Here is a 447,971-nt window from a genome sequence, read left to right as displayed (position 1 = left end):
CCCAGGCGGCTGTCTCACCGGTCGATGTAGAAGCGCTGGATGAAGCTGACCCGGGCCGGCTCCGCGTTGCGGTCGTGGAGGACCTCCAGGTCGAAGCGCATCGCCTCGTCGTCGTGGATGCGGAATACCGCTATCTGGGAGGCAGCGTCGCCGCTGCGCAGGGTGCGAAAGCTCAGCGGGGTGCGGGCGTCGCCGCTGGCGAGTCCCCCGACCGTCCCGTTCACCGAGACCGGCAGGGCGCGGGTGGTGCCGTCCTCGCGCTCCTCGAGCACGCTGACGTTGAGCAGCGCCATCACCTGGCTGCGCTGGATATTGTGCTCGCGGGCGACTTCCTCGGGCAGGAAGCTGGTGTTCACCGCGCTGTAGTGGACCTGATAGTTGCCGACCTGCTCGTACTGCTGGGCGGCGGCGGTGCCGGCCAGCAGCATCAGGCCGGCGGCGAGCAGGCCCTTCAGGACGCCTTGCCTCATCGTGAACCCTCTTTGCCGTTGCCGGGTCAGGCGCGTCGGGTGACCCGGAAGATCGCGATTTCGCCGAACAGGTTGGGCCACAGCCGCGAGGTCCAGTGTCCCTCGTGGTCGCCGATGCCCACCGCCCGGTCGACGATGATCAGACCCTTGTCGCGGCAAAGTTGTTCAAAGTCGTTGAAGGTCGAGAGGTGGATGTTGGGGGTGTCGTACCAGGCGTGGGGCAGCGACTTGGAGACCGGCATGTAGCCGCGGATCCCCAGGTGCACGCGATGGCGCCAGTAGGCGAAGTTGGGGAAGGTGATGATCGCCTCGCTGGCCACCCGCAGCATCTCGTCGAGCATGCGGTCGGGGCGGCGCAGCGCCTGCAGGGCCTGGGTCATGATCACCAGGTCGCAGGCGTCGTCATCGAAGTTGGCGAGCCCCTCGTCGAGGTTCTGCTCGATGACGTTGACGCCGCGGGCGATGCAGGCGGTGATGCCGTCCGGGTCGATCTCCAGGCCGTAGCCGGTGACATTCTTGTCGCGCGCCAGGGCCGCCAGCAGGCTGCCATCGCCGCAGGCCAGGTCGAGGATGCGGGCGTTCGGGGGCACCCAGTCGTGGATCAGCTTGAAGTCGGGGCGGTTCATCATGCGCGCGTCTCCAGGCCGAGGTCGCCGGCCACGCGGTCCATGAAGGCGGCGAACACCGCCTGATAGCGGGGTTCCGGCATCAGGAAGGCGTCGTGGCCGTGGGTCGAGTCGATGTTGGCGTAGCTGACCGGCTTGCCGGCGCGCACCAGGGCGTTGACCAGTTCCCGGGAGCGCGAGGGCGGGAAGCGCCAGTCGGTGGTGAAGCTGACCACCAGGAAGGGGCAGGTGGCGGGGGCCAGCGCCCGGGCCAGGTCGCCGCCGTGGGCCGCGGCCGGGTCGAAGTAGTCCAGCGCCTTGGTCATCAGCAGGTAGGTGTTGGCATCGAAGGAGGTGGAGAAGGTGTCGCCCTGATAGCGCAGGTAGGACTCCACCTGGAACTCCACGTCGAAGCCGAAGTTGAGGTCGTCGGTGCGCAGGTCGCGCCCGAACTTGCTGCCCATGGCGTCCTCGGAGAGGTAGGTGATGTGCCCCACCATGCGGGCCAGCTTGAGGCCGCGGCGCGGCACGGTGTCGTGCTCGGTGTACCAGCCGTCGTGGAAGTCCGGATCCGAGCGGATCGCCTGGCGGGCGACCTCATTGAAGGCGATGTTCTGCGCCGATAGCTTGGGGGTGGCGGCGATCACTGCGGCGCTGGCGACCCGCTCCGGGTAGGCCAGCGTCCACTGCAGCGCCTGCATGCCGCCCAGGCTGCCGCCGATCACCGCGGCGAAGCGCTCTATCTCCAGGCGATCGGCCAGCCGCGCCTGGCTGTTCACCCAGTCGCCCACCGTCATCATGGGAAACTCCGGCCCCCACAGCCGGCCGCTCTCGGGGTTCTCGCAGCTGGGGCCGGTGCTGCCGTGGCAGCCCCCCAGGTTGTTGAGCGAGACCACGAAGAAGCGGTTGGTGTCGATGGACTTGCCGGGGCCGATATGGGCGTCCCACCAGCCCGGCTTGCGTTCGTCGTCGCGGTGGTAGCCGGCCGCATGGTGGTGGCCGGAGAGCGCGTGGCAGATCAGCACCGCGTTGGAGCGTTCGGCGTTGAGGGTGCCATAGGTCTCGTAGACGAGGTCATAGGCCGGCAGCGTCCTGCCGCAGGCCAGGGCCAGGGGGTCGTCGAAGTGCGCCGTCTGGGGCGTCACCAGGCCGACCGAGTCACCAGGAAACTCGGGCATCAGTCGTTCCGTGTCCAGTCGTTGCGGTGGGCGCTGAGGGCGGGCCTCAGAGCCCGACCAGGGCGCCGGCCACGCCGGCGGCGCGGGTCAGTGAACCCACCACGATACCATCGATCAGGCTGATGGCGATGAATGCCACGATGGGCGACAGATCGATCATGCCGAGCGGCGGGATCACCTTGCGCAGCGGCGCCATGATCGGCTCCACCAGCTGCATCACCAGCAGCGCCCCGGGATGGCTGGCGTTGGGGGAGACCCAGCTGAGGATGATCATGGCGATCAGCGCGAAGAAGTAGATCTTCAGGATGGCGTTGGCCAACGCCGCCACCGCGCCGATGGCCACGGCGGCGACCGGCGCCATGCCGAAGCCGGCCATCTGCAGGATGACGATAATGCTCACTGCCTTGATCACGAAGCCGGCGGCCAGGGTGGCCATGTCGAAGCGACCCAGCACCGGGCCCAGGAAGCCCTGAAAGGGGCGCACCGCCGGCTGGGTGATCTTGACCACCGTCTGGCTGATGGGGTTGTAGTAATCGGCCTGAGACGCCTGCAGCAGGAAGCGCAGCATCAGCAGGAAGATGTACAGGTTGACCAGCGTGTTGATCAGCAGCAGGCCGGCATTTCCCATGAGGGTTCCTCCATGTCGTGGGCAGGCCGCCGCCCGGCGGCCCCTTGAAACTGATCCTGGAACTAGAACTGATCCTGGAACTAGCGGCCGCCGAGCTCGGCGGCCATCTCACGGGCGCGTGCTGCGCAGGCGTCCATGGCCTCGGCGATGATGCGGCGCAGCTCGGCCGCCTCGAGGTGCTCGATCGCGCGTTCGGTGGTGCCGCCCGGCGACATCACGTTGCGCTTGAGCTCCGCGGGGGACTTGTCGCTGGCCATGGCCATCTTCGCGGCGCCCAGCGCGGTCTGCATGGCCAGGCGGCGGGCCGTGTCGGCAGGCAGGCCCAGCTTGACGCCGGCCTCTTCCATGGCCTCGAACATCAGGAAGAAGTAGGCCGGTCCGCTGCCGGAGACGGCGGTGACGGCGTCGAGCAGGTGCTCCTCCTCGACCCACTCCACCAGGCCCACGGCCTCCATCAGTTCGGTGGCCAGGGCCCGCTGCTCGTCGCTGACGCGGGCGTTGGCACAGAGGCCGGAAGCGCCGGCGCCCACCAGGGCCGGGGTGTTGGGCATGCAGCGGACCAGCGGCAGGTCGCCGCCCAGCCAGGCCTCCAGGGTGGCGGCATCGAGGCCGGCGGCCACCGAGATGATCAGCGGGCGCTGGCGCTGCACCACGCCGGCCAGCCCCTCGCAGACCTCCTTCATGATCTGCGGCTTCACCGCCAGCACGACCACATCGGCCTGGGCGACCGCGGCAACGTTGTCGGTGTTGGTGTGAATGCCGTAGCGCTCGTGCACCGGGGCCAGGAAGGCGTCGCTCGGGGAGGTGGCGGTGATCGCGGAGGGCGAGAAGCCGCTGTCGATCATGCCGCCGATGATGGCGCTGGCCATGTTGCCGGCGCCGATGAAGGTGACTCTGGTGGCCATGGGGGTGTCCTGTATCGCTCGTCGAATGGAGCCGGTGGAGCATCCGGCGGCTACGTTGTTCGGTCGGTGCTCAGCGGGGTGGTTCGCGCTCCCCGAAGATGGCGGTGCCCACCCGCACCAGGGTGGCGCCCTCCCGCACGGCGGCCTCCAGGTCGCTGGTCATGCCCATGGAGAGGGTGTCCAGCGGCGCCCCGGGGAAGCGGCGGCGCAGCGCCTCCAGGGCCTCGCGCAGGTGGGCGAAGGGCTCTCGCTGGGCCTCGGGGGTCTCGGCCGGGGCCGGGATCGCCATCAGGCCGCGCAGGCGCAGGCGCGGCATCGCCAGCACGGCCTCGGCCAGCGCCGGCAGCTCGGCGAGGCTCACACCGGACTTGGTGGCCTCGTCGCTGATATTGACCTGCAGGCAGACCTCGAGCGGCGGCATTGCCTCCGGGCGTTGATCGTTCAGACGCCGGGCGATCTTCTCACGGTCTACGCTGTGTACCCAGGTGAAGTGTTCGGCCACCTCGCGGGTCTTGTTCGACTGCAGCGGGCCGATGAAATGCCAGACGATGCCGTCGAGGTCGGCCAGCTCGGCCTGCTTGGCCAGCGCCTCCTGGACATAGTTCTCGCCGAACTCGCGCTGGCCGAGATGCCAGGCCTCGCGGATCAGCGCCGCCGGCTTGGTCTTGCTGACCGCCAGCAACTGCGCGCCCTCGGTCGGCCGGCCGGCATCCGCCAGGGCCGCGGATAGGCGCCGGCGCACCGCGGCCAGCGATTCGGCGAGGGGGGTGGAGGCAGAAGGGGCCGTCATGTGGCAAGCTCTGTCATACTGAACATTACAAGATGTCACCAGGGCTTCGGGAGCAAGGGAAAACGCATGGATATTACCGAACTGCTGGCGTTCTCGGCAAAACAGAAGGCCTCCGACCTGCATCTTTCGGCGGGCCTGCCGCCGATGATCCGGGTCGATGGCGACATTCGCCGCCTGAACGTGCCAGCCATGGAGGACCGCGAGGTCCGCAAGCTGATCTACGACATCATGGCCGACCGCCAGCGCCGTGACTACGAGGAGTTCTTCGAGACCGACTTCTCCTTCGAGGTGCCCGGCGTGTCGCGCTTCCGTGTCAACGTCTTCAACCAGGCGCGTGGCGCGGGCGCGGTGTTCCGTACCATTCCCTCCGAGGTGCTGACCCTGGAGGACCTCGGCCTCGGCACCGTCTTCCGTCAGCTCTCCATGCTGCCCCGCGGCCTGGTGCTGGTGACCGGTCCCACCGGCTCGGGCAAGAGCACCACGCTTGCGGCGATGATCGACTACATCAACGATAACCGCTACGAGCACATCCTCACCATCGAGGACCCGGTGGAATTCGTTCACCGCAGCAAGCGCTGCCTGATCAACCAGCGCGAGGTGCACCGCGACACCCACGGCTTCGCCCCGGCGCTGCGCAGCGCCCTGCGCGAGGACCCCGACGTGATCCTGGTGGGTGAGCTGCGTGACCTGGAGACCATTCGCCTGGCGCTGACCGCGGCGGAGACCGGTCACCTGGTGTTCGGCACCCTGCACACCACCTCGGCGGCCAAGACCATCGACCGGATCATCGACGTCTTCCCCGGTGATGAGAAATCCATGGTGCGCTCGATGCTCTCGGAGTCGCTGCAGGCGGTGGTCTCCCAGACCCTGCTCAAGCGCATGGGCGGCGGGCGCGTCGCGGCCCACGAGATCCTGATCGCCACCGCGGCGGTGCGCAACCTGATCCGCGAGGACAAGGTGGCGCAGATCTACTCGGCCATCCAGACCGGCGGCAACCTGGGCATGCAGACCCTCGATGCCTCGCTGGCCAAGCTGGTGGCGGACAACGTGGTGGCGCGCGACGAGGCGCAGGCCAAGGCCAAGGGCGTGCTGGCCAACTGACCGGGGGTCGGCCGCGCGGCAGGGAACAACGGGGAAGAGGAGCAGGGACATGACGGCGAAAGAGTGGCTCTACCAGCTGCTGGATATCATGGTGCAGAAGGAGGCGTCGGATCTGCTGATCTCGGTGAATGCACCGCCGACCCTCAAGATGGCCGGCAAGCTGACTCCCCTGGGCGACCAGGGGCTCTCCGTGGCCCAGGTCGACGAGCTGGTCAGCGCGTCGATCCCGGAGGCGGTGATGGCGCGCTTCCAGGTCGAGCGCGAGGCCAACTTCGCGCTCAGCCTCAGGGACAAGGGGCGCTTTCGCGTCAGCGCCTTCCAGCAGCGCAACCAGAAGGCGATGGTGATCCGGCGCATCGCCTTCGAGATCCCCCACCTGGAGGAGCTGTCGCTGCCGCCGGTGCTGGGCGAGCTGGCCAACAACAAGCGTGGCCTGGTGTTCGTGGTGGGCGGCACCGGTACCGGCAAGTCGACCACCCTGGCCTCGATGATCCAGCAGCGCAACGAGACCCTGGGGGGCCATATCATCAGCGTCGAGGATCCCATCGAGTACGTGCATCCGCACAAGAAGGCGATCATCAACCAGCGCGAGGTGGGCATCGACACCGACTCCTTCGAGGTCGCGCTGAAGAACACCCTGCGCCAGGCGCCCGACGTGATCCTGATCGGCGAGATCCGCACCCGGGAGACCATGGAGCATGCGCTGACCTTCGCCGAGACCGGCCACCTCTGCCTGGCGACCCTGCACGCCAACAACGCCAACCAGGCGCTGGATCGCATCATCCACTTCTTCCCCCACGAGCGGCACGAGCAGATCTGGCTCGACCTCTCGCTCAACCTGCGCGCCATCGTGGCCCAGCAGCTGCTGCCCACGGTGGATGGTGGCCGCTGCCCGGCCATCGAGATCATGCTCAAGTCACCGCTGATCGGCGATCTGGTACGCAAGGGCGAGGTCAACGAGATCAAGAACGTGATGTCGCGCTCCCGAGACCTGGGGATGCAGACCTTCGACCAGGCGCTCTACGACCTCTTCCGGGCGGGCAAGATCACCGAGGAGGTGGCGCTGGTGCACGCCGACTCGGCCAACGACCTGCGCATGATGATCAAGTACGGTGACGCCGGCAGCGAAGGGCTGGCCCAGGCACGCGAGGCGGCAAGCCAGCTCTCGCTCAAGCGCGACGAGGACTTCTGACCCGGCAGGGCGGCGGCCGGCCCGCCCCTGGCGCCGTGGCTCAGGGGGCGTAGACCCCGCCCAGCACCCGGGGGCCGGCGGCGCCGGTGACCGAGGGCAGGTTGCCGGGCATGCCGTGCAGCCTTCGCCAGGCCAGCCAGGCGAAGGCGCCGGCCTCCAGCCAGTCGGCCGGCCAGCCCCACGCCTCGCTATCGGCAAGGCGCGAATCGGGCAGGTGCCGGTCGAGCCTGGCCAGCAGGTCGCGGTTGTGGGCGCCGCCGCCGCAGGGAATCAGCCGCGCAGCGGTGGGAGCCTCGAGTCGCTCGCGCGCCATGGCCACCGCCAGCGCCACGCTCTGTGCCGTCAGCTCCGCCAGGGTGGCCTGCACGTCTTCGGGGCGCTCCTGCCCCGTCAGGTGCCCCTCCAGCCAGTCGAGATGAAACAGCTCGCGCCCGGTGCTGCGGGGCGGCGGCAGGTGGAAGAAGGGCTCCGCCAGCAGCCGACCCAGGAGTGCCTCGTCTACCCGCCCCGAGGCCGCCCAGGCGCCGTCGGCATCGAAATCGCCGCCGCGATGGCGGGCGTGCCAGGCGTCGAGCAGGGCGTTGGCCGGCCCCGAGTCGAAGCCGAGCGGGGCCCTCGGGTCCTCGGCGGGTGGCAGCAGGGTCAGGTTGGCGAAGCCGCCGAGGTTGAGCACCAGCCGCCACTCGCCGGGGGCACGAAACAGCGCCTCGTGGAAGGCGGGCGCCAGGGGAGCCGCCTGGCCGCCGGCCGCCAGGTCGCGGCGCCGGAAGTCGGCCACCACGCAGCGCCCGGTCAGCTCGGCCAGCAGGCTGGGGTTGTCGAGCTGCAGGGTATAGGCGGGCCCGCCGGCGTGCCCCTGTGGGGCGTGCTCGATGGTCTGGCCGTGGCTGCCGATGGCCTCCACCGCCTCGCGGGGCGTGCCGCTCGCCGCCAGCAGCGTGGCCACGGCCTGGGCCTGGAGCCGGCAGAAGGCGTCCTCCGCCGCCGCCAGCTCGGCAAAGCCTGCCCCCGCGGCGTGGCACAGCGCCCACAAAGATTCGCGCAGCGCCGCGGGCATCGGCTCGGCGTGGGAGGCCAGCAGGCGGGGGCAGCCGCTGGCTGAGGTGTCGTCTATCTCCACCAGGGCGGCGTCGATACCGTCCAGGCTGGTGCCGGACATCAGGCCTATATAGAGGGACATGGCACTCTCTCGGGTCGTTGGGGCGTCACCGCAAGGCGTCGACTCATGCTACCATCCTGGCCCAATCGATGGCCCCCGCCGGGGCCCGGCAACCGTACACGTGGAGTAGGAGACAATGAGCGACGTGGCTAGCGCACTGGCGCTGCTCAAGCGAGGCACCCAGGAGATCCTGCTGGAAGAGGAGCTGATCAAGAAGCTGGAGTCCGGGCGCAAGCTGCGGATCAAGGCGGGCTTCGATCCCACCGCCCCCGATCTGCACCTGGGGCACAGCGTGCTGCTGACCAAGATGCGTCAGTTCCAGGATCTCGGCCACCAGATCATCTTCCTGATCGGCGACTTCACCGGTCGTATCGGCGACCCCACCGGCAAGAACGTCACCCGCAAGCCGCTCACCGAGGAGGAGGTCCGCGCCAACGCCCAGACCTACAAGGAGCAGGTGTTCAAGATCCTCGACCCGGAAAAGACCGAGGTGCGCTTCAACTCCGAGTGGTTCGGCGAGCTCACCGCCGCCAAGATGATCGAGCTGGCGGCCCAGAGCACTGTGGCACGCATGCTCGAGCGCGACGACTTCGATAAGCGCTACAAGGCGGGACAGCCGATCTCCATCCACGAGTTCCTCTATCCGCTGGTGCAGGGCTACGACTCCGTGGCGCTGGAGGCCGACATCGAGATGGGCGGCACCGACCAGAAGTTCAACCTGCTGATGGGGCGCGAGGTGCAGAAGCACTTCGGCATGACGCCCCAGGTGGTGATCACCATGCCGCTGCTGGAAGGGCTGGACGGCGTGCAGAAGATGTCCAAGTCGCTGGGGAACTACGTCGGCGTGGACGAGGCGCCGGGCGCCATGTTCAACAAGCTGGTCTCCATGCCGGACAGCCTGATCTGGCGCTACTTCGAGCTGCTCTCGCTCAAGTCCAACGAGGAGATCGAGTCGCTCAAGCGTGACGTCGAGGGCGGTGCCAATCCCCGGGACATCAAGATGATCCTGGCCCGCGAGCTGATCGCGCGTTACCACGGCGAGGCGGCGGCGGCCAATGCGCACCGCTTCGCGGGTAACCAGCTGGCCGAGGGCGAGCTGCCGGAGGATCTGCCCGAGGTGGAGGTGGGCTTCGAGGGCAGCGAGCAGGCGCCCATCGCGGCGGTGCTCAACCGCTCCGGCCTGGCCAACAACAGCGCCCAGGCCAAGGACATGCTCGGCAACGGCCGGGTCAAGGTGGATGGCGAGGTGGTCGAGCGAGATCATATGTTGGCGACCGGCCAGAGCTACGTGATCCAGGCGGGCAAGAAGCGCTACGCCCGGGTGACGCTCAAGTAGTCGGACATGATCCGACTGGCCCAGGCCAGTGGACGCTGCGCCCGCCCAAGTGCGGGCGCAGTCGTTTCCGGTCGCCGTTCGCCGATCTATCCACAGCCCCTTTCGCCGCGGCGCTGTGGATGGTTCGGGCGGTGTGCTGACTCCCCGGATTCGCCGTTCTGCCATTATCCTGAAACTTTTTTACAGAGAGGGCTTGCCCCGGGCCGGGGGAAGCCGTAAAGTACGCATCCGCTGCCGGTGACCAGCAAGGTTGCAGGCGGTAACAGGTGGTAGAAGTGGTTGTTCTGCTTCGGGTTTTTGAAAGTTTCGAAAATCTACTCGCTTGACACGCGCCGCGGATTCGCTAGAATGCGCACCACTTGTTCTGCAGGGCTCGCTGAGGGCTCTATTCGCAGCGCCTCGGCAGGATGAGGTAGGCAGTCAGCGGAAATCGGACGGGGTGCTGAGCACCGCCCACCGCCGCTTGACACGCTGAAGCGAATCGGTAGAATACGCCTTCCTCGCAGGGCGCTGGCGACAGGGCGGCCAGTGCCACGCCGGCGGCCAGGCCGGTGAGGGCAAACTTGGTCATCTTCTTCATGTGGTGCTCCCTTCTGGAGATTGTTGTGTTGTTGTCATGCGTTCAAACAAGGAAGGCGGTCACGTCCCCGGTGGGGCGTGACCATGACGTCAGTGGGCGGTCCAGCCTCCATCCACCATCAGGGCGCTGCCCGTGACCAGGGCAGCAGCGGGTGAGGCGAGGAAGACGACGGGGCCCATGACGTCCTCCAGCTGGCCGAGTCGTCCCAGCGGGATCTTGGCCAGCACGGCTTCCAGGAAGCCGGGCTCCTGGAAAAACGGCGCTGTCATTGGTGTCTCGATGAAGGTGGGACAGACGCTGTTGACGCGTATGCCCCGCGGCCCGAGTTCTACCGCCATGGCCCGGGTCATGCCTTCCACGGCGGACTTGGAGGCGCAGTAGAGGCTGCGATTGGCCGCGCCGACGTGGCCCATCTGCGACGATACGTTGATGACGCTGGCGCCCTGGGGCATGTGTTCGACCACGGCCTGAGTCAGGAAATAGAGGGCGCGCACGTTGAGGTCCATGACGGCGGCATAGTCCTCGGCACAGACCTGGTCGATCGGCTTGGGGCGGTTGGTGCCGGCGTTGTTGACCAGGATGTCGAAACGACGGCCACGCAGCGCGCTCTGCACCGCGTCCAGGTCCTGGACATCCAGGGCCAGCGCCTCGGCCTGATGGCCGGCTGCCTGCAGCGCCGCGACCAGCTCGTCGAGACGCTGGGCGTTGCGTGCCACCAGGGTAACGGCCGCACCGGCCTGCGCCAGGGCGCAGGCCGCCGCGAGCCCTATGCCCTGGCTGGCACCTGTCACCAGGGCTCGGCGGCCATCCAGACGCAGGCTTGGCGTGGTCGGCAACTTCATGCGTCAACCGCGGAAGCGTAGGGGACGTCGCGCTTGCCGTAGCGGCGCACGCGCTCGTTGGCCTGCTCGCCGTGCCCGGCAAAGCCCTCCAGGGCACAGAGGCGTGAGCAGTAGCTGCCGATCTCGGCCGATGCCTCGTCGGTCAGCACTCGCTGATAGGTACAGGTCTTCAGGAACTTGCCGACCCACAGCCCGCCGGTATAGCGCGCCGCTTTCTTGGTGGGCAGGGTGTGGTTCGTCCCGATCACCTTGTCGCCGTAGGCCACATTGGTGCGCGGGCCGAGGAAGAGCGCGCCATAGTTGGTTAGTCGCTGCAGGTAGAGCTCGGGATCTTCGGTCATCACCTGCACATGCTCATAGGCCATCTCGTCGGCCACCTGGAGCATCTCCTCATGAGAGTCGCAGACGATGATCTCGCCATAACTCTCCCACGCCTGACGGGCAATTTCTGCCGTGGGCAGCTTGGTGAGCAGCTCATCGATGGCGGCCATGGTCTCCTTGGCGAGAGCCTCGGAGTTGGTCAGCAGGGCGGCCGGTGAGGTGGGGCCGTGCTCGGCCTGGCCCAGCAGGTCGGTCGCACACAGGAGGCCGTCGACCGTATCGTCGGCGATGACCAGCGTCTCGGTGGGGCCCGCGAAGAGGTCGATACCGACCCGGCCGAAGAGCTGTCGCTTGGCTTCGGCGACGAAGGCATTGCCCGGACCGACCAGCATGTCGACCGGCGCGATGCTCTCGGTGCCGATCGCCATGGCGCCAACCGCCTGCACGCCGCCAAGTACCAGAATCTCATCGGCGCCGGCCAGGTGCATCGCGGTGACGATGGCCGGGTGCGGCTTGCCCTTGTAGGGAGGGGCGGCCGCCACGACCCGCTTGACGCCGGCCACCTTGGCCGTGAGTACGCTCATGTGGGCGGAAGCGACCATGGGATAGGCGCCGCCAGGCACATAGCAACCCACCGCATTGACCGGGAGGTGCTTGTGGCCCAGCACCACTCCGGGGCGAGTCTCCACCTCGACGGTCTGCATGGAGGCCAACTGGGCCTCGGCGAATTTTCGAATCTGGGCCTGGGCGAACCGAATGTCCTCGAGATCCTGTGCGGAGACTTCCGACATGGCCTGCTCGATCTCGGCCTGGGTCAGCCGGAAGGAGGCCGGCGACCAGCTGTCGAACTTTTCGGATAGCTCGCGGACGGCATCGTCACCCCTGGCTTCGATGGCGGCGAGGGTCTGCTCGACAGTTTCCCTGACCTTGCGGTCGGCCTCGGCTCGGGCCTCGGTGGACGTACCTGACTTGAGATGGCGAATCATGGGCTGCCCCGTCTGTTTTCTGCGAAGTGTGTGGCGAAGCTTGTTCGACTAGGTTCAAAACTAGTCGTCTTTGCATACGAATGCAATGACTGGAGCTGAAAGCGGTTCAGGCAGGCAGTAACGAGACTATTGCTTTTAATACAGTTAGTTACTGATGTATTGTCGAATGAGGTACTGGGTGAGTAAGGGTCGCTTGCGACTATCGTCTAGTACTGTCTGGACGTGCGCTCCCCGTCGGCAGCCAAGGCATGCTTAGGTGTGAGGTGTGTGCTGGCGAAGCTTGCATGCGGGGGATTCATGCTTATATTGAATACGTATTCATGCATGCTCTGGAGAGTGACGTCCCTGCCAGTGCCGGGTCGCGTACTCATCGATATGCTGTCATCGTCACGACCTGGCTTGCGTCGACTTGCCTGGACGCTGAAGACTGCCCAGTTGGAGTTCGCGAGTCCCAGGTGACATCGCTGCAATAACAACCACATACCGAACAGGAGTCGAGCCCATGACAATGCAGGTAGGCGTGGCGGGAGCCGGGTTGATCGGTCGGGCCTGGGCCATCGTGTTTGCCCGGGCCGGATTGCCGGTCACTCTCTACGATGTGGACCGGGACGCGCTGAGCAACGCCTTGGGCGCCATTCGCCAGTCCCTGGAAGACCTCCAGCGTGCCGGCCTGGTCGAGGCGGTGGAACCGATCATGGCACGTATCCACACGGAGGCGAGCCTCGCCGAGGCGATGGCCGGCGTTGTCTACGTTCAAGAGTGTGGCCCAGAGGACTGCACGCTCAAGCAGCAGCTCTACGCCGAGCTGGAGTCCGTGGTGTCGGCCGAGACCATCCTGGCCAGTTCCACCTCGGGGATCGCGGCGTCGCGCTTCACGAGCCACCTCGAACATCCGGAACGTTGCCTGGTGGCTCACCCCGTCAATCCGCCCTATCTCATTCCGCTGGTGGAGGTGGTACCGACACCCGCTACCGCGGACGCGGCGGTTGAACGTACCCTGCAGCTCATGGAGAGCGTCGGGCAGGCGCCCATCCTGGTGAGAAAGGAGCTGTCGGGCTTCGTGCTCAATCGCCTTCAGGGCGCGCTGCTCAACGAGGCACTCCGACTTTATCGTGACGGTTATGTTTCCGCTGAAGACCTCGACAAGACGGTGCGCCACGGGCTCGGGTTGCGTTGGGCCTTCATGGGCCCCTTCGAGACCATCGACCTCAACGCCCCCGCTGGTGTGGTCGACTACGCCCGGCGCTACGGACCGCTATATCGGGAAGTCGACCGCGAGCGTGGCGGTGATGACCCCTGGGCGAGCGACACCCTGGCTGCCTTGAGCCAGGAGCGGCGAGATCGGCTGCCCGGCGCGGCCATTGCCGAGCGCCAGGAGTGGCGCGATCGCCGCCTGATGGCGCTGAGTGCTCATCTGCGCGCTCAGGCGGACGGCTGACCCCTTTGGCTGCCCGCTGGGCAGCCGAAGGCCTTCTGCCTGTGATCTGAACCAATGCTTATATACGCTTCCCATCTGACCGTTGAGTAGGGTCCATGAAGAAGAAATCCGTGACTTCCCGCGAAGTCGCGCAGCTTGCCGGTGTTTCGCAGTCGGCCGTCAGTCGCTGCTTTTCACCCAATGCCAGCATCTCCGACAAGACCCGAGAGAAGGTGCTAGAGGCTGCCAGGCAGCTCGGCTATCGCCCCAATACCATCGCCCGCTCCCTGATCACGCGTTCGTCGCGCACCATCGCCGTGGTGGTCTCTCAGCTGGATAATCCCTTCTATGCCTTGACCCTGGCGAAGGCTTCCCAGTACTTCCAGGCCGAGGGCTATCACCTCCTGCTGTTTCTGGTGAGCGATGATGGCAATACCGAAGGCATCATGTCGGAGATTCTCCAGAGCCAGGCCGAAGGGATCCTGATGCTTGCGGCGTCGCTGGCGACACCCTTTGCCCAGGAGTGCGTCGACCGCAGCATTCCGGTGGTGATGATCAACCGGACCGTCGATTCTGCCGGGGTCAGTCAGGTTTCCGGCGATAATTACCATGGGGGCTACTGGGCGGCACGCTACCTGGTCGCCCAGGGTCATGCGCGTATCGCTTTCCTTAACGGTTTGCCGACGTCCTCTACCGGGGCCTATCGTCGGCGCGGTTTTCTCGATGCCCTGGCGGAGGAAGGCGTGGCGTGTTGGGCCGAGGAGTGTGGGGATTACCGATTCGACAAGGCGTGCGAGGCGACGCGTCGCCTGTTCGCGGCACCTCCCTATCCCGATGCCATTTTCGCCGCCAATGATCATATGGCCATTGCCGTCATCGAAACGCTGCGATCCGAGTTTGGCCGCCGTGTGCCGGAAGACGTTTCGGTGATCGGCTTCGATGATACGCCGGTGGCATCCTGGCCCAGCTACCAGCTGACCACGGTGCGTCAGCCACTTGAAGAGATGGTGGCCACGGCATCGAGGTTGCTGCTGGAGCAGATTCGTGAAGGCCAGCTCTCCCCGGTGCAGCTTACCCTCCCCGTGGTTCCCATCATCAGGAGCAGTGTCCGCCGCGCAGTCTGAGGGCTTCCGGTGAGGTCCTCTCCTTACCGTACAGAGCGCCCGCCATGCCTGCATGGCGGGCGCTCGGGAAGGCCGCTTGACGGGTTACGCCGTCAGCCGGCTGGCCACGGCGTCGAGGAAGCCGTGCATGTCGACCAGGGTTTCGCTTGCCGGGTCGCGGGTCTTGCCCTTGAGGTCGCCGGTGATGATGCCGGCATCCACGGTATCGATCAGCGCCGCCTTGAGGGCGTGGGCGTAGTCGATCAGGGCGTCGTTCTCGTCGCGCTCGCCCAGGGTCTCCAGGGCGTTGGCCACGGCGAAGAGCAGGGCGGAGGAGTTGAAGTGCGCCTCCTGGCCATCGGTCTCCAGATACTTCAGGTAGAGGTCGTGAGCGGTGCCATGGGGCGCCTCGAAGAGCATGGTGCCGTCCTTGCTCTCGATGATGGAGCTGGCGGTGGCCAGGCTGCCGCCCAGGGCGGCGGAGATGTCAGAGAAGATGTCGCCGTCCAGGTTCTGGGCCGGGTAGAGGGCGTTGCGGGGCGGGTCGGTGATCATCTTGATGAGCTGGCTGGAGGGCCGCATGATCATGAACGACGGCGGCGGGGTGCCGGTCTCGGCGAGCTCGCGACGCACGTCGGTGATCGCGGTGCTGAACACCTCGTCGTACTCCATGTACTCGCGCTTGAGGCCGAAGTAGACCTCCTTGCCCTTGCGCGAGGCGTCGCGGAAGACCTGCAGGACCCAGTCCTTGATCGCCGCCTGGTCGTTGGACATCAGCAGGATGGCGTCGCCCTTCCTGACCCGCCGCGCGTGCTTCTCCTCGCCGTCGACGATCACCTTGAGGATGCCGTCTTCCGAGGCCGGCGCGTTGAAGCTGCCGTACTGGTCGCCGCCGCCGGCGCTCATGCGCGAGATGGAGACCTGGGCCTTGCGGTCGGGAATGCCGTAGCGCTTGAGCTCCTCCACCAGCTTGTAGAGCTTGCGGCCGGTGGTGTTGTCCGGTACCCCCCACAGGGCGCGCTCCGGCGGATTGGCCACCAGGCGGGCGGCCTGGGCGTCGATCAGCTCGTAGTGATAGGAGAGCCCCAGCGCTTCGACCTGCTCGCGGTAGTCGCGATCAAAGATCTCCTCGATGGCGGCCCGCATCACGCCGTCGTAGCCGGCGATCACGGTGTCCTTGAGGCCCAGGTAGATGTCACGCTTCTCGCCGATGGCGCGCTGGAAGAAGCGGTGGGCCCAGGCCTTCACGTCTTCCACATCGTTGGTGGCCAGCAGCCAGGGGTCGCCCTTGTTGACCTCGCGGCGGTGCAGCTCGACCGGGTCGCCGCTGGCTCCCACGAACATCAGCTTGACCACGCCGGTGGCCCGGGAGAGCTCGTTGAAGCTGTCCTTGATGCCGCCGGTCTCCATGGTGTCGACCTCGATGTCGCGGCCGATCCACTCGGGGCGCGAGACCTTGAGGTTGCGAAACTCGATGTCCTCGCGGGTGATGTTGCCGCCGATGCCCTTGCGGATGGCGCCGTTGGGCGACCTGGTGGCCAGCGGGTGCAGGCGGGTACCGTCGATCTCGGGGTGCTTGGCGAGCAGCTCGCCGAGCTGGGTGCGGTTGACCGTCATGCCGGCGTTCTTGATCCCCACGCCGTGCTCCCTGAGCGCCTCGACGGCGTCGACAATCACCTGACCGTTGGTGACCAGGCGGTTCTCCGCCGAGAGGTCGATCTCCACCAGCGGGATCTCCAGCCGTGAGGTCACGAAGGTATCGAGGATCTTCTCGAAGGCCACCTGGGCCATCTCGTCGCCATGCAGGATGACAAGGGGGGCGTCGACGCGGATCTTGTTGCTCATCACGGTTCCCTGTTTGTAGTGTTCGATCGATGAGGATCGTCACGATATGCGGTGGGCAACAGGGTACGCCTGGCATGGCCAGGGCGCTACGCGCAGAAAGCAGTAGGGCAAGGAGGGCGCCGCTGCGCTAACCCTCGGCGCGGGCGGACCAGCGCTCGTCGGGATGCACCTCGTTGGCCGGCAGCACCGGGTCGTAGCCCTCGGCGCGCAGCGCCTCGATCACCTCCCGGGTGTGCTCGCTGCCCAGGGTCTCGAGCGTCGCCTCCACCTCGGTGGCGCGCAGCGAGAGGTCGGTGAAGGTGCGCTGGTGGGCGATCTGGATCACGTTGGCGCGCTGGTCGGCCAAGAGCCGGGTGAGCTCCGCCAGCGCCCCGGGCACATCGGGGATCGCCACTCGCACCCGCACGATGCGGGCGGTGCGCACCAGGCCGCGCTGGATCACCGAGGCGAGCGCCAGCATGTCGATGTTGCCGCCGCACAGGATCAGCCCCACCCTGCGGCCGCGGTAGCGCTCGGGGTCGGCGAGCACCGCGGCCAGTCCTGCGGCGCCGGCCCCCTCCGCCACCGTCTTCTCGATCTCCAGAAGCAGCAGGATGGCACGCTCGATCTCGGGCTCGTCCACCAGCACGATGTCGCGCACCCGCTCGCGCACGATGGGCAGGGTCAGCCGGCCGGGCTGCTTGACGGCGATCCCCTCGGCCAGGGTGGCGTGGCCGCAGTGGATCGGCTCGCCGGCCAGGGCCTGCTTCATGGCAGGGAAGCGCTTGGTCTGGACGCCGACCACCTCGATGCCCGGCTTGAGTTCGGTGGCGGCGATGGCGTTGCCCGCGATCAGCCCGCCGCCGCCGATGGGGATCACCAGGGCGTCGAGGTCGGGGGCCTCCTCGAGCATCTCGAGTGCGATGGTGCCCTGGCCGGCGATGATGCGCTCGTCGTCGTAGGGGTGGACGAACACCAGGTCGCGCTCCTCGGCCAGGCGTCGGGCATAGTCACCGGCCTCGGCGACGCCGTCTCCCTCCAGGTGCACCTCGGCGCCCAGGTCACGGGTGTTGCGGACCTTGAGGTTGGGGGTGTGGCGGGGCATGACGATGGTGGCGCGAATGCCGAGCCGGGCGGCGTGGTAGGCCACCGCCTGGGCGTGGTTGCCAGCGGACATGGCGATCACGCCGCGGGCCCGCTCCGCGTCGCTGAGGCTCAGCAGGTGGTTCAACGCCCCGCGCTCCTTGAAGGCGGCGGTGAACTGATGGTTCTCGAACTTGATGAAGAGCTCGCAGCCGGCGATGCGCGACAGGGTATGGGAGTGCAGGCAGGGGGTGCGCTCGATGCTGCCCCGGATACGGGCGGCGGCGGCGCGGATATCGTCGAGGGTCACGCTCATGGGAGGATCGCTCCTGGCTGGTTGTTGTTGTCGGCGCCGGATCTCGGCGCCAGGCAGGCTAGGCCGGGTGGGCCAGGCGGTGCGCCAGATCGAAGACGTGAGGGTCCTCCACCTCCAGCTCGCGCAGCGCCTCGGCGAGGTTGAGCAGGTAGTCGCGGTTGGGGCCGCTGGGGCCGTGGGCACGGGCGATCTGCGCGGCGATGGCGTCGAGCGGGGCGTCGCCGAGGAAGGCGGCATTCTCCTCGGTGGCGAGATAGATCAGCCCCTCGGCGCTGTCGCCATCGGTGAAATGCAGCGGGACGACCTCGCGCAGGTAGCCGTTCTTCTCGCGCACATCCAGCGGGCCGAGCACCTCCGGGGTGATGCGGTAGGCCATGCCGTGACACACCGCCCCCGGGTCGCGCACCAGGGTGGCGACGCGGCCAGGCGCCTCCGGGGTGCCGCGATGGTCGTGGGAGCCCTGCCAGAAGCGCCGCGACCAGCCGTGGATGAACGCCGGGCGGCGCTCCAGGTAGGCGAAGTCGACCTTCCAGATCAGCGAGCCGTAGCCGAACAGCCAGATCTCGTCGTGGCCATCGAAGTGGGTCATCTGGCGGTTGAGGGCGGTGGTGTCCAGGGCCATGGTCGTCGTGCAGCCGGTGGTGGAGAAGTAGGCCCCCATGATGCGTCGCTGCGCGGCGAAAGTCTAAGGGGGGAAGGGGCGCGACGCGGTCATGCGGGTGCGGTAGGCTGGCGGCCTGTTCACTTTCTGATTATGGAGTCTCTGCCATGACCGTGATGATACTCGGCCTCTTGATCTTCCTGGGGGTTCACTCGGTGCGCATCGTCGCCGACGACTGGCGCAACGCTCGGATCGCCCAGATGGGCGAGCTGCCCTGGAAGGCCGCCTACTCGGTGGTCTCGATCGTCGGCCTGGCGCTGGCGATCTGGGGCTATGGCCAGATGCGCCTGTCGCCCACCTGGGTGTGGTTTCCGCCGGTGGGGCTGCGCCACGCCGTGTCGCTGCTGATGATTCCCGCCTTCATCCTGCTGGTGGCGGCCTATGTGCCGGGCAACCACCTCAAGGTGAAGCTGGGGCACCCGATGATCATCGCCGTGAAGCTGTGGGCCTTCGCTCACCTGCTGGCCAACGGCCGGCTCGGCGACATCGTCTTCTTCGGCGCCTTCCTGCTCTGGGCGGTGTTCGACTTCCGCTCTGCCCGCCGTCGCCCGGCACCGCCGGCCCAGGCGGCGAGCGCGGTGCGTACCGCCATCACCGTGGTGGCGGGCCTGGTTGCCTACTATCTGTTCGCCTTCCATCTGCATGTCTGGGTCACCGGCGTGCCGGTGATGTGACCGCCTCGGTTCACCCTGCCGGTGAGCCGAGGGAGGCCAGCAGGGCCTCGTGATCATTGGCGATGGGGCCGGCGGTGTAGGGCATCGTCGGCCCCTCGTCATGGCAGGGGAAGCCCAGTGCCCGGGCCTGCTCCTGGAGCAGGGCCAGGAAGCGCTCGCCGTCGACGTGGTCGTTGGCGGCAGGCCAGCGGCAGCCCAGCAGGAAGTGGGCCAGGGCGAAGGCGAGGCTCTCGCGCACCTCGAGATCCTGGCTGGAGCGAAATGCCGCCAGCCGGATGCGGGCATGGGGATAGAGCAGCAGCAGGTCGCGGGCATGCTGCGGGGTCAGTGCCAGGCCGCTGATGTCGCTCATGAAGCGGGCGGCCTCGGCATACTGTCCGGCACTGGGCGTAACCTCCCTGAGCTCCAGATAGAAGCGGGCGGCCTCCTGGCGCAGGCGCAGCCGGAAGGCCGCATCGTTGCCGCCGGCGAAGCGCGCGGCCTCGGCGAGGTGCAGCGTGTTGCGGGGTGTGTCGATGAACAGCATGGCCGGCTCCCTGCGTGGCTGACTGTGCGACGCCATGCTGGCCCCGCGATTCATCTTTCACATCACATGCCATCCAACATGGTTCATGCCCTTGATCGCGGTCAAGTGACGGCTTGGCTCAGAGGCTCCCCCCAGACTCGCTCCAGCACCGCCAGGGCCTCGGCGATCACCGCCTCCTCACTGCGGTCGCGCCGCCAGATGAAGCAGAGCGCGCAGGGCAGGCGGATTCCCTCGGCCACGGCGAGGCCGCGCTCCTGACGCTCGGTCATGGCCAGGGCGTCCCGGGCGAGGCTCAGGCCGACCCCGGCGCGCACCAGGTCGAGCATGCAGGCCTCCTGATCCACCTGGGCGACGCCGTTGGGGACGAGCCCCAGCGGGTCGAGCACGCCGTGCAGCAGGCGGTGGTGGACGGAGTCTTGTGGGGTGACGATCCACGGCAGTCGGGCGAGCTGCGCCCAGTCGGCACCGGCCAGGCGGCCGCCCCAGCCGGCCGGGGCGATCACGTGGTAGTGGAAGTGGGTGAGCTCACGGTGGACGATCTCCGCGGAGCCCTCGCCGGGGCCTTCACCCGGCGGGGCGAGATAGAAGCCCACGTCGAGTTCGCCGCGGCGGACCCGTTCCAGCACGCTGCCGCTCATGCCGTGGGAGAGCTCCGTCTCGAGCTGCGGGGCGCGCTCCACCAGGCGGTGCAGGAAGGCGCCCAGGCGGATGAACTCGGGGTCGACGATGGTGCCGATCTTCAGCCGGCCGCGCAGGGTGCTGTGCAGGGCGCGGGCCTGCTCCTCGAAGGCAGCCACCGCGGCCAGCGCTTTCTGGGCGGCGGGCAGCAGCGCCTGGCCGTCTTCGGTCAGCGCCAGCCCCTGGGGACGGCGACGGAAGAGAGTGAGCTCCAGGTTGGCCTGGAACTGCTTGAGCTTGAGGCTCACCGCCGGCTGGGTGAGGTGGAGGCGCTCGGCGGCCCGGGAGACGCTGCCTTCGTGGGCGACCGCAACGAAGGCGCGCAGGGTCTGAAGGTCCTGCATGGGGAGGCCTCTCGTCATCATGGGGTGATATTAGCAGAGCTTATATCCTGGTTTTGAATTACTCAATTGATTCGGGTGGCGATGGGGCTAGTCTAGTGCCAAACAGGCGCGTATCCGTCGCTTCCTGTCATGGACAGTGGACGTCTGCCCCCCATGCCGACAATGACGAGACGAGACCACCATGAGCAACTCCAGCATCCTGCATTATATCAATGGGCAAATGACCGCCGGCGAGTCCGGCCAGAGCCAGGAGGTCTTCAACCCGGCCACCGGCCAGGTGAGCGGCCGGGTGGCCCTGGCCTCCCGCGCCGATGTGGACAGCGCCGTAGCTGCCGCTGCCGCGGCCTTCCCGGCCTGGGCCGATACCCCGCCGATCCGTCGCGCCCGGGTGATGTTCAAGTTCCTGGAGCTGCTCAACGCCCACAAGGATGAACTCGCGGAGGCGATCACCCGGGAGCACGGTAAGGTCTTCACCGACGCCCAGGGCGAGGTGGCCCGCGGCATCGATATCGTCGAGTTCGCCTGCGGCATCCCGCAGTTGCTCAAGGGCGACTACACCGAGCAGGTCAGCACCGGCATCGACAACTGGACGGTGCGCCAGCCGCTCGGCGTGGTGGCCGGCATCACCCCCTTCAACTTCCCGGCCATGGTGCCGATGTGGATGTTCCCGGTGGCCATCGCCGCCGGTAACAGCTTCATCCTCAAGCCGAGCCCGCTGGACCCCAGCGCCTCGCTGCTGATCGCCGACCTGCTCAAGCGAGCCGGACTCCCGGACGGCGTCTTCAACGTGGTGCAGGGCGACAAGGAGAGCGTCGAGGCGCTGATCGACCACCCGGATGTTCGGGCGCTCTCCTTCGTGGGCTCCACGCCGATCGCCAACCTGATCTACGAGCGCGGCGCCCACCACGGCAAGCGCGTCCAGGCACTCGGCGGCGCCAAGAACCACATGGTGGTGATGCCCGATGCCGACCTCGACAAGGCCGTGGATGCGCTGATCGGCGCCGCCTACGGCTCCGCCGGCGAGCGCTGCATGGCGATCAGCGTCGCGGTCCTGGTGGGCGACGTGGCCGACCAGGTGGTACCGCGCCTGGCCGAGCGGGCCCGCGCCCTCAAGGTCAAGAACGGCATGGAGCTCGACGCCGAGATGGGCCCCATCGTCACCGCCCAGGCGCACCAGCGCATCACCGGCTATATCGAGAAAGGCGTTGCCGAGGGTGCCGAACTGGTGGTGGACGGCCGCGACTTCGATGCGGCAAGCGCCGGCGAGGGCTGCGCCGAGGGCTTCTGGATGGGCGGCACCCTGTTCGACCACGTCACCCCGGAGATGACCATCTACAAGGAGGAGATCTTCGGCCCGGTGCTGGTCTGCGTGCGGGTGCCCGACATCGCCACCGCCATCCAGCTGATCAACGACCACGAGTTCGGCAACGGCGTGAGCTGCTTCACCGAGAGCGGCAGCGTGGCCCGTGAGTTCGGCCGTCGCATCCAGGTGGGCATGGTGGGCATCAACGTGCCGATCCCGGTGCCCATGGCCTGGCACGGCTTCGGCGGCTGGAAGCGCTCGCTGTTCGGCGATACCCACGCCTACGGCGAGGAGGGGGTGCGCTTCTACACCAAGCAGAAGTCGATCATGCAGCGCTGGTCCGACTCCATCCGCGGCGGCGCCGAGTTCGCCATGCCGACCCACAAGTAAGTCTGGCGACCCAATGCTCGGGCGAGGGGCGCCGGGGACAGCTTGAAGAGGGGGTCCTATGCCAGGGAAGGCATCGGTAGCGCCCAGGGAGGGGTTTACAGCGCCCCCTCGCAAAGCTGTCGCCGGGATAGCCGCGAGCCAACTGTGACGTGAGAGAACGCCATGGCTGACCAGGAATTCGACTATATCGTGGTGGGGGCCGGCACCGCCGGCTGCCTGCTGGCCAACCGCCTGAGCGCCGACCCGGCCAACCGGGTGCTGCTGATCGAGGCGGGCGGCCGCGACAACTACCACTGGATCCATATCCCGGTGGGCTATCTCTACTGCATCGATAACCCCCGCACCGACTGGCGCTTTCGCACCGAGCCCGACCCGGGGCTCAACGGCCGCTCGCTGATCTACCCGCGGGGCAAGACTCTGGGCGGCTGCTCGAGCATCAACGGCATGCTCTATATCCGCGGCCAGGCGCGCGACTACGACGGCTGGGCCGAGCTCACCGGCGAGCCCGCCTGGCGCTGGGAGAACTGCCTGGCGGACTTCATGAAGCACGAGGACCACCACCGCCTGGATGCCAGCGGCGACGCCGACGCCGCCCATCGTGACTTCCACGGCCACGGCGGCGAGTGGCGGGTCGAGAAGCAGCGCCTCAGCTGGCAGGTGCTCGACGACTTCGCCACCGCGGCGGTGGAGGCGGGCATCCCCCGCACCCGGGACTTCAATCGTGGCGACAACGAAGGGGTGGACTACTTCGAGGTCAACCAGCGCAAGGGGTGGCGCTGGAACACCTCCAAGGCCTTCCTGCGCGGCGTCGAGACCCGCGGCAACCTGACCCTCTGGCACTCCAGCCAGGTGCTGGGTCTCGAGCTCCAGCGTGGAGAGAGCGGCGAGCCGCGCTGCCGCGGCGTGCGCGTCGAGCGCAACGGCGCCGAGGTCGTGGCCCGCGCGGCCCGCGAGGTGATCCTCGCCGCCGGCGCCATCGGCTCGCCCCAGCTGCTGCAGCTCTCCGGCATCGGTCCGGCGGGGCTGCTCGCCGAGCACGACATCCCGGTGGTGGTGGACCTGCCCGGGGTGGGGGAGAACCTGCAGGACCACCTGCAGATCCGCTCGGTCTATCGCGTCACGGGGGCGAAGACCCTCAATACCATGGCCAACTCCCTGGTGGGCAAGGCGAAGATCGGCCTGGAGTATGCCCTCAAGCGCACCGGCCCCATGAGCATGGCGCCGTCGCAGCTGTGTGCCTTCACCCGCAGCAGCGACGATTACGTGCATCCCAATATCGAGTACCACGTCCAGCCGCTGAGCCTGCCGGCCTTCGGGCAGCCGCTGCATGACTTCCCGGCGATCACGGCGAGCGTGTGCAACCTCAACCCCACCAGCCGCGGCACGGTGCGCATCACCAGCCGCGACCCGCGCCAGGCGCCGGCCATCGCGCCCAACTACCTGAGCACGCCGGAGGATCGCAAGGTGGCGGCGGATTCGCTGCGGGTCACCCGGCGCATCGCCGCCCAGCCCGCCTTCGCGAAGTACCAGCCGGAGGAGGTGAAACCCGGCGTCGAGTTCCAGAGCGACGAGGACCTGGCGCGGCTCGCCGGGGATATTGGCACCACTATCTTTCATCCGGTGGGCACCACCAAGATGGGGCGCGACGACGATCCCATGGCGGTGGTCGACCCGCACCTGCGGGTGCGCGGTGTGGCGGGGCTGCGCGTGGTGGATGCCGGGGTGATGCCCACCATCACCAGCGGCAACACCAACTCGCCGACGCTGATGATCGCCGAGAAGGCCGCGGCCTGGATTCTGGCCGGGGAGTAACTTTCTCGTCATCGAAGGCAAATAGTGTTTGACCTGCGCCCGAGAAGGGCGCAAGCTGTGCGCAGTTGGTTAGCAAGTCGAACATCGCAAGTGGTCATCGAAGGCTCATGGCATCGATTTCCCGGTGAAAGGTTTCTTGTTCTACCCACTGCAACTCGGGTATTTCCCGGAAAATCAAACGCTATTAGAGGAATTCGATAATGGCTACCGGTACTGTCAAGTGGTTCAACGACACCAAGGGCTTCGGCTTCATCTCTCCGGACGACAACGGTGACGACCTGTTCGCTCACTTCTCCGAGATCCAGGCTGACGGCTTCAAGACCCTGCAAGACGGCCAGAAGGTTTCCTTCGACGTCACCCAGGGCAAGAAAGGCCTCCAGGCTTCCAACATCAAGGTCATCGGCTAATCGCCAGCTGACACTGATGTGACTCCTTCGGGAGTCGAGAAAGGGCCCGCCACGTGCGGGCCCTTTCGCGTGCGCGCCAGTTGGCCGGGAGGGGCGCACCGGGGTGCCGGCTCAGGCAGGAAGGTAGGATCGATATGGCTAATTGTGGAATAAGGGAATTTCTACAAAGAACTTTTTAGAATAATCGGCGAGCGGCAGAATAGGGGCACTCTCGTTGACCGGATGCCTGCCATGCCCCTGGATGCCTGGATCTCCCTCGCCGTCGTGATCGCCGTCTTTCCGCTGATGGCCTTCTCGCGGCTGGGGCCGGATATCGTCCTGCTGGGCGCGGTGATCCTGCTGCTGACGCTCGGCATCCTCGAACCGTCCCAGGCGCTGGGCGGCTTCGCCAGCACCGGCCTGTTCACCGTGGCCTTCATGTATGTGCTGGTCACCGCCATCCGCCAGACCGGCGGCATCGACCTGATCATTCGCCATGTGCTCGGCCGGCCGCGCCGCGAGAGCGGGGCGCTGCTGCGCCTGCTGCTGCCGGTGGCCTCCCTGAGCGGCTTCCTTAACAACACCCCGGTGGTGGCCACCTACATTCCCGCGGTGCTGAGCTGGAGTCGCCGCGTGCGCGTGCCGGCCCACCGCCTGCTGATGCCGCTCAGCTTCGCCTCCATCCTCGGCGGCACCATCACCCTGTTTGGCACCAGCACCAACCTGGTGGTGCACGGCCTGCTGGTGGACCGTTCACCCGAGCTTGCCATGGGGCTCTTCGATCTCGCCTGGGTGGGCGTGCCGGTGGCGGTGGTCGGCCTCGCCTACCTGATCCTGCTGGGGCCGCGGCTGCTGCCGGCGCGGCGCGGCGCCGCGGCGGCCTTCGAGAACCCCCGCGAATTCACCATCGAGATGGAGGTCGACCCGGAGGGGCCGCTGGTCAATCGCACGGTGGAAGAGGCGGGGCTGCGCCACCTCCAGGAGCTGTTCCTGGTGGAGATCGAGCGCGACGGCAACGTGGTCAGCGTGGTGGGGCCCGGTGAACGGCTCAAGGGCGGCGACCGGCTGGTGTTCGCCGGCACCAGCGAGGGGGCGGTGGAGCTGCAGCAGGTGCGCGGCCTGATGCCGTCGCGCCACGGTGAGTCGAGCCTGGAGAAAGACTTCAAGGAGCGCCGCCTGGTCGAGGCGGTGGTCTCCAGCCAGTGCCAGTTCGTCGGTCAGCGTATCCGCGACGGCCACTTCCGCACCCTCTACGGTGCCGCCGTGCTGGCGGTGTGCCGCGGCGGCGAGCGGGTGGCCGGCAACCTCGGCCAGGTGCGCCTGCAGCCCGCCGACGTGCTGCTGCTGGAGGCGCGCCCGCCCTTCATCGAGCGCCATCGCCAGTCGCGGGACTTCCTGCTGATCAGCCAGCTCAACGGGGCGGCACGCCCCGTTCACGAGAAGGCCTGGCTGGCCTGGAGCATCCTGGCCGGCGTGGTGGCCCTGGCCAGCCTCGGGGTGATGAGCATGATGAATGCGGCCATGCTGGGGGCGGCGCTGGTGCTGCTGACCGGCTGCTGCTCGGTGGGGGCCGCCAAGCGCGGGCTGGATACCCAGGTGCTGCTGACCATCGCCGCCTCCTTCGGCCTGGGCGCGGCGCTGGAGAGCTCCGGGGCCGCGGCGGCCCTGGCCGGAGGGGCCCTGGCGCTGGCGGATGGCAATCCGTTGCTGCTGCTGGTCGGGTCCTACCTGCTGGTGGCGCTGCTGACCGAGCTGGTCACCAACAACGCCGCCGCGGTGATCACCTTCCCGGTGGTGATGGCCAGCGCCGAGAGCCTGGGGGTGAACCCGATGCCCTTCGTGGTGGCGGTGATGTTCGCCGCCTCGGCGAGCTTCCTCACGCCTATCGGCTACCAGACCAACCTGATGGTGCACGGGCCGGGCGGCTACCGCTTCGGCGACTTCCTGCGGGTGGGCGGGCTGCTCAACCTGATCACCGCCGCGGTGGCCCTGACGCTGATTCCGCTCATCTGGCCCTTCTGACGGACCTGGCGTCTCGCCGCCGCCATGGCTTTGCGGTAGGGTGTCGGGTCTGATTTCCCCGACCAATGGAAGCCCTCCCCATGAGCCAACCCGGTGAGCTGATCATCGAGCCGAAGGGCGGCAAGCCCGCCGATGCCTGTGTCTTCATCCTGCACGGCCTGGGCGCCGACGGCAGCGACTTCGAGCCGCTGGTGCCGGCCCTCTCGCTGCCGGCCGACGCCAGCGTGCGCTTCATCCTGCCCCATGCGCCGCGCCTGCCGGTGACCATCAACGGCGGCATGGTGATGCCGGCCTGGTACGACATCCTCGAGATGAACCTGGGGCGGCGCGTCGACGAGCGCCAGCTCAAGGCCTCCGCCGAGCGCATCCAGGGCCTGGTGCGCGAGCAGATCGGCCACGGCATCGACAGCCGGCGGATCATCCTGGCCGGCTTCTCCCAGGGCGGGGCGGTGGCCTACCAGGCGGCGCTCTCCTTCGAGCAGCCGCTGGGCGGCCTGCTGGCGCTCTCCACCTACTTCGCCACCGCGGAGAGCATTGCCCTGGCCGAGGCCAACCGCGAACTGCCCGTCGAGGTGCACCACGGCAGCTTCGACCCGGTGGTGCCCGAGGCGCTTGGCCGCGCGGGCTTCGAGCGGGTCAAGTCGCTGGGCTATCCGGCCCACTATCGCCAGTACCCCATGGCCCATGCGGTCTGCCCCCAGCAGGTCGCGGATATCGGTCACTGGCTGAGCCAGCGTCTGTCACGCTGACCCCGGAGGGGCCGACCCCGCTCGCCCAAGGTCGCCTCGACACTGTCGGGGCGGCTGGGCAAACTGTGCCGACGATATTTCGGCATGCCTCCAGGACAGACACCATGAGCACTTCCCCCTTCGCCAACCTCCCCGATGCCCAGGGCTATTTCGGTCGTTTCGGCGGCCAGCTGATTCCGCCGGAGCTCAAGGCGGTGATGGACGAGATCGACGCCGCCTACGAGGAGATCCGCGTTCGCGAGGACTTCCAGCAGGAGCTGGCCAGCCTGCTCGCCGACTATGTGGGCCGGCCCAGCCCGATCTTCCACGCCCGGCGGCTCTCCGAGAAGCTGGGGGGTGCCCAGATCCACCTCAAGCGCGAGGACCTCAACCACACCGGCGCCCACAAGATCAATCACTGCCTGGGCGAGGCGCTGCTGGCCAAGTTCATGGGCAAGACCAAGGTGGTCGCCGAGACCGGCGCCGGCCAGCACGGCGTGGCCCTGGCCACGGCCTGCGCCTTGGTGGGTATCCCCTGCGAGATCCACATGGGCCAGGTGGACATCGAGAAGGAGCACCCCAACGTCACCAAGATGAAGATCCTCGGCTGCACCCTGGTGCCGGTGACCCGCGGCACGGCGACTCTCAAGGACGCCGTGGACAGCGCCTTCGAGGAGTACCTCAAGGACCCGCAGAACTTCATCTACGCCATCGGTTCGGTGGTGGGGCCGCACCCCTTCCCGAAGATGGTGCGCGATTTCCAGTCGGTCATCGGCCGCGAGGCCCGCGAGCAGTTCCTGGCGCGCCATGGCCGCCTGCCGGACCACGTCACCGCCTGCGTGGGTGGCGGCTCCAACGCCATCGGCATGTTCACCGCCTTCCTCGAGGACGAGGGCGTGCACCTGGTGGGTGTGGAGCCGGCCGGCGAGGGCCTCGACACCCCGCGCCACTCCGCCACCCTGACGCTGGGCAAGCCCGGCGAGATCCACGGCATGGCCTGCTATGTGCTGGAGGATGAGGCCGGTAACCCCATGCCGGTGCACTCCATCGCCTCCGGCCTCGACTATCCCGGTGTGGGCCCCCAGCACAGCTACCTCAAGGAGCAGGGCCGGGTCGACTACCAGAGCGCCAGCGACGAGGAGTGCCTGAATGCCTTCCTGACCCTATCGCGGGTCGAGGGCATCATCCCCGCCCTGGAGAGCGCCCACGCGGTGGCCTGGGCCATGCGCGAGGCGCCGAAGCTGCCCGCCGACCAGCACATCCTGGTCAACCTCTCCGGCCGCGGCGACAAGGACGCCGACTACGTGGCGGACAAGCTCGGCCTCTAGGCGCTGCCCCCGGTCGAGCGGCATCGGCCAGGCGTACAGGTGCCAGGCCGCGCATTCTGGGTTAGGGTGGAGGGCGGACCCGGAGAGGTCCCTTCCACTTGACGCAGGGAGTGTCGTGGCTTGGGCATGGAGAGAGTCAGGCGGACATGGCAGCGCTGGCGGACCGGAGGCGAGCAGAGCGCCCCCGGCCTCGATGCGCTGCTGCTCGCGCACTATCCCGGGGCGGTGATGCTGCTCGACGAGAAGGGCGTGGTGTTGCGCGTCAACCCCGACTTCGAACGCCATGCCGGCCACCCTGCCGACCAGCTCCTCGGTCGTCGGGCAGTGACGCTGGATGCCGACCCCCTGCATGGCGGCTTCTCACTCGCTCTCGAACACTGCTTCTCCACGCGGCAGGCATGGCGTGGCGTGCTGCTCTGCCGGCGCGCCGATGGTGCCCTGCGCCACCAGACCACCATGATCCAGCCCCTGGAGGAGTGCCCCGGCGGCCCGCTGCGGCTGCTGGTGATCCAGTATGACGTCACCGGCATGCGCGAGCGGGAGCTCCACGATCGGCAGCTGCTGGCGCGGCTCGAGGGCACCGTCTCGCGCCTGCCCGGGGCGGTGTTCCGCCTGCGCCAGGATGCGGCCGGCCATCTGGAGCTGCTCTATGCCAGCGAAGGGCTGGTGGCGCTGATCGGACAGACCCCCGAGCGGGTGATGGACGATATCGAGCGGCTGCTGGGCCGGGTCATGGCGGAGGATCGACGTCGGCTCGAGGTGGTCCTGGCGCAGTCGGCAGTGAGCCTGGAGCCCTGCCAGCTGGAGCTGCGTCTCGACCTGCCGGGTGGCCAGCGCTGGCTGGAGGCCCGCGCCCGGCCGCAGCGCCGCCGCGACGGCAGCACCCTGTGGGACGGCCTGCTGGTAGAGATCACCGAGCGCAAGCACGAGGAGCACAAGGTCCGCCGGCTGGTCAGCACCGACATGCTCACCGGGGCGCTGAACCGGCGCGCCTTCTTCGAGCAGGGCGCGGCACTCCAGGCACGTGCCCGTCGCCACGGCGAGGCCCTGCCCCTGGCGATGCTCGACCTCGACCACTTCAAGGCCCTCAACGATACCCACGGCCACGCGGCCGGTGATCTCGCCCTGCAGGCCTTCGCGGCCACCTGCCGCGAGTGCCTGCGCCCCTATGACCTCTTCGCCCGCATCGGCGGGGAGGAGTTCGCCGTGCTGCTGGTGGATATCTCTCCCGACGAGGCCTGGCCCATCCTTGAGCGCCTGCGCCGGGCGGTGGAGGAGATCGTCCTGGAGGTCGAGGGGGCGACCATCCGCTTCACGGTCAGCCTGGGCCTGGCAATTCTGCTTCCCGACGGCAGCCTGGAGGGCGCCCTGGGCGATGCCGACCGGGCCCTCTACCGGGCCAAGCACGAGGGGCGCAACCGGATCTGCGGGCCCAGCGATGCCTCGCCGCTCACCCGCGACGCTGATCCAGCGTGAGGGCGCGGCCTGGCATGCGTCCCGCAAAGTGGTCAGGATCTTCGTCATGATATCGACTGCCCTGATTCTCCTGGCGCTGCTCTGCCTGCTGGACCGGCAGCTGGCCCGCGCCTGCCTGGCCTTCATCGCCTTCGCCCTGGTGATGGCTTTCGCCTGGTGGCGGCTGGGGGCTCCCTGGCTCGCCGTCGCCGAGGCGGTGCTGGGCGCACTGCTGACCGGTGCTGCCCTCTTCCATGCGCTGGGGCGCGCCGGCGACGTGCCGCGCCTGCCCCAGCGGGATACCACCCCGCGCTCCGGCGTCCAGGCGGCGGCGCGCTGGCTCGCCGTACTGGCCTGGCTGCTGCTTGCCGGCCTGGCGCTGGTGGGCCTGCTCGCCAGCGAGCGGCTCTCCCTGCGTGAGGCCGCCATGCCGACCCTGGTGCCGGCGGGGCTTGGGGTGATGGCGCTGGGGCTGTGGGCCTTCGCCCACCATCGCCACCTGCTGCGCCGGCTGCTGGCCTTCAACGTGCTCGGCTCCGGCGTCTTCCTGCTGCTGGCGGGGCTTGCGGGCACCGCACCCGAGGTGCAGGGGCTGATCCTGGTGGGGCTGGCAGTGGCGCTGGTCGGCTCGGTGCTGGGCGCGCTGCTGCTGCGCCGCCTGCATGCCCTGGAGGGCAGCGTGACCCTCGAGCCCGAGGCCGCCCATGAGTGAAGCCGCAAGCCTGCTGCTGTGGCTGACGCTGGCGGCGCCGCTGCCGCTGGGCCTGCTGGCCCTCTGGAAACCGCCGTGCCAGATGCGCACGGTGGTGCTGGCCACCGGGGCGCTGCCGCTGGTGACGCTGTGGCTGCTGCCCCGGGCGGGGGAGGGGGCGCTGCACGGCAGCCTGGCACTGGGCGGGCTCTCGCTGCACTGGCGGCTGGATGCCCTGGCGGCGCTGCTCCTGCTGCTGACCCAGCTGGTGCTGTTGGCCAGCGCCGCCTACGGCGTGGGCCACCGCCGCGCGGCGCTGCCTGCCGACGCGCCCCATGCGCGCTTCTGGCCGCTGCTGGGCGGCCTGGCGTTCGCCCTGGGGGTGATCTGGGTGGCCGCCGACCTGCTGCTGCTCTATGCCGGCCTGGAGCTGATGGGGCTGTGTGCGGTGGGCATGATGCTGCTGCCCGGCAAGGCCGAGGCGATCCGCGCCGGCCTGCGCTACCTGCTCTACGCCCTGGTGGGGTCGCTGGCCTGGCTGCTGGGGGTGGCGCTGCTGCTGGGTGCCTGGGGTACCCTGGAGCTGAGCGGCCTGGCCGCGGTGGCCGAGCCCGATGCCACCACCCGCATCGCCATGGCGCTGCTGGCCGGGGGCCTGCTGCTCAAGGCGGCGATCTTTCCGCTGCACGGCTGGCTGGCCCCGGTGCATGCCAGCGCCTGGACCCCGGTCAGCGCCGTGCATGGCGCCCTGGTGGTCAAGGCCTCCTTCTTCATCCTGATCACCCTGTGGCGGCTGCTGCTGCCGGAGGCCGTTGGGGCGGCCTGGGCGCTGGGCCTGCTGGGGGCGGCGGCGGTGCTGTGGGGCGGGATCAAGGCGTGGCGGGCCGACTCCCTCAAGCAGGTAGTGGCCTGGTCCACGGTGGGTCAGCTCGGCTACCTGATGCTGGCCTTTCCGCTGCTGGCCGGCGCCGCCGCCTCGGTGGCGTCGCTGGCCTGGCAGGCCACCTGGCTGCAGCTGGCCGGCCACGCCCTGGCCAAGGCGGCGATGTTCATGGCCGCCGGCAACCTGCTGTTTTCCACCGGTGCCAGCCGCCTGGTCGACCTGGCCGGCACCAGCCGCCGGCTGCCGCTGTCGCTGATGACCTTCGGGGTGGCCGCGGTGACCCTGATGGGGCTGCCGCCCAGCGCCGGCTTCACCGCCAAGTGGTTGCTGCTGCAGGCCTCGCTGGAGGCGGGCCAGTGGCCCTGGGCGGTGGTGCTGGTGCTCGGCACCCTGCTGACCGCCGCCTATGTGTTCCGGGTGCTGCGCTGCTCCTTTGTGGAGGAGGCTCCGCGCCATGAGTTCCATCCCCTGCCGCGGGGCACCGACCTTACGCCGCTGCTGCTGGCCCTGGCCGCGGTGGGTCTCGGCCTGGTGGCGGAGTGGCCGTTGTCGCTGCTGCGCCAGGGAGGGGTGCCATGAGCGGGGCCTTCTTCCCGGTCGCCACCCTGGCCACGTCGCTCGCGGCGGCGGCGATCATCTTCCTGCTGCCGGAGGGGGCCTTCCGCGCCCGCACCGGGCTCAACCTGGCCGCCGCCGTGCTCAAGATCGGCCTGGTGGCCTGGATGGTGCGCGGGCTCAGCCAGGGGAATGCCTACGCCGTGGAGTTTCCGGTGCTGGAGGGGCTCGCCTTCGTGCTGCGCGCCGACCCCCTGGGCATCATGTTCGCCGGACTCTCCTCGCTGCTGTGGCTCTTCACCACCATCTATGCCATCGGCTACCTGGAGGACTCGCCCAACCGGCGGCGCTTCTTCGGCTTCTTCAGCCTCTGCGTGGCCAGCACCCTGGGCATCAGCCTGGCCGGCAACCTCTTCACCTTCCTGATCTTCTATGAGCTGCTGACCCTCTCCACCTACCCGCTGGTGGCCCATCGCGGTACCCCCAAGGCGCTGGCCGCGGCCACCCTCTACCTGCGCTTCACCCTGACCGCGGGGCTGGTGCTGATGATCGGCATGGTGGCGCTGCACGCCCTGGCCGGCGATATCCGCTTCGGCCAGCGGGAGATCCTCGCCGAGTTCGGCGCCGAGCAGCGCGGCGTGCTGATCGCCATCTTCTGGGTGCTGATCGCCGGCTTCGGGGTCAAGGCGGGCCTGGTGCCGCTGCACGGCTGGCTGCCCCGGGCCATGGTGGCGCCGGCGCCGGTCAGCGCCCTGCTGCACGCGGTGGCGGTGGTCAAGGCCGGCGCCTTCGGCATCGTGCGCCTGGTCTATGACGTCTATGGCGCCGAGCTCAGCCACGCGCTGGGGCTGCTCTCCGGGCTTGCCGTCATCGCCACCGTCACCATCCTCTACGGCTCCGTGCGCGCCCTGGCCCAGGTGGAGCTCAAGCCGCGGCTGGCCTTCTCCACGGTGAGCCAGGTGAGCTACATCGTGCTCGGGATCGGGCTGTTCGGGCCCCTGGGCACCATCGCCGCGCTCTCCCACCTGCTGCACCAGGGGCTGATGAAGATCACGCTGTTCTTCTGCGCCGGCAACTATGCCGAGGAGCTCGGCATCCACCGCATCGATGAGCTCGACGGGGCGGGGCGGCGCATGCCGCTGACCAGCCTGGCCTTCACCGTCGGCGCTCTGGGGATGATCGGCCTGCCGCCGCTGGTGGGCTTTCTCAGCAAGTGGTACCTGGGCACCGGGGCGGTACAGGCCGGGATGTCCTGGGTGATCGCCGTGCTGGTGGCCAGCAGCCTGCTCAATGCGGCCTACTTCCTGCCGATCCTCTACCGGTTGTGGTTCCGGCCCGGCCCGGCCCATGGCGTGGGGACCTGGCCAGAGGAGCGCCATCTGGGCCGCCTCGAGACGAATGCCTGGCTGCTGCTGCCGGTCATCATCACGGCGCTGTTCAGCGTGATGGCGGGGCTGCTGGCCGGGCTGCCCTACAGCCCGCTGGAGTGGGCGACCCGGGTCGCCAGTCTGGAGTACCTGCCATGAGCCAGGAGATCTTCGCCGTGCTGATGATCGCCGCGCTGCTCTGGCCGCTGCTGCTGGTGCTGCGCGAGCCGCTGATGGCGGCCCTGGCCGGGCGCGACGAGGCGCGTTTTCCGCTCGATCCGCTGTGGGCCACGGCGCCGCTGCCGGCACTGGCCCTGGCGCTGCTGGGCGGCGACGGTGAGCTGTCGATGGCGGCCTGGCTGCTGGGCGGGGTCTGGGGGCTGGACGAGCCGCGCCGGGTGCTGCTGGCGTTCACCGCGCTGCTGTGGCTGCTCGCCGGCTGGTACGCCCGCGGCTATCTGGCCGGGGACGGCGAGCGGGCCACCGCCGGCAACGGCGCGGCGACCACGAGGCTTGCCCGCTTCGCCGTGCTCTGGCCGCTGACCTTCTCCGGCAACCTGCTGCTGCTGGTGGCCGAGGACATCCCCAGCTTCTACCTGGGCTTCGCGGTGATGACCTTCGCCGCCTACGGCCTGGTGATTCACTCCGGCACCCGGGATGCCCTGACCGGCGGGTGCGCCTACCTGATCATGGCGATGCTCGGCGAGGGGCTGATCCTGGGCGGCCTGCTGTGGGGCGCCGGCAGCCTGGGAGTCCTGACCCTGGGCGAGCTGCGCGAGGGGCTCGCCACACTGGAGGAGGGCGCCTGGATCGGCGTGCTGCTGTGGCTCGGTTTCGGGGTCAAGGCCGGCGTGGCGGGCCTGCACCTCTGGCTGCCCCTGGCCCACCCGGTGGCGCCGACGCCGGCCAGCGCCGTGCTCAGCGGGGCCATGGTCAAGGCCGGGGTGGTGGGCTGGATGGCGACCCTGCCGCTGGGCGAGCCCACCGCCGCGGAGGGCATCGCCTGGCTCGGTCGTGCCATGCTGGCGGTGGGCCTGGCGGGGGCTATCGGCGCTGCCCTGGTGGGCGTCTGCCAGCGCCACCCCAAGGCGGTGCTGGCCTACTCCAGCGTCAGCCAGCTCGGCATGCTGGCCGCCCTGGTGGGGGCGGGGCTCACCGCCCCCGCGCTGTGGCCGGCGCTGGCCCCCGCCGTGGTGCTCTTCGCCGCCCACCATGGGCTCACCAAGGGGGCGCTGTTCCTGGGCGTGGGTATCGCCGAGCATCCGCCGCGGCTGCCGGCCTGGGCGCTGGCGCTGCTGCTGGCCGCCCCGGCGCTCTCCCTGGCCGGCGTGCTGGGCTCCGGGCTCGCCACCAAGTGGGCCTTCAAGGAGGCGCTCTACGACGGCGGCTACGCGGGCCTGGTGACCTGGCTCTCCCTGGCGGCGGTGGGCACCACGGCGCTGATGGCGCGTACCCTGTGGTGCCAGTGGCAGGGCGAGCGGCAGGCCCGGGATGACGGGCTGATGCCGCTGGCCGCTCCCATGCCGCTGGCCTGGCTGCTGCTGCTGGCCAGCGCCCTGGCCCTGCCGCTGTGGCTGCCGGCGCTGGGCATGGCACCCGCCTGGCCGCCGGCGGCAGAGCTCATCGGCCTCGGGTGGCCGGCCCTGCTCGGGCTTTCGTTGTCGCTGCTGGTGGGGTGGCTGGTGCATCGTGGGGTGCTGCGGGCGGCCTGGCGGCGTCCACCGCCGGGGGATCTCTGGTGGCCGCTGGCCCAGGGCCTCGGCCGGCTGTGGAGGGCCGCCGGGCATGCTCTCGAGCGGCTGGCCGCATGGAAGGCGGCCTGGGTGGCCTGGTGGGTCGGCCTGGAGCGCTCGGGCACCGCGGCGCTGGAGGCGCTGGGCGAGGGGGAGGCGTGGCTGCGTCGCCACGCCGCGGTGCTGATGGTGGTCGTCGCCGTGGGGCTCGCCCTGGTGCTGCTGTTCAGCGCCGCCTGAGGCCGGTGGGGGCCTCAGGCGGAAGCGGGCGGTGGCGTGTCAGAGCAGCTCCTCGCCGGCCAGGGCCAGCCGCGAGCGCTCGACGCTCTTCAGGGTGACATGGCCGGCGTGGGGCCAGTCGCGGAAGCGCTGCACCACCGCCGCCATACCGCAGCTGTTGGCGGTGAGGTAGGGGGTGTCGATCTGGCCGACGTTGCCCAGGCAGACGATCTTGGTGTTGCGCCCGGCTCGGGTGACCAGCGACTTCAACTGCTTGGGGGTGAAGTTCTGCGCCTCGTCGATGATCAGGAAGGTGTCGTTGAGGGTGCGCCCGCGCATGAAGCCCGGCGAGCGGATCTGCACCCGGGCACCGAGCAGTTGGCGGGTGGCGCCGTTGTCCCAGCTCGATTCCCCGTTCTCGTCGCGCAGCAGGTTGTCCATGTTGTCGTGGAAGGCGCCCATCCAGGGCGACATCTTCTCCTCCTCGGTACCGGGCAAGAAGCCGATATCCTCGCTCATGGAGATCGGCGCCCGGGTGAAGACGATGCGCTCGAAGCGCTTGGTGTCGAGGGTCTGCTGGAAGGCGGCGGCCAGGGTCATGAAGGTCTTGCCGGTGCCGGCGCTGCCGGCGATGGTCACCAGGTCGATGTCGTCATCCATCAGCAGGTTGAGGGTGAAGTTCTGCCGGCAGTCGTGGGCGTGCACGCCCCAGACGCTGGCGCCGTGGCGATAGTTGGTGAGCAGGTCGAGGCGGGCCCGGCTTGTGCTCACCTCGCGCACGATGGCCTCGAAGCCGCCCTCGTCGTCGCTGTCCGCCACCAGCATGCCCGGGTGCCACTCGGTGGGGATCTCGCCGCTGAGGTGGTAAGTCACTCGCTGGCCCTCGCGCTCGACGCTGACGTCGAGTGACAGGCCGTTCCACAGCTCGCTGCCGGCGTCCGGGTAGACCCGCACCCCTTCCAGCATGGCGTCGCTGTCGTCGAAGGCGCGGTCGTTGAGGTAGTCCTCCACCGGCACGCCCAGGGCGGCGGCCTTGACCCTGAGGTTGATGTCCTTGGTGATCAGGATCACCGAGGCGTCCGGGCGCTCCTGGCGCAGCCGGCAGGTCTCGGCGAGGATGCGGTTGTCGGGGTTCTCCTCGAGGGGCTCCAGGGGCGTCAGGTCGGTGTAGCAGAGCAGGCGCAGGCGCCCCTCGGGGCCGTTCAGGCGCGGGATGGGAATGCCATCGCGGATCTGCTCGAGCCCGACATTGGCGGTGAGGTCGGAGAGGGTGCGGCTGACCTGGCGGGCGGTGCGGGCGATCTCGCGGACGCCGTTCTTGTGCTTGTCCAGCTCCTCGAGGACGGTCATGGGGATGACCACCTCGTGCTCGTCGAACTGGTAGAGGGAGACGGGATCGTGCAGCAGGACGTTGGTGTCCAGCACGTAGAGGCGGGTGGCCTTCTTGTCAATGCGTACCATCGGCGCAGCTCTCCTGATTGTCGCGAGCGGGCGTCATGTGTGACGTCCCGATGTCGACACTGTCAGCGCGCGATGTCAGGGAGGTGACAGCCGCCGACGGTGCCGTACAGCGCTTCTACTCCCTCCTGTGACTCCTTCCTGTAGCCTTCGACAGCGGGCGGGGCGCGGGGTGCGCTTCCGCCTCATGCTGAGCATGGTGCCGCCCGCGTCATGCTGCTGTGCAAAATCAGCCTCCCTTTCAACGTTCTCTCAGCGTCACCGTTCCGTATCCTGATAGACGCTCTCCACCTCGAGGGTGGAGCGCTTGCCCAGGTTCGCGAAATTCTCGGCAAGCCAGTCCTCGGCGGTGCGGCGCCCCTCGTCGCGCAGGTGGCAGAGGAACGACCACTCGGCGTTCATCTTGCTCGACACCGAGAGCCTGCCCAGGGTGTCGTCCCCGGCGATGCGGTGGAAGAGGGTGCCGGCGTAGCAGCCGATATCGACGCCATGGTCGCCCAGCAGGCGCTGCAGCATGGCGATCATGCGCACCTCCTTGATCAGCGAGGCGTTGAAGGTGATCTCGTTCAGGCGGTTCATGATCGCCGCGGCGCTGGTGGGCAGCTCCTCGCGGTAGATGGGGTTGATCTGCACGATCACGATGTCCCGCGAGCCGCAGTGCTCCATCAGCGGCATCAGAGAGGGGTTGCCCATGTAGCCGCCATCCCAGTAGGCCTCGCCGTCGATCTCCACCGCCTGGAACACCGTGGGCAGGCAGGCCGACGCCATCACCGCCTCCACGCTCATCTCCTCGCGGGTGAAGATGCGCTGCTTGCCGCTGCGCACGTTGGTGGCGGTGACGAACAGCTTGAGCTCCGGGCAGCGGCGGACCCGCTCGAAGTCGACCCGCTCGGCCAGCAGGTCGCGCAGCGGGTTGAGGTTGAAGGGGTTGAACTGGTAGGGCGAGACCAGCCGGCTCATCAGGTCCATGGCGACATAGCCCGGCGAGTGGTCGAGGCTCCAGTTGCCGGTGAGCACGTCCAGCGGGGTGCGCCGGATGGGGCTCGTCATGCCGGCGCGGCTCACCGCGGCCCAGAAGTCGTGGAGGGCCTGGCGGGCGGTGTCGCGGTCGCCGCGGGTCAGGGCGTCGGCCATCACCACGCCGTTCATGGCGCCGGCGCTGGTGCCGCTGATCCCCTCGATCTCGATACGGGGATCCTCCAGCAGGCGGTCCATCACGCCCCAGGTGAAGGCGCCGTGGGCGCCGCCGCCCTGCAGGGCCAGGTCGATCCGCTTGGTCTCGCTCATCTGCGCTCCTCGTTCATCGCTGAGTCGGTCAGCACTCTATGCGGCAATGCATCATTCCAGCATAACGCTCGGCGAGCCGGGTGGCCATGCATCCAGAGGCTGTCCAGCCGCTGAGTCACTTTCCGATATTCGATTCAAGCCATTGAATTTTCTTATGATTTTCTGAAAGTAGCGATGCCGCTGCCGACGGCTGCCTCAGCCTTGCGACACCTCTGTGACGTTCTGTCAGGCCGATGCCGGCATGCCGGGCGGGGAGATGCCGATGGAGTTGCGAAAAGCACTCTGAAAATCAACGAGTTGAAATCATGGCGGGCCGGTCTGGCACGCATCGTGCGTTGTGATGTGCGCTGCGAGCGGGCATCGGCATTCAAGGGTACAGCCAGATGTCGCCTGGACACCTGTTCGCAGTCTTGCCAGCAAGAACAATCCGATCGGAACAGGATAGGGAGAACGATCATGAAAAAGTATCTGGTAATCGCAGGCACGCCCCTGTTGGCCCTGGCCTTCGCCGTCTCGACGGCGCACGCCAACCCGAGCGCCGGCGTGGCGGATAGCGTGGATCAGAACGTGACCTCCTCGGCGACGGCGGTAGGGGGAAGCAGCTCCGGCGGCAACGGCGGGGCAGGCAGCGGCTTCGGCGCTGGAGGCTGGGGCGTAGGCGGCAGCGCCAACGGAGGGACCAACTTCGACGACTCCAATGATGACGCCTCTACCGGAGCCAACGGCGGTACCGGTGGCTATGGCGCCGGTGGCTATGGCACCGGGAGCGGTACCGGCGGCGGCGGCGGCAGCGTCGGCCGCGGTGGCGATGCCTGGGCCATGAGCGAGTCCTACAACACCTCCACCAGCGTCATCTCCCTGCAAGAGATGAGCGCGGTGGTCAATGGCGCCGGCATCCGCATCAACGCCGGGGATGGTGCGGCTGGCGCCGCGGGCGGCGGCGGTGGCTATGCCGCCTCCATCAACCTGGGCGCCGGTTCCGGCGGCGACGGCGGCAGCGGCAATGGCGGCTCCGGCGGTCAGGCCGTGGCCAACGCCGGCAGCGGCAGTGGCGGCGGTGATGCCGGTGGCATCGGTTTGGGCCACGGGATGGGCAACGGTGAGGGCGGGAACAGCGATGCCTCCGCCGGCAGCGGTTCCAGCGCGAGTGCCGCCAACCTCGCCGCCATCGGTGAGATCGGCGACGACTTCTCCGATGACGCCTCCAGCGGCTCCTTCTCGGCCGATCAGGCCGCCGGCGCCGACAGCACGGCGAGTGCCACCGGAACCTCCGGGGACGGCGGGGCCGGCACCGGCAGCGGCAGCGGCAGCGGCAGCGGCATGGCGACCGCCGGCAACGGCGGTGACGGTGGCGATGCCAGCGCCGTGGCTGGTAATGGGGGCGGTGGCGCCGGTGGCGGCGGTGGTGCCGGCAGCGGTGCCACCGGCGATGCCTTCGCCACGGCCGGCAACGGCGGCGCCGGGGGCCATGGGGGCAACGGTGGCAATGCCAGCCTGATGACCGGCGCGGCCAACGTCACCGTGGCGTCCGGGGTGTTCGGTGGCATCAGCAACATGAACGTCTCCACCGGGCTCTACAACGCCCAGGTCGCCGGTACCAACGTGGCGGCACACAGCAACGTCAGCATCGGCAACTGATCCATCGAGACGGGTTTCGGCCCGGCAACCTGAAGCCGGCGGCGCTGCGCCGCCGGCTTCCGTGGATCTCGAGACACCCTATCCGAGGGGGAACAGATCATGAAGGGGCACGACGTCGAGGCAGTGGAAGCGGGACCTCCGGGGGTCTGGCGCTGGGCCGTCGCCACCCTGATGGCATCCGTGGCGCTGAGTGCCGCCACGTCCCTGATGGCCGATGGTCAGGGGGGCGAGCCAGTCGGTGGCTTCGCCGCGCTGGAGCAGCTGGATCCCGAGTCGATGGCGTCGACACGGGGGCGGGAGGGCACGGTGATGCATTTCAAGACCGCACAGAGCATTCAGAACATGCAGGCCATCGTCAGCGATACCCAGGTCTCGGTGGTGAACGGCGACATGGTGTCGGGCAATATCCGCTTCGATAACAATGCCATGGGGAACTACAGCGGCACGGGGATCTTCAGTGCCGTGACCGGCCACGGCAATGCCATCAACAATGCGGTGGGGATCAGCGTCTTCATCTCGGCCGACTAGGCGACGCTCGCGTTCCCGAGGCAGAGACATCGTGGGCCATCGAGGGCCCAGGGGAGATCATCATGCCATCAGGGGCTTTCCTGGCACGCTGTGGCCGCCACCGGGTGCGTCGACTCTCCGCCGCGCTGCTGCTCATCGGCACTACCCTTGCCGCGGCACAGGTTGCCGGGTCCGGCCAGGTCACCATTGCCAGCCACTTCGGCACCTTCCAGGTGGCGGCCAGCAGTCTTCAGGAGATCGGCTGGAAGCGGGTGGTTCCCCAGCAGTACGACTTCAGCTGTGGCTCCGCGTCGGTGGCCACCCTGCTGACTTTCCACTACGAGCGGCCCACCACCGAGGCCGAGGTGTTCGAGTGGATGATCCGGGCCGGCGACGCCGAGCAGATCCAGCGGCACGGCTTCTCGATGCTGGACATGAAGCGCTACCTCGACCACCGCGGGCTCGATTCGGACGGCTTTCGCATCTCGCTGGATGACTTCCTGCGCATCGGCGTGCCCGCCATCACCATGGTCGACACGGCCGGCTATCGGCACTTCGTCGTGGTCAAGGGGATCGACAGCCAGCATGTGCTGGTCGGCGATCCCGCCGCGGGGACCCTGGTGGTGCCCCGCGAGCACTTCGAGTCGCTCTGGAACGGCACCGTGCTGGGCGCCAGGGCCGAGCTGGCGGTGGCCCAGCGACACTTCAACCACGAGCGCGACTGGGCCGTGCGGCCGAGCTCTCCCGTGGACCAGGGGGTCCGGAGGACGGGCATCGGGGCCGGCCTGCTCACCCTTCCCGCCAGCAACGAACTGGGGCGCTGAGCCATGATGACGTATCAGCGAAAGACGCGTGGCGAGCAGCAGCCTGTGCTGCCGACCTGCTCAGGGGCGGCCGGTTTTCGCCCAGGCCTGGCGGTCGGGCTGCTGCTCTGCTGGTGGGGCCTCATGCCTCTCGAGGCGTCTGGCGGCGAACGCTTCTGGTCGGAGGCCCAGGGCGAGCACGATATCTATTACCGTGGCGAGGTGATCGAGGAGGCCACGCTGGAGACGCTCCGGGGCGGCTTTCGCATCGGCGGCATGGAGCTCGCCTTCGGGGCGGAGCTGACGACCTTGATCGACAACCAGGTCCAGCTGGTCTCGCTGGTCAATATCACGGCCACGGGCGTGGATCTGGTATCTCGCACCCTGAGCGATCCGACGGGGCAGGCGACCCTGGTGGGACCAGGAACCGGCGTCCGTATCACCGACCTCACCCCCAATGGCGTGGACCTGACGGGGCTGGCCGGCTTCTCCGGCGTGACCCTGGAGGACAGCCGGGGCTTCACGGCGGCGCTGCACCAGGTCACCAACCAGGCGATTCTCAGCGGGGTGGTGACCAATGCCTCCGGCGCGGCGATCGACCAGCGCGTCGAGATCCAGGTGCACGTCGGCAATATCGGCCGGCTGCAGATGGCGCGTCAGCGCCAGGCGATCGTCGATACCTTTCCGGGCCTGCTGCGCTGACGGGGCGCTTGACGGTTCAGAACAGGTCCATGCCGAAGGGCACGCGCAGGGTCAGGACCGTGTCCGGCGCGTCATCGGTAATGCCGAACTCCAGGTTCAGGTTGATCGCCGTGTCCGGGTTGAGCTGGTAGGACCAGCCCAGCAGCATGGCGCCCACGTTGAGAGTTCTTGAGCTCTGTGTGGTAGATCCGGTATCAGGTGTGAAGTATTCGGTACGGGTCTTGCCGATGAAGTCGTTCTTGTAGCCGAGGGTGAAGGAGGTCCGGGGGTTGATGGCGTAGGCCATGCCGAAGCTAACGCGGACCACATCGCCCGGGTCGACCTTGCCCACGAAGATGTCGCCGCCGACATTGCGATTGACGGTGTCGCTCAGGTTGTAGGTATAGCCGAGGTTGGCGAAGTAGACGGCGGGCGCCGAGGGGAAGAGCACGGTGAGGCTGGGTTCGATGGCCTGGAAGCCGGTGCCGGTCGGCAGCTCTCGAGCTATGCCGGCGCTGTCGCGGGAGATATCGAAGGGGCCGTCGCCGGTGGTGGACTTGTAGCGCAGGTTGCCGATATAGATGGGGCGCCCCTCCCGGGCTCGATTGAGCTGGTAGTGGGCGGCCACTTCGATATCGCCCAGGCTTTGGTTCGAGAGTGTCCTATCTATAGTAAATTCTGGGTTAACTTCAGCCACCGTTATGTTTTGGGTCTCAGTTCGGTAAACATAAGGCACCTTCATCTCCAGCTCGAGCCGGTCGGTGACCCCGAGGCGTCCGGTCAGGGCGGCCATGTAGCTGTCTCTCTTAAGGTCCTGGGCGGTGAAGACGCCGATCAGCAGGGTGCTCAGGATCTTCACGCCCTCGAAGGTCATGCGGTTGATGCTCTCGTGGGTGTACTGGAACTCCGGCTCCAGCATCAGTCGCCCACGCGGCGTCAGCACACCCCCATACTCCGCCAGGGACTGGACATTGAACTGCACCTCTTCGGGAGGGGGTTCCTGGCCGACCGGCCGGATCTCCTGCTGGGCCAGCAGCGGTGCCGCGCCGGTCAACGACACGGCGCCCGTCACGGCGATGATGAAACGCTGGTAGGGAGTCATGGTGGCATTTCCTGTGTCGGGTTAGGCGCGCTCCTCGAGCGTGCGGTGAAGGTGGTGCTTCTCGATCAGGCGGTAGAGGGTCGCCCGGGACACCCCGAGCTCCCGCGCCGCATGCAGCACCTGCTGCTTGTTGCGAGCCAGGGCGGCGATCACGGCCTCGCGTTCCGCGCCGTCGCGGATCTGTTCCAGGGAAACACCCTCTCGGGAGAGGCCATTTCGCCTCTCCAGGCCCAGGGCGTCGGGGGTGATCAGGCGCTGTTCGCACATCACCATGGCGCGCCTGACCCGGTTGATCAGTTCCCGCACGTTGCCCGGCCAGGCGTGCTGGCGCATGGTGATCAGGCTGTCGTGGCTGAAGCCGCGTACGCGGCGGGAGGCTTCACGGCGGAACTGCTGGAAGAAGTGGTTGGCCAGTTGCTCGATATCCTCTGGCCGCTCCCGCAGGGGCGGCGTCCTGGCTTGCAGGACGTTGAGCCGATGGTAGAGGTCCTCTCGAAAACGCCCCTCCCTGACGGCGCCTTCCAGGTCGACATGCGTCGCGGCGAGTACCCTGACATCCACTTCGCTCTCGCGCTGGGCGCCCAGGCGAAGGAAGCGGTGATCCTCGAGGAAGCGCAGCAGGTTGACCTGGAGCTCCAGGGGCAGGTCGCCGATCTCGTCAAGAAAGAGGGTGCCGCCCGAGGTCGACTCGATGATGCCGACCTTGCGCCGGTCGGCGCCGGTGAAGGCCCCCCTCTCGTGACCGAAGAGCTCCGACTGGATCAGCCCGGCGGGCAGGGCGCCGCAGTTGACCGCATTGAAGGGGCCCGTGTGACGAGCAGAGCGCGTGTGAATGAGCCTCGCCGTCAACTCCTTGCCGGTGCCTGACTCCCCCGTGATGAGGACCGGGGCATCCACCGCGGCGATCTTGTCGATATCCCTCATCAGCGTCTGGATGGCGGGGGAGCTGCCGACCAGGGAGACGCCGGCACGGGATGGTGTCGCGTGGCCAGGGTGCGAGTCGGCACGGCCCAGCAGTGATGCCATGGCCAGCGTGCTCTCCAACACATGGTTGGCCTGGTCGGGGTGCAGGGGTAGCGGAAGGCAGGCATGGCAGTAGCGGGCGATGAACCTCACCGTCCGTTCGTCCTGGAGGCTGTGGGGGGGAAACAGGGCGACCCACAGCAGATCCGGAACCAGATTGAGGACTCTTTCCAGGTGCCGGGGGGCGCTGGCCAGCAGGCCTTCCAGCAGGATGACCCCCAGGGGCGGTGGGCTGGAGGTCAGGAGCGCTTCGGCTTCGATCAGGCAGCTGATGCGGCGAAACTGCCATGCATACTGCGGCAGCGACAGTGCCGCAATTCCCTCCAGCGGCTGGCCACCCAGCAGCAGGGCCTGGCGTGATGTTTCCCTCATCATCCCTGTTTCCATCTAATCAGTGGCTGCGTCCGCCATGGCTTCAAGGGGGGGCGCAGGCAGTCGATCGGTTGGCCAGGTCGTTCCGCTATGCTGTTGGCCGAACATCGCGATGTGATGCCGTCATCGAATGAAGGGGACCTGGCGACTCAATGCAGGAAGCAGGGGAAGTGTTGTCGCCGGTGTCGGTACTGTAAAGAATGAGTTTTTTATGGTTATTTTTGGTAATCAAATCCGCGATGTACCGACGGTATCGGCATGGTCATGATGATGGAGTAGGGGAATTATCATGCTGAGAACGAGTGAATAAAGGAGATTTTCCCCTATTCACTCGGTACGGTATCAATATTTTATTATTAGACCTTCATGCCTCGATCCACACCTCCTCGCCCTTGAAGCTCACCTTCCAGGTGCGCAGTTGAACGCCCTCGTCCTCCAGGCAGCGGCCGTCGCCGAGGCGAAAGTGCTGCTTGTAGAGCGGCGAGGCGACCACGGGCTCGCCCTTTAGATCGCCGACGATACCGCGGGCGATGACGTTGGCCCCGGAGAAGGGGTCGCGGTGGTCGATGGCGTAGAGCTCCTGCGCGTGGCCGGGGAGCTGCGACGTGTTCGGGTCGCTTGGCTGCGACGTGTTCGGGTCGCTTGGAAGGTAGAAGATCGCCACCTGGACGGGGCCTTCCGGGGTCTCCACCCAGGCGGCGACGCCGGAGTGGGGCACCAGGTCGGCGCGGGTGCAGAGGCGTTGCCAGGTCTGGGTCATGGTGTTGGCTGCTGCAGAGGCGATAGTCATGGGGAAAGACTCCTTCAGGCGGGACGTAACTGCCCGCGCTCGGTGGTCATGATGATGTCCGGGTCGGGGCGGCTGTCGTTGACGAAGCTTCTGAAGCGCTTGAGCTTCTCCGGGTCGCTCAGGGCATTGGCCCATTCGCACTGGTAGGCGTCGATCACCGTCTGCATCTGTCGCTCCAGCTCCTCGCCGATGCCGAGGCGGTCCTCGAGGATCACTTCCTTGAGGTACTCCAGGCCGCCTTCCAGGTTCTCGCGCCACACCGAGGTGCGCTGCAGGCGGTCGGCGGTGCGGATGTAGAACATCAGCACCCGGTCGATGGTGCGAATCAGCGCCTCGTCGCTGAGGTCGGTGGCAAACAGCTCGGCGTGGCGCGGACGCATGCCGCCGTTGCCGCAGACGTAGAGGTTCCAGCCGTTCTCGGTGGCGATCACGCCGATATCCTTGCTCTGCGCCTCGGCGCACTCCCGGGTGCAGCCCGAGACGCCGAACTTGATCTTGTGCGGGGCGCGCAGCCCCTTGTAGCGATGCTCCAGGCGGATCGCCATGCCCACGCTGTCATCCACGCCGTAGCGGCACCAGGTGCTGCCTACGCAGGATTTCACGGTACGCAGCGACTTGCCGTAGGCGTGACCGGTCTCGAAGCCGGCTTCGATGAGCTCGCCCCAGATCGCCGGCAGGTCCTCGAGACGGGCGCCGAACAGGTCGATGCGCTGGCCGCCGGTGATCTTGGTGTAGAGCTCGTACTTCTGCGCCACTTGGCCCAGCACCACCAGCTTGTCGGGGGTGATCTCCCCGCCGGCGATGCGCGGTACCACCGAGTAGGTGCCGTTTTTCTGCATGTTGGCCATGAAGGTGTCGTTGGTGTCCTGCAGCGGGATGTGGGCCGCGTCGGTGATCGGCTCGTTGAAGCAGGAGGCCAGGATCGAGGCTACCGCCGGCTTGCAGATATCGCAGCCGAGACCATGACCCACCTTGGAACCGTGCTTCTCCATCAGCTCGCTGAAGGTCTTGATGCCCTCCACCCGCACGATGTCGTAGAGCTCCTGGCGGGTGTAGTGGAAGTGTTCGCAGATCGACTTGTCGACCTCCACGCCGCGGCTTTCGAGTTCGTGATCCACCAGGGTCTTGAGCAGGGCGGCACAGCCGCCGCAGCCGGTGCTGGCCTTGGTGGCGCCCTTTACCGCGCCCAGGTCGACCGCGCCGCCGTCGATGGAGGCGCACACGTCCGCCTTGGTGACGTTGTGGCACGAGCAGATCATGGCGGTGTCCGGCAGGGCGTCCGGCCCCAGCGCAGGGGCGGCGCTGCTGCCGGCCGGCAGGATCAGCGAGGCCGGGTCCTCGGGCAGCTCGATGCGGTTGGCGTAGTACTGCAGCAGGGTATCGTAGTAGCTGTTGTCGCCCACCAGCATGGCGCCGACCAGGCGCTTGCCGTCGCTGGAGACTACCAGCTTGCGATACTGCTGCTTGAGCGGGTCGAGAAAACGGAACTGGCGTGCTCCGGGAGTACGGTCGCCGTGGGCGTCGCCGATGGAGCCCACGTCGACGCCCATCAGCTTGAGCTTGGTGCTCATGTCGGCGCCCTTGAAGGGCTCGTTGCCTTCTAGCAGCGTGGCGGCAGCGGCCTTGGCCATCTGGTAGCCGGGGGCAACCAGGCCGAAGATGCTGTTGTTCCACAGCGCCACTTCGCCGACGGCGAGGATGGCCGGGTCGCTGGTCAGGCAGTTGTCGTCGATCACCACGCCGCCGCGCTCGCCGATCTCCAGGCCGCAGTCGCGGGCCAGTTCGTCGCGTGGGCGAATGCCGGCGGAGAAGACGATGAGGTCGGTTTCCAGCACTTTCTCGTCCTGGAACACCATGCGGTGGCGGCTGCGTTCGCCGTCGACGATCTCCTGGGTCGCGCGGCCGGTGAGCACCTGCACGCCCAGCGATTCGATCTTCTCGCGCAGCAGCTCGCCGCCTTCGGTGTCCACCTGCATCGGCATCAGCCGCGGTGCGAATTCCACCACGGCGGTGTCGAGGTTGAGCCCGCGCAGGGCGTTGGCGGCTTCCAGACCGAGCAGGCCGCCGCCCACCACCACGCCGGTGGCGGCGCTTTCGGCGGCTTCGCGGATGGCGTCGAGGTCTTCCAGGGTGCGGTAGACCAGGCAGCCCTCACGGTCGTTGCCGGGGATCGGCGGTACGAAGGGGTAGGAGCCGGTGGCCAGCACCAGGCGGTCGTAGGGGTAGCGATCCTGGTCGGTGACCACCTCGCTGGCATTGCGGTCGATGGCGAATACCGCTTCGCCCAGGCGCAGCTCGATGCAGTGCTCGGCGTAGTAGTCGGCGGTGGAGAGCGCGAGCGAGGCGGCGTCGCGGCCGCTGAAATACTCGGAGAGGTGCACGCGGTCGTAGGCCAGGTGACGCTCCTCGCCGAACACGGTGATGGCGTAGCGCTCGGTGGCGCCGCGCTCGACCAGCTGCTCGACCAGGTGGTGGCCGACCATGCCGTTGCCAATGACGATCAGTTGCGGTTTGACGGGCGTGTTCATGCGGCCTCCTTCGCGGGGCGTTGCGGTGATTCGTTCGATGCGTCGTCGAGCAGGGCCTGGGCGTCGGCGGCGCCGAGCAGCAGGGCGGCGCGACAGTCGCTGAGATCGCGCCCGGCCAGGGCCTGCTCGAAGTACCAGGGGCCGGAGGCGGTGTCGCCGTAGAGCACGGCACCTTCCAGGCGGCCGTCACGCAGCAGCAGGCGGCGGTAGTCGCCCTGCTGAGGGTCGCGATAGCTGAGCACTTCGTGTTCGGGCTCGGGCTCGGTGGGGCCGAAGGCGTAGAGCGAGATGCCGCTTACCTTGAGCCGGGTGGCGCTGGGGCGCTCCGCGTAGCCGCCGACCGCTTCACCGGCGAGGTGGGCGGCGAGCACCTCGACCTGGCGCCAGATCGGTTCCACCAGGCCATAGGTGTGCTGTTCGAACTGGCAGCATTCGCCGAGGGCGAAGATCGCCGGGTCGGAGGTGGTCAGGTACCCATCCACCCGGATGGCGCGGTCCACCGCCAGGCCGGCGGCTCGCCCCGGCTCGACGTTGGGCGCGATGCCGATGGCCACCACCACGCAGTCGGTGGGCAGGCGGCGCCCCCCCTCGAGGCAGACGGCGGCGACACGGCCCTGGCCATCGTCCTCGAGGGCGGCCAGCCGGGCACCGGTGATGACCGCAAGCCCGCGGCCGACGAGCTCCTGCTCGAGCAGGCCCGCAGCGGTGGCATCGAGCTGGCGGTTCATCAGGCGCTCCGCCCGCTGCAGCAGGGTGACCGCCATGCCGCGCTTGCGCAGCCCCTCGGCGGCCTCCAGGCCCAGCAGGCCGCCACCGATCACCACGGCGCTGCCGCCGCGGCTGGCGCAGTCGGAAAGGGTGGCGGCATCGTTCAGGTCGCGGAAGGCATGGACGCCCGCGAGCCGGATGCCGGGCAGCGGCGGCAGCGCCGGGTGCGAGCCGGTGGCCAGCACCAGGCGGCCGTAGGCCAGGTGGCGTCCGGCATCGGTGGTCAGGCGTTGTGCCTGACGATCGATCTCGGTGACGCGCTCGCCGAGGATCAGCTCGATGCCCTGCTCGGCATACCACTCGGCCGAGCGCAGGGTCAGGGTGTCGCGCTCCAGTTCGCCGGCCAGCAGCGGCGAGAGCAGGATGCGGTTGTAGGCGGGAGTGGGCTCCTCGCCGATCACCGTGATGCGGGCAGGCCTGGCCGGCTGCCTGAGCAACGCTTCCAGCAGCCGGTGGCTGGCCATGCCGTTGCCGACGATGACCAGCGGGTCCTGGGGTGCCTGGGTGCTGTGCGGAGGCATGGAGCTCCTCCTCTGCCTGTGGGTGAACGCAAAAGGGCGCCTCGACCCCGTCTCGTGGAGAGACGGGTGCGAGGCGCCCTTGCCTGATGTTCGTTGACGGGCGATCGCCGTTGATCGCCGCCTGAGCAGACCCATCAAGAATCTCGCCAGCAGGCGGCTGTCGCGCCAGACATGCCATTTAATCAATGGCTTGCCGAGGCCCGGCGGCGGCGTGGCGGGAGAGGGCGGGGGCCGGGGGAGCGCCTCGCTGGTGCAGCGGAAGGAGGGTGTGCACCGCGATGAGGCGGGTTTCGGCGGCGTCGACCCGGCGCGAGGTGGCACCCCGTGGCGGGCACGGCGCGAAATGCCAGGCGTCAGGCACGGGGTAGGGCGGGTTGGCACCCCGCTTGCATCGCCCTGAGTATCCATAAGGCGCCATGTCGGCGCCTCTCGGGGCAACGACGCCCGCCGCTTCCTGGCCAGACCGGGACGCGGCGGGCGTCTGCGTTCATGGGCCCTGGAAACGATAACAGCGGGAGACTGCCATGCGGCAAATCAGCACCACCTGTCCCTACTGCGGCGTCGGCTGTGGGGTCCGGGCGACCCTGGCGGACGGGCAGCTGACCGCGGTGGCCGGCGATGCCGACCATCCGGCCAACCACGGACGCCTCTGCGTCAAGGGCTCGGCGCTGCACGAGACCCTGGGCGAGCAGGGCCGGCTGATGCGGCCGCGGGTGGACGGCTGCGAGGTGGCGTGGGCCACGGCCCTGGAGGCCGTGGCCGAGCGGCTGGCGGCCACGCGACGCGAGCATGGCAAGGAGGCGGTGGCCGCCTACCTCTCGGGCCAGCTGCTCACCGAGGATTACTATGTTGCCAACAAGCTCTTCAAGGGCTTCATTGGCACCCCGCACCTGGATACCAACTCGCGGCTCTGCATGGCCTCGGCGGTGGCCGCCCACCGGCGCGCCTTCGGCGCCGATGCGGTGCCCTGCAGCTACGAGGACCTGGAGGAGGCCGAGCTGGTGGTGCTGGTGGGCTCCAACCTGGCCTGGAACCACCCGGTGCTCTACCAGCGCCTCAAGGTGGCCAAGACCCGCAACCCGCTGATGCGGGTGGTGGTGATCGACCCCCGGGTCACCGACAGCTGCGAGATCGCCGACCTCTACCTGGGCCTTCGCCCCGGCAGCGATGCCCGGCTGTTCAACGGCCTGCTGGCCTGGATGGCCGACCGTGGGAGGCTCGATGCCCTCTATCTGGCGCGCCACACCCGGGGGCTCGACGCGGCCCTGGCGGCGGCCCGGGAGGATGACGTCTCGCTGGCGGCCGTGGCCGCCGACTGCGACCTGGACCCGGAGCGCCTGGAGACCTTCTACTACTGGTTCGCCAGCCAGCTCCACGTGGTGACCCTCTTCTCCCAGGGGATCAACCAGTCCAGCAGCGGCACCGACAAGGGCAATGCGATCATCAACTGCCACCTGGCCGGCGGCAAGCTGGGCCTTCCCGGGGCCGGCCCCTTCTCGATCACCGGCCAGCCCAACGCCATGGGCGGCCGCGAGGTGGGGGGCCTTGCCAATCAGCTGGCCGCCCATATGGACTACGACAGCCCCGGCGCCATCGAGCGGGTCACCCGCTTCTGGTCGACGCCCTCGCTCACGCCGACCCTCCCCGAGGCTCCCGGCCACAAGGCGGTGGAGCTGTTCGAGGCGATCGAGCGCGGCGAGATTCACGCCCTGTGGATCATGGCCACCAACCCGGCGGTGAGCCTGCCCCGTGCCGACCGGGTGCGGGCGGCGCTCGAGCAGTGCCCGCTGGTGATCGTCTCCGAGTGCGTTGCCGACACCGACCTGCTGGCGTACGCCGATATCGTGCTGCCGGCATCGAGTTGGTCCGAGAAGGACGGCACCGTGACCAACTCCGAGCGGCGCATCTCCCGCCAGCGCGGCCTTCTGCCGCCGCCGGGGGAGGCGCGCCACGACTGGTGGATCATCTGCGAGGTGGCCCGCCGGCTGGGCTACGGCGAGGCCTTTCCCTATGCGCACCCGGCGGAGATCTTCGACGAGCACGCCCGGCTCTCCGGTTTCGAGAACCTGGCCGGCACCCCGGGCGAGCGGCTGTTCGATATCTCCGCGCTGGCCGGGCTCGACCGCGCCGACTATGACGCCCTCTCGCCCATCCAGTGGCCGGTCACGGCCGCCGCGCCCCGCGGCACCGCGCGGCTGTTCGAGGAGGGCCGCTTCGCCACCCCCGACGGCCTGGCCCGCCTGATCCCGGTGCGCCCCCGCGGGCCCGAGCAGGCGCTCTGCGCGGCGCGACCGCTGCGCCTCAACACCGGGCGCATCCGCGACCAGTGGCACACCATGACCCGCACCGCCCGCTCGCCGCGGCTGATGAACCACCGCCCCGAGCCCTTTATCGAGGTGGCCCCGGCCGATGCCGCGGCCTGGGGCGTGGCCGACCAGCAGCTGGCCCGGCTGCGCGGCGCCGGCGGCGACTATGTCGGACGGGTGCGGATCGCCAGGGGCCAGCGGCGCGGCGAGGTGTTCGTGCCGATGCACTGGAGCGAACGCTTCAGCGGTGCGGCCCTGGCCGGCCGGCTGCTCGCCGCCCACCTCGACCCGCTCTCCGGCCAGCCCGAGACCAAGCAGGGCGCCGTGGCGCTGGCCCCAATGGCGATCGCCTGGGAGGCCACCCTGCTGGTGGCGCCGGATCTGGCCGGTGCGGTCGACTGGTGCGAAGCGAGCGCCTACTGGGCCCGCATTTCCCTGGCCCACTGCCAGCGCTGGCAGCTGGCCGGCGCACCCGAGAGCGCCGATCGCGACTGGCTGGCCTGGCTGGCGGCGCGGCTGCCGGTGCCGGTGAGCCTGTGGGGGGAGGACCCCTCCGGCGGGCGCCTGCGTGCCGCCGGCATCGAAGCGGGGCGCCTGCGCTGGTGGCTGATGGTGGGGCCGCCCGGCGAACTGCCGGGGCTGGCCTGGCTCGACGAGCGCTTCGCCGAGGCGGCCCGGGGCGAGGCCCTGGACGGCGCGCGGCGTCGTCGGCTGCTGGCCGGCGGTGACGCCGGCGCCGCCGACAGCGGCCCGGTGGTCTGCAGCTGCCACCAGGTGGGAAGGCGCACCATCGTGACCGCCATCCGCGACGGGGATGCCAGCATCGAGGCGCTGGGGGCGCGGCTGGCCTGCGGCACCCAATGCGGCAGCTGCGTTCCCGAGCTCAAGGCCCTGATCGAGGAGAGCTCCGCCGCCTGAGAGGTCTGCCGCCCGGAAGTGGCGAGGGTCTGGTCAGTCGCCCGGCCCATGCCGGGCCGGCTGGCGGCTCGGCAGCAGGTCGGCGAGGTCGAGGATGGCGCGAGAGAGGTCGGCCATGCTGCGGCTCTGGTCCATGGCCGTCTTGCGCATGTAGCGGTAGGCCTGCTCCTCGCTCATGGCCTGGTTGGCCATGATGACCCCCTTGGCGCGTTCGACCAGCTTGCGCTCGCGCAGCGCCTTGCGGGTGTTCGCCAGTTCGTTGCCGAGCCCCTGCAGCCGGTCGGTCTGGCTGCGCACGAGCTCGAGCAGCGAGCGATTGAGGGGCGAGGCGAGGGCCTCGGCCGTCGCCTGCCCGTCGATGCCGCCGGGCGTGGCCGCGACGGTATCGCCCAGCAGCGGGTCGAGCGCCGAGGGGCCGGTGTCACACGGCGGCGCGGCCAGCGCCTGGCGCGCGGCGGCCAGGCGCTCGGCACACAGCGAAGCCAGCTCCTCGCCCAGGCAGGCCTCGACCCGGTGCATGGCGTCGATGCGTCGGGTGGTCAGGGCGAACCAGAGCTCCCCCAGTTGCGCGGGGTCGCGCACGCCGGCCGCGGCGGCATCCACCGGCGCTGCCCCGGCGATCTCGCGCAGGCGCTGGACCGGTGCCAGGTTGCTCTCCGGCAGGGCGGCCTCCCAGCAGGTTCGGGCCTCGGGGCTGGCGAACTCCAGGAAGGTCGCGAAGCAGCGCGTCTGGGCCTCGAGCAGCCGCCCCAGCAGCCGGCGATGGGCGGCGTCGAAGCCGCCGGCGGTGAAGCCGTGGGCGCCGCAGGCGCGCTCCTGGCCGGCCAGCTCCTTGCCCTTCAGCAGGTGAAAGAGGGCCACCAGGGCCAGGGTGATGCGGGTGTCACCGCCGCCATCGGCGGCCTCGAACACCAGGCCCAGCAGGCCGCCGATCAGGCCGTTGTAGTCGCGCGTGGCGTCGTCCGGTGTCATCCGTCGGGTGGCCACGGCGCCACGCACCGTCTCCAGGGCGTCCAGGGCCTGCCACACCTCCGCGCCGCGGCGCAGCAGCCGGGCCCCCTGGGCCGTCTGCTCCGGGAGATCGGCAAGCTCCGCGAGGCGCCGCCGGACGGCCAGCTCGGCCGACTGGCTGTCGGCGATCTGCTCGCTGCGGTCGGCAGCGAAGCGCCGCCCCGCCGAGGCCAGGTAGATGGCGCTGCAGCCGCGCTCCTTCTGCAGCGCATGGATCAGGCGACCGGTGTCGATGACGATGCCGCAGGCCGCGGAGAGCTGCTCGAGGGCGCCGAGCTCGCAGCGCCTGGCGGCCTGTCGCAGGCGTGATGCCGATGTCATGGGGTAACCTCCCTGGCCAGGACGACCGCCGCCCCGGGCGGGCGGCGGTCGGTGATGGGGGCGAGGCGGCCACGTCGGCCGCCAGGCTCAGCGCAGCGAGAGGGCGCCGGCACCGGCGTCCTCGCCCAGGGCGTCCCGGTACGCCTTGGCCTCCTCGGCCTCGGTCTCGTCCGAGAAGCGTACCAGCAGCGCACAGGAGGCCAGCACCAGCACGGTCAGGCCCAGGTAGAAGAGCCCCTGCTGGTAGGTGATCGCCTCGGAACGGAACAGGAAGGCGGCGGCCACCGCCCCCACGTTGCCGCCGGCGCCGACGATGCCGGCCACCGCGCCCAGCGCCTTCTTGTTGATGAAGGGCACCACGCCATAGGTGGCGCCCTCCGCCATCTGCACGAACAGGCTGAACACCAGCATGATGCCGATGGCGTAGGAGAGCACGTGCATCTGGGAGAAGGCGACCAGGGCGATGCCCTCGCAGATCAGGGCGATGAACAGCCAGCGCACGCGGCCCTTGAGGCCGCCATTCCTGGCGAACAGGTCGGAGAAGATGCCGCCCAGGGTGCGGGCGAAGACGTTCATCAGCCCGAACAGGCCGGCGAGCATCCCGGCCATGGCCAGGGTCAGGTCGAAGTGGTCGAAGAAGTAGATGGCGGCGATGTTGTTGATGGTCAGCTCGACGCCGAAGCAGATCGCATAGACCACGAACAGCGCCCAGACGCGGATGTCCCGGGCGGCGGCCATGAAGCTCTTGCCGGCGCCGTGTTCGCCCGTGGCCTCGGGCAGCTCGCCGCGTGCGCGCAGCTCGGCGAAGTTGCCGTTGGGGGCGTCCTGGGTGAACAGCCAGTAGCCGATGCCGGTGGCGAACATCACCACGCCCGGCACCACCATGGCCAGGCGCCAGCCCAGGGTCTCGCTGACGCCGAGCATCAGCAGCCCGGAGAAGATCAGCGGCATCAGGATCTGGGTGGTGCCGCCGCCCAGGTTGCCCCAGCCGGCGCTGGTGGCGTTGGCGGTGCCCACCACGTTGGGGGCGAACATCATGGTGGTGTGGTACTGGGTGATCACGAAGGCCGCGCCGATGGCGCCGATGGCCAGGCGCGCCAGCAGGAAGGTCTCGAAGCTGTTGGCGAAGCCGATGCCCATCACCGGGATCGAGCCCAGCAGCAGCAGGCCCGAGTAGGTCTTGCGCGGGCCGATACGGTCGCAGAGCACGCCAATCGCCAGGCGCACGATCACGGTGATCAGCACCGAGGCGATGATGGTGTTGCCGATCTGGGTCTGGGTCAGGCTGAGGTCCTCGCGGACCACCGCCATCAGAGGGGCGATGCCGAACCAGCCGAAGAAGCAGATATGGAAGGCGAACCAGGAGAAGTGGAAGGCCCGCATCTGGGGAGTGGTGAAGTCCAGCAGGCGAATCCTGTTGGCCTTGTTGAGAATGTTCATGGCGTTACCTCGCGGATCAGTCAGTCGCGTTAGCAAACGAGCCCTTCGACGTTGAAGGTCAGGTTCGACGCACTCGTGCTCCACGGAGCCTGGTCCACGCCCAACAGGTCTTGATCCGTATTAAGCAAGCGATCTGCCATTTGTGGATTTTTTATCAGGATTTCATTGGCTTGATAGAAAAACCGAGGGCCGCCCGCGTCGGGCGGCCCTCGGTTCAGCGGGGCAGGGGCTTTCTGATGGTGCAGTGCGGCACGGGCGTGCCCGATCCTGGTGCCGGCGGCGGCACCCAGGAGTCAGCGCAGGGCCAGCTGGCGGTCGTCGCGGTCGCAGGCCAGGAAGGCGGAGCCCTCGAGCCACTCCGGGTCCGGGTAGTAGACGAACAGGTACTGCTCCTCCTTGATGCTGTCGATCAGCGGGTAGGTGACCTCCTGGCGCACCGCCGGACAGCCGTGGCTGCGGCCCAGGCGGCCGGTCTGCTCGATGAACGACTCGCTGACGTAGTCGGCGCCATGGATGACGATGGCGCGCTGGTAGGCCAGGTCATTGACGCCGGCTTCCAGCCCCTCCAGGCGCAGCGAATAGCCGTTGCGCCCGTAGTAGCTGTTCATGGTGCGAAAGAGCCCCAGGCTCGACTGGTAGCTCTCCGGCACGTTCGAGAAGGTGGTGGCCATGGCGTCACCGGAGCCGCGGCCGTGGGAGACCAGCTCCTCGAACATCAGCTCGTTACGGGGCAGGTCGAAGACCCACAGGCGCGGCTCGGTGGAGGGCAGTGAGTAGTCGATCACCGCCAGCCGCCTGGCGTCCGGGTCGGCACAGGCCAGGGCATTGGCGGCCAGCGACAGCACCTGAGGGTCGGCGCCGGGGGCCAGGCGGGTCAGTCGCTGGTCCAGGGTCTGGCCCGGGAGGGCGTCGGGATGCAGGGCCTGGGCGAGGAAGGTATCGGCATGAACCTGGCCGGCAGCGAACAGCGCGCAGCCGGCGAGCAGGGGGAGCGGAAGCAGGGAGCGAGTCATGAAAACACTACCTCGAGAATCGGTCACGGGCCGAGGGCCAGGCAAGACGAAGCGGGGCCCGCTTCCCTGTGGCCCCGCACCTGGGACTATTATGGAGAGAGAGGCAGGGAAAGCCAATTTAGCCTTAAACGATAAAAGGAAGTGAACATGCGGCCATTTGTCACCATCCTCGCCATCTTGGCGCTGATGCTCTCCATGTCGGTCGGCGCGCAGGAGGCGCCGCGAGAGGCCCCGCGCGGCGATCTGAAGGCAGAGATCGCCCGCCTGCTGGCCGAGATGCCGGCCGGGGAGGGTGCCGAACTGCGGGGCTTCTATGCCGCCCGCGATCACCGCGCCGCCTGGGGGGAGCGGCAGCGGGTGGCCGCCTTCGCCGAGGCCCTGGAGACCCTGGAGAGCGACGGGCTGGACCCGCGGGACTACCGGGCCGACCGCCTGGTGGCCGAGCATCGCCGCCTCCAGGAGGCCAATGCCGGCCCGGCCGAGCAGGCGCGCTTCGACCTCAGGACCTCGACGCTGTTGCTGACCGCCCTGCGCCACCTGCAGCGCGGCCGCCTGGATCCGCGCGCGGTGGACCCCCAGTGGGAGATCCCCTTGGAGCCGGCGCGACTCGACTTCGAGGCGATCTCCCGCGCCGTGGACGGCCAGCGCTTCGAGCAGGCCTTCGGCGAGGCGCGCCCCGCCTATGCCCCCTACGAGCGCCTGCGCAGCGGCCTGGCCCGCTATCGCAACATCGAGCGGGTCGGGGGCTGGTCGCCGCTTCCCGGAGAGCCGCGGGTGCTGCGGCGGGGCGACGTGGATGACGTCGTGGCGCTGCTGCGCAGCCGCCTGGCCATGGAGGGGGAGCTCGAGGTGATGGCCGCCGACCCGGGCGCCTTCCCGGGGGCCGAGCTCGACACCCCCGATCCGCGGCGCTTCGATGCTCCCCTGGAAGCGGCGGTGAAGCGCTTCCAGCGGCGCCACCTGCTGGAGCCGGATGGCATCGTCGGCCCCCAGACCCGGGCGGCGCTGAACGTCCCAGTGGCGGTGCGCATCGACCAGATCCGCCTCAACCTGGAGCGCGCCCGCTGGCTGCTGCACGGGCTGCCCGAGGCCTTCGTGCTGGTGGACATCGCCGGCTACCAGCTCAGCTACTTCCGGCCCAACGGGGAGCTCTGGCGGACCCGCATCGTGGTGGGGCGCCCCTACCGGCGCACGCCGTCGCTGCGCTCCGAGATCACCCACATGACGGTCAATCCCACCTGGACGATTCCGCCCACCATTCTGCGCGAGGACGTGCTGCCCCAGGTGCGCCGCGACCTCGGCTACCTCTGGCGCGAGCGGCTGCAGGTGCTGAGCCCCTCCGGTGCGCCGCTGGACCCCTGGCAGGTGGACTGGAACAACCCCGGCAATATCATGCTGCGCCAGGCGCCGGGGCCCCAGAATGCCCTGGGCCAGGTGGCGATCCGCTTCCCCAATGACCACCTGGTCTACCTCCACGACACCCCGGCCCAGGGGCTCTTCGCCCGCGAGCAGCGCGCCTTCAGCTCCGGCTGCATCCGCGTGCAGGGAGTGCTGGAGTTTGCCCAGCTGCTGTTCGACGACACCGGCTCGAACCAGGACATTGGCGCCCTGATCGAGGCGGGCCAGACCCGCAACGTCTCGCTGGCCCGGCGCATGCCGGTGATCCTGCACTACTGGACGGTGCACCCGGGCGAGGAGGGCCAGCTGGTGTTCCGCCCGGACATCTACGAGCGCGATGACGCCCTGCTGCGGGCCCTCAACCGCCCGCTGGCGCTCTAGCGGGCGGCGACGCGAGTCACTCGTAGCCCTTGGCCTGCAGCCGGAACAGCCTGGCGTAGCGGCCGTTGGCGGCCATCAGGCTCGCGTGGTCGCCCTGCTCGAGGATCTCGCCGCCGTCGATGACGAGGATCTGGTCGGCGGCGCGCACCGTGGAGAAGCGGTGGGAGATCAGGATGGTCATCTTGTCGTGGCTGTGCTCGCGGAAGTCGGCGAACACCGCCGCCTCGGCGGCGGCGTCCATGGCCGCGGTGGGTTCGTCGAGCACCAGGATATCGGCGCTCTCGCGCATGTAGGCCCGCGACAGGGCGATCTTCTGCCACTGGCCGCCGGAGAGCTCCTGGCCCCCCTTGAACCAGCGCCCCAGCTGGGTGTGGTAGCCGCCGGGCATGCCGGCGATGAAGTCGTCGGCCAGGCCGCGTCGCGCCGCTTCCTGCCAGCGCGCCTCGTCCTCGAACGCCGCCACGTCGCCGGCGCCGAGGTTCTCGCCCACCTTGAGCTGGTAGCGCACGAAGTCCTGGAAGATCACCCCGATGCGCCGCCGCAGGGCCTGGATGTCCCACTCGGCGAGGTCGCTGCCGTCGAGCAGGATGCGTCCCTCGCCGGGCTCGTAGAGGCGGGTGAGAAGCTTGATCAGGGTGGTCTTGCCGGAACCGTTGGCCCCCACCAGGGCCAGGCTCTGGCCGGGGGGCAGATGCAGCGAGATCCCCGAGAGGGCGGGCCTGTCGGCGCCGGGGTAGGTGAAGCCGACGTTCTCGAAGCGGATGCCGTCGCCGGGGTGGGCGCCTTCGGTGAGGGTGCCGGCCTGGGGCGCCACCGGCTGCTCCAGGTACTCATAGAGGTTGGAGAGGTAGAGGTTGTCCTCGTACATGCCGCTCACCGAGGTAAGGCTCGCCGAGAGCGCCGCCTGGCCCTGCTTGAAGACCATCAGGTACATGGTCATCTCGCCCAGGGTCAGCTGCCCGCTCACCGTCTCCACCACCACCCAGGCGTAGGCGCCGTAGAAGGCCAGGGTGCCCAGCAGCCCGAGGGCGAAGCCCCAGCTTTCGCGGCGAATCGTCAGCCGACGATCCTCGCCGTAGAGGGTGTCGAAGATCCTGCGGTAGCGGTCGAGCAGCAGCGGCTCCAGGCCGAACAGCTTGACCTCCTTGATGCTGTCCTCCCGGGCCAGCACCGTCTCCAGGTACATCTGCATGCGGGTCTGGGGCGAGCGCCAGCGGAACAGCCGGAAGGCGTCACCGGAGAACTTGGCCTCGGAGAGAAACACCGGAAGCGCCCCTACGGCCAGGATCAGCAGCGCCCAGGGCGAGAACTGCACCAGCAGCACCCCGAAGCTGATCAGCGAGATGCCGTTCTGGGCGAGGCCGAAGGTCTTGTTGACCAGCCCCAGCGGGCGGATCGAGGCCTCGCGGCGGGCCCGGGTCAGCTTGTCGTAGAACTCCGAGTCCTCGAACTGGGCGAGCGACAGGGTGCCAGCCTTCTCGAGGATCATCACGTTGACCTTCTGGCCGAGCAGGGCGCGCAGCAGCGACTGCTGGGCCGAGAGGCCGCGCTGGGCCATGGCGATAGCGGCGATCACCCCGGCCTCGGCCAGCACGTAGCGCAGCACCGGCCAGGCGCTCTCGAGGGTGAGGGGCGCGCCGGACTCGCGATGGTAGGCCATGGCCTCCACCACCGAGTCGACGATCAGCTGGCCGATCCAGGCCGCCACCGCGGGCAGCACGCCGGCCACCAGGGTGCACAGCGCCAGGCCCACGGTGAGTGGCCGCGAGGTCTGCCAGACCAGCACCAGCGCACGGCGGCTGTAGCGGAAGACCCCGAAGAAGGCCGCCAGGCGGTTCGCGGGGGGAGGGGCGGGTTGGGTGCGGCGCATATGGGGCGAGGACAAGCGGTGTCTCCGTACCTGGAGAGGGCGGCAGGGGCGGTTCAGCCGGCGCGTGCCGCGGCCCCGGGGTCAGGCACTAACCACAGCGCCCCGCTGGGGAGCGGGGCGCTGTGGCATATCAGGCGAGGGGTCAGCCCTCGTCGTCGCCGCTGTCGCGACGGCTGGCCACCACCGCGCCGGTCTCGCCGCTCTGCAGGGCGGCCAGCAGGGGTTCGGCCTGGCGCTTGAAGGCCACCAGCTGCTCCCCGGAGAGGCTCTTGTTCTCCGGCAGCTCCACGGTCATCGCATTGACCTGGGTGTTGTTCACCAGCACCTCGTAGTGCAGGTGCGGGCCGGTGCTGCGGCCGGTGTTGCCGGAGAGCGCGATGCGCTCGCCCATGGTCACGCGGTCGCCGCGGCTGACCAGCGGGCGGGAGAGGTGCAGGTAGCGGGTCTGGTAGCCGTTGTCGTGGCGGATGACGACATAGCGACCCGCCACCGGGTGGTTGGCGACCTTCTCCACGCGGCCGTCCGCCGGTGCGATGATCGGCGTGCCGATGGGCATGGCGAAGTCGGTGCCGCGGTGGGGGCTCACGCGGCCGGTGACCGGGTGGCGGCGACTCGGGTTGAAGCCGGAGCTGAGGCGGTAGCTGCCCTCGAAGGGATAGCGATTGAAGGCGGGATCGAGGCTCTCGCCGTCCGGGGTGTAGAACTTGCTGTCGGCGCCGTTGCGCACCAAGGTCATGTCGAAGCGCTCGCCCTCGTACTGCACCGCCAGCACCCGCGGGTCGAAGCTCGAGCCGTCGATGACGTCAGACTCCACCAGCACCTGGAAACGATCGCCGCGACGGGTGTCGCGGCGGAAGTCGAGGCGCTGGCCCAGCACGCGGGTCAGCTCGCTGATCTCCGCGCTGGAGAGGCCGGTGGCCTGGGCCGAGCGGGCAAAGCTGCCGCTGACGGTGCCGGCGAAGAGGCGCTGGGAGGCCTCGCCGGTGCGTTCGATGGTGGCGACCTCGAAGCCGGCATCATCGCGCTCCACCATGAAGCCGCTGCGGGCGTTGCGCATCATGCGCAGGGCGAGCAGCTTGCCCTCCTCGTCGAGCTGGTACTCGAAGGTGTTGCCGGCGCGCCAGCGGGTCAGGGCATTCTTGTCGGGCAGCTCGTCGAGCAGGCGCAGCACCTCGCTGTAGCCGAGCCCCAGCTGGTTCTGGGCCATCACCGCGAAGGTATCGCCCTGCTTGACGGTATAGGTCTGCCACTCCGGCACGAAGGGTTCGGTGGCGGCGATCTCCTTCTCGAGGATCACGGGGCCATCGTCGAACAGCCCGAGCTCCTCGTCCGACACCGGCTCATAGGAGGTGGCGTCGGCCATCAGGGCGCCATCGTGGTCGAGCATGCCGCTGCCGATGGTGCCCACTACCACTGCCATGTGCACCGCGCCCTGATCGAGCTTGGACTGTGCCTGGGAGGCGTCGGAAGCGCCGCTGTGGGTCGGGCGAGTGAGGGCCAGCGGCAGGCCGCCATCGGCGGAGGCGCTGGCGCTGTTGATCAGGTCGAGGTCGAGCGCCTCGCCGTCGACGAGCTTGGCCAAGGGCAGTTGATGCCGGGTGGCGTCTAGCGCCTGGCTCGCCATCTCGATGGCGTCGCCGACGGGGCTGCGTTCGAAGCTGAGGGTGGGAAGGCCGGGTCTGGCGTCGACCTCGAGGGGAACGATCACGGTGTCGAGCGTACGGTGCTCGCGCTGGACATCCTGGTAGGTGGTGACAATCTTCTGTGCGCCCAGCACGGTAACCATGGTGGCGACCGGCAACAATAACAGCTTGTGCGTGCGGGGCAGCGAATGGAGGATTCGCAGCATGGGTAAAGGCCAGTGAATAATGAAAAAGAGAAAAAAGGCCTGAGAACCATAACCCATGACGTATGGTCTGCCTAGGCTGTACGTATGCACAGTAGGATCAGCCGCGCTGCATTGCAGCGCGGCCAGCCGGTTCAGAAACGGCGTTTACTAACTATCCATTGGGCCCGGGGGAGAGTGAAAAATCAACCCCTGCGCCTCCGGAACCATGCCAATCAGCCGGTGAGGGTGCCGTCGCGATAGTCGCGCAGCGCCTGCTGGAGCTCGGCCTGGCTGTTCATCACGAAGGGGCCGTAGTGGGCGACAGTCTCCCGGTGGGGGGTGCCCGCCAGCAGCAGGGCCTGGCCGCCCGTGGCGCTGGCCAGTGCCAGGTGGTCGCCCTTGGAGAGTCGCGCCAGATGGCCCGCCGGCACCAGCGCATCGCCCACCTCAAGCTCGCCCTCGAACACGTAGGCCAGCAGGGTAGGCGCGTCGGCCTGCAGGGTCAGCTTGCCTCCCGCTGCCAGGCGCAGGTGGGCCACGCCGCCGCTGCCGGCCAGGGCGTCCAGGGGGCCCGTCACCGCCTCGCCGTCATCACGGGCCCAGCGGCCGCCCAAGGCGATCAGCTCGGCCTCGGCACCGGCCAGTCGCGGCATCTCGCCGCCGCGCACGTCGCGGTAGTCCGCCGGGCTCATCTTCTCGCTGGCGGCCAGGTTCAACCACAGCTGGAAGGCGTGCAGGCCATGGTGGTCGGTGAGCGGCATCTCGGAGTGGATGATGCCGCGCCCGGTGTGCATCCACTGAGCGTCGCCGGCGTGAATGGTGCTGGAGTGGCCCAGGTGGTCCTCGTGAGTCAGGCCGCCGTGGATCACGTAGGTGAGGGTCTGGATGCCGCGGTGGGGATGGGGCGGGAAGCCGCCGATATAGTCGTCGGGACGATCCGAACCCAGCTCGTCGAGCATCAGGAAGGGGTCCAGCCCGCCGCCGAAGTCGTGGATCCGCTTGATCTTGACGCCGTCACCGTCCTGGCTCGGCTGGCTGGACTGGAGGCGATCGACCTGGCGAAGGAGGGGAGCTGTCATGATAGGGACCTCTGGCTGTCGTGAGGGCTTCTTTATGAAGCGATATCTGGCATTCTAGGCCGACTTTTTCGAAACTTAAGCGCATTGTTTCGCTTTGTTCATTCGAGGATATCGAAATGTCACGCGTCACCCTGGCCCAGTGGCAGATGCTGGCCGCGGTCGTCGACCACGGCGGCTTCGCCCGCGCCGCCGAGGCGATCCACAAGAGCCCCTCCACCCTCAACCACGCGGTGCATAAGCTCGAGGAGCTGCTCGGCGTCCAGGTGCTGGAGCCGGTCGGCCGCCAGGTGCGCCTGACCGAGGCCGGCGAGCTGCTGCTGCGCCGCGCCCGCCAGCTGATCGAGAGCGCCGCGGCCCTGGAGGACGTGGCCGGGCGCCTGGCGGAGGGGCTGGAGGCGGAGGTGGTGCTGGCCGTGGATCAGGTCTTCCCCTCGGACGCCCTGGCCCGCGCCCTGGATGACTTCTCCGAGGCCTACCCCTATGTGCGGGTCCAGCTGCACGAAACGGTGCTCAACGGCGGCATCGAGATGCTCTACGACGGCAGCGCGGATCTCGTGATCTCCGGCCTCTCGGCCCAGGGCTTCCTGGGCGAGCCGCTGGTCACCGTGCGCTTCCTGGCGGTGGCCCACCCCGACCACCCCCTTCACCATCTGGAGCGCTCGCTGGACCTGCGCGATCTCGTGCAGCACCGCCAGCTGGTGGTGCGCGATTCGGCGCAGCGGCAGTCCCTGGATTCGGGCTGGCTCAAGGCCGAGCAGCGCTGGACGGTGAGCCACCTGGAGACCTCTATCGACATGGTGCAGCGAGGCCTGGGCTTCGCCTGGCTGCCGGAGACGCGCATTCAGGGCGCCCTTGCGGCGGGACGGCTGAAGCCGCTGCCGCTCTCCGTCGGCGGCGTGCGCGAGATCCCGGTGCAGCTGATCCACCGCGATCGCGACCGCGCCGGCCCCGCCACCCGGGCCCTGGCCGAGGCGCTGGCCCAGGGGGCGAGCGGCTGCATGGTCCAGGATGGTTCAATTTTATCGAACGATTGAGCCCAGAATATGCGCTGAAGAGTCGATGAATTCGCAATAGGATGGTCGCATCACGATCCATCGGCGGCCAGGGGCCGCCCCCAGAGGAGACGCTTCATGGGCCTTCTGATCAACGGCAAGTGGCACGACCAGTGGTATGACACCGACAAGCACGGCGGCGAGTTCGTACGCGAGTCCGCCAAGCTGCGTGACTGGGTGACCCCCGGTGGCGAGAAGGGGCCTGACGGCCAGCCGGGGCTGCCCGCCGAGGCGGGTCGCTACCACCTTTATGTCTCGCTGGCCTGTCCCTGGGCGCATCGCGTCATGATCCTGCGCAAGCTCAAGGGCCTCGAGGAACTGATCGGCCTCTCTCACGTCAGTCCGCTGATGCTCGACGAGGGGTGGACCTACAACGTGGCCGAGGGGGCCAGCGGCGACCCGGTCAACGGCGTCGACTTCCATCACCAGCTCTATACCCTGACCGATGCGGGCTATACCGGCCGCGTGACGGTGCCGGCGCTGTGGGACAAGCAGGGCGGGCGCATCGTCAACAACGAGTCCTCGGAGCTGCTGCGCATGTTCAACGGCGCCTTCGATGAGCTGACCGGCAACCGCCTCGACTTCTATCCCGAGGCGCTGCGCGCGACCATCGATGCGGTCAACGCCGACGTCTACGACCACATCAACAACGGCGTCTACAAGTCGGGCTTCGCCACCGAGCAGAAGGTCTACGAGAAGCACGTGGTGGCGCTGTTCGAGGCGCTCGACCGCATGGAGGCGCGCCTGGCCGAGCACCGCTACCTGGCCGGCGAGTGGTTCACCGAGGCCGATGTCCGCCTCTTCACCACCCTGATCCGCTTCGATGCCGTCTACCACGGCCACTTCAAGTGCAACCTGCGCCGCATCGAGGACTACCCGAACCTCTCGAACTACGTGCGCGAGCTCTACCAGTGGCCGGGCATCCGGGAGACGGTCGACTTCGACCATATCAAGCGCCACTACTATTACAGCCACGACACCATCAACCCCACCCGCATCGTGCCCCACGGCCCGCTGCTGGAGCTCGACCGCCCCCACGACCGCGAGCGCCTGCCGGGCCAGGGCATCCGCGAGAAGGGTTAACGGTTCTTCGCCAGCCAGCGATCCAAGGCGTTGGCGAACTCGCGGCGGTCTCCGTCTGAGTAGCCCCTCGGCCCGCCGGTGTGCTCGCCGCTGGCTCTCATGGTTTCCATGAAATCCCTCATCTGCACCCGGGCGCGGATATTGTTCTCGTTCAATGCCTCGCCGCGGGTGGTCATCACCTTCGCGCCGCGCTCGATGGCCGCCATGGCCAGCGGCAGGTCGGCGGTGATCAGCAGATCCCCCGCCTGCAGGCGCTCGACGATCTCGTCATCGGCGGCATCGAAACCCTGGCTCACCGCCAGCGCCTTGACCCACTGCGAGCGCGGCAGCGGCACCGCGTGGTTGGCCACGAACCAGGCGGCGGTCGAGGTACGTTCGGCGGCGCGTACGATGATCTCGCGCGCCACCTTGGGGCAGGCGTCGGCGTCGACCCACAGCGTCGGCATGGCGTGTCTCCCGGAGCGGAAAGAGGGGCGTGCCCGGCGAAAAGGCTGGCCAGGTCAGAGTGGCGATGGTAGCATGCGGCCTTCCTCGCATGTGCTGACCCCACCATCATGTACGACGCCACCACCGCCGGTCCTCGACCGAGCACAGGATGCGCGCCGCAACGCCAGGCCCAGTGACACTCGCTGGCCGCAAGCGTTCGAATTGTGTAGATGGAGCGCCACCGAGATCCCGCCACCCTGGCGAGATCGGCGCAAATGGTCGCCACAGGGTTCCTGATCGCCATCCTCGATGGCATGGACCCGATGCCTGGTGCGACCGGCGTCCCCGACTCCGATGTCCCGTGCTGCTGCCCCTGAAGGGCGCCGCGCGCCTGACCGTATTGTTCGCGTCAGGGACGCCAATGAACTTTTGCCGGCAACCCCGGCCTACCAAGGTGTGATTGATGACCCCGACTTCTGTCGCCTCGCCGAGCTTCGGTGACCTCGCTCTGCTCCCCGCCGTTCTGTCTGCCGTCGAGACCCTGGGCTACGAGACCCCCTCGCCGATCCAGATCCAGACCATTCCGGCCCTGCTGGAAGGGCGTGACATGCTGGGCCAGGCCCAGACCGGCACCGGCAAGACCGCTGCCTTCGCCCTGCCGCTGCTCTCCCGGCTCGAGCTGACCCGTCGCGAGCCCCAGGTGCTGGTGATGGCGCCGACCCGCGAGCTGGCCCAGCAGGTGGCCGTCTCCTTCAGCCGCTATGGTCAGAACCTCCAGGGCCTGGAAGTGGCGGTCCTGTGCGGCGGTCAGGAGTATCGCGAGCAGCTGGGCGCCCTGAAGCGTGGCGCCCAGGTCGTGGTCGGCACCCCCGGCCGGATCATCGATCACCTGGATCGCGGCAGCCTCAAGCTCGACGGGCTCTCCGCCCTGGTGCTGGACGAGGCCGACGAGATGCTGCGCATGGGCTTCATCGACGACGTCAAGCGCGTGGTCGCCGACACTCCGAAGGAAGCCCAGCGGGTCTTCTTCTCCGCGACCCTGCCGACCGAGATCGAGCGCATCGTCAACCGCTACCTGGTGGACCCGGTGAAGGTGGCCATCGAGTCGCGCACCACCACCGGCGAGAACATCGAGCAGCGCCTGGTGCGCGTCGATGGCGGTGCCAAGCTGGAGGCGCTGTCGCGCATCCTGGAAGTCGAGCCGGTGGATGCCGCCATCGTCTTCGTGCGTACCCGGGCCGCCTGTACCACCCTGATGGAGCAGCTCTCCGCCCGCGGCGTCAACGTGGCCAGCCTCTCCGGTGACCTGGACCAGAGCCTGCGCGAGCGCACCATCCAGCGCCTCAAGCGCGGCAAGGTCGACGTGCTGATCGCCACCGACGTGGCCGCCCGCGGCCTCGACGTGCCGCGCATCACCCACGTCTTCAACTACGATCTGCCCCAGGACTCCGAGGCCTACACCCACCGCATCGGCCGCACCGGCCGTGCCGGGCGTACCGGCATCTCGATCACCTTCGTGGGCTTCCGCGAAGGCCGCAAGGCGGGCTGGATCGAGCAGGCCACCGGCCAGAAGATGACCGAGATGGAGGTGCCCGACGAGGCCGCCATCCGCGCCCATCGCGACGAGGTCTTCCACCAGAAGGTGATCGCCGCGCTGACCGCCGGTGCCGAGGAGCAGCGCGCCCTGGTGGGCCGCCTGGTCGAGGAGGGCTACGACCCCATCGAGCTGGCCTGCGCCTTCGCCCGCCTGGCCCGTGCCGACGAGGCCCCCATCGGCCGCATGCAGGCGCCGCGCAAGGAAGCCCGCAACGATCGACCCACCCGCGACGGCAAGCCGCCGCGTCGTGAGAGCCGCGGCCCGAGCGAGGGCATGACCCGCTACCGCGTCTCCGTGGGCCACAAGGACGGCGTCAAGCCCGGCCAGCTGGTCGGGGCGCTGGCCAACGAGGGCGGCATCGAGGGCTCGCGTATCGGCCGCATCGATATCCGCACCTCCTTCTCCGTGGTGGAGCTGCCGAGCTCGCTGCCGGCCAGCATCCTGGCCAAGATGGCCCGCGCCCGCGTTGCCGGCCGCGCCCTGGAGATCAGCGAGGACAGCGGCGCCCCCGAGCGCGCCCCGCGCCGTCGTCGCGAGGATGGTGAGGCGCCGATTCGTCGCCCGTCACGCGCCTGAGGTAACGGTTGCCGCCCAGCGGGCGGCACCACACCCCCCGACAGGTCGGAGCTCCGCTCCGGCCTGTTGTCGTTGTGCGCCCTGAATCGTCTGCCAGCAAGGAGTAAGAATCATGTGGAAGCGGCTGCCGTTTCGTCTGCGCGGCTACCTGATCACGGTCACCGGCGTGCTGCTGCTGTCGCCGGATGCGCTGCTGGTCAAGGACACCAGCGTGGACGTGGCCACCTTCATGTTCTGGCGCGGGCTGATGCTCGGCCTGGTGCTGTTGACGATCGCCGCGCTGCGCTATCGGGAGCGCCTGCCCCAGGCCATTCGCGCCTGCGGCCCGGCGGCGCTGTGGTGCCCGCTGGCCTTCGCCGCCAGCGCCTGGGCCTTCGTCGGCGCCACGCGGCTGACCACGGCCGGCAACGTGCTGGTGATGCTCAACCTGGCGCCGCTGGCGGCGGGGCTGATCGGCATGCTGCTGTTCGGCCAACGGCTGCGCCGCCAGACCTGGGTGGTGATCGGGGTGTGCGTGGTCGGGGCCAGCCTGATGGCCGCCGGCGAGGTGGGGCAGGGCAGCCTGCTGGGCCTGGCCGTGGCGCTGATCATTCCGGTGGCCATCGCCGTGAATACCACGGTGGCCAGCGCCCAGCGCGGCAGCGGTACCCGGGGGCTCGACACCACGGTGGTGCTGCCCCTGGGCTGCCTGGCGATGCTGGTGCCGGCCGCGCTGATGGGGGGCGCCCAGCTGCCCGCTGCCGAGGACATGCAGCGCCTGGCGCTGATGGGGCTGATCCTGCCGCTGGCCTACTTCCTGATCCAGACCGGCGCGCGCTACCTGCCCGGCGCCGAGGTCAGCCTGGTGATGCTGGTGGAGACCCTGGCCGGCACCCTGCTGGTATGGTGGTGGGTCGGGGAGGTGCCGGCGGCGCTGGCCTTCGTGGGCGGCGGCCTGATCGTCGCCGCCATGCTGGCAAGCTCCCTGCGCGACCTCTACCGCCAGCGCCGCAAGGCCGCCGAGGGTGCCCCGGATGCCCGCCGCCTGCGCGACGCGGCGGCGGAAGCGAGCATCGAACGCGGCGAGCCCGCTCCGCCGGTGGGCGAGCGCCACTGAGCCAGCGGGTTCCGATTCGACGAGTTCACTCTCGGCGCGACGGCTCCCCTGCCACCGCCTTGGCGAAGCGCACCAGCAGCGAGCCGGCCTCGGGGGTGGCGCCGACGCCGGCCAGCAGCGCCTCGGGGTCCTGTCCCTGGTCGCGCAGCGCCGCCACCTGGCGGGCCAGGTAGGCGCGCATCACCTCCGGGGTGAACTCCGGGTGGAACTGCACGCTCCACTGGCGCGGCCCGTAGCGCAGCGCCTGGTGGGCGTCGTGGGCGTTGCGGGCCAGCACCACGGCGTCTTCCGGCGCCTCGAGCACCGCCTGGGCGTGGGTCAGCTGGGCCGGGAAGCGCTCGGGCAGCTGGCCGAGCAGGGCGTCCGCGCGTCCCGCCTCGGTGAGCGTCACCTCATGGCTCCCGGACTCGCGCCCCGCCGGATGGTAGTCGCTCACCCCGCCGAACGCCGCGGCCATCAGCTGGTGGCCGTAGCAGACCCCGAGCATCGCCGTGTTGCGCTCGCGCGCGTCCACCAGCCAGGGCTTCAGCGCCTCGCTCCAGGGCTCGGCGTCGCTGACCATGGCGTGGGAGCCGGTGATATAGAGGCCGTCGATCTCCTCGAGGGCGGGCAGCGGCTCGTGGCGGGCATCGAGCACCGCGGCGTCGAAGCCGGCGGCGGCCAGCGCCTGCTGGAACAGCGCCTCGAAGTCGCCGTAGGCCTCCACCACCTCGGGGAAGGCGTCACCGGTCTTGACGATCAGCAGTCGGGGCATGGGGGTCTCCTCTTCCTTGATCAGGGGGCCTATGTCGGGCTGATCATCGGCGGCGGCGAGAGTCAGGCGCGGCGCAGCCGCTCGCCCAGGGCGGTCATGAACGCCGCGCCGGCCTCGAGCTGCTCGCTGTCGATATATTCGTCGGGCTGGTGGGCCTGGCCGATGCTGCCCGGGCCGCAGATCACCGTGGGCAGGCCCTGGCGCTGGAACTGGCCCGCCTCGGTGGCGTAGGCCACCGCGCCGGCGGGGCGCTCGCCCAGCAGCGCATGGCACAGCGCCAGCACCTCGGCGTTGTTGTCGTCGGCCAGCGCCGGCACCGTCTCGTTGAGCGCCTGGGTGACGATGCTCGCCTCCGGGGCGCGGCTCTGCATCTCGGCCTCGAGCTCGGCGGCCCGGGCGTTGACCCGGCCCAGCAGCTCCTCGAAGCGGTCCGACGGCAGGTGGCGGATCTCCCACTCGAAGGTGCACTCCCGGGCCATGATGTTGATGGCCGTGCCGCCGGCGATCTTGCCCACGTGCAGGCTCGAGTGCACCACGTTGAAGGCCTCGTCCACGCGCCCTTCGGCGCGCAGCTCGGCCATCACCCCCTCGATGTAGGTGACCAGCCGGGCCGCCACGTGGATCGCCGAGACCCCCTGGTTGACCTGGCTGGAGTGGCTCGCGCGCCCGGTCACGGTGGTGCGCAGATTGGTGGCGCCCTTGTGGGCCACCACCGGGTGCATCATGGTCGGCTCGCCGACGATCACCGCGGCGGGCCGCGGGTGCTCGGCCATCAGCCGCTCGATCATGCGTGGCGCGCCGATGCAGCCCACCTCCTCGTCGTAGGAGAGCGCCAGCCAGATCGGCGCCTTGAGGTCGAGGGCCACCCAGCGCGGCACCTCGGCCAGGGCGCAGGCGATGAAGCCCTTCATGTCGCAGGTGCCGCGGCCGTAGAGGCGGCCGTCGCCCTTGTCGACCAGGGTGAAGGGGTCGGTGGACCAGGGCTGGCCGTCCACCGGCACCACGTCGGTATGGCCGGAGAGCACCACGCCGCCGGCCAGGTCCGGGCCGATGCGCGCCAGCAGGTTGGCCTTCCTGCCATCGTCGCTCTCCACCCGCCAGTGGGGCACGCCGTGCTCGTCGAGGAAGGCCTCCACGAAGGCGATCAGGTCGAGGTTGGAATCCCGGGAGACGGTGGGGAAGCCCACCAGGCAGTCGAGCATCTCGGCGGCGGTCATGGCGCGCTCCTTGGTCAGGTTTCGGGAAATCCTATCACGCCCGCGGGGCCGGCCGGCGTCCTGGGCGTCATAGCCCCAGGCTATCCGGTCGATGTTGTCACTGTTTCTGACATCAGTCATTAACAGGCTTACGATGTCGGGCGACGACGGATACCCGTCCATTCACTCTTCACCTGGAGGCGTCTCGATGCCTGTTACCCCCTTCCGCAACCCCGGGCTCTTCACCCCGCTTCAACTGGGCAGCCTCACCCTGCCCAACCGCGTGATCATGGCGCCGCTGACCCGCTCGCGCACGCCGGACAGCGTTCCCGGCAGGTTGCAGCAGATCTACTACGGCCAGCGCGCCAGCGCCGGGCTGATCATCAGCGAGGCCACCAACATCTCGCCCACCGCCCGCGGCTATGCCTATACCCCGGGCATCTGGACCGACGAGCAGGAGGCCGGCTGGAAGGGCGTCGTCGAGGCCGTCCATGCCAAGGGCGGCCGCATCGCCCTGCAGCTGTGGCACGTGGGGCGCGTCTCCCACGAGCTGGTGCAGCCCGACGGCCAGCCGCCCGTGGCACCGAGCGCTCTGCGCGGCGAGGGGGCCGAGTGCTTCGTCGAGTTCGAGGACGGCACGGCGGGGCCGCACCCCACCAGCACGCCGCGGGCGCTCGAGACCGAGGAGATCCCCGGCATCGTCGAGGACTACCGCCAGGCCGCCGTGCGCGCCAGGCGAGCGGGCTTCGACATGGTCGAGGTGCACGCGGCCAATGCCTACCTGCTCAATCAGTTCCTCGCCACCGGCACCAACCTGCGCACCGACCGCTACGGCGGCTCGCTCGAGAACCGTGCACGTCTGGTGCTGGAAGTGGTCGATGCGGTCGCCGAGGTGTTCGGCCCCGCACGGGTGGGCATCCGTCTGACCCCCTTCCTCGAGCTCTTCGGCCTCACCGACGACGAGCCCGAGGCGATGGCCTTCTACCTGGCCGGCGAGCTCGACCGCCGCGGCCTGGCCTACCTCCACTTCAACGAGCCCGACTGGATCGGTGGCGATATCACCTACCCCGAAGGCTTCCGGGAGCAGATGCGCCAGCGCTTCAAGGGTGGGCTGATCTACTGCGGCAACTACGATGCCGGGCGCGCCCAGGCCCGCCTGGATGACAACACCGCCGACGCCGTGGCCTTCGGCCGCCCCTTCATCGCCAACCCCGACCTGCCCGAGCGCTTCCGCCTGGGGGCCGCCCTCAACGAGCCCGACCCCAGCACCTTCTACGGCGGTGCCGAGGCCGGCTACACCGACTACCCCTTCCTCGACAACGGCCACGACCGGCTCGGCTGAGTCGGCGTCCGCCCCTGGAAGCATCAGCAAGCCCGGCCAGCGTGCCGGGCTTGTTGTCGGTGGGGAGGGTGGTGCGGGGCACCGTCGGTGATTGGCGCACATCAACACCGCGGCGTAGCATCCACAGAACGCATTGCCAGGGACCGCCAGCCGGGACGGCCATCGGCAAGTTCAGGCAGGGGTAGGCCGCAGCTTCAGGGAGCAGGATATGAACACCAGTAGCCAGGCACCCATCGTCATCTATCAAGAGGCCGATCAGCAGGTCGAGGTGCGGCTGGACGTGGAGCAGGACACCGTCTGGCTAACGCAAAGGCAGATGGCTGTGCTATTCGGCAAGGATGTCCGCACCGTTAATGAGCATCTGCTGAACGTCTATTCCGAAGGTGAGCTGGAGCGTGATTCAACTATCCGGAAATTCCGGATAGTTCGGCAGGAGGGCGCGCGAAAGGTCTCTCGGAGCATTGAGCACTACAATCTGGATGTCATCATTTCGGTGGGGTATCGGGTCAAGTCTCCACAAGGCACCCGCTTCCGCCAGTGGGCCACCCGCGTGCTGCGCGAGCACCTCACCCAAGGCTGGACCCTGAGCCGGCAGCGCTTCGAGGAGAACGCACGCGAGCTGGAGGCCGCCATGGCTCTGGTGCGCAAGACGGCCGGCAGCCCGACGCTGGCCCCCTCCCCGAATTAGTGGCAGGCTAAGGATATGTCGGACCCACCCTGCCGGGAGAGCGGGGGGCGTCACGCTCAGGCAAACCGGGAACGGGTACCACCTATGCAGGGACCACCAGGCCGCGGGGATGGCGGCAGCGCCGGGCAGGATGCCGGCGGCAACTTCGCCTTTCTGACCGGCCACGACCCGGTCTTTCTCGAGCTCGCCGCCAGCGCCGAGCGCGCCTTCAGTCACGATCCCAACACCACCCTGATCAAGCTGCGCCAGCTCGCCGAGGCCATGGCCCAGGACATCGCTGCCCGCCTTGGCATCGGAGTGGACGAGCGTACCGGCCAGCGCGACCTCCTTTACCGCATCGACAGCGCCCTGGGGCTCGACCCCACGGTGCGCGAGCTCTTCCACACCCTGCGCATCGAAGGCAACCGCGCCACCCACCAGTTCCGCACCCAGCACCGCGAGGCGATCCAGGGGCTCAAGGTCGCCCGCAGCCTGGCGGTCTGGTTTCATCGCGCCTTCGCCGACCCCGACTTCAAGCCCGGCGCCTTTCGTCCACCGGAAGACCCCAGTCGCGAGCTGCGCGAGCTCCAGGCCCAGATGGCGCGCCTGCAGGGCGAGCTGGCCACTGCCACCGAGCAGGCCGATGCCCAGCGCCAGCTGGCCGAGCTGGAAGCCCGCGAGAAGCAGGAGTACGCCGAGCTTGCCGAGGCCATGGACGAGGAGGCCCGCGCCCTGGCCGAGCAGTCGCGGGCCCAGCAGGCGGAACTCGAACGCCGCGAGCGGGAGTTCCAGCGGCGCCTGGCCGAGCAGGCTCGCACGGGGGCCGAAGGCGAGCCGCCCCGGGCGCTGCGCCAGCGGGTAGGTCAGGCCGACCGTGCGCTCAACGCCCAGCTGGGCCTGGATGAAGAGCTCACTCGCCTGCTGATCGACCAGCAGCTGCAGGAGGCCGGCTGGGAGGCCGATACCCTGGAACTCACCTGGCAGAAGGGCGTGCGCCCGGAGGCCGGCCGGACCCTCGCCATTGCCGAGTGGGAGCTGCCCAATGGCCAGCGCGCCGACTATGTGCTGTTCCATGGGCTGGTGCCCATCGGCGTGGTGGAGGCCAAGCGCCAGAATATCGACGTGGCCGGCAAGCTCGCCCAGGCGGAGCGCTACGCCCGCGGCTTCGATCGGCGCGGCTTTGTCGTCGGCATCACCCCGGCGTGGCAGGAGGAGGGGCGCACCGTCGCCTGGCCCGACGATGCCGAGGGCCATTTCCATGTGCCCTTCGTCTTCTCGTGCAACGGCCGGCCCTATCTGCCGCAGCTGGCCGAGAAGTCCGGCATCTGGTTCCGCGACGTGCGCGAACCCGGCAACCTGGCCCGGGCGCTGCCGCACTTCCACAGCCCCGAGGGCTTGCTCGACCGCCTCAAGCGCAGCCGTGCCCTTGCCGAGCAGCGCCTGCGCGAGGAGGGCTTCGGCTACCTGCGCCTGCGCGACTATCAGGAGAACGCCATTCGCGCCGTGGAGGCCGCCCTGGAAGTGGGCGCGCCCCGTGCGCTGCTGGCCATGGCCACCGGCACCGGCAAGACCCGCACCATCATCGGCCTGATCTACCGCTTCCTGAAGACCGAGCGCTTCCGCCGAGTGCTCTTCCTGGTGGACCGCACGGCCCTGGGCCAGCAGGCCCAGGACGCCTTCGACGAGGCGCCGCTGGAGCAGAACCACACCCTCTCGCAGATCTACAACGTCGCCACCCTGGGCGATATGGCCGCCGAGGCCGAGACCCGGGTGCAGGTCGCCACAGTGCAGGCCATGGCGCGGCGGCTCTTCATGGCCGACGCCCCGCCGCCGGTGGACGCCTACGACTGCCTTATCGTCGACGAGGCCCACCGCGGCTACACCCTGGATCAGGAGATGACCGAGGGAGAGCTGGCCACCCGCGACGCCGGCCAGTACCTCTCCCGCTACCGCCGTGTGCTCGACCACTTCGACGCCGTGCGCATCGGGCTCACCGCCACCCCGGCCAAGCACACCAGTGAGATCTTCGGCCGCCCGGTCTTCACCTACTCCTATCGAGAGGCGGTGGCCGACGACTGGCTGATCGACCACGAGCCGCCGATTCGCTACGAGACCCTGCTCAGCCAGAAGGGCATCCACTTCGCGAAGGGCGAGACGGTCAGCCTGATCGATTCCCGCACCGGCGAGGTGGAGAGCGCCGAGCTGGAGGATGAGCTCGACTTCGAGATCGAGGCCTTCAACCGGCGGGTGATCGCGCCGGAGTTCAACCGTGTGATCTGCGAACAGCTGGCCCGGGAGCTCGACCCCTTCGGCGAGGAGAAGACGCTGATCTTCTGCGCCACCGACCTGCACGCCGACATGGTCAAGCGCCTGCTCGACGAGGCCTTCCACGCCCACTACGGCGAGGCCTACCGCCAGGCCGCGGTGGCCAAGATCACCGGCAAGGCGGACAAGGTCGACGACCTGATCCGCCGATACAAGAACGACAAGTACCCCAACATCGCCATCACCGTGGACCTGCTCACCACCGGCATCGACGTGCCGCGCATCTGCCACCTGGTGTTCCTGCGCCGGGTGAAGTCGCGCATCCTCTACGAGCAGATGATCGGTCGCGCCACCCGCCGCTGCGACGAGATCGGCAAGACGGTGTTCACCATCTACGACCCGGTGGACCTCTATGCGGCGCTCGCCGAGGTCAACACCATGCAGCCGCTGGTCAAGGACCCCGGCGTGACCCTGGAGCAGCTGCACGAGGAGCTCAGCGACCCGGCACAGCTGGCCCGGGCCCTGGAGGCCCCCGGCCAGGCGGCCGGGGAGAGCCACGCCGATGACGTCCTCGACCAGTACAGCCAGATGCTGATGCGGGTGATGCGCAAGGCCACCAAGCGCGCCGAAGCGCGCGATGACCTGCGCCAGCAGCTGGAGAGCCTCGAGCAGAGCTGGGGCGTGGCGCCGGAGAGACTCCACCAGCATCTGCGTGAGCTGGGCCCCCAGGCCGCGGCCAGCTTCCTGCACCAGCATGCCGGCCTGCTTGGCCAGGTGGCCGAGGTGAAGGCACTGCTCGGCAGCGAGCGCCTGCCGCTGATCTATGAAGGCAGGGACGAGCTGCTGGGCCGCACCCAGAGCTACGGGGTGCACGAGAAGCCCGCCGACTACCTGGAGAGCTTCGAGGCCTTCATTCGTGAGCGGCTCAATGACTCGGTGGCGCTGGGCGTGGTGGTCAACCGCCCCCGGGACCTCACCCGCGAGACCTTGAAGGAGGTACGCCTGCTGCTCGACGGCGCCGGCTACAGCGAGGCCCGGCTGGAGAGCGCCTGGCGCAACGCCACCAATCAGGAGATCGCCGCCAGCATCGTCGGCCATATCCGCCGTGCCGCCCTGGGCGAGGCGCTGGTGCCCTTCGAGCAGCGGGTGCGCGACGCCATGCAGCGCATCTACGCCCTGCATAGCTGGACACCCGCCCAGCGCAAGTGGCTCGACCGCCTGGCCAAGCAGCTCACCCACGAAGTGGTGCTCGACCGCGACTTCATTCACCAGCGCTTTGCCGAGCAGGGGGGCATCCAGCGCCTGGATGCCGTGCTCGACCATCACCTCGACGAGGTCCTCGAGGCCCTCAACGATGCCCTCTGGGAGGCGAGCTGACATGTTCAAGAAATGCGATTTTTTCGACAGGTTGCGCGGACATGTCGATGGCGTCGACATGTCTCGAGGACATGTTCAAGAAAGCCGTTTTTTTCGACAGGTCCCCTGGATATGTCGATGCCATCGCCACGACGGCCCCCGTAGAGCGGCGAGAAGGTAAAATAGCGGCAGGCCTTATTTTAATTTCAGGCGTAACTTAAAATAAGGCGCGACGCTATTTTACCCAGGCCCGCTTTCGAGCGGTGAGAGGGATCCCCCATGGAGCGCGGACTCACAGGCCACTATGAGGAGAGCATCGCTGGCGGCTTGCGCTGCCAGGCGTTCATCCCCGACCCGCTGCCGCCATGGCCGGCGCTGGCGCTCGACGGCAAGCTGCAGGGGCGCATCAATCAGGCGATGCTGGCGCTGGGCCGTCTTGACGCCATCAGCACCCTGCTGCCCGACGCCTCACTCTTCCTCTACAGCTATGTACGCAAGGAAGCCGTCATGTCGTCGCAGATCGAGGGCACCCAGTCCTCGCTCAGCGACCTGATGCTCTACGAGATGGAGGGTATGCCGGGCGTACCCATGGACGACGTGCAGGAAGTCTCCTGCTACGTGAATGCGCTGATGCTGGGCGTGCAGCGCATCCGCGAGGGCTTCCCCATCAGCCATCGCGTGGCGATGGAGATGCACACGACGCTGATGACGTCCGGGCGTGGCATCAACCGCGGACCGGGGGAGTTTCGCAGCAACCAGGTGTGGCTCGGGGGGCACCGCCCCGATGAAGCGGTCTTCGTGCCGCCTCCGCCCCATCGGCTGGCCGAGTGCTGGGCGGCGCTGGAGCGCTTCATCAACGACATGCCCGAGGCCACCGACCCACTGATCAAGGCCGCCCTGACCCACGTGCAGTTCGAGACCATCCACCCCTTCATGGATGGCAACGGGCGCCTGGGTCGTCTGCTGATTCCGCTGATCCTGGTGGAAGCGGGCATCCTCAGCGAGCCCCTGCTCTACCTGTCGGTGTTCTTCAAGAAGCATCGCCAGGTCTACTACGAGCGTCTGCAGCAGGTACGGGTCACCGGCGACTGGGAGGCCTGGCTGCTGTTCTTCGTGGACGCCGTGGCCGAGACTGCCAATCAGGCAGTTGCAACGGCTCGGCGGCTCAACCAGCTGCGCGAGCAGGACAAGGCGCGCCTCGGCGAGCTGGGTCGCCAGGCCGGCTCGGCGGGGCTGCTGCTCGACGCGCTCTTCCAGCAGCCCATCGCCAATGTCGCCCACTTGAGTGAACGCACCGGGCTGACGCCGGCTACCGTAGGGCGTGTGCTGACCCCTCTCGAAGACATCCTTGGCATCGTCCATGAGCTGACCGGTCAGAAACGCAATCGGATCTTCGCCTACCGGGCCTACATCGACATACTCAATCAGGACCCCTCATGACCCAGAACGACATCGTCCAGAAGCTATGGAACCTCTGCGACGTGCTGCGCGACGACGGCATCAACTACTCCGACTACGTCACCGAGCTGGTGCTGCTGCTGTTCATCAAGATGGAGTACGAGAACACCCAGGCCGGGCTGCTCAACGCCCACGCCCTGCCCGAGGGCGCCCGCTGGCCGGACCTCACCGGCCGCTCGGGGCTTTCGCTGCTCAACTACTACAAGCAGATGCTGCTCGACCTCTCGAAGAGCAGCGACCGGCTGATCGCCGCCATCTACGCCGACGCCCAGACCCGCCTGCGCGAGCCGCGCCACCTGGAGCAGCTGATCCGCGACCTGGACCGCATCGACTGGTTCAGCGCCCAGAAGGATGGCCTGGGCGACCTCTACGAGGGGCTGCTGGAGAAGAACGCCAACGAGACCAAGTCCGGCGCCGGCCAGTACTTCACGCCCCGCGCGCTGATCAACGCCATGGTGCGCTGCCTGCGCCCCCGAGCCGGCGAAGTGATCCAGGACCCCGCCGCCGGCACCGCGGGCTTTCTGATCGCCGCCGATGCCTACATCAAGCAGCAGACCGATGATCACTTCGATCTCGATGCCAGGGCCCAGGCCTTCCAGAAGCTCAAGGCCTTCGTCGGCATCGAGCTGGTGCCCGGCACCCGCCGCCTGGCGCTGATGAACTGCCTGCTGCACGGCATGGAGGGCGACGACGAGGGCGTGGTGCACCTGGGCAACGCCCTGGGCGAGGCCGGCAAGGCGCTGCCCCGCGCCGACGTGATTCTCGCCAATCCGCCCTTCGGTACCGCCAAGGGCGGCGAGGCCAGCATTACCCGCGATGACCTCACCTACCGCACCAGCAACAAGCAGCTCGCCTTCCTGCAGCATATCTACCGCGGGCTCAAGCCCGGCGGCCGCGCCGCCGTGGTGCTGCCCGACAACGTGCTGTTCGAGGCGGGGCAGGGCACCGAGATCCGCCGCGACCTGATGGAGAAGTGCCACCTGCACACCCTCCTGCGGTTGCCCACCGGCATCTTCTACGCCCAGGGCGTGAAGACCAACGTGCTCTTCTTCACCCGCGGCACCGCCGAGAACCCCCACCAGGACGAGGGCTGCACCGATAGCGTCTGGGTGTATGACCTGCGCACCAACATGCCGAGCTTCGGCAAGCGCACCCCCTTCACCGAGGCCCACCTCAAGCCCTTCGAACAGTGCTACAGCCCCACGGGCAGCGACGCCCTGGCCGAGCAGCTGGCCGCCCGCAAGGAGGGCGACTGGAGCTTCGGCGCCGAGGAGATCGAAACCGACCGCGCCGCCGCTGCCGATGATGCTAATGCGGGGGTGGACGATAAGCTGCAGACCTCCCGCTGGCGCCGCTTCAGCCGCGAATGGATTCGCGACACCAAGGGCGACTCGCTGGATATCACCTGGCTCAAGGACGCCGACAGCCTCGCCGCCGAGAACCTGCCCGAGCCCGACGTGCTCGCCGCCGAGGCGATGAGCGAGCTGACCGAAGCCCTGCGCGAGCTCGACGGCCTGATGGCCGCCCTCGGCAGCCAGGACGAAGCCGCCGCCCAGAAGCGGCTGCTGGCCGACGCGCTGGGGCTGGAGGATGACGCTAGCGATGAGGTGAAGGCATGAGCGAGTGGGTATTGCCGGAGGGATGGGTGTCATGCGTTTTAGCCGATGTGGCCTCAATCCAGAGCGGTGTCGGTTTTCCGAAGGCATTTCAAGGTGAGGTTGACGGCCAATATCCGGTCTATAAGGTGGGCGATATTTCGAAAGCTGTCCTAAATAGTCATGGAGTCCTGAATAAATCTGGTAATTATGTGTCGGCTGAAGTTGCTGGAAAGATGAAGGGTAAGGTGATCCTTCCTGGCTCAACTGTCTTCGCAAAAATTGGAGAGGCAGTTCGGCTAAATAGGCGAGCTTGGGTTGCATCTGAAGGTCTGGTTGATAATAACGTTATGGCAGTGAAGGCAGTTGACGAGAGAATGGATCTGTTCGTCAATTACTTTCTTAGAACAGTTGACCTCAATGAGGTGGCGCGATCAACTGCTGTTCCATCTGTCAGGAAGAGTTAAGCTCAAGTCTTGTGTATGGAGGGAAGTCGAGAGGGTGACGTATCCTGCTGATTCGATTGCTCATAAAAACACCCCGAAGGTTGGATTGGATGTCCAACTTTCGGGGTGCAGTTCAGTATCTGCCCGGGGCGCTTTCGGTTATGTTGACGCCAGCGTCAATTCGCCCCATCCACTGCAAGGAGCCCGCCGATGACCCTGATGACCGCCGCCACCATCGAGGACTTCCTCGACGAGGTCTTCCCCCAGCGTATCGGGACCATCGAGGCCGTCGATCACATGCGTGCCACCATGAGCCTGGCCATTGACGATGAGCACCTGCGCCCCGGCGCCAGCGTCTCCGGTCCCACCCTGATGGGACTGGCCGACGTCTGCCTCTACGTGGCGATCCTGGCCCAGATCGGTCCCGAGCCCATGGCGGTCACCAGCGACCTGCACTGCCGCTTCCTGCGCCGTCCGCGGGGCGACCGCGACATCATCGCCACGGCGCGCATCCTCAAGCTGGGCCGGCGCCTGGCGGTGGGCGAGGTGCAGCTCTTCTCCGCCGGCGACGAGCAGCCGGTGGCGCTGGTCACCGCCACCTACGCCCTGCCCGATCGCGACTGAACCGGCCCGCGCGCCCGGCCGCGGGCGAACTCAGCGCCGCGGTGCGCGCAGCACCGCGCCGGCCAGGGCCAGCCAGCCGGCGATCAGCAGCACCCCGCCGACGGGCGTGATCATGCCGAGCCCGCCCGAGCCGCTCAGCGCCATGGCGTAGAGCGAGCCCGAGAAGAGCCCCATGCCGGCCGCCCACAGGCCCATGGCCAGCCGCTGTCCGGCCAGGGGCGTCGCGGCGCGCCAGGCCAGCACGGCGAGCAGCGCCAGGGTGTGCCAGGCCTGGTAGCGCACCCCGGTCTCGAAGGCCGCCACCAGGCGCGGGGCCAGCTGCCCCTCCAGGGCGTGGGCGCCGAAGGCCCCCGCCATCACCACCAGGGCGCCGGAGAGCGCCGCCCCCAGCCACCAGCCTCGGTCCTGCATCGGGGTCTCCTCATCTCGCGTCATGGCCGCCACCGTACCCCGCCCGGGCGGACTCGGCTACAATGTCGGGTCCGAAAGCCAACGCAACGACAGCCACCGGAGCGCAGAGAGAAGGCCATGCAGATCCAGCTCAATGGCGAGGCGCATACCCTGGCGCCCGAGCTCACGGTCGCCCAGCTGGTCGAGTCCCTGGGGCTCGCCGGCCGGCGCATCGCCGTGGAGGTGAACGAGGAGATCGTGCCTCGCAGCGAACATGCCGATACCCGCCTGGCCGAGGGCGACCGGGTCGAGGTCGTGCACGCCATCGGCGGCGGCTGAGCACCGCGCCCGACGCCCTATCGCGAAGACAACCACACAAGGCAGACTCGATGACAGACTTCTTCCAGGACCAGCCCCTGCGCGTCGCCGGGCGCGAATTCGCCTCCCGCCTGCTGGTCGGTACCGGCAAGTACAAGGACTTCGACGAGACCGGCGAGGCGATCGCCGCCTCCGGCGCCGAGGTGGTCACCTTCGCCGTGCGGCGCACCAACCTGGGCCAGGAGGCCGGTGAGCCCAACCTGCTCGACGTGATCTCCCCGGAGCGCTATACGCTGCTGCCCAACACCGCCGGCTGCTACACGGCGAAGGACGCGGTGCGCACCTGTCGGCTGGCCCGCGAGCTGCTCGACGGCCACAACCTGGTGAAGCTCGAGGTGCTGGGTGACGACTCGACCCTCTACCCCAACGTGGTGGAGACCCTGGCCGCCGCCGAGGTGCTGATCAAGGACGGCTTCGACGTCATGGTCTATACCAGCGACGACCCCATCGTGGCTCGCGAGCTCGAGCGCCTGGGCTGCTGTGCGATCATGCCGCTGGGCTCGCTGATCGGCTCGGGGCACGGCATCCAGAACCCCCACAACATCCGCCTGATCATCGAGCAGGCCAGCGTGCCGGTGCTGGTGGATGCCGGGATCGGCACCGCTTCCGATGCCGCCATGGCCATGGAACTGGGCTGCGACGGCGTGCTGATGAACACCGCCATCGCCCACGCCCGCCAGCCGGTGCTGATGGCCAGCGCCATGAAGAAGGCGGTGGAGGCGGGCCGCGAGGCCTTCCTGGCCGGGCGCATGCCGCGTCGCCAGAGCGCCGACCCCTCCTCGCCCTTCGCCGGCCGCATCAACGGCTGACGCCTCCAGCGATCGCCCGCACCGAACGCCTGACACCCGCGCCCAGAACGAGAGCCCCGACCGCCCCATGAGTGACCAGTCCCGCGACGATACCGCCACCACCGGACCGGAAGGCCCGGACGCCCCGCTGCACCGCCGCGGCATCAAGAGCTATGTGCTGCGTGCCGGGCGCATGACCCAGGCCCAGACCCGCGGCCTCGAGGAGATCTGGCCGCGGCTGGGCCTGACCCTGGCCGACGGCCGCCAGGACCTGGATGCCCTGTTCGGCCGCCGCGCGCCGCGGGTGGTGGAGATCGGCTTCGGTATGGGGGCCTCGCTGATCGAGCAGGCCGAGACCCACCCCGACACCGACTTCATCGGCATCGAGGTGCACGCCCCGGGCGTGGGCAAGCTGCTCGACGAGGCCGACAAGCGCGGCCTGACCAACCTGCGGGTCTACCGGGAAGACGCCCTGCGGGTGCTCGAGGAGTGCCTGCCCGAGGGTAGCCTCGACACCCTGCAGCTCTTCTTCCCCGATCCCTGGCCGAAGAAGAAGCACCACAAGCGGCGCATCGTGCAGCCCGCCTTCGTCGAGCTTGTACGCAGCCGCCTCAAGGTCGGCGGCACCTTCCATATGGCCACCGACTGGGAGGCCTACGCCGAGTGGATGGCCGAGGTGATGGACGCCGCCCCGGGCTATGCCAACACCGCCGAGCCCCAGACCGCCCCCTACGTGCCGCGGCCGGAGTTCCGCCCGCTCACCAAGTTCGAGGCCCGCGGCGAGCGCCTCGGTCACGGCGTCTGGGACCTGATCTACCGCCGCGTCGACTGATCACGCGCCTCTTTCGCTCCTCGAAGCCCCCGCCCGTGCGGGGGCTTCGTTTTTGAGGTTGAGGGCGGCGGCAAGACCCTGGGGTGGTAAGGAGCAGCAATGAGGAGGGACTCGCCAGGCCAAAAAAAGCCGCCCTCGATGGGGCGGCGGCAAGACCCTGAGGTGGTAAGGAGCAGCAATGAGGAGGGACTCGCCAGACCAAAAAAGCCGCCCTGGGCAGGGCGGCGGCAAGACCGTGACTAGCAATGAGGAGGGAGAAACCATGGCAGGTGACTGGCGGTACCTGCGATGGCAGTGGCGGCTCATCAACGCCACTGGAAGCAAGAGTAATCATTCTCATTTGCGGCGTCAACAGTAATGCGAATATTTTTTATTTGCGTTTGTCCTGGCGGCGCCCTTAGCCGGCCAGGCGCAGCCAGAGGGGCAGGGTAGCCATGGCCAGCAGGGTCTGGGCGGTGATCAGCGCCGCCATCATCTCGGCGTCGCCGCCCAGCTGGCGCGCCAGGATATAGGCGGAGGTAGCGGTGGGCAGGGCGGCGAACAGCAGCGCCACGTCTCGGCTCACCGGGTCGAGACCCAGCGCCAGGGCGAGCAGCAGCACCAGGGCAGGCATCAGCCCCAGCTTGATGGCGTTGGTGACCCAGACGCCGCGATCGAGGCGCAGCAGCGCCTCGGGGCGCAGCGCCACCCCGACCGCCACCAGGCCCAGCGGCAGGGCGGCGCGGCCGAGCAGCTCCACCGTGTCCGCGCTCCACCCCGGCAGCCCGATGCCGCTCACGTTCAGGCCGATGCCGATCAGGCAGCCGAGGATCAGCGGGTTGCGGGCCAGCGCCGCCAGGCTCCTGCCGAGGCTGCCGGCGCCGAGGGTCCCGGCGGCGATGAAGCTCGCCACGCACATGACGTTGACCACCGGCACCATCAGCGCCACGGCCACGGCGGCCACGGTGGCGCCCGGCGTGCCGTGCAGGGCGGCGGCCCCGGCCACCCCCACGTAGGTGTTGAAGCGCAGCGCCCCCTGGAAGGCCGAGGTGAAGGCCGGCGGATCGAGGCCCAGCCAGCCGCGCAGCCTCCACAGCAGGACGCCGAAGAGGCCCATGGCGCCGAGCAGGGCCAGGGCCACGCGCGCCACCGGCACCTGGCTGACGTCGGCGGTGGCCAGGGTCGACACCAGCATGGCGGGAAACAACAGGAAGTAGATCAGCCGCTCCAGCTGGGGCCAGAAGTCGCCGCCCGGCTGGCGCAGCCGGCCCAGGGCGGCGCCCAGCAGGATCAGCAGGAACAGCGGCCCCAGCGCGTTTGCCACGCCTGTCATGGTCATCTCCTTGATCGGGTTGCCCTGCGACATCCTTGCGCACTCTGCCACAGGCGAATGCTGATAAGCTTACCGCGACATTTCCTCTCGTGAGCACTTTCCCTCGTCACCATGCCGACTTCTGTCTCCTCCGACCCGGCCATCTCGCGCCCTCCGCTGCTGCGGCTGCTGGTCCTCTTCACCCTGGGCACCGTGGCCGTGGCACTCTGGTACCTGACCAGCTACAGTCTTCGCGGTGACGGCGATGTGCGCTGGTACGCCGAGGAGGCCGGCTGCGAGCTGAGCCGGGGCCCCTGCCAGGCGCTCTTGGGTGAGGGGGCTAGCCTGACGCTGGACCTGGGGGCCGAGGGCGAGATCCGCGCGCTGGAGCTCCTGCCGATGTCGGTGGCCCTGGAGGGCGTCGAGGCGGACTCGGTGGTGGTGGACTTCGTCGGCCGCGACATGGACATGGGGCTGCATCGCTATCCGCTGGCCCGACAGGCCGATGGCGCCTTCCGCGGTGAGGGGCAGATCCCGATCTGCACCGAGGCGGTGATGCCCTGGCGGGCCAGGGTGATCGTCACCCGCGGTGACCACCGCCTGGGCAGCGGATTCAACTTCGAGGTGGAGAGAAGCCGACTATGAAACGACAGGGACTCTGGGCGGGGATCGCGCTGATCGTGCTGGTGCTGGGGGTGGGCGGCTACGGCTGGTTCCAGCAGCAGTTCGCGACGAGCGGTGCGGGCAATGGCCCGACCGGCGGCCCCATCGAGCTCTCCTCGACCCACGGGGAGTTCTCCCTTGCCCAGCTCGAGGAGGACCAGCTGGCGGTGGTCTTCTTCGGCTACACCTACTGCCCCGACGTCTGCCCCATGAGCCTCGCCGTGGTGCGCCAGGCGCTGGCCGAGCTGGACGAGGCGGAGCGCGAGCGGGTGGTGCCGCTGATGATCTCGGTGGACCCCGAGCGTGACACCCTCGAGCGGCTGGCGGAGTACACCGGCTTCTTCGGCGATGCCTTCATCGGCGCCACCGGCAGCGAGGCCGAGCTCGAGGCGCTCGCCGAGCGCTACGGCGTGATCTGGCGGCGGGTCGAGACCCCGGAGTCGGCCATGGCCTATACCATCGACCACAGCTCGTCGCTCTACCTGGTGGATCGCGACGGCACCATCCTGCGGCGAGTGCTCTACTCGCCGGCGCCCCATGCCTTGCTCTCGGCCCTCGACGAGGCGCTCTGACTGGCGTCTTCGGCTGACGCTGCGACCCCGCCTCAGGGCGGGGTCGCGGCTTCCTGCAGGCGCTCGATCATCGCCATGAGGGCGCGGACCTGGGTCCCCTCTCGGGTGTCGTGCAGCGGGTGAAGCTGCCAGGTGCTCTCGGCGAAGCCCCACCAGTCCCAGCACCCCTGGGGGTTGGCCAGGCTGGTCTCGGCCTGGGGATAGAGCACCACCCGATCGTGGGCGGCGGCCCACTCGTTGAGGCCGCTGTGGCGCACGAAGGTCTCGCCGATCTGCTCCGCGCCCATGCCGCAGCCGTGCAGCGCGACCGTCAGTGCACAGCCCCCCTCGTTGCACGCTTCCGGCACGAACAGGTAGCCCGAGTCATCGAGCCCCTTGACGGCGAAATCGCCCTGATCGAAGTGCAGCAGGTCGCCGGCGGGCGCCTCCGACGCCTCGTTGGCCCCCGGCTCCTCCGCCTTGTGCGCCCCTGACGGCGCCTCGTGGAGCCAGGCCATCGCTTCACCGGCGAGGTCCTGGCCGCAGCCCAGCAGGTGGGTGCCGCCGCCCTGGCGGCAGTCGCCCAGTTCGGTGGTCGGTGGCGGGGTCGCCCGCTGGCCGATGGGCCAGCCGTGGCCGACGTTGTCGCTGGTCACGAAGCGCAGCTGCGCCTCGGGATCCGCCAGCCAGCCGGCGAGCTGCTCGGCCAGGGCCGCGCCCAGGGCCGGGGCGACGGTGTCGTCCGCGTTGCCATGCCAGACGAAGGCGCGCAGTTCGGCCAGGGCCTCGGCGCTGCCCACGCGGTCATGCTCGCGGTAGCCGGCGAGGCGCTGCTCCAGCTCATCGAGGGGCGGCGGGCCGAGCCGGGTGGTCATGCACTGCCCCAGGGCGCGGCGCAGGGTGCCCTGGGCGCAGGACCAGGGGCCGGCGCCGAGCACGGCAAGCCCCAGGAAGCGCTCGGGCCAGGCCACGGCGAGCTGGGTGGCCATGTAGCCGCCCGAAGAGACGCCGATCACGCTGGCGTCGCTCCCGGAAAGCCCCAGCCGGGGCAGGTCGGGGAGGGCGTCGGCGGCCGCCGGGGCAGCGACGAACGCCGCCAGCACAAGGCCGGCGGCGGGAAGGGAGGAAGGGATCATGGGGCTCCGGCGTCGGGCTCAGTCATCGATGACGTCGAGCAGGTCGACGCGGAAGATCAGGGTCTCGTTGGGACCGATGGGACCCTGGCCCTGGGCGCCGTAGGCCAGCTCGGCGGGGATCACGATCTCCCAGCTGTCGCCGACGCTCATCAGCTGCAGGGCCTCCTGCCAGCCGTCGATGACCTGGTCGACGCGGAAACTGACCGGTTCGCCGCGCTCCAGGGAGCTGTCGAAGACGGTGCCGTCGATCAGAGTGCCTTCGTAGTGCACCTCGACGCTGTCCTCGGGGCCCGGGGTGGCGCCGTCGCCGGACTCCAGCACCCGATACTGCAGGCCGGAGGCGGTGACCTCGACGCCCTCCGCCTCGGCGTTGGCGGCCAGGAAGGCCTCGCCTTCGGCGCGGTTGTTCTCGGCCCGCTGCTCGGCCTCGGCCTGGCGAGCGGCCATCGCCTGCTGCTGGAACTGCATCAGGGTCTCGGCCATCTCCTCATCGCTCATCGCCAGTTCGCCGCCGGCGAAGACGTCCCGGATCGCCTGGGTGAAGGCGTCCACGTCCAGGTCTCTGACGTCCTGCTGGATGCTCTGGCCAAGGGTCACGCCCAGGCTGTAGCCGAGACGCCCCTCGTCGGTCTCCGGCGCAGCCAGCACCAGGGGGGCGGCGCCCAGCAGGGCGGTCAGGGAAGCGGTGGTCAGCAGTCTCTTCATGAACGGGCCTTGTGGTTAGGCGCGAAGCGCCATCGGTGGTTGGAGACCATGGGACTCCGCGGGGGCGGGGCGGTTCCGCACGGCGAGGGTGCAAGACCGGCCCGACCGCGGCCATGATACCACCTGGGTCAGACGACCAGGGTGGGACAGTGAGCGGAGCCGGCGACGCGCTGGGCCACGCTGCCGAGCAGCAGGCTCTTGTCGCCGTTGGTGCCCTGGGAGCCGATCACGATCAGGTCGCACTCCCGCTTGCGGGCGAAGCGCACGATGATGCGCGAGGGGCGCCCACCCTTGACGAAGGCGCGCAGCTTGTCTGCCGGCACGCCCAGCTCCAGGGCATGGGCCTTGGCCTGCACGGCGATCTCGGTGGCGTACTCCTTGAGGGCGTCGTCGGGGATCTCGAGCCTGTCCGGGCGCACCATGGAGAGCGAGGCCTCGAGCAGGCTGTGGTGCTTGAAGACGCACAGGATATAGAGCTCGGCGCCGGTCAGCATCTGCAGGCCGACGCCCTTCTCCAGGGCCTTCAGCGCTCCCTTGGAGCCATCCACCGGGACCAGTATCCGATTGAACATGGCGTGTCTCCCTGGGGGTTGTTGGGTCGGTGCTCAGTGGATCAGCGGAACGCCATGTCGCGCAGGAACAGGGCGATCTGCGGGAACATGATGATCAGCGCGGCGGCCAGCACCAGCATGAAGACGAAGGGCGGCGTGCCGCGGATCACCTCCCAGTAGGGTCGCTTGAAGATGGCGATGGCGGTGAATATGTCGCAGCCGAAGGGTGGCGTCGCCGAGCCTATCGCCACCTGCAGGGTGATCAGCACGCCCACCAGCACCGGGTCGAGGCCCGAGGCGGCGATGGCCGGGGCGAAGATCGGCGTCAGCACCAGGATCACCACGATGGGGTCCACGAACATGCAGGCCACGAAGAAGGCGATGGAGATGGCGATCAGCACGCCCACCGGGCCGGCCTCGTTGATGCCCACGGCGGCGAGGATCGTCTGGGGGATCTGGGCGAAGGAGATGATCCAGGAGAAACCGTTGCCCACCGCCACCAGGATGAAGACCACCGAGGTGATCAGACCGGTGGACTTGGCGATGGCGTAGATGTGGTGAAGCTTCAGCGAGCGGAACACCACGAACTCGAGGATCACCGCGTAGAGCACGCAGGCGGCCGCGGCCTCGGTGGGGCTGAAGATGCCGCCGTAGATGCCGCCCACGATCAGAACCGGGAAGCCCAGCGGCCAGAGGGCGTCCTTCACCGAGACGGCGCGCTGCTTCCAGGTCGCCTTGGGCTCGGTCGGCACCTTGTGGATGGTGGCGTAGACGACGCAGTAGGCCGAGAACATGGCCAGGATCAGCAGGCCCGGGCCGATGCCGGCGATGAACAGCTCACCGATGGAGGTGCCGGAGATGACCCCGTAGATGATCATGCCGATGCTCGGCGGGATAAGGAAGGCGATGTCGCTGGAGTTGATGATCAGCGCCAGGGTGAAGGAGTCCTTGTAGCCCGCCTTGAGCATGCGTGGGCGCAGCGGCGACCCCACCGCCACCACGGTGGCCTGGGTGGAGCCGGAGACAGCGCCGAACAGCGTGCAGGAGGCGGCGGTGGAGACCGCCAGGCCCCCCTTGATGTGCCCCACGAAGGCCATGACCATGTTGATCAGGCGGTTGGCGGACTGGCCGCGGGTCATGATGTCGGCGGCCAGGATGAACATCGGCACGGCGATCAGCGCCGTGGGGCGGATGCCGCCCATCATCTGCTGGATCAGGGTTTCCATCTGGCCGAGGCCGCCGAAGGTCATGTAGAACCCGACGAACGCCGCCGTCGCCAGGGGGATCATCATCGGGAAGCCGAGCAGCAGCAGCACGATCATGATGGAGAGGATGATGGCTGTCATGGTGAGGTGTCCTCGCTAGCCCGATCGGGATCAGACTTCCGTTTCCGTGTCCTTGTAGCCGTCCACCACATGGGTCGAGAGGTAGACGTCGCGGGAGGTCAGGTTCTTGATGGCGGTGAGCAGGTACTGGATGCCGGTGATGGCGAAGCCGATCGGCACCCAGACGTACATCATCCACACCGGGATGCTCAGCGAGGGGAGCACGCGACCGCGGCCGTAGAGGGTGGAGATGTAGCCGATCGAGTAGTAGCAGAGCACGAACATCACCAGGGCGGTGAACAGGCTGATGGCGATCATCATCCAGCGACGCCCGCCGGTGGGCACGGCGTCATAGATGGCCGACATGCGGATATGGCGCCCGTGGCGGGCCGCATAGCCGATGCCGGCGAAGGTGATCATCACGATCAGGATGCGATTGATCTCCTCGGAGAAGTGCAGGCTCTCGCCGAGGAGGAAGCGGCTCAGCACGTTGGCGATGGTGTTGATGGCCATGAGGATCACCCCCATGGCCAGGATCACCGCCTCGATCCGGCTGATCCAGGTGTCGATGGGCCCCAGCGGACCGGGCAGGGTCGAGCGGTAGTTCTTTTCGGCAATGTCGTCTTCGTTCATTTCCATGTCGGCGGGCTCCTCTCCATTCCCCACGCACGCATATCACTGTCGTTCTTCGAGGGTACGCCGTCCGGCCGGGCGATGCCGCCAGGGCTTCAACGCTGAGTGGCCGGGATCCTCACCGGGTACGCGACGACGCACGGGCCCCGCGGCAATGGCGTCGTCGTGAACCCGAGGGGGATCAACCAGAAGGGGGCAGCCTCGCGGCCACCCCCTTGCATCAGCGGTGATGACGAGCAGACGACGATCAGTCGTCGGCCATCACGGCTTCCAGGTCGGCGTGGAACTGCTCGAGCAGCGCCTGGCCACGCTCACCGGTCATCTCGATGAAGCGCTCCTCGACCTGCGGGGCGCGGTCGCGGAAGGCCTGGATCTGCTCCTCGGTCAGGCGGGTGACGGTGACCTCGTCGGAGGCCTCCTGGATCTTGGCCAGGGACTCGTCGGCCAGGCCCGAGATATGCTCGATGATGATCTCGTAGGCATGCTCGCTGGCGTCACGCACCAGCTGCTGCTCCTCCTCGGAGAGGCTGTTGAAGAAGTCCTGGTTGGCCATCATGGCGGTGGTGAACCAGCCGTGACCGGTATAGACCAGGTTCGGGGAGACCTCATAGAGGCCGCCGGACTCGATCCAGAAGATCGGGTTCTCCTGACCCTGCAGGATGCCGGTCTGCAGGCCGCCATAGACCTCGCCCCAGGGCAGCGGCGTCGGGCTGGCGCCGAAGGCGCGGTAGGTCTCGGAGAGCAGCGGGTTGGTCATGGTGCGAATGTTCTTGCCGCGCAGCTCTTCCGGGGTGGTGAAGGGCTCGTCCAGGGTGACGACCATCTCGCCTTCCGGGTACATCTTGAGCAGCTCCAGGCCCTGTTCGGCGTAGAGCTCCGGGAACATCTCGTTGATGGCCACGCTGGTGTTGAAGAACTCGATGACCTGCGCTTCATCGGTGGGCAGCAGGTAGGGCACGAAGAAGATCTGCGCCTCGGGAATCAGCGCGCCGGTGAAGCCGGGTGACTGGTTGACGAACTGCAGGATGCCCGCCTGGGTCTGCTCCATGATGTCGTCGGACTCGCCCAGCTCGCCGAAACGATAGACCTGGACGGTGTTGTCGGAGTTCTCCTCGATATACTCCTTGAACGCCATCGCAAAGACGTCCTGGACATCGCCCTCGAACTCCTCGTGGGCATAGCGCCAGTTGGCGGAATGGGCCGCCGCGGACATGCCGAAAAGCAGGGCGCCGACGGTGGCCGTGGTCAACAGCTTGGTTGCCTTCATTCTTGTAGTCCCCTTACGGTTTGGATGGTCACGTTCTTACGAAAATGACAGGCACGACACGGGCCTTTCGCTCGCACATGTGGTTTTCAGGCTAGCGTGGGGCCGGGTGAGGGTCAAGCGAGGCAATCAGCGTCTGAAGCGTTGAAAGATGGGTTTTTTTCTGCAGGAGAAGGGCACTTTCCAGGACTTTTTCGGTACTTATGCCGGTGGCCGGAGACAGCCGCTTTTCGCCCGCGAGAACCAGTCGCTCGAGTCGCGTCAGGGCCTCGCGTTCGGCCTCGAGCTCGGCGCGCTTGAGGGTCTCGCGCAGCGTGGCGACCCCGGCATCGTTGGCCGCTTCGGGCCTGAGCCGGCGGCGCAGGGTGCGCAGCGGGGCGGTGATCTCGGCCTGCCAGCGGCGCACCTCGGCCACTCCCGCCTCGGCCGCCGGGCCGGGCCGAGCGCCATGCTGCAGTAGCCAGCAGCGCCAGAGCAGCTCGCAGACGTCGACGCCGGCCTCGTCCTGCAGTGCCAGGCAGGCCGCCTCGACCCCGGGGCGGGCGTAGAGGGCCAGGGCGAACGCCCACAGGGAGTGTTCGCTCAGACGGCGCCGCAGGACGGCCGTCATTTCGGTAGAATCATCGTTCATTTTATCGGTCGTCGCCGACAGGGCGGCGACCCCCATGCACAGCCCGTGGAGCCCGCATGATCGCACTGCGCCAAGTTTCCCTGCAACGCGGCACCCAGGCCCTGCTGGAGGGGGCCGACCTGACCCTGCATGCCGGTCACAAGGCGGGGATCGTCGGCCCCAACGGCGCCGGCAAGTCGAGCCTCTTCAAGCTGCTGCTCGGCGAGCTGGCCCCGGACCGCGGCGAGGTCGAGATGAGCGGCGGCCAGCGCATCGCCCACATGGCCCAGGAGGTGGAGGCCCTCGATCGTCCCATCGTCGAGTATGTGCTGGACGGCGACCGCGAGCTGCGCGCCACCCAGGCGGCGCTCGAGGCGGCCCGGGAGGCCCACGACGCCCACCGCGAGGCGGAGCTGCACGGCGCCATCGAGGCCCTGGACGGCTACAGCGCGCCGGCCCGCGCGGCCCAGCTGCTGGTGGGGCTGGGCTTCGCCCAGGCGGACCTGGCGCGCCCGCTGTCGGACTTCTCCGGCGGCTGGCGGATGCGGGTCAACCTGGCCCGCACCCTCTTCATGCCTTCCGATGTGCTGCTGCTGGACGAACCCACCAACCACCTGGACCTGGACGCCCTGCTGTGGCTGGAGCAGTGGCTTGCCCGCTACCCCGGTACCCTGCTGCTGATCTCCCACGACCGCGACTTCCTGGATGCGGTGTGCGATCACATCGTGCACTTCGACCGCCAGAGCCTGGTGCTCTACCGCGGCAACTACTCCACCTTCGAGCGTACCCGGGCCGAGAAGCTGGCGCTGCAGCAGGCCGAGGCGGCCAAGCAGCAGGCGCGACGCGAGGAGATCGAGCGTTTCGTGGCGCGCTTCCGGGCCAAGGCCACCAAGGCGCGCCAGGCCCAGAGCCGCCTCAAGATGCTGGAGCGCATGGGCGATATCGCCGTGGCCCACGCCGACTCCCCCTTCCACTTCACCATTCCCGCCTCCGACAGGACCTCCCACCCGCTGCTGGTGCTGGACGAGGCGCGGCTCGGCTATCGCGACGAGGCGGGGGAGGCGAAGGTCCAGCTGGACCAGGTCAGGCTGACCCTGCTGCCCGGCCAGCGCATCGGCCTGCTGGGCCCCAACGGGGCCGGCAAGTCGACCCTGATCAAGTCGCTGACCGGCGAGCTGGCGCTGCTGGCCGGCAAGCGGGTACCCGGCGAGCACCTGGCCATCGGCTACTTCGCCCAGCACCAGCTCGAGGGTCTGGATCTCGCCTCGACCCCCTTCATGCACGTGCAGCGGCTCTCACCGAAGGCCAGCGAGCAGGAGATCCGCAACTTCCTGGGCGGCTTCGGCTTCCAGGGCGATGACGCCTTCGGCGAGGTGGGACGCTTCTCCGGCGGCGAGAAGGCGCGCCTGGCGCTCTCGCTGGTGGCCTGGCAGAAGCCCAACCTGCTGCTGCTGGACGAGCCCACCAACCACCTGGACCTGGAGATGCGCGAGGCGCTCACCGAGGCGCTGGCGGCCTTCGAGGGCACGGTGATCATCGTCTCCCACGACCGCCACCTGCTGCGTGCCACCGTGGACGAGTTCTGGCGGGTGGCCGACCACCGGGTCGAGCCCTTCGACGGCGACCTGGAGGACTACCGGGCCTGGCTCAAGGCGCGCCTCGAGGGCGAGCGCCGCGAGGCGCGTGCCGACAGGGACGAGGAGGCGCCCAGGGAGGATCGCCGCGCAGCACGACGCGCCGCCGCCGAGCTGCGCGAGAAGCTGCGTCCGCTCAAGAAGCAGCGCGACCGCGCCGAGCAGGCCATGGAGAAGGTCCAGGCGGAGCTGGCCGAGGTGGAAGAGATGCTGGGCGACGCCGCGCTCTACACCGACGCCGCCCGCAAGGCGGAGCTCACCGCCACCCTGGCGCGCCAGGGCGAGCTCAAGTCGCGCCTGGATGACCTCGAGGCCGAGTGGCTCGCCGCTGAGGAGGCGCTGGAGGCCATGGAGGCCGAGCTCAGGGAAAGCTGAGGACCAGCCACAGGCGGGTGTTTGTGCCGGGGAAGCACGAGTCGCGACCCCCGGGTTGAAACCCTGGCGCTGCGCTCGCGACTTGTCCGTCGGGTCACAACATAATCCCTCACGGGTGACCTTCGCTCGCCATCCCTGGCGATCGTCGGACGTCGCTTCCCTTGCGCCAGCAACCCGGGGGATATGTCGCTTTCGCGCTTCCCTGGCGTCACCTGGTAGGCGTCCTTGGTGCCCTCAGCTCTCCAGCAGAAAGGTCACCGGCCCGTCGTTGACCAGCGAGACCTCCATGTTGGCGGCGAACTCGCCGCTCTCCACCCGGGGCCAGGCCGCCTCGGCGCGTGCCAGCAGGTAGTGGAACAGCCGGTGGCCCTCGTCGGGCGGGGCGGCGCTGGAGAAGCTGGGCCTGAGCCCCTTGCGGGTGTCGGCCGCCAGGGTGAACTGGGAGACCAGCAGCAGCCCGCCGTCGACCTGCTGCAGGTTGAGGTTCATCTTGTCGTCGGCGTCGCCGAACACCCGGTAGTGCAAGAGCTTGTGCAGCAGCCGGTCGGCGGCGGCCTCGTCGTCGCCCTTCTCCACGCCCACCAGGGCCAGCAGGCCCTGCCCGATGGCGCCCACCGTGCGCCCCTCCACGGCCACGCTGGCCCGGGTGACCCGCTGGATCAGTGCCTTCATCTCTGCTCTCCCCGATGATTCATGACCGCTGCCTGACTTGGAAGCAGAGAGCGTAGCACGCGCCTGCTCAGCGGCGCCCCAGCAGGGCGTCGCGGAAGTCGTCCCGCAGCGGCCGGTCACCCAGCCAGATGCCGAAGAGCGCGTTGGCCAGCGCCGGGTCGTCGCTGGTATGGAGCGTCTCGCCGTTGAGGGCCAGCCGCAGGGCCTCGCCGTCCCAGGTCAGGGCGTAGCGGTCGCCGGGCTCGACGCTGCGATAGGCCCGGTTGAAGGCATTCAGGGCGGGGAGCAGCTCGCCGTAGGCGGCGTCGCCCAGGTGCTCGCGCACGCTGTCGCGGGTGGCGGCGGCGAAGTCATCGGCGGCGATGGCGTGGAAGTACTCGAGCTCCAGCCGGCGCGGTACGGACGACAGTGGGGCCGGCTCGAGGGCCTCGGGGGCCTGGTAGTAGGCCCCGGCATAGGCGGTCCAGATCATGTAGCGGAACAGGCCGTGGCCGATCAGGCGGTAGGCCTGGCCCGACTCCTCCAGCGCGGTGGCGAACTGCACGCCCCGCACCTCCACCGTCTGGGTGGCGTCGGCGCGCAGCGGCAGCCAGGTCAGCAGCAGGGCGAGCAGCAGGGCCGCCAGGGGGGCGGGAAGGCCCTGAGCCAGGGCAGAGCGGGCAGGACGATGCATGGGGAACCTCCGGCGATGGGTCTGTAGTCATGTACAGACTTTATCAGCGCGTAGAGGTTCTGTATCGAATATTGCCTACCAGGCGCGGCAGAGCATGATGTCGCAATGGGGCTCGGCCAGCAGCTGCTCGGTGATATGGCTCTGTCGGCCCAGCTGGCCGCGGCTGCCCAGGGCCAGCAGGTCCGGGGGCTGGCGGCGCAGGCGGGTCATCAGCACCTCCAGGGGGTCGCCCTGCTCGAGCACCAGCTCCAGCTCCGGCACCCTGTCGAGCTCGGCCATCAGCTGTTCGGTCTCGCGCTCCAGCTGGGTGCGCAGCCGCGCCACCTCGCGGTCTCGCCAGCGGGCGTAGTCGCCGTCGGAGCCGAGCTCCCGCTCGCCGGGAATGTCCCAGGCGTGGAGCAGGGTGAGTCGTGCCTCGGGAAAGCGCTTGAGGGTCTCGCGCAGGGTATGGCGGGAGGTCAGCGAGAAGTCCACCGGCACCAGGATGTCGCGCCACTCCTGGCTGGCCAGGTGGCTCACCGTGAGCACCGGACAGGGGGCGCTGCGCAGCACCCGGGCCAGGGTGGTGCCGGCGACGAGGTCGGGCTGGCCGCGCTTGCGGTGGGCGCCGAGGACGATCATGTCCACCTCGCGCTCGTGGGCCTCGCGGATGATCTCGGCGTAGGGAGAGCCGGCCACCGTCTGCAGCAGCATCTGGGGCTCCGGGAGGGCATAGTCCTCGCGGATATCGGTCAGCATCGCCTGCATGTCGGCCACCACCGCCTCCTCCAGGTCATGCAGCACCCGCCGCGGCAGGTAGGGGTCGAGCACGTGGATCACGTCGAGGCGGGCGCCCTGTTCGCTAGCCAGGCGCAGGGCCCGGGCGAAGGCGGCGCGGTTCTCGGCCGAGAGGTCGCAGGCGAACAGCAGCGTCTGGGTCATGGTAGCGGTCTCCGCTTCCCGAGGGTGGGACCTTCAGGATGGGAGGCCGGCGCCGCCCCTGCAAGGAGCAAAACGCCGGATTCGCCCTACCACCAGGCGTGGAAGTGGTGCACCGGGCCGCGCCCTTGACCCACATCAAGGCGCCGGCTCGCGGCCAGGGCCGCGCCCAGCCACTGCTTGGCGCCCGCCACCGCGGCCGGCAGGGCCTCGCCCAGGGCCAGGCGGGCGGCGATGGCCGAGGAGAGGGTACAGCCGGTGCCGTGCAGGTTGGCGGTGTCGACCCGGGCGCCCTCGACCCAACGGGTCGCCTCGTCGGTGATCAAGAGGTCGGGGCACTCCTCGCCGGCGAGGTGGCCGCCCTTGAGCAGGGTGGCACCGGCGCCCAGCGCCCGCAGCGCCGGCGCCAGGGCCAGCATGCCGTCGCGGTCGCCCGGCACCGGGGCGTCGAGCAGCACCGCGGCCTCCGGCAGGTTGGGGGTGACCAGGTCGGCCAGCGGCACCAGCACCTCGCGCACCGCGCGGATGCCGGCATCGTCCACCAGGATGTCGCCGCTCTTGGCCACCATCACCGGGTCGAGCACCACCCAGCGGGGGCGGCGACGGGTCAGCGCCGCGCGGATCACCTCGGCCACCTCGCGGCTCGCCACCATGCCGATTTTCACCGCGTCGATGCGCACGTCGTCGAGCAGGGTCTCGAGCTGGGCGGCGATGAACTCGGCGGGCACCGGGTGCACGCCGCTGACGCCTTGGGTGTTCTGGGCGGTCAGGGCGGTGATCACGCTGGTACCATAGGCGCCCAGCGCCGAGAAGGTCTTGAGATCGGCCTGGATGCCGGCGCCGCCGCTGGGGTCGGAGCCGGCGATGGTCAGCACATTGGGAATCACGCGCGTGGACGGGGCGGATGCGTCGGTCATGCGGTCACCTGAGAAGGGAAGAGGATGCTGAGTCTGTTCGTGGTGGCCCTGGTCAGCGCCACCCTGCTGCCGGGGGGCTCCGAGGTCTGGCTGGCGCGGCTCTGGTGCCTGGGCGAGCCGGCCCTGATGCTGTGGGCGGTGGCCACCGCCGGCAACACCCTGGGCAGCCTGATCAACGTCTGGATGGGGCGCTATGCGCGCCGCTTCCAGGACCGGCGCTGGTTTCCCGCCTCCCCGGCGGGGCTGGCCCGGGCCGAGCGCTGGTACTTCCGCTTCGGCGAGTGGAGCCTGCTCTTCTCCTGGGCCCCGGTGGTGGGCGACCCGCTCACCGTGCTGGCCGGCGTCTTCCGGCTGCCCTGGTGGCGGGCCATCCTGCTGATCACCGTGGCCAAGGGCGGGCGCTACGCGGTGGTGCTGCTGCTGGCCCAGCAGTGGCTGGCGCCGCTCTGCCAGTAAGCCGGCAGGAGGCGCCAGTCCTTGGCTAGAGCACCGAGGGCAGCCAGGTGGCCAGTCCCGGCATCAGCGCCAGCGCCAGCAGCATGGCTAGCTGCATGGCGATGAAGGGCGTCACCCCCCGGTAGATCGCCGAGGTGGGCACCGAATCCGGCGTCACCCCGCGCAGGTAGAAGAGCGCGAAGCCGAAGGGTGGTGTCAGGAAGGAGGTCTGCAGGTTCACCGCGATCATGATGCCGAGCCAGATCGGGTCGACCCCCATGGCCAGCAGCACCGGCCCGACGATAGGCACCACCACGAAGGTGATCTCGATGAAGTCGAGGATGAAGCCGAGCAGGAAGATCACCAGCATCACCACCAGGGTGGCGCCCACCACGCCGCCGGGCAGCGCCTCGAACAGCTCGGTGACCAGCTCCTCGCCACCGAAGGCGCGGAACACCAGCGAGAAGAGCGCGGCGCCGATCAGGATCAGGAACACCATGCTGGTGACCTGGGCGGTGGACTGCACCACCTCCCGCAGCACCGGCACGCTCAGGCGGCGGTTCACCAGCGCCAGCAGGAAGGCGCCGAAGGCGCCCACCGCGGAGGCCTCGGTGGGCGTGGCGAAGCCGCCCAGGATCGAGCCCAGCACCGCCACGATCAGCAGCACCGGCGGCACCAGCCCCTTGAGCAGCAGCGGCCAGAGGCTGCCGGTGTGGCCCAGCTCCTTCATCAGGGAGTCGCGGTCGGCGGGCGGGGCGGCCTCGGGTTTCACCCAGGCGGTGATCACCAGGTAGACGATATAGGCCACCACCAGCAGCAGGCCCGGCACCAGGGCGCCGATGAAGAGATCGCCCACCGAGAGGGTGCGCGGGCTCCACACCCCCATGGAGAGCTGGGCCTGTTGGTAGGCGTTGTTGAGCACGTCGCCCAGCAGCACCAGGGCGATGGAGGGCGGGATGATCTGACCCAGGGTGCCGGTGGCGCAGATGCTGCCGGTGGCCAGCGACGGCGAGTAGCCGCGCTTGAGCATGGTGGGCAGCGAGAGCAGCCCCATGGTCACCACGGTGGCGCCGACGATGCCGGTAGAGGCCGCCAGCAGCATGCCGACCAGCACCACGGCGATGCCCAGCCCGCCGCGCAGGGCGCCGAAGGCCAGCGACATGGCGTCGAGCAGGGTCTCGGCGATGCGCGACTTCTCCAGCAGCACCCCCATCAGCACGAAGAGCGGCACCGCCAGCAGCGTCTGGTTGGTCATGATGCCGTAGAGGCGGTTGGGCATGGCGCCCAGGTATCGGGTCTCGAAGGGCACCGGCACGCCCATCTGGATCAGCGCATAGCCGATACCGGCGAAGATCAGGGCGGTGCCGGCCAGCGACAGCGCCACCGGGTAGCCCAGCATCAGCACGCCGCAGACCGCGGCGAACATGATCAGCGGCATGAACTCGAGGAGGGTGGCCAGCATTACAGGAGCTCCTCGTGCTGCGGGGTGTCGTTGGGCAGGCGGTGGCGGATGATCAGCACCTGGCGGATCAGCTGGGCGATGCCCTGGATCAGCAGCAGCGCCATCATCACGAGTATCAGGGTCTTGAGCAGGTAGACGCCGGGAATGCCGCCGTCCGGTGAGCGCTCCATGATCGCCCAGCTGCTGCGCACATAGCCGTAGCTGCCGATGCCGATGAAGAGTACCACCGGAATCAGCAGGAAGAGGGTGCCGCAGAGGTCGACCCAGGCGCGCCCCCGGGCGGAGAGGCGGCGGTAGAAGATATCCACACGCACATGGCCGTCGCGGCGCAGGGTCCAGGCGGCGCCGAGCATGAAGACCGCGGCGTGCATGTACATCACCGACTCCTGCATCACGGTGTTATGGATGCTGAAGACGTAGCGCATCACCACGATGGCGAACTGCACCAGCATCATGAGGATCACCAGCCAGGCGATGCTGGTGCCGATGCGGTCGGTAAAGGCGTCCAGGCCCCGGAGCAGGGCCGGTTCGCGGGCAGGGGGTGTCATGGGAGGTCTCGTGCAGAAGCGGAAACGACGGGCATCATCGCCGATTCGGCGACGATCGTCATCCCTGGCTCTCAACCCTGGGTTTCACCCTCGAGGGTCATTCTCGCGTATCCCCCGGCGCCTTGCCCCTCCTCAGCCTGGCTCGCCCTTGAGGCGGGCGGTCATGGCCTGCAGGCAGGCGGCAGGCAGCCGGACATCCACGGCGATCGGCAGGTGGTCGGAGAAGAGGTGGTCCAGCACTCGCACGTCGTCGGCCTGCAGCGAGTCGGAGAGCAGGATGTGGTCCAGGGCGCGGCGCGGCTGCCAGGAGGGGTAGCTGAGCAGCGGACGCACCGGATGCAGCGGCAGCGAGGCGCAGAAGCGCTGGTGGCCGTGGAGCTGCTCGGGGGTGCAGTTGAGGTCGCCCATCACCACCACGTGGCGCAGCGGCTGGATGATCTCGGAGAGGTAGTCGAGCTGGCGCACCCGGGTGCGATGACCCAACGCCAGGTGGGCCACGAAGAGGTGCAGGGCATCGGGGCCCTCGCCGAAGCGGGCGTGGATGGCACCCCGTCCCGGCAGGGTGCCGGGCAGGCGGTGCTCCTCGATCCGGCTGGGAGCCAGCCGCGACAGCAGCCCGTTGCTGTGCTGGGCGATGCGGCCCAGGTTGCGGTTGAGCTGCTTGAAATGGTGCGGGAAGCCCCCGCGGCCGGCGAGATACTCCACCTGATTGACGTTGCTGGAGCGGAAGCTGCCGCCGTCCACCTCCTGGAGGCCGACGATGTCGAAGCGCCCCAGCACCTCGCTGACCATGTCCAGCCGGCGCAGGCGCTTGGGGTGGGGCAGCAGGTGCTGCCAGCTACGGGTCAGGTAGTGGTGGTAGGCCGAGGTCTGAATGCCCACCTGCATGTTGAAGGTGAGCAGCTTCAGGTGGCCGCCCTCGAGGGGCGGCGTCCTTGCCTCGGCCAGATGCGACATCTCAGCTGTCACCACGCTCCTCACGGACCTTCTCGATCAGCGCGTCGGCGATCTGGGGCATGTTGGAGAGGCTGCCGGCGCTGCTGGGCGTGACCAGGTAGCGGCCGTCGATCACCAGGGCGGGCACGCCCATCAGGCGCATGGCGCGCAGCCGCGAGTGGGCCTGGTTGACCTTGCTCTTCACCGCGAAGGAGCCGAGTGCCTGGCGCGCCTCCTCCTCGCTGACGCCGTAGCCGCTGAAGAAGTCGGCCAGGTCATCGGTCTCGGTGAGACGACGGTTCTGCTGGTGGATGGCGTCGAAGAAGTCGGCGTGGACCGCCTCGACGATGCCCAGCTCCTCGGCGGCGTAGAAGGCCGCGGCGTGCTTGTTCCAGTCGCCGCCCATGGTGCCGGGCAGATGCACCACGCTGACGTCCTCATCGAGGGTCTCGTACCAGGCGGTGACGTGCTGCTGCAGGTTGTAGCAGTGCGGACAGCCGTACCAGAACGCTTCGGTGACCTCGATCTGGCCCTCGGCGACGCGGGTCTCGACGGGCTGGGGCAGCACCTCGTAGTGCTGGCCCTCGACCAGCGGGGAGGCGGTGGCCAGGCTCGACAGGCCGAGGCCGGCAAGGGCGAACATCAGGGGCTTGAACATCACGAACTCTCTCCTTGAATGATCCGGCGGGGCCGGGCGTCGCTGCCTTTGAGCGCGTTCGCCACCGAGGGTTCCCTGGTGGCGGCCGGGCCTGCGACGATACGACAAGGGCGGCCCGTGGGCCGCCCTGGCGCGTACTGAGCGGGGCATCGCTATCTGCGACGGGCCTGACTCAGTGCAGGCCCAGCACGTAGTTGGCCACGGCTTCCATGTCGGCATCGCTCATCTTGGCAGCGATGTCGCGCATGATGTTGGCCGGGTCGTTGGCCCGCTCGCCGGAGGCGAAGTCCTGCAGGGTGGCGACGGTGTACTCGACGAACTGCCCGGAGAGCGCCGGGTAGATGGCGCTGCCGATGCCTTCCCCGGTGGGGGTGTGGCAGGCGGCGCAGGCCGGGATGCCCCTGGAGAGGTCGCCGGCCCGGTAGAGCTCCTCGCCGCGCTCCAGCAGTTCATAATCCGGGTCGACCTGGCCCAGGTTGGCGTCCTGGTCGGCGAAGTACTTGGCGACATCCCAGGCGTCCTGGTCCGAGAAGTCGTCTACCTGGCCGGCCATCTGGGGCACCAGGCGGTGGCCGTCACGGATGTCCATGATCTGCTTGGCGGTGTAGGACATCTGCTGGCCGGCGAGATGCGGGAAGGCCGAGGAGGGGCTGATGCCGGACTGGCCGTGGCAGGCGGCGCAGCTCTGCGCCTTCTCGCGGCCCGCCGCCGCATCGGCGTCGGCCTCCAGGTCGGCGTGGGCGGCGCCGACGGCGCCCATGGTAAATGCCAGGCTTGCCAGTAACTTTCTCATCGCTAATCCACTTTGCCGTTACATTGTTGACCGGTACGTACCCTGGGAGCCGCCCGGATCGCGAGCCTGCCCGGGGCCTTGCGCAGGCGCCGGCGGTTCGCGGACGTCGAGGGCGCGGTGGTACACTAGCGTGCCCCGGGTCGCAGACAAAAGACACTGCATTATACCGAATCACCCCGGCGGCGGGAATGCAAGCCGCGCCCCGTCTCCCTTCGACCATCGTCAGGATGTCATCGCCATGGCGCGACTCAACTATCAGACCGCCCGTTTCCTCACCAGCGCCCCGACCCTGGCCCAGTGCCCGCCCGACAGCGGCGCCGAGGTGGCCTTCGCCGGACGCTCCAATGCCGGCAAGTCCAGCGCCATCAATACCCTGACCCGCCAGAAGGCCCTGGCGCGCACCTCCAAGACCCCCGGCCGGACCCAGCTGATCAACTTCTTCACCCTGGGCGAGGATGCCGACCGGCGCCTGGTGGACCTGCCCGGCTACGGCTTCGCCAAGGTGCCCGAGCAGGTCAAGCTGGAGTGGCAGCGCCACCTCTCGGACTACCTGCAGCGCCGCGCCTCGCTGCGCGGCCTGGTGCTGGTGATGGACGTGCGCCACCCGCTCTCGGAGTTCGACCAGACCCTGCTGGGCTGGGCGGATGACAAGGCGATGCCGGTGCATATCCTGCTCACCAAGGCCGACAAGCTGAAGCGCGGCGCGGCGGCCAGCGCCCTGCAGCAGGTGCGCTCGCGGCTGCGCGAGTGGGAGGATCTGGTCAGCATCCAGCTCTTCTCGTCGCTCAAGGGGCAGGGCGTCGAGGAGGCGCATGCGCGCCTGGACGCCTGGCTGCTGGACTAGTTCCCAGCGCTATCGCAGACGTATACATCGCTCAAGGCTTTCCCGGCGACAGGTCCTCGAGGGGGCGCTATGAATACGTCCCTGTAGGCTACCTCGGCCATCCTTGGTCCTCGGACCCCCTCTCCGTCCTGTCCCCGGCGCCTTTCGCTATCAGAGCCTTTCGTTATCGCTGCCTTTCCAGCCAGCGGATCAGCGCCGGCAGCTCGCGGACGTGGTCGAGGCGATGGATGCCGGCGGGCAGGGCGCGGTCGTCCGGGCCGATCCAGGCCGCCTGCATGCCCAGGCGCCGCGCCGGCAGGGCATCCTCGGCCCAGGAATCCCCTACGTGCAGCGCCCGTGATGGCGGGGTGCCGAGCCGGGCCAGGGCGGCCAGGAAGGGGCGCGGGTCGGGCTTGGGGGCGAGCAGCTCGCCCGCGGCGATGGCCACCGGGAAGTGGCGCCCCAGCGCCAGGCGGGCGATCTCCACGTTGCCGTTGGTGATGCTGGCCAGCCGGTAGCGGCTGCCCAGCTCGTCCAGCAGCTCATCCACCTCCTCATGGGGCGTGACCTCGTGCCTCAGCACCATGAAGCGCTCCATGGCGCGGCTGGCCCAGTGGTCGGCGTGCTCCGCGGCCAGGCCGTACTCGTTAAGCAGCTCAGCCAGCGCACGGTGGCGCAGCCAGGTGAAGTCGCCGCGGCGCAGCGGGTGGGCGCCGGCCAGGCGAAGGCGGCGCTCGATGAAGGCCGCCAGGGGGAAGCGTTCGGCGAAGCGGCCGCGGGCGTCTGACGGCGATGCCCCGTCGGCGTGGCCGCCGAGGCGCTCTTCCAGCCGATCTTGCATCCGCCCTTCCAGCCATTCGTGCAGCGCCGCGTCCAGCCAGGCGTAGTGGCCCTCCTCGGTGCGCCGCATCACCCCGCCGTTGTCCCACAGGGTGTCGTCCAGGTCGAAGGTGATCGCCTCGAGTCTCACGATGGTTCCTCGTCGGGGGCCGCGGCGGTCCGGCGCCGCGCCCGCGGGTGGGCGGCGTCGTAGCTGGCCGCCAGGTGCTGCCAGTCGAGCCGGGTATAGACTTGGGTGGTGGCCAGGTTGGCGTGGCCCAGCAGCTCCTGGACGGCGCGCAGGTCCTGGCTCGACTCCAGCAGATGGCTGGCGAAGGAGTGGCGCAGGCGGTGGGGGTGCAGGTGCTCGTCGAGGCCGCGGCGGCGAGCGATCAGCGCCAGGCGCTGCTGGATGGCGCGGTGGCCGAGGCGGGTGCCGCGCTGGCCCACGAAGAGCGCCGTCTCGCCGGGCGCCGCCAGGGTCTCGCGCAGGGCGAGCCAGGTGTCCAGCGCGCGGCGCGCATGGCGGCCCACCGGCACCTGGCGGGGCTTGCCGCCCTTGCCCAGCACCCGCACCCGCTCGGGCTGCAGGTCGGTCAGGTCGAGGCCCGCCAGCTCGGCCAGGCGCAGGCCGCTGGAGTAGAAGAGCTCCAGCATCGCCTGGTCGCGCACCGCCAGCGGCGAGCCGTCGTGAGGGGTCTCCAGGAAGCCCTTCAGACGGTCGACGTCCACCGGCCGCGGCAGGTGGCGCGGCTGGCGCGGCGCTCGGGTCAGGGCCACCGGATTGTGGGTCAGCCGGCCGGCGGCCACCAGGTGGTCGGCCAGCCGCGAGATCGCCGAGCGCCGCCGGGCCAGGCTGCGCGGGGCCAGGCCCCGGGCGCGCTCATCGCCCAGGAAGCGGCGCAGCAGGGCGGCGTCCAGCCGTGACCACTCCTCGATGCCGCGCTCGTCCAGGAAGGCCAGCAGGGCGGCGAGGTCGCGGCGGTAGGCGTCCAGGGTGGCCGGGCTCGCGGTACGGGCGAGCCCGCCCAGGAAGGCCTCGACCTCGCGGGCCAGGGGCGCGGCAGAGGGGGGCTCAGCCATGGCGCCCGGCGTGGCGCACCAGCAGCCGGGCCACCACGTCGCCCACGTATTCGGTGAACAGGGTATCCATGCTGGCGCGGAAGTGATCGGCGTCGGGGCTGGCCAGCACCAGGTAGCCCAGCGGCTCGCCCAGGGTCAGCCGGGTGATGGCACAGGAGCCGGAGCGCCGTGGCGCCGTGGTGTGGGGCAGCAGCCGCTTCCAGTCGGTGGGGGTGAGCCGGGTGCAGCGGCTGGTGCGGCCGTCGAGCAGGGCCGCCAGGCGTGAGCCGGCGTGCTCGTCGAGCACCTGGCGCGGCGCCTGGGGCGGCTGGGGCTCGGCGTCGGTGAGGCTGGCCGGACACCACAGCGCCACCGCCGGCGTGGAGAAGCGCTCGCAGAACTGGGTGGCCAGGGCCTGGCCCAGGGCGTCGCCGTCCTCGGCCTCCAGCAGGGCCAGCACCAGCTCCCGGGTGCGGCGGTACTGGGCCTCGTTGTGGCGGGCCGACTCCAGCAGCTGCTCGAGGCGCCATTCGGCCTGCTCGGCGCGGGTGCGCAGGTCGTGGACCAGCCGCTCCAGCAGCGAGGTGGCGCCGCGGGCCTCGGGATGCGGCACCTTGAGCTGCTGCAGCAGGCCCTCGCGACCGACGAAGAAGTCCGGGTGGGTGGCCAGCCATTCGGCGACCCGGTCCGGGTCGAGGGTCTTGCGCGGTTCGGGGGCGGCTCGTGACATGCGGATTCCTCGGCGGTCGGCCCGATGGGCTCAGGTCAGGATGATGCGGCCGTCATAGACGCGTTCGGCGGGGCCGCTCATGGCCAGGGAGGTGCCGGGGCCTCCCCATTCGATGCTCAAGTCGCCTCCGGGCAGGTGCACGGTGACCGGGCTTTCGAGCAGCCCCTGGCGGATGCCGCAGGCCACCGCGGCGCAGGCGCCGGTGCCGCAGGCCAGGGTCTCGCCGCTGCCCCGTTCAAAGACCCTCAGGCGGATCTCGTGGGGGGAGACGACCTGCATGAAGCCCGCGTTGACCCGCTTCGGAAAGCGCGGGTGGGACTCGATGGCCGGGCCCAGGCGCGCCACCGGGGCGCGGTCGACGTCCTCGACCCGCAGCACCGCGTGGGGGTTGCCCATGGAGACGACGCCGATCTCGACGCGCTCGCCGTCCACCGCCAGGAGGTGCAGCGGGCGATCCTCGGCGGCATCGAAGGGCAGTGCCTCGGGGGCGAAGCGCGGCTCGCCCATGTCGACCCGCACTCGCCCGTCATCCTCGACCAGCAGCACCAGCGGGCCGCCGGCGGTCTCCACGTGGATCTCGTGCTTGTGGGTCAGGCGCTGGTCGCGCACGAAGCGGGCGAAGCAGCGCGCCCCGTTGCCGCAGTTCTCCACCTCGCTGCCGTCGGCGTTGAAGATCCGGTAGCGGAAGTCCATGTCCGGGTCCCGGGGCGGCTCGACGATCAGCAGCTGGTCGAAGCCGACGCCGAAGCGGCGGTCGGCCAGGCGGCGGATCTGGTCGTCCTGCAGGCGCGCCCGCTGGGTGACCAGGTCGATCACCATGAAATCGTTGCCCAGCCCGTGCATCTTGGTGAAGTGCAGCAGCATCAGCGCGCGCCCTCCTCGTCGTCGGGCAGCAGCGCCTCGCCGGCCCACAGCTCCTCGAGGCGCTCGCGGCGGCGCACCAGGTGGCTGGCCTCGCCGTCCACCATCACCTCGGCGGGGCGCGGGCGGCTGTTGTAGTTGGAGGCCATCACGAAGCCGTAGGCGCCGGCGGAGCGCACCGCCAGCAGGTCGCCCGGGGCGATGGCCAGTGTACGCTCCTTGCCCAGGAAGTCGCCGGTCTCGCACACCGGGCCCACCACGTCGTAGGTGGCACTCTCCCGGGCGCGGCGGGTATCCACCGGCAGGATCGCCTGCCAGGCCTGATAGAGGGCGGGGCGGATCAGGTCGTTCATGCCGGCATCGACGATGGCGAAGTTCCGGGTCTCGCCGGGCTTGAGGAACTCCACCCGGGTCAGCAGCACGCCGGCGTTGGCGGCGATCGAGCGGCCCGGCTCGAAGAGCAGGGTCAATCGCTCGCTGCCCGCCCAGCGGGAGAGGCGCTCCAGCAGGGCCGAGGCGTAGTCGAAGGGCGCCGGCGGGTGCTCGTCGCGATAGGGCACGCCGAGGCCGCCGCCGAGATCCAGGTGCTCCACCTCGATGCCCCGCTCGCGCAGGCGCTCGAGCAGCACCAGCAGGCGGTCCAGGGCGTCCAGGAAGGGCGCGAGCTCGGTGAGCTGGGAGCCGATATGGCAGTCCAGGCCGCTCACCTTCACATGGGGCAGGCTCGCGGCCAGCTCGTAGACCGCCAGCGCCTCGTCCACCGGGATGCCGAACTTGTTGTCCTTGAGCCCGGTGGAGATGTAGGGGTGGGTGCCGGCATCCACGTCCGGGTTGACCCGCAGCGACACCGGGGCCACCTTGCCGAGCCGGCCGGCCACCTCATTGAGGCGCTCGAGTTCGGGACGCGACTCCACGTTGAAGCACTTGATGCCAACCTCCAGCGCCCGGGCCATCTCGGCCTCCTGCTTGGCGACACCGGAGAAGACCACCTTGGCGGGGTTGCCGCCGGCGGCCAGTACCCGCTCCAGCTCGCCCACGGAGACGATGTCGAAGCCGGCGCCCAGGCGGGCCAGCAGGCCCAGCACGGCGAGGTTGGAGTTGGCCTTCACCGCGTAGCAGATCAGGTGGGGATGGCCGCCCAGCGCCTCGGTATAGGCGCGGAAGTGCCGGGCCAGGGTGGCCTTGGAGTAGACGTAGCAGGGCGTGCCGAACTGCTCGGCGATGCGGGTCAGGGGGACCTCCTCGCCGTAGAGCACGCCGTCGCGGTACTCGAAATGATCCATGCCTAGGTCTCGCTGTCGTCGGGGGCGGTGGCGGCGTCGCGGGGGCCGTACTGCTCGGCCGCCTGCTCGTCATCGGGCAGGTAGAGGGGGCCCTTCTGGCCGCAGCCGGCCAGGCCCAGCGCCATGACCAGCGCCAGGGGCAGGGCGGCGAGTGCCAGGCGGCGCATCAGGCGCCGGCCTCCGCGGCGCTCTCCATCGCGGCCAGGGCGTCGCGGGCGCGCTGGGCGGCGGCGCGCACCTGATCCGGGGCGGTGCCGCCGATATGGTTGCGGGCGGCCACCGAGCCCTCCAGGGTCAGCACCTCGAAGACGTCGCCTTCGATGACGTCGGAGAACTGCCGGAGCTCCTCGAGGCTCATCTCGGAGAGATCCTTGCTCTCGCGGATGCCATAGGCCACGGAGAGGCCGACGATCTCGTGGGCGTCACGGAAGGCCACGCCGCGGCGCACCAGATAGTCGGCCAGGTCGGTGGCGGTGGAGAAGCCGCGGCGGGCCGCCTCGGCCATCTGCGGTTTCTTCGGCTCGATGGCCGGCACCATGTCGGCGAACGCCTTTAGGCAGTCCTTGACGGTGTCCACGGCGTCGAACAGCGGCTCCTTGTCCTCCTGGTTGTCCTTGTTGTAGGCCAGCGGCTGGGACTTCATCAGGGTCAGCAGGCCCATCAGGTGGCCGTAGACTCGGCCGGTCTTGCCGCGCACCAGCTCCGGCACGTCGGGGTTCTTCTTCTGCGGCATGATCGAGGAGCCGGTGCAGAAGCGGTCGGGCAGGTCGATGAAGTCGAACTGGGCGCTGGTCCACAGCACCAGCTCCTCGCTCATCCGCGACAGGTGCATCAGCAGCAGGCTGGCGAAGGCGGTGAACTCGATGGCGAAGTCGCGATCGCTCACCGCGTCCAGGCTGTTCTCGGCGGGGCGCGCGAAGCCCAGCAGCTCGGCGGTGACGTGGCGGTCGATGGGGTAGGTGGTGCCGGCCAGGGCGGCGGCGCCCAGCGGCATCACGTTGAGCCGGCGGCGGCAGTCGAGCAGCCGCTCGTGGTCGCGGGCCAGCATCTCGTGCCAGGCCAGCAGGTGGTGGCCGAAGGTGACCGGCTGGGCCGTCTGCAGGTGGGTGAAGCCGGGCATGATGGTGTCGGCCTCGCGGTCGGCCAGCTCGATCAGGCCGCGGCGCAGGCGGGCGAGCTCGGCGGCCACCCGGTCGATCTCGTCGCGCAGGAAGAGGCGGATGTCGGTGGCCACCTGGTCGTTGCGGGAGCGGCCGGTATGCAGCTTCTTGCCGGTGATGCCGATCTTGTCGGTGAGCCGCGCCTCGATGTTCATGTGCACGTCTTCCAGCGCCACCGACCACTGGAACTCGCCGCGCTCGATCTCGCCGGCGATCTCGGTCAAGCCCTGAACGATGGCGTCGCGCTCGGCCTCGCTGAGCACCCCGACCCGTGCCAGCATGGTGGCATGGGCGATGGAGCCCTGGATGTCGTGGAAGGCCAGGCGCTGGTCGAAGTCGACCGAGGCGGTGAAGCGGGCCACGAAGGCGTCGGTGGGCTCGTTGAAGCGGCCGCCCCAGGACTGGTTGGTGCCGGCGGTGGTGGAATCTGCGCTCATCGGACTGGGCATCCTGCGTAACGGGTTGCGGTGAAGCGGGGCCACAGGGCCCCGGCGCCGCCGCGGCGGCGCTGGCTGGACATGCCGGGCAGTGTACCAGAGTCCGTCGGCGTGGCGAGGGGGCGCCCGGGGCGTCGATTTCTCCTGCCCTGCCGGGTGCTTTATGATGACAGCCGATATGCTCTAGAGAATGCCAATACCACCGGGCGCCGGCGACGCTGGACGCCGGCAGGGGAACCGGTACAGGGAGAACTTCGTGCAAGCCATCACCAAGCTGCGTATTGCCACCCGCAAGAGTCAACTGGCCCTGTGGCAGGCCGAACATGTCCGCGACCGCCTCATGGAGCTCCACCCTGGCCTCGAGGTGGAGCTGGTGGCCATGTCCACCCGCGGCGACAAGATCCTCGATACGCCGCTGGCCAAGGTGGGGGGCAAGGGGCTGTTCGTGAAGGAGCTGGAGGAGGCGATGCTCGACGGCCGCGCCGACATCGCCGTGCACTCCATGAAGGACGTGCCGATGCACTTCCCCGAGGGGCTCGGCCTCTCGGTGATCTTCGCCGGCGCCGAGGCCACCGACGCCTTCGTCTCCAACCACTACCGGAGCCTCGACGAGCTGCCCGAAGGGGCGCGCATCGGCACCTCCAGCCTGCGCCGCGGCCTGCAGATGCAGGAGGCGCGCCCGGACTTCGAGATCCTCTCCCTGCGCGGCAACGTCCAGACCCGCCTGGCCAAGCTCGACGCCGGCGAGTTCGACGCCATCATCCTGGCCACCTCCGGGCTGCGTCGCCTGGGCCTCGACGACCGCATCGCCATGGAGCTGCCCCCCGAGGTGTGCCTGCCGGCCTGCGGCCAAGGGGCGCTGGGCATCGAGTGCCGCCTCCACGACCCCGAGCTGATCGGTCTGCTGGCGCCTCTGGACGACCCCGACACCGCCACCCGGGTGCGCGCCGAGCGCGCCATGAACACCCGGCTGGAGGGCGGCTGCCAGGTCCCCATCGGCGGCCATGCGGTGTTCGAGAATGACGGCCAGACCCTGTGGCTGCGCGCCCTGGTGGGCACCCCGGACGGCAGCCGGGTGCTGCGCGCCGAGGGGCGTGGCTCCATCCACGAGCCGGAGGCGCTGGGCATCCGCGTCGCCGAGGAGCTGCTCGAGATGGGCGCCGGCGAGATCCTCGCCGAGGTCTACGGCGCCGGCTGATGGGGGCCCAGCCGGTCGTGATCACACGCCCCGGCGAGCGGGGCGACGTGCTGGCCGCGGCCATCGAGGCCCGCGGCCTGCCGGTGGCCCGCCTCGAAGCGCTGCGCTTGGAGGCGCTGCCCGAGACGCCGGAGCAGCGCGCCGCCTGGCTCGACTTCGACCAGTTCCGGCGGGTGGTGGTGGTGAGCCCCTTCGCCGCCGAGTGTCTGGCCGAGGCGCTGGACCGCTACTGGCCGCAGCTGCCCGTGGGCATCGACTACTACGCCGTGGGGGCGGCCACCGCCGCCGCCCTGCACCAGGCGCTCGGCGTGCGGGTGCATGTGCCGCCTGCCGCGGCCGGCGAGGACACCAGCGAGGCGCTGCTGCGGCTGGGCTCCCTGCAGCGCCTCGACGGCGAGAAGATCCTGCTGGTGGCCGGCGAGGGGGGGCGTACCCTGCTGGCCGAGACCCTCGCCGCGCGCGGCGCCCGCCTGACCCGCCTGGCGGTCTATCGCCGCACCCCGCTCTCCCCCTCACCCGACATGCAGCGCCGCCTGGCCCGGGGCGACTTTCGTGCCCTGGTGGTCAGCAGCGGAGAAATCCTCGAACATCTGGCAAGATGGTGCACAGGTGCCGCCTTGAACCAACCGCTAATCGTTTCCAGCGCCCGGTTGGCTACACTGGCCGGCAAGCTGGGGTTTCGTGCCCCTGTCGTGGCGTCCGGCGCCACGCCGACCGCGCTGACGACGGCCTTGGCCGCCGCCTGTCACCCGCAGGAAGCCGATGTCGATCAAGACGATCTCGAAAAGGGCTAGCGACAAGATGAGCAAGCAACCACACGAGCAGGATGAACAGAAGGCGTCTGACGGCGCGCAAGCGGCGACCTCGGGCGGCGACGCCGGCAAGGGCAATCATCAGAACCGGCGTCGTTCGCGGCGCTACGACAAGACCACTCAGGACGCGGCCTCCCAGGACTCGGCTCAGCCGGCCGGGGCCGCGGAGAGTGCCGAGTCGAAGCCCGCTGCGAACAGCGCCGCCGCGCCGGCCCAGGCCTCGGGCAAGCCTGACGCCGCGGCGGCCGGCAGCACGCCCCCGCCGGCCAAGCCGGCCGATGCCTCCAAGGCTGCTGGCGCTGCCGACAAGGGCAAGCCCGCCGAGCCCCGGCCGGTATCCGGCGGCAGCGGCGCGGGTGCCGCGGCTCCCCCGGCTGGCGGCGGTGACGGCAAGGGCGGCAAGGCGGGCCTCGCCGCCATCGTGCTGGTGATCCTGCTGGCCATCGCCGTGGTGCTGTTCGGCTGGCAGGCGTGGCAGAAGCTCGAGGCCCAGCAGGCGCGCATCGGTGAGCTGGAGTCCGCCTCCGGCCAGTTCGCCAGCGCCGCCGACCTGGCGGGCCTGGAGAGCCGCCTGGACGAGGGCGAGCGCGAGCGCGACGCCGCCCTGGACGACGCCATCGCCAGCCTGCAGGGGGAGTTCGCCGACTATCGCGGCGAGGTCAACCAGACCCTCGACCGGGTGCTCGACGAGCTCTCCAGCGAGCAGGAGGCCGACGAGCGCGACTGGCTGCACGCCGAGGCCGCCTACCTGCTGCGCCTGGCCAACCAGCGCCTGCAACTCGAGCGCGACGTCGAGGGCGCGGCCGCCCTGCTGCGCACCGCCGACCAGCGCCTGCGCGAGGCGGACAACCCCGCCCTGGTGCCGGTGCGCCGCGAGATCGCCAGCGAGCTGGCCGCCCTGGAGGCCGTGCCGCGGGTCGACCGCACCGGCCTGTGGCTGGCCCTCAACGCCCAGCAGCAGCAGATCGCCCGCCAGCCGCTCTCCCAGGAGATCGAGGAGATCACCGTGCGCTCCGGCATCACGGAGGCGCCCAGCGGCACCTGGCAGCAGCAGCTCTCGCGCTTCGGCCAGGAGCTCAAGGAGCTGGTCACCATCCGCCACCATGATGCCGACCTGGAAGCGCTGATCACCCCCGAGCAGGAGTCCTACCTGCGCCAGAGCGTGCGCCTGGTGCTGGAGCAGTCCCAGCTGGCGCTGCTCAAGGAGGAGCAGTCGCTCTTCGAGGCGAGCCTCGACAAGGCGCTGACCCTGATCGAGGGCTACTACGATACCGACGCCTCCGGCGTGCAGTCGGTCGTCGAGCGTCTGGGTGAGCTCAAGGCCCAGGCGATCCGTCCGGAGCTGCCGGACATCAGCGGCTCCCAGCAGGCCCTGGCCACCTTCATCGAGCGTCGCTTCGAGTCGCGCCGGGGAGATGACGCATGAGAAAGCTGATCCTGATCGTCGTCCTGGGCCTGGCGCTCGGCGCGCTCTTCGGCCAGCTGATGATGTCCGTGCCCGGCTACTGGCTGGTGCGCGTCGGCGACACCTCGGTGCAGACCTCCTTCTGGTTTGGCCTGGTGATCCTGCTGGCCGGCTTCCTGGTGCTGCACTTCGCCCTGCGCGTGCTGATGCGCCTGACCCGTCCGGTCTCGCGCTTCAAGGTGTGGAACAGCCGCGCCCGCAACCGCAACGCCATGAAGCGCACCGTGCGCGGCCTGGTGGCGCTGGCCGAGGGGCGTTGGAAGAAGGCCGAGAAGTCGCTGGTCAAGGCGGCGGACGACTCCAGCACCCCGCTGGTCAACTACCTTTCCGCGGCGCTAGCGGCCCATTACCAGGGCCGCTTCGACCAGGCCGACACCCTGCTCAAGCGGGCGCACCTGAGCACCGAGGGGGCCGATACCGCGGTGGGCATGATGCAGGCCCAGCTGATGCTGGACCGCCAGCAGTACGAGGAGGCCCTGGCGATCCTCACCCGCCTGGACCGCCAGCTGCCCAACCATCCCCAGGTGCTCAAGCAGCTCAAGCAGGCCTACCTCAGCGTCAGCGACTGGGACGGCCTGCGCCGCCTGATGCCGCGCCTCGGCGCCCAGCAGTTGATCTCGAAGGAGGAGCGCGACCAGCTCGAGCAGCGCGCCTACCGTGAGCTGATCGTGCGCGAGGCCCGCGAGGGTAGCGATATCGAGAAGGTGCGCGGCCTGTGGGCCGACATGCCCGACCACCTGCGCGGCAACATCGACCTGATCGTGCTCTACGCCGAGGCGCTGGTGCGCGGTCGTCAGGAGCCCATCGCCGAGCGCCTGCTGCGCCACTCCCTCAAGGAGCACTGGGACAGCCGCCTGGTGCTGCGCTACGGCCTGCTCGACGTGGATGCCGCGCGCCAGCTGGTGACCGCCGAGAAGTGGCTGCAGGAGCGGCCCAACGACCCGGACCTGCTGCTGACGCTGGGTCGCCTGGCGCTGCGCAACGCATACTGGGGCAAGGCCCAGGAGTACTTCGAGGCGAGCCAGCGCCAGCGCCCCAGCGGCGTGGTGTGTGCCGAGCTGGCGCGGCTCTACGCCAACCTGGGCGAGCACAACAAGAGCCAGCTCTACTATCGCCAGAGCGTGGAGCTGCTCGACAAGTCGCTGCCCTCGCTGCCCCAGCCCCGCGAGGACAAGGACGTGCTGGCCGAAAAGACGCCCTCGAAAGCCAAGCCCGAGGACGCCGCGGGCAAGGGCGGCAAGCCTGCGGGAGAGAAGGCCGACGAGAAGAAGCCGGCCTGAGGCCGGGCGGCCCCGGCCACCCTGCCACCACCCGAGAAGGGGGCGCCATCCGGCGCCCCCTTCTTGTTTCTGCTGGCGGCTCCTGCCTTCTTCCTCGCTGCTGGCATGGCTCCGCGGGACCCGGCCACGGGGTGGCCAGGGGGCGACGCCGTGGAGCAGGAAAAAGGCGGGGCTGCCGATGGCAGCCCCGCCTTGCCTTGTGAGGGTGCTGAGCCGACGGCTCAGTCCTCGTCGAAGTCCCCCTTGAACTCGGGGTTGGGCTTCGAGCGCGGGTCCTCCTCGCCCGCGCGGCTGCTCTCGCCGGAGCGGGGCTGGCCGCCGGGGCGCCCGTCGATGTCGAAGTTCTGCTGCATGATGCGCAGGTTGGCGGGAGGCGCCTCGCCCTCCTTGCCCACGCCGAAGTAGAGGGTGGTGTGGGGGAAGGGGATCTCGATGCCCTTGCCGTCGAAGTGCAGCTTGACCAGGCGGTTGTAGGCGCGCCCCACGGCCCACTGGTTGCCCGGGGTGGTCTTGATGCGCACGCGGATGTTCACCGAGCTGTCCGCCAGGGCGGTGACGCCGGCCACCTCCAGCGGGGCGAGGATGTTCATCTTGTGGTCGTCGCCGGCCGCCAGCTCGTCGAAGGCCTCGCGCAGCGCCACGATGGCGTCGTCGATGCTCTCGCGGTAGGCGATGCCGTACTCGCCCACGTGGTAGCCGAACTCGCGCATGTAGTTGGAGACGGTGTCCACGCTGGAGAAGGGCACGATGTGGTAGGTGCCGTTGACGTCGCGGATGCCCACCGAGCGGATGCTCAGGCGCTCGGCGGTGCCGGTGATGCCGCCCACGGTCACCACGTCACCGGTGTTCATGGCGTTCTCCACCTGGATGAAGATGCCGGTGATGATGTCCTGGACCAGCTTCTGGGCGCCGAAGCCGATGGCCAGGCCCAGCACACCGGCACCGGCGATCAGCGGACCGATATTGATGCCGATCTCGGCCAGCACGATCATCGCCGTCATGGTGATCAGGGCGATGGCCAGGGCGTTGCGGAACAGTGTCAGCAGGGTCTTGGCGCGGGCATCGGGCTCGCCGGTGCCGGTCTCGGGGTTGAGCTTGTGCTCGATCAGGCTGGCCAGGCCAAGCCAGGCGCCGATGGCGATCACCAGGATCATCGCCACGCTGACCAGCTTGCCGACCAGGCCGCGACCCGCCTCGGAGGCGTACCAGCCCGCCAGGTCGAAGGCGCCCCAGGCGCTGAGCACCAGCATGATCACCAGCACCAGGATCAGGGTGCGGATCACCCGCAGGGCGTTGGGCACGTAGCTGTTGAGGCGTGGCTCCAGCAGTGGCAGCTTGCGGCGCAGGTCATCGGAGAGGGTGATGCGCCGGCCGATGGTCTGGGTCAGGAAGCTGGAGAGCAGCATGCCCACCACCACCGCGGCGATGGTCCTGAGGGTGGCGAAGAGCACGAAGGGCAGGGCATCCACCGGCCGGGTCAGGGTCACCACCAGCACCATCACGAAGTAGGCCAGGGCGAACAGGTGCCAGGTGCGGGCGAAGAGCTGCAGGCTCACCCGGGTGGCGGCCATGGTGGCGCGATTCGCCTTGTCGTTGATGGCGTCGCGCAGCCGCAGGCGATTCTTCATCACCACGATCACCGCGTAGAGGAAGGCGCCGAACATGATCAGGGTGCCGACCCCCTGGCCCAGGGCCGGGGCGATGTAGACGTTGATCAGCGGCACCACCACCATCAGGCCGTAGCCCACCAGGCCGATCAGCCGGGCGATCCAGCGGTTCCAGTAGGAGGCCTCGGCGGCGGTGATCGGCAGCAGGCGCAGTCCCTCGTAGCGCGACGAGAAGAGCACCCGCAGCGCCGCCTTGAGCAGCTCGATCACCAGGAAGGCATTGAGGAACAGCGAGGCTCGGGTGGAGAGCTCGCCGGTTTCGCCGATGGCGAAGGTGGCGACCAGGTTGCCGCCCACGTAGGCCAGTGCCACCACCAGCACGTCGACGAGGGCGGCCAGGGCCACGCAGATCACCAGGCGCAGCACCGGGGTGAGCCCCTCGCCGTTGAGCGACCACTGGCTGATCCCGGTGAACAGCGGCTTGGCCAGGCGCCGGAAGGCCACGAACAGCGCCAGGGTGGCCAGGATCACCAGGCCCAGGTTGACGGTCGCGCTGGTGAAGGCCGCGGTGTCGAAGGTGCTGTCCTCCAGGCCGCCGGTGAAGAGGTCGCCGACCGCCTCCACGGCACTGCCGAACTGGCCGCCGATATCGCTGGCGACGCGGCTGGTCAGCTCGGCCAGCTGGCGGGGCAGCGAGGCCTGGGCCTCCTCTGTGGGGGGCTCGGCGGCGGGCGCCTCGGCCATGCCGCGCAGCTGCTCGATCAGCTGCCGGCGGGTCTCCTCGTTCTCGAGCAGGTCGGCCAGGGTGGCATTCGCCGTCTGGCTGCCCGCGTCGGCCGGCTGGGCCTGGGCCGGGCCGGCCAGTGCCAGCAGGGCGATCAGCAGCCAGCCGAGCATCAGGGGTAGGGCTCGCATGGGGTTCACGCTGTGACCTCCGTCTCTTGCGTGTGGGCGATGGGACTTGTCCTCGATGACGCCTTACGCATGATACGGACTTTGCCGGACGACCTCGACCCGGGTTGTCCCGAGTCGGCGCCATTGTACAGGGCGTGTAGACCGCGAAAGGGTGCCTCGGCCTTCGCGCTCAGTCGGGAATCTGCCAGGTGGCGGGACACTCGGCGGCGGGGTAGAGCCGCTGGGCGGTGGTGGCGTTGCAGCGCACGACGAGCCGGCTCCGGTGGGCGTCGAGGGCGGCCATCAGCGCCTCGTCGGGGTGGCGCACCGTGAGCAGCACCAGGCCATCGTGGCGGGACAGCGCGAAGCGTTCCGCCAGCGTATCCCCCAGGGGGTCGAGCCTTTCGGGCCGGTGGTCGACCACCAGGCGCAGGCGCAGGGCCTCGATGTCGAGCAGGTTGGCGTGCAGGTCGGCCTCGCCGAGCCGGGCCAGCACCTCGGCCACCAGCGCCTCGTCGAGGAAGCCGCCGTCCCGGGGGGCGATATCGAGCAGCACCTGGTCGTCGCGCAGCATGAAGGCGGGCTGGCGGTCGCCTTCGCCCGCCTCGGGGCCGATGGTGCTGGGCGGGGCCTCGGGGTCCAGAAAGGAGCGCACCGTCAGCGGGATGCCGGCCCGCTGCAGCGGGGCCAGGGTACGCGGGTGGATCACCTTGGCGCCGTGCCAGGTCTGCTCCAGGGCCTCCGCGTAGCTCAGGCGAGGAATCTGGCGCGCATTGGCGAAGCGCCGCGGGTCGGCGTTGAAGAGTCCCGGCACGTCCTTCCAGATGGTCAGCTCGTCGGCGCCCAGGGCCTCGGCGAGGATCGCCGCGCTGAAGTCGGAGCCCTCGCGGCCCAGGGTGGTCATGGCACCCCTGGCGGTGGCGCCGATGAAGCCCTGGGTCAGCAGCACCTCGTCGCACTCGGCGGCAAGCGAGGCGATGCGCTCTCGGGTGGTCGCCCAGTCGATCTCGGCCGCCTGATGATGCTCGTCGGTGACGATCAGCGCCCGGGCGTCGCACCAGCGGGTCGCCACGCCGACCGCGTTGAGCCAGGCGGCCACCAGGGTGGTGGAGAGCAGCTCGCCCATGCCCACGGTCTGGTCGTAGTGGAAGGGGTAGGGCGCCTCGCGGTGGGCGGCGTGGGCGGCGTCCAGTTCGGCCAGTCGCTGCTCCAGCGCGTCGGCCACGCTCGAGCCCGGGCCGAACAGCGCCTCGGCCACGCCGAGGTGGTCCTCGCGGATCGCCGTGAGCCGATGGCGATACCCCGCCTCGTCCTGCTCGCGGGCCGCCCGCAGCAGCGCCTCCAGGGCGTTGGTGGTCTTGCCCATGGCCGAGACCACCATGGCGCGGGGCCGCGGCGCCTTCTCGGCCAGCAGGCTGCCCAGCCGGCGAATGGCGTCGGCGTCCCGGATCGAGGCGCCGCCGAACTTGTAGACCCTGCACCTTGCGGCCTGCGTCATCACGAACTCCCTGTGGCAGTGGCTTTGCTCCACCATAGAGGCCCGGGAGGCGGGGGTGAAGCCCCGGGGGGCAGGAGTGCAAGTGCGCGGGGCAGAAATGAAAGAAGCCCCGCGAGGGGCTTCTGGGTGGTGCGGGTCGAGCGGCAGGCGGCTCAGCTGAGCCGCTGCATGTAGTCCACGTAGCCGAAGGTGCGGACCGTGCTCACCTCGCGGCTCGCCTCGTCGATGCGGCAGATCGACGGCAGGCGGATGCCGTTGAAGGTGGTGGTCTTGACCATGGTGTAGTGGGCCATGTCGGTGAACACCAGGCGGTCGCCGATCTCAAGCGGCGCATCGAACGAGTAGTCGCCGATCACGTCGCCGGCGAGGCAGGTCATGCCCCCCAGGCGGTAGGTGTGGGCCTTCTCGTTCGGCTCACCGCCGCCGATGATGTGCGGGCGGTAGGGCATCTCCAGCACGTCGGGCATGTGCGCCGTGGCGGAGGTGTCGAGGATGGCGATGGGGCCGTCATTCTCGACGATATCCAGCACCGAGCAGACCAGGTAGCCGGTGTTCAGCGCGATCGCCTCGCCCGGCTCCAGGTAGACCGTCAGGTGCGGATGCCGCTCCCGGAAGCCACGGATCACCCGCACCAGCCGCTCGACGTCGTAGTCGGCGCGGGTGATGTGGTGGCCGCCGCCGAAGTTGACCCACTTCAGGCCGGGGAGGTAGTGGCCGAAGCGCTCCTCGAAGGCCGCCAGGGTCGACTCCAGATCGTCGCTGTTCTGCTCGCACAGGGTGTGGAAGTGCAGCCCCTCGAGCCCCTCCACCACCTCGGGGGTGAGGTCGGCCGCCCGGGTGCCGAGCCGCGAGCCCGGCGCGCAGGGGTCGTAGAGCGGCACCGCCCCGGTGGAGTGCTCGGGGTTGACCCGCATGCCACAGGAGACCCGGCGCGGCGCCGCCGCGATGGTCTCGCGGAAGCGCCGCCACTGGCCCGGGGAGTTGAAGCTCAGGTGGTCGGCGTAGCGCAGCACCAACGCCATCTCCTCCTCGGTGAAGGCCGGCGAGTAGCAGTGCACCTCGCCGCCGAAGGTCTCCGCCCCCAGGCGCGCCTCGTCCTGCCCGCTGGCCGTGGTGCCCACCAGATACTGGCGCACCAGCGGGAAGGTGTTCCACATGGCGAAGCCCTTCAGGGCCAGCAGGATGCGCGCACCGCTGCGCGCCTGGACCTGCCCGAGCAGCTCCAGGTTGCGGCGCAGGAGGGCGTCGTCCACCACATAGGCCGGGGAGGGGCAGGCCCGGACGTCGAAGTCCAGGCCCTGCTCGCGTGCATTCGCCATGGCTCAGGCCAGGGGGTCGTGGTCGGGGTCGAGCTCGACCACCTGCCAGGGCAGCCCCATCTCGCCGATGCGCGCCATGAAGGGGTCGGGGTCGAGCTGCTCGACGTTGAACACGCCCGCGCCCTTCCAGATCCCTTCCAGCATCAGCATGGCGCCGGTCACCGCCGGCACGCCGGTGGTGTAGGAGATCGCCTGGGACTTGACCTCCTCGTAGCACTTCTCGTGGTCGCAGATGTTGTAGATGTACACCTTGCGACGCTTACCGTCCTTGATGCCGTCGGCGATGATGCCGATGTTGGTCTTGCCCTTGGTGCGCGGGCCCAGCGAGGCCGGGTCGGGCAGCACCGCCTTGAGAAACTCCAGCGGGGCGATCTTGGCGCCGCCTACCTCGATCGGCTCGATGCTGGTCATGCCGACGTTCTCGAGCACCTTGAGGTGGGTGATGTACTTCTCGGAGAAGGTCATCCAGAAGCGGATGCGCTCCAGGCCCTTGATGTTCTGGCACAGGGACTCGAGCTCCTCGTGGTAGAGGAGGTAGATGTCCTTCTCGCCGATGCCGTCGAAGTCGAAGGTGCGCTTCACCGCCAGCGGGTCGGTCTCCTTCCACTCGCCCTTCTCCCAGTAGCGACCCTTCGCGGTGATCTCGCGAATGTTGATCTCGGGGTTGAAGTTGGTGGCGAAGGGGTAGCCGTGGTCACCGCCGTTGGCGTCCAGGATGTCGATGCGGTGGATCTCGTCGAACAGGTTCTTCTGCGCGTAGGCGCAGTAGATGTTGGTCATGCCCGGGTCGAAGCCGCAGCCCAGGGTGGCCATGTTGCCGGCCTCCTTGTAGCGCTCCTGGAAGGCCCACTGCTCCTTGTACTCGAACTTCGCCTCGTCGGGATGCTCGTAGTTGGCGGTGTCGAGGTAGGGCACGCCGGTCTTCAGGCAGGCCTCCATGATGGTCAGGTCCTGATAGGGCAGGGCCACGTGGATCAGCACGTCGGGCTTGAACGACTCGATCAGCTTGACCAGGTCATCGACGCTGTCGGCGTCCACCTGGGCGGTCTGGATCGGGCGATCCAGCTGGGCGGCGATCGCCTGGCACTTCGCTTCGTTGCGGCTGGCCAGCATGATCTCGCTGAAGACCTCGGGGTGCTGGGCGCACTTGTGGGTCACCACGCCGCCGACGCCGCCGGCGCCAATAATCAGGACTTTGCTCATGGGGTTTCGAATCCAGATCGGGAAATGTCAACAGTGGTAGGGTCTTATCGGTAGTGAAGCGCCTCGGCGCCCCCGACCCGATGCCACCCCGGTCTTGGCCTCGCCCGGCTCCCCGCAGGGGGGGGGATGACGAGTGGGCGCAGATAATGGCTCCCCCTGAGGCTGGTATCAAGTGGTTTTCGAGTCAAGTCTGCGACCAAAGTCGCAGGCCAGGGTGCTCAGGGGAGGGCAGGTCATTCTGCCGCGCGCATCATGACGGGCCGATGGCAGCCGCCCGGCAGGGCCAGAAACGAAAAAAGCACCCGTAGGTGCTTGATTCGTCGACTGTTTGGTGGAGGCGGCGTCCCGCTAATAGTATACATAAAATATTGTTTAATAAGGAGTAAATGGATCGCTAGCAGTGAATGCACCCCCATGGATACCCCCGCTATTCTGTGCTGAGTCACCATCAGTGCTTCAGAGTCACTATCGGCTCGAGCTCGGCATTCTAATCGATAAATTAAATGACTATGTAATCGTCGATCGGTTTTGTCGATCATAAGTGGGCACCATTCAACCAGCCTATTCGCGCGCCGCTGCCATGCTCCTGTTTGGTGGAGAAACGCTCAACCCCTGTTCGGGGTGAGGAGCGGTGTGTTGAGAAGGGTTGCTCGCAGCCGCCTTGACCATAGCACGGTAAGGTGGAGCTCGCTCTACCCCTTATAGAGCGGTGAGGTAGTCAATCACTCACCAATCTATCTGAGGGAATAGCATGAAGCGTTTGCGTCAACATGAGGTGCTGAATCGCTGCGCGCTCAGCCGAACTTCACTGCACCGCCTTGTCAAGTCGGGTGCTTTCCCCGCACCGACCGTCATAGGGGGCAGAACGGTTGTCTGGGATGAGGATGAGATTGATCGATGGATCATGCGGCTCATTCGTGAGCAGCGTTGCGGACAGCGTGATCTTACCCAGCACTGATGGAAAGCCTGCTCTAGGACCGTCCAATGTGGCTGGAAGCAGTCAACAACGAGGCAGCAATGGCTATACCCCTTATAGGGGGTGAGCAAAGAACGGCTCGCCAACGGAAAGGGGGTATGGAGATGAAGCTTCTGCGCCGCAACGAAGTCCTGGATCGATGTGCGATCAGCAGCACGACGCTGCATCGGCTCATCGAGGCTGGACAATTCCCTCCTGCGGTAACGATCACGAGCCGTCGGGTGGCCTGGGTTGAACATGAGGTGGAGAATTGGATCGCTTGTCGAATCAATCAGGCCAGGAGGGAGTGAGCGATCGGCTTGAAATCGGAGGATGGTTATACGAGTCCACCACCTTGATTAGTATCTGAGCTGCAGGACGTCGAGTGACGTGAACTGGTCGGGGTGAAACGGTACGCGATCACTATGCCCGTGGCTGGCTGAGTGAAGGTTAGGTGCTAGGCGCATACCCAGACGCCCAGTCTATCGTGTGTCAGCACCTCCATGCGATTACCGCGGCGGTTGGCGAACAGGGAGGCGCAGTGCGGGGGCCGCGCCGAACACCTTCACCATCCGAGCCAGCGAAGTATCCGGGCCGGCGCGCATATCCATGGCTCGGTGGACAGCCAGATCTCGTCGATGTGGATCTCACCGGAGGTAAAGGACGGGGTTGATAGGCTGGCCGCTGCTGGCAGCTGGCTCTTGGCCTTGCGAATATAGGTCTGGACGCGGTTGGTGTTGAGCTCGTGCTGCAGGGCGATCTGGGCAATCGAGGTATCGCTGTGCAGGCAGGCCGCAACGACCTTGGCCTGGAACGACGGGACGTAGCGACGGCGACGTATCTCACGTTCAGTGCTTGGGGAGGTCATTAATAGGTGCCCACCTGTTATTACGTGGGCACCTAATGTCGCTGGCCAGGGAGCTCCGCGGACGGTTTGTTCAGCGGCAGGTTGCGTCTGATACGGGCTTGGCATCTGTACAGTTCAGGGGCCGCTTCACATAACCCCGACTGGCCTGCCTCTCTTGTCAGCAAGAGGCATCCATGCAATCCCAGGTTGAGCAGAACACTATCCGTTCGAAGCCCATGTGCTGAGCTGCCCCCTCCAGAGCCAAACGCTAGCGGCGCCAGACTTCTGGATCTTTTAAGTACTCGATTTCCTGTTCAATGAAAGTCAATGGATCCCAAATCTCATACAATTCGGCAGCTCTGTCGATAAAGTGTGTGAGCACGTGCTGTGGCGGATGGCTTTCAACTAGGGCATTCAATTCCCGTTCATAGTCGTTGCGAATATCGCTCCACGTAGCCCCGGTTTCTGGGTCAAGGCCATCATCAGTGATCTGCTGCTCGGCCAGGTTGTCAACAAACTGCATTAATGCTGATTTTTCAGCGCTTCTATCGGGAATCTTCACAGGTTCATCAATCCTCAGGCTGGATGAGAGAAGGTGGCTCTTCGTGGCCGTCATATACAGCCTATCATGTGCCGAAAACCGATTCAGGAACACGCCAAGCGCCTCTCTCTGCCTACGATGCCTGGGTTGTGTAGGAAAAAATAGCGCTGAGCGTGGTCTAGGCAGGCTAGGTTTTGTCCGAAAAGTCTGCCCGTAGGCAGCGGTCTATGCACGCCAGGCATACCATGGCCCTGAAGCTGCTGGCCAATTTGTCGTATCGCGTGCAGACACGGCGCAGTTCCTTGATCCAGCCGAAATAGCGCTCGATGATGTTGCGCTCTCGATAGCGGGGCTTATCAAAGCCCCTTGGGGCCCCGGGGCGTGGTTTTCGCTTCATCTTGCGCCGGGCAATGATCGGCTTCATGCGGTGCCGGTCGCAGTAGCGCGCAGCGGATCGCTATCATAGCCCTTGTCCGCCACGATGAAGCGGCTAGCGCTTGCACGGCCTGCCCTTGGCCCCAGTCAGATGAACGTGCTCCATGGTGGGAATGAAGTGCCGAGTATCCGAGTCCTGCCCGGCCGACAGTGTGAAGGTTAGCGGCCAACCGTGCCGGTCACAGACCATATGGATCTTGGTCGTCAGGCCGCTCCGGCTGCGGCCCAGGGTATGGTCTACGGGTTCTTGGCGCCCCCCTTTTTGCCGCCTCCAGAAGCGGCCCGGGTGGCGCGGATCGATGTCGAATCGATCATCCAGGTATCCAGATCCATCAGGCCATCTTCTCGCAAGCGGAGCTGGAGACGTGCCAGGATAGCCTCGAAGGTGCCGTCATCGCGCCACTGGCGGAAGCGGTCGTAGACGGTCTTCCAAGGGCCATAGCGCTCAGGTAGATCACGCCACTTGGCGCCCGAGCACAATATCCAGAAGATGCCGTTCAACACCTGACGGTCATCGCGGCGGGGGCGCCCTGTCCGCTGCGGCGGCGAGACGATGTCCTCGATGAGGGCCCAGCCGTTGTCGGAGATCTCGTAGCGTCCTGCCATGGGTCACCTATGCTGCTGCGGCATAGGTGACATTAGCAAATTCGAGTTTTCGGACAAAGCCTAGGCTAGCGGGTAGTCGCACAACTAGAGACGCCGAAGTTTCATCATCCTAGCTGTCTAGTCCCGTGCGGATAGTCACGGGGAGGGTGCCCGGAGTCCACTGTGACGTACACCTACTTATTCAAAATGTTGCGGAGGGCGGATAACTGCGCCACTGGTTGTTATCTGTCTCGAATTATTGCGAGCTAGCGGTTGTCCGCCGCAACGGGCTGCCAGGGCCGAGTTGGTTTCGTCGCCGTTCTCCACGGCAGCCTCTAGGTCGAGGGCATCGCGGCTGTGGCTGGCCGCGATGGTGCCATCGTGCCGCTGGAGACCCAGACCATCGCCCCAGAACGCTACTTGGTGGAGAGCCACCTGTGCATCGACACCACCGCCGCGGGCGGCAGCGCTAGCCTGCTGGCAATGGGGGCGCGTCAAAGATTGGGCCCAACCACCGCCGCGGGCGGCAGCGCTAGCCTGCTGGCAATGGGGGCGCGTCAAAGATTGGGCCCACTGGAAGTTGATCCCAGTGGGCCCAGTATCCCCACATCTGCGGGGCAATGGTGCGAATGAAGCCACACCTGGTCGTCTTTCGACAATCCCCGCATCGGCGGGGCAATGGTGCGAATGAAGCTACACCTGGTTATCTTTCGACAATCCCCACATCGGCGGGGCAATGGTGCGAATGAAGCTACACCTGGTCGTCTTTCGACAATCCCCGCATCGGCAGGGCAATGGTGCGAATGAAGCCACCCCTGGTCGTCTTTCGACAATCCCCGCATCGGCAGGGCAATGGTGCGAATGAAGCCACACCTCGTCGTCTTTCGACAATCCCCACATCGGCGCGGCAATGGTGCGAATGAAGCTACACCTGGTCGTCTTTCGACAATCCCCACATCGGCGGGGCAATGCCTATAGGTGCTTACGGCGCTCACTAGTCTTCGAAAATACCCGCTACGCGGGTCTATGCCCTTTAATGCCTTAGGCACGTTCTATGTTTCGTCGAAGATTTGGACTGGGGAGGTCCCATCTTAATAAGTTAGGACTTTCTCCACTCGGACCCAGTGATGCAGCAACCCAAGGCAAGGGTAGTGAAACATTCCTTTTTCGATTTTTCAAGGGATGCTGCGCGGTTTTTTTCAAAAATTCAGTCCGTAAATGGGTTGTAGTGAGCGAGGCATGCTTTCCAAGATTTCCAAATGCAACATAATTAATGGTTATGTTGCATTTGGTCGACGAAGTGACTGGTGGAATGGGCATCAGTGCTCTGTAGATCTGCAGTGGGGCCTCGCCCAGTGCCCCCTTGGTTTCCCGAAATTCTGACTCACACTACTCACGGATATCCTTGGAGCCCCCCTGTGTCAGGATGACTGTCGTGCCCTCTGATACCCTGTTCCTATAAACCGATCAGGGGGCGAAAGGAGACACTCATGCCTCGTTACTCAGAGGAGCGCCGGCAAGCCGTGGTCACCAAGCTGCTGCCTCCCCACAACCTCTCCCCGCAGGTGATCGCGGAGCAGGAAGGGATCTCGCTGGGCACCGTCTACACCTGGCGCAAGCAAGCCCGCGCCGAGGGACGTTGCCTGCCGGACGCGCTGGGCAAAGGCACCGATGGCTGGTCGTCCAAGGACAAGTTCAACGCCGTGCTTGAAACCGCCTCGATGAATGCTCAGGAGACCGCGGAATACTGCCGCCGTCGGGGCATCTTCCCCGAACAGCTGGGGCGGTGGCGGCATGACTGCGAGCAAGCCGCCAGCCTCTCGCACTCGGAACGCCAGCGTGAAGCCGACGAGGCCAAGCAACAGCGCAAGCGCATCAAGGCGCTGGAAAAGGAGCTCGCCCGCAAGAACGAGGCCCTGGCGGAGACCGCAGCGTTACTGGCCCTCAGAAAAAAGGCGAGGGCGATCTGGGGGGACGAGGACGCATGATCAGCACCCCAGATCGCCAACGCGCCATCGCGCTGATCGAAGAGGCCAGGGCCCAGGGGGCCCGCCTGGAGGCCGCCTGCCGAGAGCTGGGCATCACCGCCAGGACGTACCAGCGCTGGACGCGCGGCGGCGAGCTGCACGAGGACCAGCGCCCTTTGGTCGGCCGGCCGGTGCCGGCTAACGCGCTAACACCGGCCGAAGAACAGGAGATCCTCGACGTGTGCCACCGCCCCGAGTACGCCAGCCTGCCGCCAGAGCAGATCGTGGTGCGCCTGTTCGACGAGGAGCAGCGCTACTTGGCCATTAACACCTGTTTCGCCAGAGCCGTCGGGAGCCCTCGCCGGAGAGCCCCGTGGAGCCTCGCGCGGAAGGTTACGGGCTGGTGAGCAACCTGGCGTATGTGCTGGGGGGCTTGGGCATGCTGGTACTGGGGTCACGCTGGCTGGTGGACGGTGCCGTGGTATTTGCTCAGGCCCTTGGCGTGAGCGACCAGGTAATCGGCCTGACTATCATTGCGGCGGGTACCTCGCTGCCTGAAGTGGTCACCTCGATCGTTGCCGCACTGCGTGGTGAGCGCGACATTGCCGTGGGCAACGTGGTGGGAAGCAACGTGTTCAACATCCTCGGAGTGCTGGGCCTGACCGGGTTGCTGGCCCCCACTGGCATTGCTGTCCCTGATGCGATGGTGGGCTTCGATATTCCGGTCATGATTGCGGTGGCCGTGGCCTGCCTGCCAATCTGCTTCACCGGCGGGGTGATCAGCCGCTGGGAGGGCGGCGTGCTGTTTGCCTATTATCTGGCCTATACCCTCTACCTGATCTTGGCCGCCACTCACCACGATGCGCTGCCGGTCTTCAGCGTCACCATGCTCTACTTTGCACTACCGCTGACGGCCCTGACGCTGGCGGTGTTGGCGGTGCAGGAGCGCCACCGGAGGATACGGCCTTGAATAATGGGTGGGACAAGTCGGGGCTATCAAGTCCGTGGACGCTATCGACTGACGGAGAACACATTCACCTCTTCGGCGGGTAGCGGTTTGACGAAGAGGTGGGCTTGGCCTGCGTTCCATGTCAAGGCGTAGTTGTGCTTCTAATAAACAGTAAAACCGCTTCACTCAAGAGTGAAGCGGCCTTTCTCTACTGCCATAGTGATGGATTACAGGGTCATGAAGGGCGAGGCCTCGCCGTCGCGGAACTGGTAGACGTCCCAGTCACCCTGCCTGGGGCCGGGCATGCCGGGGGTGCCGATGGGCATGCCGGCCAGGCCGATGCCGCGGGTGTCCGGGCGTTCCTCGAAGAGTTTCTCCACCGCCTCGAAGGGCACGTGACCCTCGATGGCGTAACCCCCCATCTGAATGGTGTGGCAGGACCCGAGGCCGAAGGGCAGGCCGACGCGCTGCTTGATCTTGCCCACCTCGATATCGTCGACGATCTTCACCTCGACCCCGCGGGCCTCGAGCTGGCGGGCGTACTCGTCGCAGCAGCCGCATTCCGGGTTCTTGAACATGGTCGCCTTGTCGGGCAGGGCGGCGTGGGCGGTGCCGGCGCCCAGCAGCAGGGCGGCGGAGAGCAGCAGAGTGGAGCCGAAGCGATTCATGAGCGAGCCTCCGGAAGGTCACGGGATGTGGGGCGGGGCGTGAACAGATACTTGGTGAGCGAAGCGATGCCGAGACCGAGCAGCAGCATCATGGCGACGGGCATGATCCAGCCCAGGGGGCCCATCAGGGCGGCACATTGCGTCATCATGGTCCTGTCTCCTCTCAGTGGTTTACCCAGGTCACGCCGTTGGGACCCTGGCCGGTGTCATAGCGGCTGATCACGGTCCCGGCCTCCAGGTCGATGACCGACAGGCTGTCGTCATAGAGGCTGGTCACGAAGGCGAAGCGCCCGGAATCATCGACGCTAACACCGTGGGCACCGGCACCGACCTCATGGGTGGCCACCACCGCCAGGCTGTCGAGAGCGATGACCGAGACCCGGTTATCGGGCTCGTCCTCAGTGCCCTCATTGGCCACCAGCATGTAGCGTCCATCCGGGGTGGCGTGTACCTGGATCGGCAGCCGGCCCACCTCGATGCGCTCGACGACCTCGCGGCGGTTGGTGTCGATGACGGCCACGCGGTTCTCGTCCCGTAATGAGACGAAGACCCGGGTGCCATCCGGGGTGAAGCCCACTTGCACGGGAGCCTGGCCGACCGGCAGGCGAGCGACCTCTTCCCGCGCTTCGACATCGATGATTGATACGCTGCCATCCAGCACGTTGGCCACATAGAGCTCCCGGCCGTCGGGGCTCAGGCGCAGACCGTGGGGATACTCGCCGGTGGCGATGGTGGCAACGCTCTCCCTGGCTTCGAGGTCGACGACCGAGACGCTGTCACCTCCGGCGTTGGTGACGAAGGCGAACCGGCCTTCCTGGTCACTGACCACATGGGCCGGATGGCTGCCCACTTCGATGCTGGCCATGAGAACGCCGGCTGGATCGTTGGCCGGGTAGAGCTTGAGCTCACCGACGGCATCTCCGTGGGCATGCCCGCCGCCGTGGCCATCGCCATGGTCATCGGATACGGGCTCCCCCACGGCCATCAGGTAGCGTCCGGACGCACTGACCTGGATGTTGTGGGGCGAAATGCCGATCGATCGGGTCGTGGTCTCACCACTGGTTAAGTTGAGGCGAGTGAGGGAGGCGTCATGCTCGTTGGCGGTGATGACGTCTCCAGCGGGAAGGGCGGCGGCGAGCGTCGGTGTCGTAGAGATGGCCAGTCCGGCGGCCATGAGCCAGCCGAGGAGCAGAGTCTTTCCGCTGAGGGAAAGAGGGAAAGCCGGGGATGCCTGGCGTGTCATGGGGGCTGCTGATAAACGGATAGTCATGAAGAACTCCTGATGAATGTAATGTTTGATGCGACGGGGAGTCGCAATCCGACGGCGATGCCGCCTGCGTTCGATCAGGCTCTGGGAGGGCGTCTGGGGGGCAGCGGGATCTGCGGGAACAGGGCCATGGCCGGCGAGTCGGCCTGGCGCTGCGGACCCACCACGGGGAGTCGCGCCTGGCCCGTGGCGGTGGAACAGGTGACGCAGGATGAGGCCTCATGGTCGTGCTCGGCACTGAGGCCGCTGCTCGCATGAGCATCATCGGCCACCCATTCGGCGGCGACGCTGCAGTCAGGGGATGACGCCATGGTGGCGCCGTGGCTCGACAGCGTGACCATCGCCAACAGCAGCGCGAGCAGGAGGGCCAGCAGGCGGCCTCCTGTGCGCTGTGTTGCTGATGTCCGAATGAGCCGGTGCATGAGGAACTCCCTTGAGTCAGGCCTTCAGCTTGCCTCTTGGTGGCTCGAGCTGCATTGATCCAAGGCAACTTCCCGGGCGAATCGCGAAGCGGGAACGAGGACGCGGGTCATTCATCGTTTCGGTGGCTGTGGCGGTGCATGAACAGGTGCAGGCCGAGACAGAGCCCCATCGGCAGCAGCAGCAGCCAGGTGCCGGTGCCGAAGGGGTTGCCGCGCCACAGCACGATCAGCATGGCCACCCCCATCAGCACCAGGCAGGCGGTCATCATTGCGTGGTGCAGGCGGTTCATGTCTTCTCTCCTTGCGGGTTGGCGCGGGTGAAGCCCCGCTTGAGCAGCAGCGAGTTGCCGATCACCGAGAGCGAGCTGGCGGTCATGGCGATCACGCCGATCATCGGGTGCAGCAGGCCCACGGCGGCGATGGGAATGGCGGCCACGTTGTAGGCACTGGCCCAGATCAGGTTTTGAACGATCTTGCCGAAGGTGGCGCGCGAGAGGTGCATGGCCTCCACCACCCCGGTCAGCTCGCCGCGCACCAGGGTCACGTCGGCGGCCTCGATGGCCACGTCCGCCCCGGCGCCGATGGCGATGCCCACGTTGGCCTGCTTCAGCGCCGCGGCGTCGTTGATGCCGTCCCCCACCATGGCCACGTGGTTGCCGTGCTTCGCCTGCAGGGCGCGAATGGCGTCGACCTTGCCCTCGGGCAGCACCCCGGCCTGGACCTCATCGATGCCGACCTCCTCGGCCACGGCCCGGGCGGCACGCTCGTTGTCGCCGGTGATCATCACCACGTGCAGGCCCAGCGCATGCATGCCGCGGATGGCCTCGACCGACTCCTCCTTGAGGGTATCGGCCACGGCCACCAGGCCCAGGGCCTGGCCGTCGGCGGCCACGATCACCACGGTGCGCCCCTTCGCTTCGAGCTTGCCCATGGCGTCATCCAGGGCCTCGAGGCCGGCCACGCCTTCCTCCTCGAGCAGCCGGCGATTGCCGATCAGCACGCTCGCGTCGCCCACCCGGCCCGAGACGCCGCGGGCACCGGTGGAGCGGAACTCGCTGACCTCGCCGGGCGTCACATCGCGTTCCTTGGCACCGTCGACAATGGCCCGGGCGATGGGGTGCTCCGAGGCGTTCTCCACGCTCGCCGCCAGGGTCAGCAGGCGCGACTCCTCGACGCCCTCGGCGGCCACCACCTCGGTCAGCGTCGGTTCGCCGCGGGTGATGGTGCCGGTCTTGTCCAGCACCATCACCTTGACGTCCTTGAAGGTCTGGATCGCCTCGCCGGAGCGGATCAGGATGCCGCGCTCGGCACCGATGCCGGAGCCCACCATCAGCGCCGTTGGCGTTGCCAGGCCCAGCGCGCAGGGGCAGGCGATGACCAGCACCGCCACGGCGGCCAGGATCGCCAGCACCGGGGTGGCGGCCTCGGGGTTGACCCAGGGCAGGAAGGTCGCGCCCCAGTCGAGGATCGGGCGCAGGGCGTCCGGAATGAGCAGCCACACCACCAGGCTGGCCAGGGCGATCAGGATCACCGCCGGCACGAAGCGGCCGGTCATGCGGTCGGCGAACTCCTGGATCGGCACCCGGGAGCCCTGGGCCTGGTCGATCAGGCGCACCACCTGGGCGAGGAAGGTGTCGCCGCCGACCCGGGTCGCCTTGACCCGCAGGCGCCCCTCCTTGTTGATGGTGGCGCCGATCACGCTGTCGCCGGGGCTCTTGTAGACCGGGATCGATTCGCCGGTGGCGATGGACTCGTCGAGGTGGCTCTCGCCCTCGACCACCTCGCCGTCGGTGGGGACCTTGTCGCCGGGGCGCACGATCATGATGTCGCCGGGCGCCAGCTCCTTGACCGGCACCTCGACCTCCTCACCGTTGCGCTCCACCCGGGCCGTCTTGGCGCCCAGGGTCAGCAGGCGGCGAATGGCCTGGGAGGCGCGCCCCTTGGCCAGGGCCTCCAGGTAACGCCCCAGCAGGTGGAAGGTCATGATGGTGGCGCCCATCTCGATGAACGAGGTCATGGGGGTAATGAAGCCGACCAGGCCGATCAGGTAGGGCGGCAGGCTGCCCATGGAGATCAGCACGTCCATGTTGAAGGTGCCGTTCTTCAGCGAGCGCCAGCTCGAGCGGTGCGTGGCGGCGCCGCCGTAGAGAAAGATCACCGGGAAGGCCAGCAGGGCGACGATGGCCAGGTAGCCCGGGATCGGCTGCCAGAACATGTGCGGCATCATCAACAGCATGATCAGGGTGGCGGGTATGCCGGCGATGATCAGGCGCTTGCGCGCCTGGGCGAGGTAGGCCTCCTCGATCTCGGCGTCGCCGTCGCCCGCCTCCTGCTCCTCGGTCTGCACGGCGGCCACGTCATAGCCGGCCCCCTCGACGGCGCGCTTCAGCGCCTCACCATCGGGGCCACCGGCCTCGATGGTCACACTGACGCGGTGGCTGGCGATATTGGTCTGGATCTCGCCCACGCCATCGAGGCGTTCGAGCGTCTTGCGCACGATGCCGGCGCAGTGGTCCGAGCCCATGCCGGGCACCGTCAGGCGAATCTGCTGCTGGCCACCACCGCTGACGGCGGCCACGTCATAGCCGGCACCCTCGACGGCTCCCTTCAGGGTGTTGCCGTCGGGTCCGCCTTCCTCGACCGTCACGCTGACATGATGGTTGGCGATATTGGTCTGGATCTCGCTCACGCCATCGAGGCGCTCGAGGGTCTTGCGCACGATGCCGGCGCAGTGGTCGCTGCCCATGCCGGGTACCGTCAGGGTGATCGTTCTGGACCTGGTGTCACTCATCACGTGCCTCCTGCAGCTGTCGCCGAGTGGACGGCCAGGGTTGGCCGTCCTTGATGTTGCGTATTCAGTGACTCCGCCGATCAGTGATGGGCATCGTGGTCCTCGGGATCCACGTCGGCGGGCGCCGCCTGGCGGAGCTGCTCGCGCTGCTCATCGGTCATGAGGTCGTGCATGGCGTTACGCATGCGCACCATCTCGGCCATCATCTCGCCGTGCAACTCGGCCATGCGGCCGTGGAGTTCTTGCACCTGCTCAGGGTCCGGACGTTCGCCGTGCATCTCGGCCATCAGGTCGTCGCGCAGGTTCATCAGGCGCCCCTTGCGCTCGAACTGGGCCGGGCGGTGCTCCTGCATCAGTTCGCGCATCTGGCTGCGCTGATCGGAGTCGAGCACCGACATCATGCCCATGCCCTCGCCCATCATCGGGCAGGGCATCATGCCGCCGCCCATCATGCCTCCCATCATGCCGGGGCCCATGCCGCCCTGGCCGCCGCCGCCCATCATGCCCCCCATCATGCCGGGGCCCATGCCGCCCTGGCCGCCACCGCCCATCATTCCTCCCATCATGCCGCTTCCCTGACCGGGTCGAGAGTCCGGCATGCCATGGGCGAGGGCGATCCCAGAACCACTGGCACCGATGGCCAGCGCGAGCCCGAGGGCGAGAGTCTGCTTGCGAATGTTCATGGTCGTTCTCCTTGCTGCCGATTGGCCCAGTCGAGGGCCACTGCTTACAGTATTCCGGCTATGTGCGGCACAGAGGTCAATGCCGTGCCTCGAGGGTGTCAGGTAAGCCACCCAGAACTCAGGAGCGGAAGCGTTGCGTCAGCAGGTAGAGAGGAGCGGAGGGCCGAACGCTGGGCCCGGGGTGGGTGTGGCCAAGCGGAGAGGTGAGGTGCGGGGGTGGCCCGACAATGGGGGTTGCCGGGCTGGTCGCTTCAGGCGCGCTATCGGGTGTCTCGCCGCGGGGCAAGATGCCCGACGCGGGGCGCCAGGCATGGTCGTGGTGGCAGTGGGGCAAGCCAGACGGTGCGGTAAGCCAGGCGTCGGGCGATGCCTCGCCAAAGGCGAGCTCGAGGCCGGCTGGTGCAACCTGGTCGCCCGGGTGGGCATGCTGCACCACGTCGGCCTTGGCCAGAGGCGTGGCCAGCAGCAGCGCCAGGATGAGCACAGCACCCAGCCAGACGGAAAGTCCGCTCCGGCCGGGTGTTGTACTCTGTTCGGTCGCCTGTGGACCCATCTCGTGGAGCTCACTTAATCTGTGCCATGTGGCTATAACCCTAGCCCGGATATTGCACCGGGCATGAAAAAGGCGGCTGAAAATCGGTTATGATTCAAGCTCCTACACCAGAACCAACCGCCTCAGCCGCCATGACAAAATGTACCACGCCGTCCGCTTCCTTTCCACGCTGCAAAGGCCGTCCGGTCATCGCCCGCTTCGATGGCGGTGATGTCACCTCTGACGGCGGTATCCTGCTGCTGCGTCAGCTCGATCGTGAGATGGGCCTGACCCGCGCCGTCGCTCGCCGGCTCAGCGATGATCGCGATCCTCAACGCTGCCTGCATCGCACCGAAACCCTGGTTCGGCAGCGCGTGCTTGGCCTGGCGCTGGGCTACGAGGATCTCAACGACCACCAGGCGCTGCGTCACGACATCGCCCTGCAGACCGCCGTCGATACCGACGGCGTGCTGGCCAGCCAGTCCACGCTGTGTCGCTTCGAGCAGCAAGCCGATCGGGACTGGGCGGTCACCATCCACGAGGAAATGATCGAGCAGTTGATCCGCTCGTTCCGGCGGCCACCCAAGAAGCCGCTCTACCTCGACTTCGATGCCACCGACGACCGGGTGCACGGCCAGCAGCTCGGGCGGCACTTCAACGGCTACTACAACCACTACATCTTTCTGCCGCTGTTCGTGTTCTGTGGCGATCAGCTGCTGGCCAGCTACCTTCGCCCGGCCTACCGAGATGCCGCCCACCACGCCGGCGCCATTCTTGCCCTGCTGGTTCGGCGGCTGCGCCAGGCGTGGCCTGAGGTAAAGGTCGTATTCCGCGGCGACAGCGGCTTCTGCCGCCCGCTGATCCTCAGTTGGTGCGAGCGCCACGGTGTCGACTACATCGTCGGCCTCGCCGGCAACCCGCGGCTGGCCAAGCTGGCCCTGGACATCGACTACGAGTCGGCCATCCGCTTTGAGAAGAGCTGGGAGAAGCAGCGGGTCTTCGGCTTCATCGAGTACGCCGCGGACAGCTGGAAGAAGCGACAGCGCAAGGTGATCGTCAAGTCCGAGACCAGCCGGCGTGGCTTCAACACGCGCTACGTGGTCACCAACCTGCGCGGCTGCAGCGCCGAGTGGCTCTACGACAATCGCTACTGCGCCCGGGGCGAGATGGAGAACCGCATCAAGGAGCAGCAGCTCCTGTTCTCCGACCGCACCAGCTGCCACGAATGGTGGCCCAACCAGTATCGGCTGCTGCTCTCGGGGCTGGCCTACCTGCTGTTGGAGCGGCTACGCCGGGTCTACCTCAAGCGCACCGCCTTCGCCCAGGCCCAGGTCAACACCATCCGCCTGAAGCTGCTGAAGATCGGTGCCGTCATCACCCGCAACACGCGCACCATCCGGCTGATGCTAAGCAGCCAGTACCCGGAACAGGCCCTGTTCCTGAAACTGGCTGACAAGTTGGTCCCGGGGTAGCGCCTCGGCGTGCTGTCCCCGGCACAGAAAACACATGGGGGTAGGGGGTAGTGCGTCCGGAGCCCATGAAATTGATCAAGAAATAGCCAATTTCAAGTACTGAGAGCCATCATGCCCACCGAGCCCGACATCTGGGTGCTTCTGGCCATCCCGGTGCAATATCCGGGCTAGGGCCAGCGGCGCAAACTGTCCATTGATGCAAATCAAGAGTTATCTGATGGTAAACCTGCGTGCAGGACCCAGGTTGCGGGTATCCTCGAGGCCATGAAATACTCGTTCTTCCATTGGCTGACAAGGCCGTTTCACCCCATGCGTCGACTCTCCTGCCACTGGCTGCTCTGCCTGGTGATGGCCCTGTTGCTGGCCATTGCGGCGCCCGTTGCCGCGGGTGGGCATCATGGTGATGTGGCCTGCCTGGAGAGCCTGTCACTGGAAGACCCGGTGGCATGGGACACGTCGGAAACGGCCGAACCGAGCGAGTCACACTCCTCTGCAGCGTCCCCCTGCTGCCTGCCCTGTGCCCAGTGCGGAGCCTCCATGGCCCGGCTGGCCGCTGAGGGGGCGGTCTCCTCCATCCCCCTGTCCGGACCTGATCTGGGCAATCCGTCCGGGCCTCCCGCGCCCTTCGAACGGCCTCCTCGTCGCTGAACCCCATCCCCCGATGGCGCCGCGGGCACCCCCGCGGTGAGAGTGTTCATGTCACGAGGACAACCTGATGAATCGTCGCGATTTCCTGCGCTACTCGGCCCTGGGTGGCCTGGTCCTGTCATCGACCGGCTACATGGCCTTCGCCGCCACCCGCACGCAACGCCACGGCATGGCGCCTGCCCTGCTTCCCGAAGGCGGCCAGCCGCTGCAACCGCTGCCACGTATCGCCAACCTGAGCGAGACGGCCGGCCGCTTTCATAGTGCGCTGACGCCGGCCCCCCATGCGGTGCCGCTCGGCGATGAGCTCGAGGCCAGGCTGTGGCTCTACAACGGCAAGGTGGCACCGCTGATCGAGGTCCGCGAGGGAGATGAACTGGACATCACCCTCATCAACGAACTGGAGCAGGAGACCACCGTGCATTGGCACGGCGTGCCGGTTCCCCAGGCCCAGGATGGCGCCCCCTGGGATGCCGTGGCGCCAGGCGAGTCACGCCGCTACCACTACACCTTCCCGGAGGGCAGCGCTGGCTTGCACTGGTTCCATCCTCATCCCCACCAGGGCACCGCCCGACAGGTGGCCCATGGCCTGGCCGGCGCCCTGCTGGTGCGCCCGCCCCAGGATGTGCTGCCGATGGAGGTGGAGGAGCACCTGCTGGTGGTCAGCGACCTGCGCCTGACGGCAACGGGCGAGGTCGCTCCCCACACCGCCGAGGACTGGCTGAACGGCCGCGAGGGGGAACTGCTGCTGGTCAACGGCCAGCGCGAACCGCGCCTCGATGTGGCGCCGGGCACCACCCTGCGTCTGCGGTTGATCAATGCCTGCGCCGGCCGCTATCTGCGTCTGCGCCTGGAGGAGCACGAACTGACCCTGATCGGCACCGACGGCGGGCTGATCGAGCGGCCTCAGCCGCTGGAGGAGCTGCTGATCACCCCGGGCGAGCGCGCCGACCTGCTGGTCCGGGTGAGTGAACAGGTCGAAGGGCGCTTCTGGCTGGCCAGCCACCCCTACGAGCGTGGCTGGATGGGTGATCGTCCGCCCCATCTGGACCAGGTTGCGCCGCTGCTGGCAATCCACACCCGTAACTCGGGCGTACAGCCCGCCGTCACCCTGCCTGATCGGCTGGGTAGCGTCGAGCCCCTGGTCGAGCCGGCGGTGCAGCGTCGGGTGGAGCTGACTGAGGTGATGCCGGGCCATGACGATAACGGTGCGGGACATGGCGAGGAAGGCGGCATGCCAGACGCTGGCCACGATGAGCATGGCGGCATGTCGGGCGCGTCGGATGACCATGACGCTCACGGTGGTGGCCATGGCGCTGCCCAGAATGGTCATGGAGGTGGCCATGGAAACGGTCATGGGAATGGCCACGACATGTCCGAGATGGCCGGCCGGCCGGAGGTGGACTTCCTGATCAATGGCCGCGCCTTCGCCATGGACGAGATCCTCTTCGAGGGCCAGGCCGGCGAGGTGGAGGAGTGGGAAGTCTTCAACAACTCCCATATGGACCACCCCTTCCACGTGCATGGCACCCACTTCCAGGTGATCGCCACCCGCGATGCCGAGGGTGAGTGGCGCGATGCTCCCTGGCTGGCCTGGAAGGACACCGTCAACCTGGCGCCCTACCAGCGTCTGAAACTGCGCATGGTGTTCCGCGAGCCCGGCGATTGGCTGCTTCACTGCCACATCATCGAGCACGAGGAGCTGGGCATGATGGCCACGGTCCGGATTCGCTGATTTACCACCTTACCCGTCGGTGGCCAGCTCATTGCAGGTCGCCGGTGAGGCAACGAGTCAATGCACATGACACGATATCGAATGATCCTGCCCCTGTTGCTGCTGTCGTTACCACTCGCCGGCTGTTCCGGCGAGTCTGAAGGCGTCAGCCTCGAGGAGCTGCGCGAGAAGACCCATATTCATGGCGTGGCCTTCGACCGCACCGATAGCCAGCGCATCCAGCTGGCGACTCACCACGGCTTCCATATCGTTGGCGCCGACGGCAGGGCGCGACAGGTCTCCGGCGAGACCCACGACTTCATGGGCTTCTCACCCCATCCGAAGGAGGCCGACACACTCTTCGCCAGTGGTCACCCGGCGCACGGCGGCAACCTCGGCGTCATGGTTTCCACCGATGGGGGCGGTTCTTGGGAGCAGCGTTCCGCCGGCGCCGATGGCCCGGTGGACTTCCACCAGTTGACGGTCAGCGAGGCCGATCCGGATGTGCTCTACGGGGCCTATCGTGGCCAGTTGCAGATCAGCCTGGATGGTGGCCACCAATGGCAGCTTCAGGCCCCAGCGCCAGAGGGCTTGATCGGCCTGGCGGCTTCCAGCCGATATCCCGACCAGCTCTATGCCGCCACCCAGGCCGGCCTGCTGATGAGCCCCGACGGCGGCCAGCGCTGGCGCCAGATCCACCCCGAGCGCTATCCGGTGAGCCTGGTCGAAGTCAATGGTGGAGAACTCTACGTCTTCATGCTGGGTATCGGCCTGCTGCGAGCCGAGGAAGCCAGCCGTGACTGGGAGGTGGTGAAGGGTGAGTGGGGAGAGCGCTATCTGATGCATCTGGCGGTGGATCCGAACGATCCCCAGCGCCTGGTCGCGGCCGATGACCTCAATCAGCTGTTGATCAGCGATAACGGTGGACGCGACTGGTCGCGTCTCGAGTGAACAGGGAGATACCCCATGCTGCAATATCCTCAGATCGATCCGGTGGCCATCAGCCTCGGCCCGTTCGCGATCCACTGGTATGGCTTGATGTACGTGCTGGGTTTCGTCGCCGCCTGGTGGCTGGGTCGCCTCCGGGCCCACCGCCTGGGCCTGACTCACGATGATATCGGCGACCTGATCTTCTATGCCGCCGTGGGCGTGGTGCTCGGAGGGCGGTTGGGCTATGCCCTCTTCTACGGCAGCGGGCAGTGGCTGGCCGACCCGCTGTGGCTGGTGAGGATCTGGGAAGGGGGGATGAGCTTTCACGGTGGCCTGATCGGGGTGCTGGTCGCGGCACTGGTGTTCGCGCGCAAGCACCGCCTGGGCTTCTTCCGGCTGACCGACTTCATCGCCCCGCTGGTGCCGATCGGGTTGGGTGCCGGGCGGATCGGCAACTTCATCAACCACGAGTTGCCCGGCCGGGTCAGCGAATTGCCCTGGGCCATGCCCTTCCCGCACATGGGGCCGGAACCGCGCCACCCCACGGCGCTCTACGAGTTCGCCCTGGAGGGGGTGGTGCTCTTCGCGGTGCTCTGGTGGCTGTCGCGTTCACCACGGCGCAGCGGGCTGATCTCCGGGCTCTTCCTGCTGCTCTATGGCGTCTTCCGCTTCGCCGTGGAGTTCGTGCGCCTGCCCGATGCCCATATCGGCTTCATCGCTTTCGGCTGGGTGACCATGGGCATGCTGCTGACCCTGCCGATGATCGTGGCCGGCGTGGCCCTGATCGGCTGGTCGCGTGGTCAATCGGTAACGAGGGGGGAGCAGAAGGTGAAGACCGATAGTGAAGCGGTCAAGTAGCGCCTTGGCCTCCATAAAAGTGACGCTTTCAATGAGGTCTTTGGCATTACGTGTCATCCGTGAGTCCGCCCCCTATTTTGGCCGACTTTCAAGGCATGCGAGGTGAAAGATGAAACACGACAAGCACCCTGCCGATTCTGGCGGGCAGCAGCCAATACGTTTCTGGCTACCACTAGGGCTTTTTCTTGCATTCGTGGTGTACCTGCTATGGGCCGAGCATAGGGTTCACTTCATACAGTTTCTACCCTTTCTCATCTTGCTGGCCTGTCCGCTGATGCATGTGTTCATACACGGCGGTCACGGTGGCCACCACGGCAAGAGAAAGAACGAGGAGGACCAATGATGAACGCGGAACACAGCGCCTATGGGCTGTGGATACTGGTTGTCCTGAATTCGGCCGTATTCATCTTTTTCGCCTTCAGTTTCATAAAGCCACAGAGCAAGACTGACTGGCGAAGTCTGGGTGCTTTCTCGGCCTTTGTGGTGGCGCTGTTCGTGGAGATGTACGGTTTCCCGCTGACCATTTACTTTCTGGCTGGATGGCTGACATCGCGCTTCCCTGAACTCGACCCTTTCTCTCACGAGAGCGGCCACCTGCTACAGACCCTGCTGGGGGTAGAGGGAGATCCTCATTTCAATATTCTGCATATCGCTAGCAGTCTCGTCATCGTAGCGGGGTTCTTCATTCTGGCGTCTGCCTGGCGAGTGCTTCATCAAGCTCAGCAGCGTAACGAACTCGCCATGACCGGCTGGTATGCGCGCTGCCGCCACCCGCAATATGCCGCCTTTATCCTGATCATGTTCGGGTTCCTTCTGCAATGGCCCACGCTGTTGACCCTCATCATGTTCCCGGTCCTGGTTGTGGTCTATGTGCGACTTGCTCGCCGTGAAGAAGAGATGGCTATGAAAGAGTTTGGCGAGGAATACAGAGCCTATATGAAGAAAATTCCGGGGTTTATACCCCGAGTGCATCCCAAGGCCCCTGCTCATTCCAAAGGGGAGTGAAGCATGCCGTCTGACACGGCTGGCTGATCGAGCCTGTGTAAGAAAAAATTGGCAGAAGAGGTGAATATCCCATGAAAAATGAAGATCATCGTCTCGGCGTATCCGAGGTCAATCTGGTGACTCGTCACCTTAAACTGAAGCCCAGCGACGATAAGGACATTCGTGCTGCTGTCGCCGACATCGACGAGCTATACGGGCTGGATAGTGTTGCCTTCGACCCAAAAAAAAGGAGGCTGGACCTGGAGTACGATGCCTCGAGGCTGTGTCTCGACTGCGTCGAGGAGATTCTAGAGAAACACGCTGTGAAAATCAGCCAGGGTTGGTGGAATCGACTCAAGGAGGAACACTATCGGTTTGTTGATCAGAACGTGAAGGATAACGCCAGACAGGAGCCATGGAGCTGTCATCAGACGCCGCCGACTAATAACAGGAAGCGATAACAGTTTGAGAAAGTACGAGCCGAGGTTGTTATCTGGGTGACTGTGTTGCGACCAGTGATAGTGTGATATTCAACAAGGTATGGAGGAAAAGACGATGAGAGCCATGAAAAGTATACTGATTCTTATGGTGCTACTGGCATCCTGGGTATCCGCGCCCTTGTTGGCGGATGATGGCGGCTATTACCAATCAGTGGATGGCATGAACGTGTATATCGGCATCTTGCCGGCGGAGATGATCAAGGATCACCCTATCGTCCACGAGGGGCGCGAGGGTGTGATGACCCGTGAACAGCACCTGACTGTTACCTTGGTGGACCAGTCGAGCGGTCAGCGGATAGAGGATGCCAAGGTGGCCGCGCGCCTGCGACATGAGGGGCATTCGAGTGAGTTTCTCCAGCTGGAACCGATGGATATTTCCGATACGATCACCTATGGCAATTTTTTCAGCTTGCCGGAAGAGGGAGCCTACAGACTGCAACTGCGTATCGACAGAATTGGTGAGCCTACCACTGAGGTAGAGTTCCGTCACCGCCATGAGGAATAAGTGTAAAAAGGGGTGAATTTTCTGTTGCTAATTTTTATACGGTAATCATCCGTGCTCGACCCTGAGCATCCTCATGCGTCAAATGGCGATGCCCATGTGTTCAAGGGCTGTCTAGAGAGGAGGAAAAGATGGGCGATCACGGAGCAGCCAGAAGAGCTAGTGAAAAGGAGGCGATGTCTTCAATAAAAGCCAATGCGCCGATCAGAAAACGTCGATTAGGACAGCATATCGTTGTTGCACTGATCGGCGCCATGGCGGCCTACCTTTTTTGGTTAAGCCGAATGGACTGGGATGTCGAGATGCGTACCTGGCGAGCCATCGGTGACGCTGCTTTCATCCTGTTATTTGCCGCCATGACGACAGGCCCTATGGCGACAATATGGCCTAGGAGACTGAGCTTCCTTGTGAATTGGCGGCGAGCCTTCGGGATATGGTTTGCTATCTTTTCCTCTGTACATGCTTTTCTGGTGTGGGATGGCTGGGCACGCTGGTCTATCCGCGGTTTTTTTGGCTATCAGGAGCTGCCGGTGGTGGGGCTTTCGGGTCCGATACTTGTGGACCCGGGGTTCGGGCTTGCCAACCTGGTCGGTTCAGTCGCCCTCTTCTTTGGGCTTGTCCTATTTGCCATATCATCCGACAAGGCCATGCGCTTCCTGGGAAACTCAACATGGAAGCATCTCCAGAACTACGCCTATATGGTTTTCTACCTAGTGTCGCTTCATGGGATCTACTTTCTTTTCCTGCACTATGATCCGAGTCTCAGGAATCTAGTTTTTCAGCGTGGGGTGCCGGACCCTAATTGGTTTCGGTTCTGGTTCCTCGGCCTCGTTGGGACTGTCTGCTTTTTGCAATCTACAGCCCTGGTAAAAGTCGTTCTACAGCGAAGAAGAAAGGGTGGTTCGGCACATGATAGACACAAGCAGTGAGAGACGGCATGTTTTCATTGGTGCGCGTGCCGCGACAAGTCTCATAATGAGAGGGGGAGCCATGACCACACGATTTGATGTGGGCTGACTGATAAATCCTGACACTGGGGGACTGAAAGCAGATGAAGCCGGCCTGGTAACCGATCAGGGGTATTCCGTCACCGAGACTGCTCGGCGGTCAGTACATTCTTGTCTCCCACCACGATAGGGGGCATGGTCCTCGTTGCCTTGTTGTGGGCCCTGTGCTTTCCCCTGATCGTGATAGGGAACCCCGATGCTCCGCCGCCATTGCTGTTTGCCGCGCTGCGAGCGCTGCTGGCCGGCGCCATACTGGTGGCTTTGGCCAGCCTCTGTGGTAAGTGGCGCTGGCCACGGCCAGGGGAGATTGGGAAGCTCACCCTGATCGGCCTAAGCTTCACCGCTATCGGCTTTGGCGGCATGTTTCTCGGTGCCGGAAAGCTTGCAAGCGGTATCGCCACCGTATTGGCCAACGTTCAGCCATTGATCGCCGCTATCCTCGCTGTCTGGTTTCTTAAGGAAGTCTTGTCCCGACAGATTCTGTGTGGCCTGATGATCGGCTTCGTCGGTGTTGTCGTTCTTGCTCTACCTGGTTTTGACTACACCGCGGGTCGCCTTGAAGGCGCCTTTTATGTGCTCGTCGGTGCACTGGGAACAGCGGTGGGCAATATTCTTCTCAAACGCCGCAGCAAGGATGGTGATATCTGGATTCCGATGGGCTTCCAGTTGATGATTGGAGCGGTATTTCTGTTTGGGGGCTCGTTGGTCATGGGTGAGGAGTGGGAGATCCGTTGGAGCTGGAATTTTGCCGGTACGCTCTTTGCACTGTCAGTGCCGGCTACCGCTCTGATGGTCGTGCTGTGGTATGCACTGCTGTCCCGGGCGCCGCTTACCAAGCTCAATTCTATTACCTTTCTGACGCCGGCTTTTGGCTTGCTGATTGGCGTGTTGCTGCTGGACGAGCGCTTTAGCCCCATCGAGTTGGCAGGCGTGGCGATCACGCTACTGGGGCTGGCGCTTATTATCTGGCCTGGGGGCTCATATAAAGCGCCGGATCGTGGAGGCCACTGATGGCCGTACCAAACAGCTCGGGAAGAGTCCGCCTCCTGTCCTTAGGAAGTTAATAAATCACAGATTTTTCTTCACGTTCTCTCGCTTGGATTGGGGAGTCAGCAGTCGTGTTATCCAGCAGGCATCATGGAAATGGTTGCATATTGTTGCAATGGCGATCGTCAAGGGAACCCCCATGAAGGCGCCGGGGATGCCCCACAGCATTCCCCAGAAGAAAATGGAAAAAACGACGGCGAAGGGGGAGACGGCAAGGGCACGTCCTTCGAGTCTGGGGTCGAGCAGGTTGCCGATCGAGAACTGGATGAGTGTCATGCCGAGGAGAACCAGTGCCGGGGTCTGCCATGACTCGAACTGGACAATGGCGAAAAGGACAGGGGGAAAGACCGCGAGAATGGAACCGATGAAGGGAATGTAGTTCAGCGCGAAGGCCAGTATGCCCCAGGCAATGGCAAAGTCTAGCCCCGCCATTAGCGAAAATATCCAGGTCAACAAGCCGGTCAGTACGCTTACCGCGGTCCTGACGAGCATGTAGCGGCGAAATTTCCATCCGAGAATATGGAAGGCCCTCAAGAGTCGGTCGGCTACATCCGTACCAAACGCATGAGGTAGGCGATGCTGAAAGGCACTGGCTTCCAGCAAGCCCAGGATCAGGAAGATCAAGGTCAATGCCACAAAGCCCATGATTGCATTGATGCGTAGCACGGCCTCATGAACCAGGTGAAAGAGTCCGTTGGGGCTGAATGGATCACCTACGGCGGGCCAAAGTCCAATCCCCCTACCTTCGAGCCATAGGCCGAAGGTGCGATAGGTCTCCTGTGCGCGTTCGCCGTACAGCGACAGGCCGTATGCAATGGTACGGGCGCCGTAGCCGATCAGCAGGAGAACCGCCGCCGTGGCAGTCAACACGACCAGAATCGAAACGATAAGCGCCAATCCACGCAGTGCCCACTTTCCCTTGAATGCTTTGTGTTGGTAAACAGGCCACACCAGCGCCATCAGAAACAGTGAGAATGCCATGGGCGCGGCGAGAACCCGGAGCCAGTACAGGGCTGCGACGATGAGGATGATCGCGATCACCCAGAGTGGATTCAGTATCGGTGACCCATGGTGGTCGTACATGATGTCTCACGCTTCTCCCATGCCTATCTCCTCAATGGCTAACGGCCAGCCGTAGAGTCCGCGAAACGCGATCTCGCTGGCACCGTCGCGTAGGGTTCCCGCGAGTTCGAGCCAGGAGCCGATCATCGCGCTGTTCAGCGCCTCCCACTGGGAAAACGGATTGTCTTTGTCGAGTGGATCGCGTGCGGTTGCCACGGCGCCTGCCAACGGCTTCACAGAGGCCATCCAAGGGTTGAAACGCTCGGCGTACAGCAAACGGCTGGTTCTGGCGGGGTGTAGTTGTCGCAGCGCCTCTGCCGTCCATGGATTGGATATTAGCCGTACCCAGGGGCCAAGAAACGTCTCATAGAGAGCCACGTTGTACTCGGATAGTACGCTAACCTGCTCGAATGCCGGCGCCTGATTGGGATAGTTCAGGTCCTCTACCCGACGTTGCTTGAACTGCACCCGGAATTGTGGCTTGTGGCAGTCGGGGTCGCCGGTGGGGTTGTCGATGTGCATCTCGTAGAGGCCGGGCGCCAGGTCGTTCAGCTCACCGACACTCTCGAGGATCGCTCGATGCTCGAGTCGGGCAACCTTGGCCGAGACGAAGATGCCGAGATGGCCCACATGGGGGTTGAGCAGATAGACAATGCGCTGCTCCGCGGCCTTGAGCGCTGCGGTATCCGGGTAGACCGCCGGGATCCAGTTCAGCGCCTGGTGGGGCGGGGTAATGTTGTCGCCGCTGGAGGCGAAGATCACCAGTGGATTGCGGATGCGCCGTAGATCGACGGTGCAGCCCGGACAGACCTTGAGCTCGCCGCGTTCGAGCTTGTTGCCGACGAAGAGGTTCTCGACGATGGAGCTGATTTCTTCCTTGCTCAGTGCGTAGAAGCCCGTCCACCAGCGCTCGAAGTCGAGGAATCGCTCGCGCTCGGTGTCGACATGGGCAAAGAGCTGGTACTCCTTCTGCCAGAGGGTGTTCGCCGGCTTGAGCGACTCGAAGTTGGCGGCCAGGTGGGCGCCGTCGAAACGCCCATCACCCAGGTCGGCCAACAGGTGTGTCAGCCAGGCGCCGCCCATGAGCCCGCCGGCGAGCCGCATGGGGTTGACGCCGGACTCACCCGACCAATAGGAGAGCGGCGAGCCATTGAGGATCGCGGGCCCCACCAGCCCCTCACAGTCCGCCGCAAGCAGGGCGATGGCCCAGCCCGCCTGACAGTTGCCGTAGAGTACCGGTGGCTTGCCAGGGTGGTGTTCGGCCACCGTCTCGACGAAGCGCCTTAGAACATGCAGTACGTCACCCAGCGTTTGCCCGGCCATGGGCTCCGGAGAGAAGGCGACGAAGTAGACCGGGTGGCCTTCGTGGAGCGCCATTCCGACTTCGGAGTCGCGCTTGAAGCCGCCGATGCCCGGGCCGTGGCCGGCGCGTGGATCAACGATCATCACAGGGGGCTTGGTTGCATCGAGGCAGTCCTTGAGGCAGTCATCGCCCACCCGGGTGATCCGCAGCAGCGCATAGTTGGCGGGGCGCTCCAGTCGACGACCGTCGAGGATCATCTCGTAGTCGAAGTCGAGCAGCGGCGGCTTGCCGGCCCGCTCATGCGCGATCATGTTCTCGGCGCGTTGGCGCAGCGTGTCCAGATGGAGCACGCTGCGCTGCCAGAGATCGTGCTGGTAGCGCAACAGCTCCGTCATCAGACCATCGGTCGGGATACCGTACTGCGATAGACGACTCATCGCCGCTGTCGAGGTGGTGGGAGCATCGACCATTTAGAGGTCCCTGGCGCGGTTGGTCTGGTGGACCAGGCGCATCGCTTCATGCTCTTCGAGCTTCAGGAGTTCACCGATCAGCTTGCGCGTCTCGGGAATCTCGGTACGCCCTTCGAGATAGCGATAGAAGCCGATGACCTGCTCATGGAGGTCGAAGATCTCCTGGCAAATCTCGTCGAAGCTCATCTCCGCATAGGGCGCGCTGCACGACAGGTGGGGTTTGATGGGCGCGTAGGCAATATAGTCGTAGAGCCAGGTATTCAACGCCTTGGTGGCAGCCTGCTCCTTGAAGCTAGTGACGGTTTTCTCCAGTGCCGCCTCATGATCCGCTAGGTATTCCAACAGCCACTTGGCGCGCTCTTCCTCCTGCCGTGTTGAACAGTGCTTCAGGCACCTGGCCAGATGCTCATGCAGGGCCCGAGTCCACTCGACCACATCACGAAAGGTTTCAACGTTCATGGCAATCACTCACTTTACTGGTATGTATCAAGACATGAGACCAGGTATCGAGATCTCAGTTAGCACACCGGTGACCGTAGCACCAAACCGACAACGTTCGTGGGTATGCCGGTGCCGCGGCTCCGAGTAGAGCGAATGTACGGCTTACAGGCGCACGCGCTCGGTGAGCAGATAGACGGGAACGCCGGACTTGGCCGGTCGTTGTCGCGGTGTGCCGGAGGCGGCCACCAGAATGGGAGGAGTAGCTGGCGCGGTGGCGACCGTCAGGGTATCGTCGAGCTCGATATCCGGGCGGTCGCCACGCGGCACTCCCTTAGATAGTACGAACTGGCCATGGCCATGCCGGCAATGTGGTCCTTCTTCGCGCCACGCTTCAATATCCACAGTGGTAGAAACGGCCGCCACTACCAGGCTGTGCTCGAAATCACCGGCACCGGCACCGGCGTGCGGTTCCTCGGCATAGGCTGGCACCAGGCCACTCAGCAGCAGTGCAAACAAGCCGACCAGCAAGCACTCTGCCCACTTCATGGGGGCACACGGAGCTTGGCGGTTGCATAAGCTGTGAGGGTGCATGGCGCATGGTGGTCCGACGCTGAGTGGTTCTATTCACCATAGCTCACCAGCATCGAATGTCGCTTGACCGACATCAAGTGAGCCCCGCCTTCCAACCCGGGGACAGCGCGCAGGTTGCCTGGCTGTGAACGGCGTGGAACACTGGCGCGCGCTGGTGTGACCAGCCGGTGGTGGTTGGTCCCAGAGCAACGGAGCCTGACGCTGCCGTTGTCCGGTACATCGACCCCCTGTCTGTTCTGGCTGTGCTGGTTGGAGAGGTGACATGACGGAAACACGATCCGGATACGGCCAGCCGAAACGACTGTTGGCCACCCCGGAATTCAACGTGGCGCTGTTCGCCTTGCTGCTCAACTTCCCGTGGGAGTTCCTGCAGGTCCCCTTCTTCGCCGAGATGCCGGCCATGGCGCACTGGGACGCCGTCCTGTTCTGCACACGGGCGACCCTGGGTGACGTGCTCATCGCCCTTGTCGCCTACTGGGTCGTGGCGGGGGTGCGGCGCCGGCGCGACTGGTTGCGCTGCCCAGATGCGCTTGCGCTTCTCGGCTTCGTGGCGGTGGGCGTCGTGATCACGATCGGCCTGGAATGACACGCCACGGTCCTGCAGGATCGCTGGCAGTACGGTGAGCTGATGCCCACCCTGCCGCTGCTGGGAACGGGGTTGGCCCCACTGCTGCAGTGGCTATTGTTGCCGCCGCTGATCGTCTGGCTGGCGCGTCGCCAGCTGCTGGGCGTGACCTATCTCCAGCAGGTTGACCCTGCCAGCGCCGCTTCCGCCGACTCGGCACGAGAGAAACGGCGATGATAAGCGTGAGGTTTCTGAACGGACGTCAGAGCGGATGCCGCAGGTGAGGGGGACGCGAGAACCACCCGCCTCAGGTCAAGTGCCGGCCAGGCGACGTCGACCCTGGCGCCGGCTCCTGCTGGTGATGGGCATTGCCCACCTGGTGGGCCTGGCCTCGTCGCTGGACGCGATGATGTCGAGCCGTACCTCCCAGGGGGCCGTGGCGTGGATCGTCTCGCTGAATACGGTGCCCTATGTGGCCGTGCCCGCCTACTGGGTGTTCGGCCGAACCAAGTTCCAGGGCTATGTGTCTTCCCGACGTGACGAGGACTCGGCGCTGGGGCAGGCGCTGGCCGACAAGCTGGCGGAGCTGCGCGCTCACGGGGTCTCGGCCGCTCACGCCGACAAGCACCTGGTGGGCGTCGAGCAGCTGGCCAAATTGCCGTTTCTGGGTGGCAACCGGGTGGAGCTGCTGATCGATGGCGAGCAGACCTTCGAGAGCCTGTTTGCCGGTATCGAGGCCGCCGAGCGCTATCTGCTGGTGCAGTTCTATATCGTGCGCGCCGACGAGGTGGGGTTGGCGCTGCAGGCCCGGCTGATCGAGAAGGCACGGGAGGGGGTGGAGGTCTTCTTCCTCTATGACGAGATCGGCAGCTATGCGCTGCCGGGCCGCTATCTCCAGGAGATGGAGGAGGCCGGGGTCCGGGTGCACCGGTTCCACTCTACCCGCGGGCCGGGCAATCGCTTCCAGCTCAACTTCCGCAACCATCGCAAGATCGTGGTGGCCGACGGCGAGCGGGCCTGGGTGGGGGGCTTCAACGTCGGCGACGAGTACCTGCAGGGCCACCCGGACATCGGTCCCTGGCGCGACACCCACCTGCTGATCGAGGGGCCGGCGGCCCTGGCGCTGCAGCTGGTGTTCCTCGAGGACTGGCACTGGGCCACGGAGGAACTGCCCGAGCTGCCCTGGACGCCACGGGGGCCGAGCGGCCACGGCACCCCGGTGCTGATCCTGCCGACCGGGCCCGCGGATCGCTTCGAGACCGCGAGCCTGATGATCCAGCAGGCGATCCACGCCGCCCATGAGCGAATCTGGATCTCCAGCCCCTACTTCGTGCCCGACGAGGGGGTGCTCTCGATGCTCAAGCTGGCCGCCCTGAGCGGCGTGGACGTGCGGGTGCTGATCCCGGAGCGGCCGGACAATCCGCTGACCTACTTCGCCGCCTACGCTTTTCTCGACTCGCTGCTCGAGGCGGGGGTCGAGGTCTATCGCTACGAGGGGGCTTCCTGCACGGCAAGGCCTTCCTGGTGGACGACATCGGCGCGGCGGCAGGCACCGTGAACCTCGACAACCGCTCCTTCCGCCTCAATTTCGAGGTCACGGCGCTGGTGATGGACCCGTCGTTCGCCGCTGAGGTCGAGTCGATGTTCGAGGTGGATTTCGCGCGGTCCCGGCAGATGCACCCAGCAGAGATCGAGGCTCAGTCGCTCTGGCACCGGGTGGCGGCGCGGGCGGCCTAGCTGCTCGCGCCCGTGCTCTGAGGCTGGATGTCGCCGCCGTGGTGCATCCCTGGCATCGTCAGTCCCTGACGTCGAACGCCAGCACGCCGGTCACGTCCGAGAACGTCATACGCATCTGCCAGGCACCCGACATGGGGAGCGGTGCCGCGAGCGCGTAGCTGTCGCGGTCGGTCGGTTCGGCCGTCTGGCTGAGTGACATGTCATGGCCGGGCATGACGAAGGTGATCGGGACGCGCATGGCCTGTCGAGGCGGGTTACCGTCGGGCCCGCGCAGTTGGAAGGAGAGTTGCGCCTGTTGCTCGGCATCGATCACGAGACTGCCCGCCACGCTCCACTGGTGCACCGTGCCGGAGAAGTGGACCCCGCCGCGTTCTGCCCCCGGCTGAGTCGGTACCGGGCCGTCGACCCGGAGGGTCGTTTCATCCCCGGCCATGAAGGGCATGGCCATGAGCACGGCCAGCACCAGGAAGCAGGGGATGCCCACGGCGAGCGCGACAAGGCGGGCAGAGCGATTGGGTTGACTGGAATTGAGAGCCATCGAATCACACCTCCGATGATGTACGTTGCGTGCCGGAGAGCGGCAGGGTGAGGCAGAAGGTTGTGATGCCATTCTGAGAACGGACCGCGACGTCTCCACCATGGGCCTTGACGATTGATCGGGTGATGGGGAGTCCCAGACCTGCGCCTTCGCCATGGTGGTTGCGGATGTTGTCGGCCCGGTGGAAGCGATCGAATAGTTTCGGTAACTGATCGGCGGGGATCGTCTCTCCAGGATTTCTGACCCACAGTCTCGCCATATCCTGGTCATGGGTAATGGTGATCTCGATCCTGCCGTCAGGGGGGGTGTGCCGCACGGCGTTCGACACCAGGTTGGCAATCGCTCGGCGAAGCATCAGATGGTCGCCGGTGACTGTGGCGGTACCACTGAGCTGCATCTTGACCTGTTTCTCCTCGGCAAGGGCGTCATAGAACTCCAGCAAAGCGGTCACTTCCTCCTCGAGATGGACCGGTTCGGCAGGGTTTGGCAGTAGCCCATGATCGGTCTTGGCCAGGAACAGCATGTCGGCGATCATTCGCGCCAGTCGTTCCAGCTCCTCCAGGTTGGAGTGCAGTGCGTCCTGGTATTCCTCTGTGCTGCGTGGTCGTGACAGGGCGACCTGGGTTTCGGTAAGCAGATTGGACACCGGGGTGCGCAGCTCATGGGCGATATCCGCCGAGAACTCGCTGAGGCGTTGAAAGTCGGCTTCGAGCCTATTCAGCATGCCATTGAACGCATTGGCCAGCTCGACCATTTCCGGTGGCGTGGCTTGCAGGTCCAGCCTTTCTCCCAAGCGTTCGGCCGATAGCCGCCTGGCAGCAGCAGTGATCCGTTTGAGTGGGGCGAGGCCTTGACGCGCGACCAGCCAGCCGAGCAATGCTGTCAGCAGGGCGGCTATCGCAATGCCCGTCCAAAGATAGCGGCGGGTGTCCTCGAGAAAGTGAGCATGGTGCGTGATATCCAGGCCAAGCAGGACATGTACCGGTATGGGCTGCGGTAGAGGAAGGCGCTTCTGAACCTCATGACCAATGAATTCGTAGCCCGCCACGCTCCAGCGGGTACTGGCTGAGTCAACGTCTCCATTCTTTACTGGTTCGAGAAATTCCGGTTGGTAGGCGTAGAGTATTCGCTGCTCCTCATCGCGGATGGAGACGGACAGCGTCGCATGGCTCGTCAATAGGTCGTCAAGATATCTGGGCAGTGTATTCAGTGCGGCGGGGCTGTCGACTCGGTCAAGCAGGTTCTCGATCATGTTCAGCTTTGCTGTCAATTCCATGTGATCGATTTCATCGAAGTGGCCGCGAATCAGATGCTCGAGCCACAGTCCAAGCAGCAGCAGCAGGCCTGCGACCAGTAAGGAGAAGAGCGTGGCCAGGCGCGCCGTCAAGGAGAGGGGATAAAAGGTCATTGACCCTCCCCTGACTCCAGCACATACCCCATGCCTCTTACGGTCCGGATCAGCTTGACAGTGAAGGGGCCATCCACCTTGGCACGTAGCCGTCTGACGGCGACGTCGATGACATTGGTATCGCTGTCGAAGTTCATGTCCCACACCTTGGGGTCTCCCCATGTGAGAGTAGGTCATCGTCAGGCACTTATAGAGAAAAGCCCCGATCATCACGAGATGGTCGGGGTTTTTCGCATGGCGGCAGCATAGCGAGCCAGGGGTCTCCCCATGGAGAGTATCGGGACGCCGACCGGGTACATCCTCAGGCACTTATAGAGAAAAGCCCCGATCATCGTGAGATGGTCGGGGCTTTTCGCGTTTGGGCCCCGGGCTCGCCGGTGGGGAGGTTTGTATCTCCGACGTTTCCGGGGGCGCCTCGCATCCGCTAGAATGATGCCCTTTCCCGTCTGAGGGTTACGAATGACCATCGGAGACCTGATTCGCCTGCTCAGCGACGGCGAGTTCCACTCCGGCGAGCAGCTCGGTGAGCGGCTCGGCGTGTCGCGGGCGGCCGTGTGGAAGCAGCTGCGCAAGCTGGAGGCGCTGGGGATCGCCATGGAGGCGGTGAAGGGGCAGGGCTACAGGCTTGCCGAGCCGCTCGAGCTCCTCGACGGGGCGCGCATCGTCGCCGGCCTGTCGCGGGAGTCGCGCGGGCTGCTGACGCGGCTGTTCGTCGAGGAGACCCTGCCGTCGAGCAACGCCTTCCTGCGTGAGCGCTTCGACCAGGGCGCCGGCCATGGCGAGGTCTGCCTGGTGGAGCAGCAGAGCGCAGGGCGCGGCCGGCGGGGGCGCCCCTGGAACACTCCCTGGGGGCAGAGCCTGATGCTGTCGCTCGGCTGGCGGGTCGATTCCGGTGTGGCGGCGCTGGAGGGGCTGAGCCTGGCGGTAGGCGTGGTGCTGGCTCAGGTGCTGGAGCGCCACGGCGCGGCGCCTCGCCTCAAGTGGCCCAACGATGTCCTCCTGGAGCAGCCGGACGGTGGGTTCGGCAAGCTGGCCGGCATCCTGGTCGAGGTGACGGGGGATACCGCGGGGCCCTGCGAGGTGGTGATCGGCATGGGGATCAATGTCGGCCTGCCCGCGGCGTTTCGCGCGGGGCTGGATCAGCCCGCCGCCGCCGTGCATGACCAGGCGCCCGGCGTGTCGCGCAATGAGCTCGCCGTGGAGCTGATCGAGGCGCTGCTGTCGCTGATGGCCGGCTTCGAGGCGCAGGGCTTTCCCGCCTGGCAGGCGGCCTGGAACGAGCGTCACGCCTTCGCGGATCATGAGGTGGATATCCTGCGCGGCGAGCGCCGCGAGGCGGCGGTGGCCGAAGGGGTCGATGGCTCGGGCAACCTGCTGGTACGCCGGGAGGGTCGGCTCGAGCGGCTGGCTGGCGGCGAGATCAGCGTGCGAGCGCGCTCATGATCCTCGACCTCGATATCGGCAACACTCTCTCCAAGTGGCGGCTGAAGGATGCCGACAGCAGCGAGATTCGCTCCCGGGGCGCGGTATGGACCCGGGAGGAGTGGCGCCCGGGCGCCGATATCCCCGATCTGGACATCGTGGAGGCGGTGCGCATCTCCAGCGTGGCGCGACGCGCCGTGCTGGAGGAGACCGTGGCGTTGCTCCATCGCCAGGTGGGGCACGTTCACGTGGCGCGCTCGACCCCGGAGGCGCTCGGGGTGACCAACGGCTACGAGGAGCCCGAGCGGTTGGGCGTCGACCGCTGGCTCGGAGCGCTGGCGGGCTACCAGCTGGCGGGCGGCTGCTGTGCCGTGGACTGCGGCAGTGCCATCACCATCGACTTCGTGCTGCCGGGCGGACGCCACCTGGGGGGCTATATCCTGCCCGGGCTGCGGCTGATGAAGGAGAGTCTCAAGCTGGGTACCCGCAACGTGGCGATCGATCCCGACAGCGAGGCCGAGGAGCTGCTGGTGCCCGGCAGGCGGACGGTGGAGGCGGTCAACCACGGCATCTACATGGCGGCGGTGAGCGCCATCAACCGCGTCTACGCCGAGGTCTGCGACATGGAGGGGGTGGCGCTGCCGCTGTTGCTCACCGGCGGCGATGCGCGGGTGGTCGCCAGGGGCCTCCAGGTGCCCCATGCGGTGTGGCCGGATATGGTCTATGGCGGACTGGAGGCCTGCTTCCCGCTCACGGCCGCCGAGCGTGCCGGCCGGATGTCAGGGGCGCCCAGGGTGCCGGCGCCGGTGGCGCTGGAAAAGATTCGCGCTGGGCTTGCATTCTCCATGCTGCTTTGACACAATGCGCCGCGTTCCAAGGGGAAGCCGGCGCCGGCAAGGCGACAGGTTTCCGGTCGGGAAGGCTGATAAAACAGCATCTTGACACCGAGGGAAAGGGTGGTAGGATATGCCACCAGCTGGAGGGGTTCCCGAGTGGCCAAAGGGAGCAGACTGTAAATCTGCCGCGAAAGCTTCGAAGGTTCGAATCCTTCCCCCTCCACCAGATTTTCGCCAGGCGCCTCTCGAGGCGTGCAGGCAGCAAGAGTGGGTAGGCGGGCATAGTTCAATGGTAGAACCTCAGCCTTCCAAGCTGATGGTGCGGGTTCGATTCCCGCTGCCCGCTCCAGCATCTCCGGATGCAAAGGTTTTGCTCATGTAGCTCAGGGGTAGAGCACACCCTTGGTAAGGGTGAGGTCGACGGTTCAAATCCGTCCATGAGCTCCACATTGAAAAGGCGAGCCAAGGCTCGCCTTTTCTCTTTCCGCCCCCTCTGGCGGAAGGGGTTGCCAGGCGGATGCCTATCCGCTATCATGGCGCCCGCTGTGTCGGACCGCCTGCAAAGGGTGGTCGAGAGGCAGATACAGGCCAGTAGCTCAATTGGCAGAGCAGCGGTCTCCAAAACCGCAGGTTGGGGGTTCGATTCCCTCCTGGCCTGCCAGCCTTCCCCAGGCTGGCGAGTCCCCGAAAGATTTCATGTTTCGATTGCCGCACCCTGAGGAGTCTCTTTTCATGAAGCATAGCGCCGAGGTGCAGGAGTCGCGCCACGACGGACTCAAGTGGGCGGCTGTCGTCACTCTGCTGGTTCTGGCCGTGGTCGGTAATACCTATTTCGCCGATCAGGCCCTGCTCTACCGCGTGCTGGGTGTCGTCGCGCTGTGTGCGCTGGCTGGCGTAGTGGCCCTGACCACCGCCCGCGGCCGCGAGCTCGCCGAACTGGCCCGCGCCGCCAAGAAAGAGATCCAGCGCGTGGTCTGGCCGACGCGTCCCGAGACCGTGCAGACCACCGCCATCGTGCTGGTGGCCGTGCTGGTGGTCGGCCTGATGCTGTGGTTGATCGACACCCTTCTTGGCTGGGCGATGTCCGGCGTCATTGGTTAGGAGTCTCCATGTCCAAGCGTTGGTACGTCGTTCACGCCTACTCCGGCTTCGAGAAGCATGTCATGCGCTCCCTCAAGGAGCGCGTGAAGATGTACGGCATGGAAGATCGCTTCGGCGAGATCCTGGTGCCGACCGAAGAAGTCGTCGAGATGCGTGACGGCAAGCGTCGCAAGAGCGAGCGCAAGTTCTATCCCGGCTACGTGCTGGTCGAGATGGAGATGGATGACGAGACCTGGCACCTGGTCAACGAGACCCCGCGCGTCATGGGGTTCATCGGTGGCACCAAGGAGAAGCCGGCCGCGATCACCCAGAAGGAGGCCGATGCCATCCTTCGTCGCGTCCAGGACGGCACCGACAAGCCGCGTCCCAAGACGCTGTTCGAGCCGGGTCAGTCCGTGCGTGTCATCGACGGCCCCTTCGCCGACTTCAACGGCGTCGTCGAAGAGGTCAACTACGACAAGAGCCGCGTCCAGGTCAGCGTGCTGATCTTCGGTCGCTCGACGCCGGTCGAACTGGAATTCGCTCAGGTCGAGAAGGAGTAATCCGCTCGGCCTGACACAAGCAAGGCGGCCGCCGAGGTGGCCGCATCACCGGGGAGCCGCAAGGCGCTACTACCCAACTGGAGTCTTACCATGGCCAAGAAAGTACAGGCTTACATCAAGCTGCAGGTTGCAGCTGGCAAAGCCAATCCGAGTCCCCCCGTCGGTCCCGCTCTGGGTCAGCACGGCGTGAACATCATGGAGTTCTGCAAGGCGTTCAACGCCGCGACCCAGGAGATCGAGCCGGGTCTGCCCACTCCCGTGGTGATCACCGTCTATTCCGACCGCAGCTTCACCTTCATCACCAAGACCCCGCCCGCCGCGGTCCTGCTGAAGAAGGCCGCTGGCATCAAGTCCGGCTCCGGTGAGCCGAACAAGAAGAAGGTCGGCACCGTGACCCGTGAGCAGCTCGAAGAGATCGCCAAGACCAAGGAGCCGGATCTGACGGCTGCCGATCTCGACGCCGCTGTGCGTACCATTGCCGGTAGCGCCCGCAGCATGGGCCTGAACGTGGAGGGTCTCTGATCATGGCCAAGCTGACCAAGCGTGCAAAACTGATTCGCGAGAAGGTCGACCCGACCAAGGCCTACTCTCTGGAAGAGGCCGTGGCACTGCTCGCCGAGCTCTCCACCGTCAAGTTCAAGGAGTCGCTGGACGTCGCCATCAACCTGGGCGTCGATCCGCGTAAATCCGACCAGGTGGTTCGCGGTGCAACCGTGATGCCCAACGGTACCGGCAAGGACGTGCGCGTTGCCGTCTTTACCCAGGGTGCCAACGCCGATGCCGCCAAGGAAGCCGGTGCCGACATCGTCGGCATGGACGACCTGGCCGAGCAGGTCAAGAAGGGCCAGCTCGACTTCGACGTGGTCATCGCCTCCCCGGACGCCATGCGTGTGGTCGGCCAGCTGGGCCAGATCCTCGGTCCGCGCGGCCTGATGCCGAACCCCAAGGTCGGCACCGTGACCCCGGACGTGGCCACTGCGGTCAAGAACGCCAAGGCCGGTCAGGTGCGTTTCCGTACCGACAAGAACGGCATCATCCACACCACCCTTGGCAAGGTCGATTTCGACGCCGCTGCCATCCAGGGCAACCTGGAAGCGCTGGTCGCTGACCTGAAGCGTCTGAAGCCGAGCTCCTCCAAGGGCATCTACTTCAAGAAGATCACCCTGTCCACCACCATGGGCCCGGGCGTGACTCTGGATCACTCTGCCCTGGTCTGATCGGGCAGCGGATCGAACTATTGCAAGAACTTTGCGGTCCCCGAGCGGAGTCGATATTCGCCGGCGGGGCACCGTCAAAGACCGCAGGTGCCGCCCTTCCCCGTGAAGGGCGGCTTAATCATCCCTCCGGGATGGCCTGCGCAGATGGTGTGGCCGCCAGGTGTCTGGTGAGCACCATCACCCAGGACCCCCGCCAGGCGCCTCCGGGCAAGCGGTGGGGGAGATGGTAACCACCGGAGTCCTCATCGCGAGGTTCCGGCACGAAGGAGTGATCACTGTGCCACTAGCACTCGAAGGCAAGAAGGCGATTGTTGCCGAGGTCAGTGAAGCGGCCAAGGGTGCGCTCTCCGTCGTAGTTGCCGATTCTCGTGGCGTCACGGTCGAGAAGATGACCGATCTGCGCAAGCAGGCCCGCGAGAATGGCGTCCAGCTGCGTGTTGTTCGCAACACCCTGGCACGCCGCGCCCTCGAAGGCACTCAGTGGGAGTGTCTGAACGAGAGCTTTGTTGGCCCGACCCTGCTGGCCTTCTCCACCGAGCATCCGGGCGCCGCCGCCCGTCTGTTCAAGGAGTTCGCCAAGTCGGAGAAGGACTTCGAAGTCAAGGCGCTGGCCTACGAAGGCGAGCTGATCCCGGCTGCTGATATCGACCGCCTGGCGACCCTGCCGACCTACGACGAGGCCATCGCCAAGCTGATGTCCGTCATGAAGGAAGCGTCTGCCGGCAAGCTGGTCCGTACCCTGGCCGCCCTGCGCGACCAGAAGCAGGAACAAGCCGCCTGATCACAGGCCGCCTGATCGCAGGCCGTCTGATTGGCGAACTCCTGCTGGCCGCCTGAATCGTATATTGAATCCCGAGTCGTCGGGTCACCGCGACTCCCGCAAAGTTAGGAAACGTGACAATGGCACTGACCAAAGAAGACATCATCAACGCCGTCGCCGACATGTCCGTCATGGAAGTGGTCGAACTGATCGAAGCGATGGAAGAGAAGTTCGGCGTGTCTGCCGCTGCCGCCGTGATGGCTGGCCCGGCTGCCGCTGGTGAAGTCGCCGAAGAGCAGACCGAGTTCGACCTGGTGCTGACCAGCGCCGGCGACAAGAAGGTCAACGTGATCAAGGTCGTTCGCGAGATCACCGGCCTGGGTCTGAAGGAAGCCAAGGGTGCCGTCGACGGCGCGCCGGCGACCATCAAGGAAGGCATGTCCAAGGAAGACGCAGAAGCGGCCAAGGCCAAGCTGGAAGAAGCCGGCGCAGGCGTGGAACTCAAGTAAGACTTGGGCTCCATGGCTTCACGCGCTGCGTAAGCTTCCATGGCTGGTGGCGGGACACCCGCTGCCGGCCTTTTTCTGTTGTCACTGGCCTCTGCCGACAGGGCAGAACCGCCAGCCGAATTCCGAAGGCGAGCGCCCATGCCAGGCGCTTGCCTTCATCGCCTGACGGCGTCGCGTCCGTCGGGTGGCGCCGACCACGCATCGGTCACCCATGGTGAACAAGCTGGGGAATACAGATGGCTTACTCATACACTGAGAAAAAACGCATCCGCAAGGATTTCGGCAAACTGCCCCAAGTGATGGATGTGCCCTACCTGCTGGCGATCCAGCTTGATTCCTACTACGACTTCCTCCAGCAGGACCGTTCGCCCGAAGAGCGGATGGAAGTCGGCCTGCATGCCGCCTTCAAGTCCGTCTTCCCGATCGAGAGCTTCTCCGGCAACGCCGCCCTGGAGTACGTGAGCTACCGTTTCGGCACCCCGGCCTTCGATGTCAAGGAGTGCCAGCTGCGTGGCGTCACCTACTCGGCCCCGCTGCGCGTCAAGGTCCGCCTGATCATCTACGACAAGGATTCGTCCAACAAGGCGATCAAGGACATCAAGGAGCAGGAAGTCTACATGGGGGAGATCCCCCTGATGACCGAGAACGGCACCTTCGTGGTCAACGGCACCGAGCGTGTCATCGTCTCCCAGCTGCATCGCAGCCCGGGCGTCTTCTTCGACCACGACAAGGGCAAGAGCCACTCCTCCGGCAAGCTGCTCTACTCGGCCCGCGTGATTCCCTACCGCGGCTCCTGGCTCGACTTCGAGTTCGATCCCAAGGACAGCGTCTTCGTACGTATCGACCGTCGCCGCAAGCTGCCGGCGAGCGTGCTGCTGCGTGCGCTCGGCATGAGCGCCGAGGAGATCCTCGAGGAGTTCTTCGAGACCAGCGTCTTCCACGTCGAGAAGTCCGGCTTCTCCGTGGAGCTGGTGCCGTCGCGCCTGCGCGGCGAGACCGCCACCTTCGACATCAAGGACGCCGATGGCGGCGTGATCGTCGAGGAAGGCCGTCGCATCACCCAGAAGCATATTCGCCAGCTGGAGAAGGCCGGCCTCGAGCGTCTCGAGGTGCCGATGGAGTACCTGTTCGGCAAGACCCTGGCCCGTGACCAGGTGGACCCGAACACCGGCGAGCTGCTCTGCCCCTGCAACACCGAGATCACCCCGGAGCTGCTCGAGAAGCTGGGCCAGGCGGGCATCACTCGCCTCGAGACCCTCTACACCAACGATCTCGACTGCGGTCCCTTCATCTCCGACACCCTCAGGCTGGACACCACCGGGTCCCAGCTCGAGGCGCTGGTCGAGATCTACCGCATGATGCGCCCGGGCGAGCCGCCCACCAAGGAGTCCGCCGAGACCCTGTTCCACAACCTGTTCTTCACCGCGGACCGCTACGACCTCTCCGGCGTCGGTCGCATGAAGTTCAACCGCCGCCTGCGTCGCGAGAGCGACACCGGCTCCGGTGTGCTGGATCGTCGCGACATCCTTGACGTGCTCAAGGAGCTGATCCATATCCGCAACGGCTTCGGCGAAGTGGACGACATCGACCACCTGGGCAACCGCCGCATCCGCTGCGTGGGCGAGATGGCCGAGAACCAGTTCCGCGTGGGCCTGGTGCGCGTCGAGCGCGCGGTCAAGGAGCGTCTCTCCATGGCCGAGAGCGAGGGCCTGATGCCCCAGGACCTGATCAACGCCAAGCCCGTCGCCGCGGCGGTCAAGGAGTTCTTCGGTTCCAGCCAGCTCTCCCAGTTCATGGACCAGAACAACCCGCTCTCCGAGGTCACCCACAAGCGCCGCGTCTCCGCGCTCGGCCCGGGCGGCCTGACCCGCGAGCGGGCCGGCTTCGAGGTGCGTGACGTTCACGCGACCCACTACGGTCGCCTGTGTCCGATCGAGACGCCGGAAGGCCCCAACATCGGCCTGATCAACTCCCTGGCCACCTACAGCCACACCAACAGCTACGGTTTCCTCGAGACCCCCTACCGCAAGGTGGTGGAGAGCCAGGTGACCGACGAGGTGGTGCACCTCTCCGCCATCGAGGAGGGCGACTTCGTCATCGCCCAGGCCTCGGCGACCGTGGATGAGGCCGGCAAGCTGGTGGATGACCTGGTGCAGGTGCGCCACAAGGGCGAGACCACCTTCATGCGTCCCGAGCAGGTGACGCTGATGGACGTCTCCCCGCGTCAGGTGGTCTCCGTGGCCGCGGCGCTGATTCCGTTCCTCGAGCACGATGACGCCAACCGCGCCCTGATGGGGGCAAACATGCAGCGTCAGGCGGTGCCCACCCTGCGTGCCGACAAGCCGCTGGTCGGTACAGGCATGGAGCGCTTCGTGGCTCGTGACTCCGGCGTCTGCGCCGTGGCGCGCCGCGGCGGCGTGATCGACTCTGTCGATGCCAAGCGCATCGTGGTCCGGGTCGGCGAGGACGAGATCATCGGCGGCGAAGCCGGCGTCGATATCTACAACCTCACCAAGTACGTGCGCTCGAACCAGAACACCTGCCAGAACCAGCGCCCCATCGTGCGCCCCGGTGACCAGGTGGCGCGCGGTGACATCCTGGCCGACGGTCCCTCCGTGGACATGGGCGACCTCGCCCTGGGCCAGAACATGCGCATCGCCTTCATGCCCTGGAACGGCTACAACTTCGAGGACTCCATCCTGCTCTCCGAGCGGGTGGTCCAGGAAGACCGCTTCACCACCATCCACATCCAGGAGCTGACCTGCGTCTCCCGCGATACCAAGCTGGGGCCGGAGGAGATCACCTCCGATATCCCCAACGTGGGCGAGTCGGCACTCTCCAAGCTGGACGAGGCGGGCGTGGTCTACATCGGCGCCGAAGTGGGGCCGGGCGACATCCTGGTCGGCAAGGTCACGCCCAAGGGCGAGACCCAGCTGACGCCGGAAGAGAAGCTACTGCGCGCGATCTTCGGCGAGAAGGCCTCCGACGTGAAGGACACCTCCCTGCGTGCCCCCACCGGCATGAAGGGGACCGTCATCGACGTTCAGGTCTTCACCCGTGACGGCGTGGAGAAGGACTCCCGGGCGCTGGCCATCGAGCAGATGCAGCTCGACGAGGTGCGCAAGGACCTCCAGGAGACCTACCGCATCGCCGAGGACGCCACCTTCGAGCGTCTCAAGCGCACCCTGAACGGCGAGGCCGTGAACGGCGGTCCCAAGCTGAAGAAGGGCGACCTCCTCACCGAGAGCTACCTCGAGGAGCTGCCGCGCCAGCAGTGGTTCAAGCTGCGCCTGCAGGACGAGGCCCTCAATGAGCTGCTGGCCCAGGCCGACGAGCAGCTCGAGAATCGCCGCCGCGAGATGGACGAGCGCTTCGAGGACAAGAAGCGCAAGCTGACCCAGGGCGACGACCTGGCGCCGGGCGTGCTCAAGATCGTCAAGGTCTACATGGCGGTGAAGCGTCGCCTGCAGCCGGGCGACAAGATGGCCGGCCGTCACGGTAACAAGGGTGTCATCTCGGCGATCATGCCCATCGAGGACATGCCCTTCGACGACAACGGCGAGCCGGTGGACGTGGTCCTGAACCCGCTGGGCGTACCGTCGCGCATGAACGTCGGTCAGATCCTCGAGACCCACCTGGGCCTCGCCGCCTGGGGGCTGGGTCGCAAGATCGAGGCCCTGCTGCGCGACGCTCGCGAGCAGCAGGTGGCCGAGATCCGCGAGTTCCTGGGCCAGGTCTACAACTCCACCCCGGGTACCCGGGTCGAGGAGCTCGAGACCCTGAGCGACGACGAGGTGATCGCCCTGGCGAAGAACCTCAAGGCGGGGGTGCCGATGTCCACGCCGGTGTTCGACGGTGCCGACGAGCACGAGATCAAGCACCTGCTGCGTCTGGCCGACCTGCCGGACTCCGGCCAGATGACGCTCTATGACGGCCGTACCGGCGACGCCTTCGACCGTCCGGTGACCGTCGGCTACATGTACATGCTCAAGCTCAACCACCTGGTGGACGACAAGATGCACGCCCGTTCCACCGGCTCCTACTCCCTGGTCACCCAGCAGCCGCTGGGCGGCAAGGCGCAGTTCGGTGGTCAGCGCTTCGGTGAGATGGAGGTGTGGGCCCTGGAGGCGTACGGCGCCGCCTACACCCTCCAGGAGATGCTCACCGTCAAGTCCGACGACGTGGAGGGCCGCACCAAGATGTACAAGAACATCGTGGATGGCGACCACACCATGCAGGCGGGCATGCCGGAATCCTTCAACGTGCTGGTGAAGGAGATCCGCTCGCTGGGCATCGACATCGAGCTCGAGAGCTGAGGCGGCCGACGCTTCACAGAATGACGGTCCGCGGGGGCGCAAGCCGCCCCCGCCCATGACAACTCCGCAGCGGAGCCGACCCCATGAAAGATTTGGTGAAAGTCCTCAAATCGCAGTCTCAGTCCGAAGAGTTCGACGCGATCAAGATCACGCTGGCGTCGCCGGACATGATCCGCTCCTGGTCCTACGGCGAGGTCAAGAAGCCCGAGACCATCAACTACCGTACCTTCAAGCCGGAGCGCGACGGCCTGTTCTGCGCCAAGATCTTCGGCCCGGTGAAGGACTACGAGTGTCTGTGCGGCAAGTACAAGCGGATGAAGCATCGCGGCATCATCTGCGAGAAGTGCGGCGTGGAGGTCACCAAGGCCGCCGTGCGCCGCGAGCGCATGGGCCACATCGAGCTGGCCAGCCCCGTCGCGCACATCTGGTTCCTGAAGTCGCTGCCGTCCCGTATCGGCATGTTCCTGGACATGACCCTGCGCGACATCGAGCGGGTGCTCTACTTCGAGAGCTTCGTGGTCATCGACCCGGGCATGACCACCCTCGAGCGCGGCCAGCTGCTCAATGACGAGCAGTACTTCGAGGCCCTCGAGGAGTTCGGTGACGACTTCGACGCCCGCATGGGTGCCGAGGCGATCCAGGCGCTGCTCAAGGACATCGACCTCGGCGAGGAGATCGACCGCCTGCGCGAGGAGATCCCGCAGACCAACTCCGAGACCAAGATCAAGAAGCTCTCCAAGCGGCTCAAGCTGCTCGAGGCCTTCTACAACTCCGGCAACGATCCGGCGTGGATGGTCATGGAGGTGCTGCCGGTGCTGCCGCCGGACCTGCGTCCGCTGGTGCCGCTGGACGGCGGTCGCTTCGCGACCTCCGACCTCAACGACCTCTACCGTCGTGTGATCAACCGCAACAACCGCCTCAAGCGGCTGCTCGACCTCAATGCGCCGGACATCATCGTGCGCAACGAGAAGCGCATGCTGCAGGAGGCGGTGGACGCCCTGCTGGACAACGGTCGCCGCGGCCGGGCCATCACCGGCTCCAACAAGCGCCCGCTGAAGTCCCTGGCCGACATGATCAAGGGCAAGCAGGGTCGCTTCCGTCAGAACCTGCTGGGCAAGCGCGTCGACTACTCGGGCCGCTCGGTGATCACCGTGGGTCCGACCCTGCGCCTGCACCAGTGCGGCCTGCCCAAGAAGATGGCCCTGGAGCTGTTCAAGCCGTTCATCTACTCCAAGCTGCAGTCGCTGGGCCATGCGTCCACGATCAAGGCCGCCAAGAAGATGGTGGAGCGCGAGCTGCCCGAGGTGTGGGACATCCTCGCCGACGTCATTCGCGAGCACCCGGTGCTGCTCAACCGCGCCCCGACCCTGCACCGCCTCGGCATCCAGGCCTTCGAGCCGCTGCTGATCGAGGGCAAGGCGATCCAGCTGCACCCGCTGGTGTGTGCCGCCTACAACGCCGACTTCGACGGTGACCAGATGGCGGTCCACGTGCCGCTGACCCTGGAAGCCCAGCTCGAGGCGCGGGCGCTGATGATGGCCACCAACAACGTGCTGTCGCCGGCCAACGGCGAGCCGATCATCGTGCCCTCCCAGGATGTGGTGCTGGGTCTCTACTACATGACCCGCGAGAAGATCAACGCCAAGGGCGAGGGCATGGTGTTCGCCAACCTCGACGAGGTGGAGCGCGCCTTCGGCACCCAGCACGTCGCCCTGCATGCACGCGTCAAGGTTCGCCTTGACGAGGTGGACGTCGACGAGGAGAGCGGCGAGCGCAGCCATCATCGCCGCCTCTACGACACCACCGTGGGTCGCGCGCTGCTGTTCCGCATCCTGCCGGAGGGCGTGCCCTTCGCGCTGATCGATCAGCCGATGAAGAAGAAGGCGATCTCCGCGCTGCTCAACGAGGTCTATCGCCGCGCCGGTCTCAAGCCGACCGTCATCTTCGCCGACCAGCTGATGTACACCGGCTTCCGCCTGGCCACCTGGTCCGGCGCCTCCATCGGCGTCAACGACTTCGTCATCCCGGACGCCAAGGCCGAGATCGTCGAGGCCGCCGAGGAGGAGGTGAAGGAGATCGAGGACCAGTTCTCCTCGGGTCTCGTCACCGCCGGCGAGAAGTACAACAAGGTGATCGACATCTGGTCCAAGGCCAACGACAAGGTGGCCAAGGCGATGATGGTCGGCATCTCCAAGGAGACCGTGGTCGACCGTGACGGCAACGAGGTCGAGCAGGACTCCTTCAACAGCGTCTTCATCATGGCCGACTCGGGGGCGCGGGGTAGTGCCGCCCAGATCCGCCAGCTGGCGGGCATGCGTGGCCTGATGGCCAAGCCGGACGGCTCCATCATCGAGACGCCGATCGTCGCCAACTTCCGTGAAGGCCTGAACGTACTCCAGTACTTCATCTCCACCCACGGCGCGCGGAAGGGTCTGGCGGATACGGCACTCAAGACCGCCAACTCCGGTTACCTGACCCGTCGCCTGGTGGACGTGGCCCAGGACATGGTGATCACCGAGATCGACTGCGGCACCGAGGAGGGCCTGACCCTGCACCCGGTGATCGAGGGCGGCGACATCATCGTCTCCCTGGCCCAGCGCGTCCTCGGTCGCGTGGTGGCCCAGGACGTCATCGACCCGGCCACCGACGAGGTGCTGATCCCGCGTGGCACCCTGCTCGACGAGAAATGGTGCGCCGAGCTCGACACCATGGGCGTCGACGAGATCGTGGTGCGCAGCGCCATCGCCTGTCAGACCGCTCACGGCGTCTGCTCCGCCTGCTACGGTCGCGACCTGGCGCGCGGTCATCAGGTGAACATCGGTGAGGCGGTGGGTGTCATCGCTGCCCAGTCCATCGGTGAGCCGGGCACCCAGCTGACCATGCGGACCTTCCACATCGGCGGCGCGGCCTCCCGTGCCTCCGCGGTGGACAGCGTCCAGGTCAAGCACGGCGGCCGCGTGCGCCTGCACAACATCAAGTACGTGGAGCGCGCCGACGGCAAGCTGGTGGTGGTCTCCCGCTCCAGCGCCCTGGCCGTCGCCGATGATCACGGCCGCGAGCGCGAGTACTACAAGCTGCCCTACGGCGCCGAGCTCTCCGTCAAGGATGGCGACCCCGTCGAGGCCGGCCAGGCCGTGGCCAAGTGGGATCCGCACACCCACCCCATCGTCGCCGAGGCCGAGGGTACCGTGCAGTACGCCGACATGGACGAGGGCCTGACCATCCACCGCAGCGTGGACGAGATGACCGGTCTCTCCTCCATCGAGGTGATCGAGTCGGCGGCGCGCCCCATGGCCGGCCGTGACAAGCGCCCGATGATCCTGCTCAGTGACGATGCCGGCAAGCCGGTCACCCTCTCCGGCTCCGACACCCCGGTGCAGTACCTGCTGCCCGGCAAGGCGATTGTCACCGCCGATAACGGCGCGAAGATCGGCGTCGGTGAGATCGTCGCGCGTATCCCGGTGGAGGCGTCCGGTAACAAGGACATCACCGGGGGTCTGCCCCGCGTGGCCGACCTGTTCGAGGCGCGCAAGCCGAAGGAGCCGGCCATCCTCGCCGAGATCAGCGGCGTGATCAGCTTCGGCAAGGAGACCAAGGGCAAGCGTCGCCTGACGATCACTCCGGAAGGCGGCGGCGATCCCTTCGAGGCGCTGATCCCGAAATGGCGCCAGATCGCGGTGTTCGAGGGCGAGAGCGTCGAGAAGGGCGAGGTGATCTCCGACGGTCCCAGCAACCCCCACGACATCCTGCGCCTGCTGGGCGTGGCGGAGCTGGCCAAGTACATCACCGCCGAGATCCAGGAGGTCTACCGCCTCCAGGGCGTGGGCATCAACGACAAGCACATCGAAGTGATCGTGCGTCAGATGCTGCGCAAGGTGGAGATCACCGACTCGGGCGATTCCGACTTCATCCCCGGCGATCAGGTCGAGCTGGTGCGGGTGCTGGAGCAGAATGCCCGCCTGGAGAAGGAAGAGAAATTCCCGGCCAAGTACCAGCGGGTACTGCTGGGTATCACCAAGGCCAGCCTGGCTACCGAGTCGTTCATCTCCGCGGCCTCCTTCCAGGAGACCACGCGGGTGCTGACCGAGGCGGCGGTCACCGGCAAGCGCGACTACCTGCGCGGCCTGAAGGAGAACGTGGTGGTGGGACGCCTGATCCCGGCCGGTACCGGCCTCGCCCATCACGAGGAGCGTCGTCGCCGGCGCGAAGGCACCGAGCGCCAGCTGGCGCCGTCGGCCTACGACGTCGAGCAGGAGCTGGGCGCCCAGCTCACCGCGCTGGATTCCGGCGACGAGGAACTCTGACCCGGGCCCCGGGATCGCGGGGCCGTCCAGATGGACGGCCTCCCGGTCTTGACGGGGCAGGGGGTCAGCTATTAGAATGCGCAGCCTTTAACAGTGGGGCGGGTGCGCCCGCACCCGCTGGAAAAGGCCAAGGCAACCCATTGGAGTCAGCTACAACCCATGGCAACGATCAATCAGCTCGTGCGCAAGCCGCGCAAGCGCCCCGTCAGCAAGAGCGACGTGCCGGCGCTGCAGGCCTGCCCGCAGAAGCGCGGCGTCTGCACCCGCGTCTACACCACCACCCCGAAGAAGCCGAACTCGGCCCTGCGTAAGGTCTGCCGCGTGCGCCTGACCAACGGCTTCGAGGTCTCTTCCTACATCGGCGGTGAAGGTCACAACCTCCAGGAGCACTCCGTGGTCCTGATCCGCGGTGGCCGCGTCAAGGACCTTCCCGGTGTGCGCTATCACACCGTGCGCGGCGCCCTGGACACCTCCGGCGTGCAGAACCGCAAGCAGGGCCGTTCCAAGTACGGCGCCAAGCGTCCCAAGGCCTGATCGGCCTCGGTACGCAACGACACCCAGAATTGATATCGGTCTGATAAGAGTAAGGTCGGGCGTCGCGGGCTCAACAGGGCCGCGCGGGAGTTCCGGGTTTACCTGAAGGACCCTTCCACAGAGGGCTTATCATGCCTAGAAGAAGAGTTGCGGCGAAGCGCGAGATTCTCCCGGATCCCAAGTTCGGAAGTGAGCGCCTGGCCAAGTTCATGAACCACCTGATGTTCAGCGGGAAGAAGTCCGTAGCTGAGCGCATCGTCTATGGTGCGCTGGACAGGGTTGCCGAGCGTAGTAATGAAGACCCGCTGGAGATCTTCGACAAGGCGCTGGAAACCATCCAGCCGATGGTCGAGGTGAAGTCCCGCCGCGTCGGTGGCGCGACCTATCAGGTGCCCGTGGAGGTCCGTCCGTCCCGCCGCCAGGCGCTGGCCATGCGCTGGCTGGTGGACGCCGCTCGCCGCCGTGGCGAGAAGACCATGGTGCAGCGCCTCGCCGGCGAGATGCTGGACGCCGCCGAAGGCAAGGGCTCCGCGGTCAAGAAGCGTGAAGACGTGCACCGCATGGCGGAAGCCAACAAGGCTTTCTCGCACTACCGCTTCTGAGTGCGGCGTGGTGGGTGCAGCGCCTCCCCGTCGGGGATGTGCTGCGCTCACCAGCGCAGTGCCCTTAAACGCATCGCCAACCAACGGGGAGTTCCACCGTGGCTCGCAAGACTCCACTTAACCGCTACCGCAACCTGGGTATCGTCGCTCACGTCGATGCCGGCAAGACCACCACGACCGAGCGCGTGCTGTTCTACACCGGCGTCAACCACAAGCTGGGCGAGACTCACGAAGGCGCCTCCACCACCGACTGGATGGAGCAGGAGCAGGAGCGGGGTATCACCATCACCTCCGCTGCCGTGACCACCTTCTGGAAGGGCATGAACCACCAGTTCGATGAGCACCGCATCAACATCATCGACACCCCTGGGCACGTGGACTTCACCATCGAGGTGGAGCGCTCCCTGCGGGTTCTCGACGGTGCCGTCGTGGTGCTGTGCGGCTCTTCCGGCGTTCAGCCGCAGACCGAGACCGTGTGGCGTCAGGCCAACAAGTACGAAGTGCCGCGCATGGTGTTCGTCAACAAGATGGACCGCACCGGTGCCGACTTCTTCATGGTGGTCGATCAGCTCAAGGATCGCCTGGGCGCCAACGCTGTGCCGATCCAGATCAACTGGGGCACCGAGGAAGAGTTCCAGGGCGTCATCGACCTGATCGAGATGAAGGCCATCAAGTGGAACGAGGAAGACCTCGGTACCTCCTACGAGCTGGTCGACATCCCCGCCGAGCTCCAGGCCAAGGCCGAGGAGTATCGCGAGCAGATGGTCGAGGCCGCCGCCGAGGCGTCCGACGAGCTGATGGACAAGTACCTGGAAGGCGGTGAGCTGACCAAGGAAGAGATCAAGGCCGGCCTGCGTCGCCGCACCCTGAGCAACGAGATCGTGCTGGTCACCTGTGGCTCGGCGTTCAAGAACAAGGGCGTGCAGGCGGTGCTGGACGCGGTGGTCGAGTACCTGCCGTCTCCCACCGAGGTCAAGGCCATCGAGGGTGAGCTGGACGACAAGGACGGCACCGTCGCGACCCGCGAGGCCGACGACGCGGCTCCCTTCGCCGCCCTGGCGTTCAAGATCGCCACCGACCCCTTCGTCGGTACCCTGACCTTCATCCGCGTCTACTCCGGCGTGCTGAACTCGGGCGACAGCGTCTTCAACTCCGTGAAGTCGAAGAAGGAGCGCGTCGGCCGTATCGTCCAGATGCACGCCAACTCCCGCGAGGAGATCAAGGAAGTGCGCGCTGGCGACATCGCCGCCTGTATCGGCCTCAAGGACGTCACCACCGGTGACACCCTGTGCGACCAGGAGCACAAGATCATCCTGGAGCGCATGGAGTTCCCGGATCCGGTGATCTCCGTGGCCGTCGAGCCGAAGTCCAAGGCCGACCAGGAGAAGATGGGCGTGGCGCTGGGCAAGCTGGCCCAGGAGGATCCCTCCTTCCGCGTCAAGACCGACGAAGAGACCGGTCAGACCATCATCTCCGGCATGGGCGAGCTGCACCTCGACATCATCGTCGACCGCATGCGTCGCGAGTTCAAGGTCGAGGCCAACATCGGCAAGCCGCAGGTCGCCTACCGCGAGACCATTCGTGGCACGGTGGAGCAGGAAGGCAAGTTCGTGCGTCAGTCCGGCGGTCGCGGCCAGTACGGCCACGTCTGGCTGCGCATCGAGCCGCTCACCAAGGAAGACAAGGGCGAAGATGAAGACCTGCACTTCAAATTCGCCTCCGAGATCGTCGGCGGCGTGGTTCCCAAGGAATACGTGCCGGCCGTCGAGAAAGGGGCCTACGAGCAGCTGCAGAACGGTGTCATCGCGGGCTATCCGATGATCGACGTCAAGGTTACGCTGTACGATGGTTCCTACCACGACGTGGACTCCAACGAGACCGCGTTCAAGGTCGCTTCGTCCATGGCCGTCAAGGAAGGCGCCAAGAAGGCCAAGGCCGTGCTGCTGGAGCCGGTGATGAAGGTCGAGGTCGTGACCCCCGAGGATTACATGGGTGACGTCATGGGCGACCTGAACCGCCGTCGCGGTCTGGTGCAGGGTATGGATGACTCGTCCATGGGCAAGATCATCCGCGCTCGGGTTCCGTTGGCTGAGATGTTCGGTTACGCGACCGATCTGCGTTCTCAGACCCAGGGCCGCGCAAGCTACGTCATGGAGTTTGCGGATTACGAAGAGGCGCCGTCCAGCGTCGTTGAAGCCGTCATCAACCAAAACGGGTAACCGTTAGCTAACGTAAAGAGGTTATAGCAGTGGCTAAGGAAAAATTTGAGCGTTCCAAACCGCACGTCAACGTCGGCACCATCGGTCACGTCGACCACGGCAAGACCACTCTGACTGCGGCCCTGACTCGCGTCTCCGCCGAGGTGTTCGGTGGCGAATGGCGTGCATTCGACACCATCGACAACGCCCCGGAAGAGCGTGAGCGCGGCATCACCATCGCCACCTCTCACGTGGAGTACCAGTCCGAAGTGCGTCACTACGCGCACGTCGACTGCCCGGGGCACGCCGACTACGTCAAGAACATGATCACCGGTGCTGCCCAGATGGACGGCGCTATCCTGGTCTGTTCCGCCGCTGACGGCCCCATGCCGCAGACCCGCGAGCACATCCTGCTGTCCCGTCAGGTTGGCGTTCCGTACATCGTCGTGTTCCTGAACAAGGCCGACATGGTCGACGACGAAGAGCTGCTCGAGCTGGTCGAGATGGAAGTTCGCGAGCTGCTGAACGAGTACGACTTCCCGGGCGACGACACCCCGATCATCACCGGCTCCGCCCTGATGGCGCTGAACGGTGAAGACGAGAACGGCATGGGCACCACCGCCGTTGCCAACCTGATCAAGGCCCTGGACGAGTACATCCCGGAGCCGGAGCGTGCCATCGACCAGCCGTTCCTGATGCCGATCGAGGACGTCTTCTCCATCTCCGGCCGCGGCACCGTGGTGACCGGTCGTATCGAGCGCGGCATCGTCAAGGCCGGCGAAGAGATCGAGATCGTCGGTATCCGTGACACCACCAAGACCACCGTTACCGGTGTCGAGATGTTCCGCAAGCTGCTCGACGAAGGTCGTGCCGGTGAGAACGTCGGCGCCCTGCTGCGCGGCACCAAGCGTGACGAGGTCGAGCGTGGCCAGGTGCTGGCCAAGCCGGGCTCCATCAAGCCGCACACTGTCTTCGAAGCCGAAGTCTACGTGCTGTCCAAGGAAGAGGGTGGTCGTCACACTCCCTTCTTCAAGGGCTACCGTCCGCAGTTCTACTTCCGTACCACCGATGTCACCGGTACCTGTGAGCTGCCGGAAGGCGTCGAGATGGTGATGCCGGGCGACAACGTCAAGATGGTCATCACCCTGATCGCCCCGATCGCCATGGACGAAGGTCTGCGCTTCGCCATCCGTGAAGGCGGCCGCACCGTCGGCGCCGGCGTCGTGGCCAAGATCGTCCAGTAAGCCTCGGCTTCTCGATGATCGAAGGGGGCTCCTCGCGGGGCCCCCTTTCTGCGCACCGCGGAGAGTGTTTGACACTCATCCGCGGCGCACCTATAATGCGCATCCTTTGAATGCGTGGGTAGACGGCTCGCGCCGTCGAGATCCATTGGAGTTAAGGGCTAATGCAGAACCAGAAGATTCGCATTCGGTTGAAGGCCTTCGACCATCGCCTGATCGACCAGTCCGCCGCGGAGATCGTTGAGACCGCCAAGCGTACCGGCGCCCAGGTTCGTGGTCCGATCCCCCTGCCGACCAACCGCGAGCGGTACACCGTGCTGATCTCGCCGCACGTCAACAAGGACGCGCGCGACCAGTACGAGATTCGTACTCACAAGCGTGTACTCGACATCGTCGAGCCCACGGAAAAGACCGTTGATGCCCTGATGAAGCTCGACCTCGCCGCCGGCGTGGACGTGCAGATCAAGCTCGACTGATTCCACACTAGACACTCGCGGCCCAGCGCTCATCGCCTCTGCACAAAAGCGGGTATGAGCAGCAGCCGCCGCGCCGTGAGGCGCCATACAACGTGCTAGTGGAATGCTCTGGAAAGGGCAGCCATAGCGGGTGATAGCCCCGTACACTAAAGGAGACTGAGTATGACTATCGGTTTAGTCGGTAAGAAGGCCGGGATGACCCGCGTCTTTACCGAGGATGGCGCTTCTGTGCCCGTAACCGTGATCGAGGTTGCACCCAACCGCATCACTCGCGTCAAGACCGTCGAGTCCGACGGCTACGCGGCGATTCAGGTGACAGCCGGTTCTCGCAAGGCCAAGCACCTCACCAAAGCCCAGGCGGGTCAGTACGCCAAGGCGGGTGTGGAGGCCGGTCGTTCGCTGATGGAGTTCCGTCTGGCTGCAGGCGAAGAAGCTCCGGAAGTGGGCGGCGAACTCACCGTATCCCTCTTCGAAGCTGGTCAGAAGATCGACGTGACCGGCACCTCCAAGGGCAAGGGCTTCCAGGGCGCCATCAAGCGCTGGAACTTCCGCACCCAGGACAACAGCCACGGCAACTCCCTGTCCCACCGCGCACCGGGCTCCATCGGCATGTGTCAGACGCCGGGCCGCGTGTTCAAGGGCAAGAAGATGGCCGGCCAGATGGGCAACGTCCGTTGCACCGTCCAGAGCCTCGAAGTCGTGCGTGTCGATGCCGAACGTAATCTGCTGCTGGTCAAGGGCGCCGTGCCCGGTGCCACCGGTAGTGACGTCGTCGTGCGCAGCGCCGTGAAAGCTGGCTGAAGGGGAAATCACCGATGAATCTGAATCTTGCTGCCGGCGCCGGCACCGTCGAAGTGTCCGACGCCACCTTTGGCAAAGAATTCAATGAAGCGCTCGTGCACCAGGTCGTCACCGCCTATCTGGCCGGTGGTCGTCAGGGCACTCGCGCTCAGAAGAACCGTTCCGACGTGCGTGGTGGCGGCAAGAAGCCGTGGCGTCAGAAGGGCACCGGTCGCGCTCGCGCCGGCACCATCCGCTCTCCGCTGTGGCGCAGCGGCGGCGTGACCTTCGCGGCTCGTCCTCAGGACCACAGCCAGAAGGTCAACCGCAAGATGTACCGCGCGGCGATGCGCTCCATCCTCTCCGAGCTGGTTCGCCAGGAGCGTCTGGTGGCCGTGGAGGAGATCTCCGTCGAAGCGCCGAAGACCAAGCAGCTGGTCGCCAAGCTCCAGGAGCTGGGTCTGGAGAAGGTGCTGATCGTCACCGAGGAAGTCGACGAGAAGCTCTACCTGGCTGCCCGCAACATTCCCAACGTGGATGTGGTGGACGTGGCTGCCGCCGACCCGGTGAGCCTGGTCGCCTTCGACAAGGTGCTGGTCACCGTCTCCGCCCTGCGCAAATTCGAGGAGAAGCTGGCATGAACCAGGAGCGTGTATTCAAGGTCCTGCTGGGTCCGCACGTGACCGAGAAGGCCGCCATGGCTGCCGAACGCAACCAGTACGTGTTCAAGGTGGCCAGCGACGCGACCAAGCCCGAGATCAAGAAGGCCGTCGAGGCTCTGTTCGGCAAGAAGGTCGACCGCGTTCAGACGCTGAACGTCAAGGGCAAGACCAAGCGCACCGCGCACGGTCTGGGTCACCGCAAGGGGTATCGCAAGGCCTACGTTACGCTGGCCGCCGGCGAGACCCTTGAAGACTTCTCTGGCGCCGAATAAGGGCAGGAGTACGGACAATGGCAATCGTCAAGACCAAACCCACATCCGCCGGCCGTCGCCACGTCGTCAAGATCGTTGGTGAAGACCTGCACAAGGGCAAGCCCTACGCGCCCCTGCTCGAGAAGCAGTCGCGCAGCGGCGGTCGCAACAACAACGGTCGCATCACCACCCGTCACGTGGGCGGTGGGCACCGTCAGCACTACCGGATCATCGACTTCAAGCGCACCAAGGATGGCGTTCCGGCCATCGTCGAGCGCCTCGAGTACGATCCGAACCGTAGCGCCCACATCGCGCTGCTGAAGTACCTGGACGGCGAGCGTCGCTACATCATCGCGCCCAAGGGCGTGAAGGCGGGTGACCGTCTCGAGTCCGGCGTGAACGCGGCCATCAAGCAGGGCAATGCTCTGCCGCTGCGTAACGTCCCGCTGGGTTCCACCGTGCATTGCGTCGAACTGAAGCCTGGCAAGGGCGCTCAGATCGCTCGCAGCGCCGGCACCAGCGCCCAGCTGGTCGCCCGTGACGGCAACTACGCCACCCTGCGTCTGCGCTCCGGCGAGATGCGCAAGGTGCTGAGCGAGTGCCGCGCGACCCTGGGCGAAGTGAGCAACTCCGAGCACAGCCTGCGTCAGCTTGGCAAGGCCGGTGCGAAGCGCTGGAGAGGTGTGCGTCCGACCGTTCGCGGCGTGGCCATGAACCCGGTGGATCACCCGCACGGCGGCGGCGAAGGCCGCACCAGCGGTGGTCGTCACCCGGTGACTCCGTGGGGTATCCCCACCAAGGGCCACAAGACCCGCAAGAACAAGCGCACCGACAAGCTGATCGTTCGTCGCCGCAAGGCCAAGTAACACACTTTAAGAGGTAACGGCTGTGCCACGTTCACTGAAGAAAGGTCCCTTTATTGACCTTCATCTGCTGAAGAAGGTTGAGGCTGCAGTGGAGAAGAACGACCGCAAACCGATCAAGACCTGGTCGCGTCGTTCCATGATCCTGCCCAACATGGTCGGGCTCACCATTGCAGTCCATAACGGTCGCCAGCACGTCCCGGTGCATGTCTCCGAGGAAATGGTTGGCCACAAGCTGGGCGAATTCGCTGCTACCCGCACCTATCGCGGTCATGCGGCGGACAAGAAAGCCAAACGGTAAGCCAGAGAGGATTGAGAGATGGAAGTCACAGCTAAGCTGCGTGGCGCTCGTTTATCCGCCCAGAAGGCCCGTTTGGTGGCTGACCAGGTGCGCGGTAAGCCGGTCGCCGAGGCGCTCGACCTGCTGACCTTCTCACCGAAGAAGGCTGCCAAGCTGGTCAAGAAGGTGCTGCAGTCCGCCATCGCGAATGCGGAAGAAAACAACGGCATGGATATCGACGAGCTGCGTGTCTCGACCATCTGCGTCGATGAGGGCATGACGCTCAAGCGTATCAAGCCGCGTGCCAAGGGCCGCGCGGATCGTATCTTGAAGCGCACCTGCCACATCACCGTCAAGGTAGCCGAGAAGTAGGAGTCGACCAGATGGGTCAGAAAGTCAATCCGACAGGCATTCGCCTGGGCATCGTCAAGGACCATACGTCGGTCTGGTATGCCGAGCGCGGCGCCTATGCCGACAAGCTGAACAACGACCTCGAAGTGCGCCGCTTCCTGGAAGAGCGTCTGAAGAACGCCTCCGTGAGCCGCATCACCATCGAGCGTCCGGCCAACAACGCACGCATCACCATTCACACCGCCCGTCCGGGCATCGTGATTGGCAAGAAGGGCGAGGATGTCGATCGCCTGCGTCGTGAGGTCACCCAGATGATGGGCGTGCCCGTTCACGTCAACATCGAAGAAGTTCGCAAGCCCGAGCTGGACGCCATGCTCGTGGCCCAGAACATCGCTGGCCAGCTCGAGCGTCGCGTCATGTTCCGTCGTGCCATGAAGCGCGCGGTACAGAACGCCATGCGCCTGGGCGCCGGCGGCATCAAGGTGCAGCTCTCCGGTCGCCTGGGTGGCGCCGAGATCGCGCGCACCGAGTGGTACCGGGAAGGTCGTGTTCCGCTGCATACCCTGCGTGCGGACATCGACTACGCCACCTTCGAGGCCAAGACCACCTACGGCATCATCGGTGTCAAGGTGTGGGTCTTCAAGGGTGAGATCCTCGGGGGCATCGAAGAGGTCCGCGCCAAGGCGAAGCAGCCTCAGGCCGCGCCCTCCAAGAAGAAAGGTTCCAGGTAAGGGGAGAGCGAGTCGATGTTACAACCCAAGCGTATGAAATTCCGCAAGATGCAGAAAGGCCGTAACCGTGGCCTGGCGCATCGCGGAAGCAAGATCAGCTTCGGGGAATACGGCCTGAAGGCTACCGGTCGCGGCCGCATTACTGCGCGCCAGATCGAAGCCGGCCGTCGCGCGATCACCCGTCACGTCAAGCGTGGCGGCAAGATCTGGATCCGCGTGTTCCCGGACAAGCCGATTTCCAAGAAGCCACTCGAAGTCCGTATGGGTAAGGGTAAGGGTTCCGTCGAGTACTGGGTCGCACAGATCCAGCCGGGCCGGGTCCTGTATGAAATCGAAGGCGTGTCCGAAGAGCTGGCCCGCGAGGCCTTCACTCTCGCCGCGCAAAAGATGCCCGTATCCACCACCTTTGTGAAACGGACGGTGATGTGATGAAAGCCCAGGAAATCCGTGAAAAGTCAGTCGACGAGCTGAAGGGTCAGCTCCTCGAACTCCTCCGCGAGCAGTTCAACCTGCGCATGCAGAAGGCCACCGGTCAGCTCAGCCAGACTCATCTGCTCAAGCAGGTTCGTCGGGACATCGCCCGGGTGAAGACTGTGCTCAACGAGAAGGCAGGTGACTGAGATGGCCGAAGAGAAGAAAGCTCGTACGCTCACCGGCAAGGTGGTGAGCGACAAGATGGACAAGTCCATCGTCGTGATGATCGAGCGCCGCGTGCGTCACCCGATCTACGGCAAGTACGTCAAGCGCTCCACCAAGCTGCACGCCCATGACGAGGCGAACCAGGCGAAGGCAGGCGACACGGTCTCCATCCAGGAGTGCCGTCCGCTGTCCAAGACCAAGTCCTGGAAGCTGGTCGAGGTGGTCGAGCAGGCCAAGGGCTGATCGGCTCACGCCTGTCAAACCAGTGCAGTCAGATTAGGTTTGGAGAAAACCGATGATTCAGACTCAGACAATGCTGGATGTCGCCGACAACAGCGGGGCGCGCCGGGTGCAGTGCATCAAGGTGCTGGGCGGTTCACACCGTCGCTACGCCCACGTTGGCGATATCATCAAGGTCACGGTGAAGGAAGCCATTCCGCGTGGCAAGGTCAAGAAAGGCCAGGTCCTCAAGGCGGTGGTGGTTCGCACCCGTAGCGGCGTCCGTCGTCCCGACGGTTCGCTGATCCGCTTCGACGGAAATGCGGCAGTTCTGTTGAACAACACCAACGAACAGCCGATCGGTACCCGTATCTTCGGGCCGGTGACCCGTGAACTTCGTACCGAGAAGTTCATGAAGATCATTTCCTTGGCGCCTGAAGTGCTGTAAGGAGCGAGGCGGATATGCAAAAAATCAAACGTGACGATGAAGTGATCGTCATCGCCGGCAAGGACAAGGGCAAGCGTGGCACCGTCAAGCGCGTCCTCAAGGACGACCGCTTTGTCGTGTCCGGTGTGAACATGATCAAGCGTCACACCAAGCCCAACCCCATGGCGGGCAATCAGGGCGGTATCGTCGAGCGCGAGGCTCCGATTCACGCGTCCAACGTAGCCATCTTCAACCAGGAGACCGGTAAGGCGGATCGCGTCGGCTTCCAGGTTCAGGAAGACGGTACCAAGGTACGTATCTACAAGTCGACGCAGACGCAGATCGACGCCTAACGCGAGTCGGGTAGCAAAATGGCGAACTTGAAAGAACGTTATCAGAACGAGGTGGTGGCTCAACTCAAAGAGCAGTTCAGCTACGCCAACGTGATGCAGGTGCCACGGATCACCAAGGTGACTCTGAACATGGGCATCGGCGAAGCGACCAGCGACAAGAAGCTGATCGAGAATGCCATCGGTGACCTGGAGAAGCTCTCCGGTCAGAAGCCGATGGTGACCAAGGCGCGCAAGTCCATCGCGGGCTTCAAGGTGCGTGAAGGCTGGCCGATCGGGATCAAGGTGACCCTGCGCTCCGAGCGCATGTGGGACTTCCTCGATCGCCTGGTGAATATCGCGATCCCCCGCGTTCGTGACTTCCGTGGTCTCAACCCGAAGTCCTTCGACGGTCGTGGCAACTACTCCATGGGGGTGCGTGAGCAGATCATCTTCCCGGAGATCGAGTATGATAAGATCGATCGGATCCGTGGTCTGGATGTCACCATCACCACCACCGCCAACACCGATGAAGAAGGTCGTGCGCTGCTGAGCGCGCTGAACTTCCCGTTCAAGAAATAAGGGGTGGGACCATGGCAAAGAAGAGCATGATTGAGCGTGAGCTCAAGCGCACCCAGCTGGTGGCGAAGTTCGCCGCCAAGCGGGCCGCGCTGAAGGCGATCATCCAGGATGTCAACGCTTCCGATGAAGAGCGCTTCGAGGCAACGCTGAAGCTGCAGCAGCTGCCGCGTGACTCCAGCCCGGTGCGTCAGCGCAACCGCTGCCGCATCACTGGCCGTCCGCACGGCTACTACAACAAGTTCGGCCTCGGCCGCAACAAGCTGCGTGAAGCCGCCATGCGTGGCGACGTACCCGGACTGAAGAAGTCCAGCTGGTAACGCCACGTAGAGATATCAGGAGCGCAATGTAAATGAGCATGCAAGACACTCTGGCGGATATGTTTACCCGTATCCGCAATGCGCAGATGGCCACCAAGGAGACGGTCACCATGCCGTCCTCCAAGCTGAAGATCGAGGTGGCCCGCGTGCTGAAGGACGAGGGTTACATCACCGACTTCGCGGTGACCGAGAGCGCCAAGCCCGAACTGACCATCACCCTCAAGTACTTCGAGGGCAAGCCGGTCATCGAGCATCTGCAGCGCGTGTCCAAGCCGTCCCTGCGTCAGTACAAGGGCAAGGGCGAGCTGCCGAAGGTCGCCGATGGCCTGGGAATCGCGATTGTCACTACCTCTCAGGGTGTGATGACCGATCGCGCGGCTCGCAAGGCCGGTGTCGGTGGCGAAGTCATCTGCACCGTATTCTAGGAGTTTGGAATGTCCCGCGTAGCCAAATATCCGGTAAAAGTGCCCGCTGGCGTCGAGATCAAGCTCGACGGTAACCAGCTGACCGCCAAGGGCGGCCAGGGTACGCTGTCACTGACCATTCACCCCGATGTGGTGATCGGTCAGGAAGAGGGTCAGCTGACCTTTACGCCGAGCGAGGCCGCCAAGAGCTGGGCCATGGTCGGCACCACCCGTGCCCTGGTTCAGAACCTGGTCACCGGCGTGAGCGAAGGCTTCACCAAGACCCTCGAAATCATCGGCGTCGGTTATCGTGCCCAGGCCAAGGGCCAGACGCTCAATCTGTCACTGGGCTTCTCGCACCCGGTCGATTACACGCTGCCTGAGGGTGTCACGGCGGAAACGCCCAAGAACACCCAGATCGTGCTGAAGAGCGCGGACAAGCAGAAGCTCGGCCACGCTGCAGCGGAAATCCGCGCCTTCCGTCCGCCTGAGCCCTATAAGGGCAAGGGTGTCCGGTACGCCGACGAGCAGGTGCGTCGCAAAGAAGCCAAGAAGAAGTAAGGCAGGGTTATGAACGCGAAGAAAGAATCTCGTCTCCGTCGTGCCCGCCGCGCTCGCGCCAAGATCCGCGAGCTGGGCGTGTATCGCCTGTGCGTCAACCGTACCCCCCGTCACATCTACGCGCAGATTATCTCGCCGGATGGTGGCAAGGTCCTGGCCAGCGCTTCCACGCTGGACAAGGCCCTGCGTGAGGGTGCAACCGGCAATGCAGACGCCGCCGCCAAGGTGGGCGCCCTGATTGCCGAGCGCGCTAAGGAAGCAGGCATCACCCAGGTGGCCTTCGATCGTGCCGGCTTCAAGTACCATGGCCGCGTGAAGGCTCTGGCCGACGCCGCTCGTGAAGGCGGCCTGGAATTCTAAAGGGTTTTACGATGGCGAAGAACGAACAGCAAAGCGGCGACCTCCAGGAGAAGCTGGTCCAGGTCAACCGTGTCGCCAAGGTGGTCAAGGGTGGCCGTATCTTCGGTTTCACCGCCCTGACCGTCGTGGGCGACGGCAAGGGCCGTGTCGGCTTCGGTCGTGGCAAGGCGCGTGAAGTGCCGGTCGCGATCCAGAAGGCGATGGACCAGGCTCGCCGCAACATGGTCAAGGTCAACCTCGCAGGCACCACCCTGCAGTACCCGGTCAAGGCCCGTCACGGCGCCTCCAAGGTGTACATGCAGCCGGCTTCCGAGGGTACCGGCATCATCGCCGGCGGCGCCATGCGCTCCGTGCTCGAGCTGGCAGGCGTCCACGACGTCCTGGCCAAGTGCTACGGTTCCACCAATCCGGTGAACGTGGTGCGGGCTACCGTCAAGGGCCTGACTGCCATGCAAGCGCCGGAAGACATCGCCGCCAAGCGCGGTCTGTCTGTCGAAGCGATCACGGGGTAAATACCATGGCAGCAACACTCAAGGTTACCCAGACCCGCAGTACCATCGGCATCCTGCCCAAGCACAAGGCCACCATGAAGGGCCTCGGGCTGCGCCGCATCGGTCACACGGTTGAACTGGAAGACACCCCTGCCGTACGCGGCATGATCCACAAGGTCAACTACCTTGTGCGCGTTGAGGGAGAGTAATCCATGAAACTCAATAGCCTGAGCCCGGCACCGGGTTCCAAGCACGCCGAGAAGCGCGTCGGTCGTGGCATCGGCTCCGGTCTGGGCAAGACCGGTGGCCGCGGCCACAAGGGCCAGAAGTCGCGCAGCGGCGGCAGCGTCAAGCCCGGCTTCGAGGGCGGTCAGATGCCGCTGCAGCGCCGTCTGCCGAAGTTTGGCTTCACCTCCATGAAGTCGCTGGCCTCCGAAGAAGTGCGCCTGGGCGAGCTCGCCAAGGTCGCCGGTGACGAGGTCACCCTGGAGACCCTGAAGCAGGCCAACGTGCTGAAGGACGCCACGCTGCACGCGAAGGTGATCCTCTCCGGCGAACTGAACAAGGCGGTTACCGTCCGCGGCATCAAGGTCACCAAGGGTGCCCGTGCTGCGATCGAAGCCGCCGGTGGCAAGGTAGAGGACTAAATGGCCAAGTCAGGAAAAATGCCGGCGATGGGCAGCGGTCTGGGTGAACTGTGGGCGCGTCTGCGCTTCGTGCTCCTCGCCATCGTGGTGTACCGGATCGGTGCCCACATCCCCGTGCCCGGTATGAATCCTGACCAGCTTGCTGCCTTGTTCAGGGAGCAGCAGGGCACCATCCTGGGCATGTTCAACATGTTCTCGGGTGGCGCCCTGGAGCGCATGAGCATCATGGCGCTGGGCATCATGCCCTACATCTCGGCGTCGATTATCATGCAGCTGCTGACCGCGGTCTCGCCCCATCTTGAGCAGCTCAAGAAGGAAGGCGAGGCCGGCCGTCGCAAGATAAGCCAGTACACCCGCTACGGTACCGTGCTGCTCGCCCTGGTCCAGGGCACCGGCATGTCGGTGGGCCTGGCCAGCCAGGGTATCGCCTACACGGCCGACTTCAGCTTCTATTTCACCGCCATCGTCACCTTCGTGTGTGGTGCGGTGTTCCTGATGTGGCTCGGCGAGCAGATCACCGAGAAGGGGATCGGCAACGGCATCTCGCTGCTGATCTTCGCCGGCATCGTCGCGGGCCTTCCGGGTGCCGTGGGCCAGGCCTTCGAGCTGGCCCGCAACGAAGGCGCCTGGAACGTGCTGCCGCTGCTGGCACTCTCCGTGCTGGGTGTCGCCACCGTGGCCTTCGTGGTGTTCATCGAGCGCGGCCAGCGCCGCATCACCGTGAACTACCCGCGTCGTCAGGTCGGCAACAAGATGTACGCCGGCCAGAGCAGCTACCTGCCGCTGAAGGTGAACATGGCGGGCGTCATTCCGCCCATCTTCGCCTCCAGCATCCTGCTGTTCCCGGCCTCGCTGGGTCAGTGGGTGGGTGCCGGCGACGGCCTCGAGTGGCTGCAGCGTGCTTCCCAGGCCCTCGGGCCGGGGCAGCCCCTGCACATCTTGCTTTTCGCCGCGGCAGTGGTATTCTTCTGCTTCTTTTACACAGCGCTGGTCTTCAATCCCAAGGACGTCGCCGACAACCTCAAGAAGTCGGGTGCCTTCCTGCCGGGGATTCGTCCGGGCGAGCAGACTGCTCGCTACGTCGACAAGGTCATGACCCGTCTGACCCTGTTTGGCGCCTTGTACATCACTGCGGTTTCCCTGATGCCCCAGTTCCTGATCGTGGCGTGGAACGTGCCGTTCTTCTTCGGCGGTACCGCGCTGCTGATCATCGTGGTGGTCATCATGGACTTCATGGCCCAGGTGCAATCGCACCTCATGTCGCACCAGTACGAGTCGGTGATGAAGAAGTCCAACCTGAAAGGCTACGGTAGCGGCGGCATCATGCGCTGAGGCGCGCCGCACGTGAATTGGCGCACCGCGGGGCGAGCGATCGACTCGCGGTGCGAGCCAACCTTGGAGATGGAACGATGAAAGTTCGTGCTTCCGTAAAGAAAATGTGCCGCAACTGCAAGATCATTCGTCGCAATGGCGCCGTGCGCGTCATCTGCAGCGAGCCGCGGCACAAGCAGCGCCAGGGCTGAACCTGACGCTGTACTGAACCGGGTGCCGGCATGCCTCTTGCCCTCTCGCGGGGAAAGGGGTATGCTGTTGCGCCTTTTGTAGTAGACCCAACGAGCAAGCCGCTCAAATTTCGGAGTAAGCTGATGGCCCGTATTGCAGGCGTCAATATCCCGGACAACAAGCATGCGGCGATCTCGCTGACCTATATCTTCGGGATTGGCCGCACTCGTGCACAGGACATCTGTGCCGCGTCCGGCATCGCGCCGACCACCAAGATCCAGGATCTGTCCAGCGAAGAGCTGGATACCCTGCGTTCCGAGGTCGGCAAGTACACCGTAGAAGGTGACCTTCGTCGTGATGTCACGCTGAATATCAAGCGTCTCATGGACCTGGGTTGCTACCGTGGTCTGCGTCATCGTCGTGGTCTTCCGCTGCGTGGTCAGCGTACCAAGACCAATGCGCGCACCCGTAAGGGCCCGCGCAAGCCGATCCGCAAATAACACGCACGTTCTGGCGTAAAGACAGGAAGATACATCAACATGGCTAACCCGCGTAGCAATCGCAAGAAGGTTAAAAAGCAGGTAGTGGATGCCGTTGCGCATATCCACGCCTCTTTTAACAACACGATCATTACGATCACAGACCGCCAGGGCAATGCTCTCTCTTGGGCAACTGCCGGTGGTTCGGGTTTTCGTGGTTCTCGCAAGAGCACCCCGTTCGCTGCTCAAGTAGCAAGCGAGCGTGCAGCGACCGCTGCAGCCGAGTATGGTGTGAAAAACGTCGACGTGCTGGTCAAGGGCCCCGGTCCTGGCCGTGAATCCGCCGTGCGCGCACTCAATGCCGCCGGCTTCCGCGTGCAGAGCATCACCGACGCGACGCCCATTCCCCATAATGGCTGCCGTCCGCCGAAGAAACGCCGCGTTTAAGGAGACAGATTCATGGCTCGTTATATTGGACCGAAGTGCAAACTGTCTCGTCGTGAAGGCACCGACCTCTTCCTGAAGAGCGGTGTGACTCCCTTCGAGAAGAAGTGCAAATCCGAGCAGATTCCGGGTGTGCACGGCCAGCGTCGTCAGCGTATTTCCGAATACGGCTTGCAGCTTCGCGAGAAGCAGAAAGTGCGCCGCATGTATGGCGTACTCGAGAAGCAGTTCCGCAACTACTACAAGGAAGCGGCCCGTCTCAAGGGCGCGACCGGCGAAGTGTTGCTGCAGCTCCTCGAATCCCGACTGGACAACGTCGTCTACCGCATGGGCTATGGCTCTACCCGCTCCGAGGCTCGGCAGCTGGTCAGCCACAAGGCCATCGCCGTGAACGGCCGCACCGTCAACGTGGCTTCCTACCAGGTCAAGCCGGGTGACGTGGTCTCCGTTCGCGAGAAGGCGAAGAACCAGGCGCGCATCCAGAGTGCCCTGTCACTGGCCGCCAACCGCGGCGATGTGACCTGGATCGAGGTCGATGCCAAGAAGATGGAAGGCACGTTCAAGGCGCTGCCCGAGCGTGGCGACCTGACGGCCGACATCAACGAGGCCCTGATCGTCGAGCTGTACTCCAAGTAAGCGCTGCTAGCGCCCGGCCCCCTCGCGGGGGCCGGCTCAGAGTACCGAGTATCCGTTTGGCAGCCTGAAAGGTGTACATATGCAGCGTTCAGTGACCGAGTTTCTTCGCCCGCGCGACATCAAGGTCGAAGAGATCAGCGCACATCACGCGAAGATCGTGCTCGAGCCCTTCGAGCGTGGCTTCGGCCACACCCTGGGCAACGCACTGCGTCGTATCCTGCTCTCGTCCATGCCCGGCTGTGCCGTGGTGGAAGTCGAGATCGGTGGTGTCGATCACGAGTACAGCGCGATCGAAGGGGTCCAGGAAGATGTCATCGAGATCCTCCTGAACCTCAAGGACGTGGCGATCAAGATGCACAGCCGCGATGAGGCGGTGCTCTCGCTGAACAAGCAGGGCCCGGCCGTCGTCACCGCGGGTGACATCGCCCTCGACCACGACGTCGAGATCGTCAACCCCGAGCACGTCATCGCCCACGTCAACGAGGGCGCCGAGCTGAAGATGCAGCTCAAGGTGGCACGCGGCCGCGGCTATGAGCCGGCGGACGCTCGCATCGGGGCAGACGACGAGTCTCGTGCTATCGGCCGCCTGCAGCTGGATGCGACCTTCAGCCCCGTGCGTCGGGTCTCCTACAGCGTCGAGGCCGCGCGTGTCGAACAGCGCACCGACCTCGACAAGCTGATCATCAGCCTGGAGACCGACGGCACCCTGGATCCCGAAGAGGCGATCCGTCGCAGCGCGACCATCCTGCAGGATCAGCTGGCCGCGTTCGTCGATCTGGAAGCCGACAAGGAACAGGAAGTGGAGGAGGAGGAGGATCACATCGATCCGATCCTGCTGCGCCCCGTAGACGATCTCGAGTTGACCGTTCGCAGCGCCAACTGCCTTAAGGCCGAGAACATCTATTACATCGGCGATCTGATCCAGCGCACCGAGGTGGAGCTGCTCAAGACGCCGAACCTCGGCAAGAAGTCCCTGAACGAGATCAAGGACGTTCTGGCAGCGCGCGGTCTTTCCCTGGGCATGCGGCTGGAAAACTGGCCGCCGGCTAGCCTGAAGGACGACAAGGCCTCCGCGTGAGCGCCGACCCGAGTCCCAGTTTGGTAAGGAATCACAACCATGCGTCATCGTAAGAGTGGTCGTCATCTGAATCGGACCAGCTCGCATCGCCAGGCCATGTTCAAGAACATGAGCGTGTCGCTGATCGAGCATGAGGTCATCAAGACAACCCTGCCTAAGGCCAAGGAGCTGCGTCGCGTCGTCGAGCCGCTCATCACCCTGGCCAAGCAGGACAGCGTCGCCAATCGTCGTCTGGCTTTCGCCCGCACCCGCTCGAAGGAAGCGGTGGGCAAGCTGTTCAACGAGCTGGGCCCGCGTTACGTCGAGCGTCCGGGCGGTTACGTCCGTATCCTCAAGTGCGGTTTCCGCACCGGCGACAACGCGCCCATGGCCTACGTCGAGCTCGTCGACCGTCCGGTCGTCGAGGCCGAGGAAGCTGCCGCCGAGGAGTGATCCTCGACCGGCCTTCCGCCAAGGCACGCCAAACCGGCCCCTCTCGAGGGGCCGGTTTTTTTCATGTTGGGCATGCCGAGAGGAGTTCCGGTGAGTGGGCTGAATCCGCGGCTTTTCCGGCGACAGGCCTGAGCGGGGGCGCTGTGAACCCCTCCCTGGGCGCTACCGACGCCATCCCTGGCGTAGGACCCCCTCCAGGCCTGCCCCCGGCGCCGCTTCCCTCTGGGGCATCAGGTGACGCTTTCAGTCCTTTTCTTGCTGTGCTCGGCCCGGTCCAGCAGCGGCTTGAGGAAGCGCCCGGTATGGGAGGCCTCCATCTTCGCCACCTGCTCCGGGGTGCCCACGGCGATGATGCGCCCGCCGCCGGAGCCACCCTCGGGGCCCAGGTCGACGAGCCAGTCGGCGGTCTTGATCACGTCCAGGTTGTGCTCGATCACCACGATGGTGTTGCCGTGGTCGCGCAGGCGGTGCAGCACGGTGAGCAGCTGGCGGATGTCCTCGAAGTGCAGCCCGGTGGTGGGCTCGTCGAGGATGTAGAGGGTCTTGCCGGTGTCACGCTTGGCCAGCTCCCTGGCCAGCTTGACCCGCTGGGCCTCGCCGCCGGAGAGGGTGGTGGCGCTCTGCCCCAGGCGCACGTAGGAGAGCCCCACGTCGAGCAGGGTCTGCAGGCGCCGGGCGATGGCGGGGACCGGGCTGAAGAAGGCCAGCGCCTCCTCCACGGTCATCGCCAGCACCTCGTCGATGCACTTGCCCTTGTACTGGATCTCCAGGGTCTCGCGGTTGTAGCGCTTGCCCTTGCAGACGTCGCAGGGCACGTAGATGTCGGGCAAGAAGTGCATCTCCACCTTGATCATGCCCTCGCCCTGGCACGCCTCGCAGCGCCCGCCCTTGACGTTGAAGGAGAAGCGGCCCGGCTTGTAGCCGCGCGAGCGTGCCTCCTGGGTCCCGGCGAAGAGCTCGCGGATCGGCGTGAAGATCCCCGTGTAGGTGGCCGGGTTGGAGCGCGGGGTGCGGCCGATGGGGCTCTGGTCGATGTCGATCACCTTGTCGAGCTGGTCGAGCCCCTCGATGCGCTCATGGGCGGCCGGGGTGAGGCTGGTGGCGTGGTTGAGCTCCCGGGCGGCGATCGGCATCAGCGTCGAGTTGATCAGCGTCGACTTGCCGGAGCCGGAGACGCCCGTGACGCAGATGAAGAGCCCCAGCGGGAGCTCCAGGGTGACGTCCTGAAGGTTGTTGCCGGTGGCGCCCACCAGGCGCAACACCTTCTCCGGGTTGCCGGGAATGCGCCACGGCGGCACCTCGATGCGGCGGGTGCCGGCCAGGTACTGGCCGGTGAGGGAGTCGGGATTGGCCATCACTGCCGCAGGCGTACCCTGGGCGACGATGCGCCCGCCGTGGACGCCGGCGCCGGGGCCAATGTCCAGCACATGGTCGGCGGCACGGATGGCGTCCTCGTCGTGCTCCACCACGATCACGGTGTTGCCCAGATCGCGCAGGTGCTCCAGGGTCTTGAGCAGGCGGTCGTTGTCGCGCTGGTGCAGGCCGATGGAGGGCTCGTCGAGGATGTACATGACGCCCACCAGGCCGGCGCCGATCTGGCTGGCCAGGCGGATGCGCTGGGCCTCGCCGCCGGAGAGGGTGTCGGCGCTGCGCTCCAGGGTCAGGTAGTCCAGCCCCACGTTGACCAGGAACTCCAGTCGGGCGTAGATCTCGTTGATGATCTTCTCGGCGATCTCGCCGCGCCGGCCCGGCAGCGCCAGGGTCTTGAAGTAGGCCCAGGCTTCGCCGATGGGCAGGTGCACCATCTCCGGCAGGCTGCGCTCGTCGATGAAGACATGGCGCGACTCCTTGCGCAGCCGCGAGCCGTGGCAGGCGGGGCAGGGCTGCACCGTGATGTAGCGGGCCAGCTCCTCGCGGACCATGTTGGATTCGGTCTCGCGGTAGCGGCGCTGCAGGTTGGGGAGGATGCCCTCGAAGGGGTGCTGGCGGGTGACCTTCCGGCCGCGGTCATTGACGTAGTGAAAGGCGATCTCGTCGTGGCCGCTGCCGTGCAGGATCACCTCGCGCTCGTGGCGGGCGAGCTCCTGCCAGGGGGTCTCGAGGGTGAAGCGGTAGTGCTCCGCCACCGACTGCAGCTGGTTGAAGTAGAAGACGCTGCGGCGATCCCAGCCCTTGATCACCCCCTCCGCCAGGGAGAGCTCCGGGTGGCTGATCAGCTTGTCGGGATCGAAGACCTGCTGCACGCCGAGGCCGTCGCAGCTCGAGCAGGCGCCGGCCGGGTTGTTGAAGGAGAACATGCGCGGCTCGAGCTCGGCGATGGAGTAGCCGCAGACGGGACAGGCGAAGCGCGCCGAGAAGGCGATGTCGTCATGCTCGCCGTCCATGAAGTGGACCATGGCGATGCCGTCGGAGAGGCCCAGCGCCGTCTCGAAGGATTCCGCCAGGCGCTGCTGGAGCCCCCCGCGGACCTTGATGCGGTCCACCACCACGCTGATGTCGTGCTTCTTGTTCTTGTCCAGCGGCGCGATGTCATCGAGTTCCAGCACCTGGCCATCCACCATGGCGCGCACGAAGCCCTGGGCGCGCAGCTCGGCCAGCAGCTGCAGGTGCTCCCCCTTGCGCCCCTTGACCACCGGCGCCAGCAGCATCAGCTTGCTGCCCTCGGGCAGCGCCAGGACCTGATCGACCATCTGCGAGACCGTCTGGGCCTCGAGGTCCTCACCGTGCTCTGGGCAGCGCGGGGTGCCGGCCCGGGCGAACAGCAGGCGCAGGTAGTCATAGATCTCGGTGATGGTGCCCACGGTGGAGCGCGGGTTGTGGGAGGTGGACTTCTGCTCGATGGAGATCGCCGGGGAGAGCCCCTCGATATGGTCGACGTCGGGCTTCTCCATCATCGACAGGAACTGGCGCGCATAGGTGGAGAGCGACTCCACGTAGCGGCGCTGGCCCTCGGCGTAGAGGGTGTCGAAGGCCAGCGACGACTTGCCCGAGCCGGAGAGCCCGGTGACCACGATCAGCCTGTCGCGGGGCAGCTCGACATCGATATCCTTCAGGTTGTGGGTGCGGGCACCCCTGACCAGAATCCTGTCCATTCCCACCTCGGGCGCAGCAAAAGGACGATTATACGGGCCCGCCCGCGCCGGCGGCAAAGCGGCGCGGGGCGGCGGCTTTCCCTGGGTGGTGGCGAGCCGCTAGAATATGCGATTCACTCAAGGGCCTCGCGCCCGAGCATGGAACGTCATCCTCCCTATGCGAAAGGTTTCCGGGCTGCTGCTTGCCAGCGAGCGGCGCGCCATCACCGGCCTGGCCGGCCTCTATGCCACCCGCATGCTGGGCCTGTTCATGGTGCTGCCGGTGCTGGCCCTCTATGCCGACGAGCTCACCGGCGCCACGCCGCTGCTGGTGGGCCTGGCGCTGGGCGTCTACGGGCTCACCCAGGCGCTGCTGCAGATCCCCTTCGGCGCCCTCTCGGACCGCCTCGGCCGCAAGCCGGTGATCGCCTTCGGCCTCCTGCTGTTCATGGTCGGCAGCGTGGTGGCGGCCCAGGCCGACTCCATCGGCGGGGTGATCCTCGGGCGCTGCCTGCAGGGCAGCGGGGCGGTGGCCGCCGCCATCATGGCGCTGCTCGCCGACCAGACCCGCGAGCAGGTGCGCACCGCGGCCATGGCCACCATCGGGCTCTCCATCGGCGTCGCCTTCGCCGTGGCCATGGTGCTGGGCCCCTGGCTGGCCGCCGCCTTCGGGCTCTCGGCGGTGTTCTGGTTCACCGCGGCGCTGGCCACCCTGGGCCTGGTGGTGCTGTGGAAGCTGGTGCCCCCGGCGCCGCACCGCCTGCGCCACCGCGACGTGGGGATCGACCGGGCCCAGCTCGGCAGGACCCTGGGGCGTGCCGACCTGCTGCGCCTGGATCTCTCGATTTTCGCCCTGCACCTGATCCTGATGGCGATCTTCGTCGCCGTGCCCTTCCGGCTGGTGGAGGCCGGGATCGCGGTGGAGCGTCATGGCCTCACCTATCTGGGCGTGATGCTGCTGGCCTTCCTCGGCATGGTGCCGCTGGTGATCCTGGCCGAGAAGCGCCGCCAGATGAAGGCGATGTGCCTGACCGCCATCGCCGCCATTGCCCTGAGCCTCGGCGGGCTGGCCGGCCTGGGCGGCAGCCTGTGGGGGCTGCTGGCCTGGCTGTGGCTCTTCTTCGTGGCCTTCAACCTGCTCGAGGCGACCCTGCCGTCGATGCTCAGCAAGCTGGCGCCGGCCGGGGCCAAGGGCACCGCCATGGGGATCTACTCCACCAGTCAGTTCCTCGGCGCCTTCCTGGGGGGCGTGCTGGGCGGCTTCCTGGCCCAGCAGTGGGGGCTCTCCGCGGTCTTCGTCGGCGCCGGGTTGCTGGTGCTGGTGTGGCTGGCGCTGATGGCGGGCATGACCCCGCCGCCCCACCTGGCCAGCGAGGTGGTGGCGCTGGATGACGAGCACCAGGGCGCGGCCCTCGAGGCCCTGGCGGCCCGCTTCGCCGAGGTGGCCGGCGTGGAGGACGTGCTGGTGGTGCCCGAGGAGCGGCTGGCCTATCTCAAGGTGGATCGCCGGCGCCTCGACGAGGAGGCCCTGGCGAAGGTGATCGATACTGGCAAGGAGCGCGCCTGAAACGCGGCTCGCAAGCGGGCGCGCGATGCGCCATCCTGCAGGCCTGCCTGCAGACACATGCATTCATGACAGCAAGGAGTCCAACATGGCCCGTGGCGTCAACAAGGTCATTCTGATCGGCAACCTGGGACAGGATCCCGAGGTTCGCTTCATGCCCTCCGGGGCCCCGGTGGCCAACCTGCGGCTGGCCACCACCGATACCTGGATGGACAAGCAGAGCGGCCAGCGCCAGGAGCGCACCGAGTGGCACAGCCTGGTGCTGTTCAACAAGCTGGCCGAGATCGCCCAGCAGTACCTCAAGAAGGGCAGCAAGGTGTACGTCGAGGGCCGTCTGCAGACCCGCAAGTGGCAGGGCCAGGACGGCCAGGATCGCTACAGCACCGAGATCGTGGTCAACGACATGCAGATGCTCGACTCTCGTGGCGGCGGTGATTTCCAGGGCGGCGGCGCCCCCCAGGGCGGCTATCAGGGCGGCCAGTACGGCGGTGGTGCGCCCCAGCAGGGGGGCTACGGCGGCGCGCCGCAGCCGGCCGGCAACTTCGGCGGCGGCCAGCCCCAGGGTGGCGGTGCTCCCCAGCGTCCGGCCCAGCCCCAGCAGCGTCCCGCGCCGCCCCAGCAGGGGCAGCAGGGCAACCAGCCGGGCAACCAGCCGGGCAACTACGGGGCGCCGGATCCGGGCAGCTTCGACGACTTCGATGACGAGATTCCGTTCTAGGGCGGAGCGACCCGGCGGGCGCAGGGAGGAGCACGAGTGAAGCTGCTGATACTGGATGCCGGCCACTGCCTGAGCCTGGCCCTGGCCCGCGAGGCCAACCGGCGCACCGATACCGAACTGGTCATCGACGCCGGCAGCGTGATCGATGCCGAGCGGCTCGCCGAGGTGGCGCCGGATGCGCTGGTGATCCCCCCGCTGTCGCGCCCCATCCGCGCCGCACCGGCGGAGGTCACCGCCCATGCCGAGGCGGTGGAGCGCTGCATGGAGGTGTGTCGGGAGGCCGGAGTGGCGCTGGTGTGGTGCGTCTCCGACCAGCTCTACGAGGATGGCTTCGCCGAGCCCATCGACGAGCACGTCATCCCGCGCCCCCGGGACGAGAGCCTGCGCCGCCTGGTGGCCACCGGCGATCGCATTCGCGCCGAGTGTCCGCGCCATCTGATCGTGCGGCTGGGGCCGCTGTTCGCCCTCGAGGGCAGCCACGCCTGGCTGGGGGAGCTGGTCGACACCCTGGTGGCCGGGCGCGAGGTGCGCGGCGAGGCCGACGTCACCTGCTGCCCCACCTCGGCGGATGCCGTGGCGATGTCGCTGATCGGCATGCTCCAGCAGCAGCACTGCGGCGCCGAGGCCTGGGGCAGCTACCACCTGGCCGGCACCGAGCCGGTCAGCGTCTACACCTTCGTCTCCATGGTGCGCACCCAGCTCGCTACCCGGCTCGAGGGGCTCGGCGAGCGGGTCGCCCTGGGCGAGGTGAAGGCCATGCACCACCACCATGACCATCCGCTGCGCCGGGTGCTCAACTGCCGGCGGGTGCTGGAGGTCTTCGGCGTCCACCAGAAACCCTGGCGGCTGGAGGTGGGGCGGATGCTCGATGCCTGGTGCGAGGCCAACCGTCGCGACCCCGAGCCGCCGGAGGAGCCGTCGTCCCCATGAATGTCCTGCGCAGCCTGCTCTTCTACGTCGGCTATTTCCTGATCATGCTGGTGTGCGGAGTGCTCTTCCTGCCGCTGGCGCCGCTGCTGCCGCTCGGCAGCCGCTACCGCCTGCTCAACGTCTACAACCACCTGATCACCGCCTGGTTTCGCTGGGCGTGCGGGGTACGTTACGAGATCCGCGGGCGCGAGCGGCTGCCCGCGGGGCCCTGCGTGATCCTGGCCAACCACCAGTGCGAGTGGGAGACCATCTACCTGCAGATCCTCAAGCCGCCGGTGTGCACCGTGCTCAAGCAGGAGCTGCTGCGCATCCCGCTGTTCGGCTGGGGGCTGCGCCTGCTGCACCCGATCGCCCTGGACCGCTCCCGGCCCGCCCGGGCCATGAAGCAGGTGCTCACCCAGGGCAAGCAGCGCCTGGACGAGGGGCTCTCGGTGCTGATCTTCCCGGAGGGGACCCGGGTGGCCCCGGGACAGCGCAAGCGCTACAACAAGAGCGGGGCGGTGATCGCCTGCCGCGCCGGGGTGCCGGTGGTGCCGGTGGCCCACAACGCCGGCGAGCGCTGGCCGGGGCGCCACTGGGTCAAGAACCCGGGGCGGCTGTCGCTGGTGGTGGGGGAGCCCATCGAGACCGATGGCCGCACGCCGGAGGAGGTGCTGGTCGAGGTGGAGGCGTGGATCGAGGCGCGGCTGGCCGAGATCTCCGAGGTGCCGCGCCCGGCCGCCGCGGGGGGGGAGGCGGCTCCGCTCGAGGTGTCCGCCAGGCGCTGACACTTTGCGGTCTGGCCGCCCGGCAGGCTCCGCCGCCGCCACCCGTCGGCCACCACGAGAACGGCGCCCCGCGGGGCGCCGTTCTCGTTTCAGCCAGTCACGCTGTCTTGCTCAGTCACTGAGCTCAGCCCTCGAGCTCAGTCCTTGAACTTCTCCAGCACCAGGCAGGCGTTGGTGCCGCCGAAGCCGAAGCTGTTGGAGAGCACCCGCTCGATCTTCACGCCGTCGCGGCGCTGGGTCACGATGTCGAAGCCGTCGGCCTGCTCGTCGAGGGTCTCGACGTTGGCCGAGGCGGCGATGAAGTCGTTCTCCATCATCAGCAGCGAGTAGACCGCCTCCTGCACGCCGGTGGCGCCCAGGGAGTGGCCGGTCAGCGACTTGGTGGAGCTCATGGCCGGCGTCGTGTCGCCGAACACCTCGCGGATCGCCTTGAGCTCGGCCACGTCGCCCACCGGGGTGGAGGTGCCGTGGGTGTTGATGTAGTCGATCTTGCCGTCCACCGTGGCCATGGCCTGGCGCATGCAGCGCACCGCGCCGTCGCCGGAGGGGGCGACCATGTCGTGGCCGTCGGAGGTGGCGCCGTAGCCCACCACCTCGGCATAGATCTTCGCGCCGCGGGCGCGGGCGTGCTCCAGCTCCTCGAGCACCAGCATGCCGCCGCCGCCGGCGATGACGAAGCCGTCGCGGGCCTGATCATAGGGACGGGAGGCCTTGTCGGGGGTCTCGTTGTACTGGGTGGAGAGGGCGCCCATGGCGTCGAACAGGCAGGAGAGGGTCCAGTGCTCCTCCTCGCCGCCGCCGGCGAAGACGATGTCCTGCTTGCCCATCTGGATCTGCTCCATGGCGTTGCCGATGCAGTGGGCGGAGGTAGCGCAGGCCGAGGAGATCGAGTAGTTGATCCCCTTGATCTTGAAGGGCGTGGCCAGGCAGGCGGAGACGGTGCTGCCCATGGTGCGGGTGACCCGGTAGGGCCCCACCCGGCGCAGGCCCTTCTCGCGCATGATGTTGGCGGCCTCGACCTGGTTGGCGCTGGAGGCGCCGCCGGAGCCGGCGATCAGGCCGGTGCGCTCGTTGGAGACCATCTCCGGGGCCAGTCCGGAGTCCTCGATGGCCTGGGCCATGCTCACATAGGCGAAGGCCGCGGCGTCGCCCATGAAGCGGCGCAGCTTGCGGTCGATCAGGGCGTCGAGGTCGATGTCGACCACCCCTGCCACCTGGCTGCGGAAGCCGCGCTCGGCGTACTCCTCCTTGAAACGGATACCGGAACGCCCTTCCTTGAGCGCCTCGAGAACGGCCTGACGGTCATTGCCCAGACAGGACACGATACCCAGGCCGGTGACTACCACTCGTCGCATGGAAGCCTCCTGATTCAGAAGTTCGCGGTGGAGGTGAACAGGCCCACGCGCAGGTCGGTGGCCTGGTAGATGTCGCGGCCATCGACCGACACGGTGCCGTCGGCGATGCCGAGGATCAGGCGCCGGGTGATGATGCGCTTGATATCGATCTTGTAGGTGACCTTCTTGGCATCGGGCAGGATCTGGCCGGTGAACTTCACCTCGCCACAGCCCAGGGCGCGGCCGCGGCCGGGGTTGCCGAGCCAGCCCAGATAGAAGCCGACCAGCTGCCACATGGCATCCAGGCCCAGGCAGCCGGGCATCACCGGGTCGCCCGGGAAGTGGCAGTCGAAGAACCACAGGTCGGGGTGGATATCCAGCTCGGCGATCAGCTCGCCCTTGCCGAAGTCGCCGCCATCCTCGTAGATGCGGGTGATGCGGTCGAGCATCAGCATGTTGGGGGCAGGCAGCTGGGCATTGCCGGGGCCGAACAGCTCGCCGCGGGAGCAGGCCAGCAGTTCTTCGCGATCAAAGGAGTGTTGCTTGGTCACTGGGTCATTCCGAAGGTCGAAGTAATTGTGCGCGGCAGGCGACAGGCCGCCGCCAGGCGACTGCCGTTAAGTCTACTGTCCGCGCAGGGGGAATGCACGCCGAGCGCCCATCTCCGACGTCAGCGTGGAATGGCCGGGCGCCCCGTGGGGTACAGTAAACGTCCGTTCTGCCGATAGGCTGACGAGAGCCTCTCCATTCACGCACGAGCCTAGCCAACCCATGTGGCCACCCTTCTCCCTCAACCGCCCGCTGCTGTGGGTGGGCCTGGTCGGCCTCACGGCCACCCTCTGGCTGCCCGACCTGCTCCTGCGCGGCGTGGCCCTGACGCTGGTGGCGGTCGGCCTGGCGGACGCCTGGCGGCAGGTGCGCCGCGAGCACCAGCACGCCCGGCTGGGCCAGGAGGCGCTGGCGCTGACCGAGGATGGCGTCATCATCACCGACGCCGCCAACCGCATTCTCGCCGTCAACCCCGCCTTTACCCGCATCACCGGCTTCAGCCTCGAGGAGGTGCGCGGCCGCAACGCCACCTCGCTGGCGGCCCCGCGCCACGACACCGCCTTCTTCGAGCGCTACTGGCAGACCCTGCAGGCCACCGGGCGCTGGGAGGGGGAGCTGTGGAACCGGCGCAAGCACGGCGACGAGTACCCCGAGTGGCTGCGCGTGCGGGCCATCAGCGACGCCAGCGGGCGGCTCAGCCATCATGTCTGCCTGTTCACCGACATCTCGATGCACAAGGCGCGCGAGCGCGACCTGCGCCGGATCGGCTTCGAGGACCCCCTCACCGGCCTGCCGAATCGGCGGCGCCTCCACGACCTGATGGCCTCGCGGCTGCGCCACCTGCGCGCCGGGGAGAGCCTCGACATCGCACTGGTCGACATCGACGGCTTCAAGGCGATCAACGACGCCCTCGGCGTTGAGCAGGGCGACCGTCTGCTGGCGCGCTTCGGCCAGCGCCTGGCCCACCACGTGGCCGGTGGCGTGGTGGGGCGCCTGGGCGGCGACGAGTTCATGGTGATCCGCACCACCACCTTCGATGACCACGACCAGTGGGTCGCCGGCCTCCACGCTCACCTCGCCGAGCCCTTCGAGCTGCAGGGGCACTCGCTGCGCCTGGGGCTCACCATCGGCAGCTGCCGCGCCCCCGAGGATGGCCGAGAGTCCGATACCCTCTTTCAGCGCCTGGAGTCGGCGCTCTACTCCGCCAAGCGCCATGGGCGCAATCACAGCCAGCGCTTCCGCCCCGCCCTGGACGTGCAGGAGAGTCCGCAGCTGGGGCTGGTCAACGACCTGCGCCACGCCCTGGCCACCGGCGCCCAGCTGGAGCTGCACTACCAGGGGCAGCACCGCCTGGACGACGGCAGCCTGGTGGGCTGGGAGGCTCTGCTGCGCTGGCGTCACCCCCGGGACGGGCTGATTTCGCCGGCCGACTTCATCCCCCTGGCCGAGCGCCACGGCCTGATGGCCCCGCTGGGCAACTGGGTGATCGACGAGGCGTTGGCCTGCCAGGCACGCTGGCGCCGGCTGGGGATGCCCGAGCTGCCGGTGTGGATCAACGTCTCCGCGCTGCAGATGTTCCAGGGCGAGCTGGAGTCGGCGCTCAGCGCGGGGCTGGCCCGCCACGGGGTGCCGGCGCGGCTGCTGGGGCTGGAGATCACCGAGTCGGTGCTGCTCGACGAGCGCGCCGGCGACATTGCCCCGCGCCTGGAGGCGCTGCGCGCGCTGGGGCACCCCGTCGCCATCGACGATTTCGGCACCGGCTACTCGTCGCTGGGCTATCTCAAGAAATTGCCGCTGGACAAGCTCAAGCTCGACCGCGCCTTCATTCACGCCCTGCCCGGCGACCGCGCCGATGCCGCCATCGTCACCGCGGTGCTGGCCATGGCCCGGGGGCTGGACCTGGAGGTGATCGCCGAGGGGGTCGAGACCGAGTCGCAGCGTGACTTCCTGCGGGCCGCGGGCTGCGATCTGGTTCAGGGCTTCCTCTATGCGCGGCCGGAACCGGCCGCCGCCCTCGAGGCGCGCCGTCAGCCGCAGGGGTCAGGCGCGGGAGCGCTCGCCGTGGCCGAGGCGAACGGTTAACCACAGGCAGAGCAGGCCCCACACCAGCGCCTGGGCGGGCAGCAGCCAGGGCGCGAGGGTCACATCGGCCAGGCGGGCGCCGGCATAGTAGGAGAAGGGGCCACTGATGGCGCCGCCCAGTACGGCGAGCCAGGGGCGCCGCCACAGCCAGGCCAGGGAGTGGTGGAGCAGGGTGGCGAAGAGCGGCCACAGCAGCCACAGCCAGAGCGGCAGCACCCCGAAGGCGAGCGGCTGGTCGCCGAATTCGAAGCCGCCGGCCAGCGTGAGCCCACCGTCCACCGCCAGGCCCAGGGCCGCGAAGCCGGCCAGCCAGCGCCACTCGCCGGGCCGCGCCTGCCACGCCAGGTGCAGGCCCAGAAGGAGCGCGGCGGCCGGCACCGCGACCCAGGAGCCCCCCAGCACGCAGGCCAGCCAGCCCAGCTCGAAGGCCGCCAGGTTGAGCAGGGTGCGCCGGGTGGCGGGCTGGCGCAGGGCCGAGACCATGGCCATGCCTCAGTGGCTGCCGGTCAGCGGAGCGGGGCGAGCGCCGGGCTTGGCCAGCAGCAGGTGGCAGGTGCCGATGCTGCGCTCCAGGAAGCCGCCCTCGCAGTAGCAGAGGTAGTAGCGCCACATGCGGATGAAGCGCTCGTCATAGCCCAGCTTACGCACCCGTTCGAGGTTGGCCTCGAAGCGATGGCGCCATTCGCGCAGGGTGCGCGCGTAGTGGGTGCCGATCTCGTCCAGGGCCAGCACGTTCATCGAGGTGCGCCGGGCCAGGCCGTCGAGGATGGCGCGGTGGGAGGGCAGGAAGCCGCCCGGGAAGATGTAGCGCTTGATGAAGTCCATCTCGCGCTTGGCCGCCTCGAAGCGCTGGTCGCGGATGGTGATCGCCTGCAGCATGGCCAGGCCATCGTCGGCCAGCAGGCGGTCCAGGGTGGCCAGGTAGGTGTCCAGGTACTGGTGCCCCACCGCCTCTATCATCTCCACCGAGATCAGCCGGTCGAAGCGCCCCTCGAGCTCCCGGTAGTCCTGCTTGAGCAGGGTGATGCGATCGCCGAGCCCCTCCTCCGCGATGCGCCGCGCGGTATGGGCGTACTGCTCCTCGGAGATGGTGGTGGTGGTGACCCGGCAGCCGCGGGTGCGGGCGGCGTGGATGGCAAGGCCTCCCCAGCCGCTTCCGATCTCCAGCAGGTGGTGCTCGGGGCGCACGTCGAGGCGGTCCAGCATCAGGTCCAGCTTGAAGGTGGAGGCCTCCTCCAGGCTCGCCTCCGGGTAGGGGAACACGGCGCTGGAGTACATCAGGTGGCGAGTGTCCAGGAAGGTGGCGAAGAGCTCGTTGCCGATGTCGTAGTGGGCGGCGATATTGCGCCGCGAGCCCTTGAGGCTGTTGCGCTGCAGGCGATAGAGCGCGGAGAGCAGCCAGCGGCCCAGGCGGGCGGTGCCGTTCTCCAGCTCGCCGTTGACCCGCTCCAGGTTGGCGGCGAGCAGCTGCACCAGGGTCACCAGGTCATCGGTATCCCAGTCCCCGTCCATGTAGGCCTCGGCGGCGCCCACGGTGCCGCCCAGCGCCAGGCGCTTCCAGGCGCGGCTGTCGCGCACCACCAGGGTGACTTTCATGGGGCCGCCCTGGCCCAGCTGGTGGCGGCGGTGCCCCTCGATCAGGGTCACCTGGCCGCCCTCCAGACGATCGAGCTGGTCGAGCAGCCGGGGGCGCAGCCAGCGGGTCAGGCGGTCGGCCTCCTCCACGAGGGGGCGGGCGGTGCGTGCAGAGCGCAGGGTGTTCACGTGGACCTCTCCTTGCGGGAACTCGGGTCTGGGCCGGGGTGGTCGTGGATCGGCACGCGCTTGAGCCACAGGCGCAGGGCCTCGAAGTGGATGCCGGCCAGGGTCTTGAGACTGATCCAGGGCTGGCGTGCCAGGGTGGCGAGCAGCACGCCCCGGGTCGCCGGCCGGGCCTCCAGGGTCAGGGTGGCGTCGAAGTGGCACGCCTCGCCCTGCCAGGTCTCCATGTGCATCAGCAGGCGCTCTTCCGGAGTGTTGAAGCGCCAGCGGTAGACCATGTCCATGGGGTTGAAGGGCGAGACGTGCATCGCCTTGTCGAAGGTCGCCCGGTGGACGCGGCGAGCCGGCTCCACCGCGCAGGCGTAGCGGGCGCGCTCGCCCCAGGGCACGTTGGTCACCTCGCCGAGCACGGCGCGAAGCTCGCCTTCGGCATCGAAGGCGTAGTAGAGCGAGATCGGGTTGAAGCCGACGCCGAAGGTGCGCAGCTGGGTCAGCAGGCAGATGCGGCCATCGGGGGCGAAGCCCAGCTGGCGCTCCAGCTCCTCGCGTACCGCTTGCTTCAGCGGCCGGTCATGGGGGGCGAGCTCGCCCTTGGGGTCGTCCTTGAGGTTGTCCTTGAGGTCGTCCTTGAGATAGTCCTCGCGCCGGAAGCGCGCCAGGGCCGGACGCCGGGCGCTGAAGCCGGGCACCCCGTCGAAGAGCCCGGGAAGCTCGTCCAGGTCCAGCCACGCCATCCACACCTGGTAGGTGAAGGCGTGGTGGCGCGGCAGGAAGCGCCGGTGACGCAGGCTGCCGCGGTAGATCCGCGAGCGGGGCGCGTGGTTCATGCCGCGCTGCCCTCGAGGGAGGCGGGCGCCGCCGTGGGCACGCCTTCCGCCAGGCTCGGCCCCTCCTCGTTGCAGCCCAGGCCACGGGCCACCCGCAGCGCGCTCCACACCCCATCCTCGTGGAAGCCGTTACGCCAGTAGGCGCCGCAGTAGTGGGTGCGGAAGGCGGGGCCCGAGATCTCGGCGTGGCGCGCCTTGGCCGCCTCGCCGGCCAGGGTGAACTGGGGGTGAGCGTAGGTGAAGCGCCCCAGCACCTTGTCCGGGTCGATGGCGTCACCGTTGTTGAGGGTGACGCAGAAGGTGTGGGGCGCCTCCAGGCGCTGGAGGATGTTCATGTCGTAGGTCACCGAGATGCGCTCGTCGGCGCCGCGCCCGTCGAGGCGATAGTTCCAGCTCGCCCAGGCGCGTCGCCGGCGGGGCAGCAGGCGCGTATCGGTGTGCAGCACCACCTCGTTGTCCTGGTAGGGCAGCGCGGCGAGGATCTCGCGCTCGGGGGGCGTCGGGTCCTCCAGCAGGGCCAGCGCCTGGTCGGCGTGGCAGGCCAGCACCACCTCGTCGAAGCGCTCGGTGCCGGCAGCGGTGCGCAGCTCGACCCCGTCGGCCAGGCGGCGGATGCCCTGCACCGGCGTCGAGAGCCGGATGCGGTCGGCGTAGGGGGCGGTGAGCGCCGGGATATAGCTCCATGAGCCACCCACCAGGGTGTACCACTGGGGGCGGTCGTTCACCGAGAGCAGGCCGTGGTGGCGGAAGAAGCGCACGAAGAACTGCAGCGGGAAGTCGCGCAGGTCCTGCAGGCTCGCCGACCAGATGGCGGCTCCCATGGGCAGCAGGTAGTGGCGCTGGAAGGCGTCATTGTAGCCGTTGGTCTCGAGCCACTCACCGAGGGTCATGGCCGGGTCCAGGGTGCCGGTCTCCAGCGCCCGGGTCGCCTCGCGGTTGAAGCGCAGGATGTCGCGCAGCAGGCGGTAGAAGCTGGGGCGCAGCAGGTTGCGACGCTGGGCGAACAGGCTCGCCAGGGTGTGGCCGTTGTACTCGAAGTCCCGCGCCGTCTCGTGCACCGAGAAGCTCATCTCGGTGGGCTGTGAGGGCACCCCGAGCCGCGCCAGCAGGCGCCGGAAGTGGGGGTAGGTCCAGTCGTTGAAGACGATGAAGCCGGTATCGATCGCATAGTCTCTGCCGTCCAGCTCGACATCCACGGTGGCGGTGTGGCCGCCCAGGCGGTCGGCGGCCTCGAAGAGGGTCACCTGGTGACGACCGGAGAGGTACCAGGCGGCGGCCATGCCGCCGATGCCGCTGCCGATCACGGCGATGCGGCGGGAGGGCTCCGGCGCCCCGGGGTGGCGATGAAAGGCGGTCATGGAGCGGTCTCCGTGGTGGTGGTCGTGCGCACCAGGCGCAGGCCCAGGCGGTGGCGCAGCGCCGGGGGCAGGATGCCCATCAGCTTCACCAGCAGGGTGAAGCGGCGCGGGAAGTGGATGTCCAGGCGGCGGCGGGCGAGCCCGTCGAGGATCGCCTCGGCGGCCTGGTCGGCCTCGATGCGCAGCGGCATCGCGAAGTCGTTGCGATCGGTGAGCGGGGTCTTCACGAAGCCGGGGTGGATCAGGCTGACGCCGATGCCCTCACCGTGGAGGTCCAGCCGCAGGGCCTCGAGGAAGTGGCTGAGCGCCGCCTTGGAGGCGCCGTAGGCCTCGGCGCGGGGCAGCGGCAGATAGGCCGCGGCGCTGGAGGTGGCGGCGAGCAGCGGCCGTCCGCCCTCGGCGCGGGCCCGGCGCAAGAGCGGCAGGGCGGCCGCGATGCAGTAGACCGCACCGTGAAAGTTCGGGGCGAAGACCCGCTCCACCAGGTCGACGTCGAAACGGTCGGCCTCCAGGTATTCGCAGGTGCCGGCATTGAGCAGCGCCAGGTCGAGGCCGCCGAACGCCGCGGCGATCCGCTCGCCGGCGCGGGCCACCGCGGCGCGGTCGCTCACGTCCAGGGGCAGCAGCAGGGCGTTGTCGCGCCCGGCGGCCAGCGCCTCGAGGTCCGCCTCGCCCCGGGCGCTGAGGGCGACCCGGTGGCCATCGGCCAGCAGGCGCTCGGCGAGGGCGCGGCCGATGCCGGAGGTGGCGCCGGTGAGCCAGATGCGTTGGGTGCCGGATAGGGACATGCAACCTCCATGATCGGGGTCCTGCTACCGGGGTGGCCGCCGGGGGTTCCGTCAGCCGTCGAGTCGTCGCTTCACCAGCCGGATGACGCCGCCGAGCAGCGGCAGGCGCTCGTAGAGCATGGCGCCGGCGTCGAAGTAGTCCTGGTGCCGGGCCACCCGGCCATCCGCGGCGAAGGTCAGGTGCGAACAGCCCGATACCCGTATCTCGCGCCCCCCATCGAGCCGAGGATGGGTCAGGTGCATGGTCCAGGTGGCGAAGGCCTGGTCGCCCGAACGCTGTCGCTCGTGAAAGTCGAAGCGGCACGCTGTCACGTTCTCGTACAGGGTCGCGAAGTAGCGCTCCAGGGCCCTGGCGCCCTCTATCCGGTGAAGCGGGTCGATAAAGAGCACATCGGGAGTATAGAACTCGTAGAGATATTTTGTACAGCTCTTGTCTAGCTTCTTGAAGAAGGCGCAGAAGGCCTCCAGCCGCTGGTCTGCTGTCGCTGTCATGGGTGACTCCTGAATCGGTCGCTGCCGCGGTGTCAGTCGGCCTTCAGCGCCTTGAAGGCGTCGAGGGCTCGGGCCCGTGCCGCCTTGTGATCGACGATGGGGGCGGGGTAGTCGACGCCACCGAGCAGGTCCCGGGGCGGCGCGTGACGGGCCTTCGCCGGCAGCCCGGCCAGCGCCGGCAGCCACTCGGCCAGGAAGGTGCCCTCGGGGTCGAACCGCTGGGACTGGGTGGTGGGGTTGAAGATGCGGAAGTAGGGGGCGGCGTCGGTGCCGGTGGAGGCGGCCCACTGCCAGCCGCCGTTGTTGGCGCAGAACTCGCCGTCCACCAGGTGGCGCAGGAAGAAGGCCTCGCCGCGGCGCCAGTCGATCAGCAGGTGCTTCGAGAGGAACATGGCGGTGATCATGCGCAGGCGGTTGTGCATCCAGCCGGTGGCGACGAGCTGGCGCATGGCGGCATCGACGATGGGGTAGCCGGTGCGCCCCTCGCACCAGGCGGCGAAGCCCTCGTCGTCGTCGCGCCAGGCCAGCGCCTCGGTATGGGCCTGGAAGGGGCGGTGGCGACACACCTGGGGGAAGCCCACCGCCACGTGGCGGTAGAACTCGCGCCACACCAGCTCGTTGACCCAGGCCACCAGGCCGGCATCGCCCTCGGCGAGGCGGCCGTCGTTCTCGGCCAGCACCGCCTGCAGGCACTGGCGGTGGGAGATCATGCCCAGCGTCAGGTAGGGGGAGAGCTCGCTGGTGCCGCGGATCGCCGGGAAGTCGCGCTGCCTGGCGTAGTGGCGGCCGCGGAAGCGCAGGAAGCGCTCCAGGCGATCGGCGGCGGGGCCTTCGCCGGCGGGCCACTGGCGGCCGTCGATGGGCGCATCCTTGAGCTCGGGCAGCGCGGGCAGCGGGTCGCTGGTGATGCCGGTCTCCGCCTGGGGGGCGGGAGTGTCGGCCAGCGCCAGGCGCTCCGCCGTCAGCTGGCGATGCCAGCTTCTCGCGAAGGGAGTGAAGACGCCGTAGTAGTCGCCCTTGCCGGTGAGCAGCTCCCCCGGGGCGAAGGCCACGCTGTCGTGGTGGCCATGGGCCTCGAGCCCGGCGTCACGGAAGGCGGCGAGCACGGCGGCGTCGCGGCGCTGCTCGTCCAGCGGGTACTCGTGGTTGAAGTGCAGGGCGCTGGCGCCGGTCTCCCGGGCGATGGCCAGCAGCGCCGCCGGGGACTCGCTGAAGTCCTCGATATCGCGGTGCAGCAGCGGGATGTTGAGCCCCGCGAGGGCCTCCTGGAGCGCGGCCACGCCTCGGGCGCGGAAGTCGAGCGGGGTGGCGCCGTGGCCGTGGCGCCGCCAGTGGGGCAAGGCGCGCAGGAAGACGGCGACCACCGGGCCGCGGGCGGCGGCCGCGGCCAGGGCGCGGTTGTCCTGCACGCGCAGGTCGCTGCGAAACCACATCAGGGAGTGAGTCATGGTGCGCTCACTTCGCCATGGGCAGCAGGGCCGGAGGCAGCAGCTCGCCGAGCCGCGCCATCGCCAGGCCCAGGTCGTCGCCCAGCACCGCGACGCCGCTCTCCGTCAGGTCGGCCTCGCGGATGCGGGCCACCGGGCCGCACAGCGTCAGCGGGACCTCGAGCTGCTCGGCCAGGCGCGGCAGCTGGCGGCGCACCAGGTCGCTGCGTCCGGCGTGGCTGCCGGTCATCAGCACGCCGGCGGCGCCCAGCGCCTCCACCGCCAGGGGCAGCTCGCCGAAGGGCAGCGGTGCGTCCAGCAGCGACACCCGATAGCCGCGATCGCTCGCTGCCAGGGCGGCCAGCAGCTGCCACAGGGTGCCGGGATCGTCGGGCAGCGGCACCATCAGCAGCACCGGCCCCGGCGCCTGGCCGTTGGCATGGTAGAGGCGGGTGCCGATGCGAGTGCGCAGGAAGGCCTCCAGGGTCAGACGCTGCAGGGTATCGCCGAGCCGCTCGCCCCAGCGCTCCTCGAGCGCCTGCACCACGGGCGCCCACAGCTCGGCGAGGCACACCGCCACCGGATAGAGCGAGAGCGACTGGGCGTAGAGGGTCTCCAGGCGTGCCAGGTCCAGGGCCTCCACCGCGGTGACCAGTTGCGCGCGCTGGCCCGGCCAGTCGCTGGCGTCGGCCGGCGGGGCCTCGCTGGCCTCGGGGCGGTCGAGCAGCTCGCACACCTGGCTGACCGGCACGCCGCGGTTGAGCCACTGCAGGATCTGCTCCACCCGCTCGATGTCTTCCCGGGCGTAGAGGCGGTGCCCCTTGGGGGTGCGCTGGGGCTTGATCAGCCCGTAGCGTCGCTCCCAGGCGCGCAGCGTCACCGAGTTCACGCCGGTGATGCGGGAGACCTCGCGGATCGGGTAGAGGGGCGTATCGCCGGCGTGCTGTGAGTGGTCGTTCATGGCGTGCAGGACCTCCCGATCCTGGAGGCAGTGGGTGTCTGGGCGGATGACATGGCGAATTCCTGTCACGGTCGGTTCAGGTGGCGTCGGCCACCAGGGCCTCGCCGAGATGGTGGCCGGAGAGCCAGGCGTCCTCGACCCGCGGGCCGCGCCAGCCGTCGCCGCACAGCGCCAGGCCGCTGGCCGAGAGGCGGTAGTCGCGGTTGACGGCCTCGCCGGTGGCGAAGACGTCGGGTTGGGCGTAGCGCCAGCGATGGGCGCCCAGCGCGCTGGGCGCAGGCAGCCGGACGCCTTCGGGCAGCGCCTGCTGGAAGGCCTCGAGCAGCGCCTCGACGACGGTCTCGGGGCTGTCCTCCAGGCGCGCCTCGCTCCACTCGAGGTTGGCCAGCAGGCTCAGGCTCTCGCCCTGCGCCTGGCGCCCGGGCTTGAGCTGGTTGCGGGTGACGAAGCGCAGCCGCGGATCATTCAGGCGCACCGCCTGCCAGTCGGCATCGACCCCGGGCAGCGCCAGCAGGGGGGCATCGAACAGCGCCCAGGCGGCCCAGCAGGGGCGCTGGATCACCCCCTCGCAGGCCTCGGCCAGGGTGGCGTCGTGAGGTGCCACCAGGGGGTGGGCCTGGGGGGAGGGTGTGCTGATCACCACCCGGGCGAAGGGGCCGTGGTGCGCGCCATGCTCGTCCACCAGCTGCCACTCCCCGGCGCTGCCCTCAAGGCGCTCGATGCGGGTCCCGGCCAGCAGCGTCAGCCCCTCGGCCAGGTGGCGGGTCACGGCGCTCATGCGCGGCGCACCGCACAGGCGCTCCAGGTCATCCTCGTGGCGCGCCCAGCGCCCCTCCTGAGCCGACCACAGCGAGGTGGGCCAGGGGGCGATGCAGCCGGCCTTTCGCCACGCCGCCACGGCGCGGCGAAAGGCGGGGTCGCGGACGCTGAAGAACTGGGCCCCCAGGTCGAGCACCGCCTCGGGCAGGCGACGGCTGGACATTCGCCCGCCGGCGCCGCGCGCCTTGTCGAACAGGGTCACCGGCAGGCCGGCGGCATCCAGCGCCCGGGCGCAGGCCAGGCCGGCGATGCCGGCCCCGATGATGGCGGTAGCAGGAGGGGGATCAGAGCGCATGGCAGCGTCACTCTTGGTGGTTTTCAGCTAGACTAGCAGAAGTGTACAACAGCTGTATAACCTATGGCAGATACCCGTCATCCATCAGACGTCACTACAGGTAACAGGAGAGCGCGATGCGAGTGCTGATCACCGGCGGCAGCGGATTCGTGGGGCAGCGGCTGTGCCAGCGCCTGGTCGAGGCGGGACACCGGCTACTGGTGGTGTCGCGGGACCCGGCGGCGGTGAAAGGGCGACTGCCCGCGGGGGCGGACATTCGTCGCTCGGTGCTGGATTTCGTGGACACCCCGCCGGACGCCATCGTCAACCTGGCCGGCGAATCCATCGCCGCCCGGCGCTGGAGCGATGACCAGAAGCAGCGGCTGATCGACTCGCGGGTCAACATCACCCGCGACCTGGTGATCCTCTGCGAGCAGCTCAAGGCCAGCGGCAGCGGAGCGCCTCGGGTGATGGTGTCGGGCTCGGCCATGGGCTACTACGGCGACCAGGAGGGGCGCGAGGTCAGCGAAGAGACGCCGCCCCACGACGAGTTTGCCCACCGGCTCTGCAAGCGCTGGGAAGACACCGCCCGCGAGGCGGCCGACTTCGGCACCCGGGTGGTGCTGCTGCGCATCGGCCTGGTGCTCGACAGCGGCGGCGGCAGCCTGCAGAAGATGCTGCCCCCCTTCAAGTTCGGGCTGGGGGGGCGCTTCGGCACGGGCCAGCAGTTCATGCCCTGGATCCATCGCGAGGACCTGGTGCGGGCGATCCTCTTCCTGCTCGACAACGACGAGCTCGAGGGCCCCTTCAACGGCAGCGCCCCGCACCCGGTGACCAACGCCGAGTTCACCCGCACCCTGGCCAAGCAGCTCAGGCGCCCGGCCATCTTCCCGGTGCCGGCCATCGTGCTGGAGACCGCCTTCGGCGAGATGTCGCGGCTGCTGCTCACCGGCGCCGACATGCGCCCGAAGCGCCTTCAGGAGGCGGGCTTCCAGTTCCGCTTCGAGACCCTGGAAGCCGCCCTGGCGGATATTCTGGGCTGAAGGCCTGTCGGCGGAACAGCCCCGTCTACCTTGCTTCTTCGCCCACCGTGACGATCACCCGCACCGAGTCCAGGCGCAGGCGGGTGCCCTCGATGGCCTCGTCCAGCGCCTGGCGTTCGGCGCGCAGCGCGGTGAGCTCGTCCTCGCGCACCGCCGGGTTGTGGCGTGCCAGGGCCGTCAGGCGGGCCAGCTCCCCATCCAGCGCCTCGCGCATGCGCCCCTGGGCCGCCTCGGTGATGGAGGGCAGCTCGCGCTCCGCCTCGGCCTCGCCGCGGTCGAGCAGTTCGCGTAGCACCTCCAGGCGGCTGCGGATCAGGTCCCGCGCCATGGCCTTCTTGACCTTCTGCAGGTTCTTCGAGAGCCCGGTGAAGGAGATCTTGTCGGTCAGGTTGACGCCCGACTCGTCGAGCAGCACCCGCACCGCGGTGGGCGGCAGGAAGCGGTTGAGGTGCAGCTTCCTGGGGGCCGGGCAGTGGGTGCGGAACACCAGCTCGGCCATGATCCGCCCGGGGGGCAGCGCCGGGTGCCGGAGCAGCGCCAGCGCGGTGTTGCCCATGGTGCCGTCCAGGATCCGGCCCATCATCTCGCGCAGCAGCGGGTGCTCCCAGGAGAGCCGCTGGACATCGTCCCGGGAGAGCGCGCGCAGCCGCGAGAAGGTGGCCGAGAAGCCCTCCTCGCCCTTGGCCAGGCCGGGCAGGCCGTCGAGCATCTGGGGGCTCGGCAGCAGGTGCTGGATGCCGCCGCCCAGCTCCTGGCTGTCCACCCCGAAGATGTCCAGGGCCAGGTCCAGGTAGCGGGGCAGGGCGCGGTCCTCGTCCAGCTCGCGGATCGCCGCCGCCACCGCCTCGGCGCGGCCGGGGCGGCAGGCGTTGAGCTCCAGCAGGCGGTTGCGCCCGGCGTCGCGCTCGGCCAGGCGGCTCTCGAACAGCACCCGGGTCTCCTCGATCACCTCCGCCATGCCCTCGTCGTCGACCAGCGCCTCGGCCAGGGCGTCGCCGAAGGCATCGAAGATCTCGCTGCCGATGCCGTGGGGGGCGCTGAAGGCGTCCATGCCGTCGCGGTACCAGCGCAGCAGTTTCTCGCCGGGGCTGGCCTCGAACACCGGCACGTGGATCTCGATGGCGTGACGCTGGCCGATGCGGTCCAGGCGGCCGATGCGCTGCTCCAGCTGGTCCGGGTGCAGCGGCAGGTCGAACATCACCAGGTGGCGGCAGAACTGGAAGTTGCGCCCCTCGGAGCCGATCTCCGAGCAGACCAGCACCTGGCAGCCCTCCTCCTCGTCGGCGAAGGCCGCCGCGGCGCGGTCGCGTTCCACCAGGGAGAGCCCCTCGTGGAACACCGGCGCGTGGTAGCCGCCCAGCACGCGCAGCGCCTCGGCCAGGCCCTGGGCGGTCTCCCGATCATGGGCGATCACCAGCACCTTGTCGCCGGCGAGCCCCCCCTCGCCGTCGTCGGCCAGCCGCTCCAGCAGCCAGTTGACCCGCGGGTCGATCTGCCACCAGGGCTCCTCGTTGAGCGGGTCGTCGGCCAGGGCCCGGTACATGGCGTCCAGGTAGATCAGCACCTCGGGGTGGTCGAGGCCGGTCTCGATCAGCAGCTCGTCGAGGTAGTCCTCGTCGCGCTCCAGCTTGCGCAGCACCCGGCGGTAGGCCGAGGGCGGGGCCAGCTCGGTGACGTGCAGGCGCCGCTCCGGGAAGCCGCCCACGTGGCGGCGGCTGTTGCGGAACATCACCCGGCCGGTGCCGTGGCGGTCGAGCAGCTGGTCGCGCAGCTGGTCGCGCGCGGCGGCGTGCTGGGCCTCGCTGGCCTCGGGGTTGGCCAGGGTGGCGAGCAGCGCCAGGCTGTCGGCCTCGTTGATCACCGCGGCGACCCGGTCGCGGTCCGCGTCATCGCCGGGCAGGCGCTCCAGGGCATCGATCGCCTCGGCCACCTCCACGTAGTGGGCCTCCTCCTCGCGGAAGCGCTCCAGGCTATGGTAGCGGTCCGGGTCGAGCAGGCGCAGGCGGGCGAAGTGGCTCGCCACGCCCATCTGCTCGGGGGTGGCGGTGAGCAGCAGCACCCCCTCGCTCTCGCCGGCCAGGCGCGCCACGCAGGCGTAGCCGGGGCCCATCTGCTCCTCGCTCCAGTCCAGGTGGTGGGCCTCGTCGACGATCAGCAGGTCCCAGGCGCAGGCCAGGGCCTGGGACTGGCGGTGGGGGTTGGCGAACAGCCAGTCCTGGCTGGCCAGGATGATCTGCCCGGCCTCGAAGGGGTTGGCATCGCCGTGGGCCTGGCTCTGCTGCTCGTCGAGCAGGGTCACCTCGAGGGCGAAGCGGCGCAGCAGCTCCACCAGCCACTGGTGGCAGAGGCTTGCCGGCACCAGGATCAGCGCCCGCTCGGCGCGCCCGGTGAGCAGCAGGCGGTGCAGGATCAGCCCCGCCTCGATGGTCTTGCCCAGCCCCACCTCGTCGGCCAGCAGCACCCGAGGGGCATGGCGCCGGGAGACCTCGTCGGCGATGTAGAGCTGGTGCGGGATCAGGTCGATGCGCGGCCCGGCCAGGCCCAGCGCCGGGTTCTGCTCGATGCGGTGGTGGTGGTGCAGGGTGCGGAAGCGCAGCTCGAACCAGTCGTTGCGGTCCACCTGGCCGGTGAGCAGGCGGTCGCGGGCCTGGTCGAACTGCATGGTGTCGGCGAGCCGCGCCTCGGGCAGCTCGGTGAGCTCGCCCCGCTCGTCCTCGCCGATGTAGACGATCAGGCCGCCGAGCTCCTTGGTGTCGTCCACGGTCAGGGTCCAGCCCTCGGCGGCGCGGATGCGGTCGCCGCTGCCGAACACCACCCGGGTCAGCGGGGCCTGGCGGCTGCTGTAGGTGCGGGTTTCCTGGCTGGCGCCGAACAGCACGGTGACGCTGCGCGCATCGCAGCTCAGGATGGTGCCCAGGCCGAGTTCGGCCTCGCCGTCGCTGATCCAGCGCTGGCCGGGGGAGAAGTCGCTCATGATGCCTCGGAGGATGCTGAAGAGTGGGTGCGCTCATGGCCGCCGGGACGGGGCGGGCCGAACAGGGCGCGGTATCTTACAGCAAAGGGCGGCGCGGCTTAAGCGTGGTGATTCGTCTCGGGCCGTTGCTCGAGGCTATTCCGGCGACAGGCCCTCGAGGGGGCGCTGTGAATACATCCCTGTACGCTACCGATGCCATCCCTGGCATAGGACCCCCTCTCCGGCCTGCCCCCGGCGCCTCTCGCTGCAGGCAACTGCAACAGAGTCTGTCGCGTTGGGCCCGGCTCGGCGCCTGGCTCAGTGGCGGTCGAGCCAGGCGCCGAGCTGGGCCCGAGATAGCTCGCCCACGTGGCGCTCCACGGCGCGCCCGGAGGCGTCGAACAGCAGCGTGGTCGGCAGCCCCGGCGCCTCCAGCAGCACCATCAGCTCCTGGCGCGGATCGAGCAGCGGGTAGCGGAACTCGAGCCCCTGGTCGTCCAGGTAGCGGATCACCTGCAGCAGCTCCTCGCCCTGGTTGGCCACCACCACGGTGACGCCGTCGCGGGCGTCGGCCTCGGCCAGCAGCGGCATCTCGCGCAGGCAGGGCGGGCACCAGGTGGCCCACAGGTTGAGCACCACCGTCTCGCCCTGCAGGTCGCGCAGATTGACGGTCTCGCCGTCGAGGGTCTCCAGGGTGATATCGGGCAGCGCGTCGATGGTCAGGCCGCTGCCCAGGGGGGCCAGCGTCACCATCACCAGCCACAGGCTCGCCGCCCCCACGGTCAGCGCCATGGCGCCGATCAGCCGCAGCAGATGGTGGCGCAGGGCCCAGCCGGTCCACAGCAACGCAGCCACCAGCCCCCACAGGCCGTGGAAGCCCGGCTGCCACAGCTTGAGGATATCCAGCGGGGCCGCGGCGTAGGCCTCCAGGTGCAGCAGCACGTGGCCGGTGCGCGCCCCCACCAGCCAGGCCAGCACCAGGCCGTTGAACCAGCGGGCGTGTTCGCCCCGCGGCAGCCCCAGCAGCCAGGCGCTCAGCGCCAGCAGCAGCAGGGCGGCGCCCAGCGCGTAGAGGCGCGGCACCGAGAGCAGCACGGGGCCGAGGGCGATGGCATCCATGGGGCGGGCTCCTGAACAATGGGGCAGGGTCGTGGCGATGCAGGGTCGGCGGCCGGCGCGCGAGCGGGTACACTTGGTCACCCGAAAAGGCGCTGCCTGCGTCGATACCCTGACCCTGCCAAGCCTACTGCCGGGCGGCAGGGCTGTCATCCGTCCGCCACCCTCGTCATGGGAGCCTGCATGGCCAAGCCTGCCTTCGACACCCTGCGCGCCCTGGCCATCGCCAGCCAGGCGCTGGGCTTCATCCTGATCATCACCCTGGAGACGATGATGGGCGACGCCGCCCGCTACTGGCAGGGCTGGACCCTGGCGGCCATGGTCGCCACCGCGCTCGGCATCGCCCTGGTGCGGCTCTATCGCCGCAACAAGGCGCGCAAGGCGCTGGCGCGACGGCTGGCCGACGACGATGGCGATGCCTGAGGCGTGGCGGCCCGCCGGCGGGCCGCGACGGCTCCGGCTCGCCCCGCTGCTGGCGCTCCTGCTGCTGCTGGCGGGCTGCGCCGGCGCCCCGCAGCCGCGCGTGCACACTACGGCGCTGCCGCCCTGGGAGGTCGCCGAGACCCCCCTGGGCCGCTGGGCCGCCGAGCAGGCCGAGGCCCACCCGGGCCAGAGCGGCCTGGCCCTGCTGGCCAACGGCAAGGATGCCTTCGCGGTGCGTGGCCTGCTCACCGCCCGGGCCGAGCGCCGCCTCGACATCCAGACCTACCTGATGGGCGATGGCCTGACCACCCGGGTGCTGCTGGCCCGGGTGCTGGACGCCGCCGAGCGCGGCGTCGAGGTGCGCCTGCTGATCGACGACATCGGCGCTGTGGGGCAGGGCCAGCGCCTGGCCGCCCTGGACAGCCACCCCAACCTGCAGGTGCGCGTCTACCACCCGCTGCCGGTGGGGCGCGCCAACCTGGCCACCCGGGTGCTGGCCACCATCCCGGTGCTGCCGCGCCACCACCGGCGCATGCACAACAAGCTGTGGATCGCCGACAACGCCCTGGCCATCGCCGGCGGCCGCAACCTGGGCGACGAGTACTACAACGCCAGCGAGCCGCGCAACTTCGCCGACCTGGACCTGCTGGCGGTGGGGGCGGTGGTCGAGCCCCTGTCGATGAGCTTCGATCTCTACTGGAACCACGGCCTGGCCCAGCCCGTGGGGCGCTACCACCGCGTCGAGCCAGACGCCTGGCGGGCCCTGCGCGAGGAGCTCGCCGCCCGGCTCGCCGAGGAGAGTGATTCCGACTACTTCCAGGCGCTGCGCGAGCGCCACGAGGAGCGCGATCGCCAGCGCCTGGTGGATGCCCTGCACTGGGGGCGGGCCGAGGCGCTGTGGGACCCGCCGGGCAAGCCGGCCTGGCGCGGCCGCCCGGCCCTGGACGAGACCATGGCGGGTCAGCTGTGGGCGCGGGTGGCCCCCGAGGCGCGCCTGAGCCTGGTCTCGGCCTACTTCGTGCCCACCGCCGAGGGCAGCCGGGTGCTGCAGGCGCTGGCGGAGGCCGGCGTCGCGGTGGAGGTGGTCACCAACTCCCTGGAGGCCACCGACGTGCCGGTGGTCCACGGGGCCTATATGCCCCATCGCCGCGCGCTGCTGGAGAGCGGCGTGGCGCTCTTCGAGCTGCGCGCCGAGCACGCCGACGGCGAGGGGGCCACCATGGGCATGCCGGGCACCTCCGCCTCGGCGCTGCATATCAAGGCCCTGGCGATAGACGAGGAGACCGTCTTCGTGGGCTCGGCCAACGCCGACCCGCGTTCGGTATGGTGGAACAGCGAGCTGGGCGTGCTGGCCGAGAGCGAGGGCCTGGCCCGGGAGTTTCGCGAACTGGTGGAGGAGGGGGCGAGCCCCGAGCTGAGCTACCGGGTGACCCTCGATGACGACCGGCTGGGCTGGGAGACACGCCAGGACGACGAGATGGTCCGCCTCGCCCGGGAGCCCGGCGGCCCCTGGCGACACGCCAACGCCTGGCTGACCCGCCTGCTGCGGCTGGAGCGCTGGCTGTAGCGCGCCCCGCCCGTCGAGACGCGAGCAAGGAGAGACGCGATGAATGACCCCCAGACCCGCGACGCCGAGGAGGCGAGCCAGGACGCGGAGCGGCGCCAGGCCCGGCGTGAGCGACTCCAGGTCACCCTCGGCCTCTTTCTCGGCCCCCTGGCGGCGGCACTGCTGCTGTGGATGGAGGCGCCGGCGGACATGCCGGCGGCGGCCTGGCAGGTGGTGGCGCTGACCGCCTGGATGGCGGTGTGGTGGGTGCTGGAGCCGGTACCCATCGCCGTCACCGCCCTGCTGCCGGTGGCGCTGCTGCCGCTGCTCGGCGTGGGCACCATCCACTCGGTGGCCGCCCCCTACGCCAATCCGCTGATCTTCCTCTTCCTCGGCGGCTTCCTGCTGGCCGAGGCGATCCAGCGCTGGGGCCTGCACCGGCGCATCGCCATGCTGGTGCTGCGGGTCTCGGGCAGCCGCCCGGACCGGCTGGTGGCGGGCTTCATGCTCGCCACCGCGGCGCTGAGCATGTGGGTCAGCAACACCGCCACCGCCGCGCTGATGGTGCCCATCGGTCTATCCGTGCTGGCCATGCTGGAGCGCCAGGGCGGCGCCGGCGCCAGCCACCATATGGCCCTGACGCTGCTGCTGGGCATCGCCCTGGCCGCCAACATCGGCGGCATGGGCACCCTGATCGGCACCCCGCCCAACGCCCTGCTGGCGGGCTTCATGGGCGAGAGCTACGGCATCGAGATCGGCTTCGCCCAGTGGATGGCGGTGGCCGTGCCCCCCTCGCTGCTGCTGCTGGCGCTGGCCTGGTGGCTGCTCACCCGCTGGGTCTACCCGGTGGAGCGCCGCGAGGTGCCCGGGGTGGCCGAGATGCTCGCCGACCAGGCCCGGGATCTCGGGCGCATGACCCGGCCCGAGCAGCGGGTGGCGGCGATCTTCGTTCTGGTGGCCCTGGCCTGGATCACCCGGCCGCTGCTGGAGCGCGCCCTCGGGGTGGAGCTCAGCGATGCCGGGATCGCCATCATCGGGGCGCTGCTGCTGTTCGTGGTGCCGGCGCGCTGGCGCCAGCGACAGTTCCTGATGGACTGGGAGAGCGCCAAGCACCTGCCCTGGGGCGTGCTGATCATGGTGGGCGGCGGGCTCAGCCTCGGCACCGCCATCGAGGGGAGCGGCCTGGCCGCCGTGGTGGCCGAGGGGCTCGGCGTCTTCGGCAGCTGGCCCACCTGGACCATGGTGGCCATGGTGGCGCTGGCGGTGATGCTGATGAGTCACGTCACCAGCAACACCGCCACCGCGGCGGCCATCCTGCCGCTGACCGCCTCGCTCACCGTCAGCCTGGGGGCGAGCCCGCTGCTGCTCTCGGTGCCGGTGGCCATGGCCGCCAGCTGCGCCTTCATGCTGCCGGTGGCCACGCCGCCCAACGCCGTGGTCTTCGCCAGCGGCAGGCTCAGCGTGGCCGAGATGGTGCGCGCCGGGGCGCTGATCAGCCTCGCGGCGCTGGTGGTGATCACCCTGGTGGTGTTCGCCCTGGCGATGCCGATCCTCGGCTTCGGCTGGGCGGCTTGATCCAGGACATTGCCGAAACCGGCACAGGGGCTAGGCTGAGAAAGAGGGGGTCTCCTTGCCCCATTCCTACCACAACATGAACAAGGGCATTCACGCCATGTACAAGACCCTACTGGTTCCCGTCGACGGTTCCGCCCACGCGGAAAGAGCGCTTGCGGTGGCGGCCGAGCTGGCGCGCAGCGGCGGCGCCACCCTCCACCTGCTCAATGTCCCCGAGTCGGCGCCCGACAACATCGGCATCCTGGTGGGTGGCAGCACCGAGCCCATGTCCGAGGTCGAACGCGAGAAGCTGGCGGAAGGGGTGCGCAAGGCCGGGCAGCAGGTGATCGACAAGGCCAAGGCCGCGGTCGACCTGGCCGGCATCGAGGTCAAGGAGCTGGTACGCCAGGGCAAGCCCGGCGAGCGCATCATCGAGGTCGCCGAGGAGGTCAATGCCGATGCGATCGTCATGGGCAGCCGCGGCATGAGCGATCTCAGGGGCATGGTGGTGGGCAGCGTCTCCCACCGTGTCAGCCACACTGCCGGCTGCAACGTCATCACCGTCACCTGACGCGCCGCCGACTCACCGCCCAGCGAAAGGATGAAGATGCCTAGGGGGTGAACAAGTCAGGCACACGAAAAAGGCCTTGCGGGTAACCGCAAGGCCTTGAATTCGTTGGTCGGAGCGACAGGATTCGAACCTACGACCTCTGCCTCCCGAAGGCAGCGCTCTACCAAGCTGAGCTACGCTCCGACGCGTTGGGCTGATGCCTCAACGGGGTCGCATTATACCCGCCGCTGGGCGCTTTGCAAGCCCTGCGCGGCGGGCCGTTTCACGCCTTGCGCTCCACCGCCAGGCGGGCCAGATCGGCCATGCTGTCGCGGTAGGGTGAGGCGGGCAACTTCTCGAGCTGAGCGAGGGCCAGGTCGGCCATCTCCTCGGCCCGGGTGCGGGTGTAGTCGAGGGCGCCGGTGGCGTTCACGATGGCCAGCACCTCGTCGAGATGGTCCAGCCCGCCCTTGCGGATCGCGCGACGGATCACCGCGGCCTGCTCCGGGGTGCCGGCGGCCATGGCCTGAATCAGCGGCAGGGTCGGCTTGCCTTCGGCCAGGTCGTCGCCGACGTTCTTGCCCATCGCCTCGGCGTCGCCCTGGTAGTCGAGCAGGTCGTCGATCAGCTGGAAGGCCAGGCCCAGGTAGCGGCCGTAGTACTGCAGGGCGGCCTCCTGCTCCGGGGTCGCCTCGGCGAGGATGGCGCCGCTGTGGCTGGCGGCCTCGAAGAGCATGGCGGTCTTGCCCTGGATGGTCTCGAAGTAGGCCGCCTCGTCGATGTCCGGGTTGCCCACGTTGGTCAGCTGCTGCACCTCGCCCTCGGCGATGACGCAGGTGGCGGAGGAGAGCACGTCCATGATCCGCATGGAGCCCACCCCTACCATCATCTGGAAGGAGCGCGAGTAGAGGAAGTCGCCGACCAGCACCGAGGGGGCGTTGCCCCAGGCGTCGTTGGCGGTGGCCTTGCCGCGGCGCATATGGGACTCGTCCACCACGTCGTCATGCAGCAGGGTCGAGGTGTGCATGAACTCGATCAGGGTGGCCAGGGTCACATGGCGCTCGCCCTGGTAGCCAAGCGCACGGGCCGCCAGCAGTACCAGCAGCGGGCGCAGCCGCTTGCCGCCGCTCTCGATGATGTACTGGCCGATGGTCTCCACCAGCGGAATCCGCGAGTTGAGCTGATCCATGATGGTGCGGTTGACCGCGGCGAAATCCTCGGCCACGACGGCGTGGATCGGCGATGGAGCGGCGGTGGGGGAGGAGACATTGGCAGTCATGGAGGCGGCTTCGACGGAATTGATGGGGGCCGGGGCGTGGCGGCCCCCTCTGGCCTTGGGTTGCCGGCCATGCTATGGGGCCCCCTCATGGGCGTCAAGGCGAGCCGCCGCGGGGTGGGCATGCCGGCGCCAGCGGCAGGCGCGGCGCGGGTTGTGTCGCCATCGGCACGCGGTTATAATGCGCGGCCCACTCATCCCGCTCCCTGTCAGATGGTGCCAGAAGAGGCGCCACTCGCCGCAGGTCGATCAAGAGCCAACCCTGATGAGTCCTGGAGAGAAAAGCATGTACGCAGTTATCAAGAGCGGCGGCAAGCAGTACCGCGTTCAGGAAGGCCAGACCCTCAAGCTGGAGAAGATCGAAGTCCCGACCGGCGAGTCCGTCGACTTCGACGAGGTGCTGCTGGTTGCCGATGGCGACGACGTCAAGATTGGCGCCCCGCTGGTCGAGGGTGCCAAGGTCTCTGCCGAGATCGTATCCCACGGCCGTGGCGACAAGGTCACCATCATCAAGTTCCGTCGCCGCAAGCACCACATGAAGCGTCAGGGCCACCGCCAGTGGTTCACTGAAGTCAAGATCACCGGGATCTCCGCGTAAGCGGCCCATCCCCTGAACGGAGGATTTTTCCATGGCACATAAGAAGGCAGCCGGCTCCACGCGTAACGGCCGCGATTCAGAATCCAAGCGCCTTGGCGTCAAGCTGTTCGGTGGCCAGGCCGTCACCGCCGGCAACATCATCGTGCGTCAGCGCGGCACCAAGTTCCACGCCGGCGTCGGCGTTGGCCTCGGCCGCGACCACACCCTGTTCGCCCTGAACGACGGTGTGATCAAGTTCGAGACCAAGGGTCCGAAGAACCGCAAGTTCGTCAGCGTCGTCTCTGCCTGAGACGCCTGAGGCTTGCAGCAGGAAGGCCCCGCCCAGGCGGGGCCTTCTTGTACATATACTATGGCGGTTGGGATCTCAGGTGCCGTCAGGAGAGTGACAGATGCAGTTCGTCGACGAAGCCTCGATCATCGTGGAGGCCGGCAACGGGGGCAATGGTTGCCTCAGTTTCCGGCGTGAGAAGTATGTGCCCAAGGGCGGCCCGGACGGCGGCGATGGCGGCCACGGCGGCAGCGTCTACCTGATCGGTGATGACGCCCTCAACACCCTGATCGACTTCCGCTACCAGCGCTTCTACAAGGCCCAGAACGGTCAGCCCGGCATGGGTCGGCAGATGAGCGGTCGCGCCGGTGAGGACCTGCACATCAAGGTGCCGGTGGGCACCACGGTGATCGACGAGGAGACCCTCGAGGTGATCGCCGACGTCACCGAGATCGGGCAGGTGGTGCTGGTGGCCCAGGGCGGGCGCCGGGGGCTTGGCAACATCCACTTCAAGTCCTCCACCAACCGCGCGCCGCGGCGGACCACGCCGGGCACCGCGGGCGAGCGCCGCAACCTGCGTCTGGAGATGAAGGTGATGGCCGACGTGGGCCTGCTCGGCATGCCCAACGCCGGCAAGTCGACGCTGATCCGCGCCGTCTCCGCCGCCAAGCCCAAGGTGGCCAACTACCCCTTCACCACCCTGGTGCCCAACCTGGGCGTGGTAAAGCTCGGCATGCACGAGCACTTCGTGATGGCCGACGTGCCGGGGCTGATCGAGGGGGCCTCCGAAGGCGCCGGCCTGGGGCTGCGCTTCCTCAAGCACCTGACCCGCACCCGGCTGCTGTTCCACGTGGTGGACGTGGCGCCCTTCGACGAGTCCGACCCGGTGGAGGTCGCCGAGGCGATCATCCACGAGCTGGGCGAGTTCTCCCCGGCGCTGGCCGAGCTGCCGCGCTGGCTGGTGCTCAACAAGCTCGACCTGCTCCCCGCCGAGGAGCGCGAGGCGAAGGCCGACGAGATCGTGCGCCGGCTGGGCTGGGAGGGGCCGGTGTTCCGCATCTCGGCGATCTCCGCCGACGGCACCGACGCCCTGGTGCAGGCCGCCCACCGCTGGCTCACCGAGCAGCGCCAGCTGGAGAACGAGGACGAGGAGGCCGCCGAGCGGGCCCGCGAGATGCGCCAGCGCATGGAAGAGGAAGCGGTCGCCCGCACCGAGGCGCGCCTCGGCCGCAGGCGCAAGAAGGTCGACGAGGACGACGACTTCGATGACGACGATTACGACGTCGAGGTCGAATACGCGCCCTGAGGGATAAACTAGCTGCGCTCGCGCAGTGTCTCTGAGCTTGAGGTTGATGGCCTTGGACAACCAAGTGGAAGGCAACGAGCAGGTGGCGGGGCGCGAGGCGCTGACCGGTGCCCGGCGGGTGGTGGTGAAGATCGGCAGCGCGCTGTTGACCAACGACGGTCGCGGCCTCGACGAGACCGCCATCGGCGGCTGGGTCGACCAGATCGCCGCGCTGCATCGTGGCGGCATCGAGGTGGTGCTGGTCTCCTCCGGCGCGGTGGCCGCCGGCATGGTGCGCCTCGGCTGGCAGGCGCGCCCCTCGGCGGTGCACGAGCTGCAGGCCGCCGCCGCGGTGGGCCAGAACGGCCTGACCGAGTGCTACGAGGGCCACTTCGCCCGCCACGGCCTGCTCACCGCCCAGGTGCTGCTGACCCACGACGACCTCTCCAATCGCAAGCGCTACCTCAACGCCCGCTCGGCGCTGCGCACCCTGGTCGACCTGCGGGTGGTGCCGGTGATCAACGAGAACGATACCGTGGTCACCGACGAGATCCGCTTCGGCGACAACGACACCCTGGGCGCCCTGGTGGCCAACCTGCTGGAGGCCGATGCGCTGATCATCCTCACCGACCAGGAGGGGCTGTTCGACGCCGACCCGCGCGGCAACCCCGAGGCGCGGCTGATCCACGAGGGGCGCGCCGACGACCCGGCGCTGGCCGCGGTGGCCGGCGGCGGCGGGGCGCTCGGCCGTGGCGGCATGGTGACCAAGATCCGCGCCGCGCACCTGGCGGCGCGCTCCGGCGCCTTCACCGCCATCGCCAGCGGCCGCCAGCCTGAGGTGCTCACCCGGCTGATGGCGGGCGAGCGCCTGGGTACCCTGCTGCGCCCGGACCAGGCCCCCATCGCGGCGCGCAAGCGCTGGCTGGCCGGCCAGCTGCAGGTGCGCGGCACCCTGACCCTGGATGCCGGGGCGGTGAAGGTGCTGCGCGAGAGCGGCTCCAGCCTGCTGGCGGTAGGGGTCAAGGCGGTGGCGGGGCAGTTTCGCCGTGGCGACATGGTGCTCTGCCTCGACGAGGCCGGCGAGCGCGTGGCCAAGGGGCTGGTCAACTACGGCGCCGATGACGCCGCGCGCCTGCTCGGCAAGCCGAGCCACCAGATCGAGGCGATCCTCGGCTTCATGGAGGCCCCGGAGCTGATCCACCGCGACAACCTGGTGGTGCTCTAGCCGCGCTTGTCACCGGCGCTATGGCAAGCGCGGCGCGGGCTGTGATAGGATACGCCATCCTCTCAGACACGGCCCGTGAACGATCGCTGATGTCAAGCGGTCGGCCAGATGGCCAAGCCGGCGGAAAGTCGTGTACTTTTCTGCCGGATCAATACGTTATCGATGCCGTCATCACACGGGCGGCGAAGAATCTCCAAGGAGACATCAAGTGGCAAACAGCAAGCAAGCTCGCAAGCGCGCCCGTCAGGCCGAAGGCCGTCGTGTACTGAAAGCCGGTCAGCGCTCCATGGTGCGCACCTATATCAAGCGCGTCATCAAGGCGATCAACGGCGGCGACCACGCCGTGGCCATGGCCGAGTTCCAGCAGGCGCAGCGTGTCATCGACCGCATCGCCGACAAGGACGTGCTCTCCAAGAAGCGTGCCGCGCGTCTGAAGAGCCGCCTGAACGCTCGCGTCAAGGCGCTGGCTGCCTGAGCAGGCCGGATGCCATCGGAGTGACTCGCCCCTGAGGGCGGGCCTCCAGCAGAAAGACCGGCTGCGGCCGGTTTTTTTGTGGATATCGTACGGAGAGCGGTTAGCGGCTGCAGCTGCTGGCTCTGAGGGGCGCCGGGGGCAAGCCGAAGAGGAGGTCCGTGGACCAGGGATGGTCTAGGTAGCCCCCAGGGAGGGGTTCATGGCGCCTCCTCGCAGGCTTGTCGACGGGACAGCCCCGAGTAGCCTTTTCTGCCTGGTTGGTTGAGGACGCAGACGTGACGGATCGCGAGCAGACGCCCCCCACCCCGGTGGGCGAGAACGACAAGGTGGTGGCCCCCAAGGCCGGCGGGCTGATGCGCTCGGGCCTGGTGGTCAGCGTGATGACCATGCTCTCCCGGGTGATGGGCCTGGTGCGCGACGTGGTGGTGGCCACCCTGTTCGGTGCCGGCAGCGGCGCCGATGCCTTCTTCGTCGCCTTCAAGATCCCCAACTTCATGCGCCGGCTGTTTGCCGAGGGGGCCTTCAACCAGGCCTTCGTGCCGGTGCTCTCGGAGTACGCCACCCGGGGCAGCAAGCGCGAGGTGAAGGAGCTGCTCGATGCCGTCTCCGGCAGCCTCACCGTGGTGCTGGCGCTGCTCACCGCGCTGTTCATGGTCGCCGCCCCCTGGCTGGTGTGGGTCTTCGCTCCGGGCTTCGGCCGCGACCCCGCCAAGCTCGCGCTCACCGCCGACATGCTGCGGCTCACCTTTCCCTACCTGCTGCTGATCTCGCTGACGGCCTTCGCCGGCAGCGTGCTCAACACCTGGAACCGCTTCGCCATCCCGGCCTTCACCCCGGTGCTGCTCAACCTCTCGCTGATCGGTGCCGCCCTGCTGCTCACCCCGCTGATGACCGAGCCGGCCATGGCGCTGGCCTGGGGGGTGCTGATCGCCGGCGTCGCCCAGCTCGCCTTCCAGGTGCCCTTCCTGGTGCGCCTGGGGCTGATGCCCAGGCCCTGGCCGAGCTTCGTCCACCCCGGGGTGAAGCAGATCATGGTGCTGATGGCGCCGGCGCTGTTCGGCGTCTCGGTCTCCCAGATCAACCTGCTGCTCGACACCATCCTCGCCTCGCTGCTGGCGCCGGGCAGCGTCTCCTGGCTCTACTACTCCGACCGCCTGGTGGAGCTGCCGCTGGGGGTCTTCGGCATCGCCATCGGCACCGTGATCCTGCCGGCGCTCTCCAAGCGCCACGCCGCGCAGTCCGGCCAGCACTTCAGCGAGATGCTCGACTGGGCGATCCGCGCCGTGCTGCTGCTGGGCCTGCCGGCGGCCCTGGCGCTGGCGATACTGGCCGAGCCGCTGCTGATCTCGCTGTTCCACTACGGCGCCATGACCGAGCACGACATCACCATGGCGGCGATGAGCCTTCGAGCTTATGCGTTTGGATTAGTGGCCTTTATGCTGATCAAGGTGCTGGCGCCGGGCTTCTTCGCCCGCCAGAACACCAGCACGCCGGTGAAGGTCGGCATCATCGCCATGGTCGCCAACATGGTCCTCAACCTGATCCTGATCTGGCCCCTGGCCCATGCCGGCCTGGCGCTGGCCACGGCGCTCTCGGCGTTCCTGAATGCCGGCCTGCTGGGCTGGCTGCTGCACAAGGAGCGGGTGTTGGTGTTCCAGCCCGGCTGGGGCCGCTACGCGGTGCAGCTGCTGGGCGGCTGCGCGGTGATGGGGCTCGGCCTGTGGCTGATCTCGCCCGACTGGCAGGCGTGGCTGGGCTGGGGCGTCTGGCCCCGGGTGGCCTGGCTGGGTGCCCTGGTGGTAGCCGGCGCCGGCGTCTACTTCGCCTGGCTTGCCATCACCGGCGTGCGCCTGCGGCACTTCAAGATGAAGAGCTGAGGGGCTTGTCGCCGGAACAGCCCCGGATAGCGCAGCCTCCGCAGCCAGACGGCCCGGCTGTCAAGGGGCCGGCGGTCCGGTATAATCGCCCACTTTATAACCTTCTTCGCCACCCACCCTTCGCCATTCACCCAGCCAGCGGGGCTCGAGCAACGCCATGCAAGTGATCCGAGGACTGCACAACCTGCGCGACGAGCACCGCGGCTGCGTGGCCACCATCGGCAACTTCGATGGCGTCCACCGCGGCCACCAGGCGATTCTCGACCAGTGTCGCGAGCAGGCCGCCAAGCTGCAGCTGCCGGTCACCGTGGTGGTCTTCGAGCCCCAGCCCCGGGAGTTCTTCGCCGGTGACCAGGCGCCGCCGCGGCTCACCCTGCTGCGTGACAAGGTGCGCCTGCTGGGCGAGGCGGGGGTGGAACGGGTGCTCTGCCTGCCCTTCAACGACGCCCTGCGCGGCCTCACCGCCGAGGCCTTCATCGAGAAGGTGCTGATCGATGGCCTCGGCGTGCGCCACCTGGTGGTGGGCGACGACTTCCGCTTCGGCTGCGACCGCCGCGGCGACTTCCACCTGCTGGCCGAGGTGGGCGAGCGGCACGGCTTCAGCGTCGAGCACACCCGCACCTTCACCGTCGACGACGACCGTGTCTCCAGCACCCGCATCCGCACCCTGCTGGCCAGCGGCAACTTCGACGCGGCGGCCCGGCTGCTGGGCCGCCCCTACCGCCTGGGCGGGCGCGTGGTGGCCGACCAGAAGCTCGGCCGCACCATCGGCGTGCCCACCGCCAACCTGCCCCAGCCGGTGCGTTCCCTGGCGCTGCACGGGGTCTATGCGGTGGTGACCGAACTGCCCGACGGCCGCCGCCTGCCTGGCGTGGCCAATATCGGCTGGCGCCCCTCGGTGGGCAGCACCCGGCCGGTGCTGGAGGTGCACCTGTTCGACTTCGACGGCGACCTCTACGGCCAGCGCCTGCGGGTCTTCCCCTGCGCCAAGCTGCGCGGCGAGGTGAAGTTCGAGCACTTCGACGCCCTCAAGCAGCAGATCGGGGCCGACCAGCGCCGCGCCCGCGCCTACTTTGCCGAGCACACTTTACAGCGCCCCGAAGCCGGCGCTTCTGTTTCACAGCACCCCGAAACCGGTGCTCAGGGCCCCGGCCTGAATAACGACGATTCTCTTCCTCTGGCATCGGCGCCGCTGGCGCGCGAGGCCGTGACTTCCGATTCCTCGGCGGGGACCCCCGCCGACCACGACGACGGCTGACCCCCAGGATATGAGCGACTACAAGCACACTCTGAACCTGCCAGAAACCGATTTCCCGATGCGCGGCATGCTGCCCAAGCGCGAGCCGGAGCGGCTGGCCCAGTGGCAGCAGCAGGACCTCTACCACCGCCTGCGCGAGGAGCGTCGGGGCAAGCCGCTGTTCGTGCTGCACGATGGCCCTCCCTACGCCAACGGCAGCATCCACATCGGTCACGCCGTCAACAAGATCCTCAAGGACATCATCGTCAAGTCGAAGAACCTGGCCGGCTTCGATGCCCCCTACGTGCCCGGCTGGGACTGCCACGGCCTGCCCATCGAGCACAAGGTCGAGACCACCCACGGTAAGCACCTGGCCGCCGAGCGCGCCCGCGAGCTGTGCCGCGAGTACGCCGGCGAGCAGATCCAGGGCCAGCTGGCCGACTTCGTGCGCCTGGGGGTGATGGGCGACTGGGAGAACCCCTACCGCTCCATGGACTTCGCCAACGAGGCCGGCGAGATCCGCGCCCTGGCCGACATGGTCGAGGCGGGTTACGTCTTCAAGGGCCTGAAGCCGGTCAACTGGTGCTTCGACTGCGGCTCCGCCCTGGCCGAGGCCGAGGTGGAGTACGCCGACAAGAAGTCGGACGCCATCGACGTGGCCTTCCCGGTGGAGGACGCCGACCGCCTGGCCGCCGCCTTCGGCCTGGCCGCGCTGCCCAAGCCCGCCGCCATCGTCATCTGGACCACCACCCCCTGGACCATCCCCGCCAACCAGGCGCTCAACGTCCACCCCGAGTTCACCTATGCTCTGGTGGATACCGGCGAGCGGCTGCTGGTGCTGGTGGAGGAGCTGGTCGAATCGTGCCTTTCGCGCTTCGGCCTCACCGGCGAGGTGATCGCCACCGCCCGCGGCGAGGCCTTCGACGGCATCCGCTTCCGCCACCCCTTCTATGATCGCCTCTCGCCGGTCTATCTGGCCGACTACGTCGAGGCCGAGGTGGGCAGCACCGGCATCGTCCACTCCGCCCCCGCCTACGGCATGGATGACTTCGTCACCTGCCGCGAGCACGGCATGGCTTTCGAGGAGATCCTGAGCCCGGTACAGGGCAACGGCGTCTACGCCGACGATCTGCCCTACTTCGGCGGCCAGATGATCTGGAAGGCCAACCCGCAGATCGTCGAGAAGCTGCGCGAGGTCGGCGCGCTGATGCACCACGAGCCGATCACTCACAGCTACATGCACTGCTGGCGCCACAAGACCCCGGTGATCTACCGCGCCACCGCCCAGTGGTTCGTGGGCATGGACGTGAAGGGCAAGGACGGCAAGACCCTGCGCGAGCGCGCCCTTGAGGGCATCGAGGCCACCCAGTTCACCCCGGCCTGGGGCCAGGCGCGCCTGCACAGCATGATCGCCAACCGCCCGGACTGGTGCATCTCGCGCCAGCGCAACTGGGGCGTGCCGATCCCCTTCTTCCTGCACAAGGCCACCGGCGAGCTGCACCCGCGCACCGTCGAGCTGATGGAGGAGGCCGCCAAGCGCGTCGAGAAGGAGGGCATCGACGCCTGGTTCCGCCTCGACCCGGCGGAGCTGCTGGGCGAGGAGGCCGCGGACTTTGATAAGGTCACCGACACCCTGGACGTCTGGTTCGACTCCGGCACCACCCACCGCCACGTGCTGCGCGGCTCGCACCCCCACGGCCACAAGACGGGCCCCGTGGCCGACCTCTACCTGGAGGGTTCCGACCAGCACCGCGGCTGGTTCCACTCCTCGCTGCTGACCGGCTGCGCCATCGACGGCCACCCGCCCTACCGCGGGCTACTCACCCACGGCTTCACCGTGGACGCCCAGGGCCGCAAGATGTCCAAGTCCATGGGCAACGTGGTGGCGCCCCAGGAGGTGATGGACAAGCTCGGCGCCGACATCCTGCGCCTTTGGGTCGCCTCCACCGACTACGGCAACGAGATGGCGGTCTCCGACGAGATCCTCAAGCGTACCGCCGACGTCTACCGCCGCATCCGCAACACCGCGCGCTTCCTGCTCGCCAACCTCAACGGCTTCGAGCCGAGCCGCGACGCCGTGGCCTTCGGCGAGATGCTGGCCCTGGACCAGTGGGTGGTGGACCGCGCCGCCCAGCTGCAGGCGCGCATCGAGAAGGCTTACCAGGAGTATCGCTTCCTCGACGTCTATCAGCAGGTCCACGGCTTCTGCGCCCGGGAGCTGGGCGGCTTCTACCTGGACGTGATCAAGGATCGCCAGTACACCACCCAGCGCGACTCCCTGGCCCGGCGCAGCGCCCAGACCGCCCTCTACCACGTGGTGGAGGCGCTCGCCCGCTGGGTCGCCCCGATTCTCAGCTTCACCGCCGAGGAGATCTTCGAGAACATCCCCGGCGAGCGCGGCGACAGCGTGCTGCTAGAAGAGTACTACGAGGGCCTCGCCACTCTGCCCGAAGAGGCCGAGATGGGTCGCGACTTCTGGGAGCAGGTGCTCGAGGTGAAGCAGGCGGTCAACAAGTGCCTGGAGGACGCCCGCAACGCCAAGACCATCAAGGGCAGCCTGGCCGCCGAGGTCACCCTCTACGTGGACGACACCCTCCACGCGACCCTCGCCAAGCTGGGCGAGGAGCTGCGCTTCGTGATGCTGACAAGCGACGTGACCCTCAAGCCGCTGGCCGACGGTGAGCAGACCGAGGGCGCCGAGGCCACCGAGCTTGCCGGCCTGAAGGTGGCCGTGGCCGCAAGCGCCCACCGCAAGTGCGAGCGCTGCTGGCACCACCGCGAGGACGTGGGCAGCCACGCGGGCCACGACGACCTGTGCGGCCGCTGCGTGAGCAACCTGCCCGAGGGCCCCGGCGAGACGCGCCTCCATGCCTGATTCGCATGCCAAGCACGCCCCCGCCAACCACCCAGGGGTGCCGCCCATGCAGCGCCCGCTGCGCTGGCTGTGGCTTTCCGTGGCGATCATCGTGCTGGACCTCGCCACCAAGTACGCCGCCAGCGCCTGGCTGACGTACGCCCGGCCGGTGGAGGTGCTGCCCTTCTTCAACCTGACGCTGCTGCACAACACTGGCGCCGCCTTCAGCTTCCTGGCCGACCACCCCGGCTGGCAGCGCTGGTTCTTCGCCGCCATCGCGGTGGGGGCCAGTGTCGGCCTGACCATCTGGCTGACCCGGCTGAAGCGCGACGAGACGCTGCTGGCGTGCTCGCTCGCGGCCATCATCGGCGGGGCCCTGGGCAACCTCTACGACCGCCTGGTGCACGGCTACGTGGTGGACTTCCTCTCCTTCCACGTCGCCGGCTGGTACTACCCGGCCTTCAACGTCGCGGACATCGGCATCACCCTGGGGGCCATCGGCCTGATCTGGGAGTCGGTGTTCGGCGAGAAGCGCCGCGCGCGGCAACGCAATTCCTGATAGAGAGAGCGCAATGAGCGACTACCGCATCGACGAGGGCATGGAAGTGACCCTGCACTTCACCCTCAAGCTGGAAGACGGCACCGTGGTGGACTCCACCCGCGACAAGGCCGCCGCCACCTTCCAGGTGGGCGACGGCAACCTGCCGCCCGGCTTCGAGCACCCCATGAAGGGCATGGCCGCCGGCGAGAGCGCAAGCTTCCAGATCACCCCGGAGCACGCCTTCGGCCAGCACAACCCCCAGAACATCCAGCGCCTGAAGCGCGACGACTTTGGCGACGAGGCGCTGGAGGTAGGCACCGTGATGTCCTTCTCCGACCCCGCCGGCGGCGAGCTGCCCGGGGTGATCAGCGCCATCGACGGCGACATGATCGACGTGGACTTCAACCACCCGCTGGCAGGGCGTACCCTGACCTTCGAGGTGGAAGTATTGGACGTGAAGCCCGCGACGACGCACTAGGAAAACACTGACTTCCTGCTGCGCTCGATATCCTGGCCGCCGGCGGTGCGCGTCATCCTCATGTAGCAGGCTACATTCCGGTGACTGTGCTCCGGCGGCGACCAGCCTCTCTTCGCTCGCGACGGAACTCAGCGCTTTCCCTTGTATCCCAGGCAGATGCCCCCGACGCATCAAGGCAGACAATCATGCAAGCTAACTCCGTGCAGATCAGGCTGGCCAACCCGCGCGGCTTCTGCGCCGGCGTCGATCGCGCCATCGAGATCGTCAACCGGGCGCTGGATGTCTTCGGGGCGCCCATCTACGTGCGCCACGAGGTGGTCCACAACCGCTTCGTGGTGGACACCCTGCGCCGCCGGGGCGCCATCTTCGTCGAGGAGCTCCATGAGGTGCCCGACGATGTCATCGTGATCTTCTCCGCCCACGGCGTCTCCCGCGCCGTGCAGGAGGAGGCCGAGCGCCGCGGTCTCAAGGTGTTCGACGCCACCTGCCCGCTGGTCACCAAGGTCCACCTGGAGGTGCTGCGCTACGCCCGCCGCGGCCAGGAGTGCGTGCTGATCGGCCATGAGGGCCACCCCGAGGTGGAGGGCACCATGGGGCGCTACGACACCTCCCACGGCGGCGCCATCTACTTGGTGGAGGACGAGGCGGACGTGGCCAGGCTCGAGGTGAAGGACCCCAGCCGGCTCGCCTTCGTCACCCAGACGACGCTCTCCATGGACGACACCGCCAAGGTGATCGACGCCCTGCGCGCCAAGTTCCCGGAGATCGAAGGGCCGCGCAAGGATGACATCTGCTACGCCACCCAGAACCGCCAGGACGCCGTGCGCGAGCTGGCCGCCGGTGCCGACCTGGTGCTAGTGGTGGGCAGCCCCAACAGCTCCAACTCCAACCGCCTGCGCGAGCTCTCCGAGCGGGTCGGCACCCCCGCCCACCTGATCGACAACGCCGAGCAGATCGATCCCGCCTGGCTGGAAGGGGTGAGCGTGGTGGGCGTCACCGCCGGCGCCAGCGCCCCCGAGGTGCTGGTGCAGGGCGTGATCGCCCGCCTGCAGGCGCTCGGTGCCGCCGCCCCCGAGGAACTCGATGGCCGCGCCGAGACCATCACCTTCTCCATGCCCCGCGAGCTGCGCGAGCGGGTGATCGTCAGCGAGTAGCGCGCCCGGGCCGTTCATCTACGTCAACGCCGCCGTCATGGAAGTGACGGCGGCGTTGTTGTTTGGGCGCGCAGCGGTGAGGCGCCGACAGGCGCCCTGCCATCGTGCTGCACGCCTGCTTCCTTGCGGACCAGGCGCTACACTGTAAGCCATCGCTTACCATCCGGGCATTTTTGCCCCGGCACCCTATCGAAAACCGTGTTCCTGATACATACTGAAACCAAACGTAACGAAGGCAGGAGAGGCGCGGCGTGACCCAACCGAGCACCCGACGCAGGCCCCAGGGCCCCACAGGCAGCACCCGGCGCAGCGCCGGCTTCACGCTCATCGAACTGATGATTGCGGTAGCCATTGTCGGCATTCTGGCGTCGATCGCCTATCCGAGAGTTAAGCTCAAGTCTTGTGTATGGAGGGAAGTCGAGAGGGTGACGTATCCTGCTGATTCCGAAAAATGCTGATATTCTAAATCAGCCCGATCTCCATCAGCAATTGTTAACGCACCCTAGTCACGACGGCCTTCTCACATCATGGTCGTCGATCACGAAGATGTGCCGATGTCGGCCATCCGGAATGGTGGTGGGGATATGTGCGGGGGCCCGCGCCCATCCAGCCTGCTAGCGGTTAGGTGATAGCAGCCAGCAACCGCGCCCCTTCTGAGTTTCCTAGTTTCACTGGGTTTTCCCCTCTGGCCTTGCTGCCAACGTGACGTCATCATGTAAATAAAACCAAGGTTTGCTTAACAGCAGCCGTGCTGAGTTGGTGGTTCCGGCTGAAAGGCCGCTCTTGGCCGCAAGCGGCTGTCTATTGCCCTGGCTTCGTCACCCCTCGGCAACCTTCCTGGCGATATAGAACCCATAGCCGAAATACTCGCCATAGCGTTCGTACAGTTCGATCTCCTGCTGCTGCTCCTCGATGATGGCTTGGGCGGCGGGGCTGTTGCCATGGGCCTCGAGGAAGGTCGGGAAGCGCTCCTGCAGCGGGCGGTAGTAGTGCTCTCGCCAGCAGTGTGGCGGTAGCACGAAGTAGCCGAGCGGTGAATAGCCGTGGCGCTCCAGCACGGCGAGCTTGGCCGAGGCGGTGTCCACTTCGGGGTACTGGGCGCGCCAGAAGGCGTCGAGCTCGGCAGGGCGCTGCTCGGTGAGCCAGGTGAGTTCGGAGACCGCCAGGACGCCGTCGGGCTTGAGAAAGCGGCGCCACTCGCGCACGCCGCGGGCAAAGCCGATGTTGTAGATCGCCCCTTCAGACCAGATGGCATCCAGCGATTCCGGCGCGAAGTCGAGCGCCTCCATGGAGGCGTGGCGGGGAGTGATGCGCTCGGCCAGGCCAGCCTCGAGGGCGCGGGCCTTCAAGATGTCGAGAAATGGCTCGAGGAAATCCGCCGCCACGATCTGGGCATCGAGCGCCTCGGCGAGCACCAGGGTGGAGGCGCCGGTGCCGCAGCCCAGATCGGCGATGGCGAGGTCGCGCCGCCCGCAGAGCCCAGCGAGCTGGAGCGCGAGCCGGGTTTCAGCCTGGCCGCCGGGCCCCTGGCGTTCGTTGTGGCGGTGCAGGTCGGCCAGTAGCTCCAGTTCGTTCATGGCGGGCTCGCTCTTCGGGTGGCGGCGCTACAGGGTCTCTTCCAGCAGCATGGCCAGCCGCCGGTGGTGCAGGGCGTCGGTGGCGGCGTCATAGGAGGGGGCGTCCTTGGCGGTGAAGCCGTGGGCGGCGCCCCGGTAGAGCTCGGTGATGAAGTGCACGCCGGCCGCAGCCAGGGCTTCGTCCATGCGGGCGATCTGCTCGGCCGGCAGCAGTTCGTCCTGGTCGGCGTGGCCGAGATAGACGCGCCCCTGGATGCGGCTGACCACGTTGACGGGGCTCGCCGGGTCGCCGGCCTCCGCCAGCCGGGCCGAGTGGAAGCCGGCCGCGGCGGCAACGCGGTCGGGGTAGTCGGCCGCCATGCGCAGGGTGAAGGCGCCGGTCATGCAGTAGCCCACCACACCGAGCTTGCCCGCGGCGAATTCGGGTTCGCCATCGAGGCAGCCGAGCAGGGCGGCGAAGTCGCGGGACTGCGCCTCTGGCGTGAGGTGGGCGGCATAGCCGAACAGCGTCGGGCGCACGTCCGGGTCGCGGAAGGACTTGCCCTCCGGCACCACGACCCCGCGGGCATCGCGGTAGTAGACGTTGGGCATCAGCACCGCATAGCCGTTGTCGGCGATGCGCTGGGCCTTCTCGTGATAGCAGGGGCGCAGGCCGCCGATATCGGTGAACAGCACCACTGCCGGGAGGGGGCCTTCGGCGCCCGCGGGCGTGAAGAGATGGGCGTCGATGGTGCCGTCGGCGGCGGGGATATCGATGGCGCGAGACATGGGCGGGCTCCGGATGGCAGTGGGGGAGGGCGGTGAGGGCCTCGTCAGAGTGTCATCTAACCAGAGCCGGGCCCCGCCGGTCACCCTTCGCATTTGGCCCCTGAGCACCAGCGGCGTGCGGGTGATGGCAAGAGCGGGGGTGGCCCCGCCTCAGAAGCGATCCCAGTAGGGCGGGTCGCCGAAGTACCCCTCCAGGAAGTCCACGAAGTGGCGCACCTTGCTGGCCAGCAGCTGGCGGTGGGCGTACACCGCATAGAGCCCGAGCGATTCGGGCTCATGCTCGGGCAGCACGATCGCCAGGCGCCCCTGGCGGATGGCGTCGCCGCAGAGGAAGGTCGGCTGCAGGGCGATGCCGGCCCCGCCCACGGCGGCCTCCACCAGCACGTCGCCATTGTTGCTGGTCAGCTCGCCGCCCGCTCTTCCGCCGCCGCCGCTGCGCGGCAGCCACTTCAGCAGCGGCTCCTGGCTCTCCTCCATGTAGCGGTAGCGCAGGAAGCGGTGCCCGGCGAGCTCCCTCGGGTGCTCGGGCGTGCCTTGGGCCGCCAGGTAGCCGGGCGAGGCGCACAGCACCAGGCGCACCGGTGCGATACGCCGGGCGATCAGCGAGGAGCTCTTCAGCCGCCCGATGCGCAGGGCGATATCGAACCCCTCCTCGACGATATCCACCTTGCGGTCGTTGAGCTGCAGGTCGATGTCCACGGCGGGGTGGGCCCGCTGGAAGTCGTTGATCAGCGGCGCCAGGTGGCGGATGGCGAAGGAGACCGGGGCACTGATGCGCAGCCGCCCGCGGGCCTGGCCCTGCAGCTCGCCAAGCTCGCTCTCCATGTCGCCGATCTCGGCCAGCACCTGCTCGGCGCGCTGCCGATAGGCGGCCCCCGCCTCGGTCAGGTGCAGCCGGCGGGTGGTGCGGTTGAGCAGGCGCACCCCCAGGTGCTCTTCCAACTGCGAGACATACTTGCTGACCAGCTGCGGGGAGAGCGCCAGGCGCTCGGCGGCTCGGGTGAAGCTCCCCTCGGCCACCACGGTGACGAAGGTGCGCATGGCCTCGAGGCGGTCCATGGCGGGCTCCTGCGGAAGGGGGAGTGGTAATTATCAACATTGCATTGATAGTCATGCAATATCTTCGTGCTTATTCCTCCTTAGTGGCGAGAGTAGAGTGGCCTCATCGCTCGAGGCCACAGACGGTCTCGGCTCCCCGAGTCACCCTGATGAGGAAGACCCCATGAAGACCCAGCTCGTGAAATCCCTGTTCGATACCGCCGGCGGCTACGGCGCCCTGGCCCTGCGCATCCCCGTTGGCCTGATCCTGGCTGCCCACGGCGCCCAGAAGCTCTTCGGCTGGTTCGGCGGCCATGGCCTGGCGGGCACCGCCCAGTGGATGGAGAGCATCGGGCTGGCACCCGGCCTGCTGATGGCGCTGCTGGCCGGCGGTGCGGAATTCTTCGGCGGCCTGGCGCTGATGCTCGGCCTGCTGACCCGCCCCGCGGCGCTGGTCTCCGCCTTCACCATGCTGGTGGCCATCTTCAGCGTGCATATCAGCCACGGCCTGTTCATCGCCAACGGCGGCTACGAGTTCGCCCTGGCCCTGCTCGCCGCCACCGTGGCGCTCACCCTTCAGGGCGCCGGCCGTCTCTCGCTGGATGGCCTGGTCGCGAAGCGGTTCTGAGCCGTCGAGGCGACTGACCCGACCCGGCACCCGCCCACCACGGCGGGTGCCTCACCACCTGGAGGACGCAACATGCTGGTCAACGGCATCTGGCAGGCGAACTGGCAGCCGGTTCAGGCGAAGGACGACGAGGGGCGCTTCATTCGCCAGACCTCGACCTTCCGCCACTGGATCACCCCGGACGGCGCCCCCGGCCCCACCGGCAGGGGCGGCTTCAAGGCCGAGCCCGGGCGCTATCACCTCTATGTCGCCTATATCTGCCCCTGGGCCTCCCGGGTCCTGATGGCGCGCCGGCTCAAGGGGCTCGAGGCGCTGATCGGCGTCACCGTGGTCAACCCGCGCCTCACCGACCAGGGGTGGCAGTTCGGCGGCTTCCCCGGCGCCGACGAGGACCCCCACCACGGCGCCCGCTACCTGCACGAGCTCTATACCCGCGCCGACCCCGAGGTCAGCGGCCGCGCCACGGTGCCGGTGCTGTGGGACACCCACACCGACACCCTGGTCAACAACGAGTCAGCCGATATCCTGCGCATGCTCGATGGCGCCTTCTCGCACCTGGTCGACCGGGGGCCGGACCTCTACCCCGACCACCTGGCCGCGGAGATCGACGCCCTCAATCACGTCATCTACACCGAGCTGAACAACGGCGTCTACCAGGCCGGCTTCGCCTCCAGCCAGGCGGCCTATGAGGAGGCCTACGGCAAGGTCTTCGCCCGGCTCGATGCGCTGGAGGCGCGCCTCGGCGACGGACGCGCCTATCTGTTCGGCGAGGCGCTGACCGAGAGCGACATCCGCCTCTTCGTGACCCTGGTGCGCTTCGATGCGGCCTACCACGGGCTCTTCAAGTGCAACCGCAACACCCTGGCCGCCATGCCGGCCCTGCACGCCTATCTGCACCGCCTCCTGGCGCTGGAGGGCATCGCCGAGACGGTCAACCTCGAGCACATCAAGGCGGGCTACTACTCCATCAGGGCGCTGAACCCGACCGGGATCGTGCCCGTGGGACCGGTGGCGATCTGAGGCCGGGAAATGCCGGCGGACGCCAGGCCCTGTGCAGGCTATGGTGAGACCATCACGCCCGCTACGAGGAGACCGCCATGAGTGACATGATCAAGGACGCCACGGCGTCGTCGTCGCTGGACTGCCCGGTGGTAGAGGGCCGGCGCCAGGTGCAGCATGTGCCGGCACGCAAGGCCGAGGTGGGCGGCATTCCCATCCACCGGGTGCTGCCCTCGCGGCAGCGGCGCCTGGTGGGGGCCTGGTGCTTCCTGGATCACGCCGGGCCTGCGGTCTTCAAGGGCGACAGCCGCGGCATGCAGGTGGGGCCGCACCCCCATATCGGCCTGCAGACCTTCACCTGGATGATCGCCGGCGAGGTGCTGCACCGCGACAGCCTGGGCAGCGAGCAGGTGATCCGCCCGGGCCAGGTCAACCTGATGACCGCCGGGCGCGGCATCAGCCACACCGAGCAGTCGCTGCCGGAGGACCCGCAGCTCCATGCGGCCCAGCTGTGGATCGCCCTGCCGCACGCCCATCGCGATACCGCGCCGCGCTTCGACCACTACCCCGAGCTGCCGACCTGGCAGGAGGAGGGCGTCACCCTGACGCTGCTGGTGGGTGAGCTGGCCGGCCGCGAGGCGCCCACGCTCACCTTTTCGCCCCTGGTGGGGGTGGACCTCGCCGTCGAGCGCGAGGCAACGCTGACCCTGCCGCTGCGGCCCGAGTTCGAGTACGCCCTGCTGCCCCTGGAGGGCGCGCCGAGCCTGGAAGGGGAGGCGCTCGCCGTGGACGAGCTGGCCTACCTGGGCCGCGGGCGCGATGCGATGACCCTGGCCCTGCCGGCAGGCGCCCGAGTGCTGCTGATCGGCGGCGAGCCGCTGGGCGAGGAGGTGCTGATCTGGTGGAACTTCGTCGGCCACAGCAAGGCGGAGATCGTCGAGGCACAGCGCGAATGGGAAGCCGGCGGCGAGCGCTTCGGCCGCGTGGCCGGCTTCAGCGACGAGGAGCGGCTGATGCCGCCGCCGCTGCCCTGGAAGGGGTAGGCCGCTCATGCGGAGTGCTATGATAGGGTCTTGATATCGAGTGCTGGGCCGTCCGCGTCCGTGGAGGAAGTGATGGGTAATAGGCAGGAGACCATGCAGCTGCTACAGCGGCACTTCCCCGAGATGGTGCGAGAGTTCGGGGTTCATGACCTGGCTCTTTTCGGCTCCGTGGCGCGGGATGAGGCGGGGACGTCCAGCGATGTCGACATCCTGGTCTCTTTCGATGGCCCCGCGACGGCGGATCGCTATTTCGGCCTACAGTTCTTCCTGGAGGATCTGCTGGGGCGGCCGGTTGACCTGGTGACCGACAAGGCGCTTCGCCCGGAGCTTCGCCCCTACATCGAGCGCGAGGCCATGCATGTCTGAACGTCGACCTGAGCGCGAGTGGCGTTTCTATATCATCCAGACCAATATCCCCGAGCTTCTCGAAAGGCTGGAATCCCTCAGGCGCTGACGATGCGCGCGCGGCTGGTGCCGTTGCCCTGCGGTTCCACTCTTATCTGCACCGGGATGCGCTCGTGCATCTCCTGCACGTGGGAGATCACTCCCACCCGGCGGCCCAGCGCCTGCAGGCCGTCCAGCGCCTCCATGGCCAGGGCCAGCGACTGCGGGTCCAGGCTGCCGAACCCCTCGTCGATAAACAGCGACTCGATGGTGAGCTCGCCGGAGGCCATGGAGGCGAGCCCCAGGGCGAGCGCCAGGGAGACCAGGAAGGTCTCCCCGCCGGAGAGCGAGTGCACCGAGCGCGTCTCGTCGCCCATGTCCTGATCCACCACCAGCAGACCCAAGGGCGAGCCGCCCCGCGCCAGGCGGTAGCGGCGGGTCAGCCCCGCCAGGTGGGAGTTGGCGTGCTCCAGCAGCTGCTCCAGGTTGTAGGCCTGGGCGATGCGCCGGAACACCTTGCCGTCGGCGGAGCCGATCAGCTCGCTGATCCGGCCCCAGCGGCGGTACTCGGCCCGGGCGGCTCCCAGCTCGCCTTGGCCGGCCCGCTGCCGCTCACGGCGGCGGTCGTCGTCGGCCAGCGCGAAGGCGGCGGCGTCACGCTCGCCCTGGGCGGCCGCCAGCCGCGGGGCGAGCTCGGCCTGGCGCGCCGCCAGTGCCTCCCGGCGCTGGGCGATTGCCTCGGCGGTGCGCTCGCTCAGCAGCGCCTCGTCGTCGGTCTCTTCCTCTTCTGACCCTGGCTCGCCCAGCCCCCCGTCGCGGCGGTGGGCGAGCAGCGCCCGGCGCCGCTCGGCCAGGGCGGCGCCGGCCTGCTGGCGAGCCTGGTCGGCCGCCTCGATGTTGCGCTCCTCCTCCCGGGCCTCGGCGTCGTCCTGGGCCAGCAACCGCGCGAGGGTAGCGTCGTCCAGCGCGGGGTGCTGGGCCCGCCAGTCGGCGAGTTCGCGGGCGAGGTCGTCGCGCTCCTGCTGCAGGGCGTTGAGCCGCTCCGCCAGGTGCTCCTGGCGCTGGGCCAGGCGCTGCTGCGCCTGTTCGGCGGCGTGGCGGCGGGCCAGCGCGCCGTCCCGGGCCTGACGGGCCTCGGCCTCGGTGGCGTCGAGTCGCTGCTGCCACGCCTCCGCCGAGGCGTGCTCGCCGAGCAGGGCGCGCAGGGCACGCTGGGTGTCGTCATGCTGACGCTGCAGCTCGGGGAGGCGCCGTTCCAGTTCCGTCAGGTCGCGGTCGGCCCTGGCCTTATCCCCCTCCAGGCGAGTGAGGGCCAGCTCACCCTGGCGCAGCGACTCCTCCAGGGGGGCGAGCTCGGCTTCGGCTCGCGCCAGCGCCTCCAGGGTCTGCTGGGCCTGCCGGCGGCTCGCCTCGCTCTCGTGGCGCTGGGCCTGCAGCCAGGCCTCCCGGGCCGGCGCCTCCTCGGCGTCGAGCTCGTCGTGGAGCGGGTGCTCCCTCAGGCCCGTGCGGGCCTCCGCCAGGCGCGCTTCGGCGCCTGCCAGCGTCCGCTCGCCCTGGGCAAGGGCGGCCTCCAGGGCGCGGTACTCGCCCAGCAGGGTGTCGCGCCGGGCCTGGGCATCGTCGCGGGCCTGCCGGGCGGCCTCGAGCTGGCGCCCCTCCTCGGCCTCCTGGGCGGCGAGCTGAGCCGCCTCGGGGGTGGCCGGTGGCTGATGGCGCCAGGGGTGGTCCTGCCCACCGCAGACGGGACAGGGCTCGCCTTCCCGCAGGCCATCGCGCAGCCGGGCCACGCTCTCGCTGCGTACGGCGCGGCTGCGCTCGATCAGGGCGGTGACGCTCTCCAGGTGGCCCTGGGCCCGGTCGAGGGCCTGGCGAGCCGTCTGCCCCTCGGCCAGCAGGCGCTCGCGCCGCTCGCGGTCGGTCGTTTGCTGGTGAGCCTGGTGGCGGCACGCCTCTTCGGCACGCTGGTATTCCTGCCAGCGGCTGGCCAGCGCCTCCAGGGCGAGGGTGCGAGCGGCGGCCCGATCGTGGGCCTGCTGGCCGGCCTGGCGGGCGGCCGCCAGGTGTGAGTGCTCACCCACCAGCTCGGCCAGGGCCGCCTGCCACTGACGCTGCTGCTCATGGCGCTTCTGCTGGGCGGCCTGCTCGCGCTGGTGGTCGTCACTCAGCTTGGCGGCCTGCGCCCGGGCTTGGGTGAGCTGGGTCTCGCACTCGGCCAGCTCGCGCTGGCGCTGGCTGAGGGCGTGCTGGTGCGCCCGGGCCTCATGAAGGGCCGGTTCGGCGCGCTGGCGTGCCTCGCCGGCGTGCGTGAGGGCCTGCTCGGCCTCGGCCAGGGCGCGCCCGGCGGCCTTGTGCTCGGCCTCGGCGGTGGCCAGTGCCGCGTCGGTCTCGCGCCGGGTCGCCGCCAGGGCGTCGAGCTCGGCGGGCAGGGCCGCCTGGCGGGCCAGGGCGTGCCGCCGGGGGGCGATCAGCCGGCGCCAGTCGCGGTCGCGGCGGGCCTCGGCGAGATCCTGCCAGGTTGCCTCGGCGGCCTGCTGCTGCGCCAGGCCCTCGGCATGGGCCGCGTGGCGCCGGTCGTCCTCCTCGTGCCAGCGGCGCGTCGCCTGGAGCGATTCCGCCTGGGTCTGCAGGTGAGTGAGGGCTTGCTGGGTGGCCTCGGCGACGCGCTCGAGCTCTGCACGGGCCTCGGGCTCGGCGGGCAGGTCGTCGGCGAGCTTCGCCTCCAGGGCCTCCACCGTCTTTCGCGCCTCGCTGGCGCGGCGGTAGGCGGCCATGGAGATCTCGGAGTACTCGGCGGTGCCGGTGAGGCGCTCGAGCAGGTCGCTTCGGGCGTTGTCGTCGGCCTGGAGGAAGGCGGCGAACTCGCTCTGGGCCAGCAGCACGGCGCGGGTGAACTGGTCGAAGGTGAGCCCCAGTCGCTCCGGCAGCAGGCGCTCGAACTCGCGCTTCTGGGCGGTCAGCAGGCGCTCGTCGTCGAGGTCGGTGAGCGATTGCTCCGCCGCCTGCAGGCGGCCGGTCGCCTTCTCCCGGGCGCGGCGCACTGCCCAGCGGGCGCGGTAGCGGCGTCCGTCGCGGCCCAGGAAATCCACCTCGGCGTAGCCGCTGGCGGTGCCGCGGCGCAGCAGGGTGCGGGCATCGCTGGTGGTGAGGCGGGAGTCCGGGGTGTCATCGATCTGGCTGTCGCGGGCCGGCGCCTGGCGCAGCCGCGGGGTGCTGCCGTAGAGCGCCAGGCACAGGGCGTCGAGAAGGGTGCTCTTGCCGGCGCCGGTGGGGCCGGTGATGGCGAACAGGCCGGCGTCACTTAGCGGCGGCGCGGTGAAGTCGAGCTCGAGGGGCCCCGGCAGCGAGGCCAGGTTCTCCAGGCGCAGGGCAAGGATCTTCATGGCCGCGCCTCCCGGCCACTCGCCTCGCTGTCGTCGGCGTCCAGCACCTCCTGGCGCAGGCGGTCGAAGTCGGCCAGCACGTCGTCGCCCGGCGGCTCGCCCCAGCGCGCCTCCCAGGTGCGCTCGAAGAGCCTGCGCGGGCCCAGGCTCTCCAGGTCGACCCGGGCCGCGGTGGCGTCTCCCTCGACGGTGGGCAGGCGGCGCTCCAGGCGCAGCAGGCGCACCGCCTTGTCCTTGAGTGCGGCCTCCACCCGGGCGCGCAGGTCGGGGAGGGGGGCCTCGAGCGCGACCCGCACCTCCAGCCAGGGCCAGTGCTCCTTCGGCAGCGCCGGGTCGTTCTCCAGGGCCTCGAGCTCGGCCAGCACGCTCTCGATAGGGCCGGGGCCGATACGGTGCATGGCCACGGGGCGCGGTACCGGGATCGCCGTGGCCTCGGCCAGCGACTCGCCGTCCAGGGTCACCTCCACCACCTGGTGGGGGTAGGCCACCTCGCTGAAGTCCAGCGGCAGGGGGCTGCCGCTGTAGCGGATGCGCGCCTCGCCCACCTGCTGGGCGCGGTGCAGGTGGCCCAGTGCCACGTAGGCGATCGTCGGCGGAAAGAGGGCGGCGGAGATCGACTCCTCGCCGCCGATCACGATGGGCCGCTCGCTGGCCTCGGAGACCGCCGCGCCGTGCAGGTGGGCGTGGCTCATGGCCACCAGCGCCTGGCCGGGCTCGCGGCGCGCCTCGGCGGCGGCGATCAGCTGGCGATGCACCCGGGTGATGCCGGCCACGTAGTCATTGGCGTCGGCGGCGTCGCCGGGCCCGCCGTCGTCGTCGCGGCTTGCCAGCGCCGCGCCGGTCACCTCGGCGGGGCGCAGGAAGGGCAGCGCCAGGCACCAGGCGCGGGTCTCGCCGGCGGCGTCGGTGAGCGGCACCAGCAGGCGCTCGGCATCGAGGCGGCCGTCGTCGAGCCAGCTCACGCGCCCCAGGGCGTGGGTGCGCAGGCGGCGCATCAGCGGGGCGGGCAGCTCGATGCGGTTGCCGCTGTCGTGGTTGCCGGCGATCAGTACGATATCCAGCCGCGGCAGCCGCTCGTGGGCGGAGACGATGAAGTCGTAGAGCAGCTCCTGGGCGGCAAGCGAGGGGTTGACCACGTCGAAGATGTCGCCGGCCACCAGCAGGGCGTCGGCCTGGCGCGCGGCCAGGGTGTCGAGCAGCCAGGCGAGAAAGGCGCGGTGCTCGGCGTGGCGCTCCTGGCCGTGGAACGTCTGGCCAAGGTGCCAGTCGGCGGTATGAATCAGCGTCAACATGATCGGCGGGGCTCCCTTCCCGGCATGCAGGGCGAAGCCACGAGGCTATGCCAGTGTGAGGGATTTGCAAACCAGGTTGAGTGCTAATCCCCGGTCATGCTGCTGGATCCGGCCGGGGGAGGCGTCTCACTGGCGGTTCCGTAGGCCTGCCATGCGGCCTCATGGAGCCAGTCGCGAAATGCCGCCATCGCCGGGGTCACCGGTCGCGATACCTGACGGGTCAGCCAGTAGCTGCCCAGCGAGGTCGTGGCGGCAAACGGCTGGACGATGCTGCCCGAGGCGAGCTGGCGCTCGAACATCCGCGGCGGTGCCAGCGCCACCCCGGCCCCCTGGGTGGCGGCCTCCATCATCGCCAGCGAGGAGTCGAAGGTGATCCCTTGCAGTAGCGGAGGAGGCCGCTGTATGCCCGCGGCGGCGAACCAGCTGGGCCACTCGTTATCCCGATAGGAGCGCAGCAGCGTGTGCTGGAGCAGGCTGGCGGGACTGCTCATCGACTCGGCGAGTCGCGCCGTGCAGAGGGGCGAGAGCGGCGCCTCGAACAGCCGCTCGGATTCGCAGGCATGCCAGGCGCCATCACCGAAGCGGATGGCGTAGTCCAGCCCTTCGGCAAGCATGTCGACCCGGTTATTGTGGGTCGACAGACGCACCTCGAGCAGCGGGAAGCGCGCCTGGAATCCGCCCAGCCGTGGCAGCAGCCAACCCACGGCGAAGGTGCCCACCGCCCCCACCATCAGGATCTCCCGTACCTGGCCGTTCTCCAGCCGCTCCAGCATCTCGGCCATGCGGTCGAAGGCATCGCGCAGCACCGGGAGCAGCGCTTCGCCCTCGGCGGTGACCATCAGGCCCCGCGGAAGGCGCTTGAAGAGCGCTACGCCCAACTGCAGCTCCAGCCGCTTGACCTGATGGCTGACTGCGGCCTGGGTCACGTTGAGTTCGTCACCGGCCCGGGTAAAGCTCAGCAGGCGGGCCGAGGCCTCGAAGGCGCGCAGGGCATTGAGGGGCAGGTGAGGGCGTCTCATGACCTAATCCTGTTCATGGCTCGTGCTAGAAATCATCGTTTGTGAGGGGAGCAATGGCGCCACTATTCTTCGCCCGCTGTGAGAGCAGCGATCATAACCATGATCACCGGAGAAACCCATGACCCTAAAATCATTCATGACAGGTGCCTTGCTGCTGGCACTGTCGCCCCTGGCCGCGGTGGCCGACGTCTGGCAGACCCACGACGGCTGGGCAGAACTTTTCGACACCCATGAGGCCGAGGGTACCCTGCTGGTGGTGGATAAGCGTGGCGAGACGGTGCAGACCTGGGTGCACGACGCCGAGCGTGCCCGGACGGCCTTCGTGCCGGCTTCCACCTTCAAGGTGCCGCATACCCTGTTTGCCCTGGACGCCGGTGTGGCCAAGGATGAGTTCCAGCGTTTCGCCTGGGATGGGGTGGAGCGCGGCGTGCCGGCGTGGGATGCCGATCAGGACCTGCGTACCGCCATGCGTCGCTCGACGGTCTGGCTCTACCAGCACTTCGCTCGGGAGATCGGCGAGGCGGACGAGCGCCGCTATCTCGAGCTGATCGGCTACGGTAATGCCGAAGTCGGCGACAACCTCGAACATTTCTGGCTCGAGCCCGGTCACCTGGCGATTTCCGCCGAGGGGCAGATCGACTTTCTCGATCGCCTCTACCGCCATGCCCTGCCTTTCGAGGAGGCCGACCAGCGTCTGGTCAAGGATCTGATGATCAGCGAGGCCGGTTCCGACTGGATCCTGCGCGGCAAGACCGGCTGGTCCGGCGAGTTGGGCTGGTGGGTCGGCTGGGTCGAGTGGCCCAGTGGCCCGGTCTTCTTCGCGCTCAACATCGATACCCCCAACCGCATGGCCGATATTCCGAAGCGCGAGGCCATCGTTCGCGACGCTCTGCGCGACGTGGAGGCATTGCCACCCGCGTCCTGAGCCTCATCCTGAGGAGTCGAGCATGCTGAATCGCCACCTCCACGACTGGAATCTCTCGCCCCGCGAGGCCATCGCCCTGCAGCGTCGCCTGGCCGGGCGGGTGGAGCCTGAGGATCGCCTGGGCGAGGTGCGGCGAATCGCCGGAGTGGATATCGGCTTCGAGCAGGGTGGGGCGATCACCCGGGCGGCGGTGGTGGTGCTGGCCTGGCCGCCGCGGGCGCCGGGCGGATTCGACGTGGTCGAAGAGGTGGTGCACCGTGAGCCCACGCGGATGCCCTATATCCCCGGGCTGCTCTCCTTTCGCGAGGTGCCCGCGGCGCTGGCGGCCTTCGAGCGGCTCAGCGTGATGCCCGATCTCGTGATGGTGGACGGCCAGGGCATCGCCCATCCGCGCCGGCTCGGGGTGGCCTCGCACCTGGGGCTGTGGCTCGACCTGCCCACCATCGGCGTGGCCAAGTCGAGGCTCTGCGGGCGCCACGGGGAGCCTGGACCCGAGCGGGGGGACTGGGCGCCGCTCACCGACGGCCCCGACGACGAGGTGATCGGCGCGGTGCTGCGCTCGCGGGTGGGCGTGAAGCCGCTCTTCGTCTCGCCGGGGCATCGCCTCTCGCTTGCCACGGCGCTCGACTGGGTGATCCTCTGCCTCGGGCGCACCAAGCTGCCGGAGCCGACGCGGCTGGCCGATCGCCTGGCCTCCCGACGAGGAGCGTAACCCCTACACGATATCCAGCGGCGTCTTGCGGGCCGGCGCGGGGAAGGCGGCGTCGAGGCGGGCGAGCGCCTCCTCGGTCAGGGAGATCTCGAGTGCCCTGGCGTTCTGCTCCACGTGCTCGAGGCGGGTTGCCTTGGGGATGGCGATCACGTCGCGGGGCGCGCCTTCGCCGCGGGGCCGGATCGTCCAGGCCAGCAGCAGCTGGGTGGGGGTGATGCCGAGCGACGAGGCGATCTCGAGCACCTCGGGGTGGGTGAGCAGCTCCCGGCGCAGCTGGCCGGCCTGGGCCAGCGGGCAGTAGGCCATGGTGGGAATAGCGCGGGCGCGCTGCCAGGGCAGCAGGGCGTGTTCGATGCCCCGGGAGCCGAGGTGGTAGAGCACCTGGTTGACCGCGCACGCCTCGCCGCCGGGCAGGGCGCATAGCGCTGCCATCTCGTCCACGTCGAAGTTGGAGACGCCGAAGCGGCGGATCTTGCCCGCCTCGCGCAGCCGCTCGAAGGCCTCCAGGGTCTCCTCCAGCGGCACGCTGCCCGGCCAGTGCAGCAGGTAGAGGTCCAGATGGTCGGTGCCCAGGCGTGTCAGGCTCGCCTCGCAGGCGGCGATGGCCGAGTCCCGCCCGGCGTTCCAGGGGTAGACCTTGGAGACCAGGAAGGCCTCGTCGCGCCGGCCCAGCAGCGCCTCGCCCACCACCGCCTCGGCCTCGCCGTCGGCATACATCTCGGCGGTGTCGATCAGGGTGAGGCCACGCTCCAGGCCGTGCTGCAGGGCGCGCACCTCGTCGCTGCGCGGGGCGAGCCCCTCGCCCATGTGCCAGGTGCCCTGGCCGATGGCGGGAAGCTCGACCGCAGGCTCATGGGCGGTGGCGGGTAGGGTGACGGTGGGTGACGAGATGGCGGACATCGTGGCTCCTCGTGGCGGTCGGGTTTCTGCCACAATAGCAGACCGCCTTCCCCAGACCGCTTTTCCTGCTGCCACGAGAGTCCCCATGTCCGCATCCATCGAGCCCACCCCGAATCAGGCCCAGGCCCTGGCCGCCACCCGCGCCTGGGTCGAGACCTTCGTGGTCGCCCGCAACGTCTGCCCCTTCGCCGGGCGCGAGGTGGCCCGCGACACCATCCGTTACGTGGCGGTGGAGGCTGGCGACTGGGAGCGCGCGCTGCTCACCCTGGTGGCCGAGTGCGAGCGCCTCGACGAGACGCCCGCCATCGAGACCACCCTGCTGGTGCTGACCCCGGGGCTCGAGGCCTTCGACGACTATCTCGACTTCCTCGCCGTGGCCGAGGCGCTGCTTGCCGACCAGGGATATGAGGGCACCTACCAGCTGGCGAGCTTCCACCCCGACTACTGCTTCGAGGGAGCCGAGGAGGAGGACGCCGCCAACTTCACCAACCGCTCGCCCTGGCCGATGCTGCACCTGCTGCGCGAGGCGGGCCTCGAGCGGGCGCTTGCGCACTATCCGGACCCCGAGGCGATCCCCGAGCGCAACATGGTGGCGATGCGCGAGCTTGGCACCGCGGCCTTGGCCTCGGCCCTGGCCGCGCTGCGTGACGGCAAGCGTTGATTTCGGGCCATGGCCGGGGGCGCGCGCGGCCGCTAGTCTCGAGACTCCTCTGACCCGCTTGTACAGCCAATATCAGGAGTGCGTCCCATGAGACAGGTGACCCGCGGCGGCGTGCCGATCGACGTGGCCGGTGAGTTTCCCGAGGTCGGCCAGGCCGCCCCGCCGCTGACCCTGACCAACACCGAGCTGGCCGACGTGACCCTTGCCGACTATGCCGGCAAGCGCAAGGTGCTCAACATCATTCCCAGCATCGACACCCCCACCTGTGCCACCTCGACGCGCAGGTTCAACGAGCTGGCTTCCGGCCTGGCCAATACCGTGGTGATGGTGGTTTCCGCCGACCTGCCGTTTGCCGCCACCCGCTTCTGTGGCGCCGAGGGGCTCGATAACGTCGAGACGCTCTCCACCTTCCGCCACCACGAGTTCCATCGCGACTGGGGGGTGGATCTCTGCAGCGGGGATCGGGCCGGCCTCTGCGCCCGGGCGGTGGTGGTGCTCGACGAGAACGACCGGGTGATCCACGCCGAGTTGGTACCGGAGATCAAGCAGGAGCCCGACTACGAGGCGGCGCTCGAGGCGCTGGCCTGAGAGGCGGCTACACTGTGGTAGCCATTCACCTCATCACTGCCTTTCATCAGGGAGAGTGACCCATGAGCATCACCAAGACGGCTTCCGCCCGCTGGCAGGGCGGCATCAAGAACGGCAAGGGCACGGTGTCCACCGAGAGCGGCGTGCTGAAGGAGACCCCCTACGACTTCCGCCAGCGCTTCGAGGGCCAGGCGGGTTCCAATCCGGAGGAGCTGATCGGCGCCGCCCAAGCCGGCTGCTTCTCCATGGCGCTGTCGCTGATCCTGGGCGATGCCGGTATGGAGGCCGAGAGCATCGACACCCAGGCCACCGTGACCCTGGCCGAGGACCCGGCGGGCGGCTTCCATATCCCGAGCATCCATCTGGTGACCCGCGTGAAGATCCCGGGAGCTGACCGGGCCGCCTTCGAGGAGTGCGCCGAGAAGGCCAAGGCGGGCTGTCCCATCTCCAAGCTGCTCAATGCCACCATCACCCTGGAGGCCACGCTGGAGTCGTGAGAGCGACCCGGCACGGCAGACGGCGGCCACCCTCGGGTGGCCGCCGTCGTGTTCAGGCCTCCGCCTGGACCGTCTGCTGGCGCCGGGCGGCGTTGACCAGGGCGCGGATCAGGCGCTGCTGGGGACGGTTGAAGATCAGCCACTCCGGGTGCCACTGCACGCCGATCAGGAAGTCGTGGTCGCGGGACTCGATGCCCTGGACCAGGCCCTCGCGGTCGCGGGCGACGATCTCGATGCCCTCGCCGGTCTCCTGCACCGCCTGATGGTGCAAGCTGTTGATGCGGCACCAGCTCACCCCCAGCAGGCGGTGGAGCTTGCTGGCGCCGACGATATCCACTGTCTTGCGCGGCAGCACCGTGCGCCGGCGCTTGAGCCCCTCGTGGGTGGTGTAGATGTCCGGGTCCAGGGTGCCGCCACGGTAGACGTTGATCAGCTGGGCGCCGCGGCAGATGCCGAGCACCGGGGTGCCCTCGGGGATGAAGCGCTCGAGCAGCTCCAGCTCCAGCTCGTCGCGCTGGGGGTCGACCCGCACATCGAGCTGCACCTCGGCATTGTAGAGGTGGGCCTGGATGTCGTCGCCGCCGCCGATGATCAGGCCGTCGAGGCGCTCGGGCAGGGGGCGCGAGGGAGACAGCCGCCGCGGGCGACCGCCGTGGCGCCATACCGCGAACCAGTCGAAGAGCCAGGCGATCTGGCTCTTGTCGTCGGAGGTGGTGATGCCGATCAGGGGGCGGGGATCGCTCACGAGGTGCCCGCCCAGCCGCGCATGCGCAGCCACAGTCGGGCCAGCGGCGAGCGGGTGTGCTTGGCCACGTAGCCGGCGCTGCGCTTGGCCAGCAGCTCCTTGTCGGCGGCCAGCCTCTCCACCTCGAGCCAGCGGTTCCACTCCGTCACCGAACCCCAGCCGGGCTCCGAGAGCCGGGCGTCGGGCAGCCGGTAGTGGAAGGTGGGGCGTGCCTTGACCAGCTTGTTGCGAAACAGCGGGTGGGGGTAGCCGGGGCGCAGGTGGGCAAACAGCGGGGTCATGTCGAGCTCGCGGTTGCGGGTCGGGTTGTCCTCGAGATAGTCGCCGATCAGGGTGTCGAGATCCGGCGCATAGCGGGGGTCGAGCACCTTGAGGGCATAGGGCTTGGGGAAGGGGTTGGCGTGGGGCAGCACCTCGCGGGTGATGTCCACGTCGATCTGCTCGCGCAGCCACTCGGCGGTGAGCAGGTAGGCACGCAGGTGGTCGAGGAGGCTCTCCACCGAGAGGCTCGCCACCTCGGGATTGAGGTGCAGGCCGAAGCCGTAGAGCAGGCTGGCGTCGGTGCCCTTGGCGCCGTGCTGGCGCAGGGCGTCGAAGAGGGCATCGAGCTCGTCCAGCTCGTCCCAGGGCACCGGCGGGCAGACGATCTCGGTGGGCACCAGGCCCGTGACCACGTCGCCGATCAGCTCCCGGGTGCGGGTGTGGAAGTCGACGCGCATCTGGTGGCGCTGGCGCTCCCACTCGGTGTCGTCCTTCGGCCGAGCGTCGAGCACCTCGCGGTCGGGATGGGCATACTGGGTATCGAGCTCGATGACGAAATCGCCCCAGCGGGTCTCCTGAACCTTGAGACGGTGGGGGCTGATGACCGTCAGTTCGCCGCCGAACAGCTCGCGCACCAGTTCGGCGGTGTCGCGGGGCGGCAGACCGGCGAACTCGATCTCGACCCCGACGCGGCGCGTCTCGCCGTCTGGATTGCGGGGCTCGGGTGGCGGGAGAGGCGTCATGGCGGCATCCTGTGCGTGACCGATGGGCTCGCGAGGAGCCTAACATATCAGCGGCCTGCGTCGCCGACCGAACACGGAGAAACGATGTTCCTACCACTGCGCCGAACCCTCGTCACCTGCCTGGCCTGGCTGCTGCTGCTCCTGCTGGCGCTGCCCGCCCAGGCCCAGCAGCTGGGCCTGACGGGGCTGGTCGGAGGCGGGGAGGCCACCGCCGAGCATGACCCCCAGGCGTTCCAGGAATCCCTCGAGCAGGTGATCGCCACCCTGGAGGATGCCGAGCGGCGCGGCCAGCTGCTGGAGGGCCTGCGCGAGCTGCAGGCGGTGCACGGCGAGGCGGCCGAGGAGGCAGCCCTGGCGCCGCGCCAGGGGCTGCTCGGGGCCCTGGCCGAGACCCTGAGCGACCTGGGCGAGCAGGCCGAGGCAGGGCACTCGCCCATCGACCAGTGGCAGGACCAGCTGGAGCAGGGCTGGGAGGACCTCAGCGGCCTGGTGACCGGCACCGGCAATGCCGACTTGATGCGCTTCCTGGTGGAGGGGGCCGTGCTGCTGGGCATCTGGGTCGGCCTGCTGGTGATCCTGATCGCCCTGGGGCGCCTGCTGGCCCGCCGCCGGGGCTGGCCGCTCGACCTGCCCCGGGACCCGCGGGCCTGGCTGCTCACCGTGCACTTCCTGCGCCGTATGCTGCCCTGGGCGCTGGCCTTCTTCCTGGTGCTGGGCATGGCGCAGCTGATCCCGGAGAGCTCCGGTCGCACCATGGCCCTGGTGGTGGCCTATATCGCCCTGTGTGGCCGCACCCTCTCGGTGGTGGTGGAGACCTTCGTGTCGGTGTTTACCCGCGGGCATCGCTTCGTGGCGGTGCAGATCCTGCAGCAGCGCGCGCTGCGGCCGCTGTTCGTGATCGGCGCGCTGATCGCGCTGGGCGATGCCTTCAACTCCGGACGCCTGACCGACCTGATCGGCGACGAATTGGCCGGCCTGCTCTCGGTGCTCGCCAACATGCTGGCCGCGCTGCTCAGCATTCGCTTCATCCTGCGCTTCCAGCGGCCCATCCAGCACATCATCAGGAATCGCCCCTGGCGCGAGCGCCGCGAGAGCAGCGGCAGTGCCAGCGTGGTGGGCGTGATCGGCAGCCTCTGGCACGTGCCGGCGCTGCTGCTGGTGGGCGCTTCGCTGGTGGCGATCTTCGTCACCGGCGGCGACGTGGGCACGGCGCTGGCCCGTTCGATCATCTCCGCCTCGCTGCTGGTGCTGGCGCTGGTGGTCACCGGCCTGCTGCGTCGCCATGGCGAGCGGCGCAGCAAGCGCCACCGGCGCCGGCGCATCAGCCAGTACCGCCAGCGCCTGGAGCGCTTCGGCTACGTGCTGGCCCACGCCGCCACCTGGCTGGCCTTCGTCGAGCTCTCCACCCAGGTGTGGGGCGGTTCGCTGATCGGCATCGGCCAGCAGGGGGTGGCCAGTGCGCGCATCGGTCAGGCGCTGCTGGCCATGGCCTTCACCGTGCTGCTGGCCTGGCTGGCGTGGATCTTCGCCGATACCGCCATCCAGCGCGCCCTGACCAGCTCGGCGCGCACCCGCGGGCGGCGCGTCAACCAGGCCCGGGCCCAGACCATCACCCCGATGATCCGCAATGTCATCTTCACCACCATCGTGATCATTGCCGCCATCGTCGGCCTGGCCAACCTCGGGGTGAACGTCACCCCGCTGCTGGCCGGTGCCGGTGTGATCGGCCTGGCCATCGGCTTCGGCGCCCAGACCCTGGTGCAGGACCTGATCACCGGCATCTTCATTCTCATCGAGGACTCGCTGGCGGTGGACGATTTTGTCGAGATCAACGGCCACATGGGCACGGTGGAGGGGCTGACCCTGCGCACCGTGCGCCTGCGCGACCTGGACGGGGTGGTGCATATCATCACCTTCAGCCGCATCGCCTCGATCCACAACATGTCGCGCCAGTTCGGCATCGCCCTGATGCGCATCCGCATCCCCCACGAGATGAAGATCGACGATGCCATCAGCCTGATGCAGGAGACCGCCCAGGCGCTGCGCCAGGACCCGATGATGCGCCACTACATCTGGTCGCCGCTGGAGATGCAGGGCATCCAGGCCTTCGAGGAGGGCTGCCCGGTGCTGCGCATGCGCTTTCGCACTGCCCCCGAGATGCAGTGGGACGTGGCCCGTGCCTTCAACCTGCTGCTCAAGCAGCGCATGGAGGAGCAGGGCCTCGACCTGGCCATGCCGCGCCTCAACATCAGCATGCAGGGGCGCGGTGGCGGCCGCCTGGACGGCAGCGACGAGGGCATCGCCCGGGCCACGGAGTCCGCCGACGCCCTTCGCGACGCCGCTGGGCGCGAGCCCGGTGAGGCCCAGGTGGCCGACCCCGAGGGCGACACCAACCCCCGCGGCGCCTCACCGGATCCCGGCCAATGATCAGCGTGGATCGCGCGGATGCGCTCTCCCTGCGTATCTCCCGGGTGCTGCAGGAGGAGACCGCCCACCAGCTGGATCTCTACCTGTTCGTGCCCGGGGAGCTGGGGCTCGGCCCCCAGGTGCTCGCCGAGGAGGCCTTCTACCACGCGGCGATCCACGTCAAGCGCACCTACTACAGCGACCGCTACCGCCTGCCGCTGGTGCTCAGTCGGCTGGCCGAACGGGGGCGCCTCGACCCGGCGCAGTACCGCCTGGGGATGAGCCTCTACGCCTACCAGTACGTGGTGGCCCTCGAGGGCTCCAACCAGCCGCTGCTGGATGCCGCCCGTCGGGTGCGCCGGGCCGAGAAGGCCGCCGCCGGCAAGGAGAAGGGCGCAGCCGGCAAGACGACAGGGGCGACCGGCAAGGAGAGCGCTCCGGCTGCCAACGAGAGGCACAGGCCCGCCGGTGGCCAGGCGAAGGAGCGCGAGGGAGAGACGGAGGAGGTCTCCCTGGAGGCGCGGCTGGAGGAGCATACGGAGCTTGCCACCGGGATTCTCAAGCGGCTGCGTCGCCAGGAGCCCGCCGAGGAGAGCCTCAGCCGCTACTACGTCACCATCGACAACTACCTCTCCTGGTTCACCGAGCAGCGCCTGCTGGCGCTGGTGGCCAACCTGCCCAGGGGCGCGCGCTTTCGCGAGATTCGCAAGCGGCTCCTGGCCATCTGCCGGGAGGAGGGCGCCCATCGAGAGACGCAGCAGTACAACTCCGAGCGGGTCACCCGGGACCCGACCCGCATGTCCAACAAGATGCGGCTGCTGCGCCGCCTGATCGAGTACCCGGTGACCCTCAAGCAGAAGACCCAGGAGCTCGGCGGGGGCGAGCAGAAGGCGGTCAAGGCACTGGCCACCGCGGTGGTGATGGTGTTCGTCTCGCTGGGGCTCTTGCGGGTGCGTGACGCCCTGTCCGATATCACCGCGCTTTTCGTGCTGGCCATGGCGGTGCTCTATGCCCTGCGCGAGGTGTTCAAGGACGACCTGCGCAACACCCTGTGGCGCCTCCTGCGCCGTGGGCGGCCCAAGTGGCGACGCCAGTACCTGGACCCCACCCGCAACGTGACGGTGGGCCACCAGCTCGAGTGGTTCGACTATCAGCGCTTCCTCAAGCTGGATGAGGAGATCCAGCGGGTGCGCAAGCGCAACGTGGCCCAGCGCGAGGAGGTGGTGCTGCACTATCGCTCACGCTCGCGGATGTCGCCGACGCGCTTCCTCAGCGGCTACGAGCACACCCGCGAGACCCTGACCCTGGACCTTTCGCCGCTGGCGCGGCTGATGGACAAGGGCAGCCACCGGGTCTACCGGCTGGAGGAGGGGCAGGTGGTGCGCGAGGAGGTGGAGAAACGTCACCTGATCAACCTGGTGATTCGCGAGGTGCAGGGTGACCGGCCGCCGACCCTGCAACGCTGGAAGGTGGTGATGAGCCGTTCGCGGATCGTCGACGTGGAGCGGGTCCATGCCGAGGGGGCGGGCCAGGCAGAATGAACCGGGGACAGGGTTGAAACGGCGTCCAGCAAACCCGGCTCCGGTCAATGCGTCGCCGCCGGCAAGTTGCTATCTTCAGGGTGTATTCCCATAAATCCGTGGAGAACTCCCGATGCAAGCTGCAGATGTCATGACCCAGAACGTCGTCACCGTGTCGCCGGACAGCGAGGTGCGCGAGATCGCCAGCCTGCTGCTGGAGCACGGCATCAGCGCGGTCCCCGTCGTGGATGATGGTGGCAAGGTGCTCGGCATCGTCAGCGAGGGTGACCTGATGCGCCGGGTGGAGAACGACACCGCGCGCCGCAAGTCCTGGTGGCTGAAGCTGTTCGCTGGCCACGATGCCGCCGACTACGTGAAGTCCCACGGTCGCCGTGCCCACGAGATCATGACCAAGGACCCGATCACCATCGCAGGCGACATGCCGCTGCACAAGATCTCGCGGCTGCTCGAGAAGCATCACATCAAGCGGGTGCCGGTGGTTCAGGAGGGCAAGCTGGTGGGCATCGTCAGCCGCTCCAACCTGCTGCGCGGCTTCTCCGTGGTGGCCACCGAGGCCAGCGTGACCGCGGATGACCGCGAGATCCGCGAGGCCATCCTCAAGGAGGTCGACGCCAACACCGGCGTGCTGGTCGACCGGATCAACGTCATGGTCTCCGACGGCAAGGTGCAGCTGTGGGGCCTGGTCGAGAACCAGCAGGAGAAGATGGCCGTGCAGGTGGCCGCCGAGAATACCGCGGGCGTCAAGGAGGTCGACAACAACCTCGGCTTCGTGCCGCGCGGCGTCGGCAGCCTCTGAGGCTCGGCGCCGCTTCGGCGCGCTACGCAAGCACGAGCTAAACAAGCACGAACTACGCAAACACGAACTACGCAAACACGAGAGGGGCGGCCAGATGGCCGCCCCTCTTCTTATGGTGAGCCTTGTCGTTGCAGGCTTTGGCGTTGAAGGTTGAGCCGTTAAAGGCGGTGGCCCTATCAGGCCTCGCCGGGGGGTACCGGTTGCGCCCGGGCGATCGTCTCGAGGGCGCCGCGCAGGTGGGCCAGGCTGCGCTCGCGGTCGTGGAGCTTCTCCAGGCCGAACAGGCCGATGCGGAAGGTCAGGAAGCCCTCGCCCTCGTCGCACATCAGCGGCACGCCGCCGGCCACCTGCAGGCCCGCCTCGGCAAACTTGCCGACCAGGCCGGCGTCATCGGTGTAGCTGACCACCACGCCGGGGGCCTCGAAGCCGGGGGCCGCCACGCTACGGTAGCCGAACTCGGCCAGCAGCTCGCGGACGCCGTCGCCCAGCGCCTGCTGCTCGTCGCGCACCTTCTCCAGGCCATAGGCCTCGATCTCCACCATCACGTCGCGAAGGGTCACCAGCCCGTCGGTGGGCAGGGTGGCGTGGTAGGCATGGCCGCCGCCCTCGTAGGTCTCCATGATGGTGAGCCACTTCTTGAGGTCGCAGGCGAAGCTCGAGCTGGTGGTGTCGTCGATGACCTCGCGGGCCTGGCGCGAGAGCATCACCATGGCGCAGCAGGGCGAGGCGCTCCAGCCCTTCTGGGGCGCGCTGACCAGTACATCGACGCCGAGGTCCTGCATGTCGACCCAGATGGCGCCGGATGCGATGCAGTCGAGCACCAGCAGGCCACCCTCCTGGTGGATGGCATCGGCCACCTGGCGGATATAGTCGTCCGGCAGGATGATCCCCGCGGCGGTCTCCACGTGGGGCATGAAGACGATGTCCGGCTGCTGGTCGCGGATCGCCTCGATCACCTCCTCGACGGGCGCCGGAGCGAAGGGCGAGGCGGGGTTGCTCTCGTCGAGGCGGCGTGCCTTGAGCACGTTGATGTCGGCGGGGATGCGGCCCATCTCGAGGATCTGGCTCCAGCGGTAGCTGAACCAGCCGTTGCGGATCACCAGGCAGCGCCGCTCCTTGGCGAACTGGCGCGCCACCGCCTCCATGCCGAAGGTGCCGCTGCCGGGCACGATCACCGCACTGTGGGCGTGGTAGACCCGCTTGAGCTGCCTGGAGATATCGCGCATCACCTCCTGGAAGCGGGAGGACATGTGGTTCAGGGCGCGGTCGGTATAGACCACCGAGTATTCGAGCAGACCATCGGGGTCGACGTCGGGAAGCAGGCCGGGCATGTGAGTCTCCGTCATGAAGCGGGGAGCCTTCAGGAGTGCGAAGGCGAGTCCATGGGCTGAGGATATGCCCATTCGCCACCCGGGGCCAGCGGCCCGCGCGGCGGGCTTGAGGCGGGTCAGGGTCACTGCGTTTATCGGTGCGTCCATGGGCTGGCTTGACGGCCTGGAGGGCCCTGCATAGCTTGAATCGTAGACATTTCCAGTGAACGTCTCAATTCAGGCCGGGAGCCATGATGTCCGATATCCACAGGCAATCCGACGGGCACGCCACCGACGGGCCGGGCGCCCCTTCGCCGCTGATCCGCTTCGAGGCGGTGCAGAAGACCTACGATGGCGAGTCGCTGGTGGTCAAGGACCTCAACCTGACCATCCACGAGGGGGAGTTCGTCACCCTGCTTGGGCCTTCCGGTTCCGGCAAGACCACCTGCCTGATGATGCTCGCCGGCTTCGAGAACCCCACCGCCGGTGACATCTATCTCGGCGAGCAGCGCCTCAACCGGGTGCCCCCCCACAAGCGCAACTTCGGCATGGTGTTCCAGAACTATGCGCTCTTCCCCCACATGACGGTGGAGGAGAACATCCGCTACCCGCTGAAGACCCGCCGCCTGCCCGCCGCCGAGGCCAACCGCAAGGTCTCGGAGATCCTGGACATGATCCAGCTGCGCGACTTCGCCCGCCGCCGGCCCACCCAGCTCTCCGGCGGCCAGCAGCAGCGCGTGGCCCTGGCTCGGGCGCTGGTCTTCGAGCCGCGCCTGGTGCTGATGGACGAGCCCCTGGGCGCCCTGGACAAGCAGCTGCGCGAGCATATGCAGCTGGAGATCAAGCAGCTCCACGAGCAGCTCGGCCTCACCGTGGTGTTCGTCACCCACGACCAGGGCGAGGCGCTGACCATGTCCGACCGGGTGGCGGTCTTCAACGACGGGGTGATCCAGCAGATCGACACCCCCCAGGCGCTCTACGAGCACCCCGCCAACGCCTTCGTGGCCCAGTTCATCGGCGAGAACAACACCCTGCCGGGGCGCATCGAGTCGCTGGCCGACCGCCGCTGCCGGGTCAGCTTCGCCGAGGGCCTGGCCACCGGGGCGGTGCCTCTGCCGGGGCTGGCCCACGGGGCCGCAACCCAGCTCTCCATCCGCCCGGAGCGCATCAAGCTCAACGGCGCGAGCCAGGGGCTGCCCAACCGCTTCCAGGCCCGGGTGGAGGAGTTCATCTACCTGGGCGACCACCTGCGTATTCGCCTGGCGCTGGCCGGTAACGACCAGTTCGTGGCGCGGGTGCCGGTCACCGAGTTCCAGAGCAGCATGCGCCCGGGGGATCTCATCGAGATCGGCTGGCGCGACGAGGATGTGCGCGCCCTGGATGCCCCCTGAGGGCCCAGGCGCCATGGCGCCGGCGCCACTGCCGGCGTGGTAACCCCGCAGCGGGGCGTTCCGCTGCACCGAGTCAACGCTCCACCCAGCAACAACACACAACAGTTCGGGAGAGTCTCATGAAACCACTGCACCTTCCTTCGCGGCGTCGGCCGCTGGTTCGCGGCGTCGCCCTCGGCGGCCTGATGGCGGCGGGGCTCGCGGTCTCTGCCGGCGCCCAGGCGCTGACGGTGATCTCCTTCGGCGGCGCCTCCGGCGATGCGATGCAACAGGCCTACTACGGCCCCTTCGCCGAGAGCAGCGGGGTCTCGGTGACGCCGGGGGACTACAACGGCGAGCTGTCGCGCATCCGCGCCATGGTGGAGACCGGCAACGTCAGCTGGGACGTGGTGGAGGTGGAGTCGCCCGAGCTCGTGCGCGGCTGCTTCGAGGGGCTCTTCGAACCCATCGACTGGGACCGCCTCGGCCTCGAGGGGGAGCTGATCGATTCGGCGATCGACGAGTGCGGCGTCGGGGTCTTCGTCTGGTCCACGGCGCTGGCCTACAACGCCGATGCCCTGGAGAGCTCGCCCACCTCCTGGGCCGACTTCTGGGACGTGGCGCAGTTCCCCGGCACCCGCGGCCTGCGCCGTGGCGCCAAGTACACTCTGGAGTTCGCCCTGCTGGCCGACGGCGTGTCCGCCGACGAGCTCTACGAGGTGCTGGCCACCGACGAGGGGGTCGACCGCGCCTTCGCCAAGCTCGACGAGATCAAGGAGCACATCCAGTGGTGGGAGGCGGGCGCCCAGCCGCCCCAGTGGCTGGTCTCCGGCGACGTGGTGATGACCTCCTCCTACAACGGCCGCATCGCCGCTGCCCAGGAGGAGGGCAACAACCTGGCGATCGTCTGGAACGAGAGCATCTACGACCTCGACTACTGGGCCATCGTGGCCGGCAGCGACCACCTGGACGAGGCCTATGACTTCATCGCCTTCGCCAGCCAGGCCGATGCCCAGGCGGCCTACTCCAGCCGCATCCCCTACGGCCCGGTGAACCCGGCGGCCCTGGAGCAGCTCGACGAGGAGCAGGCGCGGCGCATGCCGACCCACGACGAGAACCTCGAGGGTGCCCTGGCCATCGACACCGACTTCTGGGTCGACCACGGCGAGGAGCTCGAGCAGCGCTTCAACGCCTGGGCGGCGCGCTGAGCCGCCCCTCGGCAGCGGCTGTGGCCGCTGCCCCCTTTCCGCCGCCGCGGCACGGCCGCGGCGGCCCCTGATGCAAGCGGGAGAGGCCCATGTCCACGACGGCGGCGTCGATGCCGGAGCCCCGGCCGGCGGGTAACCTGCGCGCCCAGCTCAGGCGCGCCGAGCGGCTGCGCAAGCTGCGGGCGGTGGCTCTGGTGGCCCCCCTGGCGCTCTTCCTGGTGGTGGTGTTCGTGGTGCCCATCGGCAACATGCTGTGGCGCAGCGTGGATAACAGCGAGCTAGCCTCGGTGATGCCGCAGACCGCGGCGGCGCTACAGCAGTGGGATGGCCTCGACCTGCCTGACGAGGCCACCATGGCGGCCCTTGCCGCCGAGCTGCGCGACTCCCGCCAGGGCGGCGGGCTCGGGCGCATCAGCCGCCGGCTCAACTACGAGGACAGCGGCTATCGCGGCCTGCTGACCCGCACCCTGCGCGGCCTGCCGGCGGCGGGGGAGAACGTCGATGACTGGACGGCGACGCTGATCGAGATCGACGCCGCCTGGGGCGAGACCGCCACCTGGCGCGGCATCCAGCGCGCCGCACCGGCCACCACCGACCGCTACCTGCTCGCCTCCCTGGACCTGCAACGCGGGGCCGACGGCGAGATCGAGCGCGTGGCCCCGGGCGACCGGCTCTACCAGGCGGTGTTCCAGCGCACCCTGGTGATCGCCGGCGGGGTAACGCTGATCTGCCTGGCGCTGGGCTTTCCGCTGGCCTACCTGCTGGCGACCCTGCCGGCGAAGACCAGCAACCTGCTGATGATCCTGGTGCTGCTGCCCTTCTGGACCTCGCTGCTGGTGCGCACCGCGGCCTGGATCATCCTGCTGCAGTCCAACGGCCTGGCCAACCAGTCGCTGATGGCGTTGGGCATCACCGATTCGCCCCTGCAGCTGGTGTTCAACCGCATCGGGGTCTTCTTCGCCATGGTGCACATCCTGCTGCCCTTCATGGTGCTGCCGCTCTACAGCGTGATGAAGGGGATCTCGCCGAGCTACCAGCGCGCCGCGGTGTCGCTGGGCGCCCACCCCTTCGCCGCCTTCTGGCAGGTCTACGTGCCCCAGACGGTCTCCGGGGTGGCGGCCGGCACCATCCTGGTCTTCATCATGGCGCTGGGCTACTACATCACCCCGGCGCTGGTGGGCGGGCCCGGCGACCAGATGGTCAGCTACTACGTGGCCTACTACACCAACACCACCAACAACTGGGGCATGGCCGCGGCGCTGGGCAGCATCCTGCTGCTGGTGACGCTGCTGCTCTACCTCGTCTACCACCGCCTGGTGAACCGCCGGCAGCTGATCCGGCACTGAGCCCGCAAGGAGAACGACATGGCGCTGCCTCCCTATGCCTCGCCGGTGGAGAAGCTCTGGTTCTGGGTCTTCCGGGTCTTCTGCGGCCTGGTGCTGCTGTTCCTGATCGCCCCGGTGCTGGTGATCATCCCGCTCTCGTTCAGCAGCGGCTCCTTTCTCACCTACCCGCTGCCGGGCTTCTCGCTGCGCTGGTACGCCACCATCTTCGATACCTCGGGCCCCTGGCTGGCGGCGCTCAGGAACAGCCTGATCGTGGCGCCGCTGGCGACCCTGCTGGCGATGATCTTCGGCACCCTGGCGGCGGTGGGGCTCAACCGCGCCGACTTCCCCGGCAAGGGGCTGATCCTGGCGCTGCTGATCTCGCCCATGGTGGTGCCGCTGGTGATCGTGGCGGTGGGGATGTACTTCTTCTTCGCCCAGGTGGGGCTGCTCAACTCCTACACGGGGCTGGTGCTGGCCCACACCGTGCTGGGGGTGCCCTTCGTGGTGATCACCGTCAACGCCACCCTGCAGGGGTTCGACTTCAACCAGGTGCGCGCCGGGGCGAGCCTGGGGGCGAGTCCGCTGCGGGTCTTCTTCACGGTGGTGCTGCCGCAGATCGTGCCGGGGGTGGTCTCCGGCGGGCTCTTCGCCTTCGCCACCTCCTTCGACGAGGTGGTGGTGGCGCTCTTCATCGCGAGCCCCTCGGAGCGCACCCTGCCGATCCAGATGTTCTCCGGGATCCGCGAGAACATCAGCCCGGCCATCGCCGCCATGGCCACCATCCTGATCCTGCTCTCGACCCTGCTGCTGGTGACCATGGAGCTGCTGCGCCGGCGCAGCGAGCGGCTCAAGGGCAATGTGGAGTAGGCCACTTCCTCCATGCGCAGCGCCCCGCCCAGTGAACTGGGAGAGGCGCTGGTGTGTCAGGGGAGTGCCCCTCAGCCGCGCTGGGCGGCCTGGATGGCGGTCAGTGCGATGGTGTAGACGATGTCATCGACCAGCGCCCCGCGGGAGAGGTCGTTCACCGGCTTGTTGAGGCCCTGCAGCATGGGCCCCACGCTGACCACCCGGGCGCTGCGCTGCACCGCCTTGTAGGTGGTATTGCCGGTGTTGAGGTCGGGGAAGACGAACACCGTGGCGCGCCCGGCCACCGGGGAGTCCGGCGCCTTCTGGCGGCCGACGCTCTCGATGGCGGCGGCGTCGTACTGCAGGGGGCCGTCGATCAGAAGCTCGGGGGCCCGCTCCCGGGCCAGGCGGGTGGCCTGACGCACCTTCTCCACGTCGGCGCCGGAGCCGGACTCCCCGGTGGAGTAGCTGATCATCGCCACCCGCGGCTCGATGCCGAAGGCCTGGGCGGAGCGGGCGCTCTGCAAGGCGATCTCGGCCAGGGTCTCGGCGTCCGGGTCGGGGTTCACCGCGCAGTCGCCGTAGACCACCACCTGCTCGGGCAGCAGCATGAAGAAGATCGACGAGACCTGCTCATAGCCCGGGGCGGTCTTGATCAGCTGGAAGGCCGGACGCACGGTGTTGGCGGTCGTGTGGATGGCACCGGAGACCAGGCCATCCACCTCGTCGAGGGCCAGCATCATGGTGCCGAGCACCACGTTGTCCTGGAGCTGGGCCTCGGCGGTCAGCTCGTTCACCTTGCCGGTGCGCCTCTCCACCATGGGCGCCACATAGCGCGCCCGGATGCTGTCCGGGTCGATGATCTCGAGCCCCTCGGGCAGCTCGATGCCGCGCTGGCGGGCCACCTCCATGATCTCCTCGCGTTTGCCCAGCAGCACGCAGCGGGCGATGCCGCGACGCTGGCAGATGGCGGCGGCCTCCACGGTGCGCGGCTCGCTGCCCTCGGGCAGGATGATACGCCGGTCCGCCTGCTGGGCCAGCTTGACCAGCTGGTGGCGGAAGGCGGAAGGGGAGAGACGGCGGGTATAGCCGCGGCTCAGGTGGTCCTTGAGCCACTGCAGGTCGATATGGGCGGCCACGAAGTTGGCCACCCTCTCGGCGCGCTCGAAGTCGTCGATGGGGATGTCGTTACCCATCTGGCCGAGGTTCTTGGCGGTGGTGAAGCTGTCGGTGTCGACGCTGATCACCGGCAGGCCGGTCTTCAGCGCCGGGCGGCACATCTCGATCATGTTGTCGCCGGGGATGAAGCCGTTGGTGAGCAGCACCCCGGCCAGGGGCACGCCGTTCATGGTGGCCAGGGCCGAGGCCAGCACCACGTCGTCGCGGTCCCCGGAGGCCACCACCAGCCCGCCGGGCTTGAAGATGTGCAGGGCATTGGAGGCGCTGCGCGCGCAGAGGCTGGTGGAGAGCACCCGCCGTTCGGGCTCCCCCTCGTTGAGGAAGCGGGCCCCCAGGGCGCGGGCCACGTCCAGCACCCGCGGGGCGGAGAGCGCTGGGGCGTAGGGCACCATGCCGATCAGGTGGAAGCGCTCGGTGGCGAGCGCGGGGGAGTGGCGGCGCAGCTCGGCGAGCAGGGCCTCCTCCAGGGCCGGCGCGGCGGTTCCGGGGGCCAGTCCACTGGCGTCCTCGCCCCCGGGCATGTTGTGCATTCGCATCAGGATGCAGCCCAGGGTGCGGGCCGAGCCGACCCCGCCGAAGGCGCGGGCGTGCATGTCGAGCTGCTCGGCCAGCGCCTGGGGATCGGCCAGGTCGCCGCTGCCCACCAAGATGATCCGGGCGTTCAGCGCGTGGGCCAACTGGGCATTGACCTGGGCGGCGTAGCTGGCGTGGCGCGTCGGCACCAGCCCCTCCATCACCAGCAGCTCCGGGGCGCCGTCGGGGAAGGCCTCGAGGGCGGCCTCCTGGAGCTCCACCACCTGCTCCATCAGCACGTCGAGGCGGTCCTGGCGCAGCAGGCGCTCCATCTCGGCCTGGGGGATCGGCGCCGGCGGGCGCAGCCCCAGGGTACTGTTGACCAGGGCGCAGGAGCGGTCCGGCCCCGGGCCATTGAGCTCGTCCTGGCGCAGCGGCTTGAGGAAGCCGGCCTTGAGGCCGATGGTGTCCAGCGCCTGGATCAGGCCCAGGCAGGCCGAGGTGAGGCCGGCGCCCTCGCCGGTGGGCACCAGCAGGATGGCCTGGGGAGCGGGGCGGGCGGGGCGGGGCGTCATCGGGCGGTCTCTCCCAGCAGTTGGCGGGTCTCGTCGGCGATGCGGCCCTCCTCGTCGGTGGGGATCACCCACAGGGCGGGGCGGTTCGGGGCCGGCGCGTCGATGCGGCCCTCGCGGCCGCGAATCGTCTCACGGTTGGTCTCGGGGTCCAGGGCGAGGCCGAAGTGGGGCAGCAGCGCCACCACCTGCTCGCGCACCCGTGGCGAATTCTCGCCGATGCCGCCGGTGAAGACGATGCCGTCCAGGCGGGGCAGGGCGCAGGAGAGGGCGGCCAGGGACTTGGCGATGCGGTAGCAGAACACCTCCACGGCCAGTGCCGCGCCGGCGTGACCCGCCTCGGCGGCGGCCTCCAGCTCGCGCATGTCGTTGGAGTGCCCGGAGAGGCCGAGCAAGCCGCTCTCGCGGTTGAGCACGCGGTCGATCTCCTCGAGGCCCCAGCCCAACTGGCGGGCCAGGTGGGCGTGCAGCCCGGGGTCGACGTCGCCGCTGCGGGTGCCCATGACGAGCCCCTCCAGCGGGGTGAGGCCCATGCTGGTGTCGAGGCTCTGCCCCTGCCACACCGCGGCGGTGGAGCAGCCGTTGCCCAGGTGGGCGGTCAGCCAGCCGCCTTCGATGCCGGCGAGGGCGTCGGCCCGGGCGCTGACATAGGCATGGCTGGTGCCGTGGAAGCCGTAGCGGCGGATGCCGTGCTCGCGATAGAGCGCCTCGGGCAGGGCATAGCGGTAGGCGCGGGGCGGCAGGCTCTGGTGGAAGGCGGTATCGAAGACCGCCACCTGGGGCAGTTCGGCAAAGAGCGCGCGGGTGGCGGCGACCCCCTGGAGGTTGGCCGGGTTGTGCAGCGGCGCGAGCGCGCTGGTGGCCTCGATGGCGGCCACGACGTCATCGTCGATCAGCGCGGCGCGGGTGAACTGCTCACCGCCGTGGACGATGCGGTGCCCCACGGCGCCGGGCCGGCGCCCCTCCAGTCCCTCGAGGATCGCCGCGAGGGCCTCGACGTGGCCGGCGTCACCCAGGTCGCGGGTGAAGGCCTCGCCGCGGCTGTCGACGCCCTTGAGGCGGGCATCGCCGCTGCCCAGCCGCTCGGCCAGGCCGGTCAGGCGCGGCTGGTCGGCCGCCGCCGGCACCAGCGCATACTTGATGGAGGAGGACCCGCAGTTGATCACCAGCACCGGCTCGTTCATCGACGCCTCTTGTGGGATGGAGGGTGAGAGAAGGTTTGGACTTTAGTCTAACATGAGGCCGCCGCCGGTGGTCGCCTCTCGGCTTGACGCCCATCATGATGTGCTGCCCTTGTCCCCTACACTCTGCATGGAAGCCGTGACATGTCGACCCCCTCTGGCGCTTCGGTGGCCCCCGCTCCTTTCCCGCGGCCCCTCGCCCTGGCCCTGATGTGCGGCCTCGCCACCCTGTTTGCCGCCAACCACGTGGCCGCCCGGGTCGCCTTCGATGCCGGTGCCGGCCTGCTGCTGGCCATCGTGCTGCGCTCCGGCGTGGCTGCCCTGGCACTGGCGGCGCTGGTGGTGTTCCAGCGCAAGTCGTGGCGACTGCCCGAAGGCTCCGGCCGCTGGCAGCTGGCGGTGGGCCTGCTGGTGGCGGTGCAGAGCCTCTGCCTCTATTCGGCGGTGGCGCGCATTCCGGTGGTGGTGGCGCTACTGCTGATGAATACCCTGCCGATCCAACTGGCGCTGCTCTCCTGGGCGCTGGGGGGGCCGCGGCCGACGGCGCGGGCGGCGCTGGTCATGGGCGTGATCCTCGTCGGCCTGGTGGTGGTACTGGACGTGCCGACCTGGCTCGCCGACCCCGGGGCCATGGGACCGGACTGGTTCGCGGGGGTGGCCTTCGGCCTGGCCGCCGCCACCGCCTTCTCCTGCGCCCTGTGGATCACCGAGCACCGCCTGGCCGGCGTCGGCAGCACCCTGCGCAGCCTGCTGACCATGCTCACCGTGCTGGTGGCCATGGTCATCGCGGGGGGCCTCGGGCTCGTGCCAGGCGGCATGGCGCCGCCCCAGTCGCTGCCCGGCTGGACGGGGCTTGCACTGCTGACGCTCTGCTATGCGCTGGCCTTCTCGGTGCTCTTCATCACGGTGCCCAGGCTCGACATGGCGCGCAACGCCCCGGCCATGAACGTGGAGCCGGTGGCGGCCCTGGTGCTGGGCTACCTGGTGCTGGGACAGGCGCTCACCCCGGTGCAGCTGGTGGGCGGCGGCATCGTGCTGGCGGGGATCCTGTTCCTGGGCCTGTCGAAGCGGGCGTGAGACCAGGCGGCGTCGCCGCCGGGCGACGTCGCTTGGCGCACTTTTGCACATTCCCACCTTGAAGAGTGGCGTTCCCGGGACCACACTACAGATGTTATAGAACGGTGTTCATTAACGAGGAGAGCGCCATGAAACGCATCACGCTTGTTGCCGCAACCGCGGCCATCCTGGCCGCCGGCGCGGCCACCACCGCCCAGGCCCAGCAGACCTTCTATCCCCAGGCCTATATCGGCGGCGACGCCATGTTCTGGGAGCTCGACCGCGACCGCGCCCCCGATCGCGACAGCGTCGGCCTGCGCCTGCGCGGCGGCGCCCAGGTCAATGACTACTTCGCCGTGGAGGGCCACCTGGGCGGCGGCGGCTCCGATGGCGGGGCCGAGCTGGACTACCTGATCGGCGCCTACGCCAAGGGCATCCTGCCGGTGGCGCCGGAGTTCCGCCTCTACGGCCTGGCCGGCTTCACCGAGGTGGATTTCAACATCGACCGCGAGAGCGGCTTCTCCTACGGGGCCGGCGCCGAATTCGACGTGGCCCCCAACCTGTCGGTGGGCGCGGACTACATGCGCTACCTGGACAAGTCCCGCTACAACTTCGATGCGGCAAGCGTGGGTCTTCGCTACCGCTTCTGATCCGCGACGACGGCGGTTCCCGGCGCCCCGAGGCTTTTCGCCTCGGGGCGCTCTTTTTTGGTGCGTCATGATGCGCCGAGATGGTGCGCATGGGTCTCCGCCGTCGCGCCACCACCCGCCGTATTGCAGCCTGGCATGTCCTGTGCATGGAGCTGAGTGACCCTCTTGCCTGGGAGCTGCCATGACCGACTCACCTGGACCTTTTTCTGGAAAGGCGCCGTCCGCCGGCCTCGATGCCGCCCTGACGCCGCGGCTGCTGTTCACCGACCTGGACGGCTCGCTGCTCGACCACCACAGCTACGACTGGCAACCCGCCAGGCCCTGGCTTGCGCGGCTCAAGCAGCTGGGTGTGCCGGTGATTCCGGTGACCAGCAAGACCCGCAGCGAGATCGTGCCGCTGCGCCGGGAGCTGGGCCTGACCGATACCCCCTTCATCGCCGAGAACGGCGCCGTGGTGGGGCTGCCGCCGGCCTGGTGCCATGCGCGCGTCGACCGCCTCGGCCCCGATGGGCTTGGCATCCGCACCCTGGGGGTGGACATCGGCTTCGTCCGCAAGCGCCTGGCGGTATGGCGCGAGCGTCTCGGGGTGCGCTTCACCACCATCAGCGAGATGACCCTGGATGAGCTGGTCGACTTCACCGGGTTGCCCGAGCCCGAGGCCCGCCTGGCGCGGATGCGCGAGGGCAGCGAGCCGCTGATCTGGCAGGAGGATGAGGCGCGCCTCGAGGGCTTCCGCGTGGGGCTCGCCGGCGACGGCCTGCAGCTGGTGAGGGGCGGGCGCTTCTGGCACGCCACCGGCGCCTCCCACAAGGGCAACGCGGTGAGCTGGCTGATCTCCCGCTTCGAGGCGCTGCGCGGTCGGCGGCCGCTGACCCTGGCCCTGGGCGACGGCCCCAACGACATCCCCATGCTGGAGGCGGTGGACCAGGCGGTGGTGATCCGCGGCTGCCATGGCCTGGACGTATCGCCGGACCAGCCATCGCTCTACCGCAGCGAGGCGACGGGACCCGCCGGCTGGGCCGAGGGGGTGGCCTACTGGTGGGGGCGAGCCGACCGCCGGGTGATTCCGGCGGCACTGCGTGAGACCGTCGAGGCGGCCGAGGAGGCAGCGGCATGAGCGACTTCCATCAGAACGGCATCATCACCGACTTCCACAACCTGACCCGGCGGCCGGTGGCGGCCCTGGAGGCGGAGCTCTGCGAGTTCGGCCATCGTCGGCCCATGAGCCTGATCCTGCCGTCGCTCTTCTCGGAGCTGGAGGGGCCGGCGCTGTCGCGCATCGTCGAGGCGCTGGCCGAGGTGCCCTACCTGGCCGAGGTGGTGATCGGGCTCGACCGGGCCGACCGCGAGCAGTTCCTGCACGCCCGGAAGTTCTTCGCCCGGCTGCCCCAGCGCCATCGCATCCTCTGGAACGATGGCCCGCGCCTGCGCGCCCTGGATGCCGAGCTGGAGGAGCACGGCCTCTCGCCCCGGGAGCCCGGCAAGGGGCGCAACGTCTGGTTCTGCGCGGGCTACGTGCAGGCCTCGGCCCGCGGTGCGGTGGTGGGGCTCCACGACTGCGACATCCTCACCTACGACCGGGGCCTGCTGGCACGGCTCTTCTACCCGGTGGCCCACCCCCACTTCAACTACGAGTTCTGCAAGGGCTACTACCCGCGCATCGCCGAGGGCAAGCTCAACGGCCGGGTGTCGCGGCTGATGGTCACGCCGCTGCTGCGGGCGCTCAAGCAGATGCACGGGCCGCTGCCCTACCTCCAGTACCTGGACAGCTACCGCTATCCGCTCTCCGGGGAATTTGCCATGCGCGCCGAGGTGCTCGATGGCATCCGCATCCCGGCGGACTGGGGGCTCGAGATCGGCGTGCTCTCGGAGGTGCACCGCAACCACTCGACCAAGCGGCTCTGCCAGGTGGACCTGGCCGATGCCTACGACCACAAGCACCAGCCGGTCTCGGAGGAGGACGCCTCGGCGGGGCTCAACCGCATGAGCCTGGACATCGCCAAGGCGCTCTACCGCAAGCTGGCTACCCAGGGCGTGACCTTCAGCGCCGAGGGGTTCCGCACCCTCAAGGCCACCTACTACCGCCTCGCCCTGGACCTGATCGAGGCCTACCATCACGACGCGGTGATGAACGGCCTCGCCCTGGACCGCCACGCCGAGGAGCGCGCCGTGGAGCTGTTCGCCGCCAACCTGCTGGAGGCCGGCAACGCCTTCCTCGACAATCCCGGCGAGCGCCCCTTCATCCCGAGCTGGAACCGGGTGCGCTCGGCGATTCCCGACCTCCTGAGCCGCCTCCACGACGCCGTGGAGGCCGACAACCGCGGCGAGGTGTAGTCGGGTTGGTCCATGGCGGCACACGATAGCGAGAGGCGTCGGGGACAGGTCGGAGAGGGGGCCTACGCCAGGGATGGCGTCGGTAGCGTACAGGGAGGTATTCACAGCGCCCCCGGAGGGCCGGCCCCGCTCGAAGGCCTGTCGCCGTAATAGCCTCGAGCCGATCTTGCTATCACTCAGGGCGTCTGGACCAGCCATAGGGTGCGGTAGGGGGCGAGGCTCTCCACCGGCGCCCAGGGCCCATTCTCCAGCAGGTCGAACCACTCCCCCGCGGCCAGCGCCGCCACCGCCAGTGGCTGGCGCTGGTCGCTGACGTTATGGATCGCCAGCAGGCGTCTGCCGTCGGCCAGCGGGCCACGCTCCACCACCAGCAGCGCCGGCGGGGCGGGCAGCACCCGCTGGGGGGCGTCGGGGTGGAAGCAGGGCTCGGCCCGGCGGATGGCCAGGCGCCTCTTCAGCGCCAGGAACACCTCCCGGGTGGGGGTGTTGCGGCTGTCGAGCAGCTCGTCGAGCTCGTCCAGATGCCAGCGGCGGCGGTTGATGGAGCGCAGCCGGCCGCTGCGCTCCACGCCTTCCAGGTCGTTGAGGGTGCCGGTCAGGCAGTGCAGGTAGAGCGCCGGGATGCCCTGCAGGGCCAGCATCAGGTGCTGGCTGCACAGGAAGCGCTCGATCTGCCAGGGGTCCCGGCCGCGCCGGGTGCCCTGCATGGCATCGAACCAGGTGATGTTGATCTCGTAGGGTGCGTCCTCGCCGTCGGGGCGCTTGCGCATGCTGACGAAGCCGCCGAAGCGATGCATCAGCTCCAGCAGCGCCTCGATCTCGTGGGGAGGCAGCCAGCCCTCCAGGGGGCGCACGCCGATGCCGTCGTGGCTGGCGGTGAAGTTGAGGTAGCTGCAGCCGGGCGGCAGCTGGGGCAGGCTTGTGAGCCAGCTGGCCAGCAGGGTGGCGTCGCCGCCGGTGAGGGTGTGCAGCAGCAGCGGCGGCAGCGAGAACTGGTAGACCAGATGCGCCTCGTCGGGCTCCCCGTCCTCTGCCAGGCGCTCCAGGCCAAAGTAGCTGAGGTTCTCGTGGTGGGGCACGTTGGTCTCGGTGAGCAGCAGGGTGCCCGGCGCCACGTGGTCCACCACGGCCCGCAGCAGGCGCACCACCTCGTGGGTCTCGGGCAGGTGGATGCAGGGGGTGCCTACCCGCTTCCACAGGTAGGCGATGGCATCGAGGCGGACGATGCGGGCGCCCTGGCTGAGGTAGAAGAGCAGGATGCCGATGAACTCCAGCAGCACGTCCGGGTTGGCGAAGTTCAGGTCGATCTGGTCCTCGGAGAAGGTCGCCCAGAGGTGACGGGTGCCGCGGCGGGTGGGCACCGGCACCAGCAGCGGCGAGCTGCGCGGGCGCACCACCGCCGAGAGGTCGGTCTCCGGGTCCATCTCGATGAAGTAGTCGCGCCCCGGCTGGCTGCCGGTCAGGTAGTCGACGAACCACAGCGACTCCCGGGAGACATGGTTGAGCACCAGGTCCACCGCCAGGTCGCGCCGCTCGGCCAGGGCACGCACCTGGGGCCAGTCGCCCAGCGCCGGGTCCACCTCCCGGTAGTGGATCACCGAGAAGCCGTCGTCGCTGCTCCAGGGGAAGAAGGGCAGCACATGCACGCCGCTGAAGGTGTCGGGCAGCCGGGTATCGAGGAAGTCCCCCAGCACCGCGAGGGGCGGGCGCTTGCCGTCGAGCAGGCTGTCGCCGTAGCTGATCAGCCACTGGTCGCGCTCGCTCCACAGCGGCACGCGGGTCTCGCCCGGGGAGGGGGCCGGCGGCGCCTGATGGGCCAGCAGCGTCGTGAGCCGGCGCAGCACCTCGTCGGCGCGGGGGCCGTACAGCATCGCCAGGTGCTCACGGGCGCGGCGCTGAAAGGCCGCGGCGTCCAACGGCGTGGCCAGGGAGGGGGTGAAGATCGGGCGGTCGGGCATGGTCGGGCTCCTGTCGGATCAGGCATTACCCGATCCATGCAGGGAGCGTGCCAGCGCTACCGATCCGGGTCGAAGAGGCTCATGCGTGCCATCACGCCGTCGCGACGGATCAGCCAGTGGTAGAGCGCACCGCTGATATGCAGGGCCACCAGGCCGAGGATCACCCAGCCCATCCAGCCGTGCCATTCGAACAGCCGCTCCGAGAGCGCCTCGTTCACGGGCACGATGCCGGGCAGGTGCCAGTGCAGGAACTGCACCGGAAAGTCGCCGCTGGCGGTGGCGGCCCAGCCCAGCATCGGCTGGGCCAGCAGCGCCAGGTAGAGGAGGTGGTGCACCGTGGTGCTGAGGATGCGCTGGAAGGGGTGCAGCGGCGGGTCATGGTCGGGCACCACATAGAGCAGTCGCGTCATCACCCGCAGGGTCATCAGCGCGAGCAGGGCCACGCCGAGGGACTTGTGAGAGGTGTAGAGAAAGTCGGTGCCGGCCCGGCCCAGGCGCTCCATGGCCCCTTCGAAGCCGAGAAACCCCAGGGTCAGGCCGCTGGCCAGCGACAGCAGCAGCACCGCAGCCACCAGCCAGTGCAGCACGCGGTGAGGGTAGGCGTAGCGGTCCGTCTCTGACAATTCCAACTCAGACATGGGGCGTCTCCCGGAATCGAGGTGGGGCACCGCTACAGCCTAGCCAAACTCAGCGTTGAGTGCGCTGCATGCGCCTGGCTTACACCACCTTCACACCTCCTGGTAGAGCTCACTGCCCTTCTGGCGGAACTTCTCCGCCTGCTCCTCCATGCCTTTCATCACCGCATCGGCGTCGCCGGTGAGGCCGTGCTCGGCGGCGTAGTCGCGCACTTCCTGGGTGATCTTCATGGAGCAGAACTTGGGCCCGCACATGGAGCAGAAGTGGGCCACCTTGGCGGAGTCCTTGGGCAGCGTCTCGTCGTGGTACTCGCGGGCGGTGTCCGGGTCCAGGCCGAGGTTGAACTGGTCCTCCCAGCGGAACTCGAAGCGCGCCTTGGAGAGCGCGTTGTCGCGGCGCTGGGCGGCCGGGTGGCCCTTGGCGAGATCCGCCGCGTGGGCGGCGATCTTGTAGGTGATGATGCCGGTCTTGACGTCATCCTTGTTGGGCAGGCCGAGGTGCTCCTTGGGCGTGACGTAGCACAGCATGGCGCAGCCGAACCAGCCGATCATCGCCGCGCCGATACCGGAGGTGATGTGGTCGTAGCCCGGGGCGATATCGGTGACCAGCGGACCGAGGGTATAGAAGGGCGCCTCGTCGCAGTACTCCAGCTGCTTGTCCATGTTCTCCTTGACCAGGTGCATGGGCACGTGGCCGGGACCTTCGATCATCACCTGCACGTCGTGCTTCCAGGCGATCCTGGTCAGCTCGCCGAGGGTCTTGAGCTCGGCCATCTGCGCCTCGTCGTTGGCGTCGGCGATGGAGCCGGGGCGCAGGCCGTCACCCAGGGAGAAGGCCACGTCGTACTGCTTGCAGATCTCGCAGATCTCCTCGAAGTGAGTGTAGAGGAAGCTCTCCTGGTGGTGATAGAGGCACCACTTGGCCATGATCGAGCCACCGCGGGAGACGATGCCGGTGACGCGCTTGGCGGTAAGCGGCACATAGCGCAGCAGCACGCCGGCGTGGATGGTGAAGTAGTCCACCCCCTGCTCGGCCTGCTCGATCAGGGTGTCGCGGAACACCTCCCAGGTGAGGTTCTCAGCCAAGCCGTTGACCTTTTCCAGCGCCTGGTAGATCGGCACCGTACCGATCGGCACCGGCGAGTTGCGGATGATCCACTCGCGGGTCTCGTGGATGTTCTGGCCGGTGGAGAGGTCCATGATGGTATCCGCACCCCAGCGGATGCCCCAGGTCATCTTGTCGACCTCCTCCTCGATGGAGGAGGTGACCGCCGAATTGCCCAGATTGCCGTTGATCTTCACCAGGAAGTTGCGGCCGATGATCATCGGCTCCGACTCCGGGTGGTTGATGTTGCAGGGAATGATGGCGCGGCCGGCGGCCACTTCGGCGCGTACGAACTCCGGGGTGATCTCCTCCGGCAGGCGGGCGCCGAAGCTCTGGCCGGCATGCTGATGGCCGAGGATGCGCTCGACCTCTGCCGTACCCAACGCCTGGCGGCGCTGGTTCTCGCGGATGGCGATGAACTCCATCTCCGGCGTGATGATGCCCTGGCGAGCGTAGTGCAGCTGAGTGACGTTCTTTCCGGGTTTGGCGCGGCGCGGCGTGCGGCTCAGGTCGAAGCGCAACTGGGCCAGGGTCGGGTCGTTGGCGCGACGCTTGCCGTACTCGCTGGTGGGGCCGTCGAGGAACTCGGTATCGCCGCGCGCCTCGATCCAGGCGCGGCGCAGTTCGGGCAGGCCACGACGCAGGTCGATCTCGGCCTGCGGGTCGGTGTAGGGGCCGGAGGTGTCGTAGACCAGCAGCGGCGGGTTCTCCTCGTCGGCGCCGGAGGTCTTGGTCGGCGACAGCGAGATCTCGCGGAAGGGCACGCGGATGTCGGGGCGCGAGCCTTCGACGTAGAGCTTGCGCGAGCCGGGCAGCGGCTGGATGGCGGCCTCGTCGACCTTGGCGGTCTCGGCGAGGAAGTGGGCGGTCTTGCTCATGGTGGGGATCCTTGGTGCGTTGTTGTCGGTGAATCAGAGGCTGCGGTCGAGCCCCATCTGCCAGAAATCGATCTCGAGCCGGGTGGCATCGCGGAACACCTCGACGAGCTCGTCGAAGCGTGCCGGGGTGACGTCGGCCAGGCGGGCGTCGAGCCATGCCAGTTCGGCGCGCATGGCGGCCTGGAACTCCTCGCCCTCGTACATGGCGATCCAGGCGTCATAGGGGTTGGCGTTACCGCGCAGGGTGTTCGGCTGGGCGCCCAGCCAGTTGGCGATCTCGCCGTAGCCCACCAGGCAGGGGGCCAGCGCCACGTGCAGGTCGAGCAGGTCGCCGCGGTTGCCGGTGTCGAGCACGTAGCGGGTGTAGGCCATGGTGGCCCGCGCCTCGGGCAGCGCGGCCAACTGCGCCTCGGTGATGCCCCATTCGCGGCAGTAGCCCACGTGCAGGCCGAGCTCCACGTCGACGATGGCCTTGAGCCCCTCATGGGCCTGGCGCAGGTCGGCCAGGGTGCGGCTCTTGTAGGCGGCCAGCGCGTAGGCCCGGGCAAAGTGGATCAGAAACAGGTAGTCCTGCTTCAGGTAGTGGCGAAAGGCGCCCTCCTCGAGGGTGCCCTCGGCGAGACCGCGCACGAAGTCGTGTTCGATATAGGCGCGCCAGTCGTCCTGGCAGGCGGCGGTGAGGTCGCTGAAGCGGTAGCCCATCTTGCCTCCGATTGTCGGGTGACGATCCGGAGTGCGGGCGAGGGAGGGAGTGGGGCCTGGGGGTGACGCGCTACACGGGGGTAGCCGGGGGAGGCCGCCGCTTGATTCCTACGCCGGTACTAACCGGATCAGGTTCAACGGGCCCCGCCGTGACGACCGCACCGGTGTGGCGCACTGTCGTATGGCGATCTCAGCCGGTTCCACCGGCACCCCGTCAAGCGAGGGTTCACTCTAGCAGGCCCGGGGGCATTTGCCAGCCCCGAGGCTACCGGTGCAGGGCTATCCGTAGATGGAAGGATCGCTCAAGGCTGTTCCGGCGACAGGCCTGCAAGGGGGCGCCATGAACCCCTCCCTGGGGGCTACCTAGACCCTCCCTGGTCCACGGACCCCCTTTCCGGCCTGTCCCCGGCGCCTTTCGCTGACGCGCCACTGGTAACTGCGATAGCTCTAGCTACCGGTGGCGGTATAGCCAGCGCACGTCCACGGCGAAGGAGAGGGTGAGCCCCGCCAGGGCGGTGGCCGCCAGCCAGCCAGCGAGCAGGTCGGACATGGCCGGCAGCAGGGCGAGCATCAGCGCAGCCACCTGCCACACGCAGACCGCCTTGCGGCGCAGGCTCTCGGGAAGCTCGCCGGCGAGCCAGGCCCAGCGCCAGCTCGCCGCCACGAAGGCGTAGCGCATGGCGCCGATGGCCAGCACCCAGGGGCCGACGCGCTCCAGCAACAGCAGCGCCAGGCAGAGCACCAGGATGAAGAAGGCGTCGAGCTCCATGTCGAAGCGGGCCCCCACGGCGCTGGCGCTGGCGGTGCGTCGGGCCACCCAGCCATCCACGCCGTCCAGGGCCAGGGCGACCAGTGCCAGGGCGAAGAGCCACTCTCCGTGGGCGGCCAGCAGGGCCGGGTCGGCCAGGGTGCCGGCCAGCAGGGCCACCAGCACGCCTCGCGCCAGGGTGACCCGGTTGGCCGTGCCCAGCCCGCCCTGGCGCATGGGGCGGCGCCGCAGGGCGCGCCACAGCAGGGCCGCCATCCCCAGGTAGGTGGCGATGGCCAGCGGCGCTACCCATGATCCCACCAGCCCCAGCGAGGCCAGAAGCCCCAGCAGGGTGAGACCGCCCAGCGCCAGCTCCATGGCCAGGCGCCAAGGCCGCGTCGCCTCGGCGGGCCCTGGCGCAGGCGGGTGGGACGAGAGAGGAGAGGGCATCCGGGCTCCCTGATGGTTGTTGATCGCCGCTGTCGATGGCCGCTGTCGACGGCCATGGTGGCGAGGCATAGCCGCTATGCTGAAGGCGATGAGCTCATGACCATTACCCTAGCAGTCGGCCCCACTGTGGACCGCCGGCAGCGATAAAATTGTTCATTTGCGTGTTATTGTACCATTATTGTAGAAGTATTCGCCCGCCTCGCCGCTGGAGCCGCCATGTCCGTCGACACCGCCACCGCCTTCTGGACCCTGGCCCCCGGTCACGGTGAACTGCGCGAGGAGCCGCTGCCCGCCGCCGGCGAGGGGGAGGTGCGGGTCAGGGCGCTGTTCGGCGGCATCAGCCGCGGCACCGAGGCGCTGGTCTTTCAGGGGCGGGTGCCCGAGAGCGAGAGGCAGCGCATGCGCGCCCCCCTCCAGGTCGGCGACTTCCCCTGGCCGGTGAAGTACGGCTACGTCAGCGTCGGGGTGGTCGAGGCTGGCCCCGCGGCGCTGCTGGGGCGGGAGGTGTTCTGCCTGCATCCTCACCAGGACCGCTACGTGGTGCCGGCCGGCGCGGTCACGCCGCTGCCGGCGGGCCTGCCCGCCGCCCGGGCGGTGCTCGCCGCCAACATGGAGACCGCGCTCAACGGTTGCTGGGACGCGGAGCCGCGCCTGGGCGACCGCATCGCTGTGATCGGCGCCGGCGTGGTGGGCGCCCTGGTGGCCTGGCTCTGCGCGGCGATTCCCGGCACCCGGGTACGGCTGGTGGACGTCTCGCCGGGACGGGCCGAGCTCGCTCGCGCCCTGGGCGTCGATTTCCGGCTGGCCGGCGAGGCGCCGGGGGACAACGACCTGGTGATCCACGCCAGCGGCAACCCCGAGGGGCTGCGCCAGGCGCTGGCGCTGGCCGGCGACGAGGCGCGGGTGGTGGAGATGAGCTGGTACGGCGATCGCGAGGCGAGCCTGCCGCTGGGGGAGGCCTTCCACTCCCGGCGGCTCAAGCTGATCGGCAGTCAGGTGGGCCGCCTGCCCGCCGAGCGCACGCCGCGCTGGGATCACCGCCGCCGCCTGGCGCTGGCGCTCGAGCTGCTGCGCGATTCTCGCCTCGACGCCCTGATCAGCGGCGAGAGCGATTTCTCCGAGCTGCCCGCCCTGATGCCTCGCCTGGCCGCCGGGGCCGGCGAGGTGCTCTGCCACCGGCTGCGCTATGCCTCGCCCGACCGATTCGACGCCGACGGATCCGAATCCGACCGACTGGAGCCCTGACATGTACCGACTCACCGTTCGCGACCACGTGATGATCGCCCACAGCTTTCGCGGCGAGATCTTCGGGCCCGCCCAGCGGACCCACGGCGCCACCTACGTGGTGGACGTCACCTTCCAGCGCCGCGAGCTCGACGACCATGACCTGGTGGTGGACATCGGCCTGGCCAGCGAGGCGCTCAAGGCGGTGCTCGCCGAGTTCAACTTCCAGAACCTCGATGAACTGTCGGAGTTCCAGGGGCGCAACACCACCACCGAGTTCATGGCCCGGGTGATCTTCGAGCGCCTGGCCACGGCGATTCAGCTGGGGCGGCTGGGGGAGGGCGCCGGCGGGCTCGAGGCGATGACCGTGACCCTCCACGAATCCCATATCGCCTGGGCCAGCTTCGAGGGCCCCCTGTGATGGTGAGCGCTACTCTGGCCCGGTCCGTGACGATGCCCGTCACGATGATCGTGGCCGGCGATCCCGGCCAGCTCACCGGTGGCTATCTCTATGACGCCCGCATCGCCGAAGCGCTCAGGGCCCGGGGCTGCCGTGTCGAGGTGGTGGGGCTCGAGGGGCGCTTTCCCATGCCGGACGACCTGGCCCGACGCAGCATGACCCGAGCGCTCGCGGCGCTGCCCGACGGTGCCCGGGTGGTGATCGACGGCCTCGCCATGGGCGGGCTTCCCGAGGTGATCGCTCCCCATGCGGATCGCCTGGCGATCATCGCCCTGGTCCACCATCCGCTGGCCGACGAGACCGGCCTGGACGAGGCGACCCGCCGCTCGCTGCTCGACAGCGAGACCCGCGCCCTGGCCCTGGCGCGGCGGGTGATCGTCACCAGCCGCTTCACCGCCCGGGGCCTCGAGCGCCTTCGTGTGGCGCCCGAGCGGCTCCGCGTGGTCGAGCCTGGCGTCGAGCCGGTGCCGCTGGCGGCCAGCGCCCTGGACCTCGAATCCCCCGGCCCCCGGCGCCTGCTCTGCGTGGCGACCCTGGTCCCGCGCAAGGGCCACGATCTCCTGCTCAAGGCGCTGGCCGGCCTCGGGGAGCGCGACTGGACCCTGACGGCCATCGGCAGCGCCGAGCGCGATTCCGCCCATGCCGCCCGGCTTTACGAGGCCACTCGCCGTTACGGCCTCGAGGGGCGCATCGACTGGGCCGGGGAGCGCAGTGCCGCCGAGCTGGCCGCCGCCTACCACCGGGCGGAGCTCTTCGTGCTGCCCTCGCGCTACGAGGGCTACGGCATGGTGGTCACCGAGGCGCTCTCCCGCGGCCTGCCGGTACTCACCACCACCGGCGGTGCCCTGATCGACACCCTGCCACCGGGAGCCGGCCTGGCCGTGCCTCCGGACGATGCCGCCGCCCTGGGCGCGGCCCTGGCCTGCTGGCTCGACGATGCCGCGCTGCGTTGCCGGCTGCGCCGCGGCGCCCGGGAGGCCCGCGGCCACCTGGGCGACTGGCAGCAGGCCGGCGACCGCTTCCTGGCGGCCCTGGAGGGCGCTGCGGCTCCCTCTCTCGCCCCCACCCCCAACCCTACCGACGCCGGCCAGGCGCCCGAGGAGAGCCCGCCATGACGCTACCCGCCCCCGCCCGGTCCGACGCCGCGGCCATGCCCCCAGCCGAGCGCTTCAGCGCCGACTGGCTCTCCCGCCGCGAGGCGCTCGACGCCCGCTCGCGCAGCCACTGCCTGACGGGCCTGGCCGCCGACTGGCTCGCCGGCCGGCCCGCAGCACAGGATGGCGCGCATGGCATCCTCGATCTGGGATGTGGCAGCGGCAGCAACCTGCGCTTCCTCGCGCCGCGCCTGCCCGGCCCCCAGCGCTGGCGCCTGGTGGACCATGACCCGGCGCTGCTGGCCCTGGCCCGACGCCATGGCGCCACCCTGCGCGACCCCACCGGCGGCCGGCTGACCGTCGAGGCCAGCTGCCGCGACCTGGCGCCGGTGGACGATGGCCTGCTCGAGGGCGCCGACCTGGTGGTGGCCTCGGCGCTCTTCGACCTGGTCTCGCGCCCCTGGGCCGAGGCGCTGGTGGCGGCCGCGGCCGTGCGCGGCCAGGCGCTGCTCTTCACGCTGAGCGTGGATGGCGACTGGGCCTTCCTGGATGCCGCTGGAGAGCGAATCGAGGATGAGGAGGACATCGCGGTCCGGGCGCTCTTCCAGGCCCACCAGCGCCGCGACAAGGGGCTTGGCCCGGCGCTGGGCGGCGACGCCCCCGGCGTGCTGGCGGCGGCCATGACCGCGGCCGGCTACCGGGTGGAGAGCGCGGCCACCCCCTGGCACCTGGCCGCGGAGGAGGAGGCGCAGTGGCCCCTGGCCGAGCCGTTGGTACGAGGCTGGCATGACGCCGCCCTGGCGCAGGCCCCGGAAGAGCAGGCGCGTCTCGCGCGCTGGTGCGAGCGGCGGCTGGCCGGCCTCGCCGCCGGGGAGCTGGGGCTGGTCGTGGGGCATCGCGACCTGCTGGCGCTGCCGCCGCTGTCGGCCAGGGGCGCCTGAGCATGGCCCTTTCCCAACGAGCAGCCCGGCGAGCGCGCCGCCCCGCACGCCAGGGCCTGCTGCGCCCGCTGGTGGGGGTGGTACTGCTGGTCGGTCTCGTCGGGTGGCTTCAGCCGGGGGCGATCCTCGCCGAGGTGCAGCGGCTCTCGCCGGGCTGGGCCCTGTTGGCCCTGGCGCTGACCCTGCCGCCCCTCTTGCTGAGCGCCTGGCGCTGGCGGCTCACCGCTCGCCTGCTGGGGCTCTCGCTGGGGTTCCGCCGCGCTCTGCGGGAGTACTACCTGGCGCTCTTCCTCAATCAGGTGCTGCCGGGCGGGGTGGCCGGCGATGCCGCCCGGGCCTGGCGCCACTCCCGCGACAGCGGGCAGCGCGGCGGCGCCTGGCGGGCGGTGATCATCGAGCGTGCCTCCGGTCAGCTCGCCATGGCGCTGCTGACCCTGGCCGTGCTGACCGCCTCGCCGCTCTGGCATGAGCTGCTGAGCCGCGCCTTCCGGAGCGCGGTCGCATCGGTCTGGCTGCCGGCCGGGGGCGCCGCCCTGCTGCTGATGGTTCTGGTGGTCTGGCAACTGGCCAGGCGCCCGCCGGCGGCCCTGGTGGGCCTCGGTGGTGATCTCAGGCGCAGCCTGCTGGCGGCCTCGGTGTGGCCCAGGCAGCTCGCCGGGTCGCTGCTGGTGGTGGTGAGCTACGCCCTGGTGTTCGTCTGCGCCGCCCGGGCGATCGGCGTCCAGCTGCCGCTTGCCACCCTGCTGGCGCTGGTGCCGCCGGTGCTGCTGGCGATGCTGATCCCAATCACGCTCGCCGGCTGGGGGGTGCGCGAGGGGGCCGCCGCCCTGGTGTGGGGGCTTGCGGGGCTGCCGCCGGCCCAGGGGGTGGCGATCTCCATGGCCTACGGAATCATCGTGCTGCTGGCGAGTCTGCCCGGCGGCCTGGTGTTGCTGCATCGGGCGCTTCACGTCGTGCCGGGGAACGCCGGTGGCGAGCCCGAGGGCTCAGGGGGCCGGGGCGCCGAGCGCGAGATCGAAGAGGGTGTCGTCACCGCAGCGGAAGGTCCGCGACGTGGGGCGGCGCGCCTCGTGGAGGGTGGCGATGGGCGTCATGACCAGCCCCGGTCGGCCGGAGCCGATCAGCAGCGGGGCCACCAGCAGGTGCAGGCGATGGAGCACGCCGGCCTCGAGGAAGCGCGACACCGTGATGCCTCCGCCCTCGATCAGCACCCGGGCGAGGCCGCGCTCGGCCAGGATGTCGAGCACCGCCCGCGGGGCGAAGCCGCCCTCGACCAGCGGCAGCGCCAGGCGCTCCACATGCGCCCCCGACGGGCCTTGCGGAGGCGCCCCCTCGCCGTGCAGGTGCAGGGTCGGCGCCACGGGGTCGCGCAGCAGGCGGCGGTCCGGCGTTACCCGGCCGCGGGGGTCGAGGATCACCCGCACCGGGTGGGGCCCGGTCACATGGCGCACCGTGAGCAGGGGATCGTCCTCGCTGGCGGTGCCGGCGCCGACCACCACGGCGTCCACCAGGGCGCGCAGCCGGTGCAGGTGCACCAGGCTCTGCGGGCCGTTGACGTAGTGGGAGTGGCCGCTCTCGGTGGCGATGCGCCCGTCCAGGCTCTGCCCGAGCTGGGCGATGGCCAGCCGGCCGGGCCGGGCGGCCAGCGGGGCCAGGCAGTCGAGCAGTTCGCGGGCCTCTGGCGCGACGGGGCGCGCGGCCTGCCAGCCGGCCGCCGAGAGGCGCAGGTCGGATGCCTGTGCGGGCGGCTCGCGGTCGGGGTGAGCGGCATGCACGAGGGCCTGCCAGGCCTCCTCCAGGGAGAGCGTCGAATCGGTGGCGCCCATGGGGCCTCCTGCCGGGGAGCTGACCACCATCATGCGCAGATCTTGGGCGCGACGCCAAGCGCATCGAAACCACCAGGAGAGAGCGATGCATCAGGTTGAACGGGCCATCTTCGATCTACGACGGGGGCTGCCGGTGCTGCTGATGGCCGGTGAGTCCAGGGTGCTGGTCCAGGCCCTCGAGGGGGCCGCCGAGGCGGCCGTCGCGCGGCTGGGCGAGCTGGCCGGCACCTCCCCGGCGCTGGTGCTCAGCCGGCATCGTCTGGCGACCCTCGGCGCGGGGGAGGGCGGCACGGCGGCACGGCTGCCGCTGCCGGCCGGGCGGGTGCGTCGGCGCCTCGAGTGCCTGGCCTACGGGGCTACGCCGGCGGCGAGCCTCGGCGAGGCGGGGCTGGACGAGTGCCGTTCGGCCCTGGAGGGAGCGGAGCCGGCCGATCTGGCTGCCCTGGCGCTGATGCGCCGGGCGCTGCTGATCCCCTCGGCCCTGGTGGCGCGGGTCGACGCGTCCCGGGGCGAGGCGGTGCAGGCGGCGGTGGCCGACGGCACCCTGCTGGCGGTGAAGGCCGAGCAGGCGGCGCGCTGCCTGGACGGGGCCGGCGGGCTGCTGCGCCGGGTCAGCGAGGCGCGGATTCCGCTGGCCGACGCCGACGAGTGCCGCTTCATCCTGTTTCGCGAGCCCGACGGGCTGCGCGAGCACGTGGCGGTGGTGATCGGCGACCCGCCCCTCGAGGCGCCGGAGGCGGCCGTGCCGCTGCGCCTGCACTCTGCTTGCCTTACCGGCGACCTGTTCGGCAGCCTGCGCTGCGACTGCGGCGAGCAGCTGCGCAACGCCGTGGCCGAGATCGAGGCCCTGGGCGGCGGCGTGCTCCTCTACCTGGCCCAGGAGGGGCGTGGCATCGGCCTGGCCAACAAGCTGCGCGCCTATACCCTCCAGGACAGTGGGCTTGACACCCTGGATGCCGACCAGGTGCTCGGCTTCGGCGAGGACGAGCGTCGCTACGGGGTGGCGGTGGACATGCTGGATGCGCTGGGGATTCGCCGGGTGCAGCTGATGACCAACAACCCCCTGAAGATGGCGGCCCTGGCCGAGGGCGGCATCGAGGTGGTGGAGCGCCAGGCGCTCTACGGCAGCCTCAACGACCACAACCACCGCTACCTGAGCGCCAAGGCGGACCGCGCCGGCCACCTGCTCGACGAGGTGTTTCGGGCGCGACGCTGAGGCGACGAACCGGCGCCGTCAAGGCCCGCCGTGGGGACGCTCGAGGCGCATCGCGCGGGTCTCCTCGAGGATCCGGGCGATGCGCGAGGCGTAGTGGTCGGTCAGGCGCGCGCCCAGTTCGGCGCTGCCGAGGTGGGCGTTGCCGACGACGCCCTCCGGATGCAGGTCCTCGGCCAGCCAGGCGAAGGCCGCTTCCCCCTCCGGGCCCAGCAGCTGGCCCTCCTCCGCCATGGCCTGGCCCCGGGAGATCGGGTGGTCCAGGTGCGCCAGGCGCACCTTGTGCGGTGCCAGGTGGCGCATCAGGGCAGTCTCCAGAGCGCCGCCGTGCAGGCCGTGGCGTAGTTCCTCGGCGGGCAGCGCCGCCTCCGGGAGGTCATCCGGCAGCGGCATGCGCATGGTGTGGACCTTGACCACCAGCAGGCCGTGGCGGCGGCGCAGCCGCAGGGCGGCCAGGTCCATCACCGCCTTGTTGCCGCCGTGGCTGTTGAGCCATACCAGTCGCTGGAACCCGGCCCGGGCCACGGCGTCGCCATGGGCCTCGAGGGTGGCGATGGCGAGCTCCGGCGAGAGGCTGAGCGTACCCGGGAAACTCAGGTGCTCGTCGCTGGCGCCCACCGCCAGGGTCGGCAGCTGCACCAGCGGGAAGCCCGCCTGCAGCCGCGCGAGGGCGGCGGCCAGCAGCCCCTCGCCGATGTCGAGGTCGGTGGAGAGCGGCAGGTGGGCGCCATGCTGCTCGATGGCACCGAGCACCATCACCGCCACGCTCGCCTCGGGAAGCTCGGCGAGTTCGGGGGTCGTCAGGTCCTGCCAGCGCGGAAAGGCCGGTGGGGTGTGGGCGGGGGAGGGGCTCATGGGGTCGTCTCCGCGGTCGAGGCATCCGGGGGCGTGGTGGCGTTCGGGGTGTCCAGCCGCGCGTAGAGGTCGCCGGAGGGGAGGCCGTCGGCGCCCTGCGCGAGCCACCCGAGGGTGGCGTCCGCCGTTCGCCACTCGGGCCAGCGGAACTGACGGCGCTCTCCCTCGATGGCGTTGAAGCGATAGTCGCCCAGCGCGGCCAGGCGTGTCACGCAGCGCTCGGCCACCTCCAGGGCACCGGCCACGAACTCCACCGAGACCCCCTCGATGGGCCGGGAGAGCCCCGCCAGCACCTCGGCCTCGAAGCCTTCCACGTCGATCTTGCAGAAGCGCGGGGTGCCGTGCTCGGCGATCAGCGCGTCCAGGGTGGTCACCGCGACCCGCCGGCGGCTCTCCCAGCGCACGTTCTGGAAGCCGGGGTTGCGCGCCCCGATGGTGGCACGCCACTCGTGAGCCAGGGTGGAGACGGTGGGGTTGGCTTCGCTCACCGCGAGTTCCGCCTCGCCGGGTTCGGCGCCGGCGGCCTGTGGTAGCAGGATGACCCCGGCCCGACCGCCCACCAGCCGCGCCAGCCAGCGGAAGAGCCCGGGCTGGGGCTCCAGGGCCACCACCCGGGCGCCCAGCGCCTGGAAGGCGGCGGTGCGGTCGCCGAGGTGGGCGCCCACGTCGAAGGCCAGGTCGCCGGGACCGACGAAGTCGGCGTAGAGGCGACGCAGCGCGCGCTGTCGCCCGGGGCGCCAGTAGATCAGCAGCGAGCGGGCGATGCCGGCGCCCTGGCGCAGGCGGGCAGGAGACAAAACCTCCTTCATCAAGCATCCTCATGTCGTCATGGATCTTCCCCGGGGCTGATCCGGCGGCAGGCCCCGGAGCGCCGGACCGTCGAGGAGGCGCTGTGAACCCCTCCCTGGGCGCTACCGACGCCATCCCTGGCGTAGGACCTCCTCTTCGGCCTACCCCCGGCGCCCCTCACCAGAGTCAGAATCTACAGCCTTGGCGCGATCCAGTATCTGGTTGGGCATCTCTCCGGGACATTCGGGAGGCGGTGGCCGTAGGGCCAGCGTATCGGCCTCGGCCGCGTCGTTGGCGGCGAGGTCGTGGTGTTCTTCCAGCAGCTTGGCATGGGCCTGGGGCTCCGGGGTGTGCAGCAGCCCCCGTCTCGTCAGCCAGGCGGCCGCCCGGCGGCTGCCGCTCAAGCGCACCAGCAGCGGCGACAGGGCCAGCCCCACCCAGACCGGGGCCAGCCAGGCGACCAGCATCGGCACCTGCCAGTGGACAAGGGCGATCCACAGCCCCCCGAGCAGGGCGAAGGGCGCGGTGTGGCGCAGCGCCTCCCGCCAGGGCACGTGGCGCCCCTCGCGGGCCTGGGCGCCCCACTCGACGCTGGTGCCGGTCAGCACGCCGATCACGAAGGCGCTGTGGAAGGCCATCATGATCGGGGCCAGCAGAATGGCGGCGAGCCCCTCCAGCAGGGCGCTCAGGCAAAGGCGTGTTCGCCCGCCGTAGCCGGCGGCGCGTCGCCCCAGGGCCAGCAGCAGCCCCAGCAGCTTGGGTAGCAGCAGCAGGGTGGCGGTCATCGCCAGCAGGGCGGCAATCAGCTCGGGGTGCGCCCGGGGCCAGAAGGGGAAGAGCTGCTCGCCGGGGCCGAAGTAGGCGGGCTCGCTGCGGGCGATCAGCACCGCATCCAGGCTGCCGGCGAGCAGGATGGCGAGCCACAGCAGCGAGGAGACGAAGGCGGTGGCGCCGAGCAGGAAGTGCAGCCGGCTCAGGCCGTGCAGGCCCGGCGCCGCCAGCAGGCGCAGGTGCTGCAGGTTGCCCTGGGTCCAGCGCCGGTCGCGGCGGGCATAGTCGAGCAGGTTGCCGGGCATCTCCTCGAAGCTGCCCGTCAGCCGGGTCTCGAGCTGCACCTCCCAGCCGGCGCGACGCAGCAGGGCGGCCTCCACGAAGTCGTGGCTGAGGATCTCGCCGCCCAGCGGCGGGCGGCCGGGCAAGGGCGGCAGGCCGGCGTGGTCCATGAAGGCGCGCAGGCGCAGGATGGCGTTGTGCCCCCAGTAGTTGGCGGCGTCGCCCTGCCAGGCGCTCTGGCCGGCGGCCAGCATGGGCGCATAGAGGCTGGCGGCGAACTGGGCCAGGCGGCCGAACAGGGTGAGCTGGCGCACCGGCAGCGGCACTGTCTGGATCAGTGCTACCCCGGTGCGGGCCTGCATGGCGCGGACCAGCCCCAGCAGCGTCTCGCCCTCCATGCGGCTGTCGGCATCCAGCACCACCATGAAGTCGAAGGCCGCCCCCCAGCGGCGGCAGAACTCGGCGAGGTTGCCCGCCTTGCGCCCGGCGTTGTCGGCGCGGCGCCGATAGTGCATGGCCAGGCGCCCCTCGAGGCGCCGCTGCAGGGCGGCCATGGCGCGGGCCTCCGCCGCGGCGATGGCCGGGTCGGTGGTGTCGCTGAGCACGAAGAGCGTGAAGTGGTGCGCCTCGCCGGTGGCGATGAGCGATTCGGCGGTGGCCGAGAGGGCGGCGTCCACCTGCTCGGGCGACTCGTTGTGGATCGGCATGGCCAGCACGGTGCGCCGGGTGATAGGCAGCTGACGCTCGTCGGTGACCCGGGGCCGGCGGGCCAGGGTCAGGGGGTCGCGGTCGGCGAGCAGCAGCAGAAAACCGGCCACGGAGCTCCAGAAGCCCACGGCGACCCAGGCGAAGGTGAGGGTGAAGAGCGCGAGGATGCCCCCGCGCAGCGGCGTGATGCCGCCGGGCGAGAGGATGTGCCACATCAGCCCCGTCCCGACGAGGGTGGTGAGCAGCACCAGGCCGCCCAGCAGTGCCCGGCGCAGCGCCAGTCCCGGGAGCCGAGCGCCGGCGTGGCGGCCGCGGCGGGCGGCGAGGCTAGCGCCGCTCGTCGGGGTGCCAGACATGGTTCCAGGTCTCGCTGATCACCTCGTCGCGCAGGCGGAGCCGCAGGCGAAGGTCGCTGGACTGCTGGCCGTCGGGGTCGAGGCGGAAGGAGGCGCGCCAGCCGCGGCCGTCCGGCAGCGGGCGTGTCTGCAGGTGGTGGATCTCGCCGCGGCTCGCCGTGAGCTCGGCCGCCACCGGCTGGTCGGGGGAGAGGTTCTCGAGCTCGCCGCCGGCGAAGTCGACCATGAAGTGGCGTCGGCTGCGCGGCGGCGGGCTGGGATCGCCGGGCACGCCGCCCCAGCCCTGGCGGGTGCGGATGACCCGGGCCGGTGCCGCCGCGGCGGGTTCGGCGCCGAAGGTGTGGGTGCGGTAGCGCAGCTCGCGGCGCTCGCCGGCGCGCAGGGGCGTGTCGCTCACCCAGAAGGCGACGATGTTGTCGTGGGTCTCGTCCGGCGCGGGGATCTCGATGAGCTGCACGCGCCCCGCCCCCCAGGGGGCGAGCGGTTCCACCCACTGGCTGGGGCGGCGATCGTAGCGGGCCTCGAGGTCCAGGTAGCGGTCGAAATTTCGCTCCCGCTGGGCCAGGCCGAAGCCACCGGGGTCGCGGTCGAGCAGCGAGGAGACGCGCAGCGAGCGCGGATTGGTGAGCGGACGCCAGATCCATTCGCCGCGCCCGGTGTGCACCAGCAGGCCGTCGGAGTCGTGCACTGCTGGGCGGTGGTCGTCCACGGTCCGGGGGGTGGTATCGCCGTGGGCGAACATGCTGGTCAGCGGCGCCACACCGAGCCGCTCCACGTCGCGGCGGGCGAAGAGCCTGGCGGTCACCTCCACCTGGATATCGCGCCCCGGCACGATGTCGAAGCGGTAGGCGCCGGCAAGCGAGGGGCTGTCGAGCAGGGCCAGCACCGTCATGCGGCTGGCCTCCGGGGCCGGGCGCACCAGCCAGAACTCGCGGAAGGCCGGAAACTCCTCGCCCCGGGGCAGGGCGGTGTCAATGGCCAGGCCCCTGGCGGAGAGGCCGTAGCCCTGGCCGCGGCCCACCAGGCGGAAGTAGGAGGCGCCGAGGAATACCGCGAACTCGTCCTGGTAGTCGGCCCGGTTGAGGGGGAAGTGCAGCCGGAAGCCGGCGTGGCCGGCGCCGGAGAGGTCCCGCTCCGGCAGGGCGGCGGCGGCGTCGTCGTAGCGGAAGCGGGCGGGGTCGAAGTCCAGCGCGGTCACCTCGCCGTCCTCCACCGTATGCAGGTGGACCGGGGCCTCGAACAGGAAGCCGGTGTGGAAGAGCTGCACCGAGAAGAGGCCCTCGTCGGCCCAGAGGGCGGCCTCCGGGCGGAAGCGGATCTGTCGATAGGTGTCGTAGTCGAGATCGCGCAGCGCCTCGGGCAGCTCGGCCGTGCCGGGGTCGTGGGGGCGGCCAGCCAGCGCCTCGGCCTGCTCGGTGATGCTGTCGAACAGGGCATCGACCTCGCCGGGGGCGGTCTCGGCTGCGGCCGGCAGGGCTGATGAGAGTGTCAGCAGCAGCGCCATGGCCAGGCACGCCGTCAGGCGAGGGTGTCGTCTCAGGGGCATCGCGTCTCTCCCGGGCTTCCTGGCTCGTTCTCGCAGACCCGCTCCTGCACAACAGTGTCGTCGCGGAGGGGAGATCCTGCACGTATGGCGGGTGGATCCTTGTGAGACAATCCTTGTACATGGTAAGTCATGCGTACACAATTTTCTCGTGCGCTACCCTATAACGATAACCCCACCCTCGAGGATCCCCCCGCGATGCTGCGACTGCTGGGCCTTGCCGTCCTGCTTAACCTGCTGCTGCTGCTGCCCCTGTGGCTGCGCTTCGGGGAGATCGCCACCCGCTGGGTCGCCCTGGAGGCGCTGCTGCTGGTGGCCCTGCTGGTGGTGCTGCCGGCCGGTCGACTGGGCTGGCTGCGCCCGCTCTTGACCGTCGTCGTGATGGTGGCGGTGCTCGCCGGCCTCGGCGATGCGGCCACCCACCTGGCCCTCGGCCGTTCGCTGAACCTCTATCTGGACCTGCCGCTGCTGCGTTCGGTGTTTCACCTGCTGGAGGGCAACCTGGGCACCGGGATGGCCTGGGCCACCACCCTGGCGGCCCTGCTGCTGGTCGGCCTGATCGGCTGGGCGCTGAATCGGGCGCTGCGTGCCGGACAGCGGCAGGCGACGGGCGCAGCGGTGTCGCTGGTCGCGCTCCTGCTGCTACTTGCCAGTACCACCCTGATGGCGGCCCAGTGGCATCATCAGCGCTGGCTGCCCGTGGCCCGGGCGCCGGCCATGGATACCCTGCGCTTCCAGGGGCAGCAGCTGGTGGAGACCCGCCTTGCCCATCGCGACTTCGCCGCGCGCATGGCGGCGTCGCCCACCCGGGCCACCGCGCTGCCGGGGCTTGCCGGGCGTGATGTGCTGCTGGTCTTCGTGGAGTCCTATGGCGAGTCTTCGGTGTTCGATCCGCGCTTCAGCGAGGTGACCCTCCCGCGGCTGGCGGCCATGGAGGCGCGCCTGGCAGAGGCCGGGCTTGCGATGGCCACGGGGCTGCTGGACGCGCCGATCCGCGGCGGACAGTCCTGGCTCGCCCATGCCAGCACCCTGAGCGGCCTGAGGATCGACAACTCGCTCTGGTACCGGCTGATGCTGGCAAGCGAGAGGCCGACCCTGGTGGACGACTTCCGGGCCAGTGGGCATCGCACCCTGACGGTGATGCCCGCCATCACCCTGGCCTGGCCGGAGGGCGAGGCCTACGGCTTCGACGAGATCCACGCCGCCGCCGACATCGACTACGCCGGGCCGCCCCTCAACTGGGTGACCATGCCCGACCAGTTCACCCTGCACCACTTCGAGCAGCGCATCCGCGCCCCGGCCGAGGCGCCGCTGTTTGCCCAGGTCGCCCTGATCTCGAGCCACGCGCCCTGGACGCCGATCCTGCCGGTGCTCGACGACTGGGACGCGGTGGGGGACGGCAGCATCTTCTATCAGTGGGAGGACGCCGGCATCCCGCCGGACGAGCTGTGGCAGGATCTCGAGCGGGTGCGCGAGCACTATGCGCACTCGGTGGACTACGCCCTGGAGGTCAGCGCCCGCTGGGCGGCGGACGCGCTCGGCGACGAGGCCCTGCTGATCCTGCTGGGCGACCACCAGGCCGCCCCCCTGATCATCGGTGACGAGGCGGGCTTCGGGGTGCCGGTGCATGTGATCAGCGCAGACGCTTCCCTGCTTGCCCCCTTCCTGGCGCGGGGCTTCGAGCCCGGCCTGATGCCGGCGCCGGGCCCTGCCGAGCACGGCCTGGAGGCCCTGCGCGGCTGGCTGCATGAGGACTTTGGCCCATGATGACTCCCGTGATCCTGGCCGGCGGCAACGGCGTGCGGCTCTGGCCGCTGTCGCGCCGGGCGCGCCCCAAGCAGTTCCTCGCCCTCGAGGAGGAGGGCAGCCTGCTGGCCCGCACCCTCGCTCGCCTGGAGGGGCTCGCGCTGGCGCCGCCCATCGTCATCTGCCACGAGGCGCATCGCTTCCTGGCCGCCGAGCAGCTGCGCCGGGCCGGCGTGGAGGGGGCGACCCTGCTGCTCGAACCCGAGGGGCGCGGCACCGCCCCGGCCATCGCCCTGGCGGCCCTGCTGGCCCATGGCGAGGGGCGCGAGGGGCCGCTGCTGGTGCTGCCCTCGGACCACCACCTGGGTGACGAGACCGCCTTCCACGAGGCGGTGGCCCGCGCCGTCGACCTGGCCGAGGCGGGCTACCTGACCACCTTCGGGGTGGTGCCGACCCGCGCCGAGACCGGCTTCGGCTACCTGCAGGCGGGTGGCCCCCTGGGCGGGAAAGGCTTCGCGGTGGCGCGCTTCGTGGAGAAGCCCGACGCGGCGCGGGCCGAGCAGTTCCTGGCCGCCGGCGACCACTACTGGAACAGTGGCATCTTCGTGATGCGCCCGGCGGACGCCCTGGCGGCCCTGGCCACCCACGCCCCGATGATCCTCGCGGCGTGCCGCGAGGCCCTGGCGGGCGCCACCACCGACCTGGACTTCCTGCGTCCCGCCGAGGCGGCCTTCCTGGCCTGCCCGGCGGACTCCATCGACGTGGCGGTGATGGAGCGCACCGACCGGGCGGCCATGGTGCCGCTGGAGGCGGGCTGGAGCGACATCGGCTCCTGGCAGGCGCTGTGGGAGGTGCTGCCCCGCGATGGTGACGGCAACGCCCTGCAGGGCGACGTCGTCTGCGAGGCGAGCCGGGGGCTTCTGGTTCACGCCGAGTCGCGGCTGGTGGCGACCCTGGGGGTGGCGGACCTGGTGGTGGTCGAAACCCGTGACGCCGTGCTGGTGGCCGACCGTGCCAGCAGCCAGGCCCTGCGCGGTCTGGTCGATCGCCTCGAGGCGGCGGGCCGCCCGGAGACCCGCCAGAGCGCCACGGTCTACCGCCCCTGGGGGCACTACGAGACCCTGGACGCCGGCCAGCGCCACCAGGTCAAGCACATCACGGTGAAGCCCGGGGCCCGGCTGTCGCGCCAGCTCCACCACCATCGCGCCGAGCACTGGATCGTGGTCAGCGGCACCGCCCGGGTGACCCTGGACGACGAGACCTTCCTGGTGGGGGAGAACGAGTCGACCTTCATTCCCGTGGGCCGGGTGCACTGCCTGGAGAACCCCGGGCTGATTCCCCTGGAGCTGATCGAGGTGCAGTCCGGCAGCTACCTGGGCGAGGACGACATCGTGCGCCTGGACGACCGCTACGGGCGGGAGTGACGGGCGGGGGGGATGAACCAGAAGCTCAGTAGAGCCGGAACTCCTGATGGCGTGGGTGGCCCTGCTGCTCCTCGACCACCTTGCGGTAGCGCTTGTACTCCCACTGGTACTGGGCCGGGTCCAGGGCGATGGCGGCCTCCACGCAGGCGTTGACGCCGGTGGCGGACTCGGCCTCGTCCGGGGAGTAGACGCGAGCGTCGGCGGGGAGGAAGTGGAGCTCGAAGCCTCGGCCGGGGATGCGTCGGGCGACTCCGGTCACCACCCGCGCCTCGGTGCGTGCCACCAGCTTGGGCAGCAGGGTGGCGGTGTAGGCGGGGCGGCCGAAGAAGGGGGCGAAGACGCCGCTGCCCCAGTCGGGCTCCTGATCCGGCAGGATGCCGATCGCCTCGGAGCGCTTGAGCGCCTTGAGCAGGGCGGCGACGCCCCTGGGGTTGGTGGGCACCAGGCTCGCCCCCATGCGCTCGCGCCCGGCGCGCGTCACGGCGTCGAGCTCGGCGATCTTCGGCGGCTCGTACATGGCGGTGAAGGGGAAGTGGCTGGAGAGCCAGAAGTTGAGCACCTCCCAGTTGCCGAAGTGCGGCGCCAGCACGATCACCCCGCGGCCCTCGGCGCGGGCCTCGTCGAGCAGCTCGCGGCCGTGCACGGCCAGGATCGAGGCCTCGACCCTCTCGGGGTCGCCCATCCAGGCGAAGCCGAGCTCCAGCATGGTGGCGGTGGAGTGGGTCAGGCTTTCCCGGGCCAGGCGACGGCGCTCGGCAGCGCTGCGCGCCGGGTAGACCTCGCCCAGGTTGATCTCGGTGACCTCGCGCTCGCGGCGGCTGAAGCGGTGCACCAGGGGGCCGGCCAGGCGCGACAGGCGCCACAGGGTGGCCAGCCTGCGGCCGGCCAGGCTCTTCCACAGCCCGGCGATGGCGCGGGCCTGACGGGGACTGGACTGGGAGCGGGAGTCGGCCATGGGTGCGTCGCCTAGAACAGCCAGGTGTCCACGTTCTCCGGCGCGCGCTTCTCCTGCAGGCCGCGGAAGCCCTTCACGCAGCGCACGATCAGCCACACCGCCAGGGCGATCAGCAGCGGGATACCGATGGCCACGAGTACCAGAATGGAGGCGATGGTGGCGTAGAGCAGGCCGATCCAGAAGGTGCGGATCTGGTAGCGGTAGTGCTCGTCGAGCCACGCCGGTCCCTTGCCACGGTAGACGTAGGCGATCACCACGCCGATCACCGAGGTGAAGCCCACCACGAAGCTGACCAGGTAGAGGGCGTAGACCACCATGGGCATGGTGGTATCGGGGGGCTCGCGCCGTTCGATGATCACGTTGTCGTTCTGGACTTGGTCGTGTCGGGGCCGGTCACTCTGGAAATTGTCGCTCATGGGGCGTCCCTGGCCGTGGAATCGAATCTCGGGGCGTCATGATACCGACCGGCAGACGCATTGCCAGCGCCGGCCGGGGGGCTCAGCCCTCGGCGGCCTCGGTGGCCGCCTGGCGCAGGGGGCGGCTGATCTCGATAAGGTTGCCGTCCGGGTCGCGCAAGTAGACCGACTCCAGCAGGCCGGTGGCGCCCTGGCGCTCGACCGGGCCGAGCTCCACCTCCACCTCCAGCGCCGCCAGGTGGCGGGCCACCTCGTCCAGGGGCAGCAGGCTGCGCAGGCAGATATCGATGCTGCCGGGGGTGGGGGTCGCCGCCCTGGGCTCGATATCGGTGGCGGTCCAGTGAAGGCGCAGGGCCAGGTCGCCGAGGATCAGGTCGACGCGCTCGCGGTCGCGATAGCGCACCTCCAGCCCCAGCACCCGGGAGTAGAAGTCCACGGCGCGGGAAATGTCGGTCACGGTGATGACCAGATGATCCAGACCTGACAGCATTCACATCTCCTTGGTCTTGTCCTGGAGTGGCAAGAACGTTCTGGCACAGAGGATACGACGATGCCGACCTGCCCGCTATGCGCATCTGACGACGCGGCCTTCTACCATCGCGATGCGCGGCGCGAGTACCACCAGTGCCGGCGCTGCGCGCTGGTGTTCGTGCCGCCGGCCTTCCGGCTCGGCCCCGAGGAGGAGCGGGCGGTCTACGACCAGCACGAGAACTCCCCGGAGGACCCCGGCTACCGGCGCTTCCTGTCGCGCCTCGCCGACCCGCTGCGCGAGCGCCTCGCCCCCGACGCCCGGGGGCTCGACTTCGGCGCCGGCCCCGGGCCGACCCTCTCGGTGATGTTCGAGGAGGCGGGCCATCCCATGGCGGTCTACGATCCCTTCTATGCGCCGGAGGCGAGCGTGCTGGAGGCCGAATACGACTTCATCACCGCCACCGAGGTGGTCGAGCACCTCTTCGCGCCGGGGGCAGAGCTGGCGCGCCTGGCACAACGCCTGCGTCCCGGCGGCTGGCTGGGGCTGATGACCAAGCGGGCCACCGATCGCGAGGCGTTCGCCCGCTGGCACTACATCCTCGACCCGACCCACGTGGCCTTCTTCAGCGAGACGACCTTCCGGTGGCTTGCCGATGATCTCGGCATGAGCGTGGAATTTCCTGCTGCCGACGTGGTGCTGCTGCAGAAGCCCTGAGGCGTGAGGTGGGGAGGGGTGGGGGTGTGGCGGATGATCTTGCCAAGTTGAGGGAAGCTGGCAGAAGAAAATCCCACTTTCCTGATGCCAGCTCGGGAAAGCGATTGACTCGCCGCCGATCGGGCGTATGATTCGCGCGCTCCGATACCCCGCCGGCGCTTCAGGCCCGCCGGACAGGCGAGATGTCCCGTTTTCTGCCACTCTTTCCGTCTTTCCTTTCGCTGTGAGGCATGCAATGTCGCGGCAACTGCTGACCATGGCCCTGGCGCCGCTGCTCGGTCTCTTCATCCTCGGCATCGGTAACGGCTTCCTGGCCACCGTGATCACCCTGCGCCTGGACGCCGCCGGCGAGTCGGCGGTGGTGATCGGCTGGGTCTCCTCGGCCTACTTCATCGGCCTGGCGTTGGGGGCCATGCTCAACGACCGCCTGCTGCTGCGCATCGGCCATATCCGCGCCTACGGCAGCTTCGCCTCGCTGGTGGCGGTCACCGTGCTGCTGCAGGGCCTGGTGGATCACCCCTGGGCCTGGTTCGCGCTGCGCCTGATCGGCGGCTGGGCCACGGTGGGGGTCTACCTGGTGATCGAGAGCTGGCTGCTCACCGCCGGCGACCAGAGGGTGCGCGGGCGCCTGCTGGCGCTCTACATGATCTCCCTCTACGCCGCCGGGGTGCTCGGCCAGCTGCTGCTGGGCGTCACCGAGGCCATGGGCGGGGCGGCCTCCTTCATGGTGATCGCCATGCTGGCCTCGCTCTCGGTGCTGCCCATGGCGATGATCCCGCGGGTCTCGCCGCTGATCGAGAAGGCCGAGCCGCTGCCGCCCCACCGCCTGATCACCCTCACGCCCACCGGGGTGATGGGCAGCTTCGGCTCGGGGATCGCGGTGGCCGCGGTCTATGCGCTGCTGCCCCTCTACCTGCAGCGCATCGGCCTCTCGGTGGATCGGATCGGCCAGATGATGGCCGTCGTGATCCTGGGTGCCATGCTGCTGCAGTACCCGGTGGGGCGCTGGTCGGATCGCCACGATCGCCAGATCGTGCTGATCGCCATCGGTGGCTTCTGTGCGCTGATCTCGGCGGCGATCCTGTGGCTGCCGATGTCCACCTGGCTGCTGGCGGGGCTGCTGTTCCTGCTCGGCGGCGGGGTCTTCTCGCTCTATCCGGTGGCGGTGGGCCACGCCGCCGACCGGGCGCCCTCCGGTGCCCTGGTGCGCATGAGCCAGGGCCTGCTGCTGATCAACGCCATCGGCTCGGCGATCAGTCCGCCGCTTATCTCGCCGGTGATGGCCGCCCTGGGCGATGCCGGGCTGTTCTGGAGCTTCGGCGCCCTGGGCCTGTTCCTGGTGGCCTTCTTCGGCTGGCGGCGCAGCGTGCGTCCGGCGCCGGTGCCGGTGGCGCCCTTCCATGCCACCACGCCGATGTCTGCCGCCGGTGCTGAGCTTGTGGTCACCGAGGAGCTTCTGCAGGGGGCCGCCGAGCACGAGCACATGGAGGACCTCTCCGGGGCGGTCCCTGAGGTGGACGTGGCCGAGCCCCTGGTCGGCCCGCCGCCGGCCGACGAGTCCCATGTGGCCTACTTCGACGAGGCCGAGGCCAGGCAGGAGAGCGAGCCCACCCAGGAGGAGCTGCCCGGCCTCGAGCCGCTGCCCTCCCGAAGCTGAGGCGCGGAGGGCGAGGCGGGGTAAGACCTTGGGATAATGGCCGGTGAAAAGTAGGGAATCTACTATCGCCGTTATCATTTTTCCCCGAGGTGCTTCGATGATCCCCTTTGCCGCCCCCGTTCGCGACATCCGCTTCGTCCTGGAGGAGTTGCTCGAGCATGGCTCGCTCTCGCTGCCCGGCTTCGAGGAAGCCAGCCCCGATCTGGTGGAGGCGGTGCTGGAGGAGGCCGCCAGGCTTGCCGGCGAGGTCTGGGCGCCGCTCAACGCAAGCGGCGACCGCCAGGGCTGCACCCGCCGCGACGACGGCGGGGTGACCCTGCCCGACGGCTTTGTCGAAGCCTACCAGGCCTACGCCGAGGGCGGCTGGAACGGCATCGGCGTGGCCGAGGCGCTGGGCGGCCAGGGGCTGCCCGAGGTGGTGGCCAGTGCCGTCCAGGAGATGCTGCACGGCGCCAACATGGCCCTCGGGCTCTGCCCCATGCTCACCGCCGGCGCCATCGAGGCCCTGGCCCACCACGGCAGCGGCGAGCTGAAGGAGCGCTACCTGCCCAGGCTCGTCGAGGGCACCTGGACCGGCACCATGAACCTCACCGAGCCCCAGGCCGGCTCGGATCTCTCCAAGGTGCGCACCCGCGCCGTGCCCCAGGAGGACGGCAGCTACCGGCTGTTCGGCCAGAAGATCTTCATCACCTGGGGCGAGCACGACGCCGCCGAGAACATCATCCACCTGGTACTGGCCCGCAAGCCCGATGCCCCCGAGGGCAACAAGGGCATCTCGCTGTTCCTGGTGCCGAAGTTCCTGGTCAATGCGGACGGTTCGCTCGGCGAGCGCAACGACGTCATCTGCGCCTCCATCGAGCACAAGCTGGGTATCCACGGCTCCCCGACCTGCACCCTGAGCTTCGGCGAGGGGGAGGGCGCCATCGGCTACCTGGTGGGCGAGGAGGGGCGCGGCCTCAACCACATGTTCACCATGATGAACGAGGCGCGCCACAAGGTGGGGATCCAGGGCATCGGCGTGGCCGAGCGCGCCTGCCAGCACGCCTTCGCCTACGCCCTGGATCGCACCCAGGGGCGCAGCCCGCGCTCCGGGCGTGACGACTGCACCATCAGCGATCATCTCGACGTGCGCCGCATGCTGCTCTCCATGCGGGCGCGCACCGATGCCCTGCGCTCGCTGGCCCTCTACTGCGCCACCCAGCTCGACCTGGCCCGCCACGCCGCCGATGACGCCGAGCGCGCCGCCGCCCAGGCCCGGGTCGACGTGCTGATCCCGGTGGTCAAGAGCTTCTCCACCGACCAGGCCGTGGAGATCGCCTCCCTCGGCGTGCAGGTGCACGGCGGCATGGGCTTCATCGAGGAGACCGGCGCCGCCCAGCTGCTGCGCGACGCCCGCATCGCCCCCATCTACGAGGGCACCAACGGCATCCAGGCGCTGGACCTGGCCGGGCGCAAGCTGCAGCGCGACGGCGGTGCGGCCCTCGGGGGGCTGATCGACCAGGTGGAGGCCACCGCCGACGCCCTCAAGGCCAGCGACGAGCACGCCGCCCTGGGCGAGAGCCTGGCCGGCGGTGCCGCCGACCTGCGCGCCGCCATGGCCGCGGTACTCGAGGCGGGGGCCGACCCGGAACAGGGCGCCGATGCCGTCCAGGCCTATGCCACCCCCTTCCTGAACCTGGCCGGCCACGTGCTCTGCGCCTGGCAGATGGGCCAGGCCGCGCTCAAGGCCAGCGCCGCCGTGGCCGCCGGCCGCGATGAACCCTTCTACCGGGCCAAGCGGCAGAGCGCCGACTACGCCATCCGCCAGTGGCTGCCGGTGGGCCGCGCCCAGCGCGCGGTGATCGAGGCCGGCATGGCGAGCCTCGCCGCCTTCGACGCCGCCGCCCACTGATCTCGCATCGATTCGCCGCCGGCCCCGCGCCGGCGGCGGCCGTTCATGACAACGCATCACGACATTCCACGGAGCCAAGCATGAGCCAGAGCATCTTCGAACAGGGCCTGCCCAAGACAGCGGCCAATCATGTGGCCCTGTCGCCGCTGACCTTCATCGAGCGCACCGCCTCGGTCTACCCGGACTATCCGGCGGTGGTCTACGGCGAGATCCGCCGCGACTGGGCGACCACCTGGGAGCGCTGCCGGCGGCTCGCCTCGGCGCTGTCGAAGCGCGGCGTCAAGCCCGGCGAGACGGTGGCCGCCATGCTGCCCAACGTGCCGGCCATGTTCGAGGCCCACTTCGGCGTGCCCCTGGCCGGCTTCGTGCTCAACACCCTGAACATCCGTCTGGACGCCGAGGCCATCGCCTACATGCTCGAGCACGGCGAGGCCAGGGCGATCCTGGTCGACCCGGAGTTTGCCGACGTCATCGAGGAGGCGGTGGCGACACTCGAGAACAAGCCGCTGATCATCGACGTGGCCGATGCCCAGTTCATGGCCGAGGGGCGCGCCATCGGCGGGCTGGAGTACGAGGCGCTGCTCGCCGAGGGGGACCCCGACTTCGCCTACCGGCTGCCCGAGGACGAGTGGCAGGCGATCTCGCTCAACTACACCTCCGGCACCACCGGCAAGCCCAAGGGGGTGGTCTACCACCACCGCGGGGCCTACCTGAACGCCACCAGCAACATCCTGGTGTGGGCGATGCCCCACCACCCGGTCTACCTCTGGACCCTGCCGATGTTCCACTGCAACGGCTGGTGCTTCCCCTGGACCATCGCCGCCGCCGCCGGCACCAACGTCTGCCTGCGCAAGGTCGAGGCGAAGCGGGTCATGGACCTGATCGCCGACGAGGGGGTCACCCACTTCAGCGGCGCCCCCATCGTGCTCAACGGCCTGGTCAACCTGCCGGACGACCAGAAGCGCGACTTCGGCCATCCGGTGAAGGTCACCACTGCCGGTGCCGCGCCGCCCGCCTCGGTGATCGCCGGCGTGGAGCGCCTCGGCATCGACGTGACCCACGTCTACGGCCTCACCGAGGTCTACGGCCCGGTCACCTCCTGCGCCTGGCGCGAGGCGTGGAACGCGCTGCCCGCCGAGGAGCGGGCGAAGCTCAAGTCCCGCCAGGGGGTGCGCTACCACATGCTCGAGGCGCTCTGCGTGGCCGACCCCAACACCCTGGAGCCGGTGCCCAAGGATGGCCAGACCATCGGCGAGATCCTGATGCGCGGCAACACCATGATGAAAGGCTACCTGAAGAACCCGGCGGCCACCGAGCAGGCCATGGAGGGGGGCTGGTACCATACCGGCGACCTGGCCGTGTGGCATGCCGACGGCTACATCGAGATCAAGGACCGTTCCAAGGACATCATCATCTCCGGCGGCGAGAATATCTCCACCATCGAGGTGGAGGATGCCATCTACGCGCACCCGGCGGTGGAGGAGGCCGCGGTGGTGGCCAAGCCCGACGAGAAGTGGGGCGAGACCCCCTGCGCCTTCGTCAAGCTCAAGGTGGGCTACGGCGAGGTGACCGAGCAGGACATCATCGATCACTGCCGTGCGCGCCTGGCCCACTTCAAGGCGCCCAGGACGGTGATCTTCACCGAGCTGCCCAAGACCTCCACCGGCAAGATCCAGAAGTTCGTGCTGCGCGAAGAAGCGCGCAAGCAGTAGCAGCAGATCACAAAAGCCAATCGCCCTTGACTCAAGCGAGGAGCGTCCGGGGGCAAGCCGAAGGGGAGGTCCTACGCCAGGGATGGCGTCGGTAGCGCCCAGGGAGGGGTTCACAGCGCCTCCCCGCAGGCTTGCCGCCGGAAAAAGCTTCGAGCGACAGTCCACAGCAGATCAAGAAAAATCATCAGGAGAGTGCAATGAGTGAGCAACCGATCGGCGTCGTCGGCGCCGGCACCATGGGGCAGGGCATCGCCCAGGTGCTGGTGCAGAACGGCTTTGCCGTGCAGCTCTACGACGTGGCCGACGAGCAGCTGGAACGTGCCCGAGGCGGCATCGACAAGGGGCTGGGCAAGCTGGTGGCCAAGGAGAAGCTCTCCGAGGCCGACAAGGACGCCGCCCTGGCGCGCCTGGCCACCTCCACCGCGCTGGACGCCCTGCGCGACTGCGAGGTGATCATCGAGGCGGCCCCCGAGCAGCCGGCCCTCAAGGAGAAGCTGTTCCGCGACCTGAGCCGCCTGACCCACGACGCGATCCTGGCCTCCAACACCTCGTCGCTGTCGCTGACCCGGCTCGCTGCGGTGTGCGAGCGCCCGGAGCGGGTGGTGGGCATGCACTTCTTCAACCCGGTGCCGGTGCTCAAGCTCGTCGAGGTGATCCGCGCCGAGCAGACCAGTGACGCCACCGTGGCGCGCATCGAGGCGTTGACCGAATCGCTCGGCAAGACCGCCGTGGCCATCGCCGACTCCCCCGGTTTCGCGGTCAACCGCCTGCTGGTGCCGATGATCAACGAGGCGGCCTTCCTGCTCCAGGAGGGCGTGGCCAGCGCCGCGGACATCGACGAATCCATGAAGCTGGGCGCCGCCCACCCCATGGGCCCGCTGGCCCTGGCCGATCTGATCGGCCTGGACGTCTGCCTCTCCATCATGGAGGTGCTGCAGGAGGGCTTCGGCGACCCGAAGTATCGCCCCTGCCCGCTGCTCAAGCGCATGGTGGCCGCGGGCTACCTGGGCCGCAAGACCGGTCGAGGCTTCCACGTCTACGAATAAACCCACCGAGATGATCATCGCGAGGTGAGCCATGTTCAAGGCGATAGTGATCGAGAAGCAGGACGACGCCCAGCGCGTCACCATCCAGTCCCTGGACGAGTCACGGCTCCCGGAGGGGGACGTCACCGTGCGGGTGGAGTGCAGCACCCTCAACTACAAGGATGCCCTGGCCATCACCGGCAAGGGCCCCGTGGTCCGGCAGTTTCCCATGGTGCCGGGGATCGATCTGGCGGGGACCGTCGAGGCCTCGAGCGCCGATGAGTTCAAGCCCGGCGACAGCGTGCTGCTCAACGGCTGGGGCGTGGGCGAGACCCACTGGGGCGGGCTTGCCGAGAAGGCGCGCCTCAGGAGCGACTGGCTGATCCCGCTGCCCTCGGCCTTCACCGCCAGCCAGGCCATGGCCATCGGCACCGCGGGCTACACGGCGATGCTCGCCGTCATGGCGCTGGAGCGTCAGGGGCTCGAGCCGGACCATGGAGAGGTGCTGGTGACCGGCGCCAGCGGCGGCGTGGGCAGCTACGCCATCGCCCTGCTCGCGCGGCTGGGCTATCGGGTCATCGCCGCCACCGGGCGCCCCGAGGAGGAGGCCTACCTGAAGGGGCTCGGGGCCCAGGCGATCCTCGACCGCAGCGAGCTCGCCGAGCCGGGCCGGCCGCTTGGCAAGGAGCGCTGGGCCGGCGCCATCGACTCGGTGGGCAGTCACACCCTGGCCAATGTGCTGGCGGGCACCCGCTACGGTGGCTGCGTCGCCGCCTGCGGGCTCGCCCAGGGCATGGACCTGCCGGCCACGGTGGCGCCCTTCATCCTGCGCGGCGTTACGCTGGCGGGGATCGACAGCGTGATGCGGCCCCGGGCCGACCGCCTCGAGGCCTGGCGCCGGCTGGGCGAGCTGCTCGCCCCCGCCCAGCTGGACACCATCACCCGGACCATCGGCCTCGACGAGGCCATCGACACGGCCGAGGCGCTGCTCGCCGGCCGCGTGCGCGGCCGGGTCGTCGTCAGCATGGCTTGAGACGGCCCCGACAGGCCGAGCCAGACAAAAGAGGGGATTGCCGCCCAACCAAGCGTTCGCTAGGGTTGGGCGTTATTGTCTCGAACGTCCACAGAACCATCCACTGAACAACAAGCCAAGGAGTTCCCCATGAGTGAGCAGCTGATCGAGGTGGTCGACAACGCCGGCATCGTGCGCCTGACCATCAACCGCCCCAAGGCGCTCAACGCCCTGAACAGCGCCGTGCTTAGCGAGCTCGAGCGCGTCCTGGCCGAGCTGGAGGCCCGCGACGACCTGCGCGCAGTGCTGATCACCGGCGCCGGCGAGAAGTCCTTCGTGGCCGGTGCCGACATCGCCGAGATGCGCACCAAGACACCGGAAGAGGCCCGCGCCTTCGCCCGCCAGGCACTCGCCACCCTCAAGCGGCTGGAGACCCTGCCGGTGCCCACCGTGGCGCTGGTCAACGGCTTCTGCCTGGGCGGCGGCTGCGAGCTGGCCCTGGCCTGCGACTGGGCGGTGGCCAGCGACAACGCCATCTTCGGCCAGCCCGAGGTGCTGCTGGGCGTGATCCCCGGCTTCGGCGGCACCCAGCGCCTGCCGCGCCGGGTCGGCCCGGCCATGGCCCTGGACCTCTGCACCACCGGGCGCAAGATCGACGCCGCCGAGGCGCTGCGCATCGGCCTGGTCAACCGGGTGATGCCCCAGGCGGAACTCGAGGCCTATGCCGAGGAGCTCACCAAGCAGCTGGGCGGCAACGGCCCGCAGTCGGTGCGCGCCTCCAAGCAGGCGATCCACGACGGCATGGACCAGGACCTCGACAGCGCCCTGGCGCTGGAGACCGCGCTGTTCGCCTTCTGCTTCGCCGGCGACGAGCAGACCGAGGGCATGAGCGCCTTCGTCGAGAAGCGCAAGCCGAACTTCTGATCCTGGGTTGTCCCTCTGGTGAGACAACCGCGGCCGTGGCAGAGATGCCACGGCCGCGTTGCGTCTGGCCGGTCTTGCGCCGCTGGTGCTACTTGGCGAACAGCTGGCTCATGTCCTTGAACGCCTTGAACTCCAGGGCATTGCCGCAGGGATCGAGCAGGAACATGGTGGCCTGCTCGCCCACCTGGCCCTTGAAGCGCACGTAGGGCTCGATCACGAACTCGGTGCCTCGGGCGCGCAGCCGCTCGGCCAGGCTCTCCCACTCCTCCCAGCCCAGCACCACCCCGAAGTGGGGCACCGGCACGTCGTGGCCGTCCACCGCGTTGGTGTTGACCTGCTCCTGGTAGGGCATCTTCGGGTGCTCGTGGATCACCAGCTGGTGGCCGAAGAAGTCGAAGTCGACCCACTGCTCGCTGGAGCGGCCCTCAGCCAGGCCGAACACCTCGCCGTAGAAGGTGCGGGCCGCGGGCAGGTCGTGGACGGGAATCGCCAGATGAAAGGGGGAAAGGCTCATGGGGTTCTCCTGGGGTTCTCTCGTGGAGGGTCAGTGTCGAGAGTGGTTATTGTCGAGTGGGGTGTCGTCGGGGGTGGCCCCGGGTGTTGCAGCGGGTGTTGCATCGAGGGTTGCCGCCATCGGCTGTGCCGCGGTCGCGGCCGAGGGGGATGGCGGGGCGTGCCGGCGCAGCCGCAGCAGGCCGGTGGCGACGGCGGTGCCGGCCAGGGTAATCGCCATGCCGGCCAGGATCTGCAGGCTCAGGCGCTCGCCCAGCAGCAGGTAGCCCCACAGCAGGGCGCTGACCGGCACCAGGAAGGTCACCGTGGAGGTGGCGGTGGCCCCGGCGCTGGCCAGCAGGGCGAAGTAGATCAAGAAGGCGGCGGTGGTACTGAGCGCCGCCAGCGCCAGGGCGTTGGCCCAGGCCTGGCCGCTGATCGGCTCGCTGGGCCACAGCAGGAGGCCCGGCACCAGCAGCACCAGCGCCGACATGGCCGAGCTGCCCGCCGCCAGCACCCGTGCCGGCAGGTGGGACAGGTGGTTGCGAGAATAGTTGCCGGCGATGCCGTAGCAGAAGGTGGCGCCCAGCACGGCCAGGATGAACCAGCCGTCGCCGCCCAGGGCGAAATCCAGGCGGTCCGCCGAGAGCACGTAGACCCCGAAGAGGGCCAGGGCCAGGCCCAGGTACTGGCGGCGCTGGATCGGCACGCTGAAGAAGAGTGCGCCGAGCAGGGCGGTGAAGATCGGCGTGGTGGCGTTGATCAGCGAGGTGAAGCCGGCCTCCAGGCGAGTGGTGGCCAGGGCCAGCAGCGAGAAGGGCCGCACGTGGTTGATCACGCCCAGCAGCAGCAGGCTGCCCTTGTGCTGCCAGACCAGGCGCAGGTAGTAGAGGCTGAGCAGCAGCGGCACCAGCAGCAGGGCACCCACGCCCATGCGCACCAGCACCAGCGAGACCGCGCCGAACTCCGGGGCGGCCACCCGCATGAAGATGAACGACAGCCCCCACAGCGAGGAGAGCAGCAGCAGGCGCAGGGTGTCGGCGGGTGACATACCGGTTCCTTGGATGGCGATATCGTTCGCGGGAAAACAATCAGATTACGGCGGCCGCGAGGCGTTGGGAAGGGCAGCCCCTTGTGCGGCATTGCGGCATGATCTTGACCTCCATCAAGGGCAGAGGTGGCAAACCCCTGCTATAGCTGTAGGGCACCCTTTCCGGAACCTGGAGCCTTGCCCATGCCCGCCATGATGAAAGCCGCCGTCTTCGTCGAGCCAGGCCGCATCGAGATCGACGACCGGCCGATCCCCGACATCGGCCCCAACGACGCCCTGATCCGGGTCACCACCACCACCATCTGCGGCACCGACGTGCATATCCTCAAGGGCGAGTACCCGGTGGAGAAGGGGCTCATCGTGGGCCACGAGCCGGTCGGGGTGATCGAGAAGCTCGGCGCCAACGTGCAGGGCTACCACGAGGGCCAGCGGGTGATCGCCGGGGCCATCTGCCCGAGCTTCACCTCCTATGCCTGCCAGGATGGGTGCAGCGCCCAGGACGGTGGCCACCATGCCCACGGCTACAAGCCCATGGGCGGCTGGCGTTTCGGCAACACCATCGACGGCGCCCAGGCCGAGTACCTGCGGGTGCCCGACGCCCAGGCCAACCTCTCCCCGGTGCCCGACGGCCTCACCGACGACCAGGTGCTGATGTGCCCGGACATCATGTCCACCGGCTTCGCCGGCGCCGAGTCGGCCAATATCAAGATCGGTGACAGCGTCGCGGTGTTCGCCCAGGGCCCCATCGGCCTGTGCGCCACCGCCGGTGCCCGGCTGCGCGGCGCGGGGCTGATCATCGCCGTGGACGGCGTCGACGAGCGCCTCGCGATGGCCAGGAAGATGGGCGCCGACGTGACCCTCAACTTCCGGAAAGTTGACGTGGTCGCCGAGATCCTCAAGCTCACCGGCGGCCGCGGCGTGGATGCCTCCATCGAGGCGCTGGGGCTGCAGCAGACCTTCGAGCAGGCGCTGCGGGTGATCAAGCCCGGCGGCACCCTGTCGAGCCTGGGGGTCTACTCCGAGAGCCTGACCATTCCCTTGGACGCCTTCTGCGCCGGCCTCGGCGACCATCGCATCGTCACCTCGCTCTGCCCCGGCGGCAAGGAGCGCATGCGCCGGCTGATGCAGATCATCGACAGCGGCCGCCTGGACCTCGGCCCCATGGTCACCCACCGCTATCCGCTGGAGAAGATCGTCGACGCCTACGACCTCTTCTCCCACCAGCGCGACGGCGTGCTGAAGATCGCCCTGGAGGTCTCCTGAGGCCTTGTCCTGGCGCGAGTTCTGGTACAATCGCGCCAAGAACGAGGTAGACGGAGACACGATGGAAACGGAACTGAGTGAGTTCGAGCGACAGATGCGTCGCGAGATCAACGCCTTCATGGATAACGCGCAGGAGACACGGCGCAAGGCGGTGACGTCACCCCCCGAATGGCCCAAGGAGGCCGACGAAGAGGCCAAGGCGCCGCGCAGCAAGCCGGCCGGTTCGCCGAAGACCGGCCACCGCGTCAAGCTGGCGGTGCGCACCAAGCCCCTCGAGCTGGACACCGTCTTCGAGCATGTCTCCTCCAGCATCTCCAAGATCGAGGCGCAGCTCGAGGCCGAGAAGGCCGCCCGCAAGGCCGGCTATCCGATCATCGGCCATGTGATCGAGACCCGGCGACTGTAACGCCTTCCCGCCCGGGCCAGGCGTCGGGCAGACCCCACCGAGGAGCCGCCCGTGAGGATCACCCAGCTTGCCATCTATCCGGTCAAATCGCTGGGCGGCATCGCCCTCGACGACGCGCGCCTGACCGCCGAAGGCCTGCCCTGGGATCGCCGCTGGATGGTGGTCGACGATGTCGGCCGCTTCGTCACCCAACGTCAGCTGCCGGCCATGGTGTCCATCCGCGTCTCCCTGGAGCACGATGCTCTGGTGCTTGCCCACCCCGGGGTCGCACCGCTGCGCGTGGCCCTTGCCGCCCACCAGCAGGAGCGTCTCTCGGTCACCGTCTGGGAGGATCGCTGCGACGCCCTGGATGAAGGGGTCGAGGCCCGCGACTGGCTGGCCGCGGCGCTGGGGGATCTGCGCGGCAGCCGCCTGCGCCTGGTGCGCTTTGCCCCCGACCACCTTCGCCCGGTGGAACCCCACTACCTGGCCCCCGGCGAGTGGGCCCACACCGCCTTCGCCGACGGCTATCCGCTGCTGGTGGCCTCCACGGCGTCGCTCGCCGAGCTGAACCGCCGGCTTGCCGCCAAGGAGCTGTCGCCGGTGCCCATGAGCCGCTTTCGCCCCAATATCGTGATCGAGGGGGCCGAGCCCTTCGCCGAGGATGGCTGGCAAGCGCTCGGCTCCCCCGACGGCCGCTGGCGGCTGGGGCTGCGCAAGCCCTGCCAGCGCTGCAAGATCACCACCGTGGATCAGCACAGCGGCGAGATCCCGGTGCCCGGTGAGCCGCTGCGTACCCTGGTGGAGATGAACCCGCGCCTCGCTCCCGGCGGCTACTTCGGCCAGAACGCCATCCTGCTGGCGGGGGTGGGCGAGACGCTCAGCGTGGGCGATGGAGTGGCGGCGAGCCCCGCCTGATCGGCCCCTGCATTCCTGGAACAATTTTTCATTAAAATCGCCCTGGGCTATGATGGCGGGTCCGATTCGTCCATCCCCCACCAGGAGCCTGCCATGAGCTTTCATGTCTATCTGTCCGGCGAGATCCACACCGACTGGCGCGAGGAGATCCAGCGCGGCGCCGAGGCCGCCGGGCTGGACGTGGTCTTCACCGCCCCGGTGACCGACCACGCCGCCAGCGATGCCGCCGGCGACCACCTGGGCGAGACGCCCAGCCAGTTCTGGCGCGACCACCAGTCCTCCAAGGTCAACGCCATCCGCACCCGCACCCTGATCGAGCAGAGCGACCTCGTGGTGGTGCGCTTCGGCGACCAGTACAAGCAGTGGAACGCGGCCTTCGATGCTGGCTACTGTGCGGCCCTGGGCAAGCCCTACGTGACGCTCCACGCCGCGGAGATCGTCCACCCCCTCAAGGAGGTCGACGCCGAGGCCCAGGCCTGGTGCACCACCACCGACCAGGTGGTGGAGATCCTGCGCTACGTGCTCAAGGCCTGATTCCCGCCATGCCGGCCGGCGCTGTTCCGGCCGACAATGCCTTCATGGTAAGCGCCTGCCAACGATCGCCATTCCTGGGCTACGCTGATCAGGGAAGCCATCGAGGGCTCCAGGCAGGGCGGGATGCGCATGGGGTCCGCCAACTGCTTGCCCGGCGACTCCCGCGGCGGCTGGGCCCACCCAGCGCGGGTCCTGCCGGCAGAGGAGCGTCAGCATGACCAGGGAGCGCTACCACCCGATCATCTACGTGCGCGGTTTCGCCATGCGTGACAGCGAGATCGAGGCGACCATCAACACGCCCTACATGGGCTTCAACCTGGGGGCGACCCGGGTACGCCAGGGGCCCAGCGGGGCGTTCGACTCCCTGATCTTCGAGTCGCCGGTGATCCGCCTGATGAAGGATCACGGCTACCGGGACGTCTACGCCGAGGGGGCGGAGCGCGAGGACCGGCTGCCCCGCCGGACCCTGCTGATCCACCGCTACTACGAGGGGGAGGGCGGCGAGGGGCAGCGCCCCTCGATCCCCGAGGCGGCACGGACGCTCTCCGAGCGGATCCTGTGGCTGCGCGAGCGGATCTGCGGCGACGATGAGGAGGCGCGGGAAGCCTTCAAGGTCTACCTGGTGGCCCACTCCATGGGCGGGTTGGTCTGCCGCTGCCTGCTGCAGAACCCCGAGGCGGGCAGCGCCGAGGCGCGGGCCTGCGTCGACAAGGTCTTCACCTACGGCACCCCCCACGATGGCATCGAGATGGCCGGGTTCAACGTGCCGCGCTTCCTGGGCCTCTGGGACATCAGCAACTTCAACCGCAAGAGCATCGCTGGCTACCTCAAGCTCTCCCCGCGCGGGGGCCGGGTCAACCGCCTGGGGGGACACTTCCCGCCGGAGCGCTTCTTCTGCCTGGTGGGCACCAACCACCGCGACTACAACGCCACCCGCCACGTGGTGGGCGCGCGCAGCGACGGCCTGGTAAAGACCGACTGCGCCTGGGTCGAGGACGCCCCGCGGGTGCACCTCTACCTGGCCCACAGCGGCCCCTTCGGCATGGTCAACTCCGAGGCCGGCTACCTCAACCTGACGCGCTTCCTGTTCGGCGATGCCCGCATGCAGGGGCAGCTGGTGGTCGACCACCTGCCGCTGCCGCCCTCGCTGCAGCAGGCCCGCGACGAGGGGAACGACATCGAGGGCAGCTACCACTTCGAGTGCACGGTGATGCCGCGGCTCTTTCCGCCGGTGGCGCTCTCGGAGCGCCGGGTGGAGCATGACTCGGCGATCTTCCGTCGCTATGACGAGATGTTCCATCCCGAGCGGGCCGGCCACGACCATGCCCGTCACCCGGTGCTCTTCTCCGTCTACCTGGACAGCACGAGGATCACCGTCTCCCAGGGGCGCACCATGATGCTGACGGCCGACATCGCCGTGCGCAGCACCGAGTTCAAGGTGGGGGGGCGCTGGTTCGTCAGCCGCCGGGTGCCTGAGGAGAACCTCTTCCGCGAGAAGGTGGTGATCCTGGCCACCGCTGCTGCCGGGGGCTGGCGGCTGCGCTATATCCTCGGCGACGAGGACTGGGGCGAGGGGCGCGGGCGGCCGGTCAAGGAGGATGCGCGAGGGCATTACGTGCCGCTGACCAGCCGCAAGGGGTTCAAGGGGCGACTCTACCTGGGCATCGAGCCCTGGGAGTGAACCGCCAGCGGCCTGGCCCTTGAGACGACGCCGCCCCGGCGCTGGCCGGGGCGGCGTCGAGGGGCCGGCGTGGCCCGCTGGCTCAGAGGGTCATGAAGGGCGAGGCCTCACCGTCGCGGAACTGGTAGACATCCCAGTCGCCCTGTTTGGGCCCGGGCATGCCGGGGGTGCCGATGGGCATGCCGGCCAGGCCGATGCCGCGGGTGTCCGGGCGCTCCTCGAAGAGCTTCTCCACCGCCTCGAAGGGCACATGTCCCTCGATGGCGTAGCCGCCCATCTGGATGGTGTGGCAGGAGCCGAGGCCGAAGGGCAGGCCGACGCGCTGCTTGATCTTGCCGACCTCGATATCGTCGACGATCTTCACCTCGACCCCGCGGGCCTCGAGCTGGCGGGCGTACTCGTCGCAGCAGCCGCATTCCGGGTTCTTGAACATGGTCGCCTTGTCGGGCAGGGCGGCGTGGGCGGTCCCGGCGCCGAGCAGCAGGGCGGCGGAGAGCAGCAGAGTGGAGCCGAAGCGATTCATGGGCGGGCCTCCGGAAGGTCACGGGACGTGGGGCGGGAGGTGAACAGGTACTTGGCGAGGGCGGCGATGCCGAGGCCGAGCAGGGACAGCATGGCGAAGGGCATCAGCCAGCCCAGCCAGGGCAGGTTGCCTATCAGGGCAAGACAGGTGTTGAGCATGGGAGGATCTCCTGACAAACGGGTCCGAATGGATCGGGAAGGCGCGCGGCCTTCCTGGCGGAGGGGTCCGCCGGTGTTCGGTCAGGTTCTGGGAGGACGCCGCGGGGGCAGGGGGCGGTGGGCGATCACGGCCAGCGCCGGGGCGAGGGCCGGGAAGTGAGGGGCGGCCGTGGCCAGGTCGATGGAGGGCGGCAGCGCGGCGCAGCTGGCGCAGCGGTGCTCGTCCGGGGTCTCAGCGTCGAGCAGCTGTACCTGCGCGACGAGGCCGCAATCGGCCTGGTGGCTCTCCATGGCGCCATGGCTCGACAGCGCGGTCACCGCCAGCAGCAGCGCGAGGAGCAGGGCCAGCAGGCGGCCTCCTCGTGCGCTTTGCCCTGATGCGGTGACGGGTCGGGTCATGACGATACCTCATGGGTGATGGTGTCAGCATGCCGTGTCGCCGGCGCGGCTGCCTTGACTCAGGGCAACTTCCCGGCGAGGCGCTCATTCCTCGTGATCATGGCGGTGGCGATGGACGAACAGGTGCAGCCCCAGGCAGAGCCCCATGGGCAGCAGCAGCAGCCAGGTACCGGCACCGAAGGGGTTGCCGCGCCACAGCACGGTGAACATGGCCACCCCCATCAGCACCAGACAGGCGATCATCATCGCGTTGTGACGGTTCATGTCGACTCTCCTTGCGGGTTCGTGCGGGTGAAGCGCCGCTGGCGCGCCTGGGCGAGGTAGGCCGCCTCGATCTCGGCGTCGTCGCCGGTGTCGTCCCCTTCGGCCTGCACGGCGGCGACATCGTAGCCGGCCCCCTCGACGGCGCCTTTCAGGGCGTCAGCATCGGGCCCGTCTTCCCCGACCGTCACGCTGACATGGTGGTTGGCAATATTGGTCTGGATCTCGCTCACGCCATTGAGGCGCTCGAGCGTCTTGCGAACGATCCCGGCGCAGTGGTCGCTGCCCATGCCGGGAACCGTTCCCTGGCGGCTAGCAAAGGATAACTCCTATAGGCGATTTGATCATCCGGGACCCTACAGGTATCGACAAACCGGGGGCCTCCCTCGCCGGTGACGATCAGCCCGCGGCGTTCGGCTACCTCCAGGGCGGCACCGAGGCGACCGCCGGACAGGCCCGAGTAGCGGCCCAGGCTTGCGACCTCGATCCGGGGGGCGAGCACCGCCGCCCAGCGCAGCACCTCCAGGGACTCCGGGTCGAGGTCGGTCAGGCCCTCGAGTAGGGCTGAGGGTGCCTCGTTGCTCTCCGGGGGCGGGGCCGGAGGGGCCGCCGGCAGGCTCGGGAACGGCGCGGCGGACCCTTCGCCGGGCGGTACCTTGCCGCCTGGCGCGGGGCGTGCCCGGCGTGCCCCGGGCAGGGCGCCCGAGACCGGGATGCCGGCCTCTCCGAGCAGCCGCATGCCGAGCCGATACTGCTGCTCGGCCTCCCGCGGGCGGTGCAGCGCCTGCAGCAGGCCGACCAGGCGGGCGCGTGCCGCTTCGTCGTAGGGCGAGAGCCTCACCAGCGCCTGGGCGTGGGGCAGGGCCCGTTCGGGCTGCTCGCGGAGTCGCTCCACCAGGGCGGCGAGCAGCAGCGACTGGGCGCGCATGGCACCTTCTCGTTCGGCCAGGCACCAGCTGTGGAAGTCGTGGACGTTGGGCAGGTCGAGGCCTTCCAGCAGGGGACCTCGGTAGCGCAGGGCGATGGCCTCGAGGGAGTCGACGGGCGCCTCGGCGAGCCCGCCGGCCACCAACCGCTGCAGGGCGGTGACATCGATATCCAGCGCCGAGACATCCAGGCCGACGGAGAGCCGGTCGGCAAGCAGCCGGCAGCGGCCGGGGGTGTCCACCAGCCGACGCAGCTTCGAGAGGCTCCAGCGCAGCGAGCCCCGCGGGTCGTCGGGAAGCTCCCAGAACAGGTCGCAGAGGTGCTCGCGGCTGAAGGGGCGGGAGTGCAGGGCGAGGTAGGCGAGCAGGGCGCGAGTCTTGCGCGAGGGGGGCAGCGCCACAGGCAGGCCGTCTCGACGCAGTTCGAGATCGCCCAGCAGGTTGAGGGTCAGCGCGTTCATCGTTCGCCCCGGGTGGCCGCGCCACGCCAGTGACAACCTGTTCAGTATAGTCCGCCCGGCGCCGCTTCCCCGCGGCCAATCTCGCTTTTTAAACGGTGGTGCGCCCGGGAGGAGTCGCAAAAACCACGCTGGCTCCCACGTCCGCTTCCCCGGCGCCTGACGATGCTTGGCGGGTACCCCCCCATCACAGCACGCGCAGGAGAGACACCATGGCACGCCACGACAGCATCCTCGAGACCATCGGCGGCACGCCGCTGGTGCGGCTCGCCCGGCTCGCCCCGCCGGACATCCACCTCTACGCCAAGGTGGAGGCCTTCAACCCCATGGGCTCGGTGAAGGACCGCATGGCGCTGGCCGTGATCGAGGCGGCCGAGCGCAGCGGCGAACTGCGGCCCGGCCAGACGGTGATCGAGGCCACCAGCGGCAATACCGGCATCGGACTGGCCATGGTCTGCGCCCGCAAGGGCTACCCGCTGGTGGTGACCATGGCCGAGAACTTCAGCGTGGAGCGTCGCCGCCTGCTGCGCTTCCTCGGTGCCCGGGTGGTGCTCACTCCGGCGGCGGAGAAGGGCAGCGGCATGCTCGCCAAGGCCATCGAGCTGGCCGAGACCCACGGCTACTACCTGTGCCGCCAGTTCGAGAACCCGGCCAACGCCGAGGTGCATCGGCGCACCACGGCCCGGGAGATCCTCGACGACCTGGCCGGCGAGCCGCTGCACGCCTGGGTCAGCGGCTTCGGTACCGGCGGCACCCTGCAGGGCGTGGCCCGGGCGCTGAAGGCGGCCGACCCGGCGACGCGGGTAGTGGTGGCCGAGCCGGACAACGCGCCGATGCTCGGCAGCGGGGTGCCCCAGCCCCGCGGTGGCGATGACAGTAGGACGCTCAGCCATCCCGGCTTTCGTCCCCACCTGATGCAGGGCTGGAGCCCGGACTTCCTCTCCCCGCTGACCGAGCAGGCCGTGGCGGCGGGCCTGGTGGACGAGGTGATGCCGGTGGCCGGCGCCGAGGCGCTGCGTCTCGCCCGGGAGCTGGCGCGACGCGAGGGCATCTTCGCCGGCATCTCCAGCGGCGCCACCCTGGCGGCGGCGCTGGCGGTGGCGCGGCGCTCGCCGCCCGGCAGCCGCATCGTCTGCATGCTGCCCGATACCGGCGAGCGCTACCTCTCGACCCCGCTCTTCGAGAGCATCCGTGACGAGATGGATGACGAGGAGCTGGCCCTGTCACGCTCCACGCCGGGGTATCGCTTCGATGCCCGCCCAATGACACCGCCCGCGACGGGCGTCGCCGCGAAGGCGACTCCGGACGCCGAGGCCCTGGCCTTCGTCGACCAGACGATCGCCTCGGCGCCGGTGGTGATGTTCGCCCTCGAGTGGTGCGAGTTCTGCTGGTCGGCCCGCAAGCTCTTTGCCCGGCTGGGCGTCGAGGTGCGCAGCGTCGATCTCGATTCGGTGGCCTGCCAGGCCGGCAACCTCTGCGGCCGGGTGCGCCCGGTGCTGGCCGCGCGCACCGGGGCCGCCACCATCCCGCAGATCTTCGTCGGCGGGCGCCTGGTGGGCGGCTGCAGCGAGCTGTTCGAGGCCTGGCGGGACGGCACCCTGCGCGATCGCCTGGCGGCCTGCGGCCTTCGCGTCGACCCCGAGGCCGCCTTCGACCCCGACGAGCTGCTGCCCCGCTGGCTGCACCCCCGTGCCGAGACGGCCTAGGTGCCGACCGCTACCGCGCCGGCCGCGAGAAGGCCTCGGGCCGGCTGTCCCTCTCCGACTGTCCTTCTTCAGGAGCGCGTGTCATGACCTTCATCCAGACCATCCCGCCCGAGCGGGCCGACGAGGCGGTAGGCGAGATGTACCGGCGCCAGGCGGCGCACTTCGGCTACCTGCCCAACTATGCAAGGGCCTTCAGCCATCGCCCTGAGGTGATGGCGGCCTGGGCGGCCCTGCTGGCGAGCATTCGCCGGCACGTCACACCGCGGCGCTTCGAGCTGGCCACCCTGGCTGCGGCCAGCGTGCTCGGCAACAGCTACTGCGCCCTGGCTCACGGCAAGGCGCTGGGGCAGTGGCTCGACGACGAGACGGTGGCGGCGATTGCCGGCGGTCGCGAACCTTGCGGCCTCGATGCGGCGGAGCGGGAGCTGCTGGCGTTTGCGCGCCGGGTCGCGGGGGATGCCAGCCGGGTCACCGCCGATGACGTCGAGCGCCTGAGGCGCACGGGCCTGGCCGACGACGAGATCTTCGACCTCGTGGCGGTGGTGGCCGGGCGGGCCTTCTTCACCAAGGTGCTCGACGGCCTGGGGGTCGAGCCAGACGCCGCCTACCGCGAGCTGCCCACTCCGCTGTGCGAGGCGCTGACCGTGGGGCGGCCCATCGCCACGCCCGCCGCAGGATAGGCCCCGCGGCGGCGGCCGCCTCAGAACGAGCCGACCAGCGTACCCAGGGCGATCAGCAGCACCAGCGAGAGGATCGGGACCACCACGGCCACCACCGCGATATCCAGGTAGGCCTGGCGATGGGTCAGGCCGCAGATGGAGAGCAGCGTGATCACCGCGCCGTTGTGGGGCAGGGCATCCAACCCGCCGGTGGCGACGGCGGTGACCCGGTGCAGCAGCTCGGGGGCGATGCCGGCGGCCTGGCCCATGGCCAGGTAGGTGTCGCCCAGCGTGGCCAGGGCGATGCTCATGCCGCCGGAGGCCGAGCCGGTCATGCCCGCCAGCAGGTTGACCGCGATGGCGAGAGAGATCAGCGGGTTGTCGCCGCCCACCGAGGTCACCCAGAGGCTGATCGCCTCGAAGGCGGCGAGCGAGGCGATCACCGAACCGAAGCCGACCAGGCTGGCGGTGTTGAAGATCGGCAGCAGCGAGGCGTTGGCGCCGCTGTCCAGGGTGGTGGTGAGCGACTCGAGGCGCCTGAGGTTAGCGACGATGATCACCGCGATGGCGACCACCAGGGCGGCGATCACCGACCAGACCCCGCGCACCGACTCGATGCTGGTCGCACCATAGGCCGGCTCGGCGAGATACCCCGTCTCCATGGCCGGGATCACCACCGCCGTGAACAGCAGGTTCAGGGCGATCACCAGCACGATGGGCAGCAGTGCCAGCGGCAAGGGGGGCAGGTCGCGCACCGCCGGCGGCGGGGTCATCTCGGCCAGGTCGAAGCCCTCACCCGCCGCACGCTCCCGAAGGTGGCCGGCGGGCGGCGCGTTGTCCTGATGCTCGCCATAGCCTTCGCCGGCCAGCCGTGCCTGACGCGCCCGACGGTTCAGCCAGGCCTGTCCCAGCACCAGCATGACCAGGCCGGTGAGGATGCCGAGGCCCGGCGCGGCAAACGGCGAAGTGCCGAAGTAGGGCATGGGAATGGCGTTCTGGATGGCCGGCGTGCCCGGCAGCGCGGTCATGGTGAAGGTGAAGGCGCCCAGGGCGATGGTGCCGGGGATCAGCCGCTTGGGCAGGTTGGCCTGGCGAAACAGCGCCGCGGCGATCGGGTAGACCGCGAAGGCCACCACAAACAGCGAGACGCCGCCGTAGGTCATCACCGCACAGGCGAGCACCACCGCCAGGATGGCGCGGGCGTCGCCCAGGCGCTTTACGATGGCGCTGGCCAGCACCTCGGCGCTGCCCGAATCCTCCATCAGCTTGCCGAAGATTGCCCCCAGCAGGAACAGTGGGAAGAAGCGCAGGATGAAATCGCTGGCGGCCCCCATGAAGACCTGGGTGTAGCTGGCCAGCAGGGGGGTGTCGACCGAGACCAGCGCCACCAGGGCGGCGAGCAGCGGGGCGAGAATCAGCAGGCTGAGCCCGCGGTAGGCCAGGACCATCAGCAGCACCAGCGCCACGACGATCGCCATGATGCCGGTCATCGGGCGTCTCCCCGGTCGGGCGCCGTTTCGGTTCGTAAGGGGGAATAGCGTGCCATGCCTGCTCCTGCTCATCCGTGAATGCTGCAGTGCAGTATAGGCACCAGGGTGGCGGTTGTCTTCCGCCGGGTGGGGGCAACGTTAGCCGTCAGCGTGGGCGGTCAGCCCTGCCGTTCAGAGGCGTCCTTCAGCAGAGCCGGCTGCCCAGCAGCAGCTGGGCGGCGTCGAGGTGGTGCCAGCCCCACCAGACCAGGGCGAGGGCCATGGCGGTCAGCAGGGCGGCGGCGATCGGCAGCAGGAGCGAGCGGCTCATGCCTCGGCCTCCGTGGGGGCGGGGCGGCTGACCGGCCGCTCGCTGATGAACCAGTGCAGGGCGGCGGCCACCACCGAGAGCAGGATGGCGATGTTCCATACCACAGCGTAGTCGCCCTGCAGGTCGTAGAGGAAGCCTCCCAGCCAGACGCCCATGAAGGAGCCGAGCTGGTGGAAGAGGAAGACGATGCCGCCCAGCATGGAGAGGTGCTGGACGCCGAACACCGAGGCGACGATGCCGTTGGTCAGCGGCACGGTGGAGAGCCACAGCAGGCCCATGGCGATGCCGAAGAGGTAGGCGCTGCCGGGGCTGAGCGGCGCGACCAGGAAGAGGGTGATGACCACGCCGCGGATCAGGTAGAGCCAGGTGAGCAGGCGCGGCTTGGAGTAGCGCCCGCCGAGCCAGCCGGCGGCGTAGGTACCGAAGATGTTGAACAGGCCGACCAGGGCCAGCACGGTGCTGCCCACCTGCACGGCGATGCCGCTGTCGAACAGGTAGCCGGGCAGGTGCACGCCGATGAACACCACCTGGAAGCCGCACACGAAGAAGCCGAGGCAGAGCAGCCAGAAGCCGCGATGGTTGGCGGCCTCGTTGAGCGCGGCGCCCAGGCTGATGTCGCTGGCGGCCTTGGCCGAGGGGCGGTCGCGCAGCATGGCGCCCAGCGGCAGCATCAGCGCGGCGATGGCGCCCATCGCCAGCAGCGCTGCCGACCAGCCGAGCCACCCCATCAGGCCCAGGGTGCCGGGCAGCATGGCGAACTGGCCGAAGGAGCCGGCGGCGCTGACGATGCCCATGGCCATGCTGCGCTTCTCCGGGGCCACCGCGCGCCCCACGGCGCCGAGGATCACCGAGAAGGTGGTGCCGGAGAGCCCCAGACCGATCAGGATGCCGGCGGAGAGGGTCATGCCCAGCGCCGATTCCGAGAGGCCCATGAACAGCAGGCCCAGGGCATAGAGGGCGCCGCCGATGACCACCACGCGGGCTGCGCCGAAGCGGTCGGCCAGGGCCCCGGCGAAGGGCTGGGAGAGCCCCCACAGCAGGTTCTGCAGGGCGAGGGCAAAGGCGAAGACGCCGCGGCCCCAGCCCAGCTCGGTGCTCATGGGCTCGAGGAACAGGCCGAAGCCATGGCGCAGGCCCATGGCCAGGGTGACGACCAGGCTGCCCAGCACAATAAGCAGCAGGGAATGACGGCGCACGCTCTCCATGGGAGGTCCCGTTTGCAGACTAATGATAGGCCTACTATGCGACGGGCGTCGCCGCTTGGCTACTGTCTCCGGCTGGCGACGCGGATGTCGCCGACGCGCCACATGGGCGCCTGCCGGGCGCTTGGATAGAATGGGTGGCGATGAAGTTCCCCTGATAGAGAACAAGGAGGTCGTATGTCACGGCACCTGTATTTGCCCCTCATGCTGGTGGCGGCCAGCCTGGTCATGGCCGGCTGCAGCTATACCCCTGCCCGCATCAAGTCCGAACCGCTGATCGTCATCGATGACGACCGAGGCGGCCACTCGCGCGGCGGCTACTTCTGCCCGCCGGGGCAGGCCAAGAAGGGGCGTTGCTGACGACGCGGCAGTGAGGTTGCACGTTTTTTCCCTGCTCCGGTCTGGCGATTGGCCGGCGGCGGGTACAAGGTTATAGAACACTGTTTGCGTTTCGCCGGCCCGCCAGAGGCCACCGTCATCCACGATGACGGGCAGCGACACCGAACCGGGAACGAAGGGAGCCCCTTTTCTCGACTGCCTTGCGAGGTAACTCCATGAGGACTCCCGTGCGCTTGCTGATGCTGGCCATGGTGGCATCTACCCTGACCCTGGCGGGCTGCAGCTATACCCCTGCCCGAGTCGAGACCCGCCCGCTGATCGAGGTGGACGGCTACAGCGGCCATCGCCACTATCGCGGGGATGATCGTCGTTACTATCGCGATCGCCATCGGCGGGTGGAGCGGTACTACTACTATGATGACCGTCGCCATGACCGCCGCGGCAGGGGCTTCTGTCCGCCCGGGCTGAGGATGCAGGGGCGCTGCTGAGTGCCCCGGTGACTTCGCTTCGGGGCTTGATCCGGCACCGCCCTCGGGCGGTGCCGGCGTTTCGGTGCGAGGTCTCGCCCTTTCAGCGCGTCAGCGCGCGGTGAGTGCCGCCTCCAGGGTGGCGAGCCGCCCCGGCACCAGGGCGTCCTCCACGGCGGTGATGCGCAGCACATGGCCCAGCGCCGGGTCGGCAGGGCGGGCGATCAGCTTGCCCTCGTCGAGCAGGGCGGCGTGCAGCTGGCCGGCCAGCTCGGCGCTGGCCAGGCGAATACCGACGAAGTTGGTGGCGCTGGGCAGCACGTCGGCCCCCAGTTCGCGCAGGTGGGCCGCCAGCCGCTCGCGCCGCCGCCGTACCGCCGCCACGTGGGCTTCCACCTCGTCGGGGGCGTCCAGCACCACCTCGGCGGCAGCCTGGCTCAGGGTCGACACCGCGTAGTGGATGCGCACCTTCATCATCACCGCCAGCGTCTCGGGCTCGGCGATGGCGTAGCCGACCCTGAGCCCGGCCAGGCCATGGGCCTTGGAAAGGGTGCGCAGCCGGATCACCCCGGGTAGCACCCGCCGCCCGAACTCGCCGTCGGCATCCTCGCGAAAGTCGTGATAGGCCTCGTCCAGCAGCAGCCAGCAGTCGTCGGGTAGCGCGTCACGCAGCGCCAGCACGTCGGCGTCGCGATGCAGGTGGCCGCCGGGGTTGTCGGGATTGGCCAGGTAGACCAGCCGGGCCCCCTGCTCGCGGGCGGCAGCGGCCAGGGCGTCGAGATCCGGCGCCAGGCGGCCGGGCCCCTCGTCGTAGGGCACCTCCACCAGCCGGCAGCCGTGGCCCCGGGCGAAGTAGGCGAAGGTGGGGTAGGTGCCGGTGGTGCTCACCACCACGTCGCTCGCGGTGGTCGCGGCGCGCAGCGACAGCGCGATCAGGCTGTCGGCGCCGGCGTCCACCAGCATCGCCTCCAGGGGAATGCCCTTCTGCTCGCACAGGCGCCGCCGGATGCCCAGCGCCTCGGCGTCGCCGTAGCTGTAGACGTGGGCCGCCATGGCGTCGCCGAAGTGCTCGCGCAGGGCGCGGTGGGGCATGTCGAGCCCCTCGTTGGAGCCGAGCTGGTGGGGGATCTCGCGGCCCAGGCGGCGTTCCAGCACGCGCACCCCGGGGAAGGGGTTGTGGGGGCCGTCACCGGTCAGGTGGTCGGGAAAGCGGGGCATGCAGAACTCCCGGTCAGTCGTCATAAATGGGTGTCAGGGTTCGAGTTGGTAGGTCAGCCAATCGGTGCGGGTGGCGTGACGGTCATAGACGCCGCGGGCACGGTAGTTGTGCTCGCGGGTGATCCAGCGCACGAAGGGCCAGCCCTGGCGGCGAGCCTCCTCGCGCAGCTCGTCCAGCATCTCGTCCACGGCGCCGCTGCCGCGATGGGCGGGGGCCAGGAAGAGGTCGTCCAGGAAGCCGATGGTGGCACCGCGCAGCGGCGATGGCATGGCGCGAAAGTGCATCAGGCCGATGGCCTCGCCGGCGTCGGTGCGGGCCAGCAGGCCCTGCAGCGGCGCGTCCGACGCCTGGAGCCATCCCCATACGGTATCAAGGATCGTGGCGTCCATGGGCATGCCGTAGTACTCGGCATAGCCGCGATACAGGCGCTCCCAGTCGGCGCGATCGGCGTCCTGCGGTACGGTGATGGTCAGGGTCATGGGCTTTTCCTCTTTTGCAGCATCACGATTGCCACGGCGGCCAGCGTCAGCAGCAGGGCAAGAAAGACCTTGGCGCTCAGCGGCTCGCCGAGCAGCAGGATGGCACTGGAGACGCCTACGGTCGGAATGATCAGGGTCGAGATGGTGGCCTGTGCCACGCTCAGCCGATTCACGTTCATGAACCACAGCATCTGGGCCAGGGTGATCGAGAACAGCAGATGATAGCCCAGGGCCAGCCAGGTGCTGGCCTGCCAGGACGCCGGAGGCGGCGGTGACTCCGTTAGCACCATCATCACGATCATGGGCACAGCGCAGATCACGAACTGCCAGCCGGTGATGACCACCGCGTGGCTCTGCCAGACGCCGCGCTTCTTGATCAGCACCGTGCCGAGCGCCCACGAAAGCGCCGCACCCAGCATGATCAGGGGCCCCGTCAGCCCCCGGGTGCCGCCGGCCAGTGCGGTGGGGCCCAGCAGCACCAGCAGGCCCGCCTGGCCGCACGCCAGCCCCAGCCATTGACGGCGCGTGATGCGCTGGCCAAGCAGCCACCATCCCATCAGCAGGGCCCAGCAGGGCATGCTGAAGGCGATGATCGCGGCCTGGGAGGTGGGCATTCTGAGCTGTGCGAAGGCCGTGGCCAGGTTGAAGCCGAGGATGGTGAAGAGTCCCGTGGCGATGAGCCAGGGCCACTCGTCGGCCGGAACCCGGAGCGGCAGCCGTCGCCACCGGGCCCAGCTCAGCAGCAGCAGGGCTCCCGTCGTGAAGCCGATCGTTCGCAGGGTGAAGGGCGGCACGTCCATCAGTATGAACCGTACCGCCGGCCAGTTGCCGCCCCAGAACAGTCCAATGGTGGCGATCAGCAGCAGCGCCGTCAGTCGCTCGCTATGGCGCAGCCGGGCCAGCTGCGCGCGGGCAATGGTCAGGCTCATTCGGCGATGTCCGGCAGCACCTTGTGCCGGTTCAGCAGCCCCTTGGGATCCAGGGCCTGCTTCAGGGTGCGCATCAGGGCAATCTCTTCGGGGGTCCGCGAGAGGTGCAGGTAATCGCGCTTCTCGATTCCGATACCGTGTTCGGCCGAGATGGAACCGCCCAGCGCGGCCAGCGGTTCGTAGACCAGCGCCTCAACGGCGCGGCGTGTCTCGGCATCGTCGCGGCCGGTGCCCACGGTGACATGCAGGTTGCCATCACCCAGGTGGCCGAACACCACGATGCGCCCCTCGGGCCAGCGTGCGCTCACGGCCCGCTCCAGGGCTTGCACGTAGTCCTCCATGTCGGCGATCGGCAGGCTGATATCGAAGGCGAACCGAGGCGCGATGTGGTGAAGCAGGCCCTCGATATCCTCGCGGATGGCCCACAGGCGCTCGCGCTGCTGCTCGGAGCTTGCCACCGCGGCATCGCTCAGCAGCCCGGCCTCGAAGGCCGACTCGATCGCCGTTGCGAAGCGCTGGGCGCTCTCTGTCGCCTCGCTGCCCAGGCTCTCGATCAGCGCATAGAAGGGGAAGTCGGACGGCAGCGGCGGCGCATGGCGGCCGCTCTCCTCGGTGAGCAGGGCATAGTGGCTGCGCCACATCACCTCGAAGGCGCTGAGCTGCTCCCCGAGCGTTCGTCTCATGTGCTGGAGCAGCCCGGTGAGCGCCGGAAAGTCGGCGCAGGCCACCAGGGCGGTCTGTGGCACCGGCTGCAACGGCTGCAGCCGGAGCACCGCGCGGGTGATGATGCCGAGCGTTCCCTCGCTGCCGATGAACAGCTGCTTGAGGTCGAAGCCGGCGTTGTTCTTGAGCATGCGATTCATGGAGCTGACCACTCGGCCGTCGGCCAGTATCGCCTCCAGTCCCAGCACCTGCTGGCGCATCATGCCGTAGCGGATCACCCGCACGCCGCCGGCATTGGTGGCGATGTTGCCGCCGATGGTGCAGGAGCCACGTGCCCCCAGGTCGAGGGGAAACTGCATGCCGGCCTCCATGGCGGCCTCCTGCACTCTCTGCAGCGGTGCCCCGGCCTGGGCGGTCAGGGTGCCGCCGACCGGGTCCAGCGCCTCGATGGCGGTCATGCGCTCCAGCGAGATCACCAGCTCATCGGCATCCGCCTCGGCGCCGTGCACCAGGCCGGTCAGTCCGCCATGGGTCACCACGGGCTGGCCGGCGGCATGGCACTTCATCATCACGGCCGCCAGCTCCTCGGTGGAGGCTGGGCGCAGGATGGCCGCGGCGCGACAGGGCGCGCCGCTCATCCAGTCCACCCGCCGCGCGGCGACGTCATCGCCCCGCAGCACATTCGCGGGCCCCACGATCCCCTCGATCGCCTTCAGCAGTGATTCCATTCTCCCCTCCTGGCGGATCAATCGGCTTGCCGTGCCGAGTTCATGCGGTCTCGAGGGCTTCCGGCCGGCCGGGAATGGCCTCGAGCAGCTGGCGGGTGTAGGCCTCCTGCGGCGCCAGGAAGACATCCCGGGCCGGGCCCTGCTCGACGATTCGCCCATGCTGCATCACGATGATGCGATCGCAGATCTGGGCGGCCACCCGCAGGTCGTGGGTGATGAAGAGCAGCGACAGCGACAGCTTCTGCTTGAGCTCCTCGAGCAGCTCGAGGATCTGCGCCTGGATCGATACGTCGAGCGCCGAGACCGCCTCGTCGGCCACGATCAGCTCCGGCTCGAGGGCCAGCGCCCGGGCGATGCCGATGCGCTGGCGCTGGCCGCCGGAGAACTCGTGGGGGAAGCGGTCGGCGGTGCCGCCCAGCCCGACCAGTTCGAGCAGCTCGTCGGCCTGGGCCATCGCCTTGGCCCTGGGCACGCCATTGGCGAGCGGCCCCTGGGCGATGGCGTAGCCCACCCGGTGGCGAGGGTTCAGCGAGGCGTAGGGGTCCTGGAAGATCATCTGCACCCGGTGGCGCTCGCGGCGCAGGGCCTCCCCCCTAAGGTTCATGAAGTCGGTGCCGGAGAGCTCCATGGTGCCGCTGTCCGGATGTTCGAGACGGACCACGCAGCGCCCCAGGGTCGACTTGCCGGAGCCCGATTCACCGACGATGCCGATGGTCTCGCCCTTCACCAGCGAGAAGGAGACATCGCGCAGGGCATGCACCTCCCGGGCCGGCTTGAAGAGCCCACCTCGCGAGCGGAACACCTTGTTGAGCCCTTCGACCCGCAGCAGCGGCGTGTCGGTCTCGGCCCCGCGGGCCTCGGGAATCACGTCGCTGGGGATCGCCTCGATCAGCGCCCGGGTGTAGTCGTGCTGGGGGTTGTCGAGCACCGGCCTGGCATCGCCGAGCTCGACGATCTTGCCGTGGCGCATCACGCAGACCCGGTTGGCGATCTCGGCCACCACCCCGAAGTCGTGGGTGATGAACATCACCGCCATGCCGCGGCGGCGCTGGAGGTCGAGGATCAGCTCCAGGATCTGGGCCTGGGTCGTCACATCCAGGGCCGTGGTCGGCTCATCGGCGATCAGAAGCTCCGGCTCGAGTGCCAGGGCCATGGCGATCATCACGCGCTGTCGCTGTCCGCCGGAGAGCTGGAAGGGGTAGGCACGGATGGCCTTCTCGGGCTGCGGGATGCCCACCTCGACGAGCAGGGCCAGCGCCTTCTCCTGCCGCTCACGGCCGCTCAGCTGGCCGTGAGCCTCGAAGACCTCGCTGATCTGGGCGCCGACCCGCATCAGCGGGTTCAGCGCGGTCATCGGCTCCTGGAAGATCATGCCGATACGCAGGCCGCGCAGCTGACGATGCTGCTTCTCGGTGAGGGTCAGGAGATCCTGGCCATCGAAGAGCGCCTCGCCGCCCACCGGGCGGACGCCCTTGGGCAGCAGGCCCATGATGGCGTTGGCGGCCATCGACTTGCCGGAACCTGACTCACCGACCACGCAGAGGATCTCGCCACGCTTCACGTCGTAGCTCACGTCCTCCACGGCATAGGCGCGGTCGGCGCCCTTGGGCAGGGCAATGGTCAGGTTGCGCAGGCTCAGCAGGGGACTGGAGGATGTCTCGTTCATGGGATTCCCCTCGCTCAGGAGCGCTCGCGGCTCAGTTTCGGGTTCAGGGCGTCATCCAGCCCCTCGCCCACCAGGTTCAAGGCCAGCACGGTCAGCAGGATCGCCAGGCCCGGGAAGAAGCTCAGCCACCAGGCCTGGCGAATCACCGTGCGCGCCGCCCCGATCATGTAGCCCCAGGACATCACATTGGGGTCGCCCAGGCCGAGGAAGGAGAGCGACGATTCCAGCAGGATGGCCGTGGCGACCATCAGCGAGGCCAGCACGATGATCGGCGACAGGGTGTTGGGCAGGATCTGGCGAAGGATGATGGTGCGGTTGGACTGGCCGACGAGGCGTGCCGCCTCCACGTACTCGCGATGGCGCAGCGACATGAACTCGGCGCGTACCAGGCGGGCGACGGGTGGCCAGCTGACCAGGGCGATGGCCACCACGATGGAGGTGACGCTGGGCTGCATGATCGCCACCAGCACGATGGCCAGGGCGAAGTTGGGAATGGTCTGGAAGAACTCGGTGAAGCGCATCAGAGCGTCATCGATCAGGCCGCCGTAGTAGCCGGCCACGGCGCCGAGCGGAACGCCGATCATCAGTGCCACCAGGGTCGAGACCAGCCCGATCAGCAACGAGACCCAGGCGCCATGCATGAGCCCGGCGGCCACGTTGCGGCCCATGGTGTCGGTGCCCAGCGGAAAGCCGTCGACTTCCAGGGGCGGCAGGAAGGGCCGCTGGACCATGCGCCAGGGAGATTCCGGATAGAACAGGGGGGCGGAAATGGCCATCAGGATGATCGTGACCAGGATGATCAGCCCGATCAGGGCCCCACGGTTCTGGGCAAAGCGGGCGAAGAAGCTCATGAGGCCTCCTTGATGCGCGGATCGGCCAGGCGATAGACGAGATCGGTAAGGATGTTGAACACGATCACCAGGGCGGCCGAGAAGAAGAAGATCCCGAGCAGCAGGTTGTAGTCACGCTGCATCAGCGCCTCGTACATCAGGCGTCCGATGCCGGGCCAGGCAAACACCGTCTCGGTGAGGATCGCGCCCCCCACCATCTGGCCGGCCTGCAGGCCCGCCAGGGTGATGATCGGCAGCAGGGCATTGCGCAGGATATGCCGCCGCTGAATGATCCGTGGCGACAGCCCCTTGGCGCGGGCCGTCTTGACGTAGTCCTGCTGGCTGGCCTCGAGCATCGAGGTGCGGGTCATGCGGGTGTAGATGGCCATGAAGAACAGGGCGAGGGTGGTGGCGGGCAAGATCAGGTGCTTGCCGACATCCAGCGCCAGGGCCAGGCCGGTGTAGCCGGCGCCAATGGTGTACATGCCATAGGCGGGCAGCCAGTCGAGATAGACCGAAAACAGCACCACCGCCATCAGCGCGACCCAGAACAGCGGGGTGGCATAGAAGAGCAGGGCGAGTGCCATGATCAGCGAGCCAGAGGGCTTCTTGGCACGGGCAGCGGCCAGGGAACCTGCCAGGATGCCCAGGGCCAGCGACAGCACGAAGGCGGTACCGGTCAGCAGCAGGGTGGCGGGCATGCGCGCCATGATCAGGTCGAAGACCGGCATCTGCTGGCGGTAGGAGTAGCCGAAATCGAGCATGGCGATGCCGGAGACATAGCGCCACAGCTGGACATAGATCGGCTGGTCGAGTCCGAACTGCTCGCGCAGCTGGCGCAGGAACTGCTCATCGGTGGCTCCCGCTTCTCCGGCCAGCACGGCCGCGGGATCCCCGGGAGCCATATGGATCAGGAAGAAGTTGAAGATGACGATGAGAAACAGGACGACGACGGCTTTCAGCAGCCGCATGACGATCAATCTGGCATAGAGCATGCCATTACCCCCGTGGCGACATGGTGCAGGTGTGGGGCGGCACGCGGCCGCCCCACCCGAGCTCAGCGGTCAAGTCAGCCGAGTTCAGCGATCAAGCCAGGCGTTCTTGAAGCCGTCGTTGAGGCCGATGCCGGTGGTCACCAGATCCTGCACGTCACAGCGATAGATGGTCGGGAAACCGAGCTCCAGCAGCCAGCCCACCGGGACGTCCTCGTGGAGCAGCTCCTGCACCTCCTGGTAGTAGATCTCGCGCTGCGAGTCCGGGTAGGCGGTGGCGGCCAGGTCGAACAGCTCGTCGACGCGCTCGTTCTCGTAGCCCTGGACATTGTTCCAGGGAGAGCCCTTGGCGATATTGCTGGAGATATAGGTGCGCGAGATGCCTAGCGCCGGGTCGCCATATTGGAAGAGGTAGGTGAAGGCGAGATCATAGTCCCAGTCGCCCAGGCGCTGGTTCCAGCCGCCCACGTCGGTGGACTGGGTGCGGACGTTGATGCCCACTTCGCGCAGGTTCTGCTGCACGGCTTCGGCCCAGCGGACCCAGGTCTCGCCGTAGGGGATCGGCAGCAGGCGGACCTCCTCGCCGTCATAGCCCATCTCGTCGAGCAGCTCTCTAGCGCGCTCGGGGTTGTGGTCGTAAGGGGGCAGGCTGTCGTCCTGGAAGCGTGCGTTGGAGCCGAAGGCGGACAGCGGCACATTGCCAAGGCCATTCCACAGCACGTCACGGGCGAACTCGCGATCCATGGCGTACATCACCGCCTGGCGGAAGCGCTTGTCGGCAGTGGGGCCCTCGCGATTGTTCATCCACAGCATGGCGAAGGGGCTGAAGTACTCGTGCCCGGCCTCGGTGCGGCAGGTGTTGTCCAGGGCGCTCAGCCGCGGGATGTCGAAGTTCTCCACGGAGTTGGCCGGCAGCACATCGACGCGACCGTTCTCATAGGCCACCGCCCGGGAGGAGGCATCGGGGATGATGTGCCAGTTGATGCCGTCGAGGTAGGGCAGGCCCTCCTCGTAGTAGTCGTCGTTGCGCACCAGCTGGATGACGCTGCCGCGATCCCAGCGCTCGAACTTGAAGGGGCCGGTGCCGATCGGGTGGCTGTTGGCATCGTTGTTGCGGAAGTCGGTGCCCTCGTAGATATGCTTAGGCATCATCGGCATGGTGCCCGCCTCGAAGGAGAGCAGGAAGGGGCCGAAGGGGTTCTTGAGGCTGAAGACCACGGTGTGGTCATCCGGTGCCTCGATGCTGTCGACGTGAGCCAGGATGGTGCGAGTCCGAGGGTTCATCTCGCGCAGGTAGACATCCGTGGAGAAGACCACATCGGCCGAGGTGAAGGGCTCGCCATCGTGCCAGGTCACGCCCTCGTTCAGGTGGAAGGTGTAGACGAGACCGTCATCGCTCACTTCCCAGCTGTGGGCGAGCTGAGGCATCGGCTCGAGGTCGGTGCTGTAGCGCAGCAGGCTCTCGTAGATGTTGCCGGAGACGGTCTGGGTCGGCGCATTCTGGTGGATGCCGGCGATGATCCCCGGGGGTTCCGGCTGCAGTACCGTGTTGATGATGCCGCCCGAGCGAGGCTCTGCCAGCGCTGCGGTGGAGGCCAGGGTGGCGGCCGCGATGGCAATGGTCAAAGGCTTCTTCATGGTCTTCCCCGTTGAGTTATGGCTTGTTGGTGGGTCAGGTCGACTCTTGCGAGCCTGGATGAAAACGAGCGATCAGCGCCGCCTCATGGCCGGCTCGCCGCCCGCAGCACTGCATCGCACAATACCTGGGTGGCGATGGCGCAGTGTTCGGGTTCTGCATACTCCCGCTCGTTGTGGCTGATGCCTTCACGGCAGGGAATGAACAGCATGGCGGTCGGCGTCACGTAGCTCAGGTTGACGGCGTCATGGCCGGCACCGCTCATCATGGTGAAGGGGTCCAGGCCGTGGGCACGCGCGGCTGCCGACAGATCGTCTACCAGGGTGGTGTCGAAGCGCGTCACCGGCATGTGCCAGAGCTCCTCGACGCGGGCCGTGACCCCCTCGCGCTCGGCCGCGGCGGCCACATGGTGGCGCAGCAGGCGGTCGAGCTCCGCCAGGCGGGCCTCGTCCGTATGGCGCACATCGACGTTCAGGAGCACCTTGCCAGGAATGACGTTGCGCGAGGGTTCGGCAACCTGGAAGTCCCCGACCGTCAGGCGTGACATGCCCTCGACGTCTGCCAGGACCGTCTCGCGCATGGCCTCGATGAAGGCGGTGGCGGCCAGCAGCGGGTCGTGTCGGTAGCCCATGGGCGTGGGGCCCGCGTGGGCGGAATCGCCCGTGAACTCGATGTCATACCAGCGCAGGCCCTGGACGCCGCTGACCACGCCGATGGGCAGCGCCTTGCGCTCCAGGACCGGGCCCTGTTCGATGTGCAGCTCCAGGTAGGCGCCCAGGGGCAGGTCGTCGCGGGTCAGGCTCCCCTTGAAGCCCGAGTGATCCAGCGCCTCGCCAAGGGACATGTCCGAGCGATCCCGGGCGTTGCGGAAGGCCTCCAGAGAGAGACGGCCACTGTAGACGCCGCTGCCGCCCATGGCAGGCGCGAACCGGCTGCCTTCCTCGTTGGTCCAGACGATGAGCTCCAGGGGGCGCTGCGTGGTGATGCCCGCCTCATCCAGGGTGCGAAAGATCTCGAGCCCCGCCAGTACTCCCAGGATGCCGTCGAATCGCCCGCCCAGCGGCTGGGTATCCAGGTGGCTGCCGATGCCGATAGGGGGCAGGGAGTCATCACGGCCCGCGCGGCGGATGAAGAGGTTGCCGGCCTGGTCGGTGCGCCATTCGCACTTCAGCGCATCGGTCCAGGTGAGAAGCTGCCGTCTGCCGGCGATGTCCTCATCGCTGAGGGCCAGGCGTCGACTGCCCCCATTGGGCGAGGGGCCGATCCGTGCCATGTCCATGAGAGAAGACCAGAGCCGCTGGCCGTCGATGTGTGGGGCAGGGGTGACGCTCATGCCGCTTGTCTCCATGGCAGGGGGAAGAGATGAGATTGCGTTGAATGTGCAGCTCCGGGCGGCTGGCGTATTCTCGAAGCTTTTCAGTGGACTGCCACAGGAGATGCACCCGATGAGGTCCGTGCACGACACCCTCGACTGGAACCTGCTGCGAACCTTCGTGAGCATCGTTCAGGAGAAGAGCATCAGTCGCGCGGCTCAGCGCCTCAATCTGTCCCAGCCGGCGGTCAGCCTGGCCTTGAAGCGGCTGGAGTCGCACCTCGGACAGAGTCTCATCGAGCGGGGCAGCCACCGATTTCGCGTCACCGAGGCGGGCGAGCTGGTCTACCGCGATGCGCTCGAGATCTATGCCAACGTGGCGAGGCTCGGCATCACGGTGCGGGAGACCTCCCCGGAGGTGGCCGGTCAGGTCACGCTGCTGCTGGTCAGCGGCATCCAGTGCTCGTTTCTCGACAACGTCCTGCGCGATTTCCACGAGCAGCACCCGCGGATCACCTGTGAGGTGAGCGTCCTGTCGAGTCAGGACGTCGTGCAGGCGATGCTGCAGAAGATGGGTACCGTCGGGGTGTGCCTGCTGCCGCATCCGGTCGAGGGGCTCAACGGCCAGCTGCTTGTCCATCAGCGCTACCGGTTCTACTGCGGCCGCTCCCATCGCCTGTTCGGCCAACAGAACCTCTCGCTCCAGGCGCTGGCGCGAGAGCCTTTCGTCTCCTTCACCAGCGCCCAGCTGTCCGGGGCGCTTGCGGAAATCGCGGTCTACCGGGCGCATGCGGCCATGACCGGCGAGGTGGTGGTCACGTCCAGCAGCCTGGAAGAGATCCAGCGCTTCGTGCGTACCGGCTGGGGCATCGGCTGCTTGCCCGAGCACACGGTCCAGGCGGATGTCGACAAGGGTCTGCTCTGGCCACTTCCGCCCTACGAGGGGGTGCCGAATATCGACCTCCACCTGGTATGGCACAAAGATTCGCGCTTTTCGCAGGCAGAGCGACTGTTCTTCGATTATCTGCATGGCGCAATGGCGTCGGTGAGTCTGGAGCAGCGACTGCCATGAGGTGGCCTGGGATGGGTGCATCCGGGAGGGTCCCGTCTTGTTGTTTGTTCTAGGGGTACCGGCCCGGGTCCCATAAGGCAATTTTTCATTTTTTATTCTTTGTATTAGCCTCGCTTATGCACCAGCGGGGCGTTTTTTTGCTTGCAAACAGGCGATAAAGGTGCAAAGCATGAATAGGCCGATCGGGAAACTGGTGTCGATTCAACGCCCGGGTCTTGAGTCAACAGGGTGATCGAGCTTCCACAACGATAATGGAGCCAATTCATGCTTACCGAGCCGGAGAAGCGGGTCATGTCGACCTGCGATGAGCTCTTCGAGGAGACGCTTTGCCTGACGGAATCCCTGGTCAGGGCCTACAGTACGCTGGGCAATGAACAGGAAGCACTCGAGGTGATGGAGGCGTGGTATCGCCAGGAAGGATTCACGGTAAAGCGAGTGCCAATGGAGGCTTCTGTCCTTCAAATCGATCAGGTTGAGCCATCACCCATTCCGGCTCGATACAATGTGATGGGGATGCTCAATCCGGAGTCGAAAGGCCCGCATCTCGTCTACAATGGCCACCTCGATGTGGTGCCGGCTGAACCGGAATCTCTATGGGCACGCCCGCCCTGGGAGCCCTGGCGAGATGGCGGCTGGCTCTATGGCCGGGGGGCGGGTGACATGAAGGCCGGTATCGCCGCCATGGCGATGGCCGTCAAGGCAGTTCGGCAGGCCGGCATCGAGATCGATCACCCCCTGACGCTGCAGACCGTCATCGAGGAGGAGTGCTCAGGGCACGGCGCTCTCTCCTGCGTCAAGGCTGGCCATGCCGGCGATTTCGTGCTGATTCCCGAGCCTTTCGGCGCCAAGCTGGTGTCCGGGCAGGTGGGCGTGCTGTGGTTTCGCATCCGCCTCGATGGCGTGCCGACGCATGTGCTAGATACCAGTGCCGGAAGCAACGCCATCGAGGCCATCACGTCACTCTTTGCTGCCTTGAAGGCCCTCGAGGCGGAGATCAATGCGCTGCCTCGGCACTCCCTCTATCAAGACATGGAAAAGCCGTTCAACCTGAACATAGGACGCATCGAAGGGGGTGACTGGGCCTCCAGCGTTCCCGCTCATGCTTGTCTGGAGGGCCGGCTGGGTTTCCCCTCCGAGATGGCCGTCGATGACGCCATGAAGCTGGTGGAGGCGTGTGTCGAAAAGGCGAAGGCAGGACTGGGGAAAGGCATCTCCAATCTCAGGGTGGAGTTTCACGGGTTTCGCTCCGAGGGGGTGGTGATCGATATGGAGAATTCTGGCATACGTTTGCTGGGAAAATGTCACCACGACCTGACAGGTAATGCGATCACCTCCCAGGCGCTGACGTGCACGACAGACCTGCGCGCATTTCATGTGCATGGTGGCATCACCGGGACCTGCTACGGACCCGTTGCCGAGAACATTCACGGCGTCGATGAGCGGGTCGATATCGAGTCTATCCGGCATGTGCTGAAAGCCTATGCCCTGTTCTTGTGCAGGTGGGGGCGAGAGAGCCATCAGGAGCTTGTGGTTCGGTAAACCCATATTTCCGACTTGAGGAGCTGGTGCTGTGAAATTCTTCTATCACCCGGATCAGGAGCTGCATGCGCCGCCGAGCTTCCTGTTGAGAGGCCGGCAGGTGGCATCGCCGGAGGGACCCCTGCGGGCTCAGATGTTGCTGGAAGGCCTGGCGAGCCTGGGCATCGAGGTCACGTCGCCGGAAATGCCGGACACCCCCCGCCTGCGTGAACGGTTGTCGCGGATCCACACCAGGCGCTACCTCGACTTCCTGGAAACCATCCACTCGCGCTGGTCGGCGCTTCCCGAGGCGACCGCGGTGGTATCTCCCAATGTGCACCCCTGCGGCGGCGGCCACCACTATCCCCGTCACCCGGTGGGCCAGGCGGGCTGGCACATGCACGACATGGCCTGCCCCCTGACGGCCGAGACGTTCAGCGGGGTCATGGCGAATGCCGCCAGCGCCGAGGCGGCGGCGGACGCGGTGCTGGCCGGCGTTGCCAGCGCCTACGCACTGTGTCGCCCGCCGGGCCACCATGCGGGGCCCGATCGCGCCGGCGGCTTCTGCTTCCTCAACAACTCGGCCCTGGCCGCCGAGGTGCTGCGCGAGCGCCATGCTCGCGTGGCAATCCTCGATGTGGACCTGCATCACGGCAATGGCACCCAGGACATCTTCTATGACCGTGGCGACGTCTGGACCGGCTCCGTTCACGCGGACCCGGCCGACTTCTATCCCTTCTTCTGGGGCGGGGTCGACGAGATCGGCGAGGGGAAGGGCAGGGGCGCCAACCTCAACCGCCCCTTGCCGCTGGGCAGCGACGGGGTCGCCTTCATGGCGGCGCTGGAGGAGCTCATCGAGGCCATGACGGCGTTTCGGCCCGAGGCCCTGGTGGTGCCGCTGGGGCTGGATGCCCATCGCGATGACCCGCTGGCCGGTCTGGCCCTGGAGACCGACGACTTCCAGGCCCTGGGGCAGCGTCTCGCCGCCATCGAGCTGCCCACGGTGATCGTGCAGGAAGGGGGCTATCCCACCGAGCACCTGGGTAACAACCTGGCCGCTTTCATGCGTGGCTATACCGGTTCTCGCGCCGCCAATGGCGGCAGCTGATCCCCGACAGCCAAACAAGGCGCTGGCGCAGGGCTCCCCTGCGCCAGCTACTCTGGAGCGATCACATGAATGACCAGCATGCCGGCCAGGCGATCATCGCCCACGCCCGGGTGTCGGGCGTCTCCCTGGTGCGGGGCGTCTGCCTGGTGGGTTCCGGGGGGAGAGGGCCGCGGTTGCCGAGATCGCCTGCCGTCACCCATCATGAAAGCCGGATCACGAGAACACTGCGTGCCTTGTCATGAACAAACTTGCCGTGCGGGCTAAAACCTTGGGCGGCGAGCATGTCGCTCACGCCCATGACCATCATCAGCTGATTCTGGCGACCTGTGGACAGACGGAGCTGGCCGTTGAGGGCCATGGCGACCGTATCACCGGTGGGCGGGGCTGCCTGATTCCCTGTACCCGCGATCACGACTACCGCGGCGACGGTCGTAACCGTACTCTGGTGCTGGACATACCCGTGGCTGGCCTTGAGGGGCTTCGCGAGGCCGACGCCCTCTCGCGCCTGTTCGAGCGGCCGCGGTTCTTCGGGGTGCCTCCCCGGCTGCGTCAGTTGGCCGACAGCCTGATGCTGCAGCTGGAACAGTGCCCCGGGCTGCACAATGAAATTGCCGCGCTGATGCTGCGAGCCATCTACCTGCATCTACAGGACGAACCGCTAGTTGCTGTTGACGGAGTCGGCCTTGCAGGACGCTCCTGCGATCGCCTGGACCTGCCTCGCCTGGAGGCCTGGGTGGATCGCCACCTGGCCGATGAGATTCGCGTCGAGCAGCTGGCGTCCCTCTGTGCGCTGAGCGTGGGTCACTTCCATGCCCGCTTCCGCGAAATGACCGGCGTCACTCCCCAGGCCTACGTGCAGCAGCGCCGGCTCAGGCATGCCCGGACGCTGGTCTGCCACAGTGATCTGAGCCTTGGCCAAGTGGCCTCCCTGGTGGGTTTTCGCGACCAGGGCAGCTTCTCACGCTCCTACAGACGCCATTTCGGCACCCCGCCCTCGGCCGATCGTTGACACCATTGGCTGAGCCCTGGGCAAAGGCTCCGTAGCCGGGGGCAAGCAGCCTTCGTCCGTCCGTCCTAGGCTTTGAGGCAGGGCAGTGCCTGCGGTACTGCCGATCCCCGAGCCATGCAACGAATAACGGACAAGAGGCAGGCATCATGCGCATGAGATCCCTTACCGGGCTATTCGCCCTGGCGTCACTCCCGCTGGCCATGGCGGCCGCCCAGGCCCAGGCCGAGGAGATGGCCATTGCCACCATTCTTCCCGAGAACATGAGTAACAACGAGGTGTATCCGGCGCTGGTGCACTTCAAGAATCTCGTGGAGACCCGCACCGACGGCGAGATAACGGTGTCGATCTTCGGCAACAGCCAGTTGGGCTCCGAGGTGGAGACGGCAAGGGAGGTGCAGGGCGGGCGCACCCTGCAGTCCACCATCATCACCACCGGCGCGATGTCCTCCTTCTACCCGGACTACCAGATGATGACGGCGCCCTTCATCTTCGATAACTGGCGCCAGGCGTGGGCCTTCTTCGACGGTGAGTGGTTCGCCGACTTCATGTCCGGCACCGTCGAACAGACCGACATGCGCTATCTCGGCACCTTCGATGACGGTGGCGGCTTCGTGGCCTTTACTAATAACGAGCGGTTGATCCGCACCGTCGACGACCTCGAGGGGCTCAACATCCGCACCGAGGAGAACCCGGGCCACGTGGCCATCATGCGTGCGCTGGGTGCGTCGGCGACCCCGCTGCCCTGGGGCGAGGTGATCACTGCCCTGGAAACCGGCCTCGCCGACGGTCAGTTCAACGCGCCGGTGCTCAACACCACCTTCAACTTCCATGAGGTGACCGACTACACCACCCTGACCGGCCACGTGTACAACAGCGCTGCCTGGCTGGTAAGCGAGGACTGGTTCCAGAGCCTCACGGAATCCCAGCAGGAGGCCATCGTCACCTCGGCCCGCGAGGCCATCGCCATCGGCCACGGCATGTCCGGGGCACTGGCCACCGCCAGCTGGGAGGAGTCCTGCGAGACCTTCCAGGAGTGCTACATCATGCCCCCGGAGGAGCGGGCGCGGATGTCTGAGATTGCCACGCCCGCCTGGCGCGAGTGGATCGTCAACGACTTCGGCCTCGACGGTGACCGTGTGGATGCCTTCCTGGAGGAAGTGGAGCGCGTTCGCGTCGAGGTGGCCGAGTCCGACGTTGCTACCTACGGGCGCTGACCCCGAGGCTTTCATCGCCCTGCGCCCGGCCGCCTATCGGCCGGGCGCTTGACTGAGGTGACGCCATGCCCCTCCTGCAGCCCCTGCGACGCCTGAGCGACATCGTCAATCAGGTGGCGATCGTGACCTGCATTGCCTGCGTGCTGGCCATGCTGGGCATCTCCTTCACGGCCTTCGTCTACAAGCTGGCCACCGGCAGTACCCTGAGCTGGACCTACTCCCTGGCGCGGCTCTTCCTGCCGTGGATCGGTTTCCTTTCCATGACCATCTCGCTGCGCTATGGCGAGCACGTGGCCATGACCCTGCTGGTCAGAAGCCTGCCCCGGGTGCTGACCGTGGTAGCTGCCGTGCTCAGCCTGCTCGCCATCGGCCTGTTCGGTGCGCTGCTGCTCTGGTACGGCTGGGACTACTTCCAGGGAACCCGCCAGGTCTACATGGTCTCCGACCAGATTCGCGTTCATGGCAAGTTCACCGCCATCGTGGTGCCGATCAGCGGCGCCATCATCCTGCTGCACCTGGTGCAGGGCTTTGACCTGCTCGAACACTTTATCGACGAGCGCGAGATGATCGACGAGCTCATCGAGACCGCCGACGGGGAGAAACGCCCATGACGCCAGCGATCATCGCTTTCATCCTGCTGCTGCTGATCGGTGCTCCCGTGGCGGTGGTGATGGCCCTTTCCGGGCTTGCCGGCGGCTATGCCATGGGCGGCGAACGGATGCTCGGCATCATCGCCGACCGCATGTTTTCCGGCGTCTCCGGCTTCCTGCTGATCGCCGTGCCCTATTTCATCTTCACCGCCGAACTGATGAACCAGGGCGGGCTGACCCAGAAGCTGATCACCTTCAATAATGCCTTGTTCGGGCGGGTGCGCGGCGCGCTCTCCCACGTCAACGTCTCGGTGTCGGTGTTCTTCGCCGGCCTGACCGGGGCGGCGATCACCGATACCGTGGCGATCGGCAAGATCATGATCCCTGAGATGAAGCGCCAGGGGTACGACGCCGAGTACGCGGCGGCGATCACCGCCTGCTCCTCGATCATCGGGCCGATCATCCCGCCCAGCGTGGTGATGGTGGTTTACGCGACCCTGCTGCGCGACATCTCGGTGATCGACCTGTTCGCCGGCGGCATCATTCCCGGCCTGCTGATGGCCCTGGCGCTGCTTGGGGTGAGCTTCGTCCTGGCCTGGAAGCGGGGCTACCCCAAGCAGGCGCCCACCCCGCTGAAGGTGGCGGCGCTCTCCTTCCTGATGGCGCTGCCGGCGATGATCGTCCCGCTGATCATCCTCGGCGGCATCCTCTCGGGGCTGACCACCATCACCGAGGCGTCGGGCTTCGCCGCCATCTACACGATCTTCATCGGCGTGGTCTTCTACCGCAACCTGACCTGGCGGAAGATCTGGAACGCCCTGATCATCACCGTGCGCTTCTCCGGGGTGGTGTTCTTCCTGCTGGCCACCTCGGCGGTGCTGGGCTGGTTCGTCACCCGCTCGGGCATCGCCCGCGACGCTGCCGGCCTGATCACCACCTTCAGCGACTCCGCCTTCCTGCAGCTGATGGCCGTCTGCGTGCTGTTAATTATTGTCGGGACGGTGATGGATGTGCTGCCGGCGCTGGTGGTGGTAGCCCCGGTGCTGGTGCCGGCAATGATCCAGCTGGGCTTTGATCCGCTGCACTTTGCGATCCTGATGATCGTGGTGCTCAACATCTCCAACGTGACGCCACCGGTGGGCATGACGCTCATGACGGCGGCGCGTATCGCCAACGTGCCCTACGAACGGGCGATCATCGCCTCGCTGCCGTTCTACGTGGCCTTCATCATCGTCATCCTGCTGCTGGCGGCCTTCCCGGCGCTTTCCACCTGGATTCCCTCGCTGCTGCGCTAGGAGGTGTTGCCATGACGCTTTTCCACCAGCCTGATCAGGCGTGTCGTGCGCCGCTGAGCGCGAGATCCGCGCTTCTTCCAGCACGCCGCCGCCCTGGTCATACCGCTGCTTGACGCAGCCCCTTGATCGGTGCCGATCGGCACCCGCCCATGAGAGATGCAAAATGACCGTTACCTACCACGACAGCAATACCCGGATGAGCCAGGCCACCGTCCACAACGGTACCGTCTACCTGGCCGGTCAGGTGCCCGATGACACCAGCGCCGACATGCGCGGCCAGACCGAGCAGGTGCTGGCCAAGATCGACCGCCTGCTGGCGGCGGCGGGGACCTCTAAGCAGCATGTGCTCAGCGCCCTGGTGTGGGTCACCGACATGTCGGAGTTCGCCGAGATGAACAGCGTGTGGGACGCCTGGGTCGTGGCCGGCCGCCCGCCGGCGCGTGCCGCCACCGAGGCCAAGCTGGCGCTGCCCGAGTTCAAGGTTGAGATCATGGTCACTGCGGCGATCCCGGAGGCCTGATATGCGAGTCGTCTCGGCCCTTGAGGTGGCCGAGGCGCTGCCCTGGGAACGCCTGGTGCAGCGCCTGGCACACACCTTCCGAGAAGGCGTGGAGTCGCCGCCTCGTCACCACCATGCCATGCACCGGCCCGACGGCGAGGCCACCATGCTGCTGATGCCCGCCTGGGAGCGCGAGGGCTACATCGGGGTGAAGATGGTCAATGTCTTCCCGCAGAACGCCGAGCATGGGCTGCCGGCGATCGCCGGAGTCTACCTGCTGAGCGAGGGTGCCCACGGGCGCCCCCTGGCCTGCCTCGACGGCAGCGAGCTGACCCGGCGGCGCACCGCCGCGGCCTCGGCGCTGGCAGCCCGCGAGCTGGCCCGCGAGGACGCCGAGACGCTGCTGGTGGTGGGCACCGGCAAGCTGGCGCCCATGGTGATCGAGGCCCACGCGGCAGTAAGACCCATTCGGCGGGTGCGCATCTGGGGACGCAGTCTCGCAAAGGCTGAGGCCCTCGCCGCCGAATATGCCGACCGTTTCGACACCTCGGCGGTGACCGACCTGGAAGCGGCCACGCGGGAGGCGGACATCATCAGCTGCGTGACGCTCTCCACCGAGCCGCTGATCCGCGGCGCCTGGCTTGCGCCCGGCACGCACCTCGACCTGATCGGCGCCTTCCGCCCGACCATGCGGGAGACCGATGCCGAGTGCCTGGTCAGAAGCGAGGTCTTCGTCGATACCTACGCCGGCGCCCGGGGCGAGGCGGGGGATATCCTCCAGGCCATCGACGAGGGGGCCTTCGCCTTCGCCGACATCCGTGGCGAGCTGGCCGAGCTGCTGCGCGGCGTGAAGCCCGGGCGCTCCTCTCCCGACGCGATCACCCTGTTCAAGTCGGTGGGGGCGTCGCTGGAGGACCTCGCCGCTGCGATCGAGGTGTGGGAACGGCTGGAGACGCCCGCATGACGGGCGCTGCCACCGGGTTCTTCTGGCACGAGCGCTGCTTCTGGCACGATCCAGGTGCCATCGGCGTGTTCTCGGCACCTGGCGAGTTCCTACAGCCTCAGCCCGCCTCGGAGAGCCCCGAGAGCAAGCGCCGGCTCAAGAACCTGCTGGAGGTCTCGGGCCTGATCGACGAGCTGGCGGTGTGCAAGCCGCCGCCGGCGAGCCGGGAGGATCTCGAGCGCTTCCATACGACCCGCTACCTGGATGCCCTGGCAGCGGGTGACGCCGGGCGGGGCGGTGACGGTGGCGACTGCGCGCCCTACCTGCCAGGGAGCCTGGCGGCGGCAAGCCAGTCCGCGGGGCTGGCCGTGGGCGCCGTGGAGGCGGTCGCCACCGGTGAGCTGAGTCAGGCCTACGCGCTGTGCCGGCCTCCGGGCCACCACGCCGAGGCCGATCGCGGCCGGGGCTTCTGCCTGCTCGGTAATATCCCCGTGGCGGTGATGCGCGCCCGCGCCCTGGGCCAGGTGGGGCGGGTGGCGATCCTCGACTGGGACGTGCACCACGGGAACGGTCAGCAGGGCGCCTTCTGGAATACCCCAGAGGTGTTGACGATCTCCCTCCACCAGGCGGGCAACTATCCGCTCGAAACCGGTGAGTTTGCGGAGCAGGGCGGGGCAGCGGCCCTCGGCACCGACCTCAACCTGCCGCTGCCACCCGGCTGTGGCATCGGTGCCTATGAGTACGCCATGGACACCCTGGTGCTGCCGGCCATCGAGGCCTTCGCTCCGGAGTTGATCGTGGTGGCCTGCGGCTATGACGCTTGCGCCAAGGATCCGCTCGGCAAGATGCTGCTCAACAGCGCCGCCTTCGCGGGCATGACCGCCCGTGTGAAGGCCCTGGCCGAGCGGGTCTGCCAGGGCCGCCTGGTGCTGGTTCACGAGGGGGGCTACTCGGAGGGCTATGTCCCGCTGTGTGGCCACGCGGTGATCCAGACCCTCGCGGGCAGCGATATCCGGGTGCCGGACCCCCAGGACGACGAGATCGCCGCCTGGGGCTACCAGGCCCTGCAACCCCACCAGCGCGCACTGATCGATGGCTGGCGAGAGGCCTGGGCCAGAGCCGGGCGGCTCTAGCCGGCCGCGCCAGACTGTTACCTTATCACCGGGGAGGAGGGCGCCGATGACGCCGCTGCATGATCGAGATGGCTGGATCTGGATGGATGGTGAGTGGCTGCCCTGGCGCGAGGCCAGGGTGCACGTCTTCACCCATACCCTGCACTACGGGATGGGCTGCTTCGAGGGCGTGCGCGCCTACGCCGGGTCGAAGGGTACCCACCTGTTCCGGGTGGCCGAGCATACCCGCCGGCTGCTCGACAGCGTCCATGCGCTGGATATACCGTTATCCTTCGATGCCGACATCCTGATCCAGGCCCAGCGCGATTGCCTGTCACGCAACGGTCTCGCCGACGCCTACCTCAAGCCCACGGTGTTCCTCGGCGCCGAGGGACTCGGCCTGAGGGCGAAGGGTCTCTCCACCCATGTGATGATCGCGGCCTGGGATCTGGGCGCCTATCTGACCCCCGAGGTGGCGAGTGTCGGCCTGCGCGCCCTGACCTCCTCCTGGGCGCGTCACCACGTCAACATCAGCCTGTGCCGCGCCAAGACCAACGGGCACTACGTCAACTCGATGCTGGCCCTCAACACCGCCGTCAAGGCGGGCTTCGACGAGACGATCATGCTCGACCCCGAGGGCTACGTGGCCGAGGCCTCTGCGGCCAACGTTTTCCTGCTCCGCGACGGGGTGCTGCACACCCCCGAGGTAACCTCCTGCCTGCAGGGCATCACCCGCGACAGCGTCATCCGGCTGGCCCGGGAGGGGCTCGGCCTGGAGGTGGTGGAGCGGCGCATCACCCGTGACGAGCTCTACATCGCCGACGAGGCCTTCCTGACCGGGACGGCCGCCGAGATCCTGCCGCTGCGCGAGCTCGATGGGCGCCATATCGGCGCCCGCAGCGGGGGGCCCGCCGTCGGTGCCCCCATCGCCGACGGCTCGGTGACCGCTCGCCTGCAGAGGCTCTATGGCCGCCTGGTGCGTGGGGAGCTGGAAGCTGACCTGGCGGCGTTCGGCGCTTGGCTGACCCCGGTGTAAGGGGCTGTGGCCATCACTCATCACGCAGGATGGTGAAGGGCGACCACTGCTGGCAGATCGGCGCGACCTCCAGGCGGGTGATATTGACGTGGGGCGGCAGCTCGGCGATGTGCAGCGCCTGGCGGGCCACATCGTCCGGCTGCAGGGCGCGGGTGCCTCGGTAGTACTCCTCGGCGATGCCGGCATCGCCCTTCATGCGCACCAGGGTGAACTCGCTCTCGGTCATTCCCGGCGCCAGGTCGGTGACCCGGACCCCGTGGGGGGCCAGGTCGCAGCGCAGGTTGTAGCTGAACTGTTCCACGAAGGCCTTGGTGGCCCCGTAGACGTGGCCGCCGGGATAGGGGGTGTGGCCGGCGATGGAACCGAGGTTGATCACGGTGGCGCCCGGCCCCGTGGCGATCAGGTGCGGCAGCAGCAGGCGGGTCACCGTGACCAGCCCCTTGATGTTGGTATCGATCATGCGGTGCCAGTCGGCCAGCTCCGCCTGCTGGGCCGGCCCCTTGCCCAGTGCCAGCCCGGCGCTGTTGATCACGACGCGAATGCGCTGGAAGGCCTCGGGCAGCGTATCGATCGCGGCCTGCACGACCTCGCTGTCGGCGAGGTCCACGGCGAGGGCATGGACCGCCACCCGGTCGCTCTGGAGCTCCGCCTGGAGGGCCTCCAGCCGATCCTGGCGGCGTCCCGAGAGCACCAGCGACCAGCCGGCCTCGGCGAAGCGCCGGGCGCAGGCCGCGCCGATCCCGGAGGTGGCGCCGGTGATGAAGGCGATGGGGGTGGCTTCGTGCATGGTGAAATCTCCCGTCTTGGGGTGGAGGGGGAAGGGCAGCGCCCCCTGGCATCAGAGTCCCCCGGCGGTTCGCATGCCTATGCTGCTTTGGTCGTATCCGGCGCTGCCGAGGCGTCGCCGCCAGGCCGGCCGGGCTATTCTTCGCTATCGTGATCGGCGAAGCCTGCCTTCATGAACGTCGATTTGAGCAAGCCCAACGACTGTTACAAGATCGACATACTGCGCCGCGCGGCCTGCCAGCGGCCGCCGGCGAACCACCAGAACGACAAGAATCGCGGAGACACGCTGATGCGCAAGACACTCATCGCCACCCTGGCCAGCCTCGGGCTGGCCGTTGCCCCGCTGGCCCTGGCGAGCACCATCGAGATCCAGGTCAACAACACCATGAGCGAGGGGGGCTCGGAAAGCGCCGCCGTCGAACGCTTCGCCGAGTACCTCGAGGAGCAGGCGCCGGGCCGCTTCAACGTGCGTCCCTTCCTGGCCGGCTCCCTTGGCGGCGAGAACGCCGTGCTCGAGCTGCTCAACCTGGGCCAGACCCAGCTCTCCATTACCGGCGGCAACTGGCGTCAGCAGTATGCCCCGGAGTATGACGCCATCACCGTGCCCTTCGTCTTCGCCACCTGGGACGAGGTGGATGCCTTCATGGAGAGCCCCTCCGGCCAGACGCTGGTCGAGATCGCCGAGGAGAAGGGCGGCATCAAGTACTTCGGGACCCAGCATCGTGGCCCCCGCCACATGACTGCCAACAAGGCGATCCACTCGCCCGAGGACCTGCAGGGCTTCCGCATGCGCCTGCCCTCCCTGCCCGTGTGGCTCCAGGTGTGGGAGGAGATCGGTGCCACCGTGGTCAACGTGCCGGCGCCGGAGATCTACCTGGCCATGCAGACCCGCCAGGTGGACGGTCACGAGAACTCCCTCTCGTCGCCCTACACCCGTCGCCTGTGGGAGGTACAGGACCACATCATCCTCACCAGCCACGTGCAGTTCCCCTGGAACTGGGTGGCCAGCAAGCGCTGGTGGGACAGGCTGGAGGCCGATGACCAGGCGCTGATCGCCGAGGCGATCGAGGTGGCCCGCCTGCACGGGACCGAGGTGGAGCGCGAGCTCGACGAGTACTACCTGGAGCAGCTCGAGGCCAACGGCATGACCATCATCGAGCCGGACGTGGAGGCGTTTCGCGAGGCGGCCATGCCGGCCATCGAGCGCATCCTGGCCGAGATGGCCGATGGCGTGATGGATGACGCGCTGGGCGGCAACGACTGAGCCCGCGTTAACCGTTGATGTGACGATGCCGGCGGCGCCCCCTGGGGCGCCGCCGTGCTGTGACCGGGAATCATCGAGGAGTCTTTCGTGGTGCAAGAAACCGGGATACCCCAAGGGCCCGTGGACCGCCTGGCCTACTGGCTGCTGCGCGGCCTGACCCTGGTCTGCGATGCGCTGGGCGTGCTGCTGCTGGCGGGCATCCTGCTGCTCATCGTGGCCGCCGTGGTGGCGCGGGACTTCATCGGGCTGGGCATGCCCTGGACCGAGGAGGTGGCCTCCCTGCTGGCCATCTACGCCGTCGGCATCGGCTCGCTCTCCGCCCTGGTGCGCGGCGAGCACCTGCTGGTGGATCTCTTCAGCCATCGCATGTCGCGGCTGGCGCTGGACCTCCAGTACCGTCTCAATGCGCTGCTCTCCTGCGGCTTCTTCGCGCTGGCCGCCTGGGGCGCCTGGATCATGTCGGAGATGAGCGCCAACAACCGCACCGTCTCGCTGGGGATCAGCTTCAGCTACCTCTACTACGGCATCTTCATCGGCTTCGCCGGGATGACGCTGATAGCCGCCTGGCAGGCGCTGCGCGGCCGCGTGGCCTGGCTGCCGGGTGGCGCCCGCGACGATGAGGAGCCGCACTGATGCTGGAACTGGCAATCTTCGTGGGCGGCCTGCTGGCGCTGATGATCATCGGCCTGCCGGTGGTGGTGGCGATCGGCATCACCTCCTTCATCGCCCTGGCGGTGACTGGCAGCGGTGGCCTGCCGGTGGAGCTGATGTCGCTGCGCATGGTGCAGACCCTCAACAACTTCACGCTGCTGGCGATCCCGCTGTTCATCCTGGCCGCCAACATCATGAATACCGGCTCCACCACCACGCGGATCTTCGACTTCGCCACGGCCCTGGTCGGCTTCACCAAGGGAGGGCTGGGCCATGCCAACGTGGTGGCCAGCTCGATCTTCGCCACCATGTCCGGCACCGCCGTGGCCGATGCGGCGGGGCTCGGCAGCCTCGAGATCAAGGCCATGAAGGAGCGCGGCTATGACCTCGGCTACTCCACCGGGATCACCGCGGCGTCGAGCGTGATCGGCCCGATCCTGCCCCCCAGCATTGCCCTGGTGGTCTACGGCTGGCTGGCCAACGTCAGCATCGGCGCCCTGTTCATGGCGGGGCTGTTGCCGGGCATTCTCATGGCGCTGCTGCTGATGGGCATGACCGTGGCCCTGGGCGCGACCCAGCGGGTGGTGATGCCGGCGCCGACCCCCTTCGACGGACGCGAGGTGCTGCGTACCGGGCGCCGGGCGATCCTGCCGCTGATGATGCCGGCGATCATCGTGGGGGGCATCTGGGGCGGCTTCTTCACGCCCACCGAGGCGGGCGCCGTGGCCTCCTTCTACGCGGTGATCCTGGGCGCGGTGGTCTACCGCGACCTGACCCCGAAGGCCCTCTACCGGGCCTTCCGACGCACCCTGATGTTCAGCGTGGCGATCCTGCTGATCATCGCGGTGTCGAGCTTCTACGGCTGGATCCTGGTGCGCATCGGCATTCCCCAGGCGCTGGCCGGCCAGGTGGCCAGCATCGACATGCCCACCGTCTTCCTGCTGCTGGCCTTCGCGCTCTTCTTCCTGCTGATCGGCTGCTTCATGTCGGTGGTGGAGAGCATCCTGATCTTCACGCCCATCGTGGTGCCGGCCGCGCTCGCCGCGGGCCTCGACCCCATCCACTTCGGCATCGTCATGGTGATCACCCTGTCGGTGGGGGTGATCACGCCCCCCTTCGGCAACGTGCTGTTCCTGATGGTGGGCATCACCCGGCTGCGCTACGGGCAGGTGGTGACGGCGGTGCTGCCCTTCCTGATCCCCATCATCCTCACGATCCTGATCCTGATCGCGGTGCCGCCGCTGGCCACCTGGCTGCCCGCTCGGCTGGGCTACTGAGGCCGAAATGCCTCCGGCCCTGCCTTCGGCACTCGCCTGGTGGGGCCGGGGGCGCTACCCTGTCGGCCTTCCCGGTGCCTGCCTGGCCGGGGAGGCCGACCCACTTCCGGGCCCCGCCCGACGAGACGAGAGAGAGTCACATGAGCGTTACCTATCACGACAGCAACACCCGCATGAGCCAGGCCGCCGTCCACAACGGCACCGTCTACCTGGCCGGCCAGGTGCCGGACGACGCCAGCGCCGACATGCGCGGTCAGACCGAGCAGGTGCTGGCCAAGATCGACCGCCTGCTGGCCGCCGCCGGCACTTCCAAGGAGCACCTGATCAGCGCCCAGGTCTGGGTGACCAGCATGGCCGAGTTCGACCAGATGAACGCGGCCTGGGATGCCTGGGTGGTGCCGGGCCGCCCGCCGGTGCGCGCCGCCACCGAGGCCAAGCTGGCCCGTCCGGACTGGAAGGTGGAGATCATGATCACCGCGGCCCTGCCGGACGCCTGATCCCCCCCTGCGGCGGCGGCCTGCGCCGCCGCATCCCGGAAGAAGCGTTGAGGCCGCCCTGGGGCGGCCATGCTAGCCTCGCGCCATTCCGCTCTGGAGACTTTCGATGCTGCTGATCGTCGATCTCGGCCTGAGGTTGGCCATGGCGCTGTGTGCCCTGTGGGGTGGGCTGGCGCTCGGGCATCGCCTGCCGCTGGCGCGCCCCGGCCGGCTGCTGGCGGTGGCCCTGTGGCTGCTGGCGAGCGGGCTCTGGCTCTGGCTCTACGGCAAGGGCGCGAGGATAGGACCGATCGCCGGGCTTGCGGTGCAGATGCTGGCGCTGCTGGCCTGGTGGCGCCGCCTCGAGCCGGCGGCGGATCTCGACTGGGCCGATGATGTGGCCCACCTGGCCACCGGCCGCCAGGAAGGCGAGTGGCTGACCCTGGACCGGGTGCGCTGCTTCGACTGGCAGACCCGCGATCGGGCCCGGGTGGCCTGGGAGCCGCGGCGCTACCCGCTGAGCCGACTCGCCTCGCTGGATCTGATCGTCTCCGGCTGGGGGCGTCCCGGCATCGCCCATGTGCTGCTGTCGTTCGGCTTCGCGGACGAGGAGGGCGAGATCGACGACTTCCTGGCCTTCTCGGTGGAGGTGCGTCGCGAGCGCCACGAGGCGTTCTCGGAGATCGGCGGCTTCTTCAAGCAGTATGAGCTGGCCATCATCGCCGCCGACGAGCGGGATGCCGTGCGGCTGCGCAGCAACGTGCGCGAGGAGTCCGTCACCCTCTATCGGGTCACGCTGGGCGAGAGCGCGCGTCGCGATCTGCTGCTGGCCCTGGTGGCGGAGGCCAATCGCCTGCAGGGAGAGCCGCGCTTCTACCACACCATCACCGCGAACTGCACCACCCTGGTCTTCGCCATGATGCGGCGGATCATCGAGGGGTTGCCGCTGGATCATCGGCTGCTGCTCACCGGGCTGCTGCCCGGCTATGTCCACGACCACGGCGGCCTGGTGCCGGGCTATCGGCTCGCCGAACTCAGAAGGCTTGGCGACATCACCGAGCGTGCCCGCAAGGCCCACGACGCCCCCGACTTCTCGCGGCGCATACGCGAGGGCGTGCCGGGCTGGTCGTGACGCCCCTGCCTGCGACCCACAAGAACGCCACGGCAGATGCCGTGGCGTGACGCCATGCCTCCCTGGGCACCCTCCCGGTGCCTGACCGGCCCTCGGCCGCTCCTCCTGAGGTGCTTCCTGCACCGGCGCATCCCTGCGGGGCGGGGCAGTTTCCCTTGCCGAGCCGTAATGCATCGACCCACCGATATCCTCGCCCAGGCAGATGACAGATCGATCACACCGGCATGACCGAAAGATGACAGGTGGAGGATTCGGCTGTGCGGGTGGTCTCTGGTAGAATCCGCCGCTTTGTCATTCAACCCCTTCCTCCTGTTCGGATACATGACATGAATGCAGTGATTCTTGCGGTGCTGGTGATGGTGGGCCTGTCGCTGGCGCGGGTCTCGGTGGTCTTCGCCCTGGTGGTCGGGGCCTTGGTCGGCGGCCTGGTGGGCGGGCTCTCCATCGAGGAGACCCTCTCCGCCTTCAACGACGGCGTCGGCGGCGGTGCCCAGGTTGCCCTGGCCTATGCCACCCTGGGGGCCTTCGCGGTGGCGATCTCGCGCTCGGGCCTGCCCGACCTGCTGGCGCGCAAGCTGATCGGCCTGCTGGGCCAGGAGGCCAGCGAGGCGCGCCAGGCCACGGTCAAGGCGCTGCTGCTGACCGCGGTGCTGCTGGTGTCGATCTCCTCCCAGAACCTGATCCCGGTGCATATCGCCTTCATTCCGATCCTGATCCCGCCGCTGCTCAAGGTGATGAACCAGCTGCGCCTGGATCGCCGGGCGGTGGCCTGCGCGCTGACCTTCGGCCTGACCGCTCCCTACATGCTGCTGCCGGTGGGCTTCGGGGCGATCTTCCTCAACGATATCCTGCTGGCCAACATCAACCGCGCCGGCGAGCTGCTGGGGCTCGAGATCACCCGGGGCATGGTGCCCATGGCCATGGCGGTGCCGGTGGGCGGCATGGCGCTGGGGCTCGCGGTGGCGCTCTTATTCAGCTACCGCAAGCCGCGGGAGTACCAGGCGCTGGAGGTGGCCACCACCAATGTGCCGCACCATCACCCCGAGCCGCGTGAGCCTCATACCCTGGGGCTGGTGATGTCGGGGCTGGCCATCGTGGCGGCGCTGGGCATCCAGCTGTGGACCGGCTCCATGGTGCTGGGCGGCCTGATGGGCTTTGCGCTGCTCTCCCTCGGGGGGGTCTTCAAGTGGCGCGAGGCCGACGACCTCTTCACCAGCGGCATGCGCATGATGGCGCTGATCGGCTTCATCATGATCGCTGCCTCGGGCTTCGCCGCGGTGATGAACGCCACCGGCGAGATCGACAGCCTGGTGCAGTCGAGCTTCGCGATCATCGGCGACAACCGCGGCCTGGCCGCGCTGATCATGCTGCTGGTGGGGCTCTTCATCACCCTGGGGATTGGCTCGTCCTTCTCCACCATCCCGATCATCGCGGCGATCTTCGTGCCCCTCGCGGTGCAGTTCGGCTTCTCGCCCCTGGCCACGGTGGCCCTGGTGGGCACCGCCGCGGCGCTGGGCGACGCCGGCTCCCCGGCCTCGGACTCCACCCTGGGCCCGACCTCGGGCCTCAACGTCGACCGCCAGCACGACCATATCTGGGACAGCGTGGTGCCTACCTTCCTGCACTACAACATCCCGCTGATCGCCTTCGGCTGGGCGGCGGCCATGCTGTTCTGACGGCCTGTTCTGCGCCGCTCTACCCGAGGGCGGCAACGCGGCTGTCGTCACCCTCGGCGTCCGGTGACCAGGTCACGCTGTGGTTGCGTCCGCTGCGTTTGGCGCAGTAGAGCGCATGGTCCGCCAGCCCAACCAAGGCCAGCGGCTCAGCCGTGTGGGCCGGGTAGCTGGCGACACCACAGGAGAGGGTGACGCTCTCCAGTGGCTTGTCGCCCCATAAGAAGACGTGCTGGCCCACCGCGCGGGTCACGGCAGCGGCGCGGGCCGCGGCGTCGGCGGGGTCGGCACCCGGCAGCAGGGCGACGAACTCCTCGCCGCCCAGACGGCAGACCACGTCGGAGTCGCGGAAATGCGCCTGTAGCAGAGTGGCGAACTGCCTCAGCACCTGGTCTCCAGCCTCGTGGCCGTGGCGGTCATTGACCTGCTTGAAGTGATCCAGGTCCATCAGCACCAGCGACAGCGGCTCCCTCTCACGGTCGGCTCGTCGTGACTCGTGCGCCAGCAGTTCGTCGAAGTAGCGCCGGTTCTTGAGTCCGGTGAGGGCATCCTGGTAGGAGTAGCCTTCCAGGGTCTCCACCATGCGGTCGAGCTCGGCGGTACGCTCGGCCACCTGGCGCTCCAGGCTCCGGTTGAGCTCGGCGAGTCGCTGCTGGGTACGTCGGTAGTCCCACAGCGAAATGCCGGCAATGGCCAGAGCGAAGCCCAGGGCGCCAGAGCTCAGCGGGATGCTGCGCCAGCTCACGAAGCCGTGGGCCACGAGCATGTCAACCAGCAAGAGCGGTGCAAAGAGGACGAAGCTTGCCACGACCAACCGCTGCTCCATACCTAGCCGAGAGGCCTGCCACAGGGCCAGCAGCAGCATCAGCGGCAGGGTGATGGCCAGCAGCGCATCGAAGGCGGGGAAGGTCAGCGAGAGGCTGATGGCGCCGGCCTGTACCAGGGTGAGGGCCCCTGCCAGATAGGCCAGGTGCAGGCGCCACAGCCAGCGCATCCAGCGTGCCGCAGTGCCCTCGAGCCAGTGGGCCAGCAGGAGGCCCATGGCCACAGGCAGGGTAAAGTAGCTGGCCGCGCGCAGGGTGTCCCACCATAGCGCACGCTCCAGCAGCAACTGGCGAGCGGGTGCCTCGGCCAGGAGCATCAGCCCCGAGGCCGAGGCAAACAGGGCAATGCCGATGAAGCCGCGTCGCTGTTCGCCAAGCAGTGCGAAGAGCAGGGCCAGCACCGCCAGCAGCAGGCAGAAGGCGCCCACCGCCAGGGCCTTGGCGGACCCCTGGATCACTCCGTTCAGACCGTCGATACGATCCATCAGCTGCACTTCACCCCACAGGCCGATATCGGTGTAGTAGGAAAAAATGCGCAAGTGCAGCGTTCTGTCGGCGAAGTCCTCGGGCAACTCGACCATGTGCCAGGGCCAGCCGGCAAAATCGCCGCGTCCGTCGGCGTCGAACTCGCCGTACTGGTAGAGAAGCTCCCCGTCCAGATAGAGCTGGCCGATCAGGTCGATGCTGGTGATATAGAGTACCGGGTCGCGCCACTCGCCGTCGGGCAGAGTGGTGCGGAACCAGGCGTGCTGCTGGCCCTGGCGCCCGGGCGGGTTCGAGGGAAAGTCGATGGCCTGCCAGCCGCTCGCCTCAGTGAGCCAGGCAGGGCTACCGTCCGGGCCGGGAGGCGAGTCACCCCAGCGGTACTCCCAGCCCTCCAGCGCCAGGGGAGGAGGGGCGGCCTGCACGGGCAGGGCGAGCAGGCCAAGGGCCGCAAACATAAGGCGAAGGCAAAGGCGCATGGAAAAGACCCGGAACGTGACGCTTGGAGTATATCCGCAACGGTGCCGGGCAAATGTCACGCTTTGTCGACGTTGTCTGGGCGGTGGGAGCCGCTAATTGCCCCGTGGCTCCAGGGCACTGAGCAGCCCCCGCAGCAGCGAGAGCTCCTTGCGGCTGGGCTGGGCCCGGGCGAAGAGAGCCTGCAGCTGGGCCTCGGTCCGGGCGTGGGGCTGGGTGAGAAAACCGCTCTCCCGCATCACCCGTGACAGGTGGTCGTGGAAGTGGCCGAGCTGGTCGCGGCTGGGCGCGCGCTCCTCCTCGGGGCGCTGGGGCCGGTAGCCGCTCTCGGGACGCCGGCGCCACGCCTTGTACACCTCGTAGGCCAGCACCTGCACCGCCTGGGAGAGGTTGAGGATGCCGTACTCGGGGTTGGCCGGAATGCTCACCTGGTGGCTGCAGAGGCGGATCTCGTCGTTGGTGAGGCCCGAGCGTTCGCGGCCGAACACCAGCGCCACCGGGTCCGCGGCGGCGTGCTCGACCAGCTCCCGGGCCATGGCGTCGGGCTCATCGAAATGGGGCAGCGGCAGGCTGCGCAGCCGCGCGCTCGCCCCCACCACCTGCACGCAGTCGGCCACTGCCTCGCCAAGCGAGCCCACCACCCGGGCGTTCTCCACCAGATCCTCGGCACCGGCGGCAAGCCGCGTCGCCTCGGGGTCGGGGAACTGGCGCGGGTTGACCAGCACCAGGTCGGCAAGGCCCATGGTCTTCATGGCTCGCGCCGAAGCACCGATATTGCCGGGGTGGTAGGTCTGGACGAGAACGATGCGGATATTCGGGAGCATGGGCAGGCGGCTGGGGTCGGCTGATGGGTGGAGGGTGGGTATCTTAAAACAAAAACCCCGCCGGCTCTCGCCGACGGGGTCTGTCTCAGGCCTTGCGTGATGCAGCGCCTGGGGCAGGGGGCGTGATCACATCATGCCGCCCATGCCACCCATGCCGCCCATGCCGCCCATGTCCGGACCGGCGTCCTTCTCTTCCGGATCGTCGGCGATCATGCACTCGGTGGTGATCATCAGGCCAGCCACGGAGCCGGCGGACTGCAGCGCGGTGCGGGTCACCTTGGCCGGGTCCAGCACGCCCATCTCGAACAGGTCGCCGAACTCGCCGGTCTGGGCGTTGTAGCCGAAGTTGCCTTCGCCGCTCTTCACCTCATTGAGGATGACGGAGGCTTCCTGACCGGCGTTGGTGACGATCTGGCGCAGCGGAGACTCCATGGCGCGCAGGGCGATCGCGATGCCGTGGGTCTGGTCCTCGTTGTCACCCTTGAGGTCCTTGATCTTGGTCAGCACGCGCACCAGGGCGGTACCGCCGCCGGGCACCACGCCTTCCTCGACCGCGGCGCGGGTGGAGTGCAGGGCGTCCTCGACGCGGGCCTTCTTCTCCTTCATCTCGACTTCGGTGGCGGCACCGACGCGGATGACGGCCACGCCGCCGGCCAGCTTGGCCACGCGCTCCTGGAGCTTCTCGCGATCGTAGTCGGAGGAGGTCTCCTCGATCTGGGCGCGGATCTGGTTGACGCGGGCCTCGATGTCGCCCTCGTTACCGGCGCCGTCGATGATGGTGGTGTTCTCCTTGGACATGGTCACGCGCTTGGCGGTGCCCAGGTGGTCCAGGGTAGCCTGCTCGAGGGTCAGGCCCACTTCCTCGGAGATCACGGTGCCGTTGGTCAGGATGGCGATGTCCTGCAGCATGGCCTTGCGACGGTCGCCGAAGCCCGGGGCCTTGGCAGCCGCGACCTTGACGATGCCGCGCATGGTGTTGACCACCAGGGTGGCCAGCGCCTCGCCCTCGATGTCCTCGGCGATGATCGCCAGGGGCTTGCCCGCCTTGGCGACGGCTTCCAGCACCGGCAACAGCTCGCGGATGTTGGAGATCTTCTTGTCGACCAGCAGGATGTAGGGGTCTTCCAGCTCGACCTGCATGGTGTCCTGGTTGGTCACGAAGTAGGGCGACAGGTAGCCGCGGTCGAACTGCATGCCTTCCACGACTTCCAGCTCGTCCTCGAAGCCACGGCCCTCGTCGACGGTGATGACGCCTTCCTTGCCGACCTTCTCCATCGCCTCGGCGATGATCTCGCCGATACGCTTGTCACCATTGGCGGAGATGGTGCCGACCTGGGCGATCGCCTTGGTGTCGGTGCAGGGCACGGACAGGGCCTCGATCTCCTTGACGGCGGCGATCACGGCCTGGTCGATACCGCGCTTGAGGTCCATCGGGTTCATGCCGGCGATGACGCCCTTCAGGCCCTCGTTGACGATGGACTGGGCCAGCACGGTGGCGGTGGTGGTGCCGTCACCGGCGACGTCAGAGGTCTTGGAAGCGACTTCCTTGACCATCTGGGCACCCATGTTCTCGAACTTGTCCTTCAGTTCGATCTCCTTGGCCACGGAGACGCCGTCCTTGGTGACGGTCGGGGCGCCGAAGGACTTCTCGATCACCACGTTGCGACCCTTCGGGCCCAGTGTGGTCTTGACGGCGTTGGCCAGCAGGTCGACACCACGGGCCATGCGCTTGCGGGCGTCGTCGGAGAACTTGACTTGTTTCGCTGCCATTTCGATCTCTTCCTATCAATTCGTGAACGTCTGAGGGATAGCGAGGGGCGTGGGCAATCAGCCCTCGACCACGGCCAGGATGTCGGATTCGCTCATGATCAGGACTTCTTCGCCGTCGATCTTCTGCTTCTCGACGCCGAAACCATCCTTGAAGATCACGGTATCGCCGACCTTCACGTCCAACGGGCGCACATCACCGTTCTCGAGAATCCGGCCGTTACCGACGGCAAGCACTTCGCCGCGAGTCGGCTTTTCCTGGGCACTGCCCGGAAGCACGATGCCGCCAGCGGTCTTCTGTTCTTCTTCAACGCGACGGATGATGACGCGATCGTGCAAGGGACGGATGTTCATTGCTCACGTTCTCCTGATGGTTCACATGGCCGGGGTCTCCCGGCGGTTCTGGTCATCGCCTCGCAGGCTCCGCCTGCGAGGAGGGAGGCGCTGGACGCCTTCCGTGTCAATGGCGCGACAGCCGCGCCGAAACCTGTTGCTGAGCGATAAGTGGGGCTCGCCAAGGGGCTTTCAAGGCCCCCGGGAAAATTTTTTTGGCTCAGCGCCGTGCATCGTCGCGGGAGATGAACTCTCCCTCCAGCGGGCCGTCGCCGTTGCTGCCGTCGCCGGCCGAGGATGACGCCCTGGCATCCCCCTGCCGAGGGTCGCCCGAGGCCTGCTGCCAGTCGTCAGCGGCGCCGTGGCGGGGACCGGACGCGAAGCCGCCCACGTGGATGCCCTGGGCGCGCACCCCGAGCCGGGCCAGCAGCTTGCCCAGCAGGCGGCGTGCATCGGGAATCAGGCACAGGAACCCCAGGGCGTCGGAGACGAACCCGGGGGCCATCAGCAGGGCGCCGCCGAAGATCAGCGCGGCGCCGGTGAGCAGCTCGCCGGAGGGCACTTCCCCGCGCTCCAGGCGCTCCCGGGCACGGGCGAAGGTGGCGGCCCCTTCACGGCGAATCAGGTGCAGGCCGATGAAGCCGGTGGCCAGCACCATCAGCAAGGTGGTGAGCAGGCCGATCTGACTGCCTACCGAGAAGAGGATGACGAAGTCGAGCAGAGCGAAGAGGGTAAAGGCAAGCAGGAAGGGCATGGGAACTCCGCGAGGATCAATTGCGCAATAGATGGGGGCGCTTCGCGAAAACTCAAGCGTTGACGCGCATCGCTCGCCTCGACGGTGCCAGCCCGCATAGATTGTCATATCGATAGCGCTATGGTGCGCCGCACAAACTCTGCTACCTTACTTGTACCCCAAAAGAGCGATGTCCAGGACTCTGCCGCCAGGTCGGCCCTGAATCGCCCCATTCCCTGGAGGATTGACGATGAAACTCGATAGCTCCGTGATTGCCATTACCGGTGGCGCCCGCGGCCTCGGCCTGGCCATGGCCCAGTTGCTGGGCAGCCGAGGCGCCCGTCTGGCGCTGATCGATACCGATGCCGCCACCCTGGACGATGCCGTCTCCCGGCTTCATCAGGCGGGCATCGAGGCTCGTGGCTTCGTGGCCAACGTGGCCGACGAGACGTCGGTAAAGCAGGCCTTCGGGGATATCGCTGCCTCCCTGGGGCCGGTGAGCGGCCTGGTCAACAACGCCGGCATCCTGCGTGACGCCCTGCTGGTGAAGGCGAAGCAGGGCAAGGTCGAGAAGGTGATGTCGCTGGAGAGCTGGCAGGCCGTGATGGACGTCAACCTGACCGGTGTCTTCCTCTGTGGCCGCGAGGCGGCCAGCCAGATGATCGAGGCGGGCAACGAGGGGGTGATCGTCAATATCTCCAGCATCTCCCGGGCCGGCAACATGGGGCAGAGCAACTATGCGGCCTGCAAGGCGGCGGTCGTCGCGCTGACTACCACCTGGGCCAAGGAGTTGGCGCGTTATGGCATTCGCACCGGCTGTGTGGCCCCGGGCTTCATCGAGACCGACATGACCGCCTCCATGCGCCAGGACATGCTGGAGAAGCTGACCTCCGGTGTGCCCCTGCGCCGCCTGGGCCAGCCGGAGGATATCGCCCAGAGCGTGGCCTTCATCTTCGAGAATGCCTACTTCACCGGGCGGGTCATTGAGTGCGACGGCGGCCTGCGCCTCTAGGCCACCCTAGGTCCCTTTGTCGCCTGCTGTCGTGAAATCGAGCGGCCGCCGGGCGCCTTCCCGGCGGCCGCTGCGCTTCTGGCCGGTTCAGAAGCTGACCTGATCTTCCAGGTTGGCGACGGTGCCGGCGCCGATGCCGCTGACCCGTGTCAGGTCCTCGGCACTCTCGAAGGGCCCATTGGCCTCGCGCTCCTCGATGATGGCGGCCGCCTTGGCCGGCCCGATCCCCGGCAGTTCGGTGAGCAGCTCCGCGTCGGCGGTGTTGACGTTGATCGGCGCCACCTCCTGCGCCACGGCGCCGAGTGGTGCCAGGCCGAGCAGCAGGGCGAGCAGTGCCCCGGCCAGTGCGTTGCGTGTCACTCCCTTCATGATCATCTCCTTACCTTGTTGCTGTAATGGGTGATGGCGGTTCCTGGCTTTCACCGTCGTGGGTGCCCCAGGCGCGGGCCGTCGGGTCGTGCCGCCGTCCCGGAGCCCGCTTCGTTGGGACACCCTTCAAGCTAGCGGGCGCCTGCGGCCTCCATCGTCAGCGGGTGCCGCCAGCCGATGTAGGCCAGGGCCGGCAGCGTGGGGTGGCCTCGCGCTTCGCGGGAGGGCTCCCGGGGAGACGCCCCCGTGGGGCGATCTCCTACGCGAGTTGGTGGCTCGGGCTGATATAATGTTGCCCATCCGTCCCTTGCCTGGAGCCCGGCCTGTGTCTACCGATTCGCCCCTGATCATCGCTCTCGACTATGCCTCCCTGGATGCCGCCCTGTGCATGGCCGATCGCCTCGATCCGGCCCGCTGCCGCCTGAAGGTGGGCAAGGAGCTGTTCACCCGCAGCGGCCCCGACGTGGTGGAGGCGCTGCATGGTCGCGGCTTCGAGGTGTTCCTGGATCTCAAGTTCCACGACATTCCCAACACCGTGGCCGGCGCCGTTCAGGCGGCGGCGGAGCAGGGCGTGTGGATGGTCAACGTCCACGCCGGCGGCGGTCGTCGCATGATGGAGGCGGCCAGGGAGCGGCTTCAGCGCCACGGCCTCTCCACCCACCTGATCGCGGTGACAGTGCTGACCAGTATGGAAGCCGAGGACCTGGCCGAGGTGGGGGTCGGCGTCACGCCGGCGGAGCAGGTGGAGCGCCTGGCGCTGCTGGCCAGCCAGAGCGGCATGGACGGGGTGGTCTGCTCGGCCCAGGAGGCCGCGCGGCTGCGCGAGTTGTGCGGCGAGTCTTTCCTCAAGGTCACCCCGGGCATCCGCCCGAGCTTCGCTGTGGCCGGCGACCAGCGGCGCGTCATGACCCCGAGTGATGCCATGGCGGCAGGCAGCACCCACCTGGTGGTAGGGCGCCCGGTGACCCAGGCCGATGATCCCATGGTGGCGCTGGCGGCCATCGAGGCCGAGCTGGCCGCCGGCTGAGGTCGGGCTATTCGCCTTCGATGCCGGTGATCGGCTTGGTGGTGCCCCAGCTGCGGCAGCGCGGGCACTGCCAGTGAAGCTGCTCGCCGGCGTGGCCACAGCGCCGGCAGCGGTGGCGGGGCAGTGCCTCCAGCAGCGTGTGGGTGTGACGCTGCAGCAGCTGGAGCTGCGCCAGGGGCTCGCCCACGCTGTGCTGGCGGTAGAGGTCAATCAGGTAGTCCAGTGCGCCCAGGCTGGGTTCGCGGTTGAGCTGTTCGCTGACCAGGTCGATGGCGGCCTGCAGGCCATCCCGGTGGCGCACCGTCTCGGCCAGCAGGATGATCACGCTGGTGTAGGGCGTACGCTCCACCAACTGCTGCAGGTGGCGAATCAGCCCGTCCTCGTCGTCGAGCAGGCGATAGGCGGTGGCCAGGGGAGGCAGCAGGGTGGGGGTGAAGGCGGCATCCTGGCCGGGGATGCGGTCGAGCAGACGAATCTCCTGGCGGTAGTGGCCGGTATCGTGCTCCATGGCGGCCAGCAGCAGGTTGGCCCGCACGCAGCGGGGGTCGATGGCCAGCGCCCGGCGCAGGTGCTTGCGGGCGAGGCCGGGGCTGGCCTCGAAGCGCTCCTGTTCTGCCAGCTGGCAGAGCCAGTGGGCGGCGGCGCGGCGGATGTCATCGCTCTGGCGTATCAGCTGGGGCTGGGCCACCTCGAGTGCCGCCTGCCACTCTCCCTCGCGCTCCAGCAGGTCCGTGAGCAGGCGTTTGGCCGACAGGCGCCGCTCCTCGTCCTGGGAGTCGCGCACCAGGGTATGCAACAGCCGCTCGGCGCGGTCCAGCAGCCCCAGCGCCAGAAAGTCGCGCGCCAGCTCCAGCTGCACACGCTCGCCCTGGGCGCCGGAGAGCGTCGGCCGGGCGAGCAGGTTCTGGTGGATCTTCACTGCCCGGTCCGCCTCGCCGCGGGCGCGAAACAGGTTGCCCAGGGTGATATGGGTGTCGATGGTCTCGCTGTTGACCTCGAGTGCCGCCACGAAGGTCTCGATGGCGCGGTCCTGCTGGTCGTTGAGCAGGTAGTTGAGCCCCACGAAATAATCCCGCGCCAGCCCGGATGATGGCGCGGGATCGGAGGGCTTGCTGCGTTCGCGGCGGCCGAGCCACCAGCCGATGGCGACCGCTGCCAACAACAGCGTCAGCAGCAGGGCGTCGGGCATTTAGGGGAGTTCCTTGAGCTCCTGAACGCGCAGTCGATCGAGCTCCTTGCGCTGCTGCTGGTTGTGGCGCTGGGCGCGGGTCAGCAGGGTACGCAGGCGCAGGTAGACGCCGCTCATGGCCAGCATGCCGAGCAGCACCCCGACTGCCAGGGAGGCCAGCAGCCAGACGGACAGCGAGGCCGCGGGGAGCTCGAGCCAGATCAGGTTGAGCGGAAGGGCCTGCTGGTTGTTCACGGCGAAGAGAATGCCGACCAGCAGGACGACCAGCAGAATGACGGCCAGGATCAGGCCTTTTAGCCAACGCATGCGCTTGTGTCCCCTGTAATGGTGGTGCCGGTGGTCATGGTATGAGTGATCGGAGCCGATCAGTAGCCCAGGGCGCGGCTGGCGTCTACCTGCTCGCGCAGCTCCTTGCCTGGCTTGAAGTGTGGCACGAACTTGCCGTCCAGCGCGACCGGTTCGCCGGTCTTGGGATTGCGGCCCACCCGGGGTTCCCGGTAGTGCAGCGAGAAGCTGCCGAAGCCGCGAATCTCGACGCGTCCCCCTTCGGCCAGGGTGTCGGTGATGTCATCGAGGATGAGGCGCACGGCAGCCTCGACTTCCTTGATCGACAGCTCCGGCTGCCGTGCGGCGATCTGCTCGATCAACTCGGACTTGGTCATCGACGTTCTCCCTCTGCGGTGGGCGCAAGAGCCGGCCCGCCTGGCGCTGTTGTTTCACCAAAGCATACTCGGCAAATTGTGATAAAACAACGCACTACGACCATTGGCAGATGGCGCGGCTGGCGGCTGCCGTTCACGGGGGGGTCGGGTATACTGTGGTGACACATCCCACCGGACAGGCGAGGTCGACGTTGAACGAGCAATCACCCCAGGAAGCGGCACTGCGCAAGCGGCTCTATTGGCACTCCCGCCGCGGCATGTGGGAGCTGGATCTGCTGCTGGTGCCCTTCCTCGAGCAGCGCTACGACAGCCTCGATGAGGCGGATCAGCGGGCCTTTCGGCAGCTGATCGACGAGGAGGACCAGGACCTGTTCATGTGGCTGATGCGCCGCGACTGGCCGGAGGATCCGGACCGCCGCCGCATCGTGCAGCTGATCGTCGAGCATGCCGAAAGCGCCGACAGCATTGGGCATCGTCCCGTCTAGGCTCTCTCTTCTCCTTCACGCCCTGCTGGCCGCTGCGGTGGTTGGCATGGCGTTTCTGCATGCCCCGGCCTGGCTGGCCGCCCTGGTCGCTGTCGCGATGCCGGGTGTCGTCCTCGACGCCGCCCGGCGGCGTGTGCGTGGCGAGCTGCGCGCCCTGATGACCGCCGATGGCGGCCTGCGCTGGGAGTGGCGCCAGAACGGCGAGGCGCCCTGGCACCCGGCTTCCCTCGAGTGCGACTACCTCGGCCCCTGGCTGATCGGCCTGCGCCTCAACGGGCGACGGCTATGGCTGTGGCCGGACAGCAGTGACGCCGCCTCGCTCTGGCGGCTGCGTCGCCTGCTGGTCCCGCAGCGCTAGGCAGGAGGCCGTCAGTCGAGGTCCGCGAGGTGGATCCGCGAGGGCTGCGCGATGCCCGGGGCGTGGTCGGGGCAGTCCGGGTTGTAGTGCAGGCCGCGGGATTCGCGGCGGGCGCGGGCGCTGGCCACGGTCAGCCGCGCCAGGCGCAAGGCCTGCCACAGGCTGGCCAGGGCGACCGTGGGGGCGCAGGCGGTCACCAGCGGGGCGAGCTCGCGCTGCAGTGCCTCCAGGGTCTCGGCGGCCTCGTCCAGCCCGGCATCATGGCGCACGATCGCCACCCGCGCGCTCATCATCTGGCGCATCCGCTCGCGGAGTCTGGACAGCACCGCGGGGTCGGCCAGCCTGTCGCCGGTGTCCGGGAGCGGCACCAGGGGCGCGACCTGGGCCGAGGCGTCAGGGTGCGCCTCCTGAAGCAGCGCGGCGCCACAGCTGCGGGCGAACACCAGGCACTCCAGCAGCGAGTTGCTGGCCATGCGGTTGGCGCCGTGCAGCCCGGTGCAGGCCACCTCGCCGATGGCGTGGAGGTTCGGCACCGTGGTGGCCCCGGCCAGGTCGGTGGCCAGTCCCCCGCAGCTGTAGTGGGCGGCGGGGACCACCGGGATCGGCTCCCGGGCAATGTCCAGGCCGCGGCTGGCGCAGTGGGCATGGATGGTAGGGAAGTGGTGGCGGATCGCCGCCTCGCCCAGGTGGCGGATATCGAGCAGTACATGGTCGCTGCCGGTGCGCTGCATCTCGGCATCGATGGCCCGGGCGACGATATCGCGCGGCGCCAGTTCGGCGCGCGGGTCCAGGGCGGGCATGAAGCGCTCGCCGTTGACGTTCAGCAGCCGTCCACCTTCGCCGCGCACCGCCTCGCTGATCAGGAAGGGGCTGCCGTCGGGATCATAGAGACAGGTCGGGTGGAACTGCTGGAACTCCAGGTTCATCAGTTCCGCCCCCAGCTCGGCCGCCATCAGCATGCCTTCACCGCTGGCCGGATGGGGGCTGGTGGTGTGGCGGTAGAGCCCGCTGGCGCCGCCGGTGGCCAGCACCGTGTCCGCGGCCAGCAGCTCGTGCAGCCGGCCCTGGCCATCCAGGCAGCGCGCCCCGCGGCAGGCCCCGGCGGTGTCACCGATCAGGCCAATGGCGGTGAGGTCGTCCAGCACCTGGATGGCCGGGTGTGCGGTCACATGGGCCTTGAGGGTCTCCATCACCGCCAGACCCGTGGCATCGGCGGCGTGGATAATGCGCCGGGCGCCGTGGCCGCCCTCCCGGGTCAGGTGGTAGGGGTAGGCGGCTCCGGGGCTGGGGTCCGGGGTGAAGGGCACGCCCAGGGCCAGCAGTCGCGCGATGGCGGCCGGCCCCTGCTCGACGGTGAAGCGCACCGCGGCCTCGTCGCAGAGGCCGTCGCCGGCCACCAGGGTATCGGCCACGTGGGCATCGAAGTCGTCGCTGGGCGAGAGCACCGCGGCGATCCCGCCCTGGGCCCAGCGGCTGGCCCCCTGGTCGTCACTGGCCGGGCGCAGCAGGGTGACCCGCCGCCGCTCGGCGACCTCCAGGGCCAGCACCAGGCCGGCAACGCCGCCACCGATGATCAGCACATCATGATTGCCGTGGGTCATCTTGCGTTCCTATGTCGGTGGTGGCGGTGTCGCGGGGCGCCCACTTGCGTCCGGAGGCGCGATGCAGGCGGCGGCTGGGAAGCCGGGTCAGGCCGCCGAGGCGCGCGACCAGGTCGCCGGTGACACGGGCCAGTTCGCGATTGAGCCACAGATAGCCGCTGGGGCTGAAGAGGGTGCGTCCCTCATCGCTCACCGCGGTGGTGGCCAGCTCGGCGTGTCGCTGCAGGTTGAAGGGGCTCACCGTGACCGCGATGGGCTGGCCGGTGCGTACCTGGAAGGCGAGGGTGCCGAGCTCCCGGGCCAGCCGGTGCTGCTCCTCGCGCAGCCCCGTCATGGCCTCGATGCGGTCGTGGCCCTCCCGGGTGGTCCAGTGGGTCTCCAGCAGCAGCTCGATGGTGGAGAGCATGCGGCGCTGCAGGGAGATGATGTCGTCGAGTTCGTCGCGGGTGAGCCGGCGCTCGCGATGGATGGCATCGACCAGCCCGCGCTGCTTGACCAGGGCTGAGCTGGTGGCCTTGAGCAGGGCGCGGGTATCCACGTCCAGGGCGGCCGCGGCGGTGGTGTGGGCATGGAACAGGCGCGCCATGCGGTCGAGGTTCTCGGCCAGCATGAAGCGCATCATGTCGGTGGCCTTCTGGGGCAGCACCAGCACGGTGACGGTGATGCCCACCAGGGTCCCGAGCAGCACGTCGAAGGCGCGCCACAGGCCGATGCCCAGGTCGTGGCTGCCGTCGCCGACCACCAGCAGCAGGCTGATGGCAAACATCAGGCCGCTGTAGCCGTGGCGATTGCCGAAGGTGAGCCAGGTGGCGATGCCGATGGCGGCTAGGCTGCCGGCGGGAATCAGTAGGGGGGCGGCGGGAGGAAAGAGGATCAGCGCGAGCCCGCTGGCCGCGCCGAGCACGGTGCCCAGCAGTCGCTGGCGGCCCTTGTCGAGCACGCCGCCGATATGCGGCAGGTTGCCCATCACCATCACGGTGCTGACCAGCGCCCAACTGGAGTGGGGGATCTCGAACAGGCGGATGATGACGAAGGTGATCGTCAGGGCCAACAGCACGCGCACCACATGCAGGCGGCGGCGAAAACGATAGGTGAAGAAGGGGTCGCGCAGGGGCGGCAGGTTCATGAGGCAAGGCCCCGTTGGTGCGCCGCTTGGGTGTCGGTCCAGGCGAAGGACGGAGAGACTGGTGCCCGGAGCCGGGCTCGAACCGGCACGGTGTCGCCACCGAGGGATTTTAAGTCCCTTGCGTCTACCAATTTCGCCATCCGGGCGGCACGGTGTCGAGCAGAAAAAGGGGGAAATGGAGGCTGGAGTCGGAATCGAACCGGCGTACACGGAGTTGCAGTCCGCTGCATGACCACTCTGCCATCCAGCCTCACCGAGTCAGATGTTCACCTCCCGAAGGGAGGTGGAGCGGGAAACGAGATTCGAACTCGCGACCCCAACCTTGGCAAGGTTGTGCTCTACCACTGAGCTATTCCCGCCTGACTCGAGAGCGAATTATACGGATAAGTCGGTGACTGTCAAACGCTTTTGCGCGCGCTCACATGGAATCGCTGAGGTGCGGCCAGGCGGCGCGCAGGTAGAGCACCATGGACCACAGGGTCAGTACGGCCGCCACGTAGAGGGTGGCCACGGCGAGATGGGCGATGGGAGTGCCCGGGGCGAAGGCCAGCAGCAGGAAGATGGCGACCATCTGCAGGGTGGTCTTCACCTTGCCGATCCAGGAGACCGCGACCTTGCCGCGCTTGCCCATCTCCGCCATCCACTCGCGCAGCGCCGAGATGACGATCTCGCGGCCGATGATCACCAGCGCCGGCAGGGTGAGCCAGACCGCCTCGTAGCGTTCGATCATCAGCGCCAGGGCCACGGCCACCATCAGCTTGTCGGCCACCGGGTCGAGGAAGGCGCCGAAGGGGGTGGCCTGGTCCCAGCGCCGGGCCAGGTAGCCGTCGAGCCAGTCGGTGATAGAGGCCAGGGCAAACAGGCCGGCGGCCAGCGGCATGCTCCACGAGAAGGGCAGGTAGAAGAACACCACCAGCAGCGGAATGAAGCCGATACGGGCGAGGGTGAGGAGATTCGGGATGTTCATTGCGTGACGCTGTCCTTGCCGGTGGGTGGTGCCGAGCGCCCGCTCATTCTATCCCCCTTGGCGGACTTCATCCATGCAGGGCGCGATGAATCGCCTCGGCCAGGGTGGCGCTGATGCCTGGCGCCCGCGCCAGCTCCTCGCGGCTGGCCTGCTTGACCCCCTGCAGCCCGCCGAAGAAACGCAGCAGCTCGCGGCGGCGCTTGGGCCCGACGCCGGGGATGCCTTCCAGGGTGGAGGTGCGGCGCGCCTTGTCGCGGCGTGTGCGATGGCCGGTGATGGCGAAGCGGTGGGCCTCGTCGCGCACGTGCTGGATCAGGTGCAGGGCCGGCGAGGCCGGGTCCATGTCCAGGCTCCGGTCCGCAGTCTCGAGGAACAGGGTCTCCAGGCCTGCCTTGCGGGTGGTACCCTTGGCGACGCCGACCAGGGCGATGCCGCTGACACCGAGCTCGGCAAAGACCTCCCGGGCCAGGTTGAGCTGGCCCTTGCCGCCATCCACCAGCAGCACGTCGGGGCGCTCCCCCTCGCCGTCCGTGAGTCGGCGGAAGCGTCGGGTCAGCGCCTGGCGCATGGCGGCGTAGTCGTCGCCGGCGGCCACTCCCTCGATATTGAAGCGGCGATAGTCGGACTTGCGCGGGCCGTTCTGGTCGAACACCACGCAGGAGGCCACGGTGGCCTCGCCGTGGCTGTGGCTGATATCGAAGCACTCCAGGCGAGCGGGGGTCTCGGCCAGGCCCAGCACCTCGCGCAGCGACGCGAACCGCCGCGTGAGCTGGGCCTGGCTGGCCAACTGGCTGGCGAGCTGCTGCTCGGCGTTGGTGACGGCCAGTGACTGCCATTGGGCGCGGTGCCCGCGCACCCGGTCGGTGAGCCGCACGCGCCGGCCGGCGCGCTCGCCGAGCGCCGCCTCGATCAGCGCGCGATCCGCCAGGGGATGGCTGGTGATCAGCTCGCGGGGAATCTCGTTGTCCTGCCCCAGGTAGTACTGGCTGAGAAATTCCGCGAGCAGCTCCTCGGCGGGCAGGTCGAGCCCGTTGGCGGGGGCATGGTGGCGGGCCCCCAGCAGCCGCCCGTGGCGCACGCTGAGCACCGAGATGCACAGCGCCCCGGGGCGGGTGGCCAGGGCGAAGATGTCAGCATCGCCGTCGCCGGTATCGACGAACTGGCGTTGCTGGAGCTGGCGTAGCTGCTGGATCTGGTCGCGCAGCCGGGCGGCCTCCTCGAAGGCCAGCGCCTGGCTGGCCGCCTCCATGGCCGCGGTTAGCTCGCCGGTCACCTGCTCGCTTCTGCCCTCCAGGCACTGCACGGCGTGCTCCAGGTCGCGTCGGTACTCTGTCTCGCCGATCAGGCCCACGCAGGGGCCGCTGCAGCGCTCGATCTGATACTGCAGGCAGGGCCTCGTGCGGTGGGCGAAGACGCTGTCCTCGCAGTTGCGGATGCGGAAGATCTTCTGCATCAGCGAGAGGCTCTCGCGTACCGCCAGGCTGCTGGGGTAGGGGCCCAGGTAGCGGCCGTCGTCGCGGCGCGCCCGGGCGCGCTTGTACTCCAGCGCCGGGAAGGGGTGGCGGTCGGTGACGAAGACGAAGGGATAGGACTTGTCGTCGCGCAGCAGGATGTTGTAGGGCGGGCGCAGCTCCTTGATCAGGGTCTGCTCCAGCAGCAGCGCCTCGGTTTCGCTGTTGGTCACCGTGACCTGGATGTCGGCGATGCGCGAGACCAGGGCCTGGGTCTTGGCATTCAGGGCGCCACGGAAATAGCTGGCCAGGCGCGCCTTGAGGCGTCGGGCCTTGCCCACGTAGAGGGTCTCGCCCCGGGCATCCAGCATGCGGTAGACGCCCGGGGATTCGCTGACGGTGCCGAGGAAGTGGCGGTGATCGAAGCTCATGGAGGCGGTGCGGTCATGGACGGGAGTGCCATCCTAGCAGATCAGGCCGGACGGCAGGCCGGGGCGGCTCACTCCACGCTGGCGAAGCCCTCCACCAGGCCGTGGCGCAGCCCCAGGTGGGTGAGTTCGACGTCGGTCTGCACGCCCAGCTTGTCGAAGATGCGGTAGCGGTAGGTGTTCACCGTCTTGGGACTGAGGAAGAGCCGGTCGGAGATATCGGCCACCTTCTGGCAGTTGACGATCATCATCGCCACCTGCATCTCGCGCTGGGAGAGCTGGTCGAAGGGGTTGTCCGCGGCATCGATACGCGACAGCACCAGCCGCTGGGCGACCTCCGGGCTGACGTAGCGCTGACCGTGGAAGACGCCGCGGATGGCCGCCACCATCTCCTCGTGCTGGCAGTCCTTGCTCAGGAAGCCGAAGGCGCCGGCGTCCAGCAGTCGCTGGGCGAAGGCCTCCTCGAGCCAGGCGGTCAGCACCAGCACGCGGGTGTCGGGCTGGGTGCGGTGGATCTTGCGGGTGGCCTCCAGGCCGCCGATCCCCGGCATGCGAATATCCATCAGCACCACGTCGGGGGAGAGGCGGCGGGTCTCGGCGATGGCGGTCTCGCCGTCGGAGGCCTCGCCGACCACGCTGAGGTCCTCCTCGGCGTTCAACAGGTGGGCGATGCTCGTCCTCACCAGGTGATGGTCATCGGCAATCAGTACCCGGATCAAGGCGGCGGCTCCTGAGCGAATGGGCTGGTAGGGAAAAGGTAGGGAGAGACGACGACTCTCATGCCAAAGAGTGGCACAACTTCGGTGCAGGTGGAAAGCATCCTTCGGGGGAGGCATGGAGGGGGTTGACGAACCCGGGATCAGTGCGTAATATCTGCCTCGTTCTCGCAAGGCGAGACGGTGTGGGGCCTTAGCTCAGCTGGGAGAGCGCAACACTGGCAGTGTTGAGGTCAGCGGTTCGATCCCGCTAGGCTCCACCAACAAGACACCATGAAAAACCCCCTGGCGCCCGGCGTCAGGGGGTTTTTCTTTGGCCTGTGCGCGGCAGGCGTCGGCGCGTTGTTGCGGCCGCGGCCGTCGCTGCGGGGGCGTTTCCCGATGCAGAAGCCCCGCCGCGGCGATGCCGGGCGGGGCTTCTGGCGTCGCTGGCCGTCAGGGCTCAGGTGCAGTCGGCGGCGCCTTCTCCGAACATGTCGAACAGAAGCTCGCGGCCGAGGGGGGTGAGCACCAATCGGTTGTGCTCGTTCCAGGAGGCCGCCTCGCTGTTGACCAGCACCTTCTCGCAGGTCTGCCATTCGCTGGAGGAGCGGGAGAGGCGAGCCACATCCTGGCGGTCGAGGCCGCGATGGGGAATGGAGACGGTTTCCAGCACGTGACCATGGTGGTAGAGCAGGGCCGCCATGTTGGAGAGGCACTGGCGCAGGCTGCGCTGCATGGAGGCGATAGGGGAAGCGTCGATCATCATGGGCCGCATTTCCTGTCAATCAGGGGGTGTGCTGCGGCGCATTATACTACCAAGGTCGTGGTTATACAAAGGTCTAAGTCGGTGATGGGCCCGGGGCTCTGCGGTGGAGCGTCGCAGGGCCCCGGGAAGATCAGCCGTCGACGCGACCGAGCAGCAGGAACTCGATCAGGGCCTTCTGGGCATGCAGACGGTTGCCCGCCTCCTGCCAGACCACGGCGCGCGGGTCGTCGAGCAGGGTCTCGCTGATCTCCTCGCCGCGGTGGGCGGGCAGGCAGTGCAGGAAGAGGGCGTCGGCCCTGGCGCGGTCGAGCAGCGCCTCGGTCACCTGGAAGCCGGAGAAGTCCGCCTCGCGCTTGGCCTGCTCCTCCTCCTGGCCCATGGAGGCCCAGACGTCGGTGGTGACCAGGTCGGCGTCGACCACGGCATCGCTGGGATCGCGCAGGATCGTGACCCGGTCGCCGGCGGCCTCGAGGATATCCTGGCGCGGCTCGTAGCCCTCCGGGCAGCAGACGCGCAGTTGGAAGTCGAACTGACGCGCGGCATTGATCCAGGAGTGGCACATGTTGTTGCCGTCGCCGATCCAGACCGCCGTCTTGCCCTTGACGCTGCCGCGCAGCTCGGTCCAGGTCATCACGTCGGCCAGCAGCTGGCAGGGATGGTAGTCGTCGGTCAGCGCGTTGATCACCGGCACCGAGCTGGCCGCGGCATACGCCTCCAGCCCTTGATGGGAGAAGGTGCGGATCATCACGATGTCGACCATCTCCGAGAGCACTCGGGCGGTGTCGCCGATGGGCTCGCCGCGACCCAGTTGGGTGTCGCGGGGGGAGAGGAAGAGGGCGTGGCCACCGAAGTGTGCCATGGCGGTTTCGAAGGAGACCCGGGTACGGGTCGAGGACTTCTCGAAGATCATCGCCATGGTGCGGTTGGGCAGGGGGGTATAGCGGGGCCCCTGGGCCTTCAGCTCGTTCTTGATGGTGATGGCGCGCTGGATGAGGTAGTGCAGCTCATCCTGGCTCAGGTCCAGCAGGGTCAGGAAGTGGCGAGTGGCCATTGGGCGTGCTCCACGGGAAAAAACGACCATCCTAGCCAGGCGCCAGGGGATGCGCAACGCGCGTCGTATCAGTAGAATGGGCGATCACCAAGACCTACCGTCGAGCTCGGGTATTGCCCCGCGCCGCCATCCGCGACCTCTGTCATCCGTGACATCCATAGGGAGACGCCATGAGCACCACCCTCGAGAACATCCAGCGCCAGATCAGCGAAAACCCCATCCTGATCTACATGAAGGGAACCCCTCAGCTGCCCCAGTGTGGCTTCTCCGCCCAGACCGTACAGGCGCTGATGGCCTGCGGCGAGCGCTTCGCCTTCGTCAATATCCTGGACAACCCGGATATCCGCGCCGAGCTGCCCAAGTTTGCCAACTGGCCCACCTTCCCCCAGCTGTGGGTCGAGGGCGAGCTGGTCGGCGGCTGTGACATCGTGGTGGAGATGCACCAGAGCGGCGAGCTCGAGAAGCTGATCAAGGAAACCGCCGCCAAGCACCAGCACGACGCCTGAGCCCTCGAGGCAGCAGCGACAGCGTCGAGCCACCAGCTGGCGTCATGGAACCCCGTCGGCATTGCCGGCGGGGTTCCCTGTTTATGCGTCTGATCGCATCATGCCGGCTGCCGCCTACGGCACCTCGTCCATCCCCTGTTCGCGCTGGGCCTGGGACCAGCCGCCCAGCTCCTTGTAGCGATTGACCATGGCGCAGAACAGCTCGGCGGTGCGTTCGGTATCGTAGCGCGCCGAGTGGGCCTCACCGTTGTCGAAGGGGATGCCGGCGGCGCGACAGGCCCTGGCCAGCACCGTCTGGCCGTAGATAAGGCCGGCCAGCGAGGCGGTGTCGAAGCTAGAGAAGGGGTGGAAGGGGTTGCGCTTGATGCCGCAGCGGTTGACGGCGGCATTCAGGAAGCCGTGGTCGAAGGCCGCATTGTGGCCGACCAGCACGGCGCGGGTGCAGCCGTGTGCCTTGATCGCCTTGCGCACCGGGCGGAAGATCTCGCCGAGCGCCTCGGCCTCGGAGAGCGCCACCTGCTGACGCAGCGGGTCATCGAGCCTGATCCCGGTGAAGTCCAGCGCCGACTGCTCGACGTCGGCACCCTCGAAAGGCTTCACGTGGAAGGCGTAGGTGGCTTCGGGCAGCAGGAAGCCCTGGGCGTCCATGGTCAGGGTCACCGCGGCGATCTCCAGGATCGCATTGCGCTCGGCATTGAAGCCGCCGGTTTCCATGTCCACCACCACCGGCAGGAAGCTGCGGAATCGCTGTGCCAGCAGCTCGCGGGCGATCGCCTCGCTCATGCACCCTCTCCTTGCGTCTTTCGGTCTCGGTCGCCCCGCCCCGCGGGGACCCGGGGCGAATCCGCGCAAGTCTAGCAGGTTGGCTTCTGGGCGTCCCGGGGCCGGTATTCGCCGTGCCAATGGCGCGCTATACTGCCTCCCCTGATGCCAACCCCCTAGCTTTCATCGAGGAGCCCCGAATGTCCGATGTCAAGAAGGTCGTGCTCGCCTACTCCGGTGGCCTGGACACCTCCGTTATCGTCAAGTGGTTGCAGGAGACCTACAACTGCGAGGTGGTGACCTTTACCGCCGACATCGGCCAGGGCGAGGAAGTCGAGCCGGCACGCGCCAAGGCCCAGGCCCTCGGCGTGAAGGAGATCTACATCGAGGACCTGCGCGAGGAGTTCGTGCGCGACTACGTCTACCCGATGTTCCGCGCCAACACCATCTATGAGGGCGAGTACCTGCTCGGCACCTCCATCGCGCGCCCGCTGATCGCCAAGCGCCTGATCGAGATCGCCAACCAGACCGGCGCCGACGCCATCTCCCACGGCGCCACCGGCAAGGGCAACGACCAGGTGCGCTTCGAGATGGGCGCCTATGCCCTCAAGCCCGGCGTCAAGGTGATCGCCCCCTGGCGCGAGTGGGACCTGACTTCCCGCGAGAAGCTGATGGCCTACTGCGACGAGCACAGCATCCCGGTGGACTTCTCCTCCAAGAAGAAGAAATCCCCCTACTCCATGGACGCCAACCTGCTGCACATCTCCTACGAGGGCGGCATCCTCGAGGATCCCTGGGCCGAGGCCGAGGAGGACATGTGGCGCTGGAGCGTCTCTCCGGAGACCGCCCCGGACGTGCCCACCTACGTGGAGCTGACCTTTGAGAAGGGTGACATCGTGGCCGTCGACGGCACCCCGATGCGCCCCCATGAGGTGCTCGAGACCCTCAACAAGCTGGGCGGCGACAACGGCATCGGCCGTCTCGACATCGTCGAGAACCGCTACGTGGGCATGAAGTCCCGCGGCTGCTACGAAACGCCCGGCGGCACCATCATGCTCAAGGCCCACCGCGCCATCGAGTCCATCACCCTGGACCGCGAGGAGGCCCACCTCAAGGACGAGCTGATGCCCAAGTACGCCAAGGTGATCTACAACGGCTACTGGTGGAGCCCGGAGCGCCGCATGCTGCAGGCCGCCATCGACGAGACCCAGAAGAACGTCTCCGGCGTGGTGCGCATGAAGCTCTACAAGGGCAACGCCATCGTGGTGGGGCGCCAGTCCGAGCAGTCGCTGTTCGACGAGTCCATCGCCACCTTCGAGGACGACGCCGGCGCCTACGACCAGAAGGATGCCGAGGGCTTCATCAAGCTCAACGCCCTGCGCCTGCGTATCGCGGCCGGCAAGGGCCGCAAGCAGGACTAAGGAAACGCTGATTTATTGCTGCGCTCGATATCTTGGCCGCCAGCGGTGCTCGAAATCCTCACCTAGTACCGCATAGGCTCCGGTTTCTGCGCTCCGGTGGCGGCCAACCTCTCTTCGCTCGCGACATAAATCAGGCGTTCCCTGAAGTGACTACTGTGTCGACACCGGCTTATGCCGGTGTCATCGTTTCGGGAGGATCTCAGATGCTGAAGAAATTGCTGTCCGGGCTGTTCGGCGGCGGCGAGAAGGCGCCGGGCAGCGCGCCGGCCGCCGAGCCGGTGGCCTACAAGGGCTACCAGATCATCTCCGAGCCCGCCGACCAGGGCGGCCAGTACCGGGTCAGCGGCTGGATCCGCAAGCCCGGGGAGGACGGCGAGGTGCAGGAGCACCGCTTCGAACGCTCCGATATGGTGCCCGGCCGGGAGGCCTGCGACCAGCTGATGGTCAGCAAGGCGCAGCGCTTCATCGATGAGGTGGGCGAGGGGATGTTCCGGCCCCGCTGACCGGTAACGCCGGCGTGGCGGGACGCGCTCCCGCCATCCCCCTTTCGCCCAAGTGTGCCTCGGCGGGCGCGCCGCTACACTGGATCGATTTCCGCAGCCCGGAGTCGTCATGCGCCTGCTTCACCGTGCCTCCTCGTGGCGTTCGCTGTTCGCCCACGAGGAGCATCCCGACCCTGCGCGGCTGCCGCCGCTGCTGGCCCCGCTGCGCGACGCCCTTGCCGAGCTGGGCCCGGCGCCGACCCTGCCCGAGGCCCACGCCTGGCAGCCTCGCCTGGCGGAGGCGCTGATGCGCCTCGACCTGCCCGCCTGGCGCATCAGCCAGCTGATCAGCGACCACAATGACTGGCTCTACCGGCGCGCCATCCAGCTGGCCTTGAGCGAGATGGAGGGGCAGGGGTGGGGTGCGCCGCCGGTGCCCTACTGCGTCATCGTGATGGGCTCCGGGGCTCGCCAGGAGAGCCTGCTCGGCCCCGATCAGGACAACGGCATGATCATTGCCGACTATCCGGACAGCCGGCACACCGAGATCGACGGCTACTTCCAGGTGCTGGGCGAGCGCTTCACCGACCGGCTGGACCAGGCCGGTATCCCGCTGTGCAGCGGCCATGTGATGGCGCGCTGGCCCATGTGGCGCAAGCGACTCTCGGAGTGGAGCGAGCAGCTGGCCATCTGGACCGCGGGGCGTCGGGTCAAGCGGGTGCAGCAGGCCAACATCCTGCTCGACTTCCGGGCCGTGCATGGGGAGGGCACCCTGGCGGAGGCGCTGGCCGATCGCGTGGCGCGGCTGATGCCCCAGGCCGGGCTCTTCCTGGACGAGATGGGCGCGCTGCTCGACGAGCAGCCGGTGGCCCTGGACCGCTTCGGTCGACTGTCGGGGTCACTCGATGGGGCGCCCCATGAGAGGGCGATCAACCTCAAGCAGCAGGCGGTGCTGCCGCTGGTGGCCGCCGTCCGCTTGCTCTCGCTGCGCCATGGGGTGCGCGAGGTCGACACCCGGGAGCGACTGGCGGTGCTGGTGCTGAAGGAGGCGCTTCCCGCCGAGACCAGTCGCGCCCTGACCGCGGCGCTGGAGCGCCTGCAGGGGTTGCTGCTGGAGGAGCAGTGCCGGGGCGTCAGGTCGGGGCGGGGCGCCGATGGGTGGGTCGACCTGTCGCGCCTCGGCGAGGACCAGCGCCTGCTGCTTCGCCATGACCTGCAGCAGATCAGGGCCCTGAAGCGCCGCGCCAGGCGGGGTTAGGCCTTCTGGGCCTGCGGCGCCTCGGGCAGCTCCATGATCAGGCAGGCGCCGCCCAGGGTGGGGGCGTCCTCGACCCACAGCCGGCCGCCCAGGTGGGCGACGATGCCGCGGCTGATGGGCAGCCCCAGGCCGCTGCCGCGCGGGCGCCCACGGCTCTTCTCGGGGCTTTCGCCGGGGCGCTGGATCTGGTGGAACTTCTCGAACACCCGCTCGCGCTCGTCGTCGGCGATGCCGGGGCCGTTGTCCTCCACCGCCAGGCGGTAATGGTTCTTGTGGCGGGCCAGGCGCAGCAGCACCCGCGGGTCGGCGTCGTCGGCGAACTTGCCGGCGTTGTCCAGCAGGTTGATGATCACCTGCTCCAGACGATCCGGGTCGCCCACCACCGCCGCCGTCTCGACCTCGATGCGTACCTCCAGCGCCACCCCCCGATTCTCCTGCATATGGTGCACGGCATCCACGCTGTGGCGGGTTAGCTCCACCAGGTCCAGCTTCTGCGGGTTGAGGGTCAGCCGGCCGCTCTCCAGGCGAGCCAGGTCGAGGATCTCCTCGATCAGTCGCGACAGCCGCTGGCTCTCCTTGACCACCACGTTCAGGAAGTGGATCCGCTTCTCCTCGGGCAGGTCGCCGCTGTCGCGCAGGATCTCGGCGAAGGCGCGGATCGAGGTGAGCGGGGTGCGCAGCTCGTGGCTGACCATGGCCACGAACTCGTCCTTGAGGCGATCCAGCTCGCGCAGGCGCTCGTTGGCGGCGCGCAGCTCCTCGCTGGCGCGGGCCAGCTCCTCGGACTTCTGCTCCAGGCGGCGGTTGACCTCCAGGGTCTCCGAGGTGGTGTCGAGGATGCTCAGGATCGATTCCAGGTCCAGCGCCTCGCCGCGCACCACGGAGTTGATCAGTACCCGGGCCGAGGCATTGCCGAGCGCCCCGGACAGCGCCTGCTCGGCCCGGGCGATCAGCTCCGGCGGGGCCGGCTGGTCGTTGGTGGGTTCCTCCCCGGGATAGCCGGTGAAGACCCGGGCGGTGGCGTTGGCGCCCAGGTAGCGGTCGAGCAGGGAGCGCAGCTCGCCCCGGGTGGTCTGGCCGTGCCACAGCGAGGTCTCCATCAGGCTCGGGTGCATCGCCTCGGTGAACAGCGCCGCCTGGGTCTGCTCCAGCGGGGTCTGCCGGGTGAACAGCGAGACGCCCACCAGCAGGCCGACGTTGGCGGTCAGGCTCCACAGCAGGGAGTGGGAGTAGATGTCCCAGCCCTCCAGGCCGAACAGGGCGTAGGGCCTCAGCCACGCGAGGCCGAAGGGGCCGGCGCTCAGGAAGGCGTCGTCCAGCCACCCCGACTGGGCGAAGCCCGGGATCAGCAGGGTCCAGGCCCAGATCAGGGTGCCGGCGATCAGCCCCAGGGCGGCACCGCGACCGGTGGCGCCGCGCCAGTACATGCCGATCAGCATCGCCGGGGCGAACTGGCAGGCGGCGGCGAAGGAGACCAGGCCGATGGTCACCAGGCTGTAGGAGTCGCCGATCAGGGCATGGTAGAGGTAGCCCAGCAGTAGGATCAGCACGATGGCCACCCGGCGAATGCCCAGCAGCCAGCCGGCCAACTCGCCTCGGCTGCTCAGGTGGAGTCGCCGGGTGCGCAGCAGCAGCGGCATGATCAGCTGGTTGCTGACCATGGTGGAGAGCGCGATGGTCTCGACGATCACCATGCTGGTGGCCGCCGACAGGCCGCCGATGAAGACCAGCAGCGGCAGTCCCTCGAAGCCCGCCGAGAGCGGCAGGGTCAGCACGTAGCTGTCCGGGTCGCCGGCAGAGAGCAGCATGCCGGCCAGGGCGATGGGGATCACGAACAGGTTGATGGCCAGCAGGTAGAGCGGAAAGAGCCAGGTGGCGCGCTTGATGTGGCGCTCGTCGACGTTCTCCACCACCAGCACCTGGAACTGGCGGGGCAGGGCGATGAAGGCCAGGAAGGCCAGCACCAGCATGCCCATCCAGCCGCTGGCGCCGCCGGGAATGGCGTCGAGCCCCATCGCCCCCACCAGGTCGGGGCTCGCCGCCACCTGGGCGAAGAGGTCGCCCGGGCCGTGGAAGAGCCCGAAGACCACGAACAGGCCCACCGTAAGGAAGGCGAGCAGCTTGATCAGCGACTCGAAGGCGATGGCCGCCACCATGCCCTCGTGGCGTTCGCTGGCATCCAGGTGGCGGGTACCGAAGAGGATGATGAAGACCGCCAGCACCAGGGCGACCCAGAAGGACTTGTCGACCCAGAATGCCTCCTCGGCGATGCTCAGCTCCGGCGCCTGGGGATAGTTGACCAGCACCGCATGGCTGACGGTGATCGCCTTGAGCTGCAGGGTGATGTAGGGGGTGATGCCGATCAGCGCGATCAGCGCCACCAGGGCGCCGAGGCTCGAGCTCTTGCCGTAACGGGCGCTGATGAAGTCGGCGATGGAGGTGATGCGCTGCGCGCTGGCGATGCGCACCATCTTGCGGATCAGGAAGGGCGCCAGCAGCATGGCCAGGGTCGGGCCCAGGTAGATGAGCAGGAAGCTGGGACCATACTGGGCGGCCCGGCCTACGCTGCCGTAGAAGGTCCAGGCGGTGCAGTAGACGGCGATGGAGAGCGCATACACCGTCGGCGAGCCGATCAGCGAGCGGCCCTGCTCGGCGCGGCGGTCACCCCAGGCGGCGATCACGAAGAGCAGCGCCAGGTAGCCGAAGGCGACGCTCAGCACCACGGCATCGGTCCTCATCGCCCGGTCTCCGTCATCGTCACTCTCCCGAAGGGTGCTCGAGCAGCCAGGCGGCCAGCGCGATCACCACGGCCCAGGCTACGAACAGGTAGAGCGGCAGCCAGGAGGGCCCCCCGGCGGGCCGGTCGAAGAGCAGCACCAGCGGGGGGGTGAACAGCAGCGTGGCCAGCAGCACCAGCGCGGTGAGTCGTTCGCCGAGGCGCGGGGTCTTCATGCCGACCGCCGCCGGGGCCAGGCCATTGGGGTCATGAGGCGCAGGCATCCTCCTTGGTCAGGGCGCTGTTCTGCAGGGCCAGCGCCTGCTCCAGGGTCTCGATGCCGCGGGCCTCCAGGCGTGGCAGCAGGGCCAGCCACAGCTCGGCGGTGACCCGGGCGTCGCCCAGGGCGGTATGCCGCGTGCCCGGCGGGAAACTCAGGCCGTAGCGCTCGGCCAGGCTGTCGAGGTCGTGGCCATCCAGGCTGGCATCCAAGGCCCGCGAGATCAGCAGGGTGTCGAGCACCGGCATGTCGAGTGTCACGCCGGCCCCCGGCGGCTGCAGGGCGAGCAGGTCGAAGGCGGCGTTGTGGGCGAGGATCACCGCATCGCCCACGTAGTCGCGGAAGCGCGGGAGCACCACCGGCAGCGGCGGGGCGCCCGCCACGTCGGCGTCGGTGATGCCATGGATCGCGGTGCTGGCCGGGGGAATCGGCTTGCCGGGATCGACCCGCATGTCGAACACCTCGCTGGCCAGCAGCCGGGCATTGACGACCCGACAGGCGCCGATGCTGATCACGGTGTCGCCGCGACGCAGCTCCAGGCCGGTGGTCTCGGTGTCGAAGGCCACCACCTCGAGCGCTCGTAGCGGGCGGGCCGCCAGCTCGGCGTCCGGCGGGGGAAGTTCGGCGATGCCGAAGTCGTGGAACTCCGGGCGCGGCTCGGTGGCCGGGCGCGGCGCCCCGACCCGCTCGGTGGCGGGCAGCGGCAGGCGCAGGCGGGCATGCACGCCGTCGTCATCGGCCAGGCTCCAGGCGTCGCTGGCATGCTGGCGCAGCACGTCGGCGACCCGCGGCGAGAGCGGCAGGTCGTCGAGGCGCTGCTGCTGCCATTCGGTGAGCTGGCGCTCGCTGAGCGGTGCCCCGCGCCAGATCAGGTCCAGGTAGACCCGCTTGTTGCCCAGGCAGACTTCGCCCTCGAGGCCCTGCGGGTTGCGCTGCTGCTGGAGGTCTTCGATCAGGGAGCCCAGCAGCACCAGCAGCGCCGTGGCGTCGCCCTTGAACCAGGCGGGCATGCCGACCGGCACCACCGTGACCTGGCCGGCGCGACGCTCATTGAGGGCCTGCCACAGGTCGTTGGACCATAGCGGCACCAGCCGCTCTCCCTCGTGCTGCATCTGCTCCACCAGGGCGGCGAGCTGCTCGATGTCCTGGCCCAGGGACTGGCTCTCCTCGTCGATCACCCGCTCGAGGCGCTGGCGCATCTCCCCCGAGGCGTTGCCCAGGGAGCTCAGGGCATCGGCCGCGCTGGTCAGGCTGGCGCTGTGGCGGCGCAGGCGGGGCAAGCTGTCGAGCAGCTCGGCGCGGGCGCCCATCTCGCTGGTCCAGGCGGCGGTGGTATCGCTCAGGGTGAGCAGGGTCTCGCCGTGGCTGCCGGGCACCCGGCGCAGCACGGCGCGCAGCCAGCGCTCGTCACAGGGCACCAGCACCTCCCGCGGCGAGCCGTCGCGAGGCAGCTGGCCCAGGGCATCCTGGAGGCTGGTTGCGGGCAGCAGGCTCTCGAGACGCTTGCCCAGCCCCAGCCCATGATGATTCTCGAAGAGTGTCTCGGCCGCCTGGTTGAACAGCAGCACCCGACGGTGCTGGTCGCAGAGCAGCAGCGGGGTGTCGAGCACCTGGAGCAGGGTCTCGAGCTCCTGGCGGATGCGGGCGGCGCTGCGCGCGCCTTCGGCGTGGGCGGTGGCCAGGCGGCCGCGGTCGGCCCGCCAGGCATCGCGCACCCGCACCAGATCGGGCCCCAGTGCCCGCAGCCAGCCCTCGGGGGGGTAGTCCTCCCGGGCATCGGGGTTGGCCACCAGGCGCGCGAGCTGCACCTGCAGGTGGCGCAGCGGGGTGAACAGCTGGCGCTCCAGCAACAGACCCACCAGGAAGATGGTGCCGCCGCCCGAGAAGCAGCCCAGCCACAGCACCAGGCGGGCCAGTCCCTGGGGTTGGAAGAGGGTGTCGAGCCACAGGGCGAAGGTGGCGCCGCCGAAGACACTGATGCCGCTGAGCAGCAGCCAGAGGCCGATCAGCCGCTGGCGGCGGGGCAGCCCGGAGAGACGTCGAGCCATCAGGAGACCTCGGCGAGCAGCGCCTTGACCTTGTCGACCAGCGCCTGGGTGGAGAAGGGTTTGGTGATGTAATCGTCGGCGCCCAGCGCCAGTCCCTTCTCGCGCTCCACCTCGCGTCCGTGGGCGGTGAGCATGATGATCGGCAGGCGGGCGTGGCCGGGATCGGCGCGCAGGCGTTCCAGCACGTCGAAGCCGCTGATACCCGGCAGGCTGATATCCAGCAGGACCAGGTCCGGGGTGCCCTCGGCCACCCGCGCCAGGGCGCTCTCGCCATCCTCGGCGGTGACCACCTCGAAACCTGCCTGCTGCATCAGGAACTCCAGCGACAGGACGATGTTGGGTTCATCGTCCACCACCAGGACCTTGGCCATGGCGTTCTCCATTCTCGTTGTCATCGTTGTTGTCTTGGGGACTCATTGCTGGTCAGTCTAGTGCCCGGCCGAGGCGCAGCAAAGGCGACCTTGGCAGGAGATCGGCGGCCTGCGCCGTGCTAGGGTGCGTGAGGCAAGCGCACCAGGAGGCAACATGATCGAAGTGCATCATCTGGAAAACTCCCGCTCCCAGCGGGTGGTCTGGCTGCTGGAGGAGCTGGGGGTGGCCTATGAGCTGGTCACCCATCGCCGCGATCCCTCCACCCTGCTGGCGCCGGATTCCCTGCGGGCCGTCCACCCGCTGGGCAAGGCGCCGGTGATCCGTGACCTGTCTCGAGAGGGGCGGGCGATAGCCGAGTCCGGCGCCATCATCGACTACCTGGTCGAGCACCATGATGGCGACCGGCGGCTGGCCCCGACTGCGGGAAGCGATGCCTGGGAACGCTATCGTTTCTGGCTGCACCATGCCGAAGGGTCGGGGATGGGCCCGCTGGTGATGCGCCTGGTGTTCTCGCGGCTCGGCCAGCCGCCGGTACCCGCCCTGGCGCGTCCGCTGGGGCGTCTGTTCGCCCGCGGGGTGGAGCAGCAGTACCTGGGGCCGGAGATTCGGCGGCTGGGGGACTTCTGGGAGGGCGAACTGGCCGAGGGCCCCTGGTTTGCCGGCGCGACGTTCAGCGCCGCGGATATCCAGATGAGCTTCCCGGTGCTGGCGCTGGCCGGTCGCGGCGGGCTTGCGGGCTATCCGCGTCTCGAGGCATTTCTCGCCGCCTGCCGTGAACGCGAGGGCTGGCAGCGCACCGTGGCGCAGATCGGCGAGTTTCGCCTGGCGGGGGGCTGAGCCTCAGCGTCCGGGGTCGTCCTGGCCCTCGGCCCGGGAGGCGGGGCCTAAGGGGCCGAGCCACAGCCACACCTGCAGTACCACCAGCAGCGGCAGCAGCCAGAGCGGCGCACCGGTGGTGGCCACCAGCAGCCGGTAGATCACGAAGCCGATGATGCCGGCCGCCAGGCCCACCAGCGGAAAGAGCAGCGGACGCTGGTAGCCGGGGCGGCGCGAGAGGCGATAGAGGGTGCCGATGAAGGCGCCGAAGGCACCGGTCATGGCCAGGGGGAGAAGCAGGTCCTGCATGGCGGTCTCGCTTTGGGTGGTGGTCAGAGAGGTAATACCATCCGGGGCAAGCCATCGCCAATGCCGCCTTCGGTGGGTTGCTGTGCCCCGACAGAGCTGGTAGCGATCACGAAAAAGGGCAGGCCGCCGGCCCGCCCCTTGTACACGGTTGCGAGATGGCTCGTCAGGCCAGCCCGAGTTCGTGGGTCGCTTCCTCGCGCATCTTGAACTTCTGGATCTTGCCGGTGACGGTCATCGGGAACTCGTCGACGAACTTCACGTAGCGCGGCACCTTGTAGTGGGCGATCTTGCCCTTGCAGAATTCCTTGAGCCCGTCGGCGTCGAGCTGCTGGCCGTCGGCGAGCTTCACCCAGGCCATCACCTCCTCGCCGTACTTCTCGTCCGGCACGCCGATCACCTGGACGTCGGAGATGGCGGGGTGGGTGTAGAGGAAGTCCTCGATCTCGCGCGGGTAGATGTTCTCGCCGCCGCGGATGATCATGTCCTTGATGCGCCCCACGATCGCCACGTAGCCCTCGTCATCCATGGTGGCGAGGTCGCCGGTGTGCATCCAGCCGGCGCTGTCGATCGCCTTGGCGGTGGCCTCCTCGTTGTTCCAGTAGCCGAGCATCACGCTGTAGCCGCGGGTGCAGAGCTCGCCGGTCTCGCCGCGGCCCACCACGGCGCCAGTCTCCGGGCTCACCAGCTTCACCTCCAGATGGGGGTGGATGGTGCCCACGGTGGTGACGCGCTTCTCCAGCGGGGCGTCGGTCTGGGTCTGGAAGCTCACCGGGCTGGTCTCGGTCATGCCGTAGCAGATGGTGACGTCCTTCATGTTCATGCGGTCGATCACCTTGCGCATCACCTCGATGGGGCAGATGGAGCCCGCCATGATGCCGGTGCGCAGGTGGGAGAGGTCGAAGCTCTCGAAGTTGGGAAGTTCCAGCTCGGCGATGAACATGGTGGGCACGCCGTAGAGGGTGGTGGCCTTCTCCTCGGAGACCGCGCGCAGGGTCGCCTCGGGGTCGAAGCCGTCGCCCGGGTAGATCATGGTGGCGCCGTGGGTCACGCAGCCCAGGTTGCCCATCACCATGCCGAAGCAGTGGTAGAGCGGCACCGGGATCACCATGCGGTCCTCCTCGGTGAGCGCCATGGTGCGCGCCACGAAGAAGCCATTGTTGAGGATGTTGTGGTGGGAGAGGGTGGCGCCCTTGGGCGCGCCGGTGGTCCCGGAGGTGTACTGGATGTTGATCGGGTCGTCGAACTGCAGGGTACCCTGCACGTCGGCCAGGTGCTCGGCGGAGACCTCATCGGCGTGGGCCAGCATCGACTGCCAGCTGAACATGCCGGTCAGCGCCCGGTCGGCGTCCAGGCAGACCACCCGCTTGAGCTCGGGCAGCTTGGCGCTCTTGAAAGTGCCGGGGCCGCCTTCGCGCAGTTCGGGCGCCAGCTCGGCCAGGGTCGCCACGTAGTCGGAGCTCTTGAACTTGCCCTGCAGGATCAGCGTGGAGGCGCCGGACTGCTTGAGGGCGTACTCCAGCTCATGGGTGCGGTAGCTGGGGTTGATGTTGACCAGCACGGCGCCGATCTTCGCCGTGGCGAACTGGGTGATGGTCCACTCGGCGCAGTTGGGTGACCAGATGCCGACGCGATCGCCCTTGGTGACGCCGAGTGCCAGCAGGGCGCGGGCGGCCTGGTCGACGGCGGCCTGCAGCTCGGCCCAGGTGTAGCGAAGCCCCTGGTGGAGGCTGATCAGGGCCTCGCGGTCGGGGAAGCGGGCCACCGTCTCATCGAAGCAGTCGCCGATGGTCTGGCCCTTGAGGGGAGTGTCGCTGATGCCGCTGACGTAGCTGATCGGATTATGTTGGCGTGTCATCGTCTACCGTCTCTTTGTTGTTGCTGGGTGTGCAGTGGTGCAACACGGTCATGACCCTGGTCGTGGCTGGCTCAGTGCGTCGGGGGCTCGACGCCGAGGCCGGCGAGCACCTCCCGGGCGCGGCTCTCCACGTCGTCGAGCTCCTTGTGCATCAGCCGGATGTCCTCCAGCTGGCGCTCCAGGTTGGCGCGCTTGTCGGCCAGGATCTCCAGAAGACGCTGAAGCTGGCGGGCGTTACCGTCGGGCATGGCGTCATACATCATCACCACCTCGCGGATCTCGGCCAGCGAGAAGCCCAGGCGCTTGCCGCGCAGGGTCAGCTTGAGACGTACGCGGTCCTTCTCGCGATAGATGCGCGTCTGCCCGCGGCGCTCGGGGGCCAGCAGCCCCTCCTGCTCGTAGAAGCGGATGGTGCGGGGCGTCACCTCGAACATCTTGGCCAGTTCGCCGATAGTGTAGGTGCGTCGCTGAATGGGCAGGCCGCCGGTCTGGGCTGCGGCGCTCGCTGTGCGCTGAGTCATGAGCGTCTTCCTTTATTGTAGGGCGGGGCGGGGCGCAGGCCGCCCGCCTGACGGCAACACTAGCCGAGGTTTACGTTAACGTAAAGTGCTTGTTCGACCATGGAGTGATGTGGGATAAACCTAGCAAGTGCTAGGTTGGTAGCAGCCGGCAGCAAGGCGTCAACGACACGACAGCCAACAACAAGACAATCGACACGTGAAACGAGGATAGCACCATGGATTTCTCCCTGAGCGACGACCAGAGGGCGCTGGTCCAGGCCGCCGCCGACTTCGCGAAGGCCGAACTGGCCGACCACGCCGCCGAGTGGGATGCCAGCTCCCACTTCCCCCTCGACGTCATTCGCCGCGCCGGCGAGACCGGCTTCCTGGGGATCTACACGCCCGAGGAACACGGTGGTCTGGGGCTGTCGCGCCTCGACGCCTCGCTGATCTTCGAGCAGCTCGCCCAGGGCTGCGTGGCCACCACCGCCTACCTCACCATCCACAACATGGTGACCTGGATGATCGCCAGCTGGGGTGACGACGCCCTGCGCGAGGCCTGGGTGCCGCAGATGATCAGCGGTGAGGCGCTGGGCTCCTACTGCCTGACCGAGCCGGGTGCCGGCTCCGACGCCGCCAACCTCAGGACCAAGGCGGTGCGCGAGGGTGATGACTATGTTATCAGCGGCTCGAAGATGTTCATCTCCGGCGCCGGCAGCACCGAGGTGCTGGTGGTGATGGCGCGCACCGGCGAGCCCGACAGCGGTGCCGGTGGGGTCTCGGCCATCGTGGTGCCGGCCGACGCCGCGGGCATCGAGTATGGCAAGAACGAGGAGAAGATGGGCTGGAAGAGCCAGCCGACCCGGCTGGTGAGCTTCGACGGCGTGCGCGTGCCGGTCACCAACCGCCTGGGGGCGGAGGGTGAAGGCTTCAAGTTCGCCATGAAGGGGCTCGACGGCGGGCGCCTCAATATCGCCAGCTGCTCCCTGGGGGCTGCCCAGCACGCTCTGACCCTGGCCCGCAACTACATGAGCGAGCGCAAGCAGTTCGGCCGCGAGCTAAACCAGTTCCAGGCGCTGCAGTTCAAGCTCGCCGACATGGCCACCGAACTCACCGCCGCCCGGCTGATGGTCCGCCAGGCCGCCTGGCGCCTCGACCAGAACGACCCCGAGGCGCCGGCCCACTGCGCCATGGCCAAGCGCTTCGCCACCGATGTAGGCTTTCAGGTCTGCAACGAGGCCCTGCAGCTCCACGGTGGCTATGGTTATATCCGCGAATACCCCCTGGAGCGGCTGGTGCGCGATACCCGTGTGCACCAGATCCTCGAAGGCACCAACGAGATCATGCGCCTGATCGCCGCCCGTCGCCTGCTGGCCGATGGCGTGATCGAATCCCTTCAGCTTACTTAACAATATAGGGAGTTCTGGATGTCGGACCTTCCCGTGACCTTCGACGAGCTGCCCACCGCCTGCGGCGGGCGCATCGGCGTGGCCACCCTCAATGCCCCCAAGTCCCTCAATGCCCTCTCCCTGGAGATGGTTCACCAGCTCGAGGCCAAGCTCGAGGCCTGGGCGGTGGATCGCAGCATCCTGGCGGTCTGGCTCGAGGGCAGCGGCGACAAGGCCTTCTGCGCCGGCGGCGACGTGGTGGCCCTCTACCGCTCGCTGACCGAGGCGGGCGACAACCGTGGCGCCGGCCGCGACAGCCTGCTGGCCGAGACCTACTTCACCGCCGAGTACCACCTCGACCACCGCATCCACACCTACCCCAAGCCTCTGATGGTGTGGGGCGACGGGATCGTCATGGGTGGCGGGCTTGGCCTGATGGCCGGGGGCTTCCAGCGGATCGTCACCGAGACCACCCGCATCGCCATGCCGGAGATCACCATCGGGCTCTACCCGGATATCGGTGCCAGCTGGTTCCTCAGCCGCATGCCCCCCGGGGTGGGTGCCTACCTGGGTCTGACCGGCGCCCAGCTCAACGCCCGCGATGCCCTGGATCTCGGCATGGCCGACCGCTTCATCCCCCGTGAGCGCCGCGGCCTGGTGCTTGCCGCCCTGACCGAGGCGGACTACGGCGACCGCGGCGGCCCGGCCCTGCGCGCCGGCGTCCAGGCCGCCCTGGACCGCCATGAAGATCGGGCCACCGCCCCGACGTGCCAGGTGATGCCGCGCCTCGATCAGATCCAGGCCCTGGTGGGCGCCGTGGACGCCGTCACCGCCGTGAGTCGCATCCTCGCCGATGACAGCGACGACGCCTGGCTTGCCGCCAACCGGGCACGCCTGGCCGCCGGCTGCCCGATGAGTGCCCAGCTAGTGTGGCGCATGCTCGACCGGCACGCCCACACCAGCCTCGCCGACGCCTTCCGCGACGAGCTCGTGCTGTCGGTGCAGTGCTGCCGCCACGGCGACTTCGTCGAGGGCGTGCGGGCGCTGCTGATCGACAAGGACAAGGCCCCGCGCTGGAGCCATGCCGACGTGGCCAGCGTGCCGGAGGAGGCGATCCAGGCGCTGTTCGTCTCGCCCTGGGACAGCGAATCCCACCCGCTGCGCGACCTGGGCCTCGGCCACCGCGTCGGCTGATGACCTCAAGACCCCAACAACAACGTCACAATTTCAAGGAGCCATCATGAAAATCGCCTTTATCGGCCTCGGCAACATGGGCGCGCCCATGGCCAGCAACCTGGTCAAGGCCGGCCACAGCGTCACCGTCTTCGACCTGATGGAAAGCGCCATGCAGGCGCTGGAGAGCGAGGGGGCCAGCCGCGGTGCCAACGCCGTGGAGGCCGCCCGCGGGGCCGAGGTGATCATCTCCATGCTGCCCGCCGGGGCCCACGTGAAGGGGCTCTACCTGGGCAGGGGCGGCGAGCCGGGCCTGCTGGATGCCGTGGAGGGCCAGCCGCTGGTGATCGACGCCTCCACCATCTCCCCTGACGATGCCCGTGCCGCCGCCGCCGCCGCCGCCGAACGCGGCATCACCTGGCTGGATGCCCCGGTCTCCGGCGGCGTCGGCGGCGCCAAGGCCGGCACCCTGACCTTTATCGTCGGGGGCCCTGCGGCAGGCTTCGAGAAGGCAAAGCCGGTGCTCGAGGCCATGGGCAAGAACATCTTCCACGCCGGCGACCATGGCGCGGGGCAGGTGGCCAAGATCTGCAACAACATGCTGCTCGGCATCCTGATGAGCGGCACCGCCGAGGCCCTGGCGCTGGGCGTGAAGAACGGCATGGACCCGGCGGTGCTCTCCGAGATCATGAAGCAGAGCAGCGGCGGCAACTGGGCGCTGAACGTCTACAACCCCTGGCCCGGCGTGATGGAGGGCTCCGCCGCCTCCCGTGACTACCAGGGCGGCTTTCTCACCGACCTGATGGCCAAGGACCTGGGCCTGGCCTGGGAGCTGGCTCTGGGCTCGAAGTCCTCGGTGCCCATGGGCTCCCAGGCCCGCAACCTCTTCGCCCTGCACAGCGCCCAGGGCAGCGGTGCCCTCGACTTCTCCAGCATCCAGAACCTCTACCGCGCCGGCGAATAACGCCTGGTGGCTGCCCATGGAGAGCCCCCGCAGGGGGCTCTCCATGGCGCGCGCCTATCCCCCCAATCCGGCCTCGCTCCTCGCTCGCCGCTCTCGGTGTGGCACAATGTCCGCCCGGTATCGCAACGAAGGGTTCGCCCGATGGCATATGTTCTGGTGATGGGCGGTCTGGCGCTGTCGGTGAGCTTTACCCTTGGCTGGGTGCTGTGGCGCGCCTCTCGCTGGGCTTGGGGGCTGGTGTCCGGGTCTCCCGCCCGGCGGCGGGTACAACCCAGGGCGCGCGCCCGCAAGGCGCCAGCAGCGCGCAAGGCGCCCGCCAAGCCCAGTGCGAAGCCGGCCCCGCGTGTGCCCTGGGCCCTCACCCGCTGGCTGGCACGCCGCCACTCCGCGCTGCCCCTGGCAAGCCTTGCCCTCATTCTCTACGGCCTGACCCGGGTGGTGGAGTTCGGCATGACGCAGCGCCCGCTGTCGCCTCCCGTCGGCTATCATCGCCTGGTGGATGGCCTGGGCTGGCTGGCTGCCGGGCTGCTCGCCCTGGCCCTGCTGAACCTGCTGGCGCGCTGGCGCTGCCGCGAGGAGTGAGCGGCAGCGTCGGCGACTCCCTCCCGCATGACGTCCCTCGGCCTGCCGGTTTTCGGCGCTTTTCCTTGATTTCCTGCCTCTCCTGCTACGGCTTCCGTGATGGGGGCTGTCTCTTCTAGTGCGTCTCGTATCAGCGATCTCATGCCCATTGTGAAAGCGATGACTAACCGCCATCACACTCGCCCATGAGCTCACTTCATTACAGAACATTGGTTGTTAATGTTCAGTGTCACCCCAGTGACCTGCTGAAAATCAGAATGTGTATTTTTTGTAACCCTGTAAGCTGATGTAAGCGGAGTGATGAGTCGTGATTGCCATCCCGGTGGGTCGTGATAACGGCTGATGCTGCCAGTCCATGTGGTGACTGGTGGGGCTCCCGGGGCCTCGGAAAAGCACCATGATTCCGGGGCGGTAGCGTGTTCTCGCGAAGAAGAAGGGGATACCCATATGCTCCCTGTCACAATAAATGCGGTTGAGGAAATCTCCTCGAAAACGCCCACTACCGGAAAATCCTTGGGAGCAGCTGGGGTGTTAGTGGCGCTGCTGATGCTGGGGGGCTGTGCCCTTGCTCCGGGAGGTCATATCGACCATCGAAACGTGGATTCTTCCCTCGATTCTCGTGTCGATGTGGTGCCAATTACTCCTGAACTCGTCAATGCTCCGGTGGTAGAGGCTGACATGCCCCGTGCAATGTCAGGCTCGCTTCGCCAGGAAATCGAGAACTACGAATACCGGATCGGCCCCGGCGATGTGCTGAGCGTCATCGTCTACGACCACCCCGAATTGACCATTCCAGCGGGGGGGGAGCGTGCCGCGGCGGAGACCGGTAACCGGGTGCGCCCCGACGGCACCATGTTCTACCCCTATGTGGGACGGGTGAGGGTGGCCGGCATGACCCTGGAGGAGGTGCGCAGCCTGCTGACCCGTCGGCTCTCCGAGGTGATCGCCTCACCCCAGGTAGAGGTCGGCATGGCCGCCTTCCGCTCCCAGAAGGCCTATATCAGCGGGGCGGTGGAGAATCCCGGTACCCTGCCGATCACCATCGTGCCGATGACCGTGCTGGACGCCATCAGCGAGGCGGGCGGCGCCCGGCCCAACGCCGATTGGCACAACGTCACTCTGAACCGCGATGGCCGCGACGAGACGATATCCCTGCATGCCATGCTGCGTCAGGGTGACATGAGCCAGAACCGGCTGCTGCGCGACGGCGATGTGCTCCATGTGCCGACCTCGGAGAACCAGAACGTGGTGGTGCTGGGGCAGGTGCAGCGTCCGGGATCCATCGCGCTGGGCAACGAGCGTGTCACCCTGACCACGGCCCTGGCCAGGGCGGGTGGCGTCAACGAGAGTCGTGCTCAGCCATCGGGCATCTTCGTGGTGCGCGCCAAGGCACCCGACGCCGCCGCTGACAAGGTGGCAACCGTCTACCAGCTCGATATCCGCGATGCTACTCGGCTGATATTGGGCACCCGCTTCCCCCTCGAGCCTCAGGATGTTGTCTATGTGACTTCGGCCCCGCTGGCGCGCTGGAACAACGTGATCTCGCTGCTGCTGCCGTCGGTGAATCTGCCGGGTGATGTCGCAAGATCGGTCGATAATGTCGGGGATCTATAACGAGAGATCATGGTCATGACAGTCTTTCCAGGTCACCACGGGTTGTCGAGTGAGCCGTCCCGCGACATCCCAGATATCAGCCTCGTGAAGATCGTATCCATCCTTATGGAGCACAAGTGGAAGATCATTTTCACGGGCATGTTGTTTCTGCTGGGCGGGTACTTTTACGCTGGTTCCCAGCCCAGGATCTATCAGGCCGATACCCTGATCCAGATCGAGGGACGGCGCACCACTCTGGGGTTGCTCGAGACCCTGGCGGTGGGGGATCAGGGAGGCAACCCGACCACCGCAGAGCTGGAGATTCTTCAGTCGAGAATGGTGATCGGTGAAACCGTGGACCGCCTCGACCTGGCCATCCAGATCGAGCCCCGGCGCCTGCCCTTCGCAGGCGATTTTCTGGTCAACCATGGCTTCACTCGCGACCAGGTCGATCGGCTGACCCCTGGTATCCTGGCCGGCTGGCTGGGTTCGCTGGGTGGCGGGCACCAGCAGGACGGCAGCCCCTACGTGTGGGCGGGCGAGTCGCTGCAGGTCACCCGCTTCGACGTGCCGAGCCAGGCCGAGGGGCGGACCCATGTGCTGCGGGTGGGCGAGGAGGGCCAGTACGTGCTGAAGCGGGGCGAGGTGCCCGTGCTGACCGGAAGAGTCGGCGAGACGGTGCATGATGAGGCCTCCGGCTACCGTCTCTTCGTGAGCCAGCTCGAGGCCCATCCCGGGGCGGAGTTCATGATCCGCCGCGTGTCGCAGCTCGATGCCATCTCACAGCTGCAGCGGCGGCTGACCATCCAGTCTCGGGGCAAGGATTCCGGCGTCTATCAGGTGATGCTCAGCGGCCAGGATCGCGAGCAGATCGTTCGGGTGCTGGACACCATCACCGGGGTCTTCCTGTCCCAGAATGTCCAGCGACAGTCCGAGGAAGCCGAGAAGCAGCTGGCCTTCCTCGAGGAGCAGATTCCCCAGGTCAACGTGGAGCTGACGGAAGCCGAGAATGCCCTGAACGACTACCGCGCCGAGCGGGACTCGGTCGACCTGACCTTCGAGACCCAGAACCTGTTGCGCAGCCTGGTCGCCGTGGATAACCAGCTCTCGGAGCTGGCCCTGGCCGAGGCGGAGCTGGCCGAGCGTTTTCGTCCCACCCACCCGAACTATCAGGCCCTGCTGCGCAAGCGCTCGCAGTTGCAGGCCGAGAAGCTCCAGCTCGAGGCCAGTGTCAACGACCTGCCGGAGACTCAGCAGGAGGTGCTGCGCCTCACCCGAGATACCCAGGTGAACCAGCAGATCTACGTGCAGCTGCTCAACAAGCGCCAGGAGATGCGGCTGGTACGGGCGGGCACTGTCGGCAACGTGCGGATACTCGATGCCGCCGTGCTGCAGCGCGGAAGTATCGCCCCCCGGGTGGGTCTGCTTACACTCGGCAGCGCCCTGATGGGCGTGCTGCTGGCCATCGTGGGCGTGATGCTCCGGCTGGCCTTCAACCGCGCCGTCGAGACGCCTGAGCAACTCGAGGCCATCGGGCTGCCGGTCTATGCGATCGTGCCGGTCTCATCGGGCCAGCACAAGCTGTCGCACTTCCTTAGGCGCCGCCGAAAGGAGGGGGTCAATATCTTCCGCGGGCTGCTGGCCATCACCGACCCCGAAGAGCCGACGGTCGAGGCCCTGCGTGGTCTGCGCACCAGCCTCTACTTCGCGATGCTGGAATCCGGCAACAATCGCTTGATGATCACCGGGGCGAGCCCCGAGGCCGGCAAGAGCTTCATCGCCGCGAACCTCGCTGTGGTCTGCGCCCAGGCCGGGCAGCGGGTGCTGCTGATCGACGCCGACATGCGCAAGGGGCATCTGCACCACGCCTTCCAGCAGGCCGGCAAGGGCGGGCTCTCGGAGCTGCTGACCACCCAGATCGGTATCGACGAGGCGATCCGACCCAGCGGGATCGACAACCTCGACTTCCTGGCCCGCGGGATGGTGCCGCCCAACCCCTCCGAGCTGCTGATGCAGCAACCCTTCCATGACCTGCTCGACTGGGCGGCACCCCACTATGACCTGGTGATCCTGGACACCCCGCCGGTGATGGCGGTGACCGATGCGGCCATCGTCGGCAAGCACGCCGGCTCCTGCCTGATGGTGGCTCGCTATGGCGTCAATCCGCCCAAGGAGCTCGAGATCACCAAGCGCCGGCTCGAGCATGCGGGTGTGCGGGTGAGGGGGGCCGTGCTCAATGCCGTGGCCTATTCCACCAACCGCCAGTACGGCTACTACAACGTCTACGCGTACCGCTAGTCGCCATCGCCCGTTGCGGGCGGTGGCGGCCATGCCATGCCGGGCAGGGAGGAAGGGGGTCATGGTTGCATATCTCTGGGCACTCGGTGTCTTTCTGTCCCAGTTCTATGTGCTGTCGAGCGGCCAGCCGCAGCCGGCTCACCTGCTGTTTGCCCTGAACTTCCTGCTGCTGGGCTTCGTCTACTCCTTCGCGATTCCCTTCCGGAGCCAGGACGAGCGGTTGACGGCGCTCTTCCTGCTGGCCTTCTGCGGCTATGCGCTGATCGCCAACCTGGCCTGGGTACTTGTTGCGCAGAACCCCGCCTTCCTCAAGGCCTCCATCTATTGGGTCTACGGCGTTCTGCTGTTCCTGTTCCTGCTGCCGTCACTGGGCGATGAACGCGTCAGAAGAGCGGTCGCCCTGGCGTGCGGGGCCAGCATCGTGCTGCTGTTCCTCTTCTGGGCCACCGGGCTCGGACGCTACGAGGTCGGCAGCCGCTACCAGGGATTCTTCAACGACCCCAACCAGATGGCGTTCTACGTGATCTGCGTCTTCTCGACCTTCTTCTACCTGCTGAGAGGCAAGGGCAGCGGACAGTTGCTGTTCGCGATCGGTGTCATCAGCGTGGTGCTGGTCTTCGTCACCCAGTCCCGGTCCGCCCTGCTGGGGATCTTCTTCTCGCTGCTGGCGGCCTACCTTCGCTTCATCGACAACATGGCGGTCGGGTCCGGCGGCAGGGAGCGGATACTTGCGGTCATCATCGGGATCGTGGCGGTCCCGCTCTTCCTCTATATGCTCTTCAGCCTGGAGACCGCGGACGTGGCCGTCTCGCGCTTCGCTGGGACAGATGTCGCCACCCAGGCAGAGATCCGGGGCTATACCCGGCTTGTCGAGTTCCCGGCATACCTCTTCCTTGGGGCCGGGCAGGGGCTGGACATGCGCTTCGGAAGCCGCCATGAGATCCACTCGACCTGGGTGGCGTTGCTCTTCTACTACGGAATAGTGGGTCTTGCGATCTTCATGGCGTTCATCGCCAGGATCTTCCTGCGCCTGGACATGGCCGGAAGGGTCGCCTTCCTGGGGCCCGTGTTCTACGGCATCTCGACCTACGGCGCGAGGACCCCCATCTTCTGGGTCTTTCTCGCGGCGGCCGCCCTGGCGGCGGCCCGGGAAGTCGAGCCATCGCCCTTGACCGCGCCTGTCAGGGGACTCGCACCATGATCGCCAGAGGCTGGCTCCTGCCGGCGCTGGGCCTTGGCCTGGCGGCGCTCCTAGTGACGACCGTGTCGAGCGAGCCGACGGTGCTGGTGGCCCAGGGAGAGACGACGCCGGTCGAGAGCGCCGGCGATGCCGCCGATGACAGCGCGATCTGGTTCAACGCTTCCCACCCGGGCGATAGCCGCGTGCTAGGCACCGACAAGCAGCGTGGGCTCGAGGTCTATGACCTGAAAGGCCAGAGGGTGCAGTCCCTGCCGGTGGGGCGACTCAACAACATCGACCTGCGCCAGGGCGTGCCGATGCAGGGGCGCCACAGGGATCTCGCGGTGGCTACCCATCGCGACGAGGGTGGCCTGATGGTGTTCGAGATCGGGCGCGATGGCCGGGTGGTTCCCGTCGGGCTGGCCAGGATGGAACTCGAGAAGATCTACGGCACCTGCCTCTATCGCCACGGCGATGAACTGCACGTCTTCACGAACACGATGGATGGGCGCTACCAGCATCATCGGCTGGAGCTCGCCGACGCCGGCCCCGAGATCACCTTGCTGCGCGAGTTTCGGCTCGACAGCCAGCCCGAGGGCTGCGTCGCGGACGACCGGACCGAGCGCCTCTTCATCGGCGAGGAGGATGTCGGCGTCTGGGTGATGGCGGCAGCTCCCGAGGCCGCAACCACGCGGGAACTGGTGGTGCGTGCCGAGCCGCCGCTGGCCGCTGATATCGAGGGACTCGCCCTGTATGGCAGCGACTTCCTGCTGGTCTCGAGCCAGGGCAACCACCGCTTCGCCGTGCTGGATGCGCGCCCTCCCTATCGACTGCAGGGCACCTTCCGGGTGGACGCGGACCCTGTCGCCGGGTTCGGTGACGTGCGTGATACCGACGGGGTCGCGGTCAGTGCCCATGGCTTCGGCTCCGATTTCCCGCAGGGCCTGGTGGTGCTCCAGGACGGGCGGAATGCGCCCGAGAATCAGAACTTCAAGTATCTGCACTGGGGGCGAGTCCTTGAGGCGCTGGGGCTTGGTGAGACAACGGATAGGGAGTAGGCAATATGACATGGCTCGACGCCCTGATGACGATGCCTCGTCATCGCAAGCGCCACCTGCTTCAGCTCATCGATGCGTTGACCGTGGCGATGAGTCTCAACCTGGCGGTCCTGCTGCATTGGGACACCGGACTGGCTCCGTTTGCTACGAGTCTGTGGTTCCTGACAGGCCTGGTCACCGTCGCCACCCTGGCGTGCTTTCACTGGCTGGGAATCTACCGGCTGGTGCTGCGCTACATGAACCCCAGCGCCGTACTCAGCCTGGGCACAGGGGCTCTGGTCTCGTCGCTGCTGGTGCTGCTGTTCGATGGGATGATGGGGGGCCTGCTATCGCCATCGGTGGCGGTCATCCATGGGCTGGCACTGCTGGTGGGCGTGGGTGGCGTGCGCTACGCGCTGCGCGAGCTCTACCTGGTGAGTCAGCGCCGCCAGCGGCGACCAGTGGTGATCTATGGGGCCGGCGCCGCCGGCTGTGAGCTGGCCTCGGCGCTGCGCCATGGGAGGGAGTACGAGCCGGTGGCCTTCATCGATGACTGGCGCGGCCTCGAGGGTACTCTCGTCGATGGCCTTCACGTGCATCAGCCCTGCGACCTGGAGACCCTCGTCGACGAGCATCGTGCCGCCATGGTGCTGCTGGCGATCCCCAGCGCCACCCGCAGCCGTCGCCGCGAGATCCTCCAGCGTCTTTCGACGCTCTCCATCCCGGTGCAGACGATCCCCGGCAGTGCGGATGTCATTGCCGGAAACGCCAGCATCAGCGAGGTCAGGGATGTGGCGGTGGAGGATCTGCTCGGTCGCGACCCGGTCCCCCAGTTCCCCGACCTGATGGATGCCAATATCCGCGGCAAGTCGGTGATGGTCACCGGTGCCGGCGGCTCCATCGGCAGCGAGCTGTGTCGACAGATCATCGACCAGCAGCCCGCACGGCTGCTGCTGGTCGACAACTGCGAGTTCGCGCTCTTCTCCATCGAGCAGGAGCTGCTGGGGCATCCCGGCGTGGGTCGATCCGGCGTCGAGGTCAAGCCGCTGCTGGCCTCCATCCAGCATCGCGATGCCATGGCCGCGATCTTCGACGGCTTCGAGGTGCATACCGTCTACCATGCGGCGGCCTACAAGCATGTGCCGATGGTGGAGTACAACCTGATCGAGGGGGTCCGCAACAACGTCTTCGGCACCCTGAAACTGGCCCGCTCTGCCATCAGCGCCGGGGTGGAGACCTTCGTGATGGTCTCCACCGACAAGGCGGTTCGCCCGACCAATGCCATGGGCGCCTCCAAGCGGCTGACCGAGCTGATCTGCCAGGCCCTTGCCCGCTCAGGCTGTGCTACCCGCTTCTGCATGGTTCGCTTCGGCAACGTGCTGGGCTCCAGCGGCTCCGTGGTGCCTAGCTTCCGCGAGCAGATCGAGCGGGGCGGGCCGGTGAAGGTGACCCATCCCGAGATCACCCGCTACTTCATGACCATTCCCGAGGCGGCCCAGCTGGTGATCCAGGCGGGGGCCATGGCCCGGGGGGGGGAGGTCTTCGTCCTCGACATGGGGGAGCCCGTGCGCATCCAGGACCTCGCGGTCAACATGATTCGCCTCTCGGGCCTGGAGGTGAAGGACAGCGAGCATCCCGATGGCGATATCGAGATCGTCCATACCGGGCTGAGGCCGGGCGAGAAGCTCTTCGAGGAGCTGCTGATCGGCGAGGCGGTGTCGGGAACTCGCCACGACCGGATCATGACCTCCCGGGAACCGTTCTGGGAGTGGCCCCGCCTGGAGGCCTTCCTGCAGGAGCTGGACCGGGCGCTGGGGGCCTCGGACCACCTGGAGGTCCGGCGCCTGCTGCAGTCTGCACCGCTGGCCTATCACCCCGCCGACAGCATGGCCGACCTGGTGTGGCAGGCGCGCAATGATCGCCTGCTGGCCGGCAATGTCCCAGCTGGAATCGAGGACGGCACCATCGATCTCTCGGGCCCTGTCGGGCTCCACTCTTCCAAGCCAGTCTGAGCGAAACCGGGATGGTGATGCCATGTTGAAGGACCTGCGTGAACTCTTTTCCCTGCTGAGCCGAGACCAGCGCCTGCGGCTGCTGCGCCTGCAGGGACTGATCATCATCATGTCGTTTGCCGAGATCGCCAGCGTCGTGTCGATCGGCCCCTTCATGGCCGTGGTGGGAGACATGCAGCGGCTAAGGGGCGAGGGGCGCATGGCCTGGGCTTACCAGGCCAGCGGCCTGCAGAGCCCCGAGGCCTTCCTGACCCTGCTGGGGGTCATGGTGTTGGTGATCCTGTTTCTCTCGGCGATGTTTTCCATGTACACCACCTGGCGGCTGTCGCTCTACAGCGCCAGCGTGGGGGCCGAGCTGTCGAGCCGACTCTACCGTTACTACCTGCACCAGCCCTGGCTCTTCCACTCCGGACAGAGCACCAGTCGCCTGATCAGCAAGGCGTCCCAGGAGGTGCAGCGAGCCACCACCAAGATCATTTCTCCAAGCCTCCAGCTCAATGCCAAGTTGGTGATGGTCTCCAGCATGATCCTGGCGATCTTACTCTATCAGCCGGTAGTGGCCATGGTCGGTGCCCTGATTTTCGCGGCTACCTATCTGCTGCTCTACAAGACGGTGCGCCGCTTCCTGGTGACCAATGGCCGGCGTGTCTCCAGCGCCCAGGCCAAGCGATTCAAGCTGATGACCGAGGGCTTCGGCGGGATCAAGGACCTGCTGCTGATGCATCGACAGGGCACCTTCGTGCGTCGCTTCGAGCAGGCCAGCTATCGTGTGGCACGTGGGCAGGGGGTCACTCAGGGACTCAGTGATGCCCCCCGCTATGCCATCGAGCTGGTGGCCTTTGCCTCCATCGTGCTGCTGGTGCTCTACCTGCTCAATCTCTATGAGGGCAACCTGGGGGCGATCCTGCCGGCGCTCTCCATCTACGCCCTGGCTGGTTTCAAGATGTTGCCGGCCTTCCAGCGAATCTACTCAGCCATCTCGGTGATTCGCGGCAACCTGGCGGCCTACTACAGTCTGCGCGATGACCTGCTGGCGAGCCGTGAGAATCCCGATGACGTATCGCCAGGGTGGCAGGAGGTGATCGTGCCGCTGGTGCCCGAGCATGCCATCGGATTGCAGGACGTGACCTTTGCCTACCCGGGAAAGAAGGACAGGGCGCTGAACGGACTGACGTTGACGATTCCAGCCAACCGGATGATCGGCCTGGTCGGAGCCTCGGGCAGCGGCAAGAGCACGACGGTGGACATGCTGCTGGGGTTGATCCAGCCAGACAAGGGGGAGGTGCTTATCGATGGCGTGCCACTGGGCTCCGAGAATCTGCGTCGGTGGCAGGCCGGCCTGGGGCTGGTGCCGCAGCAGATCTTCCTGGCCGATGCCAGCATCCTCGAGAACGTTGCCTTCGGCGTGGAACAGGACCTGATCGATGAAGCCAGGGCCCTGGAAGCCCTCAGGATGGCCCAGCTCGATGAACTGATCGAGAAGCTGCCGGAGGGCATCCACACCTGGGTCGGCGAGCGTGGCGTTCAGCTCTCCGGAGGACAGCGCCAGCGCATCGGGATAGCCCGAGCACTCTACCAGCAGGCGAAAGTGCTGGTCCTTGACGAGGCGACCAGCGCCCTTGATGGAATCACCGAACGCCGGGTGATGGAGGATATACAGCGCTTGGCCGGCAACCTGACCATCGTGCTGATTGCTCACCGCCTGACCACCGTCAAGGGCTGCGACATGATCTATATCCTCGAGTCCGGACAGGTGGCCGACAGCGGTACCTATGACGACCTGATGGCACGCAATACCACCTTCAAGATGATGGCCAACCTGTAACTCCTTCCCGGTGCGATCTTTCCGAGGCGCTTTGTACCATGAGCAATAATGACGAACAGCATGATGAGAAAACCCCCTTCTTCTCGGTGATCATTCCTGTTCACAACAAGGCAGATTATCTGGAGAAGTCGCTGGCCTGCGTCCATGCCCAGATCTTCCGGAATTTCGAGGTCATTGCGGTCGATGACTGCTCCACCGATGGCTCATTGGAGATTCTGCAGCGCCACGAGAGGGCAGGGGTGCTGCGTCTCTACCGGCGGGACAAGCCGGGTCCAGGAGGGTATGCGGCCCGAAACTTCGGGGTCAGCAAGGCGCGTGCCGAGTGGGTCATATTCTTCGATGCCGATGATGCCATGCGAGATGATCACCTCTCTGTATTCCACTCGGTCATCGCTCGTAATGGAGATCTTGAGTTTATCTGCAATAACTATGTGATGAAGGTGGGAGAAAAAATCGTCGGAAAGAACAGTGGGATTCAATCTGGGCGTTACCGGAGAATCGACGGGCTTTCATTCTTTGCACATAACGATTTTGTCCATATGAACTCTGCCTGTATGCGGAGAGGTCTGTTCGATCGCCTGGGCGGTTTTCCAGAAGGGAGATACAGGCGAGGAGGAGATGTTTACTTCTGGGTGAAGCTTTTGATCTGTATCGAGGAGTTTTACTACTGCGAAAAGGTCACAACCGAGTGGCATCTAGATAACAGTTTTGTGACGAAGTGTCCTGATAATTTAACCGTGCATCCGCTGGCGGATTTTATCCGAGAGGAGGAGCCAAGACTTGACCCGGCTTGTGACATGCAGCTAAGGCGAATCATCAACAGAAAGATCATTGCATGGGCAACCGAAAAAAAACTTCAGGGTCGTCAGTGCTATCATGATTTCCCCCACGTCAGCCTGAAGGGGCTGGGGTGTGAGAACATGATGAGAATGCTGGCGCTGGCCTTGCCGGCAAGTATTTATCAGGTGGCCATCACGATGAAGCGTGCATGGAGAGCGGGGTGAGCTGCTTGGCTGAACGCCCATGAAATTGGAAGGGGCCGGCTCCTCAATAATGAGGCGATGGTAGTAGGACCAGTGACGAATGCAAGAAGTCTTCACCTCCAGGTATTCCATATGAATATCACCAGAATCTTGAGTCGTGTGTCAGTTGACCTCGTGTGGATGCCCATCGCGCTCCTGACACTCCTGGTTCCAAGGAATAGGAGGCTATGGGTCTTTGGAAGCTGCAGTGGTTACAAGTACGCTGACCACTCACGCATGCTTTACGAGAGTCTGCGTGACAATGGAGATTATGCAGCTATTCGTGTGGTATGGAGCACCAAATCGGACGAGATATTTCACGACCTTGAAGGTCGTGGATATCCGGTGATAAAGGCCAATACCCTGCGTGGATTCCTGACAACACTGCGCGCAGGAGTGTGTGTCTACACACACTATGCGCATGATCACAACCGAATTGCGGCATTTGGTGCCTACAAGATCCAGCTGTGGCACGGCATCCCGCTCAAGAGATTCAAGGCAGTGTCGGGACTTCTCGACAAGGGTTTTGCTGGCAGGGGTTACAGGGGGCTTCACAACTGGATGCTTGAAGTCCAGAGGGTGATGTTTCCCTGGGCAAATCCGACTTGGGACCTGCTGGTGTTCCAGAGCGATGTTGATCGCGAGCGCACTGGAGCGGCTTTCAAAGGGACCTATAGACAGGGGTTGGTTGCGGGATCGATCAGAGGTGAGAACCTGCGACAGCAGTTTTCTCTCGGCCGGATGGATAGCGACAAGCGAACCAGAAGAATTCTCTACGCACCTACGCACAGAGCCCTGGGGCGCGAGTCGCTCTTTGCAAAGGTTCCCGTACCCGAAGGGGAGGTCCTTCATGGCAGGCTTCGCGGTATGGGTGCCACGCTGGATGTCAGGTTGCACCCTTGCCAGGAGAAAGAACCCGTGCCAGAAGCCTTGAACAGTGGTCCTGCACGCCTCGTCGGGAATGGCTCAGGCGATGATATCTACAGGGATCTGCATTGCTATGACCTTCTGATAACAGACTACTCCAGTATTTTCATTGACGTCCTGCCGCTGGAGATGCCGATCGTCTTTCTGGCTCCAGATCACCTTGATTATTCCGCCGAAGATCAGGGTTTCTTCAGTGATAAGTTCTCCGTCCCTGGCCCGGTGGCGATGACGTGGGAGGAGGCGCTGGATTATTGCGATTCATTGCTGAATGAAGGAGTTGATCCATGGGGAGATGCCCGTAAAGAAGCGTCTGTCTTCTATTTCAAGGGTAGTTCCATCAAGGGCTCGCCCATGGAAAAGGTCCTTTCGACAGTCAAGGAGAAGTTGGAAATCTAGCCCGTCTGGTGGCACTCATGTGTCGATTAGAAGTGAGTGTTCTCTTGAGTTGTCAGCCTTTCATGATGGTGTATGGGTGGGGTGTGGATGGCCTCGTCGAAGGGGCTATTGTTGATGCGGTTTCTCACCTTGTAATAAAAATATTACTTGGTGAAGAATATTGCCTGGCTACCAAGGAGTCGAGTCATGTCCAAGTCAAGAGAAAGAGTGGTTTTAATTCTTAAGCGCTTGCTGGCAAGGCTTGGTTACAGTGTCAGGCCGATCAGTTCGTCAGCGCCTATGCCACTGCTCTCATTTGATGGTAACCCAAGGTCATTGAGATACTTGAATAGAAAGAGGCACTTCCTGATCACCGGAAAAATGGATGACGGAAGGTCGCTGTTTGTCTTCTCTCTGGGCAGCGAAGGTGGGCACCCCTTCGTTGAGGCAGTCAGGGAGGCTCTTGGTCGATCATTGCCAGGGGGCGATGGGAGACAGTCTATCCACTCCAAGTTGTTGGAATTCTATTCGAGCTATCAACCTGGCTGTGCTGCAGAGGTGCTTGGTGCTTCTGGGGACGACATACCGATGCTTGGCAGTCAGCCGCCCTGGGTAGTGATAAAACCATGGGAAGACTTAACGGTAGAAGAGCGAATAGAGAAAATCATCAAGACAGAGAAAGAAGATAATAGCCAGGTATCAACATCTGATATCAGTATCGAGCATGGATGCAATTTTTGCGGACCGGTCTCGGGCGATAAACTCGTGATTGAAGTGGAAAGGCTGTATGCTATCGCGAAATCCGTCAGCAAGAATGGATTCCAGAGGCACGATTTTGTTGATGGTGATATCAGGGCAGATATTCTGGTTCAGTCTTCGGGTGATTGGAGGTGGGTCGTGAAATCAGGTCATCATCGCGTATCGGTATTGAGTGCGCTGGGCTTTCAAGAGGTTCCTATCAGAGTCGAGACCATTGTCTGTCGTGATGAGGTAGATGTCTGGCCGCAGGTTCTCGCGGGAAATTACACGAGAGAGATGGCGTTGAAGGTTTTCGATAATATGTTCTCGGGTGTAGGAGCGCATGAGAAGAAAAAGCGTGCACTTCAAAGTGAAGCCGCCTGACCTGACGCTATTGTGCGGTCCCTTGAAGTTTCGATGAGGACGATTAGGATGAATATCAAGAAAGCCATCAGGCGCCGAGTTTCTGCTGCTCTTGGAAGGCCGAGGAATCAGCGCAGGTTCATCGACTCATCGCTCGGGATTGCTGGTTTCCTTAGGGTAATGAAAGAAGAAGATGTCAACTATGTTGCGCTGCGCTGGTTTGAGTCCTTGCCTGAAGTGGCGCCTGGTGAAGATATTGACATCCTGGTGGCTGATAATGATGTCGAAATCATGACGTCCTATATGAAGGTGGCTGGAAAAAAGGGCGATATTCCCTGTGATATCTACAGTGTCAGCGGCTTGCCAGGTTCCAGTTCAAGGAACATGCCCTATTATCCCGTACCGATTGGCAGGAAGATTCTGGAAGATGCCATATGGGTAAACGATCTTGTCAGGGCGCCTTCTCCTGATGATCATTTCCTTTCGTTGAGCTATCACGTTGTCTATCACAAGGGCTACGCGGCAGGGGTCCCCTCTGAAGACGAGGAACGTAACAGGAAGGTGCTTCCCTGCAGTGATCATGATTACGTGGAAACGCTCAAGAGGCTGGGTCGCGAGTCAAGCCTGAATCTGGATGACCTCGATCCTACTTGTAGGGTCCCGGATGATCAAATCGCCTATAGGAGTTATCCTTTGCTAGCCGCCAGGGAGCTACCGATCAGTCAGACAGGACTGCCGCCTGACTTGCCGTACACAGGATTTGACAATAACTCCCTATCCGAGCTATCAGCGGTACATTACCGAATCAAGGCGGACAGACGCTAAGGCACTACTGATGACAGCTGCAGGTGACCTGGAGCGTTGCTATACCAGAATCAATGATTACGAAGCATGTTTTGGGGATCTAAATGTTTCTGGACGAGAGTCGGAAAATAAGTTTTACATAATTATTGCTCCAGAAGAAGATGATTTGGAGCCCTACCTATATGTGCTTTCAGCTGAGCCCCAAGGTGCTCAGGAAAGAGATAAAGACGGTTGTGGGACATTTACTTTGACGCACAGAGGCGAAAGAGGTGCTGGCGCAGATGATTGCTGGTAAGCCTTTGGGGCGCCCTTCAGGTTTTACCCTGATTGAGTTGCTGGTCACCATCGCGGTTGCCGTTATTCTTGCGACCGTTGCTGTGCCGGGCTTTCAGAGCCTGGTAACCACCAATCGTCAAGCTGCCGACTTCAACGAGATTCTCACCAGCCTAACCTATGCCAGAAGCGAGGCCGTCAAGCGCAGGGAAAATATTGCTGCGCAGATTACATTGGATAATGAAAGTGGCGCCTGGAGAATTGAAGTTGTTAGAGATGACGACGTGCTGATGGTGCGTGAGGCTAGGGATGGTCGTGTATTGGTTTCTGAAGCCGTGGTGATATTCAACTCGTTGGGAAGAAGAAATGGCTGTGAGATAGAGGGAGAGGCTGACCCAGGCTGTGAAATTGATGTCGGAGACAGGAGCGTCGTAATCGGGCCCTCCGGGCGCATAGAGAGGGGGTAGGCCTTGGTGATTCATTCAAGAAAAATAAGGCACTTCCAGAAAGGGTTTACTCTGCTGGAAGTGTTGATTGCCATCCTGGTACTCTCCTTCGGCTTGTTGGGGTTGGCCGCCATGCAACTAAATGCCCTCCAGAGTGCACACTTCTCCTATCAGGGTACCATCGCCAATCTCGCAGCTAAAGATGTCAAAGAACGTATTTGGGCAAAACTGCTGGAGCTTCAGGAAAAGGAAGAGGATGGGGAGGTGGTCTCTTATGTGGCGTGCCCATCAAGTGCCGAGAACCCTCCCAGTCCCAGTCGGCTGTCTCGGGTTATGGATGATGCCAACGTGGAGTGGAGAGACAAACTTCCTGAGATGGAGGTCGTTTTAACTGAGAAGGTTGGCACCTCTTGTGGTTATACGGTGGAAATATACTGGCTTGATGAAAGGTTTGGGACGATAGAGAGAGATGAGGGTGATGGTCTATATTCGCGTTATGTCTACCATGTTCACTTGCCAGGCCAGGCTTTTGTTGTCAAATAAAGTTGGTTTCGTTTGTGTTGGAAGTGGGCTGGAGGTGTGCCTTGAAGCGTAACCTTGGCTTTACCCTTGTCGAACTTATGGTGGCTCTGGTGATTGGCCTTCTGGTGGTGGCGGGGGCTATTCAGTTATTTGTCATGACGAAACGGACGTTTAATGAGATGGAGGGGCTTTCCACGAGACAGGAGAGTCTCAGGTATGTTTCGGATGTGGTGTCGGCAGATATTAGAACGGCTTCTTCTGTGTCATTGTTGAGTGATCCCGCCTTACTTCCAGTGAACTGTAATCCCGGTGATGATAGCGCTGGAGGTAGTGAAGTCCTAGAGATGCGGTATGATCAAGGAGCAGATGACCGGTATTCTAGGGTAAATGATCCATATTGTGCCACTCCTGATATGCCGCTTAGGAGAGTTAGGTATTTTCTGAATGAAGTCGATGATGATGGTCGAGGCGTGGTGAGGGGCTGCTACACCTGTGGGGAGAGTGAGGAAGAGAAAAGCCCAGTCATGACGCTCCTAACTGGTGTAAATATTGGTGCTGGTGTAATTGTTAATGGTGTTTATCAAGTCTTTATTAGGCTTGATGGCGAGAGTGATGAGTTTTCCTTTATGTCGGTTAGGCGAGAGAAGGTCGTGTGTGAGCTCTCTCCAGATATTGATTGCTGATTAAGCCTATTAATGTTTTCTAGGTGGGGGAGAGATGAACATGAACAAAAGAGGCCAAAGGGGAGCGGCGCTGATCGTCAGCCTTGTGCTTTTGGTAGTCGCGCTACTTTTATCTCTGTCTAGTATGCAGAACTCTCGCCTGGAAGAGTCCATGGCTGGTAACTACCGAGCTTCCGATAGGGCGTTGATGGCAGCTGAGTATGGCGCTGCAGAGGTGCTTTCTGGTGTCTATGGGGAGAGTTTCGACACTCCTACCCTGGAAGGTTTTTTGAATGCCATGAGTGATCTTATTGGAGGTTATAATAAGATCGATGACGATGATAGTGTCTATTATACGATAAGGAGCGAGGTGGCTGCCCCGGATGAGCAAAGTGACTGGAATGTTTATCTAGTTTCAGTCGGAATTGTCGTGTCGGGTGATATCGAGAATGGTGCTGATTACGAGATAGTGGCGCAAAGAGAAGTCGAGTTTAGTGTCCGGCTGGAGGGCATTGGTAAGCTGGCTGCTGTCAACCCAGTCTGTGTCAGCTCATTCCGAAAGACCTCCCAGTCTGAGACTGATGGCGGGGAAGATGTTGATGTGATTGGGAACTATAGTCCAGCCATATCGGCCCGGAGTCGTGCCGAGGCGAGGCGCGTTGTCGCCGGAATAATATATCAGAAGAAGAATCCGTCCAGTTCTGAGATTGATAGCGTTGATAGTCACTCAGATGTGAAATTTGTTCCCGGGTCTTCAGGCGGCGAGGATGGCGTTTACCATGCCTCGAATGTTGTAACTGCAGATGGTAAAGTTGATTATTCAAGAAATTGCCCGAAAGGGAATCGCATGTGTGGCGTCAAAGGGGGGGTGTCAACCTCGCTGGCGGCACCTATACTCAATGATCCTGATCGCTTTCATGATTTCATTTCAGCAATAATGCGAGACCCGGATGTAAATTTCTCGACTTTCAACAGCCAGAACTTTGATAGTGGGAGAGTGAACGTCTTCACGAATCGCTTGCACAACGTTGTGGCTGGAGAGGTGTCGTGGGATTCCAGTGGAAACTCCTTCCCTTCGCCGATAGTCTTTAGTGAGCCACAGGCGCCCGCAGAAGAAGGTGGTGCACAAGAAACTGATGTCATAGGGGCGAATTATCAGGATTCCTTCTATGAGTTGGATGGAAATAACGTTCTCAATGCCAGTGGTGAGATTTTAAATGACGACGGCTATAGGTTGGCAAAATACAATGCTGGGAATGGGGCTTCGCTCTCTTCGGTGGAGTACTTTCCATCGTCGCAATCCTATTATCAAATAGTGGAGCAGGGTGGGAATATCTTCGATGCTGATTCAGGAAGTGCGCTTACTGATAGAGACTATTATCTCCAGTTTTCTGGCTCTAACCTAGAGCAAGCGAGCGACTTATGGGTGAGTAGTGCGAAAAAAGCATATGACACAGATGGAGGTGGAGAGAATGGGCGAGGGGTGGTTAGGGATTGTCTAGGCTGCGCAAACAGTAACGATTTCTATGTTAGGCAGCACTTCAATGACTCGAAATCATATAATGGACAGAGTGGGGTTCTGATTATCGACGGGCATGCGAGATTTAGCGGGAATCCTAATTTCGAAGGCCTTATTATTGTGCTGGGAGAGTACAGCATCAGTGGCGGTGGTGGTGATGACTTTCTTGGCTCTATTATCTCCTTTCCCTATTTTCATGATCATGAGAAAGCTGGCTTTTCCTGTGAGCCAGTGAATATTGATCATGATGGATCAGGAGGTCATGATCATATATATAATCAGTCTGCTGTAGATCGGGCATTCTCGCTCCTGCCCGAGGAGGCTAGACTGATATGGCTGCTGGGAAGTGCTTCTGGTAATGACGATGAATTTGAATTTAACCCTCATGCGTGGCTTGAGCGGATGAGTAACCAGGAGTCCTTGTAAGTAAGCGAGGAAAATCTGTACAGTGATGGTATTCGCCTGACACATGCCCCCGTGGGCTCCCTATAGTTAAGCAGTGTTTTCTGCCGTTTTCCTGGGTTCCTTCTTCGTCGCTTTTGGGAGCCCTTTCTTGAACACGGCATAGGGCGTCGAGCCCTTCATGTTGCGGCCCTGATGCGGCCGTTTCGTGTTGTAGGTGACCAGATAGTCGTCCAGGTCCTGCTGCATCTCTTCCAGGGCCTCGTACCACTTGGTGCGTCCCTGGATGCGGAAGTGCTCGTCCAGCAAGGTGCGGTGCAGCCGTTCGACGAAGCCGTTGCTCTGCGGCCGTCGCACCTTGGTGGTGCGGTGCTCGATCTCTTCGAGCTGAAGGAACAGCTCATACGGATGCTGATCCTTACGGCCGCAGAATTCTCGGCCGTTGTCGCTGAGTACCGTGCTGACCTTGGCGTTGTGAGCCTCGAAGAAGGGCAGCACGTCATTATTGAGTACATGCACGGCCGTAATGGGCAGTTTGCTGGTGTAGAGGCGGCCCCAGGCGTAGCGGCTGAAGCAGTCGATGACGGACTGCAGATAGACCTTGCCAACCCCCTTGAGGGTACCGACGAAGAAGGTATCGACAGCGACCAGTTCGCCGGTGTGGTGGACTTCGATATGCCGCTCGCGGAACTCAGGGCTGAACCGCTCCAGGTGGCGAACTTGTTCTTCGGTCAGCTCGATTTTCTGCTCGCGTGTGGCCCTCTCGAGCCGCAGGAGGCGCTCATGCCGGGTCAGCAAGTCATGGCGTCCCCATACGCCTCTGACGCCCGTAGAGCTGACCTGAATGCCACGTAGCGCCAGTTCTTGAGCGACGCGGACAGGACCGTGGGTGGGGAAGGCCAGGCTGTGCTCGAGAATGGCCGTTTCGATTTCTTCGCTGACGCGGTTGGGGTGTGGTCCCCGCGGCCCAGGGAGCTTGTCGACGAGCCCCTCGGAGCCGAAGGTTTGATAGTTGCGACGGATCTCATAGAACTGCTGCCGGGAGTAGCCCATGACCTTGCAGGCCTTGCTGACATTCTGCAGATCCTTGGCCAGTTCTAGGAGACTGAGCTTGCGGCGTGCTACCTTTTCTTCGGTGGTCATAGTCGTTTCCTCATGGTGTTACAGCCGAGCGTCAGACACTCGTTCTATAACCCACGGGGGGCACTATGACCACTTTGCTTTTCAGCGGCCGACTGTCAGGTGAATACCGTCACACTTCAGAAAATCGGGGGTAGACCCTCATGCCCTATCTAGCCTGAAATAGCACCCAGCGGCCGGCAGAAATGCCGGCCGCTGGCGTTTTTGGGGCTAGGTTCTTGCCACCCAGAACCACCACACAATCAGCCCGATGGCAGCAATCCCCGCCAGGTTGACGATAACGTTCATGACTCACCTCCTTCCGGTCCCGCTTACGCGGGGCCTTTCTCGTTATGGGGCTTGAACAGCCGCAGACGGTTGGCGTTGCTCACCACCGTGATGGATGAGAGCGACATGGCGGCCCCCGCGATCATCGGGGAGAGCAGCATCCCGGTGAAGGGGTAGAGCACCCCGGCGGCGATGGGAATGCACAGGGTGTTGTAGCCGAAGGCGCCCACCAGGTTCTGCTTGATGTTGGAGAGCGTCGCTCGGCTGATCTCGATGGCCGAGGCCACCCCGTGCAGCGAGCCGCGCATCAGGGTGATGCCGGCGCTCTCGATGGCCACGTCGGTGCCCTGGCCGATGGCGAAGCCCACGTCGGCCCGGGCCAGCGCCGGGGCGTCGTTGATGCCGTCGCCCACCATGCCGACCACTTCGCCGGCCGCCTGCAGGCGCTCGATCTCGGCATGCTTGTCCTCGGGCAAGAGCCCGGCGCGGAACTCGTCGATGCCCACCTCCCGGGCGATGGCGGCGGCGGTGTGCTCGTTGTCGCCGGTCAGCATCACCACCTTGAGGCCGTCGGCCTGCAGGCGCTTGATGGCCGCCACGGTGTCGTGGCGCAGCGGGTCGCTGATGCCGAACAGCGCGGCAAGCTTGCCGCCGATGGCCAGATAGACCACGGTGCGTGCCTTCTCCTCCAGCTCGCCGGCCTTCTCGCGGCCGGTAGCGAGATCGACCCCGGCCTCTTCCAGCAGGCGGGCGTTGCCCAGCAGCAGCGGTTGGCCGTCGACCGTCTCGGCCTTCACGCCGCCGCCGGTGACGCTCTCGAAATTACGGATCTCGGCGGCCTCGGCGTCGGCCTCTTCCGCCTGTTCTTCGCAGTAGGCGAGCAGGGCCGCGGCGAGCGGATGCTCGGAGCCGCGCTCCAGGGCTGCCACCAGGCCCAGAAGCGCCTGCCTGTCGCCATCGAGCACCTCGGCCTCGGTTACGCTCGGCCGGCCCTCGGTGAGGGTGCCGGTCTTGTCCACCACCAGGGTGGTGAGCTTGCTGGCGATCTGCAGCGCCTCGCCGCTTCTGACCAGCACGCCGTGCTCGGCGGCCTTGCCCACCCCGATCATGGTGGAGATCGGCGTGGCCAGGCCCAGGGCGCAGGGGCAGGCGATGATCAGCACCGTGGTGGCGGTCACCAGCATATGGATCACCCGCGGCTCGGCGCCGAAATTGAACCAGGCAAGGGCGGTGAGCACGGCGATGATCATCACCGTGGGCACGAAGATGCTGGAGACCTTATCGGCCAGCTCGCCGATGGGCGGGCGCGAGTTCTGGGCGCTGGCCACCTGCTCGGTGATGCGGCCGAGCCGGGTGTCGGCGCCGACCCGGGTGGCCCGGTAGACCAGCGAGCCCTTGCCGTTGACGGTGCCGGCGCTGACCTCGTCGCCGGCGGCCTTGGCCACCGGCAGCGGCTCGCCGGTGAGCATGGATTCGTCGATATGGCTCTGCCCCTCGGTCACCTCGCCATCCACCGGCAGGCGCTCGCCGGGGCGCACGCGAATATGGTCGCCCTCGCGCACCTCGTCGATGTCGAGCTCGCGCTCCTCACCATCGCGGATCACCCGGGCGGTGCGGCTCTGCAGGTCCAGCAGGCGCTTGAGCGCCTCGCTGGTGCGGCCTCGGGCGCGCAGCTCCAGGGCGTTGCCCAGCAGCACCAGGCCGATGATCATCGCCGAGGCCTCGAAGTAAATGCCGTGTGCCACCGCGGGCAGCCAGGGGGCGAAGGCCACCACCGCCATGGAGTAAGCCCAGGCGGTGCCGGTGCCCATGGCGATCAGGGTGTCCATGTTGGCCTGGTGGTGCTTGAGGTTCTTCCAGGCGTTGACGAAGAAGTGGCGGCCGGGGCCGGCAAGCACGGCCAGCGTCAGTAGGCCGATCACCAGCCAGAAGAGCCGGCCCATGCCCACCGGGTGGGGGTGGTAGACGAACATGCTGGCCATCAGTGGCACCGCCAGCGCCAGGGACCAGAAACTGCCGCGCAGGCGCTGGCGATAGTGCTGGGCGTCCTTCTCGGCGCGCGCCTCCTCGGCCTGGCGCAGGTCGAGGATCGGCTCGGCCTCGTAGCCGGCCGCCTCCACGGCGCGAATCAGCTCGGCCTCGCTCACGCTGCCGCGCACCTGGGCGGTGCGGGTGCCGAAGTTGACCTCCGCGCTGACCACGCCCGGCGTTCGCTGCAGCGCCTTCTGAACGCTGGCGACGCAGCTTGCGCAGGTCATGCCGCCGATGGAGAGCCGGCGGGTGGTGGCGCGTTCGTCGCGAGCCGATGGGGCCGGCACGGGCGTCGCCTGCTCAGTGGGCTTGGACTCGAGCCCGGGCTCGGCCGCGGTGGGCTCTTCCTCGGCAGGGGCCTCATTGAGCTCCCCGGGCGGATAGCCGGCCTCCTCGAGCGTCTGGTCCAGCGCCTGGGCATCCAGCACGGTGGAGACCTCCAGGCGCTTCTCGGCCGGCGTGCCGATCACCTCGGCCTCGGGGTCGCGGGCCTGGATCGCCTCGCGCATGCGCTTCACGCAGCCCTGGCAGCTCATGCCGGGCACGATACGTTCGAGTGGGATGCGAGCGTTCACGGGGTCTCCTCGCGGGATGTGGTGCCGGTGGGCGCGCGGCGGGCGTCGCCGCGCTCTGTGTCGCGCGCCTGGTTTTCGTGCAGGTTGTCACGCAGGGGTTCGGGGAAGCTTTCGATCAGCCGGCAGAGGCTGTGGCCGTCCGGGGTGCCGTCGGGCATCTCGGCCCAGGTCTCGAGTGCCTGCTCCATGCGGGCGGCCAGCGCCTGCAGCTCCTCGATGCGGGCGCGGATCTCCGGCAGCCGGCTGGCCAGCAGGTCGCGGACCATGGGGCAGGGGGAGTCGCCCTGGTCGGCATGGGCGAGGATCTCGCGGATCTCCGCCACGCCGAAGCCCAGGTTGCGGGCGCGGTGGATGAAGCGCAGTCGCTCCAGGTCGCCCCGCTCGAAGAGCTGGTAGCCGTTGTCGGGGTGGCGCCGGGGTTCCAGCAGCCCCTCGCGCACGTAGTGGCGGACGGTCTCGGCGGTGACGCCGGCGGCCCTGGCCAGTTCGCTGACTTTCATGATGACGGTGCCTCCCAGGCCGGTACTTTGCCAATCGGAGCCTCGCAGATCGGAGCCGTGCAGGTCGGTGCCTTGCCGGTCCCGGTCTGGTTCTGGTGGCGGATAACCCCAGTGTAAAACCTATGTGTTACCCAAGGGTCAAGGCGGGCGGGCGAGAAGGGGATGGCGGTTCCGGCACAGCGGGAGGGTATTTGCTAACTCGTTGAAAATTCGATCAATCAAACAGCTGTGCGACCAAAGTATTAGCAGATGTGGCATTAAAACGAACGTTTGCCCTTGAAACCGGGAGAGGGTTGCGCGAAAAGGGGAGGGCACGCGCCTGTCTCCGCCGAGAGCACACGCCAGTATCAGCGTGAATAACAGAACCCCAAGGGATGGATCACATGAAGAACAAGTTCAACCGCCTCTCCCTGGCCGTGGCCATCGCCGCAGCCGCCTTTACCAGCCAGGCCCATGCGGGCGGCTACCAGATCAACGAGCAGAGCGTCAGCGGCCAGGGCTATGGCCACGCCGGGCGCAGCTCGAACGTCAACGACGCCACCATCGTCTTCGGCAACCCGGCCGGCATGTCGTTCCTGGACCGCGCCCAGGTGACCGCCGGTGGGACCTATCTGAACGTCAATACCGATATAAAGAATGCCGAATACACGCCGACGCTTCCCGGAACCGGAGGGAGCACTTCCGAGGGAGACATGGTGCCAGGCACCCTTATCCCTTTTGCCTTCTATGCACACCCGGTCAATGATCAGCTGGCATTCGGCTTCGGGGTCTATGCACCTTTTGGCTCAAAGACAGAGTATGAGGACAGTTTTGCCGGCCGTACCTTCGGCACGCGCACAGAAGTCACTGTGATGAGCGCCCAGCCGACGGTGTCCTATCGCTTCAATGAACAGTGGGCGGTGGGAGCTGGTGTGTCCTACAACCGCGTGGATGGGAAGCTCTATCGTAATGCGCCCGCAGCCCCGGGAGTTGAGCTGGATTCGAGGGTGGAGGGTGATGACGAGGCCTGGGGCTACAACCTGGGTGTGATCTATCAGCCAATTCCTGAGACAACGCTGGGTCTAACCTATCGGTCCAAAGTAAGTTATACCCTCGAAGGCGACTTCCGGGCCACGGCTCCCGATGGCTCCATTGCGTCCCGACCGGTAGATACGCCTATGGGCACTGTTCAGGTTCCGCTTCAAGATAAGGCCAGCCTCGACCTGACAACGCCTGAGACTGTGAACTTCTCTATTACTCAGCAGATGTCCGATAACCTGAAACTGATGGCAGGGGCCTCCTGGGCGCGCTGGAGTCGTTTCGACAAGATTCTGGTAGAGGGTGAGAATCTTGGAGAAATTACCAATGAGCCGCAGAACTACTCCAACGCCTGGGCGTTTGCCGTGGGTGGTGAGTACCAGTTGAATCCGCAGTTGGCACTGCGTGCCGGTGTGACGATCGACAACACTCCGACCAATGACATCGACCGCAGCGTACGCATCCCCTCTGATGACCGACGCATCTTCTCCATCGGCGCCGGCTGGAGCCCGACGGACGATCTGACCCTTGACCTTGCCTATTCCTACCTGACTGAGAGGGGGACTCGTATTGAGCAGGGTGGCCCAACAGATCCTCGCGGGCAGTTTGGAGCCGACTACAAGAACGAGGCCCACGGCTTTGGCGCCCAGCTGACTTACCGCTTCTGAGCGGCAGCTAGCCAGGTGCACCCAGGGAACCCGGCCTCGGCCGGGTTTCCCGCGTCTGGGCCCGGGGCAGGCCCGGAAGCCGCCTCGCGGCGGATGCGGGGTGGCGTCAGGTTCGCTACAATGGACGACTTTTCCGAGCCGCCGCGGCCCAGGCGCCATGCCGCACCGCGGCGGCCGCTTTTCCACTGCAGATTCAGGCGAGTGAGCCATGCTGGAAACCAACCCCATCCACAACCTCATCAAGGACCTGTCTGAGCGGACAGATGTCCTGAGGGGGTATCTTTGACTATGCCGAGAAGAAAGACCGGCTAGAGGAAGTCTCCCGGGAGCTCGAGGACCCGGGCATCTGGAACGATCCGGACTATGCCCAGAAGCTTGGCAAGGAGCGCGCCTCGCTGGAGCTGATCGTCGAGACCATCGACGAGCTGGAGCAGGGCCTGGCGGACAGCCGTGACCTGCTGGAGCTCGCCGAGATGGAAGAGGATCAGGCCACGGTCGACGAGGTCCAGAAGGAGCTCGACGGCATGAAGGCGAGCCTCGAGAAGCTCGAGTTCCGCCGCATGTTCTCCGGCGAGATGGATGCCAACAACGCCTACCTGGATATCCAGTCGGGCTCCGGCGGCACCGAGGCCCAGGACTGGGCCAACATGCTGCTGCGCATGTACCTGCGCTGGGCCGAGCATCACGGCTTCAAGGCCGAGATCACCGAGCTCTCCGCCGGCGAGGTGGCGGGCATCAAGTCGGCCACGGTGCATATCCAGGGCGACCACGCCTTCGGCTGGCTGCGCACCGAGACCGGCGTGCACCGCCTGGTGCGCAAGAGCCCGTTCGATTCCGGCGGCCGTCGCCACACCTCCTTCTGCTCGGTGTTCCTGTCACCGGAGATCGACGACAGCTTCGAGGTCGAGATCAACCCGGCGGACCTGCGCGTCGATACCTACCGCTCCAGCGGCGCCGGCGGCCAGCACGTCAACACCACCGATTCGGCGGTGCGGATCACCCACGAGCCCACCGGCATCGTGGTGGCCTGCCAGAGCCAGCGCAGCCAGCACGCCAACCGCGACTTCGCCATGAAGCAGCTCAAGGCGCGGCTGTGGGAGCACGAGATGGAGAAGCGCAACGCCGCCAAGCAGGAAGCGGAGGACTCCAAGGCCGATATCGGCTGGGGCAGCCAGATCCGCTCCTACGTGCTGGACGACCAGCGCATCAAGGACCTGCGTACCGGCGTGCAGACCAGCAACTGCGACAAGGTGCTGGACGGCGACCTGGACCAGTTCATTGTCGCCAGCCTCAAGCAAGGATTGTAACGACATGGCCAACGAGAGCCCCTCCCCGCAGCAGGACGAGAACCGCCTGATCGCCGAGCGCCGTGCCAAGCTGGCCGCGCGCCGCGAGCGTGCCGCCGAGCGCGGCGAGAGCGCCTTCCCCAACGACTTCCGCCGCGACAGCCATGCCGCCGAGCTGATCGCTGAGCTGGGCGACAAGGAGAAGGAAGAGCTGGAGGCGCTGGGGCGCCAGGCCGGCGTGGCCGGACGCATCATGCGCAAGCGCGGGCCCTTCGTCGTCATCCAGGACGTCAGCGGCCAGATCCAGCTCTACGTCGACAAGAAGGGCCTGCCGGCGGAGACCCTCGAGGAGATCAAGGGCTGGGACATCGGCGACATCGTCGCGGCGCGCGGGCCGGTGCACAAGTCCGGCAAGGGCGATCTCTACGTGATGATGGTGGAGGCGAAGCTGCTCACCAAGAGCCTGCGCCCGCTGCCCGACAAGTTCCACGGCCTCACCGATCTCGAGGCGCGATACCGCCAGCGCTACGTCGACCTGATCATGAACCCGGACTCGCGCCAGGTGTTCGAGACCCGCGCCGGGGTGATCAGCGCCATGCGCCGCTTCTTCGAGGCGCGCGGCTACATGGAGGTCGAGACCCCCATGCTGCAGGCGATCCCCGGCGGCGCCACCGCGCGCCCCTTCAAGACCCACCACAACGCGCTGGACATCGACATGTTCCTGCGCATCGCGCCTGAGCTCTACCTCAAGCGCCTGGTGGTAGGCGGCTTCGAGAAGGTCTTCGAGATCAACCGCAACTTCCGCAATGAAGGGCTCTCCACTCGGCACAACCCCGAGTTCACCATGATCGAGTTCTACCAGGCCTACGCGGACTACCACGACCTGATGGACCTCACCGAGGAGATGCTGCGCGCGATCACCCAGGAGGTGCTGGGCACCACCACGGTGGTCAACACCGTGCGCAACAGCGAGGGCGAGGTGCTCGAGCACTACGAGTACGATTTCGGCAGCCCGCTGAAGCGGATCACCGTGTTCGACTCGATTCTCGAATACAACCCGGACATCCACGCTGAGGCGCTGGCCGACGAGGCCGCCGCCCGCCAGATCGCCGAGCGCCTGGACATCGACGTCAAGGACGGCTGGGGCCTGGGCAAGATCCAGGTCGAGATCTTCGAGAAGACCGTGGAGCACCGCCTCAAGCAGCCCACCTTCGTGACCGAGTACCCCACCGAGGTGAGCCCCCTGGCGCGGCGCAAGGATTCCAACCCCTTCGTCACCGAGCGATTCGAGTTCTTCGTGGGCGGCCGCGAGATCGCCAACGGCTTCTCAGAGCTCAACGACGCCGAGGACCAGGCCGAGCGCTTCCGCGAGCAGGTGGCGGAGAAGGAGGCCGGCGACGACGAGGCGATGTACTTTGATGCCGACTACGTGCGCGCCCTGGAGGTCGGCCTGCCGCCCACCGCGGGCGAGGGCATCGGCATCGACCGCCTGGTGATGCTGCTGACCGACAGCGCCTCGATCCGCGATGTGTTGCTGTTCCCGGCCATGAGGCCGGAGGTGGAGTGACATTTCTGGTGATGTCGGTAGTGCTCGGGGCTGATCCGGCGACAGGCCTGCGAGGAGGCGCTGTGAACCCATCCCTGGGCGCTACCGACGCCATCCCTGGCGTAGGACCTCCTCTTCGGCCTGTCCCCGGCGCCCCTCGCTTGGGCGATGTCTATCCGGTTGGCCGGAAGGGTGGGAAGCATTGGTAAACCCCGCGGCCAGCGCCCATAATGGTCATCGTTTCGACGTCGAGGAGACCACCATGAAACTGCTCAACCGCTCTGCCCTGAGCGTCCGCCCTACCCAGCATTTCGTGGACTGGATCAATGCCCTTGAGCCGACGATGGGGGATGACGACATCGCCCTGGCCGACGTCGAGCGCGAAAGCACGGTCTATCTGATTCCCGAGATGGACACCCCGGAGGCCCTGGAGGGCTTCGTGCGCGAGCGCTACCTCGAGATCCTCGAGACCGAGCTGCGCGCCTGGGAGGAGGACGAGCGCCAGTGGCCCGAGACCATCGACTGGCCGCTGTTCCAGCGCTTCCTGCAGGTGGAGCACAGCTACCTGGCCATCGACCTCGACGACGAGGCGGCCCTCGAGATCTCCGAGGTCGACGACTCGCTGCTGATGGACGTCGACCAGGACTAGGCCCCGCCCGAAACCTGGCACCATGAAACCGGCTCCGGCCGGTTTCTTCGTGTTGACCCTCGATGGAAGATGGAATGAGCCGACTCTTTGAGTCCCGCCCCGGCGACGATGGCCTGCCGGGGCCCGAGCGGCGCCTGGCCGTGCTGGCGCTGATCCTCGGCACCCTGATGGCGGTGGTGGATACCACCATGATCAACATCGCGCTGCCCTCCATCGCGGCGGGGCTCGAGGTGCCCGCCTCCCGGGCGGTGTGGGTCACCAACCTCTTCCAGATCAGCTGTGCCGCCTTCCTGCTGGTCTTCGCCGCGCTCAGCGAGCTGGTCAGCCGGCGGCGGATCTACGTGGCCGGGGTGGGCATCTTCACCCTGGCCTCCGTGGGCTGCGCACTCTCCACCAGTCTGGAGACGCTGCTGCTGTTCCGCGCCCTGCAGGGGCTGGGGGCGGCGGCGACCCTCTCCATCGGGCCCTCGCTCTACCGCTCCATCTTCCCCTCGCGCCTGCTGGGCTCGGCGCTGGGGCTCTCGGCCATGGTGGTGGCCGGCGGCTACGCGGCGGGGCCGGCCATCGGCGGCGTGCTGCTCTCGGTGGCCGACTGGCCCTGGCTGTTCGCCCTGCACCTGCCGCTGGGGGCGGTGGCCGTGGTGCTGGCCTGGAAGGCGCTGCCGCGGGAGGCGGGCCGCCGTGGCGGCTTCGACCTGGCCGGGGCGCTGCTCTCGGTGGCCATGCTGTGCGGCTTCTTCCTGGCCATGGATGGCGTCGGCCACGGCATGCCGGCGGGGCAGGTGGCCGCCTGGCTGGCGCTGAGCGTGGCGGCCGCGCTGCTCTTCCTGCGCCGCCAGCGGCGCGCCCGCCATCCGCTGATGCCGCTCTCGATCTTCAGTGAGCCGCGCTTCAGCCTGGCGCTGGTGGCCCAGGGCACCGCCTTCGTGGGCCAGGGGCTCGCCTTCGTGGCGCTCTCCTTCCTGTTCCAGAGCGAGATGGGCTTCACGCCCCTGGAGACCGCCTGGCTCTTCACCCCCTGGCCGCTGGCCATCATGCTGGTGGGCCCGCGCGCCGGCCGTCTGGCCGATCGCCTGAACCCCAGCCTGCTCTCCAGCGCCGGGCTCGCCCTCATGCTGGTGGGGCTCGTGCTGCTGGCGCGCCTTCCCGCCGAGGCGGGGGTGGTCGAGGTGCTGTGGCGGATGCTGCTCTGCGGGGTCGGCTTCGGGCTCTTCCAGCCGCCCAACAACCGCGAGCTGATGAGCACCGTGCCCCGGGAGCGCAGCGCCAACGCCTCCGGCATCATGAGCACCTCGCGCACCGTGGGGCAGTCGCTGGGGGTCGCCCTGGTGGGCGCCTTCCTGGCCACCGGCATGCCGGTGCAGGCCACCCTGTGGCTCGGCGCCCTGGCCACGCTGCTGGCGCTGGGCGCGAGCCTGGCCCGGGTGCCGCTGGCCGGCGCCGCCCAGCATGAGCATTGCCAATTAAAGGAGGCCGCCCATGACGAGGGGCGCCGGGGGTAGGCCGAAGAGGAGGTCCTACGCCATGGATGGCGTCGGTAGCGTACAGGGAGGTATTCACAGCGCCTCCTCGTCGGTCCGGCGCTCCGGGGCCTGCCGCCGGATCAGCCCCGAGCAGTGTCGGTGAGCCACATCGTTACCGCCCGGCAGAGCGGGTACAATGGGGACTTCACTTCACCTGCCCATCCTCCATTTTCACTCAGTCCGGGGAAGCCGCCATGAGCATTCAGGCCACCATCGAAGAGAAGCTGCAGGCCCTCGCGCCCGTCTTTCTGGCGGTGGAGAACGAGAGCCATCGGCACAACGTGCCGCCCAACTCCGAGACCCACTTCAAGGTCACTCTCGTCTCCGAGCGCCTCGAGGGGCTGATGCCGGTCAAGCGCCACCAGCAGGTCTATGCCCTGCTGGCCGATGAGCTGGCCGGCCCGGTCCACGCCCTGGCGCTGCACCTCTACACCCCCGCCGAATGGCAGGCCAGCGGCCAGAGCCGGCCCGACTCGCCCGACTGTCGGGGTGGCAGCAAGTCGTGACCACTGAGCCGCAGCGGCTCCAGTACCTGGAGGCCATGGGGCTGACGGCCTGGGTGGCGCGCTATGCGCTGCCCAATGCCCGCCCGACCCCGGCCTGCGAGTGGGAGCTGCCCGAGGCGCCCCCCGCCGAGGCCCCCGGGGAGCGCCTGCACGCGCTGCTGGACGAGGCTCGCGAGGCGGCCCCGACGCGCCCGGCCGAGCCGGAACCGCCGCGGGCGGCACGCCCGCCACGCCCCGGCATGGCCAGGGCACTGCTCGAGACGCCCCCGGCGGAGGAGGCGGCAGCGCCCGTCGAGGCCGTGCCCGCCGAGCCGGTGGCCCCCCGGGAGCCGCTGCGCTTCGCCTTCCAGGCGGCCTGCCTGGAGGGGCGCTGGCTGCTGCTGCTGGCCGGCGAGCGGCCGCCCGGTCGCGCCGAGCTTCAGCTGCTGGGCAACCTGCTGCGCGCCGCCGGGATCGCCTCGCCGCTGCCGGTCTTCCAGCCCTTCCGCTGGCCGCTGGAGGAGGGGCTGACGGTGCACGAGCCCCTGGAGGAGGCCCGCGAGGGGCTGCAGGCCTTTGTCGCCGGCGCGCGCCGGCGCGGCTGGTCGCCCGAGCGCCTGCTGCTGTTCGGCGAGGAGGCGACGCTCGGCGAGGTGCTCTCCCTGGAGGACGGGCACTGCCCGCCGCTGGCGCTGCCCGCCTGGCAGGGGCCGGCGCTCGGGGAACTGGCCGAGAGCGCCGAGGCCAAGCGCGCGCTGCTGCCGCAGCTGCTGGCCTGGGGGCGGGCCTGGGAATCGGCCGAGGAGGTGCCGGGTGGGCGCTAGGTCACCCGCGAGCAAGCCCGCGCTGGTGCGCCTGACCGAGGCCGACCTGCCGTGCGTGGCGGCGCTCGAAGAGGCCAGCGGCTGGCCGATGGGGGGCTCCGAGGCCCAGCTGGCGGCGACCCTGGCGGACCCCGCCACGGCGGTCTATGGCCTGATGGTAGGCGATGGTCAGGCGGGTGGTGATGAGCTGGCGGCCTACGCGGCGGTGGCCCGGCTGCCCTTCGAGGCGGAACTGCAGGCGATCCTGGTGGACGAGGCCCGGCGCGGCCAGGGCCTCGCGCGAAAGCTGCTCGCGGTGGTGGCCGACCAGGCCCGTGATTGGGGCAGCGAGCGGCTGCTGCTGGAGGTGCGGGCGGGCAATGCGCCTGCCATCGCCCTCTACCGGGCCGCGGGGTTCACCGACGACGGCGTGCGTCGCGGCTACTACCCGCCACGGCCTGCGTCGCTGCCAGGCCCGGAAACGACGCCGCCACGGCAGGCCGGGGCGGCGGGTGCGGCGCGAGAGGATGCGCGGCTGATGTCGCTGGCGCTCAGCGCCGGCTGAGGGCGCTCAGGCGCTCTGGGGTTCGCTGGACTCGATCTCGTCGAGCTTGCCCAGCACGCCGGTCAGGCGGCGCTCCCACTCCTCGCGCTCCTGCTTCAGGCGGGCGTTTTCCTCGCGCAGCTCCTCGGCTTCCATCTTCAGCAGCTCCAGGGCCTCCACGGCGCTGGTGACCTTCTGCTCGAGGCGGTTGAAGAGTTCGATGCTCATGCTGTTCTCCTGATGTCCTTCCGGGATGGCCCTTCGAAATGGTCCTTGCGACCGGTCCTGCTTGAACACTCCTCGAGGCCGAGCCGGTGCCCCGGGGCGGGGCGAGGTTGCTTGATGGCGGGATGAATGGGCAGCAGCGTAACGCCGCGCCCGGGACTCAGCAAGCGTCGTCGTGCGGCGACGAGTCGCGGCGGTAGAGCCGGCCGTGGCTGTCGCCGGCGCGCACCTCGCGGTGCAGCCGCCAGGTGGCCGGCACGGCCGGCGTCAGGTCCGCCTCGCACTCCAGGTAGATGAAGGCCTCCTCCGCAAGCCAGCCCGCCTCCAGGGCCGTACAGCAGGGTTCGGCGAGCCCCTGGCGAAAGGGCGGGTCGAGAAACACCAGCGAACAGGGCGTCGGCGGCCCGGCCAGGAAGGCGGTGGCGTCGGCGGTGACCACCCGGCCTCGCTCCATGGCGCCCAGGGTCGCCAGATTCTCGCCGAGCTGCCCGGCCACCCGGGCGTCGCGCTCCACGAAGGTGGCGTCGCCGGCGCCGCGGGAGAGCGCCTCCAGGCCCAGCGCCCCGGTGCCGGCGAAGAGGTCCAGCACCCGGGCGCCGGGCAGGGCGGCGGCGAGCCAGTTGAAGAGGGTCTCGCGGACCCGGTCCGGGGTGGGGCGCAGGCCGGGGCTGTCGAGCACCGGCAGCAGCCGGCGGCGGTAGTCGCCGCCGATGATCCTCAGGCGGCCGGCGACCCGGCGGCCGGCGCTCTTGCCGCCTGGCTGGCCGCCGGTGGGCCTGCCGGAGCGGCGGGGGGGTGATGGGCGTCGTGTCATGGCGGGGATTGTACCCGGGGGCTTATCCACAGTCATGGTGGGCGGTGGTAGGATGTGGCGATTCGATTATTCGCAAGGCTGATTCTGTCCATGTTCGGTTTTTTCAAGCGCAAGAAGAAGCAGCAGGAGCACGAGGCGACCCGCGAAGAGCAGGAGCGCCTGGAACCGGTCGCCGAGGCGACCGAGGAGCCCGAGGCCGCGGCCGAGCCCGAGGTCCGCGCCGAGCCTGAGCGCGTCGAGCCCGAGCGCGTCGAGCCTGCGGAGCCCCCCGTCGAGGAGGCGCCTGCCGAAGAAGCGCCCGCCGAGGAGGCGCTGGAGACGCGCCCCGAGCCCGAGTCGGCTTCCGCACAGGAGCACGAACCGGCAGTCGAGCCGGCCCCCGAGCCTGTCGTCGAGGAGGCCGACAGGGTCGAGGCGCTCGAGACCCGGGAGGCTTCCGCATCGGCCGAGCCGCTGGAAACCGCCGCCGAGGCCCCGGCCGTTGAGCCCGAGGCGGCCAGCGCGCAGCCTGCTGCCGAGCCCGAGCCCGAGCCCGAGCCCGAGCCCCCCGAGCCCGAGCCCGAGCCCGAGCCCGAGCCCGAGCCCGAGCCCGAGCCCGAGCCCGAGCCCGCTCGCGCCGCGCTGCAGGAGAAGCCCCAGGCCGGCGAGAAGAAGGGCTGGTTCGCGCGCATCAAGGCGGGTCTCGGCAAGACCCGCGCCAACCTCACCGACGGCCTGGCGGATCTGTTCCTCGGCAAGAAGCAGATCGACGACGACCTGATGGAGGACCTCGAGACCCAGCTGCTGCTGGCGGACGTCGGCATCGAGGCCACCACCGAGATCATCGACCGCCTCACCGCACGGGTCTCCCGCAAGGAGCTCCAGGACAGCGAGGCGCTCTATCGCGCCCTGCAGGAGGAGCTGGCCGACCTGCTGGAGCCGGTCAGCCAGCCGCTGACCCTGCCGCCCAAGGGCGAAGGGCCCTTCGTGATCCTGGTGGTGGGGGTCAACGGCGTCGGCAAGACCACCACCATCGGCAAGCTCACCCAGCGCTTCCAGCGCGAGGGCCGCAGCGTGATGCTGGCCGCCGGCGACACCTTCCGCGCCGCCGCGGTGGAGCAGCTCAAGGTGTGGGGCGAGCGCAACAAGGTGCCGGTGATCGCCCAGCACACCGGGGCCGACAGCGCCTCGGTGATCTTCGACGCCGTGGCCGCCGCCAAGGCGCGGGGCGTCGACGTGCTGATCGCCGACACCGCCGGTCGCCTGCACAACAAGGCCCACCTGATGGAGGAGCTCAAGAAGGTGCATCGGGTGATGGGCAAGGTGGACGCCACCGCCCCCCACGAGGTGATGCTGGTGCTCGACGCCGGCACCGGCCAGAACGCGCTCTCCCAGGCCAGCACCTTCAACGAGGCGGTACCCATCACCGGGGTGACCCTGACCAAGCTCGACGGCACCGCCAAGGGCGGCATCATCTTCGCCCTGGCCAAGCAGCTCGGCACCCCCATCCGCTTCATCGGCGTCGGCGAGTCGCTGGACGACCTGCGGCCCTTCGCGGCCGGCGAGTTCGTCGACGCCTTGTTCGACCGGGACGGGAACGACGCCGCGCAATGATCGTCTTCGAGCACGTGGGCAAGCGCTACGGCGGGCGCTTCGAGGCGCTCGCCAACCTCGATTTCCGCGTGCGCCGCGGCGAGATGGTGTTCCTGACCGGCCACTCCGGGGCCGGCAAGAGCTCCCTGCTGCGGCTGATCATGCGTCTGGAGCGCCCCTCCCGGGGGCGCATCCTGGTGGCGGGCCATGATATCGACCGGCTCCACGCCAGCCAGGTGCCCTTCTACCGGCGCCAGATCGGCGTGGTCTTCCAGGACCATCAGCTGCTCCACGACCGCTCGATCTTCCACAACGTGGCGCTGCCCCTGGAGATCCAGGGCGTGGAGCCCCGGGAGGCGGCGCGGCGGGTGCGGGCGGCGCTGGACAAGGTGGGGCTGCTGCATCGCGAGAAGGCCCTGCCCATCGAGCTCTCCGGCGGCGAGCAGCAGCGGGTGGGCATCGCCCGGGCGGTGGTCAACAAGCCGGCCCTGCTGCTGGCCGACGAGCCCACCGGCAACCTCGACCCCCAGCTCTCCGCCGACATCATGGGGCTGTTCGAGGACTTCAACCGCATCGGCACCACGGTGATGATCGCCAGCCACGACCTGGCGCTGATCGCCCGGCTGCGCCACCGCATCCTGCGCCTGCGCGACGGGCGGCTGGTGGCCGACCAGGAGGCCGCATGAGCCGCCGGCCCGCTCCGCCGCCGCCCCGCGGGGCCCGCACCCACCGCACCCGCTCGTCGAGCCGCCTGCGCGGCTGGCTGCGCCACCATCGGGCCATGGCCCTGGACAGCGCCTGGCGGTTGCTCAAGGCGCCCATCGGCAGCCTGGTGACCATGCTGGCCATCGCCATCGCCCTGGTGCTGCCGGCGGCGCTGTGGCTGACCCTGGATGGCGCCCGGCTGCTGGACGCCGAGCTGACCGAGAGCGCGACCCTGACCGTCTACCTGGCCCACCACGTGGACGAGGCCCAGGCCGAGCGGATCGAGGAGGCGCTGGCCGCCAACGAGGGGGTCGGCCGTACCCGGCTGATCACCGCGGCCGAGGGCATGGCGGAGTTCCAGCAGGCGCTGGGGCTGGCCGACGCCCTGGGGCGCCTGGAGGAGAACCCGCTGCCGGCCAGCGTGGTGGTGATCCCGCGGGACCCCTCGCCCGAGGCGGTGCGGGGCCTGGCCGGGGAACTCGAGGCGATGACGGGGGTCGAGGAGGTGCGCCTGGACCTGGCCTGGATCGAGCGCCTGCGCCACCTGGCCGAGCTGGGGCGCCGCGTCGCCCTGGCGCTGGCAGTGCTGTTCGGCGGCGGGGTGCTGCTGGTGGTGGGCAACACCATCCGCCTGGCGGTGGAGAACCGCCGCAAGGAGATCGAGGTGGTGACCCTGATCGGCGCCACCCACGCCTTCGTGCGCCGGCCCTTCCTCTACAGCGGGGCCTGGTACGGGCTCGGCGGCGGCCTGCTGGCCTGGGGGCTCTTGACGCTCGGCAGCGAATGGCTGGCCGCCCCCGTCTCGGCCCTGGCGGCCAGCTATGGCGCCACGTTCAGCCTGCCGCGGCTGGGCGCCGCCGGTTCCGCGACCCTGGTGGGCTGTAGTATACTGCTTGGCTGGATGGGCGCCTGGATCGCGGTGAGTCGCCACCTCGCCGAGGTCAAGCCGCGGTAGCGACACGAAAAGCGCTGAAGCCGCGCTAGCGGCAAGAGAACGGCTGAAGCCGAGGTTGAGGCACGAGGCCCGCGATCAGGCCGCCAGGCACCTGGAAACCACGCCTCTGGCGTGGTTCCATGGAACATTTCCCTGTTTCCGGCGTCTGATGTAGTTGAACGCCAATGCATTTCTGGGCTGACAAGGAGACATCCTGCACATGAGCACCAGTCTTCTTCCGGTGGGCCATCTCTCCCCGGGGCACGACCTCAACGGCTACCTCCAGGCCATCCGCAGCATCCCGCTGCTGACCGCCGAGGAGGAGAGCGAGCTGGCCTACCGCCTGCATGACGAGGGCGATCTGGAGGCGGCCCGCCGCCTGGTCCTGTCGCACCTGCGCTTCGTCGTGCATATCGCCCGCAGCTATTCCGGCTACGGCCTGCCCCAGGCGGACCTGATCCAGGAGGGCAATGTCGGCCTGATGAAGGCGGTCAAGCGCTTCGATCCCAACCAGGGCGTGCGCCTGGTCTCCTTCGCCGTGCACTGGATCAAGGCGGAGATCCACGAGTTCGTGCTGCGCAACTGGCGCATCGTGAAGATCGCCACCACCAAGGCCCAGCGCAAGCTGTTCTTCAACCTGCGCAGCGCCAAGAAGCGCCTGGCCTGGCTGAGCGGCGACGAGGTCGACGCCATCGCCAAGGACCTCGACGTCAAGCCCGAGGTGGTGCGCGACATGGAGGGCCGCCTCTCCGCCCATGATGCCGGCTTCGATGCCGCCCCGGGCGAGGACGAGGAGAGCAGCTGGCAGGCGCCGGTGCACTACCTCGAGGATGCCTCCGCCGACCCGGCCGTCCGGCTCGAGGAGAGCGACTGGGAGGACGACGCCACCCACCGCCTGCAGCTGGCCCTGGCCGCCCTGGACGAGCGCTCCCGGGATATCCTGCAGCGCCGCTGGCTGGCCGACGAGAAGGCTACCCTGCACGAGCTGGCCGACGTCTACGGCGTCTCCGCCGAGCGCATCCGCCAGCTCGAGAAGAACGCCATGAAGAAGATCCGCCAGCAGATCGGTGACGCCCTGGCAGCGTAAGCCCGGAAGGCAGCTTCACTTTTCAGTGGTGCCAAACCTAGATAACCCCCGTCGGATGAGAGTCCGGCGGGGGTTATTCATTGACGGGAGAGGGACCGGCTACGCCGGCTGCGGGCTCTCGCGCAGCAGCTGGGCCGAGAGCAGCGCCCACTGTGCCTCCCAGTGCTCGGTGGGGCGGCGCTTGAAGTCGCTTCTCACGTACTGGCTGATGCGCCCCTCGGCGGCGGCCAGCAGCAGGTTGGCGGCGGCGGAGGCGGGCAGGCAGAGGCGGCGCCCCTCGCGCAGCTCCGCCTCGCGCAGCACCTGCTTGAGCTGGGTCTCGAGCCGCTCGAAGAGCTGGTGGATGCGCACCCGCAGGCGTGCGGTCTCGCCGGTGAGCACGCCGCCGTCGAGCAGCCGGGAGAGCCCGGGGTTCTTCTCGGCGAAGGCCAGCAGCAGGGTGAGCAGCGCCCCGCAGCGCGGCAGCGCCTCCGGGCTCTCCTCGAGGATGCGGGTAATGCGCGCGAAGAGCGTCTCCTCGATGAACTCGATGAGCCCCTCGAACATGCGTGCCTTGCTGGGGAAGTGGCGGTAGAGGGCGGCCTCGGAGACGCCGACCTGCTTCGCCAGGGCGGCCACGGTGATGCGCTTGCCGCTGTCCTCCTCCAGCATCAGGGCCAGCGCCTGCAGGATCTGCTCGCGGCGGCTGGGCGTGGGGGTTGCCTGCGTCATAGTGTTCTTTTCTTTTCTGATGGTCGACCCATGCTAGCCGCGGACCCGGCATCGCGCAAAGCGAGACGCTAGGACCGCGGCCGGCGCGTCACGCGTCCGTGGTGGTGTCGGTGATCAGGGTGCCGACCCCGGCGTTGGTGAAGATCTCCAGCAGGGTGGCGTGGGGCACCCGGCCGTCGATGATATGGGCGCTCTTCACGCCGCCCTTCACCGCCTCAAGGGCGCAGCGGATCTTCGGCAGCATGCCGCCGTGGATGGTGCCGTCACTGATCAGCTCGTCCACCTGGGCGGTGGTCAGCCCGGTGAGCACCTCGCCCTCGGCGTTCATCAGGCCGGCCACGTTGGTCAGCAGCATCAGCTTCTCGGCGCCCAGGGCCTCGGCCACCTTGCCGGCCACCAGGTCGGCGTTGATGTTGTAGCTGTGGCCCTCGGCATCGACGCCGATGGGGGCGATCACCGGGATGAAGTCGCGCTCGGCGAGCATCTCGATCAGGTCGGTGGAGATGTGCTCCACCTCGCCCACATGGCCGATGTCGATGATCTCGGGGACGGTCATCTCCGGGGTCTGGTGCTCCACCTTGAGCTTTCGGGCGCGGATCTGGCTGCCGTCCTTGCCGGTGAGGCCGATCGCCTTGCCGCCGCACTGGTTGATCAGGTTGACGATGCCCTTGTTGACCAGGCCGCCCAGCACCATCTCCACCACGTCCATGGTCTCGGCGTCGGTGACCCGCATGCCGTTGACGAAGCGCGACTCGATGTTGAGCTTCTTGAGCAGGTCGCCGATCTGCGGGCCGCCGCCGTGGACCACCACCGGATTGATGCCCACTTCCTTCATCAGCACCATGTTGCGGGCGAAGGAGTCGATCAGGGTGTCCTCGGTCATGGCGTTGCCGCCGTACTTCACCACCACGGTCTTGCCGGTGAAGCGCTGGATATAGGGCAGCGCCTCGGAGAGCACTTCCACTACCAGGCGCGGGTCGCGGGTCTGTTCGGTCATTGTCGGTTCCCTTCTCTTGCTCGTGCTCTTGCTCTTGGCGGAGCCGCCGCGGGCGCGGCGGCGGTCATCGATCCCGTGGGCTCAGAGCGCCACGTCCAGCTCCGGGGCGACCCGGGCCAGGGCGGCGGCGAACTGCGCCTTGATGCGCTCGAGGGCCGCCTCGTTCTTGCCCTCGAAGCGCAGCACCAGCACCGGCGTGGTGTTGGAGGCGCGGCACAGGCCCCAGCCGTCCGGGTAGTCGACGCGGATACCGTCCAGGGTGGTCTTCACCCCCTCCTCGCCGAAGTCCCCCTCGCGGGCCAGGCGGGCCACCAGGTCGAACTTGGTCTCGTCGGTGACGGTGACGTTGATCTCCGGGGTGCCGATGTCCTGGGGGTAGCGGTCGAAGAAGGCGTCGGCGTCGAGGTCCTGGCGGGAGAGGATCTCCAGCAGGCGGGCGGCGCCGTAGAGGCCGTCGTCGAAGCCGTACCAGCGTTCCTTGAAGAAGATATGGCCGCTCATCTCGCCGGCAAGTGCAGCGCCGGTCTCCTTCATGCGCGCCTTGATCAGCGAGTGGCCGGTGCGCCACATCTCGGGCTCGCCGCCGGCCTCGTCGATCACCCGGGCCAGGTTGCCGGTGCACTTGACGTCGAAGATCACCTTGGCGCCCGGGTTGCGCTCGAGCATGTCCTCGGCGAAGGCCATCATCAGGTGGTCGGGGTAGATCAGCCGGCCGGAGGGGGTGATCACGCCGAGGCGGTCGCCGTCGCCGTCGAAGGCCAGGCCGATGTCGGCGCCGCTCTCCTTCACCGCGCGGATCAGGTCCACCAGGTTCTCGGGCTTGCCCGGGTCCGGGTGATGGTTGGGGAAGGTGCCGTCGATCTCGGCGAACAGCGGCAGCGTCTCGGCGCCGAGCTTCTCCACCAGCGCAGGGCCCAGCTCGCCGGCCACGCCGTTGCCGCAGTCCACCACCGCCTTGAGCGGGCGCGCCAGGCGCACGTCGGAGAGGATGCGCGCCAGGTAGGCGTTGCGCACGTCCACCTCGCGCACGCTGCCGGCGCCCTCGGTCAGGTCGCCCGTGGTGATGCGCGTATGCAGGGCGGTGATGGTGTCGCCGGAGAGGGTCTCGCCGGCCAGCACGATCTTGAAGCCGTTGTAGTCCGGCGGGTTGTGGCTGCCGGTGACCATGACGCCGGAGGCGGTGCCGTCCAGCACGTGGGTGGCGAAGTAGAGCACCGGGGTGGGCACCATGCCGATGTCGATGACGTCGCGGCCGGCGGCGTTCAGGCCGCGGGTCAGCGCCGCCTGGAGGCGCGGGCCGGAGAGGCGGCCATCGCGGGCCACCACCACGGTGGACTCGCCGCGGGCGGCGGCCTCGCTGCCGATGGCGCGGCCGATCGCCTCGACGGTCGGCTCGGTCAGGGTGTCATCGACGATGCCGCGGATGTCGTAGGCGCGGAAGATGGAGGCGGGAACGGTCTGGGTCTCGTCTGTCATGGGTGTCCTTGTCCTGTGGGTCGCGTCGGGGCGGATGTCAGTGGCGGCCCGAGCTGCCGAAGCCGCCGGCGCCGCGGCGGCTGGCGTCGAAGTCGTCGACCAGCTCGAGCTCGGCCTGCACCACGGGAACAAGCACATACTGTGCCAGTCGCTCGAAGGGCTCGAGGGTGAAGGGGGCCTGGCCGCGGTTCCACACCGAAATCATCAGCTCGCCCTGGTAGTCGGAGTCGATCAGGCCGACCAGGTTGCCGAGCACGATGCCGTGCTTGTGGCCCAGCCCCGAGCGGGGCAGGATCAGGCCGGCGAGGCCGGGGTCGGCGATATGGATGGCGAGCCCGGTGCGCACCAGCTCGCACTGGCCGGGGGCCAGCGTCAGGGGCGCCTCGAGCAGGGCGCGCAGGTCCATGCCGGCGGAGCCGTCGGTGGCGTAGCCGGGCAGATAGTCGCGCAGGCGCTCGTCGAGGAGCTTCACGGCCAGGCGGGGCCGAGCGGCGGGTCGGGGGGTGTCGGACATCGGGAGATTCCAGGGTCGTGGGTCGGATTCAGGGGTGCCGGCGCGCCTGCAGGCAGGCGAGGGCGCGGTGCATCACCGCCATGGCGAGCCGTGACTTGGTCTGGGGTGCGAGCTCTTCCTCGGCGAGAGCGTCGCCTTCCGGCGACGCCTTCTCCTGCCGGGCCGCCTCCCGCCACAGCACCAGGGCGGCGTTGTCGTCGGCGCCGAAGCCGAGCCCCTCGCGGGAGACGTCGTTGGCCACGATCATGTCCAGCCTCTTGCGGGTAAGCTTGTCCCGGGCATAAGCCGCGAGGTCACGGGTCTCGGCGGCGAAGCCCACCACGAAGGGGCGCCGGGCCTCCGGCAGGGCGGCCACGCTGGCGATGATATCGGGGTTCTTGACCAGCCGCAGGGTCAGCCCCTCCTCGCCCTCGACCTTCTTGATCTTGTGCTCGGCGGCCTGCTCGGCGCGGTAGTCGGCCACCGCGGCGCAGCCGATGAACAGATCGCTCTGCGCGGCCAGCCGCATCGCGGCCTCGTGCATCTCGAGGGCCGTCTCCACCTCGAGGCGCGCCACGCCCGCAGGGCAGGGCAGGCTGACCGGGCCGCTTATCAGGGTGACCCGGGCGCCCAGGGCGGCGGCGGCCTCGGCCAGGGCGTAGCCCATCTTGCCGGAGCTGTGGTTGGAGAGGTAGCGCACCGGGTCCAGCGGCTCCCGGGTGGGGCCGGCGGTGATGGTCACGGCCAGGCCCGCGGCCGGGGCGTCGCCGGTGTTCGACACCTGGCCCGCGTCCAGCAGCGCCGCGAGAATCGCTTCGGGCTCCAGCATGCGCCCGGGCCCCACATCGCCGCAGGCCTGGTCGCCGCTCGCAGGCCCCAGCAGGCGCCAGCCGTCGTCCATGAGACGGGTGGCGTTGCGTGCCGTCGCCGGGTGGCGCCACATCGCCTGGTTCATGGCCGGGGCCATCACCTTCTCGGCTTCGCTGGCCAGGCACAGAGTGGTCAGCAGGTCGTCGGCCATGCCGGCGGCCAGCCGTGCCATCAGGTCGGCGGTGGCGGGGGCGATCAGGATGGTGTCGGCCCAGCGGGCCAGCTCGATGTGGCCCATGCCGGCTTCGGCTTCCGGGTCGAGCAGCGAGGTGCGCACCGGCTCGCCGGTCAGCGCCTGCAGGGTGAGCGGGGTAATGAAGGCCTGGGCGCCCTCGGTCATGACGACGCGCACCTCGCAGCCGGCCTGCTTGAGCAGGCGGGCGAGCACGGCGCTCTTGTAGGCGGCGATGCCGGCGCTGATGCCGAGCAGTACGCGGCGGGAGGGCGATGGCATGGACGGATTCCCGGCGGTGATATCAGCCGCCTACCTTACCACCGGCGCCCCACCTTGCGTAGACGCGCCGACCTTGCGGGAAGAGCGGCTACACTGAGCGCAAGAGGACAGGACAAGACAGGGCAGGGAGGCGGCAATGTCGATCAGGGACTGGCCGGAGGGGGAGCGCCCCCGGGAGAAGCTGCTGGCGCTGGGGTCGGAGGCGCTGTCGGACGCTGAGCTGCTGGCGATCTTTCTGCGAGTGGGGCTGCCCGGCCGTTCGGCGGTGGACCTGGCCCGCGACCTGCTGCTGGAGTTCGGCGGGCTGCGCCCGCTGCTGGAGGCGGACCGCGAGCGCTTCTGCGCCGCCCGGGGCATGGGCAGCGCCAAGTACGTGCAGCTGCAGGCCACGCTGGAGCTCTCCCGGCGCCACCTGGCCAGCCAGCTGGCCCGGGGCGAGGCGCTGACCTCGCCCACCCTGGTGCGCTCCTACCTCGCCGCGCAGCTGCGCCACCTGGGGCACGAGGAGTTCGCCGCGCTCTTCCTCGACAGCCAGCACCGGGTGATCCGCTACGAGTCGCTGTTCCGCGGCACCCTGGACAGCGCCTCGGTCTATCCCCGCGAGGTGGCCCGCCGGGCCCTGGAGCTGGGGGCCGGGGCGATCATCTTCGCCCACAACCACCCGTCCGGGGTGGCCGAGCCCAGTGATGCCGACCGGCGCATCACCGATCGGCTGCGCGAGGCGCTGGGGCTCTTCGAGATCCGCGTGCTGGACCACTTCGTGGTGGGGGATGGCGAGGTGGTCTCCTTTGCCGAGCGGGGGTGGCTCTAGCGCTTTATCAGGCGCTTTGATAAACTGCGCGCCCGGCTGCGCTCGGTTCCTGGGTTTGACGTCGATCTGACGTCCGGGATTCAGGGTCGCAAGCATGCTCTCCGCCATCGGCTGGCCACGTGCGCCACGCCCCGTTGCGGCGCCACCTTATGCCCTGCTGGATCTGCGCTGCGCGCTTGCCCGGCGTGGCGGTCTCTGGTATAAAGTGCAGCCTTTGAATTCCCTTGGGTCAAATTTCACGGGATCTCCCGGTTTGCCCGACAGGTTTTGAACACTCAGGGTTCGCGCATCAGGCGCCGAACACCTGGCCCAGCGGTTGGAGGCTCCAATGTCAAAAGTATGTCAGGTTACCGGCAAGCGCCCGGTGACTGGTAACAACGTTTCACACTCCCAGCGCAAGACCCGTCGTCGGTTCCTGCCGAACCTGCACACCCATCGCTTCTGGGTGGAGTCCGAGAACCGCTTCGTCAAGCTGCGCGTCTCCTCCAAGGGCATGCGTGTGATCGACAAGAAGGGCATCGACGCGGTGCTCAGCGACATCCGCAAGCGCGGCGAAGCCGTCTAAGCGATATCCATTCAGGGAGCAGCAGTCATGCGTGACAAGATCAAGCTGGTGTCCAGTGCCGGTACCGGCCACTTCTACACCACCGACAAGAACAAGCGGAACACCCCGGACAAGCTCGAGTTCAAGAAGTTTGACCCGGTTGTCCGCAAGCACGTGATGTACAAGGAAGCCAAGATCAAGTAAGCCTTGGTCGTCTTCCGCAGGTGTTCTTGCCTGTCCCCCTGAACCCGGCTCCACTGGCCGGGTTCAGGCGTTTGTAGGGCTCTTGGCAGAGCCCCCTTGTGGAGGCCCCCAGGCGGCCGAGCCGAACGAGAGCGCCCATGCCCGAACTGCCCGAAGTCGAGACGACCCGCCGCGGCATCGCCCCCCACGTGGAGGGCCGCGAGATCACCGAGGTCATCGTGCGCCAGCCGCGGCTGAGGGTGCCGGTGCCCGCCGACCTGGCCGAGCGCCTGGTGGGTGCGCGCATCGGGACGCTGGCCCGGCGCGCCAAGTACCTGCTGGTGCCGCTGGCCGGCGGCGACTCGGTTTGCGGTAATCTGGCCGACGGCACCCTGCTCTGGCACCTGGGCATGTCCGGCAGCCTGCGCATCGCGCGCCTCGGCGAGCTGCCGAAGAAGCACGACCACCTCGATCTGGTGCTCGATGACGGCGCCATCCTGCGCTATCACGACCCGCGGCGCTTCGGCTTCGTCGACTGGTTGGCCGGCACTCCCGAGCAGGATCCGCGCCTGGCGCGCCTGGGACCGGAGCCCCTGTCGGAGGCCTTCGACGGCGCGCGGCTCTTCGCGCTCTCCCGCGGTCGCCGGGTGGCGGTGAAGCCCTTCCTGATGGACAACGCCGTGGTGGTGGGGGTGGGCAACATCTACGCCAGCGAGGCGCTGTTCATGGCGGGCATCGACCCGCGCCGTGCCGCCGGTCGCATCAGCCGCGAGCGCTACGACCGCCTGGTCGCCGCCGCCCGGGAGGTGCTGGCCGCCGCCATCACCCAGGGCGGCACCACCCTGCGCGACTTCGTCGGTGGCACCGGCGAGCCGGGCTACTTCAAGCAGCGCCTCAACGTCTACGGCCGCCACGGCCAGCCCTGCCGGCAGTGCGGCGCCGAACTGCGCCTCGTCACCCTCGGGCAGCGGGCCAGCGTCTACTGTCCCCACTGCCAGACCTGATTCTCGAGAGATTCCCATGACCCTGTCCTCCCTGCGCCTCAACAAGCACGCCGACCGCCGCCTCAAGGCCGGCCACCTGTGGCTCTACTCCAACGAGATCGACACCGGCGCCACCCCGCTCAAGGGCCTTGCGCCCGGCCAGCAGGTGGTGGTGGAGGCCGCCAACGGCAAGGCGCTGGGCGTGGCCTACGTCAACCCGAACTCGCTGATCTGCGCGCGGCTGGTCTCCCGGGACCCCAAGCAGGGGCTCGACCGCTCGCTGCTGGTGCATCGCCTCAACCAGGCCCTGGCCCTGCGCCAGCGCCTCTTCGCCGCGCCCTATTACCGCCTGGTGCACGGCGAGGGGGACCTGCTGCCGGGTCTGGTGATCGACCGCTTCGCCGACACCCTGGTGGTGCAGCTCAACACCGCCGGCATGCAGGCGGTGCTGCCCGAGCTGCTCGACGCCCTGGACAAGGTGCTCGCGCCGACCACGGTGGTGCTGCGCAACGACACCAGCGGCCGCCGTCAGGAGGGCCTCGAGCTCGGCGTGGAGGTGGTCAAGGGCGAGGTGGGTGATCCCGTGCTGCTGGAAGAGAACGGCGTGCGCTTCGCCGCTCCGGTGCTCGACGGCCAGAAGACCGGCTGGTTCTATGACCACCGCGTCAACCGCGCCTGGCTCAACCAGTACGTGGCCGGCAAGCGGGTGCTGGATCTCTTCAGCTACGTGGGCGGCTGGGGCGTGCAGGCCGCCGCCCACGGCGCCCGCGAGGTGCTCTGCGTGGACGCCTCGGCCGCAGCGCTCGAGCGCGTCGCCGAGAACGCCGTGCTCAACGGCCTGCACGAGCAGGTGGCGGTGGGTGAGGGCGACGCCTTCGAGGTGCTGGCGGCGCTCAAGGCCGACGGCGAGGAGTTCGACGTGGTGATCCTCGACCCGCCGGCCTTCATCAAGAAGCGCAAGGACATCCCCGTTGGCGAGCATGCCTACGGCAAGCTCAACCGCGAGGCGATCCGCCTGCTGGGACGCGACGGCCTGCTGCTGTCGGCATCGTGCTCCATGCACCTGGCGCCGGAGCGGCTGGTGGACGTGGTGCGCGGCGCGGTGCGCCACCAGGACCGCCACGGCCAGATCCTCTTCCAGGGCCACCAGGGGCCGGACCACCCGGTGCACCCGGCGATCCCCGAGACCAGCTACCTGAAGGCGCTGGGCGTGCGGGTCTTCCGGGACTGAGCATGGTCGGCGACTCGGTGCGCGTCTTCGCCCACTCCAACGGGCTGCTGGTGAGCCATGTGCACAACCTGCTGGAGGCCGCCGGCATCCCGAGCGAGCTGCGCAACATGACCCTGGGCGGCGGCGCCGGCGAGCTGCCGCTGGGGGAGTGCGAGCCCGAGGTGTGGGTGAAGCCCCACAACCGCGAGCGCGCCGAGACGCTGATTCGCCAGGCCCTGAGCGGCGAGAGCGAGGCGCCGGCCTGGCGCTGTCCCGGCTGCGGCGAGCCCCAGGAGGGCGTCTTCGACGCCTGCTGGCACTGCGGCACGCATCGCCCCTGAGTCGCCGCTTTCCGTTGAGGCACCTCACCGGCGAGGCCGCCGTGGCGGCGTGATGGCGCCGACGGCGGGCGCCGGGCTGTGCTGTAATGAAGGGACAGGTCCCCAGGTACAGGAGCCCCCATGAAGATCGCCGTCCCCCGCGAGATCAAGACCCACGAGTACCGTGTCGCCCTGACCCCCGCCGGGGCCAGGGAGCTGGTCGGCCGCGGCCATGCGGTCACGGTGCAGGCCGGGGCCGGCGAGGGGGCCGGCTTCACGGACGCCGCCTTCGAGGCGGCGGGGGCCCGCCTCGAGGCCGATGTCGCCACGCTCTGGCGGGAGGCCGAGCTGATCCTCAAGGTGAAGGAGCCGCAGCCCGAGGAGATCGCGCGGCTCGGCGCCGGCCAGACGCTCTTCACCTACCTGCACCTGGCCGCCGATGAGGCCCTGACCCGGGGCCTGATGGCGAGCGGCGCCACCTGCATCGCCTACGAGACGGTCACCGACCGCCAGGGCGGCCTGCCGCTGCTGGCGCCCATGAGCACCGTGGCCGGGCGCATGGCGATCCAGGCCGGAGCCCACGCCCTGGAGAAGGCCCAGGGCGGCGCCGGCGTGCTGCTGCCCGGGGTGCCCGGGGTGCCGCCGGCCCGGGTCGCGGTGATCGGCGGCGGCGTGGTGGGCGAGAACGCCGCTCGCATGGCGCTGGGGCTGGGCGCCGAGGTGACGGTGCTCGACAAGTCGATTGTGCGCCTCGAGGTGCTGGACGACCGCTATCAGGGGCGTATGCGCACCCTGTTCGCCACCGCCGACGCCATCGAGGCGGCGGCGCGGGAGGCCGATCTGATCATCGGGGCGGTGCTGGTGCCCGGCGCCGCGGCCCCCAAGCTGATCACCCGGGCGATGCTGGCCGAGATGAGGCCGGGCAGCGTGCTGGTGGACGTGGCCATCGACCAGGGCGGCTGCTTCGAGACCAGCCGGCCCACCACCCACGCCGCGCCCACCTACCTCGTCGACGGCATCGTCCACTACGCCGTGGCCAACATGCCCGGCGCCGTGGCGCGCACCTCCACCCAGGCGCTGACCAACGCCACCCTGCCGTTCGTGATCGCCCTGGCCGACCGCGGCTGGCGGCAGGCGCTGGCCGACGATCCCCACTTCCTGGCCGGGCTTAACGTGCACGCCGGCCAGGTCGCCTATCGGGCGGTGGCCGAGGCCTTCGGCCTCGAGTGGACCGATCCCCAGGCGCTGCTTGGCTGATCATGTGGCGACGACGGGGCCTCGCGAGCCACGCTCGCGATCCCGGGAGCGAAACCCTGACACTTCGTTCGCCGCTTTACGTCGGGGCACAACATAATCCCTCACGGGTGCCCCTCGCCCGACATCCCTGTCGGTCGACGTGCGCGGCTTCCCTCGTGTCAGCGCTCCCGGGTAGATATCGCTTCGCTGCGGCTTCCGATGCCTTGTCCACCACTCTGGCCAGCCTGAGTCCCCGGGTCATCCGCCCCGGTCGCCTTGAGGGGAGGCGCGCGTTACCATAGCGGGCATTTCCGAACAGCAGAGTCCGCTTTCCCCATGAGTGCAGCTTCCGCGAAGACCCGCGTTCTCACCGGCATCACCACCACCGGTACGCCCCACCTGGGCAACTACGTCGGGGCCATCAAGCCCGCCATCGAGGCGAGCCAGGACCCGAACGTGCAGTCCTACTACTTCCTGGCCGACCTGCATGCGCTGATCAAGTGCCAGGAGCCGCGCCGGGTGCAGGAGTCGCGCCTGGAGATCGCCGCCACCTGGCTGGCGCTGGGGCTGGATACCGACAATGCCATCTTCTATCAGCAGTCCGATATTCCCGAGATCCCCGAGCTCACCTGGATGCTCTCCTGCGTCTGCGCCAAGGGGTTGATGAACCGCGCCCACGCCTACAAGGCCGCGGTGGCGGAGAACGAGTCCGCCGGCAACCAGGATCCCGACAAGGGCATCACCATGGGGCTGTTCGGCTACCCGGTGCTGATGGCCGCCGACATCCTGATGTTCAATGCCAACAAGGTGCCGGTGGGCCGCGACCAGATCCAGCATATCGAGATGGCCCGTGATATCGCCGGGCGTTTCAACCACCTCTACAAGGGCGACTTCTTCACTCAGCCCGAGGCGGTGGTCGACGACAACGTGGCGGTGCTCAACGGCCTGGACGGGCGCAAGATGTCCAAGAGCTACAACAACACCATCCCGCTGTTCACGCCCGAGAAGAAGCTGCTCAAGCTGGTGCGCAAGATCAAGACCAACTCCCTGGAGCCCGGCGAGCCCAAGGACCCCGACACCTGCACCCTGTTCCAGATCTACTCGGCCTTCTCCGGTCCGGAGGCGACCGCCGCCATGCGTGCCGAGTACGAGAACGGCATCGGCTGGGGCGAGGCCAAGAACCGCCTCTTCGAGACCCTCAACGAGCAGCTGCGCGAGCCCCGCGAGCGCTACCAGGCGCTGCTGGAGGACCCCGGCCACATCGAGGCGGTGCTGCACAAGGGCGCCGAGCGGGCCCGGGCCGAGGCGGCGCCCTTCATGGATCGCCTGCGCCAGGCGGTGGGCCTGGGCCGTTTCGTCTGACCGCCACCCGGCTGTCGGGAAGTCGGGAAAGGGGCCCTTCGGCTCCTTTCGCCGTTTCGGGTGGCCGTTACAGATCGCCGTTTCAAATCGCCGTTTCAAATTCAGGGCCTGGGGCTATCGAGGCGATAGTGCTTCTTAATCTATGCTTTTTTCGTCTTAGGATTTTCATTTAAATTCTTTTGCGTTCTTTGCATAGATGATTAGCATGCTCTCCTCCACGGGCGCGCCCCGCCTGTCCTGATGCTACCGAGAGAGCCCGCCATGAGTGACCTCGCCCTGACCCGACGCTCACGACTTTCCGTGCCCGCGGTGGCCGCCGGCGCCCTGCTGCTGGGTGCCCTCGCCGTCGGCACCGCCTTCGGCGCGCGCATTGGCGCGCTGATGGTGATCGGCGGCCTGCTGGGCATGGTGCTCTACCATGCCGCCTTCGGCTTCACCGCCGCCTGGCGGGTCTTCATCACCGAGCGCCGCGGCCGCGGCCTGCGCGCCCAGATGGTGATGCTGGCCATCGCCGTGCTGCTCTTCTTCCCCGCCCTGGGCGCCGGCACCCTCTTCGGCACCGAGGTGAGCGGCTATGTCTCGCCGGTCGGCGTCTCGGTGATCTTCGGCGCCTTCCTGTTCGGCATCGGCATGCAGCTGGGGGGCGGCTGTGCCTCCGGCACCCTCTTCACCGCCGGCGGCGGCAACGCCCGCATGCTGATCACCCTGCTGTTCTTCGTGGTGGGCTCGGTGATCGGCACCGCCCACTTCGCCTGGTGGCAGAGCCTGCCCGCCTTGCAGCCGGTCTCCCTGGTGCAGACCGCCGGCGTGGGCGGCGGCATCGTGGTGAGCCTCGCGCTCTTCGCTGCCATCGCCGCCTTCACCGTGGTGATGGAGAAGCGCCGCCATGGCCAGCTGGAGCAGACGCCGCGCATCGACGCCGGCAACCAGCGCTGGCTCACCGGCCCCTGGCCGTTGCTCTTCGGCGCCGTGGCCCTGGCGCTGCTCAACTACGCCACCCTGGCCCTGGCCGGCCGTCCCTGGGGCGTGACCTCGGCCTTCGCCCTGTGGGGCGCCAAGGGCTTCGAGCTGCTGGGCGGCGACGTGACCGGGTGGTCCTACTGGCAGGCGCCGGGCAACGCCGCGGCCCTGCAGGCCAGCGTGTGGAGCGACATCACCACGGTGATGAACGTCGGCATCATGGTCGGCGCCCTGGTCGCCGCCTCCCTGGCCGGGCGCTTTGCCCCCAACTTCCGCATCCCGGCCAAGTCGGTGCTGGCGGCGGTGATCGGCGGCATCATGCTCGGCTATGGCGCCCGCCTGGCCTTCGGCTGCAACATCGGCGCCTATTTCGGTGGCATCGCCTCCGGCAGCCTGCACGGGTGGGTGTGGCTCGTTGCCGCCTTCGCCGGCAACATGATCGGTGTTCGTCTCCGCCCCCTCTTCTTCGAGGGCGAGGCGGCCCGCCAGCCGGCGGCCAAGGGCTGCTGAGCCGCGGCATCGAAGGGTGATTTTCGCGTGATCTCGCGCCCCGGCCCAGGCCGGGGCGCGCGCTTTTGGGGCGTGGTAAAGTGTTCCAAAAGCGCCGCCAGAGCGCCAACGACCCGTTCCAGTCACCGCACCGAGAGCAGAGATGACCACTGAAACCAAGCGTCCCCTCTATATTCCCTATGCCGGCCCTCCGCTGCTGGAGATGCCGCTGCTCAACAAGGGCAGCGCCTTCAGCCAGGAGGAGCGCATCGAGTTCAATCTGATCGGCCTGCTGCCCCAGTGCGTGGAGTCCATCGAGGAGCAGGTGGAGCGGGCCTATCGGCAGTATCAGCAGTGCCAGACCGATCTGGACAGGCATATCTACCTGCGTGCCATCCAGGACGACAACGAGACGCTCTACTTCCGCCTGGTGTCCGAACACCTCGAGGAGATGCTGCCGATCATCTACACGCCGACCGTGGGCAAGGCGTGTCAGGAGTTCTCCAATATCTATCGCAACCACCGCGGCCTGTTTATCGCCTACCCGGATCGCGATCGCATGGATGACATCCTGCGCAGCGCCACCAAGAACCAGGTCAAGGTGATCGTGGTGACCGACGGCGAGCGCATCCTCGGCCTCGGCGACCAGGGCATCGGCGGCATGGGCATCCCCATCGGCAAGCTGGCGCTCTACACCGCCTGCGGCGGCATCAGCCCCGCCTACACCCTGCCGATCATGCTCGACGTGGGCACCAACAACCAGGCGCTGCTCGACGACCCCATGTACATGGGCTGGCGCCATGAGCGCATCGGCCAGGAGGAATACGACGCCTTCATCGCCCAGTTCATCGCGGCGGTGAAGCGCCGCTGGCCCAGTGTGCTGCTGCAGTTCGAGGACTTCGCCCAGGCCAACGCGGTGCCGCTGCTCGAGCGCTATCGCGATGAGCTCTGCTGCTTCAACGACGACGTCCAGGGCACCGCCTCGGTGGTGGTGGGCACGCTGATGGCCGCCTGCGAGGCGCGCGACGAGGGCATCGGCCAGCAGCGGGTGGTCTTCGTGGGGGCGGGTTCCGCCGGCTGCGGCATCGCCGAGCAGGTGGTGGTGGCCATGCAGGCCGAGGGGCTCACCGAGAAGGAGGCCCGCGCCCGGGTCTTCATGGTCGACCGCGAGGGGCTGGTCACCGCGGAGCAGACCTGGCTGCGCGACTTCCAGAAGCGCCTGGCCCATGACCCGGCGCTGACCGAGGGCTGGCAGGGGCAGGAGCTGGTGGAGACGATCCGTCGGATCAAGCCCACGGTGCTGATCGGCGTCTGCGGCCGGCCGGGCATCTTCACCGAGGAGGTGGTGCGCACCATGCACGCCGGCTGCGAGCGGCCGGTGATCATGCCGCTCTCCAACCCCACCTCCCAGGCCGAGGCGCTGCCCGAGGACGTGATCCGCTGGACCGAGGGCGCGGCCCTGGTGGCCACCGGCAGCCCCTTCGCGCCGGTGGAGTATGAGGGGCGCACCTACCCCATCGCCCAGTGCAACAACTCCTACATCTTTCCGGGCATCGGCCTCGGGGTGGTGGCCTCCAGCGCGAAGCGGGTCACCGACGACATGCTGATGGCGGCCTCCCGGGCGCTGGCGCGCGAGGCGCCCATCGTCAAGGAGGGGGAGGGCGCGCTGCTGCCGCCGCTCTCGAAGATCCGCGAGCTCTCCAAGGCGATCGCCTTCGACGTGGCCGCCCAGGCCCAGGGCGAGGGAGTGGCGCTGAAGACCAACGGCATCAAGCTGCGGGCGTCCATCGAGCGCAACTGCTGGACGCCGGAGTATCGCCTCTACCGCCGCCGTTCTTTCTAGGCCAGGACCCTGGCAAGACAAAGGCCCTGCCGGTTCACCGGCAGGGCCTTTCGGGTTTACATGGCAGCGCTCAAGGCGTCATCGACGGCCTAGGCGGCCCCACCTAGGCGGCCCCACCTAGGCGGCCCCAATCATACGGCGCAGCACATAGTGGAGGATGCCGCCGTGGCGGTAGTACTCCAGCTCGTTGGCGGTGTCGATGCGGCAGAGCGCTTCGATCTTTTTCTCGCCCTTGTCGCTCTTGATGGTGACCTTCACCTTGCCGCCCGGGGTGAGGTCGGCGAGCCCCGCGATGGAGACCCTCTCGTCGCCGGTCAGGCCGAGGCTCTGGCGGCTCTCCCCCTCGGGGAACTGCAGCGGCACCACACCCATGCCGATCAGGTTGGAGCGGTGGATGCGCTCGAAGGATTCGGCCAGCACCGCACGTACCCCGAGCAGCCGGGTGCCCTTGGCGGCCCAGTCGCGGCTGGAGCCGGTGCCGTACTCCTTGCCGGCGATCACCACCAGGGGCGTTCCCTCCTGCTGGTAGCGCATGGCGGCGTCATAGATCGCCATCTGCTCGCCGGAGGGCACGTGGCGGGTCTCGCCGCCCACCACGCCGTCGAGCATCTCGTTTCTGATGCGCACGTTGGCAAAGGTGCCGCGCATCATGATCTCGTGGTTGCCGCGCCGTGAGCCATAGGAGTTGAAGTCCACCGGCCTGATGCCGCGCTCCTGCAGGTAGCGCCCGGCGGGGCTGTCGGGCTTGATGCTGCCGGCCGGCGAGATATGGTCGGTGGTCACCGAGTCGCCCAGCAGCGCCAGGATGCGGGCGTCCTCGACATCCTCGATGGCGTCAGGCGTCCGCCCCATGCCCTCGAAGAAGGGCGGGTGCTGGATATAGGTGGACTCGGGCCACTCGTAGACCTTGCTCTCGGGGACCTCGATGGCCTTCCAGACGTCGTCGCCGTCGAACACCTCGGCGTACTCCTTCGAGAACATCCCGGTGTTGACCCGGGCCACCGCCTCGGCGATCTCCGCCTGGCTGGGCCAGATGTCTTTCAGATAGACCGGTTCGCCGTCGCTGCCGGTGCCAATGGGGTCCTGCGTCAGGTCGCAGCGCACGTTGCCGGCCAGCGCATAGGCCACTACCAGGGGCGGCGAGGCGAGCCAGTTGGTCTTGACCAAGGGATGCACCCGGCCCTCGAAGTTGCGGTTGCCGGAGAGCACCGAGGCCACGGTGAGATCACCCGCCTCGATGGCGCGTTCGATGGGTTCCGGCAGGGGGCCGGAGTTGCCGATGCAGGTGGTGCAGCCGTAGCCCACCAGATGGAAGCCCAGGGCGTCGAGGTCCTCGTCGAGGCCGGCGGCGGCCAGGTAGTCGGTGACCACCTTGGAGCCGGGGGCGAGCGAGGTCTTCACCCAGGGCCGGGTGGCAAGCCCCTTCTCGCGCGCCTTCCGGGCCAGCAGGCCGGCGGCCATCATCACGCTGGGGTTGGAGGTGTTGGTGCAGGAGGTGATGGCGGCGATCACCACGTCGCCTGGGTCGAGCTTGAACTGTTCGCCATCCAGGTCCACGGGCTGGCTGTCGTGGTGCTCGTAGCTCTCCTCGACGCCCACGGCGGTCTGACCGCCTTCGGACATCAGCTTGCCCTTTTCCTCCGTGCGCTCGGGGGAGGAGGGGGCCTTGGCGTCGTCGTCCATCACCTTCTGGAAGGCGGCCCGCATGTCGCCGAGGGCCACCCGGTCCTGGGGCCGCTTGGGGCCGGCCAGGCTGGCCACCACCTCGCCCATGTCCAGCGTCAGGGTATCGCTGAAGATCGGCTCGGCGCCGGGTTCGCGCCACAGCCCCTGGGCCTTGCAGTAGGCCTCCACCAGAGCCACCTGGGCGTCGTCGCGGCCGGTCAGGCGCAGGTAGTTGAGGGTCTCCTCGTCCACCGGGAAGAAGCCACAGGTGGCGCCGTACTCCGGGGCCATGTTGGCGATGGTGGCGCGATCGGCCAGGGGCAGGTCCTTGAGGCCGTCGCCGTAGAACTCCACGAACTTGCCCACCACGCCCTTGCTGCGCAGCATCTGGGTCACCGTGAGCACGAGATCCGTGGCGGTGATGCCCTCGCGCAGCCTGCCGGTGAGCTTGAAGCCGATCACCTCGGGGATCAGCATGGAGACCGGCTGGCCGAGCATGGCGGCCTCGGCCTCGATGCCGCCCACGCCCCAGCCCAGCACGCCCAGGCCGTTGATCATGGTGGTGTGGGAGTCGGTGCCCACCAGGGTGTCGGGGTAGGCGTAGGTCCTGCCGTCCTCCTCCTTCGTCCACACCGTCTTGCCCAGGTACTCCAGGTTGACCTGGTGGCAGATGCCGGTGCCCGGCGGCACCACGCGGAAGTTGTCGAAGGCCTGCTGGCCCCAGCGCAGGAACTCGTAGCGCTCGCGGTTGCGCTCCATCTCGATGGCGACGTTGTCGCGAAACGCCGTGGCGTTGCCGAACTTGTCCACCATCACCGAGTGGTCGATCACCAGATCCACCGGGGAGAGCGGGTTGATGCGCGCCGGGTCCTCGCCCAGGGACTCCACCGCGGCACGCATGGAGGCGAGGTCCACCACCCCGGGCACGCCGGTGAAGTCCTGCATCAGCACCCGGGCCGGGCGGTAGCCGATCTCGCGGTCGGAGCGAGCCTCGCGCTGCCAGTCGACCAGTGCCTGGGCATCCTGGCGGGAGACGCTCTCGTCAGCGGCGAAGCGCAGCTGGTTCTCGAGCAGGATCTTGAGGGTCATGGGCAGCCGCTCGATGCTGCCCAGCGCCTCGGCGGCCCTGGCGAGACTGTGGTAGTGGACGGTGCGACCGCCGACCTCGAGGGGCTGCAGGGTATCCGGCAGGGAATCGGTGCTCATCGGTGTCCTCCTCATCGCGGAGAGTGAACGAACCTTCCTGGTATCCATAGGACATGGTCATGATAGGCTGCGTTTTCAACCGCTGCCCGTCAGGCCGCTTGAAACGGTGACGCCGGGCCGCCATCTTCCATGGCAAGGGCCATCCTAGGATGGCATCGTCCTGTGACAGGCCGACGACGGCCGGGGAGTCTGCATGCACGAAGAGTCACTGAGCCCGCGGCGGGTGCGCTGCCCCTACTGCGATGCCCCCTTCGACCTGCTGCTGGACCCCTCCCAGGGCAGCCAGCTCACCTGGGAGGACTGCCACGTCTGCTGCGCGCCGATCCAGGTGCGCATCGAGGTGGACGAATTCGACGCCGAGCCGGACTTCAGCCTGACATTGGGGCGCGACGACGAGGTCCTGTAGGCAGCGAAAGGCGCACCGGAACAGCCTTGAGCGATGTGGCACGCCCAACCGCGCCCAGATCCCGGCACGACTGCTACAATGGCGCCACTTTACACACGATATTGCCACGAGGTTTCTTCCATGAGCGATGTGCGCCATGAACGCCTGATCATCCTGGGCTCGGGCCCGGCGGGCTACACCGCCGCGGTCTATGCGGCCCGCGCCAACCTTAAGCCGGTGCTGATCACCGGCATCCAGGCGGGCGGCCAGCTGACCACCACCACCGACGTGGACAACTGGCCGGGCGACGATGCCGGCGTGCAGGGCCCGGAGCTGATGGAGCGCATGAAGCGCCACGCCGAACGCTTCGACACCGAGGTGCTCTTCGACCATATCCACGAGGTGGAGCTGCGCGAGCGACCCTTCACCCTGAAGGGCGACAGCGGCACCTACACCTGTGACGCCCTGATCATCGCCACCGGTGCCAGCGCCCGCTACCTGGGGCTCCCCTCGGAGCAGCAGTTCATGGGGCAGGGGGTCTCGGCCTGCGCCACCTGCGATGGCTTCTTCTACCGCAACCAGGAGGTGGTGGTGGTGGGCGGCGGCAATACCGCCGTGGAGGAGGCGCTCTATCTGGCCAACATCGCCTCGAAGGTGACCCTGGTGCATCGCCGCGACAGCCTGCGCGCCGAGAAGATCCTTCAGGACAAGCTGTTCCAGAAGGCGGAGGAGGGCAAGGTGGTGCTGGAGTGGAACCACACCCTCGACGAGGTGCTGGGCGACAACAGCGGCGTGACCGGGGTGCGCATCCGCTCCACCGAGAGCGGCGAGACGAAGGAGATCGCCGCGCCCGGCGTCTTCATCGCCATCGGCCACAGCCCCAACACCGGCATCTTCGAGGGCCAGCTCGAGATGAACGGCGGCTACATCAGGGTGCAGTCCGGCCTCGAGGGCAACGCCACCGCCACCAGCGTGCCGGGCGTGTTCGCCGCCGGCGACGTCATGGACCACGTCTATCGCCAGGCCATCACCTCCGCCGGCAGCGGCTGCATGGCGGCCCTGGACGCCGAGCGCTACCTGGACGAGTTATAAACCCTCAATAATGCGGCGGCACCTCGTCCAGAGGGCCGGGGGCCGTCGCATCTCCCTCCTGCAGCGCCCGCTGCTGCTCGCGCAGCTTCTCCTGCATCAGGTCGTTGATGCGCTCCAGCCGGGTAAGCCGCCGCTCCTGTGTGGCGATGGCCTCGTCCAGGGTGTCGAGCCAGTGTTCCTGGTGGGCGATCCGGCTCTCCAGCGTCTCGAGGCGCTGTGCCAGGTCAAGGGACGCCCGATCGGCGCTCATGCTAGAATCGTCCCGCTGCGTGTCATCGTTCACCGTGGCACCTGCCTGTGGTTGTCTATTACGTTCATCACCAACAAGAGAGTCACTCGAGTCCATGAATCGAAAGGTCATGTTTCGTTGCAGCCTGGTCAGCCTGCTGCTGGCCGCCCCCGCGCCCCTGCTGATTGCCCTGTTCGTGCACCTCGCCGGCGGCGAACTCGCCGAGGCGCTGTTCGCCAGCCTCGAGATCGGCGGCATCGCCGTGGTCTACGTGGCCGCGGCGCTGGCGGTCTTTCTGCTGCTGCTGGTCGCCACCCTGGCGGTCAACGTGCTCACCCCGCAGCTGGTCAATCTGGCCGAGGTCGAGAACGACGATCGCGAGATCGGCGAGGTGAAGTGGTTCAACGTCAACAAGGGTTACGGCTTCATCACCCGCGACAGCGGCGAGGATGTCTTCGTCCACTTCCGTGCCATCCGCGGACGCGGTCATCGCACCCTGGCCGAGGGCCAGAAGGTCCGCTACCACATCATCGAGAATGAGAGGGGCCTGCAGGCCGACGACGTTACCGTCATTACCTGAAGAACGCCCGCTCCAGACAGCGCCCCGCCATCGTGCGGGGCGCTGTCGTTGTGAGGGCAGCCGGCGTTGTGGGGGCAGCCGGTGCGGAAGGGCTCAGTGCCCCGAGTCGGGCCAGTCGATCTCGGCCTCGCTGCCGTCGGGCAGCACCTTCAGGAAGCGGTCCGGGTCGTCGCCGGGGTGCCAGCCGCCCAGCGAGCAGCGCACCTCGCAGCCCACCTGCGCCGCGGCGTCGCGTGCGCAGGCCGCATCGCTCTCCCAGGGGGTGTGGGGGCTGTCGAACCACAGGCTGGCAAAGCCGTCGGCGGCCTTCTCCACCAGCAGCACCGGGACTTCCTCGCCGTCGTGCTGGCCGCGGGTGCGCCACTTGCCCTTGCCGGCAGGCGAGAGCGGCTCGGCGCCGATGGTGGCGACGAGCCACTCGCCGATGGCCTCCACCGAGGGCCTGGCCAGGTAGATCTCGATATCGGGATAGCGCGCTTGGCTGTCGGATGTCATGTCGGCCTCAGGGTCGGGCGCTGCCGTTGATGAACAGGCGCTTCAGGATCGCCTCATAGACTCTGCTCAACTCGTCCAGGTCGGCGGCGCGGATGCGCTCGTTGACCTGGTGGATGGTGGCGTTGAGCGGGCCCAGCTCCACCACCTGGCTGCCCAGGGTAGCGATAAAGCGGCCATCTGACGTACCCCCCGAGGTCGAGAGCTCCGGGCGATGCCCCATCACCTCCTCCACGCCGAGCACGGCCGCCTCGACCAGCTCACCCTCGGCGGTGAGGAAGGGCTCGCCGTTCAGGGTCCAGTCGAGCTGGTAGTCGAGGCCGTGGGCGTCGAGGATCGCCGCGGTGCGCTGGCGCAGCTGCTCGTGGGTCAGCTCGGTGGAGAAGCGGAAGTTGAAGACCACCTCCACCTCGCCGGGGATGACGTTGGTGGCGCCGGTGCCGGAGCGGATATTGGAGATCTGGAAGCTGGTGGCCGGGAAGAAGCCGTTGCCGCTGTCCCAGTGCTCCCGGGTCAGGGCATCCAGGGCCGGCATCGCCTGGTGGATGGGGTTGCGTGCCAGGTGCGGGTAGGCCACATGGCCCTGCACCCCCTTGATATGCAGCACGCCGCCCAGCGACCCGCGCCGGCCGTTCTTGATCACGTCGCCCAGCCGGGCGGTGGAGGAGGGCTCGCCGACGATGCAGTAGTCGAGCCGCTCGTGGCGCTCACGCAGGTGTTCCACCACCGCCCGGGTGCCGTCCACCGCGGGCCCCTCCTCGTCGGAGGTGATCAGAAAGCCGATCCGGCCGTGATGCTCCGGATGGGCCGCCACGAAGCGCTCCACGGCGGTGACCATGGCCGCGAGGCTGCCCTTCATGTCGGCGGCGCCGCGTCCGCGCAGCATGCCGTCGTCGTCGATGCAGGGCTCGAAGGGCGGGAAGTCCCAGCGGGTGTGGGGGCCGCTCGGCACCACGTCGGTGTGGCCGGCGAAGGCCAGCAGCGGACCGTGGTGGCCGCGGGTGGCCCAGAAGTTCTCCACGTCGCCGAAGGGCAGCCGCTCGATGCGGAAGCCGAGCGCCGCGAGGCGCTCGATCATCAGCGCCTGGCAGCCCAGGTCATCCGGCGTCACCGAGGGGCGCCGGATCAGCTCGAAGGCCAGCTGCAGGGTGGGCGAGAGGCCGGCCGGATCAGTTATGGGCATGCAGCGCCTCGTTGAGCGCGATGGCGCTCTTGTTGGTCAGGCACTCGATGCGGCCGTTCTGGGAGTTGCGACGCAGCAGCAGGTCATCCTGGCCGGCCAGCTCGCGGGCGGCCACGGTCCTGACCTCCTGGCCCTGGTCGTCGAGCAGGGTGACCTTGGCGCCGGCGGTGAGGTAGAGGCCCGCCTCCACGGTGCAGCGGTCGCCCAGGGGGATGCCGATGCCGGCATTGGCGCCGATCAGGCAGCCCTCGCCCACCTTGATGACGATGTTGCCGCCGCCGGAGAGGGTGCCCATGGTGGAGCAGCCGCCGCCGAGGTCGGAGCCCTTGCCGACCATCACGCCGGCCGAGATGCGGCCCTCGATCATGCCGGGGCCTTCGGTGCCGGCGTTGAAGTTGACGAAGCCCTCGTGCATCACGGTGGTGCCCTCGCCCAGATAGGCGCCCAGGCGCACCCGGGCGGTGTCGGCGATGCGCACGCCGCCCGGCACCACGTAGTCGGTCATCTTCGGGAACTTGTCGACGCAATCCACGGAGAGGGGGCGGCCGGCCAGGCGCGCCTTGAGGCGGCGGGCGGGCAGCTCCTCGATGTCGATGGGGCCTTCGCTGGTCCAGGCCACGTTGCGCAGCAGGCCGAACATGCCGGTGAGGTCCAGGCCATGGGGCTTGACCAGGCGATGGGAGAGCAGGTGCAGCTTGAGATAGACCTCCGGGGCCGACTCGGGGGCGCCGTCCTTCTCCAGGAACATGGCCACCAGCGGGCGGGTGCTGGCGGCCAGCGACTCGGCCAGCTCCGCCTGGTCGGCGTGGCCGGCCTCGCGCAGGGCGCTGGCGAGTTCGGCGCACTGTTCGGGCAGGAAGCTCACCGCGGTGTTGCCGGCGGGGGCATCGAGCACCTGGGTGGCGGCCTTGACCAGGCTGGCGTCGGGGTTGAGCAGGGGAGCCGGGTAGTAGACTTCCAGCCAGTCGCCCTGGGTGTTCTGGGTACCGATGCCGAGTGCAAAGCTGAGCATGTCTGTGTCCTCGTGGAGGTGACGTATCGTGTGGGGCGGGCCGCCGGCGGGCGGCGGCTGAGGGGTGTGCGGAGTGCGCTAGCCGGCCAGGTCGTCGTAGTCGCCGTCGCGGTAGCCGACGAGGATCTCATCGCCGGTGTCGAGCAGCGGGCGCTTGAGCAGGGTGGGGTGGGCGAGCAGCAGCTCGCGGGCGCTGTTGGCGTCCACCCCCTGCTTCTGCTCGTCCGGGAGGTTGCGCCAGGTGGTGCTGCGCTTGTTGAGGGCCTCGACCACCGGCACCTTCTCGAGCAGGTGTTCGAGCAGGGCGGCGGAGAGGCCGTCCTCGCGCAGGTCGTGGAACTGGTAGGGGATGCCGGAGCCGTCCATCGCCTTGCGGGCGCGGCGGCAGGTATCGCAGTTCTTGATGCCGTACAGGGTGAACATCAGCCTCTCCTCTCGATGAATCGGCGAATCCGCCGGGCCGCCTCGACCGTGGCGTCGATCTCGGTCACCAGCGCCAGACGGATCCTGCCGCTGCCGGGGTTGGTGCCGTTCGAGCCGGCGCGACCCATCCCGTCGTCGGTACTGGGACGACCCATCCTGTCGTCGGCAGCGGGACGACCCATATAGGAACCGGGCAGCACGCTGACGTGCTCCTCGGCGTAGAGCGCCCGGGTGAAGGCCACGTCGTCGCCGCCGGGCACCGCCGGCCACAGGTAGAAGCTCGCCTCCGGCGCGGGGAAGTCCATCACCGGGGCGAGGATCTCGGTCACCGCGGCGAACTTCTCGCGGTAGGCGTCGCGGTTGGCGCGCACGTGGGCCTCGTCGTTCCAGGCGGTGATCGAGGCGCGCTGCACCGGCAGGGCCATGGCGCAGCCGTGGTAGGTGCGGTAGCGCTTGAAGGGGGCGATCAGCTCGGCACTGCCTGCCACGAAGCCGGAGCGCAGTCCCGGCAGGTTGGAGCGCTTGGAGAGCGAGTGGAACACCAGGCAGCGCCGGTAGTCGTGGCGGCCGAGCGCCGCGCAGGCCTCGAGCAGCCCCGCCGGCGGGGCGGTCTCGTCCAGGTAGAGCTCCGAGTAGCATTCGTCCGAGGCGATGATGAAGTCATGCTCGTCGGCCAGTGCGATCAGCTTCTGGAACTCGGCCAGCGGCGTCACCGCGCCGGTGGGGTTGCCCGGCGAGCAGATAAAGAGGATCTGCACCTCTTGCCAGATCTCGGCGGGCACGGCATCGAAGTCGGGCCGAAAGCCGCTCTCGGCGCGGCAGTCCAGGTAGAGGGGCTCGCCGCCGGCCAGCAGGGTGGCGCCTTCGTAGATCTGGTAGAAGGGGTTGGGCATCGCCACCCGGGCGGGGCGGGTGCGGTCGAGTGCGGCCTGGACGAAGGCGAAGATCGCCTCCCGGGTGCCGTTGACCGGCAGCACCTGGCGCTCGGGGTCGAGGTCAGCGAGCCCGAAGCGCCACGTGGCCCACCCGCCGATCGCCTCGCGCAGCTCGGGCAGTCCCGCGGTGGCCGGGTAGCGGGCGAACTCGGCCTGGTGCTCGACCAGGGTGGCCAGCGCCGCCGGGTAGGGGGCGTGCTGGGGCTCGCCGATGGTCAGCGGCACGTGGGTCAGCCCCTCGGGGGGCGTCACGCCGGCCTTGAGGGCGGCCAGCTTCTCGAAGGGGTAGGGCTTGAGGGCGTCGAGATCGGGGTTCATGGGTATCCAGGCGCGCCTCGCCGGCCGTGGCCTCGGGCGTCGTTATGTGAGTCGTCGTTGTTGTGAGACATGAAACGTGCGACGTGGTCGGAAGGGGCTTGATTATAGGGAAGGCGGAAGAATGCCTCAAACGCAGCGCCTGCCTGCCTGGCCGCTTGGAGCTGATCCGGCGACGGGCCTTCGAGGGGGCGCTCTGAACCCTTCCCTGGGCGCTACCGATTCCATCCCTGGAATAGGACCCCCTCTTCGCCCCGTCCCCGGCGCTCCTCGCTATCAAGTAGTGCGATAGCCTCGCGCTACTCGCTACTCTGCCGACTCGGGCCTACCCGGAGACATCCAGCACTTCCACCAGGCGCTCGCGCAGCCGGGCCTGGCGCCCGGGGTCGGTGAGGGGCTCCCCGGCCTTGGTGGTGATGAAGAAGACGTCCTCCACCTTCTCGCCCAGGGTGGCGATCTTGGCCGCCGAGAGGGCGATGTCCTGCTCCATGAAGATGCGCCCCACCCTGGCCAGCAGGCCGGGGCGGTCCGGGGCGATCAGCTCCAGCAGGGTGCGCTCGTTGGCGGGGTCCTGCTCGATGATCACCTCGGTGGGGACCCGGAAGTGGCGCAGCTGGCGCGGGGTGTGGCGGGTGACGATCTCGGGGTAGTCGTCCGGGTCGTCGAGCTCCTCCACCAGGTGGGCCTGGATCTCCTCGATGCGGGCCGGGTCGCGGATCGCCTGGCCCTGGTCGTCCAGCACGATGAAGGTGTTGAGGGTCCAGTCGTTGCTGGAGGTGGCGATGCGGGCGTCGTGAATCGAGAGGCCGAGCTGGTCCAGGGCGGCGGCGGTGGCAGCGAAGAGGTCGTCCACCGAGCGGGTGTGGATGAACACCTTGGTGCCGCCCTCGGGCATGTCCTCGGCCGGGGCGCTGATCAGGATCAGCGGCAGTTGGCTGCCGCCGTGGGCGAGGATGCCCTGGGTCTGCCAGGCGATCTCGCTGGGCGCGTACTGCAGGAAATACTCCTCGCCCAGCGACTCCCACAGGCGCTCCACGCTTGCCATGTCGGCCCCCACCGCGGCGAGCAGCGAGAGCGCCTCGTCGCGGGTCTCGTTGACCCAGTCGTTGCGCTCCAGGGGGTTCTCCAGGCCGCGGCGCAGGGCGCGCTTGGTCTCGGCATGGAGCTGGCGCAGCAGCGAGGCGCGCCAGCCGTTCCACAGCGTCGGGTTGGTGGCGTTGATGTCGGCCACGGTGAGCACGTAGAGGTAGTCGAGGCGGGTCTCGTCGCCCACCAGGCGGGCGAAGTCGGCGATCACGTCGGGGTCGGTGGTGTCACGCTTCTGGGCCACCATCGACATGGTCAGGTGGTGTTCCACCAGCCAGCTCACCAGGCGGGTGTCGCGGGTCGAGAGGCCGTGGCGCTCGGCGAAGACCTCGACGTCCCGGGCGCCGAGGAGCGAGTGGTCGCCGCCGCGCCCCTTGCCGATGTCGTGGTAGAGCCCGGCGATCCACAGAAGCTCCAGCTTGGGCAGCTGGTGGACGACGTTGGCGGCCACCGGGAAGGTCTCGCGGGCCTCGGGCTTGCGGAAGCCGTGGATGAACTTCAGCAGGCGCAGGGTGTGGGCGTCCACGGTATAGATGTGGAAGAGGTCGTGCTGCATCAGCCCCACGGCGCGGCCGAACTCCGGCAGGTACTTGCCGAGCACCCCGTAACGGTTCATGCGCCTGAGCTGGCGCGCCACGTTGCCGCCGGAGCGCAGCAGCGCCATGAACAGGCTCTGGTGGCGGACGTCGTCGCGGTAGAGGTCGTCGATCAGGTGGCGGTGGTCGCGGATCAGGCGGATGGTGTCGGCGCGCACCCCCTCGATCTCGGGGTGCTCGGCCATCAGCAGGAAGAGCTCCAGCAGCGCCGCGGGCCGGTCGCGGAAGACGGTGCGCGAGCGCGCCTGGATGTAGCCGCCGCGGATCTCGAAGCGGTCGTTGAGCGGGGTGGTCTCGAGCGCCTCGCCGGCGTGCAGGATCGCCTCGTCGAAGTGCTGCAGCAGCATGTCGTTGAGGCCGGCCAGCGCCGTCACGTGGCGGTAGTAGCGCTTCATGAACTGCTCGACGGCCAGCCGCTCCGGGGTGTCACGGAAGCCGAACAGCTCGGCGATGGTGCGCTGGTGGTCGAACTGCAGGCGGTCCTCGGCGCGGCCGGTGAGCATGTGCAGGGCGTAGCGCACCTGCCACAGGAAGGCCTGGCCCTGGCTGAGGATGCGCAGTTCGGCGTCGTTCATGAAGCCATTGGCGACCAGGTCCTCGTAGCGCTGGCTGCCGAAGTGGCGCTTGGCCACCCAGCCGATCATCTGGATGTCGCGCAGGCCCCCGGGGGAGCTCTTCAGGTTGGGCTCCAGGTGGTACTCGGAGTTGTTGAAGCGATGGTGGCGGCTGATCTGCTCCTGCCACTTGGCCTCGAAGAAGCGGTCGGCGGGCCACAGCCGGTCGGGGGCGAGGCGGGCCTTCATCGCCTCGCGCAGCCGCTCGGGGCCGGCGATGGTGCGGCTCTCCAGCAGGTTGGTGATCACCGTGACGTCGGCCTCTGCCTCGCGCTCGCAGTCGGAGAGCGAGCGCACGCTGTGGCCGATCTCCAGGCCGATGTCCCACAGGAAGGTGATGAAGGCGGTGAGCGTCTCCCGGTAGGGCGCGTCGTCGTCCTCCTCGAGCAGCAGGAGCAGGTCGACGTCGGAGTGGGGGTGCAGCTCGCCGCGGCCATAGCCGCCCACGGCGAGCAGCGCGAGCCCCTCGCCTGCGGGCCATTCATGCTGCTCCCAGGCCACCGCCAGCAGCCGGTCGAGGCACCAGGCGCGACCGTGGATCAGATCGCGGATGTCGGCGCCGCTCCGGAAGCGCCCGTCGAGTCGCGCCTGGATCTCGCGCAGCGCCGCCTTGAAGGGGGCGATGGGCGAGCGGCTGCCGGCGAGCTCGGCGCGGAAGGCGTCGCTATCGAACAGGCTCTCGTCGGGGGCGAAGCGGTAGTGGTGGAGCAGCATCGGCTCAGCGCTCCAGGAAGGAGAGGTCTTCGTCGCGGCGTGCGGTGAGCACCTCGACGCCGGTCTCGGTCACCAGCAGGGTGTGCTCCCACTGGGCGGAGAGGCTGCGGTCCTTGGTCACCGCGGTCCAGCCGTCGCGCAGCACCTTGGTGCGGGAGTCGCCGACGTTGATCATCGGCTCGATGGTGAAGCACATGCCGGCCTCGAGGGCGATGTCCGCCTCGGGGGCATAGCCGTCGTAGTGCAGCACCTGGGGCTCCTCGTGGAAGCCGGCGCCGATGCCGTGGCCGCAGAAGTCGCGCACCACCGAGTAGCCGCTGGCCTCGGCGTGGCTCTGGATGGCGCGGGCCAGCTCGGAGAGGCGCACGCCCGGGCGCACCAGGGCGATGCTGCGGTAGAGGCACTCCTGGGTGACCCGGCACAGCCGTTCGCCCTGGATGGTCTCGCCAATCACGAACATCACGCTGGAGTCGCCGTGGTAGCCGTCGGCGGTCCTGACGGTGACATCCAGGTTCATGATGTCGCCCTTCTTCAGGGCCTTGCCGTCGTCGGGAATGCCGTGGCACACCACGTGGTTGATGGAGGTGCAGACCGACTTGGGGAAGCCGTGGTAGTCGAGCGGGGCCGGGGTGGAGCCGAGCACGTCGACGATATAGTCGTGGCAGCGGCGGTCGATCTCGCCGGTGGTGATGCCGGCCGCGACGAAGGGGGTGATCATCTCCAGTACGCTGGCGGCCTGACGGCCCGCCTCGCGCATCTTCTCGATCTCGTCGGGCGTCTTGATGGGTACGTTCATGGAATCTCGAGGGTGGGGGGTGGGGTCGCCCTGGCGACTTCAACTTGCGGATGATCCATGGTATAAAGCTGCGCGCCTTCCTGCAATCGCCCGCCCTTTCCCGTCCGCGCACGTCTAAGCGTCGCCGTGAGGGAGCTGTGGGGTGTGGTGGCAGGGTGGGTGTATATCAATGTAACGCCTTGAAAACACACATGCACCGGCACATGGTCCCGGGTGCTGTCGCGGCTCCTCAAGCGGGCTTCGGCGGTCGGATCCATGGGGTGCGTGGAGGCCTAACCCGATTTTCCAGGAGTCATCCATGGCACACGTCAATATGCGTGACCTGCTCAAGGCAGGCGCTCACTTCGGTCACCAGACCAAGTACTGGAACCCGAAGATGAGCAAGTTCATCTTTGGTGCCCGCAACAAGATCCATATCATCAACCTCGAGCATACCCTGCCGGCCCTGAACGAGGCCATCGATGTGGTCGAGAAGATGGCCGCGTCCAACAACAAGGTCATGTTCGTCGGCACCAAGCGCAGCGCCAGCAAGATCATCAAGGAAGAGGCCAAGCGCGCCGGTCAGCCCTATGTCAACCACCGCTGGCTGGGCGGCATGCTGACCAACTACAAGACCATCCGTCAGTCCATCAAGCGTCTGCGCGACCTCGAGACCATGCGCGAGGACGGCACCTTCGAGAAGCTGACCAAGAAGGAGGTCCTGATGGCGACCCGCGAGCAGGAGAAGCTCGAGCGTTCCATCGGCGGTATCAAGGAGATGGGTGGCCTGCCCGACGCCCTGTTCGTGATCGACGTCGACCACGAGCGCATCGCCATCAACGAGGCGAACAAGCTCGGCATCCCGGTCATCGGCGTGGTGGATACCAACTCCGACCCGGACGGCGTCGACTACGTGATCCCCGGCAACGATGACTCCATCCGCGCCATCCAGATCTACGTCAAGGCCATCGCCGACGCCTGCGCCCGTGCGAAGGAAGGTCGTCCCGACGAGTTCGTCGAGGTCACCGACGAGGTGGTCCAGGAAAGCGACAGCGCCGCCGAGTGATCGCGGCTAGTCTGTTCGGTGGCCGTCGCCACGGTGGTTGATGCCACGGTGGTCGATGCCACGGCAGCCGGACAGACGAGAAGGGGGCCGCGGCCCCCTTTTTTCTCAGCATTCGTCGGATTCGTCACAGCGACGGGTCCGCTATCCGTTGACACACAGATTCAGAGGTGAACCCCATGGCAGCTATCAGCGCCTCCCAGGTCAAGGAACTGCGCGAGCGTACCGGACTCGGCATGATGGAGTGCAAGAAGGCCCTCACCGAGGCCGGCGGTGACATCGAGGTCGCCATCGAGAACCTGCGCAAGAGCTCCGGCCTCAAGGCCGCCAAGAAGGCCAGCCGCACCGCCGCCGAGGGCACCGTGGTGACCCGCGTGGCCGAGGACGGCAGCTACGGCGTGATGGTCGAGATCAACTCCGAGACCGACTTCGTCGCCCGTGACGACAACTTCAAGGGCTTCGCCGAGAAGGTCGCCGACGCCTTCTTCGCCGCCAAGAGCGAAGACGTGGCCGCAGTGATGGCCGGCGACCTGGAGGCCGCTCGCGAGCAGCTGGTCCAGAAGATCGGCGAGAACATCGGCGTGCGTCGCTGCGTGGTGGTCGACGCCATCGAGGGCGGCCTGGTGGGCGAATACGTCCACGGTGGCCGCATCGGCGTGCTGACCGTGCTCAAGGGCGGCAACGCCGAGGTGGCCAAGGACATCGCGATGCACGTCGCCGCCATCAACCCGGCCGTCGCGCGTCCCGAGGACATGCCCCAGGAGCAGCTGGACAAGGAGAAGGATATCATCCTCGCCCAGCCCGACATGGCCGGCAAGCCCGCCGAGATCGCCGAGAAGATGGTCCAGGGTCGCCTGAAGAAGTACCTGGCCGAGAACAGCCTGACCGAGCAGCCCTTCGTCAAGAACCCGGACCAGAGCGTTGCCCAGTTCGCCAAGGCGGCCGGCGGCGAGGTCCTCGGTTTCACCCGCTTCGAAGTGGGCGAGGGCATCGAGAAGGAAGAGGTCGACTTCGCCAAGGAAGTGATGGAACAGGCCAAGCGCAGCTGAGGTCAGAGGTTCCTGCAGGATGATGGCGTGCGCGCGAGCGCACGCCATCGCGTATCCGGCCGGTGCACCGGCCGCCCCCATGCCAATGCTGATGCCCCAGGAGAGATGCCATGTCCCCATCCGATCACGTCGAGACCTCACCCAAGGCCCGCACCGACAAGTCGAAGTACAAGCGAATCCTGCTCAAGCTCTCCGGCGAGGCGCTGATGGGCGAGCACGATTTCGGCATCGACCCCAAGGTGCTTGACCGCATGGCCCTCGAGATCGGCCAGCTGGTGGGGATCGGGGTGCAGGTCGGCATCGTGATCGGCGGCGGCAACCTGTTCCGCGGCGCCGCCCTGAACGAGGCGGGCATGGATCGGGTGACCGGTGATCATATGGGCATGCTGGCCACGGTGATGAACGCCCTGGCCATGCGCGACGCCCTGGAGCGCTCCAATATCCGCTCCCGGGTGATGTCCGCGATCCCCATGAGCGGCGTGGTGGAGCACTATGATCGCCGTACCGCCATCCGCTATCTCACCTCCGGGGATGTGGTACTGTTTTCCGCCGGTACCGGCAATCCCTTCTTTACCACCGATTCCGCGGCCTGCCTGCGCGGGATCGAGATCGACGCCGACGTGGTGGTCAAGGCCACCAAGGTGGACGGAGTCTACGACAAGGACCCGGTCAAGCACGCTGATGCGGTCAAGTACGACCAGCTCAGCTATGACGATGCCCTGGACCAGAAGCTCGGCATCATGGATTTGACCGCTATCTGCCTGGTGCGTGACCATGACATGCCGGTCCGCGTCTTCAACATGAACAAGCCGGGCGCCCTGCTCAACCTGGTGGTGGGCGGCGAGGAAGGCACGCTGATAGACAGAGGTTGACACCGTGATCAATGACATCAAGAAAGATGCAGAATCCCGCATGAAGAAGAGCGTGGAAGCGCTGCATGGCAACCTGAACAAGATCCGTACCGGGCGCGCCCACTCCAGCATCCTGGACGCGGTGACCGTGGAGTACTACGGCAGCCAGGTGCCGCTCAACCAGGTGGCCAACATCAACATCGAGGACGCCCGTACCCTCTCGGTGGTGCCCTGGGAGCAGAGCATGGTGCCCAAGGTCGAGAAGGCCATCATGGCCGCCGATCTCGGCCTGAACCCCTCGACCGCCGGCAACAACATCCGCGTGCCGATGCCGATGCTCACCGAGGAGACCCGCAAGGGCTACATCAAGCAGGCGCGCTCCGAGGCCGAGCACGCCCGGGTGGCGGTGCGCAACGTGCGCCGCGATGCCAACGGCGACTTCAAGGCCCTGCTCAAGGAGAAGGAGATCACCGAGGACGAGCAGCGCCAGGCCGAAGACGCGATCCAGAAGCTGACCGACAAGTACATCGCCGAGATCGACAAGACGCTGGAGCTGAAGGAACACGATCTGATGCAGATCTGAGCAAGTCCGGGGCCGCCAGGAGGGCGGCCTCCTGCCTTCGCTATCCACTCCCCGATGCGAGACCCCATGACGTCACCGCTCACCCCAGATTCCAGCGCCACGGAGGGCACGCCTGCCACCCCGGGGGGCCCGTTGCCACGTCATGTGGCGATCATCATGGACGGCAACAACCGCTGGGCGCGCGCGCGGCCTCTCCGGCGTGCGTGGCCACCATGCCGGCGTGGAGGCGGTGCGCGCCACCATCCGGCGTGCCGCCGAACGCGGGGTCGAGACCCTCACCCTGTTTGCCTTCTCCAGCGAGAACTGGAAGCGTCCCCGGGCCGAGGTCAGTGCCCTGATGGAGCTGTTCCTGCTGGCGCTGAAGCGCGAGGTCGGCAAGCTTCACCAGAACGGCATCCGGCTCTCGGTGATCGGTGACCTCTCGGCCTTCTCGGACTCGATCCAGAAGCACATCGCCCGGGCCGAGGCCAAGACCCGCGACAACACCCGCATGCACCTGGTGATCGCCGCCAACTATGGCGGCCAGTGGGACCTGACCCGGGCGGCGCGCCGCCTCGCCGAGCGCGCGGCCGCCGGCGAGCTGGACCCTGCGGCCATCGATGAGGCCACCTTCGCCTCCCAGTTGAGCCTGGCCGGGGTGGCGCCGGTGGATCTCTGCATCCGGACCAGCGGCGAGCAGCGCATCTCCAACTTCCTGCTCTGGGAGCTGGCCTATGCCGAGCTCCACTTCACGCCACGCCTGTGGCCCGACTTCGACGCCGACGCCTTCGACCTGGCGCTGGAGGACTTCCAGCGGCGCCAGCGGCGCTTCGGCATGACCGACGAACAGATCGAGGCGCAACAAGGTGCTTAGACAGCGCATCATCACCGCGGCCTGGCTGGCGCCGCTGATGCTGGCGGGCCTCTTCGGCCTGTCCGGCGGGCTCTTCGCCCTCTTTACGGCGGCCATCGTGCTGCTGGCCGGCTGGGAATGGACCAACCTGGCGGGCATCCGCCAGCGCGACAACCGCCTCATGCTGGTCGGCGTGCTGGCCATGGCGATGCTGATGCTGTGGCTCAGCGGTGGGGCCCTGATGGCCTGGCCGCTGTGGCTGGGCGTGGCCGGCTGGCTGGCCAACCTCTACTGGGTGGTTCACTACCCCGCCCGCGGCGGGCAGTGGCAGTCGTCCACGCGGCGCCTGGCCATGGGGCTCTGGGTGCTGCTCCCCGCCTGGGTGGGGCTGAACGTGCTGCGCGATACCGGCGCCGTCTGGCTGCTCTTCGTGCTGCTGCTGGTGTGGTGTGCCGACATCGGCGCCTACTTCGCCGGCCGCGCCTTCGGCCGCCGCAAGCTGGCGCCCAGGGTGAGTCCGGGCAAGAGCTGGGAAGGGGTGGCCGGTGGCCTCGTCGCCACCGCCGCGCTTGCCCTGATCTACGCCGCCTGGCAGGGGCTCGGCCTCGGCGGCGGGCTGGCCCTGCTGCTGGCGACCCTGGTGGTGACCCTGGTCTCGGTGCTGGGGGACCTGCTCGAGAGCATGCTCAAGCGCTTTCGCGGCATCAAGGACTCCAGCCAGCTGCTGCCCGGCCATGGCGGCGTGCTCGACCGCATCGACAGCCTCACCGCGGCGCTGCCGCTCTTTGCCCTGATCGCTCTCGGGGTGCTCTAGCATGACCGCTTCCCGCGAGGCCCCGGCGCCCGCCTGCCAGGCCGTCACGGTGCTGGGGGCCACCGGCTCCATCGGCACCAGCACCCTGGACGTGATCGCCCGCCATCCCGGGCGCTACCGGGTCCACGCCCTGACCGCCCATCGCTCCCGGGAGCCCCTGCTGGCGCTCTGCCTCGTCCACCGGCCCGCGGTGGCGGTGCTCGGCGACGAGCGCGACGCCGCCTGGCTGCGGGCGCGCCTGGCCGAGGCCGGCGTGGCGACCGAGGTCGAGTCCGGCCCGTCGGCCCTGGTGGCGGTGGCCGAGGCGCGCGAGGTGGACGTGGTGATGTCGGCCATCGTCGGCGCCGCGGGGCTTCTGCCCACGCTCGCCGCGGTGCATGCCGGCAAGCGGGTGCTGCTGGCCAACAAGGAGGCCCTGGTGATGTCCGGGGCGCTCTTCATGGAGGCGGTGGCAACGAGCGGCGCGACCCTTCTGCCCATCGATTCCGAACACAATGCCATCTATCAGTGTCTACCCGTTGAGCATCGCGGGGGGCTCGCCCGCCACGGCGTGACCCAGCTGCTGCTGACCGCCTCCGGCGGCCCCTTCCGCGGCTGGTCGCCCGAGCGGCTGGCCGAGGTGACGCCCGCGCAGGCCTGCGCCCACCCCAACTGGTCCATGGGCCGCAAGATCTCGGTGGACAGTGCCACCCTGATGAACAAGGGGCTGGAGCTGATCGAGGCGTGCTGGCTGTTCGACGCCCGGCCGGAGCAGGTGCAGGTGGTGGTGCACCCCCAGAGCGTGATTCACTCCATGGCCGCCTACAGCGACGGGTCGGTGATCGCCCAGCTGGGCAACCCCGACATGCGCACCCCCATCGCCTACGGGCTGGCCTGGCCGGAGCGCATCGAGGCCGGCGTCGAGGCGCTGGATCTCTTCCAGGTCGCCAGGCTCGACTTCGAGGCGCCGGATGAGGTCGCCTTCCCCTGCCTGCGCCTGGCTCGCGAGGCCATGGCCGCGGGGGGCACGGCGCCGGCGGTCCTCAATGCGGCCAACGAGGTGGCGGTGGAGGCCTTCCTGGCGGGCCGCCTCGGCTTCACCGGCATCGCCGAGCTGGTGGCCCGGGTGCGCGATGCCGAGCCGGTCCAGGCCGTGCGCGACCTCGAGACCGTGCTGGACGCCGATGTCCGCGCGCGCCGCGCCGCCGCGAGCTGGCTGGCGAGCCGCTGATGCCATTCCAACCCGATTCCAGGAGGAGAGCGACTTGGGCCTGATCCAGAACATCCTGGCCGTCATCGTGGTGCTGGGCCTGTTGATCACCTTCCACGAGTTCGGCCACTTCTGGGTGGCCAGGCGCTGTGGCGTCCGGGTGCTGCGCTTCTCGGTGGGCTTCGGCAAGCCGATCTGGTCCCGCGTCGACCGCCATGGCACCGAGTTCGCCGTGGCCGCCATCCCGCTGGGCGGCTACGTCAAGATGCTCGACGAGCGCGAGGCGCCGGTACCCGAGGACGAGCTCGACCAGGCCTTCAACCGCAAGACGGTGTGGCAGCGGATCGCCATCGTCGCCGCCGGTCCCCTGGCCAACTTCCTGCTCGCCATCGTCGCCTATTGGGCGCTGTTCGTGGCTGGCACCACCACGGTGGCGCCGGTGATCGGCAGCGTCGAGCCGGGTTCACCGGCGGAGCGCGGCGGCCTCGTCGCCGGCCAGGAGATCGTCGCGGTGCGCGGCGAGGCGGTGCGCGGCTGGGACGAGATCAATCTCAAGCTGGTGGCCGCCATCGGCATGAGCGGCGAGCTCACCGTCGACGCCCGCAGTGACGCCACCGCCGAGCCCCGCGAGTATCGCTTGCCGGTGGAGAACTGGCTGGTGCGCCAGGACCCGCCCCAGCCGCTGCCGAGCCTCGGCGTGACCCCCTGGCGCCCGCCCTTCCCGGCGGTGCTGGGCCAGCTGATGCCCGGGGAGGCGGCCGACGCCGCCGGCCTCCAGGCCGGCGACGAGATCCTGGCGGTGGATGGCACCCCGGTGGACGACTGGATGCACTTCGTTGACATCGTGCGGGCGAGCCCCGGCGAGGCGCTGACCCTCGAGGTGGCGCGCGACGGCGAGCGGCTGAGCCTGGCCATCACCCCCGGCAGCAACACCCTCGAAGAGGGCGTGACCATCGGCTATATCGGCGCCGGCGTGGCGCCGGTGGAGTGGCCCGAGGAGTACCGTCGCGAGATCCGCTACGGTCCCGTGGCCGCGGTGGGCGAGGCGGTGTCCCGCACCGGCGAGATGACCCTGCTGACCCTGGATGCCATCCGCAAGATGCTGGTGGGGCTTATCTCGCCCTCCAACCTCTCGGGCCCGATCACCATTGCCCAGATCTCAGGCGATTCGGCCCGGGCGGGGCTGGAGAGCTTCGTCAGCTTCCTGGCCTATCTCTCCATCAGCCTGGCGGTGCTCAACCTGCTGCCGATCCCGGTGCTCGACGGCGGCCACCTGCTCTACTATTTCGTGGAGGTGGTGCGTGGCCGCCCGGTCTCCGAGCAGGCCCAGGCGATCGGCCTTCGCATCGGCCTGGCGCTGGTGGGGACCCTGATGCTGATGGCGATCTATTTCGATCTGATGCGGCTCTGGTAGGCAAGGCCTCGCGAGGGGCGAGTGGAGTGCGTCTCGGCCGGGGCGCCGGGGACAGCCCGAAGAGGAGGTCCGTGGACCTGGGATGGTCTAGGTAGCCCCCAGGGAGGGGTTCATGGCGCCTCCTCGCAGGTCTGTCGCCGGATCAGCCCCGAATGACAAGGTCTGGATGATCGCCTTGTCAGCGAGCCGCACAAGTGTATAAGGTGCCTGTCTGGACAGGTTTGGCAGATCAACGCGAGCGAATCGACTGCATGAGAATCAAGACCATCGGACTGGCGGCACTGCTGCTCGTCGGGGCCGGGACGGCCCAGGCCCAACCCTTCGAGGTTTCGGACATTCGTGTGGAAGGCCTGCAGCGAGTC

430 protein-coding genes, 9 tRNA genes, 4 pseudogenes and 1 riboswitch (2 of these 444 only partly in view) are annotated in these 447,971 nt (G+C 67.9%); of the genes and pseudogenes, 257 read left to right on the top strand and 186 right to left on the bottom strand.

Going from position 1 to position 447,971, the window contains the following annotated elements:
• The 7 genes from D1793_RS14210 to D1793_RS14180 form a co-directional block, all read right to left on the bottom strand.
• Nucleotides 1-18, bottom strand: the 5' end (the start) of a protein-coding gene (locus D1793_RS14210) for a Rieske 2Fe-2S domain-containing protein (protein ID WP_119022741.1). Its footprint begins 324 nt before the window's first position; 18 of the gene's 342 nt are visible here — the first part of the coding sequence; its start codon is at nt 16-18; its stop codon lies beyond the left edge, outside the window.
• The gene (locus D1793_RS14205; protein WP_119022740.1) at nt 15-470 is read right to left on the bottom strand and encodes a DUF4426 domain-containing protein; all 456 of its coding nucleotides are present in this window, start codon (nt 468-470) and stop codon (nt 15-17) included. The genes D1793_RS14210 and D1793_RS14205 overlap by 4 nt, the downstream gene beginning before the upstream one ends.
• A gap of 26 nt (nt 471-496) precedes the next feature.
• Nucleotides 497-1,096 (bottom strand): methionine biosynthesis protein MetW, encoded by a 600-nt coding sequence (metW, locus tag D1793_RS14200; protein WP_110070055.1) that lies wholly within the window; start codon nt 1,094-1,096, stop codon nt 497-499.
• Nucleotides 1,096-2,253 (bottom strand): homoserine O-acetyltransferase, encoded by a 1,158-nt coding sequence (locus D1793_RS14195; protein WP_119022739.1) that lies wholly within the window; start codon nt 2,251-2,253, stop codon nt 1,096-1,098. The genes metW and D1793_RS14195 overlap by 1 nt, the downstream gene beginning before the upstream one ends.
• A gap of 46 nt (nt 2,254-2,299) precedes the next feature.
• Complete coding sequence (locus D1793_RS14190) at nt 2,300-2,881, bottom strand: YggT family protein (protein WP_119022738.1); 582 nt, start codon at nt 2,879-2,881, stop codon at nt 2,300-2,302.
• 80 nt (nt 2,882-2,961) lie between these two features.
• Nucleotides 2,962-3,786 (bottom strand): pyrroline-5-carboxylate reductase, encoded by an 825-nt coding sequence (gene proC / locus D1793_RS14185; RefSeq protein ID WP_119022737.1) that lies wholly within the window; start codon nt 3,784-3,786, stop codon nt 2,962-2,964.
• Between the two features lie 70 nt (nt 3,787-3,856).
• Nucleotides 3,857-4,576: a YggS family pyridoxal phosphate-dependent enzyme gene (locus tag D1793_RS14180; protein ID WP_119022736.1), complete on the bottom strand. Its 720-nt coding sequence runs from the start codon at nt 4,574-4,576 to the stop codon at nt 3,857-3,859.
• Between the two features lie 66 nt (nt 4,577-4,642).
• Between D1793_RS14180 and D1793_RS14175 the strand changes: the two genes are divergently transcribed.
• Nucleotides 4,643-5,677: a type IV pilus twitching motility protein PilT gene (locus tag D1793_RS14175; RefSeq protein WP_119022735.1), complete on the top strand. Its 1,035-nt coding sequence runs from the start codon at nt 4,643-4,645 to the stop codon at nt 5,675-5,677.
• A gap of 49 nt (nt 5,678-5,726) precedes the next feature.
• The gene (locus D1793_RS14170; RefSeq protein ID WP_119022734.1) at nt 5,727-6,869 is read left to right on the top strand and encodes a PilT/PilU family type 4a pilus ATPase; all 1,143 of its coding nucleotides are present in this window, start codon (nt 5,727-5,729) and stop codon (nt 6,867-6,869) included.
• A 40-nt stretch (nt 6,870-6,909) separates the two neighbouring features.
• Here D1793_RS14170 and D1793_RS14165 read toward each other — a convergent pair whose 3' ends face one another.
• Nucleotides 6,910-8,049, bottom strand: coding sequence for an anhydro-N-acetylmuramic acid kinase (locus tag D1793_RS14165; protein WP_119022733.1), 1,140 nt, complete (start codon nt 8,047-8,049; stop codon nt 6,910-6,912).
• A gap of 115 nt (nt 8,050-8,164) precedes the next feature.
• Here D1793_RS14165 and tyrS point away from each other — a divergent pair, with 115 nt between their 5' ends.
• Complete coding sequence (gene tyrS / locus D1793_RS14160; protein WP_119022732.1) at nt 8,165-9,364, top strand: tyrosine--tRNA ligase; 1,200 nt, start codon at nt 8,165-8,167, stop codon at nt 9,362-9,364.
• Between the two features lie 385 nt (nt 9,365-9,749).
• On the opposite strand, the gene D1793_RS14155 is transcribed toward tyrS, so the two are convergent.
• The 3 genes from D1793_RS14155 to hisD form a co-directional block, all read right to left on the bottom strand.
• The gene (locus D1793_RS14155) at nt 9,750-9,944 is read right to left on the bottom strand and encodes a hypothetical protein (RefSeq protein WP_119022731.1); all 195 of its coding nucleotides are present in this window, start codon (nt 9,942-9,944) and stop codon (nt 9,750-9,752) included.
• An 89-nt stretch (nt 9,945-10,033) separates the two neighbouring features.
• Complete coding sequence (locus D1793_RS14150; RefSeq protein WP_119022730.1) at nt 10,034-10,786, bottom strand: glucose 1-dehydrogenase; 753 nt, start codon at nt 10,784-10,786, stop codon at nt 10,034-10,036.
• On the bottom strand, nt 10,783-12,093 hold the full coding sequence (gene hisD, locus D1793_RS14145; protein WP_119022729.1) for a histidinol dehydrogenase: 1,311 nt from the start codon (nt 12,091-12,093) through the stop codon (nt 10,783-10,785). The genes D1793_RS14150 and hisD overlap by 4 nt, the downstream gene beginning before the upstream one ends.
• Before the next feature lie 502 nt (nt 12,094-12,595).
• Between hisD and D1793_RS14140 the strand changes: the two genes are divergently transcribed.
• Both D1793_RS14140 and D1793_RS14135 read left to right on the top strand, forming a co-directional pair.
• The gene (locus D1793_RS14140) at nt 12,596-13,531 is read left to right on the top strand and encodes a 3-hydroxyacyl-CoA dehydrogenase (protein WP_205527554.1); all 936 of its coding nucleotides are present in this window, start codon (nt 12,596-12,598) and stop codon (nt 13,529-13,531) included.
• A 95-nt stretch (nt 13,532-13,626) separates the two neighbouring features.
• On the top strand, nt 13,627-14,634 hold the full coding sequence (locus tag D1793_RS14135) for a LacI family DNA-binding transcriptional regulator (protein WP_119022728.1): 1,008 nt from the start codon (nt 13,627-13,629) through the stop codon (nt 14,632-14,634).
• A gap of 84 nt (nt 14,635-14,718) precedes the next feature.
• Here the strand turns inward: D1793_RS14135 and D1793_RS14130 are convergent, their stop codons facing one another.
• The 3 genes from D1793_RS14130 to D1793_RS14120 form a co-directional block, all read right to left on the bottom strand.
• On the bottom strand, nt 14,719-16,458 hold the full coding sequence (locus tag D1793_RS14130) for an isocitrate/isopropylmalate family dehydrogenase (RefSeq protein WP_119022727.1): 1,740 nt from the start codon (nt 16,456-16,458) through the stop codon (nt 14,719-14,721).
• 127 nt (nt 16,459-16,585) lie between these two features.
• The gene (locus D1793_RS14125) at nt 16,586-17,836 is read right to left on the bottom strand and encodes a threonine ammonia-lyase (RefSeq protein WP_119022726.1); all 1,251 of its coding nucleotides are present in this window, start codon (nt 17,834-17,836) and stop codon (nt 16,586-16,588) included.
• Between the two features lie 58 nt (nt 17,837-17,894).
• Nucleotides 17,895-18,458 carry a gamma-glutamylcyclotransferase gene (locus D1793_RS14120; protein WP_119023699.1) on the bottom strand — a complete coding sequence of 188 codons (564 nt, stop codon included), beginning with the start codon at nt 18,456-18,458 and terminating at the stop codon, nt 17,895-17,897.
• Between the two features lie 146 nt (nt 18,459-18,604).
• On the opposite strand from D1793_RS14120, the gene D1793_RS14115 reads away from it, so the two are divergent.
• Complete coding sequence (locus D1793_RS14115; protein WP_119022725.1) at nt 18,605-19,171, top strand: NnrU family protein; 567 nt, start codon at nt 18,605-18,607, stop codon at nt 19,169-19,171.
• 10 nt (nt 19,172-19,181) lie between these two features.
• Here the strand turns inward: D1793_RS14115 and D1793_RS14110 are convergent, their stop codons facing one another.
• Entirely contained in the window at nt 19,182-19,697 is a 516-nt protein-coding gene (locus D1793_RS14110; protein ID WP_119022724.1) for a hypothetical protein, read from the bottom strand.
• 101 nt (nt 19,698-19,798) lie between these two features.
• Nucleotides 19,799-20,719, bottom strand: a complete 921-nt coding sequence (locus D1793_RS14105; protein ID WP_119022723.1) for a LysR family transcriptional regulator — start codon at nt 20,717-20,719, stop codon at nt 19,799-19,801.
• Between the two features lie 181 nt (nt 20,720-20,900).
• On the opposite strand from D1793_RS14105, the gene D1793_RS14100 reads away from it, so the two are divergent.
• From D1793_RS14100 to D1793_RS14050, 11 genes are all read left to right on the top strand, one after another.
• On the top strand, nt 20,901-22,412 hold the full coding sequence (locus D1793_RS14100; RefSeq protein ID WP_119022722.1) for a CoA-acylating methylmalonate-semialdehyde dehydrogenase: 1,512 nt from the start codon (nt 20,901-20,903) through the stop codon (nt 22,410-22,412).
• 162 nt (nt 22,413-22,574) lie between these two features.
• Nucleotides 22,575-24,224, top strand: a complete 1,650-nt coding sequence (locus D1793_RS14095; protein ID WP_119022721.1) for a GMC family oxidoreductase N-terminal domain-containing protein — start codon at nt 22,575-22,577, stop codon at nt 24,222-24,224.
• A gap of 200 nt (nt 24,225-24,424) precedes the next feature.
• Nucleotides 24,425-24,631, top strand: coding sequence for a cold-shock protein (locus D1793_RS14090; protein WP_010629501.1), 207 nt, complete (start codon nt 24,425-24,427; stop codon nt 24,629-24,631).
• A 231-nt stretch (nt 24,632-24,862) separates the two neighbouring features.
• Nucleotides 24,863-26,632, top strand: a complete 1,770-nt coding sequence (locus tag D1793_RS14085) for an SLC13 family permease (RefSeq protein ID WP_119022720.1) — start codon at nt 24,863-24,865, stop codon at nt 26,630-26,632.
• Between the two features lie 80 nt (nt 26,633-26,712).
• Nucleotides 26,713-27,381, top strand: a complete 669-nt coding sequence (locus D1793_RS14080; protein ID WP_119022719.1) for an alpha/beta fold hydrolase — start codon at nt 26,713-26,715, stop codon at nt 27,379-27,381.
• Nucleotides 27,382-27,485: 104 nt separating this feature from the next.
• Nucleotides 27,486-28,688, top strand: a complete 1,203-nt coding sequence (trpB, locus tag D1793_RS14075) for a tryptophan synthase subunit beta (RefSeq protein ID WP_119022718.1) — start codon at nt 27,486-27,488, stop codon at nt 28,686-28,688.
• Nucleotides 28,689-28,814: 126 nt separating this feature from the next.
• Nucleotides 28,815-30,164: a sensor domain-containing diguanylate cyclase gene (locus D1793_RS14070; protein WP_119022717.1), complete on the top strand. Its 1,350-nt coding sequence runs from the start codon at nt 28,815-28,817 to the stop codon at nt 30,162-30,164.
• Nucleotides 30,165-30,210: 46 nt separating this feature from the next.
• On the top strand, nt 30,211-30,855 hold the full coding sequence (locus tag D1793_RS19700; protein ID WP_205527553.1) for a hydrogenase subunit MbhD domain-containing protein: 645 nt from the start codon (nt 30,211-30,213) through the stop codon (nt 30,853-30,855).
• Nucleotides 30,848-32,296, top strand: coding sequence for a proton-conducting transporter membrane subunit (locus D1793_RS14060; protein WP_119022716.1), 1,449 nt, complete (start codon nt 30,848-30,850; stop codon nt 32,294-32,296). The genes D1793_RS19700 and D1793_RS14060 overlap by 8 nt, the downstream gene beginning before the upstream one ends.
• Nucleotides 32,293-33,798, top strand: a complete 1,506-nt coding sequence (locus tag D1793_RS14055) for a proton-conducting transporter membrane subunit (protein WP_119022715.1) — start codon at nt 32,293-32,295, stop codon at nt 33,796-33,798. The genes D1793_RS14060 and D1793_RS14055 overlap by 4 nt, the downstream gene beginning before the upstream one ends.
• Nucleotides 33,795-35,612, top strand: coding sequence for a complex I subunit 5 family protein (locus D1793_RS14050; RefSeq protein WP_240407676.1), 1,818 nt, complete (start codon nt 33,795-33,797; stop codon nt 35,610-35,612). The genes D1793_RS14055 and D1793_RS14050 overlap by 4 nt, the downstream gene beginning before the upstream one ends.
• Before the next feature lie 39 nt (nt 35,613-35,651).
• Here D1793_RS14050 and D1793_RS14045 read toward each other — a convergent pair whose 3' ends face one another.
• Nucleotides 35,652-37,052, bottom strand: a complete 1,401-nt coding sequence (locus D1793_RS14045) for a PhoH family protein (RefSeq protein WP_119022714.1) — start codon at nt 37,050-37,052, stop codon at nt 35,652-35,654.
• A gap of 255 nt (nt 37,053-37,307) precedes the next feature.
• Nucleotides 37,308-38,336, bottom strand: coding sequence for a patatin-like phospholipase family protein (locus D1793_RS14040; protein ID WP_119022713.1), 1,029 nt, complete (start codon nt 38,334-38,336; stop codon nt 37,308-37,310).
• A gap of 456 nt (nt 38,337-38,792) precedes the next feature.
• Between D1793_RS14040 and D1793_RS14035 the strand changes: the two genes are divergently transcribed.
• The 4 genes from D1793_RS14035 to D1793_RS14020 all read left to right on the top strand — a co-directional run bounded on the left by D1793_RS14035 (nt 38,793) and on the right by D1793_RS14020 (nt 41,986).
• The gene (locus D1793_RS14035; protein ID WP_119022712.1) at nt 38,793-39,974 is read left to right on the top strand and encodes a hypothetical protein; all 1,182 of its coding nucleotides are present in this window, start codon (nt 38,793-38,795) and stop codon (nt 39,972-39,974) included.
• 99 nt (nt 39,975-40,073) lie between these two features.
• Nucleotides 40,074-40,502, top strand: a complete 429-nt coding sequence (locus D1793_RS14030) for a hypothetical protein (RefSeq protein WP_119022711.1) — start codon at nt 40,074-40,076, stop codon at nt 40,500-40,502.
• A 62-nt stretch (nt 40,503-40,564) separates the two neighbouring features.
• On the top strand, nt 40,565-41,305 hold the full coding sequence (locus D1793_RS14025) for a C39 family peptidase (protein ID WP_119022710.1): 741 nt from the start codon (nt 40,565-40,567) through the stop codon (nt 41,303-41,305).
• 123 nt (nt 41,306-41,428) lie between these two features.
• On the top strand, nt 41,429-41,986 hold the full coding sequence (locus D1793_RS14020) for a hypothetical protein (RefSeq protein ID WP_162899976.1): 558 nt from the start codon (nt 41,429-41,431) through the stop codon (nt 41,984-41,986).
• Nucleotides 41,987-42,002: 16 nt separating this feature from the next.
• Here D1793_RS14020 and D1793_RS14015 read toward each other — a convergent pair whose 3' ends face one another.
• The 5 genes from D1793_RS14015 to D1793_RS13995 all read right to left on the bottom strand — a co-directional run bounded on the left by D1793_RS14015 (nt 42,003) and on the right by D1793_RS13995 (nt 49,069).
• Nucleotides 42,003-43,067, bottom strand: coding sequence for a transporter (locus D1793_RS14015; protein WP_119022708.1), 1,065 nt, complete (start codon nt 43,065-43,067; stop codon nt 42,003-42,005).
• A 21-nt stretch (nt 43,068-43,088) separates the two neighbouring features.
• Nucleotides 43,089-44,465: a sigma-54 dependent transcriptional regulator gene (locus D1793_RS14010; RefSeq protein ID WP_240407675.1), complete on the bottom strand. Its 1,377-nt coding sequence runs from the start codon at nt 44,463-44,465 to the stop codon at nt 43,089-43,091.
• A gap of 361 nt (nt 44,466-44,826) precedes the next feature.
• The gene (gene nirD, locus D1793_RS14005) at nt 44,827-45,252 is read right to left on the bottom strand and encodes a nitrite reductase small subunit NirD (protein WP_119022707.1); all 426 of its coding nucleotides are present in this window, start codon (nt 45,250-45,252) and stop codon (nt 44,827-44,829) included.
• 14 nt (nt 45,253-45,266) lie between these two features.
• Nucleotides 45,267-47,780 (bottom strand): nitrite reductase large subunit NirB, encoded by a 2,514-nt coding sequence (nirB, locus tag D1793_RS14000; protein WP_119022706.1) that lies wholly within the window; start codon nt 47,778-47,780, stop codon nt 45,267-45,269.
• Nucleotides 47,777-49,069: an FAD-dependent oxidoreductase gene (locus D1793_RS13995; protein ID WP_119022705.1), complete on the bottom strand. Its 1,293-nt coding sequence runs from the start codon at nt 49,067-49,069 to the stop codon at nt 47,777-47,779. Before D1793_RS13995 ends, nirB begins: the two co-directional genes overlap by 4 nt.
• Before the next feature lie 524 nt (nt 49,070-49,593).
• Here D1793_RS13995 and D1793_RS13990 point away from each other — a divergent pair.
• Nucleotides 49,594-52,293, top strand: coding sequence for a nitrate reductase (locus tag D1793_RS13990; RefSeq protein ID WP_119022704.1), 2,700 nt, complete (start codon nt 49,594-49,596; stop codon nt 52,291-52,293).
• Between the two features lie 33 nt (nt 52,294-52,326).
• Here D1793_RS13990 and D1793_RS13985 read toward each other — a convergent pair whose 3' ends face one another.
• The 3 genes from D1793_RS13985 to D1793_RS13975 all read right to left on the bottom strand — a co-directional run bounded on the left by D1793_RS13985 (nt 52,327) and on the right by D1793_RS13975 (nt 56,078).
• Nucleotides 52,327-53,625 (bottom strand): nitrate regulatory protein, encoded by a 1,299-nt coding sequence (locus tag D1793_RS13985; protein ID WP_119022703.1) that lies wholly within the window; start codon nt 53,623-53,625, stop codon nt 52,327-52,329.
• A gap of 87 nt (nt 53,626-53,712) precedes the next feature.
• Complete coding sequence (locus D1793_RS13980; RefSeq protein WP_119022702.1) at nt 53,713-55,065, bottom strand: MFS transporter; 1,353 nt, start codon at nt 55,063-55,065, stop codon at nt 53,713-53,715.
• A 293-nt stretch (nt 55,066-55,358) separates the two neighbouring features.
• On the bottom strand, nt 55,359-56,078 hold the full coding sequence (locus tag D1793_RS13975) for a murein L,D-transpeptidase catalytic domain family protein (RefSeq protein ID WP_119022701.1): 720 nt from the start codon (nt 56,076-56,078) through the stop codon (nt 55,359-55,361).
• Between the two features lie 147 nt (nt 56,079-56,225).
• On the opposite strand from D1793_RS13975, the gene D1793_RS13970 reads away from it, so the two are divergent.
• The gene (locus tag D1793_RS13970) at nt 56,226-57,857 is read left to right on the top strand and encodes a L,D-transpeptidase family protein (protein WP_240407674.1); all 1,632 of its coding nucleotides are present in this window, start codon (nt 56,226-56,228) and stop codon (nt 57,855-57,857) included.
• A 16-nt stretch (nt 57,858-57,873) separates the two neighbouring features.
• Here the strand turns inward: D1793_RS13970 and D1793_RS13965 are convergent, their stop codons facing one another.
• The 3 genes from D1793_RS13965 to D1793_RS13955 all read right to left on the bottom strand — a co-directional run bounded on the left by D1793_RS13965 (nt 57,874) and on the right by D1793_RS13955 (nt 62,634).
• Nucleotides 57,874-59,727, bottom strand: coding sequence for an ABC transporter ATP-binding protein (locus D1793_RS13965; RefSeq protein WP_119022700.1), 1,854 nt, complete (start codon nt 59,725-59,727; stop codon nt 57,874-57,876).
• A gap of 142 nt (nt 59,728-59,869) precedes the next feature.
• Nucleotides 59,870-61,576 carry a peptidoglycan DD-metalloendopeptidase family protein gene (locus D1793_RS13960; protein WP_119022699.1) on the bottom strand — a complete coding sequence of 569 codons (1,707 nt, stop codon included), beginning with the start codon at nt 61,574-61,576 and terminating at the stop codon, nt 59,870-59,872.
• A gap of 212 nt (nt 61,577-61,788) precedes the next feature.
• Nucleotides 61,789-62,634, bottom strand: a complete 846-nt coding sequence (locus D1793_RS13955) for a pirin family protein (RefSeq protein WP_119022698.1) — start codon at nt 62,632-62,634, stop codon at nt 61,789-61,791.
• 116 nt (nt 62,635-62,750) lie between these two features.
• Between D1793_RS13955 and D1793_RS13950 the strand changes: the two genes are divergently transcribed.
• Both D1793_RS13950 and D1793_RS13945 read left to right on the top strand, forming a co-directional pair.
• Complete coding sequence (locus D1793_RS13950) at nt 62,751-63,668, top strand: LysR family transcriptional regulator (protein WP_119022697.1); 918 nt, start codon at nt 62,751-62,753, stop codon at nt 63,666-63,668.
• A gap of 96 nt (nt 63,669-63,764) precedes the next feature.
• A complete protein-coding gene (locus D1793_RS13945; RefSeq protein WP_119022696.1) occupies nt 63,765-64,769 on the top strand; it encodes a glutathione S-transferase family protein in 1,005 nt (334 codons plus the stop codon).
• Here the strand turns inward: D1793_RS13945 and D1793_RS13940 are convergent.
• Nucleotides 64,766-65,215: a YaiI/YqxD family protein gene (locus D1793_RS13940; RefSeq protein WP_119022695.1), complete on the bottom strand. Its 450-nt coding sequence runs from the start codon at nt 65,213-65,215 to the stop codon at nt 64,766-64,768. The genes D1793_RS13945 and D1793_RS13940 overlap by 4 nt on opposite strands.
• Nucleotides 65,216-65,658: 443 nt before the next feature.
• Here D1793_RS13940 and D1793_RS13935 point away from each other — a divergent pair, with 443 nt between their 5' ends.
• A complete protein-coding gene (locus tag D1793_RS13935; protein WP_119022694.1) occupies nt 65,659-67,368 on the top strand; it encodes a DEAD/DEAH box helicase in 1,710 nt (569 codons plus the stop codon).
• A gap of 112 nt (nt 67,369-67,480) precedes the next feature.
• Entirely contained in the window at nt 67,481-68,464 is a 984-nt protein-coding gene (locus D1793_RS13930) for a DMT family transporter (RefSeq protein ID WP_119022693.1), read from the top strand.
• Between the two features lie 25 nt (nt 68,465-68,489).
• Here the strand turns inward: D1793_RS13930 and D1793_RS13925 are convergent, their stop codons facing one another.
• Both D1793_RS13925 and argE read right to left on the bottom strand, forming a co-directional pair.
• Nucleotides 68,490-69,218 (bottom strand): glutamine amidotransferase, encoded by a 729-nt coding sequence (locus D1793_RS13925; protein ID WP_119022692.1) that lies wholly within the window; start codon nt 69,216-69,218, stop codon nt 68,490-68,492.
• A 62-nt stretch (nt 69,219-69,280) separates the two neighbouring features.
• On the bottom strand, nt 69,281-70,435 hold the full coding sequence (gene argE / locus D1793_RS13920) for an acetylornithine deacetylase (protein WP_119022691.1): 1,155 nt from the start codon (nt 70,433-70,435) through the stop codon (nt 69,281-69,283).
• Nucleotides 70,436-70,622: 187 nt separating this feature from the next.
• Here argE and D1793_RS13915 point away from each other — a divergent pair, with 187 nt between their 5' ends.
• From D1793_RS13915 to D1793_RS13890, 7 genes are all read left to right on the top strand, one after another.
• Nucleotides 70,623-71,756: an alkene reductase gene (locus tag D1793_RS13915; RefSeq protein ID WP_119022690.1), complete on the top strand. Its 1,134-nt coding sequence runs from the start codon at nt 70,623-70,625 to the stop codon at nt 71,754-71,756.
• A gap of 208 nt (nt 71,757-71,964) precedes the next feature.
• Nucleotides 71,965-72,444 carry a RhuM family protein gene (gene rhuM / locus D1793_RS13910; RefSeq protein WP_119022689.1) on the top strand — a complete coding sequence of 160 codons (480 nt, stop codon included), beginning with the start codon at nt 71,965-71,967 and terminating at the stop codon, nt 72,442-72,444.
• Nucleotides 72,445-72,528: 84 nt separating this feature from the next.
• The gene (hsdR, locus tag D1793_RS13905) at nt 72,529-76,065 is read left to right on the top strand and encodes a type I restriction-modification system endonuclease (RefSeq protein WP_119022688.1); all 3,537 of its coding nucleotides are present in this window, start codon (nt 72,529-72,531) and stop codon (nt 76,063-76,065) included.
• 258 nt (nt 76,066-76,323) lie between these two features.
• Nucleotides 76,324-77,484 (top strand): Fic family protein, encoded by a 1,161-nt coding sequence (locus tag D1793_RS13900; protein ID WP_119022687.1) that lies wholly within the window; start codon nt 76,324-76,326, stop codon nt 77,482-77,484.
• Nucleotides 77,481-79,121 carry an N-6 DNA methylase gene (locus tag D1793_RS13895; RefSeq protein WP_119022686.1) on the top strand — a complete coding sequence of 547 codons (1,641 nt, stop codon included), beginning with the start codon at nt 77,481-77,483 and terminating at the stop codon, nt 79,119-79,121. Before D1793_RS13900 ends, D1793_RS13895 begins: the two co-directional genes overlap by 4 nt.
• Nucleotides 79,118-79,564 (top strand): hypothetical protein, encoded by a 447-nt coding sequence (locus D1793_RS19495; RefSeq protein WP_162899975.1) that lies wholly within the window; start codon nt 79,118-79,120, stop codon nt 79,562-79,564. Before D1793_RS13895 ends, D1793_RS19495 begins: the two co-directional genes overlap by 4 nt.
• A gap of 189 nt (nt 79,565-79,753) precedes the next feature.
• Nucleotides 79,754-80,167, top strand: a complete 414-nt coding sequence (locus tag D1793_RS13890) for a PaaI family thioesterase (protein WP_119022685.1) — start codon at nt 79,754-79,756, stop codon at nt 80,165-80,167.
• A gap of 30 nt (nt 80,168-80,197) precedes the next feature.
• On the opposite strand, the gene D1793_RS13885 is transcribed toward D1793_RS13890, so the two are convergent.
• A complete protein-coding gene (locus D1793_RS13885; protein ID WP_119022684.1) occupies nt 80,198-80,578 on the bottom strand; it encodes a DUF423 domain-containing protein in 381 nt (126 codons plus the stop codon).
• Between the two features lie 117 nt (nt 80,579-80,695).
• Between D1793_RS13885 and thiS the strand changes: the two genes are divergently transcribed.
• From thiS to trmB, 3 genes are all read left to right on the top strand, one after another.
• Entirely contained in the window at nt 80,696-80,896 is a 201-nt protein-coding gene (thiS, locus tag D1793_RS13880) for a sulfur carrier protein ThiS (RefSeq protein ID WP_119022683.1), read from the top strand.
• A gap of 50 nt (nt 80,897-80,946) precedes the next feature.
• Nucleotides 80,947-81,744, top strand: a complete 798-nt coding sequence (locus D1793_RS13875) for a thiazole synthase (RefSeq protein WP_110069040.1) — start codon at nt 80,947-80,949, stop codon at nt 81,742-81,744.
• Between the two features lie 67 nt (nt 81,745-81,811).
• Nucleotides 81,812-82,555 carry a tRNA (guanosine(46)-N7)-methyltransferase TrmB gene (trmB, locus tag D1793_RS13870; RefSeq protein ID WP_119022682.1) on the top strand — a complete coding sequence of 248 codons (744 nt, stop codon included), beginning with the start codon at nt 81,812-81,814 and terminating at the stop codon, nt 82,553-82,555.
• Between the two features lie 397 nt (nt 82,556-82,952).
• Here trmB and D1793_RS13865 read toward each other — a convergent pair whose 3' ends face one another.
• The gene (locus tag D1793_RS13865) at nt 82,953-83,867 is read right to left on the bottom strand and encodes an AEC family transporter (protein WP_119023694.1); all 915 of its coding nucleotides are present in this window, start codon (nt 83,865-83,867) and stop codon (nt 82,953-82,955) included.
• 111 nt (nt 83,868-83,978) lie between these two features.
• Here D1793_RS13865 and D1793_RS13860 point away from each other — a divergent pair, with 111 nt between their 5' ends.
• Nucleotides 83,979-84,491, top strand: a complete 513-nt coding sequence (locus D1793_RS13860; protein WP_119022681.1) for a hypothetical protein — start codon at nt 83,979-83,981, stop codon at nt 84,489-84,491.
• The gene (locus D1793_RS13855; protein WP_119022680.1) at nt 84,488-85,081 is read left to right on the top strand and encodes an SCO family protein; all 594 of its coding nucleotides are present in this window, start codon (nt 84,488-84,490) and stop codon (nt 85,079-85,081) included. The genes D1793_RS13860 and D1793_RS13855 overlap by 4 nt, the downstream gene beginning before the upstream one ends.
• A gap of 32 nt (nt 85,082-85,113) precedes the next feature.
• On the opposite strand, the gene D1793_RS13850 is transcribed toward D1793_RS13855, so the two are convergent.
• From D1793_RS13850 to D1793_RS13820, 7 genes are all read right to left on the bottom strand, one after another.
• A complete protein-coding gene (locus D1793_RS13850) occupies nt 85,114-86,196 on the bottom strand; it encodes a PHB depolymerase family esterase (RefSeq protein WP_119022679.1) in 1,083 nt (360 codons plus the stop codon).
• 18 nt (nt 86,197-86,214) lie between these two features.
• Complete coding sequence (locus tag D1793_RS13845; protein WP_119022678.1) at nt 86,215-86,901, bottom strand: FKBP-type peptidyl-prolyl cis-trans isomerase; 687 nt, start codon at nt 86,899-86,901, stop codon at nt 86,215-86,217.
• A 128-nt stretch (nt 86,902-87,029) separates the two neighbouring features.
• On the bottom strand, nt 87,030-87,473 hold the full coding sequence (locus tag D1793_RS13840; protein ID WP_119022677.1) for a universal stress protein: 444 nt from the start codon (nt 87,471-87,473) through the stop codon (nt 87,030-87,032).
• 41 nt (nt 87,474-87,514) lie between these two features.
• Complete coding sequence (locus D1793_RS13835; protein WP_119022676.1) at nt 87,515-88,798, bottom strand: TRAP transporter large permease; 1,284 nt, start codon at nt 88,796-88,798, stop codon at nt 87,515-87,517.
• Nucleotides 88,799-88,828: 30 nt separating this feature from the next.
• Nucleotides 88,829-89,416, bottom strand: a complete 588-nt coding sequence (locus D1793_RS13830) for a TRAP transporter small permease (protein WP_119022675.1) — start codon at nt 89,414-89,416, stop codon at nt 88,829-88,831.
• A gap of 241 nt (nt 89,417-89,657) precedes the next feature.
• Entirely contained in the window at nt 89,658-90,677 is a 1,020-nt protein-coding gene (gene dctP, locus D1793_RS13825; RefSeq protein WP_119022674.1) for a TRAP transporter substrate-binding protein DctP, read from the bottom strand.
• Between the two features lie 91 nt (nt 90,678-90,768).
• The gene (locus D1793_RS13820; protein WP_162899974.1) at nt 90,769-91,284 is read right to left on the bottom strand and encodes a TIGR02444 family protein; all 516 of its coding nucleotides are present in this window, start codon (nt 91,282-91,284) and stop codon (nt 90,769-90,771) included.
• Between the two features lie 77 nt (nt 91,285-91,361).
• Here D1793_RS13820 and D1793_RS13815 point away from each other — a divergent pair, with 77 nt between their 5' ends.
• On the top strand, nt 91,362-93,293 hold the full coding sequence (locus tag D1793_RS13815) for an ATP-binding cassette domain-containing protein (RefSeq protein ID WP_119022672.1): 1,932 nt from the start codon (nt 91,362-91,364) through the stop codon (nt 93,291-93,293).
• Between the two features lie 234 nt (nt 93,294-93,527).
• Here the strand turns inward: D1793_RS13815 and dtd are convergent, their stop codons facing one another.
• The 4 genes from dtd to thiD all read right to left on the bottom strand — a co-directional run bounded on the left by dtd (nt 93,528) and on the right by thiD (nt 96,473).
• Nucleotides 93,528-93,965, bottom strand: a complete 438-nt coding sequence (gene dtd / locus D1793_RS13810) for a D-aminoacyl-tRNA deacylase (RefSeq protein ID WP_119022671.1) — start codon at nt 93,963-93,965, stop codon at nt 93,528-93,530.
• A 67-nt stretch (nt 93,966-94,032) separates the two neighbouring features.
• Nucleotides 94,033-94,638: a chalcone isomerase family protein gene (locus tag D1793_RS13805; RefSeq protein ID WP_119022670.1), complete on the bottom strand. Its 606-nt coding sequence runs from the start codon at nt 94,636-94,638 to the stop codon at nt 94,033-94,035.
• Nucleotides 94,639-94,713: 75 nt separating this feature from the next.
• On the bottom strand, nt 94,714-95,559 hold the full coding sequence (locus D1793_RS13800; RefSeq protein ID WP_119022669.1) for a universal stress protein: 846 nt from the start codon (nt 95,557-95,559) through the stop codon (nt 94,714-94,716).
• 86 nt (nt 95,560-95,645) lie between these two features.
• A complete protein-coding gene (gene thiD / locus D1793_RS13795; RefSeq protein ID WP_119022668.1) occupies nt 95,646-96,473 on the bottom strand; it encodes a bifunctional hydroxymethylpyrimidine kinase/phosphomethylpyrimidine kinase in 828 nt (275 codons plus the stop codon).
• Nucleotides 96,474-96,497: 24 nt separating this feature from the next.
• On the opposite strand from thiD, the gene D1793_RS13790 reads away from it, so the two are divergent.
• A complete protein-coding gene (locus D1793_RS13790) occupies nt 96,498-96,929 on the top strand; it encodes a YqaA family protein (RefSeq protein WP_119022667.1) in 432 nt (143 codons plus the stop codon).
• Nucleotides 96,930-96,954: 25 nt separating this feature from the next.
• Here D1793_RS13790 and D1793_RS13785 read toward each other — a convergent pair whose 3' ends face one another.
• The 5 genes from D1793_RS13785 to D1793_RS13765 all read right to left on the bottom strand — a co-directional run bounded on the left by D1793_RS13785 (nt 96,955) and on the right by D1793_RS13765 (nt 101,305).
• A complete protein-coding gene (locus tag D1793_RS13785; protein ID WP_119022666.1) occupies nt 96,955-98,370 on the bottom strand; it encodes a TRAP transporter large permease subunit in 1,416 nt (471 codons plus the stop codon).
• Entirely contained in the window at nt 98,370-98,918 is a 549-nt protein-coding gene (locus D1793_RS13780) for a TRAP transporter small permease subunit (protein WP_119022665.1), read from the bottom strand. Before D1793_RS13780 ends, D1793_RS13785 begins: the two co-directional genes overlap by 1 nt.
• A gap of 132 nt (nt 98,919-99,050) precedes the next feature.
• The gene (locus tag D1793_RS13775; protein WP_119022664.1) at nt 99,051-99,875 is read right to left on the bottom strand and encodes an endonuclease/exonuclease/phosphatase family protein; all 825 of its coding nucleotides are present in this window, start codon (nt 99,873-99,875) and stop codon (nt 99,051-99,053) included.
• 1 nt (nt 99,876) lies between these two features.
• On the bottom strand, nt 99,877-100,512 hold the full coding sequence (locus tag D1793_RS13770) for a thiol:disulfide interchange protein DsbA/DsbL (RefSeq protein ID WP_119022663.1): 636 nt from the start codon (nt 100,510-100,512) through the stop codon (nt 99,877-99,879).
• A gap of 172 nt (nt 100,513-100,684) precedes the next feature.
• Entirely contained in the window at nt 100,685-101,305 is a 621-nt protein-coding gene (locus tag D1793_RS13765; protein WP_119022662.1) for a c-type cytochrome, read from the bottom strand.
• A gap of 238 nt (nt 101,306-101,543) precedes the next feature.
• Here D1793_RS13765 and yihA point away from each other — a divergent pair, with 238 nt between their 5' ends.
• Nucleotides 101,544-102,149, top strand: a complete 606-nt coding sequence (gene yihA / locus D1793_RS13760) for a ribosome biogenesis GTP-binding protein YihA/YsxC (protein ID WP_119022661.1) — start codon at nt 101,544-101,546, stop codon at nt 102,147-102,149.
• 163 nt (nt 102,150-102,312) lie between these two features.
• Here the strand turns inward: yihA and D1793_RS13755 are convergent, their stop codons facing one another.
• From D1793_RS13755 to argH, 7 genes are read right to left on the bottom strand one after another with little or no spacing between them, the layout of a single operon-like run.
• Nucleotides 102,313-103,098 carry an HAD family hydrolase gene (locus tag D1793_RS13755; protein ID WP_346426384.1) on the bottom strand — a complete coding sequence of 262 codons (786 nt, stop codon included), beginning with the start codon at nt 103,096-103,098 and terminating at the stop codon, nt 102,313-102,315.
• Complete coding sequence (locus D1793_RS13750) at nt 103,095-104,030, bottom strand: tyrosine recombinase XerC (protein WP_119022659.1); 936 nt, start codon at nt 104,028-104,030, stop codon at nt 103,095-103,097. Before D1793_RS13750 ends, D1793_RS13755 begins: the two co-directional genes overlap by 4 nt.
• On the bottom strand, nt 104,023-104,739 hold the full coding sequence (locus tag D1793_RS13745) for a DUF484 family protein (RefSeq protein WP_119022658.1): 717 nt from the start codon (nt 104,737-104,739) through the stop codon (nt 104,023-104,025). Before D1793_RS13745 ends, D1793_RS13750 begins: the two co-directional genes overlap by 8 nt.
• Before the next feature lie 30 nt (nt 104,740-104,769).
• Nucleotides 104,770-105,603 (bottom strand): diaminopimelate epimerase, encoded by an 834-nt coding sequence (gene dapF / locus D1793_RS13740; protein ID WP_119022657.1) that lies wholly within the window; start codon nt 105,601-105,603, stop codon nt 104,770-104,772.
• On the bottom strand, nt 105,603-106,883 hold the full coding sequence (lysA, locus tag D1793_RS13735; protein WP_119022656.1) for a diaminopimelate decarboxylase: 1,281 nt from the start codon (nt 106,881-106,883) through the stop codon (nt 105,603-105,605). Before lysA ends, dapF begins: the two co-directional genes overlap by 1 nt.
• Nucleotides 106,884-106,885: 2 nt before the next feature.
• Nucleotides 106,886-107,050, bottom strand: a complete 165-nt coding sequence (locus D1793_RS13730) for a lipoprotein (RefSeq protein WP_119022655.1) — start codon at nt 107,048-107,050, stop codon at nt 106,886-106,888.
• Entirely contained in the window at nt 107,050-108,480 is a 1,431-nt protein-coding gene (gene argH / locus D1793_RS13725; protein ID WP_119022654.1) for an argininosuccinate lyase, read from the bottom strand. Before argH ends, D1793_RS13730 begins: the two co-directional genes overlap by 1 nt.
• Nucleotides 108,481-108,736: 256 nt before the next feature.
• Here argH and hemC point away from each other — a divergent pair, with 256 nt between their 5' ends.
• From hemC to D1793_RS13705, 4 genes are read left to right on the top strand one after another with little or no spacing between them, the layout of a single operon-like run.
• Nucleotides 108,737-109,678 (top strand): hydroxymethylbilane synthase, encoded by a 942-nt coding sequence (hemC, locus tag D1793_RS13720; protein WP_119022653.1) that lies wholly within the window; start codon nt 108,737-108,739, stop codon nt 109,676-109,678.
• The gene (locus D1793_RS13715; protein ID WP_119022652.1) at nt 109,678-110,472 is read left to right on the top strand and encodes a uroporphyrinogen-III synthase; all 795 of its coding nucleotides are present in this window, start codon (nt 109,678-109,680) and stop codon (nt 110,470-110,472) included. The genes hemC and D1793_RS13715 overlap by 1 nt, the downstream gene beginning before the upstream one ends.
• 7 nt (nt 110,473-110,479) lie before the next feature.
• Nucleotides 110,480-111,916, top strand: coding sequence for a uroporphyrinogen-III C-methyltransferase (locus tag D1793_RS13710; protein WP_119022651.1), 1,437 nt, complete (start codon nt 110,480-110,482; stop codon nt 111,914-111,916).
• Nucleotides 111,913-113,235, top strand: coding sequence for a heme biosynthesis HemY N-terminal domain-containing protein (locus D1793_RS13705; protein ID WP_119022650.1), 1,323 nt, complete (start codon nt 111,913-111,915; stop codon nt 113,233-113,235). Before D1793_RS13710 ends, D1793_RS13705 begins: the two co-directional genes overlap by 4 nt.
• 221 nt (nt 113,236-113,456) lie before the next feature.
• Here the strand turns inward: D1793_RS13705 and ybiO are convergent, their stop codons facing one another.
• From ybiO to D1793_RS13685, 4 genes are all read right to left on the bottom strand, one after another.
• Nucleotides 113,457-115,766, bottom strand: coding sequence for a mechanosensitive channel protein (ybiO, locus tag D1793_RS13700; protein WP_119022649.1), 2,310 nt, complete (start codon nt 115,764-115,766; stop codon nt 113,457-113,459).
• A 160-nt stretch (nt 115,767-115,926) separates the two neighbouring features.
• Nucleotides 115,927-117,234 carry an aspartate kinase gene (locus tag D1793_RS13695; RefSeq protein ID WP_162899973.1) on the bottom strand — a complete coding sequence of 436 codons (1,308 nt, stop codon included), beginning with the start codon at nt 117,232-117,234 and terminating at the stop codon, nt 115,927-115,929.
• A 152-nt stretch (nt 117,235-117,386) separates the two neighbouring features.
• Complete coding sequence (gene nspC, locus D1793_RS13690) at nt 117,387-118,553, bottom strand: carboxynorspermidine decarboxylase (protein ID WP_119022647.1); 1,167 nt, start codon at nt 118,551-118,553, stop codon at nt 117,387-117,389.
• A gap of 3 nt (nt 118,554-118,556) precedes the next feature.
• Entirely contained in the window at nt 118,557-119,756 is a 1,200-nt protein-coding gene (locus tag D1793_RS13685) for a saccharopine dehydrogenase family protein (RefSeq protein ID WP_119022646.1), read from the bottom strand.
• Nucleotides 119,757-120,507: 751 nt separating this feature from the next.
• On the opposite strand from D1793_RS13685, the gene D1793_RS13680 reads away from it, so the two are divergent.
• Nucleotides 120,508-120,714, top strand: a complete 207-nt coding sequence (locus D1793_RS13680) for an AlpA family phage regulatory protein (protein ID WP_119022645.1) — start codon at nt 120,508-120,510, stop codon at nt 120,712-120,714.
• Between the two features lie 116 nt (nt 120,715-120,830).
• Complete coding sequence (locus tag D1793_RS13675) at nt 120,831-121,022, top strand: AlpA family phage regulatory protein (protein WP_240407673.1); 192 nt, start codon at nt 120,831-120,833, stop codon at nt 121,020-121,022.
• Nucleotides 121,023-121,276: 254 nt separating this feature from the next.
• On the opposite strand, the gene D1793_RS19490 is transcribed toward D1793_RS13675, so the two are convergent.
• The 3 genes and pseudogenes from D1793_RS19490 to D1793_RS13665 all read right to left on the bottom strand — a co-directional run bounded on the left by D1793_RS19490 (nt 121,277) and on the right by D1793_RS13665 (nt 123,140).
• A complete protein-coding gene (locus D1793_RS19490; RefSeq protein ID WP_162899972.1) occupies nt 121,277-121,579 on the bottom strand; it encodes a transposase in 303 nt (100 codons plus the stop codon).
• A gap of 247 nt (nt 121,580-121,826) precedes the next feature.
• Entirely contained in the window at nt 121,827-122,174 is a 348-nt protein-coding gene (locus tag D1793_RS19485) for a hypothetical protein (protein WP_162899971.1), read from the bottom strand.
• 112 nt (nt 122,175-122,286) lie between these two features.
• Nucleotides 122,287-123,140, bottom strand: a pseudogene (locus D1793_RS13665) (IS5 family transposase).
• 1,469 nt (nt 123,141-124,609) lie between these two features.
• Between D1793_RS13665 and D1793_RS13660 the strand changes: the two are divergent.
• From D1793_RS13660 to D1793_RS13650, 3 genes are read left to right on the top strand one after another with little or no spacing between them, the layout of a single operon-like run.
• Nucleotides 124,610-125,107 carry a transposase gene (locus tag D1793_RS13660; RefSeq protein WP_119022644.1) on the top strand — a complete coding sequence of 166 codons (498 nt, stop codon included), beginning with the start codon at nt 124,610-124,612 and terminating at the stop codon, nt 125,105-125,107.
• Nucleotides 125,104-125,493: a helix-turn-helix domain-containing protein gene (locus tag D1793_RS13655; RefSeq protein WP_119022643.1), complete on the top strand. Its 390-nt coding sequence runs from the start codon at nt 125,104-125,106 to the stop codon at nt 125,491-125,493. Before D1793_RS13660 ends, D1793_RS13655 begins: the two co-directional genes overlap by 4 nt.
• A complete protein-coding gene (locus D1793_RS13650; RefSeq protein ID WP_240407672.1) occupies nt 125,490-126,056 on the top strand; it encodes a hypothetical protein in 567 nt (188 codons plus the stop codon). The genes D1793_RS13655 and D1793_RS13650 overlap by 4 nt, the downstream gene beginning before the upstream one ends.
• 206 nt (nt 126,057-126,262) lie before the next feature.
• On the opposite strand, the gene D1793_RS13645 is transcribed toward D1793_RS13650, so the two are convergent.
• The 7 genes from D1793_RS13645 to D1793_RS13620 all read right to left on the bottom strand — a co-directional run bounded on the left by D1793_RS13645 (nt 126,263) and on the right by D1793_RS13620 (nt 131,866).
• Entirely contained in the window at nt 126,263-126,703 is a 441-nt protein-coding gene (locus D1793_RS13645; RefSeq protein WP_119022641.1) for a DUF411 domain-containing protein, read from the bottom strand.
• Nucleotides 126,700-126,852, bottom strand: a complete 153-nt coding sequence (locus tag D1793_RS19480; protein ID WP_162899969.1) for a hypothetical protein — start codon at nt 126,850-126,852, stop codon at nt 126,700-126,702. Before D1793_RS19480 ends, D1793_RS13645 begins: the two co-directional genes overlap by 4 nt.
• A gap of 14 nt (nt 126,853-126,866) precedes the next feature.
• The gene (locus tag D1793_RS13640) at nt 126,867-127,946 is read right to left on the bottom strand and encodes a YncE family protein (protein ID WP_205527552.1); all 1,080 of its coding nucleotides are present in this window, start codon (nt 127,944-127,946) and stop codon (nt 126,867-126,869) included.
• A gap of 101 nt (nt 127,947-128,047) precedes the next feature.
• Nucleotides 128,048-128,392 (bottom strand): DUF2946 family protein, encoded by a 345-nt coding sequence (locus tag D1793_RS13635; protein ID WP_119022639.1) that lies wholly within the window; start codon nt 128,390-128,392, stop codon nt 128,048-128,050.
• A 107-nt stretch (nt 128,393-128,499) separates the two neighbouring features.
• The gene (locus tag D1793_RS13630) at nt 128,500-128,682 is read right to left on the bottom strand and encodes a hypothetical protein (RefSeq protein WP_119022638.1); all 183 of its coding nucleotides are present in this window, start codon (nt 128,680-128,682) and stop codon (nt 128,500-128,502) included.
• The gene (locus tag D1793_RS13625) at nt 128,679-131,183 is read right to left on the bottom strand and encodes a heavy metal translocating P-type ATPase (protein WP_119022637.1); all 2,505 of its coding nucleotides are present in this window, start codon (nt 131,181-131,183) and stop codon (nt 128,679-128,681) included. The genes D1793_RS13630 and D1793_RS13625 overlap by 4 nt, the downstream gene beginning before the upstream one ends.
• A gap of 80 nt (nt 131,184-131,263) precedes the next feature.
• Nucleotides 131,264-131,866, bottom strand: coding sequence for a Spy/CpxP family protein refolding chaperone (locus D1793_RS13620; RefSeq protein ID WP_119022636.1), 603 nt, complete (start codon nt 131,864-131,866; stop codon nt 131,264-131,266).
• A 684-nt stretch (nt 131,867-132,550) separates the two neighbouring features.
• Between D1793_RS13620 and D1793_RS13610 the strand changes: the two genes are divergently transcribed.
• From D1793_RS13610 to D1793_RS13570, 10 genes are all read left to right on the top strand, one after another.
• Complete coding sequence (locus tag D1793_RS13610) at nt 132,551-133,870, top strand: IS1380 family transposase (protein WP_119022634.1); 1,320 nt, start codon at nt 132,551-132,553, stop codon at nt 133,868-133,870.
• 715 nt (nt 133,871-134,585) lie between these two features.
• On the top strand, nt 134,586-136,250 hold the full coding sequence (locus D1793_RS13605; RefSeq protein ID WP_119022633.1) for a multicopper oxidase family protein: 1,665 nt from the start codon (nt 134,586-134,588) through the stop codon (nt 136,248-136,250).
• 66 nt (nt 136,251-136,316) lie between these two features.
• Nucleotides 136,317-137,180, top strand: coding sequence for a sialidase family protein (locus D1793_RS13600; RefSeq protein WP_162899968.1), 864 nt, complete (start codon nt 136,317-136,319; stop codon nt 137,178-137,180).
• Nucleotides 137,181-137,195: 15 nt separating this feature from the next.
• The gene (gene lgt / locus D1793_RS13595; protein WP_119022631.1) at nt 137,196-138,017 is read left to right on the top strand and encodes a prolipoprotein diacylglyceryl transferase; all 822 of its coding nucleotides are present in this window, start codon (nt 137,196-137,198) and stop codon (nt 138,015-138,017) included.
• A gap of 109 nt (nt 138,018-138,126) precedes the next feature.
• Nucleotides 138,127-138,360 (top strand): DUF2933 domain-containing protein, encoded by a 234-nt coding sequence (locus tag D1793_RS13590; RefSeq protein WP_119022630.1) that lies wholly within the window; start codon nt 138,127-138,129, stop codon nt 138,358-138,360.
• Nucleotides 138,360-139,022, top strand: coding sequence for an isoprenylcysteine carboxylmethyltransferase family protein (locus D1793_RS13585; protein WP_119023692.1), 663 nt, complete (start codon nt 138,360-138,362; stop codon nt 139,020-139,022). The genes D1793_RS13590 and D1793_RS13585 overlap by 1 nt, the downstream gene beginning before the upstream one ends.
• A gap of 71 nt (nt 139,023-139,093) precedes the next feature.
• Nucleotides 139,094-139,462 (top strand): cation transporter, encoded by a 369-nt coding sequence (locus tag D1793_RS13580; RefSeq protein ID WP_119022629.1) that lies wholly within the window; start codon nt 139,094-139,096, stop codon nt 139,460-139,462.
• Nucleotides 139,463-139,565: 103 nt separating this feature from the next.
• Nucleotides 139,566-140,006: a hypothetical protein gene (locus D1793_RS13575; protein WP_162899967.1), complete on the top strand. Its 441-nt coding sequence runs from the start codon at nt 139,566-139,568 to the stop codon at nt 140,004-140,006.
• A gap of 128 nt (nt 140,007-140,134) precedes the next feature.
• The gene (locus D1793_RS19475; protein ID WP_162899966.1) at nt 140,135-140,932 is read left to right on the top strand and encodes a hypothetical protein; all 798 of its coding nucleotides are present in this window, start codon (nt 140,135-140,137) and stop codon (nt 140,930-140,932) included.
• A gap of 213 nt (nt 140,933-141,145) precedes the next feature.
• Nucleotides 141,146-142,021, top strand: a complete 876-nt coding sequence (locus D1793_RS13570) for a DMT family transporter (RefSeq protein WP_119022627.1) — start codon at nt 141,146-141,148, stop codon at nt 142,019-142,021.
• A gap of 57 nt (nt 142,022-142,078) precedes the next feature.
• On the opposite strand, the gene D1793_RS13565 is transcribed toward D1793_RS13570, so the two are convergent.
• The 4 genes from D1793_RS13565 to D1793_RS19470 form a co-directional block, all read right to left on the bottom strand.
• The gene (locus D1793_RS13565) at nt 142,079-143,140 is read right to left on the bottom strand and encodes an AI-2E family transporter (protein ID WP_119022626.1); all 1,062 of its coding nucleotides are present in this window, start codon (nt 143,138-143,140) and stop codon (nt 142,079-142,081) included.
• A gap of 6 nt (nt 143,141-143,146) precedes the next feature.
• Nucleotides 143,147-144,892 (bottom strand): DUF3141 domain-containing protein, encoded by a 1,746-nt coding sequence (locus D1793_RS13560; protein WP_162899965.1) that lies wholly within the window; start codon nt 144,890-144,892, stop codon nt 143,147-143,149.
• Nucleotides 144,893-145,351, bottom strand: coding sequence for an ATPase (locus D1793_RS13555; RefSeq protein ID WP_119022625.1), 459 nt, complete (start codon nt 145,349-145,351; stop codon nt 144,893-144,895).
• Between the two features lie 144 nt (nt 145,352-145,495).
• Nucleotides 145,496-145,879 carry a hypothetical protein gene (locus tag D1793_RS19470; RefSeq protein ID WP_162899964.1) on the bottom strand — a complete coding sequence of 128 codons (384 nt, stop codon included), beginning with the start codon at nt 145,877-145,879 and terminating at the stop codon, nt 145,496-145,498.
• 307 nt (nt 145,880-146,186) lie between these two features.
• On the opposite strand from D1793_RS19470, the gene D1793_RS13550 reads away from it, so the two are divergent.
• The 4 genes from D1793_RS13550 to D1793_RS20110 all read left to right on the top strand — a co-directional run bounded on the left by D1793_RS13550 (nt 146,187) and on the right by D1793_RS20110 (nt 148,226).
• Complete coding sequence (locus tag D1793_RS13550; protein ID WP_205527551.1) at nt 146,187-146,510, top strand: hypothetical protein; 324 nt, start codon at nt 146,187-146,189, stop codon at nt 146,508-146,510.
• 42 nt (nt 146,511-146,552) lie between these two features.
• Nucleotides 146,553-146,726 (top strand): hypothetical protein, encoded by a 174-nt coding sequence (locus D1793_RS19695; RefSeq protein ID WP_205527550.1) that lies wholly within the window; start codon nt 146,553-146,555, stop codon nt 146,724-146,726.
• Nucleotides 146,727-146,850: 124 nt separating this feature from the next.
• Nucleotides 146,851-148,047, top strand: a complete 1,197-nt coding sequence (cls, locus tag D1793_RS13545) for a cardiolipin synthase (protein ID WP_346426383.1) — start codon at nt 146,851-146,853, stop codon at nt 148,045-148,047.
• On the top strand, nt 148,014-148,226 hold the full coding sequence (locus D1793_RS20110; protein WP_346426382.1) for a hypothetical protein: 213 nt from the start codon (nt 148,014-148,016) through the stop codon (nt 148,224-148,226). The genes cls and D1793_RS20110 overlap by 34 nt, the downstream gene beginning before the upstream one ends.
• A 58-nt stretch (nt 148,227-148,284) precedes the next feature.
• Here the strand turns inward: D1793_RS20110 and D1793_RS13540 are convergent, their stop codons facing one another.
• The 3 genes and pseudogenes from D1793_RS13540 to D1793_RS13530 all read right to left on the bottom strand — a co-directional run.
• On the bottom strand, nt 148,285-148,764 hold the full coding sequence (locus tag D1793_RS13540; RefSeq protein WP_119022624.1) for a hypothetical protein: 480 nt from the start codon (nt 148,762-148,764) through the stop codon (nt 148,285-148,287).
• A gap of 4 nt (nt 148,765-148,768) precedes the next feature.
• Nucleotides 148,769-150,172, bottom strand: coding sequence for a heavy metal sensor histidine kinase (locus tag D1793_RS13535; protein ID WP_119022623.1), 1,404 nt, complete (start codon nt 150,170-150,172; stop codon nt 148,769-148,771).
• A pseudogene (locus D1793_RS13530) lies at nt 150,169-150,321 on the bottom strand (winged helix-turn-helix domain-containing protein); the annotation flags it as partial. The gene D1793_RS13535 and the pseudogene D1793_RS13530, both read right to left, overlap by 4 nt.
• Before the next feature lie 310 nt (nt 150,322-150,631).
• Here D1793_RS13530 and D1793_RS13525 point away from each other — a divergent pair.
• The 46 genes from D1793_RS13525 to rplQ all read left to right on the top strand — a co-directional run bounded on the left by D1793_RS13525 (nt 150,632) and on the right by rplQ (nt 183,696).
• Nucleotides 150,632-151,615 (top strand): biotin--[acetyl-CoA-carboxylase] ligase, encoded by a 984-nt coding sequence (locus D1793_RS13525; RefSeq protein WP_119022622.1) that lies wholly within the window; start codon nt 150,632-150,634, stop codon nt 151,613-151,615.
• A complete protein-coding gene (locus tag D1793_RS13520; protein WP_119022621.1) occupies nt 151,612-152,451 on the top strand; it encodes a type III pantothenate kinase in 840 nt (279 codons plus the stop codon). The genes D1793_RS13525 and D1793_RS13520 overlap by 4 nt, the downstream gene beginning before the upstream one ends.
• 121 nt (nt 152,452-152,572) lie before the next feature.
• Nucleotides 152,573-152,656 (top strand) — tRNA-Tyr (locus D1793_RS13515).
• A 49-nt stretch (nt 152,657-152,705) separates the two neighbouring features.
• A tRNA-Gly gene (locus D1793_RS13510) sits at nt 152,706-152,779 on the top strand.
• A 23-nt stretch (nt 152,780-152,802) separates the two neighbouring features.
• A tRNA-Thr gene (locus D1793_RS13505) sits at nt 152,803-152,877 on the top strand.
• A gap of 138 nt (nt 152,878-153,015) precedes the next feature.
• A tRNA-Trp gene (locus tag D1793_RS13500) sits at nt 153,016-153,091 on the top strand.
• A 71-nt stretch (nt 153,092-153,162) separates the two neighbouring features.
• The gene (secE, locus tag D1793_RS13495; protein WP_162899963.1) at nt 153,163-153,531 is read left to right on the top strand and encodes a preprotein translocase subunit SecE; all 369 of its coding nucleotides are present in this window, start codon (nt 153,163-153,165) and stop codon (nt 153,529-153,531) included.
• A gap of 8 nt (nt 153,532-153,539) precedes the next feature.
• A complete protein-coding gene (gene nusG, locus D1793_RS13490; protein ID WP_119022620.1) occupies nt 153,540-154,073 on the top strand; it encodes a transcription termination/antitermination protein NusG in 534 nt (177 codons plus the stop codon).
• Between the two features lie 90 nt (nt 154,074-154,163).
• Entirely contained in the window at nt 154,164-154,595 is a 432-nt protein-coding gene (gene rplK / locus D1793_RS13485; protein ID WP_043514686.1) for a 50S ribosomal protein L11, read from the top strand.
• A 2-nt stretch (nt 154,596-154,597) separates the two neighbouring features.
• Nucleotides 154,598-155,290 carry a 50S ribosomal protein L1 gene (gene rplA, locus D1793_RS13480; protein WP_119022619.1) on the top strand — a complete coding sequence of 231 codons (693 nt, stop codon included), beginning with the start codon at nt 154,598-154,600 and terminating at the stop codon, nt 155,288-155,290.
• Nucleotides 155,291-155,567: 277 nt separating this feature from the next.
• The gene (gene rplJ, locus D1793_RS13475) at nt 155,568-156,071 is read left to right on the top strand and encodes a 50S ribosomal protein L10 (protein WP_110070660.1); all 504 of its coding nucleotides are present in this window, start codon (nt 155,568-155,570) and stop codon (nt 156,069-156,071) included.
• A 119-nt stretch (nt 156,072-156,190) separates the two neighbouring features.
• Nucleotides 156,191-156,559, top strand: a complete 369-nt coding sequence (gene rplL, locus D1793_RS13470) for a 50S ribosomal protein L7/L12 (RefSeq protein ID WP_119022618.1) — start codon at nt 156,191-156,193, stop codon at nt 156,557-156,559.
• A gap of 236 nt (nt 156,560-156,795) precedes the next feature.
• Nucleotides 156,796-160,875 (top strand): DNA-directed RNA polymerase subunit beta, encoded by a 4,080-nt coding sequence (gene rpoB, locus D1793_RS13465; protein WP_119022617.1) that lies wholly within the window; start codon nt 156,796-156,798, stop codon nt 160,873-160,875.
• Between the two features lie 83 nt (nt 160,876-160,958).
• A complete protein-coding gene (gene rpoC, locus D1793_RS13460) occupies nt 160,959-165,179 on the top strand; it encodes a DNA-directed RNA polymerase subunit beta' (protein ID WP_119022616.1) in 4,221 nt (1,406 codons plus the stop codon).
• Nucleotides 165,180-165,338: 159 nt separating this feature from the next.
• Nucleotides 165,339-165,713 (top strand): 30S ribosomal protein S12, encoded by a 375-nt coding sequence (rpsL, locus tag D1793_RS13455; RefSeq protein ID WP_110070664.1) that lies wholly within the window; start codon nt 165,339-165,341, stop codon nt 165,711-165,713.
• A gap of 131 nt (nt 165,714-165,844) precedes the next feature.
• Nucleotides 165,845-166,315, top strand: a complete 471-nt coding sequence (gene rpsG / locus D1793_RS13450) for a 30S ribosomal protein S7 (RefSeq protein ID WP_110070665.1) — start codon at nt 165,845-165,847, stop codon at nt 166,313-166,315.
• Nucleotides 166,316-166,413: 98 nt separating this feature from the next.
• Nucleotides 166,414-168,534, top strand: a complete 2,121-nt coding sequence (gene fusA, locus D1793_RS13445; protein WP_119022615.1) for an elongation factor G — start codon at nt 166,414-166,416, stop codon at nt 168,532-168,534.
• A gap of 29 nt (nt 168,535-168,563) precedes the next feature.
• The gene (gene tuf / locus D1793_RS13440) at nt 168,564-169,757 is read left to right on the top strand and encodes an elongation factor Tu (protein ID WP_119022614.1); all 1,194 of its coding nucleotides are present in this window, start codon (nt 168,564-168,566) and stop codon (nt 169,755-169,757) included.
• A gap of 161 nt (nt 169,758-169,918) precedes the next feature.
• The gene (gene rpsJ / locus D1793_RS13435; protein ID WP_021819602.1) at nt 169,919-170,230 is read left to right on the top strand and encodes a 30S ribosomal protein S10; all 312 of its coding nucleotides are present in this window, start codon (nt 169,919-169,921) and stop codon (nt 170,228-170,230) included.
• Between the two features lie 162 nt (nt 170,231-170,392).
• A complete protein-coding gene (gene rplC, locus D1793_RS13430; RefSeq protein ID WP_119022613.1) occupies nt 170,393-171,031 on the top strand; it encodes a 50S ribosomal protein L3 in 639 nt (212 codons plus the stop codon).
• A gap of 14 nt (nt 171,032-171,045) precedes the next feature.
• Nucleotides 171,046-171,651 carry a 50S ribosomal protein L4 gene (rplD, locus tag D1793_RS13425; protein WP_119022612.1) on the top strand — a complete coding sequence of 202 codons (606 nt, stop codon included), beginning with the start codon at nt 171,046-171,048 and terminating at the stop codon, nt 171,649-171,651.
• Nucleotides 171,648-171,944 (top strand): 50S ribosomal protein L23, encoded by a 297-nt coding sequence (gene rplW, locus D1793_RS13420; RefSeq protein ID WP_110070670.1) that lies wholly within the window; start codon nt 171,648-171,650, stop codon nt 171,942-171,944. Before rplD ends, rplW begins: the two co-directional genes overlap by 4 nt.
• A 17-nt stretch (nt 171,945-171,961) precedes the next feature.
• Entirely contained in the window at nt 171,962-172,789 is an 828-nt protein-coding gene (rplB, locus tag D1793_RS13415; protein WP_119022611.1) for a 50S ribosomal protein L2, read from the top strand.
• 22 nt (nt 172,790-172,811) lie between these two features.
• Nucleotides 172,812-173,087, top strand: a complete 276-nt coding sequence (gene rpsS, locus D1793_RS13410) for a 30S ribosomal protein S19 (RefSeq protein WP_009098993.1) — start codon at nt 172,812-172,814, stop codon at nt 173,085-173,087.
• A gap of 18 nt (nt 173,088-173,105) precedes the next feature.
• Nucleotides 173,106-173,438 (top strand): 50S ribosomal protein L22, encoded by a 333-nt coding sequence (rplV, locus tag D1793_RS13405; protein ID WP_010626471.1) that lies wholly within the window; start codon nt 173,106-173,108, stop codon nt 173,436-173,438.
• A gap of 11 nt (nt 173,439-173,449) precedes the next feature.
• Nucleotides 173,450-174,148, top strand: a complete 699-nt coding sequence (gene rpsC / locus D1793_RS13400) for a 30S ribosomal protein S3 (protein WP_110070672.1) — start codon at nt 173,450-173,452, stop codon at nt 174,146-174,148.
• A 15-nt stretch (nt 174,149-174,163) separates the two neighbouring features.
• Complete coding sequence (gene rplP, locus D1793_RS13395; RefSeq protein WP_110070673.1) at nt 174,164-174,577, top strand: 50S ribosomal protein L16; 414 nt, start codon at nt 174,164-174,166, stop codon at nt 174,575-174,577.
• On the top strand, nt 174,577-174,768 hold the full coding sequence (gene rpmC / locus D1793_RS13390) for a 50S ribosomal protein L29 (protein ID WP_110070674.1): 192 nt from the start codon (nt 174,577-174,579) through the stop codon (nt 174,766-174,768). Before rplP ends, rpmC begins: the two co-directional genes overlap by 1 nt.
• A gap of 1 nt (nt 174,769) precedes the next feature.
• Nucleotides 174,770-175,030: a 30S ribosomal protein S17 gene (gene rpsQ, locus D1793_RS13385; RefSeq protein ID WP_110070675.1), complete on the top strand. Its 261-nt coding sequence runs from the start codon at nt 174,770-174,772 to the stop codon at nt 175,028-175,030.
• A 52-nt stretch (nt 175,031-175,082) separates the two neighbouring features.
• Nucleotides 175,083-175,454 (top strand): 50S ribosomal protein L14, encoded by a 372-nt coding sequence (gene rplN / locus D1793_RS13380; protein ID WP_110070676.1) that lies wholly within the window; start codon nt 175,083-175,085, stop codon nt 175,452-175,454.
• 14 nt (nt 175,455-175,468) lie between these two features.
• Nucleotides 175,469-175,786 (top strand): 50S ribosomal protein L24, encoded by a 318-nt coding sequence (rplX, locus tag D1793_RS13375; RefSeq protein WP_023007541.1) that lies wholly within the window; start codon nt 175,469-175,471, stop codon nt 175,784-175,786.
• Between the two features lie 18 nt (nt 175,787-175,804).
• Nucleotides 175,805-176,344 (top strand): 50S ribosomal protein L5, encoded by a 540-nt coding sequence (rplE, locus tag D1793_RS13370; RefSeq protein WP_023007540.1) that lies wholly within the window; start codon nt 175,805-175,807, stop codon nt 176,342-176,344.
• A gap of 11 nt (nt 176,345-176,355) precedes the next feature.
• On the top strand, nt 176,356-176,661 hold the full coding sequence (gene rpsN, locus D1793_RS13365; RefSeq protein WP_110070677.1) for a 30S ribosomal protein S14: 306 nt from the start codon (nt 176,356-176,358) through the stop codon (nt 176,659-176,661).
• A gap of 32 nt (nt 176,662-176,693) precedes the next feature.
• Nucleotides 176,694-177,086 carry a 30S ribosomal protein S8 gene (gene rpsH, locus D1793_RS13360; RefSeq protein WP_119022610.1) on the top strand — a complete coding sequence of 131 codons (393 nt, stop codon included), beginning with the start codon at nt 176,694-176,696 and terminating at the stop codon, nt 177,084-177,086.
• Nucleotides 177,087-177,095: 9 nt separating this feature from the next.
• Nucleotides 177,096-177,626 (top strand): 50S ribosomal protein L6, encoded by a 531-nt coding sequence (gene rplF, locus D1793_RS13355; protein ID WP_119022609.1) that lies wholly within the window; start codon nt 177,096-177,098, stop codon nt 177,624-177,626.
• Between the two features lie 9 nt (nt 177,627-177,635).
• Nucleotides 177,636-177,986: a 50S ribosomal protein L18 gene (gene rplR, locus D1793_RS13350; protein ID WP_023007536.1), complete on the top strand. Its 351-nt coding sequence runs from the start codon at nt 177,636-177,638 to the stop codon at nt 177,984-177,986.
• An 11-nt stretch (nt 177,987-177,997) separates the two neighbouring features.
• Entirely contained in the window at nt 177,998-178,498 is a 501-nt protein-coding gene (rpsE, locus tag D1793_RS13345) for a 30S ribosomal protein S5 (protein ID WP_110070680.1), read from the top strand.
• Between the two features lie 5 nt (nt 178,499-178,503).
• Nucleotides 178,504-178,686 carry a 50S ribosomal protein L30 gene (gene rpmD / locus D1793_RS13340; protein WP_110070681.1) on the top strand — a complete coding sequence of 61 codons (183 nt, stop codon included), beginning with the start codon at nt 178,504-178,506 and terminating at the stop codon, nt 178,684-178,686.
• A 3-nt stretch (nt 178,687-178,689) separates the two neighbouring features.
• Nucleotides 178,690-179,124, top strand: coding sequence for a 50S ribosomal protein L15 (rplO, locus tag D1793_RS13335; protein WP_119022608.1), 435 nt, complete (start codon nt 178,690-178,692; stop codon nt 179,122-179,124).
• Nucleotides 179,125-180,456 carry a preprotein translocase subunit SecY gene (secY, locus tag D1793_RS13330; RefSeq protein WP_119022607.1) on the top strand — a complete coding sequence of 444 codons (1,332 nt, stop codon included), beginning with the start codon at nt 179,125-179,127 and terminating at the stop codon, nt 180,454-180,456.
• 77 nt (nt 180,457-180,533) lie between these two features.
• A complete protein-coding gene (rpmJ, locus tag D1793_RS13325; RefSeq protein WP_008959154.1) occupies nt 180,534-180,647 on the top strand; it encodes a 50S ribosomal protein L36 in 114 nt (37 codons plus the stop codon).
• A 123-nt stretch (nt 180,648-180,770) separates the two neighbouring features.
• Nucleotides 180,771-181,127 (top strand): 30S ribosomal protein S13, encoded by a 357-nt coding sequence (rpsM, locus tag D1793_RS13320; protein ID WP_110070684.1) that lies wholly within the window; start codon nt 180,771-180,773, stop codon nt 181,125-181,127.
• A 39-nt stretch (nt 181,128-181,166) separates the two neighbouring features.
• Nucleotides 181,167-181,553 carry a 30S ribosomal protein S11 gene (gene rpsK, locus D1793_RS13315; RefSeq protein WP_013331014.1) on the top strand — a complete coding sequence of 129 codons (387 nt, stop codon included), beginning with the start codon at nt 181,167-181,169 and terminating at the stop codon, nt 181,551-181,553.
• 12 nt (nt 181,554-181,565) lie between these two features.
• Nucleotides 181,566-182,186, top strand: coding sequence for a 30S ribosomal protein S4 (gene rpsD / locus D1793_RS13310; protein WP_110070685.1), 621 nt, complete (start codon nt 181,566-181,568; stop codon nt 182,184-182,186).
• A gap of 79 nt (nt 182,187-182,265) precedes the next feature.
• Entirely contained in the window at nt 182,266-183,264 is a 999-nt protein-coding gene (gene rpoA, locus D1793_RS13305; RefSeq protein ID WP_110070686.1) for a DNA-directed RNA polymerase subunit alpha, read from the top strand.
• Nucleotides 183,265-183,303: 39 nt separating this feature from the next.
• Complete coding sequence (gene rplQ / locus D1793_RS13300) at nt 183,304-183,696, top strand: 50S ribosomal protein L17 (RefSeq protein WP_119022606.1); 393 nt, start codon at nt 183,304-183,306, stop codon at nt 183,694-183,696.
• A gap of 230 nt (nt 183,697-183,926) precedes the next feature.
• On the opposite strand, the gene uvrA is transcribed toward rplQ, so the two are convergent.
• The gene (gene uvrA, locus D1793_RS13295; RefSeq protein ID WP_119022605.1) at nt 183,927-186,788 is read right to left on the bottom strand and encodes an excinuclease ABC subunit UvrA; all 2,862 of its coding nucleotides are present in this window, start codon (nt 186,786-186,788) and stop codon (nt 183,927-183,929) included.
• A 157-nt stretch (nt 186,789-186,945) separates the two neighbouring features.
• On the opposite strand from uvrA, the gene D1793_RS13290 reads away from it, so the two are divergent.
• From D1793_RS13290 to D1793_RS13275, 4 genes are all read left to right on the top strand, one after another.
• Entirely contained in the window at nt 186,946-188,334 is a 1,389-nt protein-coding gene (locus tag D1793_RS13290) for an MFS transporter (RefSeq protein ID WP_119022604.1), read from the top strand.
• 85 nt (nt 188,335-188,419) lie between these two features.
• Complete coding sequence (ssb, locus tag D1793_RS13285; protein ID WP_119022603.1) at nt 188,420-189,049, top strand: single-stranded DNA-binding protein; 630 nt, start codon at nt 188,420-188,422, stop codon at nt 189,047-189,049.
• A gap of 36 nt (nt 189,050-189,085) precedes the next feature.
• A complete protein-coding gene (locus D1793_RS13280) occupies nt 189,086-189,979 on the top strand; it encodes a sugar nucleotide-binding protein (protein ID WP_119022602.1) in 894 nt (297 codons plus the stop codon).
• Nucleotides 189,976-190,746 carry a lysophospholipid acyltransferase family protein gene (locus D1793_RS13275; RefSeq protein ID WP_119022601.1) on the top strand — a complete coding sequence of 257 codons (771 nt, stop codon included), beginning with the start codon at nt 189,976-189,978 and terminating at the stop codon, nt 190,744-190,746. The genes D1793_RS13280 and D1793_RS13275 overlap by 4 nt, the downstream gene beginning before the upstream one ends.
• A 137-nt stretch (nt 190,747-190,883) precedes the next feature.
• Here D1793_RS13275 and fabB read toward each other — a convergent pair whose 3' ends face one another.
• Together fabB and fabA are read right to left on the bottom strand one after the other, a co-directional pair.
• Nucleotides 190,884-192,101, bottom strand: a complete 1,218-nt coding sequence (gene fabB / locus D1793_RS13270; protein WP_119022600.1) for a beta-ketoacyl-ACP synthase I — start codon at nt 192,099-192,101, stop codon at nt 190,884-190,886.
• Nucleotides 192,102-192,115: 14 nt separating this feature from the next.
• Nucleotides 192,116-192,631 (bottom strand): 3-hydroxyacyl-[acyl-carrier-protein] dehydratase FabA, encoded by a 516-nt coding sequence (gene fabA, locus D1793_RS13265; protein WP_119022599.1) that lies wholly within the window; start codon nt 192,629-192,631, stop codon nt 192,116-192,118.
• Between the two features lie 220 nt (nt 192,632-192,851).
• On the opposite strand from fabA, the gene D1793_RS13260 reads away from it, so the two are divergent.
• Complete coding sequence (locus D1793_RS13260) at nt 192,852-194,711, top strand: GGDEF domain-containing phosphodiesterase (RefSeq protein ID WP_119022598.1); 1,860 nt, start codon at nt 192,852-192,854, stop codon at nt 194,709-194,711.
• On the opposite strand, the gene D1793_RS13255 is transcribed toward D1793_RS13260, so the two are convergent.
• From D1793_RS13255 to D1793_RS13215, 9 genes are all read right to left on the bottom strand, one after another.
• Nucleotides 194,670-195,194 (bottom strand): DUF2878 domain-containing protein, encoded by a 525-nt coding sequence (locus D1793_RS13255; RefSeq protein WP_119022597.1) that lies wholly within the window; start codon nt 195,192-195,194, stop codon nt 194,670-194,672. The two genes, D1793_RS13260 and D1793_RS13255, sit on opposite strands and share 42 nt — an antisense overlap.
• Nucleotides 195,195-195,203: 9 nt before the next feature.
• Nucleotides 195,204-196,475 (bottom strand): cyclopropane-fatty-acyl-phospholipid synthase family protein, encoded by a 1,272-nt coding sequence (locus tag D1793_RS13250; RefSeq protein WP_205527549.1) that lies wholly within the window; start codon nt 196,473-196,475, stop codon nt 195,204-195,206.
• Nucleotides 196,472-197,299, bottom strand: a complete 828-nt coding sequence (locus tag D1793_RS13245; RefSeq protein WP_119022596.1) for a DUF1365 domain-containing protein — start codon at nt 197,297-197,299, stop codon at nt 196,472-196,474. The genes D1793_RS13250 and D1793_RS13245 overlap by 4 nt, the downstream gene beginning before the upstream one ends.
• Nucleotides 197,296-198,657 (bottom strand): FAD-dependent oxidoreductase, encoded by a 1,362-nt coding sequence (locus tag D1793_RS13240; protein ID WP_119022595.1) that lies wholly within the window; start codon nt 198,655-198,657, stop codon nt 197,296-197,298. Before D1793_RS13240 ends, D1793_RS13245 begins: the two co-directional genes overlap by 4 nt.
• Nucleotides 198,654-199,445: an SDR family NAD(P)-dependent oxidoreductase gene (locus D1793_RS13235; protein WP_119022594.1), complete on the bottom strand. Its 792-nt coding sequence runs from the start codon at nt 199,443-199,445 to the stop codon at nt 198,654-198,656. Before D1793_RS13235 ends, D1793_RS13240 begins: the two co-directional genes overlap by 4 nt.
• 51 nt (nt 199,446-199,496) lie before the next feature.
• On the bottom strand, nt 199,497-199,937 hold the full coding sequence (locus D1793_RS13230) for a nuclear transport factor 2 family protein (RefSeq protein WP_119022593.1): 441 nt from the start codon (nt 199,935-199,937) through the stop codon (nt 199,497-199,499).
• 32 nt (nt 199,938-199,969) lie between these two features.
• Complete coding sequence (phrB, locus tag D1793_RS13225; protein ID WP_119022592.1) at nt 199,970-201,385, bottom strand: deoxyribodipyrimidine photo-lyase; 1,416 nt, start codon at nt 201,383-201,385, stop codon at nt 199,970-199,972.
• Between the two features lie 7 nt (nt 201,386-201,392).
• Nucleotides 201,393-202,325 carry a MerR family transcriptional regulator gene (locus D1793_RS13220; protein WP_119022591.1) on the bottom strand — a complete coding sequence of 311 codons (933 nt, stop codon included), beginning with the start codon at nt 202,323-202,325 and terminating at the stop codon, nt 201,393-201,395.
• Nucleotides 202,326-202,401: 76 nt separating this feature from the next.
• Nucleotides 202,402-203,439, bottom strand: a complete 1,038-nt coding sequence (locus D1793_RS13215; protein WP_119022590.1) for an FAD-dependent oxidoreductase — start codon at nt 203,437-203,439, stop codon at nt 202,402-202,404.
• Between the two features lie 116 nt (nt 203,440-203,555).
• Here D1793_RS13215 and D1793_RS13210 point away from each other — a divergent pair, with 116 nt between their 5' ends.
• Complete coding sequence (locus tag D1793_RS13210) at nt 203,556-204,461, top strand: TIGR01777 family oxidoreductase (RefSeq protein WP_119022589.1); 906 nt, start codon at nt 203,556-203,558, stop codon at nt 204,459-204,461.
• A gap of 25 nt (nt 204,462-204,486) precedes the next feature.
• On the opposite strand, the gene rapA is transcribed toward D1793_RS13210, so the two are convergent.
• Together rapA and D1793_RS13200 are read right to left on the bottom strand one after the other, a co-directional pair.
• A complete protein-coding gene (gene rapA / locus D1793_RS13205; RefSeq protein WP_119022588.1) occupies nt 204,487-207,435 on the bottom strand; it encodes an RNA polymerase-associated protein RapA in 2,949 nt (982 codons plus the stop codon).
• 297 nt (nt 207,436-207,732) lie between these two features.
• The gene (locus D1793_RS13200) at nt 207,733-208,533 is read right to left on the bottom strand and encodes a TlpA disulfide reductase family protein (RefSeq protein WP_119022587.1); all 801 of its coding nucleotides are present in this window, start codon (nt 208,531-208,533) and stop codon (nt 207,733-207,735) included.
• A 180-nt stretch (nt 208,534-208,713) separates the two neighbouring features.
• Here D1793_RS13200 and D1793_RS13195 point away from each other — a divergent pair, with 180 nt between their 5' ends.
• From D1793_RS13195 to D1793_RS13180, 4 genes are read left to right on the top strand one after another with little or no spacing between them, the layout of a single operon-like run.
• A complete protein-coding gene (locus D1793_RS13195) occupies nt 208,714-208,953 on the top strand; it encodes a hypothetical protein (protein WP_110070530.1) in 240 nt (79 codons plus the stop codon).
• Nucleotides 208,946-210,520, top strand: coding sequence for a phospholipase D family protein (locus D1793_RS13190; protein WP_240407671.1), 1,575 nt, complete (start codon nt 208,946-208,948; stop codon nt 210,518-210,520). Before D1793_RS13195 ends, D1793_RS13190 begins: the two co-directional genes overlap by 8 nt.
• Nucleotides 210,521-210,559: 39 nt before the next feature.
• Nucleotides 210,560-212,074, top strand: coding sequence for an SLC13 family permease (locus D1793_RS13185; protein WP_119022586.1), 1,515 nt, complete (start codon nt 210,560-210,562; stop codon nt 212,072-212,074).
• Nucleotides 212,075-212,129: 55 nt separating this feature from the next.
• Nucleotides 212,130-212,624 (top strand): universal stress protein, encoded by a 495-nt coding sequence (locus tag D1793_RS13180; protein ID WP_240407670.1) that lies wholly within the window; start codon nt 212,130-212,132, stop codon nt 212,622-212,624.
• Nucleotides 212,625-212,730: 106 nt separating this feature from the next.
• Here the strand turns inward: D1793_RS13180 and D1793_RS13175 are convergent.
• Both D1793_RS13175 and ispB read right to left on the bottom strand, forming a co-directional pair.
• A tRNA-Pro gene (locus tag D1793_RS13175) sits at nt 212,731-212,807 on the bottom strand.
• A gap of 79 nt (nt 212,808-212,886) precedes the next feature.
• On the bottom strand, nt 212,887-213,882 hold the full coding sequence (ispB, locus tag D1793_RS13170) for an octaprenyl diphosphate synthase (protein WP_119022585.1): 996 nt from the start codon (nt 213,880-213,882) through the stop codon (nt 212,887-212,889).
• Between the two features lie 283 nt (nt 213,883-214,165).
• Between ispB and rplU the strand changes: the two genes are divergently transcribed.
• From rplU to D1793_RS20050, 12 genes are all read left to right on the top strand, one after another.
• Nucleotides 214,166-214,477, top strand: a complete 312-nt coding sequence (rplU, locus tag D1793_RS13165) for a 50S ribosomal protein L21 (RefSeq protein WP_110070532.1) — start codon at nt 214,166-214,168, stop codon at nt 214,475-214,477.
• A 31-nt stretch (nt 214,478-214,508) separates the two neighbouring features.
• Complete coding sequence (gene rpmA, locus D1793_RS13160; RefSeq protein WP_110070533.1) at nt 214,509-214,766, top strand: 50S ribosomal protein L27; 258 nt, start codon at nt 214,509-214,511, stop codon at nt 214,764-214,766.
• Between the two features lie 100 nt (nt 214,767-214,866).
• Entirely contained in the window at nt 214,867-216,051 is a 1,185-nt protein-coding gene (gene cgtA, locus D1793_RS13155) for an Obg family GTPase CgtA (protein ID WP_119022584.1), read from the top strand.
• Nucleotides 216,052-216,097: 46 nt separating this feature from the next.
• A complete protein-coding gene (gene proB, locus D1793_RS13150) occupies nt 216,098-217,255 on the top strand; it encodes a glutamate 5-kinase (RefSeq protein ID WP_240407669.1) in 1,158 nt (385 codons plus the stop codon).
• 208 nt (nt 217,256-217,463) lie between these two features.
• Nucleotides 217,464-217,730 carry a 30S ribosomal protein S20 gene (gene rpsT, locus D1793_RS13145; protein ID WP_119022583.1) on the top strand — a complete coding sequence of 89 codons (267 nt, stop codon included), beginning with the start codon at nt 217,464-217,466 and terminating at the stop codon, nt 217,728-217,730.
• Nucleotides 217,731-218,083: 353 nt separating this feature from the next.
• Nucleotides 218,084-219,607: a murein biosynthesis integral membrane protein MurJ gene (gene murJ, locus D1793_RS13140; RefSeq protein WP_119023686.1), complete on the top strand. Its 1,524-nt coding sequence runs from the start codon at nt 218,084-218,086 to the stop codon at nt 219,605-219,607.
• A gap of 157 nt (nt 219,608-219,764) precedes the next feature.
• Nucleotides 219,765-220,865 carry a bifunctional riboflavin kinase/FAD synthetase gene (gene ribF / locus D1793_RS13135; RefSeq protein ID WP_119022582.1) on the top strand — a complete coding sequence of 367 codons (1,101 nt, stop codon included), beginning with the start codon at nt 219,765-219,767 and terminating at the stop codon, nt 220,863-220,865.
• 10 nt (nt 220,866-220,875) lie between these two features.
• A complete protein-coding gene (gene ileS, locus D1793_RS13130; RefSeq protein ID WP_119022581.1) occupies nt 220,876-223,719 on the top strand; it encodes an isoleucine--tRNA ligase in 2,844 nt (947 codons plus the stop codon).
• Nucleotides 223,712-224,257 carry a signal peptidase II gene (lspA, locus tag D1793_RS13125; RefSeq protein WP_162899962.1) on the top strand — a complete coding sequence of 182 codons (546 nt, stop codon included), beginning with the start codon at nt 223,712-223,714 and terminating at the stop codon, nt 224,255-224,257. The genes ileS and lspA overlap by 8 nt, the downstream gene beginning before the upstream one ends.
• Before the next feature lie 13 nt (nt 224,258-224,270).
• Nucleotides 224,271-224,717 (top strand): FKBP-type peptidyl-prolyl cis-trans isomerase, encoded by a 447-nt coding sequence (gene fkpB, locus D1793_RS13120; protein WP_119022579.1) that lies wholly within the window; start codon nt 224,271-224,273, stop codon nt 224,715-224,717.
• Nucleotides 224,718-224,902: 185 nt separating this feature from the next.
• On the top strand, nt 224,903-225,871 hold the full coding sequence (gene ispH / locus D1793_RS13115; protein WP_119022578.1) for a 4-hydroxy-3-methylbut-2-enyl diphosphate reductase: 969 nt from the start codon (nt 224,903-224,905) through the stop codon (nt 225,869-225,871).
• A 251-nt stretch (nt 225,872-226,122) separates the two neighbouring features.
• On the top strand, nt 226,123-226,329 hold the full coding sequence (locus tag D1793_RS20050) for a prepilin-type N-terminal cleavage/methylation domain-containing protein (protein WP_205527548.1): 207 nt from the start codon (nt 226,123-226,125) through the stop codon (nt 226,327-226,329).
• Nucleotides 226,330-226,689: 360 nt separating this feature from the next.
• On the opposite strand, the gene D1793_RS13105 is transcribed toward D1793_RS20050, so the two are convergent.
• The 3 genes from D1793_RS13105 to D1793_RS13095 form a co-directional block, all read right to left on the bottom strand.
• Nucleotides 226,690-227,448: a class I SAM-dependent methyltransferase gene (locus tag D1793_RS13105; RefSeq protein ID WP_119022577.1), complete on the bottom strand. Its 759-nt coding sequence runs from the start codon at nt 227,446-227,448 to the stop codon at nt 226,690-226,692.
• A gap of 27 nt (nt 227,449-227,475) precedes the next feature.
• A complete protein-coding gene (locus tag D1793_RS13100; RefSeq protein WP_119022576.1) occupies nt 227,476-228,216 on the bottom strand; it encodes a dienelactone hydrolase family protein in 741 nt (246 codons plus the stop codon).
• A 150-nt stretch (nt 228,217-228,366) separates the two neighbouring features.
• On the bottom strand, nt 228,367-229,275 hold the full coding sequence (locus D1793_RS13095) for a LysR family transcriptional regulator (protein WP_119022575.1): 909 nt from the start codon (nt 229,273-229,275) through the stop codon (nt 228,367-228,369).
• A 163-nt stretch (nt 229,276-229,438) separates the two neighbouring features.
• Here D1793_RS13095 and D1793_RS13090 point away from each other — a divergent pair, with 163 nt between their 5' ends.
• From D1793_RS13090 to D1793_RS13075, 4 genes are all read left to right on the top strand, one after another.
• On the top strand, nt 229,439-229,882 hold the full coding sequence (locus D1793_RS13090) for a DoxX family protein (RefSeq protein WP_119022574.1): 444 nt from the start codon (nt 229,439-229,441) through the stop codon (nt 229,880-229,882).
• 72 nt (nt 229,883-229,954) lie between these two features.
• A complete protein-coding gene (locus D1793_RS13085) occupies nt 229,955-230,902 on the top strand; it encodes a glutathione S-transferase family protein (RefSeq protein WP_119022573.1) in 948 nt (315 codons plus the stop codon).
• Nucleotides 230,903-230,979: 77 nt separating this feature from the next.
• Nucleotides 230,980-231,924 carry a pirin family protein gene (locus tag D1793_RS13080; protein WP_119022572.1) on the top strand — a complete coding sequence of 315 codons (945 nt, stop codon included), beginning with the start codon at nt 230,980-230,982 and terminating at the stop codon, nt 231,922-231,924.
• Nucleotides 231,925-231,996: 72 nt separating this feature from the next.
• Entirely contained in the window at nt 231,997-232,290 is a 294-nt protein-coding gene (locus D1793_RS13075) for a nucleotidyltransferase family protein (RefSeq protein ID WP_023006335.1), read from the top strand.
• Between the two features lie 77 nt (nt 232,291-232,367).
• Here D1793_RS13075 and D1793_RS13070 read toward each other — a convergent pair whose 3' ends face one another.
• The 3 genes from D1793_RS13070 to D1793_RS13060 form a co-directional block, all read right to left on the bottom strand.
• Nucleotides 232,368-235,688: an AAA family ATPase gene (locus D1793_RS13070; protein WP_119022571.1), complete on the bottom strand. Its 3,321-nt coding sequence runs from the start codon at nt 235,686-235,688 to the stop codon at nt 232,368-232,370.
• On the bottom strand, nt 235,685-236,980 hold the full coding sequence (locus D1793_RS13065; RefSeq protein WP_119022570.1) for an exonuclease SbcCD subunit D C-terminal domain-containing protein: 1,296 nt from the start codon (nt 236,978-236,980) through the stop codon (nt 235,685-235,687). The genes D1793_RS13070 and D1793_RS13065 overlap by 4 nt, the downstream gene beginning before the upstream one ends.
• An 83-nt stretch (nt 236,981-237,063) precedes the next feature.
• Nucleotides 237,064-237,999 carry a LysR family transcriptional regulator gene (locus tag D1793_RS13060; protein WP_119022569.1) on the bottom strand — a complete coding sequence of 312 codons (936 nt, stop codon included), beginning with the start codon at nt 237,997-237,999 and terminating at the stop codon, nt 237,064-237,066.
• Between the two features lie 136 nt (nt 238,000-238,135).
• Here D1793_RS13060 and blaOXA point away from each other — a divergent pair, with 136 nt between their 5' ends.
• A complete protein-coding gene (gene blaOXA / locus D1793_RS13055; RefSeq protein ID WP_240407842.1) occupies nt 238,136-238,924 on the top strand; it encodes a class D beta-lactamase in 789 nt (262 codons plus the stop codon).
• Nucleotides 238,925-238,949: 25 nt separating this feature from the next.
• Nucleotides 238,950-239,636: a deoxyribonuclease V gene (gene nfi / locus D1793_RS13050; RefSeq protein ID WP_119023685.1), complete on the top strand. Its 687-nt coding sequence runs from the start codon at nt 238,950-238,952 to the stop codon at nt 239,634-239,636.
• Nucleotides 239,637-239,639: 3 nt separating this feature from the next.
• Here nfi and D1793_RS13045 read toward each other — a convergent pair whose 3' ends face one another.
• On the bottom strand, nt 239,640-240,536 hold the full coding sequence (locus tag D1793_RS13045; RefSeq protein ID WP_119022567.1) for an aldo/keto reductase: 897 nt from the start codon (nt 240,534-240,536) through the stop codon (nt 239,640-239,642).
• A gap of 85 nt (nt 240,537-240,621) precedes the next feature.
• Between D1793_RS13045 and D1793_RS13040 the strand changes: the two genes are divergently transcribed.
• The 3 genes from D1793_RS13040 to D1793_RS13030 all read left to right on the top strand — a co-directional run bounded on the left by D1793_RS13040 (nt 240,622) and on the right by D1793_RS13030 (nt 242,282).
• Nucleotides 240,622-241,197 carry a DUF1415 domain-containing protein gene (locus tag D1793_RS13040; RefSeq protein WP_119022566.1) on the top strand — a complete coding sequence of 192 codons (576 nt, stop codon included), beginning with the start codon at nt 240,622-240,624 and terminating at the stop codon, nt 241,195-241,197.
• Between the two features lie 87 nt (nt 241,198-241,284).
• Nucleotides 241,285-241,785: a thiol peroxidase gene (tpx, locus tag D1793_RS13035; protein ID WP_119022565.1), complete on the top strand. Its 501-nt coding sequence runs from the start codon at nt 241,285-241,287 to the stop codon at nt 241,783-241,785.
• Between the two features lie 62 nt (nt 241,786-241,847).
• Entirely contained in the window at nt 241,848-242,282 is a 435-nt protein-coding gene (locus D1793_RS13030) for an OsmC family protein (protein ID WP_119022564.1), read from the top strand.
• Between the two features lie 52 nt (nt 242,283-242,334).
• Here the strand turns inward: D1793_RS13030 and D1793_RS13025 are convergent, their stop codons facing one another.
• Together D1793_RS13025 and D1793_RS13020 are read right to left on the bottom strand one after the other, a co-directional pair.
• Nucleotides 242,335-243,027 (bottom strand): gamma-glutamyl-gamma-aminobutyrate hydrolase family protein, encoded by a 693-nt coding sequence (locus D1793_RS13025; RefSeq protein WP_119023684.1) that lies wholly within the window; start codon nt 243,025-243,027, stop codon nt 242,335-242,337.
• Nucleotides 243,024-244,031: an amidoligase family protein gene (locus tag D1793_RS13020; protein WP_119022563.1), complete on the bottom strand. Its 1,008-nt coding sequence runs from the start codon at nt 244,029-244,031 to the stop codon at nt 243,024-243,026. Before D1793_RS13020 ends, D1793_RS13025 begins: the two co-directional genes overlap by 4 nt.
• A gap of 84 nt (nt 244,032-244,115) precedes the next feature.
• On the opposite strand from D1793_RS13020, the gene D1793_RS13015 reads away from it, so the two are divergent.
• From D1793_RS13015 to D1793_RS13005, 3 genes are all read left to right on the top strand, one after another.
• A complete protein-coding gene (locus D1793_RS13015; protein ID WP_119022562.1) occupies nt 244,116-246,458 on the top strand; it encodes a mechanosensitive ion channel domain-containing protein in 2,343 nt (780 codons plus the stop codon).
• A complete protein-coding gene (locus D1793_RS13010) occupies nt 246,455-247,978 on the top strand; it encodes a hypothetical protein (RefSeq protein ID WP_119022561.1) in 1,524 nt (507 codons plus the stop codon). The genes D1793_RS13015 and D1793_RS13010 overlap by 4 nt, the downstream gene beginning before the upstream one ends.
• 112 nt (nt 247,979-248,090) lie before the next feature.
• Nucleotides 248,091-248,774 (top strand): CBS domain-containing protein, encoded by a 684-nt coding sequence (locus D1793_RS13005; RefSeq protein ID WP_110068328.1) that lies wholly within the window; start codon nt 248,091-248,093, stop codon nt 248,772-248,774.
• Nucleotides 248,775-248,950: 176 nt separating this feature from the next.
• Here D1793_RS13005 and D1793_RS13000 read toward each other — a convergent pair whose 3' ends face one another.
• On the bottom strand, nt 248,951-250,105 hold the full coding sequence (locus D1793_RS13000; RefSeq protein ID WP_119022560.1) for an aminotransferase class V-fold PLP-dependent enzyme: 1,155 nt from the start codon (nt 250,103-250,105) through the stop codon (nt 248,951-248,953).
• A gap of 233 nt (nt 250,106-250,338) precedes the next feature.
• Here D1793_RS13000 and D1793_RS12995 point away from each other — a divergent pair, with 233 nt between their 5' ends.
• The 4 genes from D1793_RS12995 (at nt 250,339) to D1793_RS12980 (ending at nt 254,857) form a co-directional block, all read left to right on the top strand.
• On the top strand, nt 250,339-251,475 hold the full coding sequence (locus D1793_RS12995; protein WP_119022559.1) for an ABC transporter ATP-binding protein: 1,137 nt from the start codon (nt 250,339-250,341) through the stop codon (nt 251,473-251,475).
• Between the two features lie 119 nt (nt 251,476-251,594).
• The gene (locus D1793_RS12990) at nt 251,595-252,662 is read left to right on the top strand and encodes an ABC transporter substrate-binding protein (protein WP_205527547.1); all 1,068 of its coding nucleotides are present in this window, start codon (nt 251,595-251,597) and stop codon (nt 252,660-252,662) included.
• A gap of 89 nt (nt 252,663-252,751) precedes the next feature.
• Nucleotides 252,752-254,008, top strand: coding sequence for an ABC transporter permease (locus tag D1793_RS12985; RefSeq protein ID WP_119022558.1), 1,257 nt, complete (start codon nt 252,752-252,754; stop codon nt 254,006-254,008).
• Between the two features lie 18 nt (nt 254,009-254,026).
• Nucleotides 254,027-254,857: an ABC transporter permease gene (locus tag D1793_RS12980; protein ID WP_119022557.1), complete on the top strand. Its 831-nt coding sequence runs from the start codon at nt 254,027-254,029 to the stop codon at nt 254,855-254,857.
• A 71-nt stretch (nt 254,858-254,928) separates the two neighbouring features.
• Here the strand turns inward: D1793_RS12980 and pta are convergent, their stop codons facing one another.
• Together pta and D1793_RS12970 are read right to left on the bottom strand one after the other, a co-directional pair.
• On the bottom strand, nt 254,929-257,103 hold the full coding sequence (gene pta, locus D1793_RS12975; RefSeq protein WP_119022556.1) for a phosphate acetyltransferase: 2,175 nt from the start codon (nt 257,101-257,103) through the stop codon (nt 254,929-254,931).
• A complete protein-coding gene (locus D1793_RS12970; protein ID WP_119022555.1) occupies nt 257,100-258,284 on the bottom strand; it encodes an acetate kinase in 1,185 nt (394 codons plus the stop codon). Before D1793_RS12970 ends, pta begins: the two co-directional genes overlap by 4 nt.
• 141 nt (nt 258,285-258,425) lie before the next feature.
• On the opposite strand from D1793_RS12970, the gene D1793_RS12965 reads away from it, so the two are divergent.
• From D1793_RS12965 to D1793_RS12950, 4 genes are all read left to right on the top strand, one after another.
• Complete coding sequence (locus D1793_RS12965) at nt 258,426-259,358, top strand: DMT family transporter (RefSeq protein ID WP_119022554.1); 933 nt, start codon at nt 258,426-258,428, stop codon at nt 259,356-259,358.
• Nucleotides 259,359-259,486: 128 nt separating this feature from the next.
• Complete coding sequence (locus D1793_RS12960; RefSeq protein WP_119022553.1) at nt 259,487-259,987, top strand: porin family protein; 501 nt, start codon at nt 259,487-259,489, stop codon at nt 259,985-259,987.
• A 181-nt stretch (nt 259,988-260,168) separates the two neighbouring features.
• Nucleotides 260,169-261,104, top strand: coding sequence for an HAD-IIB family hydrolase (locus D1793_RS12955; RefSeq protein ID WP_119022552.1), 936 nt, complete (start codon nt 260,169-260,171; stop codon nt 261,102-261,104).
• Complete coding sequence (locus D1793_RS12950) at nt 261,101-262,321, top strand: glycosyl transferase (RefSeq protein ID WP_119022551.1); 1,221 nt, start codon at nt 261,101-261,103, stop codon at nt 262,319-262,321. Before D1793_RS12955 ends, D1793_RS12950 begins: the two co-directional genes overlap by 4 nt.
• 176 nt (nt 262,322-262,497) lie before the next feature.
• Here D1793_RS12950 and D1793_RS12945 read toward each other — a convergent pair whose 3' ends face one another.
• The 5 genes from D1793_RS12945 to D1793_RS12925 form a co-directional block, all read right to left on the bottom strand.
• On the bottom strand, nt 262,498-264,279 hold the full coding sequence (locus tag D1793_RS12945) for a sugar phosphorylase (protein WP_119022550.1): 1,782 nt from the start codon (nt 264,277-264,279) through the stop codon (nt 262,498-262,500).
• Between the two features lie 56 nt (nt 264,280-264,335).
• Nucleotides 264,336-264,917: a cytochrome b/b6 domain-containing protein gene (locus D1793_RS12940; protein ID WP_240407668.1), complete on the bottom strand. Its 582-nt coding sequence runs from the start codon at nt 264,915-264,917 to the stop codon at nt 264,336-264,338.
• A gap of 90 nt (nt 264,918-265,007) precedes the next feature.
• Entirely contained in the window at nt 265,008-266,897 is a 1,890-nt protein-coding gene (thiC, locus tag D1793_RS12935; protein ID WP_119022548.1) for a phosphomethylpyrimidine synthase ThiC, read from the bottom strand.
• A 33-nt stretch (nt 266,898-266,930) separates the two neighbouring features.
• On the bottom strand, nt 266,931-267,599 hold the full coding sequence (gene tenA, locus D1793_RS12930) for a thiaminase II (protein ID WP_119022547.1): 669 nt from the start codon (nt 267,597-267,599) through the stop codon (nt 266,931-266,933).
• A gap of 88 nt (nt 267,600-267,687) precedes the next feature.
• A riboswitch (TPP riboswitch) is annotated at nt 267,688-267,823 on the bottom strand.
• Between the two features lie 227 nt (nt 267,824-268,050).
• Entirely contained in the window at nt 268,051-268,797 is a 747-nt protein-coding gene (locus D1793_RS12925) for a CDP-alcohol phosphatidyltransferase family protein (RefSeq protein ID WP_205527546.1), read from the bottom strand.
• A gap of 216 nt (nt 268,798-269,013) precedes the next feature.
• Between D1793_RS12925 and D1793_RS12920 the strand changes: the two genes are divergently transcribed.
• From D1793_RS12920 to D1793_RS19870, 5 genes and pseudogenes are all read left to right on the top strand, one after another.
• Nucleotides 269,014-270,042 carry a zinc-binding alcohol dehydrogenase gene (locus D1793_RS12920; protein WP_119022545.1) on the top strand — a complete coding sequence of 343 codons (1,029 nt, stop codon included), beginning with the start codon at nt 269,014-269,016 and terminating at the stop codon, nt 270,040-270,042.
• Nucleotide 270,043: 1 nt separating this feature from the next.
• On the top strand, nt 270,044-270,442 hold the full coding sequence (locus D1793_RS12915; protein ID WP_119022544.1) for a 6-carboxytetrahydropterin synthase: 399 nt from the start codon (nt 270,044-270,046) through the stop codon (nt 270,440-270,442).
• 32 nt (nt 270,443-270,474) lie between these two features.
• Nucleotides 270,475-271,596 carry a glycosyltransferase family 4 protein gene (locus D1793_RS12910; RefSeq protein ID WP_119022543.1) on the top strand — a complete coding sequence of 374 codons (1,122 nt, stop codon included), beginning with the start codon at nt 270,475-270,477 and terminating at the stop codon, nt 271,594-271,596.
• Entirely contained in the window at nt 271,593-272,516 is a 924-nt protein-coding gene (locus tag D1793_RS12905) for a class I SAM-dependent methyltransferase (protein ID WP_119022542.1), read from the top strand. Before D1793_RS12910 ends, D1793_RS12905 begins: the two co-directional genes overlap by 4 nt.
• A 2-nt stretch (nt 272,517-272,518) precedes the next feature.
• Nucleotides 272,519-273,421: pseudogene (locus D1793_RS19870) on the top strand (lysylphosphatidylglycerol synthase transmembrane domain-containing protein); the annotation flags it as partial.
• Nucleotides 273,422-273,502: 81 nt separating this feature from the next.
• On the opposite strand, the gene D1793_RS19465 reads toward D1793_RS19870, so the two are convergent.
• Nucleotides 273,503-274,342, bottom strand: coding sequence for a RibD family protein (locus D1793_RS19465; RefSeq protein ID WP_162900051.1), 840 nt, complete (start codon nt 274,340-274,342; stop codon nt 273,503-273,505).
• Between the two features lie 85 nt (nt 274,343-274,427).
• Here D1793_RS19465 and D1793_RS12895 point away from each other — a divergent pair, with 85 nt between their 5' ends.
• Complete coding sequence (locus D1793_RS12895) at nt 274,428-275,558, top strand: GTP cyclohydrolase II (protein ID WP_119022540.1); 1,131 nt, start codon at nt 274,428-274,430, stop codon at nt 275,556-275,558.
• A gap of 18 nt (nt 275,559-275,576) precedes the next feature.
• On the opposite strand, the gene D1793_RS12890 is transcribed toward D1793_RS12895, so the two are convergent.
• The 4 genes from D1793_RS12890 to D1793_RS12875 form a co-directional block, all read right to left on the bottom strand.
• Nucleotides 275,577-276,410, bottom strand: a complete 834-nt coding sequence (locus tag D1793_RS12890; protein ID WP_119022539.1) for a creatininase family protein — start codon at nt 276,408-276,410, stop codon at nt 275,577-275,579.
• Nucleotides 276,407-277,219, bottom strand: coding sequence for an FkbM family methyltransferase (locus tag D1793_RS12885; RefSeq protein ID WP_119022538.1), 813 nt, complete (start codon nt 277,217-277,219; stop codon nt 276,407-276,409). The genes D1793_RS12890 and D1793_RS12885 overlap by 4 nt, the downstream gene beginning before the upstream one ends.
• Nucleotides 277,220-277,360: 141 nt before the next feature.
• The gene (gene mdoH, locus D1793_RS12880; RefSeq protein ID WP_119022537.1) at nt 277,361-279,316 is read right to left on the bottom strand and encodes a glucans biosynthesis glucosyltransferase MdoH; all 1,956 of its coding nucleotides are present in this window, start codon (nt 279,314-279,316) and stop codon (nt 277,361-277,363) included.
• Nucleotides 279,288-280,862: a glucan biosynthesis protein gene (locus D1793_RS12875; RefSeq protein WP_240407667.1), complete on the bottom strand. Its 1,575-nt coding sequence runs from the start codon at nt 280,860-280,862 to the stop codon at nt 279,288-279,290. Before D1793_RS12875 ends, mdoH begins: the two co-directional genes overlap by 29 nt.
• Before the next feature lie 195 nt (nt 280,863-281,057).
• On the opposite strand from D1793_RS12875, the gene D1793_RS12870 reads away from it, so the two are divergent.
• Both D1793_RS12870 and D1793_RS12865 read left to right on the top strand, forming a co-directional pair.
• Nucleotides 281,058-282,626 (top strand): alkaline phosphatase, encoded by a 1,569-nt coding sequence (locus D1793_RS12870; protein ID WP_119022536.1) that lies wholly within the window; start codon nt 281,058-281,060, stop codon nt 282,624-282,626.
• Complete coding sequence (locus D1793_RS12865) at nt 282,623-284,029, top strand: mannose-1-phosphate guanylyltransferase/mannose-6-phosphate isomerase (RefSeq protein WP_119022535.1); 1,407 nt, start codon at nt 282,623-282,625, stop codon at nt 284,027-284,029. Before D1793_RS12870 ends, D1793_RS12865 begins: the two co-directional genes overlap by 4 nt.
• Nucleotides 284,030-284,054: 25 nt before the next feature.
• On the opposite strand, the gene D1793_RS12860 is transcribed toward D1793_RS12865, so the two are convergent.
• The 3 genes from D1793_RS12860 to D1793_RS12850 all read right to left on the bottom strand — a co-directional run bounded on the left by D1793_RS12860 (nt 284,055) and on the right by D1793_RS12850 (nt 285,890).
• Nucleotides 284,055-284,984: a lysophospholipid acyltransferase family protein gene (locus tag D1793_RS12860; RefSeq protein WP_119022534.1), complete on the bottom strand. Its 930-nt coding sequence runs from the start codon at nt 284,982-284,984 to the stop codon at nt 284,055-284,057.
• Nucleotides 284,985-284,995: 11 nt separating this feature from the next.
• Complete coding sequence (locus D1793_RS12855; protein ID WP_119022533.1) at nt 284,996-285,400, bottom strand: DUF4870 domain-containing protein; 405 nt, start codon at nt 285,398-285,400, stop codon at nt 284,996-284,998.
• A gap of 82 nt (nt 285,401-285,482) precedes the next feature.
• Nucleotides 285,483-285,890 (bottom strand): VOC family protein, encoded by a 408-nt coding sequence (locus D1793_RS12850; protein WP_119022532.1) that lies wholly within the window; start codon nt 285,888-285,890, stop codon nt 285,483-285,485.
• A 60-nt stretch (nt 285,891-285,950) separates the two neighbouring features.
• Here D1793_RS12850 and D1793_RS12845 point away from each other — a divergent pair, with 60 nt between their 5' ends.
• The 7 genes from D1793_RS12845 (at nt 285,951) to D1793_RS12815 (ending at nt 294,807) form a co-directional block, all read left to right on the top strand.
• Nucleotides 285,951-286,586, top strand: coding sequence for a class I SAM-dependent methyltransferase (locus D1793_RS12845; protein ID WP_119022531.1), 636 nt, complete (start codon nt 285,951-285,953; stop codon nt 286,584-286,586).
• 235 nt (nt 286,587-286,821) lie between these two features.
• Entirely contained in the window at nt 286,822-288,243 is a 1,422-nt protein-coding gene (locus tag D1793_RS12840; RefSeq protein WP_119022530.1) for an MFS transporter, read from the top strand.
• Nucleotides 288,244-288,340: 97 nt separating this feature from the next.
• Nucleotides 288,341-290,134: an acyl-CoA dehydrogenase gene (locus D1793_RS12835; protein ID WP_119022529.1), complete on the top strand. Its 1,794-nt coding sequence runs from the start codon at nt 288,341-288,343 to the stop codon at nt 290,132-290,134.
• 80 nt (nt 290,135-290,214) lie between these two features.
• Nucleotides 290,215-291,846 carry an acyl-CoA synthetase gene (locus D1793_RS12830; RefSeq protein WP_119022528.1) on the top strand — a complete coding sequence of 544 codons (1,632 nt, stop codon included), beginning with the start codon at nt 290,215-290,217 and terminating at the stop codon, nt 291,844-291,846.
• Nucleotides 291,847-292,043: 197 nt separating this feature from the next.
• Nucleotides 292,044-292,892, top strand: a complete 849-nt coding sequence (locus tag D1793_RS12825) for a 3-hydroxybutyryl-CoA dehydrogenase (RefSeq protein ID WP_119022527.1) — start codon at nt 292,044-292,046, stop codon at nt 292,890-292,892.
• A gap of 31 nt (nt 292,893-292,923) precedes the next feature.
• Nucleotides 292,924-293,904 carry an MDR family oxidoreductase gene (locus D1793_RS12820; RefSeq protein ID WP_119022526.1) on the top strand — a complete coding sequence of 327 codons (981 nt, stop codon included), beginning with the start codon at nt 292,924-292,926 and terminating at the stop codon, nt 293,902-293,904.
• A gap of 129 nt (nt 293,905-294,033) precedes the next feature.
• Nucleotides 294,034-294,807, top strand: a complete 774-nt coding sequence (locus D1793_RS12815; protein WP_119022525.1) for an enoyl-CoA hydratase-related protein — start codon at nt 294,034-294,036, stop codon at nt 294,805-294,807.
• Between the two features lie 88 nt (nt 294,808-294,895).
• On the opposite strand, the gene D1793_RS12810 is transcribed toward D1793_RS12815, so the two are convergent.
• Together D1793_RS12810 and D1793_RS12805 are read right to left on the bottom strand one after the other, a co-directional pair.
• The gene (locus D1793_RS12810) at nt 294,896-295,321 is read right to left on the bottom strand and encodes a VOC family protein (protein ID WP_119022524.1); all 426 of its coding nucleotides are present in this window, start codon (nt 295,319-295,321) and stop codon (nt 294,896-294,898) included.
• A 30-nt stretch (nt 295,322-295,351) separates the two neighbouring features.
• Complete coding sequence (locus tag D1793_RS12805; protein ID WP_119022523.1) at nt 295,352-296,350, bottom strand: DMT family transporter; 999 nt, start codon at nt 296,348-296,350, stop codon at nt 295,352-295,354.
• Between the two features lie 183 nt (nt 296,351-296,533).
• Here D1793_RS12805 and D1793_RS12800 point away from each other — a divergent pair, with 183 nt between their 5' ends.
• The 5 genes from D1793_RS12800 to D1793_RS12780 all read left to right on the top strand — a co-directional run bounded on the left by D1793_RS12800 (nt 296,534) and on the right by D1793_RS12780 (nt 301,131).
• Nucleotides 296,534-297,613 carry an NAD(P)-dependent alcohol dehydrogenase gene (locus D1793_RS12800; protein WP_119022522.1) on the top strand — a complete coding sequence of 360 codons (1,080 nt, stop codon included), beginning with the start codon at nt 296,534-296,536 and terminating at the stop codon, nt 297,611-297,613.
• A gap of 61 nt (nt 297,614-297,674) precedes the next feature.
• Nucleotides 297,675-298,019, top strand: a complete 345-nt coding sequence (locus D1793_RS12795; RefSeq protein WP_119022521.1) for a hypothetical protein — start codon at nt 297,675-297,677, stop codon at nt 298,017-298,019.
• 51 nt (nt 298,020-298,070) lie between these two features.
• Entirely contained in the window at nt 298,071-298,916 is an 846-nt protein-coding gene (locus D1793_RS12790; protein WP_119022520.1) for an MOSC N-terminal beta barrel domain-containing protein, read from the top strand.
• Nucleotides 298,917-299,009: 93 nt separating this feature from the next.
• Entirely contained in the window at nt 299,010-299,450 is a 441-nt protein-coding gene (locus tag D1793_RS12785; RefSeq protein ID WP_119022519.1) for a YtoQ family protein, read from the top strand.
• 214 nt (nt 299,451-299,664) lie between these two features.
• Nucleotides 299,665-301,131 (top strand): hypothetical protein, encoded by a 1,467-nt coding sequence (locus D1793_RS12780; protein ID WP_119022518.1) that lies wholly within the window; start codon nt 299,665-299,667, stop codon nt 301,129-301,131.
• A gap of 82 nt (nt 301,132-301,213) precedes the next feature.
• Here D1793_RS12780 and D1793_RS12775 read toward each other — a convergent pair whose 3' ends face one another.
• The 6 genes from D1793_RS12775 to D1793_RS12755 form a co-directional block, all read right to left on the bottom strand.
• A complete protein-coding gene (locus D1793_RS12775) occupies nt 301,214-301,654 on the bottom strand; it encodes a DUF411 domain-containing protein (protein ID WP_119022517.1) in 441 nt (146 codons plus the stop codon).
• Nucleotides 301,651-301,812, bottom strand: a complete 162-nt coding sequence (locus D1793_RS19460) for a hypothetical protein (protein WP_162899961.1) — start codon at nt 301,810-301,812, stop codon at nt 301,651-301,653. Before D1793_RS19460 ends, D1793_RS12775 begins: the two co-directional genes overlap by 4 nt.
• Nucleotides 301,813-301,893: 81 nt before the next feature.
• Complete coding sequence (locus D1793_RS12770; protein ID WP_119022516.1) at nt 301,894-302,211, bottom strand: hypothetical protein; 318 nt, start codon at nt 302,209-302,211, stop codon at nt 301,894-301,896.
• Nucleotides 302,212-302,295: 84 nt separating this feature from the next.
• Entirely contained in the window at nt 302,296-302,475 is a 180-nt protein-coding gene (locus tag D1793_RS12765; protein ID WP_119022515.1) for a hypothetical protein, read from the bottom strand.
• Complete coding sequence (locus tag D1793_RS12760; RefSeq protein ID WP_119022514.1) at nt 302,472-302,762, bottom strand: heavy-metal-associated domain-containing protein; 291 nt, start codon at nt 302,760-302,762, stop codon at nt 302,472-302,474. Before D1793_RS12760 ends, D1793_RS12765 begins: the two co-directional genes overlap by 4 nt.
• Nucleotides 302,702-303,859 carry a BTAD domain-containing putative transcriptional regulator gene (locus D1793_RS12755; RefSeq protein ID WP_119022513.1) on the bottom strand — a complete coding sequence of 386 codons (1,158 nt, stop codon included), beginning with the start codon at nt 303,857-303,859 and terminating at the stop codon, nt 302,702-302,704. Before D1793_RS12755 ends, D1793_RS12760 begins: the two co-directional genes overlap by 61 nt.
• A gap of 209 nt (nt 303,860-304,068) precedes the next feature.
• On the opposite strand from D1793_RS12755, the gene D1793_RS12750 reads away from it, so the two are divergent.
• Nucleotides 304,069-305,562, top strand: coding sequence for a pyridoxal-phosphate dependent enzyme (locus D1793_RS12750; protein ID WP_119022512.1), 1,494 nt, complete (start codon nt 304,069-304,071; stop codon nt 305,560-305,562).
• 83 nt (nt 305,563-305,645) lie between these two features.
• Nucleotides 305,646-306,242, top strand: coding sequence for a carboxymuconolactone decarboxylase family protein (locus D1793_RS12745; RefSeq protein ID WP_119022511.1), 597 nt, complete (start codon nt 305,646-305,648; stop codon nt 306,240-306,242).
• A gap of 20 nt (nt 306,243-306,262) precedes the next feature.
• On the opposite strand, the gene D1793_RS12740 is transcribed toward D1793_RS12745, so the two are convergent.
• The 3 genes from D1793_RS12740 to D1793_RS12735 form a co-directional block, all read right to left on the bottom strand.
• The gene (locus D1793_RS12740; RefSeq protein ID WP_119022510.1) at nt 306,263-307,711 is read right to left on the bottom strand and encodes a GntP family permease; all 1,449 of its coding nucleotides are present in this window, start codon (nt 307,709-307,711) and stop codon (nt 306,263-306,265) included.
• Between the two features lie 184 nt (nt 307,712-307,895).
• Nucleotides 307,896-308,021 carry a hypothetical protein gene (locus tag D1793_RS20045; protein WP_258306303.1) on the bottom strand — a complete coding sequence of 42 codons (126 nt, stop codon included), beginning with the start codon at nt 308,019-308,021 and terminating at the stop codon, nt 307,896-307,898.
• Nucleotides 308,018-309,226: an MFS transporter gene (locus D1793_RS12735; protein ID WP_119022509.1), complete on the bottom strand. Its 1,209-nt coding sequence runs from the start codon at nt 309,224-309,226 to the stop codon at nt 308,018-308,020. The genes D1793_RS20045 and D1793_RS12735 overlap by 4 nt, the downstream gene beginning before the upstream one ends.
• 174 nt (nt 309,227-309,400) lie before the next feature.
• On the opposite strand from D1793_RS12735, the gene D1793_RS12730 reads away from it, so the two are divergent.
• Nucleotides 309,401-309,583, top strand: coding sequence for a hypothetical protein (locus D1793_RS12730; protein ID WP_119022508.1), 183 nt, complete (start codon nt 309,401-309,403; stop codon nt 309,581-309,583).
• Nucleotides 309,584-309,777: 194 nt separating this feature from the next.
• The gene (locus D1793_RS12725; RefSeq protein ID WP_119022507.1) at nt 309,778-310,050 is read left to right on the top strand and encodes a hypothetical protein; all 273 of its coding nucleotides are present in this window, start codon (nt 309,778-309,780) and stop codon (nt 310,048-310,050) included.
• Nucleotides 310,051-310,140: 90 nt separating this feature from the next.
• Here the strand turns inward: D1793_RS12725 and D1793_RS12720 are convergent, their stop codons facing one another.
• The 9 genes from D1793_RS12720 to D1793_RS12680 form a co-directional block, all read right to left on the bottom strand.
• Entirely contained in the window at nt 310,141-311,247 is a 1,107-nt protein-coding gene (locus D1793_RS12720) for an aminotransferase class I/II-fold pyridoxal phosphate-dependent enzyme (protein ID WP_119022506.1), read from the bottom strand.
• 33 nt (nt 311,248-311,280) lie between these two features.
• Nucleotides 311,281-311,727 (bottom strand): GNAT family N-acetyltransferase, encoded by a 447-nt coding sequence (locus tag D1793_RS12715; RefSeq protein ID WP_119022505.1) that lies wholly within the window; start codon nt 311,725-311,727, stop codon nt 311,281-311,283.
• On the bottom strand, nt 311,724-312,656 hold the full coding sequence (locus tag D1793_RS12710) for a DMT family transporter (protein WP_119022504.1): 933 nt from the start codon (nt 312,654-312,656) through the stop codon (nt 311,724-311,726). The genes D1793_RS12715 and D1793_RS12710 overlap by 4 nt, the downstream gene beginning before the upstream one ends.
• Nucleotides 312,653-314,047 (bottom strand): FAD-binding oxidoreductase, encoded by a 1,395-nt coding sequence (locus D1793_RS12705; protein ID WP_119022503.1) that lies wholly within the window; start codon nt 314,045-314,047, stop codon nt 312,653-312,655. Before D1793_RS12705 ends, D1793_RS12710 begins: the two co-directional genes overlap by 4 nt.
• A 40-nt stretch (nt 314,048-314,087) precedes the next feature.
• On the bottom strand, nt 314,088-315,713 hold the full coding sequence (locus D1793_RS12700) for an ABC transporter ATP-binding protein (protein WP_119022502.1): 1,626 nt from the start codon (nt 315,711-315,713) through the stop codon (nt 314,088-314,090).
• Between the two features lie 14 nt (nt 315,714-315,727).
• Nucleotides 315,728-316,564, bottom strand: coding sequence for an ABC transporter permease (locus D1793_RS12695; RefSeq protein ID WP_119022501.1), 837 nt, complete (start codon nt 316,562-316,564; stop codon nt 315,728-315,730).
• On the bottom strand, nt 316,561-317,538 hold the full coding sequence (locus tag D1793_RS12690; protein ID WP_119022500.1) for an ABC transporter permease: 978 nt from the start codon (nt 317,536-317,538) through the stop codon (nt 316,561-316,563). Before D1793_RS12690 ends, D1793_RS12695 begins: the two co-directional genes overlap by 4 nt.
• A gap of 84 nt (nt 317,539-317,622) precedes the next feature.
• Nucleotides 317,623-319,173, bottom strand: a complete 1,551-nt coding sequence (locus D1793_RS12685) for an ABC transporter substrate-binding protein (RefSeq protein ID WP_119022499.1) — start codon at nt 319,171-319,173, stop codon at nt 317,623-317,625.
• Between the two features lie 83 nt (nt 319,174-319,256).
• Complete coding sequence (locus D1793_RS12680; protein ID WP_119022498.1) at nt 319,257-320,504, bottom strand: M20 family metallo-hydrolase; 1,248 nt, start codon at nt 320,502-320,504, stop codon at nt 319,257-319,259.
• A gap of 121 nt (nt 320,505-320,625) precedes the next feature.
• Here D1793_RS12680 and D1793_RS12675 point away from each other — a divergent pair, with 121 nt between their 5' ends.
• From D1793_RS12675 to D1793_RS12625, 11 genes are all read left to right on the top strand, one after another.
• Nucleotides 320,626-321,555, top strand: a complete 930-nt coding sequence (locus D1793_RS12675; protein ID WP_240407666.1) for a LysR family transcriptional regulator — start codon at nt 320,626-320,628, stop codon at nt 321,553-321,555.
• A gap of 264 nt (nt 321,556-321,819) precedes the next feature.
• Entirely contained in the window at nt 321,820-323,094 is a 1,275-nt protein-coding gene (locus D1793_RS12670) for an ArgE/DapE family deacylase (protein WP_119022496.1), read from the top strand.
• A 31-nt stretch (nt 323,095-323,125) separates the two neighbouring features.
• A complete protein-coding gene (locus D1793_RS12665; protein ID WP_119022495.1) occupies nt 323,126-324,181 on the top strand; it encodes a histone deacetylase family protein in 1,056 nt (351 codons plus the stop codon).
• Between the two features lie 238 nt (nt 324,182-324,419).
• Entirely contained in the window at nt 324,420-325,190 is a 771-nt protein-coding gene (locus tag D1793_RS12660) for an AraC family transcriptional regulator (protein WP_119022494.1), read from the top strand.
• A gap of 146 nt (nt 325,191-325,336) precedes the next feature.
• Nucleotides 325,337-326,404 (top strand): TRAP transporter substrate-binding protein DctP, encoded by a 1,068-nt coding sequence (dctP, locus tag D1793_RS12655; RefSeq protein WP_119022493.1) that lies wholly within the window; start codon nt 325,337-325,339, stop codon nt 326,402-326,404.
• Nucleotides 326,405-326,469: 65 nt separating this feature from the next.
• Entirely contained in the window at nt 326,470-327,015 is a 546-nt protein-coding gene (locus D1793_RS12650) for a TRAP transporter small permease subunit (RefSeq protein ID WP_119022492.1), read from the top strand.
• A complete protein-coding gene (locus D1793_RS12645; protein ID WP_119022491.1) occupies nt 327,012-328,289 on the top strand; it encodes a TRAP transporter large permease in 1,278 nt (425 codons plus the stop codon). Before D1793_RS12650 ends, D1793_RS12645 begins: the two co-directional genes overlap by 4 nt.
• A gap of 163 nt (nt 328,290-328,452) precedes the next feature.
• On the top strand, nt 328,453-328,809 hold the full coding sequence (locus D1793_RS12640) for a RidA family protein (RefSeq protein ID WP_119022490.1): 357 nt from the start codon (nt 328,453-328,455) through the stop codon (nt 328,807-328,809).
• Between the two features lies 1 nt (nt 328,810).
• Nucleotides 328,811-329,752 carry an ornithine cyclodeaminase family protein gene (locus tag D1793_RS12635; RefSeq protein WP_119022489.1) on the top strand — a complete coding sequence of 314 codons (942 nt, stop codon included), beginning with the start codon at nt 328,811-328,813 and terminating at the stop codon, nt 329,750-329,752.
• Nucleotides 329,749-330,864 carry a class II histone deacetylase gene (locus D1793_RS12630; protein ID WP_119022488.1) on the top strand — a complete coding sequence of 372 codons (1,116 nt, stop codon included), beginning with the start codon at nt 329,749-329,751 and terminating at the stop codon, nt 330,862-330,864. Before D1793_RS12635 ends, D1793_RS12630 begins: the two co-directional genes overlap by 4 nt.
• A 46-nt stretch (nt 330,865-330,910) precedes the next feature.
• Nucleotides 330,911-331,879 (top strand): branched-chain amino acid transaminase, encoded by a 969-nt coding sequence (locus tag D1793_RS12625; RefSeq protein WP_119022487.1) that lies wholly within the window; start codon nt 330,911-330,913, stop codon nt 331,877-331,879.
• 13 nt (nt 331,880-331,892) lie between these two features.
• Here the strand turns inward: D1793_RS12625 and D1793_RS12620 are convergent, their stop codons facing one another.
• Nucleotides 331,893-332,666: an SDR family NAD(P)-dependent oxidoreductase gene (locus tag D1793_RS12620; protein WP_119022486.1), complete on the bottom strand. Its 774-nt coding sequence runs from the start codon at nt 332,664-332,666 to the stop codon at nt 331,893-331,895.
• A 288-nt stretch (nt 332,667-332,954) separates the two neighbouring features.
• Here D1793_RS12620 and D1793_RS12615 point away from each other — a divergent pair, with 288 nt between their 5' ends.
• The 6 genes from D1793_RS12615 to D1793_RS12590 all read left to right on the top strand — a co-directional run bounded on the left by D1793_RS12615 (nt 332,955) and on the right by D1793_RS12590 (nt 339,141).
• Nucleotides 332,955-333,929, top strand: a complete 975-nt coding sequence (locus tag D1793_RS12615) for a TRAP transporter substrate-binding protein (protein ID WP_119023681.1) — start codon at nt 332,955-332,957, stop codon at nt 333,927-333,929.
• Between the two features lie 87 nt (nt 333,930-334,016).
• Complete coding sequence (locus D1793_RS12610) at nt 334,017-334,562, top strand: TRAP transporter small permease subunit (RefSeq protein ID WP_346426381.1); 546 nt, start codon at nt 334,017-334,019, stop codon at nt 334,560-334,562.
• Nucleotides 334,562-335,857: a TRAP transporter large permease gene (locus D1793_RS12605; RefSeq protein ID WP_119022485.1), complete on the top strand. Its 1,296-nt coding sequence runs from the start codon at nt 334,562-334,564 to the stop codon at nt 335,855-335,857. The genes D1793_RS12610 and D1793_RS12605 overlap by 1 nt, the downstream gene beginning before the upstream one ends.
• 140 nt (nt 335,858-335,997) lie before the next feature.
• Nucleotides 335,998-336,354 (top strand): RidA family protein, encoded by a 357-nt coding sequence (locus D1793_RS12600; protein ID WP_110070422.1) that lies wholly within the window; start codon nt 335,998-336,000, stop codon nt 336,352-336,354.
• A 106-nt stretch (nt 336,355-336,460) separates the two neighbouring features.
• The gene (locus tag D1793_RS12595; protein WP_119022484.1) at nt 336,461-337,465 is read left to right on the top strand and encodes a DUF4105 domain-containing protein; all 1,005 of its coding nucleotides are present in this window, start codon (nt 336,461-336,463) and stop codon (nt 337,463-337,465) included.
• Between the two features lie 326 nt (nt 337,466-337,791).
• Nucleotides 337,792-339,141 carry a Na+/H+ antiporter family protein gene (locus D1793_RS12590; RefSeq protein ID WP_119022483.1) on the top strand — a complete coding sequence of 450 codons (1,350 nt, stop codon included), beginning with the start codon at nt 337,792-337,794 and terminating at the stop codon, nt 339,139-339,141.
• A gap of 19 nt (nt 339,142-339,160) precedes the next feature.
• On the opposite strand, the gene D1793_RS12585 is transcribed toward D1793_RS12590, so the two are convergent.
• The 5 genes from D1793_RS12585 to D1793_RS12565 form a co-directional block, all read right to left on the bottom strand.
• Nucleotides 339,161-340,924, bottom strand: a complete 1,764-nt coding sequence (locus D1793_RS12585) for a GGDEF domain-containing protein (RefSeq protein WP_119022482.1) — start codon at nt 340,922-340,924, stop codon at nt 339,161-339,163.
• 93 nt (nt 340,925-341,017) lie between these two features.
• The gene (locus D1793_RS12580; RefSeq protein WP_119022481.1) at nt 341,018-341,746 is read right to left on the bottom strand and encodes an RNA methyltransferase; all 729 of its coding nucleotides are present in this window, start codon (nt 341,744-341,746) and stop codon (nt 341,018-341,020) included.
• Between the two features lie 126 nt (nt 341,747-341,872).
• Complete coding sequence (gene groL / locus D1793_RS12575; protein WP_119022480.1) at nt 341,873-343,516, bottom strand: chaperonin GroEL; 1,644 nt, start codon at nt 343,514-343,516, stop codon at nt 341,873-341,875.
• 57 nt (nt 343,517-343,573) lie between these two features.
• Nucleotides 343,574-343,867, bottom strand: coding sequence for a co-chaperone GroES (locus D1793_RS12570; protein ID WP_119022479.1), 294 nt, complete (start codon nt 343,865-343,867; stop codon nt 343,574-343,576).
• A gap of 199 nt (nt 343,868-344,066) precedes the next feature.
• The gene (locus D1793_RS12565; protein WP_119022478.1) at nt 344,067-344,600 is read right to left on the bottom strand and encodes an FxsA family protein; all 534 of its coding nucleotides are present in this window, start codon (nt 344,598-344,600) and stop codon (nt 344,067-344,069) included.
• 229 nt (nt 344,601-344,829) lie between these two features.
• On the opposite strand from D1793_RS12565, the gene D1793_RS12560 reads away from it, so the two are divergent.
• Entirely contained in the window at nt 344,830-345,591 is a 762-nt protein-coding gene (locus tag D1793_RS12560; RefSeq protein ID WP_119022477.1) for an SDR family oxidoreductase, read from the top strand.
• An 87-nt stretch (nt 345,592-345,678) separates the two neighbouring features.
• Here D1793_RS12560 and D1793_RS12555 read toward each other — a convergent pair whose 3' ends face one another.
• Entirely contained in the window at nt 345,679-345,960 is a 282-nt protein-coding gene (locus tag D1793_RS12555; protein ID WP_119022476.1) for a ComEA family DNA-binding protein, read from the bottom strand.
• Between the two features lie 325 nt (nt 345,961-346,285).
• On the opposite strand from D1793_RS12555, the gene pyrF reads away from it, so the two are divergent.
• A complete protein-coding gene (pyrF, locus tag D1793_RS12550) occupies nt 346,286-346,987 on the top strand; it encodes an orotidine-5'-phosphate decarboxylase (protein ID WP_119022475.1) in 702 nt (233 codons plus the stop codon).
• Between the two features lie 7 nt (nt 346,988-346,994).
• Here pyrF and lapB read toward each other — a convergent pair whose 3' ends face one another.
• From lapB to D1793_RS12535, 3 genes are read right to left on the bottom strand one after another with little or no spacing between them, the layout of a single operon-like run.
• Nucleotides 346,995-348,176 carry a lipopolysaccharide assembly protein LapB gene (gene lapB / locus D1793_RS12545; RefSeq protein WP_119022474.1) on the bottom strand — a complete coding sequence of 394 codons (1,182 nt, stop codon included), beginning with the start codon at nt 348,174-348,176 and terminating at the stop codon, nt 346,995-346,997.
• Nucleotides 348,177-348,482, bottom strand: a complete 306-nt coding sequence (locus D1793_RS12540) for a LapA family protein (RefSeq protein ID WP_119022473.1) — start codon at nt 348,480-348,482, stop codon at nt 348,177-348,179.
• Nucleotides 348,483-348,541: 59 nt separating this feature from the next.
• The gene (locus D1793_RS12535; protein WP_119022472.1) at nt 348,542-348,838 is read right to left on the bottom strand and encodes an integration host factor subunit beta; all 297 of its coding nucleotides are present in this window, start codon (nt 348,836-348,838) and stop codon (nt 348,542-348,544) included.
• A 191-nt stretch (nt 348,839-349,029) separates the two neighbouring features.
• On the opposite strand from D1793_RS12535, the gene D1793_RS12530 reads away from it, so the two are divergent.
• Nucleotides 349,030-349,323 (top strand): succinate dehydrogenase assembly factor 2, encoded by a 294-nt coding sequence (locus D1793_RS12530; protein ID WP_119022471.1) that lies wholly within the window; start codon nt 349,030-349,032, stop codon nt 349,321-349,323.
• A 46-nt stretch (nt 349,324-349,369) separates the two neighbouring features.
• The gene (locus D1793_RS12525; protein WP_205527545.1) at nt 349,370-349,681 is read left to right on the top strand and encodes a hypothetical protein; all 312 of its coding nucleotides are present in this window, start codon (nt 349,370-349,372) and stop codon (nt 349,679-349,681) included.
• 11 nt (nt 349,682-349,692) lie between these two features.
• Here the strand turns inward: D1793_RS12525 and nadB are convergent, their stop codons facing one another.
• From nadB to D1793_RS12485, 8 genes are all read right to left on the bottom strand, one after another.
• Nucleotides 349,693-351,282, bottom strand: a complete 1,590-nt coding sequence (gene nadB / locus D1793_RS12520; RefSeq protein ID WP_119022469.1) for an L-aspartate oxidase — start codon at nt 351,280-351,282, stop codon at nt 349,693-349,695.
• The gene (locus tag D1793_RS12515) at nt 351,263-352,408 is read right to left on the bottom strand and encodes an FUSC family protein (RefSeq protein WP_119022468.1); all 1,146 of its coding nucleotides are present in this window, start codon (nt 352,406-352,408) and stop codon (nt 351,263-351,265) included. The genes nadB and D1793_RS12515 overlap by 20 nt, the downstream gene beginning before the upstream one ends.
• Nucleotides 352,409-352,467: 59 nt before the next feature.
• Nucleotides 352,468-352,554: transfer RNA gene (locus D1793_RS12510), tRNA-Leu, on the bottom strand.
• 30 nt (nt 352,555-352,584) lie between these two features.
• A tRNA-Cys gene (locus tag D1793_RS12505) sits at nt 352,585-352,658 on the bottom strand.
• Nucleotides 352,659-352,692: 34 nt separating this feature from the next.
• A tRNA-Gly gene (locus D1793_RS12500) sits at nt 352,693-352,767 on the bottom strand.
• A gap of 59 nt (nt 352,768-352,826) precedes the next feature.
• On the bottom strand, nt 352,827-353,375 hold the full coding sequence (pgsA, locus tag D1793_RS12495; protein ID WP_110070439.1) for a CDP-diacylglycerol--glycerol-3-phosphate 3-phosphatidyltransferase: 549 nt from the start codon (nt 353,373-353,375) through the stop codon (nt 352,827-352,829).
• 67 nt (nt 353,376-353,442) lie between these two features.
• Nucleotides 353,443-355,257 (bottom strand): excinuclease ABC subunit UvrC, encoded by a 1,815-nt coding sequence (gene uvrC, locus D1793_RS12490; RefSeq protein ID WP_119022467.1) that lies wholly within the window; start codon nt 355,255-355,257, stop codon nt 353,443-353,445.
• 68 nt (nt 355,258-355,325) lie between these two features.
• The gene (locus D1793_RS12485; RefSeq protein ID WP_119022466.1) at nt 355,326-355,973 is read right to left on the bottom strand and encodes a response regulator; all 648 of its coding nucleotides are present in this window, start codon (nt 355,971-355,973) and stop codon (nt 355,326-355,328) included.
• Nucleotides 355,974-356,157: 184 nt separating this feature from the next.
• Here D1793_RS12485 and D1793_RS12480 point away from each other — a divergent pair.
• Nucleotides 356,158-356,233, top strand: a tRNA-Ala gene (locus D1793_RS12480).
• A 179-nt stretch (nt 356,234-356,412) separates the two neighbouring features.
• On the opposite strand, the gene D1793_RS12475 is transcribed toward D1793_RS12480, so the two are convergent.
• Both D1793_RS12475 and argF read right to left on the bottom strand, forming a co-directional pair.
• Nucleotides 356,413-356,718, bottom strand: coding sequence for a hypothetical protein (locus D1793_RS12475; protein ID WP_119022465.1), 306 nt, complete (start codon nt 356,716-356,718; stop codon nt 356,413-356,415).
• Between the two features lie 130 nt (nt 356,719-356,848).
• Nucleotides 356,849-357,769, bottom strand: a complete 921-nt coding sequence (gene argF, locus D1793_RS12470) for an ornithine carbamoyltransferase (RefSeq protein WP_119022464.1) — start codon at nt 357,767-357,769, stop codon at nt 356,849-356,851.
• A gap of 170 nt (nt 357,770-357,939) precedes the next feature.
• Between argF and D1793_RS12465 the strand changes: the two genes are divergently transcribed.
• Nucleotides 357,940-358,275: a Grx4 family monothiol glutaredoxin gene (locus D1793_RS12465; RefSeq protein ID WP_119022463.1), complete on the top strand. Its 336-nt coding sequence runs from the start codon at nt 357,940-357,942 to the stop codon at nt 358,273-358,275.
• 114 nt (nt 358,276-358,389) lie between these two features.
• Here the strand turns inward: D1793_RS12465 and rnt are convergent, their stop codons facing one another.
• Nucleotides 358,390-359,058 (bottom strand): ribonuclease T, encoded by a 669-nt coding sequence (gene rnt, locus D1793_RS12460; RefSeq protein ID WP_119022462.1) that lies wholly within the window; start codon nt 359,056-359,058, stop codon nt 358,390-358,392.
• A 179-nt stretch (nt 359,059-359,237) separates the two neighbouring features.
• Here rnt and D1793_RS12455 point away from each other — a divergent pair, with 179 nt between their 5' ends.
• From D1793_RS12455 to D1793_RS12445, 3 genes are all read left to right on the top strand, one after another.
• Complete coding sequence (locus D1793_RS12455) at nt 359,238-360,458, top strand: argininosuccinate synthase (RefSeq protein ID WP_119022461.1); 1,221 nt, start codon at nt 359,238-359,240, stop codon at nt 360,456-360,458.
• 203 nt (nt 360,459-360,661) lie between these two features.
• Nucleotides 360,662-360,961: an HlyU family transcriptional regulator gene (locus D1793_RS12450; RefSeq protein ID WP_119022460.1), complete on the top strand. Its 300-nt coding sequence runs from the start codon at nt 360,662-360,664 to the stop codon at nt 360,959-360,961.
• 109 nt (nt 360,962-361,070) lie between these two features.
• Entirely contained in the window at nt 361,071-362,198 is a 1,128-nt protein-coding gene (locus D1793_RS12445) for a DUF294 nucleotidyltransferase-like domain-containing protein (protein WP_119022459.1), read from the top strand.
• On the opposite strand, the gene D1793_RS12440 is transcribed toward D1793_RS12445, so the two are convergent.
• The 4 genes from D1793_RS12440 to D1793_RS12425 are packed head-to-tail and all read right to left on the bottom strand — an operon-like array spanning nt 362,195 to nt 367,613.
• Nucleotides 362,195-364,936 (bottom strand): sensor histidine kinase, encoded by a 2,742-nt coding sequence (locus D1793_RS12440; RefSeq protein ID WP_119022458.1) that lies wholly within the window; start codon nt 364,934-364,936, stop codon nt 362,195-362,197. The genes D1793_RS12445 and D1793_RS12440 overlap by 4 nt on opposite strands.
• Before the next feature lie 19 nt (nt 364,937-364,955).
• Nucleotides 364,956-365,150: a hypothetical protein gene (locus D1793_RS12435; protein ID WP_119023679.1), complete on the bottom strand. Its 195-nt coding sequence runs from the start codon at nt 365,148-365,150 to the stop codon at nt 364,956-364,958.
• Nucleotides 365,151-365,181: 31 nt separating this feature from the next.
• Nucleotides 365,182-367,242 (bottom strand): 3'-5' exonuclease, encoded by a 2,061-nt coding sequence (locus D1793_RS12430; RefSeq protein WP_119022457.1) that lies wholly within the window; start codon nt 367,240-367,242, stop codon nt 365,182-365,184.
• Nucleotides 367,242-367,613, bottom strand: a complete 372-nt coding sequence (locus D1793_RS12425) for a response regulator (RefSeq protein ID WP_119023678.1) — start codon at nt 367,611-367,613, stop codon at nt 367,242-367,244. Before D1793_RS12425 ends, D1793_RS12430 begins: the two co-directional genes overlap by 1 nt.
• Nucleotides 367,614-367,767: 154 nt before the next feature.
• On the opposite strand from D1793_RS12425, the gene D1793_RS12420 reads away from it, so the two are divergent.
• Nucleotides 367,768-368,451 (top strand): glutathione S-transferase, encoded by a 684-nt coding sequence (locus D1793_RS12420; RefSeq protein WP_119022456.1) that lies wholly within the window; start codon nt 367,768-367,770, stop codon nt 368,449-368,451.
• Nucleotides 368,452-368,454: 3 nt separating this feature from the next.
• On the opposite strand, the gene D1793_RS12415 is transcribed toward D1793_RS12420, so the two are convergent.
• The 3 genes from D1793_RS12415 to D1793_RS12405 form a co-directional block, all read right to left on the bottom strand.
• The gene (locus D1793_RS12415; protein WP_119022455.1) at nt 368,455-368,739 is read right to left on the bottom strand and encodes a hypothetical protein; all 285 of its coding nucleotides are present in this window, start codon (nt 368,737-368,739) and stop codon (nt 368,455-368,457) included.
• A 163-nt stretch (nt 368,740-368,902) separates the two neighbouring features.
• Nucleotides 368,903-370,594, bottom strand: a complete 1,692-nt coding sequence (locus D1793_RS12410) for an AMP-binding protein (RefSeq protein ID WP_119022454.1) — start codon at nt 370,592-370,594, stop codon at nt 368,903-368,905.
• 71 nt (nt 370,595-370,665) lie between these two features.
• Nucleotides 370,666-371,115 (bottom strand): MerR family DNA-binding transcriptional regulator, encoded by a 450-nt coding sequence (locus D1793_RS12405; RefSeq protein ID WP_119022453.1) that lies wholly within the window; start codon nt 371,113-371,115, stop codon nt 370,666-370,668.
• Between the two features lie 215 nt (nt 371,116-371,330).
• Between D1793_RS12405 and D1793_RS12400 the strand changes: the two genes are divergently transcribed.
• The 19 genes from D1793_RS12400 (at nt 371,331) to D1793_RS12320 (ending at nt 393,223) form a co-directional block, all read left to right on the top strand.
• Nucleotides 371,331-372,503, top strand: coding sequence for an acyl-CoA dehydrogenase family protein (locus D1793_RS12400; protein ID WP_119022452.1), 1,173 nt, complete (start codon nt 371,331-371,333; stop codon nt 372,501-372,503).
• Nucleotides 372,504-372,521: 18 nt separating this feature from the next.
• The gene (locus D1793_RS12395; protein ID WP_119022451.1) at nt 372,522-373,676 is read left to right on the top strand and encodes an enoyl-CoA hydratase/isomerase family protein; all 1,155 of its coding nucleotides are present in this window, start codon (nt 372,522-372,524) and stop codon (nt 373,674-373,676) included.
• Nucleotides 373,677-373,722: 46 nt separating this feature from the next.
• Entirely contained in the window at nt 373,723-374,619 is an 897-nt protein-coding gene (gene mmsB, locus D1793_RS12390; RefSeq protein ID WP_205527544.1) for a 3-hydroxyisobutyrate dehydrogenase, read from the top strand.
• A gap of 141 nt (nt 374,620-374,760) precedes the next feature.
• Nucleotides 374,761-375,201 (top strand): hypothetical protein, encoded by a 441-nt coding sequence (locus tag D1793_RS19455; RefSeq protein WP_162899960.1) that lies wholly within the window; start codon nt 374,761-374,763, stop codon nt 375,199-375,201.
• A 528-nt stretch (nt 375,202-375,729) separates the two neighbouring features.
• Nucleotides 375,730-376,815, top strand: a complete 1,086-nt coding sequence (locus D1793_RS12380; protein ID WP_276111006.1) for a polysaccharide export protein — start codon at nt 375,730-375,732, stop codon at nt 376,813-376,815.
• A 9-nt stretch (nt 376,816-376,824) separates the two neighbouring features.
• Complete coding sequence (locus D1793_RS12375; protein ID WP_119022448.1) at nt 376,825-379,092, top strand: polysaccharide biosynthesis tyrosine autokinase; 2,268 nt, start codon at nt 376,825-376,827, stop codon at nt 379,090-379,092.
• A 61-nt stretch (nt 379,093-379,153) separates the two neighbouring features.
• A complete protein-coding gene (locus D1793_RS12370; protein WP_119022447.1) occupies nt 379,154-380,293 on the top strand; it encodes a hypothetical protein in 1,140 nt (379 codons plus the stop codon).
• Nucleotides 380,290-381,330, top strand: a complete 1,041-nt coding sequence (locus D1793_RS12365) for a phytase (protein WP_119022446.1) — start codon at nt 380,290-380,292, stop codon at nt 381,328-381,330. Before D1793_RS12370 ends, D1793_RS12365 begins: the two co-directional genes overlap by 4 nt.
• Nucleotides 381,331-381,335: 5 nt before the next feature.
• On the top strand, nt 381,336-383,321 hold the full coding sequence (locus D1793_RS12360) for a nucleoside-diphosphate sugar epimerase/dehydratase (protein WP_119022445.1): 1,986 nt from the start codon (nt 381,336-381,338) through the stop codon (nt 383,319-383,321).
• A 22-nt stretch (nt 383,322-383,343) separates the two neighbouring features.
• Complete coding sequence (locus tag D1793_RS12355; RefSeq protein ID WP_119022444.1) at nt 383,344-385,146, top strand: ABC transporter ATP-binding protein; 1,803 nt, start codon at nt 383,344-383,346, stop codon at nt 385,144-385,146.
• A gap of 38 nt (nt 385,147-385,184) precedes the next feature.
• Nucleotides 385,185-386,150 (top strand): glycosyltransferase family A protein, encoded by a 966-nt coding sequence (locus D1793_RS12350; RefSeq protein WP_119022443.1) that lies wholly within the window; start codon nt 385,185-385,187, stop codon nt 386,148-386,150.
• Between the two features lie 111 nt (nt 386,151-386,261).
• Entirely contained in the window at nt 386,262-387,491 is a 1,230-nt protein-coding gene (locus D1793_RS12345; RefSeq protein ID WP_162899958.1) for a CDP-glycerol glycerophosphotransferase family protein, read from the top strand.
• A gap of 186 nt (nt 387,492-387,677) precedes the next feature.
• Nucleotides 387,678-388,592: a hypothetical protein gene (locus D1793_RS19450; RefSeq protein ID WP_162899957.1), complete on the top strand. Its 915-nt coding sequence runs from the start codon at nt 387,678-387,680 to the stop codon at nt 388,590-388,592.
• 48 nt (nt 388,593-388,640) lie between these two features.
• Nucleotides 388,641-389,396 (top strand): hypothetical protein, encoded by a 756-nt coding sequence (locus D1793_RS19445; RefSeq protein WP_162899956.1) that lies wholly within the window; start codon nt 388,641-388,643, stop codon nt 389,394-389,396.
• A gap of 10 nt (nt 389,397-389,406) precedes the next feature.
• Complete coding sequence (locus D1793_RS12340) at nt 389,407-389,670, top strand: type IV pilin protein (protein WP_240407665.1); 264 nt, start codon at nt 389,407-389,409, stop codon at nt 389,668-389,670.
• Entirely contained in the window at nt 389,645-390,115 is a 471-nt protein-coding gene (locus D1793_RS12335; RefSeq protein WP_162899954.1) for a GspH/FimT family pseudopilin, read from the top strand. The genes D1793_RS12340 and D1793_RS12335 overlap by 26 nt, the downstream gene beginning before the upstream one ends.
• Nucleotides 390,116-390,121: 6 nt before the next feature.
• The gene (gene pilV / locus D1793_RS20040; RefSeq protein WP_276111004.1) at nt 390,122-390,637 is read left to right on the top strand and encodes a type IV pilus modification protein PilV; all 516 of its coding nucleotides are present in this window, start codon (nt 390,122-390,124) and stop codon (nt 390,635-390,637) included.
• A 41-nt stretch (nt 390,638-390,678) separates the two neighbouring features.
• The gene (locus D1793_RS12325) at nt 390,679-391,299 is read left to right on the top strand and encodes a prepilin-type N-terminal cleavage/methylation domain-containing protein (RefSeq protein WP_162899953.1); all 621 of its coding nucleotides are present in this window, start codon (nt 390,679-390,681) and stop codon (nt 391,297-391,299) included.
• A 40-nt stretch (nt 391,300-391,339) separates the two neighbouring features.
• Nucleotides 391,340-393,223, top strand: a complete 1,884-nt coding sequence (locus tag D1793_RS12320; protein ID WP_205527543.1) for a PilX N-terminal domain-containing pilus assembly protein — start codon at nt 391,340-391,342, stop codon at nt 393,221-393,223.
• Nucleotides 393,224-393,289: 66 nt separating this feature from the next.
• Here D1793_RS12320 and D1793_RS12315 read toward each other — a convergent pair whose 3' ends face one another.
• From D1793_RS12315 to D1793_RS12305, 3 genes are all read right to left on the bottom strand, one after another.
• Nucleotides 393,290-394,342: an IS481 family transposase gene (locus D1793_RS12315; RefSeq protein WP_119022437.1), complete on the bottom strand. Its 1,053-nt coding sequence runs from the start codon at nt 394,340-394,342 to the stop codon at nt 393,290-393,292.
• Between the two features lie 308 nt (nt 394,343-394,650).
• The gene (locus D1793_RS12310) at nt 394,651-397,173 is read right to left on the bottom strand and encodes a heavy metal translocating P-type ATPase (protein WP_119023675.1); all 2,523 of its coding nucleotides are present in this window, start codon (nt 397,171-397,173) and stop codon (nt 394,651-394,653) included.
• A gap of 35 nt (nt 397,174-397,208) precedes the next feature.
• A complete protein-coding gene (locus D1793_RS12305) occupies nt 397,209-397,712 on the bottom strand; it encodes a MerR family DNA-binding protein (RefSeq protein ID WP_119022436.1) in 504 nt (167 codons plus the stop codon).
• Between the two features lie 383 nt (nt 397,713-398,095).
• Here D1793_RS12305 and D1793_RS12300 point away from each other — a divergent pair, with 383 nt between their 5' ends.
• The 8 genes from D1793_RS12300 (at nt 398,096) to D1793_RS12265 (ending at nt 406,254) form a co-directional block, all read left to right on the top strand.
• Nucleotides 398,096-399,397 (top strand): outer membrane protein transport protein, encoded by a 1,302-nt coding sequence (locus D1793_RS12300; RefSeq protein WP_119022435.1) that lies wholly within the window; start codon nt 398,096-398,098, stop codon nt 399,395-399,397.
• A gap of 208 nt (nt 399,398-399,605) precedes the next feature.
• Nucleotides 399,606-400,704, top strand: a protein-coding gene (prfB, locus tag D1793_RS12295) for a peptide chain release factor 2 (protein ID WP_119022434.1) whose coding sequence is annotated in 2 segments (ribosomal slippage) — nt 399,606-399,680 and nt 399,682-400,704 — 1,098 coding nt in all. Because the reading frame shifts where the segments join, the coding sequence is not laid out codon by codon here.
• A 4-nt stretch (nt 400,705-400,708) separates the two neighbouring features.
• Nucleotides 400,709-402,250 (top strand): lysine--tRNA ligase, encoded by a 1,542-nt coding sequence (lysS, locus tag D1793_RS12290; protein ID WP_119022433.1) that lies wholly within the window; start codon nt 400,709-400,711, stop codon nt 402,248-402,250.
• 241 nt (nt 402,251-402,491) lie between these two features.
• Nucleotides 402,492-402,878: a hypothetical protein gene (locus tag D1793_RS12285; RefSeq protein WP_110068971.1), complete on the top strand. Its 387-nt coding sequence runs from the start codon at nt 402,492-402,494 to the stop codon at nt 402,876-402,878.
• A gap of 74 nt (nt 402,879-402,952) precedes the next feature.
• On the top strand, nt 402,953-404,380 hold the full coding sequence (locus D1793_RS12280) for an MFS transporter (RefSeq protein WP_119022432.1): 1,428 nt from the start codon (nt 402,953-402,955) through the stop codon (nt 404,378-404,380).
• Nucleotides 404,381-404,595: 215 nt separating this feature from the next.
• Entirely contained in the window at nt 404,596-404,907 is a 312-nt protein-coding gene (locus D1793_RS12275) for a BolA/IbaG family iron-sulfur metabolism protein (protein WP_110068969.1), read from the top strand.
• Nucleotides 404,904-405,710: a hypothetical protein gene (locus tag D1793_RS12270; RefSeq protein ID WP_119022431.1), complete on the top strand. Its 807-nt coding sequence runs from the start codon at nt 404,904-404,906 to the stop codon at nt 405,708-405,710. The genes D1793_RS12275 and D1793_RS12270 overlap by 4 nt, the downstream gene beginning before the upstream one ends.
• The gene (locus tag D1793_RS12265) at nt 405,700-406,254 is read left to right on the top strand and encodes a GNAT family N-acetyltransferase (RefSeq protein WP_240407664.1); all 555 of its coding nucleotides are present in this window, start codon (nt 405,700-405,702) and stop codon (nt 406,252-406,254) included. The genes D1793_RS12270 and D1793_RS12265 overlap by 11 nt, the downstream gene beginning before the upstream one ends.
• A gap of 6 nt (nt 406,255-406,260) precedes the next feature.
• Here the strand turns inward: D1793_RS12265 and D1793_RS12260 are convergent, their stop codons facing one another.
• Together D1793_RS12260 and rsmD are read right to left on the bottom strand one after the other, a co-directional pair.
• Nucleotides 406,261-406,461, bottom strand: a complete 201-nt coding sequence (locus D1793_RS12260; protein WP_110068967.1) for a cell division protein ZapB — start codon at nt 406,459-406,461, stop codon at nt 406,261-406,263.
• 157 nt (nt 406,462-406,618) lie between these two features.
• Nucleotides 406,619-407,272 (bottom strand): 16S rRNA (guanine(966)-N(2))-methyltransferase RsmD, encoded by a 654-nt coding sequence (rsmD, locus tag D1793_RS12255; protein ID WP_119022430.1) that lies wholly within the window; start codon nt 407,270-407,272, stop codon nt 406,619-406,621.
• 90 nt (nt 407,273-407,362) lie between these two features.
• Between rsmD and ftsY the strand changes: the two genes are divergently transcribed.
• The 4 genes from ftsY (at nt 407,363) to rpoH (ending at nt 411,570) form a co-directional block, all read left to right on the top strand.
• The gene (gene ftsY, locus D1793_RS12250) at nt 407,363-408,865 is read left to right on the top strand and encodes a signal recognition particle-docking protein FtsY (RefSeq protein WP_119022429.1); all 1,503 of its coding nucleotides are present in this window, start codon (nt 407,363-407,365) and stop codon (nt 408,863-408,865) included.
• Entirely contained in the window at nt 408,862-409,530 is a 669-nt protein-coding gene (gene ftsE, locus D1793_RS12245; RefSeq protein ID WP_119022428.1) for a cell division ATP-binding protein FtsE, read from the top strand. The genes ftsY and ftsE overlap by 4 nt, the downstream gene beginning before the upstream one ends.
• Nucleotides 409,527-410,504, top strand: a complete 978-nt coding sequence (gene ftsX / locus D1793_RS12240) for a permease-like cell division protein FtsX (RefSeq protein WP_119022427.1) — start codon at nt 409,527-409,529, stop codon at nt 410,502-410,504. Before ftsE ends, ftsX begins: the two co-directional genes overlap by 4 nt.
• 199 nt (nt 410,505-410,703) lie before the next feature.
• Nucleotides 410,704-411,570 carry an RNA polymerase sigma factor RpoH gene (rpoH, locus tag D1793_RS12235; protein ID WP_119022426.1) on the top strand — a complete coding sequence of 289 codons (867 nt, stop codon included), beginning with the start codon at nt 410,704-410,706 and terminating at the stop codon, nt 411,568-411,570.
• Nucleotides 411,571-411,669: 99 nt separating this feature from the next.
• Here rpoH and slmA read toward each other — a convergent pair whose 3' ends face one another.
• The 5 genes from slmA to coaBC all read right to left on the bottom strand — a co-directional run bounded on the left by slmA (nt 411,670) and on the right by coaBC (nt 416,571).
• The gene (gene slmA / locus D1793_RS12230) at nt 411,670-412,281 is read right to left on the bottom strand and encodes a nucleoid occlusion factor SlmA (RefSeq protein WP_119022425.1); all 612 of its coding nucleotides are present in this window, start codon (nt 412,279-412,281) and stop codon (nt 411,670-411,672) included.
• Nucleotides 412,282-412,369: 88 nt separating this feature from the next.
• Entirely contained in the window at nt 412,370-413,278 is a 909-nt protein-coding gene (gene argB, locus D1793_RS12225; protein ID WP_119022424.1) for an acetylglutamate kinase, read from the bottom strand.
• An 81-nt stretch (nt 413,279-413,359) separates the two neighbouring features.
• Nucleotides 413,360-414,754 (bottom strand): phosphomannomutase/phosphoglucomutase, encoded by a 1,395-nt coding sequence (locus tag D1793_RS12220; RefSeq protein ID WP_119022423.1) that lies wholly within the window; start codon nt 414,752-414,754, stop codon nt 413,360-413,362.
• 37 nt (nt 414,755-414,791) lie between these two features.
• Entirely contained in the window at nt 414,792-415,268 is a 477-nt protein-coding gene (gene dut, locus D1793_RS12215) for a dUTP diphosphatase (protein WP_119022422.1), read from the bottom strand.
• 28 nt (nt 415,269-415,296) lie between these two features.
• Nucleotides 415,297-416,571, bottom strand: coding sequence for a bifunctional phosphopantothenoylcysteine decarboxylase/phosphopantothenate--cysteine ligase CoaBC (gene coaBC, locus D1793_RS12210; RefSeq protein WP_119022421.1), 1,275 nt, complete (start codon nt 416,569-416,571; stop codon nt 415,297-415,299).
• Between the two features lie 136 nt (nt 416,572-416,707).
• Here coaBC and radC point away from each other — a divergent pair, with 136 nt between their 5' ends.
• The 10 genes from radC (at nt 416,708) to D1793_RS12160 (ending at nt 426,512) form a co-directional block, all read left to right on the top strand.
• Nucleotides 416,708-417,382 carry a DNA repair protein RadC gene (gene radC, locus D1793_RS12205; protein WP_119022420.1) on the top strand — a complete coding sequence of 225 codons (675 nt, stop codon included), beginning with the start codon at nt 416,708-416,710 and terminating at the stop codon, nt 417,380-417,382.
• A gap of 328 nt (nt 417,383-417,710) precedes the next feature.
• Nucleotides 417,711-417,947 (top strand): 50S ribosomal protein L28, encoded by a 237-nt coding sequence (gene rpmB / locus D1793_RS12200; protein WP_110068955.1) that lies wholly within the window; start codon nt 417,711-417,713, stop codon nt 417,945-417,947.
• A 27-nt stretch (nt 417,948-417,974) separates the two neighbouring features.
• Nucleotides 417,975-418,130 (top strand): 50S ribosomal protein L33, encoded by a 156-nt coding sequence (rpmG, locus tag D1793_RS12195; protein ID WP_086509014.1) that lies wholly within the window; start codon nt 417,975-417,977, stop codon nt 418,128-418,130.
• 137 nt (nt 418,131-418,267) lie between these two features.
• A complete protein-coding gene (gene mutM, locus D1793_RS12190; RefSeq protein ID WP_119022419.1) occupies nt 418,268-419,113 on the top strand; it encodes a bifunctional DNA-formamidopyrimidine glycosylase/DNA-(apurinic or apyrimidinic site) lyase in 846 nt (281 codons plus the stop codon).
• Nucleotides 419,114-419,129: 16 nt separating this feature from the next.
• On the top strand, nt 419,130-420,323 hold the full coding sequence (locus D1793_RS12185; RefSeq protein ID WP_119022418.1) for a class I SAM-dependent rRNA methyltransferase: 1,194 nt from the start codon (nt 419,130-419,132) through the stop codon (nt 420,321-420,323).
• Nucleotides 420,324-420,325: 2 nt separating this feature from the next.
• Nucleotides 420,326-420,643 carry a DUF2007 domain-containing protein gene (locus tag D1793_RS12180; RefSeq protein ID WP_119022417.1) on the top strand — a complete coding sequence of 106 codons (318 nt, stop codon included), beginning with the start codon at nt 420,326-420,328 and terminating at the stop codon, nt 420,641-420,643.
• 120 nt (nt 420,644-420,763) lie between these two features.
• A complete protein-coding gene (gene ald / locus D1793_RS12175) occupies nt 420,764-421,879 on the top strand; it encodes an alanine dehydrogenase (RefSeq protein WP_119022416.1) in 1,116 nt (371 codons plus the stop codon).
• A gap of 315 nt (nt 421,880-422,194) precedes the next feature.
• The gene (locus tag D1793_RS12170) at nt 422,195-423,220 is read left to right on the top strand and encodes a tryptophan--tRNA ligase (RefSeq protein ID WP_119022415.1); all 1,026 of its coding nucleotides are present in this window, start codon (nt 422,195-422,197) and stop codon (nt 423,218-423,220) included.
• Between the two features lie 261 nt (nt 423,221-423,481).
• Nucleotides 423,482-424,690, top strand: coding sequence for a YeeE/YedE family protein (locus D1793_RS12165; protein WP_119022414.1), 1,209 nt, complete (start codon nt 423,482-423,484; stop codon nt 424,688-424,690).
• 142 nt (nt 424,691-424,832) lie between these two features.
• Nucleotides 424,833-426,512: an NAD-dependent malic enzyme gene (locus D1793_RS12160; RefSeq protein ID WP_119022413.1), complete on the top strand. Its 1,680-nt coding sequence runs from the start codon at nt 424,833-424,835 to the stop codon at nt 426,510-426,512.
• Between the two features lie 117 nt (nt 426,513-426,629).
• Here D1793_RS12160 and acnA read toward each other — a convergent pair whose 3' ends face one another.
• Nucleotides 426,630-429,383 (bottom strand): aconitate hydratase AcnA, encoded by a 2,754-nt coding sequence (gene acnA, locus D1793_RS12155; RefSeq protein WP_119022412.1) that lies wholly within the window; start codon nt 429,381-429,383, stop codon nt 426,630-426,632.
• A 193-nt stretch (nt 429,384-429,576) separates the two neighbouring features.
• Between acnA and D1793_RS12150 the strand changes: the two genes are divergently transcribed.
• Together D1793_RS12150 and trxB are read left to right on the top strand one after the other, a co-directional pair.
• Nucleotides 429,577-429,789, top strand: coding sequence for a CPXCG motif-containing cysteine-rich protein (locus D1793_RS12150; RefSeq protein ID WP_119022411.1), 213 nt, complete (start codon nt 429,577-429,579; stop codon nt 429,787-429,789).
• A 120-nt stretch (nt 429,790-429,909) separates the two neighbouring features.
• On the top strand, nt 429,910-430,860 hold the full coding sequence (gene trxB, locus D1793_RS12145) for a thioredoxin-disulfide reductase (protein ID WP_119022410.1): 951 nt from the start codon (nt 429,910-429,912) through the stop codon (nt 430,858-430,860).
• Nucleotides 430,861-430,864: 4 nt separating this feature from the next.
• On the opposite strand, the gene D1793_RS12140 is transcribed toward trxB, so the two are convergent.
• A complete protein-coding gene (locus D1793_RS12140) occupies nt 430,865-431,110 on the bottom strand; it encodes a SlyX family protein (RefSeq protein WP_119022409.1) in 246 nt (81 codons plus the stop codon).
• Between the two features lie 94 nt (nt 431,111-431,204).
• Between D1793_RS12140 and D1793_RS20035 the strand changes: the two genes are divergently transcribed.
• Nucleotides 431,205-431,669: a cold shock domain-containing protein gene (locus tag D1793_RS20035; protein ID WP_119022408.1), complete on the top strand. Its 465-nt coding sequence runs from the start codon at nt 431,205-431,207 to the stop codon at nt 431,667-431,669.
• A 93-nt stretch (nt 431,670-431,762) separates the two neighbouring features.
• Here D1793_RS20035 and D1793_RS12130 read toward each other — a convergent pair whose 3' ends face one another.
• The 7 genes from D1793_RS12130 to map all read right to left on the bottom strand — a co-directional run bounded on the left by D1793_RS12130 (nt 431,763) and on the right by map (nt 439,835).
• Nucleotides 431,763-432,164, bottom strand: a complete 402-nt coding sequence (locus D1793_RS12130) for a hypothetical protein (protein WP_119022407.1) — start codon at nt 432,162-432,164, stop codon at nt 431,763-431,765.
• A gap of 7 nt (nt 432,165-432,171) precedes the next feature.
• A complete protein-coding gene (gene dapE / locus D1793_RS12125) occupies nt 432,172-433,344 on the bottom strand; it encodes a succinyl-diaminopimelate desuccinylase (protein WP_119022406.1) in 1,173 nt (390 codons plus the stop codon).
• Nucleotides 433,331-434,356 carry a 2,3,4,5-tetrahydropyridine-2,6-dicarboxylate N-succinyltransferase gene (gene dapD, locus D1793_RS12120; protein ID WP_119022405.1) on the bottom strand — a complete coding sequence of 342 codons (1,026 nt, stop codon included), beginning with the start codon at nt 434,354-434,356 and terminating at the stop codon, nt 433,331-433,333. Before dapD ends, dapE begins: the two co-directional genes overlap by 14 nt.
• Before the next feature lie 78 nt (nt 434,357-434,434).
• Nucleotides 434,435-434,779, bottom strand: coding sequence for an arsenate reductase (locus D1793_RS12115; protein ID WP_119022404.1), 345 nt, complete (start codon nt 434,777-434,779; stop codon nt 434,435-434,437).
• Nucleotides 434,779-436,032 (bottom strand): succinyldiaminopimelate transaminase, encoded by a 1,254-nt coding sequence (gene dapC / locus D1793_RS12110; RefSeq protein ID WP_119022403.1) that lies wholly within the window; start codon nt 436,030-436,032, stop codon nt 434,779-434,781. Before dapC ends, D1793_RS12115 begins: the two co-directional genes overlap by 1 nt.
• A gap of 322 nt (nt 436,033-436,354) precedes the next feature.
• Nucleotides 436,355-439,039: a [protein-PII] uridylyltransferase gene (locus tag D1793_RS12105; protein WP_119022402.1), complete on the bottom strand. Its 2,685-nt coding sequence runs from the start codon at nt 439,037-439,039 to the stop codon at nt 436,355-436,357.
• Nucleotides 439,040-439,043: 4 nt separating this feature from the next.
• A complete protein-coding gene (map, locus tag D1793_RS12100; RefSeq protein WP_119022401.1) occupies nt 439,044-439,835 on the bottom strand; it encodes a type I methionyl aminopeptidase in 792 nt (263 codons plus the stop codon).
• A 298-nt stretch (nt 439,836-440,133) separates the two neighbouring features.
• On the opposite strand from map, the gene rpsB reads away from it, so the two are divergent.
• The 9 genes and pseudogenes from rpsB to bamA all read left to right on the top strand — a co-directional run.
• Nucleotides 440,134-440,880 carry a 30S ribosomal protein S2 gene (gene rpsB / locus D1793_RS12095; RefSeq protein WP_119022400.1) on the top strand — a complete coding sequence of 249 codons (747 nt, stop codon included), beginning with the start codon at nt 440,134-440,136 and terminating at the stop codon, nt 440,878-440,880.
• 176 nt (nt 440,881-441,056) lie between these two features.
• Nucleotides 441,057-441,926, top strand: a complete 870-nt coding sequence (gene tsf / locus D1793_RS12090) for a translation elongation factor Ts (RefSeq protein ID WP_119022399.1) — start codon at nt 441,057-441,059, stop codon at nt 441,924-441,926.
• 110 nt (nt 441,927-442,036) lie between these two features.
• Nucleotides 442,037-442,798, top strand: coding sequence for a UMP kinase (pyrH, locus tag D1793_RS12085; RefSeq protein ID WP_119022398.1), 762 nt, complete (start codon nt 442,037-442,039; stop codon nt 442,796-442,798).
• 4 nt (nt 442,799-442,802) lie between these two features.
• Entirely contained in the window at nt 442,803-443,360 is a 558-nt protein-coding gene (gene frr, locus D1793_RS12080) for a ribosome recycling factor (protein WP_119022397.1), read from the top strand.
• Between the two features lie 156 nt (nt 443,361-443,516).
• Nucleotides 443,517-444,213, top strand: a pseudogene (uppS, locus tag D1793_RS12075) (polyprenyl diphosphate synthase).
• A complete protein-coding gene (locus D1793_RS12070; protein ID WP_119022396.1) occupies nt 444,206-445,006 on the top strand; it encodes a phosphatidate cytidylyltransferase in 801 nt (266 codons plus the stop codon). The pseudogene uppS and the gene D1793_RS12070 overlap by 8 nt, the downstream one beginning before the upstream one ends.
• A gap of 1 nt (nt 445,007) precedes the next feature.
• Nucleotides 445,008-446,216, top strand: a complete 1,209-nt coding sequence (gene ispC, locus D1793_RS12065; RefSeq protein ID WP_119022395.1) for a 1-deoxy-D-xylulose-5-phosphate reductoisomerase — start codon at nt 445,008-445,010, stop codon at nt 446,214-446,216.
• Nucleotides 446,217-446,250: 34 nt separating this feature from the next.
• The gene (rseP, locus tag D1793_RS12060) at nt 446,251-447,609 is read left to right on the top strand and encodes an RIP metalloprotease RseP (protein ID WP_119022394.1); all 1,359 of its coding nucleotides are present in this window, start codon (nt 446,251-446,253) and stop codon (nt 447,607-447,609) included.
• Nucleotides 447,610-447,860: 251 nt separating this feature from the next.
• Nucleotides 447,861-447,971, top strand: the 5' portion of a protein-coding gene (bamA, locus tag D1793_RS12055) for an outer membrane protein assembly factor BamA (RefSeq protein ID WP_240407663.1). The gene runs 2,229 nt beyond the window's last position; 111 of the gene's 2,340 nt are visible here — the first part of the coding sequence; it begins with the start codon at nt 447,861-447,863; its stop codon lies off the right edge, out of view.

The organism is Halomonas sp. JS92-SW72 (assembly GCF_003547075.1).
In the GTDB taxonomy this organism is placed as follows: domain Bacteria; phylum Pseudomonadota; class Gammaproteobacteria; order Pseudomonadales; family Halomonadaceae; genus Halomonas; species Halomonas alkalicola.
Note: the sequence above shows the minus strand (reverse complement) of the source record. Positions and strands in the feature narration are given on the sequence as shown.

Coding starts and splice junctions, on each gene's coding strand:
- D1793_RS14205 (WP_119022740.1), bottom strand. CDS start 470: ATGAGGCAAGGCGTCCTGAAGGGCCTGCTCGCCGCCGGCCTGATGCTG.
- metW (WP_110070055.1), bottom strand. CDS start 1,096: ATGAACCGCCCCGACTTCAAGCTGATCCACGACTGGGTGCCCCCGAAC.
- D1793_RS14195 (WP_119022739.1), bottom strand. CDS start 2,253: ATGCCCGAGTTTCCTGGTGACTCGGTCGGCCTGGTGACGCCCCAGACG.
- D1793_RS14190 (WP_119022738.1), bottom strand. CDS start 2,881: ATGGGAAATGCCGGCCTGCTGCTGATCAACACGCTGGTCAACCTGTAC.
- proC (WP_119022737.1), bottom strand. CDS start 3,786: ATGGCCACCAGAGTCACCTTCATCGGCGCCGGCAACATGGCCAGCGCC.
- D1793_RS14180 (WP_119022736.1), bottom strand. CDS start 4,576: ATGACGGCCCCTTCTGCCTCCACCCCCCTCGCCGAATCGCTGGCCGCG.
- D1793_RS14175 (WP_119022735.1), top strand. CDS start 4,643: ATGGATATTACCGAACTGCTGGCGTTCTCGGCAAAACAGAAGGCCTCC.
- D1793_RS14170 (WP_119022734.1), top strand. CDS start 5,727: ATGACGGCGAAAGAGTGGCTCTACCAGCTGCTGGATATCATGGTGCAG.
- D1793_RS14165 (WP_119022733.1), bottom strand. CDS start 8,049: ATGTCCCTCTATATAGGCCTGATGTCCGGCACCAGCCTGGACGGTATC.
- tyrS (WP_119022732.1), top strand. CDS start 8,165: ATGAGCGACGTGGCTAGCGCACTGGCGCTGCTCAAGCGAGGCACCCAG.
- D1793_RS14155 (WP_119022731.1), bottom strand. CDS start 9,944: ATGAAGAAGATGACCAAGTTTGCCCTCACCGGCCTGGCCGCCGGCGTG.
- D1793_RS14150 (WP_119022730.1), bottom strand. CDS start 10,786: ATGAAGTTGCCGACCACGCCAAGCCTGCGTCTGGATGGCCGCCGAGCC.
- hisD (WP_119022729.1), bottom strand. CDS start 12,093: ATGATTCGCCATCTCAAGTCAGGTACGTCCACCGAGGCCCGAGCCGAG.
- D1793_RS14140 (WP_205527554.1), top strand. CDS start 12,596: ATGACAATGCAGGTAGGCGTGGCGGGAGCCGGGTTGATCGGTCGGGCC.
- D1793_RS14135 (WP_119022728.1), top strand. CDS start 13,627: ATGAAGAAGAAATCCGTGACTTCCCGCGAAGTCGCGCAGCTTGCCGGT.
- D1793_RS14130 (WP_119022727.1), bottom strand. CDS start 16,458: ATGAGCAACAAGATCCGCGTCGACGCCCCCCTTGTCATCCTGCATGGC.
- D1793_RS14125 (WP_119022726.1), bottom strand. CDS start 17,836: ATGAGCGTGACCCTCGACGATATCCGCGCCGCCGCCGCCCGTATCCGG.
- D1793_RS14120 (WP_119023699.1), bottom strand. CDS start 18,458: ATGGCCCTGGACACCACCGCCCTCAACCGCCAGATGACCCACTTCGAT.
- D1793_RS14115 (WP_119022725.1), top strand. CDS start 18,605: ATGACCGTGATGATACTCGGCCTCTTGATCTTCCTGGGGGTTCACTCG.
- D1793_RS14110 (WP_119022724.1), bottom strand. CDS start 19,697: ATGCTGTTCATCGACACACCCCGCAACACGCTGCACCTCGCCGAGGCC.
- D1793_RS14105 (WP_119022723.1), bottom strand. CDS start 20,719: ATGCAGGACCTTCAGACCCTGCGCGCCTTCGTTGCGGTCGCCCACGAA.
- D1793_RS14100 (WP_119022722.1), top strand. CDS start 20,901: ATGAGCAACTCCAGCATCCTGCATTATATCAATGGGCAAATGACCGCC.
- D1793_RS14095 (WP_119022721.1), top strand. CDS start 22,575: ATGGCTGACCAGGAATTCGACTATATCGTGGTGGGGGCCGGCACCGCC.
- D1793_RS14090 (WP_010629501.1), top strand. CDS start 24,425: ATGGCTACCGGTACTGTCAAGTGGTTCAACGACACCAAGGGCTTCGGC.
- D1793_RS14085 (WP_119022720.1), top strand. CDS start 24,863: ATGCCCCTGGATGCCTGGATCTCCCTCGCCGTCGTGATCGCCGTCTTT.
- D1793_RS14080 (WP_119022719.1), top strand. CDS start 26,713: ATGAGCCAACCCGGTGAGCTGATCATCGAGCCGAAGGGCGGCAAGCCC.
- trpB (WP_119022718.1), top strand. CDS start 27,486: ATGAGCACTTCCCCCTTCGCCAACCTCCCCGATGCCCAGGGCTATTTC.
- D1793_RS14070 (WP_119022717.1), top strand. CDS start 28,815: ATGGAGAGAGTCAGGCGGACATGGCAGCGCTGGCGGACCGGAGGCGAG.
- D1793_RS19700 (WP_205527553.1), top strand. CDS start 30,211: ATGATATCGACTGCCCTGATTCTCCTGGCGCTGCTCTGCCTGCTGGAC.
- D1793_RS14060 (WP_119022716.1), top strand. CDS start 30,848: ATGAGTGAAGCCGCAAGCCTGCTGCTGTGGCTGACGCTGGCGGCGCCG.
- D1793_RS14055 (WP_119022715.1), top strand. CDS start 32,293: ATGAGCGGGGCCTTCTTCCCGGTCGCCACCCTGGCCACGTCGCTCGCG.
- D1793_RS14050 (WP_240407676.1), top strand. CDS start 33,795: ATGAGCCAGGAGATCTTCGCCGTGCTGATGATCGCCGCGCTGCTCTGG.
- D1793_RS14045 (WP_119022714.1), bottom strand. CDS start 37,052: ATGGTACGCATTGACAAGAAGGCCACCCGCCTCTACGTGCTGGACACC.
- D1793_RS14040 (WP_119022713.1), bottom strand. CDS start 38,336: ATGAGCGAGACCAAGCGGATCGACCTGGCCCTGCAGGGCGGCGGCGCC.
- D1793_RS14035 (WP_119022712.1), top strand. CDS start 38,793: ATGAAAAAGTATCTGGTAATCGCAGGCACGCCCCTGTTGGCCCTGGCC.
- D1793_RS14030 (WP_119022711.1), top strand. CDS start 40,074: ATGAAGGGGCACGACGTCGAGGCAGTGGAAGCGGGACCTCCGGGGGTC.
- D1793_RS14025 (WP_119022710.1), top strand. CDS start 40,565: ATGCCATCAGGGGCTTTCCTGGCACGCTGTGGCCGCCACCGGGTGCGT.
- D1793_RS14020 (WP_162899976.1), top strand. CDS start 41,429: ATGCCTCTCGAGGCGTCTGGCGGCGAACGCTTCTGGTCGGAGGCCCAG.
- D1793_RS14015 (WP_119022708.1), bottom strand. CDS start 43,067: ATGACTCCCTACCAGCGTTTCATCATCGCCGTGACGGGCGCCGTGTCG.
- D1793_RS14010 (WP_240407675.1), bottom strand. CDS start 44,465: ATGATGAGGGAAACATCACGCCAGGCCCTGCTGCTGGGTGGCCAGCCG.
- nirD (WP_119022707.1), bottom strand. CDS start 45,252: ATGACTATCGCCTCTGCAGCAGCCAACACCATGACCCAGACCTGGCAA.
- nirB (WP_119022706.1), bottom strand. CDS start 47,780: ATGAACACGCCCGTCAAACCGCAACTGATCGTCATTGGCAACGGCATG.
- D1793_RS13995 (WP_119022705.1), bottom strand. CDS start 49,069: ATGCCTCCGCACAGCACCCAGGCACCCCAGGACCCGCTGGTCATCGTC.
- D1793_RS13990 (WP_119022704.1), top strand. CDS start 49,594: ATGCGGCAAATCAGCACCACCTGTCCCTACTGCGGCGTCGGCTGTGGG.
- D1793_RS13985 (WP_119022703.1), bottom strand. CDS start 53,625: ATGACATCGGCATCACGCCTGCGACAGGCCGCCAGGCGCTGCGAGCTC.
- D1793_RS13980 (WP_119022702.1), bottom strand. CDS start 55,065: ATGAACATTCTCAACAAGGCCAACAGGATTCGCCTGCTGGACTTCACC.
- D1793_RS13975 (WP_119022701.1), bottom strand. CDS start 56,078: ATGACTCGCTCCCTGCTTCCGCTCCCCCTGCTCGCCGGCTGCGCGCTG.
- D1793_RS13970 (WP_240407674.1), top strand. CDS start 56,226: ATGCGGCCATTTGTCACCATCCTCGCCATCTTGGCGCTGATGCTCTCC.
- D1793_RS13965 (WP_119022700.1), bottom strand. CDS start 59,727: ATGCGCCGCACCCAACCCGCCCCTCCCCCCGCGAACCGCCTGGCGGCC.
- D1793_RS13960 (WP_119022699.1), bottom strand. CDS start 61,576: ATGCTGCGAATCCTCCATTCGCTGCCCCGCACGCACAAGCTGTTATTG.
- D1793_RS13955 (WP_119022698.1), bottom strand. CDS start 62,634: ATGACAGCTCCCCTCCTTCGCCAGGTCGATCGCCTCCAGTCCAGCCAG.
- D1793_RS13950 (WP_119022697.1), top strand. CDS start 62,751: ATGTCACGCGTCACCCTGGCCCAGTGGCAGATGCTGGCCGCGGTCGTC.
- D1793_RS13945 (WP_119022696.1), top strand. CDS start 63,765: ATGGGCCTTCTGATCAACGGCAAGTGGCACGACCAGTGGTATGACACC.
- D1793_RS13940 (WP_119022695.1), bottom strand. CDS start 65,215: ATGCCGACGCTGTGGGTCGACGCCGACGCCTGCCCCAAGGTGGCGCGC.
- D1793_RS13935 (WP_119022694.1), top strand. CDS start 65,659: ATGACCCCGACTTCTGTCGCCTCGCCGAGCTTCGGTGACCTCGCTCTG.
- D1793_RS13930 (WP_119022693.1), top strand. CDS start 67,481: ATGTGGAAGCGGCTGCCGTTTCGTCTGCGCGGCTACCTGATCACGGTC.
- D1793_RS13925 (WP_119022692.1), bottom strand. CDS start 69,218: ATGCCCCGACTGCTGATCGTCAAGACCGGTGACGCCTTCCCCGAGGTG.
- argE (WP_119022691.1), bottom strand. CDS start 70,435: ATGACCGCCGCCGAGATGCTCGACTGCCTGGTGGGCTTCCCCACCGTC.
- D1793_RS13915 (WP_119022690.1), top strand. CDS start 70,623: ATGCCTGTTACCCCCTTCCGCAACCCCGGGCTCTTCACCCCGCTTCAA.
- rhuM (WP_119022689.1), top strand. CDS start 71,965: ATGAACACCAGTAGCCAGGCACCCATCGTCATCTATCAAGAGGCCGAT.
- hsdR (WP_119022688.1), top strand. CDS start 72,529: ATGCAGGGACCACCAGGCCGCGGGGATGGCGGCAGCGCCGGGCAGGAT.
- D1793_RS13900 (WP_119022687.1), top strand. CDS start 76,324: ATGGAGCGCGGACTCACAGGCCACTATGAGGAGAGCATCGCTGGCGGC.
- D1793_RS13895 (WP_119022686.1), top strand. CDS start 77,481: ATGACCCAGAACGACATCGTCCAGAAGCTATGGAACCTCTGCGACGTG.
- D1793_RS19495 (WP_162899975.1), top strand. CDS start 79,118: ATGAGCGAGTGGGTATTGCCGGAGGGATGGGTGTCATGCGTTTTAGCC.
- D1793_RS13890 (WP_119022685.1), top strand. CDS start 79,754: ATGACCCTGATGACCGCCGCCACCATCGAGGACTTCCTCGACGAGGTC.
- D1793_RS13885 (WP_119022684.1), bottom strand. CDS start 80,578: ATGCAGGACCGAGGCTGGTGGCTGGGGGCGGCGCTCTCCGGCGCCCTG.
- thiS (WP_119022683.1), top strand. CDS start 80,696: ATGCAGATCCAGCTCAATGGCGAGGCGCATACCCTGGCGCCCGAGCTC.
- D1793_RS13875 (WP_110069040.1), top strand. CDS start 80,947: ATGACAGACTTCTTCCAGGACCAGCCCCTGCGCGTCGCCGGGCGCGAA.
- trmB (WP_119022682.1), top strand. CDS start 81,812: ATGAGTGACCAGTCCCGCGACGATACCGCCACCACCGGACCGGAAGGC.
- D1793_RS13865 (WP_119023694.1), bottom strand. CDS start 83,867: ATGACAGGCGTGGCAAACGCGCTGGGGCCGCTGTTCCTGCTGATCCTG.
- D1793_RS13860 (WP_119022681.1), top strand. CDS start 83,979: ATGCCGACTTCTGTCTCCTCCGACCCGGCCATCTCGCGCCCTCCGCTG.
- D1793_RS13855 (WP_119022680.1), top strand. CDS start 84,488: ATGAAACGACAGGGACTCTGGGCGGGGATCGCGCTGATCGTGCTGGTG.
- D1793_RS13850 (WP_119022679.1), bottom strand. CDS start 86,196: ATGATCCCTTCCTCCCTTCCCGCCGCCGGCCTTGTGCTGGCGGCGTTC.
- D1793_RS13845 (WP_119022678.1), bottom strand. CDS start 86,901: ATGAAGAGACTGCTGACCACCGCTTCCCTGACCGCCCTGCTGGGCGCC.
- D1793_RS13840 (WP_119022677.1), bottom strand. CDS start 87,473: ATGTTCAATCGGATACTGGTCCCGGTGGATGGCTCCAAGGGAGCGCTG.
- D1793_RS13835 (WP_119022676.1), bottom strand. CDS start 88,798: ATGACAGCCATCATCCTCTCCATCATGATCGTGCTGCTGCTGCTCGGC.
- D1793_RS13830 (WP_119022675.1), bottom strand. CDS start 89,416: ATGGAAATGAACGAAGACGACATTGCCGAAAAGAACTACCGCTCGACC.
- dctP (WP_119022674.1), bottom strand. CDS start 90,677: ATGAAGGCAACCAAGCTGTTGACCACGGCCACCGTCGGCGCCCTGCTT.
- D1793_RS13820 (WP_162899974.1), bottom strand. CDS start 91,284: ATGACGGCCGTCCTGCGGCGCCGTCTGAGCGAACACTCCCTGTGGGCG.
- D1793_RS13815 (WP_119022672.1), top strand. CDS start 91,362: ATGATCGCACTGCGCCAAGTTTCCCTGCAACGCGGCACCCAGGCCCTG.
- dtd (WP_119022671.1), bottom strand. CDS start 93,965: ATGAAGGCACTGATCCAGCGGGTCACCCGGGCCAGCGTGGCCGTGGAG.
- D1793_RS13805 (WP_119022670.1), bottom strand. CDS start 94,638: ATGCATCGTCCTGCCCGCTCTGCCCTGGCTCAGGGCCTTCCCGCCCCC.
- D1793_RS13800 (WP_119022669.1), bottom strand. CDS start 95,559: ATGACCCAGACGCTGCTGTTCGCCTGCGACCTCTCGGCCGAGAACCGC.
- thiD (WP_119022668.1), bottom strand. CDS start 96,473: ATGACCGACGCATCCGCCCCGTCCACGCGCGTGATTCCCAATGTGCTG.
- D1793_RS13790 (WP_119022667.1), top strand. CDS start 96,498: ATGCTGAGTCTGTTCGTGGTGGCCCTGGTCAGCGCCACCCTGCTGCCG.
- D1793_RS13785 (WP_119022666.1), bottom strand. CDS start 98,370: ATGCTGGCCACCCTCCTCGAGTTCATGCCGCTGATCATGTTCGCCGCG.
- D1793_RS13780 (WP_119022665.1), bottom strand. CDS start 98,918: ATGACACCCCCTGCCCGCGAACCGGCCCTGCTCCGGGGCCTGGACGCC.
- D1793_RS13775 (WP_119022664.1), bottom strand. CDS start 99,875: ATGTCGCATCTGGCCGAGGCAAGGACGCCGCCCCTCGAGGGCGGCCAC.
- D1793_RS13770 (WP_119022663.1), bottom strand. CDS start 100,512: ATGTTCAAGCCCCTGATGTTCGCCCTTGCCGGCCTCGGCCTGTCGAGC.
- D1793_RS13765 (WP_119022662.1), bottom strand. CDS start 101,305: ATGAGAAAGTTACTGGCAAGCCTGGCATTTACCATGGGCGCCGTCGGC.
- yihA (WP_119022661.1), top strand. CDS start 101,544: ATGGCGCGACTCAACTATCAGACCGCCCGTTTCCTCACCAGCGCCCCG.
- D1793_RS13750 (WP_119022659.1), bottom strand. CDS start 104,030: ATGGCTGAGCCCCCCTCTGCCGCGCCCCTGGCCCGCGAGGTCGAGGCC.
- D1793_RS13745 (WP_119022658.1), bottom strand. CDS start 104,739: ATGTCACGAGCCGCCCCCGAACCGCGCAAGACCCTCGACCCGGACCGG.
- dapF (WP_119022657.1), bottom strand. CDS start 105,603: ATGCTGCTGCACTTCACCAAGATGCACGGGCTGGGCAACGATTTCATG.
- lysA (WP_119022656.1), bottom strand. CDS start 106,883: ATGGATCATTTCGAGTACCGCGACGGCGTGCTCTACGGCGAGGAGGTC.
- D1793_RS13730 (WP_119022655.1), bottom strand. CDS start 107,050: ATGCGCCGCCTGGCACTCGCCGCCCTGCCCCTGGCGCTGGTCATGGCG.
- argH (WP_119022654.1), bottom strand. CDS start 108,480: ATGAGCGCAGATTCCACCACCGCCGGCACCAACCAGTCCTGGGGCGGC.
- D1793_RS13715 (WP_119022652.1), top strand. CDS start 109,678: ATGGGGGCCCAGCCGGTCGTGATCACACGCCCCGGCGAGCGGGGCGAC.
- D1793_RS13710 (WP_119022651.1), top strand. CDS start 110,480: ATGAGCAAGCAACCACACGAGCAGGATGAACAGAAGGCGTCTGACGGC.
- D1793_RS13705 (WP_119022650.1), top strand. CDS start 111,913: ATGAGAAAGCTGATCCTGATCGTCGTCCTGGGCCTGGCGCTCGGCGCG.
- D1793_RS13695 (WP_162899973.1), bottom strand. CDS start 117,234: ATGACGCAGGCCGCAAGGTGCAGGGTCTACAAGTTCGGCGGCGCCTCG.
- nspC (WP_119022647.1), bottom strand. CDS start 118,553: ATGGCGAATGCACGCGAGCAGGGCCTGGACTTCGACGTCCGGGCCTGC.
- D1793_RS13685 (WP_119022646.1), bottom strand. CDS start 119,756: ATGAGCAAAGTCCTGATTATTGGCGCCGGCGGCGTCGGCGGCGTGGTG.
- D1793_RS13680 (WP_119022645.1), top strand. CDS start 120,508: ATGAAGCGTTTGCGTCAACATGAGGTGCTGAATCGCTGCGCGCTCAGC.
- D1793_RS13675 (WP_240407673.1), top strand. CDS start 120,831: ATGGAGATGAAGCTTCTGCGCCGCAACGAAGTCCTGGATCGATGTGCG.
- D1793_RS19490 (WP_162899972.1), bottom strand. CDS start 121,579: ATGACCTCCCCAAGCACTGAACGTGAGATACGTCGCCGTCGCTACGTC.
- D1793_RS19485 (WP_162899971.1), bottom strand. CDS start 122,174: ATGACGGCCACGAAGAGCCACCTTCTCTCATCCAGCCTGAGGATTGAT.
- D1793_RS13660 (WP_119022644.1), top strand. CDS start 124,610: ATGCCTCGTTACTCAGAGGAGCGCCGGCAAGCCGTGGTCACCAAGCTG.
- D1793_RS13655 (WP_119022643.1), top strand. CDS start 125,104: ATGATCAGCACCCCAGATCGCCAACGCGCCATCGCGCTGATCGAAGAG.
- D1793_RS13645 (WP_119022641.1), bottom strand. CDS start 126,703: ATGAATCGCTTCGGCTCCACTCTGCTGCTCTCCGCCGCCCTGCTGCTG.
- D1793_RS19480 (WP_162899969.1), bottom strand. CDS start 126,852: ATGATGACGCAATGTGCCGCCCTGATGGGCCCCCTGGGCTGGATCATG.
- D1793_RS13640 (WP_205527552.1), bottom strand. CDS start 127,946: ATGACACGCCAGGCATCCCCGGCTTTCCCTCTTTCCCTCAGCGGAAAG.
- D1793_RS13635 (WP_119022639.1), bottom strand. CDS start 128,392: ATGCACCGGCTCATTCGGACATCAGCAACACAGCGCACAGGAGGCCGC.
- D1793_RS13630 (WP_119022638.1), bottom strand. CDS start 128,682: ATGAACCGCCTGCACCACGCAATGATGACCGCCTGCCTGGTGCTGATG.
- D1793_RS13625 (WP_119022637.1), bottom strand. CDS start 131,183: ATGAGTGACACCAGGTCCAGAACGATCACCCTGACGGTACCCGGCATG.
- D1793_RS13620 (WP_119022636.1), bottom strand. CDS start 131,866: ATGAACATTCGCAAGCAGACTCTCGCCCTCGGGCTCGCGCTGGCCATC.
- D1793_RS13610 (WP_119022634.1), top strand. CDS start 132,551: ATGACAAAATGTACCACGCCGTCCGCTTCCTTTCCACGCTGCAAAGGC.
- D1793_RS13605 (WP_119022633.1), top strand. CDS start 134,586: ATGAATCGTCGCGATTTCCTGCGCTACTCGGCCCTGGGTGGCCTGGTC.
- D1793_RS13600 (WP_162899968.1), top strand. CDS start 136,317: ATGACACGATATCGAATGATCCTGCCCCTGTTGCTGCTGTCGTTACCA.
- lgt (WP_119022631.1), top strand. CDS start 137,196: ATGCTGCAATATCCTCAGATCGATCCGGTGGCCATCAGCCTCGGCCCG.
- D1793_RS13590 (WP_119022630.1), top strand. CDS start 138,127: ATGAAACACGACAAGCACCCTGCCGATTCTGGCGGGCAGCAGCCAATA.
- D1793_RS13585 (WP_119023692.1), top strand. CDS start 138,360: ATGAACGCGGAACACAGCGCCTATGGGCTGTGGATACTGGTTGTCCTG.
- D1793_RS13580 (WP_119022629.1), top strand. CDS start 139,094: ATGAAAAATGAAGATCATCGTCTCGGCGTATCCGAGGTCAATCTGGTG.
- D1793_RS13575 (WP_162899967.1), top strand. CDS start 139,566: ATGAAAAGTATACTGATTCTTATGGTGCTACTGGCATCCTGGGTATCC.
- D1793_RS19475 (WP_162899966.1), top strand. CDS start 140,135: ATGGGCGATCACGGAGCAGCCAGAAGAGCTAGTGAAAAGGAGGCGATG.
- D1793_RS13570 (WP_119022627.1), top strand. CDS start 141,146: ATGGTCCTCGTTGCCTTGTTGTGGGCCCTGTGCTTTCCCCTGATCGTG.
- D1793_RS13565 (WP_119022626.1), bottom strand. CDS start 143,140: ATGTACGACCACCATGGGTCACCGATACTGAATCCACTCTGGGTGATC.
- D1793_RS13560 (WP_162899965.1), bottom strand. CDS start 144,892: ATGGTCGATGCTCCCACCACCTCGACAGCGGCGATGAGTCGTCTATCG.
- D1793_RS13555 (WP_119022625.1), bottom strand. CDS start 145,351: ATGAACGTTGAAACCTTTCGTGATGTGGTCGAGTGGACTCGGGCCCTG.
- D1793_RS19470 (WP_162899964.1), bottom strand. CDS start 145,879: ATGAAGTGGGCAGAGTGCTTGCTGGTCGGCTTGTTTGCACTGCTGCTG.
- D1793_RS13550 (WP_205527551.1), top strand. CDS start 146,187: ATGACGGAAACACGATCCGGATACGGCCAGCCGAAACGACTGTTGGCC.
- D1793_RS19695 (WP_205527550.1), top strand. CDS start 146,553: ATGCCCACCCTGCCGCTGCTGGGAACGGGGTTGGCCCCACTGCTGCAG.
- cls (WP_346426383.1), top strand. CDS start 146,851: ATGGGCATTGCCCACCTGGTGGGCCTGGCCTCGTCGCTGGACGCGATG.
- D1793_RS13540 (WP_119022624.1), bottom strand. CDS start 148,764: ATGGCTCTCAATTCCAGTCAACCCAATCGCTCTGCCCGCCTTGTCGCG.
- D1793_RS13535 (WP_119022623.1), bottom strand. CDS start 150,172: ATGACCTTTTATCCCCTCTCCTTGACGGCGCGCCTGGCCACGCTCTTC.
- D1793_RS13525 (WP_119022622.1), top strand. CDS start 150,632: ATGACCATCGGAGACCTGATTCGCCTGCTCAGCGACGGCGAGTTCCAC.
- D1793_RS13520 (WP_119022621.1), top strand. CDS start 151,612: ATGATCCTCGACCTCGATATCGGCAACACTCTCTCCAAGTGGCGGCTG.
- secE (WP_162899963.1), top strand. CDS start 153,163: ATGAAGCATAGCGCCGAGGTGCAGGAGTCGCGCCACGACGGACTCAAG.
- nusG (WP_119022620.1), top strand. CDS start 153,540: ATGTCCAAGCGTTGGTACGTCGTTCACGCCTACTCCGGCTTCGAGAAG.
- rplK (WP_043514686.1), top strand. CDS start 154,164: ATGGCCAAGAAAGTACAGGCTTACATCAAGCTGCAGGTTGCAGCTGGC.
- rplA (WP_119022619.1), top strand. CDS start 154,598: ATGGCCAAGCTGACCAAGCGTGCAAAACTGATTCGCGAGAAGGTCGAC.
- rplL (WP_119022618.1), top strand. CDS start 156,191: ATGGCACTGACCAAAGAAGACATCATCAACGCCGTCGCCGACATGTCC.
- rpoB (WP_119022617.1), top strand. CDS start 156,796: ATGGCTTACTCATACACTGAGAAAAAACGCATCCGCAAGGATTTCGGC.
- rpoC (WP_119022616.1), top strand. CDS start 160,959: ATGAAAGATTTGGTGAAAGTCCTCAAATCGCAGTCTCAGTCCGAAGAG.
- rpsL (WP_110070664.1), top strand. CDS start 165,339: ATGGCAACGATCAATCAGCTCGTGCGCAAGCCGCGCAAGCGCCCCGTC.
- rpsG (WP_110070665.1), top strand. CDS start 165,845: ATGCCTAGAAGAAGAGTTGCGGCGAAGCGCGAGATTCTCCCGGATCCC.
- rpsJ (WP_021819602.1), top strand. CDS start 169,919: ATGCAGAACCAGAAGATTCGCATTCGGTTGAAGGCCTTCGACCATCGC.
- rplC (WP_119022613.1), top strand. CDS start 170,393: ATGACTATCGGTTTAGTCGGTAAGAAGGCCGGGATGACCCGCGTCTTT.
- rplD (WP_119022612.1), top strand. CDS start 171,046: ATGAATCTGAATCTTGCTGCCGGCGCCGGCACCGTCGAAGTGTCCGAC.
- rplW (WP_110070670.1), top strand. CDS start 171,648: ATGAACCAGGAGCGTGTATTCAAGGTCCTGCTGGGTCCGCACGTGACC.
- rplB (WP_119022611.1), top strand. CDS start 171,962: ATGGCAATCGTCAAGACCAAACCCACATCCGCCGGCCGTCGCCACGTC.
- rplV (WP_010626471.1), top strand. CDS start 173,106: ATGGAAGTCACAGCTAAGCTGCGTGGCGCTCGTTTATCCGCCCAGAAG.
- rpsC (WP_110070672.1), top strand. CDS start 173,450: ATGGGTCAGAAAGTCAATCCGACAGGCATTCGCCTGGGCATCGTCAAG.
- rplP (WP_110070673.1), top strand. CDS start 174,164: ATGTTACAACCCAAGCGTATGAAATTCCGCAAGATGCAGAAAGGCCGT.
- rpmC (WP_110070674.1), top strand. CDS start 174,577: ATGAAAGCCCAGGAAATCCGTGAAAAGTCAGTCGACGAGCTGAAGGGT.
- rpsQ (WP_110070675.1), top strand. CDS start 174,770: ATGGCCGAAGAGAAGAAAGCTCGTACGCTCACCGGCAAGGTGGTGAGC.
- rplN (WP_110070676.1), top strand. CDS start 175,083: ATGATTCAGACTCAGACAATGCTGGATGTCGCCGACAACAGCGGGGCG.
- rplX (WP_023007541.1), top strand. CDS start 175,469: ATGCAAAAAATCAAACGTGACGATGAAGTGATCGTCATCGCCGGCAAG.
- rplE (WP_023007540.1), top strand. CDS start 175,805: ATGGCGAACTTGAAAGAACGTTATCAGAACGAGGTGGTGGCTCAACTC.
- rpsN (WP_110070677.1), top strand. CDS start 176,356: ATGGCAAAGAAGAGCATGATTGAGCGTGAGCTCAAGCGCACCCAGCTG.
- rpsH (WP_119022610.1), top strand. CDS start 176,694: ATGAGCATGCAAGACACTCTGGCGGATATGTTTACCCGTATCCGCAAT.
- rplF (WP_119022609.1), top strand. CDS start 177,096: ATGTCCCGCGTAGCCAAATATCCGGTAAAAGTGCCCGCTGGCGTCGAG.
- rplR (WP_023007536.1), top strand. CDS start 177,636: ATGAACGCGAAGAAAGAATCTCGTCTCCGTCGTGCCCGCCGCGCTCGC.
- rpsE (WP_110070680.1), top strand. CDS start 177,998: ATGGCGAAGAACGAACAGCAAAGCGGCGACCTCCAGGAGAAGCTGGTC.
- rpmD (WP_110070681.1), top strand. CDS start 178,504: ATGGCAGCAACACTCAAGGTTACCCAGACCCGCAGTACCATCGGCATC.
- rplO (WP_119022608.1), top strand. CDS start 178,690: ATGAAACTCAATAGCCTGAGCCCGGCACCGGGTTCCAAGCACGCCGAG.
- secY (WP_119022607.1), top strand. CDS start 179,125: ATGGCCAAGTCAGGAAAAATGCCGGCGATGGGCAGCGGTCTGGGTGAA.
- rpmJ (WP_008959154.1), top strand. CDS start 180,534: ATGAAAGTTCGTGCTTCCGTAAAGAAAATGTGCCGCAACTGCAAGATC.
- rpsM (WP_110070684.1), top strand. CDS start 180,771: ATGGCCCGTATTGCAGGCGTCAATATCCCGGACAACAAGCATGCGGCG.
- rpsK (WP_013331014.1), top strand. CDS start 181,167: ATGGCTAACCCGCGTAGCAATCGCAAGAAGGTTAAAAAGCAGGTAGTG.
- rpsD (WP_110070685.1), top strand. CDS start 181,566: ATGGCTCGTTATATTGGACCGAAGTGCAAACTGTCTCGTCGTGAAGGC.
- rpoA (WP_110070686.1), top strand. CDS start 182,266: ATGCAGCGTTCAGTGACCGAGTTTCTTCGCCCGCGCGACATCAAGGTC.
- rplQ (WP_119022606.1), top strand. CDS start 183,304: ATGCGTCATCGTAAGAGTGGTCGTCATCTGAATCGGACCAGCTCGCAT.
- uvrA (WP_119022605.1), bottom strand. CDS start 186,788: ATGGACAGGATTCTGGTCAGGGGTGCCCGCACCCACAACCTGAAGGAT.
- D1793_RS13290 (WP_119022604.1), top strand. CDS start 186,946: ATGCGAAAGGTTTCCGGGCTGCTGCTTGCCAGCGAGCGGCGCGCCATC.
- ssb (WP_119022603.1), top strand. CDS start 188,420: ATGGCCCGTGGCGTCAACAAGGTCATTCTGATCGGCAACCTGGGACAG.
- D1793_RS13275 (WP_119022601.1), top strand. CDS start 189,976: ATGAATGTCCTGCGCAGCCTGCTCTTCTACGTCGGCTATTTCCTGATC.
- fabB (WP_119022600.1), bottom strand. CDS start 192,101: ATGCGACGAGTGGTAGTCACCGGCCTGGGTATCGTGTCCTGTCTGGGC.
- D1793_RS13260 (WP_119022598.1), top strand. CDS start 192,852: ATGTGGCCACCCTTCTCCCTCAACCGCCCGCTGCTGTGGGTGGGCCTG.
- D1793_RS13255 (WP_119022597.1), bottom strand. CDS start 195,194: ATGGTCTCGGCCCTGCGCCAGCCCGCCACCCGGCGCACCCTGCTCAAC.
- D1793_RS13245 (WP_119022596.1), bottom strand. CDS start 197,299: ATGAACCACGCGCCCCGCTCGCGGATCTACCGCGGCAGCCTGCGTCAC.
- D1793_RS13240 (WP_119022595.1), bottom strand. CDS start 198,657: ATGACCGCCTTTCATCGCCACCCCGGGGCGCCGGAGCCCTCCCGCCGC.
- D1793_RS13235 (WP_119022594.1), bottom strand. CDS start 199,445: ATGTCCCTATCCGGCACCCAACGCATCTGGCTCACCGGCGCCACCTCC.
- D1793_RS13230 (WP_119022593.1), bottom strand. CDS start 199,937: ATGACAGCGACAGCAGACCAGCGGCTGGAGGCCTTCTGCGCCTTCTTC.
- phrB (WP_119022592.1), bottom strand. CDS start 201,385: ATGACTCACTCCCTGATGTGGTTTCGCAGCGACCTGCGCGTGCAGGAC.
- D1793_RS13220 (WP_119022591.1), bottom strand. CDS start 202,325: ATGAACGACCACTCACAGCACGCCGGCGATACGCCCCTCTACCCGATC.
- D1793_RS13215 (WP_119022590.1), bottom strand. CDS start 203,439: ATGCGCTCTGATCCCCCTCCTGCTACCGCCATCATCGGGGCCGGCATC.
- D1793_RS13210 (WP_119022589.1), top strand. CDS start 203,556: ATGCGAGTGCTGATCACCGGCGGCAGCGGATTCGTGGGGCAGCGGCTG.
- rapA (WP_119022588.1), bottom strand. CDS start 207,435: ATGAGCGACTTCTCCCCCGGCCAGCGCTGGATCAGCGACGGCGAGGCC.
- D1793_RS13200 (WP_119022587.1), bottom strand. CDS start 208,533: ATGGATGCCATCGCCCTCGGCCCCGTGCTGCTCTCGGTGCCGCGCCTC.
- D1793_RS13195 (WP_110070530.1), top strand. CDS start 208,714: ATGGCCAAGCCTGCCTTCGACACCCTGCGCGCCCTGGCCATCGCCAGC.
- D1793_RS13190 (WP_240407671.1), top strand. CDS start 208,946: ATGCCTGAGGCGTGGCGGCCCGCCGGCGGGCCGCGACGGCTCCGGCTC.
- D1793_RS13185 (WP_119022586.1), top strand. CDS start 210,560: ATGAATGACCCCCAGACCCGCGACGCCGAGGAGGCGAGCCAGGACGCG.
- ispB (WP_119022585.1), bottom strand. CDS start 213,882: ATGACTGCCAATGTCTCCTCCCCCACCGCCGCTCCATCGCCGATCCAC.
- rplU (WP_110070532.1), top strand. CDS start 214,166: ATGTACGCAGTTATCAAGAGCGGCGGCAAGCAGTACCGCGTTCAGGAA.
- rpmA (WP_110070533.1), top strand. CDS start 214,509: ATGGCACATAAGAAGGCAGCCGGCTCCACGCGTAACGGCCGCGATTCA.
- cgtA (WP_119022584.1), top strand. CDS start 214,867: ATGCAGTTCGTCGACGAAGCCTCGATCATCGTGGAGGCCGGCAACGGG.
- proB (WP_240407669.1), top strand. CDS start 216,098: ATGGCCTTGGACAACCAAGTGGAAGGCAACGAGCAGGTGGCGGGGCGC.
- murJ (WP_119023686.1), top strand. CDS start 218,084: ATGCGCTCGGGCCTGGTGGTCAGCGTGATGACCATGCTCTCCCGGGTG.
- ribF (WP_119022582.1), top strand. CDS start 219,765: ATGCAAGTGATCCGAGGACTGCACAACCTGCGCGACGAGCACCGCGGC.
- ileS (WP_119022581.1), top strand. CDS start 220,876: ATGAGCGACTACAAGCACACTCTGAACCTGCCAGAAACCGATTTCCCG.
- lspA (WP_162899962.1), top strand. CDS start 223,712: ATGCCTGATTCGCATGCCAAGCACGCCCCCGCCAACCACCCAGGGGTG.
- fkpB (WP_119022579.1), top strand. CDS start 224,271: ATGAGCGACTACCGCATCGACGAGGGCATGGAAGTGACCCTGCACTTC.
- ispH (WP_119022578.1), top strand. CDS start 224,903: ATGCAAGCTAACTCCGTGCAGATCAGGCTGGCCAACCCGCGCGGCTTC.
- D1793_RS13105 (WP_119022577.1), bottom strand. CDS start 227,448: ATGAACGAACTGGAGCTACTGGCCGACCTGCACCGCCACAACGAACGC.
- D1793_RS13100 (WP_119022576.1), bottom strand. CDS start 228,216: ATGTCTCGCGCCATCGATATCCCCGCCGCCGACGGCACCATCGACGCC.
- D1793_RS13095 (WP_119022575.1), bottom strand. CDS start 229,275: ATGGACCGCCTCGAGGCCATGCGCACCTTCGTCACCGTGGTGGCCGAG.
- D1793_RS13090 (WP_119022574.1), top strand. CDS start 229,439: ATGAAGACCCAGCTCGTGAAATCCCTGTTCGATACCGCCGGCGGCTAC.
- D1793_RS13085 (WP_119022573.1), top strand. CDS start 229,955: ATGCTGGTCAACGGCATCTGGCAGGCGAACTGGCAGCCGGTTCAGGCG.
- D1793_RS13080 (WP_119022572.1), top strand. CDS start 230,980: ATGAGTGACATGATCAAGGACGCCACGGCGTCGTCGTCGCTGGACTGC.
- D1793_RS13075 (WP_023006335.1), top strand. CDS start 231,997: ATGGGTAATAGGCAGGAGACCATGCAGCTGCTACAGCGGCACTTCCCC.
- D1793_RS13070 (WP_119022571.1), bottom strand. CDS start 235,688: ATGAAGATCCTTGCCCTGCGCCTGGAGAACCTGGCCTCGCTGCCGGGG.
- D1793_RS13065 (WP_119022570.1), bottom strand. CDS start 236,980: ATGTTGACGCTGATTCATACCGCCGACTGGCACCTTGGCCAGACGTTC.
- D1793_RS13060 (WP_119022569.1), bottom strand. CDS start 237,999: ATGAGACGCCCTCACCTGCCCCTCAATGCCCTGCGCGCCTTCGAGGCC.
- blaOXA (WP_240407842.1), top strand. CDS start 238,136: ATGACAGGTGCCTTGCTGCTGGCACTGTCGCCCCTGGCCGCGGTGGCC.
- D1793_RS13045 (WP_119022567.1), bottom strand. CDS start 240,536: ATGTCCGCCATCTCGTCACCCACCGTCACCCTACCCGCCACCGCCCAT.
- D1793_RS13040 (WP_119022566.1), top strand. CDS start 240,622: ATGTCCGCATCCATCGAGCCCACCCCGAATCAGGCCCAGGCCCTGGCC.
- tpx (WP_119022565.1), top strand. CDS start 241,285: ATGAGACAGGTGACCCGCGGCGGCGTGCCGATCGACGTGGCCGGTGAG.
- D1793_RS13030 (WP_119022564.1), top strand. CDS start 241,848: ATGAGCATCACCAAGACGGCTTCCGCCCGCTGGCAGGGCGGCATCAAG.
- D1793_RS13020 (WP_119022563.1), bottom strand. CDS start 244,031: ATGACGCCTCTCCCGCCACCCGAGCCCCGCAATCCAGACGGCGAGACG.
- D1793_RS13015 (WP_119022562.1), top strand. CDS start 244,116: ATGTTCCTACCACTGCGCCGAACCCTCGTCACCTGCCTGGCCTGGCTG.
- D1793_RS13010 (WP_119022561.1), top strand. CDS start 246,455: ATGATCAGCGTGGATCGCGCGGATGCGCTCTCCCTGCGTATCTCCCGG.
- D1793_RS13005 (WP_110068328.1), top strand. CDS start 248,091: ATGCAAGCTGCAGATGTCATGACCCAGAACGTCGTCACCGTGTCGCCG.
- D1793_RS13000 (WP_119022560.1), bottom strand. CDS start 250,105: ATGCCCGGCCTGCTTCCCGACGTCGACCCCGATGGTCTGCTCGAATAC.
- D1793_RS12995 (WP_119022559.1), top strand. CDS start 250,339: ATGTCCGATATCCACAGGCAATCCGACGGGCACGCCACCGACGGGCCG.
- D1793_RS12990 (WP_205527547.1), top strand. CDS start 251,595: ATGAAACCACTGCACCTTCCTTCGCGGCGTCGGCCGCTGGTTCGCGGC.
- D1793_RS12985 (WP_119022558.1), top strand. CDS start 252,752: ATGTCCACGACGGCGGCGTCGATGCCGGAGCCCCGGCCGGCGGGTAAC.
- D1793_RS12980 (WP_119022557.1), top strand. CDS start 254,027: ATGGCGCTGCCTCCCTATGCCTCGCCGGTGGAGAAGCTCTGGTTCTGG.
- pta (WP_119022556.1), bottom strand. CDS start 257,103: ATGACGCCCCGCCCCGCCCGCCCCGCTCCCCAGGCCATCCTGCTGGTG.
- D1793_RS12970 (WP_119022555.1), bottom strand. CDS start 258,284: ATGAACGAGCCGGTGCTGGTGATCAACTGCGGGTCCTCCTCCATCAAG.
- D1793_RS12965 (WP_119022554.1), top strand. CDS start 258,426: ATGTCGACCCCCTCTGGCGCTTCGGTGGCCCCCGCTCCTTTCCCGCGG.
- D1793_RS12960 (WP_119022553.1), top strand. CDS start 259,487: ATGAAACGCATCACGCTTGTTGCCGCAACCGCGGCCATCCTGGCCGCC.
- D1793_RS12955 (WP_119022552.1), top strand. CDS start 260,169: ATGACCGACTCACCTGGACCTTTTTCTGGAAAGGCGCCGTCCGCCGGC.
- D1793_RS12950 (WP_119022551.1), top strand. CDS start 261,101: ATGAGCGACTTCCATCAGAACGGCATCATCACCGACTTCCACAACCTG.
- D1793_RS12945 (WP_119022550.1), bottom strand. CDS start 264,279: ATGCCCGACCGCCCGATCTTCACCCCCTCCCTGGCCACGCCGTTGGAC.
- D1793_RS12940 (WP_240407668.1), bottom strand. CDS start 264,917: ATGTCTGAGTTGGAATTGTCAGAGACGGACCGCTACGCCTACCCTCAC.
- thiC (WP_119022548.1), bottom strand. CDS start 266,897: ATGAGCAAGACCGCCCACTTCCTCGCCGAGACCGCCAAGGTCGACGAG.
- tenA (WP_119022547.1), bottom strand. CDS start 267,599: ATGGGCTACCGCTTCAGCGACCTCACCGCCGCCTGCCAGGACGACTGG.
- D1793_RS12925 (WP_205527546.1), bottom strand. CDS start 268,797: ATGCCCTCTCCTCTCTCGTCCCACCCGCCTGCGCCAGGGCCCGCCGAG.
- D1793_RS12920 (WP_119022545.1), top strand. CDS start 269,014: ATGTCCGTCGACACCGCCACCGCCTTCTGGACCCTGGCCCCCGGTCAC.
- D1793_RS12915 (WP_119022544.1), top strand. CDS start 270,044: ATGTACCGACTCACCGTTCGCGACCACGTGATGATCGCCCACAGCTTT.
- D1793_RS12910 (WP_119022543.1), top strand. CDS start 270,475: ATGCCCGTCACGATGATCGTGGCCGGCGATCCCGGCCAGCTCACCGGT.
- D1793_RS12905 (WP_119022542.1), top strand. CDS start 271,593: ATGACGCTACCCGCCCCCGCCCGGTCCGACGCCGCGGCCATGCCCCCA.
- D1793_RS19465 (WP_162900051.1), bottom strand. CDS start 274,342: ATGGGCGCCACCGATTCGACGCTCTCCCTGGAGGAGGCCTGGCAGGCC.
- D1793_RS12895 (WP_119022540.1), top strand. CDS start 274,428: ATGCATCAGGTTGAACGGGCCATCTTCGATCTACGACGGGGGCTGCCG.
- D1793_RS12890 (WP_119022539.1), bottom strand. CDS start 276,410: ATGAGCCCCTCCCCCGCCCACACCCCACCGGCCTTTCCGCGCTGGCAG.
- D1793_RS12885 (WP_119022538.1), bottom strand. CDS start 277,219: ATGAAGGAGGTTTTGTCTCCTGCCCGCCTGCGCCAGGGCGCCGGCATC.
- mdoH (WP_119022537.1), bottom strand. CDS start 279,316: ATGTCTGGCACCCCGACGAGCGGCGCTAGCCTCGCCGCCCGCCGCGGC.
- D1793_RS12875 (WP_240407667.1), bottom strand. CDS start 280,862: ATGCCCCTGAGACGACACCCTCGCCTGACGGCGTGCCTGGCCATGGCG.
- D1793_RS12870 (WP_119022536.1), top strand. CDS start 281,058: ATGCTGCGACTGCTGGGCCTTGCCGTCCTGCTTAACCTGCTGCTGCTG.
- D1793_RS12865 (WP_119022535.1), top strand. CDS start 282,623: ATGATGACTCCCGTGATCCTGGCCGGCGGCAACGGCGTGCGGCTCTGG.
- D1793_RS12860 (WP_119022534.1), bottom strand. CDS start 284,984: ATGGCCGACTCCCGCTCCCAGTCCAGTCCCCGTCAGGCCCGCGCCATC.
- D1793_RS12855 (WP_119022533.1), bottom strand. CDS start 285,400: ATGAGCGACAATTTCCAGAGTGACCGGCCCCGACACGACCAAGTCCAG.
- D1793_RS12850 (WP_119022532.1), bottom strand. CDS start 285,890: ATGCTGTCAGGTCTGGATCATCTGGTCATCACCGTGACCGACATTTCC.
- D1793_RS12845 (WP_119022531.1), top strand. CDS start 285,951: ATGCCGACCTGCCCGCTATGCGCATCTGACGACGCGGCCTTCTACCAT.
- D1793_RS12840 (WP_119022530.1), top strand. CDS start 286,822: ATGTCGCGGCAACTGCTGACCATGGCCCTGGCGCCGCTGCTCGGTCTC.
- D1793_RS12835 (WP_119022529.1), top strand. CDS start 288,341: ATGATCCCCTTTGCCGCCCCCGTTCGCGACATCCGCTTCGTCCTGGAG.
- D1793_RS12830 (WP_119022528.1), top strand. CDS start 290,215: ATGAGCCAGAGCATCTTCGAACAGGGCCTGCCCAAGACAGCGGCCAAT.
- D1793_RS12825 (WP_119022527.1), top strand. CDS start 292,044: ATGAGTGAGCAACCGATCGGCGTCGTCGGCGCCGGCACCATGGGGCAG.
- D1793_RS12820 (WP_119022526.1), top strand. CDS start 292,924: ATGTTCAAGGCGATAGTGATCGAGAAGCAGGACGACGCCCAGCGCGTC.
- D1793_RS12815 (WP_119022525.1), top strand. CDS start 294,034: ATGAGTGAGCAGCTGATCGAGGTGGTCGACAACGCCGGCATCGTGCGC.
- D1793_RS12810 (WP_119022524.1), bottom strand. CDS start 295,321: ATGAGCCTTTCCCCCTTTCATCTGGCGATTCCCGTCCACGACCTGCCC.
- D1793_RS12805 (WP_119022523.1), bottom strand. CDS start 296,350: ATGTCACCCGCCGACACCCTGCGCCTGCTGCTGCTCTCCTCGCTGTGG.
- D1793_RS12800 (WP_119022522.1), top strand. CDS start 296,534: ATGCCCGCCATGATGAAAGCCGCCGTCTTCGTCGAGCCAGGCCGCATC.
- D1793_RS12795 (WP_119022521.1), top strand. CDS start 297,675: ATGGAAACGGAACTGAGTGAGTTCGAGCGACAGATGCGTCGCGAGATC.
- D1793_RS12785 (WP_119022519.1), top strand. CDS start 299,010: ATGAGCTTTCATGTCTATCTGTCCGGCGAGATCCACACCGACTGGCGC.
- D1793_RS12780 (WP_119022518.1), top strand. CDS start 299,665: ATGACCAGGGAGCGCTACCACCCGATCATCTACGTGCGCGGTTTCGCC.
- D1793_RS12775 (WP_119022517.1), bottom strand. CDS start 301,654: ATGAATCGCTTCGGCTCCACTCTGCTGCTCTCCGCCGCCCTGCTGCTC.
- D1793_RS19460 (WP_162899961.1), bottom strand. CDS start 301,812: ATGCTCAACACCTGTCTTGCCCTGATAGGCAACCTGCCCTGGCTGGGC.
- D1793_RS12770 (WP_119022516.1), bottom strand. CDS start 302,211: ATGACCCGACCCGTCACCGCATCAGGGCAAAGCGCACGAGGAGGCCGC.
- D1793_RS12765 (WP_119022515.1), bottom strand. CDS start 302,475: ATGAACCGTCACAACGCGATGATGATCGCCTGTCTGGTGCTGATGGGG.
- D1793_RS12760 (WP_119022514.1), bottom strand. CDS start 302,762: ATGGGCAGCGACCACTGCGCCGGGATCGTTCGCAAGACGCTCGAGCGC.
- D1793_RS12755 (WP_119022513.1), bottom strand. CDS start 303,859: ATGAACGCGCTGACCCTCAACCTGCTGGGCGATCTCGAACTGCGTCGA.
- D1793_RS12750 (WP_119022512.1), top strand. CDS start 304,069: ATGGCACGCCACGACAGCATCCTCGAGACCATCGGCGGCACGCCGCTG.
- D1793_RS12745 (WP_119022511.1), top strand. CDS start 305,646: ATGACCTTCATCCAGACCATCCCGCCCGAGCGGGCCGACGAGGCGGTA.
- D1793_RS12740 (WP_119022510.1), bottom strand. CDS start 307,711: ATGACCGGCATCATGGCGATCGTCGTGGCGCTGGTGCTGCTGATGGTC.
- D1793_RS20045 (WP_258306303.1), bottom strand. CDS start 308,021: ATGAGCCGCTCGCTCCTGCTGCCGATCGCCGCCGCCCTGCTGACCGCC.
- D1793_RS12735 (WP_119022509.1), bottom strand. CDS start 309,226: ATGGAGAGCGTGCGCCGTCATTCCCTGCTGCTTATTGTGCTGGGCAGC.
- D1793_RS12730 (WP_119022508.1), top strand. CDS start 309,401: ATGTCACGGCACCTGTATTTGCCCCTCATGCTGGTGGCGGCCAGCCTG.
- D1793_RS12725 (WP_119022507.1), top strand. CDS start 309,778: ATGAGGACTCCCGTGCGCTTGCTGATGCTGGCCATGGTGGCATCTACC.
- D1793_RS12720 (WP_119022506.1), bottom strand. CDS start 311,247: ATGCCCCGCTTTCCCGACCACCTGACCGGTGACGGCCCCCACAACCCC.
- D1793_RS12715 (WP_119022505.1), bottom strand. CDS start 311,727: ATGACCCTGACCATCACCGTACCGCAGGACGCCGATCGCGCCGACTGG.
- D1793_RS12710 (WP_119022504.1), bottom strand. CDS start 312,656: ATGAGCCTGACCATTGCCCGCGCGCAGCTGGCCCGGCTGCGCCATAGC.
- D1793_RS12705 (WP_119022503.1), bottom strand. CDS start 314,047: ATGGAATCACTGCTGAAGGCGATCGAGGGGATCGTGGGGCCCGCGAAT.
- D1793_RS12700 (WP_119022502.1), bottom strand. CDS start 315,713: ATGAACGAGACATCCTCCAGTCCCCTGCTGAGCCTGCGCAACCTGACC.
- D1793_RS12695 (WP_119022501.1), bottom strand. CDS start 316,564: ATGAGCTTCTTCGCCCGCTTTGCCCAGAACCGTGGGGCCCTGATCGGG.
- D1793_RS12690 (WP_119022500.1), bottom strand. CDS start 317,538: ATGCTCTATGCCAGATTGATCGTCATGCGGCTGCTGAAAGCCGTCGTC.
- D1793_RS12685 (WP_119022499.1), bottom strand. CDS start 319,173: ATGAAGAAGCCTTTGACCATTGCCATCGCGGCCGCCACCCTGGCCTCC.
- D1793_RS12680 (WP_119022498.1), bottom strand. CDS start 320,504: ATGAGCGTCACCCCTGCCCCACACATCGACGGCCAGCGGCTCTGGTCT.
- D1793_RS12670 (WP_119022496.1), top strand. CDS start 321,820: ATGCTTACCGAGCCGGAGAAGCGGGTCATGTCGACCTGCGATGAGCTC.
- D1793_RS12660 (WP_119022494.1), top strand. CDS start 324,420: ATGAACAAACTTGCCGTGCGGGCTAAAACCTTGGGCGGCGAGCATGTC.
- dctP (WP_119022493.1), top strand. CDS start 325,337: ATGCGCATGAGATCCCTTACCGGGCTATTCGCCCTGGCGTCACTCCCG.
- D1793_RS12650 (WP_119022492.1), top strand. CDS start 326,470: ATGCCCCTCCTGCAGCCCCTGCGACGCCTGAGCGACATCGTCAATCAG.
- D1793_RS12645 (WP_119022491.1), top strand. CDS start 327,012: ATGACGCCAGCGATCATCGCTTTCATCCTGCTGCTGCTGATCGGTGCT.
- D1793_RS12640 (WP_119022490.1), top strand. CDS start 328,453: ATGACCGTTACCTACCACGACAGCAATACCCGGATGAGCCAGGCCACC.
- D1793_RS12635 (WP_119022489.1), top strand. CDS start 328,811: ATGCGAGTCGTCTCGGCCCTTGAGGTGGCCGAGGCGCTGCCCTGGGAA.
- D1793_RS12630 (WP_119022488.1), top strand. CDS start 329,749: ATGACGGGCGCTGCCACCGGGTTCTTCTGGCACGAGCGCTGCTTCTGG.
- D1793_RS12625 (WP_119022487.1), top strand. CDS start 330,911: ATGACGCCGCTGCATGATCGAGATGGCTGGATCTGGATGGATGGTGAG.
- D1793_RS12620 (WP_119022486.1), bottom strand. CDS start 332,666: ATGCACGAAGCCACCCCCATCGCCTTCATCACCGGCGCCACCTCCGGG.
- D1793_RS12615 (WP_119023681.1), top strand. CDS start 332,955: ATGCGCAAGACACTCATCGCCACCCTGGCCAGCCTCGGGCTGGCCGTT.
- D1793_RS12605 (WP_119022485.1), top strand. CDS start 334,562: ATGCTGGAACTGGCAATCTTCGTGGGCGGCCTGCTGGCGCTGATGATC.
- D1793_RS12600 (WP_110070422.1), top strand. CDS start 335,998: ATGAGCGTTACCTATCACGACAGCAACACCCGCATGAGCCAGGCCGCC.
- D1793_RS12595 (WP_119022484.1), top strand. CDS start 336,461: ATGCTGCTGATCGTCGATCTCGGCCTGAGGTTGGCCATGGCGCTGTGT.
- D1793_RS12590 (WP_119022483.1), top strand. CDS start 337,792: ATGAATGCAGTGATTCTTGCGGTGCTGGTGATGGTGGGCCTGTCGCTG.
- D1793_RS12585 (WP_119022482.1), bottom strand. CDS start 340,924: ATGCGCCTTTGCCTTCGCCTTATGTTTGCGGCCCTTGGCCTGCTCGCC.
- D1793_RS12580 (WP_119022481.1), bottom strand. CDS start 341,746: ATGCTCCCGAATATCCGCATCGTTCTCGTCCAGACCTACCACCCCGGC.
- groL (WP_119022480.1), bottom strand. CDS start 343,516: ATGGCAGCGAAACAAGTCAAGTTCTCCGACGACGCCCGCAAGCGCATG.
- D1793_RS12570 (WP_119022479.1), bottom strand. CDS start 343,867: ATGAACATCCGTCCCTTGCACGATCGCGTCATCATCCGTCGCGTTGAA.
- D1793_RS12565 (WP_119022478.1), bottom strand. CDS start 344,600: ATGCCCTTCCTGCTTGCCTTTACCCTCTTCGCTCTGCTCGACTTCGTC.
- D1793_RS12560 (WP_119022477.1), top strand. CDS start 344,830: ATGAAACTCGATAGCTCCGTGATTGCCATTACCGGTGGCGCCCGCGGC.
- D1793_RS12555 (WP_119022476.1), bottom strand. CDS start 345,960: ATGAAGGGAGTGACACGCAACGCACTGGCCGGGGCACTGCTCGCCCTG.
- lapB (WP_119022474.1), bottom strand. CDS start 348,176: ATGCCCGACGCCCTGCTGCTGACGCTGTTGTTGGCAGCGGTCGCCATC.
- D1793_RS12540 (WP_119022473.1), bottom strand. CDS start 348,482: ATGCGTTGGCTAAAAGGCCTGATCCTGGCCGTCATTCTGCTGGTCGTC.
- D1793_RS12535 (WP_119022472.1), bottom strand. CDS start 348,838: ATGACCAAGTCCGAGTTGATCGAGCAGATCGCCGCACGGCAGCCGGAG.
- D1793_RS12525 (WP_205527545.1), top strand. CDS start 349,370: ATGGCGTTTCTGCATGCCCCGGCCTGGCTGGCCGCCCTGGTCGCTGTC.
- nadB (WP_119022469.1), bottom strand. CDS start 351,282: ATGACCCACGGCAATCATGATGTGCTGATCATCGGTGGCGGCGTTGCC.
- D1793_RS12515 (WP_119022468.1), bottom strand. CDS start 352,408: ATGAACCTGCCGCCCCTGCGCGACCCCTTCTTCACCTATCGTTTTCGC.
- pgsA (WP_110070439.1), bottom strand. CDS start 353,375: ATGAACATCCCGAATCTCCTCACCCTCGCCCGTATCGGCTTCATTCCG.
- uvrC (WP_119022467.1), bottom strand. CDS start 355,257: ATGAGCTTCGATCACCGCCACTTCCTCGGCACCGTCAGCGAATCCCCG.
- D1793_RS12475 (WP_119022465.1), bottom strand. CDS start 356,718: ATGATGATCGACGCTTCCCCTATCGCCTCCATGCAGCGCAGCCTGCGC.
- argF (WP_119022464.1), bottom strand. CDS start 357,769: ATGGCCACTCGCCACTTCCTGACCCTGCTGGACCTGAGCCAGGATGAG.
- D1793_RS12465 (WP_119022463.1), top strand. CDS start 357,940: ATGAGCACCACCCTCGAGAACATCCAGCGCCAGATCAGCGAAAACCCC.
- rnt (WP_119022462.1), bottom strand. CDS start 359,058: ATGAGCGAGGCGATCGCCCGCGAGCTGCTGGCACAGCGATTCCGCAGC.
- D1793_RS12455 (WP_119022461.1), top strand. CDS start 359,238: ATGTCCGATGTCAAGAAGGTCGTGCTCGCCTACTCCGGTGGCCTGGAC.
- D1793_RS12450 (WP_119022460.1), top strand. CDS start 360,662: ATGCTGAAGAAATTGCTGTCCGGGCTGTTCGGCGGCGGCGAGAAGGCG.
- D1793_RS12445 (WP_119022459.1), top strand. CDS start 361,071: ATGCGCCTGCTTCACCGTGCCTCCTCGTGGCGTTCGCTGTTCGCCCAC.
- D1793_RS12440 (WP_119022458.1), bottom strand. CDS start 364,936: ATGAGGACCGATGCCGTGGTGCTGAGCGTCGCCTTCGGCTACCTGGCG.
- D1793_RS12435 (WP_119023679.1), bottom strand. CDS start 365,150: ATGAAGACCCCGCGCCTCGGCGAACGACTCACCGCGCTGGTGCTGCTG.
- D1793_RS12430 (WP_119022457.1), bottom strand. CDS start 367,242: ATGGCTCGACGTCTCTCCGGGCTGCCCCGCCGCCAGCGGCTGATCGGC.
- D1793_RS12425 (WP_119023678.1), bottom strand. CDS start 367,613: ATGGCCAAGGTCCTGGTGGTGGACGATGAACCCAACATCGTCCTGTCG.
- D1793_RS12420 (WP_119022456.1), top strand. CDS start 367,768: ATGATCGAAGTGCATCATCTGGAAAACTCCCGCTCCCAGCGGGTGGTC.
- D1793_RS12415 (WP_119022455.1), bottom strand. CDS start 368,739: ATGCAGGACCTGCTTCTCCCCCTGGCCATGACCGGTGCCTTCGGCGCC.
- D1793_RS12410 (WP_119022454.1), bottom strand. CDS start 370,594: ATGACACGCCAACATAATCCGATCAGCTACGTCAGCGGCATCAGCGAC.
- D1793_RS12405 (WP_119022453.1), bottom strand. CDS start 371,115: ATGACTCAGCGCACAGCGAGCGCCGCAGCCCAGACCGGCGGCCTGCCC.
- D1793_RS12400 (WP_119022452.1), top strand. CDS start 371,331: ATGGATTTCTCCCTGAGCGACGACCAGAGGGCGCTGGTCCAGGCCGCC.
- D1793_RS12395 (WP_119022451.1), top strand. CDS start 372,522: ATGTCGGACCTTCCCGTGACCTTCGACGAGCTGCCCACCGCCTGCGGC.
- mmsB (WP_205527544.1), top strand. CDS start 373,723: ATGAAAATCGCCTTTATCGGCCTCGGCAACATGGGCGCGCCCATGGCC.
- D1793_RS19455 (WP_162899960.1), top strand. CDS start 374,761: ATGGCATATGTTCTGGTGATGGGCGGTCTGGCGCTGTCGGTGAGCTTT.
- D1793_RS12375 (WP_119022448.1), top strand. CDS start 376,825: ATGGTCATGACAGTCTTTCCAGGTCACCACGGGTTGTCGAGTGAGCCG.
- D1793_RS12370 (WP_119022447.1), top strand. CDS start 379,154: ATGGTTGCATATCTCTGGGCACTCGGTGTCTTTCTGTCCCAGTTCTAT.
- D1793_RS12365 (WP_119022446.1), top strand. CDS start 380,290: ATGATCGCCAGAGGCTGGCTCCTGCCGGCGCTGGGCCTTGGCCTGGCG.
- D1793_RS12360 (WP_119022445.1), top strand. CDS start 381,336: ATGACATGGCTCGACGCCCTGATGACGATGCCTCGTCATCGCAAGCGC.
- D1793_RS12355 (WP_119022444.1), top strand. CDS start 383,344: ATGTTGAAGGACCTGCGTGAACTCTTTTCCCTGCTGAGCCGAGACCAG.
- D1793_RS12350 (WP_119022443.1), top strand. CDS start 385,185: ATGAGCAATAATGACGAACAGCATGATGAGAAAACCCCCTTCTTCTCG.
- D1793_RS12345 (WP_162899958.1), top strand. CDS start 386,262: ATGAATATCACCAGAATCTTGAGTCGTGTGTCAGTTGACCTCGTGTGG.
- D1793_RS19450 (WP_162899957.1), top strand. CDS start 387,678: ATGTCCAAGTCAAGAGAAAGAGTGGTTTTAATTCTTAAGCGCTTGCTG.
- D1793_RS19445 (WP_162899956.1), top strand. CDS start 388,641: ATGAATATCAAGAAAGCCATCAGGCGCCGAGTTTCTGCTGCTCTTGGA.
- D1793_RS12340 (WP_240407665.1), top strand. CDS start 389,407: ATGACAGCTGCAGGTGACCTGGAGCGTTGCTATACCAGAATCAATGAT.
- D1793_RS12320 (WP_205527543.1), top strand. CDS start 391,340: ATGAACAAAAGAGGCCAAAGGGGAGCGGCGCTGATCGTCAGCCTTGTG.
- D1793_RS12315 (WP_119022437.1), bottom strand. CDS start 394,342: ATGACCACCGAAGAAAAGGTAGCACGCCGCAAGCTCAGTCTCCTAGAA.
- D1793_RS12310 (WP_119023675.1), bottom strand. CDS start 397,173: ATGAGCTGCCAGGGCTGCGTGAAGCGCATGCGCGAGGCGATCCAGGCC.
- D1793_RS12305 (WP_119022436.1), bottom strand. CDS start 397,712: ATGAAAGTCAGCGAACTGGCCAGGGCCGCCGGCGTCACCGCCGAGACC.
- D1793_RS12300 (WP_119022435.1), top strand. CDS start 398,096: ATGAAGAACAAGTTCAACCGCCTCTCCCTGGCCGTGGCCATCGCCGCA.
- lysS (WP_119022433.1), top strand. CDS start 400,709: ATGGCCAACGAGAGCCCCTCCCCGCAGCAGGACGAGAACCGCCTGATC.
- D1793_RS12285 (WP_110068971.1), top strand. CDS start 402,492: ATGAAACTGCTCAACCGCTCTGCCCTGAGCGTCCGCCCTACCCAGCAT.
- D1793_RS12280 (WP_119022432.1), top strand. CDS start 402,953: ATGAGCCGACTCTTTGAGTCCCGCCCCGGCGACGATGGCCTGCCGGGG.
- D1793_RS12275 (WP_110068969.1), top strand. CDS start 404,596: ATGAGCATTCAGGCCACCATCGAAGAGAAGCTGCAGGCCCTCGCGCCC.
- D1793_RS12260 (WP_110068967.1), bottom strand. CDS start 406,461: ATGAGCATCGAACTCTTCAACCGCCTCGAGCAGAAGGTCACCAGCGCC.
- rsmD (WP_119022430.1), bottom strand. CDS start 407,272: ATGACACGACGCCCATCACCCCCCCGCCGCTCCGGCAGGCCCACCGGC.
- ftsY (WP_119022429.1), top strand. CDS start 407,363: ATGTTCGGTTTTTTCAAGCGCAAGAAGAAGCAGCAGGAGCACGAGGCG.
- ftsE (WP_119022428.1), top strand. CDS start 408,862: ATGATCGTCTTCGAGCACGTGGGCAAGCGCTACGGCGGGCGCTTCGAG.
- ftsX (WP_119022427.1), top strand. CDS start 409,527: ATGAGCCGCCGGCCCGCTCCGCCGCCGCCCCGCGGGGCCCGCACCCAC.
- rpoH (WP_119022426.1), top strand. CDS start 410,704: ATGAGCACCAGTCTTCTTCCGGTGGGCCATCTCTCCCCGGGGCACGAC.
- slmA (WP_119022425.1), bottom strand. CDS start 412,281: ATGACGCAGGCAACCCCCACGCCCAGCCGCCGCGAGCAGATCCTGCAG.
- argB (WP_119022424.1), bottom strand. CDS start 413,278: ATGACCGAACAGACCCGCGACCCGCGCCTGGTAGTGGAAGTGCTCTCC.
- D1793_RS12220 (WP_119022423.1), bottom strand. CDS start 414,754: ATGACAGACGAGACCCAGACCGTTCCCGCCTCCATCTTCCGCGCCTAC.
- dut (WP_119022422.1), bottom strand. CDS start 415,268: ATGTCCGACACCCCCCGACCCGCCGCTCGGCCCCGCCTGGCCGTGAAG.
- coaBC (WP_119022421.1), bottom strand. CDS start 416,571: ATGCCATCGCCCTCCCGCCGCGTACTGCTCGGCATCAGCGCCGGCATC.
- radC (WP_119022420.1), top strand. CDS start 416,708: ATGTCGATCAGGGACTGGCCGGAGGGGGAGCGCCCCCGGGAGAAGCTG.
- rpmB (WP_110068955.1), top strand. CDS start 417,711: ATGTCAAAAGTATGTCAGGTTACCGGCAAGCGCCCGGTGACTGGTAAC.
- rpmG (WP_086509014.1), top strand. CDS start 417,975: ATGCGTGACAAGATCAAGCTGGTGTCCAGTGCCGGTACCGGCCACTTC.
- mutM (WP_119022419.1), top strand. CDS start 418,268: ATGCCCGAACTGCCCGAAGTCGAGACGACCCGCCGCGGCATCGCCCCC.
- D1793_RS12185 (WP_119022418.1), top strand. CDS start 419,130: ATGACCCTGTCCTCCCTGCGCCTCAACAAGCACGCCGACCGCCGCCTC.
- D1793_RS12180 (WP_119022417.1), top strand. CDS start 420,326: ATGGTCGGCGACTCGGTGCGCGTCTTCGCCCACTCCAACGGGCTGCTG.
- ald (WP_119022416.1), top strand. CDS start 420,764: ATGAAGATCGCCGTCCCCCGCGAGATCAAGACCCACGAGTACCGTGTC.
- D1793_RS12170 (WP_119022415.1), top strand. CDS start 422,195: ATGAGTGCAGCTTCCGCGAAGACCCGCGTTCTCACCGGCATCACCACC.
- D1793_RS12165 (WP_119022414.1), top strand. CDS start 423,482: ATGAGTGACCTCGCCCTGACCCGACGCTCACGACTTTCCGTGCCCGCG.
- D1793_RS12160 (WP_119022413.1), top strand. CDS start 424,833: ATGACCACTGAAACCAAGCGTCCCCTCTATATTCCCTATGCCGGCCCT.
- acnA (WP_119022412.1), bottom strand. CDS start 429,383: ATGAGCACCGATTCCCTGCCGGATACCCTGCAGCCCCTCGAGGTCGGC.
- D1793_RS12150 (WP_119022411.1), top strand. CDS start 429,577: ATGCACGAAGAGTCACTGAGCCCGCGGCGGGTGCGCTGCCCCTACTGC.
- trxB (WP_119022410.1), top strand. CDS start 429,910: ATGAGCGATGTGCGCCATGAACGCCTGATCATCCTGGGCTCGGGCCCG.
- D1793_RS12140 (WP_119022409.1), bottom strand. CDS start 431,110: ATGAGCGCCGATCGGGCGTCCCTTGACCTGGCACAGCGCCTCGAGACG.
- D1793_RS20035 (WP_119022408.1), top strand. CDS start 431,205: ATGAATCGAAAGGTCATGTTTCGTTGCAGCCTGGTCAGCCTGCTGCTG.
- D1793_RS12130 (WP_119022407.1), bottom strand. CDS start 432,164: ATGACATCCGACAGCCAAGCGCGCTATCCCGATATCGAGATCTACCTG.
- dapE (WP_119022406.1), bottom strand. CDS start 433,344: ATGCCCATAACTGATCCGGCCGGCCTCTCGCCCACCCTGCAGCTGGCC.
- dapD (WP_119022405.1), bottom strand. CDS start 434,356: ATGCTCAGCTTTGCACTCGGCATCGGTACCCAGAACACCCAGGGCGAC.
- D1793_RS12115 (WP_119022404.1), bottom strand. CDS start 434,779: ATGTTCACCCTGTACGGCATCAAGAACTGCGATACCTGCCGCCGCGCC.
- dapC (WP_119022403.1), bottom strand. CDS start 436,032: ATGAACCCCGATCTCGACGCCCTCAAGCCCTACCCCTTCGAGAAGCTG.
- D1793_RS12105 (WP_119022402.1), bottom strand. CDS start 439,039: ATGCTGCTCCACCACTACCGCTTCGCCCCCGACGAGAGCCTGTTCGAT.
- map (WP_119022401.1), bottom strand. CDS start 439,835: ATGAACGTACCCATCAAGACGCCCGACGAGATCGAGAAGATGCGCGAG.
- rpsB (WP_119022400.1), top strand. CDS start 440,134: ATGGCACACGTCAATATGCGTGACCTGCTCAAGGCAGGCGCTCACTTC.
- tsf (WP_119022399.1), top strand. CDS start 441,057: ATGGCAGCTATCAGCGCCTCCCAGGTCAAGGAACTGCGCGAGCGTACC.
- pyrH (WP_119022398.1), top strand. CDS start 442,037: ATGTCCCCATCCGATCACGTCGAGACCTCACCCAAGGCCCGCACCGAC.
- ispC (WP_119022395.1), top strand. CDS start 445,008: ATGACCGCTTCCCGCGAGGCCCCGGCGCCCGCCTGCCAGGCCGTCACG.